This window comes from Nonomuraea sp. PA05 (genome assembly GCF_008086045.1).
In the GTDB taxonomy this organism is placed as follows: Bacteria; Actinomycetota; Actinomycetes; order Streptosporangiales; family Streptosporangiaceae; genus Nonomuraea; species Nonomuraea monospora.
In genome coordinates this window covers 1-456,974 of sequence record NZ_VSEY01000002.1, presented here as the reverse complement: position 1 = coordinate 456,974, position 456,974 = coordinate 1, and the positions used below count along the sequence as shown (strand labels likewise).

Here is a 456,974-nt window from a genome sequence, read left to right as displayed (position 1 = left end):
ATGGTCGGTTATACCGGCTACAGGGCTCACCCCGGCTACAACAGGCTGGCGGTCACAACGGCCGCAGAATGACGGGTCACACCGGCCGTAGGACGAACACACCCCAGCCGATGTAGTCACGGCCGTACTCCAAGTGGGATCGCCGTGCCTGCCTCAGGAAGTCACGCATCGCCGGCACATCAGGGTCATCGGGGTTCTCGCGCAGCCAGTCGCTGATCGTCCACCACTGGCTGGCCACGTACCTGTCCCAGCTGTCGGGGCTGGCGAGCACCATTTCCAGTAGCTCGAAGCCGGCCGCTTCGGCGCGCTCGGTCGTACCCGCCAGCGAGGTGAAGGAACCTTCGTCGATGCTCAGCGAGGCGCACGCCTCGGGCGGCGGCGGCGACGTCCAATAGCACTCGCCCACCAAGACGATGCCGTTGGGGCGCAGCCAGCGGCGCATCAGCGACAACGTCCCCGCCAGACCGCCGCCGATCCAGGTCGCGCCGATGCAGGACACGACGTCGTACGACTCGGGAGTGTCCTCGTAAGCCGCCGCGTCCGCTTCCACGAACTCGACCCGATCGGCCACACCGAGCTCCTCGGCACGTTTTCCGGCGGCGCCCAGGAAAACTTTGCTGATGTCGACACCGACGCCCTGGACGCCGTAGTCGGCCGCCCAACGGGAAAGGAGCTCGCCTTTTCCGCAAGCCAGGTCCAGGATGCGGGTGCCGGGCGCGAAGTGGCAGATCTCGCCGAGCAGGTTGAGTTTGTCGTCCGTGATCGGGTTCAGAATACGGTGACGGGACTCGGCGATTTCGTGGAAGCGTAGTGACATGGCGAGCAGTCTCGCCGACCCGGGGTTCGCGGTCCAATCAATATCGGGGTGCGACGGGCTCATGGACGTTCTGTGACTTGCTAGGCTGGAGAGACCGGGCCACCCCCACGGGTGGCCTTCGTCGCGTAAGGCCCGAGGGCGGGCGGCGACCAGCCACGGTGGACCGTCGTTGAGAGTCCGCTGGGTGAGCCAACGAAATGGACCAGAAGTGAACAGAGATAACGGATCGGACGGCGGACAGCGCGGGCGCGGCGACTACGGTGACAGGCGCTCAGGCGGAGGTGGCAGGAGCGGCGGCTACGGCTCTCGCGGGCGAGACTCCGGCGGCGACCGTCCGTTCCGTTCCGATGACAGGTCGCGTCCCTACGACCGCGGTGAGCGCGGTCCTCGGCGCGACGATCAGCGAGACGACCGCGGCGGGCGCCGCGAGGGCGAGGAGCGCCGGCCGTACCGCGACCGTGACGACTCCGGCCCCCGCCGTGAGGGCGGATACCGCGGCCCCAGGCGCGAAGGGGACGATCGCGGGCCCCGGGGTGACGGCCGCCGTACCTATCGGGACAGAGACGATCGCGGTCCGCGCCGTGAAGGTGGCTACGGCGACCGGCGCGAGAGCGGCTCCTCCGGCGGTGGCCGGCGCGAGGGCGGGTTCCGCGACGATCGCGGCCCCAGGCGTGAAGGCGGCTTCCGTGACGATCGCGGCCCCAGGCGTGAAGGCGGCTTCCGTGACGATCGCGGACCGCGCCGTGAGGGTGGCTTCCGCGACGACCGCGGGCCGAGGCGTGAAGGCGGCTTCGCCGGGCGTCGTGAAGGTGGTTACGAGGACCGGGGTCCGCGTCGGGAGGGCGGCGAGGAGCGCCGTACCTACCGCGACCGCGACGACTTCCGGCCGCGCCGCGAGGGCGGCGGCGGTGGCGGTTACGGGCAGCGGCGTGAAGGCGGACCCCGCGAGGATCGTGGTCCCCGTCGTGAGGGCGGGTTCCGTGAGGATCGTGGTCCGCGTCGTGAGGGCGGGTTCCGTGAGGATCGTGGTCCGCGTCGTGAGGGCGGGTTCCGTGAGGATCGGGGTCCGCGCCGTGAGGGCGGGTTCCGCGACGATCGGGGTCCGCGCCGTGAGGGCGGGTTCCGCGACGATCGGGGTCCGCGCCGTGAGGGCGGGTTCCGCGACGACCGCGGCCCCAGGCGTGAAGGCGGGTTCCGCGACGACCGTCCCAGTAGAGGCGGTTACGGCGAGCGGCGCGAAGGCGGCGGCTATGCCGACCGCGGCCCCCGTCGCCAGGGCGGTGACTACTCGGACCGTGGCCCCCGCCGTGAGGGTGGCGGCTTTGCCGACCGCGGTCCCCGTCGCGAGGGTGGCGACTACTCCGACCGTGGCCCTCGTCGTGAGGGCGGCTACGGTGACCGGCGTGAAAGCGGTGGTTACGGCCGTCGCGAGGGCGGGTTCCGCGACAACCGCGGGCCGCGCCGTGAGGGTGGCGACCGCGGCGGCTACGGTGACAGGCGTGAAGGCGGTTTCCGCGACAGGGGCGACCGCGACTCCCGCCCGTTCTCCCGGGAAGGCCGCGACGAGCGTCCCGGCGCGGGGACCCGCGCGAGGTACGGCCGCGGCGACAGCGAGGGCGCTGCCGAGGCGCCGCAGCGCGAGAAGCTGCCCGAGGTGGCGCCCGACATCACGGTGGACGAGCTCGACAAGGAAGTTCTCGAGGAGCTGCGTTCGCTTCCCGGCGACCTCGCCGACCTCGTCGGCCGGCACCTGGTCGCCGCCGAGCGGGCGCTGGAGGAGGACGACCCGGACCGGGCGCACGAGCACACGAAGGTGGCGCGCAGGTTCGCGGCTCGCATCGGTGTCGTACGTGAGGCGGCGGGCATCGTCGCCTACCGTGCGGGCCACTTCTCCGAGGCGCTGAGTGATCTGCGGGCGGCCAGGCGGATGACGGGCTCGGACGCGTACCTGCCGGTCATGGCCGACTGCGAGCGCGGCATGGGCCGTCCGGAGCGGGCCATCGACCTCGTACGTTCGCCCGAAGCGGAGCGCCTCGACCGGGCCGGCCGCATCGAGCTGACCATCGTCGAGTCCGGCGCCCGCCGCGACCTAGGCCAGCACGACGCCGCCGTGATCACGCTGCAGCGACTGCCCGAGCTGCGCGACCCGCAGCCCCGGCCGTGGTCGGCACGGCTCGCGTTCGCGTACGCCGACGCGCTGGCCGACGCCGGGCACCAGGACGCTGCGACGGACTGGTTCGGGCGGGCGATGGCGTTCGACGAGGACGGCGAGACGGAGGCGGCCGAGCGGTACGCGGAGCTGACCGGCGCCGTCATCGAGGACGTCGAGGAGGAGTTCGACTACGAGGACGACTCCGACGACGCCGGAGACGTGGCCGTGGTGGAGGGGGAGGCGGACGACGCCGCCGCCCTCGCCGAGGCCGGCGACCTCCTGAGCTCCGAGGTCGCCTCGGATGTTGACGTGGACGAGTCCGCCGAAGAGGCCGATGAGCCCGGCACTGCCGAGTCTTCGGAGGCTGATTCCGCTGAGGGCGATGACGACTCCGAAGTCGTTGCGTCCTCGGAGGAAGCTGCGGAGGAGGCGGAATCTGCAGAGGCCGCCCCGGAGTCCGCCGAAGTCGCGCAGGCTTCTGAGGCGGCGCAGGCTCCGGAAGCTGGCGAGGAGGCTGAGGCTTCGCAAGCTGCGGAGACCAGCGACGCTGCTGAGGCCGACGAGGCGGTGCCGGCCGACAAGGCTGACGAGCCTGAGGAGGCGAAGGAGCAGGCGGCTGGGGTGCCTGGGATCACGCCGGCGTTCATTGAGCCGAACTTCGGTGACGTCCTGAACGATGATGCCGAGGGGTCTGAAGACAAGCCCAAGAGCGAGTAGAACCGCTGCGCCCGCCGCATGGGTCTTCCCTGTTGAGGAAGGCTCGTGCGGCGGGTTCGCCATTTCACGGCGCTGGACGTCACGCTGATATGTCATCACGCCTTCCGCCGTCACGCGCCGGTCACGCTCGCCAAGCTGTCAATCGCGCCACGCCGTCGCACAGGCCACGCCGCGTCGCACAGGCCAGGCCGCGTCGCACAGGCCAGGCCGCGTCGCACAGGCCACGCCGCGTCGCACAGGCCACGCCGCGTCGCACAGGCCAGGCCGTCGCCCAGGCCAGGCCGCGTCGCACAGGCCACGCCGCCACAGCCACATTAGCCACAGGCCACGGTAGCCACATGAGCCGAGTAAGCCACGGAACCACGTGGGCCACATGAGCCACGCTGGTCACGTCCGCCACATACGCCATGTCAGGCACGTCGGCCACATAGGCCACGCTCGTCACATTGTCATGGAGAGCTGCGATCCAGCCAATGCAGGATCCCTGCGACATTCGACGACACACCGCTCAGCAACTCGACCTGCTCAGCCCTGGCATCATCCGACGTCGCCCCGTAGCGTTCATCGACGCGCTCCCTCACCATGGCAACAGCATGATCCAGATCCATGCCCTCCGAACGAGCCTGCCGAGTGAGATCAACCCAAACCCGAAGTTCCTCCGCCGACCGCTCAAGCGTCTCCTGAACGGCCTGAACCGGCCCATAGTGGCTGAACAGCAACCTCTGCGGCCCAAGCGCCCCGAACAGCGCAATCGAATCCAGGGCGGTCTTCAGATCGAAGTCCGGCGGCGGAGTGGCGGGACGCAGATCGCCGGTCTCAGGCAGGTAGACACCAGCCGCATCACCGACATACAGATCACCGGTGGCGGAATCGACCAACCCCACATGATGCTTCGCATGGCCAGGCGAGTAGTGGCTGTTCAGCGTGCGCCCGTTGCCCAGGTCGATGGCGCCGGTGTCGCCGAGCGCAACGATGCGTTCGGCCTCGGTGGGGGTCAGCTCCCCGAAGAGCGTGTCGAGCCGATCACCCCACACCATGCGCGCGCTGGCCATCAGCCGTGACGGCTCCGCGAGGTGGCGGGCCCCCTTCTCATGTACGACGACCTGCGCGGACGGAAAGAACCTGGCGATGTCGCCGACGCCCCCGGCGTGATCGAGGTGAATGTGAGTCACCACGACCGTGGCCAGGTCGTCGGGGCCGACACCGAGCGAGGCGATCGCATCCCGTACGACGGGGGCCGAGGTCGAGGTACCGGTCTCCACGAGGCAGGGCCGGTCACTCAGGATCAGATAACCCGCCGTGATCCCCGAGAACCCGGCCATCTTGGTGTCGATCTCATAAACGTCGCCGCCGAGCGCGGTGATGTTGTCCACAGGCACTCCCAAGCCTCCCGCCGTTATCCCCAGAACGGCGTTCAGCCGATCCGGCCACCCCCTCATCGTAGAGAGTGATCTCGACCGCAGCACCGATCGGAGGACGACCGTGGATCGAAACGAAGTCTTGCTGGTGGGAAGGCTGTCAGCCCCGGCCGAGGACCATCCCCTGCCGAGCGGCGACACCCTGACGAAGTGGCGCATCATCGTCCGACGTCGCCGCCACAGACGCGGGGCGACACTGAGCGACAGCATCCCGTGCATCACGTTCGACGCGGACACGGCCGCCGTCGTCCGCGCCATGAAGCCCCGCGACCTGCTTGAGGTGATGGGCTCGTTCCGCTGCCGGGTCTACGGCCCATCGACCGGCAAGAGGTGGCGCTATGAGGTCGAGGTCAGCTCCGCCAAACCGTACGAACAAGCCGAACCAGCCGACCCCACCACCACCCCGGCGGACGCTGCTGCAGCCGAGCCCGTCACCATCTCGGCGTCCGACGCCGTGGCCGCGCCCGCTCACCGCCTCGCCGACCTGATACCGCTGCAGGTGCCATACCTGGCACCGACCGGCTGATCTGGCTTATCCAGCGGGTCTCCGCGATGAGCGCGATCGGTCCGGAGGAGCACCGATCGGGGATGGGGACACCGGAGGGGCGGGGCCGGTGCCAAGGCGAGGCCTAGCAGCCTGGGGGCGGGATGCTGAGCTTGAGGGCTTGAGGGCTTGAGGGCTTGAGGGCTTAGGGGCTTGGGGGCTGGTAGGGCTGCGGCCGCGCAGGAGGACCGGTCTGGCCTGTGCTGACGGGGCCGACGCGGCGGGATCGTCCGGCTGGGCTGATCCGGCTGGGCTGACCCTGCGGGCTGACTCGGACGGTTGACCCGGAGAGCTGGTCTGATGGCGAGCCTGGCCTGGCCTGGGCTGGGGAGCTGGCCTTGGCGAAGGGGCCGGCCTTGGCTGGAGAGCTGGGCCTGTCTCAGGGGTGGGCTGGAGGGCTGGCCTGGCCTGCGTCGGAGGGGGTGAGCTGGCGTGGGCTGGAGAGCTGGGCCTGCCTTGGGGGTGGTGGAGGACCGGGTTGACCTGCGTCGGAAGGCCGGGCTGGATCTGGCCTGCGCTGTGCTGCGCTGTGCTGCGCTGTGCTGCGCTGTGCTGCGCTGGCTGGGCTGTGCTGCGCTGGCTGGGCTGGAGGCTGGGCTAGCCCTGTGCTGGCGGACTGGGCCTTGCTGGAAGGCCGCGCCGTCGAGGGCTGCCTCAACCGGTGGCGAACGTACGGAGAACCAGGCCGGTCCGTGGCTTAGGGCCGAAGGAGGTGGATTTGCGGGGCACTCGCTCGCCGCCGGCGGCAACCGCCAGCACGTCGTCGATCGCGAGCGGTTTGAGAAGGACAGCGGTGCCGCCGGTACGAATGGCGAGTTGTACAGCGGCGTCCGTGTCGTGATGGACGATGCGTACGGTCTGATCGTTGTCGCGCATGCCCCACACCACAGGAAGCACAAACTCGGAGAGTACGGAGGTGTTCAGGGAGTTCCACCGGTCGGAACGATCCGGCGGCATGGCACGGGCGAACTGCACCGGGTCCGGGTCGGTGAGCAGGTGCGAGCCGTCCTCACCGGCGAGCAGGAACGCGGGCTCCGAGGCCCTCTCAAGCGCGGCCAGGCCGGCCGACAGGTCCTTGTAGTCGTGCACCTGCCACGACGTCTTGGCCCTGGACACCGCCTCGTCCAGGGGAAGGCCCTGGATGACTCGGTGGATGGCCTTGAGGTCGGGCGGGTACGCGCGGGAGTCGACGAGCAGCGCAAGCCCGAAGTCCCACGGGCCCAATGCCGACGCGACGTACTTGTGCAGGTCGTGGTGGGTGGCACGTTCCTGGCGTTGAAGGACGCGGTAGGTGGCGTAGCGGTGGTGGCCGTCGGCGATCAGGGCTTGGCGAGCCTGGAGGTCGGCGTTGATGGCGGCGATCTCCTCCGGGGCGGTGATCGCCCAGAGGCGGTGTGTGAGGCCGTCCTCGGTCTGTGCGGAGACGAGGGGGTGGCGGGTCGAGGCCACCTCGTCCACCAGGTGGGTGGCTGTGCCGTCGTCGCCGTCGTAGAGGAGGAAGATCGGCTCGAGGTTGGCCTGGGTGGTGCTCATGAGAGCGAGGCGGTCGGCGATGGGGCCGGGGAAGACGTCCTCGTGGGGGAGGATGATGCGCTGTCCGGGGTCGGCCAGGCCGACGTCGCCGATCAGGCCGCGCTGCAGGATGTCTGGGCCGGTCTGCTCGTAGACGTAGAGCGCGGGCACGTCGTCAGGCACCAGCACGCCCGAGTCCAGCCACTCCTTAAGAGTGTCCCTGGCCACGGCGTAACGGGGCTGGAGAGGCAGCGGAGACGCGGGGTCTGTCTCGGGAGTGGTGATTTGTGACGCGGAGTGTGTCACAGGTGCTGCGACGGTCGGTGACGCGGAGTGCGCTTCGTCGGTGGTGGTTGGAGGTGTGGCGTCGGTGTCCCTAATGTCCCTGGTGTCTCTGGCGTCGCTTGGGCCGGTGGCTGCCTGGGACGCCGGGTGGATTTCGGTGGTGGGGGGGGAGGAGTTGCTCGGGGACGAGCAGGGAAGGATGAGGCGGACGACGTTGTTCGGGTGAGCGTCCAGAAGGACCTCTACGTCGGCGTCGGAGATCAGGTCGTACGGCGGGGAGGTCACCTTGGCGGGATCTTCGACAGCGAAACGCACGCCTCGGAAGGGCCGTAGCACCAGTCCAGCAGGTACCGGCAGTTCAGGAGTCCCCATACCGGGCATGCTCCCATAAATGCTTGCGCCTTCCAGAAGTCGCCCCGTGGTTGCAGTCGTGTCCGTTCGTGGCAGGTCGGAGCCAGGTCGCCGTCAGCGATGAAGGAGTTCTCACGCATGGGTCAGGATGGGAATGTTCGAGATGAGAGTGCGGGTGCTCCGTGGGGTGGCGTTTACGACTGGTATCAGCGTGGGGTGAAGCTGCTGCAGGAGGGCAGCCCCGCTGCTGCGGCGGCGTTGCTGGAGCGGGCCGCCGCGGCTGAGCCCGAGTCGCGGAGCATTCTGGAGGCGCTGGCGCGGGCGCAGTTCAATTCCCGGCAGTATGCGGAGGCTGCGGCCAGCTTCCGGCAGATTGTGGACGCCAATCCGGCCGAGGATTATGCCTACTTCGGGTTGGGGTTGGCGTTGTGGCGGACTGGTGACGTGGAAGGGGCTCAGGAGCCGTTGGCCATCGCTGTTGCGATGCGGCCTGATGAGCGGAATTACGTGTCGGCTCTGAAGAGTGTGCGGGCGACTTTGCGGGCTCGTCGGGAGATGTAGGCGGGTGTTTGAGCGCGGGGTCGGTGTGGGGGCCGGGGTGGCTGGCTTGGATGGGTCCGTCCGGCTACCTGCGCGACGCAACAGCCGCACCTCAGGTCACGGAACGCACGTAGCTCCGCCACACCGCATCTCGCCCCAGAATCGCATCACATCTCGCCCTTGACTGCACGCAGCACCGCATCACGTTCCGGGCTGTACGAAGCACCGCATCACGTTCCGGGCTGTACGAAGCACCGCATCACGTTCCGGGCTGTACGAAGCATCGCGGCGAGTTCCGTTCCGGACTGCGTGCAGCGCCGCATCGGGTCCCGTCCGAGCCGCGCGCAGCACCGCACCACATCCTGCCCTGAGCCGCATGAGGCCGGACGGCACCTTCTCACGCTCCTGGGTGGCAGTCCGCATGAGCCGCTTTGGGCGCGCTCTCGCGCCGGGCCCTCGGGCGGCACACGCAGTACTCCACGAAGGGCGACTACTAGGCGAATTCGATATCGGCACCCGGGTTCGGTTCTCGGTTACGGGGTTGCGAGGTTGGGATGTTGAGGGCCCGTACGACCCGGAGGCGTGGGCTGAGGGGTGGTGGGTCAGGTGTCGTGGCGCTGGGCGTTGGCGGTGATGGCGGAGCGGAGGTAGGCGGCCAGGCCGGGGGTGGTGGCGTCGAGGGAGGTGGTGAAGCGGGGATCTGAGACGTACAGGTCTCCGAGGCCGCGGTGGATCTCGTAGGTGCACTCGTAGAACCAGCGGGAGATGTGGGCACGATGTTCTTCCGCCAGGTCCATGGCCACGTCGCCGTCTGCTGGGGCGCCCGAGCGGAGGGCGTTCGCGAGGCGGGTGCCGAGGTCGCTCGCCTCCGCTTTGAAGCGCTGCCAGTCCTGCTTGGTGTAGGAGGACGAGCGGCGCTTGGCGTCCGCCCATGCGTCCGTGCCGCCCCAGCGTTGCTCCGCCTCGGCGGCGTGGGTGTCCGGGTCGAAGTCGCCGAAGAGTTCGGCGCGGTCCTCGGCGGTGAGGTTGAGGTTGGCCGACATGGTCGTCCCTTCTCTGGGTGGGTACGGGGGCGACGCTAAAGTCTCACGCAACGTGAGAGTCAAACGGGAAGAGGCGTTGTGCTGATCGACGGCTATGACACCCTGCTGCTCGACCTCGACGGGGTGGTTTATCTGGGCAGTCACGCGGTGCCAGGGGCTCCGGAGGCGCTGGAGGAGGCGCAGCGGCGAGGTGCGCGGCTGGCGTACGTCACGAACAACGCCTCACGCACGCCGGCGGCGATCTCCGCTCATCTGCGGGAGCTGGGTGTGCCTGCCTCGGCCGAGGACGTGGTGACCTCGGCGCAGGCGGCCGCGCGGTTGATCGCGGAGCGGGTGCCGGCCGGTGCGAAGGTGCTCGTGGTCGGTGGGTCCGGATTGCGGCTGGCGGTGCGGGATCGGGGGCTGCGGCCTGTTTCGACGGCTGCCGAGTCGCCTGTCGCGGTGGTGCAGGGGATCGCGCCCGGGTTGTCGTACGGGCTGCTGTCGGAGGGGGCGCTGGCGGTGCGGCAGGGGGCGTTGTTCGTGGCGTCCAATGCTGACAGCACCATGCCGACCGGGCGAGGGGAATTGCCGGGGAACGGGGCGATGGTGCGAGTGATCGCGCATGCTACCGGGGTTGAGCCGATTTATGCCGGTAAGCCGGATCCGCCTTTGCACCGGGAGTCGATGATTCGTACGGGGGCGCGGCGGCCGCTCGTTGTCGGGGATCGGCTTGATACCGATATCGAAGGGGCCTCGAACGCGGGGGTCGAGAGTGTGCTGGTCTTGACCGGGGTGGCGGCGGCGGTTGATGTGCTGACTGCTGAGCCTCGGCATCGGCCCACGTATGTCGGGGAGGATTTGGGGGCCTTGCTTGTGCCTTATCCCGAGGTGCGGGATGGGGCTTGTGGGGGATGGCGGGCCGAGTGGCGGGACGGGGTGCTGCGTCTTGAGGGGGAGGGCAGCCGGATCGATGGGTTGAGGGCTGCTTGTGATGCCGCCTGGGCGGTGGCGGGTGAGGGGAGGGTTGAGGAGGACGCGGTCAAGCCGGTCCTCGATCGGGTGGGGTAGGGGGCGGGGCTGAGAGCTGCCGGGCCGGGCGAGCGGCGGGCGGGGTGAAGTGGTGCCCGGTCGGGCCGGGCGAGGGGCGGGCGAGTGAAGAGGGCCTGGCCGGGCGGGGTGAGCGGCGGGCGGGCATAGAAGGTGATCGGGTGAGCGGCGGGCGGGCCTAGAAGGTGATCGGGGGAGCGGCGGGCGGGCCTAAAAGGCGATCGGGTGAGCGGCGGGCGAAGTGGTGCCTGGCCTGGCGAGTGGCGGGGCGGGATGGAGGTGGCTGGTCGGGCCGGGTGAAAAGAGGCCGGGGGGTCAGGTGGTGCGGTGGCTGGTCTGGCGGGTGAACTGCCAGGCGCCGATCGCCAGGAGCAGGGCCGACGCCAGAGCCAGCACCCCCAGCGACGAACCCACCACCCCACCGCCCCACCCCCGCAACACCAGCACCCGAATCGCCTCGATCGCGTACGTGAGCGGATTGACCCGAGCCACCCCCTCCATCCACCCAGGCATCGCAGACAGCGGAACGAACGCGTTGCTCATGAACAGCAGCGGCAACGAAACGAACCCTGTGACGGCGAAGAACGTCCCGTGCGAAGGCACCGCGCAGGCCAGGGTCATCGCCGCGGCCGTCAGCGCCAGGGTGAGCAGCCCCGTGGCGACCAGGATGGCCAGTACTCCGAAAGGCCCGGCGGCCGGACGCACACCCAGGGCGAGCGCCACGAGCAGGATCACCAGCACCTGCGCCGAGTTCAGCCCCACCTGGAACACGAACCGCGACACGATCAGCGAGCTGCGCCTGATCGGCATGCTGAGCAGCTTGTCCAGGTACCCCGTCTCCTTGTCGAACAGCAGCGGCATGGCCGCCGTCACCCCGTTGCCCACCACGGTGAACGCGATGACCCCCGGCACCGCGAAGGCGATGTAGTCGTCCGTCCCGACGACGCGGGCGTCCACCGCGCCGCCCATGCCGCCGGCGAAGAAGACCAGCCATACGGCCGGTTGGAGGACGCTGAACAGCAGGTTCAGGCGTTCCCGCAGCGTCATGAGCAGCCAGCGGCGCGACAGCGCCAGCACTTCCTGCGACCACATCAGCGCGGCTCCTCCCGCAGTGCGTGCCCGGTGTGGCGGAGGAACACCTCGTCGAGGGACGAGGCGTCCAGCGCGGCCTTCAGTTCGGCGGGCGTGCCCGTGACGACCTGGCGGCCGTCGTCGAGGATCGTGAGCCGGTCGCAGAGGCGGTCGGCCTCGTCCAGGTAGTTGGTGGCCAGGAGCACGGTCATGCCGGCGTCGCACAGGGCGCGGACGTGCTCCCAGACGTGGTGGCGTGACTGCACGTCCAGGCCGAGGGTGGGCTCGTCGAGAATCAGCAGTTCGGGCCGGTGCAGGAGGCCGCAGGCGAGGTCGAGGCGTTTCTGCATGCCGCCCGAGTAGTGCTGGACGGGCCGGTCGGCGTGGCGGGTGAGGCCGACGAGGTCGAGGGCCTCGGCGACCCTGGCCTTCAGCCGCCGCCTCGGCACGTGGTACAGGGCCGCCTCGATCTCGGCCTTCTCCCTGCCGGTCAGCAGGTAGTGGCCCATCGGGGAGACCTGCTGGGTCACGTAGCCGATGCGGGCGCGTACCTCGGAGGCCGCCCGCACCACGTCGAACCCGCACACGCGTGCGGTGCCCCCGCTCGGCGGCAGGAGGGTGGCGAGCATCCTGATCGTGGTCGTCTTGCCCGCGCCGTTCGGGCCGAGGAGGCCGAAGATCTCGCCGGGACGGATCGCCAGGGCGTCCAGGGCGACGGCCGGCGGGTCGGTGCCGAAGGCGCGGGTGAGGTGGCGGGCGTCGATGATCAGACCCATGGTGCTTCATCCGTCGCATAATAGTTAATGACTTCATTAAATATTTGGGCGACGGGACGCGTCAAGAGTCCGGCCGAGGCCCTGGGACGCCCGGCCGGACGTTCAGATCAGCCGGCGCAGGCGCAGCAGGTCGCCGAAGCTCGCGTCGATCTTCACCCGCCCCCCGAGCAGCGCCCGGGCCAGATCGAGCTCCCCGTCGACCAGTGCGATCAGATCGTCGCTCACGATCGTGAGCTTGACGTCCGCGGCCTTGCCGTCCGCCGGCGGCTGCTCCGTGAACGGGTCCAGCCCCCCGTGGTGCAGCCGGCCGTAGAAGATCACGTCGAGGTCGGACACCCGGCAGCTGACCGTGCGCTCGACCACGTGTTTGGCACGGTCCGCCTCGTCGATCTCGTCGAACTGTGCGACGAGCTTGACCAGTGCCGCCCGGCACTCCTCGACGCTTGCCATGATGCGCATCCTTTCTTCCCTTTGCGGACGGTAGCGTTCCACATCAGTAGCACCCCCGTATGTGCTTCAACGCGTGACACGCCTGCCAAGGTCCCGGCCGCTCGCGGGAGGCGTTACGGTCGAGTCATGAGTGTGGTGCCGGAGGAGACCGGTGACGAGCGGGTCGACGCCATCGTGGCCGGCCTCGGGCGGCTGGGCGAGCTGCCCGTGAGCGAGCACGTCGCGGTCTTCGACGAGGCGTTCTCCGCGCTGGAGAGCACCCTCGCCGCCGTGGACGGGACGACGCCGGGAGAGTCCGTCCGGTGAGTCGCAGGATCCGTCTCGACAGCGAGCTCGTCCGCCGCGGCATGGCCCGTTCGCGGGAGCAGGCCGCGCAGCTCATCGAGGACGGCCGGGTCAGCGTCGGCGGCCAGCGGGCCCGCAAGCCGGCCACCCAGGTCGACACCGCCTCCGCCATCGTCGTGGCCGCCTCGGACGACGGGCCCGACTACGTTTCGCGCGGAGCGCACAAGCTGCTCGGCGCGCTCGACACGTTCGAAACCCTGGAGGTGGCGGGCCGCCGCTGCCTCGACGCGGGCGCGTCCACGGGCGGGTTCACCGACGTGCTGCTGCGCCGCGGCGCGGCGCACGTGCTGGCCGTGGACGTCGGTTACGGGCAGCTCGCCTGGTCGCTGCGCAACGACGAGCGCGTGACCGTGATGGAGCGCGTCAACGTGCGCGACCTGACCCCCGAGATGGTCGGCGAGCCGCCGGCGCTGATCGTGGGCGACCTGTCGTTCATCTCGCTGCGGCTCGTGCTGCCCGCGCTGGCCGGGGTGGCCGCGCCGCAGGCCGACTTCGTGATGCTGGTGAAACCGCAGTTCGAGGTGGGCAAGGACCTCGTCGGGGCGGGCGGCGTCGTGCGGGATCCCGAGCTGCGCGCGCGCTCGGTGCGCGACGCCGCGGCCAAGGCGCTGGAGCTGGGGCTGAGCGTGCGCGGCGTGACCGCCAGCCCGCTGCCGGGGCCGTCGGGAAATGTGGAGTATCTGCTCTGGATGGGTAAGGGGGAGGGCGCGCCGCAGGTCGCCGACCCCGACGCCGACATCCAGCGTGCCGTCGCGGAAGGGCCGCAATGAATCGGGCCGCAGTGAATCGGGCCGCAGGGAATCGCACCGTGCTGGTCGCCGTGCACACCGGGCGCGGCGCCGCCGTCGAGAGTGCCCGGCTGGTGATCAACCGGCTGGTCGACGCCGGGATCACCGTCAGGGTGCTCGACACCGAGTGCGAGGAGATCGGCTGCGGCGGGGCCGAGGCGGTGCCCGCCGATCCGGGCGCCGCCAAGGACGCCGAGGTCATGATCGTGCTAGGCGGCGACGGGTCGCTGCTGCGCGCCGCCGAGCTGGCCAGGCCCGCGGGCACCCCGCTGCTGGGCGTCAACCTGGGGCACGTCGGGTTCCTGGCCGAGGCCGAGGTGGCCGACCTGGCGGCGGCGGTCGACAGCGTCGTGGCCGGCCGCTACGACGTCGAGGAGCGGATGACGGTCGATGTTCTCGCCCGGCAGAACGGCCGGGTCCTGGCCGACACCTGGGCGCTGAACGAGGCCACCGTCGAGAAGCAGGAGCGCATGCTGGAGGTCGTCGCCGAGATCGACGGCCGGCCGCTGTCCAGGTGGGGGTGCGACGGGGTGATCTGCGCCACTCCCACAGGCTCCACCGCGTACGCGTTCTCCGCAGGCGGGCCCGTCGTCTGGCCTGAGGTGGAGGCGTTGCTCATGGTGCCCATCAGCGCGCACGCGCTGTTCGCCAAGCCGCTGGTCGTCTCGCCCCGCTCCACGCTGGCCGTGGAGATCCTGCCGGACACGCCGGGCGGGGTTCTGTGGTGTGATGGAAGGCGCAGATTCGAACTCCCGTCCGGAACCCGGGTCGAGGTCCGCCGGGGCGCCGAGCCGGTGCGCCTGGCGCGGCTGCACGGTGTGGAGAGCACCGGCGCGCCGTTCACCGACCGGTTGGTGGCCAAGTTCGAGCTTCCTGTCCAGGGGTGGCGCGGAAGGGCGCGACCCTGAGTGAATGGAGATAAGAGCGCGTAGGATCACGTGGGCAGTGACGGGCCGCCCGCGAGCGGTCCGTCGAAGGCAGCGGCGTCAGACACGGCAGTGAACGGGAGTGGGCAGTGCGACCGAGGGTCGAGGAGGTCCGCATCCAGGGGCTCGGCGTCATCGACGAGGCCGTGCTCGAGCTTTCGCCTGGCTTCAACGTGGTCACCGGCGAGACGGGTGCGGGCAAGACGATGGTCGTGACCGGGCTCGGGCTGCTGTTCGGCGGCCGGGCCGACCCCTCGCGCGTGCGGCCGGGGGCCGACCGGGCGAGCGTGGAGGGCACGCTGGTCATCGAGCCGGGCGGGCGCGTCGCCCAGCAGGTCGAGGACATCGGCGGTGAGGCCGAGGACGGCGAGCTGATCATTTCCCGTACGGTCTCGGCCGAGGGCAGGTCCAGGGCGTGGCTGGGCGGGCGCACGGTGCCCGTGGGCACGCTGACCTACCTGGCCGACGACCTGGTGGCGGTGCACGGGCAGATGGACCAGCAGCGGCTGCTGCAGCCCGCCAGGCAGCGGGCCGCCCTCGACCGTTACGCCGGCAACGACCTGGTCAAGCCGCTGCGCGCGTACTCGCAGGCGTACAAGCGGCACAAGCAGGTCGCCGCGCAGCTCGAAGAGCTGACCACCAGGGCCAGGGAGCGGGCCCAGGAGGCCGACATGCTGCGCTTCGGGCTGGAGGAGGTCGAGAAGGTCGATCCCAAGGCGGGCGAGGACAACGAGCTGCGCGGCGAGGAGGAGCGGCTCTCGCACGCCGACGCCCTGCGCAGCGCCGCCACGACCGCGCACACGGCGCTGCTCGGCGACCCGATGGAGGCCGCGGGCAGCCCGCACGACGTGATCTCGCTGCTGGGGGAGGCGCGGGCCGCCGTCGAGGCGGTGCGCGACTTCGACGCCCAGCTCGCCGGGGTGGCCGACCGGCTGGCCGAGGCCGGATACCTCATCTCCGACGTGGCCACCGACCTGGCGGCCTACGCCGAGTCGATCGAGGCCGACCCGGCGCGGCTGGCGTCCGTGCAGGAGCGCCGCTCGGTGCTGTCCAGCCTGATCCGCAAGTACGCCGAGGACAGCGCGGGCGTGCTGGCCTGGGCGCAGCAGGCCGCCGCCCGGCTGGCCGAGCTGGAGGGCGACGACGAGCGCATCGACGAGCTGACCCGCGAGTACGACGAGCTGACCGCCCGCCTCACCGAGCTGGCCACCGAGCTGACCAACGTGCGCCAGGCCGCCGCCGAGCGATTCGGCGAGGCCGTCACCGAGGAGCTGACCGCGCTGGCCATGCCGCACGCCAGGGTCGTGGTCCAGCTCACCCAGGCCGAGGATTTCGGCCCCGAGGGGCGCGACGAGGTGGAGCTGCGGATGGCGGCGCATCCCGCCGCGCCGCCGCTGCCGCTCAACAAGGGGGCCTCGGGCGGCGAGCTGAGCCGCGTGATGCTCGCGATCGAGGTGGTCTTCGCCGGCGCCGACCCCGTTCCGACGTTCGTCTTCGACGAGGTGGACGCGGGCGTCGGCGGTAAGGCGGCGGTGGAGATCGGGCGCAGGCTGGCCAGGCTGGCCCGCACCGCGCAGGTGATTGTGGTCACACACCTGCCGCAGGTGGCGGCGTTCGCCGACCAGCATCTGGTGGTCGAGAAGGCGAGCGACGGCAGCGTCGTGCGCAGCGGTGTCGTGACGCTCAACCACGAGGGCCGCGTACGCGAGCTGTCCCGCATGCTGGCAGGCCTGGAGGACTCCGAGCTGGGCCGGGCGCACGCGGAAGAGCTCCTGGGGCTGGCGGCAGCAGACAGGTGATCCTGGGTGACATAGCGGACACGCCGCGTCATGCGTGGCCTCCGCGCTGTTTCGCTCTGGCAGGATGGTCTTGATGAAGGTTCCGGGAAGCAGATTGCCGGGCCTCCGCGGCAGGAAGGTCGAGGGCCTTCCCGGTGTAACGGCAGTGGCGAGAATCGACCGGCGGACCAAGAGGCTCACCAAGCGCCTCCAGCCCGGGGAAATTGCGATTATCGACCACGTCGACGTTGACCGGGTCAGCGCGGAGGCGCTCGTCGCGTGCGGCGCCGCGGCCGTGGTCAACGTCGCCAGCGGCATCAGCGGCCGTTACCCCAACCTGGGGCCACAGATTTTGCTGGACAGCGGCGTGCCGTTCGTCGACAACGCCAACCAGGAGCTGTTCGAGCGGATCAAGGACGGCGACGTCGTCCGCGTCTGCGAAGGGGTCGTCTACCTCGACGACGACGTGGTCGGCAAGGGCGAGCCGCAGACCATGGAGACCGTCGAGTCGGCCATGGCCGAGGCGCGCGCCGGTCTCGCCGTGCAGATCGAGGCTTTCGCGGTCAACACGATGGAGTACGTTCGTGGTGAGGGCAAGCTTCTCATCGACGGAGTCGGCGTGCCTGAGATCCGCACCCCCATGGAGGGCAGACATGTCCTCATCGTGGTGCGCGGTTATCACTACAAGGAAGACATCGCCACGCTGCGCCCGTACATCCGCGAGTACCGTCCCGTCCTCGTCGGCGTGGACGGCGGCGCCGACGCGCTGCTGGAGGCCGGCTACCTGCCCGACGTGATCGTCGGCGACTTCGACTCGGTCTCCACCAAGGCTCTCACCTGCGGCGCCGAGCTCGTCGTGCACGCCTACCGCGACGGCAGGGCGCCCGGCCTGGAGCGCGTGCACCAGCTCGGCCGCGAAGCGGTCATCTTCCCCGCCACCGGCACCAGCGAGGACATCGCGATGCTGCTGGCCGACGACAAGGGCGCCGAGCTCATCGTCGCGGTCGGCACGCACGGCACGCTGGAGGAGTTCCTCGACAAGGGCCGCTCCGGCATGGCCAGCACCTTCCTCACCCGGCTGATCATCGGCAGCAAGCTCATCGACGCCAAGGGCGTCAGCAGGCTCTACCGCAGCCGCATCACCACCTCCCAACTGCTCCTGCTCGTGATCACAGCACTGATCACCATGGGGGTCGCGCTGGGCCTGTCGCCTCTCGGCCGCACCTGGCTGAACGGCCTGCAAGACCTCTGGAACGCATTCATCTTCTGGCTGGTCGGACTCTTCTCGTGATCGATTTTCGCTACCACCTCGTCTCCATCGTCGCGATCTTCCTGGCCCTCGCGGTGGGGATCGTCCTGGGCACCACGCTGTTGCAGGGGCCGGCGGTCAAGTCCATCGAGGAGGTGACCGCGGGGCTCACCGCGTCCAACGACGAGTTGCGCGCGCAGATCGACACGCTGCGCGGGCGCGAGGCGGGCAACGACCAGTTCATCATCTCCGCCACCGGTGACCTGGTGGCCGGTGACCTGGCCGGGCAGCGGGTGCTGCTGGTCGAGTCGCCCGGCTCGAGCAACGCCGTGCGCGAGGCCTCCGAGCAGGTGCTCGACCAGGCGGGCGCCGAGGTCTCCGGGCGCGTCGCGCTGAGCGAGAAGTTCTTCGACCCCAAGAACAAGGGCGTGCTCGACGGCCTGGTCAACCAGCTCAAACCGGTCAACATGGTCTTCCCCGCCACCGCCACGAGCTGGGACAGGGCCGCCGCGCTGCTCGCCGCCACCCTGGTCACCACCGACCAGGCCCAGGGCGGCACGCCCAACCCGGCCACCGCCGACGTCGTCAGCACGTTCGAGGCGGGCGGGCTGCTCACCACCGAGGGCGACCCGGTCAAGCGGGCCACGCTGGTGGTGATGTTCGCGCCGGAGAAGGCGTACGAGGGCGAGAACGCCGAGACGCAGGCGGGCGCCATCGTCTCCGTCGCCGACGGGCTCGACGTCGGCAGCCAGGGCGCCGTGCTGGCCGGGACGGCCGACGCCGCGGCCCCGGCCGGCGACGCGATCAGCGCCGTACGTGACGAGGGCGAGGTCTCCAAGCGCGTGTCCACGGTGGATACCGCCGACATGCCCGTGGGGCGCGTCGCGATCGTCTACTCTCTGCGGGAGCAGCTGTCCGGGCGTGCCGGCCAATACGGCGTGGGCAAGGGAGCCTCGGCCCCCATCCCCGCGGTGACGTCCGCGACTCCGTCACCCACCACCACGTCAGGGAGCTGACATGCCTGCCAGCCGGGCCCGTGGCCTGCTGTACGCCATCGCCGGAGCCGCGATCGGCGCCGTGGCCGCCCGCGCCGCCTACGCGGCGTTCACCCGCGACCGGCCCGCCGACCTGAGCGGCCGCTGGACCAGGAAGAACCACCGCGGCGAGCCCATCACCCTGCTCGAAGGCCCCGCGTTCGCGGCCGGAGCGGGCGCCGCGGCCGCGCTCACGCCCGGCCTGCCGCCCAAGGTCCGCGCGGCCGCGCTGCTCGCGGTCGCCGGCAGCGGCGCCGTCGGGGCCTACGACGACCTGTACGGCACCACCTCGTCCAAGGGCTTCAAGGGGCACCTCAGCGCGCTGGCCCGCGGCGAGGTCACCAGCGGCGCCGTCAAGATCCTCGGCATCGGCGCCAGCGGCCTGGCAGCCGCCGCCCTCGTCTCCGACGGCCCCGCCGACACGCTGGCCAACGGCGCCACCATCGCCGCCACCGCCAACCTCGCCAACCTCTTCGACCTGCGCCCCGGCCGCGCCATCAAGGTCGCCCTGCTGACCGGCGGGCCGCTGCTGGCCGCTGCGCTGCTGCGCGGCAAGCCCGCCACCGCCGCGCTGGTCGCCGCCCCGCTGGGCGCCGCCGCCGCGCTGCTGCCCGACGACCTGGGCGAGCGCGCGATGCTCGGCGACGCCGGCGCCAACGCCCTCGGCGCCCTGCTCGGCCTGGCCGCCGTCACCGGGCTGAACAGGCCCGGCCGGTACGTGCTCCTGGGCACGGTCGTGGCGCTGACGGCGGCGGCGGAGAAGGTCAGCTTCACCAAGGTCATCGCCGGCAACCGGGTGCTCAACGGCATCGACATGCTCGGCCGCCGCCCGGTCGACCCCGTGTGACCCGCGTTCCGCGATTGTCGGCCCGGCCTGCCAGGATGTCTGCGTAACGTGGATGGCTGAGGGAGGCCGGGTGGGTGCGGTGACGGCGCGGGGCGTCGCGGGCGGTGCGATGCTCATCGGGGCGATCACCGTGCTGGCGCGCGTCATCGGCTTCGCCAAGCAGTACGCCTTCGCCGGCACCGTCGGCACCAACTGCCTGTCCACGGCCTACATGACGGCCAACCAGATCCCCAACATCATCTTCGAGGTGGTGGCGGGGGGTGCGCTGGCGGGGATGGTCGTGCCGATGCTGGCCGGCGCGGCCGGCCGGGGCTCGCGCGAGCGGGCGGGCTGGATCGGCTCGGCGCTGCTGACGTGGGTGCTCGTGCTGCTCGTCCCGGTCGGCGTGCTGCTCGCGGTCTTCGCCGCGCCGATCACCGGGCTGTTCTTCGGCGGCGCCGTCGCCGGGTGCGACGTCGGTGATGTGAGCGCCGTCGCCACCCGCATGCTCGTCGTCTTCGCCCCCCAGATCCCCCTGTACGGCGTCGCCGTGGTGCTCTACGGCGTGCTGCAGTCGCACAAGCGGTTCACCGGGCCCGCGGTCGCGCCACTGGTGTCCAGCATCGTGGTCATCGTCGCGTACCTGCTGTTCGTGCCGCTCAGCGGCGGGACGAGCGACCCCGGCTCCCTGCCGGAGCCCGCCGAGCTGGCACTGTCGGTCGGCACCAGCCTGGGGGTGCTGTCGCTGGTGCTGGCCGTGATCGGGCCCGTGGCGCGGCTCGGGCTGCGGTGGCGGCCCACCTTACGGTTCCCCGACGGGGTGGCCGGGCAGGTGCGCAGGCTCGCGCTGGCGGGCATCGCGGCGCTCCTCGCCCAGCAGGCGGCCATGATCGTGGTGCTGGTGCTGTCGAACCACGCGATCGGCAACGGGGCCATCGCCGTCTACAACTACGCGTGGGCGATCTACCTGGTGCCGTACGCGGTGCTGGCCGTGCCCATCGCCACCAGCGCGTTCCCCCGGCTGTCGGCGCACGCGGACGATCCTGAGGAGTTCGCGGCGCTGGCGGCGCGCACGACCCGGGCCGTGGTGCTGGTGTCGGGGCTGGCGGCGGGGGTGCTGGCCGCCGCGTCCGGTCCCGGTGCGGTGGTGTTCCTGGCGAACAAGAGCGAGGTTCCGGCGGAGGAACTGGCGGCGGCCATCGCGCTGTTCACGCCGGGGCTCGTGGGTTATGGGCTCATCGCGCATCTGAGCCGGGTTCTGTACGCGGCCGGGCGGGGGCGGGCGGTCGCGGCGGGGACGGTGGCCGGGTGGGGGGTCGTGATCGTCGCCCAGATCGTGTTCGTGCTGGTGCTGCCCGATGGGTGGAAGATCGGCGGGATGGCGCTGGGGATGAGCGTGGGGATGAGCGTGGGGGGCGGGCTGCTGCTGCGGTCCGTGGTGCGGGCGCGGGGCGCCGCGGCTGTGGCCGGGCTGGTCAGGGCCGGGGCGGCGGCGGTCGGCGGAGGCGTGCTGGGGTACCTGGCGGGGGCCGGGGTGGTGGCGCTGCTCGGGGTGAGCGGTGTGTGGGCGAACGTGGGGGCGGCCGTGCTGGGGGCGGTCGTGGCGCTGGTCGTGGGCGGGGCTGTGGTGGCTCTGGTGGACCGGGCCGACGCGGAGGCGGTGACCGGGTTGCTGCGGCGGGGCGGAAACGGGTGAGGCGCCGGTGAAGGTTGCGGCCGGGGATGTGCCGCCGTGGCTGAGGCTCCGGTGATGGACGCGGGCTTCGGCGGTGGATGTGGTGCGAAGCTGCGGCTTCGGTGATGGGTGCGGTGCGAAGCTGCGGCTTCGGTGATGGGTGTGGCGAGCGGATGAGGAGGGATCGGGGCGTGCGGGTGGCTTTCGTGCTGGGCACCGCGTCCGGCGGCACCGGGCGGCATGTGCTGATGCTCGTGGAGGGCCTGGTGAAGCTGGGCCACCAGGTTTTGGTGATCGGGCCGGGGAGCGTCGGCGAGCAGTTCTCGTTCGGGGAGGCGGGGGCGAGGTTCGTGGAGGTGCCCGTATCCGACCGGCCCGACCCCGTGAACGACGTGCGGGCGGTGTTGGCGATCCGGCGGCTGACCCGGGGCGCCGACGTCGTGCACGCCCACGGGCTGCGGGCGGGGGCGCTGGCGGCGCTGGGGCGGCGCGGGCCGGTGGTGACGCTGCACAACGCGCTCACCACGGGCGGGTTCGTCGGGGTCGTGTACGGGGTGCTGGAGCGGATCGTCGCGCGGCGGGCCGGGCACGTGCTGACCGTCTCGCCGGACCTGGGCGAGCGGATGCGGCGGCTCGGAGCCAGGGACGTGCGGGCGGCCCTGATCGCGGCGCCCGTGCCGAGACCGGCGAAGCGCACGCCTCAGGAGATCAGGGACGAACTGAAGGCGGGAGAGCGGCCCATCGTGCTCACCGTCGCCAGGCTCGCCCAGCAGAAGGGGCTGGAGACCCTGCTCGACGTCGCGGCCGGGCCGTGGCAGGAGGGTCGCGAGCCGCTGTTCGTGGTGGCCGGGGGAGGGCCGTTGCAGGGCGAGTTGCAGCGCCGGATCGACGCCGAGGGGCTGCCCGTCGTGCTGCTGGGCAACCGGGACGACGTGCCCGACCTGCTCGGCGCCGCCGTCGCGCTGCTGATGCCGAGCCGGTGGGAGGGGCAGCCGCTCACACTCAGGGAGGCGCTGATGACGGGCACACCCGCCGTGGCGTCGGATGTCGGCGGAATTCCTGAGATTCTCGGGGACGCCGGGATTCTGGTGCCGTACGGGGACACGGGGAGGTTCCGTGACGCCGTACGAGAGCTGCTGGAAGAGCTGGGAACTGCGCGGACACTGGCGGAGGCGGCCGGGCGGCGCGGGCGGGAGATGCCCGACGGCGACGACGCCGTGACGAACGTGCTCGGGGTGTACCGAGCGTAAGCCCCCGAGGATGATTACGCGTGCTCGGCGCGTTCTCATATACTGCCTGGGTTAGGGAGGGGAGTATCCCTTCGCGACAGCCTCGTCATCACGGTGCAGCCCCACTCCACGGGGCCCCCGGGGCTGCCGGTCCGCGGATCATGGCGGGCGGGAGAGACCTCCGGCGCTGAAGCATGCATGCCGGAGGGTCTGAGTGACTGAACCCCTGTGGGCCTGGATCGCCGTCATCGGCGGTCTCCTCGTTGTCCTTGCCATTGACTTGTGGATCGTCGACCGCGGAGAAGCACGCGAATTCTCCATGCGGCAGGCCGGCTACTGGGTCACCTTCTACGTCGCTCTCGCCGTGGCGTTCGGCGTGCTCCTGTGGTTCACCTCGGGGGGTGACAGAGCCGGCGAGTTCTTCGCTGGTTACATCACCGAGTACAGCCTGAGTGTCGACAATCTCTTCATCTTCTTCATCATCATGAGCCGGTTCGCCGTGCCCAAGGCGTATCAGCACAAGGTGCTGCTCGTCGGCATCCTGCTCGCGCTCGTGATGCGCGGTATCTTCATCGCTCTCGGCGCCGCGGCGCTGGAGCGGTTCAGCTGGCTTTTCTACGTCTTCGGCGCCTTCCTCGTCTACACGGCGATCAACATCGTCCGCCAGCATCTGAAGGGCGAGGACGAGGAGTTCAACGAGAACGTCGTGCTGCGGTGGGTGCGCAGGGCCTTCCCGACCACCGAGGGGTACGTCGGCTCCAAGGTCACCGTGAAGATCGACGGCAAGCGCATGGTGACGCCGATGCTCATCGTGATGGTCGCCATCGGGAGCACCGACCTGCTGTTCGCGCTCGACTCGATTCCGGCGATCTTCGGGCTCACCAAGGACCCGTTCATCGTCTTCACGGCCAACGCGTTCGCCCTGATGGGGCTGCGTCAGCTCTACTTCCTGCTGGGCGGGCTGCTGCAGCGGCTCGTGTACATCAGCTACGGTTTGGCGTTCATCCTGGGGTTCATCGGGGTTAAGCTCGTATTGGAGGCGTTGCACTCCAGCCATGTCTCCTGGGCGCCCGAAATTCCCATCTGGGTGTCGCTCTCGGTCATCGGCGCCACCATGGTCATTGTCACCGTGGCGAGCCTGCTCAAGGCCCGTATCGACGCGCGCAAGGGCGAGGAGCCGCATCCGGAGCAGGTCTAGCGAAATGGGCTTCGAGGCGCTTTGCTTGTGTAGTTGTGCCGTGTAATAGTTGCTGGTTCTGTAACATCACGGCAAAGCGCCCAGTCCAGTCACCACCAAAGGTTGTACGTGTCAGACGATTCTGCTAAGCCGAGCCGCATGAGGCTCGCGCGCGGGGTCTCCCCGTGGCTCCTCCCGACGGCGGCCGCGGCGGCCGCCACCGCTCTGCTGACGCGCCGGGACCGGCGATGGGCGTTCGCGGCGGTGCCGCTGAACGCGCTCACCGGGGGCATGCTCTGGTTCTTCCGCGACCCCGACCGCACGCCGGGCGAGGGCCGCGTCCTGTCGCCCGCCGACGGCGTGGTGCAGAGCATCGACCCGTGGCCGGACGGCCGCACCCGGGTCGCGATCTTCATGAGCCCGCTGAACGTGCACGTCAACCGTGCCCCCCTTGCGGGAAATGTCACCTCCGTGCAGCATGTGGCAGGTGGGTTCCTGCCGGCGTTCAACAAGGACAGTGACCAGAACGAGCGCGTGGTGTGGCATTTCGAGACCACGCTGGGCGACATCGAGATGGTGCAGATCGCGGGCGCGGTGGCGCGCCGGATCGTGCCGTACCTGAGCGCCGGGGCCAAGGTCGAGCAGGCCGAGCGGATCGGGCTCATCCGGTTCGGTTCGCGGGTCGACATCTACCTGCCCGAAGGGATCGTTCCCGCGGTGTCCGTGGGCCAGAAGACGGTTGCGGGGGTGACCAGAATTGACCGCGGCTGACGCCGGTAGTTGGCAGGCGGACGAGGAAGAACCTCGGGGTCCGGTCGGCAAGGCGTTCCGCCTGTCCGCCGCGGACTCGCTCTCGCTCGGCAACGCCGTCTGCGGGTTCCTGGCGGTGTGCGTGCTGGCCTACTCGGCCATCCAGCAGCTCCAGGTCGACGGTGGCCGGTTCACGCCCGCGCCCAGCTACTTCGCGACCGCCATCGTGCTGCTGCTCATCGGCGCGACCTGCGACCTGTTCGACGGGCTCGTGGCCAGGCGCTTCCGCGCCTCGGCGATGGGCGCCGAGCTCGACAACCTCGCCGACGTCATCAGCTTCGGGTTCGCGCCCGCGTTCATGATCGTCATCTGGGGCGGTTTCACGCAGCAGGTGCCGTTCATGGCGGTGCTGGCCGCGGCGGCGGCCGTGCTCGTCGCCGGTGTGGTGCGCCTGGCCAGGTTCGCCTGCGTCAAGACCAAGAGCGGCGACTTCATGGGCCTGCCCATCCCGATGGGCGCCATGACCGTGATCTCCATCGTGCTGCTGTTCCAGCCGAGCATCTGGTCGCTGCTGGCCGTGCTCGGAGTGGCGTGGCTGATGGTCAGCCGCATCGAGTACCCCAAGCCCAAGGGGCAGCTCGCCGCGGTCGTGCTCGGCTGGATCATGGTGAACGTGGCGTTTCTCACGTTCTGGGTGGCCTGGCCCTCGGGCGGCGACCTGCCCATCAAGATCGGGGCGACCATGCAGATCGCGCTCGTGGCGGCCATCCCGCTGCGGGTGCTGTTCTACAAGCGCGAGCAGCGCAGGGAAGCCGAGCGCATCGGGCACTACAAAGGCTAAGCCGATCCGCAAGTGACGGGATTTTTCGTCATACTTCGGCTTTGATGGAGCCATGTCGGCCACGCCGCGCGAGCACACGCGCACGTACCATCTCGGCAAGCTGGCCACGGAGCTGGAGCAACGCGGGCTGACCGCCCTGCTGCGGTCGCACCCGCCCGCGTTGCGGGTCAGCCACCCCGACACCGTCATGCTGGCTGAGACCGTTGACTGCGTGCCGTTGTCCGAGGGGTGGTTCTATCGGTGGTCTTGGGGGGAGCTCGTCGGGCTTACCGATGATCCCGCCCTTGCGGCCGATCGGATCGTTCATGTGCTGGCGGTCCGGCCCTGAGCTCGCGGACTGGCCTTGACCTGGAGGCTCGGTCGGTTCTGAGCCGGCGGTGTCTGGTCCTGTGTGGGCCGTCTGACCCTGGGCTGGCGGCTCGCCCGGCCCTGAGTGGCCCGTCTGACCCTGGGTTGGCGGGCCGCCCGGCTTTGCGGTCCGTCTGACCCTGGGCTGGCGGGCTGCGCGGCCTTGCGGTCCGTCTTACTCGTCCGCGTTGTCCAGTCGCGCCTGGGTGGCGTCATGTGTCGGCCGGCGTCCGAATCGCGTCATGCCTCATGCACGCCCGCGCTTGGGCATGTGTGAAGCGGCGTGCGTGAAGAAAGCGTTGTGGGTCGGGCGGCGCGTGGGGGAAGCGGCGTGGGTCGGGCGGCGCGTGGGGGAAGCGGCGTGGTCGGGCGGCGCGTGGAGGAGCGGCGTGGGCTGGGCCGCGCGTGGGGGAGCGGGGCCTGGGGGAGTGGCCCGTGGGCGGGCGGCGCGTGAGCAGCCCGCCCTTGGGCGGTCGCGATGGTTACCAGCCCCTGGCCTTCCACTCCGGCAGTGCGGGGCGTTCTACGCCGAGCGTCGTGTCCTTGCCGTGGCCCGGATACACCCACGTCTCGTCGGGCAGCCGGTCGAAGATCCGCTCCACCACGTCGGTGTAGAGGCGGGTGAAACGCTCGGGGTCCTTCTGCGTGTTGCCGACGCCGCCAGGGAACAGCGAGTCGCCGGTGAACAGGTGATGGCCCGCCTCACCGCCGTCGTACAGCAGCGCGATCGAACCGGGCGTATGCCCCCGCAGATGGATGGCCTCCAGACTGACCGCGCCGACCGTGATCGTGTCGCCGTGCTCGACCGTGCGATCCACGGGAACGGGCAGGCCGGGCGCGTCGAGCGGGTGGGCGACCACTTGCGCGCCGGTCACCTTGGTCATCTGCTCCAAGGCCTGCCAGTGGTCGCCGTGCTGGTGGGTGGTGATGATCGTGGAGACGGGCTGGTCGGCCATCAGGGCGAGCAGGCGGTCGGAGTCGGCGGCGGCGTCGATGAGCAGGCTCTCACCGGTCTCGGCGCAGCGCAGGAGATAGGCGTTGTTGTCGTACGGGCCGACGGCGAGCTTGCAGATCGTCAGCGCGGGCAGCTCGCGCACGTCGGCGGGGCCGCCGACCTGGACGTCACCTGTGTAGGTCATGGGTAGTCCTTCGGGGGCGTCGCGGGTAGATCAGCGGGGGCCGTCATCGACAGCCACGGTGGCGGCTCTGGAAGATCGACGCCCCCGGGACCTGGCACATGCGACTGCCCCGCGGGCAACAGACTAACGCCCTGACCCCCGGACCTGCCGGTGAGCCAGGCAAGCAGGTCTCGTGGCGTGCCCGTGACGGCAGGTCCGTGACCGAGGCCGGGCCACACTTCGGCCGTCCCGGCGCCGGCTGATGACGCGACGCCTGGTGCCCTGCCGCCTGCCGCGCCGGGGGCCTCGCCGCCCAGCGCGCCGGTGGGTGGTGCCGCGTCCGGTGCCCTGCCGCTTGCGGGGCCGGCGGGCGGTGCCGCGTCCGGTGCCCCTACGCCTGCAGCGCTGGAGGGTGGTGCCGCGCCTGGTGGCCTGCCGCCTGCCGCGCCGGCAGGTGATGCCGCGCCCGATGCCCGGCCTGCCGCGCTGGAGGGTGGTGCCGCGCCGCCTGTCGTGCCGGTGGGCGATGGCGCTCCCGGCCTCTCGCCGTGAGTCGCCGCGCCGCCGGGCGGTATCCCGCCCGTTCCGGTGCCGCCCGGGGCGCGGTCCAGGATCACGATCTCGCCGATCGTGCCGTGGTCCGGCGGCCAGGTGCGCAGGCAGTCGTGCAGTTCCCTGCGCACGAACGAGGCAGGCCAGTTCCCGGGGCCGAACCCGGCGCCCAGGTCCACGTGGTGGAAGCCGACCTCGCGCAGGCGGCGGACGAGCACGTACCAGGCGGGATGGGGAGGAGGGCGCATGCCCTGCACCGGCGCGCGCCAGGCGTGCTCGGGCAGGTCGCGGACGGCGGCGGCGAAGCGGGCGGCGCCGTCCTCGACGTCGGCCAGCAGGCGGGCCGCAGGGCGGCGGGCGGTGGCTTCGATCTCGGCGGCCCTGGCCTCGCGGGAGGCGTATTGGGGCGTGCGGACGCCGGTCTTGGCCCAGGTCAGGAGGTTGACGTAGGAGTCGGCGTTCCTGGCGAGGTGGGTGAGGACGTGTCCCCTGGTCCAGCCGGGCAGGAGGGAGGGGGCGGCGACGTCGGCGTCGGAGAGCGACGCGGCCGTGGCCAGCAGCTGGTTCGTCGCGGCGGCGAGCTCGGCCTGCAGCGCAGGTAGGACGGTCATGTTCACGGATTTTGTCATCTAGGGTGACTGTGGCAGGGCGGGCATAAAACCGCAGGTCAGGAGGTTGAATGTTGAAGGGCTCCGTCCTGTGGGGGAGTTGGCCGTAACCTGTGAGGGACGGATTTTCGGGGGCCGCGAAGCGGGCCACCGAAATTGTCGGAGCCGCCGTCTACCATCCCCCGTGGACCTATCCGCCTTTCGACTTCCGGGATCGCCGTGGCAGACCGCCTCATCGTGCGTGGTGCACGAGAACACAACCTCAAGGACGTCTCGCTCGACCTGCCGCGAGACTCGCTGATCGTCTTCACCGGCCTGTCCGGCTCGGGCAAGTCGAGCCTGGCCTTCGACACGATCTTCGCTGAGGGCCAGCGGCGCTACGTCGAGTCCCTGTCGGCGTACGCCCGCCAATTCCTCGGGCAGATGGACAAGCCCGACGTCGACTTCATCGAGGGCCTGTCGCCGGCCGTCTCGATCGACCAGAAGGCCACCAGCAAGAACCCCCGCTCGACCGTCGGCACGATCACCGAGGTCTACGACTACCTGCGGCTGCTGTGGGCGCGCATCGGAAAGCCGCACTGCCCGGTGTGCGAGCGGCCGATCGCCCGCCAGACGCCGCAGCAGATCGTCGACCGGGTGATGGAGCTGGAGGAGGGCACCCGCTTCCAGGTGCTGGCGCCGGTCATCAGGCAGCGCAAGGGCGAGTACCTGGAGCTGTTCCGCGAGCTGCAGACCAAGGGCTTCGCCAGGGCCAGGGTCGACGGCACCGTGGTGCGGCTGGAGGAGCCGCCGACGCTGAAGAAGTACGAGAAGCACGACATCGAGGTCATCGTCGACCGCCTGTCGGTCAAGGACACGGCGGTGCGCAGGCTCACCGACTCGGTCGAGACCGCGCTGCAGCTCTCGGGCGGCACGATCACGCTGGAGTTCGTCGACCTGCCGGAGGGCGACCCGGGCCGCGAGCGCTTCTACTCCGAGCACCTCTACTGCCCCTACGACGACCTGTCGTTCGAGGAGATGGAGCCGCGCTCGTTCTCCTTCAACTCGCCGTTCGGCGCCTGCCCCGAGTGCACCGGCCTGGGCACCAAGATGGAGGTGGACCCCGACCTGGTGGTGCCCGACCCCGAGCGTGAGCTGGGCGACGGCGCGCTGCACCCGTGGTCGGGCGGCCACACCAGCGAGTACTTCGCCAGGCTGATCGAGGCGCTGGGCCACGCGATGGGCTTCACGCTGGAGACGCCGTGGGACCGGCTGCCGAAGAAAGCGCAGAAGTCGCTGCTGTACGGCCACGACGAGCAGGTGCACGTCCGCTACAGCAACCGCTACGGCCGCCAGCGCTCCTACTACACCACCTACGACGGCGTCATCCCGTGGGTGCAGCGCCGGCACGCCGAGGCCGAGAGCGACGCGGCGCGTGAGCGCTTCGAGGGCTACATGCGGGAGATCCCGTGCCCGGCCTGCAAGGGGGCCAGGCTCAAGCCGGTCAGCCTCGCGGTGACCGTGTCGGGCAGGTCGATCGCCGACGTGTCGTCCATGTCGATCGGCGAGTGCGCCAAGTTCCTGGCCACGCTCAAGCTGTCCGACCGCGACATGCAGATCGCCGAGCGGGTGGTCAAGGAGATCAACGCCCGCATGGGCTTCCTGCTCGACGTCGGCCTCGACTACCTGACCATGGACCGCGCCGCCGCCACCCTGGCGGGCGGCGAGGCGCAGCGCATCCGGCTGGCCACGCAGATCGGCTCCGGCCTGGTCGGCGTCCTGTACGTGCTGGACGAGCCGTCCATCGGCCTGCACCAGCGCGACAACATGCGGCTGCTCGACACGCTGATCAGGCTGCGCGACATGGGCAACACGCTGATCGTCGTCGAGCACGACGAGGACACGATCGCGGCGGCCGACTGGGTCGTCGACATCGGCCCAGGCGCGGGCGAGCACGGCGGCCAGGTCGTGGTCTCCGGCACCGTCCAGGACCTCCTCGCCAGCGAGGAGTCGATGACGGGGGCGTACCTGTCGGGACGCAGGAGCATCGCGATCCCCGCCAAGCGCCGCAAGCGCGACAAGAAGCGGCAGATCACCGTCAAGGGCGCGCGCGAGCACAACCTCAAGGGCGTCGACATCGAGTTCCCGCTCGGCGTGTTCACGGCCGTCACCGGGGTGTCGGGGTCGGGCAAGTCGACGCTGGTCAACGACATCCTGTACAACGCGCTGGCCAAGGAGCTCAACGGCGCCCGCACGGTGCCCGGGCGGCACTCGCGGATCAACGGCATGGACCAGGTCGACAAGGTGGTCCACGTGGACCAGTCGCCGATCGGGCGCACGCCGCGCTCCAACCCGGCCACCTACACCGGGGTCTTCGACCACGTGCGCAAGCTGTTCGCCGCCACGGCGGAGGCGAAGGTGCGCGGCTACCAGCCGGGGCGCTTCAGCTTCAACGTCAAGGGCGGACGCTGCGAGGCGTGCGCGGGCGACGGCACCATCAAGATCGAGATGAACTTCCTGCCGGACGTCTACGTCCCCTGTGAGGTCTGCCACGGCGCCCGCTACAACCGGGAGACGCTGGAGGTCCACTACAAGGGCAAGACGATCGCCGAGGTGCTCGACATGCCGATCGAGGAGGCCCTGGGCTTCTTCGAGGCGATCCCCGCGATCAAGCGGCACCTGCAGACGCTCAACGACGTCGGCCTCGGGTACGTGCGGCTCGGCCAGCCGGCCACCACGCTGTCGGGTGGCGAGGCGCAGCGCGTCAAGCTCGCCTCCGAGCTGCAGCGGCGGCAGACCGGCCGGACCATCTACGTTCTCGACGAGCCGACCACCGGCCTGCACTTCGAGGACATCCGGCGGCTGCTCGGGGTGCTCGGGCGGCTGGTGGACGGCGGGAACACGGTCATCGTCATCGAGCACAACCTCGACGTGATCAAGACCGCCGACTGGATCATCGACATGGGGCCCGAGGGCGGGTCCCGCGGCGGCACGCTGGTGGCCAGCGGGACTCCGGAGGAGGTGGCGCTGGTGGACGAGAGCCACACGGGCCGCTTCCTGCGCAAGATCCTCGCTCACTGAGCGGCCGGAGCCCGCCCGTCCCGAGGGGGAGGGGCGGGCGTGCGGACGGCGCCGCGTCCGGCAGGGGTGAGCCGGGTGCGGCGGCGGGCGGCGTCGCCGCGCTCCAGCCACCACTCGGCCACCAGCAGCGGCAATGTCCAGCCGAGCCAGGCGGCCAGCGCGGCCACCGTGCTGACGAACAGCGCCACGTCACCGTGGAAGGTGGTTTCGAGCTGTGGCTCCAGCATGATCACGATCAGCGCCGTCCACAGCCGGTTGGTGATGATGGACATGGTGAGCGCGAAGCTGCGCACCATCCACCGGCGGTGATCGACGAACCGCCGCTGCCTGGCCATCCGCCACCCCGCCAGCGTGCACCCCAGCCAGAGCAGCGCCAGCATGACGTCGCTGACCCTGGTGACCGGCCCGTACGGCGTCGCCAGCCCGACCACGAGCCCCAGCAGCCCGCTGGGCAGGCAGCCGCCGAACACGTACACGCGGCCGATGAGCCGGTGCGCGCGGGGATGGCGCGCGCGTAACCACGGCCAGATCTGCAGGCAGCACGTGATCATGGCGATCGAGCCGAACAGCACGTGCATGGACAGCATCACGAAGTGCGGCGGGAAGAAGCCGGGGTCGGGCACCCGTGACCGGCCGGGGTCGAACGACAGGTACGGCGGCAGCGAGAACGCCAGGAACGCGACCGCCACCACCATCAGCGGCGCCACCCACGGCCGCCGCCACAAGCGGGGACGAGCGGGCGGGCGTTCGGTTGGAAGAGTCATGCGGGCAGCCTGCGGCCCGCGGCTGACGACGGGCCTGCCACGCGCTGACGACCGGCCTGCCACCCGCTGACCGGACCGGGGGCCTGCGTCAATACCCTGGTAACGCCCGCACCTACGGGGGGCAAAAGGCGACACGAGGTGCGGGCCTGTACGGATCACACGATCGGGGGCGGAGCCATGTCGGAAACCGGGCTGGGACGTCGGGAGATGCTGGGCACGGCGGGTGTCGCCGCATGCGGGCTGGCGCTGACGGCGTGCGGAGCCGGCGGCGCGCAGGCGAAGCCGAACCTGAAGGGCAAGGTGCTGGCAAAGACGGCGGAGGTGCCCGTGGGCGGCGGCAAGCTGATCGAGGACCTGAAGGTCGTGGTGACGCAGCCCACGCAGGGCGTCTTCAAGGCGTTCAGCTCGTCGTGCACGCACAAGGGCTGCCAGGTGTCCACGCCGAAGGACAACGTGATCAGGTGCGCCTGTCACGGCAGCGAGTTCGCCGCCGACAGCGGCAAGGCCACCAAGGGCCCGGCGACGGCGCCGCTGGCGTCGTTCCTGGTCAAGGTGGAGGGCGACGGGATCGTGGTGGCCTGAACAGGTAATTGTGCGTAGTTGCCGGGATTGGCCTCGGGCACGCTGAACCAGCGCGAGGGCGCTGGCCGTACCTGAAGAGAGAGCCAATCTGGGAGGACGCACCATGACGGAGACGACGCGCCGGACGGTGATGCTCGGCGCAAGCGGCGCTGGGCTCGCGGCGGTTCTGACGGGCTGTGCCAGCTACGGCTCGCCGACGACGGGAGCGGAGGTCGAGCCGCCCGCGGAGGAGGCGTCGTCCGAGGCGCCCAAGAAGAAGAGCGAGTCCAAGGCGAAGGCGCTGGCGAACACCAGCGACATCCCCGAGGGCGGCGGGAAGGTCTTCAAGAACCAGAAGATCGTGGTGACGCAGCCCACGGCGGGGGAGTTCAAGGCGTTCAGCGCGGTCTGCACCCATCAGGGCTGCACGGTCGACGAGGTCGCCGACACGATCAACTGCCCCTGCCACGGCAGCGCGTTCAGCATCACGGACGGTTCCGTGGCGAACGGGCCCGCCAGCGAGCCCCTGGAGGAGAAGCAGATCAAGGTGGACGGGGAGAAGATCAGACTGGCCTGAGAAAGGTCTCATGAATTTCTCACCTTGGTTCGCTTGGGTGAGCTGCATGGCAGATGACCTTCAGAGCCGCAGGGCGGTGTTCGCAAGCGTCGGAGCGGGTGGCCTGGCGCTTGCGATCACCGCGTGCAGCGGCGGTACCGACACCGCCACGACGGCGGGAACCGCCACGCAATCAAGCACGGAATCAAGTGCGCCGCAGTCCAGCGCGCCGCAGTCCAGCGCGCCGCAGGCCGGTGGCGCGCTGGCCAAGACCGCCGACATCCCGGTCGGCGGAGGGACGGTCTTCAAGGACCAGAAGGTCGTGGTGACGCAGCCGACGGCCGGGGAGTTCAAGGCCTTCAGCGCGCTGTGCACGCACAAGGGCTGCCCGGTCACCAGCGTGGAGAACGGCGCGATCGTGTGCCCGTGCCACAACAGCACGTTCGCGATCGCCGATGGCGCGGTCACCGGCGGCCCCGCCGAGAAGCCGCTGGCCGCCCAGCAGATCAAGGTGGAGAACGACGAGATCATGCTGGCCTAGGCGAGGTGTGCCCGCCGTACCGTTCGCGAAGAGTACGGCGGGCAACCTTGTCGGTGCGGGCTACTAGGCTGACAATGTGGCGAGATCAGCGGGTAGCACCTTGAGTTTCCGGCCCAGGCCGGGCTCCATCCCCGAATCCCCCGGGGTCTATCGGTTCAGGGACGCGCACGGCCGGGTGATCTACGTCGGCAAGGCCAAGAGCCTGCGCCAGCGGCTCAACTCCTACTTCGCCGACTTCTCCGCCCTGCATCCCCGCACCCAGACGATGCTGACCACGGCCGCGGACGTCGACTGGACGGTCGTCGGCACCGAGGTCGAGGCGCTGCAGCTCGAATACTCCTGGATCAAGGAGTTCGACCCCCGCTTCAACGTCAAGTACCGCGACGACAAGTCCTACCCCTATCTCGCGGTCACCATGGGCGAGGACTTCCCGCGCGTGCAGGTGATGCGCGGCGCCAAGCGCAAGGGCACCCGCTACTTCGGGCCCTACTCCCACGCCTGGGCCATCCGCGAGACGGTTGACCTGCTGCTGCGGGTCTTCCCGGTGCGCACGTGCAGCAGCGGCGTGTTCAAGCGGGCCGGGCAGATCGGCCGGCCGTGCCTGCTCGGCTACATCGACAAGTGCTCGGCGCCGTGCGTCGGCCGGGTGACCCCGCAGGAGCACCGCGACCTGGCCGAGGACTTCTGCGACTTCATGGCGGGCAACACCGGCCGCTTCATCAAGCGGCTGGAGAAGGAGATGCGCGAGGCCGCCGCCGAGCAGGAGTACGAGCGGGCGGCGCGGCTGCGCGACGACGTGCAGGCGCTGCAGCGGGCGCTGGAAAAGCAGGCGGTGGTGCTCGGCGAGGGCACCGACGCCGACGTGATCGCGCTGGCGGAGGATCCGCTCGAAGCCGCCGTCCAGGTCTTCTACGTGCGCGGCGGCCGCATCCGCGGCCAGCGCGGCTGGGTGGTCGACAAGGTCGAGGAGACCTCACCGGGCGAGCTGGTCGAGCAGTTCCTGCTGCAGATGTACGCCGAGGCCAGCCCCGACTCCATGCCACGCGAGGTGCTGGTGCCGGCGCTGCCGCCCGACAGCGAGGCGGTCGCCGAGCTGCTGACGGAGCAGCGCAGGGCCAGGGTCGAGGTGCGGGTGCCGCAGCGCGGCGACAAACGCTCGCTGATGGAGACCGTCGAGCGCAACGCCAAGGAGTCGCTGGCCCAGCACAAGGTGCGCCGCGCCAGCGACCTGACCACCCGCAGCAAGGCGCTGCAGGAGATCGCCGACGCTCTCGACCTCGACCAGGCGCCGCTGCGCATCGAGTGTTACGACGTCTCCCACTTGCAGGGCGAGAACGTGGTGGCCTCCATGGTGGTCTTCGAGGACGGCCTGGCGCGCAAGGGCGAGTACCGCCGCTTCGCCGTCAAGACGAAGGAGGGCGACGTCGCCTCGATCCACGAGGTGATCATGCGCCGGTTCCGCCGCTACCTGGAGGAACGCTCGGCCACGGGTGAGCTGGCCGCCGACGACGACGACGGCCACGGGCCGATCGACCCCGAGACGGGCCGGCCGCGCAAGTTCGCCTACCCGCCCAACCTGCTGGTGGTCGACGGCGCGGGCCCGCAGGCGGCCGCGGCGCAGCGGGCGCTCGACGAGCTCGGCATCGACGACGTGGCGGTGTGCGGGCTGGCCAAACGGCTGGAGGAGGTGTGGCTGCCCGGCGACGACCAGCCGGTGATCATGCCTCGTTCAAGTGAGGGTCTCTACCTCCTGCAACGGGTCAGGGACGAAGCACACAGGTTCGCCATCACCTACCATCGTTCCAAGAGGTCCAAGACGGTGAAGGAGAGCGCGCTCGACGGCGTGCCCGGCCTCGGGCCGGCGCGCAGGCAGGCGCTGCTCAAACACTTCGGCTCCGTGAAGAAGCTACGCGAGGCCACTGCCGCCGAAATCTGCGAGGTTCCCGGCATCGGCCCGTCCATCGCCGAGGTCATCGTGTCGACGCTGAAGGGAGAGTCACCTTGATCTCGCCAGGATGCCAGGGTGCCGTCCGCACCGGTCACGAGGTGGGGCGATGAGCACCGAGCCCGCGTTCGTCATCGTCACCGGCATGTCCGGGGCGGGGCGCAGCACCGCGGCCAAGGCCCTTGAGGACCTGGGCTGGTTCGTCATCGACAACCTGCCGCCGGGTCTGCTGTTCGCGATGGCGGAGGAGGCCGGCAAGGTCAAGCTGGCCGCCGACAAGGTCGCGGCCGTGGTCGACGTGCGCAGCCTCGCCTTCACCACCGACCTGAACGCGGCCATCGAGGAGCTGGAGGGGCGCGGCGTGCGGGTGCGCGTCGTGTTCCTGGAGGCCAGCGACGAGGAGCTGGTGCGCAGGTTCGAGAACGTGCGCAGGCCGCACCCCTTGCAGGGCGAGGGGCGGCTGGTCGACGGCATCACCCGCGAGCGGGGCATCCTGCGCGAGGTGCGGGCCAACGCCGACCTGGTCATCGACACCTCCGCGCACAACGTGCACGACCTGCGCAACAAGATCGTCGCCTACTTCGGCGGGGAGGACCGGCCGGGGCTGCGGCTCAACGTCGTGTCCTTCGGCTTCAAGTACGGCCTGCCGGTCGACGCCGACCTGGTGGTCGACTGCCGGTTCCTGCCCAACCCGCACTGGGTGCCCGAGCTGCGGCCGATGAACGGGCTCGACCCCTCGGTCAGCGACTACGTGCTCGGCCAGCCGGGCGCCAAGGAGTTCCTCGACGCCTACGAGGAGGTCCTGGAGGTCGTCGCCGCCGGATACACGCGCGAGGGCAAGAGCTACGCGACGCTGGCGGTCGGCTGCACGGGCGGCAAGCACCGCAGCGTGGCCATGGCCGAGCAGGTGGCCGCCCGGCTGCGTGACCGCGGCATGGAGGTCCAGGTGAGCCACCGGGATGTGGGGCGGGAGTGACCGATGAGGGTTTCGAGGCCGTCGCACCGGTAGCCGGCGAGACGAGGTACGCCGGGTTCGGGCCGTCCGTCGTGTCGCTGGGCGGCGGGCACGGGCTGTACGCGTCCCTGTCGGCATTACGGATGGTCACCGACCGGTTGACCGCCGTGGTCACCGTCGCCGACGACGGCGGCTCCAGCGGGCGGCTGCGCCGCGAGCTGGGCGTGCTGCCGCCCGGCGACCTGCGCATGGCGCTGGCCGCGCTGTGCGGCGACGACGAGTGGGGCAGCACCTGGAGCGAGGTCGTCCAGCACCGTTTCCGCAGCGAGGGCGAGTTGCACGGCCACGCCGTCGGCAACCTGCTCATCGTCGCCCTGTGGGAGCTGCTCGGCGACCCGGTGGCCGGGCTCGACTGGGTCGGCCGGCTGCTGGGCGCGCACGGCCGCGTGCTGCCGATGGCCTCGGTGCCGCTCGACATCGTGGCCGAGGTGGAGCTCGACGGCGTCATCTCGACCGTGCGCGGGCAGGTGGCGTGCGCCCTGACCCCCGGGCGGGTGCAGGCCATCTCGCTCGTGCCCGAGGACCCTCCGGCGCGCCCGGAGGCGGTCGCGGCGGTGCTGGAGGCCGACTGGGTCGTGTTCGGGCCCGGGTCGTGGTTCACCAGCGTGCTGCCGCACCTGAAGGTGCCCGAACTGGCCAGGGCGCTGCACGCGACCAGGGCCAAGCGGCTCGTCACGCTCAACCTCGCCCCGCAGCCGGGCGAGACCGACGACTTCTCCCCCCAGCAGCACCTGGAGGTGCTCCGGCAGCACGCACCTGATCTGTCGATCGACGTCGTGCTCGCCGACACCGGGGTCGTGGACGATCCCGACGCGCTGGACAAGGCCGCCGCGGCGCTCGGCGCACGGCTGGTGATGGCCGACGTCGCCGCCGCGGACGGCTCCGCGAGGCATGACCCACGACGTCTTGCCTCCGTCCTGGACGAGATTTTCCTCTCGAAGCGTTGATCCTGGTCGGCGTGCCGCGAAGGTGCGAGAGACTCGAAGGAGCCGGTCTGAATGGGGGAGAGGACTAACGCATGGCGATGACAGGTGTGGTGAAAGACGAGCTGAGCCGCCTGCCGGTGCTCAAGCCGTGCTGCCGGAAGGCGGAGGTCTCGACGTTGCTGCGGTTCGCCAGCGGCCTCCATCTGGTGGGCGGGCGGATCGTGATCGAGGCGGAGCTCGACACCAACGCCACGGCACGGCGGCTGATCAAGGACATCGGCGAGGTGTTCGGCCACAAGGCGGAGGTGCTCGTGCTCGCGCCCGCCGGGCTGCGCAAGGGCTCCCGCTACGTGGTGCGCGTCTACCGCGACGGTGAGGCGCTGGCCCGGCAGACGGGCCTGATCGACAATCACGGCCGCCCGGTGCGCGGCCTGCCCCGTCAGGTGGTGGCGGGGGCCTCCTGCGACGCAGAGGCGGCCTGGCGCGGCGCGTTCCTGGCGCACGGCTCGCTGACCGAGCCGGGGCGGTCCATGTCGCTGGAGGTCACCTGCCCGGGGCCGGAGGCGGCGCTGGCGCTGGTGGGCTCGGCACGGCGGCTGAAGATCCACGCCAAGGCGCGCGAGGTGCGCGGCGTGGACCGGGTCGTGGTGCGCGACGGCGACGCGATCAGCGCGCTGCTCACCCGGCTCGGCGCGCACGACAGCGTGCTGGCCTGGGAGGAGCGGCGGATGCGCCGCGAGGTGCGCGCCACCGCCAACCGGCTCGCCAACTTCGACGACGCCAACCTGCGCCGCTCGGCGCGGGCGGCGGTGGCGGCGGGCGCGCGGGTGCAGCGGGCGCTGGAGATCCTCGGGGACGAGGCGCCGGAGCACCTCGTGGTTGCGGGGCGGCTGCGGGTGGAGCACAAGCAGGCGTCGCTGGAGGAGCTGGGGCAGATCGCCGACCCGCCGCTGACCAAGGACGCCATCGCGGGGCGTATCCGGCGGTTGCTGGCGATGGCGGACAAGCGGGCGTCCGATCTGGGGATTCCCAACACCGAGGCGAACCTCACCGTCGACATGCTTGCACCTTGATCTTTTACGGCAAGCCGACCAGGGCCCACCCACCGCACGTGGCTGGGCCCTGTCCAGGGGGACGCTCCTGCGGTGGAGGTGGCGGGGCGCCGTCACGCGCGCACAGCGGGCCGTGGGCGTGGGTCAGTCCCTGGCCGGGTCGCGAGGGGTGAACAGGTCCGCCGATGGCTTCGGGGTGGGCTGCTGGGCGGGCTCGAACGGGGCCCGGTACTCCGGTTCCGGCTCCGCCTCTTCGGCGGCCCGCTCCGCGCGCAGTGCGCGGCGTACGCGGGTGACCCGGAGGGTGACCAGGGCGAGGGCGGCCAGGGCCGCCACGGCGATGCAGAGCCAGGCCGCCCACGTCTGCGTCAGGGCGCCCCGGTAGAGCGACAGGGCGTCGCCGAGGCCCGCGTTGAAGTTCTCCAGAGTGACGTCCCCCACGGTCACGTCCATGGTGGAGCGCTGCGGCGTGCGCAGGGCGGCGCCGTCCATGACGGCCTTGCCGGTGATCTGGCCGGCCGCCACCGCGCCGCCCGCGTACAGGGCGGCGAGGGGGAGCAGGGTCAGGCTGCTCGGGCGGACGGCGCCGATCGCGAGCGCCACCACGACGGCGATCAGCAGCGACAGCGCGAGCGAGACGGGCAGGCCGCCGCCGAAGGTCATGACGGCGGCGGGAAGGCGCTGCTGGAACAGGATGGCCGCCCCCAGGCCGGCCGCGCACAGGAGCGCGGCGAGCAGGCCCGTGAGGAGCCCGGAGAGCAGGCCGGACCGCTTATGTGACATCTCAGCCCCCAGAGAATGCACGAATTTACTCCGACGAGTCGGGCACTTTACTCGAACCTCGCAAAACGTGCCGCCAGAACGGTGATTCGCGCCGCGGGACCTGCAGTGGTCTAAACCAATTTGGGTCCGATAAGGTTCGTGGTTGAGGTTTCAGCCCGCCATCTGTTCGAGGAGTTCGGTTCCCGTGAGCATCCGCGTAGGCGTCAACGGCTTCGGCCGCATCGGTCGCAACTTCTGGCGCGCTGTCGCCGCCAGCGGCAAGGACATCGAGATCGTCGCGGTCAACGACCTGACCGACACCGCGACGCTCGCGCACCTGCTGAAGTACGACAGCATCCTCGGCCGCCTGCCCTACGAGGTGAAGGCGTCGAGCGACGAGATCACCGTCGACGGCAAGGCGATCAAGGTCTTCGCGGAGCGCGACCCGGGCAAGCTGCCCTGGGGCGAGCTCGGCGTGGACGTCGTGGTGGAGTCGACCGGCCTGTTCACCGACGCCACCAAGGCCAAGGTGCACGCCGACAACGGCGCCAAGAAGGTCATCATCTCCGCCCCGGCGAAGAACGAGGACGTCACGGTCGTCATGGGCGTCAACGACGGCACCTACGACGCGGCCAAGCACACGATCATCTCGAACGCGTCCTGCACCACCAACTGCCTGGCGCCGCTGGCCAAGGTCCTTCACGACACCTTCACCATCGAGAAGGGTCTGATGACCACGATCCACGCCTACACGCAGGACCAGAACCTCCAGGACGGCCCGCACAAGGACCTGCGCCGCGCCCGCGCCGCCGCGCTCAACGTGGTGCCCACCTCCACCGGCGCCGCCAAGGCCATCGGCCTGGTCCTGCCCGAGCTCAAGGGCAAGCTCGACGGCTTCGCCATGCGCGTGCCGATCCCCACGGGCTCGGCCACCGACCTCACCGTCGAGGTCGGCCGCGACGTCACCGTCGAAGAGGTCAACGCCGCGTTCAAGGCCGCCGCCGAGGGCCCGCTCAAGGGCATCCTCACCTACACCGAGGACGAGATCGTCTCCTCCGACATCGTCACCGACCCGGCCTCCTGCATCTTCGACGCCGGCCTCACCAAGGTCATCGGCAACCAGGTCAAGGTCGTCGGCTGGTACGACAACGAGTGGGGCTACTCCAACCGTCTGGCCGACCTGATCGAGCTCGTGGGCCGCGGCCTCTGAGCGCACGGCTGAACGGGAGCATGAGCATGCGCACGCTCGACGAGCTCGACGTGAAGGGGCGGCGCGTGCTCGTGCGCGCCGACCTCAACGTCCCCCTCGACGGGGAGACGATCACCGACGACGGCCGCATCCGGGCGTCGGTGCCGACGATCAAGGCCCTGGTGGAGCGCGGCGCGAAGGTCGTCGTCTGCGCCCACCTGGGCAGGCCCAAGGGCCAGGTCAACCCGAAGTACTCGCTCAGGCCCGTGGCGGCGCGCCTGGGCGAGCTGCTCGGCCAGGACGTGGCCTTCGCCACCGACGTGGTCGGCGACAGCGCCCGCAGCACGGTCGATGCCCTCCAGGACGGCCAGGTGGCCCTGCTGGAGAACCTGCGCTACGAGCCCGGCGAGGAGTCCAAGGACGACGCCGTGCGCGGCGAGTTCGCCGCGAAGCTGGCCGGGCTGGCCGAGCTGTACGTCGGCGACGGCTTCGGCGCGGTGCACCGCAGGCACGCCAGCGTCTACGACGTGCCCGGCCTGCTGCCGCACGCCGCGGGCGGGCTCGTGGTGGCCGAGGTCGAGGTGCTGAGGAAGCTGACCGAGGACACCGAGCGGCCCTACGTGGTGGTGCTGGGCGGCGCCAAGGTCTCCGACAAGCTCGGCGTCATCGCCAACCTGCTGACCAAGGTCGACCGCCTGCTCATCGGCGGCGGCATGGCCTACACCTTCCTCAAGGCCCAGGGCCACGAGGTCGGCAGGTCGCTGCTCCAGGAGGACCAGCTCGACCAGGTGCGCGGCTTCCTCAGCGAGGCCGAGGAGCGCGGGGTCGAGCTCGTGCTGCCGGTCGACGTGCTGGCGGCGGTCACCTTCGCCGCCGACGCCGAGCACGACGTGGTCGAGGCCACGGCCATCCCGGCCGACCGGGAGGGCCTGGACATCGGGCCGAAGACCCGCGAGCTGTTCGCCGCCAAGCTGGCCGACGCCAAGACCGTGTTCTGGAACGGGCCGATGGGCGTGTTCGAGTTCGACGCGTTCTCCGGCGGCACCAAGGCGGTCGCCCAGGCGCTGATCGGCTCCGACGCCTTCACCGTGGTGGGCGGGGGCGACTCGGCGGCGGCCGTGCGCAAGCTGGGGTTGCCCGAGGACGGCTTCTCGCACATCTCCACCGGTGGCGGGGCCAGCCTCGAATACCTCGAAGGCAAGGACCTGCCCGGACTCGAGGCTCTGGAGGACTAGTTGACTCAGCGGAAGCCGCTCATCGCCGGCAACTGGAAGATGAACCTCAACCACTTCGAGGCCATCAAGCTGGTCCAGAAGCTGGCCTTCGCGCTCAACGACAAGGACTTCGACAAGGTCGAGGTCGCCGTCCTGCCGCCGTTCACCGACCTGCGCAGCGTCCAGACCCTGGTCGACGGCGACAAGCTCAGGATCGTCTACGGCGCCCAGGACCTGTCCCAGCACGACGCGGGCGCCTACACCGGCGAGGTGTCGGGCGCCATGCTGGCCAAGCTGGGCTGCACCTACGCTACGATCGGGCACTCCGAGCGGCGGCAGTACCACGCCGAGGACGACGACCTGGTCAACGCCAAGGTGCTGGCCGCCTACCGGCACTCGGTGACCCCCATCCTGTGCGTGGGGGAGCCGCTGTCGGTGCGCCAAGAGGGGGGCCACATCGCGTACTGTCTTGCCCAACTCGACGGCGCGCTGCGCAAAATCAGCGCCGAGCAGGCAAAATCGATAGTGGTGGCCTACGAGCCGGTGTGGGCGATCGGCACCGGCGAGGTGGCCACCCCGGAGGACGCGCAGGAGGCCTGTGGAGCGTTGCGGGTGAGACTCGCTGAGCTCTACGACGCCGAAGTGGCCTCTGGCATCCGTATCCTTTACGGTGGCTCGGTCAAGTCAGGCAATATCAAGGGGATCATGGCTCAGCCGGATGTCGATGGCGCCCTCGTGGGTGGTGCGAGCATCGACGCCGACGAGTTCGCGAGGATCTGCCGATTCTCCGATATGCCCGGCTAACTGAGCCGTTCCGGGGGTGCGACTTGACATCAGGTCGTACCCTCAAGAGGCAAGTCTGAATCGTCACGCGTAACAGAGCATTGAAGGAACAGGCATACCGTGGAAATCGGAATCTCCATCGCCCTCATCCTGGCGAGCCTTCTCATGATCCTGCTCGTCCTGCTGCACAAGGGCAAGGGTGGTGGCCTGTCTGACATGTTCGGCGGCGGCTTCTCGTCGAACTTCGGTGGTTCCTCGGTGGTGGAGCGCAACCTCGACCGGCTTACCGTGATCACGGGCACGGTCTGGTTCGTCTGCATCATCGCTCTCGGCCTGCTCATGAGGCCCTGAGCAACAAAGTCAACGCGTGACAGTGATTCTCCCCCCGTGTCTGTACGCGGGGCGATCGAGCGAGGAGTTCATCCGTGGGTAGTGGCAACGCGATCCGTGGCAGCCGAGTCGGCGCCGGCCCGATGGGGGAGGCCGAGCGCGGCGAGGCGGCTCCGAGAGTGCGGGTCTCGTTCTGGTGCGCCAACATGCACGAGACGCGCCCCAGTTTCGCCAGCGACGCGGCGGTCCCCGAGACGTGGGACTGCCCCCGTTGCGGCCTTCCTGCTGGACAGGACGAAGCGGCGCCGCCTGCCCCGCCGAAGAACGAGCCGTACAAGACGCACCTGGCTTACGTGAAGGAGCGCAGGAGCGACAAGGACGGCAAGGCGATCCTCGAGGAGGCACTGGAGCGCCTGCGGAACAACAAGTCCCCCTGGTAGTCACAGGCGACGACGAAGGGCCCCGGGAGTGACTCCCGGGGCCCTTCGTCATGATCGGAACGTCTCGTGGGCGGGCGCGCTCGGCGTGCTGGTGCGCGCGGGTGCACGGCGTGCTGATGCGCGCGGGTGCACGGCGGCTCTCGTGCGTGCGTCCGGCGCGTTCGGCGGCTCGCGTGCGCTCGGCGCGTCGTGCGAGGGCGTGTGTTTCAGGGCCGCTCGTACACCGGTTCGCCGTCCACGAACGTCATCCGTGCCCGGGTGGTCCAGATGTCGCCGGGCGGGAGCTCGAACGGGTCGCGGTCCAGCACCACCAGGTCGGCCGGGCGGCCGGGCTCGACGGCGCCGGCGGGCGAGCGGTTGATCCAGGCCGACCCCGCCGTGTACGCGGTCATCGCCGTGCCCAGGTCGAGGCGCTGACCGGGCAGGAACGGCGTCTGCGCGGTCGGGTAGCCGGCGTGCACGGAGCTGCCCGGCTCGGTGCGGTTGACGGCCACGTGCATGCCCTGCAGCGGGTCGGCGTCGGAGACCGGCCAGTCGCTGCCCGCGCAGAAGCGGGTGCCGTGCGCCAGCAGGTCGGCGAACGGGTACTGCCACGACGAGCGCGGCTCGCCCAGGTAGGGCAGCGTCAGCTCGTCCATCTGGGCGTGGTGGGTGGCCCACAGCGGCTGCAGGTTGGCCGTGACGCCGAGCGCGGCGAAGCGCGGCACGTCGGAGGGCTCGATGATCTGCAGGTGGGCGATGTGGTGCCGGTTGGCGGGGTCCGTGCCCTCGAAGCTGTCGAGCGCCTCGCGCACCGCGCGCTCGCCGATGGCGTGGAAGTGCACCTGGAAGCCGTGCCGGTCCAGCTCGGCGACGTACTCCCTGAGCTTGGCGGGGTCCACGTACGACAGGCCCGTGCCGCCGCACAGGCAGTACGGCTCCAGGGTGGCGGCCGTGAAGTTCTCCGTGATGCCGTCCTGCATGATCTTGACGGAGGTGGCCGCGAAGCGGTCGAGGCCCTCGGCGGAGGCCCGGCGCGCGATCAGGTCCTCGATCTGCTCGGCGCCCCGCGTGCGGTCCCACCACAGGGCGCCCACCACGCGGGCGCGCAGGCGTCCCGAGCGGGCCGCCTCCAGGTAGGTGGGGAGCTGGTCGTCGGAGCCCGCGTACGAGCCCACGATGGCGTCCTGCCAGCCCGTGATGCCCAGCGAGAACAGGTGCCGCTCCGCGTCCGCGAGGGCGTCCAGCAGGTCCTGGGCGGCCGGGCGCGGGGTGAGCAGGCCGACGAGGTCCATGGCGCCCTCGTGCAGGACGCCGGTGGGCTCGCCCGCGGCGTCACGCTCGACGCGGCCGTCGGCCGGGTCGGGGGTGTCGCGGGTGATGCCCGCCCTGTCGAGCGCGGCGGTGTTGACCCAGGCGGCGTGGTGGTCGCGCTGGATCAGATAGACGGGACGGTCGAGGAAGTCGATCTGGTCGCGGTGCGGAAGGCCGCCCGGAAATGCCGACATGTCCCAGCCGCCGCCATCAATCCACTCTTTATCAAGATTTTTAGCGGCATAGTCGGCGATCTTTTCTATGTAGGCGTCAAGGCCGAATACCCCTGACAAATCACACTTCGCTCGTTCGAGCCCGGCCTGAACCGGATGCAGGTGCGCGTCCGTGAAACCCGGCGTCAGCAGAGCGCCGTTCAGATCCACCGTTTCGTGCGGCTCGCGCGCCAGCTCCCGCTCCGGGCCGACGGCGGCGATCACGCCGTCGCGCACCAGCACGGCCTCGGCCAGGACGCCGCGCGGGGTGAAGACGCGCCCGCCTCGGAAGAGCAGGTTCATGGGGGGTTTCCCTTCTGGCGAAGAAGTCAGTGTCCCGTGATCAGGTCGGCGAAGCGGGCCAGCACCGAGGTGCGCGGCATCGTCCGCTCCCGGTGGTCGGCCACCCGGTACAGGCGGTACATCGTGTGCACGCCCAGCCACCGCAGCGGCTCCGGCTCCCACGACCGCACCCGGCGGCCCACCCACGGCAGCGACGTCAGCTCCGTCTCCTCGCCCAGTATCAGGTCGCGCAGCGTGCGGCCGGCCAGATTGGTGGTGGTCACGCCGTGCCCGGTGTAGCCGCCCGCCCAGCCGAGCCCGGTGGCCTGGTCCACGTGCACGGTGGAGCACCAGTCGCGCGGCACGCCGAGCACGCCGGACCAGGCGTGCGCGATCGAGGAGGAGCGGGCGGCGGGGAAGAACTCGGTCAGCAGCCGCCACAGTGCCTCGACGGTCCACTCGTGGGTGTGGCCGCGGGCGTCCACGCGGGAGCCGTACAGGTAGGGCCGGCCGCGCCCGCCGAAGGCGATCCGGTCGTCGGCGGTGCGCTGGGCGTACATGTAGTAGTGGGCCATGTCGCCGAGCAGCTCGGCGCCCTGCCAGCCGACCTCGTCCCAGAAGGACGCGGGGAGCGGCTCGGTGACGATCATGGAGCTGTTCATCGGCAGCCACTGGCGGCGCAGGTGCGGCAGGCGGGCCGTGAAGCCCTCCGTCGCCCGGATCACGTGGCCCGCCGTCACGGTGCCGTACGGGGTGACGGCCCGCTGCGGGGCGATCTCGGTCACCGGGGTGCGCTCGTAGATGGGCACACCCAGGTCGCGCACGGCTCTGGCCAGGCCCTGGGCCAGCTTCGCCGGTTGGATGCGCGCGCAGTGGGGGCTCCAGGAGCCCTCCAGGGCGCCCGCGACGCGCAGGTGGTCCGAGGGGTCGACCAGGCGCAGATCGGCCTCCTCGATGCCCCAGGAGCGGGCCGAGGACACGCTCTCGCGCAGCCGGGCGGCCTGGGCCGGGGTGCGCGCCACGTTCAGCACGCCGCCCTTGACCAGGTCGCAGTCGATGGACTCCGTCTCGCAGACCGCGATGACCTCGTCGATGGAGGCGTACATCTCGCGCTGCAGCCGCCGCGCGCCCGCGCCGTAGCGCTCGTGCGAGCCCGCCAGGTCGCCGGTCAGCCAGCCGCCGTTGCGCCCCGACGCGCCGAACCCGGCGAACTCCTGCTCCAGCAGCACCACGTTGAGGGAGGGGCGGGCGCGCTTGAGGTAGTACGCGGTCCACAGGCCCGTGTAGCCGGCGCCGACGATGGCCACGTCGGCCTGGAGGTCGCCGTCGAGGCGGGGGCCGGGGGCGGGCAGGCCGGACCGGTACCAGAAGGAGACGTCGCCGTTCACGTACTCGGACGACAAAGGAACACGCACGCTCATGGCGACATATCCTCCTATATCGGGATAAGTCGGCGCATCTTGCGACGAAATACGCAATGAAACACGTCGTTAGCGGCCGCGTAACAGCCGCCGTGCATGCTCGGACGCATGGGATTCTTGCGCATCCGCACCACCGTGGACGAGCGACCCGGCCGGCTGGCCTCGCTGGCGGCGGCCCTGGCACACAGGGGCGGCAACATCCTCGGCCTGAGCGTACAGTCCGACACCGACGGCACCGTGGACGAGTTCGTCGCCGACATCCCCGCGAGCCCCGAGACCGTGCGAGAGGCTCTCGAAGCGGCCGGGGGCCGCAACGTCAAGGTGGTGCCCGCCACCGCCCACGAGCTGACCGACGAGCCCACCAGGGCGCTGCTGCTCGCCTCCAGGCTGCGCACGATGCCGTGGCGGCTGCCCGAGCTGCTCGCCGAGCTGCTGCGCGCGGACGACGCGCGCTGGGTCTATGGTGAGGCCGTGAGTGATCTTCCCGACCCGACCCAGCTCGTCGTGCCCGTCGCGCCGCGCAGAGCGGTCCGGCTGCGCCGCGCCGACCTGCCGTTCAGCCTGACCGAGGCGGCCAGGGCCGCCTCCTTCGCCCGGCTCGCCCAGCCCGCGACCGAGCAGAGCGGCGCCACCGACGGAGCGGTCAAGCTCGCCGACGGCGTCGAGGTCACCGTCCGCCCGCTCACCTCCATCTACCGCGAGGCCGTGCGCGACCTGCACGACAGGTGCTCGCCGGAGTCGCGCAGGTTCCGCTACTTCACCTCGATGCCCGCGCTGCCGCCGCGCATGTTCGACAAGCTCTGCGACAAGAACAGGGGACACTCGCTGGTCGCCGGGCACGACGGTCAGGTCGTCGGCATGGCCAGCCTGATGTTCACGAACGATCCCGGCACCGCCGAGATGGCTTTCCTGGTCGAGGACCGCTGGCAGGGGCGCGGTCTGGGCACGGCGATGGCCCGGATGCTGGTGCGGGCGGCTCGCGACCTCGGATACGCCGAGGTCAGGGCCACCATGCTGGCCGACAACGTGCGCATGCGGCGGCTGCTGCTGTCGCTGGGCGCCACCCTCGGCTACACCGAGGACCCCGGCGTGATCGAGGCGCGGCTGCCGGTCGGCGCGATGGTGCCGGCCTAGAGGCCCTGTCACCGGCGCGGGCCGGGGCGGTGGTGCCGGCCCAGAAGGCGTCAGCCCAGGGCCTCGCCCTCGCCCTCGCGGGGCTCCTCGCCCGCCTTGTCGCGGGGCGGCGGCGTGTCGCGTTTGATGCCCAGATGGCGCTCGATGCGGTCGAGGCTGTCCTGGATCTGGGTGAGCCGCTCGCTCAGCACGGAGCCGCCCGCGAAGAACATCTCGCTCGGGCGCTCCTTGGAGCCGCGCCCCACGCGGTCCAGGACGCGCTGGCGCACGTCGATCAGGTCCGTGCCCGCGTCCACGAGCGCCTGGGCGGCCAGGCCCTCGCCCTCCCTGATCAGGCCGAGCAGGATGTGCTCCGTGCCGATGTAGTTGTGCCTGAGCTGCAGCGCCTCGCGCAGCGACAGCTCCAGGACCTTCTTGGCGCGCGGTGTGAACGGGATGTGCCCCGCCGACGCCTTGGCGCCGGACTGCCGGGTGCCGCCGGGCGCGGCCGCGTCGCGGCCCACCTCGCGCTCGACGAAGGCGCGTACGTGGTCGAGCTCCACGCCGCAGCTTTCGAGCACGAGCGCGGCGAGCCCCTCACCCTCGTGGATGAGGCCGAGCAATATGTGTTCCGTGCCGATGTAGTTGTGGTGCATCATCCGCGCCTCCTCCTGGGCGAGGACGACGACCCTGCGCGCACGGTCGGTGAAGCGTTCGAACACCGGGGGGCCTCCGTTCGGCTGGCGCTGCCTCCACTATGCGCTAGAAGGGCGCGCATGTGGGGTATTTGTCCTGTGTGGATCTTGACGAGGTGGCGGACCGGCTGTACGCGCTGACGCCGTCCGAGTTCACCGCCGCACGCACGGCCGAGGCCCGTGCGGCCAAGGACGCGGGCGACGCGCGCCTCTCGCGCGAGATCGCGCGGCTGCGCAGGCCGACGGTGTCCGCCTGGGCGGTGAACAGGCTCGTCCGCGAGCATCCCGGCGAGCTCGCCGAGCTGCTGGACGTGGGGGAGCGGCTGCGCGCCGCCTGGCAGGAGCAGGACGCCGACGCGCTGGCCGAGCTGACCCGGCGCCGAGGCGAGGTCGCGGCCAAGGCAGGGCGGCTGGCCAGGCAGGCGGGCGGGCTGTCGGCGGCGGCCGGCACCGAGGTGGACCAGACCCTGGACGCGGCGCTGGTGGACGCCGGGGCGGCGGCGGAGGTGCGGCAGGGGCGGCTGGTCAAGCCGTTGCGGTACAGCGGGTTCGCGCCCGCGCCCGTCTCGCGCGCGCCCGTCTCCCGGAACAAGCGCAGCGAGCAGGAGCGGGCCGAGGAGGAGGACGAGCGGGCGCGGGCACGTGAGGAGGCCGAGGCCAGGAAGGCACGCGAGCGCGAGGAGGCGGAGGCGGCGCACCGGGAGTGGGTGCGGGAGGTGGACGCCGCCCGGGCCGAGCACGAGGAGCGGGCGGAGAAGGTGGCCCGGCTGGAGAAGAAGCTGGGCAAGGCGCGCAAGAAGCTGGACGAGGCCAGGCAGCGGCTGGAGGTGACGCAGCGCGAGGAGCGGCATGCCCGGCAGCGGCTGGAGCGCTAGACCGGCCGGCGCACGGGGGACGGCGAAGGTCCGTGCCGGCCGGCGTTCGGTGGGGCGTCAGACGGGGAAGCGGGGGTGGCGGCGGGCCGCCATTCCGCGGCGGGCCATCGCGCGCCGCGCCATCCGGCGGGCCGAGCGGCGGCGGTGCGTCCAGGAGCGTTGCCGGGTCCGCCTGCTCCCCGCGACCCAGCGGGACAGCGCGAGCGGCCCGTACGCGGCCAGCACCGCCCCCACCTCCACGGCCCGCCCGGCAGCCGCGGGAACGGCCAGAGCGGCGGCGGTGGTGAGGGCGTACACCATGGAGAAGCGCGCGGCGGAGCGCACGCGCACGGCGGCGCGCCGGAGCCGGGCGACGGTCCACCGGCGCGGGACCGCGCCGCTCACCAGGAAGGTCAGCGCGACGGCGCCGAGGTTGGTCGCGACGGGCGACCAGAACGCGCGCAGGCTCAGGTAGACCAGCGCGTACAGCACGCAGGAGGCCGCGTTGACCATGACGAAGGAGAGGAAGGTGGCCTCGCGCGGCCGGGCGACCACCGCGTCCGGGTGCCTCGGCCTCGGCTCGGGCCGCGCCACCTCGACCCTGGCCCGCCCGCGGCAGATGGACCAGGCGACCCTGGCCAGCCCCTTCAGGTCGTCGATGGCGGTCCTGACGACGCGCACCCGCGAGTCGGTGTCCTCGATCCAGTCGACGGGGACCTCGTGCACGCGCAGCCCGTTGTGCTCGGCCAGCAGCAGCAGTTCGGTGTCGAAGAACCAGGCGTCGTCCCGTACGTGGCCCAGCAGCGGCCTGACCACGTCGGTCCTGGCCGCCTTGAAGCCGCACTGGGCGTCGCTGAAGCGCACCCCGAAGCCGTGCCTGAGCAGGGCGTTGTAGCCGCGCGACACCACCTCGCGGCGCAGCGAGCGGCGGGTGCGGGCGCCGGGCGCGAGCCGGGTGCCGATGGCGATCTCCGAGTGGCCGCTGGCCACCGAGGCGACCAGCGGGAACAGGGCGTCGAGGTCGGTGGACAGGTCCACGTCCATGTAGGCGACGATGTCGGCCGTGCTGTCCTGCCAGGCCGCCCGCAGCGCCGCGCCCCGGCCGCGGATGTCGAGCCGGCGGGCGTGCACCTGCTCCAGCTCGTTCGCCAGTGAGGCGGCGGCCCGCCAGGTGCCGTCGGTGCTGCCGTTGTCGACGATCGTGATGCGCCACGGCAGCGGGAAGCCGCCGAGGTAGGCGGCCAGCGTCCGGACGCAGCCCGGCAGCGCGCGCTCCTCGTTCAGTACGGGGATGACGATGTCCACGCTGACCGGCGCGGCCGCGGGCGCGCCGTGCCACGCCCGCGGCCGCCGGCGGGCCGGCGCGTCGGTCACATGCCGGACCACGGCCGGACGGGAACGACGTAGAAGCTCTGGTTCACGTTGCCGTGGCAGCGGTAGGCGACGATGGAGGCACCGTCGCCGAGGCTGCCGTCGCGCACGTCCAGGCACTTGCCGGCGGAGGTGCGGATGGCGAACCGGCCTCGGCTGACGGGCGTGAACCGGAAGCGCTGGTTGTGCTCGGCGTGGCAGCGGAACTGCACGAGCCGCGCGCCGTCGTCGCTGCTGCCGTGCTCGACGTCGAGGCACTTGCCGCTGAAGGTCTGGATGGCCACCGAGCCGTCGGGCAGCCGGCGGAGCCGGAAGCGCTGGTGGGACTCGTCGTCGCAGCCGTACTGGATGATGGGCGTCCGGTCCTCGGCGCTGATGCCCGCGACGTCGAAGCACTTGTCGGCGTGCGTCTGGATCTCCACGACGTCGCCGCCGTGCCGCGGGTCCGCGACGGCGGGCGGCGCGCTGAGCGTGGTGAGGGCGATCGCCGTGACGGCGCAGCTCGCGGCGGCGCGAGCGGTGGTGCACAACCTCATGGTGGGTCCTTTTTTGTCATGAATAGCCGGTTGACGCCCGGCGACGTGAACATCGCGAATATCGCGAAGTCATGCTAACGGCGGGCGTGAGAATTCTCCGGATGTGCGCTGGGTGTGTCGCGATCGGCGCCGCTTTTCGAAATATCGGACATTTCCCATCGTGTGGGGGCGATATGACTCTTTGCCAGGCTTTTGGGAGTGAGATCAAGGCTCTGAGCTGCTGCAACAGTGATAATCGGTGTCGGGTTGGACGGTACGGGCAAATCTCCTGACCCCGTGAATTCTGGCGACCCGTGGCCCTATCGGATCGCATCGTTGGAGAGACATGACTTGTACGGGTGTGCGCGTTCTGCGATTCGGTGTGACGGCGGGCGAATGCGTTAAATTCGGATATTTCCGTACGATATTTGCCGCCGGCGCGGCGCCGAGGCGGTGAGCGCGGCATGCCGTCCCAGGAACATCCGCCAGGGCTGAACCCGGTCGGGAAGGACGACTCGGTCGCCGTCGTCTTCCCCGCGCGCCCCCGTCCCGACGACCTCGAACACGGCGTGGAGGCGCTGCTCGCGACGCTCGCGGAAGCGGGCCTGGAGCACCGGATCGTCATCGTCGGCCGGCCGGGCGGCGCGCCCGGCGCTTTGGACGCGCTCGCGTCGCGCTATCCCGACCGCGTCATCACCGTGCCGCACAACGGGCCGCCCGACTCGCCGGAGGCCGAGCGCGCAGGGATCCTGGCCGCGCTGGAGCGCACCGACATGCGGCGGCTCGTGCTCGTCGGGCCGGGCGACCGGATCGACGCCGCCGACCTGCCCGTGCTGCTGCGCGTGCAGCGCGAGGAACGGGCCGACGCCGTGGTCGGCACGCCCGAGCGGACCCGCTCACGCTCCCGCCGCGCCACTGTGCTGACCTGGGCCGCGTGGGAACGCCTGCTGCCCAGGGGCCGCACGCGCGGCGGCGCCTGCTCCTACCGGCTGCTCGACAGATGGCTGCTGGAGGAGCCGGAGCACGGCGGGGCGGCGCGGCCCGCGCCCCTGGAGACGGCCGGGCGCGGGGACGTCAGGATCGTCGAGCTGCCCCTGTCGCCGCACGGCCGCACCCCGGCGCCGCGGGCCGTCTCGCGAGCCAGGGCGGGCCTGCGCTTCGACGGCGGCCGGCCCTGGCTCGCGAGACGCCCCGCCTGGCGGATGCCACGCGACCCGCTGCTCGCCGTGGTGACGCTGGTCAGCGTGGCGCTGTCGATCATCGCCTGCCTGTACCACCTGGACCTGGGCACCGTGCTGGCCTACAAGGACAGCGGCTCGCACCTGCTCATCGCCCGCCGGGTGCTCGACAGCCCGACCCCGGGGCTGGCCCAGCTCGGCGGCGTCTGGCCGCCGCTGCCGCACCTGCTGGCCCTGCCCCTCATCTGGCACGACGCGCTGTTCTACTCGGGGCTGGCGGGCTCGCTGATCTCGATGGTCTCGTACGTGGTCACCGTGCGGTACGCGTACCTGATCGCCGCCGGGATGGCCGGAACCGACCGCACGCGCCGCAGGGCGGCAGGGCTGACGGCGGCGGCGCTGCTCGCGCTCAACCCCAACCTGCTCTACCTGCAGAGCACCCCGATGACGGAGCTGCTGCTGTTCGCCTGCATCGCCGCGGCGGTGCACCACCTGGCGCAGTGGTGCCGCACCGGCCGGTACACGCAGCTCTCGATCGCCTCGGCGGCGACGCTGCTGGCCACGCTGACCCGCTACGAGGGCTGGGTGCTGGCGGTGGCCATGACGGTCGTGGTGGGGTACGTCTCCTTCCGCCGCTGGCGCGGGCTCGCCCGCCTGGAGGCGCACCTGATCTTCTTCGGGGTGGTCGCGTTCGCCGGGATCGCCGGCTGGGTCGCCTGGGCCTGGCTGATCTTCGACGACTGGCTGTACTGGCACTCCGGCGAGTACGCCAAGCCCGCGCTGTGGGTCGCGTCAGGCGATCCGAACATCGGCGCGGCGGGCGTCGCCCTGAGCACCTACGCCTACGCCATGGCGCACGCACTCGGCATGCTCACACCGATCGCGGGCGCGGCCGGGGTGCTGGTGTACGCCTGGCGGCGACGGCTCCAGGTGGAGGCGGTCGCCCCGTACGCGCTGCTGGTCTTCCTGCCGTTCTTCGTCCTGGCCCTGTACCTGGGGCAGCGCCCGCTGCACGTGCCCGAGGTGCACGGCGGCGGCCTCTACAACGTGCGCTTCGCCCTGGTGATGGCGCTCGCCGCGGCGATCTTCGCCGCCTACCTGGTGTCGCTGATCCCGCCGCGCCGCCGCTGGGCGCCGGCCGCCGCGGCCTGCGGCATGATCGGCACGGTGCTGGCGGTGCCGGGCACCGCGACGCTCGCCGAGCCGCTGCACTGGGACGCGGGCCACGAGGGGCGCGTCGCCGCGGGGGCGGTGGCCTGGCTGCGGCGCCACTACGACGGCGGGCTGGTGCTCATGGAGAACCACGGCAACGAGATCGTCGCCTTCGACTCGCGCGTCCCGCTGGGGCGCATCGTCTACGAGGGCAGCTTCCGGCTGTGGCGCCCGGCGCTGAAGGACCCGGCGGGCAGCGGGATCCAGTGGATCTACGCGCGTACCGCACCGGGCAAGGAGGACCGCACCTGGCGCGCGCTGCGCGACCGGGCCTCGCTGACGCATGACTTCACGCTGGTCTACCGGGACGCCGCCCAGCGCATCTACCGGAGGCGAGTGTGATGAGCACCTCACATCGTGAGCGCGACGGCCAGGCGGGCATCGGCGTCCTCGACGCGGACCTGAGCGCCCGGCGCCTGCTCAGCCGGGGGCAGGCGGCCGTCGCCGTCGCCGTCCCCGGCGTGATCGCCGTCGCGCTGCTCGCGCACGTGGCCTTCGGGTGGGGGCCGTCGCCGCTGTGGTGGTGCCAGGCCGCCATCGCGCTCGCCACCGCCGTCTACCTCGTCGTGCTCGCGTTCAAGACGGTCGTGGTGCTGGGCGCGTGGGAGGCCGAGGTCATCGACCTGGACGAGGCGGACCTGCACCGGCTGTCCGGCGAGGCGCTGCCGCCCTACACCGTGCTGGTGCCGCTGTACCGCGAGGCGGCGGTGCTGCCGGCTCTGCTGGAGCGGCTGGCCGGGCTCGACTACCCGGCCGAGTCGCTGCAGATCATGCTGCTGATCGAGGAGGACGACGAGGAGACCCGCGCGGCGCTGCCCGAGCTGGACGCGCCGTTCGAGGTGGTGCTCGTGCCGCCGTCCGCGCCGCGTACCAAGCCCAAGGCGTGCAACATCGGGCTCGCCAGGGCGCGCGGCGAGTACGTCGTCATCTACGACGCCGAGGACCGGCCCGAGCCCGACCAGCTCCGCAAGGCCGTGCTCGCCTTCCGCGCGCTGCCCGGCAGGGTCGTCTGCGTCCAGGCCGAGCTGCAGTACTGGAACCCCTGGACCAACTGGCTGACCCGGTGCTTCGCCGCCGAGTACGCCACCCACTTCAGCCTCATGCTGCGCGGCCTCGACCGTTACCGGCTGCCGATCCCGCTGGGCGGCACCTCCAACCACTTCCGCGCCGACGCGCTGCTCGCCCTGGGCGGCTGGGACCCGTACAACGTCACCGAGGACGCCGACCTGGGCATCCGCATCGCCCGCCGGGGCTGGGACGTGCGCATGATGGTCTCCGTCACCGAGGAGGAGGCCAACAGCCGCCTGGGCAACTGGATCCGCCAGCGCAGCCGCTGGATCAAGGGCTACCTGCAGACCTGGCTCGTGCACACCAGGCACCCGGTGCGGCTGTGGCGGCAGCTCGGGACGCGGCGGACGTTCGCCTTCCACCTCACGATGGGCCTGTCCACGATCACCACGCTGGTGAACCCGTTCTTCTGGGGCCTGACGCTGCTCTACCTGTGCACCGGCACCAAGTACGTGCAGGCGCTCTTCCCGCCCGTCTCGCTCTACTGCGGCGCCGCCGCCATGGTGATCGGCAACTCCCTGATGATCTACTGCATGATGGCCGGGTGCCTGGAACGCGGGCTCTTCCCCGCGGTACGGGCGATGCTGACCATCCCGCTCTACTGGGCGCTGATGAGCGTGGCCGCGTACAAGGCGCTGTGGCAGCTCGCCCGGCCGGACCAGCGGCACTTCTGGGAGCTGACGGAGCACGGGCTCGTGGAGGGCGAGAAGGATCTCCGGCCCGCGCTGCGGTGATCTAATGGGGGCAAACGGTCTTGTCCCCCGGAGTGACGATGACGACGTGGACCCCCGCCTCCATGCCCGACCTGACCGGCAGGAGCGCCGTCGTGACCGGCGCCAACAGCGGCATCGGCCTGCCGACCGCGCTGGAGCTGGCCCGCCACGGCGCGCACGTCGTCGTGGCCGCCCGCGACCCGGCCAAGGGCGCCGGGGCCGTCCGCCTGATCCGGCGCGAGGTGCCGGACGCCCGGGTCGAGTCCGGCCTGCTCGACCTGGCCGACCTCGCCTCGGTCAGGAGCTTTGCCGCCGGCGTGCGCGAGGTGGACCTGCTCGTCAACAACGCGGGCGTCGGCCTGATCCCGAAGGGGCTGACCAAGGACGGCTTCGAGACCCACTTCGGCACCAACCACCTGGGGCACTTCGCGCTCACCGGGCTGCTCCTGCCCCTGCTCGCCGCCCGTCCCGGCGCGCGGGTGGTGACCGTGTCCAGCGACGCGTACGCCGCAGGCCGGATCGACTTCGACGACCTCGGGCTGGAACGCGGCTACGGGCGCATGGCCGCCTACGCGCGCTCCAAGCTCGCCAACCTGCTGTTCGCGCTGGAGTTGCAGCGGCGGGCCGACCGCGCGGGCGTGGACCTCAAGAGCGTCGCCACCCATCCGGGGACGACCGCCACGAACATCGTCAAGGTGGGGCCGCTCCAGCCGCTCGTCCGGCTGCTGCTGAAGCCGCCCGCGGCCGGGGCCGTGCCCTTGCTGTACGCCGCCACATCGCCGGACGTGCGCGGGGGTGAGTACTTCGGGCCCAAGGCGCGGCTGCTGCGCATCGCGCGGGTGGCGCAGTCGGAGGAACTGGCGGCCCGGCTGTGGGAGGTGTCGGCCGAGCTGACGGGCGTGCGGTTCGAGCAGCTCACCGGCCGCTGAACGACGTGCGGTTCGAGCATCGCCGGTCGCTGAACGACGTCACTTGACGGCGCGCGCGAGGTAGGCGCAGACGGGGAACCCGTCCCGCTCGTACGGGGCCGCGAGCCGGGTGTACTCCGCCCGGATGCGCCGCACGACCTCCGGCGGCTGGTAGCCGATCATCCCGAACCGCGGCCCGCCCACCTCCACCACGTCCGTCCACCACGCCGCCACGTCCACCTGGTGCCGCCACCGCACCGCCTCCACGGCCGCCTCCCTGAACCCCGCCCCCTCCAGCAGGGCGGTGAACAGCGGCGGCGTGTCGTGGGCGGAGAAGGGGCGGGGCGGCGGGTCGTAGGGGACCCCGGACGCGGCGATGGCCTCGCTGAACACGCTGGTGGCCGTCATCTCGTCGGACTTCCACCAGCTCAGCGCCACGGTGCCGCCCGGCCGCAGCACGCGGCGCAGCTCGCTGAGCGCGGCGGGCGCGTCGGGCACGTGATTGATGACGAAGTTGCCCGCGACGCAGTCGAAGCCGCCGTCCTCGAACGGCAGCTCCGGGAGCGCGGCCCGGCGGATGGTCGCGTACGGGTGCCGCCGGGCGAGCAGCTCCAGCATGACCGGGTCGCTGTCGACGGCGGTGACCTCGGCGCCCAGCGTGAGCGCCGCCGCCGTCACCACGCCGGTGCCGCATCCCACGTCGAGCAGGCGGCGGGCGCGGCTCTGGCGGGCGGGGGCGAGCAGGTGGCCGACGGTGTGCGAGCTGAGGTGGGCGAAGCCGCGATCGTACGCTTCGGCGTTGGTCACCGGCCCAGCCTAGCCGAGCCACGGAACCTGACAATCTCAGGTGAGATTCAACCGCAAAGCCTGTTTTTTCGGGAAATGTCGGCCATAAGGTCGTCGGCATGACCTCCATCGACGCCTTCATCGACGCCCTGCCCAAGGTCGAACTGCACGTCCACCTGGTGGGCTCCGCCTCGGTCGCGACCGTGCTGGAGCTGTCGCGCCGCCACCCGGGCAGCACCGTCCCCACCAGCGAGGAGGAGCTGCGCCGGTTCTACCGGTTCGTCGACTTCCCGCACTTCGCCCGCGTCTACCGGGCCGTCAACGCGCTCGTCCGCGAGCCGGAGGACGTCGCCACCCTCGTCCTCGGCCTGGCCCGCGACCTCGCCGGACAGGGCGCCCGCTACGTGGAGCTGCAGGTCACCCCGTACGCCCACCACATGGTCGGGATGCCCGCGCGCGAGGTCACCGAGGCCCTCGACCTGGCCGCCGCCCGCTCACTCACCGGCCACGGGGTCGAGATGGCCTACATCTTCGACATCCCGGGCGAGTACGGCGAGGAGGCCGCGAAGGTGACGCTGGAGCACGCCCTCCAGGAACCTCCCGCCGCCCTGGTAGGTTTCGGCATCGGCGGAATCGAACAGGAACGTGCCAAGTATCGGGACGCCTACCGCTCCGCCTTCTCCGCCGCCCGCGCCGCCGGCCTGCACAGCGTTCCGCACGGCGGCGAGATGACCGGCCCCGAGACGATCTGGGAGGTCATCGACGGGTACGGCGCCGAGCGCATCGGCCACGGCATCAACTGCCTGTCCGACCCGCGCCTGGTGGCCCACCTGCGCGAGAGTCAGCTCCCGCTGGACGTCTGCCCCACCTCCAACGTGTGCACCGGCCAGGTAGGGCGCATCGAGGACCATCCGCTGCCCAGGATGCTGGAGGAGGGCCTGTACGTGACGCTGAACAGCGACGACCCGCCCATGTTCGCCACCACGCTGGCCGAGGAGTATCGGGTGGCGCACCGGGTGTTCGGGTTCGGCAAGCCGGAGCTGGCGGAGTTCGCGCGCAACGGGGTGCGGGCGTCCTACCTGGGGGAGGGGCGCAAGCGGGAGCTGCTGGCCGAGATCGACACGCTTGCCGCAGCGGGCTGATCCCGGCCGGGCCCCTCTCAGCGCCTCACGGCGACGCCATGCGCCCCAGCTCGGGCGGGATCTTGCTCGCCGCCCTGCGGTCCAGCAGGAACAACGTCCGCCCCCGCCCCCGCGCGCCGGCGGCGGGCACCTGCACCGGCCCGGACTCCGACAGCGCGAGCCGTACGGCCCCCGACTTCTCCTCACCGGCCGCCACCACCCACACCTCGCGGGAGGCCTGGATGGCGGGCAGCGTCAGGGAGATGCGGGTGGGCGGCGGCTTGGGCGAGCCGTGCACCGCCACCACCGGCCGGGTGTCGTAGAGCGCGGGCATCCCGGGGAACAGGGACGCCACGTGCGAGTCGGGGCCCATGCCGAGCAGCATGACGTCGAAGCTCGGCACCGGCCCGTGGTCCTCGGGCCTGGCGGCCCCGCGCAGCTCGGCGGCGTACGCGTCGGCCGACTCCTCGGCCGTCATGCCCGAGTCGGGGCCGCGCATGACGTGCACCCGCGCGGGGTCCACGTCCACGTGGTCGAGCAGGGCGGCGCGGGCGCCGGTCTCGTTGCGCTCCTTGTCGCCGGCGGGCACGAAGCGTTCGTCGCCCCACCAGATGTCCAGGCGCCGCCAGTCGACGGCGTCCCTGGCCGGGGTGGCGGCGATGGCCGCGAGCGTGGCGATGCCGACGGTGCCGCCCGTCAGCACGAGCGACGCCGAGCCCTTGGCCGACTGGACGTCCACGAGACGGGTGATGATCCGCGCGGCGACGGCCTTGGCCAGGACGTCGGCGTCGCGGTGCACGACGATGCCGGGAACGCTCATGGTCGTCTCCCCTTGAACTGCCGTCATCCCTTGTACGTCCTCGCGAACCGCTTGACCGCGGCCTCGTAGATCTCGTCGGTGTCGAGCCTGCGCAGCTCCTCGGCCATCAGCTCGGAGGTCTGCCGCCTGGCCAGCGCCACGTTCCTGTCGGGCTGGCCGGGCCGGGACAGCGTGGCCAGCCGGGCGTCGGTCCTGACGACCGCCAGCTCGCCGTCGGAGACCTGCAGACGCACGGCGGTCAGGCCGGGCCCCGGCGAGTCGACGACCTTGATCGGGGCGCCGAGCCGCTCCGACAGCCACGCGGCCAGCAGCGGCGCGCTCGGGTGGCCGGGGGAGGCCTCCACGGTGCCCTTGCGCACCTTGCCCACCGGCTGGTCGAACGCGGCGGCCAGCAGGCTGCGCCACGGCGTCAGCCGCGCCCAGGACAGGTCGGTGTCGCCGCGCGCGTAGCCCTTGGCCCGGATGACCAGCGACTTGACGCCGCCGTCGTCGAAGCCCTTGGCGTCGGTGATGCGCCGCTGCGCCAGCGCCCCGATCGCGTCCTTGGCCGGCGCGTCGGGCGCGGCGCCCGGCCACCACGCCACCACCGGCGTGTCGGGCAGCAGCAGCGGGCTGACCACGGAGTCGGCGTGGTCGGTGAGCTCGCCGTACAGGCGCAGCACGACGACCTCGCCGGGCGTGTTCTCGCCGATGCGCAGCTCCGCGTCGAGCCTGATGGCCTCCTCCGGCTCGCGCTTGATCACCACGATGATGCGCGACGGGTGCTCGCGGGCGGCCTCCGTGGCGGCGCGCAGCGCGTCGTACTGGTGGCGCTCCTCGCTGACCACGACGAGCGTGAGCACCATGCCGATGGCCGGCGCGCCCATCTGGTGACGGAGATGGGTGAGCTGGGCGGCGATCTTGCCCGCCGTCGTGTCCGTCAACATGAACGTGGTCATCTAGAGCCTCCTCCACACGCGGCCGTCGCGGGCCATCATCGCGTCGGCCGACTCGGGCCCCCACGAACCGGACTCGTACGGCTCCGGCTGCCCCTGCGTGGCCCAGAACTCCTCGATCGGGTCGAGGATGTTCCACGACAGCTCCACCTCCCGCTGGTGCGGGAAGAGCGGCGGATCGCCGATCATCACGTCGAGCAGCAGCCGCTCGTACGCCTCCGGCGACGACTCCAGGAACGACTCGCCGTAGGCGAAGTCCATGGACACGTCACGGACCTCCATGGCGGTGCCGGGCACCTTCGAGCCGAACCGCACCGTGATGCCCTCGTCGGGCTGCACGCGGACCACCAGCGCGTTCTGGCCGAGGATCTCCGTGTCGTCCTTGCTGAACGGCAGGTGCGGCGCCCGCTGGAACACCACGGCCACCTCGGTGACGCGGCGGCCCAGCCGCTTGCCGGTGCGCAGGTAGAACGGCACCCCGGCCCAGCGCCTGTTGGCGATCTCCAGCTTGATGGCGGCGTAGGTCTCGGTCGTGGACTGCTGGGAGATGCCCTCCTCCTGGAGGTAGCCGACGACCTTCTCGCCGCCCTGCCAGCCCGCGGAGTACTGGCCGCGCGCGGTGTTGAGCCCCAGGTTGGCGGGCAGCCGCACGGCCTTGAGCACCTTCTCCTTCTCCCGCCGCAGCGAGTTGGCCTCGAAGGAGGTCGGGTCCTCCATCGCGACGAGCGCGAGGAGCTGGAGCAGGTGGTTCTGGATCACGTCGCGGGCGGCGCCGATGCCGTCGTAGTAGCCGGCCCGGCCGCCGATGCCGATGTCCTCGGCCATCGTGATCTGCACGTGGTCGACGAAGCTGCGGTTCCAGATCGGCTCGTAGAGGTTGTTGGCGAACCTCAGCGCCATGATGTTCTGGACGGTCTCCTTGCCCAGGTAGTGGTCGATCCGGAAGATCGAGCTCTCCGGGAAGGCCGAGGTGGTGATCTCGTTCAGCTCGTGGGCCGACTGCAGGTCGTGCCCGAACGGCTTCTCGATCACCACGCGCCGCCACGACCCGTCGGGCGCGTCGGACAGCCCCGTCCGCTTGAGCTGCTCCACCACCACGGGGAAGAACTTCGGCGGAACCGACAGGTAGAAAGCGTAGTTTCCGCCGGTGCCGCGGGTCTCGTCGATCTCAGCCAACGCCATGGCCAGCGCGTCGAACGCCCCGTCGTCCGAGAACTCGCCCGGCACGAAATGGATGCCCTCGCGGATCTGCTTCCAGACCTCCTCGCGGAACGGGGTCCTGGCGTGCGCCTTGACGGCGTCGTGCGTCAACTGGGCGAAATCCTGGTCTTTCCAATCGCGCCGGGCGAAGCCGACCAGCGAGAAGCCGGGCGGCAGCAGCCCCCGGTTCCCCAGGTCGTAAATCGCCGGCAGCAGCTTGCGCTTGGCCAGGTCACCCGTCACGCCGAACAACACCATCACACACGGCCCGGCCACCCGGGGCAGCCGCTTGTCGCGCGGGTCGCGCAGCGGGTTGGCGGCTGCCACTTCCTCAGTGGTGGCGGTGCCCGCGACGGCCGCCGCAACGGTGACGGCTTCCTCCGCGGGTGCTGCCGGGTCTGTCATCTCAAGCCTCCTGTGCGGCCTCGAGCAAACGCGCGACACCCGCCGCGCGGTCGGTCAAATGCAGGCGTACGGCCGGACGCCCGCGGGTCTCCAGCGCCGCCAGATCCCCCAGGGCCTGGGCGAGCTGGAGCCTGCCCAGGCTGTACGGCCTGCCGGGCACGGCGACGTCCTCGGTCACCACCCCCGTGATCTGCAGGAACACGCCGTTCTGCGGCCCGCCCTTGTGGTACTGCCCGGTGGAGTGCAGGAACCGCGGCCCCCAGCCGAACGTCACCGGCCGGCTGGTCCGCAGCGCGAGCAGCGTCCGCAACGTCAGCGGATCGGCCATCATCCACGCGTCGGTCATCTGCTCGAAGTCGGCCCCCTCCGGAACCGGGGCGTCGAAGGCGGCCAGCCGGTCCAGGTAAGCCATGATCGCCAGGTAGCCGTCGCCGGGGACCGCGTGCAGCAGCTCCGCGAACAGCCCCGGCAGGTCCTTGGCCGTCGCCGCCCCGTACACCTCGACCGGGCCGTCCGTGAACGCGGGCGCGCCGGTCGGCAGGTCGGGCAGGGCCAGCAGGGCGGTGGTGTTCTCCTTCGACTCGGCCACCTGCGGCTGGTCGAACGGATCCACCTCCAGCAGCAGCCCGGCCACCGCGGTGGCGTACTCCCAGACCAGGAACTGCGCGCCCAGCGGCCCGTCCACGCGCACGTCGCCGACGTCGGACTCGATCGCGACGACCAGCTCGTCGCCCGACCTGTTCGGGTCGGCGCCGACGACCGGCAGGATGCCCCTGCCCTGCTTGCCGGTGGACTCGGCGACGAGCTGCTCGATCCAGTCGGGCAGCCCGAAGATGGGCGAGAGCTGGTCCTCCAGGAGCAGCTTGTCGCGCCCGGCCAGCGCCGCGCCGCCGAGCGCCGCCCCCAGGTCCAGCCCGGGGTTGCCGGTGTCGAGCGACAGCAGCGGCAGCACCTCGGCGGCCTCGTCGAGCAGCCCCGCCACGTCGGCCCCTGCCAGCGCGGCGGGCACCAGCCCGAACGCCGACAGCGCCGAGTAGCGGCCGCCCACGTCGGGCGGCGCGAGCACCAGCTCGTGGCCGCCGTCGGCGGCGAGCTGCTCCAGCGGCGAGCCGGGGTCGGTGACCACCACGACGCGGCCCGCGGGGTCGAGGCCCGCGTCCGCGAAGAGCCGCTGGTAGATCCGCAGATGGCAGTCGGTCTCCACGGTCGAGCCGCTCTTGCTGGCCACCACCACGACCGTGGAATCCAGGCGGTCGGTCAGCGCGCGGCGGACCTGCCCGGGGTCGGTCGTGTCGAGCACGGTGAGCGGCACGTCGGCGGTGGCGCAGATGACCTCCGCCGCCAGCGACGAGCCGCCCATCCCGGCCAGGACCACGTTCGTCAGGCCCTCGGCGCGGGCCCTCGCCGCGAGCTCGCCCAGGGCGGGCAGCAGCTCGCGGGAGGAGCGGGGCAGGGTCAGCCAGCCGAGCCTGACCGCCGCCTCCGCCTCGGCGTCCTCACCCCACAGCGTGGGGTCGCCGCCGGCGAGCCGCGCGGGCACGCCGTCGGCGACGAGGCGCCCCGCGACGGAGGAGGCGGCCGAGGCCACCCCCTCCTCGCGGTAGGACACCTCCATCACGGAACCAGGTTCTTGGTGACGCTCTCGAGCAGCTCGTTCCAGGACGCCTCGAACTTCTCCACGCCCTCGTCCTCCAGGACCTTCACCACGTCGTCGTAGTCGACGCCGGCGTCCTTGAGCGCGGCCATGGTGTTCCAGGCCTGCTCGTAGAACGGGCGGACGGTGTCGCCGGTGACGTTGGCGTGGTCGGCCGTGGAGTCGAGCGTCTTCTCCGGCATCGTGTTGACGGTGCCGGGGGCGACGAGCTGGTCGACGTACATGGTGTCGGAGTATTCAGGGTTCTTGACGCCGGTCGAGGCCCACAGCGGGCGCTGCGGCCGGGCGCCGGCGGCGCGCAGGCTCTGCCACCGCTCGGAGTTCATGACCTCCTCGAACGCCGCGTACGCCAGGCGCGCGTTGGCGATGCCCGCCTTGCCCTTCAGCTCCGGCTTGCCGAGCTGCTCCAGGCGCTTGTCGATCTCGGTGTCGACGCGGCTGACGAAGAACGAGGCCACCGACTCGATCGAGGCCAGGTTCAGGCCCTTGGCCTGCGCGGCCTCCAGGCCGGCCAGCCAGGCGTCCATGACCGCGCGGTAGCGCTCCAGGGAGAAGATCAGCGTGACGTTGACGCTGATGCCCTCCGACAGCGCCTGCGTGATCGCGGGCAGGCCCTCGACCGTCGCCGGGATCTTGATCATCAGGTTGGGCCTGTCGACCAGCCACCACAGCGCGCGGGCCTCGGCGATCGTCTTCTCGCTCTCGCGGGCCAGCCGCGGGTCCACCTCCAGCGACACGCGGCCGTCCACGCCGCCGCTGGCGTCGTAGACCGGGCGCAGCACGTCGGCGGCCCAGCGGATGTCGTAGGCGGTGAGGGCGCGTACGGCCTCGCCCACCTCGACGCCGCGTACGGCCAGGTCGTGCAGCTGGCTGTCGTAGGCGTCGCCCTTGCTGAGCGCGTTGGCGAAGATCGTGGGGTTGGAGGTGACCCCGACGACGTTCTTCTCGCGGATCAGCTGCTCCAGGTTGCCGCTGCGCAGGCGCTCACGGCTGATGTCGTCGAGCCAGATGGCAACGCCCTGGCCGGACAGCTTCTTGAGGATCTCGCTCATCTCTTCTTCAGTTTCCCGTCGTCTCGCCCTTGTCCTGACCCAGCTTGGCCAGGCTCGCCTTGGCCGCCGCCGCCACGCGCTCAGCCGTCAGCCCGAACTGCTCGTACAAAGTCTTGTACGGCGCAGAGGCACCGAAGTGTTCGAGGCTGACCACCTCGCCGCATTCGCCGACGTACTCGTGCCAGCCGAGCGCGATGCCCGCCTCGACCGCCACCCGAGCCCGGATCGACGAGGGCAGAACCGTCTGCCTGTATGCGGTGTCCTGCCCGTTGAACCACTCGACACACGGCATCGAGACCACTCGCGTGGGGATGCCCTGCGACTCCAGGAGCTCGCGGCCGTTCAGCGCGATCTCCACCTCGCTGCCCGTGGCGATGAGGATGACCTTCGGCTGGCCGTCGGACGCCTCACGCAGCACGTAGCCGCCGCGGGCCACGCCCTCGGCGCTGGTGCCCTCGACGACCGGCAGGTTCTGCCTGGTCAGCGCCAGCGCGGCGGGGCGGTCGGTGTGCTCCAGCACGGTCTTCCACGCGTACGCCGTCTCGTTGGCGTCGGCCGGGCGCACCACGTCGAGGCCGGGGATCGCGCGCAGCGCCCACAGGTGCTCGATCGGCTGGTGGGTGGGGCCGTCCTCGCCGAGGCCGATCGAGTCGTGCGTCCACACGTAGGTGACCGGCAGCTTCATCAGCGCGGCCAGCCGCACCGCGGGCCGCATGTAGTCGGAGAAGACCAGGAACGTGCCGCCGTACGGGCGGGTGCCGCCGTGCAGCGCGATGCCGTTGAGGATGGCGCCCATGGCGTGCTCGCGGATGCCGAAGTGCAGCGTGCGGCCGAAGCGGTTGCCCTTGAAGTCCTTGGTCTGGAACTCCTCGGGGATGAAGGACGGCTCGCCCTTCATCGTGGTGAGGTTGGACTCGGCCAGGTCGGCCGAGCCGCCCCACAGCTCGGGCAGCACCGGCGCCAGCGCGTTGAGCACCTCGCCGCTCGCCTTGCGGGTGGCGACGGAGGAGCCCTTCTCGAACGACGGCAGCGCGGTGGCCCAGCCGGCCGGCAGCTCGCGGCGGGAGATGCGGTCGAGCTCGGCGGCCCGCTCCTCGTTGGCCAGGCGCCACTCGGCGTAGGACTTGTCCCACTCGGCGTGGTCCGCGCGGCCGCGCTGGGCGACGCCGCGGGCGTGCTCCAGCACCTCGGCCGGCACGTCGAAGGTCTTGGCCGGGTCCATGCCCAGCACTTCCTTGGTGGCCTTCACCTCGGCCTCGCCCAGGGCGGAGCCGTGGATCTTGCCGGTGTTCTGCTTGTTGGGGGCCGGGTAGCCGATGATCGTGCGCAGCCGGATGAACGACGGCCGGTCGGTCTCCGCCCTGGCCGCCTGGAGGGCGTCGTAGAGGGCCTGGACGTCCTCGACGTACTCGCCGGACTCGGTCCAGTCGACGCTCTGGGTGTGCCAGCCGTAGGCCTCGTAGCGCTTGACCACGTCCTCCGACAGGGCGATCTGCGTGTCGTCCTCGATGGAGATGTGGTTGTCGTCGTAGACGACGACGAGGTTGCCCAGCCTCTGGTGGCCGGCGAGGGAGCTGGCCTCGTGGCTGATGCCCTCCTCGATGTCGCCGTCGCTGACGAAGCACCAGATGTTGTGGTCGAACGGCGAGGCGCCGTCGGCGGCCTCGGGGTCGAACAGGCCGCGCTCGCGGCGGGCCGCCATGGCCATGCCGACGGCGTTGGCGATGCCCTGGCCGAGCGGGCCCGTCGTGGTCTCCACACCCGCCGTGTGCCCGTGCTCGGGGTGACCCGGCGTCAGGCTGTCCCACTGCCGCAGGCGCCTGAGGTCGTCCAGCGTCAGGCCGTAACCGGACAGGTAGAGCTGGATGTAGAGCGTCAGGCTGCTGTGGCCGCACGACAGGACGAAACGGTCACGGCCGAGCCAGTTGGGGTCGGTCGGGTCGTGACGCATCACGCGCTGGAACAGCAGGTATGCGGCGGGGGCCAGACTCATGGCGGTGCCGGGGTGACCCGAGCCCGCCTTCTCCACTGCGTCCATCGCCAGTGCTCGAACGACGTCGACCGCCTGCTTGTCCAGGTCGGTCCATTCAAGGGCTGGCACGAGTTCGGTGCTCAAGTGCTCGATCTCCGGAATCTAGTTGTCATTGGTCGTACCGGTGGCTGTCCCGCCTGCGGCGGCTGGCCGCAGGTTGCGCTGCCCGCGCCTACACGGAACCCTAACCGGGTGGAGCTGGCGATCGATTCCCATTCCACCTTCGCGTGTCCATGTACTGCATGTACGGCGCAAGCCCCCCATTGGCCGGACCGGCCGCCCCTGCGACTACAGTTTGTTTGTTCGCAGGGGCGCCACCGGCGCCCGCCCATGGATCCGCTCTCATCAGAGGTTACGCGTTGACTTCCGACAGGCTGGAAGCGCCTTGACGGTGCTGACCAACAGGCAGGCGACGGCCCCATCACCGCAGGTGAAGGCGCCGCGCTCGATCGGCATGATCGTCAAGGCCTACATCGCGCTCACCAAGCCGCGGATCATCGAGCTGCTGCTGATCACGACGCTGCCCGTGATGTTCCTCGCAGCGGGCGGCCTGCCGCCGCTGTGGACGTCGATCGCGGTCATGGTGTTCGGCACCCTGTCGGCGGGCAGCGCCAACGCGCTCAACTGCTACGTGGACCGCGACATCGACCAGAAGATGCGCCGCACCCGCCGCAGGCCGCTGGCCAGGCACCAGGTCTCGCCGCGCGGCGCGCTGATCTTCGGCATCGTGCTGGGCGTGCTGTCCACGGCCGGCCTGTGGCTGACCACCAACTGGCTGGCCGCGGTGCTCTCGCTCGGCGCGATCCTGTTCTACGTGCTGGTCTACTCGATGCTGCTCAAGCGCCGCACGGCGCAGAACATCGTGTGGGGCGGCATCGCGGGCTGCATGCCGGTCATGATCGGCTGGGCGGGCATCACCGAGCGGCTCGACTGGGCGCCGCTGGTGCTGTTCGGCGTGGTGTTCTTCTGGACGCCGCCGCACACCTGGACGCTGGCCATGCGGTACAAGGAGGACTACGCGGCGGCCAAGGTGCCGATGCTGCCGGTGGTGGCCACCGAACGGCGGGTCATCCTGGAGTCCATCGCCTACACCTGGGCCACCGTGCTGTGCTCGCTGGCGTTGTGGCCGGTGGCGGGCACCACGTTGTTCTATCCGATCGTGGCGGCCGTGCTGGGCGCGATGTGCCTGTGGGAGGTGCACCGCCTGCTGGCCAGGCTCAACTCCGGCAAGAGCGGTGTGGACCTGCGGCCGATGCGCTTCTTCCACTGGTCGAACGCCTACCTGGCGCTGCTGTTCCTCGCGGTCGCGATCGACCCGCTGCTGGCCTGATCGTGCAGAGCCCGGCCGTCGCGCCGGGCTTTTTCGCGTTCCTGTGATGCACATGTGAACAGCTCTTCAGGTGTTGTGACGCACTTGAGGGAGACGGGATGAGCGGGGGACACGGGCGCGGTCACACGGCCGACGCAGTCCGGCTGACCGGCTTCCGCCAGGCCGGCACGATCGCCGCCCTGGTCGTGGCCGCTCGGCGCGACGTGGAGAAGGTGCACGACCTCCATGTCCGGACGGTGACGAGTGGCTACCCGGCCCTGTCGGCCCACGTGCTCGTGGCGCGCGGCGCCGGCTGCCACCGGGTGCGCACGCGGCTCGCCGACCTGCTGCACGAGCGGTTCGCGATCGGCCACACCACGCTCCAGGTCGATCACGGCGTCCCCGGCCTGGAGCGGCACTGCGTGGACCCGCACGGACCCCGGCACCCTGATCCGTTAAAGTCACCCTATGGCGAGCCGTGATCCACGCTGGGTGTTGAAGGACCGCCCGTCGTTCGCGTTGATCATCGGGCTGGTCCTCACCGGCATCTGCGCCCTGGTCTCGTTCTCCTTCGACGTGTTCAACGGCGCGCCGGTGCAGTTCTTCATCGCGCTGGCGCTGGCGCTCGCGCCGGTGCCGCTGCTGCTGGCGGCCGTGCTGGCGCTCGACCGGATGGAGCCGGAGCCGCGCAGCAACCTGATCTTCGCCTTCGCCTGGGGCGCGGGCGTCGCGGTGCTCGTGGCCGGTGTGATCAACTCGCTCAACCTGCACTACATCATCGACACCGCCAAGCTGTCGGAGGCCAGCGCGCGCAACCTCGCGGCCACGTTCGGCGCGCCGGTGGTGGAGGAGACGATGAAGGGCCTGGTGCTGCTGGGCCTGCTCCGCTTCCGCAGGGCCGAGCTCGACGGGCCGACCGACGGCATCATCTACGCCAGCATGGTCGGCCTCGGCTTCGCCATGAGCGAGAACGTCAGCTACTACCTGGGCGCGCTGTCCACCTCCGGGGTCAAGGGGCTGGCCGTCACCGTGGTGCTGCGCGGCATCCTGTCGCCGCTGGCCCATCCGCTGTTCAGCTCGATGATCGGGGTGGCCGTCGCGTACGCGGCCCAGCGCAGGGGGCCCGAGCGCAGCACGTACGTGCTGGCGGGCTGGACGGCGGCGATGATCCTGCACGGCCTGTGGAACGGCCTGGCCTCCTACGGCGGGTTCCCCGGGCTGGTGGTGGCCTACCTGACGCTGCTGGTGGTGCTGGTGGTGCTCATCGGCGTGGTGTTCAGGGACCGGCGGCGCATCGTGGCGCTCATCCAGCGCTACCTGCCGGCGTACGAGCCGACCAAGCTGGTCACCCAGGCCGACATCTTCATGCTCTCCGCCTTCGCCAGGCGGCGGCAGGCCAGGCAGTGGGCCCGCGCGCACGGCGGCAAGCCGGGGTTGCGGGCGATGCGCGACTACCAGCTCGCCGCCACCGAGCTGGGCCTGCTGCACGAGCGGGCGGCCCGGCACATGGTCGACGAGCACACCTTCCACGAGGAGCAGCGGGCGCTGCTGGAGTGCATGAGCACCGCCCGCGCCGACTTCCCGGTGCCGGAGATGCACGCCAGGTCGGTGGCCAGGGGGTCGCCGCCCCCCGGCTACGCGCCCGGCGCGCCCGGCTGAGACGGGACGCGGGTGACCTGCGCGCCCGGCTGAGACGGGATGCGCGTGGCTACGCGCCCGGCTGGGACAGGATGCGGGTGAGCGAGACCTCGCGGGGCCCCGGGTAGACCGGGTCGGAGTTCAGGATCAGGGCGTCGGTGAAGGCCTTGGCGGTGGCGAACAGCTCGCGGGCGGCGTAGGCGTACGTGGTGGTGGCCCAGCGCCTGGAGGAGTCGTCACCGGCGCCGAACGTCTCCAGCCCGGCCGTCCTGCACAGCGTCACGGCCCTGGGGATGTGGAACTCCTGGGTCACCACGGTCACCCGCTCGGCGCCGAACACCTTGCGCGCCCGCACGCACGAGTCCCACGTGTCGAAGCCGGCGTAGTCGAGCACCATCACCGCGTCGGGCACCCCCTTGGCGCGCAGGTAGTCGCGCATGGCGGTGGGCTCGTCGTACTCCTTGCGGCTGTTGTCACCCGACAGCAGCAGCGCCTTTACCTTGCCCGCCAGGTACAGCTCGGCGGCGATGTCGAGCCTGCGGGCCAGCATCGGGGAGGGCTGCCCGGCGAACAGGCCGGCGCCGAGCACCAGCGCCGCCTGCGTCTCGGGCACCCGCCGGATCCAGCCCGCGTCCTCGGCCATCGCCCGGTGTCCCGAGCTGCCGAGCCAGGCCCACGTCATGGGCGCCAGCGCGAGCACGCTGGCCAGCACCAGCCCCTGGTACGCGCGGCGCAGCGCCTTCCGGGAGAGGCGGACTTTTCCCCGCAAAGCACACCCCTTCCTGGCCGGGGGAGTGGCGAATGTAACACCACATACCCTGGCATATCCGCTCAGGCGACGGCGGCTGCCTCGGTGGGGGAGTGGGCGGCGGCGGACGGCTCGGGGTCGCGGGAGCGCAGCGAGGTGGCGACCCTCAGCGCGGTGATCCAGACCAGCGTCGAGCCGAGGACGTGCAGCAGGACCAGCACCGCGGGCACGGCCAGGAACCACTGCGTGTAACCGATCACGCCCTGCAGCAGCACCACGCCGAACGCGGCCATCGCCGCCCGCTTGGCCAGGCGCGGCGCGTCCGTCACATGCAGGGCGAACAGCAGCGCGAACGTCAGCCCCGCCACCACGTAGGCCACGTCGGCGTGCAGCCTGGCCACGGTCTCGATGTCGAGGTCGAAGCGGGAGGCCATCTCGTCGCCCGAGTGCGGCCCCGTGCCGCTCACCACGACCCCGATCACCAGCAGCGCGAACACGGCCGCCACCAGCAGGTGGCCCAGCACGCGGATGTTGCGGTGGACGACCGGCCGCGCGGGCCCGTCGCCCTCGCCCGCGCGCGCGTACAACATCCAGCAGGCCGCGATCAGGCCGCTGGAGATGAGGTAGTGCGTGCCGACGGTGAACGGGTTGAGCATCGTGTTGACCACCAGCCCGCCCCACAGGGCCTGCGCGATGATCCCGATCGGCTGCAGCCAGGCCAGGCGGATCAGGGAGACGCGGCGCGGACGCATCCGCACGGCGGCCACCCAGCAGGCGACGCCCACGGCCAGCACCAGGAACGTGAGCAGCCGGTTGCCGAACTCGACGGCCATGTTCAGCGGCGAAACCTCGGGATGCGCGACCGGGATGAAGCTGTCGGGCGTGCACCTGGGCCACGTCGGGCAGCCGAGCCCGGAGGCGGTGACGCGCACTCCGGCCCCGGTGAGTGTGATGCCGGCGTTGACCACCACGGAGGCCAACGCCCAGACGCGCATCGAGCGCGTGGTCGGCGCCCAGAAGGACCGGACGAAACGCGCGAGGAGGTGGGGGTTGTCCGTGGGTAGCTTCACGTCATCGATGGTAGGGGCCCCACTGGCCGGTCCGGCCATCGGGCTTGTGGGGGCTGCGGGCTTCTCAAGCATCCAAGGTATGTGACATATTACTGCCAGGAGGTGGTGATGTCCGACGTGATCGTCGTCGGCGCGGGAGTGGTGGGGGCGGCCTGCGCCTACTACGCGGCGCGCGCGGGCCTCGACGTGACCGTGATCGACCGCGGCCCGGTGGCCGGCGGCACGACCGGCTCGGGCGAGGGCAACGTACTGGTCTCCGACAAGGAACCCGGCCCCGAGCTGGACCTCGCCGTGCTGTCGAACCGGCTGTGGCGCTCGCTGGCCGAGCTCGGCGGGTTCGAGTTCGAGCCGAAGGGCGGGCTGGTCGTCGCCGAGACCGAGGACGTCCAGCGGCAGCTCACCGAACTGGCGGGCAAGCAGGGCGTCGAGCACACCCTCGTGCCCGCCCCCAGGCTGCGCGACTACGAGCCGCACCTGGCGGAAGGCCTGGCAGGAGGCGTGTTCTACCCCCAGGACGCCCAGGTGCAGCCCATGCTCGCCGCCGCCGCCCTGCTGCGGCACGGCGCGGAACGCTTCGGCCACGGCACGCTGCGGCTGCGGCTCGGCGCCACCGTGACCGGCGTCCTGCGCTCGGGAGACCGGATCACGGGCGTGCGCACCACGGACGGCGACGTCCTCGGCGACGCCGTCGTCAACGCCGCCGGCACCTGGGGCGGCGAGGTCGCCGCGCTCGCGGGCGTGCACCTGCCGGTGCTGCCCAGGCGCGGGTTCATCCTCGTCACCGAGCCGCTGCGCGAACCGCTCATCAGGCACAAGGTCTACACCGCCGCCTACGTGACGAACGTGGCCAGCGACTCCGCCGGGCTGGAGACCTCCGCCGTGGTGGAGGGCACACCCGCCGGGACCGTGCTCATCGGGGCCAGCAGGGAACGCGTCGGATTCGACAGGACCACGTCGGTGCCGGTGCTGGCGCGGCTGGCCGAGCAGGCGGTCGCGCTCTTCCCGGCGTTGCGGGAGGTGCGGGCGATCCGGTCGTACTGCGGGTTCCGGCCGTACTGCCCCGATCACCTGCCGGTCATCGGGGCGGACCCGCGGATGCCCGGGTTGTATCACGCGTGCGGTCATGAGGGGGCGGGGATCGGGCTGGCTCCGGCCACCGGGCATCTGCTCGCTCAGCTTCTCGCGGGGGAGCGGACCGACCTCGACCTGCAGCCCTTCCGCCCCGACCGTTTCCCCGCACCCTCGCTCTCCTCCGAGGAGGCCTCGTGACTTTCCACATCACCGTCGACGGCCGCTCCGTGCCCGTCGTGCCGGGGCAGACCATCGGCGCGGCCCTGCACGCGGCCGGGGTGCGGTCCTGGCGCACCACCCGCTTCGGCGGGCGGCCGCGCGGGCTGTTCTGCGGGATCGGGGTCTGCTTCGACTGCCTGATCTCGGTGAACGGGCGCCCGCCCGAGCGGGCCTGCCTGCTGGAGGCCGAGCCGGGGGACGAGGTGACGACGGCGTGACGTACGACCTCGTGGTGGTCGGCGGCGGGCCCGCCGGCGTGGCGGGCGCGCTCACGGCGGCGCTGGCCGGGCTGCGGGTGGCGCTGGTGGACTCCGGGATCCGGCTCGGCGGCCAGTACTTCCGGCACGCGGCCGAGCCCAAGCGCGCGCCGGGGCTCGAACGGTTCCTGCGGCAGGCGCGGGCGCTCGACACGCGCGCCGACGTTCTGCTGCGGCACCAGGTTTGGGCGGTGTCCCGCGAACCGGACGGCGACCTGCTGGTGCACTGCGCGACCAGAGGCACCGGGCCTGCGGCGACCGGCGCGCCGACGTCCTCGGCGACCGGCGCGATGGCGTCCTCGGCGGCCGATGTGATGGCGTCTTCGGCGACCGGTGCGAGGGCGTCCTCGGCTTCTGGTGCGATGGCGTCCCCGGCGGCCGCGAGGCCGGGCGCCGGTGGCGACACGGGCGCTCGTGAGGAGCGGGCGGTGGTGTTGCGGGCGCGGCGGTTGCTGATCGCGACCGGGGCGCACGACCGGCCGCTGCCGTTCCCCGGCTGGGACCTGCCGGGCGTGCTGACCGCCGGCGGCGCGCAGGCGCTGCTCAAGGGCGGCGGAGTCGTGGCGGGCCGCCGCATCGTGGTGTCCGGCACCGGGCCGTTCCTGCTGCCCGTCGCCACAGGCCTGGCGGGCGCGGGGGCGCGGGTGCTCGGCGTGTACGAGGCCAACGGCGGCCTCGGCCTGGCCAGGCACCCCGTACTGGCCCTGGGCAAGTCCGGGGAGGCGGCGGGATACGCGGCCGCCCTGGCCAGGCACCGGGTGCCGTACCGGACGAGACAGGCGGTGGTGGCCGCCCACGGCGAGCACGAGGTGGAGGCCGTCACCATCGCCCGCCTCGACCAGGACTGGAACGTCACCGCCAGCCACGTCGTCGAGTGCGACGCGGTGGCCGTCGGGTACGGCTTCGTGCCGCAGATCGAGCTGGGGACACAACTCGGCTGCCAGACCCGCCACGACGTGGACGGCAGCCCCGTCCTGAGCGTGGACGCCACCCTCAGGACCACCGTGCCGGGCGTGTGGGCGGCGGGCGAGCCCGTCGGGGTGGGCGGCTGGCGGCTGGCCGAACTGGAGGGCCGTCTCGCCGGCCGCGCCATCGTCGCCGACGCGCGCGCCGTCCGCCTCGCTGGTGGCGCCATCGTCGCGAATGCGGGCACCGGCCGCCCCGCTGGTCGCGCCGACGTTGCGGATGCGGACGCCGATCGCCTCGCTGGTGGCGCCGACGTCGCCGATGAGCGCGCCGTTCAGGCGGCTGTCGTGCCGCCGTTGTTCGCGCGCAGGCGGGAGCGGTGGCGGGCGTTCGGGGAGGCGCTGCAGCGCGCGTACCCCGTCAAGCCCGGCTGGCAGGGGTGGCTGCACGACGACACGCTCGTGTGCCGGTGCGAGGAGGTGCCGCTGGCCCGGGTACGCGAGGCGCAGGCGCTCGGCGCCACCGACGCGCGCGCGGTCAAGCTGCTGGCCAGGCCCGGCATGGGCTGGTGCCAGGGCCGCGTCTGCGGCTACGCCGTCTCCTGCCTGGCAGGCGAACGGCCCCAGCCGCCCCGCCGCCCGATCGCCCAGCCCGTCACGCTCGGCGCCCTGGCCTCCCTCACCACCAGCGCCGACGCCAGCGCCGACACCGGCGCCGATACCAGCGCCGACACCAGCGCCGACGCCAGCGACATTCCCCCCGACGACCCTTCCGCTCACTGACCCCCCGACATCTGGAGGACCTCCCCATGGAACACCGCAGCAAGCCCTGGCAGGGCGTCATGGTCGCCACCGCGCTCCCCCTGCGCGACGACCTCTCGGTCGACTACGACGGCTACGCGGAGCACTGCCGCTGGCTGGTCGGCAACGGCTGCGACGGCGTCGTACCGAACGGCTCGCTCGGCGAGTACCAGACGCTCACCCCGCAGGAGCGCACGAAGGTCATCGAGACCGCCGTCGCGGCGGTCGGCGGCGGCAACGTGATGGCGGGCGCGGGCGCGTACGGCGCCGCGGAGTCGCGGCGCTGGGCCGAGCAGGCGGGCGAGGCGGGCTGCGGCTCGGTCCTCCTGCTGCCGCCGAACGCCTACCGGGCCGACGAGCGGGCGGTCGTGGCGCACTACCGCGAGGTCGCCAAGGCCGGCGTGCCGATCGTGGCCTACAACAACCCCTACGACACCAAGGTGGACCTCACCCCCGCGCTGCTGGCCAGGCTGCACGAGGAGGGGCTGATCGTGGCGATCAAGGAGTTCAGCGGCGACGTGCGCAGGGCGTACGAGATCGCCGAGCTCGCACCCGGGCTGGACCTGCTGATCGGCTCCGACGACGTGCTGCTGGAGCTGGCCGTGGCCGGGGCGGTGGGCTGGATCGCCGGCTACCCGAACGCGCTGCCCGCCTCCAACAGCGCCCTGTACCGCGCGGCCGTGGCCGGTGACCTGGAGACGGCGCTGCCGCTGTACCGGACCCTGCACCCGCTGCTGCGCTGGGACTCCAAGACGGAGTTCGTCCAGGCCATCAAGCTGTCGATGGACCTGGCGGGCCGCCATGGCGGCCCGTGCAGGGAGCCCAGGCAGCCGCTGACGGACGAGCAGGCCGCTATCGTGCGTGCGGCGACCGAGAAGGCACTGGCAGAAGGGCTGCGATGAGGACCAAGCGCGTTTTCCACGCCGTCGACTCCCACACCGAGGGCATGCCCACCCGGGTCATCACCGGCGGCATCGGCGTCATCCCCGGCGCGAGCATGGCCGAGCGGCGCGTGTACTTCCGCGACAACCTCGACCACATCCGCACCCTGCTGATGACGGAGCCGCGCGGCCACTCGGCCATGAGCGGCGCCATCCTGCAGCCGCCGACCAGGCCGGACGCCGACTACGGCGTGCTGTTCATCGAGGTGTCGGGGCTGCTGCCGATGTGCGGGCACGGCACGATCGGCGTGGCCACCGTGCTGGTGGAGACCGGCATGGTCGAGGTGGTCGAGCCGGTCACGACCGTGCGCCTGGAGGTGCCCGCCGGGCTCGTCGAGGTGGACGTCGCCGTCGAGGACGGCATGGCCATGTCGGTGACGCTGCGCAACGTGCCGTCCTACTGCGACAGGCTGGACGCTAGCGTGACCGTGCCGGGCTTCGGGCAGATCCCGTACGACCTCGCGTACGGCGGCAACTTCTACGCCGTCGTGAACCTCGACCACTACGGCCTGCCGTTCGACCGCAAGGCCAAGAACGAGATCATCGCCGCCGGCCTGGCCACCATGGAGGCCATCAACGCCGCCGACGAGCCCGTCCACCGCGAGGACTCCCGCATCCGCGGCTGCCACCACGTGTACTTCGCCGCCCCCGGCTCCGACGCCCACCACTCGCGGCACGCCATGGCCATCCACCCGGGCTGGTTCGACCGCTCGCCGTGCGGCACCGGCACCAGCGCCCGCATGGCCCAGCTGCACGCCAGGGGCGAGCTGCCGCTCGGGCGGGACTTCACGAACGAGTCGTTCATCGGCACCCACTTCGTCGGGCGGCTGCTGGAGGAGACCACGGTGGGCGGGCAGCTCGCGGTCCTGCCGTCCATCACGGGACGGGCCTGGATCACCGGCACCGCCCAGTACTTCCTCGACCCGCGCGACCCGTTCCCGGCGGGGTTCGAGCTCTGATGCCGACGGGCCAGCCGTTGACGGGCCGAATGTTGACGACGGTCGACTACCACACGGCAGGGGAGCCGTTCAGGATCGTGACGGGCGGGGTGCCCGAGATCCCCGGCTCCACCGTGCTCGACCGCCGCACCACCGCGATGGCCGAGCTCGACGACCTGCGCCGGCTGCTGTGCAACGAGCCGCGCGGGCACGCCGACATGTACGGCTGCTTCCTGGTGCCCCCGGACGACCCGGGGGCGCGGTTCGGGGCGCTGTTCTGGCACAAGGACGGCTTCTCCACCGCCTGCGGGCACGGCACGATCGCGCTGGGCGTGCACGCGGTGCGCGAGGGCCTGGTCGAAGCCGCCCCCGACGGGGTGACGGACGTGGTCGTCGACGTGCCGTCGGGCCGCGTCACGGCCCGGGTGCGGCTGTCCGGCGGCCGGATCGAGGGCGTCACCTTCGTCAACGTGCCCTCGTACGTGATCGCCCGTGACGTGCCCGTCGCGGGCGTGCGCGCCGGCGTCTCCTACGGCGGCGCCATCTACGCGTCCTTACGCGCCGCCGACCTCGGCCTGACGGTCGAGCCCCGGCACGTCAACGCCCTCATCGAGCACGCCCGCCGGATCAAGGCCGAGCTGGCCGGCCACCCCGCCGCCAGGCACCCGTCCGACGAGCGGCTCTCCGGCGTGTACGGCGTGATCTTCCACCAGGACCTGCCCGACCTGGACGGCGTCAGGCGGCAGCGCAACGTCACCGTGTTCGCCGACGGAGAGGTGGACCGCTCGCCCTGCGGCTCCGGCACCGCCGCCAGGATGGCGCTGCTGCACGACGCGGACAAGACGGCCGGCCTCGTCCACGAGAGCATCGTGGGCAGCGTGTTCACCGCCCGCGCGCGGGAGACGACCGAGGAGGGCGTGATCGTGGAGATCGACGGCATGGCGTACCGGACCGGGCGGCACGTCTTCGAGCTGGACCCCGGAGACCCGTTCCCGACCGGGTTCACGCTGCGATGAGCGGGCTGCCGTACCTCGACGCCGCCACCGTGGAGCGGCTGGTGCCCATGGGGCGGGCCGTGGACGTGCTGGAGGAGGCGCTGCGGGCCGGGCTCGACCCCGAGACGACCCCGCGCCGGCCCATCGTCGACCTTCCCGCCGGGCAACTGCTGCTCATGCCCGCCTCCACCCGGCGGTACGCGGGCGTCAAGGCCGTCAGCATCGCGCCCGGCAACCCGGGGCGGGGGCTGCCCCGCATCCAGGGCACGTACCTGCTGTTCGACGGCGAGACCCTGGCCCCGCTGGCCGCCCTGGACGGGATCGCGCTCACCTCGCTGCGCACGCCCGCCGTCTCAGCCCTCGCCGTCCGGCACCTCGCCGATCCGGGGGCGCGGCGGCTGGTGGTGTTCGGGAGCGGGCCGCAGGCGTACGGGCACGTGCTGGCCCTGCGGGAGGTGCGGCCGGTGGAGGACGTCACCGTGGTCGCCCGCGACCGGCGCCGGGCCGAGGCGCTCGCGGGCTGGTGCCGCGAGCTCGGCCTGACCGCCCGCGCCCTCGCCGCCGACCCGCCCACGCCCGCGGAGGCGGTGGCGGAAGCCGTGGCGGGGGCGGATCTGGTCGCGTGCTGCACCACGGCCAGACACCCCCTGTTCCCCGGTAAGCTCGCCCGCGACGGCGTCACCGTCGTCGCGGTCGGCTCGCACGAGCCCGACGCCCGCGAGCTCGACGGCGACCTGATCGCCCGCGCCACCGTGGTCGTCGAGGCCAGGGCGGCCGCCCTGGAGGAGGCGGGCGACATCGTCGTCCCGATCCGCCAGGGTACGATCACCTCTCATCATCTCGCCGGGAACCTCGCCGACCTGATCGCCGGAAGGGTGGTCGCCGGGCCGGGGCCGCGCGTGTTCAAGAGCACGGGCATGGCGTGGGAGGACCTCGTGGTCGCGGCTGCCGCCCACGAGGCCGCACAGCAGGGCCCGGGTACGCGGGCACAGGCATGAGGGTGGACAGAGAGAGGGATGGGCCGATGGCTGCCGAGGACCGGCTCGACCTGCCGATGGTGGGGGAGCGGCTCAGCTTGCGCGAGCAGGTGGCGCACGCGCTGCGCGCCGCGCTGATCACCGGTGAGATGCGGCCGGGGGTGGTCTACTCGGCGCCGGTGCTGGCCGCCCAGTTCGGCGTCTCGGCTACGCCGGTGCGTGAGGCGATGCTCGACCTGGCCAAGGAGGGCCTGGTCGAGGCCGTGCGCAACAAGGGGTTCAGGGTCACGGAGCTGTCCGACCGCGACCTGGACGAGCTGACCGAGATCCGCCAGCTCATCGAGGTGCCCACGGTGGCGAGGCTGGCCGACAGCTCGCGGGCGGAGGAGTTCGAGCGGCTGCGGCCGATCGCCGAGGAGATCGTCTCGGCCAGCGAGCGGGGCGACCTGCTCGCGTACGTGGACGCCGACCTGCGCTTCCACGTCGAGCTGCTGTCGCTGTGCGGGAACGCGCACCTGGTGTCGGTGGTGCAGGACCTGCGCAACAGGGCCAGGCTGTACGGCCTGTCGCAGCTGTCCGAGCGGGGCACGCTGGGCGACTCGGCGAGGGAGCACCTGCAACTGCTGGACGCGCTCAAGAGCGGCGACGGCGCCGCCGTCGGGCACCTGATGGCGGAGCACATCGGCCACGTCCGCGGCATCTGGGCCGAGCACTGACGGTAAACGGCGTCAAGTTCTGACATTCGGGGATCGGGCACTCCCCGATGGCGGTAATCTCAATGCGGACCGGCCGGGCGACGCCTGGCGCGAGCGCCGCCGGTCCCGCGTCCCCGGTCCGCAACGGACCGGCCCTTTCCGGCACATGCCTGGTCAAGCGGACACCCGCACTCCGCTGACCTTCATGGGCTCGGCACACCCCGCCCACCGAGCCGAGCCCACCGCCGCGCGCCCGAGACCCCATCCCACGGGCGCGCGGCGGCCCTCATCTCACGGTCATCCCCGGTTGCGCGTGCGGGTCGAGCCCAGGCTGGCGGCCACGATGCAGATGATCGCCGCCCACTGCTGGACGTGCAGGATCTCGCTCAGCAGCAGCACCCCGATCAGCGCCGCCACGGCGGGCTCCAGGCTCATCAGGATGCCGAACACGTGCTTGGGCATGCGCCGCAGCGCCTGCAGCTCCAGCGAGTACGGGATCACCGACGACAGCAGCCCCACCCCGAGCCCGATGAGCAGCAGCTCCGGCTGCAGCAGGTCGGCCCCGCCCGTCGTGACGCCGACCGGCAGGATCGCCAGGGCCGACACGATCATCGCGAACGACAGCCCGCTCGTCCCCGGGAAGCGCCGCCCGGCCGCCGCCGACAGCAGGATGTAGGCGGCCCAGCAGGCGCCCGCCACCATCGCGAACCCGATGCCCACCCAGCTCACCGACGCCGACTCGCCCCACGGGGCCAGCAGCAGCACGCCGATGGCGGCCAGCCCGACCCACACCAGGTCGATCCGCCGCCGCGAGGCGGCCACCGCGACGCCGAGCGGCCCGAGGAACTCGATCGCCACCGCGATGCCCATCGGCAGCCGCGCCAGGGCCTCGTAGAAGGTCAGGTTCATGACGGCGAGCGTCAGGCCGAAGCCGACCCCCACCGCCCAGTCGCGCCAGGACAGCCCCCTGAGCCTGGGACGCGCGACCGCCCCCATGATGAGTGCCCCGGCCGCGATGCGCAGGAACACCACCGCGCTCGGCGGCAGCGTCGCGAACAGCTCCTTGGCGAACCCGGCGCCGAGCTGTACCGAGAAGATCCCCAGCAGCACGAGGCCAGAGGGCGGGATGCTGTCGGCGGCGCCGCGGAGCAGCTTGCCCGGCCGGGGAAGGGCCGGCCCCCGGTCGATGGGGTCGTCGAGTGCGAAGGCGGTCACGGAACTCCTCGTCAGGAACATGCAGAGCAACCTTCAGAGCCTACTCAACGCGCCCGATATTCCCCCCTTTAAGGTGGTACTACTGCCGACTGGATCATTCATCCGGACAAATAGAACATGGACGTATGAAAGCCCCCACCCCCTCCGTTAGCCTCACCCGCCCGCCGCTGACCCTGTCCGTGGCCGGGTTCGTCAGCAGCTTCGACCGGTTCGCCGTGAGCCCCATGCTCGTGCTCATCGCCGCCGACCTGGGCGTCCCGCTGTCGGCCGCGGTCGCCGCCGCCAGCGGCTACTACCTGGCGTACGGGCTGACGCAGCCGCTGTGGGGCCTGCTGTCCGACCGTTTCGGACGCGTGAGCGTGATGCGGTGGGCGCTGTTCGGCGCCGCGCTGGCGGGCCTGGCCTCGGCGCTGATGCCCATGCTGGGCACGCTCGTCGTGGCCAGGGTGGTGACGGGCGCCTGCTTCGGCGCGGTGATCCCCACAGGGCTGACGTACGTCGGCGACACCGTCGAGCCCTCGGTGCGCCAGCGCGCGCTCACGGACCTCATGGCCGCCGCCGCGCTCGGCACGGCGCTCGCCACGGGGCTGGGCGGCGTCGTCGCGGGCCTGGTGGACTGGCGAGTGGCCTTCACCGTCCCCGCAGTCTGCGCGCTGGCCTGCGCGCTGTCACTGCGCACGCTGCCCGAGCCCCCTCGCCACGAGAACGCGGGCAACGGGGTGCTCGGCCACCTCGGGGCGGTGCTCGGGCAGCGGTGGGCGCTGCTGGTGTTCGCGCTGGCCTTCACCGAGGGGGCCATCATGCTGGGCGTCATGCCGTTCCTGGCTCCCGCGCTCCAGCACACGGGGCTGGCCGCCGCCGTGGCCGGGCTGTCGATCACCGCGTACGGGCTGGGGCTGTGGGGCTTCGCCAAGCTCGTCAAGCACCTGTCGGGACGCTGGTCCGCGCCCCTGCTCATGGTCGTGGGCGGCGCGCAGCTCTGCGCGGGGTTCGCCATCGTGGCCGTGCACGTCAGCGTGCCCGTCGTGGTCGTCACGGCGCTGCTGCTGGGCGGGGGCTGGTCGTTCCTGCACTCCTCGCTGCAGACCTGGGCCACCTCCGTCGTGCCCGAGGCCCGCGGGACCACCATCGCGTTCTTCGCCTGCGCGTTGTTCGTGGGCAGCGCGGTCGCCTCATGGGCGGCGGGGCCGCTGGCGCAGGACGGGCGGTACGGGCTCCTGTTCGGGCTGGCGGCCGGTGCGGCCATCCCCCTGACGGCGGTGGCCGCACTCACCCGCCGCCGCTACGGCGCCCTGCGCCCAGAACCGCCCCGCCCCGAATGAACGCGGCCCAGAACCGCCTCGCCCCGAATGAACGCGGCGCTCATTCCCAGCGGAACGTACGCGAGACCAGCCCCAGCGACACCACCGCCCACGCCGCCAGCACGAGCACCGGCACCAGCGGAAGCGCCGCCCCTTGGGCGAGCACCGCGCGCAGGCCGCTCGTCAGCGCGGAGATGGGCAGCGCCTCCAGCACCGGCCGCACCCCGTCGGGGAACTTGGACAGGGGGAACATCACCCCGCCCACCCCCAGCAGCACCAGGTAGACCAGGTTGGCCGCCGCCAGGGTGGCCTCGGCGCGCAGCGTGCCGGCCATCAGCAGCCCGAGCCCGCTGAACGCCGCCGTGCCCAGCACGATCAGCACCACGGCGCCCAGGAACGAGCCCTGCGGACGCCACCCCAGCGCCAGCCCCACGGCCACGATGACCACGGCCTGGATGAGCTCCACGCCGGCCACCGCCGCCGTCTTGGCCAGCATGAGCCCGCTCCTGGACAGCGGGGTGGCGCCGAGCCGCTTGAGCACGCCGTAGCGGCGCTCGAAGCCGGTGCCGATGGCCTGCCCGGTGAAGGCGGTGGACATGACGGCCAGCGCGAGCACGCCCGGCACCAGGAAGTCGACGCGCCGCCCGCCGCCGACGTCGATCAGCGGCGCGAGTGAGAAGCCGGTCAGCAGCAGCACCGGGATGATCATGGTGAGCAGGAGCTGCTCGCCGTTGCGCAGCATGGCGCGGATCTCCGCGCCCGCCTGCGCCAGCACCATGCGCGGGAACGGCGCCGCGCCGGGAGCGGGGGTGAGGTCGAGGGCGGTCATCGCAGCTCCCTGCCGGTCAGCTCCAGGAAGACGTCTTCGAGGGTGCGGCGCTCGATGCGCAGGTCGTCGGCCGTGACGCCCTCGGCCGCGCACCAGGCCGTCACCGTGGCCAGCAGCTCGGGGCCCACCAGGCCCTCGATGATGTAGTGGCCGGCCGGCGACTCCTTGGCCGCGCTGCCCGCCGGGAGCGCGTTGAGCAGCTCCTCCAGCGCCAGCCCCGGCCGCGCCCTGAACCTGAGCTGCCGCTCCGCCCCGGTGAGCGAGGCGGGGCTGCCCTCGGCCACCACGCGCCCCCTGTCGATGATGACGACGTGGTCGGCCAGCCGCTCGGCCTCGTCCATGTGGTGGGTGGTCAGCATGACCGACACGCCGGCGGCGCGCAGCTCGCCCACGAGGTCCCAGCAGGCGTGCCTGGCCTGCGGGTCGAGACCGGCCGTCGGCTCGTCGAGGAAGACCAGCTCGGGCCGCCCGACGACGGCCGCCGCCAGGGACAGCCGCTGCTGCTGGCCGCCCGACAGCCGCCGGTACGGGGTGCGTACGTGATCGGTCAGCCCCAGCCGTTCGAGCAGCGCGCCCGGATCTAGGGGGTGCGCGTAGAAGCGGGAGACCAGCCGCAGCCACTCGGCGCAGCGCATGGCCGGCGGCACGCCGCCCGCCTGCAGCATGACGCCCACCCGCGCGCGCAGCTCCGGCAGCGCGGGCGCGAGGCCGAGGACCTTGACCGTGCCGGCGTCGGCCTTGCGGAACCCCTCGCAGATCTCCACCGTGGACGTCTTGCCCGCGCCGTTGGGACCGAGGACCGCGGTGACGGCGCCGCGCTCGGCGCGGAAGGTGAGGCCGTCGACGGCGGTGCGGCCGCCGTAGCGTTTGACCAGGTCGACGATCTCGACGGCTGGGGAATCCATGGCCACGAGTTTAGGGACTCCCGCAGGCGGTCCGGGCCGCAGGTAAGCATGACCGCATTGGCCTGGTCATGCATCCCATCGGATGAGATTTCGGGAAATATCTGATGACTGGGAATTCGGAGGACCGGAACATGGTTTGACCACTCGGCCCTCGTGGGGCCACAGGCCTACGAGGGAGAGGGGTACACGCATGTCCGTGGCTGAAATCGCCACGTCCGCCGCCGTCGTCCAACCGGAGCGCAAGAGCCGCCGCGGAGTGCTGCTGCTGATCCTCGGCGCCCTGTCGGCGATCGGCCCGCTGTCCATCGACATGTACCTCCCCGCCCTGCCCGCCATCACCTCCGAGATGCTCAGCGGGGAGGCGCAGGTCCAGCTCACGCTCACCGCCTGCCTCATCGGCGTGTCGCTCGGCCAGGTGATCGCCGGGCCCACGAGCGACGTGCGCGGCCGGCGGGCGCCGCTGATGATCGGGGTGGCCGGGTTCATGGTCGCCTCGCTGCTGTGCGCGTTCGCGCCGTCGGTGCCGATGCTCATCGTCTTCCGGCTGCTGCAGGGCATGCTGGGCGGCGCGGCGCTGGTCATCGTGCGGGCGGTCGTCCGCGACCTGTACGACGGCGCCGCCATCGCCCGCATCTTCGCCACGCTGATGCTGGTCAGCGGCCTGGCGCCGATTCTGGCGCCCATCGCCGGCGCGCAGCTCCTCGCGTTCACCTCGTGGCGCGGCGTGTTCGTGGCGCTCAGCATCGCCGGGCTCCTGCTGCTGCTCGCGGTGGTGGCGGGCGTGCGCGAGACGCTGCCCGCCGAGCAGCGCGAGAGCGGCGGCCTCAGGCACACCGTGAGCACGTTCTGGCAGCTCCTGCGCGACCGCTCGTTCATGGGCTACGCGCTGACCGGCGGGCTGGCGTTCGCGGCCATGTTCGGCTACATCTCGGGCTCGCCCTTCGTCCTCCAGGACGTGTACGGCGCCACGCCCCAGCAGTACTCCCTCATCTTCGGCCTGAACGCCTTCGCCCTGATCGCGACCTCCCAGCTCGGCGGCCGTCTGTCGGGCCGGGTGCGGCCGGGCCTGCTGGTGCGCGCGGGTCTCGGCGTCGCGCTGCTCGGCGCGGCGCTGCTGATGACCGCGGCGCTGGCGGACCTCGGCCTGTGGGGCATCGTGAGCGGGCTGATCGTCATCATGCTGGGCCAGGGCCTGGTCCTGCCGGGCACCGGCGCGCTGGCGCTGGGCTCCCAGCCCGCGCAGGTCGCGGGGAGCGCCTCGGCGCTGACCGGCGTGCTGCAGTTCGCCCTCGGCGCGGCATCCGCCCCGCTGGTCGGACTTGCCGGAACCGGCTCCGCGGTGCCCATGGCCTGTGTCATGCTCGGGCTCTTCATCTGCTCGGCCCTGGCGTTCACGATCCTGGGCCGGACGAAAGTTAGGTAAGGCTACCCTGCGTGACAAATTCCATTCCCGCCCCTGCTCAGATCCGTTTGTGAAGCGGGAAGGAATTACGGCACACTGATGTTGTGAAAAACATGCCCACGATGGAGCCCGGTGGTGAGCGCGGCACCCGCGCCCGCGTCGCCAGGCTGATTCTTGAGCATGGTCCCGTCGCGGCCGCGGCACTCGGCGAGCGGCTCGGGCTCACGCCCGCCGCCGTCCGGCGTCACCTCGACGCGCTGCTGGCCGACGGGATGATCGAGCCTCGTACGGTACGCCCGCGCGGACAGCGCGGGCGCGGGCGGCCCGCCAAGCTGTTCGCGATCACCGACGCGGGGCGCAGTGCTTTCGAGCACGCCTACGACGACCTGGCCGGGAGCGCGCTGCGTTTCCTGGCCGAGCGTATGGGGCGAGAAGCCGTGGCAGACTTCGCCCGCGAGCAGGTGGCCAGCCTGCTCAGGCGGCTGGAGCCCGTCATGGCGACGGTGCCCGCGGACCAGCGCGTGCAGGTGCTGGCGCAGGCGCTGTCGGCAGAGGGGTATGCCGCCTCGGCCAGCAAGGCCAAGTCGGGCGGCGACCAGCTCTGCCAGCACCACTGCCCGGTGGCGCACGCGGCCGCGGAGTTCCCGCAGCTGTGTGAGGCCGAGACGGAGGCGTTCGCGCAGCTGCTCGGCACCCCGGTGCAGCGCCTGGCCACGATCGCCCACGGCGACGGGGTGTGCACGACGCACGTGTCCCCGCAGTCATTGGCCGATTCCGCACATAGAGACAAGAGCAAGGAGACCGGAAGGTGACTGTCACCGACCGCCCGGAGCTGGAAGGCCTCGGGAATTACAAGTTCGGCTGGGCCGACCCGGATGCCGCGGGCGCGGCGGCCAAGCGCGGCCTGTCCGAGGAGGTCGTCCGCAACATCTCCGCGCTCAAGAACGAGCCGGAGTGGATGCTCGACCTTCGCCTGAAGGGCCTCCGCCTGTTCCACAAGAAGCCGCTGCCCACCTGGGGCTCCGACCTCACCGGCATCGACTTCGACAACATCAAGTACTTCGTGCGCTCCACCGAGAAGCAGGCCGCTTCCTGGGACGAGCTGCCCGCCGACATCAAGAACACCTACGACAAGCTCGGCATCCCCGAGGCGGAGAAGCAGCGCCTCATCGCCGGTGTCGCGGCCCAGTACGAGTCCGAGGTCGTCTATCACAAGATCCGTGAGGACCTCGAGGAGAAGGGTGTCATCTTCGTCGACACCGACACGGGCCTGAAGGAGCACGAGGAGCTCTTCAAGGAGTACTTCGGCTCGGTGATCCCGGTGGGCGACAACAAGTTCGCCGCGCTCAACACCGCCGTGTGGTCCGGTGGCTCGTTCATCTACGTGCCGCCGAACGTCGAGGTCGAGATCCCGCTGCAGGCCTACTTCCGGATCAACACCGAGAACATGGGCCAGTTCGAGCGGACCCTGATCATCGTCGACGAGAACAGCTACGTGCACTACGTCGAGGGCTGTACCGCGCCGATCTACTCCTCCGACTCGCTGCACAGCGCGGTCGTCGAGATCATCGTGAAGAAGAACGCCCGCTGCCGTTACACGACCATCCAGAACTGGTCGAACAACGTCTACAACTTGGTGACCAAGCGCGCCGTCGCCTACGAGGGCGCCACCATGGAGTGGATCGACGGCAACATCGGCTCCAAGGTCACGATGAAGTACCCGGCCGTCTACCTGATGGGCGAGCACGCCAAGGGCGAGACGCTGAGCGTCGCGTTCGCGGGCGAGGGCCAGCACCAGGACGCCGGCTCCAAGATGGTGCACCTGGCGCCCAACACCAGCTCCAGCGTCATCTCCAAGTCGGTGGCGCGCGGCGGCGGCCGCACCTCCTACCGCGGTCTCGTGCAGATCGAGGAGGGCGCCCACGGCAGCGCCAGCACCGTCAAGTGCGACGCCCTGCTGGTCGACCAGATCAGCCGCTCCGACACCTACCCGTACGTCGACGTCCGCGAGGACGACGTCTCGATGGGCCACGAGGCCACGGTCTCCAAGGTCAGCGAGGACCAGCTGTTCTACCTCATGAGCCGCGGGCTCGACGAGGACGAGGCGATGGCGATGATCGTGCGCGGCTTCGTGGAGCCGATCGCGCGTGAGCTGCCCATGGAGTACGCGCTCGAGCTGAACCGGCTGATCGAGCTGCAGATGGAAGGAGCCGTCGGCTGATGGGCCTGAACGAGAAGCCCCTGTCGACCCTGCACGAGAAGGCGTCCTACGAGCTGGGCGACTTCGAGGTCCCGACCGGGCGCGAGGAGGCGTGGCGCTTCACGCCGCTGTCCCGCCTCAAGGGCCTGCACAACGGCAAGGCCGACGCGGTCGGCCACGTCCGCGTGGACGTGGACGCCGCCCCCGAGGTCACCGTCGAGACGGTCGGCCGCGACGACGCCCGCGTGGGCAAGTCGTTCATGCCGACCGACCGGGTGAGCGCCCAGGCCTGGAACAGCTTCGAGAAGGCCACCGTGATCACGGTGCCGCGCGAGGCCGTCACCTCCAAGCCGACCGTGCTGACGCTGACGGGCGAGGGCGACGGCGCGACCTACGGCCACATCGTGGTCAAGGTCGAGCCGATGGCCGAGGCCGTGCTCGTGCTCGACCACAAGGGCAGCGCCGTCTACGCCGACAACATCGAGTTCGTCGTCGGCGACGGGGCCAACCTCAAGGTCGTCAGCCTCCAGGACTGGGAGGACGACGCGGTCCACGTCTCCCACCACCACGCGCAGCTCGCCAAGGACGCCACCTTCCGCAGCTTCGTGGTGACGCTCGGCGGCGACCTGGTACGCCTGTCGCCCAGTGTCACCTACACCGCGCCGGGCGGCGACGCCGACATGTCGGGTGTCTACTTCGTCGACGCCGGGCAGCACCTGGAGCACCGCCTGCTGGTCGACCACTCGCAGCCCAACTGCAAGAGCAACGTCGACTACCGCGGCGCCCTCCAGGGCGAGGCGGCGCACGCCGTCTGGATCGGCGACGTGATCATCAGGGTCGAGGCCGAGGGCACCGACACCTACGAGCTCAACCGCAACCTCATCCTCACCGACGGCGCCCGCGCCGACTCGGTGCCCAACCTGGAGATCCTCACCGGCGAGGTCGCGGGAGCGGGGCACGCCTCCGCCTCCGGCCGCCTCGACGACGAGCACATCTTCTACCTCCAGGCCCGCGGCATCCCCTACGACGAGGCGCGCCGCCTGGTCGTCCGGGGCTTCCTCGGCCAGCTCGTGGAGAAGATCCAGATCGAGGAGATCCGCGAGCGCGTCATGGCCGCGCTGGAAGCGGAACTGAGCCGATGAGCACGTTCGAGAAGGTGTGCAAGGTCGAGGACATCCCCGACGGGGGCGTCATCGGCGTCGAGGTCGGCGCGGAGGAGACGCCCGTGGCGCTCATCCGCAAGGGCCAGGAGGTGCACGCCCTGCACGACGTCTGCTCGCACGCCGAGGTCAAGCTCAGCGAGGGCGAGGTGTACGACGGCACCCTGGAGTGCTGGCTGCACGGCTCGTGCTTCGACATCAACACCGGCAAGCCCACCGGGCCGCCCGCCACCCAACCCGTGAACGTCTACACAGTGAAGATCGACGGCGATGACGTCCTCGTCTCGCTCTCGAAGGAGTCCTAAGCACATGTCCACCCTTGAGATCCGTGACCTCCAGGTCGCCGTCGAGGACAAGGAAATCCTGCGCGGCGTCAACCTGACCGTGAAGGCCGGGCAGACCCACGCCATCATGGGCCCCAACGGCTCGGGCAAGTCGACGCTCGCCTACGCCATCGCCGGTCACCCCAAATACACGATCACCGGCGGCCAGGTGCTGCTCGACGGCGTGGACCTGCTTGAGCTGTCCGTCGACGAGCGCGCCCGCGCCGGCCTGTTCCTGGCCATGCAGTACCCGGTCGAGGTCCCCGGCGTCTCGGTGTCCAACTTCCTGCGCTCGGCCGTCACCGCCGTCCGCGGCGAGGCGCCGAAGCTGCGCGAGTTCGCCAAGGACCTCAAGAGCGGCATGGACGCCCTGTCCATCGACCCCGCCTTCGCCCAGCGCAACCTGAACGAGGGTTTCTCCGGCGGCGAGAAGAAGCGCCACGAGATCCTCCAGATGGAGCTGCTCAAGCCGAAGATCGCGGTGCTCGACGAGACCGACTCCGGCCTCGACGTCGACGCGCTGCGCGTGGTGTCGGAGGGCATCAACCGCTTCCGCGCCTCGGGTGAGACCGGCGTGCTGCTGATCACCCACTACACCCGCATCCTGCGGTACGTGAAGCCGGACTTCGTGCACGTCTTCGCCGCCGGCCGGATCGTCGAGGAGGGCGGCCCCGAACTGGCCGACAAGCTCGAGGCCGAGGGCTACGAGCAGTACACGAAGGCATCTGCATGACTTCGAACAGCTTCGATGTGGAGAAGATCAGGAAGGACTTCCCGGTCTTCTCCCGCGAGCTGCCCGACGGGCGACCGCTCGTCTATCTCGACTCGGGCAACTCCTCACAGAAGCCCAACCAGGTCATCGAGACCATGCGGGAGCACCTGGCGCTGCACTACAGCAACGTCGGGCGCGCCATGCACGTGCTCGGGGCCGAGTCGACCGACGCCTACGAGGGCGCCCGCGACAAGATCGCGGGCTTCGTCGGGGCGCCGTCGCGCGACGAGGTGATCTTCACCAAGAACGCCTCGGAGGCCCTCAACCTGCTCGCCTACTCCTTCGGGCGTAACACATGGCGCGCCTCCGGCACGACCGATGCCAACACTGACCCGCGCTTCACCCTCGGCCCCGGTGACGAGATCGTCATCACCGAGATGGAGCACCACTCCAACATCGTGCCGTGGCAGCTGCTCGCGCAGCGCACCGGCGCGAGCCTGAAGTGGTTCGGCGTCACCGACGAGGGGCGGCTCGACTACGACCCCGCCCTGATCACCGAGCGGACGAAGATCGTCTCGGTCGCCCACCAGTCGAACGTGCTCGGCACGGTCAACCCGGTGGCCGCGATCGCCGCGCGGGCGCACGAGGTCGGGGCGCTCGTCGCGCTCGACGCCTCCCAGTCCGTGCCGCACCACCCGGTGAACGTGACCGAGCTGGGCGCCGACTTCGTGGCCTTCACCGGCCACAAGATGGTCGGCCCCTCGGGCATCGGCGTGCTGTGGGGGCGGGCCGAGCTGCTGGAGGCCATGCCCCCGTTCCTGGGCGGCGGCGAGATGATCGAGGCGGTCTGGATGGACCGCTCGACCTACGCGCCGATCCCGCACAAGTTCGAGGCGGGCACGCCGCCGATCGTCGAGGCCATCGGGCTCGGCGCGGCGGTCGACTACCTCACCGGCATCGGTCTCGACGCCGTCGAGGCGTACGAGCGGGAGCTGACGGCGTACGCGCTGGAGGCTCTGCGCGAGGTGCCCACGCTGCGCTTCATCGGCCCCGATACGCTGGAGCAGCGCGGAGCGACGGTGTCCTTCACGCTGGAGGGCATCCACCCGCACGACGTCGGGCAGATCCTGGACGACCAGTTCGGCGTGGCCGTCCGCGTCGGGCACCACTGCGCGCGCCCGCTGCACCTGCGGTTCGGAATACCCGCGACCACGCGGGCGTCGTTCTACCTGTACAACACCACGGGCGAGATCGATGCCCTGGTCCGCGGCCTCCATCACGTTCAGAAGGTGTTCGCATAGCCATGATCGGCGAGTCGATGTACCAGGAGCTGATCCTGGAACACTACAAGCACCCGCAGGGGCGGGGGCTGCGCGAGCCGTACGACGCCGAGGTTCACCACGTGAACCCGACGTGCGGCGACGAGATCACGCTCAGGGTCAAGGTGGGCGACGCCGGCAAGATCCTGGACGTGTCCTACGAGGGCCAGGGCTGTTCGATCAGCCAGGCCGCCGCCTCGGTGCTGCACGAGCTGACCACCGGCTCCACGGTGGACGAGACGCTCTCGGTCGTCGACGAGTTCACCCGGCTGATGCAGGGCAGGGGGCAGGTCGAGGCCGACGAGGAGGTCCTCGGCGACGCGGTCGCGTTCGCGGGCGTGGCCAAGTTCCCCGCGCGCGTTAAATGCGCGTTGCTTTCGTGGATGGCCTACAAGGACGCTGTTGTGAGGAGTGCTGGGCAATGAGCAAGCCGACGGAGACGCCGACCGGCTTCGATGGTGACACGACCGTCGAGGAGGTCATGGAGGCGCTCAAGGACGTCGTGGACCCCGAGCTCGGCATCAACGTCGTGGACCTGGGCCTGATCTACGGGCTCAACCTCGACGCGGCCGACGGCGGGCAGCCCGTGTGCACCATCGACATGACGCTGACCAGCGCGGCCTGCCCGCTGACCGACGTGATCGAGGACCAGGCGCACTCGGCGCTCGACGGCATGGTCTCCGACGTCAAGATCAACTGGGTCTGGCTGCCGCCGTGGGGCCCTGACAAGATCACCGACGAGGGGCGCGAGCAGCTCCGTATGCTAGGCTTCAACGTCTGATCTTTCTGCTGTCACCCCTGGCGGTAAAACGTCAGGGGTTTCAGCGTGCCTTGCGTTTTCGCAAGGTCCGCCACGCATAGCCGGGGAATATCCGATAACATCCCCGGCGTTGAGTGACAGGTACACCTGACGTCTCATCACGCGTATCGCATCGCCTGCGGCCGATGCCCTGGGTGTCCCCCTCATCTTCACCCCGCCCCCATGACGGCGGGTGCCCTTGAACCTCGTGCGGCCTCTGGGGCCGCACGCCCTGGCTCGTCCTTTCGCAGAAGTGACGCGCCACTTCGACGGAAAGGCACGACTTTCGTGACCATGCTTGACGCTGTCATGCCCGAGCTCGGCGACACCTCCGCTGCCGTGGACAACACGGTGGAGGCCCCCGTGGCCGAGCCCGGCCCGTCCGAGTTCGAGCTGCTCGGCCTGCCGAAGCCGCTCGTGAACGGGCTGGCCAAGCTGGGCTTCGACAGCCCGTTCCCCATCCAGAGCGCGACGATCCCCGACGTGCTCGCAGGCAACGACGTGCTCGGCCGCGGCCAGACCGGCTCCGGCAAGACGCTCGCGTTCGGCCTGCCCACCATGGCGCGCATCGCCGGTGTGAAGCCCGCGCCCGGCCGCCCCCACGCGATGATCCTCGTGCCCACCCGTGAGCTGGCCCTCCAGGTGCACGACGCCCTCGAGCCCCTCGGGCGCGGCCTCGGCCTGCGCATGAAGGTCGTCGTCGGCGGCATGTCCATGGGCAAGCAGATCGAGGCGCTGCGGCGCGGCGTGGACGTCGTCATCGCCACCCCGGGCCGCCTCGGCGACCTGATCAGGCAGGGCGAGTGCTCACTGGGCGACGTCGAGGTGAGCGTGCTCGACGAGGCCGACCACATGTGCGACCTCGGCTTCTTCCCCGTCGTCACCGACCTGCTCGCGCAGACCCCGGCCGACGGTCAGCGGCTGCTGTTCTCCGCCACCCTCGACGGCGACGTCGACAAGCTGGTGCAGCGCTTCCTGAAGGACCCGATCACGCACTCCGTGGCCCCGGCGACCTCGCCGGTCGACACCATGGAGCACCACGTGATCCAGGTCACCCGCGACGACAAGTTCGACGTGACGGCCGAGATCGCCAACCGCGAGGGCCGCACCATCATCTTCGTCCGCACCCAGCACGGCGTGGACCGGCTGTGCAAGCAGCTCGCCCGCGTCGGCGTCAAGTCCGGCGGCCTGCACGGCGGCAAGCGCCAGAACCAGCGCACCCGCATCCTGTCGGAGTTCCGCGAGGGCTCCGTCAACGTGCTGGTCTGCACGGACGTCGCGGCGCGCGGCATCCACGTCGACAACATCAGCCTGGTGCTGCACGTCGACCCGCCGCAGGACCACAAGAGCTACCTGCACAGGGGCGGCCGCACCGCCCGCGCCGGCGAGAAGGGCACGGTCGTCACGCTGGTGCTGCCGAACGAGCGCCGCTCGACCGACGCGCTCACCCGCCGCGCCGGCATTCACCCGTTCCGCCTGAAGGCCACGCCAGGCCACCCCAGGGTCGCCGAGGTGACCGGGGCCCGCACGCCGAGCGGCGAGGCCATCCCCGTGTGGGAGCCGGACGTCCGCAAGCCGCTGCGGCCCCGCCGTGACAACGGCACGTCCGAGCGCCGTGGCCGCCGTGGCCGCCGCGACTTCGACGGCGAGCGCCGCCCGCGCCGCCACGAGGACGGTGAGCGTCCGTTCAACTCCGGTGACGACCGCCGCCCGCGCAGGCACGAGGACGGCGGGCGTCCCTTCGGCGGCGGCGACGACCGTCGTCCGCGCAGGCACGGCGAGGGCGAGCGGCCGTTCGGGCGCACGCAGGAGCCGCGCACGTTCGGCGACGACCGCCGGCGTGACGGCCAGGGACGCGGCGGCTACCGCTCCGACGACCGGCCGTTCCGCCAGGACGACCGCGGCGGCGACCGTGGCGGCGACCGTGTCGGCGATCGGGGCCCGCGCTACAACTCCGACCGTGGCCGCCCCTTCGCGGGCGACCGCGACCGGGGCTTCCGCTCCGACGACCGCCCGGCCCGTGACGGCTACCGCTCCGGTGACCGTCCCGCGCGTGACGGTTTCCGTTCCGGCGACCGCCCGGCCGCCCGTGACGGCTACCGCTCCGGCGCCGGCCGCTCCGACGAGCGCGGCAACGGCGGCGGCTTCCGCCGCAACTCCGGCCGCCGCTTCGAGCGCTGACCGGCCGTAACGCACTACCGGCTGTACCTGACTGCCCGCCGCACCCTTCCCGGTGCGGCGGGCAGCGCCGTTTTCAGCCCTTCAGCCCGCTCAGCGCGATGCCCCGGACGAAGTACCGCTGGAACATCAGGAAGAACACGATCGTCGGCACCGACGCGATCAACCCGCCCGCCATGATCGCCCCCTGATGATCCGGCCCCGCGTAGTACGAGTTCAGCCGCGCCAGCGCCACCGGCAGGTTGGCCATCTCGTCGCTCTGCACGATGATGAGCGGCCACAGGAAGTTGTTCCACTCCCCGAGCACGATGAAGATCGACATCGCGGCGAGCGCCGGCCGCAGCAGCGGCAGCACGATCCGCCACCAGATGCGCCACTCCCCGGCCCCGTCCACCCTGGCCGCGTGAATCAGCTCGTCCGGCAGCGACTGCAGGAACTGCACCAGGAAGAACAGCACGAACGCCTTGGCCAGCGCCGGCATGATGTAGCCGGCGTAGCTGTCCAGCCACCCCAGGTTCCGCATGATCACGTAGTTGGGGATGAGCGTGGTCTGCCACGGCACCATCATCGAGGCGACGACCAGCAGGAAGATGACCCTGCGGCCCTTGATGTCGTGCTTGGCGATCACGTACGCGGCCAGCGAGCAGATCAGCAGCGCCCCGACGGTGATGACGCTGGTGATGAACAGGCTGTTGAACAGGAACCGCCAGAACCCGAAGTCCACCTGGAACCGCTGGAAGATGCCCTGCAGATGGCCCGGGTTGACGCGCTCGGCCGACCATTCCACGTCGTGGAAGTTGGCGAAGGTGGGCGACTGCGGCACGAACGACGGCGGCGTCCTGGCCAGCTCGGCCGGCGGCTTGAACACCGTGATGAGCAGCCAGTAGAACGGCACCACCATGGTCAGCGACAGCAGGTAGAACGGCAGGCGCAGCAGATGCCCGCCGGCCCGCGACCGGCCGGGGGCCGCCGGAACCGCGCGGGCCGCCGGGGCGGCGGAGGCCGCGGTGGCCATCACAGCTCCTTCATCGCGCGGCCCAGGCGCAGGTTGACGAGGCTGAGCACGAAGATGACCAGGAAGAGCACCCAGGCGATGGCCGAGGCGTAGCCCAGCTTGAAGTGGGTGAACCCCTGGTCGTACAGGTAGGGGACGATCATCAGGCCGGAGTCGAGCACGCCGCCGACGCTGTTGGTGCCGCGGAAGACGATGTAGACCGCCTCGAACACCTGGAAGGCGCCGATCAGCCCGGTCACCACCACGTACGTGGTGACGGGCCGCAGCAGCGGCAGCGTGATGTGCAGCAGCCGCCGCCAGGCCGAGGCGCCGTCGATCTCGGCCGCCTCGTAGTACTCCTGGGGGATCGAGCCGAGCCCGGCGACGTACAGCACCATGCCGTAACCCATGCCGCCCCACACCGCCATCAGCACCAGGATCGGGATGGTCAGCCCCGGCGTGGCCAGCCAGGCGACGGCCGTGCCGCCGAACCAGCGCACGATCGTGTTGGCCAGGCCCACGTCACTGGGGAACAGCACCCACTTCCACATGAGCATGAGCGCGATGGAGGAGGTGACGGAGGGCAGGAAGAAGATGGTGCGCATGATGCGGTGCGTCCAGCTCGGGCCGCCGAACGCCAGCGCGAGGCCGAGCGACAGCAGGGTGCCGATGAGGACGGACGCGACCACGTACACGCTGGTGTTGCTCAGCGCGTGCAGGAAGCGGGTGTCCTCCGCGAGCCGCCGGAAGTTCTCCAGGCCGGTGAAGGCGGCCGGGTTGATGCCGTCGAACGTGGTGAAGCTCAGGTAGAGCGAGTTGGCCAGCGGCCAGATCAGGAACGCCGCGAACAGCGCGAGAAAGGGCAGCAGCATCGCGTACGAGGTGCCGTAGCGGCGCAGCCTGCTGCGCAGCGGGACGGGGTTCGCCATGTGGGGGCTCCTCCTCAGCCGGCGTTGCGCTCCATCACCTTGGCGGCCTCGGCCAGCGCGGTCTTGACGTCCGCCTTGCCGAGGATGGCCGACTGCAGTTGCTTGGAGACGTCCGGGGCGCTCTCGTCCCAGCCGGGGCAGCCGGGCGCGGCCTTGCCCGTGCTGAACGCCTGCTCGAACACGCGGGCCTGGTCCGGCGTGAACGACGAGGAGTCCACCACCTTGTCGGGGCGCGGCGGGATGTAGGGCAGGTTCCGCTTCCTGGCCTCGTCCACGATCGCCGCGATGGCCTCGTCGCTGTACATGAACTTCACGAAGTCCGCGCCCGTCTGCGCGTGCTTGCTGAAGGACGTCACGCCGATCGCGCGCCCGCCGATGAACGTGGTCGGCCCGGCCGGGCCCGCGGGCAGCGTGGTCATCGCCCACTTGCCCTTCAGCTTCGGCTTGTTGACGTCGATGCCCTTGGCGATCCAGTTGCCGCCCACCACCAGCGCGGTGCCGGTGTCGAGCGCGTCGGAGGCCTCCACGCTGGCGGTCGGCGCGCCGTGCTCGCGGTAGAGGTCCACCCAGTACGCCAGCGCCTGCTCGGCCTGCGGGGTGCCGAGCGAGGGCTTGCACTCGGGCGTGTAGAAGGTGCCGCCCGCCTGGTAGAGGTAGTTGAAGTAGCCGATCCAGTCGAGGTTGCCCCAGTCCTGGCTGTACGGCTTGGCCACCCCGGCCGCCTTCAGCTCGCCGATGGCCGCGGTCAGCTCCTCCCACGTCTTCGGCGGGCCGTCGAGACCGGCCTTGTCCAGCAGGTCGGTGCGGTAGTAGAGGGCGAGCGTGGACATGTCCAGCGGCACGCCGTACACCGAGCCGTCAGGGGAGACGGCCGACTCCCACTGCGCGGGCTGGGCCTGCGCCTTGAGCGACTCCAGACCGTGCTTGCGCAGGTCCACCATGGCGCCCCTGGCGCCGAACTGGATGGTCCAGGTCATGCCGCCGGAGATGACGTCGGGGCCGCTGCGGCTGGTGGCCGCCGCCAGGAGCTTGGCGTAGGCGTCGTCCCACGACAGGGTCTGCACCTTGACCGTCACGTTGGGGTGCTGCTGGTGGTAGAGGTCGGCCGCCTTCTGGAAGATCGCCGTCTCGTCGTCGCCGCCGGTGGACCAGAAGGACAGGGTCGCGGGGGCGTCACTGTTCGCCTGCTGGGTCTGGGGCTGACCGCTCGTGGCGCAGGCCGCGCTCACGAGCGCGAGCAGGACCGTGGTGCATGCCGCCGTCGTACGTCGCATGGGGAGCCATCCGATCTCTCGCCGCCTAATGTGCGGAATCTCATCACTTAAACGGGTAAGTGACAACTCTGAGTCATGTAAGTTTCATCGGAGTGTGAGCGGCGCGGCGCTGGCCTGTCGAGATGCGCTTTTGGCACGATGCATGGCCTGCTGGGGGTGGCTTTCCCGGTTCAGGGCCTGCGGGTAGGGTGGCGCGATGTTCGTCGACATGCCCCTGCCGCGACTGCGCGAGTACCTGCCCGATCGGGACGAGCCCGCCGACTTCGACGCCTTCTGGGAGCGGACGCTCGCCGAGGCCCGCGCCCACGACCTCGCCCCCGCGTTCGTCCCCGTCCCGACCGGCCTGACCGTGGCCGACGTGTTCGACGTGACGTTCGCCGGCTTCGGCGGCCACCCCATCAAGGGCTGGCTGCTGCTGCCGCGCCACACCACGGGGCCGGTGCCGTGCGTGGTGGAGTACCAGGGGTACGGCGGCGGGCGCGGGCTGCCGATCGACTGGCTGCTGTGGCCGAGCTTCGGGTACGCCGTGTTCGCCATGGACAGCCGCGGCCAGGGCGCGGGCGGGTGGCGGCGCGGCGACACCGCCGATCCGTACCCCGGCACGGGGCCGCAGACGCCGGGCGTGATGACCAGCGGCATCCACGACCCCGACGCCTACTACTACCGGCGGCTCTACACCGACGCCGTGCGCGCGGTCGAGGCCGCCAGGGCGCATCCGGGCATCGGCGCGGTCGCGGTCGGCGGGGCGAGCCAGGGCGGGGCGATCGCGCTGGCCGTGTCGGCGCTGGTGCCCGATCTGGCGTGCGCGCTGCTGGACGTGCCGTTCATGTGCCACATCAGGCACGCCACGCAGATCACGCCCGAGTACCCGTATGCCGAGCTGGCCGCCTACTGCCGGGCGTTCAAGGATCAGGTGGAGCGGGTCTTCGCGACGCTGGCCTACTTCGACGGGGTCAACTTCGCGGCCAGGGCGCGCACGCCCGCGCTGTTCTCCGCCGGGCTGCAGGACGGGATCACGCCGCCGTCCACGGTGTTCGCCGCCTACAACCACTACGCGGGGGAGAAGGACATCAGGGTGTACCCGTACAACGGGCACGAGGGCGGGGAGTCCGCGCACGCCATGGAGCGGGTGGCCAGGGCGAAGAAGGCGCTGGGGTGAACAGCGGGATGAACAGCGGGTGGCGCCGTCTCGCGTGGCGGACGCGGGGCGGCGTCACCCCGTGACGCAGACTAGGCTTAACAGGCACGTCATCCGACCGACGAGAGAGATCATGAAGACCTTCGAAGAGCTGTTCGCCGAGCTGTCAGAGAAGGCCCGTACCCGGCCCGCGGGCTCGGGCACCGTGGCCGCGCTCGACGCCGGCGTCCATGCCATCGGCAAGAAGGTCGTCGAGGAGGCCGCCGAGAGCTGGATGGCCGCCGAGTACGAGTCAGACGACAGGGCCGCCGAGGAGATCTCGCAGCTCCTCTACCACGTGCAGGTGCTGATGATCGCCAAGGGCATCGGCCTCGACCAGGTCTACAAGCATCTCTAGGGCGCCGCGGTGCGCCCGCCACCAGAGATAGCGGAAGGCACACACACGTAAGGACCTACGGACATGCTGCGTCTGGCAGTACCCAACAAGGGCTCGCTCAGCGAGGCCGCCCAGGACATGCTGAAGGAGGCCGGTTACCGGTCCCGCAGGGACAGCAAGGAGCTCGTCGTCGTCGACGAGGCGAACGGCTGGGAGCTGTTCTTCCTGCGCCCCCGCGACATCGCCGTCTACGTCGGTGAGGGCACCCTCGACGTCGGCATCACCGGCCGCGACATGCTGATCGACTCCGGCGCGCCGGTCGAGGAGATCATGCCGCTCGGCTTCGGCGCCTCCACCTTCCGGCTGGCCGCCGCGGCCGGCACGATGTCCTGCGCGCAGGACCTCAACGGCAGGCGCATCGCCACCTCCTACGCGGGCCTGCTCGACAAGTACCTCTCCGACCAGGGCGTGGACGCCCGGGTGATCAAGCTCGACGGCGCCGTCGAGACGGCCATCAGGCTGGGCGTGGCCGACGCCGTGGCCGACGTCGTCGAGACCGGCACCACGCTGCGCAACGTCGGCCTGGAGGTGTTCGGCGACCCGATCATGAAGTCGGAGGCCGTGCTGATCAAGCGGCACAGCGCGCCCGACACCCCGGGGGTCGGCCAGCTCATCCGCCGCTTCCAGGGCGTCGTGCAGGCCCGCGACTACGTCATGATGGACTACGACATCCGCGCCGAGCGCATCGAGGAGGCCATCGCGCTGACGCCCGGCATGGAGGGGCCCACGGTCTCGCCGCTGCACCGCGAGGGCTGGGTCGCCGTGCGCGCCATGGTCCGGCGCAAGGGCCACCAGCAGGTGATGGATCAGCTCTGGGACATCGGCGCAAGGGCCATCCTGGTCACCGACATCTACGCCTGCCGCCTGTGACTTCTGCCCGCTAGGCCACCGGCCCGGCGGGCATACCGGAACCGTGCGTAACGAAGCGGTCGCTTGGCGTGGTTCCGCCAGGCACATGTGGTCCTTACTCGAACAGGGCAACCGGCGCTGGGCGGCGGGCAAGTCCGCCCACCCGCACCAGGACCCGCGACGCCGGAGACAGGTCGCCTCCGGGCAGCAGCCCCGGGCGGTCGTGCTCTCGTGCATCGACTCCCGGGTGCCGCCCGAGGTCGTCTTCGACGTCGGCCTCGGCGATCTGCTGGTCGTCCGTACCGCCGCCCACACCCTCGACTCCCTCGTCACGGCAGCCGTCCAGTACGGCCCGCAGGACCTGCGGGCCAGCCTCGTTGTCGTCCTCGGGCACCAGCGCTGCGGCGCGGTCACGGCGGCCGCGCGGGCCTTACGCAGGCGCCTCACCCTGCCCGGCGAGCTGCCCGCGATCGTCGAGGCGCTCGAACCCGCCTACACCACCTCCAACGGCCGCGTCGAACCCATGGTCCACGCCCACATCCAGCGGACCGTCACCTGCCTGAGAGCCGACTCCCTCCTGTACGGCAGCGCCACCGTCATCGGCGCCTACTACAGCCTCGACACGGGGCTGGTGAGCCGCGTGATCTGACAAATGTCACCGCCAGAAGCGGAAGGAACGCACTGCCGCCGGCCCGCGGGCCCGGCCTAACGTTCCTGGCATGACCGGCATCGTGTTCGACCACGTCAGCAAGCACTACGGGGACGTGCTCGCCGTGGACGACCTCTCACTCACCATCGAGCCCGGCACCACCGTGGCCCTGCTCGGGCCCAACGGCGCGGGCAAGTCGACCTCCATCAACCTCCTGCTCGGCCTGCTGCGGCCCAGCCGGGGCACGATCGCCGTCCACGGCCGTGCCCCGGCCAGGGCCGTCGCGGCCGGCGAGATGGGCGCCATGCTGCAGGACGGCGCGCTCATCCCCGAGCTGACCGTCAAGGAGACCGTGGACCTCGTCCGGAAGCTCTACCCCGGCCCGCTCGCCCTGGACGAGATCCTCTCCCTGGCCGACCTGACCGAGATCGCCGGGCGGCGCGCGAACAAGCTGTCCGGCGGGCAGACGCAGCGCGTCAGGTTCGCCCTGGCCGTCGCGGGCGCGCCGCGCGTCCTGCTGCTCGACGAGCCGACCGCGGCCATGGACGTGGAGTCCAGGCTGCGCTTCTGGGCCGCCATGCACGACTACGCGGCCGGCGGCAGGACCGTGCTGTTCGCCACCCACTACCTGGAGGAGGCCGACGAGCACTCCGACCGGGTGATCGTCATCGCCAGGGGACGGCTGGCCGCCGACGGCACCGCCGCCCAGATCAAGGCCGACGCCGGCGGCCACACCGTCAGCTTCACGCTGGGCGCCCAGCCCTCGGCCGCGCTCGACCGGCGCACGCCCGCAACCGCATCGAGGCGGTGCGGCGGGCCAGGGCACAGGGCTGGGTGTAGGCGTCAGCGTCAGTAGCGCAGCTCGGCCAGTACCCCGTAGTGGTCGGAGCCGGGCTCGGGGCCGTCGCCGACCACCTCGCAGCGCGTCGGATGCCCCGCGCCGCCCGCCCTCGGCCAGGCGCTCAGCACGTAGTCGAAGCGCCGGTCGGGGTAGAGGCCGGGCCGCGCGTACGGGTTGGCGTCGCTCCAGGTGTGACCGGGACCGCCGTCGCCGGCGACCTCCCACGCGTCGTAGAAGACCAGCCCCGGCACCGGAGTCGCGGCGCGCCCGGTCAGCATCCGCATCTCGTCGCTGTCGGGCGGCGCGTTGAAGTCGCCGCACACCAGCGTCGGATGCCTGCGGGAGGCCACCTCACCGACGAACGCGGCCAGCGCCCGCACCTGCTCCTGCCGTGCCTGCGAGTCGCCCAGCCGGTAGGCCCCGATCATCACGCTGAACACCTGTAACGGCCCGTGCGGCCCGTCCAGCTCGCAGAACTGCGCCCGGCCGGGCAGCACCCCGCCCGGCTCGCCCTCGGGCGGCCCGCCCGGCAGCAGGCGATCCGCCTGCCGCGCGATCGGCCAGCGCGACAACACGGCGACCGGCGCCGCCGCGGTGACGGCCGCCACGTGCTCGTAGCCGAAGCTCTGACCGGCCCACTCCTGTAACGCCACCACGTCGGGCGTCAGGTCGCGCACCACCTTCTCGACGCGCGGCGCCCGCTCGGCGTACGGGCCGAGCTCGCCCCACACGTTCCAGGTCAGCACGCGCACGCCGGTTCCGATCAGCGGCCCGTACGGCTCCGCCCAGTTCATCTCAGCCCCTCCACCGCCTTGATCGCCGCATCCACCTGCTCGGGGCCCGTCACGATACTCGTGCCGAACCGCAGCAGCGAGGGGTTGTACGGCGTCACGCTCGCGACCACCTTGCGCTCGTGCAGCCGCCGCACCGCCTCGAACGGCTCCATCCCGGCCACCGAGCAGCACACCAGCCCCGCCGACAACTCGGGCGCCTGCGGCGTGGCCAGCGTGATGTGCGGGATCCCGGCCAGGCCCGCCTTCAGCCGGGTGGCCAGCTCCTGGGTGCGCGCCCGCACCCGGTCCTTGCCGATCGCCGTCATGAACGCGAACGCCTGCGGCATCGCCCACCGGTGCTCGAACGCCTTGTACCCGCCGGGCGTGACCAGCTCGGCCGTCGTGGCGCCGGGTGAGCCGCCGCCCTGCCAGGCGGTGAAGGCGGCCTGGCTGAAGCTCGGCACGATCGGGGCCACCGCGTCCCAGGCGCGGCCCCACACGATGCCGGTGCCGCGCGGCCCGAACAGCCACTTGTGGGTGCCGCTGGCCAGGAAGTCACAGCCCAGGTCGGCGACGCCGTCGTCCATCGCGCCGAACCCGTGCACGCCGTCCACGCACAGCAGCGCCCTGTCGTGTTCCGCGCGGCCCTTGTTCGCCTCGGCCAGCATGCCGGCGATGGCGCGGATCGGCACGCGCACGCCGGTGCTGGAGTGCACCCAGGTGACCGCCACGACGCGGGTGCGCGGGCCGAGCCCCTCCTTGATCGCCGACACCATGCGGTCCGCCGAGGCGCGGGCCGGGTCGTCGTACAGGCGGACCCTGCGCACCTTCGCGCCCGTGCGCGCGGCCAGCAGGCGCAGACCCTCGTGGGTGGCCAGGAAGTCGTGCTCGGTGGTCAGCACGTCCTGGCCGGGGCGCAGGACGAGGCCGGAGTAGAGCAGCGCCAGGCCCATCGTGGTGCTGTCGGTCAGCGCGATCCCGCCCGGGTCCGTTCTCAGGTAGCGGGCGGCGGCCTCGCGCACGGCCCCGTCGGGGGAGCCGTCCGGGGAGCCGCCGCCGGGCGGTGTGTACTCCGGGTCGGCGTCCAGCCCGTCGCGGTGCGTCCTGATCGCCTCGCGCACCTGCGCCGGGGCGGGGGCCAGCACGAACGCGGCGAACTGGCCGTACGCCGGGTCGAGCGCGAACTGGGAGCGCACCGACGCCCAGTCGGCCGGATCGAAGCTCCGTGGCGGAGCGGACGGCGGGGACGGTTCGGCGGTGCACGCCGACGCCCCGGCAAGCAGCCCCGCACCGAGCAGGGTCCGTCTGTTCAGCATGCCTGCTTCCTACCCGCATGCGTCGGCCATGCTTGCTTCCTGCCCGCATGCGTCAGCCATGCTTGCTTCCTGCCCGCATGCGTCAGCGATGCCTGCTTCCTGCCCGCATGCGTCGGCCATGCTTGCTCCCTGCCCGCATGCGTCAGCTGCGGATCGCGGCGATCTGCCTGATCAGGTCGGAGACGCGGACGATGCCCAGGCAGCGGTTCAGCTCGTCGGTGACCACCAGGTCGTCGTAGACGCGGGTCGCGTCCCGGCCGGCCGCCTGCATGGCGGCGATGGCCGGGGTGGTGCGGGGCACCGTGCGCGGCGGGTCGGCCAGCCGCTGCGCCGGCTTCGAGCCGTGCAGCGCGTGCCCGTAGCGGGCCGCGAACGACAGCAGGAACCGGCTGCGGTCCAGGCTGCCCTTGGGCCGCTGGAACTCGTCCACCAGGATCACGCTGGTGATCGTCGGCTCGTGCCCGAACGCCGCCACGGCGTCCTCCGCCTTCGCCTCCGCCGGCAGCGTCACGGCGGGCAGCAGCAGCTCCTGCACGCGCGGGCCGAGCATGACCGTGGCGGGCGACTCGTCGGTGATCGGCAGCGGCACCCGGATCTTGCCGTCGGGGCCGGGCGCCAGCAGCGGGCCGTGCGCGAGCCGCACGCCCAGCCCGCGCGCCGTCGCCACCTGCGCCTCGCGCTCCACGCCCGGCGCCATGACGTGCGCGCCGATCCCGCGCGCCAGCGTCACCACCGCCCGCGCCACCGCGATCGCCCGGTGGTCGCCCGGGACGCGCGAGACCACCTCGGGGTCGAGGGCCAGCAGGTACGGAGCGGAGTCGGTGATCAGGTCCAGGGCCGCGCCCGCGGTGCCCACGTCCGCGAACCCGAGCAGGTAGCCGATCGTGCGCAGCCCGTCGAGCCCCACCTTGAGCAGCGGCCTGTCCTGCTCGTGGCACGGTCCAGCCAGCAGCAGGATCGCCTCGCGCGGATGCCTGCCCGCTCTGCGCAATGCCTCGTGCAGCGGCGCCAGCGCGCCCGCGCCCGACAGCACCACCCGGACCGGCAGCTCCAGCACCATGGGGAGCGGGACGGCGCGGAGGGTGCCGGTGGCGTCCACGATGGCGGGGTGCGCGATGACGGCCCCGGTGTCGAGATCCACCAGGGGACTCGTGAGCAGGGAGGACACGTACAGATGGTGCTCCTGTCACAGGCGTCTCAAAAGCCCCGCGAAACAGAATTAACCGACATTTCCGCTTTGGTTCCCGAGCGCGGCTCTGTTCCGGCGTGCGGCGCTGTTCCCGGGTGGGGCTTGTTCTTGCGTGGGGCCTGTTCCCGCGTGAGGCCTGTTCCCGCGTGGGGCTTGTGCCCGCGTGAGGCCTCTTCCCGCGTGAGGCTTGTTCCCGCGTGAGGCCGACCGGCGGGGGTCCGCTAGCCTGCGGGGCATGAGCGCGCGTCCGGCGAGGGGCGGCGGGCGGTGGGTCACCGTGCCGCCGGAGCGCCTGCATCCGTGGATCGACGGGTTCGCCACGCGCCACGGGCCCTTCTCGGCGAGCGGGGACGAGCGGGTCGTGCGGCTGGTGGCGGGCGACGGGGCGGTGGCCGAGCTGCACGTGCCGTTCCCGCCCATGACGCCGCCGGGGCCGCCGCACGTGACCCGGCTCGTCGCGCACGCCGGCCGGGAGCGGCGCATCGGGGTGTTCCTGGTACGGCTCGGCGGGTACGCGGCGGGGGTCTTCCACGGTGGCTCGCTGGTGGCGTCCAAGGTCGGGTCGCGGCTCGTTCAGGGGCGGACGGCGGCCGGGGGGTGGTCGCAGCAGCGGTTCGCCAGGCGGCGCAGGAACCAGGCGGCGCAGGCGTTCGACGACGCGGTGGGCACGGCGGTGCGGGTGCTGGCGCCGTACCTGGGGGAGCTGGACGCGGTGGTGCTCGGGGGTGATCGCAGGGCGGTGGACGCCCTGCGCGCCGACCGGCGGCTGGCGCCGGTGCTGGCGCTGGAGACCGAGCCCTTTCTGGTGGTGCCGGATCCGCGGCTGGCCGTGCTGCGGGACACGCCCGCCCTGTTCCGCGCGGTACGCGTCCGCGTCGTCGACCCCGGCTGACGCGCCCAGGCGATCAGGACCGACGCTCCCCAGACGATCCCGCCCCAGACGACCCCGCCTCATGCGCCCGCCTCATGCGCCCGCCTCATGCGCCCGCCTCATGCGCCCGCCTCATGCGCCCGCCTCATGCGCCCGCCTCATGCGCCCGGCTGGGGTGCTCAGGCGAAGGCGTCCTTGTGGTCGGTGAGGAAGTCCTGCCACGTGCGCGGCGCGTGGCCCGTGACCTCCCGCACCACCCCCGTGGCCGGCGCCCAGCTCCCATCCCCCGTCTCCGCCTGCAGCTCGGCCAGCTCCCCCGCGAACGGCTGCGGAACGCCCCGCCCCTCCAGATGGGCGGCCATCTCGGGCACGGACAGGTTCACGTACCGGACCTCCCGCCCGAGCACCTCGGCGGCCTGCGCGGCGATCGCGTCGTGCGACAGGGACGGCGGGCCGGTCAGCAGGTACTCGCGGCTGGGGCCCACCGGCGAGGTGAGCAGGGCGGCGGCCACGTCGGCGATGTCGCGGGTGTCGATGTAGTTGACCGGGGTGTGGCCGTAGGAGCCGTACATGGTGCCGTCGCGGAAGTCGCGCGGCAGGGTCTGCATGAAGCCGCTGGGCTGGAGGATCGCGTACGGGACGCCCGATTTCCTGAGGTGGGCGTCGACGAGGCCGTGCATGCCCATGCCCAGCCGCGCGCCCGGCGCGGCGCCGCGGACGGAGACGGCGACGATCTGCGCGACGCCCGCTTCGGCGGCCAGGTCGATGACGGCGCGGTGGGCGTCGACGAAGCCGGGCCAGATGCCGCTGTTGAGGAAGAGCCGGTCGCCGGGGGAGAGCAGCGCGCCGATGGTGCGGGGCTCGTCGAAGTCGGCCGGCGCGTACGGGCTGCCCAGGTCGTCGGCGGGGCGGCGGACGACGGCGAGCGTGTCGTGGCCGTGGCCGTGCAGCCGCCCGGCGAGGGCGCGGCCGATGTTGCCGGTGGCACCGGTGATCACGATCATGGGAGTCCCTCCGGTAAGTGGAATCTCGGATTCCGGTTGTCTGGACGGTACACTAAGCGGAATCGGATCGTCCACTTGGAGGTCGTGGGTGCGAGCGGATGCCAGGCGGAACCTGCACAAGATCGTCGAGGCGGCCGCGGAGGTGGTCGCCGAGCGCGGCGTCAACGCCCCCATGGAGGCCATCGCCAAGCGCGCCGGCGTCGGCATCGGCACGCTCTACCGCCGCTTCCCCGACCGCGACGCGCTGATCGCGGCCGTCGGCGACCACTACATCCACACGATGGCCGAGGCGCTGGACACTGCCGCCGCCGGCTCCGCCGACGCCTGGAACGCCATCCGGGAGTTCGTCTCCTGGGTCGCCGAGCCGGGACGCGCCGCGCTGTCGACCGCGCTGGCCGTGCTGCCGGAGGAGGCGATCGTGGAGCGGGAGGAGTTCGCGCGGGTGCGGGCGGGCTGGGTGGGGCAGTTCGACGCGCTCGTCAGGAAGGCTCAGGCCGAGGGCTCGATGCGGCCGGACGTCGGCGTCGAGGACCTCGTCCACCTGCTGAACGTCTTCACCTGCCACCCGGACCAGCTTCCCGCCCCGGTCGCCGCCGATCCGGGGCGGTACCTGCTCCTGATGCTCGACGGGATGAAGTCCGGCGCCGCCACGCCTTCCGGAGCGTGACCACCCCGAGTCGTTGAGACGATTCAAAACAATCTTGAATGCCGCTATGATGAGCCGAAGTTCACGGTGAACCGCAGTTGGCGGTTCGCCGTACGCAGCGAGTCCTGCGTTTTATCACTCTGGATCGACGTACTTCTTTTTGCAGCACGGCCTCGTGAGGATCGATGGCGACCAGGAACATCAAGGAGGTCGCGCAGCTGGCGCGCGTCTCAGTGGGGACGGTGAGCAATGTACTCAACCGCCCGGAGATCGTGTCCCCCGCCACACGCGAACGCGTCTTCGAAGCAATCAAGAAACTCGGCTTCGTCCGCAATGAGGTGGCCCGCCACCTGCGGGTGGGCCGCAGCAGGACGGTGGGGCTCGTCGTGCTGGACGTGTCCAACCCTTTCTTCGTGGACGTCGCCCAGGGCGCGGAATCCGTGGCCGACGACCACGACTCGATGGTGGTGCTCTGCAACAGCGCCGGCGACACCGGCCGCGAGCGCCGCCACCTCGACCAGCTCGAACAGCAGCGGGTGATGGGCATACTGATCACCCCGGTCGAGACGGAGAGCCCGTGGGTGGAGGAGCTGATCGCCCGCGGCACCCCGGTCGTGCTGGTCGACAGCCCCGCGACAGGGCTGCAGTGCTCGGTCGCCGTGGACGACCGGCTCGGCGGGCAGATCGCCGGCGCGCACCTCATCGAGCGCGGGCACCGGCGGATCATGTTCGCCGGCGGGCCGATGTCCATCAAACAGGTGGCCGACCGGCACGCGGGCGTGACCAGCGCCGTCGCCGCCGCGGACGGCGCCGTCGAGCTGCTCACCTCCAGCGCGCCCACGCTCACCGTGGCGGAGGGGCGGGCCATCGGCGAACGGGTGGCGGCGCTGCCTCCCGACGAGCGGCCGACCGCCGCCTTCTGCGCCAACGACATGATGGCGCTGGGGTTCTTACAGGCCATGGCCTCGCAGGGGCTCCGCGTGCCCGAGGATCTGGCGATCATCGGGTACGACGACATCGACTTCGCGGCCGCCGCGGCCGTGCCGCTGTCCTCCATCCGGCAGCCCAGGGAGCTCCTGGGACGCACGGCGATCGACCTGTTGCTGGAGGAGGTCGCCGATCCCGAGCAGCATCGGCACCGCCAGGTCATCTTCCAGCCTGACCTGGTGATCCGGGAGTCGAGCGCGCTGCGCCGCGACGCCTGAACGCGGGGTGGCCCCACCGCCGGGCGATGGCTGCCGGTCGTTCAATCGTTTGCCCCGCACAAGGGAGCACCTTCATGAGAGTTCTCTATGAGAATTCCCTGTCCACCCCTCAGGACCTGGCCGGTTTCCGCATGGAGGGGGACGGCGCCGTGTCGTTCCCGCAGGGCAGGCTGAGGCTGGAAAGTCTCCGGCCGCCGTCCGACGGCCAGGCGGCCAACCTCGTCCTCTGGTGCCCGGAGGAGTTTCCGCAGGACATCCGGATCGAGTGGGACTTCTGGCCGATCAGGGAGCCGGGCCTGGCGATCATGTTCTGCCATGCCCGGGGGAGGAACGGCGAGGACCTGTTCGACCCTGCCCTGGCGCCCCGCAGCGGGCCCTACGAGCAGTACCACCACGGCGACCTCGACGCCTACCACGTGTCGTACTTCCGCCGGATGTGGCCCTCGGAACGGGCCCTGCACACCTGCAACCTGCGCAAGAGCCATGGCTTCCATCTGGTCGCCCAGGGCCCCGACCCGCTGCCGGCCGTGCTGGACGCCGACGGCCCCTACGCGATCCGCCTCGACGTCGAGGCGGGTGCCGTGACGTTCGCAATCAACGATTTGGTCTCGTTCCGCTGGGAGGACGACGGGTCCATCGGCGGCCCCGCCCTGGCAGGAGGCAAGATCGGCTTCCGGCAGATGGCTCCGCTGATCGGAGAGTACGCAAATCTCCGCGTATCTCGTCATTGACTTTGAGTCGATTCAACACTAATTTCGCACCAACCGCCGTTCACTCGCTTGTAACTGGGCAGGAACCACGGTGCAATACTCCACCCCCGTATCCGTGCACATGCCACGAGAAGGTGGTGCCGGATGAACCATCCCGCCATGTCGATCAGGATCCAAGCTGCCTGCTCAGAGGTCATCTGGGCGGCTCGCCTGAACCTGATCTGGCTCGTGTTCACCCTCGCGGGAGGCGTGATTCTCGGGCTCGGGCCCGCTACCGTAGCCGCCTACACCCTGGCGCGGAGGCATGCCCGGAATGAAACGTTTCAGGCTTGGAGCGAATTCTGGACCGTCTACCGACGGGAGTTCGTCCGGGCCTCGTTGCTGGTCCTGCCGGCGGTGCTGGTCGCCACCGTGCTGGTCGGCAACTACCTCTACTTCTCCGCCCTGGGGCCTGACCTCGGAGCGCCGCGAATCGCCAGTTTCGTGGCACTCATCGTGCTCGCGGGTGTGGGGGCACATGTAGGGCCGCTTTACGCGCACTACGACCTGCCGCTCTGGGCCTACTGGCCCAAGGCGGTCCAGCTAGCGCTGCTGCGTCCGGCGTCGTCCGTGATCTTGCTGCTAGCGCTCTCGGCCATCGCCTACGCGACCTTGGCGCTGCCCATCCTGGCGCCGCTGATCAGCTTCGGCGCGTGGATCTATCTCAACACGTGGCTCTGCCAGCGCTTCTTTCAGGAGAACGAGGCGCGCTTGCATTCGAAAGGGAACTCATGAGCGCATCCCGTCGTCGGCGGCTTCTCGCCGGTGTGTTAACGCTAACGGCTGCTCTCACCGCCTCGGCCTGTTCTGGAGGTGGCGACGCGGCCCAGTCCGACCCGAACACGATCACGTTCATGGCGAAGCTGTTCGGCACCGCGCCCGAGCCCACCGGCGAGCTGCAGCAGGCCATCGAGAAGTTCCTCGGCAAGAAGATCAAGGTCACCTGGGTCCCCAACGCCGAGTACACCGAGAAGATGAACGTCACGCTGGCCTCGGACAGCATTCCGCAGGTCGTCGTCGTGGACCCGAAGATGCCGGCGTTCGTGAAGTCCGCCCAGGCCGGTGCGTTCTGGGACCTGACCGACAAGCTCGACAAGTATCCGAACCTCAAGCCGGCGGACGAGCGGACCGCGCTCAACGCCTCCGTCAACGGCAGGATCTACGGCCTCTACCGCATGCGCCCCCTGCTGCGTTCGGCGGTCGTGATCCGCAAGGACTGGCTGGAGAAGGTCGGCCTCAAGGAACCGACCACGATCGACGAGTTCTACGAGGTCGCCAAGGCCTTCACCGAGAAGGACCCGGACGGCAACGGCAAGAAGGACACCTACGGCCTCATCATTCCGAAGTGGCCGTCCAGCTCCTACGCCAGCGCCAGCCCGTTCGACGTGGTCGAGACCTGGTTCGGCGCCCCGACGGGCTGGGGCGAGCGCGACGGCAAGGTCATCCCCGGCTTCGACACGCCTGAGTTCGTCGAGGCCAACAAGTTCCTCAAGAAGATGGTCGACGAGGGCCTGGTCAACCCCGACTTCGCCACCCTCGACACCGCCAAGTGGAACGAGCCGTTCTTCCACGGCCGCGGCGGCATGATCATCGACGTCAACATCCGCTCCCGCCAGGTCCTCGACCTGTTCAGGGAGGACGGCGACCAGAACTACGGTGACAAGGTCACCATGGTCGGCAATCTGGCGCGCTCCGACGGCAAGAAGTTCTCCTACCCGTTCAGCGGCTACGCCGACTCCCTGGCCATCTCCAAGCAGAGCGTGCGGACCGAGGCCGAGCTGGACAACGTGCTGAAGACGCTGGACAAGCTGGCCACCAAGGAAGGCCAGGTCCTGCTGCAGAACGGCATCGAGGGCCGTAACTTCAAGGTCGAGAACGGCGACACCGCCACGCTGATCAACGTGGACGACCCCGCCGTCAGGACCGTCCAGGACAACGTGGACGACGCGTTCACGCAGCTCAGCACCAAGGGCACGATGGACATCGGCGGCATCGCCTACCAGCGCATCCCTCCGGGCCAGCCGTACCGGGACATCATCGCCAAGCAGAAGGAACTGGTCGAGGAGGACCTCAAGACGGCGGTGCACAACGTCGCGCTGCCCGTCGTGGCTCCCGCGCAGGTCGAGAAGGGCCCGCAGATCGACAAGATCATCGGTGACGCGCGGGTCAAGTTCCTCTCGGGCGCGATCGACGAGGCGGGCCTGAAGGCCGAGATCCAGAAGTGGCACGCCGGCGGTGGCGACCAGATCATCACCGAGGTCAACGACCTGCTCGCCAAGCTCCCCAAGTAGAACGACCCCCCGCGTGAGGGGCCCGGCTGCTGCCGGGCCCCTCACATTGAAAGGAGGCCGCTGTGGCCACCGACCTGGCGACGCCTCCGAAGGCGGCGCCCAAGGCGAAGAAGCCGAAAAGGGCCGACAAGGTGCCGCTCGGCACCGCGGTGCTGCGTTACCGCTGGCTCTACCTGATGCTCCTGCCGGGCGTCGCCTACTTCGTGATCTTCAAGTACCTGCCGATGTACGGCGTGACGATCGCGTTCCAGGACTACCTGCCCTTCCTCGGTTACTCGGGCAGCCCCTGGGTCGGCCTCAAGCACTTCGAGCAGCTCTTCTCCGGGCCGGACTTCGCCCGGCTGCTGGCCAACACGCTGATCCTGGCGGCGCTGCACATCATGTTCGTCTTCACCGCGCCGGTCATCGTCGCGCTGATGCTGAACGAGCTGCGGGTCAACATCCTCAAGCGCTCGATCCAGTCGCTCATCTACATCCCGCACTTCCTGTCGTGGACCATCGTCGCGGCGCTGACGTACGTGCTGTTCGCGGCCGACTTCGGGGTGATCGCCGCCTGGATGCGCGATCTGCTGGGTGACACCACCAAGATCGACTACATGGCGCAGGAGCAGTGGTTCCGTGAGATCGTCATCCTCCAGCAGCTCTGGAAGATGACGGGCTGGGGCACGATCATCTACCTGGCCGCGCTGGCCGGCGTGGACCCCAACCTGTACGAGGCCGCCCGCATGGACGGCGCCGGCCGCTCCCGCCAGCTCTGGCACGTCACGCTGCCCGCGATCCGCCCGACGGTCGTCGTCATGGCCATCCTCGCCTCCGGAAACCTGCTGGACTCCGGCTTCGAGCAGATCTGGCTGATGACCACCTCCCTGAACCGCGAGGTCGCCGAGGTGTTCGACACCTACGTCTACTACGCCGGCGTCCAGAACGGAAACTTCAGCTACTCCACCGCGGTCGGCCTGTTCAAGGGCGTGGCCGGCGTCATCCTGATCTTCGGCTCCAACTGGCTGGCCAAGCGCATGGGCCAGCGGGGACTGTTCTAAGGGGCCCCGGCAATGACCACTATGACTGAGACCAAGCCCAAGAAGCTCGCGGTCAACAACAACAGCTCCGTCGGCAGCCGCGTCTTCGACGTCCTCAACGTCGTCGCGCTCGTCGGCCTGGCGTTGATCACGGTGCTGCCGCTGATCTACGTGCTGGCCGCGTCGCTCGCCAGCGAGCCCGAGATCGCCTCCAGGCCGTTCTTCCTGTGGCCGGAGAAGATCGTCACCGAGGCGTACGAGTACATCTTCGCCACCCCCACCTTCATCCGGTCCCTGCTCACGACCGTCGTCGTGACGGCGGTCGGCATGGTGGTGCAGGTCATGCTGACCTTCACCATGGCCTACCCGCTGGCCAAGCGGTACCTGCCGGGCCGCACGCTGGTGCTGAACCTGGTCATCTTCACCATGGTCTTCTCCGGCGGCATGATCCCCACCTACCTGGTGGTGCGTGACCTGGGGCTGCTCGACAGCTACTGGGCGCTCATCCTGCCGCTGGCGATCAACCCGTTCTACCTGATCATCGTCAAGAGCTTCTTCCAGGAGCTGCCGCAGGCGCTGGAGGAGGCGGCCAGGATCGACGGCTGCAACGAGATGGGCGTTTTCTTCAGGATCGTCCTGCCGCTGTCGAAGCCGATCATCGCGACGTTCTCGCTGTTCTACGCGGTGGCGATCTGGAACGACTACATGTCGCCGCTGCTGTACATCACCGATCCGAACAAGTGGACGCTGCAGATCCTCGTCCGCCAGCTCGTGGCCACCGACCCCGCGGCTGCCCTGTCGCAGATGGACCGCACCTGGGTGCCGCCGGAGCAGGGCGTGAAGTTCGCGATCATCGTGATCGCGACGCTGCCGATCCTGTTCTTCTACCCGTTCCTGCAGAAGCACTTCGCCAAGGGCGTGCTGATCGGCGGCGTCAAGGAGTGAGCCAAGGAGTGAGCCCGCGCACCGTGCTGCTGGCGGGGGACTCGACGGTCGCCTCCTGCCCGGCCTTCGAAGCACCGATGTCCGGATGGGGGGCGCAGCTCGGGTCGTACGTCGGCGGCCCGGTGCGCAACCTCGCCAAGGGCGGCGCCACCACGGCCAGCCACCGCGCCGAGGGGCTGTGGGCGGCGCTGCTGCGCGAGACCTCGCCCGGTGACGTGGTGGTGATCCAGTTCGGGCACAACGACCAGAAGGAGCCCGAGCTGCCGTACCGGGAGAACCTGCGTGCCTTCGTCGAGGAGGCGCGCGCGGCGGGCGCGCTCCCGGTGCTGTGCACACCTGTGCAAAGGCGCAGGTTCGAGGACGGGCGGCTGGCGTCCACGCACGGCGACTACCCCGACCAGGTGCGCGAGCTGGCCGCCGCCGGGGACGTACCGCTCATCGACCTGACGCGAGCCACCACCGAGCTGTACGAACGCCTCGGCCCCGAGGGGTCGAAGGCCCTGTTCACCCACTTCCCGCCGGGCACGCATCCGCTCTATCCGGACGGCGTGGCCGACGACACCCACTTCTGCTTCCGCGGCGCCGACGAGGTTGCCGCGATCGTCGCCGGACGACTGAAGGGAATCGCATGACCGAGCTGCGCTGGCTGGACCGACCGGGAGAGCAAGGAGTGACCTGGGGAGTCCCGTGGCCACGCGGCACGGTCGAGCGGGGCACGCCGTTCGCGCTGGCCGACGGCGACGGCCGCCGGGTGCCGGTGCAGAGCTGGGTGACCGCCACCTGGCCGGACGGCTCGGTCAAGTGGACGGCCCACGCCATCGGCGCCCGGCCCGCCGCGAAGGAGTACCGGCTCGAACCCGGCGCGCCCGCCGCGAACGAGCACCGGCCGGAACCGGGCGGCGCGCCCATGGCTCTCGGCGACCAGGTCGCCACGACGGAGTACCAGTCCGGACCGGACGGCGTGCCCACGGCCCGCGGCGGTGCCGTCACGGTCACGCACGAGGGTCGCGACCTGGTCGTGGACACGGGCGTCGTCACCTGGAGGATCGGCGGCGGCTCGGTGGCCCGGTCGATCTCGCGCGGGAGCCGCGAGATCGTCAGGGACGTGCGCCTGATCAGCCTCCGCCAGGCCGAGCCCACCCCCGACGAGGGCGGCCACGTCGCCCGCGAGCAGGCGGAAGGCGTCGTCGAGAGCGTCACGGTCGAGCAGGACGGACCGGTCCGCGCCGTCGTCAGGCTGGAGGGCAGGCACGGCGGCTGGCTGCCGTTCACCGTGCGCCTGTACTTCTACGCGGGCGCCGAGCAGGTGCGCGTCCTGCACACCTTCATCTGGGACGGCGACCCCGAGCGCGACTTCCTGGCCGGCCTGGGCCTGCGCGCCGACGTGATCATGCGGGACGAGCCGCACGACCGGCACGTGCGGCTGGCCGGCAGCGACGGGTTCCTCACCGAGGCCGTGCGCGGGCTGACCGGCCTGCGCGTCGATCCGGGAGAGGCCGCCCGCCGCGCCCAGGTCGAGGGCCGCCCGGCGGGCGAGCTGGACCCCGAGGTCGCGAGCCGCCTGCACCTCATCCCCGCCTGGAACGACTACACCCTCGACCAGACCTCGGCCGACGGCTACACCCTGCGCAAGCGCACCAAGGAGGGCCACTCCTGGGTGACGATCCCCGCGGGCGCCCGCTCCCAGGGCTACGGCTACGTGGGCGGGGCCGGCGGCGGGCTCGGCTTCGGGCTGCGCGACTTCTGGCGGCTGCACCCGTCCCGGCTGGACGTCAGGAACGCCGCGGGCGACGTCGCCACCGCCACCGTCTGGCTGTGGTCGCCGTCCGCGCCCGCCATGGACCTGCGGTTCTACCACGACGGCATGGGCCAGGACACGTTCGAGGAGCAGCTCGAAGGCCTGGAGATCACCTACGAGGACTACGAGCCGGGGTTCGGCGATCCGCGCGGCATCGCCCGTACGCACGAGCTGAGCCTGCGCGTCCACGACGCCACGCCGTCCGCGCGGGACCTGGCCGCGCACGCCGCCGCCATGAACGAGCCGGGGCTGCTCGTCGCGAGCCCGGAGCGGGTGCGCGAGGCGGGCGTGTTCGGCGTGTGGGGCCTGCCCGACCGCTCCACGCCCGCGCACGCCGAGATCGAGGACCGCCTCGACTTCCTCTTCGACCTGTACGTGCGCGAGCGCGAGCAGCGCCGCTGGTACGGGTTCTGGGACTACGGCGACGTCATGCACACCTACGACGGCGACCGGCACACCTGGCGCTACGATGTCGGCGGCTACGCCTGGGACAACTCGGAACTGTCACCCGACCTGTGGCTGTGGCTGCAGTTCCTGCGCACCGGCCGCGCCGACGTCTTCCGCTTCGCCGAGGCCATGACCCGTCACACCGGCGAGGTGGACGTCTACCATCTGGGCAGGTGGAAGGGCCTGGGCAGCCGCCACAACGTGCAGCACTGGGGCTGCAGCTGCAAGCAGTTGCGCATCTCCAACGCCGCCTACCGGCGCTTCTACTACTACCTGACGGCCGACGAGCGCGCCGGCGACCTCATGGACGAGCTGAGCGTCCCCGAGGAGACGTTCCTGGCGATCGACCCGCTGCGCAAGGTGCGCGAGGACGTCTACACCCCCGACCCGTCCGCGCTGTCGGTCGGGCTCGGCACCGACTGGGGCTCGCTGGCGGCGGCCTGGCTGACCAGGTGGGAGCGGCACGGCGACGAGCGGGCCAGGGACCGGCTGCTCGGCACGATGGCCGACATCGGCGCGATGCCGCGCCGCTTCCTGTCGGGCGAGGGCCGCCTAGACCTGGACAGCGGGCGCTTCGACACCACCCGCGACCAGATCTCCATCTCGCACCTGTCGTCGCTGTTCGGGCTGCCGGAGATGTGCGCGGAGCTGATCGCGCTCGACCTGGGCGTGCCCGGCTTCGAGCAGGCGTGGCTGGAGTACTGCCGCCTCTACCTGGCGCCGCCGGAGCAGCAGGAGGCCGAGGTGGGGCAGCGGCTGAGCGGGATCTCGCTGATCCAGGCGCACAGCAGGCTCACGGCGTACGCGGCGGCCCGCACCGGGGACGCGGAACTGGCGGCCTGGGCGTGGCGCAAGTTCCGCCTCGGGGAGGGGGACCAGCTCAACCGCAACCCGTTGCAGCATCAGGAGAACTGGGAGCTGACGCTGGTGGACGGGCCCGAGGTGCCGCATCCGGTGCACGAGGCGCCGTTCGTCAGCACCAACAGCGCCGCGCAGTACGGCCTGGCCGCCATTCACAACCTGGTGCTGATCGGCGAGCACCTGCTGAGGCGTTAACGAGAGGTGGGGCTCCCGCCGGGAGCCCTACACTGATCGGTATGCATACTCCCGATTGACCGGCGGCGCACGCCCAATCCTTGTTTCCTAGCTCGGGAGTGTTCCGGTCACCATGATCATCGCTAATGATATCGAGCTGCGCGCGGGCGCGCGCCTGCTCATCGAGAAGGCCTCGTTCCGGGTCAATCCCGGCGACAAGATCGGCCTCGTCGGCCGCAACGGCGCGGGCAAGACGACGCTGACCAAGGTGCTGGCGGGTGAGGGCATCCCCGCCGCGGGCACCGTCACCACCACGGGCAGCGTCGGCTACCTGCCGCAGGACCCGCGCACCGGCGACCTCCAGGTGCTCGCCCGCGACCGCATCCTGTCGGCGCGCGGCCTCGACGAGGTCATCCGCAAGCTGCGCGAGGCCGAGCTCGGCATGTCCTCGGCCGACGACCGCACCAGGGAGAAGGCCGTCAGGCGGTACGGCCGGCTGGAAGATCAGATGCATGTCCTGGGCGGGTACGCCGCCGAGTCGGAGGCCGCCTCCATCGCCTCCAGCCTGGGGCTGCCCGACCGGGTGCTCGGCCAGCCCTTGCAAACGCTTTCCGGTGGCCAGCGCAGACGCGTGGAATTGGCACGAATTCTTTTCAGCGGGGCGGAAACTCTCCTTCTAGACGAGCCCACAAACCACCTAGATGCGGACTCAATCGGGTGGCTTCGCGATTTTTTGCGCAGTCATCAAGGTGGCTTGGTGATCATCAGCCACGACGTCGGACTTCTTGAAGCGACGGTCAACAAGGTCCTGCACCTGGACGCCAACCGCTCGGTGATCGATCACTACAACGTCGGCTGGAAGGCGTACCTGGCCCAGCGGGAGACCGACGAGAAGCGCAGGAAGCGCGAGCGGGCCAACGCCGAGAAACAGGCCGGCGCGCTGCTGGCGCAGGCCGACAAGATGCGCGCCAAGGCCACCAAGGCCAAGGCCGCCCAGGACATGATGCGCCGCGCGCACCGCCTGCTGGCGGGCACCGAGGAGGAGCGGCAGAGCGACAAGGTGGCGCGGCTGCGCTTCCCCGAGCCGCAGCCGTGCGGGCGCACCCCGCTGACGGCCCAGGAGCTGTCCAAGTCGTACGGGTCGCTGGAGGTCTTCACCGACGTCGACGTGGCCATCGACCGAGGTCACAGGGTCGTCATCCTGGGGCTGAACGGCGCGGGCAAGACCACTCTGCTGCGCATTCTCGGCGGCATCGAGCAGCCCGACACCGGCGAGATCAGGCCGGGCCACGGCCTCAAGATCGGTTACTACGCGCAGGAGCACGAGACCCTCGACTCGGACCGCACTCTGCTGGAGAACATGCGCTCGGCCGGGGGCGAATTCACCGACACCGAGTTGCGCAAGGTGCTCGGCTCGTTCCTGTTCACCGGCGACGACGTCGACAAGCCCGCCGGTGTTCTGTCGGGCGGCGAGAAGACTCGCCTGGCACTGGCGATCTTGGTACTGTCGAGCGCCAATGTCCTCCTTCTCGACGAGCCCACGAACAACCTCGATCCGGTCAGCCGCGAGCAGGTTCTCAACGCCCTGAGGTCGTATTCAGGAGCAATCGTCCTAGTCACACATGACGAGGGTGCCGTTGACGCCCTGTCACCGGATAGGGTGATCTTGCTACCGGACGGAACTGAAGACGCGTGGAGCGACGAATTTTCCGATCTTGTGGCACTTGCCTGATCTTAATTTGAGTGGGTACGGATCTTTTCCCGTGGAGTAGGTAGCCGATCCCGCTGAAATGACTGATCATGGCGGAGTAACGCTGCGGAAGTCCGGCACTACAGGAGGTACTCGTGGCCGAGACACTGAAGAAGGGCACCCGGGTCACCGGGGCCGACCGGGAAAAACTGGCCGGCGATCTCAAGAAGCGCTACGCCGCGGGCGAAAGCATTCGCGCCCTGGCCGCTTCGACCGGTCGGTCTTACGGGTTCATCCACCGCATCCTCAGCGAGTCCGGTGTGACTCTGCGCGGGCGCGGCGGGGCGACCCGAGGCAAGTCCAAGCGCTGACGGCCGCCTCGGAACGTGCGACCGCAGCCGCCCGTCCCTAGTCAGCCGCCGTCGCGCCCGTGCCAGAACGATATTCTGTAGGCTCGGGCGCGACGGTCAGCACTCCGGACGAAGGAGCGGGCGATGGCGGAAGCGCAGGCGCAACAGCGCGGGGGGTATGCGGACGACGGCCCTGCCACGGCAGAGGGCGGAGTTCGCTTCGAGGTGGACGGTGAGATAGCGACGATCACGCTGGCCCGGCCGGAAAAGCGCAACGCACAGACGTTCGCGACATGGTCGGCACTGGCTCGCATTGGCGACAGCCTGCCTGAGCAGGTACGCGTCGTCGTCGTGAAAGGTGAGGGACCGTCCTTCTCGGCAGGGATCGACCTGCGAATGTTCACACCTGAGGGGGTGCCCGGACAGGGCTCGTTCAGCTCGGCGGCCAGAAGCGAGGGCGCCGATTTCGAGCAGCGCATCAGACAGGCCCAAGCGGGGTTCCTGTGGCTGCGCCGCCCGGAGATCGTCTCCGTCGCCGCAGTGCGAGGGCACGCGATCGGGGCGGGATTCCAACTCGCGCTCGCCTGCGACCTGCGGATCGTGGCCGACGACGTCTCGTTCTGCATGAAAGAGCCCGCGCTGGGCCTGGTGCCCGACCTGACGGGGACCAAGCCCCTGGTCGAGCTGGTCGGCCTGGCCAAGGCGATCGACATCTGCCTGACCGCCAGGACCGTGCACGCCGACGAGGCCATGCGCATCGGCCTCGCCGAGAGAGTGGTCGCCGGGGGCGACCTGGATGACGCTGTACGTGAGAAGGTCGCGCAACTGCTGTCCACCAACCGGGACGCGGCCGTGGCGACCAAGCGGCTCCTCCAGGGAGCGCAGGCACGCACCCTGGAGGAGCAGAGTGTGGCCGAAGGGGTCGAGCAGGCGGCGCGGATCAAGGCCTTGTTCGGCTGACTGCCCGGCTGATTGTTCGGCTGATTGAACGGTCAAGGAATCTGCGGTTGACGTGCGTCGGCGGCGAGCGCTTTCCGGCCGCCGCCGGGCCGTGAGGGGGTCTGTGCCGTCCTTATGCCGATTTTGTGCCCCGTCTATGGAGGCGCGGCTGTAGGGCGCTCAGAGGGGGCTTCGAGGGGCGCTGAAGGGGTGTTCAGGGCGTTCCGGGTGCGGTGCCGTCAGTGGGGTGCCCGTCGGGCCGGGGCCGGAGTTTCGCGGTGAGCTGAGCCGGGAATCCCCATGCGCTCCGGCGGCGCTGTCTCCGGCGGAGTAGGAGGGGATCCCCCGGATGGCGATGATGGGCGGCGGCTTCGGCCCCGGCACGATGATGTCCCTGCGGCGCGACGGTTCGGTCACCAAGCAGCGGCTGCGTCCAGGCACGGTGCGGCGCATCGCGCGCTACGCGCGGCCGTACACCCGGCAGATTGCGGCGTTCCTGCTGCTCGTCGTGGCGGGCGCGGTGATCGTGATCGCCAACCCGCTGCTGATGAAGGCGATCATCGACGACGGCATCCTGCCCGGTCGGACGAGCGTGGTGATCGGCCTGGCCGTGGCCATCGCGGGGCTCGCGGTGGTGGACGCCGTGCTGACGCTGGTGCAGCGGTGGTTCTCGGCGCGCATCGGCGAAGGGCTGATCTACGACCTGCGCACCGAGGTGTTCGACCACGTGCAGCGCATGCCGGTCGCGTTCTTCATGCGCGCGCAGACCGGCGCGCTGGTCAGCAGGCTCAACACCGACGTGATCGGCGCCCAGCGCGCGCTGACCAGCACGCTGTCCTCGGTCGTGTCCAACGTGGTCAGCCTGGTGCTCGTGCTGGGCGCGATGCTGGCGCTGTCGTGGCAGGTGACGCTGGTCGCGCTGGTGCTGCTGCCGATCTTCGTCGTGCCCGCCAAGTACGTCGGCCGCCGCATGTCGGCGCTGACCCGCGAGCAGATGCAGCTCGACGCCGAGATGAGCTCCGTCACCACCGAGCGCTTCAACGTCGCCGGCGCCATGGTCGCCAAGCTGTACGGCAGGCCGGAGGACGACGCCGCCGTGTTCGGCGCCCGCGCGGCCAGGGTGCGCGACGTCGGCGTGACCGTCGGCATGTACGGCACCGTGTTCCGGGTCGCGCTCGGCCTGGTCGCGGCCCTCGCCACCGCGCTGGTCTACGGCATCGGCGGGGTGCTGGCCGTGTCCGGGGCGTTCGAGCTGGGCACGCTGGTGGCGCTGACCGCGCTGCTGATGCGCCTGTACGGGCCTCTCACGTCGCTGTCGAACGTGCACGTGGACGTGATGACCGCGCTCGTCAGCTTCGACCGGGTCTTCGAGATCCTCGACCTCAAGCCCATGGTGGCGCAGAAGCCGGACGCCGTGCCCGTGCCGGAAGGGCCGGTGACGATCGAATTCGACGACGTGCGCTTCCGCTACCCGGCCGCCGAGGAGGTGTCGCTGGCCTCGCTGGAGTCGGTGGCCAGGCAGGACAGCGGCCCGTCGTACCCCGTGCTGAAGGGCGTGTCGTTCACCGCCGCGCCCGGGCAGCTCATCGCGCTCGTCGGGCACAGCGGGGCGGGCAAGACCACGATCACCTCGCTGGTGTCGCGGCTGTACGACGTCAACGAGGGCGCGGTGCGGATCAACGGGCTCGACGTGCGCGACGCCACCCTCGACTCGCTGCGCGACACCGTCGGCGTGGTCATGCAGGACGCCCACCTCTACCACGACACGATCGGCGCCAACCTCCGCTACGCCAGGCCCGGCGCGAGCGACGAGGAGATCTGGCAGGCGCTGCGCGCGGCGCAGATCGGCGAGCTGGTCGAGAGCCTGCCCGACGGGCTGGACACCGTGGTCGGGGATCGCGGCTACCGGCTGTCCGGCGGCGAGAAGCAGCGGCTGGCGCTGGCCCGGCTGCTGCTGAAGGCGCCCCGCGTGGTCGTGCTCGACGAGGCCACCGCGCACCTCGACTCGGAGTCGGAGGCCGCGGTGCAGGTGGCGCTGAAGACCGCGTTGCGGGGGCGTACGTCGCTGGTCATCGCGCACCGGCTGTCGACGATCAGGGAGGCCGACGAGATCCTCGTCATCCACGACGGCCGGGTGGCCGAGCGCGGCGGTCACGAGGAGCTGCTGGCGCGCGGCGGGCTCTACGCCGAGCTCTACCGCACCCAGTTCAGCTCCGCGGGCAGTCCGGCCGCCTGAGTCGCGCGCCCGGCTCAGCTCTGCTGGTAGCCCAGCCGCTTGAGCTCCTCCCTGGCCACCTTCTCCACCAGCTCCAGGTCGGCGCGCCGCAGCCGGGTGCGGTAGACGCCGACCTTGGGCACCGCGGTGTCGTACAGGACGACCTTGGACACCCGCGTCTCCAGGAACTCCGCCAGCGTCGCCACCGACTGCGGCGGCTGCTCGACCAGGTCCTCGTAGCGCAGCGTGAGGAGCTGCGGCTCCGGCAGCGCGCGGCGCAGCTCGGCGCTCATCCGCACGGCGCTGCGCCAGCGCAGCGCGCTCTTGCCCGCCGCCGGCATGGTCTTCCAGCGCTCCAGGTGCTCGTCCTTGTTGACGCCCAGGAACGCGTTGGGGAACTCGGTCTGCTCGCTCAGCATCGCCGGCTTGAACCAGGCCAGGCAGGCCGGGTCGCCCAGCATGCCGGTTACCACGTCGCGGCCGTCGCGGATGAGCTGGACGAAGCGGGCGTCCGGGAAGGCCTGCAGCAGCACGGGCGCGCTGTAGAGCAGGTCGGGGCTGCCGTCGCCGAAGCGGATGACGTCGTTCGCGGCGACGCAGGGGCCCGCGCCGGTGACGCCGCCGGCCTCGCGGCACGGCTCGGCGCACTCGGCGCAGGAGCGGGGCAGCACCTGCCACGACTCGGCCAGCGCGTCGCGCAGGACGCGCACGGCTCCGGACGTGCGGGCGATGGACGGCTTGCGGGCGAACGCGTACACCACGTGCGCCACGCTCGCGCGGCCCATCGTCACGTGGAAGCCCGGCGAGCGTTTCAGGGCGCGGGCCAGCAGGTCGACGCCGGAATGCGGAGCTCCGAGCAGGAAGACAGGCCGGCGGACCTTGATGCCGTTGACCACGAGGATGTGGGGCGGAAGTCGCATACGGAAAGCAAGTGTGACACCGTTTGCCACGTGAACGAGCCAACCTCAGTGTCGGTGCTGACCGGTGCGGGCATCTCCACCGACTCCGGCATCCCCGACTTCCGGGGGCCGCAGGGGGTCTGGACGAAGAATCCGCAGGCCGAGGCCAACGCCACGATCGATCGTTACCTCGCCGACCCCGACGTCAGGCGCGCCACGTGGCAGGCCAGGCTGGAGTCCCCGGCGTGGCAGGCGAAGCCGAACGTCGCCCACCACGCGCTGGTCGAGCTGGAGCACGCCGGGCTGCTGCGCGCGCTCATCACGCAGAACATCGACGAGCTGCACCAGCTCGCCGGCTCCTCGCCCGGGAAGGTCATCGAGCTGCACGGCACCATGCGCCGCGCCGAGTGCCTGTCCTGCGACCTGATCACCCCCATGGAGGAGGTGCTCGCCAGGGTGGCCGCGGGTGAGGACGACCCGCCGTGCCCGCGCTGCGGCGGCATCCAGAAGTCGAACACCATCTCGTTCGGGCAGAACCTCAAGCGCGAGGTGATCGACGCGGCGCTCGACGCGGCCCGCTCGTGCGACCTGTTCGTGGCGGTCGGCACCTCGCTGACCGTGCATCCCGCCGCCGGGCTGTGCGGCGAGGCGCTCGACGCCGGCGCCCGGCTGGTGATCGTGAACGCCCAGCCCACCCCGTATGATCCGTTCGCCGACCGGGTCATCGCCGAGCCGATCGGCCAGGCACTACCCGCTCTCGTCAAGGAGCTGATCGATGCGGCCAGGTGACACCGTCGCCGTCGTCTCCCCGTCAGGACCGCCCAACGCCGTGCTGCTCAGGCGCGGCATCCAGCGGCTGGAGTCACTCGGGCTCAAGGTGATCGCGGGCGAGCACGTCCTCGACCGCCAGGGTCTCGACTACCTGGCGGGCGACGACGCCGCCAGAGCCGCCGACCTCCAGGCCGCCTGGTGCGACCCGGCCGTCTCCGGCGTGTTCTGTTCCAGGGGCGGGTACGGCGCCGCGCGCCTGCTCGACCTGCTCGACTGGGACCTGATGCGTGAGGCGGGCCCCAAGGTGCTGCTCGGGTCGAGCGACATCACGGCGCTGCACAACGCGTTCGCCATCGAGCTGGGCGTGGCCACCCTGCACGGGCCGATGGCCGCCTGCGACGTCATCGCGGGCGACGAGAACGGGCCGGAGCCGCGGACCTGGGAGAGCCTGCGCGCGGCGCTCTTCGGCACGCCCGGCACGCCCGGCACGGTCGCCGGTGACCGGGTGCTGGCGCCGGGGCGGGCCGAGGGCGTGGTGCGCGGCGGGAACCTGTCGCTGATCGCCTCCATGTGCGGCACGCGGTGGCAGCCGTCGTTCGACGGGGCGATCGCATTCCTGGAGGACGTGGGGGAGGAGCCGTACAGGATCGACCGCATGCTGACCCAGCTTCTGCAGGTCGGCGTGTTCGACGGGGTGCGCGGGATCGCGCTGGGGTCGTGGGTGAAGTGCGGCGATCCGTACCCCGTTCTGGAGGACCGGCTGAAGCCGCTCGGAGTGCCGATCGTGGCGGGGCTGCCGGTCGGGCACGGCTCACCGCAACACAGTGTCTGGTTCAACGTACTTGGTGGTATCGATACCGAATCGTGCTCGCTAACTGGCGCGATGCGGAATGAGGAGCAGGCAAGGTAGGAGGGACGAATCCGACAGAAAGGGACACGACGCGTGAACTTGTTCAGGCGTGAGCCCTCTCGCCGGCCGGTCGAGGACGTCGATCTCGACTCGTTGCTCGCTCTCGTCGCGGAATCCCTCGGATACTCCTTCGAGTTCGCCCCTGACGGGTCCACCGTGACCCTCGGAGGGCCGCAACCGCTTGTCGTCCAGCTGAAGGGGCTGCGGCGCGAGGCCGGGCGCAGGGCCAGGGAAGACTGGCCCATGCTGGTCTCCGAGCACCTCGCGCACGCCGTGGCCACCGCGGGCGACCGGCTCGACGTGTGCGACCTCAAACAGGTCCGGTCCCTGCTGCGCACCCGCGTGGAGGCCGTGGACGAGATCCCCGACCTGACCCGCGTCGTCGGCCGCCACCTCAACGCCGAGCTCGTCGAGCTGCTGACCGCCGGGTCGCGGCTGGTGCGGCCCGAGGAGTCCGGCTGCTGGCCCGTGCCCACCGGGCAGGCCCTCGACCTGGCCGTCGCCAACGTGCGGGCCAGGGAGCGGCTGCGGGTGGAGCACATCGAGCTGTCCGGCACGCCCGTCACCCGGCTCACCGCGTCCAGCCCGTCGGCCGCCACGCACCTGCGGTGGCTGTCGAGCTACCTGGCGGTGCCGTCCGACGGGGTGCTGGTGGTGCTGCCCGATCCGTACACGTTGCTGCTGCATCCGGTGGACGGGATCGGGGTGGTGCGGGCGATCGAGCGGCTGCGGGTGCACGCGGCCCGTACGGACGGGCTCAGCTCGCAGGTCTACTGGTGGCACGAGGGGCGGCTGACGTTGATCAGGGCCGACATCGTGACCAGGGACGGGCAGACGCGGCTCGTGGTGGCGCCGCCGCCGGACTTCGCCCGCGTGCTGGCCCGGCTCGCCGTCTGAGCACCGGCTCCAGCGCGTACGGAGCAGCACGGCCGCCGCATCAGTGCGCCGGGCACCGCCATCCTGTGCCACAGGGCCGGACGTGGCGCTGTCCGTCGCTCAATGGCGCTGTTCACGCGGTCCCGTGCAACCCGGCATGTGGGCTCCCTCGCCAGGAGGGAGCCCAGCGGGTTCAGCCGTGGTTGACGTAGTCGCGCAGATGGATGGCCGTCAGCGACGTCCCGTCGGCGACCAGCTCGCCGGGGGTGCCGGAGAAGACGACCTGCCCGCCGTCGTGCCCCGCGCCGGGCCCCAGGTCGATGATCCAGTCGGCGTGGGCCATGACCGCCTGGTGGTGCTCGATGACGATCACCGAGTTGCCGTCGTCCACGAGGCGGTCGAGCAGGGCCAGGAGCTGGTCCACGTCCGCGAGGTGCAGGCCCGTGGTGGGCTCGTCCAGCACGTACGTGGTCCCGTTCTTGGCCATGTTGATGGCGAGCTTGAGCCGCTGCCGCTCGCCTCCCGACAGGGTGGTGAGCGGCTGGCCGAGGCCCAGGTAGCCGAGGCCGACGGAGACGAGGCGGTCGAGGATGGTGCCGGCCTGGCCGGTGGGGAAGAAGTCGCGGGCCTCGGAGATCGGCATCTCCAGCACCTCGCTGATGTTCTTGCCGCGCAGCCGGTACGTCAGCACCTCGGGCGTGAACCGCTTGCCCTCGCACGTCTCGCACACCGACGCCACCTCGGCCATCATCGCCAGGTCGGTGTAGATGAGGCCGATGCCCTTGCAGGCCGGGCAGGCGCCCTCGGAGTTGGCGCTGAACAGGCCCGCCTTGACGCCGTTGGCCTTGGCGAAGGCGGTGCGGATGGGGTCGAGCACCCCGGTGTAGGTGGCCGGGTTGCTGCGGCGCGACCCGCGGATCGGCGACTGGTCGGCCACCACCACGCCCTCGCGGCCCGCCACGTGGCCGTGGATGAGGGAGCTCTTGCCCGAGCCCGCCACGCCGGTGACCACGGTGAGCACGCCGAGCGGGATGTCCACGCTGACGTCCCGCAGGTTGTGCAGGGTCGCGTTCCTGATCGGGAGCTGTCCTGACGGCCGGCGGAAGGTGTCGCGCAGCCGTACGCGATGGTCGAGGTAGCGGCCGGTCAGCGTGCCGGAGGAGCGCAGCCCCAGCAGGTTGCCCGAGTAGCAGATCTGGCCGCCCGCCGTGCCCGCGCCGGGGCCGAGGTCCACGACGTGGTCGGCGATGGCGATGGTCTCCGGCTTGTGCTCGACCACCAGGACCGTGTTGCCCTTGTCGCACAGCGCCAGCAGCAGGCGGTTCATCCGCTGGATGTCGTGCGGGTGCAGGCCGGCGGTGGGCTCGTCGAAGACGTAGGTCACGTCGGTGAGGCTGGAGTTGAGATGGCGCACCATCTTCACCCGCTGCGCCTCGCCGCCGGACAGGGTGCCCGACTCGCGGTTGAGGCTCAGGTAGCCGAGGCCGATCTCGACCAGTGAGTCGAGCGTCGAGCGCAGGCCCTCCAGCACCGGCCCGACGCGGGGGTCGTCGATGCCGCGGATGAAGTCGGCCAGGTCGTTGACCTGCATGGCCGAGCAGTCGGCGATGTTCCTGCCGTGGATGCGCGCCGCGCGGGCGGCCTCGTTCAGCCGGGTGCCCTCGCAGGCGGGGCAGGGGGCCAGCTTGATCGCCCGGTCGGCGAACGCCCGCGCGCCCGGTTGCATCGAATCCCGGTCCTTGCCCAGGTAGGCGCGCTTGACCCGGACGAGCAGGCCCTCGTAGGTGAAGTTGCTGGTGCCGTACTTGAACTTGGTGGCCGGCTTGTGCAGCAGGTCCGCCCACTGCTGTTCGGTGAAGTCCTTCAGCTTGGCGTCGGGGTCGAACAGGCCGGAGCCGGCCACGATCTGCCAGGGCCAGCTGTCCACCGCGTAGCCGGGGGCCGTGATCGCGCCCTCGTTGAGCGACAGCTCCCTGTCGACGAGCGCGTCCACGTCGATCTCGGTCGCCTTGCCCAGCCCCTCGCACTCGGGGCACATGCCCTCGGCCATGTTGAAGCTGAAGGTGGAGGCGGAGCCGACGTGCGGCTCGGCGAGGCGGCTGAAGATGATGCGCAGCATGGTGTGCGCGTCGGTGGCGGTGCCCACGGTGGAGCGGGCGTTGGCGCCCATGCGTTCCTGGTCGACGATGATCGCCGCGCTCAGGTTGTGCAGCGCGTCCACGTCCGGACGCGACAGGCTCGGCATGAACGCCTGGATGAACGCCGTGTAGGTCTCGTCGATCAGCCGCCGCGACTCCGCGGCGATCGTGTCGAAGACGAGCGAGGACTTGCCGGAGCCGGACACCCCGGTGAAGACCGTGAGGCGCCGCTTGGGGACGTCGACGGAGACGCCCTTGAGGTTGTTCTCCCTCGCGCCGCGCACCTGGATGCTGTCGTGGCTGTCGGCGGCGCTGTGATCGCGAGTCTGGACGGTGCTGGCCTGGTGGCTGGAGAGCACGGAACCCTTCCATCGTCGGCTGACTGTTTATGGTGTAAAGGGATTGGCCGGGACAGCTTACCCCCAACCTGGACGCGCCGGGCACCTCTGCGGGCGGGCGAACATGTCGTGAACTCGGAGCGACGCCCTGCTCAGCGCCTGCCAGGCGGGGTTAGCGTGGCAGGCGCCACCAGAGGAAATCCGTCGGAGTCACATCGAGTTGCGCAGGAATCATCGGGAGCCCGGCGTGCGCGCCGTCCTTACGAGGGGAAGGCTCGTCGCGGTCGGGATCGACCCCTGGCTGATGCGCGAGCCGCCAGAGACCGTGGCCGCCCAGGTGGCCGAGGCGGTGGACGCCGCCTTCGCCGGGGAGTCGCCGGTCGACGACGCCGTGCCGTTCGTCGAACCGCTCGCCCTGGCGCGCGAGCTGCGCGCCGTGCGCGCCGACCTCGACGCGCGGATGGCGCGCGTGACGGCCTCCATCGAGGTGAGCGCCGCCGCGCTGTGCGCCGGCGCGGGGGTGCCGCTGCTGGACTTCGGCGAGCTGTTCGACCGGCTGATCGCGATGCTGGAGACCATCGGCGGCGTGCCGGACGGCGACGTGCGCGGCACGTCCGAGGGGCCGGTGAGCGCCGTGTGCGCGCCAGGGCCGCGGCTGGTCGCGCTGAACGTGACGGCGCGGGCCATGTACGGCGGCTCGCGGCTGCTGGGCGAACGCGTGGTGGACGGGGTCAACATCGCCCTGGACGACCTGCGGCACGGCCTGCTGCGGCGGCGCGCCGAGGCGGGCGCCGGCACCGAGCAGATCATGGCAGGGGTGGAGGAGCTGCGGCGGGCCGGGGCGTCGCGGATGCGGGGGTACGTGCGGGACATGGCGGCGATGATGGACCAGGTCAGGGCGGCCGGCGTGGTCGGGGGCGACGTGTCGGAGGCGGTGTGAGGTCGTGAGTCTGGAACTGCCCGCCGCGCTGGCGGCCGTCGAGGAGTTCCTCGGGTGGTCCTTTCCCGAGGGGGACGAGGACGCGCTCGTGCGGCTGGGCGACGGGTACGAGGACGGGCTGGTGCGGCCCGGTGGCGGGCACGAGGTGCGGCCCGGTGCGGGTGCGCTGGTCGAAGGGCTCGGGCTGAAGGCGTCCGCCGGGCTGGTGCTCGCGCGTAAGGGCGTCACGCTGCTGCAGTACGGGCTGACCGCCGCCCTGCTGGCCGAGACGCTCGCGGCGGGCGGGGCGCCGGCACAGGGGTTGCGGCGGGTCTTCGACGCCGTCACGGACGGCGACGGCGCTTCTGTGACGGACGGCGGCTGATCGCGCAGGCTTCGCCCGGTGCTCACCCCGCGTACGCCCGCCCGTCCCCGTCATGCCCGATCTTGTCGCGAGACCAGCATCTCTACGGGGACGGAAGAAAGACATGAAGAGATGGCACGCGCTCGCCGCGACGGCGGCCCTGGCGCTCGCGGCCCTGCCCGCCGGCACCGCTTCCGCCGGCACTGCTTCCGCCGGCACTGCTTCCGCCGGCACTGCTTCCGCCGGGACGCGGGGGCGCGACTTCGACCTCCAGGCGCACCGGGGCGGGCTCGGGCTCGTGGTGGAGAGCTCGCTGCCCGCGTTCGCGAACGCCCTTGAGCTCGGCGTGAGCACGCTGGAGCTGGACGTGCAGATCACCGAGGACGGCCAGGCCGTCGTGACGCACGACCGCAGGATCAGCGACAGGAAGTGCCGCGACACCGCGCCCGCCGTCGAAGGGGACCCCGAGTTCCCCTACGTCGGCAAATACGTCAACACGCTGACCCTGCGGCAGGTCAGGACCATGGACTGCGGGACGCTGACGCTCGCGGAGTTCCCCGGCCAGCGGGCCGTGCCCGGCGCGCCGATGGCCACCCTGCGCGAGGTGTTCGACCTGGTGCGGCGCTACCGGGCGCACGGCGTCAAGCTCAACGTCGAGACCAAGGTGGAGGCCGGGGCGCCCAGCGAGACGGCGCCCAGGGAGCAGTTCGTGCAGGTGACGCTGCGCGAGATCCGCCGGGCCGGTCTGCTGCGGCAGGTGACGATCCAGAGCTTCGACTGGGGCGCGCTCATGCGGATGCGCGAGCTGGAGCCGCGCCTGCCGCTCGTCGCCCTCACCAACCGCGACTTCCTGCAGACCGGGCAGGCCGGCGCGTCGCCGTGGCTGGGCGGCCTCGACATCGACGACTTCGGCGGCGACCCGCTCAAGGCGGTCAGGTCGTTCGGGGCGCAGGCGTTCTCTCCGGTCCACGGGTTCCCGCAGAACGGCAAGGTCACCGACGCGAACTACCAGCCGTACGTCACCAAGGAGATGGTCGACCAGGCCCACGCCCTCGGGATCAAGGTGATCCCGTGGACGGTGGACGACGAGGCGACCATGAACAAGCTCATCGACGACGGCATCGACGGGCTCATCACCGACTACCCCGACCGGCTGCGGCAGGTCATGGACGCGCGCGGGCTCAAGCTGCCCAAGCGCCACCACCTGCGCGGGCCGGGCGGGAAGGCGTAGCCGGAGGTCCTCGCGAAGGGTTTCGCACGGGCCGCTACGCGGAGATCGAGTTCACGGCCCGGTGATGCAGGCCGATCACCGGGATCTCGTGCAGGCTGCCCGAGTACAGGAACTGCGTCATGCCGATCAGCAGCCGTCGTACGTCCTCCTGAGGGCGTACGACGAGCCGCAGGAACTGGCTCGTCGTGCCGAGCTTGTTGCCGCACTCGCGCACGTACACCCCGTGCTCGGCGAGCAGGTGGTCGCGCAGCGGCACCCCGTCGTGGCCCGGCGGCAGCTTCACCAGCAGGAAGTTGCCCTGCGAGGCGAACACCGACAGCCCCGGCATCGTGCTGAGCTGCTGGAACATCGCCCTCCTGTCGTTGCCCAGCCGCCTGAGGCTCTCCTGGTACTCGGGCATGAACTGCCGCATCATGAACACCACGACCTCGGCGAACGAGTTCAGGTTCCACTTGGGCAGCGCGTCGCGCACCCGTCCTGCCAGGGCCGGGTTGGCGACCATGTAGCCGAAGCGGATGCCGTGCAGGCCGAAGTTCTTGCCGAGGCTGCGCAGCACGATCACGTTCGGCCGCACGGCGGCCTCCGTCGCGATCCCCGGGTACGGCTCGGCGTCCACGAAGTCGCCGAACGACTCGTCCACGATCACCAGGTCGAGATCGATGAGCTGGTCGAGCAGCCGCAGCACCTCGTGCTTGGGCAGGTAGCCGCCGTCGGGGTTGTTGGGGTTGCAGATCACCGCCACCCGCGAGCCGCGCGTGCGGATGAACGAGACGTAGTCGTTCACGTCGAGCGTGAAGTTGCGGCTCTCCTGCAGCGGATACATGTCCACCCGCTTGCCCGTCTCCAGCGGCTGGTCGGTCCAGCGGCCGAAGGTCGGGATCGGCACCGCGAGGCTCTCGCGGACCAGCAGATGGTCGATCCAGGTGATCAGCTCCGTGGAGCCGTTGCCCATCGCGACCGTCTTGGGGTGGAGCCCGAGCGTGGAGCAGAGCTCCTCGGTGATCGTGCCCGCGTCGCTCGGATAGAACTTGAGTATCGTCTCCAGATTTCTCCCGAGGTGCTCGAAGATCTCCGGTGTGGGGAAATACGGGTTGCAAGGGATGCAGAAGTCCACCGGGGCGCGCTCTCCCGACGAGCTGCGCAGGAGTGAGAAGTACGACGGGCTGTGCGCTTGCGCCCGCAAGAGACTGAGCTCCACGACACCTCCATGGACCACGTGTCCGATGTGTGTAGGTACGCGCGGGTGTCGTCAGTGGTTCATGAAGACGGGTCGGTTCTGCGGAGCGTGAGGATCGCGATGTCGTCGCGCGGCGCGGTGCCGGTGAAGACCCGCAGGTCGGCGTCGATCCTGGCCGCCAGGCCGCCGGACGGGGCGCGGGCGTAGGAACGCAGCCGCGCCTCCAGCGGGTAGAAGGCGCCGCTGGGGTCGCGGGCCTCGGTGACCCCGTCGGTGCACAGCAGCATCGTGGCGCCGGCCGGGAAGGTGAACCGCGTCCCCCTCCTGGGCTCCGACGACAGGGCCGCCAGGCCGAGGGGCACGGCGGGCTCGCCCAGGTCGGCCTGGATCGCGTCGCCGTCGTGGATGACGAACGGGGCGATGTGGCCGCAGTTGACGGCCTCGACCGCCGGGCCCCTGCCGATGTCCAGCACGAGGGCGGTGACCAGCCGCTCCGGCTCGCCGGTCTGGGTGGCGAACGCGTTCTGCCTCACCACGGAGTTCTCCAGGGCGGCCACGACGCCGGTGAGCGTGTGCTCGCGGTAGGCGGCCTCCCTGAACGAGCCCAGCACCGCCAGCGCCGTGCCGATCGCGGGCAGTCCCTTGCCCTGGACGTCCGCGATCAGCACGCGGGTGCCGTGGCGGGAGGCGGCCACCTCGTACATGTCGCCGCCGACCATCGCGTCCTCCTCGACCGGCTGGTAGAGGCCGTTCACCACCACGTCGGCGGTGCGCAGGGGCAGCGGGCGCACGATCTGCCGTTGCAGCGCCGCCGCGGCCGAGCGCAGCCGGGACACCTCCTCCTCGCGCCGCACCCGGTACCGGCAGCCGAACACGCTCAGCCCCCCGAACAGCACCATGAACCCGGTCGCCAGCAGGATGTCGTCGGTCTCCGCGCCGAGGTAGAAGCCGGTGCCGATCTCCCACACGATGACCCACACCGAGACGAGCGCCGTCTGCCACACCTCGCCGAGCGCCGAGACGATCGCCGGCAGGAAGATCAGCAGCGGGAACAGTCGCACCGCCGTGCCCGTGGCCACGTCCAGCGCGACCACCACGAGCGTGACCAGCAGGCACACCGCCACCAGCACCGGCGTGCTCAGCCGCGGCCCGTCGCGGTGCCGCAGTCTCACGTCGTCCGTCACCGCTCTCCCTTCACCTCATGTCACCTTCTATCAGTCCGTTTCTCCTCTTCGGCGCACTGGCACGCGCCCTTGACCGCACCTTGCCCTGGCGTGCGAATGGGAACGCCTTCGAGCGCATTAATATCCGGGCGAACGTCCCGCGGTGATTTGAATGGCGGGGAAATCGACGGGCGGCGCGGCGCATTGGGAAATGCGCTTTTCAGAGCGGTGTTGACGCTCTGTGCTGCAAGGATAGGCGGGCTGGCTACGGAAAGTAAACAGTGCTGCCCTTTATGGTGGGATTTGCCGTTGTTGGTGGGCGGGGTTTCCTGGTTCTCATTTTCTTCTAATCTCGGTATCCATTGACACACGAAAATGATCTTGTAAATATCTGAGTTGAGACGCGGAACAACAAATTCATGTCTGGATAGGGAGCCGCCCATATGGACATCGAGCACGACTGGAACCTGCTGCCGGCCGTGGTCGTCCGGAGCGCCGGGTTTTCCTGGGAGCTCGTCATGTCCCTCGTCTACTCGCGGGCGGCGGAGAGTGCGGTGGTGGTCGCGGGGCTGGAGCGGGAGGCTCGCGAGTTGCTCGCCGAGCCGCCTGGCCACGACACCGACGCCCGCCCGTCCCACGCAAGCCCGCCCGACGCTGGCCCGCCCGACGCAAGCCCGCCCGACGCTGGCCCGCCCGACGCGTCCCCTGGGCGGGCGGGAAGCGGCTGGGCGGGGAGCGGGCGGTTGCCGCGTGGCCTGCGCGGACGCCTGCGCGCCCTGCGGCCCCTGCCGGACGGCACGCCCGCCCCGGCCGGCTGGCTGGCGGCGTGGAACGAGGTGACCGGGCGGCTGGAGGAGGCCAGGCTCACGCTGTCCGGCCTGGTCACCGGGGACGCCGCGCTCGGCAGGGCCGCAGTGGCGGGGATCGTCGCCGACGAGCGCTTCCTCGACGCCCTCGTGTGCTCCGCGCCCGCCCTCTACCGCGACCTGCGACGCGGCGCCAAGAGCGGCAAGATCCGCCGCGAGCTCGCCGAACAGGTACAGCGGCTGTCGGCGTCGTGCGAGACGGCGGGCTGCTACGGGCCCGTCAACTACGGAGTCGTCGCCCCGGGGGAACGCGGCGGCCACACGTGGGCGGGCGCCGCCGAGTACGCGCGGCGGGTGGCGTTCCCGGCGGCGCGGGTGGGCGAGGCGTTGCAGCAGCGCGTGCTCGCCGAGCCCGCGCTCGTCGCCGGGCTGGTGCCGCGCCGCAAGACATGGACGGGGGAGGTGCTCGACGGGGCCGCCTTCGTGGGGCACTGCGACGGCGGGCGCACGCTGGCCGAGATCGCGGCCGAGACGGGGGCGGGTGTGGAGCGGGCCTCGGCGGCGATGGCCGTGGCGGTGCGGCGCGGGCTGCTCACCCACGACCTGTGCCCGCCCGCCACCGTCTGCGACACGCTCGGGTGGTTGCGTGAGCGGCTGGTCGCCAAGGGGGTGCCGGTGGCGGGGGGTGACGAGGCCCGCGAGGGTACGGCCCGCGACGGTGTGGCGCGTGACGGTGTGGCGCGTGACGGTGTGGCGCGTGACGGTGTGGCGCGTGACGGTGTGGCGCGTGACGGTGTGGCGCGTGACGGTGTGGCGCGTGACGGTGTGGCGCGTGACGGTGTGGCGCGTGACAGTGTGGCGCGTGGTGACCGGGCGCGTGACGGTGTGGCGCGGGGTGAGGGGATGCGGGCCAGGGCGGCTTCGGGCGCTTGCGAGTGCGGGTGCGCCGAGGCCGAGGGCCGTACCCGGAAGGGCCGTGGCCCGGGGGAGGAGAGCGCGGGCGGACGGGAGGCGCGCGTAAGCAGGATGCTGGCCTCGGGAGTACCCCGAAGACCGTTCGTGTCCCGCCCCGGCGTACCGGCGCAGCGCGCCCGCGCGATCATCGGCACCCGCCCCGCCCAGGACGCCGACCTCCCGCTCGGCAGGCGCGTCGGCGAGATCAGCGAGCTGCTGGCCCAGTACCCCGGCGCGTCACCCGACGTGAAGCTGGCCGTGCAACGCCGGATCGAGGCGCTGGCCGGCGGCGGGCGCCGCGACGACCGGGCGATCGTGCACGAGGCCGCCGCCGGCACGCTACGGGTCACCGTCGGCGACGGGCTGGCCGCCGACCTGCGGGGCCGCGTGCCGAGGGTGCTCGACCTGCTCGCCGAGGAGGCCGAGCTGACCAGGCAGCGCACCAACCGGCTGCTGGCCGGAAGGCTCGGGCCGGGCACGTACGAGCTGGCCGAGGTGCTGCGCTCGACCGGCGACCTGGAGATCGAGCACGGCGACCGGCTGGACGAGCGCATCGCCGCCCTCGTCCGCGACTCGCCCGCCGGCACCACCGAGCTGAACCTCGCCGGACTGCTCCCCGCACCGGCCGCGCCCGCCGCCCCGGTGCTCTGCTCGGCCGACGTCATGGTGGCCGCGCCCGCGCTGGAGGCGTACGAGGCGGGGGTGACCCCGCTGGTCCTCAGCAGAATTCACGACGCGGTGCTGCTCACCCCGTGGGCGTTGCAGTTCCACGAGGAACGCGCCGCGTGCCTGGCCGAGCGGGACACCGGGATCAGGCGGGCGCTGTCCGGGTTCACCGTGCTGAACGTCGTCTCGCGCCGCTCCAACGGCGTTCCGCCGCTGGAGCTGCCCGGCCCTGTGCTGGAGCTCGGCGGGGTGGCGGCCGACCCGAGGCGGCGGCGGATCGGGCTGGACGAGCTGTACGTGCACAGCGACGGGCAGCGGGCCGTCCTGTACGCCAAGGGGATGGAGGAGCCGCTGCTGCTGCACAACGGCGAGCACGACACGGCGTTGCACACGGCGTTCGCGCTGCCCAGGGTGCGATTGCCGAGGCTTCGCGAGCTGGCCCGCGTGCCACGGCTGACCTGGGACAACGTGGTCTTCTCGCGGCGGCTGTGGCGGGTGGGGCGCGCCTCGTTCGAGGCGCTGGAGCAGGCCGGGGGCGATCGTGAGCTGCTGGTGGCGATGGCGCGGCTGCGGGAGGCCCACGACCTGCCGGTGGCGTTCTTCGCGTCCACGGCGCGGGAGCGGCGCTCCTTCTACGTGGACACGCGTGCGCCGGCGCTGCTCGAAGGGCTGGCCCGCCTGGCCGCCTCCGCCGACGAGGTCACGGTGACCGAGGTGTTGCCGGGGCCGGGGGAGTGCTGGCTGCGGGAGGGGGAGCGGCGGTTCGCGGCCGAGTTGCGGTGCGTCTACCTGCGGCCTGCCGGATCTCCCGCGCAGGGCGGGGAGAGGGCGGCGGCCGGGGAGCGTGCGGCCGGGGAGCGTGCGGCCGGGGAGCGTGCGGGTGGTGGCGTGCGGCCGGAGGTGGCCGGTGAGTCGCGAGGGCGTGACGGCTCCGCTCAAAGGACGAACCGGTCCGTACAGGAGGTGCGGCGGTTGTCCGGGCCGGTCCAGCAGGCTGTCAGAGGTCTGCGACAGCCCGCGCAGCCGTCGCGAGGGGCCGCCGCCGCGCGGTGGATGGAGCGGCGCGGGGCGGCGTGGGAAGGACAGCCGCAGCTCTCCGGCCCGCGCACCACGGATCGGCGCCCCAGGCTGGACGACCTGCGGCCCCGCGCGGATGACCTGCGGCCCCGCATGGATGACCTGCGGCCCCGCACGGACGACCTGCGGCCTCGCGCGGACGACCTGCGGCCCCGGCCGGAGAACTTGCGGGGCCGTCCGGCACACCCCTACCCCTGGCCCGGAGAGGGCGGTTGATGGAACTTCTGGTCATCCCCCCGTTCACCGACTTCACCACCGAGATCGTCCCGCCGCCCGGCACCGAGGTGCTCGACCTGGGCACCCGCGTCGTCGAGCGCCTCGCCGACCCCTCCCTCCTGCGCGCCGCCGCAGGACGCCCCGGCGGGCCGCACACCGCCCCGGCCGGGCGGGCGGCGGCCGTCATCGAGCGGGCAGGCTACGACGACGCGCACCTGCGAGCCGTCGGCACGGCGCTGCGCCTGGCTGGCGACCCCGCCCTCCGGCTCAGCATCGACGGGCTCGAACTGGCCGAGGGCAGCACGCAGAGCAGCCGCGACGTGCTCACCGCCGCCGCCAGGTGCGAGCTGTTCCGTCCCGAGATCGACCAGGCGGTGGAGGCAGCCAAGGAGCGGCGCGTGCACGTCGTGGTGGACGGCGAGCGGCAGCTTCCCGCCGCGTTCGCGCTGGTCCGGGCGCTCGGCGCGGAGCGGGTGACGCTGTGCGGGCGGCTCGTGGCCGAGCAGGTCGCGGCGCTGCGGCGGGTCCCCGAGCTGGCCGGGGCCGAGTGGCTGAGCTGGTCGCCCGAACGGGTGATCCGCCCGAGCTGGTACGCCGGCGGCTCCCGCACCCACGTCCGCTGGCTGACCGGAGGCGACGCGCCGCCCCCGAGCGGCCCGTGGGCGGGCAGGCTGGACGCGGTACGGGTGGCGCGCTTCCCCCTCGGCACGCTGGCCCGCTGCCTGGGGCTGACCATCATCGTGACGCGCATCGACTTCCTGGCCGCCGTGACCGGGCTGAACGGCATGACCGTCAACCTCCGCCGCCTGCTGGCCGCGATCCCGATGCCGGCGCCGGTGACGTGCGAGCTGGCGGTGGGCGCGCCGGGGATCGACGCGGGTGTGGTGGGGGAGTCGCTGGAGCTGCTGGCGGACGGGCCGGGCGGGGTTCGGCTCGGGGGGTTGCGGCCGTACCGGATGGGGATCCGTACGGTCTGGGCCGGGCACAGCGTGCGCTTCCCGCCGCGTGCGGGGGACGACCTGACGCGGTGGATCGAGTTCGACGCGCCAGAGACCATGCGGGCTTGGGAGGTGGCGAGCACGATCAGGACGTGGCGCGACCGGCTGCACGACCTCCCGCCGGGACGGCTCGCCGCCTGCACGGTCGCCGGGGACACGGCCGCCGGTGGGACGGTGGCTGGGGGCGCGGTTGCCGGGGGCGCGGCAGGCGGCGTGGTGGGCGGCGCGGTGGGCGGTGCGGCAGGCGGCGTGGTGGGCGGCGCGGTGGGCGGTGCGGCAGGCGGCGCAGCGGGTGGTGCAGCGGGTGACGCGTGGCGTGGCGTGGCGGGTGGCGGGGCCGAGGCGTCGGGGAGACGCGGGTGAGCGGGCGGCTGGGGGACGGCGCGGTCGGCGGGCGGGGAGACCTCGTCGTCGAGCTGTGCCCGTGGTTCCTGCTGCGCACCACCGGCCTGCCGGTGTCGCTGCTCGACGGCCTGGGCCATCCCGGCCTGCGGCGGCTCACCGAACGGCTGCTCGCCGCCGAACGCCGCCTGACCGCCGAGCGGCGGGCCTTCGAACGCCTGGCCGCCCCCATGCGCGGAAGCGTCCTGGGGCTCGTCCCCGAACGGCGCGCACAGGCCAGGCACTGCATCAGGAGCGTGCGCACCGGGATGCCGCTGTCCGGGGAGGAGCTGGGGCTGCTGGAGTCGCTCGGGCTGGGGGAGTGGGCGCGGCGGTGGCAGTCGGCCGTGGTCGTGGCGGGGGCGGCACGGGCGGCGGCCAGAAGCGCCTACGCCGCCGCTTGGCTCGTGACGCGGCGCAAGGTCGCGGAAGCCTACGACGAGGAGTCCGTACGGGAGGCCGCCTTTCTCGCCGATCCCGCCTTCTACCAGGCGATCGTGCGGCATCCGCTCGCCCGCAGGCCGGGGGACGGCACGGCCAGGCGCTCCCGGCTGCTCAGCGCGGCGGCCCACCGGCAACTGCGGCGGTTAACGGTCGGAGGCGGGGGCGGCGGGCCCGTCCTGTATGCGCGGTTCGAGCCGGGGGACGGGCGGGCGCTGCGGGTGGGGGAGCCGGGGCCCGAGCGGGTGGTCGTCGAGGCGGGTGAGTGGCTGGCGCGGCACGTCGGGGACGCGGGGCGGGTGGAGGAGCTGCGGGCCCGGTACGCGGACGCGCCCTGGCCCCGGCGGGCGGAGCACTTCGAGGACGCTCGGCTCGAAGCGCTGGACTCGGCCGGGAGATGCGCTCTTGCGGGGGACGGGCCTTCGAGAGGCGCGACGGCGGGGGACGGGCCTGCGCGGGGCGGGGTCGAGGGGCGGCCGCATCCGCACGGGTGGGGCGGGCGGTCGCGGGACGCTGAGGCGCGGGGGCCGCAGCGTCACGAGGTGTTCCGCGAGGCGCGCTCCAGCCCGTACAGCGAACGCGTCACGATAGGCGGCGGCGCGCTGACCGGGCTGCGGGCGGCGCTCACGGCGGTGTTGCCGCTGTGGCACCTGGCCACGCTCCTCGCCGACGACCCCGCGCACCTGCACGCACTCACCACGACCCTGGAGCGGCTCGCGTCCGACGCGCTGACCCGCAGCGAGCGGCGGCTCGCGGCTGAGGCGCTGACCCACAGCGCGCCGCACGTGATCAAGCTGACCAGCCAGGACGTGGCCCGCGCCACCACCCACCTCTGGACCCGGACCCAGGCCCGCCCCACCCTTCCCGGCCCCGACCTGATGGCCGTCGGCCCCACCCTGGACGAGGCGACGTGGCTGCTGTGCGGCGTACGCGCCGACTGCCGCCCCCTCCACGACCCCCTCCCCGCCCAGCTCCGCCCCACCCGGCACCCGCTCCCCGGCCCGCCCATCCCACCGGGCCCCGACCGGCCCCCGCCCATCCCACCGGGCCCCGACCGGCGCCCGCTCCCCGACCGGCCGCCCGAGATCGACCTGGGCGCCCACACCCCCCGCATCCTCCTGGACGACTTGATCTACCAGCGAGCCCGCTGGCGCGTCCCCCTCCCGGCGGAGCGCGGCGCGGACGCGTTCGACCGCTGGCTGGCCATCCACCGCCTGCGCCGCGAACGTGACCTGCCCCGCCACGTCTTCGTCCACCACCCCGCCACCCCCACCCCCTTCTACGTCGACTTCTGCGACCCGTTCGCCGTCGAGGACCTGGCCAGGCACGACCCGGCAGAGGTGCTGATCACCGAGATGCTGCCCGCCCCTGGGCAGCTCTGGTGGCGGGTGGACGGCCGGGAGCAGTGCGCGGAGCTGCGGCTGGGCTGCGTCGTACGTCCCGCGCCCCGCTAAATTCGGTTGCCGGGCGAGACCGGGGCCTGGTGTACTCCCGGACGAGAAGCGTGCCCACCACCGTGAGGAGGCCCGAGATGGCTGCAGTGTTCATGATCCCTCAGCTCAGTGACTCCTCCGACGCAAAGGGCATGACGCTTCTTGAGCTCGATCGATACCGGGGCCTCTTCCGCATCGACCTCTGACCTCTCCGTACTACGACTGCTCCGTCCAGGACCGGGCGCCGGCGCGGCGCTGACCGCCGCGATCGCCGCCGCGACCGCGCTGCCGCTGGCCGCGCCGCAGGTGACCCGGCGGTTCGTGGACGACGCCATCGGCGGCGCGAGCACCCGGCACCTCACGCTGGTCGCCCTCGCCTACCTGGGGCTCGCGGTCGCGGGCCAGGCCGCCAGGATGGTGACGGCATGGCTGGCCAGCAGGCTGGCCTGGGACGGCACGAACCGCCTGCGCGAGCGCCTGACCGGCCACGCGCTCGGCCTCGACCTGGCCTTCCACGGCCGCCACACGCCCGGCGAGCTGATCGAGCGGGTGGACGGCGACGTCGTGGCGGTCGCCGACTTCGTGGTGGCGTTCCTGCTGGACGTGGTGGCCAGTGTGCTGCTGCTGGCCGGCGTGATCGTCGTGGTGTTCGCCGTCGACTGGCGCATCGGCGCGGTGCTGCTGATGTACTGCCTGCTCATCGGGTACGGCATGGCGCGCGCCCAGCGGCTGGCCGTGCCGTCGGCGGCCCGTTCCCGCGCCGCGAGCGCCACGCTGTTCGGCACCCTGGAGGAGCGCCTGGCGGGCGCCGAGGACCTCAGGGCCAACGGCGCGGGCGAGCACACGGTCCGCCGCTTCCACCAGGTCGCCGCCGCCTTGTTCCAGGCCGAGCGGCGCGACGCCCGCATCGGCACCACGCTGCTCGCCGGCACCTCGGTGGCGTTCGCCGCGGGCACGGCCATCATGCTGGGGCTGGCCGCCTGGACGGTGCAGGCGGGCACGCTCACGGTCGGCACCGCCGTGCTGCTCTTCCAGTACACGCTCATGGTGCGGGCGCCGTTCGAGCGGCTGATCGACCAGATCAGGCAGTACCAGGCGGCCCTGGCCGGGCTGGCCCGCATCGCGGCGCTGCTCGCGGAGCGGCCCGCGCTGACCCCCGGCACGCGCCCGCTGCCCGCCACCGGGCCGCTCGGGCTGCGCGTCGAAGGGGTCGCGTTCGGCTACCCGGACGACGACGAGCAGGTGCTGTCCGGGATCGACGTCACGCTGGCGCCCGGCGAGACGCTGGGCCTGGTCGGGCGGACGGGCAGCGGCAAGACCACGCTGGCCAGGCTGGTGCTGCGGCTGCACGACCCCGTGGAGGGCGCCGTCCGGGTGGGCGGCGTGGACCTGCGCGAGGCCGACCCGCACGCGCTGCGCACCAGGATCGGCGTGGTCACGCAGGACGTGCAGCTCTTCGCGGCCAGCGTCCGCGACAACCTGACGCTGTTCAGGCCGTCGCCCGGCGACGAGCGGCTGATGGAGGTGCTCCACGGCGTCGGCCTCGGCGAGTGGGCGGCCGGGCTGCCCGACGGGCTCGGCACCGAGCTGCGCGGCGTGTCGGCGGGGCAGGCGCAGCTCATCGCGTTCGCGCGGGCGTTCCTCGCGGACCCGGGGCTGGTCGTCCTCGACGAGGCGTCCAGCCGCCTCGACCCGGCCACCGAGCGCCGCATCGAGGACAGCGTCGGCCGCCTGCTCCACGGCAGGACCGCGGTGATCATCGCGCACCGCCTGTCGTCGCTGTCCCGGGTGGACAAGATCGCGGTGCTCGACCACGGCAAGATCGTCGAGTACGGCCGCCGCGACGAGCTCGCCGCGGACCCGGACAGCAGGTTCGGGCGGCTGCTCGACCTGGCGGGGGTGAGCCGGTGAGGCCCGTGATGCTGGTGGCCACCCGGCTGGCCACGTTCGACCTGCGCAGGTACCTGATCGGGGCGCTGCTGTGGCTGCCCGTCCACGTGATCCCGCTGGCCGGCGGGCTCGTCCTGCAGCAGGTCTTCGACCGGATCAGCGGGCACCGGCCGGCCGCCCTGGAGGCCACGCTGTGGTTGTGCGCCGCGTTCGCCGGGGTCGAGCTGGTCCGCGGAGTCGTGATCGTCGTAGCCTGGACGTACGGCGTGTACTGGTGGAACGCGGCGGCGACGCTGCTGCGCGCCAACGTGCTGCGCTCCGTGCTGACCGCGCGCGGCCCCGCCGCCGCGCGGCTGCCGCACTCCTCGGGCGAGGGCGTCGCCCGGCTGCGGGACGACGTGGCCGACGCGGTGGACTTCACCGACGAGAGCGTCAGCCTCGTCGGAACCACGCTGTTCGCGGCCGTCGCCCTGCCGATCATGGCCTCGATCGATGCGTTGATCACCCTGGTGCTGGTTCTGCCGATGCTCGCGGCCGGGGTGCTGAGCAGGTCGATGCACCGGGTCGTGGCCAGGCTGCACCGCCGGGCCAGGCGGCTCGGCGCGGCCGTGACGGCGTACGTGGGCGAGGTGTTCGGCGGCGTCCTCGCGCTCAAGACCGCGGGCGCCGAGCTCGCGGCCCTGCAACGGCTGCGCGAGCACAACCGGCGGCGGCGCGACGCGGCCGTCCGCGACCGCATGGCCACCGACCTGCTGGACGCCGCCACCATCACCACCGTCGAGCTGAGCACCGGCCTGGTGCTGCTGCTGGCCGCGCCCGCCATGCGCGGCGGCGACTTCACCGTGGGGGACCTGGCGCTGTTCACCAGCTACCTCGGCTGGCTCACCGCGCTGCCTCGCTCCATCGGCACGACCCTCTACCGGCTGCCCCAGGCGGCGGTCGCCACGGAGCGGCTCACCGCGCTGATGGCGCCGCACGAGGACGCCGGCACCCTGTCGCGGGGCGCCGACGTCTGGCTGCACCACGACCCACCGCCCGCCGCTCCGCCGCCCCCGCACCCCGGTCCGCTGCGAGTGCTGGAAGCGCGCGGGCTGACCGTGCGCGGCGCGCTGCACGGCGTCGATCTGCGGCTCGAACGCGGCTCCTTCACCGTGATCACCGGGGCCGTGGGGGCGGGCAAGAGCACGCTGGTACGCGCCCTGCTCGGCCTCCTGCCGCTGGACGAGGGCACGATCGCGTGGAACGGCGCCCCGGTCGCCGACCCGGGCACGTTCCTCGTCCCCGGCCGTACCGCGTACGCGGGCCAGGTGCCCCGCCTGTTCTCGGCGTCCCTGCGGGAGAACCTGCTGCTCGGCAGGCCCGCGAGCGACGACGACGCCCGGCGGGCGCTGGAGCTGGCGGTGTTCGAGCAGGACCTGGCCGAGATGCCCGACGGGCTCGGCACGGTCGTCGGGCCGCGCGGGGTGCGGCTGTCCGGCGGGCAGGTGCAGCGCGCCACCGCCGCCCGCGCCCTCGTCCGCGAACCCGACCTGCTGGTGGTGGACGACCTGTCCTCCGCGCTGGACGTCGAGACCGAGCGGCTCCTGTGGGAGCGGATCGCGGGGCGCGGCCCGGAGACCGTGCTGGTCGTCTCCCACCGGCAGGCCGCACTCGAACGCGCCGACCAGGTGATCGTCCTCGACCGTGGCCGCGTCGCCGGGCGCGGGCGGCTGGACGAGCTGCTGGACGGCTGCCCCGAGATGCGGCGGCTGTGGCACGCGGAGCTGATCGCCGAGCTGATCACGCAGGAGGAGCAGACCGGAGCTTAGGGCACCATGGAAGGGTGACACCAAGCACCACGCCACGCACGACGAAGGTGACGGGGCTGGCCGAGCTGGCAGAGCTGGTCGCCCGCGGCAGGGTGGCCGTGCTCAGCGGGGCCGGGCTGTCCACCGAGTCGGGCATCCCCGACTACCGGGGCCCGACGGGCCGGGCCAGGCGCGCCGAGCCGATGACGTACCAGCGCTTCGTCGGCAGCGCCGAGGCCCGGCAGCGGTACTGGGCGCGCAGCCACGTCGGCTGGCGGCAGATCGGCGCGGCCAGGCCCAACGCCGGGCACCGCGCCGTCGCCGAGCTGGAGCGGCACGGGCTGCTGGCCGGCATCGTCACCCAGAACGTGGACGGCCTGCACCAGGCGGCCGGCGCCCAGCGCGTCATCGAGCTGCACGGCGGCCTCGACCGCGTCGTCTGCCTGTCGTGCAGGGAACGCACCCCCCGCGCCGAGCTGGAGCGCCGCCTGCGCGAGGCGAACCCGTCCTGGGAGGCCGCCGGCGGCCAGATCAACCCCGACGGCGACGCCGTGCTCACCGACGAGCAGGTGGCCGGGTTCCGGGTGGTCGGCTGCGCGGGCTGCGGCGGGGTGCTCAAACCGGACGTGGTGTTCTTCGGCGAGAACGTGCCCAGGCCGCGCGTGGACGAGTGCTTCGCCGTCGTGGGCGGGGCGCGGGCGCTGCTCGTGCTCGGGTCGTCGCTGGCGATCAAGTCGGGGCTGCGGTTCGTGACGAAGGCCGCCTCGCTCGGCATCCCCATCGCCATCGTCAACCAGGGGCCCACCGGCGGCGACGCCGACGCCACGCTCACCCTGGACGCGCCGCTCGGACCCACGCTGACCGACCTCGCCGCCCAGTTCGCCACGGCCTGCTGAGGCGGCAGACCTGAGGCGGCGGGCTTGAGGCGGCGGGCTTGAGGGGACAGGGCTGAGGGGGCGGGCTTGAGGGGGCGGGCGCACCCTCGTGCGCAGGGCAGAATGGAGCCCATGCCTCCTCGTGCCTGCCTGTGCGGCCTGCCCGCCCCCTACCAGGACTGCTGCGGCCGCTTCCACCGCGGCGAGGCCGCCGCCGCCACCGCCGAGCAGCTCATGCGCTCCCGGTTCAGCGCGTTCGGCGTGGGCGACGAGGCGTACCTGCTGCGCACCTGGCACCCCGCCGCCCGCCCGCCCCGGCTCGACCTGGACAAGCGGGTCACATGGGTGCGGCTGGAGGTGCTGGAGAGCACCGGGGGCAGCGTCGTGCACACCGAGGGCACCGTCCGCTTCCGCGCCCACTACGTGGAGCGCGGCAAGGCGGGCGAGATGGAGGAGAACAGCAGGTTCGTCCGCCTCGACGGCCGCTGGGTCTACGCCGGGACGAAGGACGGCTGAGCCGCCCCTCCTCACTCCACGCAGTGCGTCAGCGTCCGGACGGTCTTGGTGATCCGGTAGTCGTGGTCGATGGTGACGACGGCGTTCCCGGGGCCCCAGTCGATGTTCTCGCAGGTGTCCTCGGAGCTGACGGCGCCGAAGTCCCACGCCTCATGCACGATCTTGTTTCCTGAGACCTTCCACTTCGGGCCGGAATGCCATTTCAGGAGAAGGCTGTAATTGCCGCCGGCCACGAGATTGTCGGACACGGTCACCGCGCTGAGGTTCTTGTCCACCAGATTGATCGGGTCGGAATGCTCAGGCGCCTGCCGCTGGTCGATCGTGTTGTGGTCGAACACCAGGCCGCTGCAGACGATCTTTCCGGGGCAGTAGGCCTGGATGCCGTCGGAGTGGCTGGTCGGCGGGCCGCACAGTTTCACGTACGAGTCGCGGACGACGATGTTCTTGCCCGACATGCGGAACCCGTCGTCGAACCCGCGCACGCTGATGCGCTCCGCCTTGAAGTTCTTCTCGCCGACGGCCTGGTTGATGATGCAGCCGCTGGGCGGGCCCACCGTGGAGTCGGTGATGGTGAACGAGCCGCCCGTCTCCCAGTTCGTGATCAGGCCGTCGATCTGGCTGTTCCTGATGACGACGTCGCCGGCCGTGATGATGAGGTCGCCGGTGATGTGCTGCCCCTCGATGACCTGGCCCTGCTTGGCGGCGGTGACGTTGCCCTTGACGGTCGTGAGCCTGGTGCCGGGCGGGACGCCGGTGCAGGACGGGTTCGGGTGACGGGGCAGGTCACAGCCGGCCCGGCCCGTGGGCGAGGGCGTCGGGGTGATCGTGGGCGTCACGGACGGCGTCGGGGTGACGGTGGGCGTCACGGACGGAGTCGGCGTGACCGTCGGCGTGGGCGTGATCGTCGGGCTCGCCGTCGGAGTAGGTGAGGGCGAGGGTGAGGTGGTCGCCGGTTGGAAGGCCACGTCGACCAGATAGTTGTGCTTTCCCGCACTCGCTCGCCTCGGAAAAGCACTGGAATCGTAGACGTACACCCCGTTGCGCGACTGCGCCCGCAACGATTCGGTACGCGGCGAATTCCGCGTGAAGTAACCCGGTACGACGGCGTAACGCCCGTCCGCGCTGAAATACGACACCGTGTAGGTCCTGCCGGGCGACAGTGCGACCGCCTTCGGCAGCCGCACCTCCTGCCAGCCCTGGCTGCTCTCCACGGTGAACGACGCCTTCGCCAGGCGGTTCCCCCGGTCGTCCCAGAGGCTTGCGGTGTGGCCGTCCGAGCTTCTGGGGTGCTTGTAGAAGCGCAGGGCCGACACGGAGCCCGCCCGCGAGGCGGTGAAGCGCATCCCCAGCTCCACGGGGCGCCGGGCGTTCGACAGCCGCGGCGACAGCGAGCCGGAGGCGGCCCAGAAGCTCTCCTCCGCCGTGCCCGTGCCGGGCAGCGCCGCGGCCGGGTCGATGATCGCGAGCCCTCCCGCCAGCAGGCCCGCCACGAGCGCGGCCAGGCCCGTCCGCCGCAGGCGGAGCCGTACGCGCCGCGGCGCTTTCTGATCGACGTGCAGTGACCCGTTCACGAGCGAGCCTCCATGGCAGGCAACACGCACCGGAAATCCCCCGACCGAGAATCGCGCCCATCGTGCCATGCGCCGTCAGACGCTCGCGGTGGTTATCGCCATTCATAAGGAAAATGGGCCGTAAACGGACGGCGCTAAAACCCCGATTATCTTTCGGCCGCAGTCAGGGCTTGCGGGCGACCGCTCCCACGAACGTGTGGTACGTGATGCCCGGCTCCGCCTGGTCGCCGGAGTCGGGACGCCATTCCGGCAGCGGCACCAGACCGGGCTCCAGCAGGTCCAGGCCGTCGAAATAGGTCATGATCTCTTCGCGGGTGCGCCAGCGGCCCGTCCCGAGCGTCTCGTTGAAGATCTTCTCGGCCGCGAACGCCTGCCTCGACACCTCCGGGTAGGCCAGCCCCGGGTTGTGGAAGTGGGAGACCGCCAGGTAGCTGCCCCGCGCCAGGCGGTCCACCATGCGGGCGGCGATGCCGGCCGGGTGCTCGTCGTCGGTCAGGTGGTGCAGGATGGCGAACATCAGCAGGCCCACCGGGCGGTCGAAGTCGATGAGCCGGCGCACCTCCGGGTGGTCGATGATGCCGTCCGGGTCGCGCAGGTCGGCCTCCACGACCGTGCTGTGCTCGTCCACGGCGAGCAGGGCGCGGCCGTGCACCAGGACGATCGGGTCGTTGTCGACGTAGACGACCCGGGTGCCGGGGGCGGCCGACTGGGCGATCTCGTGCACGTTGCCCTGCGTGGGCAGGCCCGAGCCGATGTCCAGGAACTGGCGGATGCCCGCCTCCGCGGCCAGGTGCCTGACCACCCGCTTCAGGAACTCGCGGTTGGCGCGGGCGGCCTCGGGGGCGTCCGGGGCGATCTCCAGGGCGCGCTGGGCCATTCGGCGGTCGGCTTCGTAGTTGTCCTTGCCGCCGAGCATGAAATCGTAGACGCGGGAGACGTTGGGCCTGGTCGTGTCGACTCCGTAGGGTGCCCGCTCCTGCCCGTTCTCGGCCACTCTGGGCTCCTTCGGGTGCGGAAACTCAGGCGATCGTACTACTGCGGGTATGTGGAAATTTCGGGAGAGTCGCGCAATTGCTCCGCCGGGTGCCGGGTGCCGGGTGCCGGGTGCCGGGTGCCGGGTGCGGGGTGCGGGGTGCGGGTGCGGGTCAGGCTGAGGAGCGGATCACCAGCTCCGTAGGCAGTATCACCGGCTCCACGGGCCCCGCCCCGTCGATGAGCGCCAGCAGCAGCCGCAGCGTCTCCTGCGCCATCTCGGCCAGCGGCTGGCGGATGGTGGTGAGCGGCGGGTGGGTGGAGACGGCCACGGAGGAGTCGTCGAAGCCCCCCACCGCCACGTCCTCCGGCACCCGCCGCCCCGCCGCGCGCAGGGCCGCGAGGGCGCCGGCCGCCATGAGGTCGGAGGCGACGAAGACGGCGTCGATGTCGGGGGTGCGCTCCAGCAGCTCCGTCATCGCCCGCTCGCCGCTGGCCTGCGTCCAGTCGCCGTGCGCGATGAGCCGTTTGGTGGCCTTGCGGCCGAGGACGTCGGCGAAGCCTTCGAGGCGCTGGATGCCGCCGGGCGTGTCCATCGGGCCGGTGATCATGGCGATGCGGCGGCGGCCGAGGCCGACGAAGTACTCGGTCATCTGGCGGGCGCCGAGCCGGTCGTCGGCGGCGGCGTACGGGATGACGGTCTCGCGCCCGATGACGGCGCCGCAGGAGACGGCGGGCGGGCCGCCGCCGAGCGCGTCGAGCAGCGGGTCGCCCGCGTGCGTGGAGACGAGCAGCACCCCGTCGGCGTGGCCGCCGCGGACGTAGCGCACCACCCGCTCCCTGTCGCCCTCGTCGCCGGCCATCATCATGACCAGCGACAGGTCGCGCTCGGCGAGCATCCTGATGGCGACGCGGATGAGGGTGCTGTAGTTGGGGTCCTCGAACAGCTTCTCGTGCGGCTCCGACAGGACCATGACGACCGATCCCGTACGCTGCGTGACCAGGCTGCGGGCGGCGCGGTTGACGACGTACCCGGTCTCGGAGATGGCCCTCTCGATGGCCACGCGCGCCGCCGGGCTCACGTACTTGTCCCCGTTGAGCAGGCGGGAGACCGTGCCGCGGGAGACTCCCGCGGCGGCGGCGACGTCGTGGATCGTTGGGCGTTTCATTTGACCGCTCCCGAGGACAGATCGGTCCTCCAGTATCGCTGCATCGTGAGGAAGAGCGCGATCAAGGGCACGATCGACAGGAAGGCGCCGGTCAGGATCAGGTTGTAGAGCGCGGGCTGGTTCGCGCCCGCGGCCAGCAGCGTGTAGAGGCCGACCGTGAGCGGGAACTTGCCGTCGTCGCCGAGCATGATGAACGGCAGCAGGAAGTTGTTCCAGATCGCCACGAACTGGAACAGGAAGATCGTCACCATGCCCGGCACCATCAGCGGCATCGCCACCCGCGACATCAGCCCGAACTCGCCGGCGCCGTCGATGCGGCCCGCCTCCAGCAGGGAGTCAGGGATGGCGGCGGCGGCGTAGACGCGGGCCAGGTAGATGCTGTACGGGTGCAGGATCTGCGGCAGCAGCACGGCCCAGTAGCTGTCGGCCAGGCCGATCCTGGAGAAGAGCAGGTACTGCGGGATGGCCAGCACCACGGCCGGCACCAGGATGCCGCCGATGAGCAGGCTGAAGATGAGGTCCCGGCCGGGGAAGCGGTACTTCGCCAGCGTGTAGCCGGAGACCGCGGAGACGGCGGTGGACAGCAGCGCGCCGCCGCCCGCGTAGAGGAGCGTGTTGCCCGCCCACAGCCAGAACACGCCGTCGCGGTAGGCGAACAGCTCCGTGACGTTGGTGAGGAAGCCGGTGCCGAAGGAGAGGGTGGCGGTGCTGAACAGCTCGCCGGGCGACTTGGTGGCCGCGATCAGCACCCAGCAGACCGGGAACAGGCAGTAGACGGCCCCGATCAGCAGGAGGGCGGTGGGGACGGCGCCGATCGGGCGTCCTGCGCCCACCCGGGTGCGGCGGCGGTGGCGGCGGGAGGTGGCCGCGGTGGCCGTGGTCATCGGTTCTCCCATGAGGTGCGGGGCATGACCGTCAGCCCTCTCTGAAGGCGTGGTTGCGTACCACGCGCAGGAATCCGAACGACAGGACGAGTGAGATCGCGGCGATGACGATCGAGGTGGCGGCGGCCGAGTACAGGTCGCCGGTGACGAACGCGTCGCGGTAGACCTTCATCAGCGGGCTCCACGTGGAGCTGATGGTGTTGGTCAGCGGGCGCAAGGTGGTGGGCTCGGTGAACACCTGGATCGTCGCGATGATGGAGAACACAGTGGTCAGGACGATCGCCGGAGCCAAGATGGGGATCTTCACCCGGACGGCGATCTGGAACTCCGAGGCGCCGTCGAGCCGCGCGGCCTCGTACAGGTCGCGGGGGATGGCCCGCAGCGTGGTGTAGAGCACGAGCATGTTGAAGCCGACCCCGCCCCACACCGCCACGTTCGCCATGGAGTACGTGACGGTGGTGGCCCCGAGGAAGTCGACGTCCAGGACGTCCCTGATCGGGCTGAGCGAGGGCAGGTAGAGGAAGCCCCACAGCAGGGTGGCCGCCACGCCGGGCACCGCGTACGGCAGGAAGATCGCGATCCGCGAGAAGCGGGCCAGCCGCACCCGCGCCGAGTCGAGCATCAGCGCGAACAGCAAGGCCAGCCCGAGCATGACGACCAGCACCAGCGCCCCGTACCCGAGCACGCGCAGCCAGCCGCTCCACAGCTCGGCGTCGGCCAGGGCGGCGGCGAAGTTGTCGAACCCGACGTAGACCTCCCGCCGCGCGCCCTTGCCCAGCCCGAGACCCGACACCTTGGTACGGCGCATCGCCAGGTAGACGGTGTAGCCGATGGGCACCGCGAGGAACAGCGTGAAGAGCACGATCGCGGGGCTCAGGAACAGGTACGGCCACATTCCCCGCTGCGAGGGCTTCATGAGGCGATCGTGAAGCCGGACTTGCGCATGTCGGCGACGGTGGCGTCCTGCATGCCCTGCACGGCGTCGGTGAACGGGGTCTTGTCCTGCAGCGCCTTGTCGAAGCCGTCCTTGAAGGCGTTGTAGGTGACGCCGACGTTCGGGCCGAAGGTGAAGCCGCGGGCGCCGGCGGAGACGGCGGCGGCCTGCTGCCAGAAGTCGGGCTGGTTGGCGAAGTACTCGGGCGGCGCGCCGAGCGCCGACTGGGCCTTGGTGGCGGCCGGGTAGATGGCGGCCTCCTTGACCAGCAGGCCGGTGGCGGCGGGGTCGGTGTTGAGCCAGGTGGCGAACTGGGCGGCGGCGGCCTTGTTCGGCGTCTTGGCGGACACGGCGGTGGACGAGCCGCCCCAGAACCCGCTGTAGTTCTCGCCGGCGTTCCACTGCGGCAGCGGCGCGACGGCCCACTTGCCCTTGGCCTTGGGCGCGTTGCTGGACAGCACGCCGGGCGCCCACACCGCGGACGGCCAGGTCAGCAGCTTGCCGTCGTTGAGCGCCTTGTTCCATTCGGGGGTGAAGTACGGCATGTCGTCGATGGCGCCCTCCTTGACGAGGGTGTCCCAGTAGTCGGCGACCTTCTTGGTGGGCTCGTCGGCGATGTTCACCTTCCACGACTCGCCGCTGATCGCCCACCACTGCGCGCCGGCCTGCTGGGCGAGGCCTGTGAACGCTCCCGGGTCCTTGCTGGAGAACGTGCCGAGGTAGGCCTTCGGGTCCTTCTTCCTGAGGGTGCGGGCCGCCTCGCCGTACTCCTGCCAGGTCTTGGGGACGGCGATGCCGTGCTTGTCGAACAGGTCCTGGCGGTAGAAGAGCATCATCGGGCCGCTGTCCTGCGGGATGCCGTAGACGGCCTCGGTGCCGAGCGTCACCAGACCCCACAGGCCCTCGGAGAACTCGCCCTTGATCGAGGCCGTCTCGGCCTTCAGGTCGGCGACCGCGTCGGCGGCGATGAACGAGGGCAGGTGCTGGTATTCGGCCTGGACCAGGTCCGGAGGGTTGCCGGCCTTGGCCGCGGTGAGGAATTTGGCGGCGGCGTCGTCGCCGCCGGCCTGCTTGCTGACCGTCACCTGGATGTCGGGGTGCGCCTTGTTCCAGACCTCGACGATCTTGTCCATGTTGGGGGCCCAGGTCCAGTACGTGAGCTTGACGGGGCCCTGCGGCGAGGCGGGCCGGCTCTGCGCCGCCTCGGGGCTCTGGGCTGGCTCGCCGGAGCCGCAGCTCGCGAGGGTGGCCGTGAGTGCGACGGCCAGGGCTGCTCCAAGGCGGTTGGCGCGCATTGCGTACCTCCAGGGGGGTTCTGTGAACGTGCACAGAGTGGAACAGCGTCGAAACAGCCGTCAAGGGGTCGTTACGTTCTCGTTAATGTCCTGCAAGAGCATGAAATTTGGCAATAACTGTTCCCTAGTGGCTGCCGTGAGGCTTACTGTGCACGTTCACAGAAGCTTTTCAAGGGGGATGGATGTATCCGGAGCGTCCTGCCGGGATCGCCTATGGCGGCGACTACAACCCGGAGCAGTGGCCGCGCGAGGTCCTGGAAGAGGACGTGGCGCTCATGCGCGAGGCCGGGGTGAACCTGGTCAGCCTGGGCCTGTTCTCGTGGGCGCTGATGGAGCCGGCGGAGGGGCGTTTCACGTTCGGCTGGCTGGACGAGATCATCGACCGGCTGCACGCGGGCGGCGTCGCGGTGGACCTGGCCACGCCGACCGCCGCCCCGCCCGCCTGGTTCGTGGCCCGCCATCCCGACGTGCTGCCGGTGACCAGGGAGGGCGTGCGGATCGGGTTCGGCGGCAGGCAGAGCGCCTGCTCCAGCGCCCCGGCCTTCCGCGAGGCGACCGCGCGGCTGGTGCGGGCGCTGGGCGAGCACTACAGGGGCCATCCCGCCGTGGTCATGTGGCACGTGCACAACGAGTACGGCGCGCCGCTCGGCGAGTGCTACTGCGAGCACAGCGTGGCGGCCTGGCGCACCTGGCTCCGCCAGACATATCGTGATATTTCCGCTTTGAACGACGCCTGGGGCGCCACGTTCTGGGGCCAGACCTACACCGACTGGTCCGAGATCGACGCTCCCCGCGCCAACCACACCGCCGTCAACCCCGCCCAGCGCCTCGACTACGCCCGCTTCAGCGACGGCCAGCACCGCGAGCACTACGCGTTGCAACGCGACATCCTGCGCGAGCTGACCCCCGGCATCCCGGTCACCACGAACTTCGCGGGCACCGTCAACTGCAAGTCCACCGACCTGTGGCAGTGGGCCCGCGAGCTGGACGTGGTCGCCAACGACCACTACCTCCAGGCCGAGCGGCCCGACAACCACATCGACCTGGCCATGTCCGCCGATCTGGCGCGGTCGGTGGCGGGCGGCGCGCCGTGGATGCTGATGGAGCACTCGGCGGGCGCGGTCAACTGGCAGCCGCGCAACCTGGCCAAGCGCCCGGGGGAGATGCGCCGCAACAGCCTCGCGCACGTCGCCAGGGGCTCGGACAGCGTGCTGTTCTTCCAGTTCAGGGCCTCGCGGTTCGGCGCGGAGAAGTTCCACTCCGGGATGGTGCCGCACGCCGGGACCGGCTCCGAGCAGTGGCGCGAGGTGGTGCGGCTCGGCGCCGACCTGCGCAGGCTCGCCGATCTGCGGGGCAGCCGGGTGCGGGCGGAGGTGGCGATCGCCTGGGACTGGGAGTCGTACTGGGCGCTGGAGCTGGACTGGCGGCCGTCGGTGGACCTGACGTTCAGGGAGCGGGTGGACGCCTTCTACGAGGCGCTGTGGCGGGAGCACGTCACGGTGGACTTCGTCCACCCTTCCGCCGATATTTCGGGGTATCGGGTGGTGGTGGCGCCCAGCTCGTACCTGCTGACCGAGGCGTCCGCCAAGAACCTGCACCGGTACGTCGAAGCGGGCGGCCACCTGCTCGTGTCGTACTTCTCCGGCATCGTGGACGAGCACGACACCATCCACCCGGGCGCCCACCCCGGCGCACTGCGCGAGCTGCTCGGCCTGTCGATCGAGGAGTTCCACCCGCTGCCCGAGCACGCGACGGTGACGCTGACCGGGGGAGAGGTGGCCCGCGTCTGGTCGGAGCGGGTCCGCCCGGCGGCCGCCGTCACGGTCAGGCGGTTCGCCGAGGGGCCCGACGCGGGGCATCCCGCCGTCACCCGCCACGACCTCGGCGCCGGCGCCGCCTGGTACCTGGCCACCGCCCCCGTCACCGGCCTGCGCGAGCTGCTCGGCCAGGTGCTCGACCACGCGGGCGTGTCCCGCCCGCACGGCCTGCCCGACACCCTCGAACGGGTGCGCAGGGGCGGCCACGTCTTCCTCATCAACCACGGCGACCAGCCGGTGACGGTCGAGGGGGTGAGCGGCGTGAGCGTGTTCGACGGCGTGCGGCACGACGGGCCGGTCACCGTCCCGGCCGGAGCGGTCGTGGTCGTCGCGGAAACCCCCCAACCCTAGGGAGACCGATGAAACGCATCATCCTCACCACGCTGCTGTTACTCACGGCCCTCGCCGCCCCCGCGCACGCGCAAGCTGGCCCGGGCCGCCTCCAGATCAGGGGCGCGGACGTCTCCAGCCTCGCCAAGTCCGAGGCTCTCGGCGGCGTCTACCGCGACACCCGCGGCCGCAGGGGCGACGCGCTGGCCATCCTGTCCCAGGCCGGGCTCAACTACATGCGGCTCAAGGTCTGGGTGAACCCGGCCGACGGCTACAACACCAAGGCGCGGGTGCTTCCGGTGGCCAAACGGGTCAAGGCGCTCGGCATGGGCCTGCTCATCGACTTCCACTACTCCGACACCTGGGCCGACCCGGGCAAGCAGTTCAAGCCCGCCGCGTGGGAGGCGCTGCCGTTCGCGCAGCTGCGGCAGGCCGTGTACGACCACACCTACGACGTGCTCGACGCGCTGCGCGACCAGGGCACCACGGCCGACATGGTGCAGGTCGGCAACGAGATCAACGGCGGCCTGCTCTGGCCGGACGGCTCCAACTCCAACTGGGCGAACACGGCGGCGCTGCTGAACGCCGGGTACGACGCGGTCAAGGCGGTCTCCGGCTCGACCCGGGTGGTGCTGCACCTGGCCAACGGCGGCGACAACGGCCTGTACCGGTGGTGGTTCGACAACGCGAACGCCAACGGCATCCGCTACGACGTGATCGGCCTGTCGTACTACTCCTACTGGCACGGCACACTGGCGGCCTTCCAGTCCAACCTCAACGACGTCGCCGCCAGGTACGGCAAGCCCGTGGTCGTGGTGGAGACCGCGCACCCGTTCACCACGGCCGACGACGACGGCTGGCCGAACATCATCACCGCCGCGGAGCCGTATCCCGGCTACCCCGCCACGCCGCAGGGGCAGTCGGCGATGCTCGCCAAGGTGGCCGAGATCGTCCGCGCGGTGCCGAACGGGCGCGGTCTGGGCCTGTTCACCTGGGAGGCGACCTGGACAGGCGTGCGGGGCAACGGCTGGGACCCGGCCGACCCGTCGTCGGGCAACGGCTGGGAGAACCAGGCCCTGTTCGACTACAACGACCGCGCGCTCCCGGCGATGGCGGTGCTGGGCCGGCTCTGACCTGGTGACCGGCGGGCAGCGCCTACCGTAGAGGCATGCGGCTGACCGCCTTCACCGACATCGCGTTGCGCATCGTCATGCGCCTGGCCGTGGCGCGGCCGGACGACCTGCTCACCACCCGCGCCGCGGCCGGGATGCTCGACGTCCCCTACACGCACGCGGCCAAGGCCGTCGCCCGGCTGAGCGAGCTGGGCGTGGTGGAGGCCAGGCGCGGGCGGGGCGGCGGGCTGCAGCTCACCGCGGCCGGGCGCGCCGCGAGCGTCGGCGCGCTGGTGCGGGAGCTGGAGGGCGCGGGCGACGTGGTGGGCTGCGAGGACGACCCGCCCTGCCCGCTGCGGGCGGCCTGCCGGTTGCGGGGCGCGCTGCGCCAGGCGCAGGAGGCGTTCTACGCCTCGCTCGACGGGGTCACGGTCGCCTCGCTGGTGGACGCGCCGACCGGGCCCGTGCTGCTGTCGTTGACGCCCCCCGGGAACAGGACCGGCGACCCCGGAAACAGGACCGGCAACCCTGGAATTTAATATGAATCTCAGATGCTTATTTAAGTGTCCGGGATCCGCGCCGCCGTCCGCGCCGTATGACTCCCAGACACCCTGATGACCTGTCTGGAGGTTCCCCCATGCTGTCCGCCAAGGCCGCCGAGCTCGTACGGGCCACCCTTCCCGCCGTCGGAGCCGAGCTGGAGACGATCACGGCGCGGTTCTACGACACGATGTTCGCCGACCACCCCGAGTTGCTCGACGGGCTGTTCAACCGCGGCAACCAGCGCAGCGGCGAGCAGCGCAAGGCGCTGGCGGGCGCCGTCGCGGCCTTCGCGGGCGCGCTGCTGAACAACCCCGGCGAGCGCCCCGACGCGCTGCTGGCGCGCATCGCGCACAAGCACGCCGCCGTCGGCGTCACCGACGACCAGTACGTGATCGTGCACAAGTACCTGTTCGGCGCCATCGCCGAGGTGCTCGGCGAGGCCGTCACGCCCGAGGTCGCGGCGGCATGGGACGAGGTCTACTGGCTGATGGCCGGCGCGCTGATCGCCATGGAGGCGCGCATCTACGCCGAGGCGGGCGCGCTCGACGGCGCGACCTGGCGGCCCTGGCAGGTGGTCGAGCGGCACGAGGAGACCGCGGACGCGATGTCGCTGGTGCTGCGCCCCGTCGGCGACGACCCCGTGCCGCCGGCCCGCCCCGGCCAGTACGTCAGCGTCCGCGTGACCATGCCCGACGGCGTGCGCCAGCTCCGCCAGTACTCGGTGTCCGGCCACGGCGCCGACGGGCACCGCAGCATCACGGTCAAGCGGGTGCGCGCCGGCGAGCGGCCTGAGGGCGAGGTGTCCACGCTGCTGCACGCCACCGTGCGGGAGGGCGACGAGCTGACCCTGTCCGCGCCGTTCGGCGACGTCGCGCTGGAGGACGGCGACGCGCCGCTCGTCCTGGTCTCGGCGGGCATCGGCTGCACCCCGATCGCCGCGATGCTGCGCCACCTGGCCGACACCGGCTCCGGGCGCCGGGTGCTGGTGCTGCACGCGGACCGCTCCGCGGCCGACCACGCGCTGCGCGAGCGGATGGAGCGCCTCACCGACGCCCTGCCCGGCGGGGAGCGCCTCTTCTGGTACGAGAGCGGCGAGGGCGACCGCGCCGGGCGCATGGACCTGGCGGGGGTCGAGATCCCCGAGGGCGCGGTCGTCTACATGTGCGGGCCTGTCGGGTTCATGCGGGCCGCGCGTGCCGGGCTGATCGGGGCCGGGGTCGCGCCGCGCGACATCCACTACGAGGTGTTCGGCCCGGACCTGTGGCTCGGCGCCGCCTGAGGGCATGATGGCCGCATGACGATCTCAGCGGACGAGCTGCTCACCACGACGCGCAGCGTACGCAAGCGACTCGACCTCACCCGTCCCGTCCCCATGGAGCTGATCAGGGAGTGCCTGGAGATCGCCCTCCAGGCGCCCAGCGGCGGCAACGCCCAGTCCTGGCACTGGATCGTGGTCACCGACCCCGGCAAGCGCAAGGCGATCGGCGACTACTACGCGCGCTCGTGGAACACCTACTACGGCTCGGGCGGCTCCGCCAGGCAGCTGTTCAAGGACGACCCGGAGCGCGCGGCCACCCAGCAGCGGGTCTCCGACAGCGCCGCGTACCTGGCCGAGCACCTCGGCGACGTGCCGGTGCACGTCATCGGCTGCATGGCCGTGCCGGGGCTGCCCGAGGGCAACCAGGCCGGGATGTGGGGGTCGCTGCTGCCGGCCGCGTGGAGCTTCATGCTGGCCGCCCGCGCGCGGGGGCTGGGCTCGGCGTGGACGTCGCTGCACCTGGCTTACGAGAGCGAGGTGGCCGAGCTGCTCGGGCTGCCCGCGAACGTCAGGCAGGGCGTGCTGCTGCCCACCGCGTACTACACCGGCGAGACCTTCAAGCCGGCCAAGCGGCAGCCGCTGGACGAGGTGCTGCACGTCGACGGCTGGTAACCCGCGCAGGGCGACGGCTGGCAACCCCCCGCACGCCGACGGCTGGTAACCCGCGCACGACGCGCGCACAGTGGAGGTCACGACCGACGTGAGGGAGGGCCCCCGTGATCTCCTTGCCGCTGCTGCCTACGTCGCTGGTCGGGAGCTACGCCCAGCCGGACTGGCTGATCGACCGGGCCAGGCTGGCCGGGCGGTTCCCGCCGCGCGTGCGGGCCAGGGAGCTGTGGCGGATCCCGCCGGAGCTGCTCGGCCAGGCCCAGGACGACGCCACCGAGCTGGCGATCAGGGCGCAGGAGCGGGCCGGGCTGGACATCGTCACCGACGGCGAGATCCGCCGCGAGAGCTACTCCAACCACTTCGCCACCGCCCTGGAAGGCATCGACCTGGACAACCCGGGCACCGCCCTGGACCGCAGCGGCCATCCGAACCCGGTGCCGCGCATCGTCGGCCCCATCCGGCGGGCCCGGCCCGTCGAGGTGGACGACCTGCTGTTCCTGCGCGCGCACACCGGCCGCGTGGTGAAGATGACGGTGCCGGGGCCGTTCACGATGAGCCAGCAGGCGCAGAACGACTTCTACCCCGACGCCGAGGCCGCCGCCATGGACTACGCGGCCGCCGTCAACGCCGAGATCCGCGACCTGTTCGCCGCCGGGGCCGACATCGTGCAGCTCGACGAGCCGTACATGCAGGCCAGGCCGGACGCGGCGCGCGCGTACGGGCTGGCCGCGCTGAACGCCGCGCTCGACGGGATCACCGGCACGACGGCGGTGCACATCTGCTTCGGGTACGCGGCGATCATCCACGAGCGGCCGGAGGCGTACTCGTTCCTGCCGGAGCTGGCCGGGTGCCCGGTGCGGCAGGTGTCGATCGAGACCGCGCAGTCGGGGCTGGACCTCGGGGTGCTGTCCGACCTGAAGGACAAGACGGTCGTGCTCGGCGTGATCGACCTGTCCACGCCCGAGGTGGAGCCCGTGGAGGTGGTGGCGGGGCGGGTGCGCGGGGCGTTCGAGCGGGTGCCGCCCGAGCGGATCGTCATCGCCACCGACTGCGGGATGAAGTACCTGCCCAGGCGCTCGGCGGAGGGCAAGATGCGGGCCATGGCGGGCGCCGCCCGCCTGCTGCGGGAGGAACTGGTCGGAAAACCTTAAATCCTCCTGAAGTTCACGCCCGGACCTGGTGCTCCGCCTTAGGATCATCGCGCTGACCCCCTGATCCAGCGAGGAGCCCGAAGTGCCCGGAAGCGAGCAGGAAAGCGCGCCCAGCGGGATAGACACCAGCAAGCCGAGCGTCGCCCGCGTCTACGACTACATGCTCGGCGGGAAGGACAACTACGAGGTCGACCGCCACGTGGCGCAGGCGGCGCTGCGGATCGCGCCGGACGCGCCGGAGGCCGCCCAGGCCAACCGCGAGTTCCTCCGCCGCACGGTGCGCTACCTGGCCGCCGACGCGGGCATCCGCCAGTTCCTGGACATCGGCTCCGGCCTGCCCACGCAGGGCAACGTGCACGAGGTCGCCCAGTCCGTCACGCCGGGCGCGCACGTCGTCTACGTCGATCACGACCCCATCGTGCTCGCCCACGGCCGCGCCCTGCTGGCCGTGGACGAGACCACCACGATCGTCGACGCCGACGCCCGCGAGCCCGAGAAGATCCTCGACGACCCGCGCACCCGCGCCCTCATCGACTTCGCCGAGCCGGTCGGGCTGCTGCTGTTCGGCCTCCTGCACCACCTCAAGGACGAGGAGGACCCGGCCGGCATCGCCGCCCGGCTCATCCGGCCGCTGCCCTCCGGCAGCCACGTGGTGATCTCGCACTTCCACAACCCGATGGGGGCCCACCCCGAGGTGTCGGAGCAGGCCTTCACGGCGGAGAAGCTCTTCAACGAGCACCTCGGCACCGGCCGGTGGCGCACCCGCGAGGAGATCCTCGCCTACTTCGACGGGCTGGAGCTGGTGGAGCCCGGCCTGGTGCCGCTCCCGGAATGGCGTCCCGAGACGGGGGACCACCAGGCCGCGCCCGGCATCACGTACCACACCTTCGTCGGCGGCGTGGCACGCAAGCCGTAGCCGACCGAGTCAGGCCACCGGCAGCTTGCCGGTGGCGACCACGTCGCGGTACCAGTGGGCGCTGTCCTTCCAGGTGCGGGCCATCGTCTCGCGGTCCACGCGGACGATGCCGAACCGCTTGGCGTAGCCGTGCGCCCACTCGAAGTTGTCCATCAGCGACCACACGAAGTAGCCGCGCACGTCCGCGCCGCCCGCGATGGCCTCGCTGACCGCCGTCAGGTGGCGGTGCAGGTAGTCGACGCGGTCGGCGTCGTGCACGACCCCGTCGGCGGAGACCGGGTCGGGGAACGCGGCGCCGTTCTCCGTGATCATCGTCGGCATGTCGGGGTAGTCGCGGTGCAGGCGCAGCAGCAGCTCGGTCAGGCCGGTCTCGTCGATGTTCCAGCCCATCTCGGTGTACGGGCCCGGCTGCTTGACGAACTCGATGTCCTCGCAGGCGATCCAGGGCGAGGCGGCCCCGTCCTGGTGCCCGTCGGCGGTCTCCTTGGAACTGGCGCCGTCCCACTGACGGACCAGGGTCGGGTTGTAGTAGTTGACGCCGAGCACGTCCAGCGGCTGGCAGGCGGCGGCCTCGTCGCCGTCGCGGACGAACGACCAGTCGGTCACCTTCGCCGTGTCGGCGATCAGGTCGCGCGGGTAGGCGCCCTCCAGCATCGGGCCGAGGAAGGCCCGGTTGGACAGCGCGTCCGCGCGCCGCACCGCGTCGGCGTCGCGCTCGGACACGCCGCGCACGTGGTGCAGGTTGAGCGTGACCGACATCTGCGCGCCCCTGGCGGCGGTCGAGCGCAGCGCCTGCACGGCCAGGCCGTGCCCCAGGTTCAGGTGGTGCACGGCGGCCAGCGCGGCGGCGGGGTCGGTACGCGCCGGGGCGTGCACGCCGGAGGCGTAGCCCAGGTAGGCCGAGCACCACGGCTCGTTCAGCGTGATCCAGGTGCGGACCCGGTCGCCCAGCGCCTCGCCCATGAGCCGGGCGTACTCGGCGAAGCGCAGCGCCGTCTCGCGCTCCGGCCAGCCGCCCGCGTCCTCCAGCTCCTGCGGCAGGTCCCAGTGGTAGAGCGTGGCCACCGGCGCGATGTCCCTGGCCAGCAACCCGTCCACCAGGCGGTTGTAGAAGTCCACGCCCGGCTGGTTCAGCTCGCCGCGCCCGCCCGGCTGCACGCGCGGCCAGGAGATGGAGAAGCGGTACGCGCCGACGCCCAGCCCGGCCAGGATGTCGAGGTCCTCCTCCAGGCGGTGGTAGTGGTCGCAGGCCACGTCGCCCGTGTCGCCGTTCGCCACGAGGCCGGGCGTGTGGGAGAAGGTGTCCCAGATCGACGGGCCGCGGCCGTCCTCGTTCCAGGCTCCCTCGACCTGGTAGGCGGCGGTGGCGGTGCCCCACAGGAAGTTCTCGGGGAAGGCAGGCATGTCACTCCTTGACGCTGAGCGTGATCTCGATGTGGTCGGTGTCGGGGGACGCGGCGGCGTGCGCCGGCGCGTGCCGGAGGCTCCAGGGGGCCGGTGCGCCGCCGGCCCGGCGGGCGCTCAGCCGGTCGCCCCGGCGGGACACCTCGAAGACGGCCGCGGGGCCGCCGTCGAGCGCGGGGACGGTGACGGTGCGGGTGGCGCCGTCGTCGAGGTGGTAGGCGTCGAGGGTGACGCCGTCGGCGTAGTCGTAGTCGGGCCGGTCGTCGCGGGCGCCGGTCGCGAGCACCGCGCCCGGCCGCACCAGCAGCGGCAGGCTGCCGAACCCGTGCCGCTCGGTACGCCAGCCGGGCCCGCTGACGGTCCCGCCGTCGAGCAGCCGGGTCCACACCCCCTCGGGCACGTAGTACGAGACCTCCCCGTCCGCCGACAGCACGGGGGCCACCAGCAGGTCGGGGCCCAGCATGTACTGGGCGTCCAGGTGGTCGCAGGCCCGGTCACCGGGGAACTCCAGGTGCATGGCCCGCATCATCGGCAGTCCCTCGGCCGCGGCCTGCACGGCGGCCCCGTACAGGTACGGCATCAGCCGCGCCTTGAGTTTCGTGAAGGCCCGCAGCACGTCCACGGATTCCTCGTCGAACAGCCACGGCACCCGGTAGGAGCCGCTGCCGTGCAGCCGGCTGTGCGACGACAGCAGCCCGAAGGCCACCCACCGCTTGAACACGGCCGGATCCGGCCGCCCCTCGAAGCCGCCGATGTCGTGGCTCCAGAACCCGAACCCGCCCATGCCGAGCGACAGCCCGCCGCGCAGCGACTCGGCCATCGCCTCGAACGTCGACTCGCAGTCGCCGCCCCAGTGCACCGGCAGCCGCTGCCCGCCGACCGTGGCCGAACGGGCGAACAGCACCACCTCGCCCGGCCCGCGCCGCTCGGCCAGCACGTCGTGCACGGTCTGGTTGTACAGGAGGCTGTAGTAGTTGTGCATCCGCTCGGGGTCGGAGCCGTCGGCGTAGGCCACGTCCGTGGGGATGCGCTCGCCGAAGTCGGTCTTGAACGCGTCCACCCCCATGTCGAGCAGCTCGCGCAGCTTGCCCGCGTACCACTCTCGGGCGGCGGGCGAGGTGAAGTCCACCAGCGCGCGCCCGGCCTGCCAGTGATCGTCCTGCCAGACCGTCCCGTCGGGCCTGCGCAGCAGATGCCCGGCCGCCGCGCCCTCCTCGAACAGCTCCGACGCCTGCCCGATGTACGGGTTGATCCACAGGCACACCCGCAGGCCGCGCTCCTTCAACCGGCGCAGCATGCCCTCGGGGTCGGGGAACACCTCCGGGTCCCACGCGAAGTCGCACCACCGGAACCGCCGCATCCAGAAGCAGTCGAAGTGGAAGACGCTCAGCGGCAGGTCCCGCTCGGCCATCCCGTCCACGAACGACGTCACCGTCGCCTCGTCGTAGTCCGTGGTGAACGAGGTGGACAGCCACAGCCCGAACGACCAGGCGGGCGGCAGCGCCGGGCGGCCGGTCAGCGCCGTGTAGCGGCGCAGGATGTCCGCGGGCGACGGACCGTGGATGATCAGGTACTCCAGGTCGTGCCCCTCGGCGCTGAACTGCACCCGCGACACCGTCTCCGAGCCGACCTCGAACGACACCCGGCCCGGATGGTTGACGAACACCCCGTAACCCCGGTTCGTGAGGTAGAAGGGCACGTTCTTGTAGGCGATCTCGCTGCTGGTGCCGCCGTCCTCGTTCCAGACGTCCACGGACTGGCCGTTGCGGACGAGGGGGCCGAAGCGCTCGCCGAGGCCGTACACCAGCTCGCCCACGCTCAGGCGGAGCTGCTCGACCATGAAGTGCCGCTCATCGGGGTCGCGCATCGCGCCCAGGCTCTTGCCGGCGCTGCGGGTCAGCTCCCGCCCGCCCGCGCTGAACGTCATCTCCCACGGCGCGTCCCTGCGCACCCGGACGGTGAGGTCGCCGCTGGTCAGGGCGGCCTCCCCGGCGTCCACGGCGATCTTCACCTCCGGCCGGTCGTCGCGCACGGCGAAGGCGGGGGAGGCCGGCACGGACCCGGCGAAGTGCACCGTGCGGACGCGGATCACGTCCGGCATCGGCGAGGACAGGTCCACCCGCAGGACCGGCCCGTCGATGGTGTCGCCGCGGCGGCTGATCTCCCGCGTCGGCGCGAGGACGCGCAGCGAGCCGTCCCGCGCGGTCACGTCGTACGCGGCGGCGGCGTAGTCGCCGCGCACGCCCGGACGCATCCGCCAGTAGCCGTCCTTGAACTTCATGCCGGGACGACCTCCGGGCGCAGGGCGACGACGGCGCGCGGCGCCAGCGTGACGTGACCCTCGGCGGGCGAGCCGGTCAGCAGGTCCACCCCCGGCTCGGGGATCGGCACGCGGACCGTGGCGGCGCCGTGGTTGAGCAGGAACAGCACCTCGCCGCGGCGCACCGCCTCGACGCCCTGCGGCAGGTCGGGCAGCACGCCGCGCACGCCCGCGTCGGCCAGCGCCCGCCCGGCCAGCGCGGACAGCGCGGCGGGCTCGGGCATCGTGCCCACGTACCAGGCGACGCCCTCCCCGGACGGGTGGCGCAGGATCGCCGGCCGCCCGGCCAGGTCGCCCTCGGCGAACTCGGCCACCACCTCGGCGCCCTCCGCCTGCAACAGCTCGGTCCAGCTCTCCGCCGCGAACCCCGCCCCGCCCTGCCACGCGCACGCGACGGGCCCCGCCACCGGCTGCCACTCCTCGCCGGAGGCGCCCAGCACCTCGCGCAGCGGCGCAGGGAACCTGCCGGTCCGCACGTGCGCGTTCGGGTCCACCACGCCCGAGAACGGGCCGACCACCAGCACGCCGCCGCCGTTCACGTACGCCGTCAGCGCCGCCGCGTGCTCGTCGCTCACCAGGAACAGGTTCGGCACCACGACCAGCGCGTACGCCGACAGGTCCGCGCCGGGCGGCACCACGTCCACGCTCACCCCGCGCTCGAAGAACGGCACGTAGTAGCTGAGGAGCTGGTCCACCGCGTTGAGCCGGTCGCTGGGCCGTCCGCGCTCCTCCAGCGCCCACCAGCTCTCCCAGCCGAACACCATCGCCACCCGAGCGGGCACCGGCTCGCCCGCCACCCCGGCGAGCGTGCGCAGCTCCTGCCCGTGCTCGCGCACCGCGGCGTGCAGCCGCGTGTCCGCGCCCGCGTGCGGCACCATCGCGGCGTGGAAGCGCTCGGCGCCGAACCGGGAGGCCCGCCACTGGAAGTAGCACAAGCCGTCCGCGCCGCGCGCGACCGCCTGCAGCGACTCCAGCCGGAACTGGCCGGGCGGCTTGGGCAGGTTGTGCTCGCGCCAGTTGACGGCGCTGGTGGCCTGCTCCATCAGCAGCCACGGCCGCCCGCCGGCCAGGCCGCGCATCAGGTCATGGGTCAGGGCCGTCCTGGCCGGGGTGAGCGGGTTGCCCGGCTCCGGGTAGCAGTCGTTGGAGACGACGTCCTGCTCGCCGGCGAACGACCAGTAGTCCACCCGCTTGAAGAAGCCCATGAAGTTGGTGGTGACCGGCACGTCCGGGGTGCGGGCGCGCAGGATGTCGCGCTGCTCGCGGAAGTGGCCGAGCAGCTCGCCCGAGCAGAAGCGCCACCAGTCGAGGCGCTGGGTGGGGTTGATGATGTACGGGGCGCGGCGCGGCGGCACGACCTCGGCCCAGTCGCTGTAGCCCTGGCTCCAGAACGTGGTGCCCCACGCCTCGTTGAGCGCGGCCAGGTCGCCGTAGCGGTCACGCAGCCAGGCGCGGAACGCCGCCGCGGACTCGTCGCAGTGGCAGACCTCGCCGTACTCGTTGCCCACGTGCCACATGGCCAGCGCCGGATGGCCGGCGTACCGTTCGGCCAGCGCGGTCGTGATCGACTGGGAGCGCTCCCGATACAGGGCCGAAGAAGGGCAGAACTGGTTGCGGGAGCCGTACCAGAGCCGGTGCCCGCCCTCGTCCACCGGCAGGGTCTGCGGCCAGCGGTGCCCCAGCCACGGCGGCGGCGAGGCCGTCGGGATCGCCAGGTCCACCGCGATGCCGTGCCCGCCCATCAGGTCGAGCACCCGGTCCAGCCAGCCGAAGTCGTACCTGCCCGGCTCCGGCTCCAGCCGCGCCCAGCTGAACACGCCGACCGTCACCAGGTTGACCCCGGCGTCCCGCATCAGCTTCGCGTCCTGCTCCCACACCTCCTCCGGCCACTGCTCCGGGTTGTAGTCCCCGCCGAACAGCAGCCCACGGCCCTCGGTCACCGTGTGCATCCCGAGTGTCAAGATCCGCCCCCTTCACGCGGTGGCGCGGAGCTGTCCCCGACCACCAGACGGCAGGGCACGAGCCGCTGTCGCGGCGGCCCGTCACCCTGCAACCGGTCAATGAGCATGCGGGCGCCGAGCCGGCCCAGCTCCGTGCTGGGCGGTTCCAGCGTCGTGAGCCTGGGATGGAACATCTCGGCCACCCGCGCCGACGACAGCACCAGCAGCAGCGTCAGGTCCTCAGGTATGCGCAGGCCGCGCCGCGCCACGGCGGTGATCACGCCGACCGCCGCGCGGTCGTCCATCACGGCCAGCGCCGTCACGTCCGGATGGGCGTCGAGCAGGTCCTCGAACGCCTTGCCGCCCTCCTCGGCCGAGCCGGGGCGGAAACCGGCCACGTAGGCCAGCCCCCGGTCCTGCGCGGCCCGGGCGAACTCCTCGCCTGCGCGGACGGCGGGGCCGTACCTGGCCGGGTGCCCGTCCTCGGCCAGGTTGAACAGGGCCAGCTTGCGATGCCCCAGCCCGGCCACGTGCGCCAGGGCGTCCCTGGCGGTGGCGGCGAAGTCGATGTCGGCGTAGTCGATCGTGCCGGGCTCCCGCGTCCGCCCGATCATCGCGAACGGCACCCCGGCCTCCGCCAGAAAGCGCGGGCGCTCGTCGTCCAGCCCCACCTCCATCAGCAGCACCCCGTCCACCAGCCCCAGGCCGGTGATGTGCCGCAACTCCTCGATGGGGCCGGCGCTCTCGGGGGACAGCAGCAGGTGATACCCCAGCTCGCTGGCCGCCTCGGCGGCGCCGGTCGCGAACTGCATCTCGGTCAGCCCGAAACCGCTGCGCGGCGCGGGGAACAGCAGGGCCAGGATGCGGGTGCGCTTGCTCTGCAGGCCCCGGGCCAGCAGGTTGGGCCGGTAACCCAGCTCGGCCGCCGCCCGCTCGACCCGCCGCCTGGTCGCCGCCGCCACCGGACGGGTGCCGTTGAGCGCGGCGGACGCGGTGCTCACGGCCACCCGGGCGCGCTCGGCCACGTCACGCAGAGAGGTCATGGTGCTCCGGGGACCGTTGTGGCGGGTCGAAACGTTTCGCACCACGCTAAAGTCCGGTTTGTGGGGATGTCAATGGGGTGAATTCGGAGGCCCGAAACTGGGGCTACCGCGCGGATGATCCTTCCCCTGCGCCGAAGATCGTCACCGCCTTCGTCTGTGTGAAACCGAGCAGCTCCTCCACGCTCTCCTCACGCCCCACCCCCGACGCCTTCACCCCGCCGTACGGCACCCCGGGGAAGTGCCGCGACACCCCGTTCACCCACACGAACCCCGCCTCGAAGCCCGCCGCGAACCGGTGGGCGCGGATCAGGTCGCGGGTCCACACGGATGCGGTCAGGCCGTAGTCGACGGCGTTGGCCAGGCGCAGCGCCTCCTCCTCCGTCGTGAACGTCAGCACGCTCAGCACCGGCCCGAAGATCTCCTCGTTGGCGGCGCGCATGTCCTGCGTGACCCCGGTCAGCAGCGTGGGCTCGACGAAGTGGCCCCGGTCGAGGTGGGACGGGCGCCGGCCGCCGGTGGCGACGACGGCGCCCTCGTCCTCGGCGGTGCGGACGGCGGCCAGGACGCTGGCGGCGTGCGCGGCCGAGACCAGCGGCCCCACGTCCGTGTCCGGGTCGAGGGCCGGGCCGACACGCAGGGCGCGCATCAGGCCGCGGACCCGCTCCGTCACCTCACCGGCGATGCTCGCGTGCAGCAGCAGGCGGGAGGTGGAGCCGCACGACTGGCCGGTGCTGGCCGTCAGGTTCATGCCCTGGACGGCGCCCCGGGCGGCGGCCTCCAGATCGGCGTCGGGGAAGACGACCATGGCGTTCTTGCCGCCCAGCTCCAGCGTGACGTGCTTGACCGCCGCCCACGCCGCCGCCTCCTGGATGGCCCGGCCCGTGCGCTCACCGCCGATGAACGCGATGCGCCGGATGCCCGGGTGCGCGGCGATGGCCGCCCCCGGGTCGGGGCCGACGCCGGTCACCACGTTCAGCACGCCCGGCGGCAGCAGGCCGCCGAACAGCTCGCCCATGCGCAGCGCCGACAGCGGGGTCTGGTGGGCGGGCTTGACGATGACCGTGTTCCCCGCGACCAGCGGCGCGGCGATCTTCCCGGCCGCGAACATGATCGGATGGTTGTACGGCAGGATCCGCCCGACCACCCCGTACGGCTCGCGCACCGTGTAGTGCAGGTGCTCCGCGCTGGCCGGGATCACCTCGCCGCGCAGCTCCAGCGCGCAGTCGGCGAACAGCTCCAGCGACTCCGCGGCCCGCTCCACGTCCAGCAGCATCTCCCGGTACGGGCTGCCCAGGTCGAGGGCGTCCAGGGTGGCCAGCTCCTCCCGGTGCTCGCCCAGCGTCGCGGCGAGGCGGCGCAGGAAGCCGGCCCGCTCGCGCGGCGGGACGGCGCGCCAGGCGGGGAACGCGCGGGCCGCCGCCTGGTAGGCCGCCTCCACGTCGTCCTTGCCGCCGTCGGGCACGCGGGCGAGGTACCCCTCCGTGCTGGGGTCGGCCACCTCGTACGTGCGCCCGCTGACGCTCGTCACCAGCGCGCCGCCGACAAGCATGCGCCACGAACGGTCACGCGGGCTGTTCACTTCGACCTGCTCGCCGGTAGCGGGATGACGCCCGGGGGCAGGCCCTCGTGCCGGTCCTGCACGACGTCCACGATCGCCGGCTTTCCTGACGCGAGGGCCCGCTCCAGGGCGGGTACGAGGTCGGCGCCGCAGGTCACGCGCTCACCGTGGGCGCCGTGCAGCCGGGCGAAGCCGGCCAGGTCTGGGTTGTCATGGAAGACTCCGAGATATCGGGCTCGGTGGGCGGTGCGCTGGCGGTCCCTGGTGTTGCCGTACGCGTAGTTGTCCGCCACCACGGTGACCACCGGGATGCGCTCGCGGACGGCCGTCTCCAGGTCCTGGGCCACCATCCAGAAGCTGCCGTCGCCGCTGAGGCAGATCACCCGCTCGTGGGGGCGGGCGAGCTGGATGCCGAGCGCCGCGGGGAAACCCCAGGCCATCGCGCCGCCCGAGGAGGCGAAGTGGCTGCCCGGGCGGGTGAAGTCGAGGTGGCGCTGGATCCAGACGCCGGTGCTGGGGGCGTCCACGACGAGGGTGGCGGGGGTGCGGGCGAGCGTCTCGGCGAGGGCGCGGACGAGAGCCGCCGTCGCGACCGTGCCGGGAGGCGGCGGGCCGGCGTCGGGGAGGCGGCGGTCGCGGGTGCGGGCGGCGCGGAGCCCGGCCAGCCAGTCCGATGCGGACGGTGACCGCGCGGTGTCGTCGATCCAGGTGAGGAGGTCGGCCGCCGCCAGGGTCGCGTCGGCGTGCAGGCCGACCTCGGGCGGGTATACCTTGCCCAGCTCGGCCGGGTCGATGTCCACGTGCACGAGGCGGGTGCCGGGGGAGAGCAGCGTCCATCGCTTGGTGGTGAACTCCGAGAAACGGCAGCCGAGCGCCAGGACGGCGTCCGCCTCCTTGATCGCGCGCTCGGTGGCGGGGAAGGCGCCCGCGCCGAGGGAGCCCAGGAAGTTCGGGTGGTCGTTGGGGAACTGGTTCTTGCGCGACCAGGTGGTGACGGCGGGCGCGCCGAGCCGCTCCACCAGCGAGGTGATCGAGCAGGGGAAGCCGCCCGCGTCCGGACCGCCCGCTGCGGCGGCCGTGCGGACCCCGCCGCCGATGATCACGGCGGGGCGCTCGGCCTGGGCGAGGACGCGGGCGGCGGTCCTGGCGTCCGCGGCGGCCGGGCGGGGCAGGCCGGGACGGAAGCGGGGCTGCGGCCTGGCCTCGGCGCCGGCGCGCAGCACGTCCAGTGGCAGCGAGACCAGCACGGGCCCGGGACGCCCCGACACGGCCCGGCGGACCGCGCGCTGCAGCAGCTCGGGGATGCGGCCGGCGCGATCGATCTGCGCCTGCCACCGGGTGATCGGCCGGAACAGCGTCAGCACGTCCAGCTCCTCGAACGCGTCGCGCCCCGCCACGTCCCCCGGCACCTGCCCGACGAGGGCGAGCAGCGGGACGGACTCGTCGAAGGCGTTGCCGACGGCGGTGGCCAGGTTCATGGCGCCGGGGCCACGCGAGGCGACGCACACCCCGAGCCGGCCGGAGCCCCGGGAGAAGCCGTCGGCCATCGAGGCGGCCACCTGCTCGTGCCGGACCGACAGGTAGCGGATCCGGTCCTGGCGGGCGAAGGCGTCGAGCAGGTCCATGATCGTGGTGCCCGGGATGCCGTACACCTGGGTGACGCCCTCCGCGGCGAGCACCTCCACCACGAGCCCGGCCCCGTTCACGTCAGATCACCACGTGGATCAGCCAGGTGGTGAGCGGCGCGACCAGCACCATCAGGTGCGGGGTGACCGCGAGCGCGCCGAGCGCGCCGACGCCTACCCCGGTGATGGCAGGCAGGGTGGCCGTGAGCACGACAGTGGGGGGAGGCCCGGGAGCGCCGCCGCCGCCGGCCGCGGCCGAGGGAGGGGTTGCCGGATGACCGGCGGCGGCGACTTCTGCCCCGGGGCCGCCGTCTCGGGGCGGCCCCGGGGAGATCTCGTCGGCCGGCCCCGGAGAGATCTCGGGGACCGGCCTCGGACACACCTCGGTGCGGGGCTCCTTCATCAGCGCGCGCCCGCCGAACAGCAGGAACGTGGCCGCCCCGAGCGCCAGGCTGAACACGAAGCCGCCTGCCCGCGGCCACAGGTTGACCGGCCGCAGCGTGCCGACCACGAACACCGCGAGCGGAACGATGACGGAGACGACGTGCAGGGACATCGACGATCCTCCTCGCGTGCCGGACGCGACGCGCAGGCTGACCGTAGATCGGGCCGTAAATGTGTGTCAATAGTGACTTATTTGGGGAGGGTGCCGCCGTCCTCCAGCCGGTCGATCAGCTCCAGGCCGCGCTCGGCCCACTCGATCTCCGTCCTGGCGCGGGCGATGAGCCCCCGGTAGGCGTGCACCTTGTAGGCCACGATGGCGTCGTGCGACTCGGCGGGCGAGCCGGCCAGGCGGCGCCGCAGCAGCGCGGTCTCCCGGCGGGCGAGCTGGTCGACGTGCAGCTCGTAGCGGTCGCGCAGCGCCTCGTAGTGCGCGCGGTGGGCTCTGAGCTGCGTGCGCGCCTCCTGGAAGGAGCCGTACTCCAGGTAGGTGGCCTTCACGTACGCGGAGTCGCGCGTCGCGGGCGGCTCCTCCACCTCCCGCACCCACCGCCGCAGCTCGGCCAGGCCCGCCTCGGTCAGCGTGTACGCCCGCTTGGTGGCCAGCGCCTTGTCGCCCCTGGCCAGCGTCTCCGCGACGACCAGCCCGCCGGCCTCCAGGCGGCGCAGCTCGGTGTAGATCTGCGAGTGCTGGGCGTGCCACACGTACGCCACCGACTGGTCGAACTGCTTGGCCAGCTCGTAGCCGGTCATCGCGCCGGCCTCCAGCAGGGCGAGCAGTGCGTGACGCAGCGACATGGGGACGAGTATGTCATAGTTGACATAAATTTCACGGGAGGTGCGTGGGGTCATGGCGGAGCTGTCCCTGTCGTTCGCCTGCTGGGACTACGACCGCACCAGGGCGCTGCGCGAGGGCCGGGTCAAGCCGGAGGGCATCGAGCTCAACCAGCTCACGCTGCCGGTCGAGGAGACGTTCTACCGGCAGCTCCGGCACCGGGAGTTCGACGTCAGCGAGATGAGCCTGTCGTCGTACGTGCTCACGCTGAACGAGCCCGAGCCGCCGTTCGTCGCACTGCCCGTCTTCCCCTCCCGCTTCTTCCGGCACCAGTCGATCTACGTCAACGCGCGCAGCGGCGTCGAACGCCCCGAGGACCTGGCGGGCAAGCGGGTCGGCGTGCCCGAGTACCAGATGACGGCCGCCGTGTGGCAGCGCGGGATCCTGGCCGAGCACCACGGCCTGCCGGTGGACGCGGTCACGTACTGGACCGGCGGGCTCGAGCAGGCGGGGCGGGAGGAGAAGCTCCCGCTCGACCTGCCCGAGCACCTCCGCGTGCGGCCCGTCCCGCCCGGCGCGACCCTGTCGGAGATGCTCGCCGCGGGCGAACTGGACGCGCTCTACAGCGCCGCGCAGCCGTCGTGCTTCGGCCGCGAGCCCGCCGTCAGGCACCTGTTCCCCGACTTCAAGCGGGTCGAGCAGGACTACTTCCGCCGCACCCGGATCTTCCCGATCATGCACGTGGTGGTGGTCAGGCGGGAGCTGTACGAGCGGCACCCGTGGATCGCGCGCTCGCTGTACAAGGCGTTCGACGAGTCGCTGCGCCTGGCGCTGGAGGACCTCCTGCACCGCAACGCGCTCAAGGTCATGCTGCCCTGGCTGCACGACCACGTCCGCGAGACGCTCGACGTCCTCGGCGACGGCTACTGGGCCTACGGCCTGGAGCCCAACCGGCACGTGCTCGACCGCTTCGCCGCCTACTCCCATGAGCAGGGGCTGGCCGCGCGCCGGTGGGCGCCCGGGCAGATCGTGCTCGGGCAGGCCTCCGAGAGCTACGTGCTCTAGTACACGTACGGCCAGCCGGCCGAGTCCCAGCCGAGCAGGTTGATCCCCAGCTTGGGAGTGCCGTTCGCGTTGCCGTCGTAGTAGTGGTAGACGAGCAGGTCGCCGTCCACGTCGGACATGACGCTCTGCCCGCCCGGCCCGACGACGCTGCCGTGGGTCTCCAGCACCATCGTGCCGCCGCCGCTCAGCATGGAACGGCCCGAGCGGTCGGTGTACGGCCCTGTGGGGCTGGTGGAGCGGCCGACCTTGATCTTGTAGGTGCTGTCGAGGCCCGCGCAGCAGCGGTCGTAGGAGGCGAACAGGTAGTAGTAGGAGCCGTGCCGGACGATGTCCGGCGCCTCGACCGCGTAGGGCGCGTCGGGGCGGGTGGCCAGGTGGTGGAGGGTGCGGTCGGAGGAGTGCCGCTTGCCGGTCGCCGGGTCGAGCCGGATCATGCGGATGCCCGTCCAGTACGAGCCGAAGCTCAGCCACCACCGGCCGGAGGCGTCCACGAGCAGGTTCGGGTCGATGGCGTTGTGGTCGTTGCTGGTCGTGGTGGCGTAGACGACGCCCTGGTCGGTCCACGAGCCGGGCTGCCCGGTCGAGCTGGTGGCCAGGCCGATCGCGGAGTTGTTGGAGCCGAAGCTGGAGACCGCGTAGTACATGAGGTATCTCCCGCCCTGCTGGGAGATGTCCGGCGCCCACGGGTCGTTGCCTGAGGAGTAGGTCCGCCACCACGAGGGCGGTGTGCGGAAGGCCGAGCCGGCCCGGGTGAAGGTGATCCGGTCGGTGGAGGTGCGGGCCTCCAGGTAGCCGTGCGTGGAGTACAGCACGTAGTTGGACGAGGTGCGGATCATGGTGGGGTCGTGCACGACGACGTCGCCGGCGACCCTGCCGGGGTTGGGGTAGGCGAACGAGGCGCCCATCAGCGCCAGCGCGCTGGCGGCGGTGGCGGCGAGACGGAACAGGCGGCGCAAGAGTCCTCCTCGGGTGGGTGGGACGCTGCGCCGGTGCGTCGCAGGCAATGTAGGCGCGGGTTCGCGGGAGCGTCAACCCGGCTGTGAAAGTTACATGCGGCTGGACGGGCGAAGTGCGGCGATGCGGGTTCGCGGCGAGTGCGCTCTTGACAGGCGTTGTCAGCGTTCGTAGATTCGGGCCGCTTTCCATTCGTGATGTTAACGCTAACATCAGCGCTGCGCCCGCGCTGTCCCATCCGGCCGGACCATCGGGTCCGGCCGGTCCCCCCGGCCTGGGAGGCTCACCTCAGTACGCGGTACCAGATGTTCGTGGCGCCAGGCACGTGGCTGACGCTGACCTGTTCGAGCCGGACGCTCGCGCCGCCCGGCTGCTCGAACAGGCGCACGCCGTCGCCGAGCAGCACCGGCAGCACGATCGTGAGGACCTCGTCGACCAGCCCCGCCAGCAGGCACTGCCGCGCCACGTCCGCGCCGAGAATGCTCACGTACTTGCCGCCGGCCGCGGCCCTGGCCGCCGCGACCGCACGGTGCAGGTCATCGTGGAAGGCGACGTCAGGCTCCGCGGTGTCCGGGACGTCGTGGGTCAGCACGAACTGCGGCCCCTGCCACGCGCCGCTGAACGCGCCCTCCTCGTCCGTGCCCTTGTTCGGGTCGTCGCCCCGGTAGGTGCGGTTGCCCACGAGCAGCGCGCCCACCTTGCCGGGCAGCTCGTCCATGGGCGGGTTCGGCGCCAGGTGCGCGGACATCCACGACATGTCGCCGCCTGGCCCGGCGATGAAGGCGTCCGCCGACATGGCGACCGAATACAGCAGTTTGCTCATGACCTGTAGACGATCGCGCACGGCGGAACTCATCGTCCAGGGGGCGCGGTGGAGCGGCGCTGGATCAGCTCTATCGGCCCGGCCAGCACCTCCGCCACCGTGTCGTCCGGCTTCAGGCTGCCCAGCAGCGTCACGCCGCGCCGCCCCAGCTCCGCCAGCGGCATCCGCACCGTGGTCAGCGCCGGGTGCAGGTAGCTGGCCAGGTCGAGGTCGTGCACGGCGACGATCGACACCTCACGCGGGATCTCCAGCCCGGCCGCCCGCGCCCCCTCCATCGCCCCGATGGCCGAGGCCACGTTCGCCACGAAGACGGCAGTGGGCGGGTCCTGGCCGGCGAGCAGCCGCGCCATGGCCGCCGCCCCGCCCGCCGGGGTGTAGTCGGCCGCCACGATCGGGCCCTCCGGCAGGCCGGCGTCGCGCATCGCCGCCGAGTAGCCGGCCGACCTGCGGGCGGCGGTGTCGGCCCGCGACGGGCCCGCCAGGTGGGCGATGCGGCGGTGGCCGAGGCGGACCAGGTGCTCCACGGCGAGGGCGGCGGCCCGCTGGTCGTCGAGGATGACGTACCGCTTGACGCCCCTGCTGCGGTTGTTCAGCATCAGCCACGGGATGGCGGCCTGGTCGAGCTGCTGGGTGAGCGAGGTGTCGTCGCCGGTTCCGGCCAGCAGCAGCCCGTCGATGCGGCCCTGCCCGATGCGGTCCATGTACTCGCCCAGACCGGCTCCGGTCGCGCTGCCGGTGACCAGCACATACCCCTGCGCCGCGGCCTCCGCCTCCGCGCCCTTGATGATCTCGGCGTAGACGGGGTTGGCGAAGTCGGGGATGAACAGCCCGAACATGTGCGCCCGCGACGTGCGCAGGCTGCGCGCGGCCACGTTGGGCCGGTAACCCAGCTCGTCGATGGCGGCCAGCACCCGCTCGCGCGTCTCCTGGCGGATGTTGAGCGTGGGGTCCTTGTTGACGACACGCGAGACGACGGCCCGATCGACCCTGGCCATCGCGGCGACGTCCGCGAGCGTCACGCGGGAGCGCTTCATGCGGACGATCCTGGACGCACGCTCTGCCCGCTGTCCATCGAACGGTAGAGCGCGTCGAGCAGCCGCAGCGTGCCCAGGTTGTCGCGGCCCGACGTCTCCGGCTCGCCGCCCTCGGCGACGGCCCTCAGCAGCGAGCCCATCGGCCCGGCCACCGCGTCGGGCAGCCAGCGCCGCGTCACCGGGTACGGCAGCCAGCCGTCCGTCGGCAGCACCCGGCTCTCCACCGCCAGGGTGTCGGGGCGGCCGTGCGGGTAGTCGTACAGCAGGCCGAGCGTGCCCTTGATCGCGCCCTCGGTGCCGTCGATGCGGAAGGACGCCTCGCCGTCGCCGGAGCGGTTCTCGTGCGTGGCGTGCACCAGCGCCCGCACCTCGCCCGGATAGACCAGCGTGCTCATCGTGCGCGTCTCACCCTTGGCGAGCTGGCCAGGGGTGCGGCTGCCGGCGCAGAAGACCAGCTCGGGGTCGCCGAGGATCGAGCGGATGGCGTCCAGGTAGTGGATGGAGTGGTAGACGATCTCCAGCCGGTCGGTGGTGACCAGCCAGTCCCACGCGCTCCAGTCGGTGAGGATGTTCACGGTGAACGTCATCGCCGTCGGCTGCCCGATCCACCCGGCGCGCACCATGGCGCGGGCGGCGGCGATGCCCTCGTCGAAGCGGAGCTGCTGGTTGACCGCGATCTTCAGCCCGGTGGCCGCCGCCACGTCCACCAGCCCCTGGCCGGTGGCGACGTCCGGCGCGAACGGCTTCTGGCACAGCAGGTGCTTGCCCGCCGCCAGCGCCTGCCGCGCGACGCCGGGCTGAGCGCCCGGCGCGACCGCGATGTCCACGACCGCGACCCGCTCGTCGGCCAGCAGCTCCTCCAGCGACGCGTACGTCCTGGGCACCCCGTGCCGGGCGGCCACCTCGGCGGCGCGCCCGGCGTCGAGGTCGAACAGCCCGGTCACCTCCAGCCCGGCCTGCCGGTAGGCGGGCAGGTGGGCCACGTCCACGATCGCCCCGGCGCCCACGATCGCGATCGGCCGGCGGTGCTCCGCCGGGATCGTCAGATCGGCGGCTGCCGCGATGGGCACGAACACGTCGATCAACGCTCCTCCATCCGGTAGAAGTGGGCGGCGGTGCCGCCGAGCACCATCGCGCGCTCGGCGTCGTCCAGCCCCGACAGCGCCACCTGGGTCTCGCGCCACACCTTGGCGTAGTCGCCGGCCAGCGTGGCCACCGGCCAGTCGCTGCCGAACATCAGCCGCCCGGGGCCGAACAGCTCCAGCGCGTGCTCGACGTAGGGCCGCAGGTCCTCGCCCGTCCAGGTCGCGGCGTCGGCGGCGGTGTTCAGCCCCGACACCTTGGCGTACACGCCGGGGCACCCGGCCGCGCGGGCCAGCAGCGACGCCCACGGCTCCCAGCCCTTGTCCCTGATCGGCGGCTTGGCCAGGTGGTCGATCACCATCCGCAGCCCCGGCACCCGCTCGGCCAGCACCGGCACGTGCTCCAGGTGCCGCGGCAGCACCGCCACCACGTCGAACGGCACCTCCGCCTCGGCCAGCAGCTTCAGCCCCTCGATGACGGGCTCCTGGAGCACCCAGTCGGGGTCGGGCTCGTCGTGGATGAGATGCCTGATCCCGGCGAACTTCGGGTGGCGCCGGTAGCGCTCCAGTGCCTGGGCCGCCTCCTCGGGCCGGAGCAGCGGCACCCAGCCCACCACCGCGCCGACGACGTCATGGGCGTCGGCCTGCGCCAGCATGGCGTCGGTGTCGGCGTAGGAGTCCATCGACTGCACCAGGACCGTGCGGTCCACGCCCGCCGCGGCGAGCTGGGGGATGAGCTCGTCCGGCTCGAACGTGCGGAAGATCGGCCCGGCATCGGGCGTCAGCCAGGGGTAGGAACCCGTCTCCAGGTTCCAGAAGTGCTGGTGGGCGTCGATGACGGTCATGCGGCCCCTCCTCCCAAGATCAATCGTTTGAGCGTCACAAACTAGCAGGAGGTTGGACGAGCTCCAGCGTGATCTCGTCGGGGTCGAGGAAGTAGCAGGCGTAACCGCCCTTGTTCACCCCGGCCGTGATCTCCTCCGGCGGGTTGACGAACCGCACCCCGGCCGCCGACAGGCGGGCGTGCTCGGCTCGCGCGTCCTCGACCGTGAGGGCCAGGTGGGCGGCGCCGGGCAGGTGGCGGGCGGGGTCACGGGGCTCGCCGCGCGGCACGACGTACTCGACGAGCTCCAGGTCGTGGGTGGAGACGCCGCGCGGCTGGCCGGGCACGGCGAGCTGGGCGACGCGCAGCACGGCGTCCGGGTAGCCGACGAGCCTGCGGGTGTAGTCGTTGTCCTGCTCCTGCCGGTGCACCAGCGTGAAGCCGAGCAGGCCCTGGTAGAACGCCACGGACCTGTCGAGGTCGGCGACGGTGAACGAGAAGTGCCAGACGCCTCTCATCGCAGCGCCTCCTGTCTGACCGGTACCTGCGGTTTCGATGTTTCCCTCACCCGTTTGACCTGCCGCTGGCGGCCGGCGACGGTGTAGATGGCGGCGGCCACGACGACGACCGTGCCGACGATGACCCCCTGGTAGTTGGCGCCCAGGTTGAGCACGTTGAAGCCGTTGTCCAGGGTGAACAGGATGAGCGCCCCCACGACCGATTTCAGCACGCTGCCCAGGCCGCCGAAGAGGGAGGTGCCGCCGAGGATGGCCGCGGCCAGCACGGTCAGCTCGGTGCCCTGCAGCCCCGTCGGGTTGATCGCCAGCAGCTTGGCCGCGAACAGGATGCCGACGAAGCCGGAGCCGAGCCCGTTCAGCACGAACGCGCCGATCTTGTAGCGGTTGACGTTGATGCCGGACAGGCGGGCCGCCTCGGCGTTCGCGCCGACCGCGTACAGGCGGCGGCCGATCACCGTGTATCGCAGCACCGCCCAGGTGATCGCGGCGATCACGATCAGGTAGTACGTCGGCTTGCTCAGCCGCAGCTCGAACCCGAGCAGCGGGCTGAGCGCGATCGCCACCACGCCCGCGGCGACGATCGCGATCCCGGCGGCGCGGGAGCGGCCCGGGGAAGGACGCAGCAGCACGAACACGCCCGCCGCGACGGCGAGCGCGCCCAGGACGGCCAGGACGTGGGGGATCGTCCAGTATCCGGCCTGGAGGGCGATCAGCGAGCTCTGCGCGTCCGGGTCGGAGGCGGTGATCGTACGGCCGTCGGTGAGGATGAGCACCAGCCCGCGCACGGCCGTCATGGTGCCGAGCGTGACGATGAACGCGTTGATGCCGACGAGCTGCACGATCAGCCCGTTCACCGCCCCGCACACCAGCCCCGCGCCCAGCGCGATCGCCATCGCCAGCGGCAGGCCGAGCGGCGCCACCAGGCTGAGCACGGTGGCCGCCGAGAAGGCCGCCACCGACGCGACCGACAGGTCGAAGTTGCCGCTGATGAGCACGACCGTGGTGAACACGGCGAGGATGGCGATCAGCGACGACTGGTCCAGGATGTTGATGAGGTTCGTCGCCGACAGGTAGGGCGGGCGGCCGAGCTGGGCCGTCAGCAGCGTCAGCACGGCGACGATCAGCAGGAGGGCGTAGACCACGCCCGCGTTGCCCGGCCGCAGCGCGGCGGCCAGCCGGGAGCGCTCGTCATGCGGCATGGTTCGCACCTCCCTCGCCGAATCCGTTCGCCAGCATCAGCAACTCCTCCTCCGATGTCTCGTGCGCCGCCCGTTCCGCCACGACGCGGCCCTCGCGGACGACCAGCACCCGGGTCGCCACCGCGAGGATCTCCTCGAACTCGCTGCTCACCACGAGCACCGCGCCGCCGTCCGCGGCGAAGCGGCGCACCAGTTCGAGGATGTCGGCCTTGGCGCCGACGTCCACCCCGGCGGTGGGCTCGTCGAGCATGAACACGCGGGCGCCGCCGTACAGCCACTTGCCGAAGACGACCTTCTGCGCGTTCCCGCCGGACAGCTCGGTCGGCAGCGCGTCCGGCCCGGCGCAGACGATGCCGAGGTCGGCGATGGCGCGCGCGGCGCGCTCGTGCTCGTCCGGCTCGCGCGGCAGCGACCGGCCCGACGACAGGGACGGCAGGTCGGGCAGCGAGATGTTCTTCCAGATGGGGAAGGTGTTCACCAGCCCCTGGGCGCCGCGGTCCTCCGGCACCAGCGCCATGCCCGCGGCCACGGCGGCGCGCGGGGTGCGGCGCACCGGGCGGCCCTCGACCAGCACCTCGCCGGTGGCGCGCGGGTCGGCGCCGTAGACGGCGTGCAGGATCTCGGAGCGGCCCGAGCCGAGCAGCCCGGCCAGCCCGATCACCTCGCCCGCCCTGGCCTCGAACGACACCTCGCGCACGCCCGACGGCGAGCCGAGCCCGCGCACCGACAGCAGCACGGGGGCGTCCGCGGGGACCGGCTCGGCGCCGCGCCGCTCGGCCTCCAGCAGGTCACGGCCCACGATCACCTGGACGAGGCGGTCCTCGTCGTAGCCGGCGGTATCGCCCTCCTCCACGACCGTGCCGTCCCGCAGCACGGTGACCCGGTCGGTGAGGGAGAGCACCTCGTCCAGGAAGTGCGAGACGTACAGGAAGGCCGTGCCCTGGGCGGACAGCCTGCGCACCACGTCGAAGACCACCTGCCGCTCGCCCTCGGCGAGCGAGGCGGTCGGCTCGTCCATCACGACCAGCTCCGCGCCGGTGGCCAGGGCCTGGAGGATCGCCACCATCTGCCGCTCGCCGATGGCCAGGCCGGCCACCTCGGCGTCGGGGTCGATGGCGTAGCCGACCCGCTCCAGCAGCCGGGCGAACTCGGCGCGCCTGGCCTTGGGCAGCCGCCACGGCCCCGGGGTGCCGAGGAAGACGTTCTCCAGCACGGTGAGCGTGGGCGCGAGCGGCACGTGCTGCATGATCGTGGCCACGCCCGCCTTGTTGGCGGCTCCCGGGGTGCGCCAGACGACCTCCTCGCCCTTCCAGCGCACGACGCCCGAGGTCGGCGCGTGCGCACCCGCGATCACCTTGATCATCGTGGACTTGCCCGCGCCGTTCGCGCCGACCAGGCCGTGCACGCTGCCCGGCAGCACGGTCAGGCGGGCGTCGCGCAGCGCGACGGTGCCGTTGGGGAACTCCTTGCCGACGCCCGTCAGGGACAACAGGGGCGTCACCATTGCGGCGTGCAATCGGCGAGGTTGTCCTTGGTGATGGCCGGAGTGTCGTAGCTGACGAACGCCGCGTCCTGCTTCTTCTCCCCGGTCAGGTGCTTGTAGAGGGTGTCCAGGGCGAGCTTGCCCAGATCCTCCGGCTTGTAGCAGACGGTGCCCGCGATGGCGCCCGACTTGACCGCGTCGATGCCCAGCTTGCTGCCGCCGATGCCGACGATCTTCGCCTTGGAGCCGGCCGCGGCGACCGCCTTGGCGCAGCCCGCCGCCATGTCGTCGGACTGGGCGTAGAAGAGCTGGGTGTCGGGGTTGGACGAGAGCATGTTCTGGCAGGCCGACTGGGCCTTGTCCTGCACCCAGTCGCCGGGCTGGCGGGCCACCACCTCGTACGTGGCGCCCTTGGCCGCCGCCGACTTCGGGAAGTCCTGGTAGCGCTGCACCACCTCGGCGAACCCGGCCTGCCCTTCGACGATCGCCATCTTGCCGCCGCCGGGCACGACGCTCGCGGCGATCTCGCCCGCCTTGCCGCCCGCCGCGTACTCGTCCTGGGTGACCAGCGCCACCAGGCCCGGGTAGACGTCCTTGAGCCGGCGCGACTTGGGGTCGCCGACCTGGGAGGCGACGGCGACGGTGGGGACGTTCGAGGCCTTGAGCCGGTCGGCCAGGCCCTGCGCCACGCCGGAGTCCACCGGCAGGATGAGCACGCCGTCGGGCTGCTGGGCGATGAGGTCCTGGACGTCGTTGCTCTGCTTGTCGGCCTTGCCCTGGGCGTCCAGCTCGACGATCTTCACGCCGAGCCTGGCCGCCTCCTCCTTGACGCCCTTGCCGATGGCGGCGGGGAAGGGGAAGCTCAGGCCCAGGTTGGAGACACCGATCGTGTACTCCTTCTTACCGTCGCCGGCCGCGGTCGTGGACCCGCAGGCCGTCACGCTCAGGGCGAGGGCGGCGGCGAGGATTGACTTCTTCATGAGTTCTCCAAGTCAATCGTTTGACTATGTGGGTGTCAGCCCTTGACCAGGGCCCGTACATCCCCCGTGATGCGCGCGGCGTCCGGCACCAGAGCCTGGGCCAGCGCCGGCGCGGCCGGCATGCGCACGTCCGGCGCGCCGATCCTGATCGGCGGCGCGGACAGGGGCGCCCCCGCCCCCGCGACGCGGGCGACGACCTCCGCGCCGAAGCCACCCGTGACGTTCGCCTCGTGCACGACCGCGAGCCGGCCCGTCCTGGCCACGCCGGCGAGCACCGCGTCCGTGTCGAACGGGTTCAGCCACGGCGTCTCCAGCACCTCGGCCTCGATCCCCTCACCGGCCAGCGCCTCCGCCGCCTCCAGCACCCGCTGCGTCATCGCGCCCCAGGTCACGATCGTGACGTCGGAGCCCTGGCGGCGGGTGCGCGCCCCGCCCATCGGCCGGACCGGGCCGCCGGTCTCGACGGGCTCCTTCCGGCCGAAGTACAGGGTGCGGTTCTCGATCACCAGCACCGGGTCGTCGCAGTGCACGGCCGTCACCAGCAGGTCGTAGGCGTCCTGCGGCGTGCTCGGCATGCACACCCGCAGGCCGGGGACGTGCAGGAACAGCGCCTCCAGGCACTGCGAGTGCTGCGCGCACGCGCCCGGCGCGTTGCCCTGCTGGGTGCGGATCGTCAGCGGGGCCTTCAGCCGCCCGCCCGACACGTAACGCACGTTGGCCGCCTGGTTGACGATCTGGTCCAGCGCGACCAGCGAGAAGTCCGCCCACATGATCTCGACGATCGGGCGGCGGCCGAACATCGCCGCGCCCACCGCGCTGCCCAGGATGGCCGACTCGCTGATCGGCGTGTCGAAGGCGCGCTCACCGTACTGCTTGCGCAGCCCGCGCGTCACCCCGAACACGCCGCCCGGCACGCCCACGTCCTCGCCGTAGACGAGCGTCTCCGGCAGCTCCTCCATCAGCCGGTGCAGGGCCGCGTTCACGGCCTCGCCGTAGGTCATCTCACGCATACAGGTGCTCCAAAGCTGTCGCGGGGTCGGCCAGGGGCGCCTGCCGCGCGGCCTCCGCGGCGGCGTCCGTCTCGGTGCGCGCCCGGCGCTCCACCGCGTCGATCTCCTCCTGCGGCACGCCGTCGGCCAGCAGGCCCGCGCGCAGCCGCGCGATCGGCTCCCGCCGCTTGACGCGGTCCAGCTCGCCGGGCTGCCGGTAGGTCTCGGCGTCGCCGATGTAGTGGCCGACGAGGCGCTCGGTCATGCACTCCAGCAGCGTCGGGCCGCCGCCCTCGCGGGCCACCTCCAGCGCGTCGCGCACGTGGAAGCGCACCGCCTCGGCGTCGTTGCCGTCGATCCGGTACCCCGGCATGCCGTACGCGGCGGCGCGGTCGGCCAGGCGCGGGCTGCGCACCATGTCGGCGATCGGCGTCAGCTCGGAGTAGCGGTTGTTCTCGCACACGAACACCACCGGCAGGCTGAACGCGGCGGCGAAGTTCATCGCCTCGTGCACCGCGCCCTGGTTCATCGCGCCGTCGCCGAACACGCTCACCGCGACCCGGTTCGAGCCGTCGTGCCGTCCCGCCAGCGCCGCGCCGCACGCGATGGGCGCGCCCGCGCCGACGATCGAGTTCTCGCCGTGGAAGCCGTACTCGGCGGCGGTGAAGTACGCCGACCCGCCGCGCCCGCCGTTGACCCCGGAGGCCCGGCCCATCAGCTCGGCGAACAGCGGCTCCGCCGGAACGCCCCTGGCCAGCGCCCACCCGTGGCCCCGGTAGGTGGCGAACAGCGCGTCCTCGGACGCCAGCTCGCCGCACGCCCCGACGGGGATCGCCTCCTGCCCGGCGCACAGGTGCACCGAGCCCACGATCGGCCCCTCGGCCCGCAGGTCACGCACCTTCTCCTCGAACGCGCGGATCCGCCACATGGCCAGCAGGTCCGCCAGCCTTCTCTCACTCATGCTCATTCCTCCAGGCGTGCAACGCGGCGGCGCAGACGGCCTCGGCGTCGCCGATGTAGGACTCGGGCGGGATGGGCAGCTCGCCCAGGCTCTCCAGGTCGCCGGGCCCGGCCACCTCGCGCAGCGCGTCGGCCAGCTCCCGCCCGTGTTCGCGCGCCTCGTGCGCCGCCTTGTAGACCAGGTCGTGGGCGCGCTCGCGGCCCAGCGCCGGTGCCAGGCGCATCATGTACGCCTCCGCCATGATCAGGCCGCCCTCCGCGCCCAGGTTGGCGCGCATGGCCTCCGGATAGACCCGCAGACCGGCCGCCACGTCCACGGCCGTGGCCAGCGCGCCCGCGGCCAGCTCGGCCAGCAGCGGCACGACGTACCACTCGACCTGCCACTCGCCGGCCGCCCGCTCGTGCCCGGCCTCCATCGCGCGGAACAGGCCGGAGCTGAGCGCGCCCGCCGTGCCGGACATGCCGATCACGGCCTCGCAGCCGATCGGGTTGGCCTTCTGCGGCATCGTCGAGGAGGCGCCGCGGTGGTGGCCGCCTGCCTCGCGCACCTCGCCCACCTCGGTCCTGGACAGGTCCACGACCTCGCGGGAGAAGCGCGCCGCGGTCGCCGCCAGCGACGCGCACGTCACGCCGAACTCGGCCACGCCGTCCCTGGCCACGTGCCACGGCACCTCGGTGGTGCGCAGGCCGAGCCGCCGCGCCATCCCCGCCCGTACGGCGGAGGAGCGCTCGCCCATCGCGGCCGAGGTGCCGCCCGCGCCGAACAAGGACACGACGCGCACCTGCCGCGCGGTGGCGGCGACCCGCTCGCGCTGCCGCGTCACCTCCGCCAGCAGCACCGCCATCTTCGCGCCGAACGTCGTCGGCACCGCCTGCTGCGCGTGGGTGCGGGCGGCGACGACCGTGCCCGCGTGCCCGGCCACCAGGGCGGCGACCGCGTCGCCGAACGCGCCGAGCAGCCCGGCCAGCCGGTCGAGCGCCTCGCCGAGCTGCAGGGCCAGGCCTGTGTCCATGATGTCCTGCGTGGTCGCGCCGTAGTGCACGCGGCCGTTCGGCCCCTCGGGCAGCGCGGACGAGATCATCCGGACCAGGGGCAGGATCGGGTAGCCCACGTTCACCGCCTCCGACCACAGGCGCGGCAGGTCGATGTTGGCCGGCACGCACGCCGCGGCGATCGCCTCGGCGTCGCCGGCGTCGATCACCCCGGCCTCCGCCTGCGCCCTGGCCAGCGCCTCCTCGGTGCGCAGCCAGGCCAGCACCGTGCGCTCTGCGGAGAAGATCTCGGCCATCCCGCCGTCGCCGAACAGCTCGGGCAGCAGCTTGAACGTCTGCCTGTTCAAGGTCAGTTCATCTCCAGTCCGCCGTCGACGTTCAGCGCCTGGCCCGTCACGAACGACGCCAGGTCGCTGGCCAGGAACAACACCGCAGAGGCGACCTCCTCGGGCCGCCCTGGCCGCTTGAGCGGCGAGCGCTCGCTGACCTCCTTGAGGTAGCCGGCGCCCGCGTCGGGGCCGAAGCGGCGGTCGCGGTCGCTGATGATGTCGTCCCACATGGCGGTCAGGAAGACGCCGGGGCAGACCGCGTTCACCCGCACCGCGGGCGCCAGCGCCTCGGCGGCCGACTTCGTCAGCGACAACAGCGCCGTCTTGGTGGCCGAGTAGTGGGCGGCATTGGGCCGGCCGGAGCGGGCGGCCACCGAGGCCAGCGTCACGATGGAGCCGCCGCCCTGCTCGGTCATGCGCCGCCCGGCGGCCTGGGTGAGCCAGAACGTGGCGTTCAGGTTGACGTCCACGATTCGCAGCCACTCCTCCGGCTCGATGTCGAGCAGGGGAGTGGTGCGCATGATCCCGGCGCAGTTCACCAGCACGTCGATCCGGTCCAGCCCGTCCACCAGGGCCCCGGCCCGGGCCCGGTCGGTGAGGTCGGCCGCCCGCTTCGCCGCGCCCAGTTCGGCCGCCGCGGCGTCGAGCGCCGGGCCCTCCAGGTCGGAGAGCACGACGTCCGCTCCCGCGTCGGCCAGCGCGCGGGCGCAGGCGAAGCCGAGACCTCCGGCGCCGCCCGTGACGAGCGCGGTGCGACCCGTCAGGTCGATCGTGACAGCCATCCCCGATGGTCTCCTCACGGTTGGTCAAACGATTGACCTGAAGATAGCAGGGCGCTCACAAACCGAACAAGAGGGAGGTCAATCGTTTTTATTAGGAAATTTCCCCACCTTTAACGGAGGCCCAGCCCAGCTCGGCGTAGAAGGCCGCACGGGCACGCTCGAACGCCGCCCGGTCGAGCACGGCCCCCTCGTGCGGGCCCTCGGTCACCGGCTCGTCGTGCAGCCGCGCCGGCAGCGCCTCGTCGAGCGGCCCGCCGCTCTCGCGCAGCGCGTACGCGCGCATCCCGTCCAGGCGGGCCTGCCCCGCCGCCAGCAGATCCTCCAGCGTGAACGGCTCACCCAGGACCGCCGTCACCAGGGCGGTCAGGTGGTCGATCGTCAGCGGGCGGGTCGGGGTGGAGGCGAAGACGCACAGGTTGAGCGCGTCCAGGCCGCTCCACAGCCGCAGCAGGCGGGCGCTGCGGGCGCCCCGCTCCTCGTCCAGGTCGTGCGCGGGAGCGACGCCGGCCCCGACGCGGGCCGCCTCGGGGAAGCTGTAGGCCAGCCCGGCGACCGGGTCGAAGTCGAGGTCGTGCTCCAGGGCGTCGTAGCGCGGGCCGCCGGGGGCCAGCGCGTAGCCGAGGCCGATGCCGGGCTGCGGGCGCGGGTCGAAGCAGGGCAGCTCCGCGTCCTTCACCGTCATCGCGTACGCCTCCGCGCCCCGCCCGACCCGCCGCGCCGCCCGCGCCGAACCCTCCGCCAGCAGGTCGCCCAGCGCGCCCGACCGGGTGGCCACGTCCTCGATCAGGCCGGGCAGCGCCGCCGCGTCCCCGAACGCCGGGCCCCCTGGCAGCAGGCCGCGCGCGGCGCACTCCATCGCGAACGCCAGCGTGCCGCCCAGCGAGACCACGTCCAGGCCGAGGTCGTTGCAGCGGGCGTTGGCGGCCAGGATCACGTCCAGGTCGTCGATCCCCAGGTTCCAGCCGAGCGACAGGAACGCCTCCTGCCCGAGCCCGCCCGAGCGGTCCCCGTACACCTTGAGGCAGTCGTTCGGGCAGCCGGGGCACGAGCCCGCCACCGACACCGCGCGGCCGTCGTAGTCACGCGCCGAGGGAACCCGCAGGCCGGGCGCGCCCGGCACCGAGAAGTTGCGCACCGACGCGTAGCCGGGGGCGATCGGGTCGTCCGCCCAGCCCGCGAAACCCGGCAGGCCCGCCTGCAGCGCGGCGAGCGGGTTGGTGGCCAGGGAGTCGCGGTAGTAGGCCGTCAGGGCGGCGATCGCCTCCGGGTCTGCCACCTCGGCGGGCGTGTCGCCCGCGCACACGACGGCCTTGAGGTTCTTCGCGCCGAAGACCGCGCCCAGCCCGTACCGGCCGGCGGCGTAGGCGTGGTCGGTCACCACGCTCGCGTACCGCACCAGGCTCTCCCCGGCGGGCCCGATCGCCGCCACCCGCGCCCCGCCGCCGTGCCGGGCGCGCAGCGCGTCCGTCGTCGCGGCCGTGCCCAGCCCGCGCAGGTCGCCCGCGTCATGCACCGTCACCTCGCCGCCCTCCACCAGCAGGTACGACAGGCGCGGCGCCCGCCCCAGCACGGCCAGCGCCCTGGCCCCCGCCCCCCGCATCCCCGCCGCGAACGGCCCCAGCGCGTGCGCCTCCCCGGCCACCCCCGTCAGCGGCGACTTCGCCAGGAACACCGCCTTGGCCAGCCCGGGAGCCGCCGTCCCGCCCAGCATCCCGGCCGCCACGTACAGCAGCGCCTCCGGGTCGAACGCATCCAGCCCGGCCGGCGTCCGCTCGGCCATCAACCGCAGGCCCAGGATGGTGCCGCCGTAGTGGCCCTTCTCCTGCGATCGGTAATCCTTGGTCACGTTTGCGCTGGTCAAATCCACAATGAACGGCATGACAGGGCCTCCTAGGAGCCGGAGAGGGGTTCAGGAGCGGCACCACATCACACATCACCCGGCACACGCAACCCTCGCCACTGGACGGGCGGGCCTCCTCACAACATCATGAGACGGGGGGTGAACGGACCAGTCAGAAGGAGCTGTCCGCCATGGTCACCGTCATCGCACTCGCCACCGCCCTGTTACTCACCGGCACACCGGCCCTTCAGCCCGATGCCGTCCAGCACCGTGACCGGCCGGTGGCGCGCACCGAGTCCGGGCTGGTGCGCGGCGCCCGCGCCGACGGCGTGGACCGTTTCCTCGCCCTCCCGTACGCCGCCCCACCCGTCGGCGACCTGCGCTGGCGCGCCCCGCAGCCCGCACCCGCGTGGACCGGCGTGCGCGCGGCGGACGCCTGGGGCAACCGCTGCCCCGCCGCCGTCAGCGGCAACGGCCCCCGCTCAGAGACCGAGGACTGCCTGTACCTCAACGTGTTCCGCCCGGAAGGCACCCGTCCCGGACAGCGGCTGCCCGTCCTGTTCTGGATCCACGGCGGCGGCCTGCTCAACGGCTCGGCCAACCAGCACGACGGCACGCTCATCGCCCAGCTCGAGGACGTCGTCGTGGTGAGCGTCAACTACCGGCTCGGCGTCCTGGGCTACCTCGCCCACCCGTCGCTGACCGCCGAGGCGGGCCAGTCGGGCGACTACGGCCTGCTCGACCAGCAGGCGGCCCTGCGCTGGGTGCGGCGCAACATCGCCGCGTTCGGCGGCGACCCCCGGCAGGTCACGATCGACGGCGAGTCGGCGGGCGGCTTCTCCGTCTGCGCCCACCTGACCGCGCCGGGCTCGGCCGGGCTGTTCGTCCGCGGCATCATCCAGAGCGGCTCCTGCGTCAGCCGTCCGGTGGAGGAGGGCGAACGCACGGGCGGCGGCATCGCGGTCGCGCACGGCTGCCCCGACCCCGCCACGGCCGCCGCCTGTCTGCGCGCCCTGCCCGTGGGACGGCTGGTGGACGGCCCCCAGTACACCTCGTTCACCCACGGCGTGCCCGCGCTCCCGGAGAGCCCCGACGCGGCCGTGCGGGCGGGCCGCTTCCAGCGGGTGCCGCTGATGATCGGCTCCACCCGGGACGAGGGCCGCACCTTCATGCAGGGCAACCGGGGATGGACCAGGGAACAGTACGAGGAGTGGGTGCGCACGCTGTTCGGCGACCGCGCCGCCGCCGTCCTGGCCCGGTACCCGTGGCCGGACACCTCCGACCAGTTCACCCCGGCCTACCTGACCGGCGCCATCGTCACCGACTCCGGCCTCTTCGCCGGCATCGGCGGCTGCCCTGCCCTGCGCTTCGTGCAGGACCTGTCCGCCCACACCACCGTGTACGGCTACCGCTTCGACCACCGCACCGGCCCCGGCCTCAGCCCGCAGCCCGCCGGGTACGTGTGGGGCGCGGGGCACGCGGCGGAGCTGGCGTACCTGTGGCCGAGCTTCGACAACGGCATCCCGATCGCGCCCACGTTCGACGCGGGGGAGCGGCGGCTGGCCCGCGACATGGTGCACTACTGGGGCGCGTTCACCCGCACCGGGCACCCGTACGCCAAGGCCTCCGCCCGGTGGCCGCAGTTCGGCGGCTCGCTGCTGTCGCTCCGGGCCGCGGGGCGCTCCACGCCGGTCCCGGCGGGGACGATGGCGGCCGAGCACAACTGCGACCTGTGGCAGAGCGGCTGAACCGGGGCCTGGGCTCGCGGCATGGGGAGGCCGGTCAAGCGCCCCGCAGGACGAATCCGGCCCGGGTGGCATTCCCTGGCCCGCGCGTCTCGGCGCGACGGCGGGTGTGGACCGGGCCGGACCCTCGCAGCGCGAGGAGCTCGTAAAACGCCGGGCATCCGCGGAATTTACGCCCGCTCACCGCAGATGTCCGCCATATTTCGGGACGATAGATCTGACTTTTAATTCTTGTCAACATAAGTCAGCCGATTTCCGAAGTAAGGTAGGGCCATGCCAACCAACGGCCGGCACGCGGCGGGGGCGGGGGCACTGTTGGCGATCCTGCGGGACGGGCGGCCCAGAACGAGGGGCGAGCTGGCCCGGCTCACCGGCCTGTCCAGATCCACCGTCTCCCAGCGGCTGGACGGGCTGATCGGTTCCCGATGGGTCGTCGAGAGCGAGGGCGGGATCTCCTCCGGGGGGCGGCCCGCGGCCGTGTTCGCGTTCAACGGCGCCGCCCGCGTGGTGCTCGCCGCCGACGTGGGCGCCACCCGCGCCCGGCTGGCCGTCCTCGACCTGGGCCTGAACGTGCTGGCCGAGCGGGTCGCCGACCTGCCCGTCGAGCTGGGGCCCGAGCCGGTGCTCGGCGGGGTCGCCGACGGGTTCCGCGAGCTGCTGGCGGCAGCCGGGCGCGACCCGGGCCAGGTGTGCGGCGTCGGGGTCGGGCTGCCCGGCCCGGTCGAGCACCGCACCGGACGCCCGGTGAACCCGCCGATCATGCCCGGCTGGGACGGCTTCGCGGTGCCCGAGTGGCTGCGGGCCAGGCTGGGGGCGCCCGTCCTGGTCGACAACGACGTCAACGTCATGGCGCTGGGCGAGCACTGGGCGGCCCGCCCGGCCGTCGACCACCTCATCTACATCAAGATCGGCACCGGCATCGGCTGCGGCATCATCTCCGGCGGCGCGCTGCACCGGGGCGCGCGCGGCGCCGCCGGGGACGTCGGCCACATCCGGGTGCCCGCCTCGCAAGCGCCGTGCAGGTGCGGCAACTCCGGCTGCCTGGAGGCGGTCGCGGGCGGCGCGTCGATGGCCGCCACGCTGCGCGCCGCCGGGATCGAGGCCAGGGGCAGCAAGGACGTGGTCGCGCTCATGCGCGCGGGCGACCTTCGGGCCACCCGCCTGGTACGGCAGGCAGGCCGCGAGGTGGGCGCCGTGATGGCGGCGATCGTGAACTTCTTCAACCCGTCCGTCATCGTGATCGGCGGCGACGTCGCCGAGGCGGGAGAGCAGGTGCTGGCGGGCGTGCGCGAGACGATCTACAGCCGGTCGCTGCCGCTGGCCACCCAGCACCTCGCCATCCGGGCGGGCGCGCTGGGCGACAGGGCGGGCGTCGTCGGCGCGGCGGTCATGGTCGTCGAGCACGTGCTCGCCCCCGCCGGCATCGACCGGGCCGCCGGAGCCTGAGCGCCGCCGAGCACCATTGACCCTTTCGCGACGGCGGCGTAACAATGGTGATCGTCCGGGCTCCGGGGCGGTGGCATGCCCGCGGGAACCGGCACGGATCCGCTGCGACGTGGTCGGCGCACGCGTCCCTCAGGGAAGGGAACCCCTCGCGTGAGCCCTCACCATGCCTTACCTGATCCCGCATCCGACCGTGACATCCCTGATCACCTCCACGAGGAGCGCGAGCGCGCCGAGACGCTCCGCCACCGGCTGGGCCTGAGCCGCCGCAGCCTGTTCGCCGCCACCACCGGCCTGGCCGCCGCCGCCGCGATCCCCCTCGCGCAACCCGCCGCGGCTGCCGAGTCAGGCAGGCACAGGCCGCTCATCCCGCCGGGCAGACGCGGCATCATCCTCTACACCGTCCGCGACGCGATCACCCGCGACCCGGCCACCACCACGTCACCGACCGGCTTCCGGCGCGTGCTGGAGGCGCTGTCGGCCATCGGCTACCGGCAGGTCGAGTTCGCCGGCTACCGGCAGCACGCCGCCGCCGAGGGCGGCGCGAGTCTGGAGACCGTCGAGGGCGCCAGGCTGCTGCGGAGCTGGCTGGACGCCTACGGGCTGCGCGCCCAGGGCAACCACGGCTTCATCCCCGGCTCGTGGCCGCTGACGACCGCCGACCTCGACCGGTTCAAGCAGTCGCTGGAGATCGCCGGCATCCTCGGACTCGGCCACATGGGCACCGGCGCCGACCCGACCGGCAGCGCGTACAAGGCGGACTGGGACGTGGCGGCGGAGAAGTGGAACGCGCTCGGCGCGATCGCCCGCGACGCCGGCATCAAGCTGTACACGCACAACCACGACGCCGCCTACGCGTTCCTGCTGGACAGCGGCCCGCTCGACGAACAGGGCAGGCCCACGCGCTCGTCGGGCATCCGCAAGCTGGAGTACTTCTTCCGGATCAGCGACCCCAGGCTCGTGCACTTCGAGATGGACATCTACTGGGCGCACGTCGCGCAGTACAAGCACCGCGCCTACACCGCGCCCGACGGCTCCACGTGTACGGACGTCTTCGACCCGCTGCGCACCGTCAGGGCGCAGGAGAAGCGCTTCCCGCTCTTCCACGCCAAGGACGGCGCGTCGAACCCGGCCGTGCCGAACGGCTACGACATGGTGCCGTTCGGCACCGGCGACATCGACTACCGCCGCTTCTTCTCCCGCCTGCGATCCCCCGGGTACCACAACCCGATGTACGAGCAGGACAACGCCTCCGGCGCCGACCCCGCGCAGTCACTCCAGCTCGCCGAGGTCAGCTACCGCAACATGGCCGCCCTGCGCGGTTAGCCGCGCGGACCCCGGCACGAACCGGACCGCCACGAGCACCCCGCCGTTGGCCCGGCAGGCGTGGCGGCCCGGGATCTGACACTCCTCGTCCTAGGAGCAGCATCACCATGCAGCGTACCCTCGCGGTGCTCGGCGGCCTCGTGCTGGCCGGCGCCTGCCTGTCCTTACCGGCCCGGGCGCACGACCCGGCCACCACGTGGTCCAGCTACGAGAAGATCACTCTGACCAAGAACGTCGGCGAGCCGATCGACCTGGCCGTCCTGCCCGACCGGCGGGTGCTGCACACCGCCCGCAACGGCGACGTCCGGCTGACCGACCCCGCCACCGGCGTCACGAAGATCGTCAACACCATCCCCGTCTACGCCAACTCCGAGGACGGCCTGCAGACGGTCTCCCTCGACCCCGGCTTCGACGAGAACCGGTGGGTCTACGTCTTCTACGCCCCCAGGACGATGACCGCGCCCTACCCCGGGACCACCCCCGCCGGTTCGGCGCCGACCACGCTGCCCGCCGGAGCCGACGAGACGTACTGGAACCAGTGGAAGGGCTACAACCAGCTCTCCCGCTTCAAGTGGACGGGCAGCGCGCTGGACCTGAGCACCGAGCAGGTCATCATCAAGGTCGAGACGCAGCGCGGCCAGTGCTGCCACGTCGCGGGCGACGTCGACTGGGACGCCGACGGCAACCTCTATCTCGCCACCGGCGACAACACGCCCGCCGGCACGCCCGGCGCCAACGGCATGGCGCCCAACAACGACGCTCCCGGCATGAACCCGGGCCTCGACTCGCGGCGCGGCGCGGGCAACAGCAACGACCTGCGCGGCAAGATCCTGCGGATCAAGGTGGCGGCGGACGGCACGTACACGGTCCCGGAGGGCAACCTGTTCGCGCCCGGCACGGCCGGCACCAGGCCGGAGATCTTCGTGACGGGCGTGCGCAACCCGTTCAGGATGGAGGTCGACCCCGAGACGGGCACCCTGTCCTGGGGCGACTACGGCCCCGACGCCGGCACCGGCGACCCCGCCAGAGGTCCCATGGGGTACGTCGAGTGGAACATCACCCCGCTCACCAAGCCGATGAACAGCGGCTGGCCGTACTGCACGGGCGACAACTTCAACTACAACGACTGGAACTTCGCGACCGCCCAGCCTGGCCCGTGGTTCGACTGCGCGGCCGGGCCGCGCAACACCTCACGCTGGAACACCGGCCTGGCCCAGCTCCCGGCCGCCGTGCCCGCCGACCTGTACTACGGCGACAACAACACCCACCAGCCCGCCGCGTGGGCCGGGCTGACCGACTTCGACCCGCAGGGCGGCCAGGGCCCGATGGGCGGCCCCGTCTACCACTACGACCCGGCCAACCCGGCGCCCGGCAAGCTGCCCGAGTACTGGGACGGCAAGGCGTTCTTCGCCGAGTTCTCCCAGGACTACCTGGCGGCCTTCACCTTCACGGGCGCCGACGGGCCGGTCACCGCGATCGAGCACTTCCTGCCCAACAGCGCGCTGCGCACCGCCGCGCAGCCCATCACCGACAGCCCGATGGACCTCGAGTTCGGCCCCGACGGCTCCCTGTACGTGCTGGACTACGGCGACGGCTTCTTCCGCGCCAACCCCGACGCCGGCCTCTACCGCATCGACTACACCCCGGCCAACAAGACGCCGCAGGCCAGGATCGCGGTCGACAGGTCCTCCAGCAGTGCCGCGCCGCTCACCGTCGCCTTCGACGCCACCGCCTCCACCGACACAGAGCCGGGGACGCTCACCTACGAGTGGGACTTCGACGGTGACGGCGACTTCGACGCCACCGGCGTCACCGCCACCCACACCTACGCCGAGCTGGGCCAGTACGCGGCCCGGCTGCGCGTCACCGACTCCGGCGGCCGGGCCGGGCTGACCTCCGTCGAGATCACCGTGGGCAACACCGCGCCCGTGGTGACCGTCAGGACGCCGCCGAACGGCGGGTTCTTCGACTGGGGGAACGCGCTGCCGTACCAGATCGGGGTGTCGGACGCCGAGGACGGCGACAACCCGGTCTGCTCGCGGGTGCAGTGGACGTTCGGACTGGGGCACGACACGCACGCGCACCCGGAGACGCTCGGCACGGGCTGCTCGGGCGCCTGGCCCACCCCGGCCAGCGCCCCCGAGCACGGCGAGACCGAGAACATCTACGGCGTCGTCGTGGTCAGCTACCGCGACAACGGCGCGGGCTCCATCCCCGGCGCGGTCGGCGAGGCCGCGCTCACCCTCAACCCCAAGCTCGCGCAGGCCGAGCACGCCGACGAGAGCAGCGGCGTCACCGAGACCCCGGACGACACGGCCTCCGCCAAGGCCAAGGTCACCTCGTTCGACGCGGGCGACTGGATCGCCTACGACCCGGTCCACTTCGCGGGCATCACCGGCGTGCAGACCAGGGCGTCCGGCGCGGGCACGCTGTCGCTGCGGTGGAAGTCGGCCACGGCCGAGCCGTTCGCCACGGTGAGCGTCCCGGCGGGCGACGGCTGGCAGACGGTCACCACCCCGCTCACCGGCCTGCCGGACGGCACCGGCCGCCTGTACGTCACCTCCTCGGGAGGCGTGGACGTGGACGCGTTCACCTTCCAGGGCGGCGGCGTCGCCGACACCACCCCGCCGTCCGTCACCGCCACCCTCACCCCGGCCCAGCCGACCGGCGCGAACGGCTGGTACACCGGCAACGTCACGCTCGCCGTCACCGCCACCGACAACGGCACTGTCGCCTCGCGGCAGTACTCCCTGGACGGCACCACCTGGTCCAACGCCAGCAACCCCGTCACGCTCAGCGCCGAGGGCGCCAAGGAGGTCCGCTACCGGGCCACCGACAACGGCGGCAACGTCTCGCCCGCCGGCACCGTCACCGTCAAGATCGACAAGTCCGACCCGACGCTGACGGTCACCGGCGTGCAACCCGGCCCCTACGGCGACTCGGCCACCATCATCCCCGTCCTGACCGGCGCGGACGCTGTGTCCGGCGTGGCAGGGGTCAAGGCCGGGATCGACGGCGCGGCGGTCGCGGCAGGCAAGCCGGTGCCGTTGTGGACGCTGCCGCTCGGCGAGCACCGGCTCGTCGGCACCGTCACCGACCAGGCGGGCAGGACCGCGTCCACGACCGTGACGTTCGTGACGACCACGTCGTACGCGGACGTGCGGGCGCTCGTGTCGCGCTTCCGCCAGGCGGGGGCGATCACCTGGAAGGCCGCCGCCGACTTGCAGGAGCAGCTCGCGCAGGCGGAGCGGCACGAGAAGAAGGGCAAGCCGGGGCTGGCGGTGGCGGCGCTCGAACGGTTCGTGAAGATCGTGGAGAAGCGCGGCAACGTGCGGGACGCGGCCGTCAGGTCGGCCCTGGTCCGCGACGCCCGCGCCCTCATCGACCGGCTACGCCCGGCCTGACCCACCCCGGTGGTCTCCCCGCACCCAGCGGGGAGGCCACGGCACCGCTGCCCCTTCCTGCCGCACCGGCGGCAGGAAGGGCCCCCTTGAAGGACCTCCGCCGCAGTACGGTGGACCGCCCAAAGGGGGATATTCGGCGATCTTCCGGGCAGTAGCCCGGCGATGTCCACCCTCGACCTCATCCTGGCCCTCGGCGGCGCCGCCGCGCTGCTCGCCGCGATCCTCCCGGAGTTCCTCGCCCGCCGCGCCGTCTCCCTCCCGCTGGTCTACCTGCTGGCGGGAGTGTTCCTCTTCGCCCTGCCCATCGGGTTACCGACACCCGACCCCATCGCCCACCGCACCGCCCTGGAACACATCACCGAGCTGTGCGTCGTCATCTCCCTCATGGGCGCCGGCCTGGCGATCAACCGCCGCACGGGCCCCCGCGGCTGGTCCACCACGTGGCGGCTGCTCGCCCTGGCCATGCCGCTCACCGTGGCCGGGGTGGCCGCCGCGGCCGTCGCTCTGCCGGGCTGGCCGATCGCCGCCGCGCTGCTGCTCGGCGCCGTGCTCGCCCCCACCGACCCGGTGCTCGCCTCGGACGTGCACGTCGGCGAGCCGGTGGACGCCCAGAACGCCGACGACGAGGTCCGCTTCGCGCTGACCTCGGAGGCGGGGCTGAACGACGGGCTGGCCTTCCCCATCGTGTACGCGGCCATCGCCGTCGCAGCGGGCACGGCCGGCTGGGCGGGGGAGTGGGCGCTGACGGACGTGCTCTACCGGACGGCCGCCGGCGCCGTCCTGGGGCTGCTGATCGGACGCCTGCTCGGCAGGCTGTTCTTCCGCGCCCGCTCGGACGGGCTGCGCCTGTCGGAGCGCCGGGACGGTTTCGTGGCGCTGGCGTGCACGTTCCTCGCGTACGGGGTGACGGAGCTGGCCCACGGCTACGGGTTCGTCGCGGTGTTCGTCACCGCGTGCGCCATCAGGAGCGCCGAGCACGGCCACGGCTACAACAACGTGCTGCACGGCTTCGTGGAGCAGATCGAGCGGCTGCTCACGGCCTGGCTGCTGCTCCTGCTCGGCGGCTTCGTGGCGACCGGCGGCCTGGCGGCGCTCACCTGGCGCGGCGCCGCCGTCGGCCTGCTGCTGCTGTTCGTCATCCGGCCGCTGGCCGGCTGGCTGGTGCAGTGGCGCGGCCGGGCGGGGCCGAGGGAACGGCTGGCGATCTCGTTCTTCGGCATCCGGGGGATCGGGTCGCTGTTCTACCTGGCGTACGCGCTGGGGCAGGCCGACTTCGGCGTGCCGGCGGAGGAGCTGTGGGCGGTCACCGGGTTCACGGTGCTGGCCTCGGTGGTGCTGCACGGCGTCACGGCGACCCCGGTGATGGCGCACGTGGACGCGATCCGCGAGCGGACGTCCCCTCAGCACTGAGCACTGAGCGCTGGACGCTGGACGCTGGACACGCGATCAGCGAGCGGACGTCCTCCCGGCGCCGGGCGACAGCCCGGCCAGCGCCGCCAGCACCGGGACGGCGACGGTCAGCAGCCCGATCAGCGCCCACGGCGTCTCGAACGGCACCCGCGGCACCACTTCCCACCCAGCCGTGGTGGTGGCGGGCCAGGCCAGCAACAGGCCGGCCACGCAGCCGGCCACCACGCCCGGCACCGTGCCGCAGGCCGCCGCCAGGGCCGCCCGGCAGGCGGTGAGCAGCCGCGGGGAGCCGATCCTGCGCAGGACCCGCGGGCGGTGCGACCGCGCCGTGGCCACCAGGGCGCCGGCGACGGCGATGAACGCGACGACCCCGGCGAGGTAGCGCCAGTTGTCCGTGCCCCGGTACCCCTGCTCCAGGTACACCCCGGCGTCATCGCCCAGCCGGGCGGCGATCCGGTCCCTGTCGGCTTCGGACGCGCGGTGCAGCACGGGGTCCACGATCAGCGCCACGACGTCGAGCCGCAGCCCCAGGCCCTGGACGAACTCCATGGGCACGAACACCCGCTCCAGCCCGCCGGCAACGGGCCCGGCGGTGGCCGCCTGGATGCTCCTGGTCTTGGAGTCGTCGGGGCCGGTGAGGCCATGCCGGAGTTGCACGGTGTGACCCGGTTGCGGGTCAGCCGTGACCACGACGGCCGTGCGCGGGTCGTGGGGCGCCGACGGATTCCCGGTGAGGTAGCGCAGCAGCGCCCGGTCGCCGATGTAGGCGGTGTCCTCACTGTCCGACACGTCGAGATGCCCCGTCGAGCCCACCTCGTAGCCGCGGGCGAGTGGCACGCCGGGCAACTCCTGCCGGACGGCCGCCTCAGCGGCCGCCGCCTGCTCCGGATCGAAGTTGACGACGAGCGCGCCCGGCTGGGCCAGCGGCTCGTGGTTCGCCCTGCTCTGCGCGGTCTGCGCGTGCGCGACGATCGCCAGCGCGACGGTGACCGCCGTGGCCACCATGGTCGTCGCCACGGCGGGGGAGGTGCGCGCACGGTCGTCCGCCAGGTGCCGGGCCGCCGCCCGGAACGGCCGCGGCAGCCGCCCGAGCACCCCGAGCAACCACGGGACGGCGGGCCCGAGCCCGAGCAGGAACACCGCCGCGCTGTAGACGGCCGCCAGCTCGGTCATCGCCGAACCGAAGTCGTCGTACGTCCCGTCCTCGGACGTGTTCCACGCCGCGATCGCCATCCCCACGAGACCCATGCCCGCCACGGACGCTCCCCGCGACAGGAAGCTGGCCCGCACGCCGCCATGCCGCCCGCGCGGCGCGGCGAGCGCCGCGAGGACCGTGGCGCAGCACGTCAGCATCACCGGCACCCCGTACAGGGCCACGAAGAAGAGCAGGAACCCGATGTCCGGCATGGACGGAGAATACGTCCCTGTAACGATCAAGCAGGAGATTTCTCCTCGCGGCAGGCGGACGTTACCGCCCGGGGCACCACCGCGCCACGTACGAAGATCAAGGTGCTGGTCATGTCCCACCCCACCCTCGGCCGCCGCGCCCTGCTCACCGCGGCCCTGGCCGCCCCGGCCGCCGGAACCCTCATCGGCGCCGGCGCGTCCCCGGCCGGCGCGTCGTCCGTGCACGGCGGCAGGTTCGACCGCGAGAGCCCCCGCTTCACCATCGGCGTGCTGCCCGACACCCAGTACCTCTTCGACGAGGACCGCTCCGACCCCGCCCCCGTCCGCCAGACGTTCCGCTACCTCACCGGCGACGAGCGCGAGAGCAGGAACATCGCGTTCATGACCCACTTAGGGGACGTCACCGAGCACGGCACGCGGGAGGAACTGGCGCTGGCCTCCGACACGTTCAGATCGCTCGACGGCCGCCTGTCCTACAGCGTCCTGGCCGGCAACCACGACGTGACCGGGGCCGACGACCAGCGCGGCGACAGCGCGTACCTGAAGGAGTTCGGCCCGTCCCGCTACGCCCGCATGCCCACCTTCCGCGGCGCGTCGCCCGACGGCTACAACAGCTACCACGTGCTCGACGCGGGCGGCCGGCAGTGGCTGGTGCTCGCCCTCGACTGGCGCGTCTCCGACAAGGGACTGCGGTGGGCGCAGGGCGTCATCGACGCGAACAGGACGCTGCCCGCCATCCTCACCACCCACGACCTGGCCTGGGCCGACGAGGCCGGGGCCGCCGCCCTGTCGCAGCACGGGCAGCGGCTCTGGGACGCCTTCGTCAGGCGCAACGACCAGATCTTCCTGACGCTGAACGGCCACTACTGGCCCAGCGGTCGTACCGTGCTGAAGAACGACGCCGGCCACGACGTGCACGTGCACATCACCAACTACCAGGACCGCTACTACGGCGGCGCCGGCATGGTCCGCCTCTACGCCTTCGACCTCGTCCGTAACGTCATCGACGTGGAGACGCTGTCGCCGTGGCTGCTGGACCGCGACCCAGAGGACCGCACCCCGCTGGAGGCCGAGCACCTGGAGCTGACCGGCCCGGTGGACCGCTTCAGCATCGAGATCGACTTCGACGAGCGCTTCGCCGGGTTCGCGCCGCGCACCCCGCCGCCCGCCCGCCCGGCCGCGGCCGTGATGCCGCGGGGCACGGTGGCGTACTGGCGCTTCGACGCCGAGGGCCTGGCGGGGGCGGCGGGCACGGACGGCGCGGTCGTCCCGGCCGGAACGGTCGCCCGCGACCTGACCGGCGGCGGCAACGACCTGACCATGGAGCTGCTGCACGCCAGCGCCGCCGAGACGCTGAAGTGGTCGGCCGAGTACCACGAGGGCCAGCCCGCCCACGCCAGCCTCCGCTTCGGCGGCGGCAAGTCCCCCGACCGCGGCGCGGTGCTCAGGTCGGGCCGCAACGCGCCGATCAACAGCATGACGTTCGAGTCCGGTTACACCATCGAGGCGTTCATCAAGCTGCCGGAGCCGTTCGAGGGCGACCACGCCTGGATGGGCATCCTGAGCTGGGAGGGCCGCAGCGGCGACGCGGGCAAGAGCAGCGGCTGGTCGCCCGACGAGCCGACGTGCAGCCTCAACCTGTCGGGGGAGCGATTCCTGCAGTTCGTCGTCTACCCCACCGACCGCGACGCCGACCCCACCTCGTGGAGCCACGCCCTGCCGGTCGGCCGCTGGACGCACGTGGCCGTGGTCAACGACGCGCGCCGGACCATCATGTACGTGGACGGCTCCAAGATCGCCCGCAACCCGGGCCAGCCGTCGAAGGGCATCTCGACCCTCGGCCGGCCGTTCGCCATCGGCGGCACGCAGTTCGCGCTGAAGTACGGGCAGGGCTACTACGGCTGGATCGGCGACGTGCGCATCGTGGGCAGGGCGCTGCGCCCGAAGGAGTTCCTGACCCCGTACGCGTGACCCCTACGCGTGACTCGGGGTACTTTTCACCCGTTCCGCTGCCTCTGCCTTGCTCGCTGAAGGACGAGCCAGGAGGGGACTGATCACCATGGCGACGACACCTGCGGCGGCCGGGCGGGTCCGCCGCGCCTACCCGGCGCCGGTCAGGGACGGCGACGACGCGTTCGTGCCGCTGGCGGCGCGGATCGGCGCGGTGGCGGCGCGGCACGCGGCCGAGCACGACAGGGACGCCACCTTCGTGGCCCCCGCCTACCGCGCGATGCGCGAGCACGGCTACCTGCGCCTGCCCGTGCCCGCCGAGCTGGGCGGGCTCGGGGCGTCCCTGCGGCAGGTCTGCTACGCGCAGGCCGAGCTGGGCCGCCACGACGGGGCCGCGGCGCTGGCCGTGTCCATGCACCTGCACAGCACGCTCACCCAGGCCTACCTGCACGAACGCGGCGCGTCCGGCGCCGGGCAGGTGCTGCGCCGGATCGTCTCGGGCGACCTGGTGATCGCCACCAGCGGCGGCTCCGACTGGCTGTGGCCGGACACGGTCGCCACCGTCGAGGACGACGGCTCGCTGCGGGTCAGCGGGCGCAAGGTCTTCTGCAGCCAGGCCCCCGAGGCCGGCGCCGTCAGCACCTGCGCGGTGCTCGGCCGGCCTGGCCCCGGGGCCGAGGTGGCGCACTTCTCGGTGCCGCTGCCCTCGCCAGGCGTGCGGCTGGAGGAGACCTGGGACACGCTCGGCATGCGCGGCACCGCCAGCCACGACCTGGTCTTCGACGACGTACGCGTCCCGGCCGAGGCGATCGTGGCCACGCGGCCGTGGGGCGAGTTCGGCGAGGTGCTGACCACGGCCGAGGTGCACTTCGCGCCCGTCGTCGCCGCCACCTACCTCGGCATCGCCGCGCAGGCCCGCGACGTCGCCCGCACCCGAGCCCTCGCCCGTGCCAAGGGCGGCACCGCGCCGCCCACCGCGCAGCGGCCGGCCGGGCTCATGGACGCCCGCCTCAGGACCGCCTGGTGGTCGCTCACCGGCGCACTGGACGACCTCGGCCCCCGCTACGCCTGCACCCCCGACACGCTCGCCACCGTGATGATCGCCAAGAGGGAGGCGGTCCTGGCCGCCGTGGAGGTGGTCGGCCTGGCCATGGACCTGGCAGGCGGAGGCTCGTACTTCCGCCGCTCCCCGCTCGAACGCGCCTGCCGCGACGTCCGCGCGGGGACGTTCCACCCCCTCACCCCCGAGGCGACCCTCCTGTACGCGGGCAAGCTGGCCCTCGGCGACCCGGGACTGACCGAGTGACGATCACAGAGGCCCGTACCGGGTAGGTTGGCGCTCCATGGAGGCACGCCCGAAGCACTCTCGACCCCGACGGCTCGCCTGGGGCGCGGTTCTGCCCGCCTGTGTGCCCGCCTGTGTGCTCGTCTGCGCGGCGGCCTGCGGAACGGCTCCGGCGACCACGCCGACCAGCCAACAGACCAGCACCACAGCAACACCCACCACGCCGATCAGCACCGCGACGGCGACGCCCGAGCGGGAGCTCCCGGCACCCGACGAGAAGATTCCCACCACGGCCGCGAAACTGGCAGCGACCCTGGAGGAGACCACCGAGGCGCTCAACGCGTCCATAGACGCCTGGTCCAAGGACGGCGAGCCGCCCGAGGACCTCGAACTGCTGGCCCTGCACCAGCAGCGCATCTACCGCTACGCCGCCCGCCACCCCGCACTCGCCGCCAAGGCCTTCGCCCGCCTGCCCAAGGCTCTGGCCGCGCAGGCCAGGGACAACACGGAGGCGATCCGCGGCCTGCTCGCCCTGGCCCACCCCATCGACCCGGACGCCGTCTTCAAGACGCAGCCCGCCCGCCCCGCGGGGGAGCTGCTCGGCTACTTCAAGAAGGCCGAGCGGAAGTTCGGGGTGGAGTGGGAGGTGCTGGCGGCGGTGATGTTCTCGGAGACGAAGTTCGGCCGGGTGAAGGCCGACAGCCATGTCGGCGCCCAGGGGCCCATGCAGTTCATGCCCGCCACGTGGAAGGCGTACGGGATGGGCGGCGACGTGCGCGACCCGCGCGACGCGGTGATGGGCGCGGCCAACTACCTCAAGGCCAGCGGCGCGCCCCGCGACTACCGGCGGGCCCTGCACGCCTACAACCCGTCCCAGGCGTACGTGAACGCCATCCTGCTGCACGCCGGCCAGATCAAGCGCGACCCGCGCGCCTACTACGCCTACTACACCTGGCAGGTGTACGTGATCACCACGGCGGGGGAGCGCCGCCTGACCGGCCCCTAGGTCAGGCGTGGTCGGCGCAGCAGGGGGTCGGGTTCGGCACCTCGGCCGGGGTGATCCGGCCGCCGGCGGCCGGCATGGTGAGCAGGGTCATGAGGCCGTCCCGCCAGATGGGCCTGACGTGGTCGTTGGTGACGACCGGCACGTCGTCGGGCGGCGGATCGGGGGAGGCGAGCAGCAGCACCCGGTCGATGGCCGAGCCGTCGCGCAGCTCGCCCGCGCTGAGGGTGCCGGTGAGCAGGTCACGGCCGGGGAAGGTGACGACCCGGCCGCTCCGCCGCGCCTCGTGCTCGGCCGCCGCCAGCGCCGCGCCCGCCGCCGCCGGCCCGGTGCGCGCCGCACCCAGCGCCCAAGACACCTCCAGCGAGGCGAGCGGCAGGGTGACCGGCAGGGTGACCGGCAGGGTGACCGGCAGGGTGACCGGGCCGGGCACGGCCAGGGAGCAGGCGACGTGCGGTTCGTCCCCGGCCGTGCCCGCCGGAACGAAGTGGGTGCACCCGACGGTGCCGCCCGGCAGGCCGAGCTCCCGCACCACGGTGTGGAGCAGGTGCTCGGCCTCGGACAACGTGCGGGATCCCGCGTCGAACCCGAGGATCATCGGCGCGGCAGCACCCAGATCGGGTTGCTGTAGAACCACAGGTCGTTCCACGGGTCGGCGTCGCCGTACACGTCGATGGCGGGCCCGTTCGGGTCGACCGCCGCGCCCAGCAGGCCGGGCGCGGCGCGCTTGCCGTCGGTGCCGCGCAGCCGCAGGTAGACGGGCCGGTCCACGGCGCCGAGCTGGTAGGTGAAGGTGACGGTGCCGCTGTTCTTGTTCACCTCGTACGACTGCACGACCTTCGTGTCCGGCGTGGTGAAGGCGTCCTTGTCGGAGACGGCGCCGGTGACGTCGCCCTGGATGACGTCCACCCGGGCCAGCGTCGGCACGAACTGCGCCCAGTTGGGCCGCCCGGCCAGGGTGATCTCGATGGCCAGCTCGACGCGGGCGCCCTGCCGTACCTGGAGGGTGCCGCCGAGCGTCACGCCCCGCTGGCCGGTGCCGGCCGCGCGGGCTCGCACCACCAGCCCGCTGATCAGGCCGCCGTGGTCGACCCAGACGCGGCCGGCGCGCAGGGCGTCCATGACGGCGCGGTAGGAGAAGTCCTCGGCGCCGACGTGCGTGCGGCTGTAGAAGCCGGGCCAGAAGTCGCCCGAGCCGAAGTTGGCCACGCCCTTGTAGATCGGGTCCTCGTAGCGGCCGTTGGCGTTGAAGTCGCTGCCCGGGCCGCGGTCGCTGGTGTCGCCGTGCACCCAGTGGGAGTCGGAGTTGGCGGTGATCCACCAGGGCTTGCCCTCGGCGAGGAGGCTGTCCCACAGGCCGCCCACGGTCGCGGTCATCCAGTCGAAGCCGCCGAACGTCTTGTAGCTCTCGGCCGGGTAGCCGGGGAAGGAGTCGGCGCCGGGGGTGCTGTCGTAGTAGCCGCGCCCGCCGCCGGGGCCGTTCGGCTTGGCGATGCCGGCGGCCTGGTGGCCGGGCGCGCCCTCCATGCCGACCGCGATCGACGGCTGGGCGTCGCGCCAGCCGCGGATCTCGTGCGGCGAGTCGATGCCCTTCCTGGACGGGTGGTTGGCCAGGAACAGCGCGTCGGGCACGCGCCGCTTCCTGACCGCCTCGGCCAGGAAGTTCAGCCCGGCGATGGCCAGCGCCTCGTTCTGCGGCGTGTTGGAGCTCGCGCCCTTCACCGACCCGTCGAAGGAGCTCTCGAACTCCTTGAGCGTCGCCACCTCGTTCCTGCCGGGCGCGACGAACACGGTGCCGTGCTCGGCGGCCGGGATGTTCCACTCCAGGCCCTGGAAGACCAGCGTGTCCTTGACGGCCTCGCGGGCCGCCACGATGTCCGGGTTGACCTTGTCCACGCCGATCTTGGCGTGGGTGGCGCCGCCGTGGTCGGTGATGACCATCCAGCCCAGCCCGTACGCGTTGGCGTGGCGCACGTGGTCGATGACCCGGTAGACGGCGTCGGAGCTGTACTGGGTGTGGATGTGGTGGTCGCCCGCGAGCCACTGGTAGCCGTCCCTCGGCTCCCGGCCGCGCCCCCCGTCATAGCCGGTGGAGGCGGCGGCCTGGCCCTCGCCGCCCAGCACGCCCGCGGCGGTCAGCCCGGCGCCCAGCAGCCCGGCCCGCCGGAACACGCGGCGGCGCGAGAGCTGGCCGGGCGACAGCTCGCCGTCGGGTACCGACAGGTCCCGTGCCACGGTGGCCTCGGTGTCTGCGAGCTGCTCGTGCGAGTGGTCGTGATCGTGGTGGTGGTGCCCGTGGTGGTGCCCGTGGCTCATGGGGTGTTTCTCCGTCCCGCCGGAAAGGGTGCGCCGGCTACGGCGGGAGCGTGGCGGAACCGGATGAATCGGACATGAACGCCAAGGGAGCGGCGCATGCCCAGCCCACGGCCAACAGGGCGGTCAAGAAGACAGGGCGCGCGCCGCGTGCACCAGAGGCACGTGGCTGAAGGCCTGCGGGAAGTTGCCGACCAGCCGCCCGTAACGCGGGTCGTACTCCTCCGCCAGCAGCCCCACGTCGTTGCGTAGCGACAGCAGCCGCTCGAACAGGCCCTTGGCCTCGTCCTTGCGGCCCTGCATCGCCATCACCTCCACCATCCAGAAGCTGCACGCCAGGAACGCGCCCTCGCCGCCCTGCAGCCCGTCCACGTCGTTGTCCTCGGCGATCGGGTAACGCAGCACGAACCCGTCGGACATGAGCTCCTTCTCGATCGCCGCCACCGTGCCCTTCACCCGGGGGTCGTCGATCGGCAGGAAACCGACCATGGGGATCATCAGCAGCGCCGCGTCCAGCTCCGAGGAGCCGTAGGACTGGGTGAAGGTGTTGCGCTGCGCGTCGTAGCCCTTCTCGCAGATCTCCGCGTGGATGACGTCGCGCAGCGTCCGCCACTTGTCGACCGGCCCGGTGCGGCCGAAGCGCTCGACGTACTTGACGGCCCGGTCGAGCGCCGCCCAGCACATCACCTTGGAGTGCACGAAGTGCCGGCGCGGGCCGCGCACCTCCCACAGGCCCTCGTCGGGCTCGTCCCAGTGGTCCTCCACGTAGTCGAGGAGCTGCCGCTGGATGGTCCACGCCCGGTCGTCGGCGGACAGGCCGCGCGTGCGGGCGACGTACAGGGAGTTCATCACCTCGCCGTAGACGTCGAGCTGGAGCTGCTTGACGGCCTCGTTGCCGATGCGGACGGGGCGGGAGTCCTCGTAGCCGTCCAGCCAGTCGAGGCGCAGCTCGGGCAGGCGGCGCTCGCCCGCGACGCCGTACATGATCTGCAGGTCCTGGGGCCGTCCGGCGATCGCCCGCAGCAGCCAGGCCCGCCAGTCGCCGGCCTCCTCCAGGTAGCCGGAGCTGATCAGCGCGTCGAGCGTGAGCGTGGCGTCGCGCAGCCAGCAGAAGCGGTAGTCCCAGTTGCGCACGCCGCCCAGGTCCTCCGGCAGGGACGTGGTGGGCGCGGCGACGATGCCGCCGGTCGGCGCGTACGTCAGGCCCTTCAGCGTGATCAGCGACCGGACCACGGCCTCCCGGTACGGCCCCGAGTAGGTGCACTTGCCGACCCACTCGGCCCAGAACGCCTCGGTCTCGTCGAGCTGGTTCTCGCAGTGGATCTGCGGCGGCATCGGCTCGTGCGAGGGATGCCAGGTGAACACGAACGGCAGCCGCTCGCCCTCGTGCACGGTGAACGTCGCCCGGTGGGCGTAGTCGCCGCCCTTGAGCGGCACGGGGGAGTGCAGCCACACCGAGTCGGGCCCGCCGATGGCCTGGAGGTGGCCGTTGGTGCGGCGCACCCACGGCACGATGCGGCCGTAGTCGAAGCGCACCCGGAGCTGCGTGGAGATCTGGACGGACCCGGACACGCCCTCCACGATGCGGACCACGTCGGGGTTGCGGTCGCGCGGCGGCATGAAGTCGATCACGCGGACGGTGCCCGTGGGGGTGTCCCACTCGCTCTCCAGGATGAGCGTGTCAGGCCGGTAGCGCCGTCTCGTGGCGGGTTTCCTGCCCGTGGGGCCGAGCCACCAGTGCCCGTTGCGCTCGCTGCCGAGCAGCGCCGCGAAACACGCCGGCGAGTCGAACCTGGGCAGGCAGAGCCAGTCGATGGAGCCGTCCCGTCCCACGAGCGCGGCGGACTGCATGTCTCCGATCAGCGCGTAATCCTCGATCCGCATGCCTAGACGCTACTGCGAGAAGAGGTGATCCCGTGGCCGGGTCGATCATGTCGCGTCATGCCCGTCCCTGGCCACGGGATCAGTCAGAGGGAACCAGCGGGTGAACGCCTGCGTCAACGGCCCGATCGCCAGCGCGAACACCACCGTCCCCAGCCCCACCGTGCCGCCCAGCAGCCAGCCCGCGATCAGCACCGCCACCTCGATGGACAGGCGAGCCAGCCGTACCGACATGCCCAGCCGCACCAGGCCCGTCATGATGCCGTCGCGGGGGCCGGGGCCCAGGCCGGCCCCGATGTAGAGCAGAGTGGACAGGGCGATGACGACCACGCCCATGATCAGGTAGAAAGTCTGGAACGCCAGGTGGCCGGTGTCCGGTAGCAGGAAGATCGCGGCGTCCGCGAAAGGGCCGACGAGCAGCACGTTGCTGATCGTGCCGAGGCCGGGCCGCTGCTTCATCGGGATCCACAGCAGCATGACCAGCGCGCCCACCGCGAGGATGACGGTCCCGATCGACAGGCCCGTACGCAGCGCGGCGCCCTCGTGGAAGACGTTCCACGGGCCGTTGCCGAGGCCCGACTTCACCTGGAGGGCGATGCCGAGCCCGTACAGGGCCAGGCCGCCGTAGAGGCGGACGAGCCGGGCGGGCAGGGAACTCGGCAGCGGGACGGTTGATTCGCTCATGATGGCTTCAGATTGGCATCCTCCGATTTGCCAAAACAGGGCCAATCGCGAAAAGTGGCCTTATGCGGCATATGTCAGCCATGCAGGTGGCGCGGCTCGTGGACGTCGATCCGGCGGCGCGCCCGTACTACCGCGCCCTCGCCGACGGCGTCCGCACGCTGATCATGGACGGCCAGATCCCGGTCCGCGTGCGCATGCCCGCCGAACGCCACCTCGCCGAGACCCTGAAGGTCAGCCGCACCACCGTGACCGCCGCCTACGACCTGCTGCGCGAAGGCGGCTACCTGGACAGCCGCCAGGGCTCGGGAAGCTGGACCGCCCTGCCCGACCCGGCCGTCTGGCCCGACAACCCGTGGCTCGGCACCGACCGCGACGGCCTCATCCAGCTCCACACCGCCGCCCCGGCCGCCCCCGCGTCCCTGGTCGCCGCCATGACGGCGGCGGTCGAAGACCTGCCCAGATACGGCATGGGCAACGGCTACGACCCCATGGGCCTGCCGTCGCTCAGGGAACGCGTCGCCGCCCGCTACACCGCCAGGGGAGTGGCCACCAGGCCGGAGCAGATCGTCGTCACCACCGGCGCCCAGCACGCCCTCCACCTCGTCATGGGCCTGCTCGCCGGCCCGGGCGACCCGGTGATCGTGGAGTCGCCGACCTACCCGCACGCCATCGACGCCGCCCGCCGGCGCGGCGCCCGCATCGTCCCCGTCGGCGTCTCCCACGACGGCTGGCGGCCCGACCTCGTCGCCGGCGCCATGCTCCAGTCGGGGGCGCGCCTGGCCTACCTCATGCCCGACTTCCAGAACCCGACGGGCGCCCTGATGGCCGACCCCGTCCGCGTCGCCGTCGCCGGCGCCGCCCGCCGCGCCGGCACGCTGCTCCTGGTGGACGAGACCTGGTCGGAACTCGCGCTGGACGACGTGCCCGCCACCTCGCCCATGGCCGCCTTCGACACCGACAACCGCGTCATCAGCATCGGCTCCGCCTCCAAGCTGTGGTGGGGCGGGCTGCGCATCGGCTGGATCCGCGCCACCGCCGCCCTGGCCCGGCGGCTCACCACGTTCCGCTCGTCGGTGGACATCGCCAGCCCGGTGCTGGAGCAGCTCGTCGTGGCGCGGCTGTTCGACCGGCTGGAGGAGACCCGCGCCGAGCGCCGCCGCACCCTACGCGCCTCCCGCGACACCCTGGCCGCCGAGCTGCGCGCCCACCTGCCGGAGTGGACGTTCGAGCTGCCGCGCGGCGGCGGCGCCCTCTGGGCCCGCCTGGACGGCGCCGGCTCCACGGCGCTCGCGGAGGCCGCCCTCTCCCACGGGGTGCGGCTGGCGCCCGGCCCCTGGTTCGGGCTGGAGGGCACCTTGGAAGGCTACCTGCGGCTGCCGTACACCCAGTCGCCGTGCCTGCTCGCGGACGCCGTCCGCCGCCTGCGCGCCGCCCGCGACCACGGCCCCACCGGCGCCCCGCGCCCGCCGGACCAGCTCATCGCGATGGTGTGAACGGCTTCGGACGTCACTCGTGGACGCCCCTGGCCAGCGGTGCGCGCCACTTGAAGCGCATCGCCGCGATCCGCAGCCCGAACGCCAGCAGCGCCGCCGCCAGCGTGGCCGGCCACCCGTGCCACCCGTAGGACGACAACCCGGCCATCACCGCCGAGCCCAGCAGCGCGGGCACCGCGTAGAGCTGCCGGTCGTACAGCAGTGTGGGGATCTCCCCGGCCAGCACGTCGCGCAGCATGCCCCCGCCCACGGCGGTCGTCACCCCGAGGAGCGCCGAGTGCAGCGGGCTCAGGCCGTACTCCATGGCCTTCTCGGTGCCGACCGCGCAGAACAGCCCGAGCCCCGCCGCGTCCAGCACCAGGATGGCCGGCATGACGCGGGCCACGTGCGGATGGAAGAAGAAGACGATCACCGTGGCGGCGATGGGCACGAGCACGTACCCGAGGCTCTGGAAGGCGATCGGCCGCACGTTCAGGATGAGGTCGCGCACCACGCCGCCGCCGAGGGCGGTCATCCCGGCCAGCACCCCCATCCCGACGGCGTCGAGCCGCTTGCGCACCCCCATGAGCGCGCCGGACAGGGCGAAGACGAAGATGCCGGCAAGGTCGAGAAGTTCAGACACGATCGGAATGTCTACCGCATGGCGGGTTCGTGGTGCTCGGCCATCATCGTCCGCAGGGTCCGCGTGAACAGGAACAGCGCCAGCCCGGCCAGGATCGCCATCGCCGCCAGCACCAGGTAGTACATCGGCTCGGACAGCACCCGGCTGAGCCGCCCGGTCTGCCCGCCGACCGCGTCGCCGACCGACACCGCGATGAACCAGATGCCCAGCATCTGGCCCTTGAACGCCTCGGGCGCGAGCTTCGTCGTCACCGACAGCCCGACCGGGCTGAGCGACAGCTCGCCGAACACCTGGATCAGGTAGACCAGCACCAGCCACCACACCGACACCCGGCCCGTGCCGGCGAGCCCCGCCGCCACGGCCATCACCACGAAGCTCAACCCCACCATGACCAGCGCGAACCCGAACTTCTGCGGCGTGCTCACCCGCGTGCCCAGCTTCACCCACAGCGCCGCGAACACCGGCACGAAGATCATGATGAACAGCGGGTTGAACGACTGCGTGGTGGCCTGGTTGATCCTGAAGCCGAACAGGGACAGGTCGGTGTGGTCCTGGGCGAAGAACAGCAGCTTGCTCGGCGCCAGGTCGTAGATCATCCAGAAGATGGACGCGGCCACGAACAGCCAGATGTAGGCCTTCATCCTGATCCGCTCGTCGCCGGTCAGGTCGTGGCTGCCGAACATGATGTAACCGAAGTACGCGACCGGCACGATCAGGATGACCAGCGTGAGCACCACCGTGAACCGGTCGATCGTGAGCGTGCCGGTCGCCGCCCACGCGCCCAGCACGACCAGGACCAGCACCACGCCCAGCGCCACCAGGCGGCCGAAGCGGCGGCGCTCGCGCGGCGACAGCAGCATGCCGGGGCGCTCGCCGACGCCGCGCAGGCTCCGGCCGCCCAGCACGTACTGCAGCAGGCCGAGCGCCATGCCGACCGCCGCCGCGCTGAAGCCCAGGTGCCAGCGGTCGCCCTCGGCCAGCCACCCCACCACCAGCGGCGCGAAGAAGGCGCCGAGGTTGATGCCCAGGTAGAACAGCGAGAACCCGGCGTCCCTGCGCCCGTCGTCGCCCTCGGGGTAGAGCCGGCCGACCATGACCGAGATGTTCGGCTTGAGCAGGCCCGTGCCGACGATGATCAGCAGCAGGCCCAGCCAGACGAAGAACCCCGTGGTCACCGGGATCGCCATGCTGATGTGCCCCAGCATGATGACGAACCCGCCCCAGAACACCGAGCGCCGCGCCCCCAGGATGCGGTCGGCGATCCAGCCGCCCGGCAGCGCCACCAGATAGATGAGCGCCCCGTAGACGCCCACCACCGCCTGGGACGTCTCCTGCGTCAGCCCGAGGCCCCCGTGCGCCGGCGAGGCGGCCATGAACGTGGCCAGGATCGCCCGCAGGCCGTACCAGGAGAACCGCTCCCACATCTCGGTGCCGAACAAGGTCGCCAGGCCCCACGGATGCCCGAAGAACGTCCTGTCACTCACGCGGACCCCCACACTGATCGCAACACTCCGATCACTTTACGTGACGGACGGAGGTGTTTCTCCGCAAGCTCTTGCCGCTGCTCCGGCGCTGTGGTGCGATGCACAGCAATCATGCAAGTGATTACTGACTGGAGGCGGGTGCCATGGGCGAAGTCCTCGAAGTCCGGGACGAGATCGAGCGGCAGATCGCCGGCCGTACCGTGTGCGAGCAGCTCAGACAGGCGGCCGAGGAGCATCACGACGCACCCGCCTACTCCGACCCCGAAGGGGACGGCTGGCGCACGCTCACCTACGGGCAGGCGCGCGAACGGGTGCTGGAGATAGCTGCCGCGTTCGTCGCCCTCGGGCTCGAACCCGGCGAGGCCGTGGCCCTCATGATGGTCAACCGCAGCGAGCACGTCCTGGCCGATCTCGGCGCGGTGCACGCGGGCGGCGTCGGCTGCACCGTCTACTCGACGTTCGCACCCGACCAGATCGCCTTCGTGGCCGACAACGTGGGCGCCAGGTACGCCGTGCTCGGCGGCCCCGCCGACCTGGCCCGCTGGGAGCCGGTGCTCGACCGGCTGGACGGCCTGCGCAAGATCATTGTGCTGGAGGGGGCGCCCGCCGGCGACCGGTTCATGTCCTGGGACGACTTCCTCACCCTCGGCCGCGAACGCCTCGCCGTCGACCCCGGCCAGGTCGAGTCGCGCTGGCGCGCCGTCACCCAGGACGACGTCGCCACCGTCCTGTACACCTCGGGCACCACCGGCACCCCCAAGGGCGTGCCGCTCACCCACACCAACATCTTCTACGAGGTCGCCGCCACCGACCGCCTCACCTCGCTGCCCACGCGCGGCACCCAGATCTCCTACCTCACCTACGCGCACATCGCCGAGCGCATCCTCAGCCTCTACCTGCCGCTGGTCAAGGTCTCCCACGTGCACTTCTGCACCGACCTGGCCAACCTGGGCGCCACGCTCGGGCAGGTCAGGCCGATGATGTTCTTCGGCGTGCCGCGCGTGTGGGAGAAGATGATGGCCCGCCTGCTCGCCGTGCTCGCCACCCAGCCCGAGGAGCAGCAGGCCGCCGTACGCGAGGCCATGGCGGCCGGCGCCGCCTACGTCGAGGCCGGCCAGTACGGCCACACGATCACCCCGGAGATCCAGGCCGCCTACGACAAGGCGGACGCCGCGCTGCTGTCCGTCATCCGCGGCATGATCGGGTTCGACCGCGCCGAGTGGACCGCCACCGGCGCCGCGCCGCTGCCCGACGAGGTCCAGCGCTTCTACGCCGGGCTCGGGCTGAAGGTCATCGACGTGTACGGCATGACGGAGACGACCGGCGCCTTCACCGGCAACAGCCCCGCCTGCTACCGCCTGGGCACCGTCGGCAGGGCCGAGCCTGGCGTCGAGATCCGCATCGGCGACGACGGCGAACTCCTCACCCGCAGCCCGCTCAACACCTCCGGCTACCTCAACCGCCCCGAGGCCACCACCGAGCTCATCGACGCCGACGGCTGGCTGCACACCGGCGACATCGGCACCGTGGACGACGACGGCTTCTACCGCGTCGTGGACCGCAAGAAGGAGCTGATCATCACCGCGGGCGGCGAGAACATCTCCCCGGCCGAGATCGAGAACCACCTCAAACAGCACAACCTCATCGGCCAGGCCCTCGCCTACGGCGACAACCGGCCCCACACGGTGGCCGTCCTGACGCTGGACGCCGAGGTCGCGCCGGGCTGGGCGCAGGCACGCGGCATCACCTTCGGCTCGCTGGCCGAGCTGGCCGAGCACCCCGGCGTGCTGGCCGAGGTCGAGGCGGCCGTGCAGGTCGCCAACGCCAAGCTGGCCAGGGTGCAGCAGGTCAAGAAGTGGGCGCTGCTCGGCGTGGAGTGGACGGCCGAGACCGAGGAGCTCACCCCGAGCCTGAAGCTGAAGCGGCGGATCATCCACACCAAGTACGCCGACGTCATCGAAGGGCTCTACGGCGAGTCTGTCTGAGGCTTTTGCCATTCGGGGCGTGTGTTGTGGTCCTGTCCATTACCGGACGGTTCCTACCGTCTCGATCATGACCAGAAGTGTTCTTCTCGTCTCGCTCGCGGCGGGGTCGCTCACGGTGCCCGCACCTGCTGCCTCCGCCGCGATCGAGCCCGCCATCCGCGCCATCACCGTACGCCCCGCCGAACCCGTGGTCGGGGCGCAGGGGTCCGTCCGCCTGGTGATCGATGTGGTCGCCAAGGGGGTGGTACGCGGTAAGGACGGCGTCACCGTCAAGGTCGAGCCGGGCGCCCCGCCCGCCGGTGCCGCCCCGGCGCCGCGCCCGATCACCGCGGCCCCACCGGCGGGGTCACCGGCCCAGCCGCCCGTTCGGCCGCCCGCGCACGCGCCCATCAAGCCACCCGCCCAACAGCCCGGCCACGCGCCTGCCCAGCCGCCCGCGCACGCGCCCGGCAAGCCGGCGGCCCAGCCGCCTGCCCAGCCGCCTGCGCAGCCACCCGCCCAGCCACCCGCCCAGCCGCCTGCGCAGCCGCCTGTCCAGTCGCCCGCGCAGCCGCCTGCCCACGCTCCCGCCGAGCCGCCCGCTCAGGGCCCGGCGGTCCAGCCACCGGCCCAGCAGCCCGCCCAGAGCGCGGTGATGCCGCCCGCCCAGGCCCAGGCGCCCGTCCAAGGCCATGCTCACGTTCAGGCACCGGCTCAGGCGCCCGTCCAAGGCCATGCTCACGTCCAGGCGCCCGTCCAGGCCCAGACCCACGTCCAGGCGCCCGCCCTGGCACCCGCGCAGAGCCCGGCCCGGGCCACCGTCCTCACCCCGGCCCGGGCGTCCGGCGGCGCGCCCGCCATCGCCTTCGCCGCGGGCCCGCTGCCCAGCCCGGCCGCGAACACCGCCCCGCAGGGCGGCACGAACCCCGCCCTGCTCGACGAGGAGCCCGCCTGGACCGGCGGCCCGCAACCGGCCCCGCTGGCCGAGCCGGGCGCTCCGAAGGACGGCATCCAGGGCGCGGGCCGCCCCGTCCTGCCGCCCCGCCTGGTCTGGCGCCTGGCCGCGGGAGCTCACCTGCAGCCGCGGGGAGCGTCCAGGACGAGGACGGACGAGTGGCAGACCTGGCGCTTCCTCCCGGACAAGAAGCTGAACCGCTTCTATCCGGCGGGCACCTGGACGATCACCGCCACCGCCAAGGGCGTCAACGGCGCCACGATCACCCAGTACGCCTCGTTCGAGCTGAAGCGCGAGACGAAGCTCACCGCCGTGCGGGCGGAGAAGTCGGCCCGCGCGGACGGCGTGCGCCTGCGCGGCTCGCTGACCCGGGTCGACCCGCGCGGCCTCACGGACTACGGCCCGTTCGCCAAGCAGAACCTGGAGGTGCTGTGGCGTCCGGACGCGTCCTCTGCCTGGCAGGCGGTGGGCCAGGCCACGACGGACGGGGCGGGCGCGTTCGCCGGGACGGTCCAGGGCCGCACGGACGGCTACTGGCGCGTCCGCTTCCCCGGAACAGGACACTACGCACCGGATCTCTCTAAATCCCGACAAATAGCCCAATAAACGCATAAGGGTCGCCTGAACCCCCCACCCCCGCCCCGTTGCCAAAACGTGATCAACTTTGTCGCAACTTTTCCTGACCTTTACGCGTCATTGGCATTTGACGTGCCCGTACGGGTGCGTGTTTTCGGACGGGGAAGGATTTCTGTTTTGAAGATGCGACGTCTAGCCGCCGGCCTGGCGGCTGCGGCCCTGGGCGCGACCCTGGTGGCCACCGCCGCCTCGCCCGCCCTCGCGGACGACCCGGGCCTCGACCCGGATGTCGCCGGCGGCCACACCAGCCTCAAGCTCGACGTGAACCCCGAGCCCGCCTGGCGGGGCAAGCCCCTCACCGTGGAGGGCAAGCTCTCCGTGGAGTGCGACGAGGACTACATCAGCGGGTTCGTCTCGGTGCACCACGCCGACACCTGCAAGAAGTCCGAGCGCTGGCACCGCCTGGCGCACAAGCGGGTCGTGATCCTCTTCCAGCCGGACGGCAGCGGCCGCTGGGAGCACGTGGAGACCGTCCGCACCAGCGGCAAGGGCTACTTCGGCCTGCGGGTGCCCGCCCGTGAGTCGGGCACGTGGCGCGCGGTCTTCGAGGGCAGCAGGTACCTCGCTCCCTCGGAGGGCAAGGACTGGGTGAAGGTCATCGGCCGTCACTGACGCTCCGGCACCTCGAACGCCCGGCCACCGCGGCCGGGCGTTCGCCGTTCTCCGCGAGGTCTCAGTAGGACACGGCCACCTGAACCCGGTGATGCGCGGGCGTCTCGGCCTCGTCCACCAGCGCGACCGCCAGATCCGCGTACGAGAACGCCGGATCCCCCTCCTGTGCCTCCGGCACCCGGCCGTCCCCGAACCGGTACCGGCCGGTCCTGGCCGCCTCGGCGTCCAGGAACACCGGCGGCGGCGCGATCACCACCCAGTCCAGCGCCGACCCCGCCAGCAGCTCCAGCTCGGCGGCATGCCCCAGTGAGAACGCCCGCGCGTCCGCGGGAAAGCCCGGAGTGTCGATGAGCCGCACGCCGGGCGAGACCTCCAGCAGGCTCCCGATGCCCAGCGCCACCAGCCGGGACACCCCGGCCCGCGCCAGCCCGTCCACCAGCGCCCGGGTGGCGGCGGTGTAGAACTCCCGCGACCCCATGTCCAGCCGCGCCGCCACCTGCACCGCCACGTCGTGCCCCGCGGCCAGCGCGGCCACGCCGCCGGCGTCCGTGACGTCCCCCGCGGCCACCTTCACCCGCGCGCCGCCCAGCCCCGGATGCCTGCCCGGGTCCCGCACCACGGCCGTCACCTCGTGCCCGCGCCCGGCCGCCTCCGCGACCACCTTCACCCCGGCCCGCCCACCGGCTCCGAACACCACGATCCTGCTCACCCGTACCTCCGTCACACCGCCGGCGGCCGGTCCTTCCGGCCGCCCCCGCAGACGGTAGGGGGCGGGACATCGCTTTCCGCAACGATAGTTACCTACGATGACGGGATGGCCGAGCCACTCGATCCGGACATGTTCACCGGCTGCCCGCCGGTCGCCGCGCCGATCCGCATCGGCGACAAATGGACCGCCAAGATCATCCGCTGCCTGGAGCTGGGGCCGCGCCGCTTCACCGAGCTCCAGAAGCCGCTGCGCGGCATCACCCCGAAGGTGCTCACCGAGTCGCTGCGCGCCATGGAGCGCGACGGGCTGCTCACCCGCACCCCGTACGAGGAGATCCCGCCACGCGTCGAGTACGAGCTCACCGACCTCGGCCGCAGCCTGCTCGAACCGATGAACGCCGGCTGCGAATGGTCCCGCAGGCACCTGACTGAGCTGATGCGCGCCCGCGACGCCTGGTACACGGCATCGTGACCAGCACGCCCGCCCTCCCGGAATCGATCTAGGGAAGAATGTGTTGTCGTGCCATGAAGTGTCGGATTTTGAGGGCGGGCCGGCACCCGTCGTAGTCTGGCCCTCTGGCGAACGAACAGGAGGTGACGCCCCATGTTGCGAGACTCGTTCGGACGGGTGGCGACGGATCTGCGGGTGTCCCTCACGGACAAGTGCAATCTGCGCTGCACGTACTGCATGCCGCCCGAAGGTCTCGACTGGCTGCCGAGCGCGAAGCTCCTGACGGCCGACGAGATCGTCCGCCTCGTGACGATCGGCGTCGAACGCCTCGGCATCACCGAGGTCCGCTACACCGGCGGCGAGCCCCTGCTGCGCCGCGAACTGGTCGACATCGTCGGCCGCACCACCACCCTGACCCCCAAGCCCCAGGTCTCCCTCACCACCAACGGCATCGGCCTGGCCCGCCTCGCCGAACCGCTCGCCGCCGCCGGCCTCGACCGGGTGAACGTCTCCCTCGACACCCTCGACGCCGCCACGTTCAAGCGGCTCGCGCACCGCGACAGGCACGCCGACGTCATCGCCGGCCTCGCCGCCGCCGACGCGGCCGGCCTGCGGCCCGTCAAGGTCAACGCCGTGCTGATGCGCGGCGTCAACGACCACGAGGCCGTCCCGCTGCTGCGCTGGTGCCTCGAGAAGGGGTACGAGCTGCGCTTCATCGAGCAGATGCCGCTCGACGCCCAGCACGGCTGGAGCCGCGACAACATGGTCACCGCCGACGAGATACTCAAGCTCCTGTCCGCCTCCTTCGACCTGACCCCCGACGACCTGGAGGAGCGCGGCAGCGCCCCGGCCGAACGCTTCCTCGTGGACGGCGGGCCCGCCAGGGTGGGAGTGATCGGCTCGGTGACGCGGCCGTTCTGCGGGTCGTGCGACCGGGTGCGGCTCACCGCCGACGGGCAGGTGCGCAACTGCCTGTTCGCCACCGAGGAGTCCGACCTGAAGACGCCCATGCGGGACGGGGCGTCCGACGAGGAGCTGGCGGAGCGGTGGATGGTGGCGGTGTCCAGGAAGCGGGCGGGGCACGGCATCGACGACCCGTCGTTCCTGCAGCCCTCCCGCCCCATGTCCGCCATCGGCGGCTGACCAAATCCCCGCCACCCCCGCCACCCGGCCCTCGCGTCGCGCACCGCGCGCGCCATGCGGCCATGCGCCGCCCGCTCCCGCCGCGGCGAGGCCACCGAGACACGCCTGCGTCACAATGGACCACCAGGAGGAGGCTCACATGCACGTGCTCAACGAATGGACCGCCCTGGCCTGCAAGGAGCTGGGCATCGACCCGGCCACCGTGGACCGCGACCTCATACTCGACCTCACCAAGGAGGTGGCCCACGGCGTCGCCAGGCCGGCCGCGCCGCTGACGGCGTACCTGCTGGGCCTGGCTCAGGGCGCGGGCACCGCACCCGAGGACGCCGTCGCCAGACTGACCACATTGGCGAAGAACTGGAGCCAAGCGACCGCTGAGACGCTGACAGACGACTGACACTCGAACGAACTCTTGAAGTCAAGCTCGCCCCGCCTGAAGATTTCCTGTGAATAACGAGGCGGGGGTGAGTGTAAACGATTTCGGGAAAGCCGCCCTATCCAACGGCGGGGGCGGCGCACACTGATCGAATCGTGGCCGGGAAAAGGGCGACGCCGGGTGGTTACGGGGGCAAACCACCCGGCGTCGCTTCATCGGCGTTCCGACGGGGGCCCGGAACGCCGGCACCAGCACTCCGACGGGGGACCGGAGCGCTTGGCTAAAGCGTACACCTACAACCCATGGGATGCGTCAAGACTTAGTCACGACCCGATCTCGCGTCGATGCAGCGGTATCTCGGTTTGGTTAGCTTCAGGGGACTGAAAGGTAGGGGGAGGGGCGTCGTTGCTCCTCTCATTGGCCCCGATTACCGCTATGTATGGCAAAAAGACGGCCGCCGCGATGAACAGCAGCCGGTACGGCCACGGCACCGGCACCACGACCGCCAGGATCAGGCAGATCGTGCGAATCCCCATCTTGATGAGGTAGCTGACCTCACGCTTACGGATGTCCGCGGTCAGTGACGGTCTCGCGTCCGTGACCTGGTGGACGGCTGGTTTCCTGCGCCACCCCTTCATGGCTTCCACGGTAGCCCCAGGAGGGCGCGGTGGCGACGGCAGCCCGGTGCGGACGCGGGGGTCATGCGATCATGGCCTTCGAGTAAGGAGGATGTGGAGATGACGGATCGCACGTACCGGGTCACGGAGATCGTCGGCACCTCGGGGGAGAGCGTCGACCAGGCCATCCGCAACGGCATCAGGAGGGCCTCTGAGACACTGCGGCACCTCGACTGGTTCGAGGTGACGGAGATCCGCGGGCACATCGACGCGGGGGAGATCGCGCACTACCAGGTCGGCATGAAGGTGGGCTTCCGGCTCGAGGACTCCTGACGCTGCCGGGCGGGGCGGTGGCGGGCCCGCCGGGGATCCACCTCCCCGCACCCACCGTCCGCCCCGCCTTCCGCCCCGCAGCTCGCACCCGGCGCCTCGCCCGCGCCCCGCGACCCGGCCCCGCCGCCCCTCTGCATCTCGTAGTGCGGTCTCGTAAGCCCCTCCGCGCCTCTCAGCCGGCCTCGCAGCCCCGCTGCGCGTCTCGCAGGCCGGTCCACGCATCGGCCGCGGCTGGAAGCCGCCCAGCGCCCCCTCCGCGCCGTCCCTCGCAAATGGCCGTACGAACCCCCGCCCCCGGGCCGTCCCGACCGGTTAGATTGGCCTTGACCCACGGGGAGCGCACCATGGCCATTCCTCCCGCCGCCCGCGAAGCGGCACCCGGACGAGGCGAGTTCCGCATCCTGCTGGTCTGCACGGCCAACATCTGCCGCTCCGCCATGGCCCAGGTGATCGCCCAGGCGATGCTCCACTCCGCGCCCCTGCCGGTGGTGACGGCGAGCGCCGGCGTACGGGCGATGGCCGGCCACCCCATGGCACCCCACGCGATCACGGCCCTCGACAGGCTGGGCCTGAACGGCAGGGCACACCGCGCCAGACCCCTCGACCCAGCCCTGATCGGCGCGTCCGACCTGCTGCTCACCATGGAGACCGGGCACCGCGCCGTAGCCGTCGGCCTGGACCCGCGGGCGGCGGGCAAGACGTTCACGCTGCCCGAGTTCGCCGAGCTGGCGGCGGGGGCGGGCCACCGCCGCTACCGCTCGGACACGGTGGATCGCGCCAGGGCGATCGTCCAGTCGGCCGCCGAGCGCCGCGCCGCCGTCCAGCCGCTGGAGGTGTACGACCCGTACGGCGGCCCGCCGCAGGGCTACGAGACCTGCGCCAAGACGCTGGGCCAGTCCCTCAGCCACGCCCTGGCCGCTCTCCTCGGCCCTCGCTGAAACGCCCGGGCGCATCGAGGACCAGTAGCCGAGCGCGTACCCCCACTGCTTCAGCCGGACGATCGGCGCGGTGCGGCTCAAGACGGGACGGGTGCCTGGCGGCGCTGGTTCAACCGCGGCGGCTGACGGAGCCGCCGGCGTTCGCCCGGGGTCATACCGCCCCAGACGCCTTCCGGTTCCCCGGATTCCAGCGCCCACTCAAGACAGAGGGGCCGGACGAGGCAGCCGGCGCAGACCCGCGTGGCTGCCTGGTGCTGCCCCTCCCAGCTGAGCGGGAATAACAGTTCGGGGTCGGTGTCCCGGCAGGCGGCGCGGCCCGTCCAGCGCAGATCGGCCATGATCGCCGCTCACTGCTGGGCGCGGGCGAGCCACTGCTGGGCCTGGAGGTCCCGGCAGAGGCTGGTGAGCAGATCGGCGGTCACCGGGTCGTCTTCCATGGCCGGGCTCCGCAGCCACGACGTGACGACGGCGGCGACACGTTCCAGGCCGGTCTCCATGGCGGTGAGCGCCTGGCTGGTGGTGAGCCGGCCGAAGGGCAGCGACTCCAGGGTGTTGCGTTCGCTCAGCGTCTCGCTGCAGGCGTCCGGCCAGCCGCCCAGGGTGGCGATGCGCTCGGCCAGCGTGTCGGCGTGGGCCCGCAGGGTTTCGGCGAGTTCGTCCAGCCATCGGTGCACGGGCAGGAACGTCGTGCCGCGCACGTTCCAGTGCGCCTGCCTGGCCTGGGAGGCCAGCTCGGCGATGTCGATGAGTGCGTCCTGTAACGCGGCGGTCGCCAGGTGGTCGAGCTGGGTGCTGGTCATGAGCGTGGTCGTTCCTCTCGATCGTGTCAGGGCCGTGGCCGGCCTGAGGGCCCCCGGGCCCCAGGCCGGAACGTGAGGTCACGGCTGCCTGCCCCAGGAAGGGCCGTGTCTAGAGCTGCAGGTGTTCCGCTGATCCGGTGGGCAGCCAGTGGTAGCGGCTGCGGATCCGCTCCGGCGCCCGCAGCAGGTCGCGTTCGATGCCGTCGCGGCCCTGCCGGAAGTGCTGCCAGCCCTCGTAGTGGACCGGCAGGATCGTGTGCGGGGTGATGGCCCCGCACAGGCGTACGGCCTGACGCGCGGTCATGGTGTAGCGCAGTGGTCCGGTGCTGGGGAAGCCGACGCCGCCCAGGTGGAGCAGGACCGTTCCCGGCCGTATCGCGGCGGCGGCCCGGCGCAGCGCGCGGTGGTGGACGGTGTCGCCGGTGATCCACAGCGGGCCGTGCGTCTGGCCGGGCCAGGTGAGGGCGAAGCCGATCACTTCGCCGGTGATCGGCCGGCTCAGCGGCGGGCCGTGCCGGCAGGGGGTGGCGGTGATCTCGATCGCCGGCCGGCCGGGCGCAGCCAGCCGCGTGCGCTGCCCGGGCCTGAGCCCGCGGGCGGCGCCACCGAGACGGCGGGCGCCCGAGAGGGTGGTGATCGTGGCCGGGACGGCGGTCAGCAGGAGGCGCCCGGCCTCGTCGAGGTTGTCGCCGTGATGGTCGTGGGTGAGCAGGACGGCGTCCACCGGCCCGAGCTCGGCCATGGGGACGGCCGGGCCGGTGAGCTTGCGGGAGGAGGTCCCCCAGCCGAACGCGTACGTCCGGCCAGGAGGGTCGAAGGTCGGGTCCGTCAGCAGTCGCCAGCCGTCGAACTCGATGAGGACGGTAGGACCGCCGATGTGGGTGAACCTGACGTCCGACATGGAACGCTCCTTCTACGAGCTGTGGTGGAGCGCCCAGGCCAGGGCGCGGTCGGCGATCTCTTCCCAGCCCCGCTGGGCGGGCATCAGGTGAGAGCGGCCGGGGTATTCGACCACTTCGGTGATCGTGTTCGGCGCCTTGTAGTGCTTGGCGTTGGAGCGCTGGATCTTGGGCGGCATGAGGTTGTCGTGCTCGCCGGCGATGAACAGCAGCGGCTTGCGGTCGTCGTTGTGGTAGTCGACGTAGTTGTCGTCCTTGCCGGGGTGGATGTTGGCCAGGGCGCTGCCCCAGAAGATGTTGCCGGAGGCGGGGACGTGGTAGCGCTCGTAGGCGGCCCGCGCTTCCGCCTCGGGGAAGGTGTTGGTGAAGGCGTAGCGCCAGTGCTCGTAGTCGAGACCGACGGCCTTGTGCCGGTTGGCCGGGTTCTTCAGCACGGGGAAGGTGGCCTTGAGCTGAGACAGTGGGATGATCTTCACCCCTTCGGTGGGGGCGGAGTTGATCGCCACACCGGCGGCGCCGTAGCCGTGATCCAGCAGGATCTGGGTGAACACGCCGCCCGCCGAATGCCCGATGAGGATGGGCGGCTTGTCCAGGCCGCCGACCAGCTTCTCCAGCGAGTCGATGATCTGCGGGACGGTGACCCGCTCGATGGGTGTGGTGTCGGCGTTGAGCGCCTCGACCTCCACCTCGAAGCCGGGGTAGGCCGGGGCGAGCACCCGGAACCCCTTGGCCTCGTAGTGCGCGACCCAGTTCTCCCAGCTGCGCGGGGTGACCCAGAAGCCGTGGATCAGGACGATCGTGTCGGGTCTCATGTGGTCTCTCCTAGCGGGTGGCGGCGTAGGCGGACAGGACCACCGCGGTCGCGGCGGCGGGGTGGGACATCATCACGACGTGGGAGGAGTTGATCTCGCGGACCTTGCTGCCGGCGCGTCCAGCCATGAAGCGCTGGGCGGCGGGCGGGATCACGTTGTCCTGGGCGGGGATCAGGTACCAGGACGGGATGGTCTTCCAGGCGGGCTCGCCGCTGCCGTCGGACAGGCCGGTGACGCTGCCGGGCCGCTGCGTGGCGGCCATCTGCCGGGTCTTGTACGCGGGCAGGTCGGCGGCGAACACCTCGCGGAACCTGTCGGCGGTGATGTAGCCGTCGACGCCGTCCTTGGTGCCGTTGGGCAGCGGGTAGTGCCGGGCCAGCAAGGCTTCGCCCAGCTTGCTGCCGGGGAACCGATCGGCCAGTTGCAGGGCGCTCTCCCCTTGGTCGGGGGCGAACGCGCCGAGGTAGACCAGGGCCTTGACTCCGGCGTGGCCGCGGGCGGCGTTGGTGATGACGATGCCGCCGTAGGAGTGGCCGACCAGGATGATGGGGCCGGTGATGGTGTCCAGGACGCTGGAGAGGTAGGCGGCGTCACCGGCGACGTCGCGCAGCGGGTTGGCCGGCGCGATCACCGGGAACCCGGCGGCCCCGAGCATGGTGATCATGTCGTTGAAGCCGGAGGCGTCGGCGAACGCGCCGTGGACCAGGACCACGGTCGGCTTGACACCGGTGCTGGCGGCGGAGGCGGGCACGGCCGCTGCGCTCAGTCCGAGGATCAGGGCGCAGCTCGCGACGAGAGTGCCCAGCAAGTGGCCGAAACGGCGTAGAGGGGTCATGCGGGGTGCTCCTTAGGAATTCACGAAGGCGAGGAGGTCGGCGTGCAGGCGGTCGCGGTCGGTGTCGGGCAGCGCGTGTCCGCTGCCCTCGTAGACCTTCAGGACGGCGCCGTTGATCATCTCGGCGGATCGCTTGCCCCCGACCTCGAAGGGCACGATCTGGTCGTCGTCGCCGTGGATGACCAGGGTGGGGACGTCGATCTTGGCCAGGTCCGGCCGGAAGTCGGTGGCGGAGAAGGCCGCGACGCACTCGTAGGCGCCGCGGTGCCCGCACGCCATGCTCTGCAGCCAGAACGCGTCCCGGAAGCCCTGGGGCACGTCCTGCCTGCGGTTGTGCCCGAAGAACGGGCCGTCGGCCAGATCGCGGTAGAGCTGCGACCGGTTGGCGGCCTCGCCGGCCCTGATCGCGTCGAAGACCTCGATCGGCAGGCCCTCGGGGTTGTCCTCGCTGCGCAGCATCAGCGGCGGCACGGCGGAGACCAGCACCAGCTTCGAGACGCGGTCGCCGCCGTGCCGGCCGAGGTAGTGGGCGACCTCCCCGCCGCCGGTCGAGTGCCCGACCAGGGTGAGGTCGCGCAGGTCGAGCTGCTCGATCAGGCAGGCCAGGTCGTCGGCGTAGGTGTCCATCTCGTTGCCGTGCCAGGTCTGCGCCGAGCGGCCGTGGCCGCGCCGGTCGTGGGCGATGGCGCGGTGGCCGTGCCGGGCGAGGAAGAGCGCGGCGGCCTCCCAGGCGTCGGAGTTGAGCGGCCAGCCGTGACTGAGCAGGACCGGGGTTCCGTCCGCGCCCCAGTCCTTGTAGAAGAGCTGGGCTCCGTCGTCGGCCGTGATGTAGGGCATGTGACTTCCTCACTGATGCGGTCTCGATGTGCTTCGAAGCTAGGCTTGGGGCCCCCGGCCGGAAATCGGTCAGATGACTGCACCGGAGCCGACGGGCTCCTGACTTACGCGCTCGTCCAGGTTCTTGGCGCGGGTCTCGGGAGCGAGCAGAACCGCCAGGAAGGCGATCGCCGCCAGGCCCACGAGCAGCAGCGCGATGGGCCACGACGCGCCGCCCGCGCCCGCCACCAGGGCGGACGCCACGAGCGGGGCGGGCCCGCTGGCCAGCGCGGCCGTCCACTCCCGGGAGATGGCGATGCCGGTGTAGCGGTAGCGGGTGCCGAACAGCTCGGTCAGGATCGAGGCGAGGACGGCGAACATGGCCGTGACGAAGACGCCGTACCCCAGCGTCACAGCGAAGATCACCAGCTCGGGGCGGCCGGTGTCGACCAGCCAGAACATCGGGAAGGCGAAGACGGACAGGGCGAGCGTGGCACCGAGGAAGACGGGCCGGCGGCCGACGCGGTCGGCCAGGAGCCCGAACAGCGGCATGAGCGCGATCCCCACGGCCGCCGAGCACACGTTGGCGATCAGGCCCACCGTGGCGGGCAGGCCGAGCGTCCTGGTGACGTACGACAGCACGAAGACGTTCATGATGTAGCCGATCGCGCCGTAGGGGGCGTTGATCCCGGCGGCGATCAGCAGGCTGCGCGGCTGCCTTCTGAAGACCTCCAGCGCGGGGAAGCGGCTCACGCCGTGCGCCCGCTCGCGCTCGAAAAGCTTCGACTCCGGCACCCGGATCCGGCAGAAGAGCCCGGCCCCCACGCCCACCAGGCTGAGCAGGAACGGCACTCGCCAGCCCCACGAGGTGAACGACGGCAGCGGCGCGACCGCGGTGAAGACGAGCGTGGCGATCAGGATGCCGATCTGGACGCCCATGCCGGGAAGCGCGGCGAGCAGGCCTCGCCGGCGCGGGTCGCCGGCCTCGGCCACCAGGACGAGGGCGCCGGCGTATTCGGCTCCGGCGCCGAAGCCCTGGACCAGCCGCAGGAGCACGAGCAGGATCGGCGCGGCCAGGCCCACCTGGTCGTAGGTGGGCAGCAGTCCGATGCCGGTCGTGGCCAGCCCCATCAGCAGCAGCGTCAGGACCAGGGCGGGCTTGCGGCCGACGCGGTCGCCGATGTGCCCGAACACGACTCCGCCGATGGGCCGGGCGAGGAAGCCGACGGCGAACGCGGTGAAGGAGCCGAGGGTGCCGGCCAAGGGGGCGTCGGCGGGGAAGAACTGGTCGTTGAAGACGATCGCCGCGGCCAGGCCGAAGAGCGCGAGGTCGTAGAACTCGATCGCGGTGCCGATGACGGCGGCCCTGGTCACTGATCTGCTTGTCATGACTGCCTCCTGTCGTGGGAGTGGGAGTGGGAGCGCGTACGGGGCGTCGGGCGCGCCGGATCAGCGGGCCGCGAGTCAGGGACTCGCGGCCCGCGGGCGGGTGGCGTGGACGCCGCTCAGCGGCGGGTTCGCCGCTGGAGCGGAGAGGTCAGGTGGCGGCCTGGCGGACGAGTCCCGCGAAGGGCGTCCACGCTCCACCGGACCTGAGAGCCGGCCATGAACGCGGCCGGCCGGGCAGGCCGGCGGCGGGGTGGCGAGGAGCGCGCCGGCCGCCACCGCAGGAGTGGCCCTGCCAGCGGGATCCGTCCAGGAAGGCACCGTGGACGAGCACGACGTCCCTGCCGGCGGTCATGGTCGCTCCCGAGCTTCTGCGGACCGGCCCTTCGCCTGTCCCGGTACGCTCCATCCAAGTCGGACGCACGCGGCCGGACCACGCAGAACAGCACGCAGAAGTGGTGCGGAAACCCGTCAGGGCGCGGCGTTCGCCAGGTCGAGGCAGCGGCTGCTCGCCTCCGCGTCGCCGACGGCCTCGAACACCTGCGCCGCCCGCGCGTAGGCCTGACGGCTCTCGCCGATCCGGTCCTCCTCGGCCAGCAGAGTCGCCAGCGTCTGCAGGGCGAGGGCCTGCTGGGCGGGCAACTGCGTCCGCTCCATGAGGTCGATCGCCTCGGTGAGCTTGGTGATCCCCTCGGGCCGCTGGCCGAGCAGCCCCAGGCACTCGCCGATGCGGGCCAGCACGATCGGCCGGGTGAACACCACGACGCTCGCCGTCATCCCCGAGCGGTCGTCGTCCAGCAGGGCCAGCAGCTCCAGGTACTGCTCCAGCGCCTCGGTGTGGCGTCCGGCGTCACGCAGGCAGGAGCCGAGCGAGCCGAGACACTGGCTGTAGGGGTCGATCTCGCCGCCGGCCTTGAACGCCTCCGCCGCCCGGGTCTCCGCCGCGATGGCCTCGTCCAGCCGCCCGAGCCGCCGCAGCGCGCCTGCCGCGTTGTGCTCGGCCAGGGCGATCTGCACGGTGGCGCCGCTGCGGGTGGCCAGCTCCATCGCCTGGGCCGTGTAACGCAGGGTGGCCTCCAGGTCTTGCCTCGGCACCAGGTGGACCCAGGCCAGCCCGTTCACCTGCTTCGCCTGCCGGGCCGGATCCCCGAGGGCGGCGGCGGCCTCGGAGCCGAGGGTGAAGAGCTCGTGCCAGTGCGGCCCGTGCATCCACCGGCTGGAGAACCAGTGCATCGCCTCGGCGCAGTCGAGCACGGCGGCGTGCCGGCCGGCGCCCGACAGGTGGCGCAACGCGCCCATCCAGTTGTCCACGTTCACCCGCAACCAGTGGTCGGCCTCCTCCTGGGAGGCCAGGCCGGGGCTGGGCTCGGACCATCGCCCTGCGCTGGTGGCCGTCCGCAGCAGCCACTCGGTCAGCGTCAGGGTGACCGCCTCCCGCTCGGACTCGGGTTCCTCCTCCCTGAGCCGGTCGCGGGCGAAGAGCCGTACCAGGTCGTGGAAGCGGTAGCGTCCCGACGCGCTGTCCTGGAGCAGGCCGAGGTCGACGAGTTCATCGAGGACGTCCCAGGCGCCCTCGGTGGAGGTGCCGCCCGCCACGGCGGCGAGCGCGGCGTCGAAGCTGTGGCCCGGCACCACGGCGAGCCGGCGGAAGACCCGGCGGGTGGAGCCGGCGAGCTGCTCGTACGACAGCCCGAACGCGGTGGCGATCTTCAGATCCCCGGCGCTGAGCTGGTCGAGGCGGCGCTCCTCGTTCGTCAGCCGGGCGGCGAGGTCGGCGGCGTTCCAGGCGGGCCTGCTGACCAGCCGGTTCCCGGCGATCCTGAGCGCGAGCGGCAGCCCGCCGCACAACTGCGCGAGCTGCCGGACTGCCTGCCCGTCGTCGGAGGCGCCGCGCTCCTTCAGGATGCCGGTCAGCAGATCGGCGGCCTCCAGCGTGGGCAGTGGCCCGAGACCGAGCCTGTGCACCCCTTCGAGACCGGCCAGCAGGCGGCGGCTGGTCACCAGCGCCTTGCCCGCGCCGCCGCCCGGCAGCAGCGGCCTGACCTGCTCCTCGGAGGCGGCGTTGTCGAGCACGATCAGCGCGCGCCGCTCGCGCAGCAGGGACCGGTACGAGGACGCCCGCCCTTCGAGATCACTCTCCATCTGCTGCTCCGCCCGGCCGAGCGCGCGCAGCAGCAGGCTCAGGGCCTCCTCGGCGGGCAGGGGCCGCGGTGACATGCCGAACAGGTCGAGGAAGTACACCCCGTCGGGGAAGTCGGTCCGCAGGACATGGGCGGCGCGGACGGTCAGCGTGGTCTTGCCCAGTCCGGCGGAGCCGGTGACGAGCCCCACGCCGGCGGCGCCGGGTGCGCTCTCGGCGCGCATCAGCTCGCTGATCCAGGCCAGCTCCGCGGCGCGGCCGGTGAAGTCGTCGACGGAGCGGGGCAGCTCGCACAGCCCGGTCGGCCGGGTCCAGTGGTCGCGCAGCCGGCCCTCGCGCGCCAGCCCGACGAGTTGCTCGCGCTCGGCGCCGGCCAGGCGGAGGGCGTCGGCCAGCGCGGTGACGGTCCGGTGCTGCGGGCCCTTGCTGCGCCCGCGCTCCATGTCCGACAGCGTCCGGGCGCTGACTCCTGAGACCTCCGCGAGCTGTTCCAGCGTCAGGCGTGCGGCGCGCCGATGGCCTCGCAGCACCTCCGCGAAGCTGAGTGGAGTGGCGATGGAGGGCTCCCTGTGCGCGATCCGGCGGAGATCACGCAAAGCTTACGCGGAGCCTCGCCGGCGGTCGCGTCGCGGGTGGCCTCAGTTTCGGCCGGTGCCGAGCGCCCTGGCGAGAAAGCGCCCGGCCTGATCGATCGCCTCCTGGGCGGAGTGCGTGCCGCGCAGGGCGTTGAGCGTGAGAAAACCGTGGATGACGCCCTGATAGCGGACCGCCGCCACCGGCACACCCGCGCTGCGCAGCCGTACGGCATAGGCCTCGCCTTCGTCGCGCAGCACGTCGGCCTCCGCGGTGATCACCAGGGTGGGCGGGAGCCCGGCCAGTTCCCTGCGCGTGGCCCGCAGCGGTGAGGCGGTGCTCTCGGCCCCTACGTCCTCGTCCGGGAGGTACTGATCCCAGCACCAGCGCATGCCGTCCGCCCGCAGGAAGTAGCCTTCCGCGAACTCGCGGTGGGAGCGGGTGGCACAGGCGGCGTCGGTGGCCGGGCACAGCAGCACCTGCCCGGCCAGCAGCCCACCCGCCCGCAGGGCCAGCGCCGCGGCCAGGTTCCCGCCGGCGACCGCGGTGCGGGAGGCGTCCAGCCCGAGCCCGGCGCCATGTTTTCTGATCCAGTCCAGAGCGCCGAGGCACTCCTCCAGCGCGACCGGATACCGCGCCTCGGGAGCGAGACTGTAGTGCACGAACGCCACCGCCACACCCGCCTTCAGCGCCAGCTCGCGAGCGAGCCTGCCGTCGGAGTGCTCGTCGCCGAACACCCAGTCACCGTGCGCGTACAGCACCACCGGGAGGGCGGCGTCGCTGTGTTCGGGACGATAGATGGTCAGGCCGGCGACCTCCTGGCCGACGGTGCCGGGGACCAGGATCTGCGGCTGCTGGACGTCACGCATGGCCGTGCGCCCCTCTCGCGGCGGCATGCCGTACAGGAAGGGCGGGTTGGCGGTGGCGTCGGCGAAGGCCTGAGCCGCAGGATCCAGCACCGGCTTGGACATGAGGGCTCCCGGAGAACAGCGGACGGCGTGCCGACACTAGGGTGAGGACACGGCCCGGGGCATGCGTCTCATGACGTATTTATTGCGACACAATGGGGCGTTTCCAGCGAGAGGAGCGGGGGCTCTCATGGGCATGGCCCTGTTCGGGCGCGAGCGCGAGACCGCCCAGGTCGAAAGCCTGGTGGCGCGCATCCCCGAGCTTGGCGACGCGCTGGTGATCAGGGGCGAGGCCGGGATCGGCAAGTCGGCCCTGCTGGCGCTCGCGCTGGAGCGCGCCGCGGACCACGACTTCGCCACGGCCGTCGCCGCGGGCGTGCAGAGCGAGACGCATCTGCCCTTCGCCGGGCTGCACCAGCTGATCCAGCCGATGCTCGAGTCCGCCGCCGAGCTGCCAGCCGCCCAGCGCGACGCCCTGCTCAACGCGTTCGGCATGGGCGACGGCCAGGCTCCCCAGCCCTTCCTCATCGCCCTGGCCGTGCTGAACCTGCTCGGCGAGGCCGCCGGAGCCAGGCCGCTGCTCGTCGTCGTCGAAGACCTGCAATGGCTCGACCGGCCCACCACCGAGGTGCTGGCCTTCGTCGCCCGGCGCCTGCGATCCGAGCCCATCGGGATGCTCCTGGCCGTGCGCGAGGGCTACGCGACCACGCTGGACGACATCGGCCTGCCCGAGCTGAGACTGGGCGCGCTCGATCTGTCCGCGGCGGAACAACTGCTGGACAGCCAGCCGGCCGAGCTCTCGGCCGGCGTGCGATGGCGGGTGCTGGCCGAAGCGGCCGGCAACCCTCTCGCCCTGGTGGAGCTGCCGGTCGCCCTCGGCAGGGAGCCGGGCCCGCCCTCGGGAGAGTTCCTGCCGCTCACGGCCCGGCTGGAGCGCTCCTTCGCCACCCGGCTGGCCGAGCTGCCGCGGCGTACCAGGATGCTGCTGCTGGCCGGCGCCGCCAACGACGGTCACGATCTGCGTGAGGCCCTGACGGCCGCCGGCACCGTCACGGGCACCCAGCTGTCGCTGGCCGATCTGGCCCCGGCGATCGACCTCGGCCTGGTGATGCTGCACGAGCGGGCCATCCGGTTCCGCCACCCCCTCGTGCGATCGGCGATCCATCAGAAGGCAGGGCTGCTGGATCGGCAGGCCGTCCACCTGGCCCTGGCCGACGTGCACGCAGCGGACCCCGACCGCCGGGCCTGGCATCGGGCGGCCGCGCTCAACCACCCGGACGAGAGCGTCGCCGCCGACCTGGAGCAGGTGGCGCTGCGCGCCCGGCAGCGTGGCGCGCTCACCGTGGCCGTCACCGCGCTGCGCCGGGCGGCGGAGCTGAGCGAACACCTGCCCGACCGCGCGACGAGGCTGCTGCGCGCCGCGGAACTCGCCTTCGAGCTCGGCCGGGGCGAGCTGATCACCGATCTGCTCGACCTGACCGACCCGGCCCTGCTCGGCGCACCCGAGCGGGCGCGGCTGGCATGGCTGAACGAGATGCTCGAAGAGGGCCGCAACGAGGGCCCGCAGCGGGTGCGCAGGCTCGTCGTGACCGCCGAGGAACTGGAGAGCGCGGAGGATCGGGCCCTGGCGCGCAACATCGTCCGGGCGGCCGCGATCCGCTGCTGGTGGAGCGACCCCGGTGTGGAGCTGCGCAACCGGGTCGTCTCTCTCGCCGAACGACTGGCCGAGCACGACGACGACCCCGAGTTGCTGGTGGCGCTCGCCACCGCGGCGCCGATCGAGCGCGGCGGCGAGCTGATCGAGCGGCTGACGAGGTTACGTGAAGCCCGGCTCGACGGCGCCATGGCCAGACTGCTCGGGGTGGCCGCCAGCACGATCGGCGCGCACGAGCTGTCCGCCGCGTTCCTCGACGACTCCATCCCCGACCTGCGCACCCAGGGACGGCTGGGACTGCTGGCGCAGTCCCTGACCTCGCAGCTGTTCAACCACATGATGACCAGCGACTGGCCCACCGCCATGCTGGTGGCCGAGGAATGCGAACGGCTGACCAGGGAGACCCAGCAGCCCCGCTGGCAGTCGGCGGTCCTGTCCGTCCTGGCCATGCTCGCCGGGCTGCGCGGGGACATGGAGCGGGGGCAGGAACTGGCCGCGCAGAGCGAGCGACTGCTGGGCAGCGTCTCGATCTCCTCCAACATCGCCGTGATCCAGCACGCCAGAGGGCTGATCGCCCTGTGCGCGGGTCAGCACACCGCCGCCTTCGGCCACCTGTGGCGGGCGTTCGACCGTCGTGACACCGCCTACCACCCCATCTGGAGCTCATTCATGCTCGGTGAGCTGGCCGAGGCGGCCGTGCTGGCCGAACACCGTGAGCTGGCCCGTACGGCTCTGGCGGCGATGGAGGACATGGGCGCGCGGACGCCGTCCCCCTACCTGCACGTCGGCCTGCGCCACGCCAGGGCCGTGCTGGCCGACGACGCCGACGCGGAAGGGCTGTTCAAGGCCGCGCTCGAAGCGGACCTGACCTCGTGGCCGACCGCGCGGGCACGGCTGCTGCTCGCGCACGGCGTCTGGCTGCGCCGCCAGCGCCGGATCACCGAAGCTCGCGTCCCGCTGCGCGCGGCCCGCGACGCCTGCGACAAGCTCGGGCTGCTGGCCTGGGGCGAGAAGGCCCGGCAGGAGCTGCGCGCCGCCGGCGAGGGCAGCCACCTGCGCGTGCCCACCTCAGCCGAACAGCTGACGCCGCAGGAACTGCACATCGCCAAGCTGGCCGCCACCGGCCTGTCCAACCGGGAGATCGGTCAGCAGCTCTACCTGTCGCACCGCACGGTCAGCACCCATCTGCACCACGCCTTCAGGAAGCTGGGCATCGTCTCCCGCGGCCGGCTACGCGACGTTCTCTGACACCACCTCGCGGACGCGCCTACGTCATGCGACCGATACCCCTCCCGAGGGCCGGCTGCCTACCGTCGTGCCATGCCGTCATCTCGCCAGGAACTCCAGCAGCAACTGGTTCCACTGCTCATGGTGCGTGAGCGGGGCCCCATGCGGCGCGCCGGGAATCGTGACGAGCGCGCTGCCCCCGATCGCCCGCTCCAGCCGTGCCCCGCTGTCCTGCGGCGGCACGAACGCGTCCGCCTCACCCTGAACGATCAGCGTCGGCACGGTCACGCGCGGCAGGTCCACGGCCGGGTCCGCGGAACTCCACGCGGCCAGCGACTGCGCGGTCGCCTGGGGAGAGGCGTCAGCGGCGATTCTGAGCAGGTACAGGCGGGTCTGCTCGTCCAGCGCGCTCTGGCCGTCGACGGCGAAGAAGCGCAGCAGCACGTCGTCGAGCATGGGGATGCGGTGCCGCCTGGAGGCGGCCCTGAGCTCGTGCGCGATCGGATCCGGGTACACCGCGGGACTGCTCAGCACCAGCCTGCTCACCCGGTCTGACGTGGCGGCGTAGCCGACGGCTTCGGCGCAGCCGGTGGAGAAGGCCACCAGCGCGAGCCCGGTCAGGCCGAGGCTATCGATCAGGGCCGCCAGGTCGGCGGTGAAGGTGGCGTGGTCGTAGCCGGTCCAGGGCCGGCTCGAACGGCCGAAGCCCCGCCGGTCGTAGGAGACCACCCGCCTGCCGGCCTCGACGAGCACACCGACCTGCGCCTCCCAGAACCGCTGCGACAACGGCCAGCCGTGCACCAGCACCACCGGCTCGCCGTCACCGAAGTCCTCGTAGAAGAGGCTCACATCTGTTTCCACCTGTAGGAGCGGCACCTGGCCAGAATGCCGCGGCCTCATTGACACGTCATCGGTCAGATGACTGCACCTGAGGAGACGAACCACATGGACATCATCGGACGGGAGCGGGAACTGACCGCGCTGAGGCAGACGATCGACCGCGCCCCCGGCGGGCCGCCCAACCTCGTGCTGCACGGCGACCCGGGCGTGGGCAAGTCCGTGCTGTTGCGGGCCGCCATCGGCTACGCGGGCGAGCGGGGGATGCGGGTGCTGGGCGGCAGCGGCTTCGAGAGCGAGGCGCAGCTCGCGTTCGCCGGGCTGCACCAGTTGTTCGCGCCGGTGCTGGCCTACCTGGACCGGGTGGAGCCCTTCCACCGCGACACCCTGCTGCGGGTGCTGGGGATGCGCGACGGGGCCGCGCCCGACCGGCTGGCGATCTCGGTGGCGTCCCTGGCGGTGCTGGCCGCGGTGGCCGAGGACGGGCCGGTGCTGATCGCCGTGGAGGACGCGCACTGGGTGGACCATCCCACGCGCGAGGTGATGATGTTCATCCTGCTGCGGCTGCAACCGTACGACCTGCGGGCCGTCTTCGCCCGCCGGCCGCTGACGGCCACCGAGCGCGTCACGCCGGGAGTGCGCATGCTGGAGGTCGGGCCGCTGGACGACGAGGCCGCCGGACGGCTGCTGGACCTGCTGCACCCCGGGCTGCCGCCGTCGGTGCGCGCACGGGTGCTGGCCGAGGCCGCGGGCAACCCGCTGGCGATCACCGAGCTGCCGCAGACGTCGGCCGGGGTGGACCTGCTGCCCACCGGCGCGTCGCTGCGCACCAGGCTGGAGACCGGGTTCGCGGGCCGGCTGCTGGAGCTGGCGCCGCGCATCCGCACGACGCTGCTGGTGGCCGCGCTGGACGGCGACCGGTTGCACCATCGGGCCGAGCTGTCGCCGTACGAGCTGCAGGAGGCCGAGCGGGCCGGCCTGGTCACCCGTGACTCGACACCGTCCGGCCTGCGCTTCCGCCATCCGCTGGTCAGGTCGGCGATCATCAAGACGGCCTCGCCCGAGGAGACGCGCGAGGCGCACGCCGTCCTGGCCGAGCAGCACCAGGCCGACCCCGAGCTGCGCATGTGGCACCTGGCGGCGGCCACGGTCGAGCCCGACGAAGGGGTGGCCGCCGAGATCGAGAAGGCGGCCCGCGCGGTGAGCCTGCGCGGCGGCAGCGGGCTGGCGGTCAAGGCGCTGCAGCGCGCGGCCGAGCTCACCCCCGCCCCGGCCGCCCGCGCCGCCCGGCTGGAGCGCGCGGCCGAGCTGGCCGGCGAGTCCGGGCAGCTCGACCTCGCCCACACCCTGCTGGACGAGGCGCGCCGCCACCTGGACGACCCGGCCAGGGCGCTGGCCCTGAGAGCCCAGATCCTCCTGCTGCGCGACGGCGACCTGGACGCCGCCCGCCGCCTGCTGCGCGGCGACCCGGGCGCGGGCGCGCTGGTCAGGGTGATGGCCGCCTCCTACGCCCAGGATCCCGAGGAGTGGGCGGAGATCACGAAGGTGGTCGCGGGCTGCGGCGACGCGGACGCACAGCTGCTGCACGACGTCTTCCTCGGCGCCGGCACCGCGACCCGGGTGCGCACCGCACTGGACGAACTGCCCGCGGACTCCCCGCCCGGGCGGGTGGCCGCGCTGTGCCGGGCGGCGACCTGGATGGACCTGCTGCCCGACTACCGCGACCGCATCCGCGCGCTGACCGAGGGCGAGGCCGGGCAGGGCGCGGTGACCCACGCCGCCGGCGGCTACTGGCTCGCGGCGCACGACCACTTCCTGGCCGGGCAGTGGGACGACGCCGAGAGCGCCGCCAACGCCGGGCTGGACCTGTGCGTCCGGCACGACCTGGAACTGCTGGCCCACGACCTGCGCTGCAGCCTGGGCTGGATCGCGGCCGCGCGCGGCGACGCCGACAGCGCCCGCGAATACAGCAGGACGGTCGAGCAGTGGGCGGCCCCGCGCGGCAGCGGTCTGCACCTGTCGCTGGTGGCCCGCAACCTCGCCCTGGCCGCGATGGCGCACGGCGACTACGAGACGGCGTATGCGTACTGGACGAGCATCAGCCCGCCGGGCGTCATCCCCGCCTACGTGGCGTACGCGCCGTGGGCGGTCTTCGAGCTGGTGGAATCGGCGGTACGCACCGGCAGGACGGCCGAGGCCGAGGCGCACGCCGCCGCCGCGGCCCCGCTGGCCGACCGGGCTCCCCGGCTGCGCCTGCACGTCATGGCGGCGCGGGCGCTGGTGGCGCCGGAGGAGGAGGCGGTGCCGCTGTTCAAGGCCGCGCTCGCGCTGCCCAGGACCGAACGCTGGCCGTTCGACCATGCCCGGGTCAGGCTCGCGCTCGGCGAGCTGCAGCGCCGCCGCCTGCAGCCGGGCGAGGCCAGGCCCGAGCTGCGCCGGGCGGCCGACCTGTTCGCGGCCGTCGGCGCGACCGCCTGGCGGCAGCGGGCCGAGCAGGAGCTGCGCGCCACCGGCGTGGCGGTCAGCCAGCGGCCCAACGCCGCACACGGACTGACCGCCCAGCAACTGGAGGTGGCCCGCCTGGCCGCCTCCGGGCTGAGCAACAAGGAGATCGGCGAGCGGCTGTTCCTGTCGTCGCGAACGGTCAGCGCCCACCTGTACCGGATCTTCCCCAAGCTCGGCATCACCTCCCGCGCCGCCTTACGCGACGCCCTGGAGGACAGTGCGGTCAACTGACCGATTCGTTCGCCCGGGTGGACGCCGGAAGCTCGTGCCGTGGCCTGAGCCTGCTGCACGCCACCCCGACCCTGACGCTCGGCCTGACCAGCGCCGTCGCCCCCGCCTCAGCGGCTGTCCCCGCCGCGGCGCGGCCATCACCAACGCCGCCCGCGGCCACGACAACGTAAGGCCCTGGTCTGAACCCGCGCCCGGGAAGGCCCGGCCCCTCGCCGGGCCGGGCCTTCCCGTGACCGGCCACCGCCTCCGGCTCAGGGTCAGCTCGCCTGGCTCACCGTGGACATGTTGAAGTCCGGCACCCGCACCGCCGGCATGACCGTCCGCTGGAAGTAGTCGTTCCACTCGCGAGGCAACGTCTGCGCGCTCGCCCCGACCTCCGAGATCCGCCCCAGCAGATCCACCGGGCTCTCGTTGAACCGGAAGTTGTTGACCTCCCCCACGACCTCGCCGTGCTCCACCAGGTACACCCCGTCCCGGGTCAGCCCGGTGAGCAGCAGCGTCTGCGGATCCACCTCGCGGATGTACCACAGGCAGGTGACCAGGAGCCCCCGCCGCGTGGCGGCGATCATCTCCTCCAGCGACGGCCCGCCGGCGGGCCCGGTCATGATGAGGTTGTCGACGGCGGGCGTCACGGGCAGCCCGCTCAGCTCGGCCGAGTAGCGGGTCTGCAGGAGCGCCTCCAGCCGCCCGTCCTTGACCCAGTCGGTACGCCCCAGCGGCAGCCCGTTGTCGAACACCGAGCTCTCCCTGCTGGAGGCGTGGGCCGTCACGAACGGCGCGCACGCGATGCCCGCCGCCCCCGGGTCGCTCGACAGCGTGATCGGCAGGGTGGCGAGCTGCTCGCCGACGCGGGTGCCCCCGCCGGGCTTGGCGAACACGGAGCGCCCGTCGAGCGCGTCGCGCGCCGCCGACGACCAGAACATGTAGATCATCAGGTCGGCCACGGCGCTCGGCGGCAGCAGCGTCTCGTAGCGGCCCGCGGGCAGGTCGACGCGGGTCTTGGCCCACTCCAGCCGCTGCGCCAGCGAGGAGCCGAGGGCGGACACGTCCACGTCGGTGAAGTCCTGCGTGGACACGCCCGTCCACGCGGAGCGCTTCAGGTCGCCCGACTTGGCGTTCAGCTCCAGCCGCCCGGTGGGCTGGTCGTGACGCAGCCGCACGCCCGTGGACGTGCCGAGGAACGTGGAGGTGAGCGTGTGCTCGGCGAACCCGTACAGCTTCCTGCCGCCCGCCTCGGCCGCCGCGAACGCCTCGCCGAGCGCGGGCGCGAACCCCTCGAACACGCCGATGTCGGTGGGCCGGACCTCCTCGCCCCAGTGCGGCGAGGCGGGGCCGCCCTCGACGAGCGCGCGGGCGTCCTCGGCGGGCTGCGCGTCACGCGCCGCCGCGTCGGCCGCCGCCACCACGTCGGCGAGCTGGTCGTCGCGGACGGCCGCCCGCGACACCACGCCCACGCCCTGCCCCGCGATCGAGATCACGGTCAGCCGGGCGGAGCGGGCGACGCCGTTCGTGGTCAGCGTGTTGCCCGCAAAGCGCAGGTTCGCCGTGGAGCTCTCGTCCACGAGCACCACGCAGCCGTCGTTGCGGGAGAGCCGCAGAGCCCTCTCCACCATCTCCTGAGGAGTAGTCACTTCCCGCCCTCCTGCACGGTGTTGAGGATCCGCACGCCCCTGAACAGCGCCGACGGGCATCCGTGGCTGACCGGCGCGACCTGCCCCGGCTGCCCCTTGCCGCAGTTGAACGCGCCGCCCAGCACGTACGTGCCCGGCCCGCCGACCGCCTCCATCGACTGCCAGAAGTCGGTCGTGGTCGCCTGGTAGGCGAAGTCCCTGACCTGCCCGTCCAGCTTCCCGTGCGAGATCTTGTAGGCCCGCTGGCCGGTGAACTGGAAGTTGTAGCGCTGCATGTCGATCGACCAGCTCTTGTCGCCGACGATGAAGATGCCGCGCTCGACGCCCGCGATCAGCTCCTCGGTGGAGGGGCCGCCGGGCGCCGCCGCCAGCGACACGTTCGCCATGCGCTGGATCGGCATGTGGCCGGGGGAGTCGGCGAAGGCGCACCCGTTGGAGCGCCCGAGCCCCTTCATCAGCGCCATCCGCCGGTCGAGCTGGTAGCCGACCAGGATGCCGTCCTTGACGATGTCGAAGCTCTGGCCCTGCACGCCCTCGTCGTCGTACCCGATGGTGGCCAGGCCGTGGGTGACGGTGCGGTCGCCGGTCACGTTCATCACCGGCGAGCCGTAGACCAGCTCGCCGAGCTGGTCGAAGGTGGCGAAGCTGGTGCCCGCGTAGGCGGCCTCGTAGCCGAGCGCCCGGTCCAGCTCGGTGGCGTGGCCGATCGACTCGTGGATCGTCAGCCACAGGTTGGACGGGTCGATCACCAGGTCGTAGTCGCCCGCCTCGACCGACGGCGCGGCCAGCTTCTCCGCCAGCAGCTCGGGCAGCCTGGACAGCTCGGCCTGCCAGTCCCAGCCGGTGCCGGTCAGGTACTCGTAGCCGCGGCCGGCGGGCGGCGCGATCGTCGACATGTCGTCGAAGCCGCCGCCGGCCGCCTTCATCGCGTTCAGCTTCGGATGGACCCGCACCCGCTGCTGCGTGGTCACCGTGCCGGCCGTGTCGGCGTAGAACTTCTGCTCCTTGACCTGCAGCAGCCGCGCCGACACGTGGTCGGCGCCCTTCAGCAGGCCGGCGGACCACTCCGCCAGCAGGCTCACCTTGTCGGCCGCGGGCACCTCGAACGGGTCCACGTCGTAGGCCGACACCCACACGGCGTCGGCGTGCACCGGCTCGGCGGCCAGCTCGATGGGCTCCCTGTTGATCGGCGCGCTCACCTCGGCCACCCTGATCGCCTGCTCGGCCACCACGGCGGCGGCCTCGGGCGTCAGATGGATGCCGGCGGCGAACCCCCAGGTGCCGTTCTTGACGACGCGGACGGCGTAGCCCAGGTCGTCGGCGTCCATGGCGCCTTCGAGCCGGGTGTCGTAGAGGCTCAGCGTCTCCGCCCTGACGCGTTCGAGCCGGAAGTCGGCGTGCTGCGCGCCGAGCTCGCGAGCGCGTTGCAGGGCGGCGTCCGCGAGCTGCCGCAGCGGCAGCTCCAGGAAATCGGGGTCGATCTGGCGCATGTCCACGATCCTAACCCCGTGATCTTGTACCTCCCGGACAAGCCGAAACTCGCCGGTACGAGATAGCGTCAGGTCTCATGGCACGCTCTGTACTCGTCACCGGGGGCAATCGCGGCATAGGCCTCGCGATCGCCCGTGAACTCGCCGCGGCCGGCGACGCCGTCGCGGTCACCTACCGATCGGGGGAGCCGCCCGAGGGCCTGTTCGGCGTGCGCTGCGACGTCACCAGCACCGCCGACGTCGAGGCCGCCTTCGACAAGGTCGAGGCCGAGCACGGCCCCGTCGAGGTCCTGGTCTCCAACGCGGGCATCACCAAGGACACCCTGCTGGCGATGATGAAGGAGGAGACCTTCACCGACGTCATCGACGCCAACCTCACCGGCGCCTACCGCGTCGCCAAGCGGGCCATCAGGCCCATGATGCGGCTCAAGCGCGGCCGGATCATCCTCATCTCCTCCGTCGTCGGCCTGTCCGGCCAGGCCGGCCAGGCCAACTACGCCGCCTCCAAGGCCGGCCTGGTGGGCTTCGCCCGCTCCCTGGCCCGCGAGTACGGCTCGCGCAACATCACGGTCAACGTCGTCTCGCCCGGCTTCGTCGCCACCGACATGACCGCCGAGCTCGACCACGAGTCGATCGTGGCCAACATCCCCCTCGGGCGGCAGGCGGCCCCCGAGGAGATCGCGCGCGTCGTGCGGTTCCTGTCGGGCGACGACGCCTCCTACATCACCGGGGCCGTGATCCCGGTCGACGGCGGACTTGGAATGGGGCACTGACATGGGCATTCTCGAAGGCAAGCGGATCCTCGTGACGGGGGTGCTGACCGACGCCTCCATCGCGTTCTCGGTCGCCAAGCTGGCCCAGGAGGAGGGCGCCACCGTCGTGCTGACCGGCTTCGGCCGCCTCAGCCTCGTCGAACGCATCGCCAAGCGGCTGCCCTCGCCGGCGCCGGTGCTGGAGCTCGACGTGCAGAACAACGAGCACCTCGACACCCTCGCCGCGCGCATCGGCGAGCACGTCGACGGGCTCGACGGCGTCGTCCACTCCATCGGCTTCGCCCCGCAGACGGCGCTGGGCGGCAACTTCCTCAACACCTCGTGGGAGGACGTCGCCACGGCGCTGCAGGTCTCGACGTACTCGTACAAGTCGCTGGCCGTGGCCTGCCTGCCCCTCATGAAGGAGGGCGGCGCGGTGGTCGGCCTCGACTTCGACGCCTCCAAGGCGTGGCCCGTCTACGACTGGATGGGCGTCGCCAAGGCCGGCCTGGAGTCCTGCAACCGCTACCTGGCCCGCGACCTCGGCAAGCACAACATCCGCGTCAACCTGGTGGCGGCGGGGCCGCTGCGGACGATGGCGGCCAAGTCGATCCCGGGGTTCAAGGAGTTCGAGGACAGCTGGCCGGAGAAGGCGCCGCTGGGCTGGGACCTGGCCGACACGCTGCCCACCGCGCGGGCCTGCGTGGCGCTGATGTCCGACTGGTTCCCCGCCACCACCGGCGAGATCGTCCACGTGGACGGCGGAGTGCACGCCATCGGCGGCTGAGCTCCTTCTCTCTTTTACGGCACAGCCCACGGCGCCCCACCCGCCGCACGTGGCCGGCCCCTGTCCAGGAGCACGCTCCTCCGGCTCAGGGGCCGGGCGCCGTCACGCGCGAGATGCCGGCCGTCCGCGTGGATCCCGGCGCCCGATGGGGCACCCGCCCGCCACCGAAGCGCGCATTCTGCTTGACCGCCTCCCCCCGGCGCGCGATGTTGGCCGGGGAAACCGTCCACGACGAGGAGGCGGCCACATGGCGGACAACCTCGAACACCTCAGAGACAGGCTCTGGACCTCCGCCCTCGACGGCGACGACCACGGCGCCGCCGACGCCGCGATGACGGCGCTCGACGACGGCCTCCCCGTGGAGGATCTCCTGCTGGACGTGGTGGCCCCCCTCCAGAAGCAGGTCGGGGACGCCTGGGCCGCCAACGAGGTGACCGTCGCCCAGGAGCACATCGTCACCGCCGTCGGCGAGCGGGTGATGGCCGCCGCCTCGCGGCACCCGGCCGCCCGCGCGCGGCACGCCGGCGACAGGGGCCGGGCCGCGGTGGCGTGCGTGGACGGCGAGTGGCACGCGTTCCCCACCAGGCTGCTGGCCGAGGTGCTGCGCCTGGACGGCTGGCGGGTCGACTACCTGGGCCCGCACGTGCCCACCCCGTTCCTGCCGATCCAGGTGCGCGAGTCGGAGGCGGACGTGGTGCTGCTGTCGGCGTCGCTGCCCACGCGGCTGCCGGCCGCCCGTGAGGCGATCACGGCCTGCCGGGAGGTGGGCAGGCCGGTGCTGGCGGGCGGCGCGGCCTTCGGCGAGGACGGCCGTTACGCGCGCATGCTGGGCGCCGACGGCTGGGCGCCGGACGGGCGCGGCGCGGCACGGCGCCTGATCGAGGACCCGGCTCGCGGGCCCGGGGGAGCCGAGGGCCCTGACGACCAGGAGTACGGCCAGATCAAGGGAACGGCGCAGGAGCTGATCGACTCCGTCATGTGGCGGCTCAGCGAGCGGATCCCGGCGATGGCCGCCTACAGCGACCGGCAGCTCAGGCACACCCGCGAGGACATCGGGCATGTCATCGACTTCCTCACGATGTCGGTATATGTGCGTGACCCCGCGCTGTTCTCCAGGTTCCTGCTGTGGATGGCCGGCATTCTCACGGCCAGGGGCGTGCCGGAGGAGACGCTGTACCCGGCGCTGGAGCTGATCGCCGCCGGGCTGAAGAGCTGCCCGCGGGCGCAGGCGACGGTGGAGCAGGGCCAGGAGGTGCTGCGCCGCGAGCACGGCAAGGACAAGCCGGGACACCCGTTCTGAGGCGCGCTCAGCCCGGAGGGTCCTCCTCCAGCCCCCGCATGGCATCGGCCACGCCGGGGAACAGCGGGAGCAGGCCCTCCAGGCCCGCCTCACCCAAGATCTGACGGATGTAGCCATGGCGGTCGACCAGCGCCATCAGCCCACCACCCCGCTTGTGCATGTGGTGGGCCAGCAGCACCAGCATGTCGACCCCGAAGTCGTCGAGGTAGTGCAGCTCGCTGACGTCCACGATGAGCCGCGCGCCCTCGCCGGCCAGTTGCTGGATCTCCCGTTCGACCTGGTCCACGGTGGCATCGTCAAGGCTTCCGCCAAGGGCGATGACGGCCCAGGAGCGTCGGAAGTCCGGAACTTCCCTGCGTTCTGCCACGAGCACTGATCGTCTCACTGTCTCGGCACGGATGGGCTGCCTTCTCCTGCCCCCAAGGGTGGTACCCATCCGTCGAAATCTGAGCCGATCAAGGGGGGAGACGATATGCGGACACCCAGGCGGCTCTGGCCGTGCGCGCCCGCTCGGCCGCGGCGAGGTGCCAGGCGGCGCGTTCCCGGAAGTGCTCGAGGTCTCCGTTGCCCCGTTCGGCGCGCTCCCGGCACAGGCGCACCGCCTGCTCGTGGACGGCGATCAGAACCTGGTAGGACAGGGAGTGATCGAGCGTCGCCCGGATGGGCGTGGAAACGGGCCGGCCGGCGTCCGGGTGGGCGTAGGGCTGTCCCGTCCGCAGGCGCTCCAGCCGCAGCCCCGCGCGGCGAGCCCGTTCGGCGGCGCGCGCGGCCCGCTCGCCCGCGGCTTTCGCGAGGCGCAGGAACCCTTCGCGCAGGCATGGTTCCGTCTCGGACCGGTGCCGGTCGTCCAAGGGAGGATGCTCCAGAGCGGACATCACGACTCCTCAGGCGTGTAGGCCGCCTCGCCACGACAGTGATCCCGTCATTCACCATTGGATTCCGAGGACGGCTCACCCACCAAGATAGACGGCTTCGTGTCCGATGCAACACACAGTGTGATCGCCGAGGGGCTCATGCCAGCCGGTGCCGGCCGTTGCCCGTGCGGGCCGGCTCGAAGGGGATGGACTCGGCGGGCTCCGCGCGCTGCCGCCGTTGCTGCACGATGCGGGTGGCCAGCACCGCCGAGCCCAGCAGCGCGATCGTCAGGACCGTGCCGAGCACGTCGGAGGCGGGCGGGCTGGGGCGCACGACCCGCTGGTCCTGCATGGGCACGGCGAGTTCGTGCACGAACGGGTTGGGCCACAGCAGGTCCACGCGCGGCTCCTCGGCGTGGGCGGTCTTCCGCTCGGGGACGGGCGTGCCGGTGCCGACCGACTGCGGGCTGCTCGGCGGGGGAGTGGCGCTCGGCACGGCCGGGGCCGCCGAGGCGGTGCTCTCCCAGCCGCGCCCCGTGCGGACCTCCGTGGGCGTGGCCGAGGACTTGGGGCGGGGGGTGAGCCGGTCGGCGGTCTCCTGGTCGTCGCAGGCGAGCACCGGCAGGCACACGTTGCCGAGAGTCTCCGGCACCAGGCCCGTCCTGCTCGGCCTGGGGGTGGTGGGGGAGGAGGTGGACGGCTTGGCGGAGGAGGAGGCGGAGGGGGAGGCCTTGGTGGTGGGCACGGCCTCGCCGACCCGGCCCAGCACCTCGTCGGTGGCCTTGTCGACGCCGTCGGTCAGCGGGTCGGTGGCGCCGCCGGTGAGCGTGTCGACCGTGCCGGTGACCGCGTCGACCACGTCGCACAGCGTGTTGGTCACCCCTGAGAGCAGGCCTCCGTCGCGTGTGCAGTCCTGGGCGGCGGCCGAGGCGGCAGGCGCCGCCACCGGGACGGCCGCCAGCGCCACCGCGAGAACTCCAGCCGAGATCGCGGTCCTGCTCCCCATCCGTCCCCTCCTGCGTCGCTTCCGGGGGAAATCTTTATGGACATCGCGCGTCAGACGCAGGCGTTTGCCGGGTAAAGTTGCGATTCGGTATCGAGTAGTGATACGCGAGAAGGTCTCTCGTTCCGTGTCGCGCCCGCCGCGCGGCGGGTCAGTCGAGGGACGACACGTCATCGAGGGCCTCGCGGATCTCTATCGGCAGCACGACGTCCTCGGCCGGGAGAACGCCCTTCAACTGCGCGTGCGTGCGCGCCCCGACGATGGCCGAGGCCACGCAGGGCTGGTCGCGCACCCACGACAGCGCCACGGCCAGGGGCGAGACGCCGAGGCCGTCGGCGGCGGTCATGACGGACTCCACGACCCGCCGGCTGCGCTCGTCCAGGTAGGGCCGGACGAAGTCGGCGAAGTGCGGGGTGGCGGCGCGCGAGTCGCCGGGGATGCCGGTGCGGTACTTGCCGGTCAGCACGCCGCGCCCGAGCGGCGACCAGGCCAGCACGCCCACCCCCAGGTGCGCGGCGGCGGGCAGCAGCTCGCGCTCGGGCTCGCGGGCCAGTAGGGAGTACTCGGCCTGGGCGGAGGTGATCGGGATGCGGCCCGGGATCATCTTCTGGGTGACGGCGGCGGCGGCGAGCTGCCAGCCGGTGTAGTCGCAGACGCCCGCGTAGACGGCGCGCCCCGAGGCGACGATGGCGTCGAGCGCGGCCAGGGTCTCCTCCAGGGGCACCTCGGCGTCGTAGGTGTGCAGCTGCCACAGGTCGACGTAGTCGAGCCCGAGCCGGTTGAGCGAGTCGTCGACGGCGGCGATCAGGTGGCGCCTGGAGGCGTCGCGCGGGCGGCGGCCCGCCGGCGTCACCACGGCCTTGGTGGAGATCACCAGCTCCGCGCGCGGCACCGAGTCGCGCAGCATCCGCCCCAGCAGCCGCTCGGCGTCGCCGCCCGTGTAGACGTCGGCCGTGTCGACCAGGGTGCCGCCCGCGTCCATGAACGTGCGGAGCTGGGCGGCGGCCTCGTCCGCGTCGGTGTCACGACCCCAGGTCATCGTGCCGAGCCCCAAGCGGGACACCGACAGGCCGCTGTGGCCGACATAGCGCTGCTCCATGATCCCGCCAGGTTACCGTCCAGGCCGATGAAACGTGGGAATCGACGCCTGCGACACTTGCTGGATGACCACGCTGCTTCTGGCCCGGCACGGGCTGACGGACCTCACCGGGCCGGTGCTGGCCGGCCGCACCCCGGGAGTGCATCTGAGCGAGGCGGGCAGGGCGCAGGCCGCCGCGCTCGCCGGGCGCGTCGCCGGCGTCAGGCTCGACGCCATTGTCTCCAGTCCGCTGGAGCGCTGCCGGGAAACGGCGCAAGCGGTCTCGGAAGGGCGCGGGCTGGACGTCAGGATCGACGACCGCTTCATCGAGTGCGGCTACGGCGAGTGGACGGGCCGGCCGCTGGCCGAGCTCGCCAAGGAGCCGTTGTGGCAGGTCGTGCAGGCGCATCCGAGCGCGGCGACTTTCCCGGAAGGGGAGTCGGTGGCCGAGATGCAACATAGGGCCGTTTCGGCGGTCCGGGAGTGGAATCGAATCCTGGGGAGTAAGGCTGTCTACCTGGTTTGCAGCCACGGCGACGTGATCAAGGCGATCGTCGCGGACGCTCTGGGCCTTCACCTCGATCAGTTTCAGCGGATAACAGCCGATCCGGCGGCCCTCACCGTCATTCGCTATGCCCCCTTGCGCCCCTTTGTTCTCAGGGTCAACGATATGGGGGAATTGCGGCTTGCCGAGGATTCGGAGGAGAAAGACGGGGGAGAAAACATCACCGGGAGCGATGCCGCCGTCGGCGGCGGACCCGGAACCACGTAAGGTCAGGCTATGCCGGTCTTCGACTACGACCCACCAGAGAGGTTCGTCGCCGGTGCGTTGGGGCAGCCGGGCGCACGGGTCTTTTTTCTGCAGGCCAGGGCCGAGGGCAGACTGACCACGGTGGCGCTGGAGAAGTTGCAGGTCGCCGCACTCGCGGGCAGGCTCGACGAGCTGCTCGACGAGGTGCTGCGGCTCAGCGGGGGCACCGCCCAGGTGCCCGCGTTGGCCCCGGCCGACCTGACCGACGACGCTCCTCTCGACACGCCGGTCGCGGAGGACTTCCGCGTCGGCACCATGGCGCTGACCTGGGACGCCGAGAAGTCGCAGGTGGTGATAGAGGCGCAGGAGGTCGTCGAGGAGGACGACCTGGAGATCCCCGATCCCGCGGTGCTGCGCGTGCGCATCAGCGCGGGCGCCGCGCGTGCCTTCACCCACCGGGCCCTGCAGATCGTCGCGGCGGGCAGACCGCCGTGCCCCCTGTGCGGGCAGCCTCTCGACGCCGCCGGTCACGTCTGCGTCCGTCTCAACGGCTACCGCGGGGGTGAGGCGGCTTCATGACCGCTCCCGAGAGCGAACCGGCCATCAAGCCACCCTCCCCACCGCCGTCCCTGCATGACGAGGAGGCGCTCGCGCTGCTGCGCGACGGCACGCTCGAGGTAGCGGGCCGCCTCGTCGAGGCGACCAACATGACGCTCTACTGCTCGGTCAAGCTGGGCGAGCGGTCGGCCGCCTGCGTCTACAAGCCCGTACGCGGCGAGCGCCCCCTGTGGGACTTCCCCGACGGCACCCTCGCGGCCCGCGAGGTGGCCGCCTTCGAGGTCTCGCAGGCCACCGGCTGGCGCATCGTCCCGCCCACCGTCTACCGCGAGGGCCCGTTCGGCCCCGGCATGTGCCAGCTCTGGATCGACACCGAACGCGAGATCGACCTCATGCGGCTGGTCAAGAGCCGCAACCCGGTCGTGCGGCGGATGGCGGTGTTCGACGCGGTGGTCAACAACGCCGACCGCAAGGGCGGCCACCTGCTGCCGCTGCCCACCGGCCACGTGTACGGCGTCGACCACGGCGTCTGCTTCTCCGTGGAGGACAAACTCCGCACGGTCCTGTGGCAGTGGCGCGGCAAGCCGCTGGCCCGCGAGGCGGTGGCGGTGCTGGCCAAGCTGGAGCGCGACATCGAGTCGGGCTCGCTCGGGCGCAGGCTGCGCGAGCTGCTCACCCTGGCGGAGGTGGAGGCCACCTGGCAGCGGGTCAGGCGGCTGCTCGACACCGGCGTGCATCCGTACCCGTCGGAGGGCTGGCCGGCCATACCCTGGCCCCCCATATGAAAGACCTGGCGCCCGTTTAATACCCTTTGCCCATGTGCACGCTGATCGTGAGAACCGGGCGGCGGCTGAGCCTCATGGGCGTCAGGGACGAGCTCGCCGACCGGCCCTGGGAAGGGCCGGGAGAGCACTGGCCGGAGTACCCGGGCGTGATCGGGGGCCGCGACCTGAAGGCCGGCGGCACCTGGCTGGCGGTCAACGCCTCCGGCCGCCGGGCCGCCGCGCTGCTCAACGGCCGCGGCAAGGCCGCCGACGAGCGCACCAAGGTCTCGCGGGGCGACCTGGCGCTGCGGGCCGCGTACACGGGGGAGCTGCCCGGCGACGGCGAGCTGCGTGACTACGACCCCTTCCACCTCGTGCTGGCCGACCTGACGCGGGTGCGGCTGCTGAGCTGGGACGGCGAGCGCGCGGCCGTCTCCGAGCTGCCCCAGGGCACCAGCATGGTCGTCAACACCGGCTTGGACCCGGACAGCGAGCGGGTCGTCGCGTACCTGCCGCGCTTCAGGGACTCCGGGCGATGGGGCGAGCTGATCAAGGCCGAGCCGTCCGCCGACCCGGGGGCGCTCATCGTCAGGCACGAGCTGCCCGACGGCCGGGTCTTCGCCTCCCTGTCGGTGATGGAGGTCGCGATCGCGCAGGAGGGCGTGACCTACGACTTCACCGACCTGACCGCTGATCGGGACGGATAGGCTCAAAGACATGAGATCGTGGTCTGCCCAGAACGTTCCCAAACTCCCAGGTGAGAGCATTCCGCTCAGTCTCTACGACACCTCGGCCAAGCAGGTGCGGCAGACCGACCCCGGTCCCACCGCCAGGATGTACGTCTGCGGCATCACCCCCTACGACGCCACCCACCTCGGCCACGCCAACACCTACCACGCCTTCGACCTCGTCGGCCGGCTGTGGCGCGACGCGGGCCACGAGGTGCACTACACGCAGAACGCCACCGACGTGGACGACCCGCTGCTGGAGCGGGCCGCCCAGACCGGCATCGCCTGGCAGGACCTGGCCGAGCGGGAGATCGAGCTCTTCCGCGGCGACATGGAGGCGCTGCGGATCATGCCGCCCCGCGAGTACGTGGGCGTCACCGAGGTCGTCGGCCGGGTCGCCGGCCTGATCGCCAGGCTGGCCGCCAAGGGCGTCACCTACGACCTCGACGGCGACGTCTACTTCAGCGTGGCCGACGCCCCCAAGTTCGGCCAGGTGTCCGGGTACGGCGAGCAGGAGATGCTGGCCCTGTTCGCCGAGCGCGGCGGCGACCCAGAACGGCAGGGCAAGCGGCACCCGCTCGACTGGCTGCTGTGGCGGGCCGAGCGGCCCGGCGAGCCCGCCTGGGACTCACCGCTGGGCCGCGGCCGTCCCGGCTGGCACATCGAGTGCACCGCGATCGCCCTGGACAACCTGGGCGCGGGCTACGACGTGGCCGGCGGCGGCTCCGACCTGATCTTCCCGCACCACGAGTGCGGCGCCTCCGAGGGGCACGCGGCGACCGGCGAGTGGCCGTTCGCCAAGTTCTACACGCACGCCGGCATGGTGGCGCTCGACGGCGAGAAGATGTCGAAGTCCAAGGGCAACCTGGTCTTCGTCTCCAAGCTGCGCCGCGAGCACGACCCGATGGCGATCAGGCTCGTCCTGCTGGCCCACCACTACCGGGCCGACTGGGAGTACGTGCCCGGGCTGATGGAGCGGGCCGAGCAGCGGCTGGCGCGCTGGCGCTCCGCGGTCGCGCTGACCGCCGGACCGCCGGCCGGCGAGGTGCTGGCGAAGGTGCGCGAGCGGCTGGCCGACGACCTCGACTCGCCCGGCGCGCTGGCCGCCGTGGACGCCTGGGCCGAGCAGGCCCTCGCGGGCGGCGGCAAGGACGAGCCGGCTCCCGGCCTCGTCCGCGACCTCGCCGACGCCCTCCTCGGGGTCGCCCTGCGCTGACCCCGTCCCTTCCGAAGCAGCGGCCGTCCGATCCGGGCGGCCGCTTCTCGCGTTCATGAGGCTATACTGATTGTCAGTAGAGCTGATTATCAGGAGGAGCCCTCATGATTCTGATCACCGGTGGCCTCGGCTTCATCGGCACGCACACCACCCGGGCCCTGCTGGACCTCGGAGAGTCCTGCGTGCTCGTCCAGCGCCGCCCCGCCGAGGTGCCGGAGACCTTCGCGGCCGAAGCGGGCGAGCGGCTCTTCGTCGAACGGGCCGACGTCTCCGACGAGCGCGCCCTGCTGGAGATCGGCGACCGCCACAAGATCACCGGCATCATGCACCTGGCCGGCTCCATGCCCTGGCCGCCCGGCGCGCACGAGCCCATCGAGCACACCGAGCTGGCGCTGCGCAGCCTGCTCAACCTGTTCCGCGCCGCCCGCGACTGGCAGGTGCGCCGGCTCGGGCTGGCCAGCACCATCGGCGTGTACGCCGGGATCACCGCCGAAGGCCCGCTCGGGGAGGACCTGCCGCTGACGATGAGCGCCCCGCACGTGATCCCCCGCTTCAAGAAGATCGGCGAGCTGCTGGCCGGCCACCTGGAAGAGGTCTCCGGCGTCGAGGCGGTCAACTACCGCATCGGCGGCATCTGGGGGCCGCTCGGGCACAACCCGGACCCGTTCTTCCCCGCCCCGCAGCTCGTGCACGCCGCCGCCCGCGGCACCGAGCCCGACCTGTCCGCACTGGTGGGCGAGGCGCGCGCGGGCAACGGCATCGACGTGTGCTACGTCAAGGACTGCGGGCGGGCGCTGGCGCTGCTGCAGACGGCCGGGCGGCTGCGGCACCGCACGTACAACGTGGCCTCGGGCCGGATCACCACCAACGGCGAGCTGGCCGCGGCGATCAGGGAGCACGTCCCCGGCGCGCGCGTGGACCTGCCGGAGGGCCGCACCCCCGGCGCGGTGGACAACCCCCTCGACATCACGCGGCTGCGCGAGGACACCGGCTTCGAGCCCGCCTACGACACCGGGCGGGCGGTCGCCGAGTACGTGGACTGGCTGCGCGCGGGCAACGAGCGCTAGACAGGCGGAACCCCCGCCGGACGCGCCCGGCAGGGGTTCCAGGGGGCTGTCAGACCTGCAGTCCTTCGAGCTGCTCGATCGCGGCCAGCTCCAGCGAGAACCACTCGATGGTGCGGCGCAGCCCCTCGGCGGCGGGCACCCGCGCCCGCCAGCCCAGCCGTTCGGCGGCCAGCGTGGTGTCGGGCCGCCGCACCTTCGGGTCGTCGGCCGGGCGGTCGATGAACCGGATCTCCGACGACGTCCCGGTCAGCTCCTTGATGAGCGTGGCCAGCTCCAGCATGGTCAGCTCGTCGGGGTTGCCGATGTTCACGGGCCCGGCGAAGTCGCTGCGGGCCATGGCCAGGATGCCCGACACGGTGTCCTCCACGTAGCAGATGGACCGCGTCTGCGAGCCGTCACCCGTGATCGTGATCGGCTCCCCGGTCAGCGCCTGGCGGATGAACGTCGGAATCGCCCGGCCGTCGAAGGGCCGCATCCGGGGGCCGTAGGTGTTGAAGATCCGCACGATCCCGGTGTCGGTGGCGCGCGAGTGCCGGTAGGCGGTGGTCAGCGACTCGGCGAAACGCTTGGCCTCGTCGTAGACGCTGCGCGGCCCGACCGGGTTGACGTTGCCCCAGTAGGTCTCCTTCTGCGGGTGCTCCAGCGGATCCCCGTACACCTCGCTGGTGGAGGCCAGCACGAACCTGGCCCCCTTCTCCCTGGCCAGCCCCAGCGCGTGCAGCGTGCCGACGCTGCCCACCCGCAGCGTCTCGATCGGGTAGCGCAGGTAGTCGGCGGGCGAGGCGGCCGAGGCGAAGTGCAGCACGAGATCCAGCCGGTCGGGCACGTGGATGTAGCCGGTCAGATCGCACTCGATGAGCCGGAACTCGGGCCGCTCCAGCAGGTGCTCCACGTTGCGCGGCCCGCCGGTGAGGAAGCTGTCCATGCAGACGACCTCGGCACCCTCGTCCAGCAGTCTCTCGCAGAGATAGGAGCCGAGGAACCCGGCGCCTCCGGTGACCAGAGCCCTCATGAGATGACCTCCATGGCGGCGTCGACGACTTCGGAAACCTCGATCTTCAGCAGCCCCGGATCGGGCCGCTCGCCGTGCGGGTCGCCGTTCTGCCCGGCCCACAGCGCCACATGGCGCCAGCCGGGCGGCGGCCCCCACAACTGGGGCGAGACCGGCCCGAACAGCACCACCGACGGCACACAGAACGCCGTCGCCAGATGAGCCACACCGGTGTCGCCGCAGACCACCAGCTTCGCCCTGCTGATCAGATCGATCAGGTCCGCCAGGCAGGTGCGCCCGGCCAGCATCCGCTCAGGAGGCAGCCCCGCCAGCTCGGCGACCCGGCAGGCGATCGGCACCTCCTCGGCGTTGCCCGTGACGATCACGTCGTCCAGCGCCGCCGCCACCTCCGCGAACCGCTCGGGCGGCCAGCGCCGCGCAGGAAAGGCGGCACCCGGATGCACGATCGCCGGCCCCGTACGGTCGGAGATGCCGAGCGTCAGATCGCCCGGATCGGCGGGGATGCCGTGCCACTCCAGCAGGTCGCACCAGCGCCGCACCTCGTGCACGCGCTCGTCCCACACCGGGCCGGTGCCGAAGCTGATCAGCCGCCCCGGCTCCGTGCGGCGCAGCGCGTCGATGCTCTGCGGCCCCCGCCCGTGCAGGTTGACCGCGACGTCCGGCCGCTCGAAGGGCACCTCGTCCATCGGGACGGGCCCCGGCCCCGCCACGTGCACCTGGCCGTCCACCGCGCCGATCAGCGGCAGCAGGGCCTCCAGGTACCGCGGCGCGGCCAGCGTGATCCGGTGCGCGGGAAAGGCCTGGCGCAGCGACCGCAGGGCGGGCACGGCCGTGAGCAGGTCGCCCAGGCCGAGCCCGCGCAGGGCGAGGAGTTCTAGGGCCATGACGTCTCCGTGGACGGGCAGACGACGAGCTCTCTCACCTCGCATCCGGCCGGCTGCCGCAGCGCGAAGACCACGGCCTGAGCCACGTCGGCCGGGTCGTTCAACCCGGCCTCGGGTCCCGGTTTGTACTGTTCGGGGCGGCCGTCGAAGAAGCTCGTCCGCATGCCGCCGGGGATCAGCAGCGTCACGCCGATCTCCCCGCGCGTCTCGATCGCCAGCCCCCTGGTGAAGCCGACGACGCCGAACTTCGACGCCGAGTACGCCGACGCGTCGCTGAGCGGCCGCAGCCCCAGCGTCGAGGCGCAGGTGACGACCTTGCCGCGGGTGTGCTTCAGGTACGGCAGCGCCGCCCGCACGACCGAGGCCGTGCCCAGCAGGTTCACCTTGATGACCCGCTCCCAGTCGTCGGCGGGCACGTCCTCCAGCCGCCCGCACGCGTCGATGCCGGCGGCCGTCACGACGGCGTCCAGGCCGCCCGCCCGCTCGGCCAGCTCGCGCACCGCGCGCTCGGACTCCGCCCGGTCGGACAGGTCGGCCGTCACGTGCTCGAAGCGCTGGTCGGGCTCGCGCACGTCGACGACGAGCGCCTTCCAGCCCTCCTTCTCCACTGCCTCGGCGGTGGCCAGGCCGAGCCCGGACGCGCCCCCGGTGATCAATACATTCACTGGATCTCCCTGATCAGATTGGTTGTCGAACGCCCCGGCAGGGTGCTCAGCACGACGATCTCCGCGCCGAGCCTGCCGAGGACCTCGGACTCGGGCAGCACTTCCCCCTCGTAGTCGCCGCCCTTCACCCACACGTCCGGGCGGAGCTGCTCGATGGCCGTGGCGGGGGTGTCCTCGTCGAACACCAGCACCGCGTCCACGCAGCCCAGCGCCCGCAGCACCTCGACCCGGTCGCGCACGTCCACGATGGGCCTGGAGCGGCCCTTCAGCCGGCGCACCGAGTCGTCGGAGTTGACGCAGACGACCAGCGCGTCGCCCAGCGCCCTGGCCCGCCGCAGCAGGCTCACGTGGCCCGCGTGCAGCAGGTCGAAGCAACCGCCCGTGGCGATCAGCCGGCCGCCGTACGCCCGGGTGAGCCTGGAGACCTCCAGCGCCGTGCGCGGGCGGTCGCCGAGCCGCTGCTCCTGGACCTTCACACTGGCGGCCCCGCCGCGCTCGACGAAGCGGGACGCCTCGCCCACGCCGATCGTGACCGCCTCCTCGGCGCCCGCGCCGTCGCGCAGCGCCAGCGTGGCGGCGCCGGCGAGCCTGTCGCCCGCGCCGCACGCGTCCTGCCCGCCGGCGTGCACCGGCGGCGGCACCGTGGTCAGCGGGCCGCCCGCGATGGCGAGCGCGGCCCCGCGCTCGCCCGTCGTGACGGCCACCGCCTTGGCCCGCAGCGACCGCACCAGCCGGCGGGCCGCCTGGTCGGGGCCGTGATAGCCGGACGTGCAGAGCATCCTCGCCTCCGCCTCGCTGGGCGTCAGCAGCGCGCAGCCGGGCATCGGCTGCTCGCCACGGGGATGCGGGTCCCACACCACCGGCACGTCGAGGCCGTGCAGCAGCTCGCGGGCCATCCTGGCCACGCCCCTGCCGTAGTCGGAGACCAGCACCGCGCCGGCCCTCCTGACCGCCTCCAGCGCCTGCGCGGTGGGGGAGTACCTGGCCGTGCCGTCGCCGGTGTCCAGCCGGACCAGCGTCTGGCCGCGCGCCCTGATCCTGGTCTTGCGCACGGTGCCGCCGCGCAGCGGAAGCCGTACCAGGTCGAGCTCCTCCGACAGCAGCCCGCACAGGCGGTGGCCGTCGGGGTCGTCGCCGACCGCCGTGATCAGCACGACGCCCGCGCCGTCGCGGGCGGCCAGCAGCGCCGCCAGTCCCGCCCCGCCCGGACGGGCCCGCTCGGTGGCGACGTCCACCACCGGCACGGGCGCGTCCGGGCAGAGCCGATCCGCCTCGCCCTCGACATCCACGTCGAGGAGCGTGTCCCCGAGGACGACCAGCGGCCTGTCCGTCACAGCGCCTCCTCTACGGCGTCGCACAGCAGGTGGATCAGCGCCAGGTGTACCTCTTGCACCGTGGCGGTCTCGCCCGGGATGGTCACGGCCTCGTCGCACAGGCCCGCCAGCGGGTTCGGCGCGGGGCCCGTCATGGCCCAGGCCGTGATCCCGGCGTCCTGCGCCGCCCTGGCCGCCGCCAGCACGTTCGCGCTGCCGCCGCTGGTGGACAGGCACAGCAGCACGTCCCCCGTACGGCCGTGCGCGCGCACCTGGCGGGCGTAGATCTCGTCGGCGCCGAAGTCGTTGGCGATCGCCGTCAGCGACGAGCCGTCCGCGTGCAGCGGGATCGCCGCGTACGGCTGCCTGTCGTCCCTGAACCGGCCGACCAGCTCGGCCGTCAGATGCTGGGCCTCGGCCGCCGACCCGCCGTTGCCGCAGGCCAGCAGCCTGCCCCCGGCGGCCAGCACGCCGGCCAGTCTGCCACCCCAGAGCCGGACGGTGACCGCGTGGTCATCGACCTTCTCCAGGGTGTTCCAGAGCTTCTCCAGATGAGCATCCATGATCAACCCCCCAGGGCCGCCAGCCGGCAGACCTTCCCATCGATGACCTGCGTGTACACGGCCTCGGTCAGTTCGGCCACGCGCGGCCAGCCGTACCGCTCCCTGGCCCGGCGGGCGCCGGCCGCGCCGAGCGAGGCCCGCCGCCGCGGATCGTCGAGGACGTCCTTGAGCGCTCTGGCCAGGGCGCGCGGGCGGCGCGGCGGCACGAGCACGCCGCAGCCCGCCACTGAGTCGAGGTGGCCGCCGACCGCCGAGGCGACGACCGGCACACCGCACGCCATGGCCTCCACGGGCACCATGCCGAACGGCTCGTACCAGGGCACCGTCACCACGACGTCGGCCGAGCGCATCAGCGCGGGCACGTGCCGCCGCGGCACGGAGCCGATGACGTGCACGCGGTCGCCGAGCCCGTACCCCTCGGCCAGCTCGCGCAGCCTGAGGGCCTCCTCGTCGTCCTCGCTGCCGCCGGCGATCACCAGGTTGGCGTCCGGGAGCTGGCGCAGCGCGGCGATCACGGTGTCCACGCCCTTGCGCGGCACCATCCGGCCGATGCTCAGCACGACCGGGCCGTCCGGGCGCGGCGCCACCGGCCCGTCCGGGCAGAACGCCGACAGGTCCACCCCGCACGGCACCACCGCCACGCGGTGCTCGGGGATCCCCATCGCGCACAGCTCGTTCACCTCGTCGCTGCACGTGGCCAGCACCATGTCGGCGCGCAGGCCGATCTCCCGCTCGGTCTCGACGCGGTGCGCGGGGCTGGTGTCGGCCGCGCCCTGCCAGCGCCGCTTGACCGTGCCCAGCGCGTGGAACGTGTGCACCACCGGCACCCCGGTGGCCGCCGCGGCGCGCAGCGCCGCCTGGCCGCTCATCCAGAAGTGCGCGTGCGCCACGTCCGGCGGGCGGGCGGCCCAGCGGGCGGCCAGCCGCTCGGTGAACTCCGGCATGAGCGGCGGCAGCTCGTCCTTCGGCACGGGCGCCGCGGGACCGGCCCGCACGTACTCGACCGTGACGCCGGGCGCCATGGGCACCGAGTCCGGTTGCGACTCACGGGAACGACGGGTGTGGACGACGACTGAGTGCCCCCGCTCGGCCAGGGCCATGGCCAGCGCGGCGACATGGACGTTCTGGCCGCCGGAGTCGACGCTGCCGACCGCCGCCAGCGGGTCCGCGTGCTCCGAGATGAGATCGACCTTCACTGCGTCAGCTCCCTCACTGCCTTGACCACCTGCTCACTAGTCACCTGGGACAGGCACGGGTGCCCCGGTACCGGGCAGACGCGCGCCCTGCTGTCACGGCAGGGCGCTTCCTGGTCGCCCAGAAGCACCGCGGGCACGCCGTACGGGGCCCACCGCACCGCCGGGACAACGGGGGCGAACAGGCTCACGACCGGCGTTCCGACAGCCGCTGCCAGGTGCGCGGGGCCTGTGTTGCCCGCCACGAGCACGCCGGCACGCTCGATCACGGCCGCCAATTCCGCGAATGTGGTCACGCCGCCCAGGTCGAGCGCGACGTCGCTGGCCACATAGGCGGTGAGGTCACGTTCTGTGCCGGTCACGACGACCTGGTGCCCGTCGTCGGCCAGCTCCCGAACTGTCTGCCGGTGCCTGTCGGCAGGCCACGTACGGGCGGGGGCCGATGTCCCTGGGTGCACCACGACATACGCGCCTTTGTCGGCTACGCCGCCGACGCCTACACAGTGCCCCGTAAATTTCCCTATATCCGGCAACGGGTGCTGAACAGCGAGTTTCCCGTCATCGCCCTCCGGGAGCGTGAATCCCGCCGCCTCCGCGACGGCCAGCATCCGCTCCGCCTCCGGGATGTCGACGCTCTCGTCCACCCGGTGGCGGACGTCGAGGAGCGAGCCCGGGTAGTCGTTGCTGATCGCGGTGATGCGCCTGACGCCCGCCAGCCTCAGCAGCAGCGCCAGCGGCAGGGCCGACTGGTGGAACGAGGTGAGCAGCACCGCCTCGTCGATGCCGCCCGCCTGCTCGACCAGCTCCGCCACGCCGTCCGCGGTGACGGGGGGCGGGGTGTGGTCGATCCACGGCGCCCGCCAGGTGATCACCCGGTCGACGCCGGGCAGCAGCTCGGCCGCCGCCCTGCCGTTCGGGCCGGCCAGGAAGATCACCTCGCGGGCCTTCGTGCTGACCGCGCGCACCGCCGGGCCCGCCAGCAGCACGTCGCCCGCGTCGTCGAGGCGTGCCACGAGCACGCGCCCCATGTCGCTGGTGGTCCGGTCCTTTTTGGAACGCTCCCGCGAGGTGTCGCTCATCGGCGCGCCCTCCATTCCCCCCGAAGCCGGTGCGCGCACGCCGCCGGCGGGATCAGCACACTGGTGACGGCCATCCGCAGAACCTCCTGGGGGGTGCGCGGGCCCGGCGCGATCCGCCGCCAGGCGAAGTCGGCGGTCAGCGCGGCCCACGCCACCCCGGCCCCCCATGCGGCCACGGACGTGCGGGTGCGAGGGCGGCTCGCGACGGCGGCGGCCGTGCCGAGGAGCACCGCCGCGAGGCCCGCCCCGGTCGTCAGCGCGTGCAGCCGCAGCCGCCCGCGCCCGCCGCCGATGCCGGCACGCCACGCGGGGCCGTGCAGCCGCCGCATGAGCGCGTCGTCCGCGTTGCCGCGCTGGAAGCGCACGCTCGCCCAGAACCCGTCGTTCCTGACCGGATGCCGCGTCACCCGCTCGCCCCTGACGAGCCGGTGCCCGGCCCGCGTCACCCGCAGCGCCAGGTCGGCGTCCTCCCGGTAGGCCCGGGGGAAACGTTCGTCGAAGCCGTTCACGGCCTCCAGCGCCGAGCGCCGGTAGGCCATGTCGGCCGTCACCCACAGCGCGCCGGTGAGGCCCGCCGTGTGCCGCTCGCCGTCGGTGGGGCGGCGATCGGCCGGCAGCGGCACCTCGATGCGTCCCTGGCTGCCGCCCACGTCGTCGGGCAGGTCGACCAGGTCCTTCCAGACCGCGTCGGCCCAGCCGGGGGCGGGGATCACGTCGTCGTCGAGGAACACCACCCACGGCGTGTCGGCGGCCCGCCATCCGGCGTTGCGTGCCGCCGCGGGCCCGCGACCGCCCGACCGGACGACGCGTACATGCGGCGGCAGCCCGGCCAGTTCGGTCGGTTCGGCCAGTTCGGTCGGTTCGGCCAGTTCGGTCGGTTCGGCCAGTTCGGTCGGTTCGGCCAGTTCGGTCGGTTCGGCCAGTTCGGTCGGTTCGGCCAGTTCGGTCGGTTCGGATCCGCTCAAATCGGGCGGTTCACTGGAAATGGGGGGCGGCGACTTCACGGCAGGCGGCTCCTTGGTGTGGGTGCCGCCCCCCTGGTATATGCTACGTACCGTACCAGGTTCAAACCTGTCATCCACCACGATCACCGGAATCCCCGGTCCCACAGCCGCCAGGGTGTCCCGCAGCGTGGCCCGTCCGATCGTGGGAATCACCACGGTGATCACGACGCGAACACCTCCCCCCGCCGCACCACGTACGGCCCCAGCACCAGCACGTCCACCGGCGAGGACCCGAAGCACTCCAGCGCGTCGCGCGGATCGTCCACCATCGGCCGTCCGGCGGTGTTGAGGCTCGTGTTGACCACCACCGGCAGCCCCGTGCGCGCCTCGAACTCGCTCAGCACCCGCGCCATCAGCGGCTGCTCCCGCGGCGAGATCGTCTGGATCCTGGCCGTCCCGTCCACGTGCACGACCGCGGGGATCCGCCCCGCCCAGTCCGGGTGCACGTCGTGGACGAACAGCATGTACGGCGACGGCACCGGCCCCCGCCCGAAGATCTCGCGGGCCCTGGACTCCAGCACCATCGGCGCGATCGGCCGGAACTGCTCGCGCCCCTTGACGTCGTTGAGCCGCTCGGTGTTGCGGGCGTGCCCGGGATGCGCCAGCAGCGACCGCTGGCCCAGCGCGCGCGGCCCGTACTCGGCCCGCCCCTGGAACCAGGCGACGATCCGGTCGGCCGCCAGTTCGGCCGCCACGGCGGCGGCCAGGTCGGCGGGCCGGGTGTGCGGCACGCGCGCCACGTCCAGCCACGCGCCGAGCTCGTCGTCGGTGAAACCGCGCCCGAGCGCCGCGTCCGGCATGGGCGCGGCCGGCTCGCCGTACGCGTTCGCCAGGTGCAGCGCCCCGCCGAGCGCGGTGCCCGAGTCGCCCGCCGCGGGCTGGATCCAGATCTCCTCGAACGGCCCCTCGTCCTGCAGCCTGGTGTTGGCCACGCAGTTCAGCGCGACCCCGCCGGCCAGGGCCAGCCGCCGCTCGCCGGTCCGCTCGTGCAGCCAGCGCACCAGCTCCAGCAGCACCTCCTCCAGCCGGGCCTGGACGCTGGCGGCCAGGTCGGCGTGGTCGGAGGTCCACGGGGCGCCCTTCTTCAGCGCCTTGGCGTAGCCGTTCCAGTCGACCGGCTCGACACGGAACCCGCCGTCGGCCGTCGTGTAGATCACCTCGCGCAGCGCCTCCAGGTGGCGGGGGCGGCCGTAGGAGGCCATCGCCATCACCTTGTACTCGTCGCTGGAGCGCAGGAAGCCCAGGTGCTCGGTGACGTCCTCGTACATGAGGCCCAGCGAGTGCGGCAGCTCCTGCGTCGCCAGGATCTCCAGCTCGCCGCCCCGGTAGCGGCCCGCCAGGTGGGAGACGTTCTCGCCGCGGCCGTCGGCGACCAGCACCGCGCAGTCGCGCCACGGCGCGGCCAGACCGGCGGAGGCGGCGTGCGCCACGTGGTGCGGGACGTAGCTGACCTGGCCGGGGTCCAGCCCGGGCAGGGCGGTGGCGAGGAAGGCCGGGGCGCGCACCGCGTACCGGGTGCGCAGGTCCTCCCAGTCGCCCTCCGGCTTCCGCACGACCAGCGACGGGTCGTAGGAGTAGGCCACCGCGTCGATGTCCTCGGGGGACAGCCCCGCCTCGCGCAGGCACCACGCGGCGGCCAGCTCGGGCAGCTCCCACGCGGAGAAGGCCAGCGGCCTCTTGCCGTGCTTGCGGCGGCTGAAGCGCTCTTCCTCCGCCGCTGCCACGATCTTCCCGTCGACCACCAGCGCGGCGGCGGGGTCATGGAAGATCGCGTTGATGCCGAGAAACTTCATGCTTCCTCCCCCTAAGGATGTCGACAACCGCTACCGAGAGAAGCGGTTCCCAAACATTCCGCCCCGCCGCGAGATGCGAAAACAGGCGGAACCTCCTGGGCTCGGTCACTTTAAGTAGTTGTTTGCCGGGACAGGCCCCGGGTAGCTGCCCGGCACGCGACGGAGGTGAAAGGTGTTCGAAAAGCGACGTCCCGGCGCCGTGCTCTTCGACCGGGACGGGACCTTGATCAGGGATGTGCCGTACAACGGCGATCCCGGCCGCGTGGAGCCCATGCCGGGCGCGCTCGAAGCGCTGGGCAGGCTCAGACGCGCGGACGTCCCGGTGGCCGTGGTCACCAACCAGTCGGGCGTCGCCAAGGGCCTGCTCTCCGCTGACGAGATGGACCAGGTGAACGCCAAGGTGGAGGAGCTGCTCGGGCCGTTCGACGCGTGGGCGATCTGCGTGCACGACGACGCCGACGGCTGCACCTGCCGCAAGCCCGCGCCCGGTCTCGTCATCAGAGCCGCCGCCGTGCTCGACGTCAGCCCCCGCGACTGCGTGGTCGTCGGGGACATCGGCCGGGACATGGAGGCCGCCAGGGCCGCGGGGGCCAGGGGCATCCTCGTGCCGACCCAGGAGACGCTGCGGGAGGAGATCCGGCAGGCGTCCGAGGTCGCCGACGACCTGATCGACGTCGTGGACCGCGTACTGAGCGACACCGAGGGGCCCGTGCCGGCCGCCGCGGCGCCCTGGGCCCGCGCCATGGGCTGGAGCCGCTGGTGAGGATCCTCATCTGGCATGTGCACGGCTCGTGGACCAGCGCGTTCATCCAGGGGTCCCACGAGTACCTGCTGCCGCTCGTTCCCGGCCGTGGTCCCGATGGCCGGGGGCGGGCGGCCACCTACGACTGGCCGGACCGCGCCCGCGAGGTGCCATGGGACCGGCTGCGCGACGAGCCCGTGGACGTCGTCGTCCACCAGCGCCCGCACGAGCTAGACCTGGCCCGCGAATGGCTCGGCCGCGACGTGCCCGGCGTGTACGTCGAGCACAACGCGCCCGCCGGCGACGTGCCGCGCACCCGCCACCCCCTCGCCGATCAGAGCGACGTCACGATCGTGCACGTCACCCACTTCAACGAGCTGTTCTGGGACAACGGCCGCGCACCCACCCGCGTCATCGAGCACGGCATCCCGGACCCCGGCCACCTCTACACCGGCGAGCTGCCCAGGGCGGGCGTCGTCGTCAACGAACCCGTCCGCCGCACCAGGGTCGCCGGGACCGACCTGCTGCCCCGCTTCGCCGAGCGGGTGCCGCTCGACGTGTTCGGGATGAAGGTCGCCGAGCTGCCGTACGGCACGTACGAGGACCTGCCCCAGCACGTCATGCACGCCGAGCTGGCCCGCAGGCGCGTCTACCTGCACCCGTACCGGTGGACCTCGCTGGGCCTGGCCCTCATCGAGGCCATGACGCTCGGCATGCCCGTGGTCGCGCTCGCCGCCACCGAGGCCATCGAGGCGGTGCCGCCGGAGGCCGGAGTGCTGTCCACGAAGGTGCACGTGCTGGCCGACGCCCTGCACGCCTTCGCCCGGGATCCCGAGAGCGCCGCCCAGGCCGGCAAGGCCGCCAGGGCCGCCGCGTTGTCGCGTCACGGGCTCCGCAGATTCCTCGACGACTGGGATGACCTGCTCAGCGAGGTATGACGGCCGGGGCGATGGGTAGGCGCCAAGAGCATGATGATGATGCTCGACTGGACCCGCAGGGCCGCCTGCCTCGACCTGGACCCGGAACTGTTCTTCCCGATCTCCATGGAAGGTCCGAGCCAGTCGCAGGTCGAGCGGGCCAAACACGTGTGTGACGGCTGTCCCGTTCGGGAGACCTGCCTGGCGTACGCGCTGGACACGCGGCAGGCGTACGGCGTCTGGGGTGGCACCGATCCTGAGCAGCGGCGGGAGCTGAGCCTGCGGAGCGAGGCCGCCGCCCGCCGCTGACCCGCCCCGCCGCTGACCCCGCCCCGCCCTGCCCGGCTGCCCTGCCCGGCTGCCCTGCCCGCCCGCCCGCCTACTCGTGTGCTGGGCCGCCGAGTGCCGCCAGGACGGCGGCGAGGCAGGCCCGCGCGTGGGCGAGCCCGTCCCGGTGCCGCTCGGGACAGGCGGCGGCGAGCTCCTGGCGAAGGGTGACCGCCTCCACCACCAGCGGCAACGCCTCGACCGGCAGCCCACGCCCCATCAGGCTCGTCCCCACCTCGACCAGCACCCCCGCCAGATCCCCCCGATAGAGCCCCGGCGACGCCGCCGCCAGCCGCCGGTAGATCGCCACCGCCTCCCGCTCGGCCCCCAGCGCCTCGTCCGCCCGCCCCAGCGCCACCAGCGTCACCCCCAGATTGATCAGCGTGTCGGCCAGATCCGCCAGAAAACGCTCAGGAGAGGCCGCGGCGAGCCCCCGATAGACCGACACCGCCTCCCGCTCCGCGTGTGACGCCTCCCCGTGCCGCCCCAGCTCGGAAAGCGTCACCCCCAGACTCACCAGGCACCCGGCCAGCTCGGGCAGGCAGACGTCCGGCGCCGTCGCGGCCAGCCGCCGGTAGACGGCGATGGCCTCCCGCCCAGCGCCTCCGCGGCGCCGGACAGCTCCCCAAGCTGTACCTGCTCCATGAGCCACCGTGCCCGCCACAGTGCCTGCCCGTCCTCCCCCTGGACTCCCCCCACGGCGGACCGCCGGTCAGGTGGTGCCCGAGACGACGGGCCCGCACGAGCCGGGAACGATGTAGCCGGTGCTCTGCTTGCCCAGGCACGTGTGGAAGTAGATGGTCTGACGCTCCGCGACGTCGCCGTAGGAACGCTCGGTGCACTTGCCGGCGCCGCCCGTGTGCCACTTGTTCGGCTGTGAGCTGGTGCCGATGTCGGCGATGACGACGATCGAGTACCCGTCGGCGTACCCGTCGCAGACGGTCATCTTGTCGCCGTTGGCGGCCCAGTAGCCGTACCCGGTGCCCCAGCCCCCGGAGCAGCCGTGCCAGGTGCAGCCGGTGAGTGCCGCGGCGGGCGTGGCGCCCACCGTGGCGCCCACCGTGGTGAAGGCCACGGTCGCGGCGGTGACGAGCCCCGCGAGCGCGATGCCGCGCCTCCTCGCCCGTCCGGTGCTTTCCCTGTTGGTACGCATGAAGATCCTTCCTACAGATCGGGTCACTTGCCGCTGCGACCTCGCTGGCACCAGGATCGGGGCGGCACGCAATGTTCGGCATCCCTCATCAGGCAGGCAAACAATGCTTTTCCCGGCACCCGGCCCCTCCGCCGGAGCCCCGTAACGGTGGCGGGCCGTCGTGAGAGCCCGGTGGACCCGGCAGCGGGGCCGGTGCAGCGCTTCGCCTCCGAGCTGCGCAAGCTGCGCCAGGAGGCGGGCGGCCTGACCTACCGGGCCATGGCCGGGCGCGCCGGCTACTCGGTCACCACGCTGTCGCAGGCGGCGGCGGGTGAGCGGCTGGCGTCGCTGCCCGTCGTCCTCGCCTTCGTGGAGGCGTGCGGCGGGGACGTCTCCGAGTGGGAGCGCGGCTGGCGGCAGGTGGCCGCCGAGCTGGCACGCGAGCGCGCGGACGAGGACGACGCCGCCGGGCCGTACCCGGGCCTGGCCTCCTACGGCACGCACGACGCCGGTCGCTTCTTCGGGCGGGAACGGCTCGTCGAAGAGCTGTGCGAGCTGCTGCGGCGGCACCGGTTCGCCGCGGTGTTCGGCTCCTCGGGCAGCGGCAAGTCGTCCCTGCTGCGGGCCGGGCTCGTGCCCGCCGTGCAGGACGGGCGGCGGTGCGTGATGCTCACCCCGGGCGAACATCCGATGCGGCACGCCGGCCGGCTCGCGCCGGACGACGGCGACGACGGCGACGACGGCGATGGCGATGGCGACGGCGATGGCGGCGACGCCGGTCCGCTGGTCGTGGTCGACCAGTTCGAGGAGGTGTTCACGCTCTGCCAGGACCGGCGCGAGCGCGAACAGTTCATCGACCTGCTGCTCGGCGCGCGGAGCCGGATGAGCGTGGTCATCGCGGTGCGCGCCGACTTCTACGGGCGATGCGCCGAGCACCACGCGCTCACCACGGCCCTGCGCGAGTCCGGCCTGCTGGTCGGGCCGATGCGCCAGGACGAGCTCAGGGAGGCGATCGTGCGGCCGGCCGCCGCCGAGGGCCTGACCGTGGAGCGGGCGCTGACGGCCGCGATCATCGCCGACGTCGCGGGCGAGCCGGGGGCGCTGCCCCTGATGTCGCACGCGCTGCGGGAGGTGTGGCGGCGCCGTACAGGGAAGCTGCTGACCCTGGACGCCTACGACGGCGTGGGCAGGGTACAGGGCGCGATCAGCCACACCGCCGAGGAGCTGTACGCGCAGCTGTCGCCGGCGCAGGCGAGGATCGCCCGGCGGATCCTGCTCCGGCTGATCGACCCGGGCGAGCGGGCGCAGGCGACCCGCCGTCCCGCCGCCAGAGCGGAGCTGGACCCGCACGGCGAGGAGGACACCGCGCTGGTCGTCGAGCGGCTGGCCGCCGCCAGGCTGCTGACGCTGCACCAGGACACGGTGGAGCTCGCGCACGAGGCCCTGATCGAGTCGTGGCCGCGCCTGCGCGGCTGGGTGGACGACGGGCGCGACCGCCTGCGCGCGCACCGGCAGCTCACCGGCGCGGCCGAGGCGTGGGAGGCGCACGGCCGGGACGCCGGGCTGCTCTACCGCGGCCCCCGGCTCGCCGCCGCCGAGAAGCTGCTCGCCGAGCCGGGGGAGCTGACGCCCCAGGAACGCGGCTTCGTCGAGGCGAGCGCCGCGCTGGCCCGGCGCGCCTCCCGGACGAGGGTCGCCGTCTCGGCAGTCCTGGCGGTCCTGCTGGCCGCCTCCATGATCGCGGCGGGGGTCGCCATCCGGCAGGCCGGCGTGGCCGACGACCGGCTGGCGGAGGCGACGGCCCGGCTGGCCGCCAGGCGCGCGGCCACCCTGCGGACCAGCGACCCGGAGCTGGCCCGCCGGCTGAGCGCCGCGGCCTGGCGGATCGCTCCGGTTCCCGAGGCCAGGGGTGAGCTGATCGACTCCATGACGCTGCCCCTGGTGGACATCGTCACCGCCCCGTACGACCCGGCGGACCTGGTGCACGGGCTCAGCGCCGACGGCGCCAGGCTGGCCGTCCACACGCCCGCCACCGAGTCCGCGCCGGGTGCGCTGCGCGTGCTCGACCTGGCCACGAGGAAGGAGGTGGCGAGCGCCAGATGGACGGGTTCGCGCGTCTCTGAGCTGGTGTGGAGCCCCGACGGCCGCCTGCTGGCCGTGCACGACGGGACCAGCACCCAGGTGTGGGCCGTCGGCGCGGGCGGCCTGACCGACCTCGGCATCGCCTTCCCCCACCTCGACCCGGCAGGCTTCGGCGCGGACGGGCGCGTCCTGCTCGGCGTCCGTGACGGGGCCCGCGAGGCCTGGCACGTCGCGGACCGGACGCGCCTGCCCGGCGAGCCGGTCGCCGCCGTCAGCCCGGACGGCCGGCTGGCCCTGGCCATCCCGGCGCGGGACTCCGGCGACGGGGGAGTGCAGGTCACGAACGTGCGCGGCGGCGGGCCGCTCAGGCTCCCCTCGCTGCCGGAGACCGCGACGGCGGGCGAGTTCAGCCCGGACGGGCGGCGCCTGGCCGTCTCGACGCCCGACGGCATCCGGCTGTGGGACGTCCCGTCGGGCAAGGTGCTCCACAGCGCGCTGGTCCCGCCCGCGGAGGGGCTGGAGTTCAGCCCGGACGGCCGGTTCCTGGCCGGGACGTGGCGCGGGCAATGGCTGCTCCTGTGGCGGGTGGACGACGGGGCGCTGCTGCTGAACACCTCGATCCACGCGGACGCGGCCGGAGCCGAGCCCCGGTTCTCACCGGACGCCCGGCTGCTGCGGGTGCCCGGACGGTACGGCACGGTGAGCGTCCTGGACGTCTCTCCCTTCACCCGCCCGCAGGTGCTCGCGCCGGGCGGCGGCGAGCGGCTGCTGAGCGCCGACGGCCGTCGCCTGGTGACGACCGGCCGTCGCGAGGGCCGGCCGGAGGTGCGCCTGTGGGACGTCGCCACGCGCAGGCCCGTGGGCGGTCCGTTACCCGTCGCCGATCTTCCCGAGGGGACGGCGTACTCGCCGCTGTTCAGCCCCGACGGGCGCACGCTCGTCCTCACCCACCCGCGGTCGCCCGTGGTGACCCTGTGGGACACGCGCGACGCCCGCCACCTCGGCGCGTTGCGCCTCCGGAGCCCCCGGGCCGCCGGGGTGCTGTCCGTGGCCTTCTCTCCCGGCGGCGAGACCGCCGCGATCGCCACCCTCCATGCGGACCCCGGCGGCCCGCACATCGGCGACCTGGAGCTGTGGGACGTGCGCGCCAGGAGCTGGATCCGCACCGTCCCCGACGCGGGCGCGCAGGCTCTGGTCTTCGAGCCGGACGGCCGCCGCCTGCTCGCCGACGGATCCAGCAGGGGACGGATCCTGGTCGACACGGCCACCGGGGAGCTCCGCCCGCACGCCTCCGACGCCCGCGCCGCGGGGAAGATCCTCTTCGCGGGGGACAGGGCCGCGGTCGGCGGCGGGGACGGGAACCTGACGTTCTGGGACAAGGAGCTGCGCAGGCCGCTGGCCCCGCCGCAGACCTCGTACACGGCGTCGGTCGCCGCGCTCGTCCCGCACCCGCGGGGCGACCTGCTCGCCACCGTCGGCAGCGAGGGCGAGCCGGGCATCCAGCTCTGGGAGTGGAGGGGATACCAGCGGATCGCCTACCCGATCACCTACCACACCCGATCCGTGCCGGCCGTGGCGTTCAACAGGACCGCCCTGCTCGTCTCGACCGCGGACGGCGCCCTGCGGGAGATCATCGTGGACCCCGGCGCCGCCACCACGGCGATCTGCCGCCGGGACGGCGGGCTGACCCAGGCCGAATGGCGGCAGCACATCCCGGAACTGGCGTACCGCGAGACCTGCCCCTGAACAGGTCCTGTGCGACTCAGTGGCAGGCGGGCAGCGCCTCGGCGAGGAACCGCTCCCGCTCGCCCTCCTCCAGATGATCGCTGAACAGCACCCCGTCGAGATGATCGACCTCGTGCTGCAACACCCGCGCCAGCACCCCCAGCGCCCGCACGCTGACGGGCTTGCCGAACATGTCGCGGCCACGCGCCGTGACCATGTAGGAGCGCTCCAGCGGCCACCACACGCCGGGCGCCGACAGGCACGCCTCGTCCGCGGTCACCCGCCGCTCCGACACCTCCAGCCGCGGATTGACCAGATGGCCCGACTTGCCGTCGTAGGCGTAGACCACCACCCGCACCGGCTCGCCGATCTGCGGCGCCGCCAGACCCGCCCGCCCCGACGCCGCCCGCATGGTCGCGGTCAGCGACTTGACCAGCTGCCTCAGCTCCCGATCGAACTCCTGGATCGGCGCCGCGACCGAGCGGAGCACCGGATCATCGAACGTGCGAATAGGCCGGACCGTCACCCGCTACTCCCCGATAGGCCGCGATAGTCACGATGAACGTTTCCCTGGAGTGCGCCCCGCCAACCGCGAAGGTGATGCCTTGTAGCACAGCGGTAACAGAAGAGACCCAGTGGCGAAACCACCCGAAAGCAGTATCGGAGGGTGATCTCACTTGCGTCACACGCGCCTGTGATGCCTGGCCGGGTGCTCGGGGCCCGGCCAGGCATCCACGACTACCTGGAGGTGCAGGCATGAGCGCGCTTCCCCTTGAGGGCGGCTCTACCCCGGAGACGGCGCCCGACGCGCTGGCGGGCTTCACCGTCGGCGTCACCGCGACGAGACGGCGCGAGGAGTTCGGGGCGCTCCTGGAGCGCCGCGGCGCGCGCGTGGTCAGCGCCCCCGCGATCCGCCTCGTCCCCCTGGCCGAGGACGCCGACCTGCTCGCCGCCACCCGGCAGAGCCTGGAGTCTCCGCTGGACGACGTCGTGGTCACCACCGGCGTCGGCTTCCGCGGCTGGATGGCCGCCGCCGAGGGCTGGGGGCTGTCCGCCGACCTGGGCGAGCACCTGTCCAAGGCCCGCCTGCTCACCCGCGGCCCCAAGGCCAGGGGAGCGGTGCGCGCCGCCGGGCTCAACGACCACTGGACCCCCTCGACCGAGTCGTGCAACGAGGTCAAGGAGTACCTCCTGGCCCAGGACCTGCACGGGCGGCGCATCGCGGTGCAGCAGCACGGCGAGCCGCTGCGCGACTTCGTGGCCGCGCTGCGCGAGGCCGGCGCCGAGGTGATCGAAATCCCGGTCTACCGGTGGCTGCCGTACCGCGACATCTCGCCGCTGCGCCGCCTCATCAGCCAGACCATCTCCGGCTCCGTGGACGCGGTCGCCTTCACCAGCGCGCCCGCCGTGCACGCCATGCTCGGCGCGGCCAGGGCAGAAGGGCTGGAGGAGGCGCTGCTGGCCGCGTTCGGCGGGCCCGTCGTGGCCGCCTGCGTCGGGCCCGTCACCGCCGAACCGCTGACCTCGCGCGGCGTCCCCACTCTGCAGCCGGACCGCTCCCGCCTCGGCGCGCTGGCCCGCGCCCTGGCCAGGCACCTGCCCGAGCACGGCGTCACCCGCCTCACGGCCGGCGACCACCGGCTCGAGATCCGCGGCCACGCCGTGGTCGTGGACGGCGAGCTGCGCCCGCTGCCGCCCGCCCCCATGGCGGTGCTCAAGCGCCTGGCCGACAAGCCGGGGCACGTGGTGTCGCGGGCCGACCTGCGCACGGTGCTGCCGGGCAGCGTCGCGCGCGACTCGGCCGAGCACGCCGTCGAGATGGCCATCACCCGGCTGCGCCGCGCCCTCGGGCCCAGCGGCATCGTCGAGACGGTGGTCAAGCGCGGCTACCGGCTCGCCTGCCTGTACGAGGCAGGCCTTTGACCCCCGGCACCCGGGCCGTCCAGCACCGCCATCATCACGAGGAGAACACCATGCCCTGGGGCACCATGCCGTCCGGACGCGCAGGAGTGAGCAGGTGACGCCCGCGCTCGTCCTGGCCGCGCACGGGACGCGCAGCGCCGAAGGGGAGCAGACCCTGTCGGCGCTGGCGGAGACGGCCCGCCGGGCCCGCCCCGGGCAGCGCGTGGAGCTGAGCTATCTGGAGATCAGCTCGCCCCTCCTGGCCGACGTCCTGCCCGCCGTCCCCGGCCCGGTCGTCGTGGTGCCGCTGCTGCTCGCCGGCGGCTACCACGTGCACATCGACCTGCCCGAGGTCATCGCCCGGCACCGCCCCGACGCGGTCGTGGCCGGCTGGCTGGGCCCGCACCGGCTGCTCACCTCCGCCCTGGCGCGCAAGCTGGCGCGGGCGGGCCTGCGCTCCACGGACGCCGTCCTGCTCGGCGCGGCCGGCTCGTCCGACCCCTCCGCGCTGGCCGACGTGCGCGCCGCCGCCCACCAGCTCGCCGTGCGCCTGGCGCGCCCGGTCACGGCCGCCTTCGCCTCGGCGGGCACGCCGTCGCTGGAGGAGGCCATGGAGCGGCTGGGTTCGACCCCGGCCGCGCGCGTGGCCATCGCCTCGTACGTGCTCGCGCCCGGCTACTTCCATGACCGGCTCGCGTCGGTGGGGGCGGGGCTGGTCAGCGAGCCGCTGGGCGCGGATCCCGACGTGGCGGCGCTCATCTGGCACCGCTACGACCAGGCCCTGCGACGCCGCCACAGCGCGGCGGAACGGCAGCCGCTGCGCCGCGCCTGAACCCGCCCGGCCCATCGAGCACCCGCCGGGCACCCGGTGCGCATGCTCGCCAGTGCCGGGCGCCCGCTCTTACCAGCCCGGCTCGTATCCCTGCCCGCCTGATCGCTCAGACGGGCTGGGGAACAGGCTCCAGCCGCAGCTCCCGCACGATCTCCCGGGCGCTGACCTCACGAGCGGGCCCCGCGTCCGCCCCCATGAACATCTCGATATAGGCCCGATGGAAGCAGCCCGCGACCATCAGCCGCGCGCTGGCCTCCGGATCCACTTCAGGCCGCACCCGCCCCAGCCGCTGCTCCGCCGCCAGGTAAGCGGCGAGGGGCGCGGTCTCGGCGCGCGGCCCGAGCCCCGTCTCACGGACGGCCTGACGGAAGCGGACGGTCACGTTCGGGGAGATGAAGGCGGGCAGCGCCGCACTTTGTACATCTATGTAGTACTCGATCCCCGCACGAGCGATCGGCAGAAGGTTGTCCGAAACGGACCCTTTTCCAATGCGGTGGGAGAGATCGTGAAGAATGCTCAGCCAGAGTGGCAGGCGGTCCTGCAGCAGGGCGAGGAAGTAGTCCACCGAGCCGCCGGGGCGGTCCTCCCTGAGGGAGACGGCCATCTGCAGAACTCGTTGCCTGGTGTCCTGGCTCCTGTGGTGCGGGTCTACATGGGGTGTCGCCATGGCATGCCTAACGTGCGCGGTCAGTTGAGCAGGCATCACGTGCGAAGCCGATGTCGGGAGGTTACGTCCTAAGTCTGGAGTCCCAACTTGGTGCAAACTTATACGGGTTCCCGATTATTACCCGAAAGCAGGAAAAAATGTCGGATCTAATCCCTGAAGGTTAGCTGTCAGTGTCGCGATCTCTACGCCGCAGGTAGCGCTCGAACTCGGCCGCGATCGCATCGCCGCTGGCCTCCGGCAGCTCGGCCGCGTCCTTACGCTCCTCGAGCTCCTTGACGTACTCGGCCACCTCGCTGTCCTGCGAGGCCAGCTCGTCGACGCCGTGCTCCCACGCCCTGGCCTCCTCGTCGAGGTCGCCCAGCGGCATCGGGATCTCCAGCACGTCCTCCAGCCGGCGCAGCAGCGCCAGCGTGGCCTTCGGGTTGGGCGGCTGCGCCACGTAGTGCGGCACCGACGCCCACAAGGAGATCGCGTCCAGCCCGGCCTTGCCGAACGCGTGCTGCAGCACCCCCACGATGCCCGTCGGGCCCTCGTAGCGGCTCAGCTCCAGGTTCGTCGAACGGGCCAGGCCCTCGTTCGTCGCCCCGCCCAGGATCGGCACCGGCCGGGTGTGCGGCGAGTCGTTGAGCAGCGCGCCCAGCATCACGGCCAGCTCGATGCCCAGCTCGCGGCAGATGTAGATGATGTCGTCGCAGAACGAGCGCCAGCGCATGTTGGGCTCGATGCCGCGCAGCAGCACGACGTCGCGCTCCAGCCCCGGCGGGCGGGCGCGCAGCAGGCGCGTGGTCGGCCACACGATCGACTGCGCCAGCCCGTCGCTCATCTCGACCACGGGACGGGTGACCTGGAAGTCGTAGTAGTCGTCGGGGTCGAGCGCGATGAGCGGCTCGGCCTTCCACGCCGACTCGAGGTGGGCGATCACACCGCTGGAAGCCTCGCCCGCGTCGTTCCACCCCTCGAACGCGGCAATGAGCACCGGGTCGACGAGCTCGGGGAGCCCTTCGAGCTCTATCACGTGTCGCCTCCTCTCTCCATCGTCCCGCTAAGCCTATGCGGTAAGGAGCCGTCGCCGTCACCGATCTCTTCCCGAACGCCGCGCCGCGACGACCTCCGGAACGTGCGGGGTGGTGGGGGAGCGGGGCGGGTGAGCGTGGCGGTCAGGCGGGGTCAGCGGCGTCGTGCGGGCTCGAACGGCGCGTCACCGCTGGTGGACGGGCTGTGGCCGCGCGCTCCCTTACACGCGTGCGGGCGTGTCGGCCGGCCGCCGCGCCACGGCCGGGGCGCGGCGGGGGGCGGGCTTGGCGGGCGCACGGCGTTCGCCCCCAGCGCACTCACCGCCACGCCCGCGCCGCCCCACCGCGCCCCTACCCCGCCCCCAACACGCCGCCACCGCGCCTCCAGGCGCGCCCGTGCCGCGCCACCGCGCCTGCCAGGCACGGCACGCCGACGTGGCCCTCAGCGCCCTCCGGCCGTCGTGTGGACGACGAGGACGTCGCACGACGCCCGATGCGTGACCCCCGACGGCACCGACCCCAGCAACCTCCCCGCCAGGCTGTTGAGCCCCCGATTCCCCACCACCAGCAGATCCGCCGCGTGCCGCCCGGCCAGCGACACGAGCACATCCACCGCCTCCCCCTGCTCCGCCGCCAGAACCACGTCAACGGCCCCCGCCGCCACGGCGTGCTCGCGAGCGGCCCGCAGCGCGTCGTCCGCGGGGGTGGAGCCGCTCACCTTGTACGCCAGGTCCCCGAGCCGGTCGGCGGCGGCGGCCCGGGTGCTCTCCCGCATGGGCAGGTAGGCGCAGGCGAGGACGAGGGTGGCGCCGGTGGCCGCGGCGAGGGAGGCGGCGGCCGTGACGGCGCGGAAGGAGGAGGGTGAGCCGTCGGTGCCGACGAGGACGGTGCGGTAGGCCATGAGAGCCCCCAATTGGACGCAAAGTACAATTGACGGAACGTACCCTAGCGTTTCTCGCAGGATGCGGGAAAAGGCCTGGACAGACCCGCGCTCGAGCGTCGCGCGAGGCGCACCCGATAAGCTTTTCCCCATGAGCATCTCCCCGACCTTCAGAGAAGTGTTGGCCCGGCGTGTCATCGTCGCCGACGGGGCGATGGGCACGATGCTTCAGGCCCAGGACCCGACGATCGACGACTTCCACGGTCACGAGGGCTGCAACGAGGTGCTCAACGTCACCCGCCCCGACATCGTGCGCGGCGTGCACGACGCCTACTTCGCCGTCGGCGTCGACTGCGTGGAGACCAACACCTTCGGCGCCAACCTGGCCGCCCTCGGCGAGTACGACATCTCCGACCGCGTCTTCGAGTACTCCGAGGCCGGCGCCAGGATCGCGCGCGAGGCCGCCGACCACTGGGCCACGCCCGACCAGCCGCGCTTCGTGCTGGGCTCGATGGGCCCCGGCACCAAGCTGCCGACCCTCGGCCACCTGCCGTACGCGAGCCTGCGCGACGCCTACCGCGACAACGCCGCCGGCCTGATCGCGGGCGGCGCCGACGCGCTGATCATCGAGACGTGCCAGGACCTGCTGCAGGTCAAGGCCGCCGTCGTGGGCGCCCAGCGGGCCATCGAGGCCTCCGGCCGCGACATCGTGATCATCGCGCAGGTGACGATCGAGACCAACGGCGCGATGCTGCTCGGCTCCGAGATCGGCGCCGCGCTGACCGCGATCGAGCCGCTCGGCGTCGACATCGTCGGCCTCAACTGCGCGACAGGCCCGGCCGAGATGAGCGAGCACCTGCGCTACCTGGCCCGCCACTCGCGGCTGAAGCTGTCGTGCATGCCCAACGCCGGCCTGCCCGTCCTGACCTCCGACGGCGCCTACTACCCGCTGTCGGCGGGCGAGCTGGCCGACGCCCACCAGACCTTCACCCGCGACTACGGCCTGTCCCTGGTCGGCGGCTGCTGCGGCACCACGCCCGAGCACCTGCGCCAGGTGGTCGAGCGGGTCAGGGGCCAGGAGGTCACGGCCCGCCGCCCGCACCCCGAGCCCGGCGCGTCCTCGCTCTACCAGACCGTCCCGTTCCGTCAGGACACCTCCTACCTGGCCATCGGCGAGCGCTGCAACACCAACGGCTCCAAGGCCTTCCGCGAGGCCATGCTGGAGGGCCGCTGGGACGACTGCGTCGAGACGGCCCGCGACCAGGCCCGCGACGGCGCCCACATGCTCGACCTGTGCGTCGACTACGTCGGCCGCGACGGCGTGGCCGACATGAAGGAGCTGGCGTTCCGCTTCGCCACCGCCTCCACGCTGCCGATCATGCTCGACTCGACCGAGCCCGCGGTGCTGCAGGCCGGCCTAGAGATGCTGGGCGGGCGCGCCGCGGTCAACTCCGTCAACTACGAGGACGGCGACGGCCCCGACTCCCGCTTCACCAGGATCATGCGGCTGGTGCGCGAGCACGGCTCGGCCGTGGTCGCGCTGACCATCGACGAGGAGGGCCAGGCCCGCACCGCCGACCACAAGCTGCGCGTGGCCTCCCGCCTGGTCGACGACCTGACCGGCAACTGGGGCATGCGGGTCGAGGACATCATCGTCGACTGCCTGACCTTCCCCATCGCCACCGGCCAGGAGGAGACCAGACGCGACGGCCTGGAGACCATCGAGGCCATCCGCGAGCTGAAGCGCCGCTACCCGGGCGTGCAGACCACGCTCGGCCTGTCGAACATCAGCTTCGGCCTCAACCCGGCCGCCCGCATGGTGCTCAACTCGGTGTTCCTCAACGAGTGCGTCAACGCCGGGCTCGACTCGGCCATCGTGCACGCCTCCAAGATCCTGCCGATGGCGCGCATCCCCGACGAGCAGCGCCAGGTCGCGCTCGACATGGTCTACGACCGCCGCCGCGAGGGCTACGACCCGCTGCAGCGGTTCATGGACCTGTTCGAGGGCGTCGACGCCGCCGCGATGCGCGCGGGCAAGGCCGAGGAGCTGGCCGCGCTGCCGCTGTGGGAGCGCCTCAAGCGGCGCATCATCGACGGCGAGCGCAAGGGCCTGGAGGCCGACCTCGACGCCGCCCTGGAGCAGCGCCCCGCCCTGGAGATCATCAACGACGTGCTGCTCGACGGCATGAAGACGGTCGGCGAGCTGTTCGGCTCCGGCCAGATGCAGCTCCCGTTCGTGCTGCAGTCGGCCGAGGTGATGAAGACCGCCGTCGCCTACCTCGAACCCCACATGGAGCGGGTCGAGGGCGAGACGAAGGGCCGCATCGTGCTGGCCACCGTCAAGGGCGACGTGCACGACATCGGCAAGAACCTCGTCGACATCATCCTGTCCAACAACGGCTACCAGGTCGTCAACCTCGGCATCAAGCAGCCCGTCTCCGCCATCCTGGAGGCCGCCGACGAGCAGAAGGCCGACGTCATCGGCATGTCGGGCCTGCTGGTGAAGTCGACGGTCATCATGAAGGAGAACCTGGAGGAGATGAACTCCAGGGGCCTGTCCGAGCGGTACCCGGTGCTGCTCGGCGGCGCCGCCCTGACCCGCGCCTACGTCGAGCAGGACCTCGCCGAGCTGTTCGGGGGCGAGGTGCGTTACGCGCGCGACGCGTTCGAGGGGCTGCGGCTGATGGACGCGTTCATGGCCGTCAAGCGCGGCGTGGCGGGCGCGACGCTGCCGCCGCTGCGCGAGCGGCGCGTCAAGACCGGCGCGACGCTGGTCCGCACGCCCGTCGAGGAGCTGCCCGCCCGCTCCGACGTGGCCGCCGACAACCCGCTGCCGCGCGCGCCGTTCCACGGCGACCGCGTCGTCAAGGGCATCTCGCTGAACGAGTACGCCGCCTTCCTCGACGAGCGGGCCCTGTTCCTCGGCCAGTGGGGGCTCAAGCCCACCAGGGGCGGCGACGGGCCCGGCTACGAGGAGCTGGTCGAGACCGAGGGCCGGCCGCGGCTGCGCATGTGGCTGGAGCGCATGCAGACTGAGGGCCTGCTGGAGGCGGCCGTCGTCTACGGCTACTTCCCGTGCGTCGCCGATGGCGACTCGCTGATCATCCTCGACGACGACGGCAGCGAGCGCACCCGCTTCACCTTCCCGCGCCAGCGCCGCGACCGGCACCTGTGCCTGTCCGACTTCTTCCGGTCCAAGGACTCCGGGGAGGTCGACGTGGTCGGCTTCCAGGTGGCCACCATGGGCGCGAAGATCTCCGAGGCCACGGCCGAGCTGTTCGCCAAGGACGCCTACCGCGACTACCTGGAGCTGCACGGCCTGTCGGTGCAGCTCACCGAGGCGCTGGCCGAGTACTGGCACGCCCGGGTCCGCTCGGAGTGGGGCATCGGCGGCGAGGAGTCGCTCGACGACATGCTCAAGGTCAACATCCAGGGCTGCCGCTACTCCTTCGGCTACCCGGCCTGCCCGAACCTGGAGGACCAGAAGCAGCTGTTCGAGCTGCTCGCGCCGGAGCGCATCGGGGTGACGCTGTCGGAGGAGTTCCAGCTCCACCCGGAGCAGGCCACCTCGGCCCTGGTCGCCCACCACCCGGAGGCCAAGTACTTCAACGTCTGACCGACCGCGGCCCCCGCCCGCGCGGGCGGGGGCACGGCGGCCGGACGGCATGGTGGACGGGCGGCGCGCCGAGCAGCAGGGCGCCCAGCAGCGAGGCATCAGGCGGCAGGCGGCAAGGCCCGGGCGTCAGGGCGCTGAGCGCAGGCGGCGAGCGGCCGGACGCCGGGCCGTGAGGTGCCGGGCCATGAGGTGCCGGGCCGTGAGGTACCGGGCCGTGAGGTACCGGGCCGTGAGGTACCGGGCCGTGAGGTACCGGGCCGTGAGGCGCCGGGCCGTGAGGCGCCGGGCCGTGAGGCGCCCGGCGGCAGGCCGCAGGGTGGCGAGTGGCAAGGCCGCAGGGTGGCGGGCAGCAGGCCGCAGGGTGGCGAGTGGCAAAGGCGGCGGCGCGGTGAGCGGCGGCGCGGATCGGGGACGGGAATGCGAGCGGTTTTCTTCGACATGGACGGCCTGCTGGTGGACAGCGAGCGCGTCTGGCTGCGGGTCGAGACCGAGGTGATGGCCAGGCTCGGCGCCGAGTGGACCCCCGAGCACCAGGTCCACCTGGTAGGCGGCTCCATGGAGCGCACCGTCGACTACATGCTGTCGGTGTCCGGCGCCGCCGTGCCGCCCGCGACCGTCCGCGAGTGGATGGTGACCGGCATGGTGACCCGCCTGTCGGCCGGGGTGCACGTCATGCCGGGCGCCTCCGAGTTGCTGGACGCGCTGCGCGCCGAGGGCGTGCCGGTCGGGCTGGTCACGTCCTCGCTGCAGGAGATCGCCGACGCGGTGCTGAAGAGCTTCGGCAGGCACCGCTTCGACCTCGTGGTCACCGCCGACGACGTCACCCGCACCAAGCCGGACCCGGAGCCGTACCTGACGGCCGCCCGGCTGCTCGGCGTGCCGCCGGTGCGGTGCGTGGTGCTGGAGGACTCCCCGAACGGCGTGGCCGCCGCGACGGCGGCGGGCTGCGCCGTGGTGGCGGTGCCGAGCCTGCTGCCCATCGAGCCGGCTCCCGGCCGGCTGGTGGTGTCGTCCCTGACGGAGGTCGGGGTCGCCGATCTCAGGGATCTTCTGCCGTCCTGAAGCGTTACCCCTAAGGGAAATGTGGTTCTCGCGGAGGAGGCGGAAATGTCTCCGCGTGCCAGGATGGAGGGCACGAGCGAGCGATGACGAGGGGGCGGCGAGATGGGTAACTTCGAGGCGATCGCCTGGCTGCCGCTGTGCGCCGGGGTGACCATCGCCGGGCTGGTGCTGGCGTTCCTGGCCTTCAGGCGCAGGGGAGCGGCGGCCGGCCTGCGGACGACGGCGTGGGCGCTGCTGCCGGTCGCGGCCTACCTCACGGGCGCGCTGCAGTCACTGTGGAACATCGGCACCACCGTGGTCGGGTTCGTGACCGGCCTGGTGTTCAACCCTGCCGTGTGGGCGGGCGTGGCCGTGGCGGGGCTGTCGGTGGTGCTGTTCGTGGTGTCGGGCGTGATGCGGGGCAGGAAGCTGTCGTCCGGGCGCAAGAAGAAGGACACCGGCGCGGCGAAGGACTCCGGCGCGGCGGCGGAAGCGCGGCAGCCCGTGCGGGGCGGCGGCCAGGCCAAGGCGGCGCCGGCCGCCAAGCCTCAGCAGCCGGCCGTCGCGCAGAAGCCGGCGAGCAAGGGCGATGACGACTTCTCCGACATCGAGGAGCTTCTCAAGCGGCGCGGCATCAGCTGATCGCCTTCCGCGAGAGCCCGTGTCACGGTTCCGAGACACAACCGGGACACATTCAGGACCAATCAATCAAGATCAATACGAATGAGTTTCGCGTCAATCACAGATTAGCCACATAGCGGCCTGAGGGACTAGTCAGCGCAGCTCAGGCCATAGATTCTGCCTCCTGAAGGTCCGCAAGTCGCGGTCTGAAGTCAACCACGCGTTAAGACAGCGTTGTCTTGTACCAGGGGGCATCACGGCATGACCGCACCGCTAGACGTACCCGGTTCCGCGGAGGCGCAGCCGGAATCCGTGCTCGTGGGAGCGGGCAAGGCCATCCAGGGCCGGTCGCTGACCGGGATCGCCTGGATGCGCCTGCGTCGCGACAAGGTCGCACTCGGCGGCGGCATCGTCGTGGTGCTGCTGATCCTCGTGGCGGTCTTCTCCTCACCGATCGTCTCCCTGTTCGGTCACCCCCCGCTGGAGTTCCACCAGGACGCGATCGACCCGAACACGCTGCTGCCCAAGGGCACCTTCGGCGGCATGGGCAGCGAGTACCTGCTCGGCGTCGAGCCCGTCAACGGCCGCGACATCTTCAGCCGCATCGTGTCCGGCGCCTGGATCTCGCTGCTGATCGGCTTTCTGGCCACCATCGTGTCGGTGGTCATCGGCACCGTCGCGGGCGTCGTCGCCGGCTACTTCGGCGGCTGGGTCGACCAGGTCATCGGCCGCATCATGGACGTCTTCCTGGCCTTCCCCCTGCTGGTCTTCGCGATCGCGCTGGTGGGCGTCATGCCCAACGAGGGGTTCGGGCTCGAGGGCGACGGCCTGCGCATCGCGATGCTGATCTTCATCATCGGGTTCTTCAGCTGGCCGAGCATCGGCCGGCTTGTCCGCGGCCAGACGCTGTCGCTGCGCGAACGCGAGTTCGTGGACGCGGCCAGGAGCCTCGGCGCGAGCCACACCTACATCCTGTTCCGCGAGGTCCTGCCGAACCTGATGGCGCCGATCCTGGTCTACGCGACTCTTCTCATCCCGACCAACATCCTGTTCGAGGCCGCGCTGTCCTTCCTCGGCGTCGGCATCAACCCGCCCACCCCGACCTGGGGCGGCATGCTCTCCGAAGCGGTCCGCTTCTACACGCTGCCCCACTTCGTGCTCTTCCCGGGTCTGGCGATCTTCATCACCGTCCTGGCGTTCAACCTGTTCGGCGACGGACTCCGCGACGCCTTCGACCCGCGGGCGCACTGAACCGCCAACGCTTCATCCCCCGCATCCCACTCATCAAGGGGTTAGTCAATGAGAAGGAAACACGCACTGGCAGGAGCTGCGACAGCGGCGCTCGCCTTGGTGCTCTCCGCCTGTGGCGGCGGAGGTGGCGGCACTCCCAGCCAGCCCGCCCAGTCGGCGGCAGGCAGTGCCGCGCAACCCGTGGCCAACGCCGCTCTGACGTCGGTGTACAACCCGTCCACGAAGAAGGGCGGGACGCTCAAGGCGGCCCACTCCTCCGACTGGGACAGCCTCGACCCGGCCGACACCTACTACGGCTACTCGTTCAACTTCGGCCGGTTCTACTGGCGGACGCTGACGATGTACAAGACGGGCCCCGGCCCCGACGGCAACACGGTGGTGCCCGACCTGGCCGAGAGCCTCGGCGAGCCCAGCACCGACGGCAAGACCTGGACGTACAAGATCAAGGCCGGCCTGAAGTTCGAGGACGGCACGCCGATCACGGCCAAGGACGTGGCCTACGGCGTCGCCCGCTCCTTCGACAAGGAGACCTTCCCGCACGGGCCCTCGTACCTCAACGAGCTGCTCGACTGGCCGAAGGACTTCAAGGGCGTCTACAAGACCCCGGACGTGGACTACAAGTCGGCGGTCGAGGCCACCGACGACACCACGCTCGTCTTCCACCTGAAGAAGCCGTTCGCGTCGATGGACTACGTCGTCCAGATGCCGATGACGGCTCCGGTGCCGAAGGACAAGGACACGGGCGCCAAGTACAAGGAGAAGGTCGTCTCCTCGGGCCCGTACAAGTTCGAGAAGAACGAGATCGGCAAGAGCTTCGCGCTGGTCCGCAACGACCAATGGGACGCCTCGACCGACCCGAACCGTCCCGCGCTGCCGGACCGCATCGAGGTCCAGCTCAACGTCAACGCCGACGACCTGGACAACCAGCTCATCTCGGGCAGCGTCCAGCTCGACATCCCCGGCACCGGCATGCAGCCCGCCGCGCTCGGCAAGGTGCTGCCGGACCCGGCGCTGAAGGCCCGGACGGACAACCCCACGATCCCGAGGCTCTGGTACGTGTCGGTCATCCCCGACACCAAGCCGCTGGACAACATCGACTGCCGCAAGGCCGTCATGTGGGCCGCCGACCGCGTCGCCAACCAGACCGCCTTCGGCGGCCCGGTGGCCGGTGGCGACATCGCCACGAACGTGATGCCGCCGCCCATCGTCGGCCAGGAGAAGTTCGACCTGTACGCCTCCGCCGACAACAAGGGTGACGTCGCCAAGGCCAAGGAGGCGCTCGCCGCCTGCGGCCAGCCCAACGGCTTCGCCACGAACATGACCTTCCGCTCCGACCGTCCGCGCGAGAAGGCGCTGGCCGAGGCGATGCAGCAGGCGCTGGCCCGCGTCGGGATCAAGCTCACCCTCAAGGGCTTCCCGGCCTCCAGCTACTTCTCCGACTACGCCGGCAACGTCAACTACGTCAAGGAGAACGGCATCGGCCTGGCCAGCCACGGCTGGGGCTCCGACTGGCCCGACGGTTACGGCTTCATGCAGGCCATCGTCGACAGCCGTACCATCCGCGACGCCGGCAACTACAACCTGAGCGTCAAGAACCCGGAGGTCGACAAGCTCATCGACCAGGCCTCCGCCGAGCTCGACGCCACCGCCCGCGCCAAGCTGTGGGTCGACGTCGACAAGAAGGTCATGGAGGACGCCTCCATCCTTCCCGTCGTGTGGGCCAAGTCGCTGCTCATGCGCGGTGAGGGCGTGACGAACCTCGCCTACAACGAGGGCCAGAGCATGTACGACTACGTCATGCTCGGCGTTCAGTGACGGTTACTGGACGCGGTCCGGGGATCTAGCGAAGGCAGGTGAAGGCAGGAGTGGCCCGCCCGCGGCGGGCGGGCCACTCGGCCGACAGCGGTGGTCACATACATCATCAGGCGCCTGATCGGCGCCGTCGCCATGCTGATCGTGATCAGCATGGTCACCTTCGGCATCTTCTTCCTGGTGCCGCAATGGGCGGGGGCGACACCCGAGGCCCTCGCCTCGCGATACGTCGGGCGCGCCGCCACTCCGGAGACCGTGCACCTGGTCGCGGAGCGCCTGGGCTTCAACGACCCGGTGGTCGTGCAGTACGGCAGGTTCGTCAAGGGCCTGTTCGCGGGCGCCGAGTACGACTACGGCGCCGGCGTCGAGCAGTGCCCCGCGCCCTGCTTCGGCTACTCCTTCATCAGCGGGCAGCCCGTCTGGCCTGACCTGGTCGACCGCATGCCGGTCACCTTCTCCCTGGCCCTCGGCGCCGCGCTGCTGTGGGTGCTGGCCGGCGTCAGCGTGGGCGTGCTGTCCGCGCTGCGCAGAGGCAGCATCTTCGACCGGATCTCGATGGGCACCGCCCTCGCCGGCGTGTCCCTGCCGATCTTCTTCACCGGCATGATCTCCCTGGTCGTCTTCAGCTACGGCCTGGGCTGGACACCGCCCGGCGGCGCCTGGACCGACTTCACGGCCAACCCCGCGCAGTGGGCCTACAACCTGACGCTGCCGTGGATCACGCTGGCGTTCCTGTTCGCCGCCACCTATGCGCGGCTGACGCGGGCGGGCATGCTGGAGACGATGGGCGAGGACTACATCCGCACCGCCAGGGCCAAGGGCCTGCGCGAGAACCAGGTCGTGGTCAAGCACGGCCTGCGCGCCGCGCTCACGCCGATCCTGACCCTGTTCGGCATCGACTTCGGCCTGCTCATCGGCGGCGCCATCCTCACCGAGACCACCTATACTCTGCCCGGGCTCGGCCAGTTCGCCATCCTGGCGATCAGGAACCAGGACCTTCCGCAGGTCATGGGCGTCGTGCTCGTCGCCGCCGGCTTCGTGGTGGCCGCGAGTCTGATCGTCGACCTCCTGTACGCCGTGGTCGACCCGAGGGTGAGGCTTTCGTGACCTTCCTTGACGTCAAGGACCTGAAGATCCACTTCCCGACCGACGACGGCCTCGTCAAGTCCGTCGACGGGCTGTCGTTCGGCGTGGAGCGGGGCAAGACCCTGGGCATCGTGGGCGAGTCGGGCTCCGGCAAGAGCGTGACCAGCCTGGGCATCCTGGGCCTGCACAAGGGCGGCCGGGCCCAGCTCTCCGGCGAGATCTGGCTCGACGGCGAGGAGCTCATCGGCGCCTCCGCCGAGCACGTGCGCAAGCTGCGCGGCAAGAAGATGGCGATGATCTTCCAGGATCCGCTGTCGTCGATGCACCCGTTCTACTCCGTCGGGCACCAGATCATCGAGGCGTACCGCATCCACAACGACGTCTCCAAGCAGGTCGCCCGCAAGCACGCCATCGACATGCTCGGCCACGTCGGCATCCCCGAGCCGCGCCGGCGCGTCGACAGCTACCCGCACGAGTTCTCCGGCGGCATGCGCCAGCGCGCCATGATCGCCATGGCGCTCTCGTGCGACCCCGAGCTGCTCATCGCCGACGAGCCGACCACCGCACTCGACGTGACCGTGCAGGCCCAGATCCTGGACCTGATGCGCGACCTGCAGCGCGAGTTCAACTCGGCGCTGATCATCATCACGCACGACCTGGGCGTGGTGGCCGAGCTGTCCGACGAGATCCTCGTCATGTACGGCGGCAAGTGCGTTGAGTACGGCACCGCCGAGGACATCTTCTACCGGCCGGAACACCCCTACACGTGGGGCCTGCTCGGCTCCATGCCACGGCTCGACCGCGAGCCCACCGAACGGCTGCTGCCGATCAAGGGCTCGCCGCCGTCCCTGATCAACGTGCCGTCCGGCTGCGCCTTCCACCCCCGCTGCCCGTACGCGGAACGCACGCAGGGCAAGGCGGATACCGAGGTCCCGGCCCTCGCCGAGACCGAGGGCGGCCACCTGGTGCGCTGCCACATGGACCGCGCCGAACGGCAGAGCCTGTGGGCGAACGAGATCAAGCCAGTGCTGGAGACCCAGTGAGCGACAACGAGCTGCTTCTGTCCGTACGGGACATGGAGAAGCACTTCCCCGTGACCAAGGGCCTGTTCAAGAGACAGGTGGGCGCCGTCAAGGCGGTCGACGGGATCAGCTTCGACGTCTACAAGGGCGAGACGCTCGGCCTCGTGGGGGAGTCGGGCTGCGGCAAGTCCACCACGGGCAGGCTGGTGACCCGGCTGCTCGAACCCACCGGCGGCAAGGTCCTCTTCGAGGGCGAGGACATCACGCACATGAACCAGAGCAGGCTCCGGCCGCTCCGGCGCGACATGCAGATGATCTTCCAGGACCCGTACTCGTCGCTCAACCCCCGGCACACCGTCGGCGCCATCGTCGGCGCCCCGTTCCGGATCCAGGGCATCCAGACCGAGCAGGGCATCAAGAAGGCCGTCCAGGACATCCTGGAGCTGGTCGGGCTCAACCCCGAGCACTACAACCGCTACCCGCACGAGTTCTCCGGCGGCCAGCGGCAGCGCATCGGCATCGCCCGCACCCTCGCGCTCAAGCCCAAGCTGATCATCGCCGACGAGCCCGTCTCCGCGCTCGACGTGTCCATCCAGGCCCAGGTCGTCAACCTGCTCGAAGACCTGCAGAACGAGCTGGACCTGACCTACGTCGTCATCGCCCACGACCTGTCGGTGGTGCGGCACATCAGCGACCGGGTCGCCGTCATGTACCTCGGCAAGATCGTCGAGATCGCCGACCGCAAGAGCCTGTACGCGGCGCCCATGCACCCGTACACCAACGCCCTGCTGTCGGCCGTGCCGGTGCCCGACCCGAAGGCGCGCAAGGACCGCGAGCGCATCCGGCTGACCGGCGACGTGCCCAGCCCGCTCAACCCGCCGCCCGCCTGCCGCTTCCACACGCGCTGCTGGAAGGCCCAGGACATCTGCAAGAAGGTCGAGCCGCCGCTGGCCGAGCTGGCCAGCGGGCACCAGGTCGCCTGCCACTTCCCGGAGAACGTCCCCGAGAAGGCGCCGGCCTCCGCCGCCACGGCCGACTGACCGGCCAGGACGCGACATCGCGGCGGCCCGCCCGGCCTTGACCGGACGGGCCGCCGCCGTCCTGCCCGCGGCTAGCTGATGGCCCCGGGCGTGATCAGCCCCGTCTCGTACGCCAGCACCACCGCCTGCACCCGATCCCGCAGCCCCAGCTTCGTCAGCACGTTGCCCACGTGCGTCTTCACCGTGGTCTCACTCACCACCAGCTTGGCCGCGATCTCCGCGTTCGACATGCCCTTGGCGATGAGCCGCAGCACCTCCAGCTCCCGCTCCGTCAGCCGGTCGAGCCGCGCCGGCGCCGCCTGCTCGTACGCCGACGGCAGCCGCGCCGCGAACCGGTCCAGCAGCCGCCGCGTCACGCTCGGCGCCACGATCGCGTCGCCCGCCGCCACCACCCGGATCGCCTGCACCAGCTCGTCCGGCGGCACGTCCTTCAGCAGGAACCCCGACGCCCCCGACCGCAGCGCCTCCACGATGTACTCGTCGAGGTCGAACGTCGTCAGCACCAGCACCTTCGGCACGTGCGCCGACGGCGCGGCCTCCCGCACGATCCTGCGGGTCGCCTCGATGCCGTCGACCCCGGGCATCCGGATGTCCATCAGCACCACGTCCGGCAGCAGCGCCCGCGTCTGCTCCTGCGCGCCCTTGCCGTCGCCGGCCTGCCCCACCACCGTGATGTCGGGCTCGGCCTCCAGGATCAGCCGGAAACCGGTACGCAGCAGCGGCTGGTCGTCCACCAGCAGCACCCTGATCGTCATTGGCCGTCCTTCAACGGGAGCCTCGCCCGCACCTCGAAACCGCCCCCGGGTAGCGGACCGATGTTCAGAATTCCACCATAAAGGGCAACACGCTCGCGAATGCCCACCAAACCATGCCCCGGCGGACGTCCCGTCTCCTGCACGGCCCCCACCCCGTCATCCTCCACCCGCACGTCCAGCTCATACGGCTCGTACCGGACCGTCACCACCGCCTCCGCCCCCACGCCCGCGTGCCGCAGGCTGTTCGTCAGCCCCTCCTGGACCAGCCGGTACGCCGCCAGATCCACCCCGGCGGGCAGCTCCACCGGCTCGCCCTCCACCCGCAGCCGCGTCGCCAGCCCCGCCTCCCGCATCTGCTCGACCAGCGCGGGCAGATCCCGCACACCCGGCTGCGGGCCAAGCTCCGCCCGCGCGTCCGCCCTGGTGTCGGTACGCAGCACGCCCACGATGTTACGCATCTCCGTCATCGCCAGCCGCCCCGTGTTCTCGATCGCCGACAACGCCTCCCGCGCCAGCTCGGGATCGGAGGCCAGCACCCTGCGCGCCGCCGCCGCCTGCACCGTCATCACACTGACGTGGTGCGCCACCACGTCGTGCAGCTCACGAGCGATCCTCGACCGCTCCTCGGCCCGCGCCGCCCGCGTGTCCGCCGCGTGCGCCCGCTCCAGCCGCGTCGCCCGGTCCTTCAGCTCCTCCAGGTACGCCCGCCGCAACCGCAGGCTCCGCCCGGCCCCCCACACCGCCACCAGCACCAGCGCCGTGACCACGTACTCGCTCGCACTGCCCGCCCTCGCCGGGCTCGACACCGCGCCCGCCAGATACGTCACCAGCGACAGCACCAGCCCCGCCAGCGACACCGCCAGCCCCCGGTAGGTCGCCACCGAATACAGCAGCACGATGCCGGCCAGGCTCGACATGCCCGTCCCGTAACCGAGCGCGTTCAGCAACGTCTCCGGCACCAGGCCCGCGCACATCGCCGACAACGGCCAGCGCCGCCGCACCGCCACCGGCGCCGACGCCGCCACCAGCAGCAGCGCGCCCAGCAGGTCGGGCTGGCGCATGCCCTCCACCGGGATGCCCTCGGCCTGCAACCGGTCGGGGCCGTAGAGCGCGTACAACGTCACGGAGGCCGCTGCCACCACTCCGGCGAGCACCGTGTCGTGGAGCCTGCTCCGGTCTATGCGCACCGCTTCACTGTAAGACCAGGTGAGAGACCGGAACCTCCTCCCGTGGGAGGATTAGCGCCGGCCGGGCCACCCTCGAGAACGAGCCCGGCCGGCTCGCGCCAGGCCTGCGGCGTCGCCCCTACAGCTCGTCAGTGGCCGCCCGGCGGCTGCTACGCGTCGTGTCGCCGGGCTGACGATCGGGCACCGGCGGCGGCGTCCCCCCGAACTCCGGGCACAACGCCTGATGATCGCACCAGTCGCACAACCGGCTGCGCCGCGCCCGCCACTCGCCCGTCTCCAGCGACCGCTCGATCGCCGCCCACAACGCCATCACCTTGCGCTCGGTGGCCAGCAGGTCGGCCTCGTCCGGCGCGTACCGCAGCACCTCGCCCTGCCCGCCCAGGTAGACGAGCTGCAGCAACCGCGGCACGCTGCCGCGCAGCCGCCACAGCACCAGCGCGTAGAACTTCATCTGGAACAGCGCCTTGGCCTCGAAGTCGGGCCCTGGCGCGCTGCCCGTCTTGTAGTCGACGACCCGGACCTCGCCCGTCGGCGCCACGTCGAGCCGGTCGACGTACCCCCGCAGCATGAGCCCGCCGTCGAGCACCGCCTCCACGTACAGCTCGCGCTCGGCGGGCTCCAGGCGCGTCGGGTCCTCCAGGGTGAAGTAGCGCCGCAGCATCTCGCGCGCCTGCGCCAGCCACTCGGCCTGCTCCGCCTCGTCGGCGAACATCTGCGCGTACTGCGGATCGTCGGCCAGCAGCCGCTCCCACTGCGGGTCGAGCAGCTCCAGCGCCGCCTCCACCGAGCGGCGCGGCGCGGGCAGGTCGTACAGGCGCTCCAGCACCGCGTGGACCACCGTGCCGCGCACCGCCGCCTGCGAAGGTTTCTCGGGGAGCTGGTCGATCACCCGGAAGCGGTAGAGCAGCGGACACGTCATGAAATCGCCCGCCCGGGACGGGGAGAGAGCTCCGATGATCACCGGCTCGGTCAATGTCATGCACCGCACTCTAGGTCAAGACCCCGACAGAATAACCTCCGCGCAACGAGGTACACGTGATCGGGCGCGTAGCATCAAGGCAGCAACAGCACGTAATGGACGTTCAAGGAGTGCGGTGAGCGAGCAGAGCCCGCGGCAGGAGTCCTCCGGCATCCGGATGGGGAAGCCGTTCGGCATTCCGGTGTACGTGTCGTGGACGTGGTTCCTGGTGGCCGCGTTCATCACCGTGATGTTCGGGCCGCAGATGCGGCAGATGCTGCCCCAGCTCGACGATTTCGCGGCCTACGGGGTGGCGTTCCTGTTCGCGGTGCTGCTGTACGTCTCGGTGCTGCTGCACGAGCTGGCGCACAGCGTCCTGGCCAAGGCGTACGGCCTGCCGGTCCGCAGGATCACCCTCTACCTGCTCGGCGGCGTGTCCGAGATCGAGAAGGAGCCGCCGACGCCGGGCAAGGAGTTCATGGTCGCCGCGGCGGGCCCGGCGCTCTCGCTCGGCCTGGCCGGGCTCGGCCTCGTCGCCGACGTGTACGTCATCAACGACGGCGGCATCCTCGAGGTGCTCACCTGGCAGCTCTGGTTCGCCAACCTCATCGTCGGCGTGTTCAACCTGCTGCCCGGCTTGCCGCTCGACGGCGGAAGGATGCTGCGCGCCGGCGTGTGGAAGATCACCCGCAACCCCGGCTCCGGCACCGTCGTGGCGGCCTGGGGCGGGCGGGTGCTGGCCGTGCTGCTCGTGGTGTTCCCGGTGGCGAGCGCGCTGTCGGGCGGGCGGGAGCTGAGCCTGACCAACCTGGTGTGGCCGCTGGTGCTGGCCTCGTTCATCTGGATGGGCGCGAGCCAGTCGCTGCGCCTGGCCAAGATCAGGGCCAGGATCCCTCAGGTCAACGCGCGCGTCCTGGCGCGCAGGGCGATCCCGGTGACCGCCGAGACGCCGCTGTCGGAGGCGCTGCGGCAGGCCACCGAACGCCACGCGGGCGCGCTCGTCGTCGTCGACCACGACGGCAGGCCCGTCGCCATCGTCAACGAGGCCGCCGTCCAGGCCACCCCCGAGCACCGGCGCCCGTGGGTGAACGTGGCCTCCCTGGCCAAGTCGCTGGAGCCGCGCATGGTGCTGGCCGCCGGCCTGACGGGAGAGCCACTGATCGAGGCCATGCGCGAGGCGCCCGGCAGCGAGTACCTGCTGGTCGAGGACGGCGGCGAGATCTTCGGCGTGCTCTCGACCGCCGACGTGAACCGAGTTTTCAGCGGCGTCTGATTTGTCCCACTCGTTTCTGAGGCGACCCCTCGATAGGGTCGTGTCCAGCAGTTTCAGGCGGCCGAAGCCGACCCCCGCGATTTCTGCGATGCCGCGACTGGCCGATAGTGTTCTGTTTGGCCAAACTTGCACAGTTGAGGGGTTCGCCGCGGTCCGCCGGTTCACCGAATCGAGACGAGGGGGCCGCGACACGGCCCCGCCGTCTGGGTATGCGTATGGCTGGTGGCCAGCACGGCAGTGCGGGTGCCGTAACAACGCCGGCTTCCGGGGAGGAGAGTTGAGTGACCGAGCGCAGCGAGGGCACCAATGAGCGCAGCACGGTCGTCATGAAGGAGGACGCATGACCGACCAAGGCTTCGGAGTGGTGCGTCCGCTTCCTGGAAACGGGCTTGTCGCCTACGAAGGCGGGCTGCTGCTGGTGTGCGACTCGGCCGAGTCGGCCGCCGACGCCCTGATCGAGGCGCTGCGCGAGACCGCCGCCTCCGGCGGTGACGGCCGGGCGCTGGCCCGCCGCGCCGCTCAGGTCCTGGCGGCCAACATGGCCTCCGACCCCGCCACCTGCGCGGTCGCCGGCCCCGTCGGCGCCGGCGTCGCCGTCCTCGTCAGCGGCTCCGCCTCGGCCACCATCACCACCTCGGGCGGCGAGACCCGGCTGGCCGGCAGCGACTCCCTCACCTGGGCCGACCGCCTCGTCAACGGCCCCGTCGAGCGCGTCGAGCTCAGCCTGCCCGGCGCGGGCAGCCCGCACCCGGCCGTCCGCTTCGACGGCGGCATCGTGCACGGCGGCGGCCTCGTCGGCGACCTCACCGGCGAGTTCACCGGCCGGCCCGCCGCCCCCGCCCAGCCCAGGCTCCTGACCAGCGAGCTGCCCGCCACGGGTTTCCACCTCGAGCCCGACCTCGTCCAGCAGCCCCAGCACCAGCCCCAGCAGCAGCAGCAGCCCGTCGAGCGCCCGCCGTACCCGATGGCCGACCAGCCGCCCATCGCGCCCGGCCCGCCCTCCGGCCCCCAGCCCGCGCCGATGGAGCCGCCCGCCTACCACACGCCCCAGGAGCCGGCCCCCTACCTGCCGCCGCAGGAGCCCCTCTACCAGGAGCAGCCGCCGTCCCTGCCCGAGCAGCCGCAGTACCCGTCCTACGACGAGGTGCCCGCCTCCGGCAACGGCGTCGGCGACCAGCCCGTCCCGCAGCACCTCGGCCCGCCCGACCACTACGACCAGCCCGCGCCGCCCGTGCTCGGCCCGCCCGACCAGTACGACCACCCGGGGCCGCCGCAGCAGGAGCAGCAGGGCGACCACGGCGACCGGCCGCTCGTCTACGGCGTCGACTGCAAGAACGACCACTTCAACGACCCCCGTGTGCCGTACTGCGCGGTGTGCGGCATCGCGCTGGTGCAGCGCACGCTCGTGCCGTACAAGGGGCCGCGACCGTCGCTCGGCGTCCTCATTCTGGACGACGGGACCGCGCTGCCGCTGGAGAGCGACTACCTCCTCGGCCGCGACCCGGAACGGGCGCCGGAGGTCGCCGGCGGCACCGCCAGGCCCGCCAAGGTCACCAGCCCGGACGGGTCGGTGTCGCGGCGGCATCTGCGGGTGGCGCTCGACGGGTGGGACGTGAACCTGGTGGACCTGGGGTCCGTCAACGGGACGCAGATCCAGCCGCCCGGCGATCCGAACTTCTACGACATCCCGCCGAACGAGCCGGTGACGATCGCGCCGGGGACCACTGTTCGGGTGGGGGTGTCCCGGACGCTTCGCTTCGAGGCGCACCGGGGGTAGGACCTCGTTGTCCGGCCGCCCGCCTGCGCCGCGTCTCAGGTCGGTGGGTGCGGGCGGCTGGACGCAGGGCTCTTGTGCGCCTTGCGCCGGCGGTCGGGCGTGCGCGTCTCGCGCCGGCGGTCGGCCATACGCGCCTCGTGCCGGCGGTCGGCCATGTGCGCCTCGCGCTGGCGGTCGGGCAGGCCTGCGTCAGGTGGTGTCGGGTGCCGCCAGGAACTCGCGGGCGCCGCGCAGCCGGGTCGTCAGCCGGCGCTGGGTCGCCGAGCAGTCCAGGCGCACCTCCAGCGGCCCCGGCACGCCCGCCCCGGCCCGGCTCCCGGCGCGGAGGCGGGAGGCGTCCAGGCCGTCCCTGCGGGCGATCAGCACACCCAGCTCGTACCGGCTCACCGCGTCGGCCCCCGCCACGTGCAGCACGCCCCCCAACCCCCGCTCCGCCACCTCCAGCAGCGCCGCCGCCAGGTCGCAGACGTGGACCGGGCACCGCACGTCGTCCGTGAACAGCGCCCCGTCACTCGCCCCCGTGGCCAGCGACCGCACCAGCGCCTCGTGGACCGACCGGCCGTGCCCGACGATGAGCGACGTCCTGACGATCGCCGCCCCGGGCAGCGCGGCCCCCACGGCCGTCTCCGCCGCCGCCTTGGCCGCGCCGTACGGGGTGATCGGGTCGGGCGGGCACGTCTCGTCGTACCGCTCCTGAGCGCCCGAGAAGACCGCGTCGCTGGAGACCTGCACCAGCCGCCCGCCGCCGCGCGCCACTTCCGCCGCCACGTGTGCGGCGCCGTCGGCGGTGGTCGCCCAGTCGGACTGGCGGTAGGCGGCGTTGATCGTCACCTCGGGCGCGAACGTGCCGAGGACGGTGGCCACCTCTTGCCTCGTGCGCAGGTCCAGGGGGAGCCAGGTCGCCTGTGCGGGGTCTGCGGGGTTGGTGAGGTAGGTGGCGCCGACGTCGTGGCCGGCGGCGGCGCATCGTCGTACGAGCTCGCCGCCGAGGAACCCGCTTCCGCCCACGATCAGCACCCTCATGAGCGCTCACGCTATCGGAACGAGGGGGCGAAGGTGACCGCTTACTTCGCTCCACGGCCTATCAAGGCGAAAGGTGATATATGCGCATCAAGGGTGCGTTGAGGGGCGGGATGTGCGACGCGTGGAAAGGCGGCGTCCGCGGTATTCGCAGGTGGGCATGCGGCGTCCGTGAGGCGGGTCGAGGCGTGGCGCGCGACGGCTGCGACGCGCCGCAGGCGCCGTTCCAGGGCCGGGCGGGCGCGCGGAGAGCGCCGCCCGGGAGGCCAGGCCCGAGCGGTGCCGCGCCCGGAATGGCGTCTCAGGGGAGGGTGGCGGGCTGGTGGGGAGAGGGCGGTGAAGGTTATATTCTGCGAAATCGCGAAATGCCACCAATATCTCGCCTAATCCGTTAAATCGTGAAGATCCTTCAGGAACTCCGGAACGGATTCCCGCCCGTTAAGCAGCGCCTCGCCATGAATGCGCTCCCATACCGGCCAACCCCATCCCGACTTCCGGCCCGCCTCCAAGTCAGCGGATCACGGCGGCACCGGTCGGAAAGCCCGTACGCCCCGCAACAGACGCGCAGCCGCCTCACACCCGCTGGCCGCCTCCAGCGCCCGCCCCGCCGCCGTCGCGAAGCGTCCCAGCAGATGCTCGTCACCATCGCAGAACCCCCGCCCCGCCACCCACACGAACACGTGGTCCCGCGCCGGCACCGGCACGGGCATGGCCAGGAATCCGGGCTCGCCCATCGAGACGTCCGGCGGCAGCCGCACCGCGTCGCAGGACGCGGCGAGTTCCTTCAGCACCCCCGACTCGGCCAGCCACCGCCGCAGGCGCAGCGGGTCACCGGGCGGCGCGTGCACATGCAGGGGGCAGGCCTCCTGGCGGAGCGCGTCCACGCGGACGAACCCGGCGTAGGCGGTGCCCGCGACGGCGGCGGCGGTGCGCGCCAGCCGGCCGGTCAGCTCCGCCGCCTCCAGGACGGAGAACGCGGAGAGAAGGTCGCGCATGGCGACATCGACACGGTTGTATGGCATCGCGGAATCCCCTCGGAGCGGAGGGGGCGAGATCGCGCAGCCCGATCACACGATTCTCGCCTGCGGGTGCCCTGACTATCGCCCTCGACGCGGCCCTTGACTACCCCTCAACAGGAAATCAGGATTTTTGCCAATTTCGGCCCTGCCGTCCGGTCCCGCCGCAACACCGCCGTCACGTCCTGACGCCGTCACCCCACTCCCACGCAGGCCACGACGCCCCAACGAGAGCCGTCCGGCACAGAAGCGGACAGCCGCCACTCCAAGCCGCCCGAGCCGCCCCGGGCTAGGCCGGGCGTGTCCGCACCCACTGGAGGTCGTCCGCCCGCGTGCCGTCCGGCCGCGGCAGGAACTCCTTGTGCACGCCCTCGCGCCGGAACCCCGTGCGCTCCAGCACCGCGTGCGAGGCCGTGTTGTCCACGTCGGTGCCCGCCACGATCCGGTGCAGGGCCGTGCGCGCGAACGCCCAGTCGGCCAGCAGCCGCACCGCCCGCGTCATGAAGCCGCGCCCCCGGAAGGCGGGCAGCAGCGAGTAGCCGATCATGGCCTGCCCCAGCACCGGCACCACCTGCATGAGCTGGATGTGCCCGGCGAACGCCCCCGAGGCCGCGTCCCTGATCGCGATCTCGGCCCGCTGCCCCGACAGCCACCAGTAGCCGGTGTAGCGGCAGCGCCGCTCGGCGTCCTCCAGCGTGCTGGGCGGCGTCACCGAGTACGCCGCCACGCTCGGCTCGGTGATCATCCGGTGGTAGTCGGCGGCGTCGCCGAGCGCCATCGGCACCAGCCGCACCACCTCGTCGCGCAGCTCGCCGTCCTCCGGCAGCGGCAGGTACGGCTCCACCGCCGGCGCCGCCTCCCCACGCAGCCTGGCGAACGTCACATGGTCGGCGAACCGCCCGTCACGCGTCCGCTTCGCCTCCCGCCGCAGCCCTTCCTCGCGGAAACCCGCCCGGTACGCCGCCCGCAGGCTCGCCACGTTCTCCACCTCGGCCTGCAGCTCGACCCGGCGCACCCCCTGGTCGAAGGCCCAGTCGGTGAGCGCCCGCACCGCCGTCGCCGCCACGGCCCCGCCGCGCGCCCACGGCGCCACCACGTAGCCGGTGTCCGAGACGCCCTGCCGATCCGGGGGCCCCAGCCACACCAGGCCGGCGAACCGCCCGCCCTCCGTGATCGCGTACTGCGCGCCGCCGTCCTCCCACATCCCGGGCGCGCGGCCCAGGTAGTCGAGGGCGTGGCCCAGCTCGTACGGCTGCGGCAACGACGGCATGAACCTGGCCGTCACCGGATCGTCACACATCTTCACCAGCGGCTCGGCGTCGTCCTGCGAAGGGGGGCGCAGGACGAGGGGGCCGGCCGAGATCACATCACGCGCAAACACCCCCCATAGATACCGTGCGTCAGGACGCGACCAAAACCCCTATACCCTTGCCGCCATGGGTTTCCGCAGGCATGGGCCGTTCCAGGCAGGGGATCAGGTGCAGCTCACCGACCCCAAGAACAAGCGCCACACGATCACGCTCAAGGAGGACGGCGTCTTCCACACCCACAAGGGCGCCATCCCGCACAGCGACCTGATCGGGCAGCCTGAAGGCTCCGTCGTGCGCTCCTCCGGCGGCACCCAGTACCTCGCCTTCCGCCACCTCCTGCAGGACTACACGCTCGCCATGCCGCGCGGCGCGGCCGTCATCTACCCCAAGGACGCCTCGATGATCGTCGGCATGGCCGACATCTTCCCCGGCGCCCGCGTCATCGAGGCCGGCGTCGGCTCCGGCGCGCTGACCTGCTTCCTGCTGCGCGCCGTCGGCCCCGAGGGGCACGTCACCTCCTACGAGCGGCGCGAGGAGTTCGCCGACGTCGCGCGCAAGAACGTCGAGAAGTTCTACGGCGGGGCCATGGACGACAACTGGCGCCTGGTCGTCGGCGACCTGGTGTCCTCGATCGACGAGGCGGACGTCGACCGCGTCATCCTCGACATGCTCGCCCCGTGGGAGTGCGTGGACGCCGCCGCCAAGGCCCTCACGCCGGGCGGCGTGATCTGCTGTTACGTGGCCACGACGACCCAGTTGTCCAAGACGGTCGAGGTGATTCGCGATCACGGGTGTTTCACCGAGCCGCATGCGTGGGAGACCCTGGTTCGCGACTGGCATGTCGAAGGACTCGCCGTAAGGCCCGATCACCGGATGATCGGCCACACCGGGTTCCTCGTCATCGCCCGGCGCATGGCCGACGGCGTGACCCCGCCGCCGCGCCGTCGTCGACCGAAGGGGACCACTGAAGAACTATGACAATTTGGCCACGAGGGTGCGTTGGTGCGTGACACGGGAACAGACCGCCGTGTTCATATGCTGGGAGTATTAAACGCACTATTGGGGATTATTCAACGAATACTGAATGTCACTCTACGAACACTGCCCGGCCAGGTTACGGAGGGGCCCGAGATAGGTAAGGTCCTTAGTAGTCGCTCTCGACTGGGAAGGAGGTGACGGGGCGTGGCAGCTCGCGATGATGCTGAGGCTCGAGCCGCGCAGCGCGAACGGGAGGTCGCTGATCTTTCAACACAGGTCTCCTTCCTCCAGGAGGAGATCACCGCGCTGAGGCGGAAGCTGGCCGAGTCACCCCGTCAGGCCAGGGTCCTCGAAGAGCGTCTCCATGAGGCACAGGCGAATCTCGCGGCCGTGACAGGCCAGAACGAACGCCTGGTGGCGACCCTCAAGGAGGCCAGGGACCAAATCGTCGCACTCAAGGAGGAGGTCGACCGGCTGGCGCAGCCGCCATCCGGCTTCGGCACCTTCCTGGAGGCCAGAGAAGACGGCACGATCGAGGTGTTCACCGGAGGGCGCAAGCTCCGCGTGAACGTCAGCCCAGCCGTCGACGTCGACTCGCTGCGGCGTGGCCAGGAGGTCATGCTCAACGAGGCGCTCAACGTGGTCGAGGCGCTCGGCTACGAAGAGGTCGGCGAGATCGTGATGCTCAAGGAACTGCTCGACGAGGGCAAGCGTGCCCTGGTGATCTCGCACGCCGACGAAGAGCGCGTCGTGCGACTGGCCGAGTCGCTGGTCGGCCAGCCCATCAGGGCGGGAGACTCACTCCTGCTCGAACCTCGCTCCGGCTACGTCTACGAGCGGATACCCAAGTCCGAAGTCGAAGAACTCGTGCTCGAAGAGGTTCCCGACATCTCCTACGAGGAGATCGGCGGCCTCATGCGGCAGATCGAGCAGATCAGGGACGCCATCGAGCTTCCCTACCTGCACGCCGACCTGTTCCGCGAGCACAAGCTCCGTCCCCCCAAGGGCGTGCTCCTGTACGGGCCGCCCGGATGCGGCAAGACGCTCATCGCCAAGGCCGTCGCCAACTCCCTGGCCAAGCAGGTCGCGGAGAAGACCGGCCAGTCCGGCAAGAGCTTCTTCCTCAACATCAAGGGCCCGGAGCTGCTCAACAAGTACGTCGGCGAGACCGAGCGGCACATCCGCCTGGTCTTCCAGCGGGCCCGCGAGAAGGCCTCAGAGGGCACCCCGGTGATCGTGTTCTTCGACGAGATGGACTCGATCTTCCGGACCCGGGGCTCCGGCGTGTCCTCCGACGTGGAGAACACCATCGTCCCTCAGCTGCTGTCGGAGATCGACGGCGTCGAGGGGCTGGAGAACGTCATCGTCATCGGCGCCTCCAACCGCGAGGACATGATCGACCCGGCGATCCTGCGGCCCGGCCGCCTGGACGTCAAGATCAAGATCGAGCGGCCGGACGCCGAGGCGGCCAAGGACATCTTCTCCAAGTACCTCGTCTCCGACCTGCCCCTGCACCCCGATGACCTCGCGGAGCACTCCGACTCCCGCGCGGCCACCATCCAGGGCATGATCCAGAGCGTCGTGGAGCGCATGTACACCGAGAGCGAGGAGAACCGCTTCCTCGAGGTGACCTACGCCAACGGCGACAAGGAAGTCCTGTACTTCAAGGACTTCAACTCCGGCGCGATGATCCAGAACATCGTCGACCGGGGCAAGAAGATGGCCATCAAGCAGTTCCTCGAGAGCGGCCAGAAGGGCCTGCGGGTGCAGCACCTGCTCACGGCCTGCGTGGACGAGTTCTCCGAGAACGAGGACCTGCCCAACACCACCAACCCCGACGACTGGGCCCGCATCTCCGGCAAGAAGGGCGAGCGGATCGTCTACATCCGCACGCTCGTCTCCGGCAAGCAGGGCACCGAAGCCGGCCGGTCCATCGACACCGTCGCCAACACCGGTCAGTACCTGTAGAACCCCTGGACGGCAGGGCCGAGCGGGCACGCCCCGCCCGGCCCTGCCGCCTGTCCGGCTCGTCCGGGTTGTTCCGCAAGAGTGAGAAAGCTCCCTCGCGGAAGACACGCAGAACGCGCCGCGACACGGCCGATACGCATGCACACCACCCCGATGAGGCGCACACTGGCCCTGTGACCACGCTCAAACGAGTAGACGTGCACATCGAAGGCATCGTCCAGGGGGTCGGCTTCCGGCCCTTCGTCTACTCGCTCGCCAACCGGCTCGGCCTCGCCGGACGCGTGCACAACGACGTCAACGGCGTCCACATCGAGGTCGAAGGGGCGCACGACGGCGTCGAGGAGTTCCTCACCGCACTCGAACGCGACGCCCCCGCCCTGTCCGCGATCGAACGCGTCACCGTCGTCAGCGGCGAGCCCGCCGGCCACAGCGGCTTCACCATCGCCACCAGCGACCCCGCGGGCCCCCGCCGCGCCCTCGTCTCCGCCGACACCGCCACCTGCGACGACTGCCTGCGCGAACTCGCCGACCCGGCCGACCGCCGCCACCGCTACCCGTTCATCAACTGCACCAACTGCGGCCCCCGCTTCACCATCGTGCGCGGCGTCCCCTACGACCGGCTCATGACCACCATGGCCGGATACGGCATGTGCGGCGACTGCGCCCGCGAATACCACGACCCCGGCGACCGCCGCTACCACGCCCAGCCCACCTGCTGCCCCGCCTGCGGGCCCCGGCTGCTGCTGCGCGACCAGCGCGGCACCGAACTGTGCGGCGACCCCGTCGCCTGCGCCGCCGTCCTCCTGCGCGCCGGACGCGTCGTCGCCGTCAAGGGCCTCGGCGGTTACCACCTCGCCGTCACCGCCTCCGACGAACGCGCCACCGCCGCCCTGCGCGGCCGCAAGCACCGAGAGGAAAAACCGTTCGCCGTCATGGCCGCCGACCTCGCCCAGGCCCGCCGGATCGCGCACGTCGACGACACCGCCGCCGCCCTCCTCGCCGGCCGCGCCCGCCCCATCGTGCTGCTGCCCCGCCGCGACGGCGCCCCCGTCGCCCCCTCCGTCGCGCCCGGCAACCGCAGCCTCGGAATCATGCTCCCCTACACGGCCCTGCACCACCTGCTGCTCGCCGAACTCGCCGAACCCATCGTCCTGACCAGCGGCAACGTCTCCGACGAGCCCATCGCCTACGAGGACGACGACGCCCTCACCCGCCTCGCCGGCATCGCCGACGCCTTCCTCACCCACGACCGCGCCATCCACCTGCGCGCCGACGACTCCGTCATCCGCCCCCTGCCCGGCGCCATCACCGTGCTGCGCCGCGCCCGCGGCTACGCCCCCGAACCTCTAGCCCTTCGCCGGCCGGTCCCCAGGCCCGTCCTCGCCTGCGGCGCCGAACTGAAAAGCACCTTCTGCCTGGCCCAAGGCCGGCGCGCCTTCGTCTCCCCGCACATCGGCGACCTCGAGAACCACGAGACCCTGCGCTCCTTCATCGAAGGCATCGACCACTACTGCGGCCTGTTCGACATCCGCCCCGAGATCGTCGCCCACGACCTGCACCCCGGCTACCTGTCCACCCGGCACGCCCTCGACATCCACGGCGTCGACCACGTCGGCGTCCAGCACCACCACGCCCACATCGCCTCCTGCCTCGCCGACAACGGCGACCCGGGCCCCGTGATCGGCGTGGCCTTCGACGGGCTCGGCCACGGCACCGACGGCACCCTGTGGGGCGGCGAGTTCCTGCGCGCCGACCTCACCGGCTACGAACGCCTCGGCCACCTCGCCCAGGTCCCCATGCCGGGCGGCGCCGCCGCCATCCGGCAGCCCTGGCGCATGACCGCCGCCTACCTGCGCGACCAGCACCCCGGCCTCGCCGTCACCGAACGCAACGCCGAACACTGGGCGGACGTCCTGCGCCTGGCGGCCGACGCGCCCCTCACCTCCAGCGCCGGCCGCCTCTTCGACGCCGTCTCCGCGCTCCTCGGCGTCCGCGACAAGATCACCTACGAGGGGCAGGCCGCCATCGAGCTCGAACAGCGCGCCGACCCGGCGGAGACCGGCGCCTACGACGCCGCCATCACCACCGCCCCCGCAGGCCCCCTCATCGTCGAGGGCGGCGACCTCGTCCGCGCCGCCGCCGCCGACCTCGCCGCCGGCACCGGCCCCGGCGTCATCGCCGGACGCTTCCACAACGGCGTCGCCGCCGCCATCACCCGCACCTGCGTCGCCCTCCGGCAGAGCACCGGGCTCACCGCCGTCGCCCTTTCCGGCGGCGTCTTCCAGAACGCCCTCCTGCTCGACCGCACCGTCCAGCGGCTGCGGGCGGCGGGGTTCCGGGTGCTCAAGCACGTACGGGTGCCGCCCAACGACGGCGGGCTCAGCCTCGGCCAGGCCGCCGTCGCCGCCGCCCGGGACCGGCGCTGACGGGGGAGCGCCGCCGGCAGCCCGGCGACACCGACGCCCAAGGCCGGAGATCGGGCCCCGCCTAGCATGGCGATCATGGAATACCTCAACCCAGGCCGCACCCCGTACACCGGCCAGGACCGCGCACTCATCGGCGTGGAGCACGCCCGCCAGGCCCGCGCCCACTTCGCCCGCCACCCCGCCTACCGCCTCACCCCCGTCCACCTCATCCCCGGCCTCGGCGGAGCGGGCGTCGCGTACGTCAAGGACGAGAGCGGCCGCATGGGCCTGGGCAGCTTCAAGGCGCTCGGCGGCGCGTACGCCGTGCACCTGCTGGCAGAACGCGACGGCGGCGGCGCGCCGTTCGTGTGCGCCAGCGCGGGCAACCACGGCATCTCGGTGGCCGCCGGCGCCGCCGAGGTGGGCGTGCCGTGCGTCGTGCACCTGAGCGAAGGCGTCCCCGAGGCGTTCGCGCGGCGGCTGCGCGCGCTCGGCGCGCAGGTGCGGCGCACCGGCCACGACTACGAGGCCGGCATGACCGCCGCCATGGCCGCCGCCCAGGAGCACGGCTGGCGGCTCGTGGCCGACAGCTCGTGGGACGGCTACACCAGCGTCCCCCTGGACGTCATGCGCGGCTACAGCGTCCTGTTCGACGAACTGTCCGGCCCCGGCGCGTTCCCGCCCTCAGAAGGGGCCACAGGCCCGCACGACGGCGCGCCCACCCATGTGTTCGTGCAGGCGGGCGTCGGCGGGCTCGCCGCCGCGGCGGCCGGGTACGTGCGCGACCGGTGGGGCGAGCAGCCCAGGATCGTCGTCGTCGAGCCGGACGGCGCGCCCTGCCTCATCGCCAGCGTCCGTGCCGGCGAACCCATCCGCGTCGGCGGCCACCCCACCACCCTCGGCAGGCTCGACTGCCGCGAACCCTCGCTCCTCGCGCACCGGCTCCTGTCCCGCCTCGCCGACCTCTACGTCACCATCACCGACGAGCAGGCCGCCGCGGCCACCCGCCTGCTCGCCGGGCACGGCGTCGCCCTGTCCGACTGCGGCGCCGCAGGAGCCGCCGGGCTGCTCGCCCTCACGCCCGCCACCCGCGACGCGCTCGGGCTCGACCGCACCGCACGCGTGTTGCTCGTGGGAACGGAGGGACCAGTGGAACCGAAGTGATCGAAGTGACGTCTAAGGGGGCGTGCAACAGCCCAACCGGTCCCGGTCCAGACACGCCCGAGGAGACGGCCGGTTGGCCGAGCTCGACCTGCTGCGCTTCCTCGCCGCCCTGGCGGTCGTCGCCTTCCACTACCTGGTCGCCTACGCCTCCGTCTGGGGAGACCGGCCCGCCGAGCTGTTCCCCGCCTTGGCCCCCTTCGCCGGGCTCGGCATCCTCGGCGTCGAACTGTTCTTCATCATCAGCGGCTTCGTCATCCTCATGAGCGTGTGGGGGCGCGGGCTCGGCGCGTTCGCCCGGTCCAGGCTCGTCCGCCTCTACCCCGCCTACTGGCTCAGCCTGGCCGCCGTCGCCGCCCTCTACGGCCTCACCGGAGCCAAGGCGCTCGACCCAAAACTTTCCCCAGGTGAATACCTGCTGAACGCCAGCATGTTCCAGCGGCTGTTCAAGGTCACCGACGCCAGCGGCGTCTACTGGTCGCTCTGGGCCGAGCTCCGCTTCTACCTGCTGATCGCCATCCTGGTCATCGTCGGCGTCACCCGCGCGCGCGTGCTGATCTTCGGCGGCGTCTGGCTCGCCGCCGCACTCGGCGTCAAACTCCTCGACGAGAACGACATCGCCGTGCCGGACGTCGTCCGCGAGACCGTCATGCCCGGATACGCCGGATACTTCGTCGCCGGCATGGCCCTCTACCTCGTGCACAAGCGCGGCGGCGGATGGCTGCCCTGGCTCTACGTCGCCGTCGCCTACGGGCTTTCGCTGCATTCGGCCCTCGGCCGCGTACACGGCCGCATCGAGCAGGCCGGGTTCAAGAACATGCCCGTCACGGACCTCAGCGTGATCATCACCCTCACGCTGATCTTCGCCGTTATGGCCCTCATGGCACTCGGGATGCTCCGCATGCGGAGCTCCCGCGTGCTCACCGCGCTCGGCGGCACGACATACCCGCTTTACCTCTTCCATAGCGTCATCGCCGTGGCCCTCATCCCGCTGCTCACCGGCGACCTGCCCCCCTGGGCCGTCGCCACGATCACGACACTGGTGTCGATTCTCGTGTCGTATCTCGTCTACTCCTTTGCCGAACGCCCCATCCAGCGGCTACTCAAGCCCCGCAGACCTACACAAACCCCACCAGCTCCCGCCGTACAGATGGAAAAGACGTCGGTGCCATAACTCTGTGGCCCTGGGGCACTGTGAAGGGCATAGGCTCGGGCATATAAACGGCGGATAGACAGACCCGGACGAACAGAGGGTGTTGCATGACGGTGCGTCGGGTGATGGGCATCGAGACCGAGTACGGCATCTCCGTACCCGGCCAGCCAGGCGCCAACGCGATGGTGACCTCCTCACAGGTCGTGAACGCCTACCTGGCCGCCTCGGCGGCCCGCGCGCGCAGAGCACGATGGGACTTCGAGGAGGAGAACCCGCTCCGCGACGCGCGCGGCTTCGACCTCGCAAGGGAAGTGGCGGACCCCAGCCAGCTCACCGACGAGGATCTCGGCCTGGCCAACGTCATCCTCACCAACGGAGCCAGGCTCTACGTCGACCACGCCCACCCCGAATACAGCTCGCCCGAATGCACCAACCCACGGGCAGCCGTCATCTGGGACAAAGCCGGCGAGAGAGTGATGTACGACGCCGCCACCCGCGCGTCAGCCATCCCCTCCAACGCCCCCATCCAGCTCTACAAGAACAACACCGACGCCAAAGGCGCCTCCTACGGCTGCCACGAGAACTACCTGATGCGGCGCGCCACCCCCTTCGCCGACATCGTCAGGCACCTCACCCCCTTCTTCGTCTCCCGGCAGGTCGTCGTCGGCGCCGGCAAGGTGGGCATCGGTCAGGATTCGCGCGGCGAAGGCTTCCAGATCAGCCAGCGCGCCGACTTCTTCGAAGTCGAAGTCGGCCTCGAGACCACGCTCAAGCGGCCCATCATCAACACCCGCGACGAACCCCACGCCGACCCCGAGAAATACCGGCGGCTCCACGTCATCATCGGCGACGCCAACATGTCCGAGATCTCCACCTACCTGAAGCTCGGCACCACGGCACTCGTCCTCGCCATGATCGAAGAGGGCTTCCTCAGCCGCGACCTCGCCGTCGAGAACCCCGTACAGGCACTCCGGGCCGTCTCCCACGACCCCACCTGCCGCTACGAGATCTCCATGCGCGACGGACGCAAGCTCACCGCCGTCCAGCTCCAGATGGAATACCTCGAACAAGCCCGCAAGTACGTCGAAGAACGCGGCACCGCCCAGGACGAGATGAACAAGGACATCCTCGACCGCTGGGAATCCGTCCTCACCCGCCTCGCGGAAGACCCCATGCAACTCGCCCGCGAGCTCGACTGGGTCGCCAAACTCGAACTCCTCGAGGGCTACCGCAGCCGCGACGGCCTCAACTGGTCCCACCCCAGGCTCCAGCTCGTCGACCTCCAGTACTCCGACATCCGGCCCGACCGAGGCCTCTACAACCGCCTCGTCGCCCGCGGCCGCATGCAACGCCTCGTCACCGAGGAAGACGTCCAGCGCGCCGTAGAGCACCCGCCCAACGACACCCGGGCCTACTTCCGCGGCCGCTGCCTGCGCCAGTACAGCGAATCCGTCGCCGCCGCCTCCTGGGACTCCGTCATCTTCGACATCCCCGGACGCGAATCACTCCAGCGCGTCCCCACCCTCGAACCGCTGCGCGGCACCAAGGCCCACGTCGGCGAGCTCTTCGACCGCTGCAAGACCGCCGCCGAGCTCGTCTCCGCCCTCACCGGCGGCGAATGACCCGCCTGACGCCCAGGGGCGCTCACCGGCGGCGAACGACCACCTGACGCCCAGGGATCGGCCCGCTCACAGCAGGCCGATCCCCAGCATCAGCGTGCCCGCCGCCAGGCACACCCCGCCCGCCACCGTCAGATAGATCAGCTTGCTCGGCTTCGTGTCGCCAGGACGCACCACCGACAGGAAGAAGCCCAGCGGCATCAGGATCGGCGCCGCCACGATCAGCGTCCGCGTGACCGCCTTCAGCGCCTCCGGCAACCCCGACTGGTCCACGTACAGCATCGCCACCAGCGCGAACAGCACCAGCACGCCCGCATGCGCGTGCCCCGCCCGCCACAGGCCGCGACGGACCGGGTTGTCCAGGTAGCCGGGAACGTTCCGCATGAGCAACCTCAGCAGCGTCACGCCGCCGTAGGCCACTCCGGGGACTGTGATGAGGAGCACACCCACCGTGCTCAAGGACGAAGGGGACATCTGAACCTCCTGTCGGTACGGGGGTTCATTGTTGGATAGGAACGCTATCTAGTCAAGTGGGCAAGATCGCTGGGCGTTCGGCGCGAAATGTCGGCCCGTTCGGGGAAGATATGCCTAGAGGCAGTCCCCCAAGCGGAGGTAGGACATGGCAACCAAGGACACCGGCGGGCAGAAGCAGGCCGGGCGGCGCGAGTCCGAAGTCGAGGAGACCGAGGCTTCGGCGGCGCCGGATGTGCAGGAGCGTCAGGAGAAGCTCACTGACGATGTCGACGCAATTCTGGACGAAATCGACGAAGTTCTCGAAGAGAACGCAGAGGAATTCGTGCGCAGCTATGTCCAGAAGGGCGGAGAGTAGGGCAAAACGGACATCTAAAAGGGAGGAAATCGGGTGGAATTGCCGGGTGGCGTGAAGCGGTGTCCGGACTGTGACGAGGTCAAGGCGATCGAGGAGTTCGGGCTCAACAAGCGTCAACCAGACGGGCGGGCTCGGTATTGCAGAGCCTGCTTCCGGCGGCGGTCCACTCAGAGTTATCGCAAGCGGAAGGCCGAACAGGGGAAGACCGTTCGAGAGGCGGTCTCCGTCCCGGAAGGGCACAAGCATTGCCCTCGGTGTAAAGAGATCAAGCCTGTTGCGGATTTCGGGCGCAACAAGGCGGAGAAGTCCGGGCTCGCTGCTTACTGCAAGCCGTGTCACAACACCGTGATGCGAGACGAACGAATCAAGAATCATGGCAGCACCCGGAACTATCACCTGAAGCGCCGTTACGGCATCACAGAGGACGACTTCGTGCGCATGCTCGCCCGTCAGGGCGGGCTCTGCGCCATCTGCCGGGCCGTCCCCGGCACGTTCGTCGACCACTGTCACGCGACCGGCCAGGTCCGCGGCGTTCTCTGTTTCAACTGCAACAACGGACTCGGGCACTTCGGCGACAACACGGTGTTGCTGGAGCTGGCCGCGCTCTATCTGGCCGGGGAGGTGCTCTGGCCGGAGTTCGTGGTGTTGCCGGAGGCGCGTGGTGAGGTGCCGGTGGCGCGGACGCGGACATATCACCTGTCGCAGCGTTATCGGATGCGGCACGAGGATGTGGAGCGGATGATTTCGGCGCAGCACGGGTTGTGCGTGGTGTGCTGGGATCGGCCGCCCGAGCATGTGGATCATTGTCATCGGACGGGTGCGGTCCGGTTCGCGTTGTGTTTGCCGTGCAATACGGGGATCGGGCAGTTCCGGGATGACGAGGCGGTGGTGTGGCGGGCGCTTTCGTATGTCGAGGCGGCTGTCGAGGATGATGGCGAGGAGTCGCCGTTCTCGGATGAGGAGCTGGTGGAGCTGGCGCGGGCGGAGGAGGAGCTTCGGTCGGAGTTCTATCGGTCGGTGACGCGGGTGGGGTGAGTTTCAGTCTTCGGGCATCGTGTATTCGACGGCCACGCCGATGAGGCGGACGGGGTGGGTGAGGTCGTGGCGGTCGAGGATGTCGAGGGCGGTCCGGGTGATGACGTGCGCGTCGGTGGTGGGGGCGGGGAGTTTTGACTGGCGGGTGCGGGTCAGGAACGGTGTGATGCGGACCTTGACGGAGACGCGGGTGATCTGACGGCCGGCTTCGGCGGCGTCGTGGGTGACGTGTTCGGCGAGGGCAGTGAGGTGGCGGGTGAGGTCGGCTCTGTCGGTGAGGTCGTGGGGGAAGGTGGTCTCGCGGCTGTGGCCGCGGGCGATCCAGGGTGTGGTGACGACTTCGGCTTCGCCTTTGCCGAGGGCGAGGTAGCGGTACCAGGGGCCGTTGGTGGGGCCGAAGTGGCGGGCCAGGTCGGCGGGGTCGGCGGCGGCGAGCTGGGCGACGGTGTTCAGGCCGAGGGCGGCGAGTTTCCTGGAGATGCGGGCGCCGATGCCCCAGAGGGCGTCGGTGGGCCGGTCGTTCATGGTCTGGGCCCAGTTGTCGGTGGTGAGGCGGTGGACGCCGGCGGGTTTGGCGAAGGCGGAGGCGAGTTTGGCCTGGTGTTTGTTGTCGCCGATGCCGATGGAGCAGTCGAGGTGGGTGCGGGCGCGTACGGCGTGCTGGAGGTCCGCGGCGAGGGCTTCCGGGTCGTCGGTGGTGGCGCCGAGGAAGGCTTCGTCCCAGCCCCAGACTTCGACGAGGACGGGGAATTCGCGCAGGACGGCCATGACGCGGGCTGAGGCGGCCTCGTAGGCGGGCGGGTCGCTGGGCAGGAAGACGGCGTCGGGGCAGCGGCGCTGGGCGGTGCGGAGGGGCATGCCGGAGTGGATGCCGTGTTCGCGGGCCTCGTAGGTGGCGGCGACGGTGCGGGGCTGGGCAGGGTCGCCTGTGCCGCCGACGACGACGGGTCTGCCGCGGAGTTCGGGGTGGCGCAGGAGTTCGACGGCGGCGATGAACTGGTCGAGGTCGAGGTGCAGGATCCAGTTCCTGGTGGCCATGGGTCCAGTATGGCGGCGTGCTCAGACGGTGGTGAGGAGGGTGTCGTCGCGGTAGAGGAGGGCGCGGCGGGGGGTGGCCCAGGCGGGGGTGCCGAGGGGTGGTTCTTCGCCTTCGGGGACGACGAGCTGGATGTGGGGTCCGGGGGTTTCGAGGGTGACGAGGGTGTGGGTGCCGAGGTTCTCCAGGACGGAGATGACGCCGGGGAAGGCGTCGGGGCGTTCGGTGGGGGAGAGGGTCATGTATTCGGGGCGTACGCCGTAGGTGAGGGTGTCGTCGTCGTGGACGCCGCCGGGGAGGGGGCCGGGGAGGGGCAGGGTGGCGCCGGCGACGTGGAGTGCGGCGGGGGTGGCGCGGGCGGGGAGGAGGTTCATGGGGGTGGAGCCGATGAAGGAGGCGACGAACGTGGTGGCGGGGCGGTGGAAGATCTCGGCCGGGGCGGCGACCTGGATCATGCGGCCGTCGGACATGACGGCGATGCGGTCGGCGAGTGCGAGGGCTTCTGCCTGGTCGTGGGTGACGAAGACGGTGGTGACGGCGAGTTCGCGCTGGAGGCGTTTGAGGAAGGTGCGGGCTTCGAGGCGGAGGCGGGCGTCGAGGTTGGACAGGGGTTCGTCGAAGAGGAAGGCGGTGGGGTGGCAGGCGATGGCGCGGGCGAGTGCGACGCGTTGCTGCTGGCCGCCGGAGAGTTCGGCGGGGCGGCGGTGGAGGAGGTCGGTGAGGCTGAGCCGGGCGGCGACGTCGGCGGCTTTGGTGACGCGTTCGGCGCGGGGGACCTTTCTGATGCGCAGGGGGTAGGCGATGTTGGCGGTGACGTCCATGTGGGGGAAGATCGCGTAGTCCTGGAAGACCATGGCGACGTCGCGTTGTCCGGGTGACAGGTCGGTGACGTTCCTGTCGTCGATGTGGACGGTGCCGCGGGTGGGGGTTTCGAGCCCGGCGATGGTGCGCAGGAGGGTGGTCTTGCCGCAGCCTGAGGGGCCGAGGAGGGCGAAGAACTCGCCGTCGGCGATGGTGAGGTGGATGTCGTCGAGGGCGTGGACTCCGCCGGGGAAGATCTTGGTGAGGGCGTGCAGGGTGATCACCGTTTGATTCCTCCGTGGAAGCGGAAGCCGTAGCGCTGCGAGACGAAGAGGTACATGACGACGACGGGCAGTGAGTAGAGCAGTGAGAAGGTGGCGATGAGGTCGAGCTTGGGGGCGCCGCCCTCGGTGTAGAGGGTGTAGAGGATGACGGAGCCCGGGGCTTTGGCGGGGTCTCTGAGCAGGATGAACTGGAACAGGAAGCCGCCCCAGACGCTGGCGAGCGCCCAGACGGCGATGGTGGCCAGGCCGGGTCTGACGAGGGGGACGACGATGTGGCGCAGGATCTGCAGGGGGCTCGCGCCGAAGACGCGGGCGGACTCCTCGTAGGAGGTGGGGGTGTCGTCCATGAAGTCCTTGAGGATGAAGATGGCGGCGGGCAGCAGGCCGCCGGAGACGACGAGGACGACGCCGAGGTGGGTGTCGATGAGGTCGAGGCGGGTGGCCAGCTCGAAGATGGGCACCATGGCGGCGGTGCCGGTGACCACGGACGACAGCAGGAGCAGCAGGTAGAGGAGGGCGTCGCGGCCGGGTACGCGGACGCGGGAGAGCGCGTACGCGGCGAGCGCGGCCAGGATGACGACGAGGGCGGCGGCGCCTCCGCCTTGGATGAGGGAGTTGCGGATGGAGCCGAGGGCGTAGGGGTTGTCGAGGATGGCGGCGAAGTTGCGGAGGGTGAATGCGGGGACGGAGGTGGTGATGGAGGGGGTGTCGTCGAAGGGGGCGCTGGCGAGCCAGAGCATGGGCAGGGTGAAGAAGGCCAGGACGACGGCGATGAAGAAAGTGGCGGCGAGCCTGCCGATGGTGTGGCGGATCATGTGACGGGCTCCCGGCGGGTGGCGGTCGTGGGGGCGGGCTCTCGATGGGTGGTCATGCGGGCGGGCCGGTGGTGGCGGCGGCCTCCTGGTGGCGGCGCCGGCCGCGCAGGAGCCGCAGGTAGACCAGGGCGAAGACGAGGTTGATGAGCAGGATGAGGAAGGAGATGGCGGCTCCCGCGCCGAGCTGGCCGTCTCTGAGGGCGACGCGGTAGACGTACACGGGCAGGATCTCGGAGCGGCCCTCGGGGCCGCCGCCGGTGAGGACGAACGGCGTGAAGTCGTTGAACGTCCACAGGCTGATGAGCAGCAGGTTCGTCAGGATGTGGCGGCGGATGAGGGGCAGGACGACGTCGCGCAGCTGCTGGAGGACGCTCGCGCCCGCCAGGCGGGCGGTTTCGAGGTGGGAGGGCGGTACGTTCTCCAGCGCGGCGGAGTAGAGCATCATGCTGAACGCGGTGCCGCGCCACACGTTGAACACGATGATCGACAGCAGCGGGTGGTCGAGCAGCCAGGCGAAGCCGGGGGTGTGCAGGAGGGCGTTGAGCGTTCCGTCGTCGCGGTCGAGCAGTGCGAACCACAGGAAGCCGACGACGGTGCTGGGCAGGATCCAGGCGAGCAGGACGACGCCTTCGACGGTGCGGCGCAGGGGGCCTGAGCGGGTGCGCAGCACCCAGGCGAGGGTGAAGCCGAGCCCGGCCTGCCCGATGACGGCGGAGCCGCCGACGTACAGGACGGTGAGCCACAGCGACGACAGGAAGCGGGGGTCGGTGAGCGCGCCGGTGTAGTTGCCGGTGCCGACGAGCTGGGGGTCGGCGGCGGCGAGGCCGGTGAGGCGGTAGTCGGTGAGGCCGAGGTAGATGGTCCACAGGGCGGGGAAGAGCAGGAAGACGGCGATGAGGGTGATGGCGGGCAGGACGAACGCGATCGCCCTGCCCTTGCCGAGGCCTGCCGCGTCAGCCGCTGATGTTGGCCGCGCCACCGACGATTCCCTCCAGCGTGCTCTGGTAGGCGGTGGCGGCCTGGTCGGGGCTCCTGCCGGCGACGACGGCGGCGGTGGCCTCCTGGAGGGCGGTGGAGACCTGCGGGTAGACGGCCACGCCCGGCCGGTAGGCGGTGAGGGGCAGCACCTCGTCGGCGATGTACTTGAGCATGGGGTCGGCGGTGAGCACCTCGTCGTTGACGTCGGTGCGGGCGCTGATGCGGACCTGCCCGGCGAGTTGCGCCTTGGTGGCTGCGGCTGAGTGCATGAAGGCGAGCAGGTCCCAGGCGAGCCTGGGGTTCTTGGAGAACGGGTTGAGCACGCGGACGGCGCCGCCCGACATGCTGACGAAGTCCTGGCCGCGGATGCCGCCGCCGGGCTCCTTGGCGGGGATCTTGGCGTAGCCGACGGCCTGGTCGCGGTCCTTCATGGGGGCGACTCCGGCCTGGGGTTCGATGACGGAGCGCCAGAAGTAGTCGCTCTCGGCGAGGATGCCGATCTTGCCTTCCGCGAACTGGGCGAAGGACTTGTCGCGGCCTTTGGCCTCCTGCTGGAGTCTGGGGTCGCCGAGGCCGCTGCCGCCGTAGATCTGCTGGTAGAAGCCGAGGGCGTCCTTGAGGGGCTGGGCGGCGCCCGTCCACTTGCCGCCGGTGTAGACCTCGGCTCCCGCGCCGGCGAGCAGGGGGAGCAGGCCCTGCATGGTGGTGGCCTCGCCCATGGCGGTGCCGGCGTTGAGCTGGATGGGGGTGGGGACGCCGGCGGTCTTCAGCCGGGCTCCGGCGTCGATGATGTCGCGCCAGCTCGCGGGCTGCCAGGTGGCGGGCAGGCCGGCCTTCTGGAACAGGGTCTTGTTGTAGAACAGGACGCGGCCGTCGGTGCCCTGGGGCAGGCCGTACTTCTTGCCGTCGAAGATGCCGAGGCCCTGCACGGCCTGGGGGATCTGGGCCCAGCCCTCCCACTGCTCGACGGTGGCGCCGCCGACCTCGGTGAGGGGTTTGATGTAGCCGGCCTGGGCGAACTCGCCGACCCAGATGCCGTCGAGGTCGATCACGTCGGCGCCGGTCCGCGACTTGAGGTCGAGCGCGATCCTGGTCTTGTACTGCTCGTCGTCGACGCCGCTGCCCTGGAACAGGACCTTGACGTTGGGGTGGCTCTTCTCGAACTCGGGGATCACCCACTGCTTGATCCACTGTGCGGATTCGGCGTTCTTGCCGCCCTCGATGGAGTTGGCGGCGATGGTGAGGGTGACGCTGCCGTCGCCGGAGCCGCCGCCGGAGCCGCAGGAGGTGAGGGCGAGTGCGGCGATGACCCCGATCAGCGCGGGTCGGCTGGGGAGTCGCATTGTCGGCCTCCTGTTCAGGACGTGCAGACATACCGACAGTCGCATGGGCGGTGGCGGCCGTAAAGAAACGATCTGAACACGGACCTTCGGCGCGCATGGCGGCTTATTGGGCCCTATCGGACCGTTGTGATAGGTGGTTCGCCGTGAGCTGATCGTGGGAAGTGCAGACAACAACCCAACATGAGTAGGGTCGCCCTAGGAACACTGAACGTTTGGAGGGAGTCGCGTGGCATCGCACAGGGATCTGCCCGTCGGCTTGGTGAACCATCTTTTCCAGAACACCGGAAGTTCCTCGTTCACCGAGTTTGTCGGCTCGTACGCGCCTGACTTGCTGCCGCGGCGGGATGAGGTGCTGGCCACGCCGATCGGTGACCAGGTTCCGCACGCGACCACGATCGTGGCCGCCACGTTCGCCGGCGGCGTGATCATGGCAGGCGACCGGCGGGCGACGTCGGGCAACATCATCTCGCAGCGGGACGTGGAGAAGGTGTTCCGCGCCGACGACTACTCGTGCATGGGCATCGCCGGCACGGCCAGCACGGGCATCGAGTTCGCCCGCCTCTACCGGGTCGAGCTGGAGCACTACGAGAAGGTCGAGGGCCGGTCGATGTCGGTCCAGGGCAAGGCCAACCGGCTCGCCACCATGATCAGGGGCAACCTGGCCATGGCGATGCAGGGGCTGGTGGTGGTGCCGCTGTTCGCCGCCTACGACCCCGACAAGGACGAGGGGCGCATCTTCAGCTACGACGTGGCGGGCGGGCCCTACGAGCGGGAGAGGTTCGACGCGATCGGGTCCGGGTCGATCTTCGCGCGCGGGTCGCTGAAGAAGCTCTACCGCGACGGGGCGTCGGCCGACGACATGGTGATGACGCTGATCCAGGCGCTGTACGACGCCGCCGACGACGACTCGGCGACCGGCGGGCCCGACGTGACGAGGAAGATCTGGCCCATCGTGTCGGTCATCGACGCCGACGGCTTCCGCCGCCTGTCGCAGGACGAGGTCTCCGGCTACGTCCAGCAGATGCTGGACGCCCGCCTGATCTCGCCCGACGGCCCCATCGCCCCGCTGCGCTAGAAAGGACCTCCACACGTGTCCATGCCTTTCGGATATGCGTCCCCCGAGCAGATCATGCGGGACAAGGCCGACTACGCGCGCAAGGGCATCGCGCGGGGCCGGTCCGTCGTCACCCTGCAGTACGTGGACGGCATCCTGTTCGTGGCGCCCAACCCGTCGCGGGCGCTGCACAAGATCAGCGAGATCTACGACCGCATCGGGTTCGCGGCGGTGGGCCGCTACAACGAGTTCGAGGAGCTGCGGCTCGGCGGCATCCGCTACGCCGACGTCAACGGCTACACCTACGACCGCTCCGACGTGACGGGGCGCGGCCTGGCCAACCTGTACGCCTCCAACCTCGGCCGCATCTTCACCGAGTCGATCAAGTCGCTGGAGGTGGAGGTCGTCGTCGCCGAGGTGGGCGACACCAAGGAGGGCGACGCCATCTACCGGCTCACCTTCGACGGGTCCGTCTTCGACGAGCACGGCTTCGCCGCCATGGGCGGGCAGGCCGAGGCGGTCGCGACCCGCCTGAAGGAGCGCTACCGCGAGTCGATGTCGCTGGCCGACGCGCTGGAGGTGGCGCTGACGGCGCTGACCGAGCCGGGCGGGGAGCGGCCGCCGGTGGGGCAGCTCGAGGTGGCGGTGCTCGACCGCAACCGGGAGCACCGCAAGTTCCTGCGGCTGACGGGGGCTCGGCTGGAGAGGCTGCTCGCCCAGACCAGCAACCCGCCGTCGGCCTCCGCGACCCCGCCTGCCACACCGCCCGCCGCGCCGCCTCAGGCGTCCGGGGAGGCGCCGCCGCCTACGGGGCCTGATGGGGATGTGGATGATGGGTCGTCGCCGCTTTAGGCGGGGGACGGGACGGTGAGGACGGGGATCGCTTCGGCGGTCCCCGTCGTCGTTGCCGGGGTGACGCAGCCGGGGTCTCGCGGGCGGCGCTTGGTGCAGGCGCGGCGCGGCGCGGCGCGTGCGGTGCGGAGGCGGTGCGGTGCGGCAGGGGGTGTGGTGGCGCATGACCCCCGTGGTGCCGTGGTCGGGCGGGTGGGGTGGGTGGTGCCGGGGTGTGGCGGGTCGGGTGACTCGATTGTGACCTGTTTCACTCGCGGCCGCCCGAACCCCACCCCCCGATCACGAATCTCATGATCCGTGAACACTCCCTTGCGTGGCCTGATCGCGGCAGGCGCAGCGACGGCCGTCATGCTCACCACCGGCGTGGCCGCCGAGGCCGCCACCGCCTTCCCCAAGTACAAGGCCCCGAAGATCTTCGGCACCACGTTCCAGGCCGACCCGGGCCACGACTTCACCAAGCGCATCCACTCCCGCCACAACGGCATCCTGCGCGGCTGGATCACCTACGTGCGGGGCGGCGTGGCCGAGTACGAGCCCATCAGGTGGAAGAAGGGCACCCACACGGAGGGCCACTTCGAGGGCCCGCCGGAGGGCGATGCGCGGGCCTACGCCTCGCCCATCGCCAAGGACGTGATCTTCCTGTCGGCGTACGGCTGCAAGACGGCCGGGACGGACCTGACGGTGAGCCGCAAGACGGGCCTGGGCGCCAAGCGGTGCTCCAGGGGGACGTTGGTCAAGCGGCACGCCAAGGCCGGCCACCCTGCTCTGATCACCGTCCACAAGGGGAAGATCGTTCAGGTTCAGGAGATCTACACCCCCTGAGCGGAGCCGCCGCGGCACCCGCGCCCAGTGGGGGCGGGCACGGGGGCTGAAGCGGGTGCCCGAAGCGGGCGGTGAAAGCGGGTGCCCGAAGCGGAGGGCGGAAGCGGGTGCCCGAAGCGGGCAGTGAAGCGGGTGCCCGAAGCGGAGGCGGAAGCGGGTGCCCGAAGCGGGGAGGCAAGGGCGGGGGCGAAGCGGGGCAGAAGTGGTCGTTCGCGGTGGTGGAGGGAAAACACCTGCGAAGATCTCTCCCGCTTGCCGATCCGTGGGCATAGTGTGAGGTGATGGATCGTCGCATCTTCGGGCTGGAGAACGAGTACGGCGTGACCTGCACGTTCAGGGGGCAGCGCAGGTTGTCCCCCGACGAGGTCGCGCGCTACCTGTTCCGGCGGGTCGTGTCCTGGGGCCGATCGAGCAACGTCTTCCTTCGCAACGGCGCGCGTCTGTACCTCGACGTGGGCAGCCATCCTGAGTACGCAACACCCGAATGTGACAACGTCATCGAGCTCGTCACCCACGACAAGGCGGGCGAGCGCATCCTAGAGGGCCTGCTCGTGGACGCCGAGAAGCGGCTGCGCGAAGAGGGCATCGCGGGTGACATCTACCTGTTCAAGAACAACACCGACTCGGCCGGCAACTCCTACGGCTGCCACGAGAACTACCTGGTCGGCAGGCACGGGGAGTTCGGCCGGCTGGCGGACGTGCTGATCCCGTTCCTGGTGACGCGGCAGATCGTGTGCGGGGCGGGCAAGGTGCTGCAGACGCCGCGCGGCGCCGTCTACTGCGTGTCGCAGCGGGCCGAGCACATCTGGGAGGGCGTCTCCAGCGCCACCACGCGTTCACGTCCGATCATCAACACGCGCGACGAGCCGCACGCCGACGCCGAGCGGTTCCGCCGCCTGCACGTCATCGTGGGCGACTCGAACATGAGCGAGACCACGATGCTGCTCAAGGTCGGCGCCACCGACCTGGTGCTGCGCATGATCGAGTCGGGCACGGTCATGCGCGACCTGTCGCTGGAGAACCCGATCAGGGCCATCCGCGAGGTCTCCCACGACATGACGGGCCGGCGCCGGGTGCGGCTGGCCAACGGGCGTGAGGCGTCGAGCCTGGAGATCCAGCAGGAGTACCTGTCGAAGGCGAAGGACTTCGTCGACCGCCGCGGCGGCGACGAGATCGCGCACCGGGTGCTGGAGCTGTGGGAGCGCACGCTGACCGCCGTCGACACGGGCAACCTCGACCTGGTCTCGCGGGAGATCGACTGGGTGACGAAGTACCAGCTCATCGAGCGGTACCGGCGCAAGTACGACCTGCCGCTGTCCTCGCCGCGGGTGGCGCAGCTCGACCTGGCCTACCACGACGTGCACCGTAAGCGCGGCCTGTACTACCTGCTGCAGAAGCGCGGCTCGGTGGAGCGGGTGGCGTCCGACCTGAAGATCTTCGAGGCCAAGTCGGTGCCGCCGCAGACCACGCGGGCGCGGCTGCGCGGTGAGTTCATCCGCAAGGCGCAGGAGAAGCGGCGCGACTTCACCGTCGACTGGGTGCACCTGAAGCTGAACGACCAGGCGCAGCGGACGGTGCTGTGCAAGGACCCGTTCCGGAGCGTGGACGAGCGGGTGGACAAGCTGATCGCCGGTATGTGAGGCGGGGCGGGGCTCCAGGGGTCACAGGCCGCGGTCGCCGGAAGGGCGGGCGCGGCCGGGCAACGCGGAACGTGGAGCTCCGTTTACCCCGGCCCTACCGGGGCGTCGGGTAGTGTGGCGCGAATCTGACGTCTTTTCCGAGGGAAATCCATGCGCCGCGCTCTGGCCGTACTGGCCGCCGTGCCATTGACCTTGTTCGCCGCAGCCTGCGGCTCCGACGGCGGCGCCAACCCGGGCACCGCCGCCTCCGCGACCACCTCCGCCTCCGCCTCCGCCTCGGCCCCCGCGCCCGGGGCGCCGTCGGGGGTCAAGGTCGCCGGGAACGTGGGCGCCAAGCCCACGGTGACCTTCCCGTCCGGCTCGCCCGCCACGAAGTCGTCGTACGAGGTGATCCAGGCGGGCGACGGCGACGGCGTCAAGGCGGGCGACCGCGTGATCGTCAACCTGACCGTCTACAACTGGGACGGCAAGGGCAACGCCGTGCAGGGCTCCTCCTACGACACCAAGGCGCCGGAGACGATCGCCGTCAACGAGCAGTTGCCGCAGGTGCTGCAGGAGGGCTTCACCAAGGTCAAGCACGGTGGCCGGCTGCTGGCGGTGCTGGCCAACGACTCCGTCGCCCAGCAGCAGACGACGCCCGCCGAGCCGACCAAGGTGTTCGTGTTCGACGTGGTCGGCACCCAGCCCGCGGCGCTGAAGGCGGCGACCGGCAAGGAGACGGGCGAGTCGATCAAGGGTGTCGAGGTCGTGAGCCCGGGCGGCGAGAAGGCGCCCACGCTGACCACGAAGACCAGCGAGAAGCCGTCCAAGGACCTGGTCGTCAAGACGCTCATCCAGGGCACCGGCGCGAAGGCGAAGGCCAGCCAGACGCTCGTCGTGCACTACACCGGCAAGATCTGGGGCACCGACCAGCAGTTCGACTCGAGCTGGGAGCGGGGCCAGCCGGCCGAGTTCCCGCTCGCGCAGGTGATCCAGGGCTGGCAGAAGGGCCTGGACGGGGTTCCGGTCGGCAGCCGCGTGGTGATGAGCATCCCGCCGGACCTCGGGTACGGCGCGCAGGCGCAGCAGGGCATCCCCGCCAACAGCACGCTGGTGTTCGTGGTGGACGTCCTGGCCGCCTACTGAACGGCCGGACGGATCGTCGCCTGCTGAACGGCTGGACGGATCGTCGCCTGCTGACGGGCGGATGGACGGTCGCCTGCTGACGTACGGTCCGGTGTCGCGGTAGCATCGCGAGCCCGGCGGCGCGCCCCCGAGGCGGGTGCCGCCGGGCCGTTCCGTGCTGGGAGGACCCGATGCGCCGTGCCGCCGCGTCACTGCTGCTGGCGCCCCTGCTGCTGACGTCCCTGCTGGCGGCGGGCTGCACGAGCGAGGCCGCCGGAGACCTGGACCTGGAGGTGGGTGGCGCGTTCGGCGCCCGCCCGACGATCCACTTCCCCGACGGCAAGCCGGTGGCCGGGCTGCAGGTGGACGAGCTGGCCACGGGCAAGGGCGAGCGGCTCGGCGACGGCGACGTGGCGATCGTGCAGTACACCGCGCACGTGTGGGACGGCCGGGACAACCGCCTGGTCGACTCCAGCTTCAACCGCGGCACCCCGGCGGCGTTCCCCGTGGGCGAGCTGCTGCCGGGCCTGGAGCGGGCGCTGAAGGGCCGCACGGTGGGCAGCCGGGTGATCGCCGCGATCCCGCCGGGGGACGGGTTCGGCGCGAACCCGCCGCAGGGCGTGGCCGCGGGCGAGGAGCTGTTCTACGTCGTGGACATCCTGGGCGCGCACCGCAAGGGCGCCTCGGTCGAGTCGGCGGCCGGCACGCTGGCCGGGGTCGAGGTGGGCGGCGGCGCCAGGCCCGCGCTGGCGGTGCCCGCGGGCCCGCCGCCGGCGAGGTTCTCGGCGAAGGTGCTGTCCAGGGGCGACGGACGGGTGGCGCGGGCGGGGCAGCTCGTGGTCACCCAGTACGAGGCCGCCGTCTGGAGCCGCCGCCGGATCTTCGACGCCACCTGGGCGAGCGGCGGGCCGAAGGCGTTCAAACTGGGCGACGGCAGCGTGATCAGGGCGTGGGACAAGGCCCTGTCGGGGGTGCCCACCGGCAGCCGGGTGCTGATGATCGTGCCGCCCGCCGACGGGTACGGCCGGGCGGGCAACCCCGCGTACGGGATCAAGGGCTCGGACACGCTCGTGTTCGTCGTGGATCTTCTCGCCGCCTACTAGGGCGGGGCGTGCTCGTAGACTCCCGCTGTGAGTAGCGACGACCTCGAGGCGCTGGCCCTGTTGCACGACCCCGTCCGCCGCAGCCTGTACGACGTCGTCGCCTCCCGGGGCGGCGACGTGGGCCGGGGGGAGGCCGCGGAGGCGGCGGGCGTGTCCAGGACGCTGGCCGGGCACCATCTCGACAAGCTGGTGGAGGCGGGCCTGCTGGAGAGCGGGTTCCGGCAGCAGGAGAAGAAGGGGCCGGGCAGCGGCCGGCCGGCGAAGGTGTACCGCAGGGCCAGGGGCGAGCGGTCGGTGAGCCTGCCGCCGCGCGACTACGTGACGCTCGCCTCGGTGCTGGCGGACGTGGTGGAGGTGCTCGGCGCCGAGGAGCGGGCCGAGGAGGTGGCGCGGGGCGCGGGCGAGAGGATCGCCGGGAGCCACCGGGGTGAGCCGGTGGAGCGGGTGCTGAGCGAGCGCGGCTACGAGCCGTACGCGGAGGGCGGCCGGCTGCGGCTGCGCAACTGCCCGTTCCACGTGCTGGCCGAGGAGCAGCCGCTGCTGGTGTGCTCGATGAACCTGGCGCTGTGCCAGGGGCTGCTGAAGGGGCTGGGTGACGATCCTGAGCGGGCCGTGCTGGATCCGCGGCCGGGGGAGTGCTGCGTCTCTCTAAAGCAAACAGATATTGACATAGAGGGCGGGTGATGGTGTGCTGGCTCCCATGAACCCGCCTGACATGCATCTCGCCGAGCTCAACATCGCCCACCTGCGCGCGCCCGCCGACAGCCCCGAGCTCGCCGAGTTCATCGCCCTGCTGGAGCCCATCAACGCCGTCGCCGACACGGCGCCGGGGTTCGTGTGGCGGCTGAAGGAGAGCGAGAGCGACCCCACCGCCCTCGTCGTGCACGACTACGGCGACCACCTGGTGACTAACTTCTCGGTGTGGGAGTCGCTGGAGTCGCTGTGGAACTACGCCTACCGCAGCGAGCACCTGGCCGTGCTGCGGCGGCGCAGGGAGTGGTTCCTGCGCATGGCGGAGCCGTACATGGTGATGTGGTGGGTGCCCGCCGGCCACATCCCCACGCTGGCCGAGGGCATGCGGCGGCTGGAACGCCTCAGGAGCGAGGGGCCGGGCCCCGAGGCGTTCACGTTCAAGGACGCCTACGACAGCAGCGAGGCCGTCAGCCTGCCGGCCGACGCGGCGGCCAGGAAGTAGGGCAGGTCCTCCTCCAGGCTCCTGCCCATCGTCGACAACCTGACCGGCGAGGCCTCCAGGGCCTCGCGCAGGCCGTCCACCGGGACGGGCACCAGGCGGTGCCGTACGGCCAGCAGCTCGGCCTGGTCCCTGACCCGCACCCCGAACTCGCCGGGCAGCTCAGGCACCGGCACCTGCGCGGGCGACAGCGCGACCCGGCCGTAGGCGGTCAGCGAGTGGTGCGAGACGCCGTAGTGGCGCTCGCGCCGGTCGCCCTCGCTGACCCGCAGCGACGCCACGGGCAGCCCGCGCAGCACGCCCGCCGCGTTGACCGCCTCGCCCGCCGCCACCCCCGAGAAGCCCCACCGGGTGCCCGTGCCCAGGTTGCCCGGCCCCTGCGTGACGACCGCCACCTCCGCCTCCAGCACGTGCCTGGCCGCCAGCAGCCCCGTATGCACGGTGACCGCCTCCAGGTCGCCGCCGAACGACTGGCCCACCGTCACCACGCCCGCCAGCCAGCCCTCCTCGCGCAACCGGGCCGCCGCCATCGAGAACCACACGGGCAGCGCGCCGCCGTCCTGCATCACGTACGCCACCCGCACGCCCGGCCTGGCGGCGTACAGACCGCACAGGATCGGCGCCAGCGCCGAGTGCAGATCCGCCACGATCACCGGCATGCCGTCGAGCGAGTCCGCCTCCCGCAACCTGGCGTGATACGGGGAATCCTGCTCGTCGGCGCCCTGCACCGTGGCCTGCAACGGGGTGTACCTGGCCTTCACCAGGTGGCCCGGCCCTTGAGGATCTTCCGGCAAACGGTTCGGGACGGCCACCACCATGGCGTAACCTCCCGTACCGAGACCCATCGCGAGCGCGGTCGTGTTGAGCAGCACCTCATCGCCGGGTTCCGGGCGCCCCACCAACGGTGGATACGCCAGCGCCCGGCACTCCCCCTCGGGGACGGTGACGTCCAGCTCCACCGCTCCCGGCCACTCGCGTCGGATCCGTACGACCTCGCCCTTGCGCCATCTGATCACGGGGGCAGGGTAGCGTCGATGAAGGAGGAGTGAGGCAGATGTCGCGCCGGAAGACAGAACGGTTGCTCAATCTGGTGATCTGCCTGCTCGCCACCCGGCGCCCGCTGTCGGCCGAGCAGATCCGCCAGGCCGTCCCCGGTTACGACCGCGACGGCGACGAGGCGTTCCAGCGCATGTTCGAGCGGGACAAGAACGAGTTGCGGGAGATCGGCATCCCGATCGACGTGGTGCGCGACCCGTGGGAGGACGAGCCGGGCTACCGGATCGAGCGGGAGTCCTACGAGCTGCCGGAGATCACCCTGGAGCCCGACGAGGCGGCCGTGCTGGGCCTGGCCGCCCAGGTGTGGCAGCGCGCCAGCCTGGCCGAGGCCGCGTCGGGTGCGCTGCTGAAGCTGCGCGCGGGCGGCGTGGCCACCGACCAGCCGGTCGGCACCGGCGCCCTGGAGCTGCGCGTCGACACCCGCGACCCGGCCTTCCCCGCGCTGTGGGACGCCGTGCGCGACCGGCGCGTGGTCCGCTTCGACTACCGCGGCGCCGGCAGCGAGAGCGTGCGCAGCCGCACCGTGGAGCCGTGGGGCGTGGTCAGCAGGCGCGGGCGCTGGTACCTGGCCGGGTACGATCGCGACAGGGACGCGCCGCGCGCCTTCCGGCTCAGCCGCATCGCCGGCCAGGTCGCCGCGGTCGGCAAGCCGGGCGCCGTCGAGGTGCCCGAGGGCGTCGACCTGCGGGCCATGGTGGGCTTCCCCGACGAGACGACCGACGAGCGGGTCGCCGTGGTCCGCGTGCGCCAGGGGGCGTGCGAGGGGCTGCGGCAGCTCGCCAGGGCCGTGCATCCCGGCACCGACGGGTGGGACGAGGCCGAGCTGGCCTTCACCGACCCCGAGCGGCTGGCCGGGTGGATGGCCAGCCTCGGCGCCGACGTCGAGGTCGTCGAGCCGCCGGACGCCCGCGAGGCCGTCATCCGTCGTCTGAAGGGGGCCATGGCATGAGCGGGTCGGCTGACAGGCTGCCGCGGTTGCTGGCGCTGGTGCCGTACCTGATGTCCCATCCGGGGGCGCAGGTCGGCGAGGTGGCCGGGGTGTTCGGGCTGAGCGAGAAGCAGCTCATCGACGACCTGCAGCTCGTCTGGATGTGCGGGCTGCCCGGCCACACCCCCGGCGACCTCATCGACGTCTCCTGGGACGGCGGCGAGATCCTCATCGACAACGCCGACACCATCGCCAGGCCGCTGCGGCTCGGCATCGACGAGGCCAGCGCGCTGCTGGTGGCGCTGCGCATGCTGGCCGCCACCCCCGAGCTGGCCGAGGTTCCCGGTGACGCGCTGCCGCGGGTGACGGCCAAGCTGGAGCGGGCCGCCGGCGAGGGCGCCGCCACCGTCAGCACCCAGGTCGCCGTGGACGTGGAGGCCGCCCCCGACGCGCTGCCCCGGGTGCGCGAGGGCCTGACCAGGGGCAGGCGGCTGTCGCTGCGCTACTACGTGCAGGGCCGCGACGAGGTGACGCCGCGCGAGGTCGACCCGATGCGGGTCGTGGTCGTCGACGGCCGCGCCTACCTGGAGGGCTGGTGCTACCGGGCCGAGGCGATGCGGCTGTTCCGGCTGGATCGGGTGCTCGGCGTTGACGTGCTCGACGTGCCCGCCGACCCGCCCGCCGAGGCCGAGCCGCGCGACGTGACCGCCGGGGTGTTCCGCCCGTCGCCGACCGATGAGCTGGTCGAGCTGGAGCTGAGCGCGGCCGGGCGGTGGGTGGCCGAGTACTACCCGTGCGAGCAGGTCACCGAGCTGGGCGAGGGGCGGCTGCGGGTGGCGCTGCGGGCCCGCGACGAGGACTGGATCCTGAAGCTGGCGCTGCGCCTGGGCGACACCGGCCGGGTCGTCTCGCCGCCGGACATGGCCGAGACCGTCCGCCAGGAGGCCGAGCGCGCCCTGGCCCTGTACGCTCACCACTCATGAGCTGGATCTTCCTGTCGGCGGGGCTGGGCGTGGCCGGGCTGGTCGTGCTCGGCATCGCCGGTGCCCGTGTCGTCGCCGCGGCACGTACTCTGAAGAGGGAAATCGCCGCGGCGCATGCCCAGCTTGAGCCAAGGCGGGCCAGATTGGCGGGCCAGGGGGATGAGACCACGCCCCAGGCAGCGTACGATCGTGGCTGAAACAGGCACTCGCTCACAAAAGGACGTTTCATGCCGAACCTCGGAGTTCCTGAACTTCTGATCATCGCACTCGTGCTCGTGCTGCTGTTCGGTGCGAAGAAGCTGCCCGAGATGGCCCGGGGCGTCGGCCGGTCGCTGCGCATCTTCAAGTCCGAGACGGCCAAGCTGCGCGACGACGACGACGCGGACACCACGCACCACGTCCAGGCCCAGACCGTTCAGGCCCAGCCGCAGCCCGCGCAGCCGCAGCCCGCGCCCGTGCAGCCGCAGCAGATCCCGGCCACCCCGGCCCCCGTGCTCTCGGCCGAGGAGCAGGCCCGCCAGCTTGAGGAGCAGGCCGCCAGGCTGCGCGCCGGCGCCTCGCAGGCCGACAAGAACGCCTGATTCCCATCCCTCCTCCTCACCTGGACTGTTAGATGGCGCTGCTCAAACGGTCGAGTAACGCGGCACCCGACCCCGAGGGTCGCATGCCGTTGATGGAGCACCTGCGCGAGCTGCGCAACCGCCTGGTCATCGCGCTGGCCGCCGTGCTGGTGGGCATCGTCGTGGGCTTCATCTTCTTCGATCCGGTATGGGCGTTCATCAAGGAGCCGTTCTGCGAGACGCCGCAGGCCGGGCAGCTCCGGCCGGGCGAGTGCACGCTGATCTTCGGCGGCATCTTCCAGTCGTTCTTCCTGACGCTGAAGGTCTCGGCGCTGGTCGGCATCGTCGTGTCCTCACCGGTCTGGCTCTACCAGATCTGGGCGTTCGTCACGCCCGCGCTCTACCGCAACGAGAAGCGCTACTCCTTCACCTTCCTGGGGCTGGCCGTCCCGCTGTTCCTGCTCGGCACCGCGCTGGCGTACTTCATCATGGACACCAGCCTGGCGATCCTGCTGGGGTTCGCGCCGAGCGACACCGTCGCGGCCATCCAGATCGACGAGTACGTCAGCTACGTGCTCATCATGCTGGTGATCTTCGGTGTGTCGTTCGAGCTGCCGCTGCTGCTGGTGTTCCTGAACATCATCGGCATCCTGCCGCACGCCACGGTCAAGAAGCATCGCCGCACCGTCATCTTCGTGATGTTCATCTTCGGGGCGGTCATCACGCCGGGCGGTGACCCGCTGACGATGATGGCGCTGGCGGCGCCGATGGTCATGCTCTACTTCCTGGCCGAGGGCTTCATGTACCTGCGCGAGAAGCGCGCCCCCGCCGACGACTTCTCCCACCTGTCCGACGACGAGGCCTCGCCGCTCGCCGACGACCTCTCGTCGCTCGACGACCCCGCGCCTCTCGACGACCCCGCGCCTCTCGACGAGGAGCCACCCGGGCCGGACAAGCGTTAAGGGGCATTCCGGTTCCGCCCGGCAGGCGATACATTCCGGGCGTGTCCTCCTCCCCGCAACTGGCCCTGCTCGTCAACCCCGCCGCGCGCGGCGGGCGTGCGCTGCGCCTGCTCGAACCCGTGGCGCGCCGGCTGCGTGCCGGAGGGGCCGAGCTCACCGTGATCGTCGGCGACGACGCCACCGACGCGCTGGAACGTGCCTGCACCGCGGTGTCCGAGCGCCCCGACGCGCTCGTGGCCTTCGGCGGCGACGGCCTCGTCCACCTGGCCGTGCAGGCGGTGGCCGGCACCGACGTGCCGCTCGGCATCATCCCCGCGGGCACGGGCAACGACTTCGCCGCCGCGCTCGGCCTGCCCCGCCACGACCTGGTGGCCGCCGCCGCGACCGTGCTGCGCGCCAAGTCCCGCGTGGTGGACGCCGCCCGCATCCGCGCGGGCGCCCGCGAGGAACTGTTCGCCGGGGTGGCGTGCTGCGGGTTCGACTCCCGCGTCAACGAGCGGGCCAACCGTCTCACCTGGCCGCCGGGCATGGCCAGGTACCTGGTGGCCACCGCCGGGGAGCTGCGCTCGTTCCGGCCGGTGCCCTTCCGTCTCACGCTCGACGAGGACGAGGTGATCGAGCGGGAGGCCATGCTGGTGGCGGTGGCCAACACGCGTTCGTACGGGGCGGGGATGCGGGTCTGCCCGGACGCCAGGCCCGACGACGGGCTGCTGGACGTGGTGATGATCGGGGCCCTGTCCAAGGGCGAGTTCCTGCGGGTGTTCCCCGGCGTGTACCGGGGCAGGCACGTGACGCATCCGGCGGTGTCGGTGCGGCGGGTGCGCAGCGTGCGGGTGGAGGCGGAGGACCTGGTGGCCTACGCCGACGGCGAACGGGTGGGGGCCGTGCCGGTGCACTGCGAGGTCCGTCCGGGGGCGCTGCGCGTCCTCGTTTGAGATCTACATTGTAAAGGCGCCTGGCCGGGGCATCCCCTGCATGACCGAAAGGGACGGGCGGCGGGCCGGAATGGGCGGGACGGACCGGAATGGCGATTTCGGTAGGCTGACGGGTATGACAACGCCAGCGGAACGCTACGCGGCCTTCCGTCAGAAGCACGGGGACGACGGGGCCGCTCTCAGATCGTTCCGAGGTCTCTACGACTTCGAGCTGGACGACTTCCAGCTGGACGCCTGCCGCGCCCTGGAAGCCGGCGACGGGGTGCTGGTGGCGGCGCCCACGGGCTCGGGCAAGACGGTCGTCGGGGAGTTCGCCGTCCACCTGGCCCTGGAGCAGGGCCGCAAGTGCTTCTACACCACGCCGATCAAGGCGCTGTCCAACCAGAAGTACAACGACCTGGTCAAGCGGTACGGCACCGCCAAGGTCGGCCTGCTGACGGGCGACAACAGCGTCAACGGTGAGGCGCCCATCGTGGTCATGACGACCGAGGTACTGCGCAACATGCTCTACGCCGGCTCGGCGACGCTGGCCGGGCTGGGCTTCGCCGTGATGGACGAGGTGCACTACCTGGCCGACCGGTTCAGGGGCGCGGTGTGGGAAGAGGTCATCATCCACCTGCCCGACTCGGTGCGGCTGGTGGCGCTGTCGGCGACCGTGAGCAACGCCGAGGAGTTCGGCGAGTGGATGGGCGACGTGCGCGGCGACACGACGGTGATCGTGGACGAGCACCGGCCCGTGCCGCTGTGGCAGCACATGATGGTCGGCAACCGCGTCTACGACCTGTTCATGACCGACGACCTGACGCCGCGCATCAACCCGACGCTGATGCGGGTGACGCGTGACGCCGAGCGGCTGACGGCGGGCCGGGGCAGGCGCGGTTACGGCCGGCCGCAACGCTCGCGCCCACCGGACCGGGTGCAGGTGATCGAGAAGCTCGACTCCGAGGGGCTGCTGCCCGCGATCACGTTCATCTTCTCGCGGGCGGGCTGCGAGGCGGCGGTCAAGCAGTGCCTGTACGCGGGCATCCGGCTGACCAGCGACCGCGAGCGGCACGAGATCAGGCAGCTCGTGGACGAGCGCACCGCGCACCTGCCCGACGAGGACCTGGCGGTGCTGGGCTACCTGGAGTGGCGCGACTGCCTGGAGCGGGGGCTGGCGGCGCACCACGCGGGCATGCTGCCGGCGTTCAAGGAGGTCGTGGAGGAGCTGTTCACACGCGGGCTGGTCAAGGCGGTGTTCGCGACCGAGACGCTGGCGCTGGGCATCAACATGCCGGCCCGCAGCGTGGTGATCGAGAAGCTCGACAAGTGGAACGGCGAGACGCACGCCGACCTGACGCCGGGGGAGTACACCCAGCTCACCGGCCGGGCCGGGCGGCGCGGCATCGACATCGAAGGTCACGCGGTGGTGCTGTGGCAGCCCGGCATGGACCCGCTGTCGGTGGCGGGGCTGGCGGGCACCCGTACGTACCCGCTGCGTTCCAGCTTCCAGCCGTCGTACAACATGGCGGTCAACCTGGTCGGCCAGTTCGGCCGGGAACGCGCCAGGACGCTGCTGGAGGAGTCGTTCGCGCAGTTCCAGGCGGACCGCGCGGTCGTCGGGCTGGCCAAGCAGCTGCGCAAGCACGAGGAGGCGCTGGAGGGCTACCAGGAGGCGATGACGTGCCACCTGGGCGACTTCCCCGAGTACGCGGCGCTGCGGCGGCGCCTGTCGGACCGGGAGGCGGAGCTGTCGCGCGAGCGGGGCTCCGCGCGCCGGGCGGCGGCGGTGCGGTCGCTGGAGGCGCTGCAGCCGGGTGACGTGATCCGGGTGCCGGGCGGGCGCCGGGCCGGGCTGGCGATCGTGCTGGACCCGGGCCGCAACCCGCGCGGCACCGGGCCGAGCCCGCTGGTGCTGACGATCGGCAAGCAGATCAAGAAGCTCGACCCGGCCGACTTCCCCGTGCCGGTGGAGCCGCTGGAGAAGCTGCGCATCCCGAAGAACTTCAACGGCCGCTCGCCGAAGGAGCGGGCCAACCTGGTCTCCACGCTGCTGGCCAAGATCGGCGACCGCGACCTGGGCAAGCCGGTCAGGGCGCGGGACCACACGGTGGAGGACGACGAGGTCAACGAGCTGCGGCGGCTCATCCGCCAGCACCCGTGCCACGGCTGCGACGAGCGCGAGGACCACGCGCGCTGGGCGGAGCGGTACTACAAGCTGCTGCGGGAGACCGAGGGGCTGCGGCGCAGGGTCGAGGGGCGCTCGCACGTCATCTCGCGCACGTTCGACCGCATCTGCTCGGTGCTGGAGCAGCTCGGCTACCTCGACGGCGAGGCGGTCACCGACGAGGGGCGGCGGCTCGGCCGCCTCTACACGGAGCTGGACCTGCTGACGGCGGAGTCGCTGCGCAAGGGGCTGTGGGAGGAGCTGGACCCGGCGGAGCTGGCGGCGTGCGTGTCGGCGCTGGTGTTCGAGTCGCGGGCGTCCGACGACGCCCGCCGGCCGAAGATCCCGGCGGGGCGGGCGCAGGACGCGCTGTCGGCGATGATCCGGCTGTGGGGGGAGCTGGAGGGCATCGAGTCCGACCACGGGTTGTCCACGATCAGGGAGCCGGATCTGGGGTTCGCGTGGGCGGCGTTCCGGTGGACGAAGGGGCACAGCCTCGACGCGGTGCTCATGGAGGGCGTCAACGGCAACGAGCTGGCGGCCGGTGACTTCGTCCGGTGGATCAAGCAGCTCATGGACCTGCTCGGCCAGCTCGGGAACGCGGCGCCGCCCGGCAGCAAGATCAAGCAGACCGCGGTGAAGGCGATGGACGCGATGCGGCGGGGTGTGGTGGCGTACTCGTCGCTGACCTGACCCCCGTCCCGGCACGAGATGCTCTTGAGAACCGGTTCTCAAGAGCATCTTTTGCTTTCCGGTGGCGTGACCCTTGCCGTTTTACCTGTCGCCGGGCGCCTTTACTTCTTCGCCGCCATCGCCTTTCCGGCCTGGTTTTACCAGTCAAGACTGTTTGAAATCAGCGAATATCTGCTGATTTATCGCATTTCGGGTGCTAGCGTCCGATTTGTCAGTGTTCAGCCAACGGGGGAGGAATCATGGCGAACACGCAACTGTCTCAGGCCGGATACCGGCAAGGATGGGGTTGCCGTCGCAGGCGCCGCTGCTATCGCAGGTGGAACTGCTGCCACCGGCGTCGGTGGTGGGGGTGCTAGAGCGCCCCGTTGAGAGCCGGCGGCTCAGCCGCCGGCTCTCATTGAGCGCCTCCGGCCGTGAACTCGCGCCGGCGATTTCCCTTCGCCGCACCTTTCGCGAATTCTGGCCGGACACTCGCGGACTGCGAAGGCTGTTCGCGGCCGGGGTGGTGTTCGCCATTCTGGCCGCGCTCTGCGAGGTCGCCGCGATCCGCCTGTTCGGGCACATCACCGACGAAGTGCTGACGACCCGCGACCTCGGGTCCTTCTGGGGGCCCGCCATCTGGTGGCTCGGGCTCGCGGCACTCGCCGGGGTGACGTCCTTCGCGGGGGCCTACGCCACCGCGCTGGGCGCAGAACGGTTCCTGCTGGCCCTGCGCGACCGCGTGTACGCGCACGTGCAGACGCTCGCCCCCGACTTCGCCGAGAAGCGGCGGCTGGGCGACCTGATGGCCCGCCTGACGGACGACGTCGAGGCCATCGAGGAGCTCGTCGGGTCCGGGCTCGTGAAGATCATCACCACGGTCGCCAGCGTCATCTTCTTCGCGGGGGCGGCCTTCTTCATCCGATGGGACCTCGCGCTGCTGACCATGGCGCTCATCCCGCTGTTCCTGGTGGTCTCCAAGGTGTTCGCGGGCCGCTTCAGGTCCGCGGCGGCGCTGGAGCGGGCGAGCAACGGGGCGATGAACAGCGTCCTGGAGGAGGGGCTGGCCAACCAGCCGCTCGTGCAGGCCTACAACCGGCAGGGCGCCGAGTCCCGGCGGCTGCACGGCGAAGGCCGCGGCTGGCTGCGCGCCAACATGGCGCAGGCCTGGCTGGCCGGGCTCTACAGCCCGGTCGTCCAGCTCATCGAGACCGTCTGCCTGATCGTCATCCTCGGGTTCGGCGCGTGGGAGATCGCCGCCGGCCGGCTGACGCTCGGCGGGCTGCTCGCCTTCGCCGCCTATCTGGCCCTGCTCTACCCGGCCGTGCAGTCGCTGGGGGAGCTGGCCATGACCGTCTCCGAGGCGGCCGCCGGCTCTGACAGGGTCATCGAGATCCTGCGCGCCGGGCCTGCCGTCACCGACGCCGGCGACGCCGTGCCCGCCGCCCGCGGGCCTGGCCGCGTCGCCTTCGAACGGGTCGGCTTCGCCTACCCGGACCGGGGACGGCCCGTCCTGCGTGACCTGTCGTTCGCCGCCGAGCCCGGCGAGGTCGTCGTCCTGGCCGGGCCCAGCGGGGCCGGCAAGTCCACCGTCGCCAAGCTGCTGCTGCGCTTCTACGACCCGGACGAGGGCCGCATCCTGCTCGACGGCGCCGACCTGCGGAGCCTGACGCGGGAGTCGCTGCGCGACAACGTGACGATCCTGCACCAGGAGACGCTGCTGTTCTCCGGGTCCGTACGCGACAACATCGCTTACGGCCGGCCCGGCGCCTCGCTCGACGAGGTGATCAGAGCGGCGGAGGCGGCCGGGGTGCACGACTTCGTCAAACTGCTGCCCCAGGGGTACGACACGCCGGTCGGGCAGCGGGGGCGCCTGCTGTCCGGCGGGCAGCGGCAGCGGATCGCCATCGCCAGGGCCATCCTGCGGGACACGCCGGTGCTGGTGCTCGACGAACCCACCGCCGGGCTCGACGACGCCACGGCCGCGCAGGTGATGCGGCCGTTGCGGCGGCTCATGGCGGGGCGCACCACGGTGCTCATCACGCACGATCTGCGGCATCTGCCGGACAGGGTGCGGGTGGTGGCGCTCGAACCGGTGCCTCGCGAAGAGCGGATCCGGCTCAAGCGGGTCGGCATGCCGCCTCGCGGAGGCCACTCGCCCGGGCCTCGCCGCTCGCCGGTGACATCGGCGTCGGCATCGGCATCGGCATCGGCATCGGCGTCGGCGTCGGCGTCGGCGTCGGCGTCGGCGTCGGGCGGGGTGCTGGGCGGGGTGCCGGGCCGGGCGGTCGTGTCCGGGCCGATGCCCGCGCCTGGGTGCTCGTCGGCTTCGGGACGGTCGCGCGGACCCGAGCCCTGGCCCGTGCCGGGATCCTCGCCCGCGTCGGAGCGCCCGGCCGAGCGTTCCGGTGAGGCGGGCGGCCGTGACGGTGCGCCGGCGTCGCCCGGGTAGGCGTGTGCGGCATCGGCCGTGACGCGCGGCGCCCGTCCCACCACAAAGGGGACGGGCGCCGTTCGGTTGGGCTGGAATGTCCGGCAAGATCCCCGATAGAATCGGAGAGCTCTCTCCGTTTGTCCCGAAGGCAGGTCGAGGTCATGGGCGACGATCACAGCGCCGCCAGGCCACTGCGCGCCGACGCCCGCCGCAACCGCGAGCGGGTCCTGCAGATCGCGCAGGAGGCGCTGGCCAGCGACGGCTTGACGATCTCCTTCGACGAGATCGCCCGGCGGGCCGGCTTCGGGGTCGGCACCGTCTACCGGCACTTCCCGACCAGGGAGGCGCTGGTCGAGGCGGTGCTGCTGGGCCGGATCGAGCGGTTCGTGGCCGACGCCAGAGCGCTGGCCACCGCCGAGGACGCGGGCCGGGCCTTCTTCGGCTGGTTCACGACGGTGGTCGAGCAGGCCGCGGCCAACCAGGCGCTGTGCGACATGCTCGAGAGCGGGTCCGGGATGGCGCTGCGGCCCGGCTCCACGCTGGCCGACGACTTCGCCGCCGCGCTGGCCAGGCTGCTGGCACGGGCGCAACGGGTCGGGGCGGTGCGGGCCGACTTGGCGCCGCAGGACGTGCACGACCTGCTGCGCGGCTGCCTGGCCGCCGAGCGCCGGGCCCGGGCGCGGGGTGGGGCGGTGCGGATGGCGGAGGTCATCTGCGAGGGCATGCGCGCCAAACCGGCCTCACCGCCGCCGACGTTCTGAACACCGCGGACCCCGCCAGCCCTCACCACCGCCACCTGCGCCCGCTCGCGCCCGCACCTGCGCCCGCCCGCACCTGCGCCCGCCCGCACCTGCGCCCGCCCGCACCTGCGCCCGCCCGCACCTGCGCCCGCACCTGCGTCCGCCCGCGCCCGCACCTGCGCCCGTGCCTGCGCCCGCATCTGCGTCCGCTCGCGCCGCCGCCGACGCCGGCACCCATGCCTACGCCTGCGCCTGCTCGGGCCCGCGCTCGCGCCACCCACGCCGACGGCGGGCGACGGCGCGTCACTGCCTCGGCCGGCGCCCGTGGGGGCGGTGCGGGGTCGGCCTGGCGCCCCACGTAGAGGTGGTGCCGGGTCGTCCCGCACCGAGGCGGTGGCGGGTCGCATGATCGGCGTGTTCGAGCAGGGGCGGGCGGCGGGTGTCAGGTGGCGATGGTGAAGCGGACCTCGCGGGTGGACGGGTCGGCCTGGGTGAGCCGTACCGTGACCTGCTCCCCCAGAGGCAGCGCACCGTCGCACCGCCCGATCACCGCCGGATCCACGAGCTGCACCTGCCCACCGCCCCGCCGCTCGTCCACGTCGATCACCACGGCCTCGAACGCCTGCCCGATCCGATCCCGCAGCAGGAACGCCTCCACCAGGTCCACGCACGCCCGCTCCACCGCCCCCGCTCGCCGCCCCGACGCGGCCATCAGGTCGGGCAGGAGGGGGAGGGCGGCGCGGACGGATGCGGGGACGGGTTCGCCTGCCGCGACCGCCAGGCAGACCTCGGTCGCGTAGCGGTCGGCCAGGCGCCGCAGCGGGGCGGTGACGTGCGCGTAGGGGGCCGCGACGGCGGCGTGTTCGGCGAGCCGGGGCGGGGCGCCGTCGAAGGCGACGTAGCCGGCGCCGCGCAGCAGCACCTTCGACTCGTGCAGGAACGCCGCGTGCCGCCCGGCCTTGGGGTCGAGGCCGTGCACCACGGCGCCGTAGCCGGCGCCTTCTGGCCACGGGACGCCGAGGGCCTGCGCGACCCGCCGTACCTTGGCCAGGTCGCCGGGCTGGGGGCGGGGCAGGACGCGGAGCAGGCCGATCTCGGCGTCGAGCATCATGGTGGCGGCGGCCATGCCGGTGAGCAGGGAGATCTGCGCGTTCCACGCCTCGGCGGGCAGGGGCAGCCGGAACTCCAGCCGGTAGCCGCCGTCGTCGCGCACCACTTCCTGGTCGGGGGTGGGCAGGGTGACGCCGCCGCGCTCGCGTTCGAGCGCCAGCCTGAGCTCGCCGATCTCGGCGAGCAGTTCGAGGACGCCGTCGGCGGTGCCGGTGTCGTGCACGGCCTGCACGTAGTCGTAGTCGTAGCGCTCGCGGCTGCGGACGAGGGCGCGCTGGACGTCGGCGCCCACGGGGCGGCCGTCGGAGTCGAGGTCGACGCGCCACACGACGGCGGGCCGCAGCGCGCCGGGCAGCAGGCTGGCCGCGCCTTCTGACAGCACGGGCGGGTGCAGCGGCACCTTGCCCGCCGGCAGGTAGACGGTCTCGCCGCGGGCGCGGGCCTCGGCGTCGATCACGCCGCCGGGCCGGACGAACGCGCCGACGTCGGCGATGGCGTACCAGACGCGGTAGCCGGCGCGCAGCCGTTCGAGGTGCACGGCCTGGTCGAGGTCCATCGAGCCGGGCGGGTCGATGGTCACGAACGGGACGTGCGTCAGGTCCTCGGCGTCCAGCCGCGGCACCTTGGCCACCCACGCGGCCTCGTCGAGCACGGCACGGGTGAAACCGCCGGGCAGCTTCAGCTCCCGCGTGATCCGTTCGAACCCGTCCTCCAGCTTGAGAGGTATCTGATCGGGAACCTGAATCGTAGGCACGCGTGACAACCTACCGGCGCCCTCAGGTGAGGTGCTGGTCGAGGCCGGTGATGCGGAGCAGGCGGCGCATGTTGGGGGGCACGCCCTCGATGTGCAGGGGGGTGTGCTGGTGGGCGGCCTGGTTCTGGACGGAGACGAGGATGCCGAGCCCGGCCGCGTCGATGAAGGACAGCCGGCTCACCTCGATGACCAGCTCCGTGCCGGGAGCCTGCGAGTGACCGGCCTCCTGCAGCAGCGCGAGCAGGTGGCTGCGGAGCAGCTCGGTGGTGGCGATGTCGAGCTCGCCGGCCACGCTCACCATGAGCGTCCCGTTGTGGCGGCTGGTGGTCAGGTGTAGTGGATCCATATCCGGCTCCGCGCTCTCTCAGGGCCGGGATCATCCTGTCGGTAGCGCGGACCCGCCCTTGGCACCAGAGGTCATGCATGCGTCACATAGAGCGACTGTGTGCTTCCGATGTGGAGTGTACATGCCTGTACGTACGCGTCGAGAGGGCGGCGGCGATTCGGGTAGACAGGAGAATTCCTCAGGAAAACAATTCCTGTTACCAGATAGAAGAAACTTCATCCTTCGCCGCGGTAGTGGGCGGCCCGCTTCCCCCTATCCCAATTTACCGAAATTTCGGTATTTGTCGGAGGCGATCACTACGCTGCTAGCCCTGTTGGGATACGAGGGGAAAGCGAACCAAGATCGTGTTAATCGCAGTCGCAGTACTGGCCGCCGCCGTGGTGGGCGCGGTGGCCTGGTGGCTCCGCCGGAACGGAACCTCCGGCGAGGACCCGGCGAACGCCGGGAGCGCGTCCGAGGCGGAGCCGAAACGGGGGTGGGAGCTGCTGCTGACGTCCGAGGCGCGGGCGGCGTTCACGGAGGGCCTGCGGGCCTGCCACGAGGCGGGCGGGGCGTTGCGGGTGGGAGCCGAGCAGGGGGTGCTCAGCACGTACGAGCCGCCGCGGCTGATCTCCCTGCACCTGCTCGCCGACGCGTTCGCGGCCCGGGGGGACGCGGCGCTGCACGACCCGCAGGGGACGGTCGAGACGCTGCTGGAACGGGTGGCGGGGGCCGAGCGGCCGGGGGTGCTGCACCTGCGGCCCGGCTGGCTGGAGGAGGAGGTGGACGGCATGGACGCCGCCGCCTTCGCCGCCGCCGTGGGCCAGGCCGTGCGCCCGAAGGGCTGGACGGCCGAGCCGGTCGTTGGAGCGTTGCAGGTCACCGTGCCGGGCGACGAGAGCGTTCCCGAGGGTGGGGAGAAGGCGCTCACGCACGTCAACGGCACGCCGATCAAGTCGCTGGCCGCCAGGGAGGAGCCCGTTCAGGGTGACGGGGCGCTCGTGACGGAGGAGGCGAACACGCTGATGCTGGACCTGGCCCGGGTGCTCGACCTCTACCGCGAGGCCCGCGCCCAGCGGCCGGACGCCGATGCGGAGACGCTGCTGCGCGAGGTCGTCCCCCGCCTGGTCGCCGCCGGCGGTCCCGGCGTGACCTGGGCCAGACCGCCCAGGCGGGGGGAGCTGCGCACGGTGCTGGGGAGCTCTCCGGAGCTGCACTGATGGCGGGGAGAGTGGCGCTGCGCGGCGGGATCGCCGTGGCCGCCATGCTGCTCCTGTTCGGCGCGGGGCTGTGGACGGTCTCCCGGATGACTCCCACCGTCCACCCGCCGGCGGAGTCCGCGTCCGAGCCGGTCGAGGAGTTCACGGCGGGCGAGCTGCTCCTCACCGTCGAGCCGCGCCGCGTGCCTCCCGGCACGCGGTCGGTGCGGCTGAGCGCCGACTGCGCGAGCCCGCCGGCCGAGACCGTCGCCCAGTCCGGCGCGTTCGCGGGCAGCCCCGCGTTCACGCGCGACCCGTCCGGGACGACCACGCACGCGGACGCCGCCCTGGACCCCGCGCTCGCGCCCGGCAGGTACCACGTGTTCGCCCGGTGCGGCACCCGGTTCGGCAGCGCCGAGCTGGAGATCGCGGCAGGCGACGGCCCGCCGGAGAGCGCCGCGCGGGAACGGGTCGCCACGACGCGCATCACGCTCGCCCCGGCCAGGACGGGCGAGTGGCGTGACCACCCGGCGGGAGAGCACACGACGGCCGAGCCCGACCCCGGCCAGGCCTTCGTCAGAGTGGGGCTCGTCCACGAGATGCGGGTGCCCGTCGACGACCCCGACGTGGCGGCGTTGCGGGCGGGCGCGGCGGGCTACAACGCGGCCGCGTTCCTGGAGAGCAGGCTGGGCACGTTCGACGTGGAGACGTCCCAGTCGCTGCTGGACCTGGAGTACTCCGCCCCGGTCGTCAGGGCGGAGCCGGGCTCGGGCGAGGCCGTCATCACCTACACCGGCCTGTACTACGGCACGGCCTCCACGGTCACGGAGGCCTACGCCGGCATCGCGTACACGCCGCCCTGGCCCGCGGCCGAGCCCCCGCTGAACGCCCACGAGATCGTCGCCTCGGCCACCGGCTGGACGGTGGCCGGGGTGAGCGGCCCGCCGCCGCTGGCGCAGGACGCGCATCTGCTGCGCCTGAACGGCGGCCGACCGGCGCGGATGGCCTTCATCAGGGACGGCCGCAACGCGTCCGTGGCCGGGTACCTCGGCGAGGACAGGATGCTGGCGGCGTTCCTGGAGGGCGGCGAGTTCGAGGACCCGCCGGGCGCCGAGGACGACACGGAGCCCGTGACCCTGTGGAACCTCGGGGATCCCGACACCTTCGTGGGGCGGGCCTGGACGGCGTCGCTGGTGACGGCGATGGCGGCGGCCGTGCTGATCTTCCTGCACGCCCTCGCGCGCGCCCTCGGCGGCGCGTGGTGGCGCCGCCGGCGCAACTGGCCGCTGGCCGCTCTGGGCGTGGGCGGGGGCGCGGTGTACCTGTTCGCCACCGAGTCCGGGTTGCTGGAGTTCACGGTGTGGACACTGGTGGCGGGCGTCTCCGGGCTGGCGTTGTTCTCCACCTGCCGGGCCGCCAGGGGGCACAGCGACCTGCCGGTGGCGGTGGCGGCGGTGTTCGCCGCGCTGGCGGGGCTCGTCCTGGCGGCCTGGCCGCTGGCGTCCGCCTTCGGGCCCTGGCCCGCGACCGGGGTGCTGGCGGTCGCGGCGGCCGTGACGGCCGCCGTGCCCCGGCTGCGCGGCGGCCTGACGCGGACCGGCCTGACGCTGCTGGGGGCCGGGGGGATGCTCGCCGCCATGGCGGTGGTGGCCGGGTTCGGCCCGCCGCACCTCATGTGGGTGGCGCTGCTGGCGCTGGGCTGGCTCGCGACGGTGTTCGGCTGGTCGAGCGAGGCGAGTCACCGGTGGACGGTGCCGGGCGCGGCGCGGTGGCTGCTGGTGACGTCGGTGGTGTTCGGCGTGCCGGTCTACGCGCTGACCTACCTGGACGATCGCAGCACCTGGGCGTCCATGGCGTGGGACGAGGTGTTCAGCGTGGCCATGACGGTGGTCTACCTCGGCCTGCCGCTGCTGGCGCTGATGATGCTGGTCGTGCGGATGCGCCGCTTCGGCCAGGATCACGAGGGGCTCACCGAGCCGGCGGCCTTCCACACGGCGGTGTTCCTGCTGCTGTTCGCGCGGTTGCAGGCCACCGGGCTCGCCGTCGGCGTCCTGATGCTGCTGGTGTGGGCCGGTGTGTTCGTGCTGCTGCCGGCTCCGCGGGCCGAGCTGCTGCGCCCGGTGCCGGCCGACGAGCACCGGCTGCTCGTCCGGGACATGATCAAACGCCGGTCGGCCCGTACGGCGCTGACGGCGCTGCTGCGGCAGCCGGGGGAGGGCGACGACTTCGAGCAGCGGCGGCAGGCGCTGGAGCGGGCGGGCGACGAGCGCGACGGGACGCTCGACTCCGACCTCGCGCTCAGCACCCTGGCCGGGCGGACCCCGTGGCAGAACGGGCTGGCCTCGTTCTGGGTCGGACTGGGGCTGTCGCTGCCGTTCTCGGCCGTGCGGATCGTGGAGTCGGTGCGCGCGGGCCAGACCGGCGTGCCCGAGCTGGCCGCGGCCGCGCTGGCGGTGGTGTCGCTGCCCCTGCTGTGCATGGTGTTCGGCTACTTCTACCCGCGGGTGCGCGGCACGCACCCGGTCGCCAAGTGCCTGTCGCTCTTCGTGACCGCGCTGCTCGTCGAGCTGCCCACGTACATGCTGACGCTGCTCGTGGCCTCCAGCGGCGGCGTGGTGCCGTCCACGCTGGGCGAGCCGCTCGCCGGGGTGCTCGTCGCGGTGGGCAACACCGCCGTGGTCAGCATCGGGCTGGGGCTGTGGTGGGAGTGGCGGCTCATGTGGCTGGCGGGCGAGCCGTGGGGGCGGGTCAGGAACGTGCGCACGCTGCGCGCCCTGGCCGCCCCGCTGGCCGCGGTGTCCATCGCGGTGGCGACGACGGCGGCGACCGCGCTGGTCAACAACGTGATCGCGCCGCTGCCCGGCGGCACGGCCGCGGAGACGACCCCGTCACCGACCCGCAGCCCATGACCCGTGATCAGCCGGTGTTCTCGGCACGGCCCTCGCGCCAGTAGCCCATGAACGCCACCGAGCGCCGGTCCATGCCGCGCTCGGCCACGAGGTGCCGGCGGAGCGTCTTGATCACGGACGCCTCGCCGGCCAGCCACGCGTACATCGGGCCGTAGTCGACCTCCTCCTCCGGCGGCACCTCCCACAGCTCATCGGTGTCCACGTCCACGTCCACGAAGTCGGCGGACCCGGCGGGGGCGGCGTTCGACGGGAGCAGGCGGCCGGCGGCGGCGCGGACGGCGGGCACGAGCTGAGCGCCGCGCTCGCCGCCGTTCCTGGCCAGCCAGGTGACCTTGACGGAGGCGGGCGTCTCGACCGGCAGGGCGTCGTCGTCGCAGGGCACCTCCAGGAGCACCTCGCCGTTCAGGTGGGCGGGCAGGCGCTCCAGGATGGCGCAGATGGCGGGCACGGCGGTCTCGTCGCCGGCGATGAGCACGCAGCCGGTGCCGGCGGGCGGGTGGAACTCCAGCCCGCCGTGGCGGCCGTCGAAGCGGGAGTGCGGGCCGAAGAGCGCGGCGACGTCGCCAGGCTGCACGCCCTCCGCCCAGCGGGCGACGGGGCCGCCGTCGGGGTGCATGACGATGTCCACGTCCACCTCCCCGGCCTCGGGGCGGACCGTTCTGGCGGTGTAGGTGCGCATCGGGTTGCGCCTGGCGGTGTCCAGCTCGCGCCAGCGCTGGTACCAGTCCTGACCGGTGGGCAGGTGGGCCATGCCGTGCTCGGGGACCGGGAGGAAGAGCTTGACCCGCTGGTCGAAGCCGTTGTCGGCGAAGTGGTGCAGGTCGTCCCCGGTGAAGGTCACCCGCAGGAACGACGGGCTCAGCCGTTCGAGCCGGTCCACCCGTACGTGGAACATGTGAAAGGGCTCGGTCATCCCCGAAATCTCCGATCTGGATTAGGTGAGCCTAACCTAAACGATCGAGCGACTTAAAGCCACTCGCGCAGGTCGAGGGCGGGGTGATGAAAGTTTCAGGGACGATTGACAGTCGGAAAGCGCTTACCTAGCGTGTGGGTCGCTCGCTGGGGGGACGTCAGGCCAACAGCAAGGAGCGTGGATCGTGCGACAGACCATCAACGGCAGCGCGGCTGCCCTCATCGCGATCGTCCTGGCCCTGACCGGCGCCACGGTGGCCGGAGTCGCGAGCGCCTCCACGGGCGGCTCCACGGCCGCCGCCGCGCCCGCGCCCGGAGCGTACACCGTGGTGAACAACGGCAGCGGCCTGTGCCTCACCGTGCCGGGATCCAGCGCGTCCGACGGCGTGCAGCTCACGCAGAGCGCCTGCGGCGGCGCCGCGCAGACCTGGGCGCTGGCGGCGAGCGGCGGCGGCTACACGCTCAAGGCCGCGCACAGCGGCAAGTGCGCGGGCGTCAGGGACGCCAGCACCTCCGCGGGCAAGGCCGTGCAGCAGGAAAGTTGCAGCGGCGCCTCCTCCCAGACCTGGACGCTGCCCGAGTCGGGCGCCACCGTCAGGGTCGTCAACGCCAACGGCGGCAAGTGCCTCAACATCAAGGACAACGCGACCGCCTCCGGCGCCCTGGTGCAGCAGAACTCGTGCGACTCCGTCGCCACCAAGCAGTGGCGGCTCGTGCCGGCCGGCAGCATCCCCACCGACCCGCCGACCGACCCGACGGACCCGCCCACCACGCCTCCGCCCGGCAACCCCACCGGTCTCGTCGGCTGGGCCACCCAGGGCGGCGGCACCACCGGCGGCGGCAACGCCTCCCCGACCACCGTCACCAGCGCCTCCGCCCTGACCAGCGCTCTGTCGTCCGGCAGCGCCGCGGTGATCAGAGTGTCCGGGACGATCTCCTGCTCCGGCATGCTCCGCGTGGCCTCCAACAAGACCGTGCTGGGCAACTCGGGCGCGGTGATCTCCGGCTGCGGGTTCAACATCTCCGAGGCCTCGAACGTGATCGTCCGCAACCTCACCTTCCGCGGCTGGAACGACGACGCGATCAACGTGCAGTACTCGACCCGCGTCTTCATCGACCACAACACCTTCACCGACGGCTACGACGGCGCCGTGGACGTCAAGCGGGCCAGCGACTACGTCACCATCTCCTGGAACAAGGTCACCAGCCACGACAAGGTCATGCTGCTCGGCCACGACGACGGCAACGGCGGCGAGGACCGCGGGCACCTGCGCGTCACATACCACCACAACTGGTTCGACGGCACCAACCAGCGCCACCCGCGCGTGCGGTTCGGCAACCCGGTGCACGTCTACAACAACTACTACGGCAACGTCGGCGGCTACGGCGTCGCCTCCACCGAGGGCGCGGGCGTGCTCGTCGAGGGCAACTACTTCGAGAACACCGACGACCCCTTCCACCTCGGCGAGGGTGACTCCGGGCCCGGCACGCTGGTCGCCAGGAACAACCACTTCGTCGGCTCCGGCAGCGGGCAGAGCGGCGGCAGCGTCGCCTCCATCCCCTACTCCTACTCGCTCGACGGGGCCTCCGGCGTCAAGTCGATCGTGACGGCGGGCGCGGGCGCCGGGCGCATCTCCGTCTGAGTCTCCTCCCGGTCCATCCCCCCGGCCCCTCCGGCGCCCGCCCGCCGGAGGGGCCTCGTCGTGCGCCCGCCGGAGCGGGCGAGGTAGCGTCGTAGCGCTGAACAGGTATCCCCCTCCCTGCGATAGGAGCCCGACTTGTCTCCTGTGATCCTTTCCGCCGCGGGCGTCGCGCTGGTGCTCGACGACTCCGGCCCCGGCCTGCCACGCGTCCGGCACTTCGGCGCGAGCCTCGGGCCCGTCGCCGCGGCCGGCCTGCTGCCCGCGCTGGCCGGCCCCGCGCCGCGCCTGCTGCCCGCCCAGGGCGACGGCTGGTACGGCCGGCCCGGCCTGTCCGGCGGCAGGGACGGAGAGCACTGGCCGGTGCGGTGGACGGTTGACGGGATCGACGTGGCGGCCGAGCCCGGCTCCGGCGGCTCGGTGACCATGACGGCCTCCGACGCCAGGGCCGGGCTGCGGTTGTCGAGCGAGCTGGTGATGGACGGCGGCGGCCTGGTGCGGATGCGGCACACGCTGACCAACGCCGCTGCTTCGCCGTACCGGGTGGCCGGGCTGGTGTGCGTGCTGCCGGTGCCCGCGCGGGCCGGTGAGCTGCTCGACTTCACCGGCCGGTGGGCGCTGGAGAAGGTGCCGCAGCGCGGCGCGTTCGGGCAGGGCGTGTGGTCGAGGGAGAACCGGCGCGGACGCACCGGGCACGACGCGACAGGGCTGCTGGTGGCGGGCACCGAGGGGTTCGGGTTCCGCCGCGGCGAGGTGTGGGCGGTGCACGCCGGCTGGAGCGGCGACCACGTGCACTACGCCGAGCGGCTGGCCGAGGGCGTGGCGCTGCTCGGCGCGGGCGAGCTGCTCGAACCGGGCGAGGTCGTGCTCGCCGAGGGCGAGCGGTACAGCACGCCCTGGGTGTACTTCACCTGGTCCGGCGCCGGACTGGACGACGCGAGCGCCCGGCTGCACGGCCACCTGCGGGCCCGCCCGCTGCCGGTGCGCCCCGTCACGCTGAACAACTGGGAGGCCACCTACTTCGACCACGGCCTCGACCGGCTGCTGGAGCTGGCCGACCTGGCCGCCGCCGCCGGGATCGAGCGGTTCGTGCTCGACGACGGCTGGTTCCGCCACCGCCGCCACGACCGGGCGGGCCTCGGCGACTGGTACGTGGACGAGGGCGTCTGGCCGGACGGCCTGCACCCGCTGGCCGACCGGGTGCGCAAGCTCGGCATGCAGTTCGGCCTGTGGTTCGAGCCCGAGATGGTCAACCCCGACTCCGACCTGGCCCGCGAGCACCCCGACTGGATACTCGGGCACGCCGAGCGCATGCCGCCGCCGCAGCGCCACCAGCAGGTGCTAGACCTGGCCAGGCCCGAGGCGTACGCGTACCTGCTGGAGCGGCTGGACACGCTCGTCGGCGAGTACGCGCTCGACTACATCAAGTGGGACCACAACCGCGACATCGCCGAGCCGGTGCACGACGGCGTGCCGGGCGTGCACGCGCAGACGCTGGCCACCTACCGGCTGCTGGACGAGCTGCGCGCCCGCCACCCCGGGCTGGAGATCGAGTCGTGCTCGTCGGGCGGCGCGCGCGTCGACTACGGCGTGCTGGCCCGCACCGACCGGGTGTGGACCTCCGACAGCAACGACGCGCTCGACCGGCAGCACATCCAGCGCTGGACGGGCCTGCTGGTGCCGCCGGAGCGGATGGGCTGCCACGTCGGCGCGCCGCGCGACCACGTCACCGGCCGGTCGGTGCCGCTCGCCTTCCGCGCCGCCACCGCCCTGTTCGGGCACATGGGCGTGGAATGGGACCTGACCGCGGCCGGCGAGGAGGAGCGCGACGAGCTGGCCACCTGGATCGCGCTGCACAAGCGGCTGCGGCCGGTGCTGCACGCCGGGCGGGTGGTGCGCGCCGACCTCGCCGATCCTGCGGAGCTGCTGCACGGGGTGGTGCTGCCGGAGCGGGCCGTGTTCGCGTACGCGCAGCTCAGCTCCAGGCTCGCGATCGAGCCCGGCCCGCTGCGGCTGCCGGGGCTCGACCCCGAGGCCGTGTACGAGGTGCGCGTCGCCGGCCCCGTGCCCGAGCGGGTGCTGATGCCGGAGTGGGCCGCCGCACCGGTGCGGCTCACCGGCGCGGTGCTGGGAGAGCTGGGGCTGCCCGCCCCGGCGTTGCGGCCCGCGTCCGCGCTGGTCATCGAGCTGGAACGGGTCTAGTGCGAGGGCGCTGAGCCGCGCAGCATGCGGGCGCCCAGCTCCGTCAGGACGTGGTAGACGCGGTTGCCCTCACGGCTGGCGGTGAGCAGCCCGGCGTTCTGGAGGATCCTGGCGTGCTCGCTGGCGGAGGCCGGCGAGATGCCGGCGCGCAGGGCCAGGCCGGTGGTGGTGGCCGGGGCGTCGGCCACCGCCGCCAGCACGCTCGCCCGGGTGGCGCCCAGCAGCCTGCGGAGCGAGCGTGACGGCTGCGCCGGGTCGTCGGTGAGCCAGGCCGGGTCGTGCCTGACCGGGTAGACGAGCACCTGCGGGCCGGTGGGGTCCTGCAGCGTGGTGGGGGCCCGCCAGCAGAAGAACGACGGGATCAGCACCAGGCCGCGGCCGTCCAGGCGGACGTCCCGGTCGGCGGGGTGCAGCGGCAGGGACAGCACCGGAGGCTGCCAGATCGCGAACGGCCGCAGCGCCGCGAGCGCCGCTTCCGCTCCGCCTCCGAGGAACTCGTGCGCCAGCCTGGCCCGCTCCGCGCGCACCGCCGTGTCGATCGAGCTCCAGTACGGGGCGACGGTGCGGCGGTGGTAACCCGTCATCGCCGCGCCGAGCAGCCGCAGCGCGGGCGGCCGGCCGCGGCTCAGGTCGGCCAGATCGGGCGACGGGCGGCCCTCCAGCCGCTCGACGTCGCCGCGCAGCCGCCGGCGGGGCGTGGCGAGCACCGTCTCGACGGCGGCGCCGAAGTCGCCGGGCGCCCCTGACGGGGTCAGGAAGTCCGCGGAGTAACCCCAGGGCGGGGCGAGCGAGAAGAGCAGCCGCATGTCGGGGGCCAGCGTCTGCCGCGCCCGCCGCCGCCAGCCGCCGAACACCGCGGCGCCCTCGCGTTTTCCCAGCAGGTGAACGCTGAGCAGGACCTCCCACAATGGATCGGGCGCCGCGGCCACCCGGACCCGCGCAAGGTCTTCCCCCGAGAAATGCATGCGTAAAGTCATCGGCGCGTAGCCCCCCGCGACAATCGTGCCCCCGGCGCCTGCCTCCCTGTTTCGGCGCACTCCGAAACACGATGCCTCGAATGCGCTTCCCGGCCCAGTCTGAAGCCGAGCACACCGGGCCGGAATCACCGAATCCGGCCGGAGAAATCGGATGGAAGGAAACGTCGATGCACACGATGCACCGAAACACCTGGCACCGCATGACGGCGCGCGCCTGCGCCTTGCTCGCCGCGTTGTTCGTGGCTCTGACCTGCGCGATGGCCGCCTCGGGCGCGGCCCAGGCGGCGGCTCCCGCCGACCCGGCGGCGTTCCCGCCGGCGCCGGAGGGCGCGCAGGCGCGAAACGCGGCCGCGGTGTCGCCGGGAATCTCGCCGGCCGCCCGGAGAACGTACCACGCCAATCCCGGCGACCCGTGGGACTGCCCTCTCGGAAACCTGTGCGCGGCCGTCTGGGACAACACGACGGGTAATTGGAAAGCGTTCGACCTCTACACCTGCCACCGCTACGCGCTGTCCCACTGGGAAGGGTACGGCGAATACAAGAACAATCAGACCGGCAACGTGACGTCGTTCTTCTACGGCCAATACTTGGAGGAGAAGGCGCGCTTCACGCCCGACTATCCGGCCAAGCACGGCGTGGACTGGTCGCCGATCTGGCACATCCGCAACTGCTAACCCAGATCCAGCTCCGACCCGCCGAACCGGTCGCGCAGGAACCGGCCCTGGTCGCGCAGCGCCTGCTCGTCGCCCCGATGGATCGCCTCGGCGACCTTGCCCATCTGGGCGTCGAGCAGGGCGAGCTGCTCCAGCAGCTCCTCGTGCGCGCTGCGCTCCCGCCCCGCCCGCCGGGTCAGGGCGTAACGGCGGGGCAGGTTCGCGTACGCCTCCAGGCTGGCCGGCAGGTACCGGCGGATCGTCTGCGAGACCACGTGGAGCTGGTCGGGGGAGGCGGTGAGCTGCTCGGCCCTGGCCAGCACGCCGCCGATCACCTCGGCCAGCCCCCGCACGGCGGCCCGCACGTCGTCGGGGAAGCGCCGGTCGACGCGGCGCAGCAGCCCGTCCAGGTCCTCGCGCAGGGCCCGCGTCTCCACCTCGGCGTGCGAGATCGTCAGCCGGACCCGGTCGGGCGGGGCCAGCAGCGCGCCCGCCCCGTACAGGGCGAGCACGACGACCGGCCAGTACGCGCCCGCCACCCCCAGGAAGTGGGCCACCAAACCGAGCAGCGCCAGGCAGGAGCCGACGATGTTCCTGGTCGAGCCCAGGTACCGCAGCGCCCGCTCACTGATAGCCACGGATCTCCTTGAACGCGCTGGTCAGCGACGTCTCCCGGGCGTCGAACACGGCGCCGCCGGTCAGCTCCGCCACCTGGCGCATCTCCTCCACGTCGCTGTCGCCGAACAGCACCACGAACGCGGGCACCCGCCGCCTGTCCTCCGGCAGCGACCGGTAGTGGCTCTCGAAGTCGGCGTAGTCGGAGCCGTCGGTGTTCTCGCCGTCGGTCATGAGCACGATCGAGCCGTAGTGGCCCGCCTCGACCGGGCGGTCGTAGGCGGCCCTGAGGCTGTCGTAGATCGCGGTGCCGCCGTTGGCGGTCAGGCCCTCGGCGAAGCGCTTGATCTCGGCGAGCACGGCCTCCGGGTTCCGCTCGGGGACGGTGAACGGCACCGGCTGCCGGGGCGAGCCGCTGAACGGGATCATCGTCACGGTCTCGCGGTTGCTGAACCGGGTGAACGCGCCGGAGGCGGAGCCGTCCGCGCCGGTCAGCGCCACCAGCGCCTGCCGCAGCGCGTCGATCCTGCCGCCCTTCATCGAGCCGGACGTGTCCAGCACGAACGTGGCCTGCGCCGGGACGCGCACCTGGTTGAGGTAGGTGGCGATCAGCTCGTCGGCGGTGCTGCGCCGGTTGGGGAAGGGCAGCTCGATGAGCTGCGCGGCGCCGAACCGGGCGTCCTGCGGGACGCCGCTCACGATCGGCCGGCGGTGCGTGCCCGTCATGATCTCCTTCTGCACGGCCGGGGTGCGCAGCCACGCGGTGAGCTTGCCGTACAGCGCCTTCTTCTCGTCGGAGGCGGAGGCCAGCAGCGTGAGCGGGTAGTCGGCGCTGACCACGCCGTCGCCCGGGTAGACGAGCGTGAGCGGCTCGCGGGCGCCCAGCAGCACCGACTCGTAGTTGACCATGCCGTCCACGCCCGGGTCGCGGGCGTAGGCGTCGGCCAGCCAGCCCGACGAGCCTGCCGTCAGCCGCTGCGCGGAGAAGAAGTCCTTCAGCCTGGGCGTCACCGACGCGACCTGCTCGGCGGTGAGCGCCCCGTCGGCGTCCGACAGAGCGGCGGCCACGCCGACCAGGGCGGAGAAGCCGGAGTTGGAGGAGGCGGGGTTGGTCATGCCGAAGCTGAACCGGCCGTCCCTGGCCGCCGTGGCGATGTCGGCCCAGGTGACCTGCTTGCCGTTCCAGCCGAGCTCGGCGGCCTTGGCGGGCTTCAGGCCGAGCACCACCGGCGAAGCCATGATCTTGGTCTGGGTGGCCAGCTTGGCCTGGGCGCCGTCGATCAGGGACAGGTAGCGGTTGGAGGAGAACCAGGTGGCGTCCAGCTTGCCGTCGGCGCGGCCGCTCGCCACCTGGTCGGCGCCGTCCAGGGTGCCGGTGTAGGTGAGCTTCACCTGGACGCCGGCCTCGCTCGCGGCCCGTTCCAGGAGGGGCTCCAGGTCCTTGATCTCGCTGCCTGCCAGGACGTGCAGCACGTCCGGGCCGTCGGCGATCTCCGTGGAGTCACCTGCGCAGGCGGCCGTCAGGAGCAGGGCGGCGGAGGCGGCGAGCGCCGCCAGCCGCCGGGCGAGACCGCCTCCCGGGGAGGTGCCGGGGCATCGCCGGAGGCTGCTCATGCCGTGGCCTCCCTGGCGCGGTCCAGGTACGTCCTGGCGTGCTCCAGCTCCGACGACAGGCTGTCCACCGTGACCGCCATGTTGTCCACGGCCTTGGCCCGGAAGGAGTCGATCAGGTCCATCGTGGCGTAGACGTTGTCGAACGCCTGGCGCAGCGTGTCCAGGTCCACGGTCGTCGAGGCGGCCTGGTTCTGGATGGCGCCCGCCTGCGTGCGCAGCATCTCGCTGGTGGCCAGGATGAGGTCGCTGGTCGTCGCGTTCAGCGCGGTGATCTGGTCGAGCACCAGCTTCTGGTTCGCCAGCGCCTGCGCGACCGTCACCGCCGTGCGCAGCGCGGCGACCGTGGTCGTGGTGGCGCGGTCCACGCCCTTGCTGAGCTCCAGGTTGTTCTTGCGGACGAGGTCGAGTGCCAGGTAGCCCTGGGCGGAGACGGCGAGCTGGGTGAGCAGGTCCTGGTGTTTCTGGCGGACGGCGAACAGCGCGTCCGAGCGCAGCGCCGTCGCCTGCGCCTCGTCGGCCGCCGCCACGATGCGCTCCTCCAGGGCCGCGTCCATCGCCTTGGCCATGACCGCGTACTCCTGCAGCCGCGTCATCGCCTCCCACAGGTTCGCCTTCTCGCCCTCGATGGCGGCGTTGTCGCGCAGCAGCTCGTCCTGGCCGGACTTGAGCGCGCGGATGATGTCGTCGAGGTGCTTCTGCGCGGAGTGGAACTTGGCGAAGTAGTCGCGCAGCCGGTCGCCGAACGGGATGAGGCCCAGCAGCTTGCGCGGCCCGCTCGCCGCCTGCTTCGGGTCCAGGTCCACGACGGCGCGGCGCAGCGCCACCAGGCCGCTCGCCACCCTGCCCTGGGCGTCGGCGCCCTCGCCCCGGGCCGCGTCGAGGGCCGCGACGGGCCGCTTCAGCATGCGGTTGGCCACCTGCGAGGCGGACCTGATCTCGGTGTCGCCCATCGAGGAGATGTCGTGCACCTTGCGGGAGAACTCCGGCGAGCGCGGGTCGATCCCGCCCAGCTCGCCGGCGAACTCGCGCGCCTTGGCGGTCAGCTCGGCGGCGCGCTCGCCGGTCATGGGAAGCATGGTGGCCGCCGTCTCGGCCGGTACCGGGGTGACCGGAGCGGGCGGCGTGAGCACCAGATCGGACACGTGCGGGATCTCCTTGTCAGGGACGTGCGGCGTCGATGGTGGTGATGAGCTCGTCCAGCCGCTCGTACGTGGGCGGCTCGACGACGTCCACCAGGTCGGCGGCGGCCGGCGCCCTGGTCCTGGCGACGAGGCCGGCGAACGCCTGCGGGTCGGTGGTGCGGAAGCCGAACTGGGCGGCCAGGGACTGCAGCTCCGGATCCTTGGTGAGCAGCTCGCCGACCCGGCCGCCGTTGCCCGACAGGGGGACGAGGGTGTGCTTGCTGAGCACGGTCGGCGACGGGTAGACCAGGCGCATGCCCGGCTTGATCGCGCCGTCCGCGGCGAAGACGTGCGCCAGGTACTGCGCCTCGTAGACGACCAGCATCGGCGTCTTGCCGGCGCCGAGCGCCAGGTAGTCGTCGAACGAGGCCTCGCTGGTGGACTCGGAGAAGCCCTGGTCGAGTACGGCCGGGGCGAGGACGGGCGCGATCTTGGCGACCTGGCCGGCGGAGGTGATGACGTCCTCGCCGTTGGCCACGTACCCGATCACCGACAGGTACATGGCGGCGGAGTTGGAGGTACGGATGTCGGTCGTCGTCAGCAACACCCGCTTGCGTGCCTTATAGGCCGTATTATCCGGAATTTCATCCCAGCGGGTACCCTTAGCCACTAGGTCCAGATATTTCTTAATATCGAGGGTTTGGTGGCCTTTGTCGGAATTGCTCAGCACTCCGGCCTTCACCAGCAGCTCCGCGATCGGCTCGAACGTGGCCACCGCCATCGGCGAGTAGAACGGCGAGTACGTGATCGTGGCCTTGCGGTCGCGCTTGATCCGCTCGGCAGCCGGCACGCTGGAGGGGAAGGCGAAGGCGTACCGGCTCAGGTCCACGTCCGTGACGATCTGCCGGGACCCGGCGGTGTCCACCTCCACGCGCAGCCCGTGCTTGGCGAAGGCCGCCTGGACGCGCGGATCGTCGAAGAACGGCTTCTTCTCCGACCCGATGACCCCCCGCACCACGGCCACCCCGGGCCCGTCGTCCCCCTGATTGCCGGTGACGATCGCGACCACCGCCACCCCGGCCAGAACCGCCGCCAGAATGACGCCGATCCACCGCTTCATTGAACCCCGTTTCATGAAATGACCCCTATGACTGGGATTATGGGATGGCGGTGACGGGGGTCGCGCGGGTGTGAAGGCGAACGTACGACAGAATTCATTCGCCGTTCACGACCGGCCGCCCGGCGCACCAGCCTCCCGCGTCCGGCAAGAATGGCTTTCGACCTGCGCACTAACGATGCGCTCACGATGCCGTCCGCACCCTGATGCCGCGTTTCGCGAAAGGCGCGAAACGTTCGGACATCGAAGGAGCAGAAAGCATGCACTCTCGCAAGCTGATCGCCGTCCTCGTCCTCGCGGCAGGCCTCGTCGTGCCGGGGACCGTGTTCGCCGGCCCGGCCGCCGCCGACGTCGAGAGCTGTGAAGTGGAGATCGTCGAGATCGTCGCCTACGACGTCAGCGAGAAGGACGGCAAGGACGAGCTTCGCGTCAAGATCGGGGGGAACCTGTTCCCCAACAACGGCTACGTCAACGCCAGGAACGGCGACACCCTGAGCCCCGGTGACTTCGGTGACCCGGTGGCGCTGCTCGAAGTGGACGACGGCGACCTGGCCGTCAGCCTGCGCGAGGTCACCCCGCCCTACGTCAACGACGGCTACAACCTCGGCTCCGCCTACGCCTCGGCCACCCAGTGCTCCGGGCTCGATCCGGGCTACTTCGTGGAGGACGAGGACATCGTCCAGGGAGACGTCAACGGCAACTCCAGCAAGCACTACGAGTACGCGATCACGCTCCGGCTGATCGGCCGCTCCGGCTGACCGGCTCCCCTGACCGGCTCCCCTGACCGGCTCCCCTGGCTGAGGCCCCGTCGCGCGTTGCGGCGGGGCCTTGAGCGCTAAGGGATGACGTCGGCCACGATCGTGGCGGTGCCCTTGCGGCACGAGGTCAGCCTGCCGGTCCGCATGGCCTCGGCGGCGGTGTTGCTCGCGCACTCCCAGCCCGCGACGGTGGCGATCCCGGCCGTGCCCTGCTTGGCGGTCCGCGGCCGGTAGTAGGCGCGCAGGACGCGCTGGGCCTCGGCGCAGCCGGCGCGGCCCCGCTCCACGGCGACGGCCGCCGGCGAACCGTCCGCCGCCTTGACCTCGCCGCACACGGTCCCGGGACCGGCCAGGGCAGGGGTCGCCTCGGGCGCCGGCGTGGTGGCGGGCGGCGTCGTCGCCTGCGGGGGAAGCGGTCCGGGGCCGCAGGCGGTCAGGCAGAGCACGAGCGGGACGACGACGGCGGCGACGCTGATACGCACGGGGAAACGGACTCCACTCCTGGACTTCACGACCGGGGCAGTCTCCCACGGCTACCTGACGAAGGTGCTCAACTGCCTCCTGCCGGGGGACGGCTGGAACTCTCACCTTGCTCGACGTGCGGCGGGAGAGCGGCGATGAGCGGACCGACGCCAAGGTCTCCTGATCGGCGCAGGACAACCGCCGGTAAAACGGCGGCAGATTCCGGCCGGGTGGTGAAGGCGGTTTAATGCCGCCGCAATCACCGGAGCCGTGATCATGTAACACGGTCCACGCAGACTTGACGTCATGAGCGATGCACCGAAAGTGACTGACGCGCGTACCGGAGGCGGCCGTTCGTGGGGGCGGGAGCTGGTCGAGCTTGCCGCGCTGTTCCTCGCGGTCGGCCTGGCGCACCTGCTCGCGACCCTGCTCGGGCACCAGGAACCCGGGCCCGCCGTTCTGGTGGGGCTGGGAGTGGCGTTGATCGCCGGCACCGCGATCCACAAGCGACTCGGCCACCGCCCCGCCCCGTCCGCACGCGATTCCGGCCGTTCTGGACGTGGTTCCGGCCGTTCTGGACGTGGTTCCGGCCCCTCCGGACGTGGTTCCGGCCTCTCCGGAGGTGGTTCCGGGCTCTCCGGAGGTGGTTCCGGGCGGGAGGGGTGGTTCGGGCAGGGCTCACGGTCGGGTGAGTGGTTCGGGTCTCGTTCCGGGGACGGCGGGAGGGCGCGTGACACGGCGGCGCTGCCCGTCGAGGACGGCGCCGGCGGGCCGATGGCGTTGTGGCGGATCCGGATGCGGGTGGTGGAACGGCCGGGGAGGCTCGCCACCGTCGCCGGGGCGTTCGGGCGGCTGCGGTGCAACATCCTGGCGCTGCACATCGCGCCGACCGGCAGCAGCGCCATCACGCCCGCCGGGTGCGACGCGCTCGACGAGTTCGTCATCGAGGCGCCACGTGACCTAGGGCTCGACGTGCTGGCCGCGGCGCTGGGGGAGGCCGGTGGGCAGGACGTGGTGATCGTGCCCGCCCGGGTGAAGGACCTCACCGACCCCGGCGTGCAGGCGCTGGTGCTGGCGCAGCGCGTCAGCGACGACCCGGATCGGCTGCCCGAGGCGATGGCCGAGTTGCTGCGGGTCTCGGACGTCGAGTGGCGGCGGCCCGGCGACACCGTGGACGAGGGGGCCGAGCTCAACACGACCATGGTGATCTCGGTGAACCCCGATCGGGCGTTGCTCGTGCGGCGGCCCGAGCTGGCGTTCACCCCGACGGAGGCGGCGCGGGCGGCGGCCCTGACAGCCGCCGCCACCCACGCCCGGTACAGCACCGGCTGACCCGCCCGCCCCGCCCCGCGCCGTGCCCGCCCCGCGCCGAGCTGCGCGTGCCGTGCCGTGCCGTGCGTGCTGCGCAGCGCCGTGCATGCCTTGCCGTGCGTGCCCTGCTGAGCGGGCGGTGCCGCGCCGGCGGTGTCTCGTGCGTGGCGCGGCGCGCAGGGCCGGTCAGGTCAGCGGTAGCCCTTGGCCAGCACAGCCTCAGTGTCCCGAGTGATCCGTTCAGCCATCTCCGGCGCGAGCGCGAGCCGCGGCGGCCGGCAAGCACCCCCCTTGAGCCCCGCCAGATCCATCGACAACTTGATCGACTGCACGAACTCGGTCTTGGAGTCCCACCGCAGCAGCGGATGCAGGTCCCGGTAGACGGGCAGCGCCTTGGCCACGTCCCCCGCCACCGCCAGGTGGTACAGCTCCACGGTGGCCCGGGGGATCATGTTCGGGTACCCGGCGATCCACCCGACGGCCCCGGCGATGCCCAGTTCCAGCAGCACATCGTCCGACCCGACGAGCAGGTCGAGCCCCGGTGCGAGTTCGGCGATCTCGTACGCCCTGCGCACGTCCCCGGTGAACTCCTTCACCCCCACGATGAGCCCTTCCTGGTGCAGTTCGGCCAGCAGGGAGGGGGTCAGGTCGACTTTGGTGTCGATCGGGTTGTTGTAGGCGACGACCGGCAGCCCCGCCTTGGCCACCTCGCGGTAGTGGGCGACGACGGCGCGGCGGTCGGCGCGGTAGGCGTTCGGGGGGAGGAGGAGCACGGACGACGCGCCCGCCTCGGCGGCCTGTTCGGCCCAGCGCCGCGACTCGGCGGACCCGTAGGCGGCCACGCCGGGCATGACGTGGAAGCCGTCGGGCGCGGCCTCGACGGCGGTGCGCACGACGCGGGCGCGTTCCTCGTCGGTGAGGGTCTGGTACTCGCCGAGCGAGCCGTTGGGGCACACGCCGTCGCAGCCGCCGTCGGCGAGGAAGCGCACGTGCTCGGCGTAGGCGTCGTAGTCGACGGTGAGGTCGTCGTGGAAGGGCAGCGCGGTGGCGACGTGGACGCCGTGCCACACGGGGGCGGTCATACGTTCTTCTCCTTGATCCAGTTCTCCAGCCCGCTCGCGTCGAGGGGCAGCGCGGCGGACAGGTTCTCGGCGCCGTCCGCCGTCACGAGCAGGTCGTCCTCGATGCGCACGCCGATGCCGCGCAGTTCGGGCGGCACCGTGCGGTCGTGCGCGTGGAAGTACAGCCCGGGCTCGACGGTCAGCACCATGCCGGGCGTCATGCCGGCGCCGTGGTAGGCCTCGGGGCGGGAGCGCGCGCAGTCGTGCACGTCGAGGCCGAGGTGGTGGCCGATGCCGCAGATCAGGTAGCGGCGGTGGTGCTGGCCGGTGTCCGACAGGGCCTCGTCCACCGAGACGGGCAGCAGCCCCCAGTCGTGCAGGCCGCCGGCGATGACCTCCATGGCGGCGTGGTGGAACGCGGTGAACGGCCGGCCCGGCGTCACCTGGGCGATCCCGGCGCGGTGGGCCCGTTCGACCAGGTCGTGCACCTGCCGCTGGGCGGGGGTGAAGGCGCCGGAGACGGGGAAGGTGCGGGTGACGTCGGCGGTGTAGTGGGAGCGGGTCTCCACGCCCATGTCGAGCAGCAGCACCTCGCCCTCGCGGACGGGGCCGTCGCAGCGCACCCAGTGCAGGGTGGGGGCGTGCGGGCCGCCGCCGACGATGGAGGCGTAGCCGGGGCCGTTGCCGTGCGTCCTGGCGTACCGGTCGAAGGTGCCCTGCAGCCACCGTTCGCCGCCGCCCGCCACGGCGGCGGGGATCTCGGCCAGCACGGCGGCGAAGCCCTCGACCGTGCGGTCCACGGCCTCGCGGAGCTGCCCGACCTCCCACTCGTCCTTGATCATGCGCAGTTCGGCGAGCACCTGGCCCGCGTTGTCAGGGGAGTCGCCCGGGTCGGTGAAGTCGGCCAGGGGCAGCACCTCGGCGCCGAGCGCGGCCGACCATTCGGCGAGCGACGGCGAAGGGCCGACCCACAGCTCGCCGTAGGCGGCGTCGGCGAAGAAGCCGGTCTCGCCGGGCCGGGCGGGCGGCGGCAGGTACAGGGTGGCCGCGCCGTCGCGGACGACGGCGACCGCGTGCTCCACCGCGCAGCCGGTCAGCCAGTAGAAGTCGCTGTCCACCCGGAAGTCGTAGGCGGTGTCGTTGCTGCGGGTCGGCGCGTGGCCGGCCTTCACCACGACGGTCCTGCCGGGCAGCGCCTCGGCGAGCCTGGCCCGGTGGGCGGCGGCGGCCTCGGCCGCGCCGGGGACCAGGTCGGGCGTGCGGGCGGGGGAGTCCCAGCCCTGGGCGATGTACTGGGTGAACGCGGGGATGTCGATCAGTTTGGGCAGTTTGCCGTCACCCATCGGTCAGTCCTCCTCCGAGGTCGCGGACGAGCCCGGTCAGGCGGGCGAAGACACGTTCCTCGCCGATGCCGTCGTGCTCGTACTCGTTGGTGACCCAGGCCTGCGTGTTGCCCACCCGGGAGGCGGTGTCGAGTTGCAGGCCGGAGTCGACGTACATGTCGTCGTAGTAGACGGCGGCGGCCACGGGCACGTCGTTGGCGGCCAGCCGGTCCAGGTCGTACAGCGGCGGCCAGTCGTCCCGCTCGGCGAGCAGGCCGACGGCGTCGCGGAAGGGGCGCAGGGCGCGGATCTCCTCGAACATCCAGGGGTAGATCATCTCGCCGGTGAACAGCAGCGGCCTGGCGTCCTCGGCGAAGGCGGGGTGGCGGGCGCGCTCGCGCTGCGCCGCCCACGCGGTCGCGCCGGCGCCGTGCCCGTAGATGCTCTCCTGCAGCGCGGCGAACAGGGGGTTGTCGGCGTAGGAGGAGCGGGCCAGCACCTGGTGCAGGAACGTCTCGGGTAGATCATCCGATTCGTCCAGCAGCCAGTGCATGCGCTCGTAGCCGGGCTTCATGCCGAAGTCGATGCCCAGCGACTGCAGCCGCCGCACGGTCAGCGTGTCGCCGTCGGGCAGCAGCACGTCGCCCTCGGCGAGCCGGTCGGCCAGCCGCGCCGTCGTCTCGGCGTGGTGCGGGTAGCGGCGGTAGAACTCGGCGTTCTTGGCCGCGGTCCGCGGATACGTACGCCGGTAGACCTCGGCGGCGTCGGGGTCGAGCGACGGCAGGCCGCCCGCCACGTAGCAGGCGCTGAGCCCTTCGGGCGCGTTCGACAGGTACGTCAGCGTCAGGAAGCCGCCGTAGCTCTGCCCGAGCGTGGACCAGCGCCGCCCGCCGAAGACGGTGGTGCGCAGGTGCTCGGCGTCGGCCACGATCGAGTCGGCGCGGAAGCGCGCCAGGTACTCGGCGCCCTCCCGGGCGCCGAGCGCGCCCATCACCTTGCCGTCGATGCGCGAGCTGCGGCCCGTTCCGCGCTGGTCGAGCAGGATCACCCGGTACGTCTCCAGCGCCCGCCCCAGCCAGCCGGACGTGCCGACCGGCCGGGGCCCCTTGCCGCCGGGGCCGCCCTGGAGGTAGAGCAGGCACGGCAGGTCCTCGCCGTCGCGGGCCGGGTCCACCAGCTCGCGGGCGAACACCGTGATCGTCCCGCGCGCCGGGTCGCACCAGTCGAGCGGCACCCGCTCGGCGTGGTCGCGTACCCGCATCCCGGGGATCGTGTACGTCGCGGTGATCAAGATCTCTCCCTCCTGCGGCGGTCCCACTCCGGGTCGATCCGGGGGATGGCCGCCAGCAGCGTGCGCGTGTACTCGTCCTGCGGGTCGCCGAACACCTGGTCGGCGGGTCCGAGCTCGACGATCCGGCCCTTGCTCATGACCGCGACCCGGTGCGCGATCTGCCGCACCACGGCCAGGTCGTGGGCGATGAACACGTAGCTGAAGCCGCTCTCCTGCTGCAGCCGTCGCAGCAGCTCGATGACCTGCGCCTGCACCGACACGTCCAGCGCGGAGACGGCCTCGTCGCAGATCACCAGCCTGGGGTTGACGGCCAGCGCGCGGGCGATGCCGATGCGCTGGGCCTGCCCGCCGGAGAACTGCGCGGGGTAGCGCAGCGAGTGGTCGGGGTTGAGCCCGACCCGCTCCATCAGCTCCTTGGCGTGCTCGCGGCGGCTGCCCTTGGGCGCGATGCCCTGGTAGACGAGCGGCGCCATGAGGATGCGCTCCACGGTGTGGCGGGGGTTGAGCGAGGAGAACGGGTCCTGGAAGACGACCTGCACGTTCGAGCGGAAGCGGGACAGCGCCGCGCCCTTGGCGTGCGTGACGTCCTCGCCCTCGAACTCCAGGGTGCCCCCGGTCGGGTCCATCAGCTTGGCGATCATACGGGCGGTGGTGGACTTGCCGCTGCCGGACTCGCCGACGACGGCCAGCGTCTCGCCCAGCCGCACCTCGAAGCTGACCTGGTCCACGGCGGCGAACTCGCTCCTGGCGCCCAGCGGCCCGCGCGAGACGAACCGCTTGGTGAGGCTCTCGGCGCGCAGCAACGTCATAGGACCACCTCATCGTCGATGCGCGGGATGCTCTCCAGCAACATCCGGGTGTAGTCGTGCCCGGGTTCGGCGAAGATCTGCTCGGCGGTGCCGTACTCGAGCTGCTCGCCGCGCCGCATCACCAGCACGCGGGTCGCGATCGAGCTGATCACGGCCAGGTCGTGGGTGATGAACACCATCCCGGTGCCGCTCTCCCGCTGCAGCGTGGCCAGCAGGCGCAGGATCTGCGCCTGCACGGTCACGTCCAGGGCGGTGGTCGGCTCGTCGGCGATCAGCAGCGCGGGCTGGCACACCAGCGCCATCGCGATCATGACGCGCTGCCGCTGCCCGCCGGAGAACTGGTGCGGGTAGTAGTCGACGCGCCGCTCCGGCTCGGGCAGGCCGACGTGCCCGAGCGCCTCGACGGCGATAGCGCGCGCGGCCTTGCGGGAGCCGCCGCGGTGCGCGCGGTACATCTCCTCGATCTGCAGGCCCACCGTGTAGTACGGGTTCAGCGACGACAGCGGGTCCTGGAAGATCATCGACATCTGCTCGCCCCGGAGCCTGCGCAGCTCCCGGTCGGGACGGCCGAGCAGCTCCGTGCCGTTCAGCCGGACGCTTCCCCTGGTCTGCGCCCCCTTGGGCAGCAGGCCCATGATGGCCAGGCTGGTCATCGACTTGCCGGAGCCCGACTCGCCGACGATGCCGACCGTCTCGTCCCTGCCGACCGTGAACGACACGCCCTTGACGACGTCCACCGGGCCGCGCGAGGTCGGGAAGGTGACGGTGAGGTCCTCCACGACAAGCAACTCGCTCATGGCGTCGTTATCCTCACTCTCGGGTCCAGCCTCGTGTAGACGAGGTCCACCACCACGTTGCCGATCACCACGAAGAACGCCGCCAGCAGCGTGACCGCCATGATGACCGGCTGGTCGTTCTTGGCGATCGAGTCGGCGGCCATCTTGCCGACCCCGTTCAGCCCGAACACGGTCTCGGTGATCAGCGCGCCGCCGAGCAGCGCGGCGAAGTCCATGCCGAAGATCGTCGCGATCGGCGTCAGCGCCGGGCGCAGCGCGTGCCTGCGCATGGTCAGCGCCGGGCTGAGACCCTTGGACCTGGCCGTGCGCATGAAGTTCTCCGCCAGGGTGTCGATCACGTTGGCGCGGGTGAGCCGGGCGTACAGGCAGGCGTAGCCGGTGGCCAGCACGATCCACGGCATCAGGTACGACTGGAACCACACCACCGGGTCGTCGGAGAACGCCACGGCCTGCGGGAACGGCAGCACCTGGAGTTGCACGACGAGCACGTACTGCAGGGCCAGCGCCAGCACGTAGTTGGGGATGCTGGAGCCGCCCAGGGCCAGGCCCATCGCGGTGCGGTCCCACCACGTGCCCTCCTTGACCGCGCTGAGCAGCCCGGCGAGGATCCCGACGAGCAGCCACAGCACGGCCGCGCCGATCGCGACCGTGGCGCTGACCGGCAGGCGTTCCACGACCATGTCCATCACGGACTGGTTGGTCTGGAAGCTGTAGCCCAGGCACGGCGCCGCGCAGTGCACGAGGTTGGCGCCCTGGCCGTAGTCGCGCCCGGCGAAGATGCCGCCGAGGAAGCCGAAGAACTGCGCGAGGAACGGCTGGTTGAGCCCCAGCACGTCGCGGATCTGGTCGATGCGCTCCGGCGTGCACGTCTTCCCGCAGATCATCACCGCCGGGTCCGGCTGGAGGGTGAAGAACAGGACGAACGTGAACAGGCACACCAGGAACAGGATGACCACCACGCCGGCCAGGCGTCCGGCCACGTACCGTGCCATCATGAGGCCTCCCCGGCGTCCACGGCGGCCCTGATCCTGTCGCCCAGCACCGTCAGCGACAGCACTGTCAGGAACAGGAACGCGCCGGGGATGACGAAGTACATCGGGTCCACGGCGTACCAGCCGACGGAACTGGAGATCATCTGTCCCCACGACGGGGTGGGCGGCGTGACGCCGACGCCCAGGAACGACAGCCCCGCCTCGGTCCCGACGTAGCCGGGCACGGCCAGGGTCGTCATCACGATCAGGGAGCTGCGCAGGTTCGGCAGGATCTCCTTGAACACGAGCTGCCGCGTGGAGGCGCCGGAGGCCCGCGCGGCCTCCACGAACTCCCGGTTGACCAGCGTGAGCGTCTGCCCGCGCACCACCCGCGCCAGGTACGGCCAGCCGAACACGCTGATCACCAGGACCAGCAGCACCGGCCGGTTGCCCTGGGGCAGCGCGGACAGGATCGCGATCATGAAGATGAGCGCGGGGAAGGCCATGAGGAAGTCCATCACCCGGCAGATCACCTGGTCGACCCAGCCCTGGTAGAACCCGGCGAGCATGCCCAGCACCACGCCCAGCAGCGTGGTGAGGGCCGTGGCCGAAAGCGCGATGATCAGGGAGACGCGGGCGCCGTAGGCGACGCGCGCCAGGATGTCGCGGCCGTTCTGCGGCTCGACGCCCAGCAGGTGCTCGGAGCTGATGCCGCCGAGCGACCCGTAGGGCACCCCGCCCAGGTCGGTGTTGACCGCGGCCGTGTCGAAGTCGTTGGGGCCGTGCCCGGTGATCGCGCTGATCAGCGGCGCGCCGATGGCCATCAGCACGATCAGCGCGAGGTAGGCGCCGCTGATCACGGCGCCCCGGTCACGCAGCAGCACGCGGGTGACGCGCCGGCCCGAGGTGGCGGGCACGGCGCCCGCCACCTGCTCTGGATGCGCTGCGACGGTCATCTACTTCGTCGGCTTCGCCAGTCCGACGGAGACCAGGTCGACACCGCCGGAGTAGGAGTTGGACTGGTAGGCGCCCGCGATGTTCGCGCCGTTGACCAGGATCAGCTTCTCGTAGGCCAGCGGCACCACCGGGGCCAGCTCCATGATCTGCTTGTCCAGCTCGCCGTAGGCCGCGTTGGCCTGCTCGACGTCGGTCATCGCGGCGATCTCGTCGATCTTGGCGTTGACGGCCTTGTCGTTGATCTGGGCCAGGTTGGAGTTGCCCTTGGTGGTGATGTTGCGGCCGTCGAACAGCGGCGGCAGGAACGTCGCGCCGGAGGCCCAGTCGGGGCACCAGCCGGTCACGGCCATGTCGTTCTGCTTCGCCGGGGTGCCGATGACCTCGTAGTACGTCGAGGTGTCGATGTTGTTGATCTTGACGTCGATGCCCACCTGCTTGAGCGCCTCCTGGACGGCGACCGAGACCGCCGCCATCTTCGGCTGCGCCCGCGTGTCCAGGGTCAGCGAGAAGCCGCCCGACAGGCCCGCGTCGGCCAGCAGCTTCTTGGCCTGCTCCACGTTGTGCGGGTACGGGTCGTAGTCCACCCGTCCGGCGACCGTCGGCGGCTGGATCGAGGTGCCCTTCTGCGCCAGCAGCGACCCGCCCATCGCGGCCACGATGGTGTCCTTGTCGATCGCGTAGTTGATCGCCTGGCGCACCCGCACGTCGCTCAGGTACTTCTTGGTGGTGTTCAGGCCCATGTAGGTGGTGCAGCCGTTGAGCCCGGACAGCGTGCGCGCCTTGATCTGCGGCGTCTGCACCCGGGCCACGGTCGCCGCCTGGATGCTCTGGCCGAGCGCGTCGGCGTCGGTGCCCTGCCCGGCCAGCATGCGCTCGTCGATCGTGGCCGGGTCCAGGCCGAACGTCCACTCGAACGCGTCCGGCTTGGCCGTGCGCACGGTGTCGGTCTCCTGCTTCCACTGCGGGTTGCGCTCCAGCTTCAGCGACGCGTTGCGCTGGTAGCTCGCCACCTTGTACGGCCCGCTCGCGATCGGCTTGCTGTCGAACGCGGCCCCCGCCCCGGTGCCCTTGGGGAACGGCGTGAAGTTCGACAGCGCCAGCGCGCTCGGGAAGTCGGCGAACGACTTCTTCAGGTGGATCACGACCGTCTTGGCGTCCGGCGTCTCGATCGTGTCGAGGTCGCCCGACAGGTACGGCCCCTTGTAGTCCTTGGGCGCGTCGAGCAGCAGCTTGCCGTACGGCGAGCCGATGCCCGCCTCCGGGTCGAAGGCGCGCGAGAAGCCGAACTTCACCGCCTCGCTGGTGATCGGCGTGCCGTCCTCGAAGAAGATGTTGTCCTTCAGCGTGAACGTCCACGTCTTGGCGTCGTTGGACGGCGTGCCCGTGTCGGTCGCCAGGTCGGCGACGATCTTCGTGCCCTCCGCGCCCGGCCCCGCGCCGAACGTCGTCAGCCCCCGGTAGATGAGCCGGTAGAAGTTGTTCACACCGCCGTCGAAGCCGCGTACCGGGTCCAGGTGGGAGAAGTCCGCGTTGGCCAGGATGCGCACCGTGCCGCCCGTCGCCGGGGCCGCCGACGAGCCGGTGCCGCCGCCTTGTGCCTGGGGCGCCGCCCCGCCGCCTCCGCCGCACGCCGAGAGCGCCAGCACGGCGGTCATCGTGACGCTCGCGAGCGCCGCCGATCTCCTCATTTCGCCTTCTTTCCATTGGTTGCGTCGGGGGTCCTGACCCAGACCCGCATGGCTTCGGGGCCGCGGTTGCCCCAGAGGAAGTAGGGGACGAAGGCTGCCGTGACCGTCGTCTCCAGAGGTGCCTCCTCCAGCGGGAGCTCGGGGTAGAGCTCGGTGGAGGGCGGGGGAGCGGCGGCGGCGGTGAGGGTCAGCACCACGGCGTCGTCCCGCCGCTCGATGTTCGCGTTAACAATTTCCGGTACGCCGATCACCAGGTCGTCCACGGCGGCGTCCGGGCTGTCCTGCTGCTCCACGCAGTAGACCAGCGGGCCGCGGGCCAGGCTGGCCGCGCCCCTGGTGGCGTCCAGGTAGGGGTGCGAGCCGTGCGCCCGTACCGGCATCGGCAGCGTGAGCCGTACCTCGTCGCCGGCCTGCCAGTGGCGCTCGACGGTCAGCCACCCGTCGTGCGGCGCGGCCTGCCAGGCCTCGCCGTTGACGGTCACGCTCGCGCCGCGCGCCCAGCCCGGAACGCGCAGGACCAGCCTGTACGGCCCGCCGGGCGCGCGCTCGACCGTGAGCCGCACGTCGCCGTCCCACGGGTAGGCCGTCTCCATCGCCAGACCCAGCTCGGTGCCCTCGACGCGGGCGGCGGCGTAGGAGGCGATCAGCAGCGCGCCGTCCCGCTCGGCCGCCACGTAGTCGGCGAGCTGCGCCATCCAGCGCACGATGTTCGGCGGGCAGCACGGGCAGGTGAACCAGGCGCGGCGCAGCGGCTCGCCGCCGGCTTCCGCGCCGCTGCGCTGCTCGTGGTCGGGACGGCGCTGCAGCGGGTTGTCGTAGAAGAACGCCTTGCCGTCCGCCGACAGGCCAACCGCGTAGGCGTTGTAGAGCACCCGCTCGAACACGTCGAGGTAGCCGGCGCCGCCCGTGGCCAGGAACATCCGCCAGCCCCACTGCATGACGGCGATGGCCGCGCAGGTCTCGGTGTAGGCGCGCTCGGACGGCAGCTCGTACCGGTCGCCGATCGCCTCGTCGGAGTGGCGGCTGCCGAGCCCGCCCGTGACGTACAGCTTCGTGGCGACCATGTCGTCCCACAGCCGCTCCAGCGCCTCGAACAGCGACCGGTCGCCCGTCTCCAGGTAGACGTCGGCCGCGCCGGCCGCCAGGTACGCCATCCGCACCGCGTGCCCCGTCACCGACGGCAGCTCGCGGAAGGGCAGGTGGTCCTGGAAGTAGTCGCCGGGGAAGATGCTGTGCTTGAGCTGCCCCTTGCCGCGCCGGTCCACGAACGCGGCGGCCAGGTCGAGGTAGGCGCGCAGCCCCGTCTCCCTGTACAGCTCGACCAGCGCCATCTCCACCTCGGGATGGCCGCACACCCCGTCGTGCGCGAACCGCTCCACCACCAGGTCCGCGAACCGCTCGGCCACCCGCAGCAGCCGCTCGTCGCCCATCCGGCGGGCCGCGGCGACGGCGGCCTGGATGAGGTGGCCCAGGTTGTACAGCTCGTGCCCCCAGGACAGGTCCTCCCACGGCTTCTTCGTGGCGGCCGGGTCCTGGAAGAAGGAGTTGAGGTAGCCGTCCTCGGCCTGGACCCGTTCGAGGAGGCCGACGACCTCGTCGAAGAACTCCCGTACGGGCTCCCCCGCGCGGCCGTCGCCCAGCTCGTAGGCCAGCCCCTCCAGGGTCTTGTACAGGTCGGTGTCCAGGAACGGGTAGCGGCCCCGGTACGGCGCCGGGTCCTGCTCCAGGAGGCGGCTCAGGTTGGCGACGTTGCCCGCCGCGCGGAGCTGCTCGATGGTGTGCGGGATCGTGGCCGTGCCGTTCCGGCGCTGCCAGTGGTGCAGCAGACCGCCGGTGATGCGTACCCCCGCAAGCGGCCGCACGGCCCCGGCGGACGTACGCACGGCGCCGGACAGCGGCTTGACCTGCTTAGACGTCATGAACCTTCCCAGTAATGTGTGGCATTGCACTGAACCATAGGTGTCCGGGAGGTGTGTTGCCAAGGGTTGCGGGGGTGACGAAAAGAGAAAGTAACCCGTCCGGAATATGGGACGAGGGGTCGCGGACCACTACAGTGGCGCGGTGCGACGCGTATCCGTGGTGGGGAACTCAGGCTCCGGAAAGTCCACTCTTGCCGCAGGTCTGGCGGCCCGGCTCGGGGTGCCGTGCCTTGAGCTCGACTCCGTCTTCCACATGGAGAACTGGACGCCGAAGCCGCAGGAGGAGTTCCGGGCCGAGGTCGACGAGTTCACGCTCGGCGACGCCTGGGTGGTGGACGGCAACTACTCCGCGGCACGGGACCTGGTGTGGGCGCGGGCCGACACCGTGGTCTGGTTCGACCTGCCCCGCGTCACGGTCATGCGGCGGCTGCTGCGCAGGACGTTGTGGCGGATGGCTACCGGGGCCGAGCTGTGGAACGGGAACAAGGAGTCGTTCCGGTTCCTGTTCTCGAAGGATGAGTCGATCATTCGGTGGGCTTGGACCAAGCACGCCGAGTACCGGGAGAAGTACCGCCGGGCTGCGGCCGATCCGGGGAACGCGCATCTGACGTTCGTTCGCATCGGCTCACGGGCGGACTCCGAGCGGCTGCTGAGCGCGCTGTGAGCCGCGGCGGTAAAGCGTGGCAGGACGGCCCGGCTCGGCGCGGGTGACCTTGCGCAGATCGGACACGGGCTCGCTCCAGCGCGTCACGCAGAATGGCCAGATGGTTGAAGGTCAGCGAGCCGGACTCGTCCAGGACCGACGACACCCGCGCCCGCACGGTGCCGCAGGCATCTGTGCCCGCCAGGGAATGGGCAGATCCGGCCCGAGGGCGAGGAATGTCACAGTGATCACGCGGCTGCGTGGAGCACGACCGGGTCGCTGTAGGCGCGGAGTTGTTCGAGATGCAGCCGCTCCGCGTCCAGGTCCGTCTCTTGCTTGAGTTCGCGCCGGGAGGCGCACTCCAGGGTCTCGCCGGGGCGCAGATAGTCGGCGGAAAGCGCCCGCCGACCTCGGTGCGGTTCGTTTCCGCGCTCCACCAGGAGAACATGCAGCTCGCCGTCTCGGATGGTGAGGATCACGAGGTCGACGGTGACGTCAACCCGCGAATGAACGCTCCACATCCTCTGGGCGACGGCACTCTCCGTCATGGCGGGCTGGATTCTCTCGTTCCCCGGATCGGGGGTGACAAAGCTGCACCACCAGCAACGGCGGGCGACCGACGAACTGGCCAAGGCGCAGCGGGCGGGGGTACTCCAGGGCGCGGCAACGAATTCACCAGGGACGCCTTCGCGCCCATCTGGTCAGGCGCGAGGACCCGATGCGGCGATTCGACCGGGATTGCGGCCGGGCATGCTGCTGGAGCAGGTACGCAACAACTTCGGTACGAGGCGGCTCTACGGGCTCGCCCTGCGCGTGCTCACCACCGCCTGGGAGGCCGGCGGCGACGGCTGAACCAGCGACTTGAAGACAGCAGGGAGCGCGTCTCGCTGTCGAGGATGCGATCCAACCGATCTCAACCTTTCCCTTGGCCAGAGTGAGCGAATCAACGGCCGGGGGTGTGAAGACACGGGAGGCGCGCGGGATGATTCTCGGGATCTGCCCCGTGGCGTGCTGTGAGTTGGCCGGCCAACGAGGCTACGGCGAGTGCGAGGTCAGTGGGCCTCTGGCTGAGATCCAGAACGTGCGCGTGCACGCTGATGTCCGAGTTTCTGATCCGGTACGGCTGCGCCGACGGCGTCCCAGAGGCATAGACGAGGTGCCCCTCAGCGAGGCCAAGAGCAGTGCAGTAGGAGATCAGCTGAAACAGGTGCCCCGTTGGCGGAGCACCGTCCAGAGTCTGGTATTTCGCGTCCACGACCACGGTGGGCCGCCCTTCGCTATAGATGAGGATGTCGGGCTGGAAGAGCACCCGCCTCTGCTGGTCGAGCTGGTGCCCCTGCTGGGCGACACAGCGAAAGTTGTGCGGCGAGAGCCCAGTGGCAAGTTGTCTGGTGAGGAAGCGCTCGAAGATCTGGGCCATGTTGAGAACGAACCCGTCGATCTTCATCGCCTGCGAGCCCTCCTGTTGTAGTGAGGCCCCAGACAGGATCAGTTCAGCCAGCTTCAGCGCGGGTGAGTAGCGCTCGTTGAGCCGGGTTGGCCGCCACGGCGGCAGCGGTGCCCCGGGCCGGACGGGAACCACCCCGACGAGCCGCCCGCTCAGGTGGCGCAGCAGCGTGCTTGTGGTTTCCGCGACGCCAGGCAGGGCCTGGGCGAGTTCGATGGCGCCGAGCAGTATCTGGTTCTCGGGAATGTCGGCGAGGTAGTCGTCATAGGCGACTTCGATCGCGGTGGGCAGCCCCATCCGGCGGCTCAGCTGGGCGCTGGTCCGGATCCGGCCCCGCACGACGGTGAGAGCGTCCTCGCGGTGGACATAACCGTGCAGAACCCCGCCGCGGAGCACCCGTTCCGCCGCGCGGGCGAACACGGTGGCCAGTGCCGGCACGAGGAGGTCGTCGGTGGCGGCGGTGATCTGGCGGTGTTGCCAGACGTGGTCGTTGTCACCGAGCAGGCCGAGGAGCCGCCGGACGGGCAGTTTCGGCTGGATACGCAGCTCGATGGCGCCGTCGTGGTGGCCAAGCCGTACGGTCCCGACGCGCTGGCGGCCCGCGATCCGCCACTGTCCGCCCGCGGCCGGGGTCATGGTGACCAGTTCGGGGACGGTGGCCAGCGTGGCGACCTGTGCAGGAGTCAGGGGCCGGGGCGGGCCGGCGGTGGCCTCGGCGAGGTGGAGATGCAGAGTCATGGCAGAGTGCGGCCGAGTGCGGCGAGGAGGACCGGCAGGCCGAACTCGGCCTCGATGTCATTGAGTTTGCCGTACAGCTGGTCTTCCAGCAGGGGCAGGATCTCGGCCGTCCAGATGAGTTCCAGCCCGCGCCGGGTGGCCACGTTGGGCGTCATCAGGTAGGAAGGGCCGACTGCGCGGTCAGGGTCGTTCAGACGGCGGTTGACCTCTTCCAGCAGGAGCGCGGGTAGAACGGGGAGCTTCTCGCGCTCCAGCCAGCGGCGTAGCAACCCGTCGACCGGGAGCCGGTCCGGGGCCAGGGCGCGGAAGACGAACCGGCGGCGCATGGCCGCGTCGATCAACGCCACCGAGCGGTCGATGGTGTTCATCGTGCCGATGACGAACACATTCTTGGGCAGCTTGAACGGCTCGTCCGGCGAGTACTGCAGGGTGAGCTCATGGTTGCGGTACTCCAGCAAGAAGTACAACTCGCCGAACACCTTGGCCGGATTGGCGCGGTTGATCTCATCGATGACCAGGACATACGGCCGATCCGGCTCCTTCTCGGCAGCTTCCACGGCGTTCTTGAACGGGCCGGGCACCAGGTCGAAGCCGATCATGCCGTTCTCGCCGAGCCGGGGGCGGAAGCCTTCGATGAAGTCCTCGTACCCGTAGGAAGGGTGGAACTGCACCAGGCTGGTGCGATCGGGACCGGCCAGCGCCTCACCGAGCTTGGTGGCCAGGTAAGTCTTGCCGGTGCCTGGCGGGCCGTAAAAGATCATCTGGCCCTTGGCGGTCAGCAGGTCGGCGGTCTCCTGCAGCCAGCTGAGCGGCATGAGCAGGTCGTCGGCGAACGTCTGGGTGAGTGCTGGGACGATCAGCTCGCGGGTCTCGTCCTGGGCCAGCACCTCGTCGGTGAGCTGTTCCTCCAGCCCGGCGTTGGTGGCCAGCGCCGCGATCACACTGGTCAGCTCGCCGATCGTCATCGTGGTCTTGAGCTTGGCCTGGGCTTCTTCGGGGAGGGTCTGGCGGCTTATGGGAATGGGGTTCCACTCGACCGAGCGCCGGCGAGCCAGGCCACGGCCGGCGGAATCGTGGTAATACGCGTCGCCGGTGATGGTGCCGACATAGACGGCATCGCCGTCGACGGTCGCGATGAGATCGCCGGGTTGGAAGCCACTGAGGAAACGCCACAGTTGCCCGGCCGCGACGTCTTTCGTGCCTTGTTTGGCGTCGGGAAGCCCGGCAGCGACAGCGTCCTTGACCTGCTGCCGGGACGCTCCGGCCGGTAGTTGTTCGATGTCCGAGAAGCTGACCGAGCAGAAGCCACCGGCCAGCCACTGGGGGATCGCGTTGACGCCGTCGACGTTGGCCCCGCGCACCAGCCAGCCCTTCTGCGGCCGTGGCGGGGGAGGCGGCTCCCAGCGAGACCGCCAGGGCTCGTCATAGAAGCTGAACCGTCCACCGTGTTCAGCTTCCAGCCGCCGGCGGATGGCGTGGATGTCTCGATCGAGATCCCCTGTCGGCTCGGCCAGCCGGTCGGCGAAGGCATCGCGGATGAGCTGCTTGTTGCGCTCGACGGAGACCGGGGCGAACACATCGGGAAACAGTAAGAACAGCAGCACGTGGAACTGGGCGCGGGCCCGCGACTTGCCGTCGTAGTCGGTGAGCACCGATTCGGCCAGGTCCCGGAAGCGCCACGGATCCCGCAGAGCCGATTCCCGTTCGACGAGCGGCAGCTTCACCATCAGCTGGGTGAGGCGGATGAGGAACGCGAACTGGGCCCAGCGGTAGTTGAGGAACGCTTGGCCGCCCTTCATGTAACCCGGTGAGGCCGCCGCAGCCAATTCTTCGGGCACCTGCACCTCGAAGGACACCCACGACAGCACGCTGCCCAGGATCTCGAATTTGCGATTCACGCCGATCGTGGCCGGGCTCAACGGCATGACGTTGAGATAGAGCAATTCGGCGGCGAGCACGATCGCCTCGTCGCTGCCCTCGGCGATCTGTCGCTTGAGCTTGACCAGGAACTCGTCCGAGGACTCGTCGAAGTTCTCCACGAACCGGCGGAACAACTCGTCCGCGGCATCAGCTGTCCAGGCGCGCAGGCCGGGAGCAAACGATGAATCCCCGGTCAGCACACCACTTTCGACTACCTGGCGTGCCGCTCGGCATACGACGACGCCTTGTTCCCCATCCACCATGAGTCCCTTCCGCGTGGTCTCCCACATATCCTCAGGAATCCGGCATGACGTTACGCGGGTTGACCAGAGCGTGTTCGAGATGTCCCGGAGAACGAATCACCCGCGTGTCGCTGATTGGCCGTCCCATCAGTCGCCACGGAGCGCGCTCAACGCGCGCTGGCAGACAGCGTGCCATGTCTCTCCGCCCTTATCCCGTGTCAGGACACTGGCGACCACTGAATCCTCGCAGGTTTGGCCGTGCCAGGAACATCGGCCCTGAGCCGCTCGTCGTCCATGGTGCAGCGCTGATTCGTACGGTCGTTCCGCAATCAGTTCGGTTGACATGTGAGGCACGACGGACCCTTCTTCTGTTGCGATCCGTGAATCGGTAAGGATCGCGTAGACGTACGACGGACCGATGATGTCCTTGCTGAGCTGTCCGGGCCCCGAAAGCGGTCGTCGGTCCCACGCACGGACGAAATTGGACCGATGAATACTGATCTTCGCCCGGTCAGGGCAGACGTCATTGTCGCGTAACCGATATGTGAAGGTGCCGCCGCGCCGTAGCCGGAAAACCTCGCCCTCGTAGCGCCCGATACGGTCCCAGACGAGATCGAAGGCATGGGCAGTCGATGCGCTTTCCGCGACATCAATACCTTCGGACTGTCTCGGCAGTGGCCGAGAAAGAACGGGACTCGCCAGGTCGGGAATTCGGCCTGCGTCCTCGGACGGGCGAGCGGTGACGGTGGCCGCGACCTTCCAGAGGAGCGGGACACGCGGGCTCCGCCCAGTGAGTGTCAAGACGGTCAGGAGAAGGTGCAAGGCAGGCGGCCCCAGGATGGATGCCAGCGCCCAGGTCCACATGACGACGTCGTCCGACAGGCTCTCGGCTGAGGCCCCCTGGTATCGAGTCGAGGCGTAGACGCCCGCCAGAACCAGAGTGACCAAAAAGGACACGACGGCCACGATATCGATGAGAATTGATTGCACGGCGTGGAAGCGCACGTCGGGCCGTTGATCACGACGGAAGATCAAACCCCCGACAAACCCGAGAAGGTACGCGAGAGCGGAGCGCCATGAGCTGCCGACCAGGTCCGGATTCCAGGGCGGCTCGATGGGGGACGCCGCGTTCTTTCGGCGAGATACCGCTCGACCGCTGACGCTGTCTCGCCTGCGCTCCGATGTGGCGGTTCGCGCTTCACGGCGCTTGCGCTCGGCCCTCTCGATGATGACGACCACTGTTTGGACGATGCCGGCGATCGAGGCGACGACTCCGAGCACCGCCAGAACAACGCTCATGCGTCCTCCTCTCGCAGAGGGAGACCCTTTCTTACCCGGGAGAGTTCGATGGTCGCACACCACACTCGGGACGGTGAGTGCAATGATTGTCTCCGAGCGTAATCATCGATCTTCACGTGAGCTGCTGGACACATCGGCGGCCTTCCGGCCCTAAGATCGGGGAAGATCGTCCGACGAAAGTGTGCCCGCGAGGACGATGGCTTGCGGGGACATACGCGGGGTGATCAAGCGATTCAAGATATGCACCCAGGTCAGATCGTGCGCAAACCCCATCGGAGATGCACGTTCATCGCCGCACTACCGCCACCGTCCCGGCCTGACGGCATCGATCCGACAGAGGAGCCTGCTTGGTCGTTTTCGCCTGTACAGAATGCGGCGCCGTGATGACCGCGAAGGTGGCGCGGGTGGCGCTCCCCGACCATTCCGGCCAGAAGTACGGCCATGACCTGCTCCCCAATCTGCTGGAGCCGGGAACATACGCCGTGGACCCCGGAAACGGTCAGCCCTGGCAGCCATGGGAACCCGAGCCGGAAGAACACCGCGTCCGATTGCAGATGTTCCGCATCACGGGGCCCCCGGGCAGGATCGGCATCGCGCCGGGCGACGTCCGCGGAACCGTCTTCATTCCGGAGCGGCTGGGCGGCTGCTGTTGCGGCTGGGACGGTCAATACGGCCCCAACCTCGCCTGCGCGCGATGCGGCTGCCCGGTGGCGACCCGCGTCGACGACTGCGGATTCTGGCAAGTCGTGTGGCTCGAACCGGACGCCGTACGCCCCGTCGCCGTCGCCGGCCCCGTCCAGCAGGTGATGGACTGGGAGGAACTGCCGAGCGCGCCACTCGCCGACCCGAGTGATTGCTGGAGTGCCCCCTGGGAGGCCGCCGTCGCGGTGGCACTGGCGCACTTGCTGCTGGCCTCGGACGGTAGGCGGATATCCGTCCCTGACGGACCCGTCGCGACGGCGTTCCGTCGGGTGATCGACGGCCTGCTCCCAGCGGGGCCACCGGAACGACACCTCGCCCTGGCCGGGCCCGGCCTGTCCAACGGCATCACCGACATCGCCCTAGTGCCGCGGCATCCGCAGACCGGCGAGGCATGGCCGTGCGACGCCCGAGCGGTGGTGCCACTGGCCTCAGACGTGTGGACGTACCTGGCCTTCCATGATGACCGGCGGCTCGTTCCGGCGGCGCGCACCATGCCGGCTGCGGTCCGCCGTGATGATTCGCCCCCGTTGCTGGAAAGGTCTCGATTTCGTCCTGATGGGCGGGTGTTCCTTCGCGCGCTGGAACGACTGGCGCCGATTCGGCAGCCGTGGCTGCGCCGCATCTACGACCGGGTCGAAGACCGTCCGTACATGCACCCGTTCTCGTAGCCGTAAGACCTCGAGGAGACGCCCTTCGCGGCCTGTGGCAAGCGGCCTGCGCCGGCTAGAGCGAGACCCCGCGGCCATGCCGAATGCCCATCACTGGTTCACGGGACTTCTCCTTTGTGTTTACGACAAGATGGAGGACGTGACCGCTACCCCTCTTCCTGGCAGGGGGCCCTCAATACGACTGTCGTATGGGCACAACCAATCGAGCAGGAGTCCATTGCGGACGCCATCGCACTCGTCGACACGGGCCGGTGGACGTCTCATGACGATCTCGCTGAACTGACCGGCGTCTCCGCCAGCGGGGTGGACACTCCCGCCAGTGACCAGGTGAACGTGCCTGCGTTCCTCGGCCACTCACCCACGTGCGACTTGCCATCCGGCCCCAGCCGCCCACCTCACTTCTGATCGAACGCCCTGAATCTACCCGCCGCCCCTTCCGGAATGGAGACCGCCGATGACTCCCCCACGCATCTGGCTGGACGTCCCCTACGCCGAAAAGGACCAGGCCAAGGCCGCTGGTGCCCGCTGGGACCCGGCCGCCAAGCGGTGGTATGCCCCACGTCCGGGCATCACCGCCCTGCAACGATGGGCCGCCCGACCCGACGTACCCGACCTGCTCCCCGGCGAGGACCGCAGCTTCGGCGCCGGACTCTTCGTCGACCTGGTGCCCTCCTCATGCTGGTTCACCAACGTCCGCTCCTGCGTGGACCAGCGCGACTGGGAACGGCTACGGCGAATGATCACGAACCGGGCCGGGCACCGCTGCGAGGCGTGCGGCCGAGGTGAAGACCGCACAGTCCAACGGTGGCTGGAGGCCCACGAGCGCTGGCATTACGACGAGGCCACCGGCACGCAGACGCTCAAGCGGCTGATCTGCCTGTGCACGGACTGCCACACCGCCACCCACATGGGCCTGGCCCAGGTCAACGGCAAGGCCGACCGGGCCACCGCCCACCTGCGAGCAGTCACCGGGATGACCGCCGGTCAAGCCGGTGCCCACGTCAACGCAGCATTCTCTCTGTGGCGATCGCGTTCGACCCGCAACTGGACCCTCGATCTGAGCATCCTCACCGACGCAGGCGTCACCCTCACGCCGCCTCCCGAGCGGGCCGACCGCGCAGCCGAAGCACAGCGACGCCTGACCGAGGTGCAGCAGGTCCCGCCCCGGGCTACGGACCTACCTCCGCCCACTGCCCCGATCCGTCCACGCCACGAACCTCGCCCCGGGAAGCAAGCTCCTCCCCCCAGCTCTGTGCAGGGATCCAAGTGGCTGCCCGGACGGCTACAGCGCTGGCTGGCAGACCCACGAGACACTCGCTGAACCTGCCGCGCCAACCCCGAGAGCTGCCGGCGTTGGTGACGCCCTGCGCTGCGCGGGCCGGATCGCGGCCATGCTGATCCGCACCGGGCAGCTCTGGAGGGTGTCGTAGGCCGTGGTGGGGCCCGTTCCAGGACGGCGGACGGGGACTGTCGCACGGCGGACGCTGGATCTCCACTGCGACTCTTACACTGAGCGGATGCTCGATACCGATCACTCCCGGTTGGATCGGATCGCCGGCAAACTCGCCGCGGTGCGTGCCATGCCCATCCGTCCGGACGCCTTCGGTACGGACGCGCATGGGTTCGAGCTGGAGCCGCCGCTGCCGGAGGCCGTGGTGGCCGAGTTCGAGGAGCGGCACGAGATCACGCTTCCTCCGCCGTACCGGTTGTTCGTCACCGAGCTGGCCGGCGGCGGCGCGGGGCCGGGCTGCGGGTTACGCGGGCTCGACACCGCCTGCTGTACGCGCCGCCGGTCCGGGCACCTGGCCCAGCCCAGTCCGTACGTGCCCGGCCCGCGTTACGCCGACGACTGGGAGGAACGGTACGAGGATCCGCCGGGGCCGGATCACGTCTTCCTGCGGGGCACGCTGAGCATCGCCGACCACGGGTGTTCCCTCGTCTCGCAGCTGACCGTGACGGGGCCGGCGCGGGGGCGGGTCTTCAACCTCGACCACGAAGGACCGGCCGGCCCGTACGTGACCGAGGACGCCGACTTCCTGTCCTGGTACGAGCGGTGGCTGGACGAGGTGGTCGCCGGTTATGACGTCGGCTGGTTCGGCGAGCGGCTCCCGCTGGAGGAGGCCGGGCTGGTCGCCGCGCTCACCGATGACCCGTCAGTGGAGCGCCGGGCTCGTGCGGGGGAGTCGCTGTTGCAGTTGCCGGTCGTCAGTGAAGCTGGCTGGGCCGCCTTGACCCGCGCGATGATGACCGATCCGCATCCCACGGTGCGGGCCGAGATGTGGGATCTGGCGCGCTGGAATCGGCACCGGCACGGGCGTCCGCTGGACGACGCCGAGGCGATCGCGGACGACATCGCGCGGCACGCCAGGTCCTGCGATCCGCCGGACCTGGAGGCGCTGGGCACCCTGGGCAGGCTCACCTCGGCCGATCTGCTGCGGGAGCTGAGATGCAGGGACCTCGAACGGCGACGGCGGGCGGCGTACCGGCTGGCCCGGCCCTGGGGCTGGAACGGTGAAGACCTTCAGCGGGACGTCCTCGCCGGCGTGGCGCGCCGGCTCCTGGAGGATGACGATCCGCTTCTCCGCTCACACGGCGTCGTCGTCATCCGCCAATTCGGCCTGAGGGATCTGCATCCGGTGCTGCGCCGGCTGCGGGAGACCGAGACCGGTCCCTGGGTCCTGCATCACATCGACTGGTGCCTGACGGAGAAGGAGGACGACCCCTCGGCCTGGATGACGCAGGGGTGCAGCGAGGACCCGCCGTTCTGACGGCGATCAGCGCTCGATGAGCGTGACCTCCAGCGAGTAGTGCGAGGCCCGGTAGACGTGCGAGCCGTGCTCCACCGCCCGCCCCTGATCGTCGTAGGTGGTGCGGACCATCGTCAGCAGCGGCGCCCCCCGCCGTTCCGCCAGCAGCCGGGCCTCGGCCGGGGTGGCGGCCCTGGCGCCGATGCGCTGGTTGGCGACCCGCATCCGTACGCCGCCGCCGCGCAGCAGCTCGTACAGGCCGCGTCCCTCCAGGTCGGCGGCCGTGAGCGGGGCCAGACCGGGCGGCAGCCAGTTGTGCAGGACCGCGAGGGGCTCGCCGGCCGCGAAGCGCAGCCGCTCCAGGTAGAGGATCGGCGAGCCCGGCTCCACGCCCAGGATGGGCGCGATCTCCTCCTCCGCCGGCCGTGACTCCAGCGCCAGCACCTGCGTGGCCGGCTCCTGGCCCGAGCGGCGCAGGTCGTCGTAGAGGCTCGTCAGCTCGACCGAGCGCTTGACCTGCCCGTGCACCACCTGGGTGCCGACGCCGCGCTTGCGTACCAGCAGGCCCTTGTCCACGAGGTACTGGATGGCCTGGCGGATCGTGGGCCGCGACAGGCCCAGCTTGTCGGCCAGCAGGATCTCGTTGTCCAGCCGCGAGCCGGGGGCCAGGTCGCCGCGGCGGATCGCCTCCGCGATCTGTTCGGCGACCTGGAAATAGAGCGGCACGGGGCTGGACCGGTCCAGGTCGATGGCCAGGTTCGCGGTCATGCTGATCAGCTTAACCGAGGTCAGAATGTCCGGACAAACTAGCGTGGAGGCTCAGGCGTCCCCGCAGCCGCAACCGCATCCCCCGCCGCCGCCGTCGCCGCCGCCGTCAGCGTCGCCGTCGTCGTCCGGGCTCTCGCGGGCCGGGGTGGGCGCCGGGACGGTTCCGGGCTGAGGGTCGCCCCGCAGCACGTACGACTCCAGGCTGCCGTCATGGTCAGGATGCGCGGCCAGCACCTCGTGGTAGACCGCCTGGCCCACCAGCGTCCTGTCGCCGTCGGGCGCCCTCATCCACTCGATGACCAGCCCACCCGTCACGGTGAGCGGTGGCACGAGCAGCGCGGGCCACCACTGACCGACCGCGGCCCACGCGGCGGACGTCTCCCCGGACAGCAGGTCACCGGCGATGTCCAGCACGATCGCGAGGGTGGCGACGTTCGTGAGCAGCACCGGGAAGACGGTCAGCGCCGACAGGACGATCGTCCACGACATCCAATGGGGGCGCAGCAGCCCGCGCCGCCGCAGCTCGGCCCGCATGCGCTTCTCCAGCGACGGCCAGCCCGGCGCCCGCGCGATCTGGTGACGGGCGGCCCGGCCCCCTCGTGCGGTGAGGAAGTCGAGCACCAGGCGTTCGGCCGGATCCTCGGCGGAGGCGCCCGCGACCTTGGCGCACAGGCCCGAGCGGGACTCGCGGACGGCGTTCCGCCTGACCAGCGCGGTGATCACGGTGTCGGGCAGCGAATGGTGTCCGGTGATGAGCACGGCCAGCTCGTACGCGCCGGTGATCGTGCCTTCCTGGCGTTGCCGCCGCAACAGGATCTCCACCAGGGCCAGCGCGGCGACGGCGACCAGGCCGAGGACGAGCACGGCCGCGACGAGCGTCACCATCGTGCACCTCCGGGTGCGAGAGCGCTGTCTCCGAAGATAGACGCGTCAGCGGCGCGCGTGGTAGGTGACCACCTCGTCGCCGCGCCCCGGTGGACGTCCCGGGTGACGAACCGCCACAGCATGGTCGGCGCACGGCGGCGGCCAGGTACCGGCAGAGAGACGGTGGCGAGGGCGGCGACAAGGGCGGCGACGAAGGCGGAGGTGAGGGTGGAGGTGAGGGTGGGCGGGAGACTGGTGGCGAGCGCGGCGGTGTGAACGCCGGTGGGCGCACCGAAGCGGAAGCGCCGCACCGAAGCGCACCTGGGCGGGGAACGGAGCGAGCGGAAGCGGCCAGCCCTGGTGAGCCGCCGCCCGTGCGATCAAGAGACCCCGCGATCACGCGGGCTCGCGGCCGGTGGATGATGTCCGGATGACGAACCAGGCACGGCTGCCCGCCGGACTCATCGCGCTGACCCTCGGCAGCTTCGGGATCGGCCTGACCGAGTTCGTGATCGCGGGCCTGCTGCCGCAGGTGAGCCTGGGTCTGGGCGTCTCCGAGGCCGCCGCGGGCTGGCTCATCTCCGGGTACGCGCTGAGCGTCGCCGTCGGCGCGATCGTGGTGACCGCCGCCACCGGGACGCTGCCCCGCAAGCCGGTGCTGGTCGGCCTGGTGGCGCTGTTCGTGGCGGGCAACCTGCTGTCCGCCGTCGCGTCCGGTTACCCGATGATGCTGCTCGGGCGGGTCGTTGCCGCGCTGTGCCACGGCTCGTTCTTCGGCATCGGCTCGCTCGTCGCCCGGCGCATGGTGCCGCCGGAGCGGGCGTCGCGGGCGGTGGCGGTGATGTTCGCGGGGCTGACGCTCGCGAACGTGCTGGGCGTGCCGTTCGGCGCCCTCGTCGGCGAGCGGTGGGGGTGGCGCGCCACGTTCTGGGCGATCACGGTGATCGGGGTGCTCGCCCTGGTCGCCATCGCGGCGCTGGTGCCCGGCTGGGCGGGTGCGGTCGGGCGGGCGCACCCGTCGGCGGGCTCCGGGCCGAGCGGGCTGCGGGCCCAGTTGCACGCGTTCCGCTCCTGGCAGGTCTGGCTGACGCTGGCGGCCACCGCGCTCGGCTACGGCGGCATGTTCGGCGCGTTCAGCTACATCGCCTACACCTTCACCCTGGTCAGCGGCTTCTCGGCCGCCGACGTCGCCTGGCTGCTCGTCGTGTACGGGACCGGCCTGGTGATCGGGAACCTGGCCGGTGGACGGGCCGCGGACCTCGACCGGGATCGCACGCTGATCGTCTCCCTGGCCGGTCTCGCGCTCACGCTCCTCGCGTTCGGGCTGCTGGCGGCCAGTCCCGTCGCGTCGGTGGTGCTGGTCTTCCTGCTGGGTCTGTTCGGGTTCGCGGGCGTGCCCGGCATGATCACCCGGGTCACCGACTACGCGAACGGGGTGCCGCTCGCCGCCAGCGCCAACGTGTCGGCCTCCAACGTCGGCAACGCCCTCGGCGCCTGGCTGGGCGGTCTGGCCATCAGCGCCGGGCTCGGCTACACCGCGCCGCTGTACGCCGGAGCCGCCCTCGTCCTGGCCGCGCTCGTGGTGATGACGATCAGCGCACGCAGGGCTTCGGCGGGCGCGGCGGGATGACGATCAGCGCACGCAGGGCTTCGGCGGGCGCGGCGGGATGACGATCAGCGCACGCAGGGCTTCGGCGGGCGCGGCGGGATGACGTCAGTGCGCGCCGGCTTCGGCGGGCGCGACGGCGGAGTGATGTCGGTCAGCGCGCGACGAGCCGCGGCAGCTCCGCCAGCGACGTGATGCGGGGGAACCCGGCGGGCGGCGGCGCGGTCGCGAGCCGGTCCAGCCAGACCGAGCGCATCCCGATCACCGCGGGCCCCGTCACGTCGTTGGCCACGTCATCACCCACCAGCACCACCTCCCGCGGCTCCAGCCCCAGCACCGCCGCGGCCCCCGTGTAACAGGCCGGGGCCGGCTTGAAGTGCCCGCCCAGCACCTCGCCCGTCAGCACCGGCCCGACCACCCCAGCCAGCCCGATCGCGCGGACCTTCGCCTCCTGCATCGGCAGCGTGCCGTTGGTCAGCACCCCCAGCGCGTACCCGCCCAGCCCCGCCAGCGCCCCCGCCACGTCGGGGAAGGCGACCCAGCGCCGCCGGTACAGCTCGGCGAATTCGGCGTAGGCGTCGTCCAGGTCGCCGGGGACGGGCACGGCCAGTTCCTCGCACAGCGCGGTCAGGCGCAGCCGCCGCTGCTCCTGCACCGTGCACTCGCCCGCCTGCCACATCGCCAGGTACGGCCCCTCCAGCTCCGCCCAGATCACCGCAGCCTCCGCCAGGCGCGGATGGCCGGGGAAGCGGGCAGCGACCCACGCCGTGATGCCGGCGTCGGCGGCGGCGCGGTGGTCGAACAAGGTGCCGTCGAGGTCGAACAGGATGGCCTTGATCCCGCGCAGGCTCACTGGGCGGCTTCCGCGCCGATGCGGGCCGCCGTCTCGCGTGGCGGGTAGCCGAGGGTGAGGCCGCGCACCGACAGGGCGGCCTGCGCGAACAGCGCCTCGGCGTTCTCGGCGAGCACGTAGTTGAGCGCGGGGGAGAAGGGCCGGTGCGCGTCCAGGGCCTGCGCCTCCCGCTCCGCCAGCTCCTTCGGCAGCGCCTCCCGGTAGTCGGCGATCAGCGCGTCGAGGTCGAAGAGCTGCCCGTACCGTTCGGACGTGCCCGCCACCACCCGCACCAGCTCGCCCTCCACCTCGGCCCGGTAGACCAGGTTCGTGCCGCCGCTCTTGGCGAACCAGCGCATCGCCTCGTCGGCGGGCAGCGTGAACGCCCCGTACGGCTTGCGGCCGTACAGCAAGGCCTCAGCTATCCATCGGTCACACCACAGCTCGTCGCGGTAGGGTGCCGGGGCGTGCGGATCGACGGCCAGGCCCTGCGCCAGCACCGGGTTCCAGGCCGAGACCATCGGGCTGCTGAACCTGGGCATGCGCGGGCCGCGCCAGTGGGAGAGCGCGTGGCCGTACCAGACGGTCACGACCTCGACCCTGCGCTTGGGAAGGGGACGCTCATAGGTGCCGTTCATGATCTGGCCCCCGTCGGGGTGCCGCCATGGTCCGGGGGAGAGGCCGATGTCTGTGGGGGCCGGAGGAGTCCGGTAGTCGGGATGGAGTATCCACGCGTCCGCCACAGTTTCTCTGCCTTTCCGATTGGCGTATGCATGACGTGTCAGACCACTAGAGTGGCCATCGTGCAACACCCGCCACTCGGTTTCAATAGACCAGGTGTAAACGCTGATATTTGTCATCGATGGTTGTGACAGACGTATGCAGTTAAGCGTTGTCGCGGCCCGGCTGTGCTCCCTGCGCGCCTCGGCCAGGCTGTCGATGAAGTCCGCGGCGGACGCCGCGGGGCTCAACACCTCCACGATCTTCCGGATCGAGCACGGGCTGGTGGCGCCGCGCGAGGCCACCGTGCGCACCCTCCTGGAGCTGTACGGCCACGGCGAGCACGTGGGCCGGCTGCTGACGCTGCTGCGGGAGGAGCGGGTGCCCGGCTGGTACGACGCGCCCGGCGTGCCGCTGAGGCTGTCGGCGTTCCTGGAGATGGAGGACCAGGCGCAGATCATCTACACGTACTGCCCGCTGCAGGTCCCCGCGCTGCTGCAGAGCCCCGCCTACGCGCTGTCCGCCGCGCTGGCCGCGCTGCCCGCCGGAGCCACCTACGAGCAGGCCGCGACGGCCGCCGACCTGGTCGCCGTCCGGCAGCGGGTGCTCGACCGGCACCAGGGGCCGCACCTGTGGACGGTGCTCGACCAGGCGGCGCTGACCGACCCGCCGCTCGGCCGCTCCGAGGACCGGCTCGCCCAGCTCGACACGCTCGCCAAGGCCGCCAAGCAGCCGCACCTCGCCGTGCAGGTCGCGCGGCCCGTCCGCGAGACCGGCTACCTCTATCAGGGGCCGCCGTTCACGCTGCTGCGCTTCCCCGAGCAGGACCGGCCGGACGCGCTGGTGCTGCACCTGCTGCACGCCCCTGTCGTCATCGAGGACCGGCGGCGGGTGGAGGAGCACCAGCAGGCGTTCGCGCGGCTGTCGCTGTCGGCGCTGCCCGTCGAGTCCACCCCCGAGGTGCTGGACGGGGTCCGCGCCACGCTTGTCATGAGCTGACGCCTTTCGGACCGCCGATGGATGATCGGCTGGGCACGAAACCGCGGAAAGGGGCCTGAAGAGCGGGCTCGGCAGGAACTGCGCAGGGTCGGTCGGCTCGCGTGGTTGCCGTAACCGGTGCTCTCGCCGTCCAGGGATGGCGTTCAGGGAGGTGGCGTTCAGGCGGCCGGCCGCCTGTTGAGGCCGGAGAGCTGCCAGGCCAGGCGCTTGCGGACGGCCGGGACGCGGCCCGCCAGCGCGAGGGCCAGGTTGCGCAGCACCCGGCGGCCCGAGGAGGCGGTGGCCAGCGCGGTGAGCCGCCCGGCGAGGGCGACCACCTGCTCGGCCTGCGGACGGCGGGTGGCGGCGTAGGCGTCGAGCAGGTCGCCGGGCTCGCCGCCGAGCACCCTGGCCAGCGCCTCGCCCAGGTGGACGGCGTCGTCGATGCCGAGGTTCATGCCCTGGCCGCCGGCGGGCGAGTGCACGTGGGCGGCGTCGCCCGCCAGCAGGATGCGGCCCTGCCGGTAGGTGTCGGCGATGCGGTGGTGCACCCGGAAGCGGGAGCTCCAGACGAGCTCCTCCACCCGCGCGGGCTCGGCCTCGGGGCCGCGGGTGTCGAGCAGGTGCTGGACGAAGGGGATGCCGGGCTCCTTGGGGGCCTCGTCCACGGTGGCGACGATGCGGTGCAGGCCGCCGGGCAGCGGGGCGACGACGACCAGCCCGGCGGGGGAGAAGTACAGGATGACCTCGTCCCGCGGCACCCCGCCGGTCAGGCGGACGTCGGCCAGCACGAACGACTCGGCGTAGGTGCCGCCGGTGAAGCCGATCCCCGCGCTCTGGCGGACGGTGCTGTGCAGGCCGTCGGCGCCGATCAGGTAGGCGGCGCGGATGCGCTCCCCGTCGTCCAGGACGGCGGTGACGCCGTCCGCGTCCTGCTCGACGGTGGTCACCCGGGCGGGCCTGATCACCTTGCCGCCCAGTTCCTCCAGGCGGGCCAGCAGGTACGCCTCGGTGTCGGCCTGGGAGATCATCAGCGTGTAGGGGTAGGCGGTGGGCAGGCCGTCGAAGGGCACCGGCACCAGGACCTTGTCGCGGTCGCGGATGGTGAACACCGGGGTGTGCACGCCGTGCGCGGCCATCTTGCCCGCCACTCCGTACGGCTCCAGGACCTCCAGGGTGCGGGAGTGCACGACGGCGGCGCGGGAGGTGTTGGCGCCCTCTTCCTGTGCGTCCACGATCACGACGGTCCGGCCGCGGTGGGCCAGGACGACGGCGGCGGTGAGTCCGGCGGGGCCGGCTCCGACGATCAGCACTTCGGCGTTCATGTCGACTCCTTGGTCAACGGCTGTTGGCACAACGGTAGGACGCGGGAGACGAGATTGTCAACGGTTGTTGGCCAACGTTTGTTGGCATAGGTGGGCGCGTGAAGGCGCAAGGCATGTCGAGGTGCGGGTCGGCCGGCGCCGGCCGGTGGTGCGTGTCGGCGGTGTGGGCCGGTGGTGTGGGGCGGTGGTGTGCGGCGGTGGTGTGGGGGCGGCGCGGGCCGGTGGTGTGGGGCGGTGGGTGCGGGTCAGTGGTGCTGGCGGAACTCCCCGGCGCGGCGCACGTGGTCGATCATGATGCGTTCGGCCGTCTCGGCGTCGCCTGATTCCAGAGCGGCCAGGATGCCCTCGTGGGCTTCGAGCTGTGCCTTGACCTGCGTCTCGTCCAGCCACAGTGACGCCTCGGCGGGCACCGGGAAGCTGTTGCGCACCGACCGGGCGTGCGCGCCCAGGAAGGCGGGCCCGCCGATGTCCACGATCCGCAGGTGGAAGCGCCTGCTCTGCTCGCCGAGCCGGTCGTGCCTGCCCTGCGCGGCGTCCCGCGCCATCGCGGCGTGCAGTTCGCGCAGCTCGGCGAGCTCCACCGGGGTGATCCGGCCGGCCGCCAGCCGCGCCCCCAGCCCCTCGACGACCGCGCGCACCCCGTAGTACTCGGCCAGCGCCTCGTCGCCCAGGTCGACGACGGTCGCGCCGTGGTGGGCCTCGTAGCTGATCAGCCGGTCCTTCTCCAGCCTGCGCAGTGCCTCGCGGACGGGCGTGACCGACACCCCGAGGCGCTTGGCCACCTCCCCGGCGCGCAACGCCGTCCCGCCGGGGATCCGGCCGCTGCGGATCTCCTCCAGGAGCACGGTGTAGGCGTAGTCGGCCTTGCTCATGGGCGGACGGGGCTCGGTGGGTGACATGTCGTCAAGTGTCTCGCAGATTCGGCCTCGGTCTTGACCTATGACATATTTCTTATAAGTTACATACTCATGACGAGCCTCGCCGACCTGAGGGTCATCGACGCGGCGACGCTGTTCGCCGGCCCCTCCGCGGCCATGATGCTGGGCGACTTCGGCGCCGACGTGATCAAGATCGAGCATCCCCGCCGGGGCGACCCCTCGCGCGGGCACGGCGCCGCCGGCCTGTGGTGGAAGACGCTGTCGCGCAACAAGCGCGCCGCCGCCGTGGACCTGTCGCGGGCCGAGGGGCAGGAGATCCTGCGCCGCCTGGCCGAACGGTCCGACGTGCTGATCGAGAACTTCCGTCCCGGCACCCTGGAACGCTGGAACCTCGACCCGCAGGACCTCCTCAAGCTCAACCCGCGCCTGATCGTGGCGCGGATGACCGGGTTCGGGCAGTTCGGGCCGATGGCCAAGCGGCCCGGGTTCGGCACGCTCGCCGAGGCCATGAGCGGCTTCGCGGCCATGACGGGCGAGCCCGACGGGCCGCCCACGCTGCCGCCGCTGGCCCTGGCCGACGGCATCGCGGGCCTGGCCATGTCGTACGCCGTCATGGTCGCCCTGCACGCCCGCGAGCAGACCGGGCGCGGCCAGGTCATCGACATGGCGATCATCGAGCCGATCCTCGGGCTGCTCGGCCCGCAGATGAGCATCTACAAGGCGCTCGGCCTCGTCCAGCAGCGCACCGGCAACCGCTCCAGCAGCAACGCGCCGCGCAACACCTACCGCACCCGCGACGGCCGGTGGCTGGCCATCTCCACCAGCGCCCAGCCCATCGCCGAGCGGGTGGTCACCCTCGTCGGGCGGCCCGACCTGGTCGAACAGCCGTGGTTCGCCAGCGGCCACGGCCGGGTGCAGCACGTGGACGAGCTGGACGAGGCGGTAGCCTCCTGGATCGCCGAGCGGGACGCCGACGAGGTCATCGCCAGGTTCGAGGAGGTGCAGGCCGCCGTCGCGCCCATCTACGACGTCACCGACCTGGCCGAGGACCCGCAGTACGCGGCGCTGAACACGTTCGTGGAGGTGCCGGACGAGGAGTTCGGCTCGCTCACCATGCAGAACGTGCTGTTCCGGATGTCCGGGACGCCCGGCGAGATCAAGTGGGCGGGGCGGGCGATCGGCAGCGACACCGACGAGGTGCTCGGCGAGCTGGACTACGCCGCCGACCGGATCGCCGCCCTGCGCGAGGACGGGGTGATCGCGTGACCACGCCCCCCGCCACCGCGCTGCCTGTGACCTGGTTGTACGTGCCCGGTGACCGGCCCGAGCGGTTCGCCAAGGCCGAGGCGTCCGGCGCCGACGTGGTGATCATCGACCTGGAGGACGCGGTCGCGCCCGTGCGCAAGGACGAGGCGCGGGACAACGCGGTCGCCTACCTGCGCGCCCGCCGGGACGGCGGCCGGCCCGAGCCAGGGGCGATGGAGGTGCACGTGCGGGTCAACGACCCGGCCACCGCCCGCGGGCGCGACGACCTGGCCGCCGTCGGTGATCTCGCCGACGCCGTACGGCTGCCCAAGGTCGAGTCCACGGACGTGCTCGACGCGCTCGCCGGCGCGCCCGCGTACGCGCTGCTGGAGTCGGCGGCCGGGGTCCTCGCGGCCCGCGAGATCGCCGCGCACCCGCGCGTGGCAGGAGTGGCGCTCGGCGAGCAGGACCTGGCCGCCGAGCTGGCCGTCACCGGCGAGCAGGCCATGAACCACCTCAGACTCCAGGTCGTCCTCGCCGCCGCCGCGGCCGGGCTGCCGCCGGTGCCCATGTCCGTCTACCCGGACGTCAAGGACGAGGAAGGGCTGCTCGCCTCCTGCCGGGCGGGGCGCGCGCTCGGGCTGTTCGGCAGGACCGCCATCCATCCGCGGCAGATCCCCGCGATCCGGCGGGCGTTCCGGCCGTCGGAGGAGGAGGTCGCCAGGGCCGCCGAGGTCGTGGCGGCGGCGGAGCGGGCCGAACGGGCGGGTGTCGGCGCGGTGGCGCTGCCTGACGGGCGGTTCGTGGACGCGCCGATCGTCGTCAGGGCGCGCCGCACCGTCGAGCTGGCCCACCGCCTCGCCGGCCCGCCCGGCCCGCAAGACCCATCACCGGCCCCGCCCGGATCCCAAGACCCGCCCCCGGCCGCGCCCGGTCCGCCTGAACCCGGCGCCTGACCACCGGCCTGCACACCGCTCACCCCCAGCACAACCCCCCATTGGAGGTCATTCGCCATGGGAATCGCCGTATGGGCGCTCATCGCCTACATCGCCATCATCGTCGTCTGGAACGGCGTGCTCAAACGCAACATCGGTGAAGCGATGCTCATCGGTTTCGCAGGCGTGTGCCTCTTCGGCGGCGCCGACTTCTTCGCGCTGGCCTGGGCGGGCATCGTCGACGCCATGGCCGAGGAGGTCGTCTTCGCCGCCCTGGCCTTCGTCTTCATGGGATACCTGCTCACCAAGCTGGGCCTCATCCAGGAGCAGGTCACCGTCCTGAACTCGATCTTCGGCAGGCTGCGCGGCGGCGCGGGCTACGTCTCGACGTCCGCCGCCGCGCTGCTCGGCGGCCCCTCGGGGTCGGGCTCCGGGATCTCCGCGTCGGTCGGCTCGGTCACCATCCCGTGGATGATCCGGTCGAACTGGCGCCCCGACCTGGCCGCCTCGCTGGTGGCGGGCAACGCCGGGCTGGGCATCTCGATCCCGCCGAGCTCCTCGATGTTCCTGCTGCTCGGCTCGGCCGCCGTGGCGCCCGTCCTGACGGCCGACCAGCTCTTCGTGCCCGCTCTCGTCGGCGGGTTGTGGACGGTGGCCTACCGGTTCGTGGTGGTGTTCCTGTGGGTGCGCCGGCACAACATCGCGGCCACCGACGCCGCCGACCTGGTGCCGCTGCGGGCGGCGCTGCGCGCCGGGTGGACGTCGCTGCTGGTGTACGCGGGCATCCTCGTCCCGGTGCTGATGACGCTGGACTTCGGCGTGGCGCTGATGGAGTCGCGGGTCGGCGAGGCGGCCGGTGACATCAGCATCATCGTGTGGATCCCGGTGCTGACCGTGCTGGCCACGTTCGCGGTGGCGTGGAAGCGGCTGCCGCGCACCGGCCGCGCCTGGAGCGAGCTGCTCGGCGAGATGGCCCCTCGGTACGCCGTCATCGGCGCGACGCTGTTCTTCGCGTTCGCTGCCGCTGCCAGCCTGGGCGAGCTGGGCCTGGTGGACCAGCTCACCACGATCCTGCAGAGTGTGGAGGCGCCCGCCGTGGTCATCGCCTCCATCGTCGGCCTGCTGCTCGTCATCATCGCCGCGCCGCTGACCGGCACCGCGACGATCGCCGCCGTCGGCGGGGTGGCCTTCAGCGCGCTGACCGCGGCCGGGATCGCCCCGGCGGCCGCGGCCACCGCCATCATGATCTTCGCCTCGACCGAGGGGGCGTCCCCGCCGGGAGCGGCCCCCATCTACATCGCCAGCGGCATCGCCCAGGTGGACCCGGCCAGGACGTTCGGCCGCCTGATCGTCTGGTTCGTCATCCCCACCCTGGTGCTCGGCGTGCTGGTCGCGACCGGCGTGCTGCCGATCTGAGAGGAGCCCCCGTCATGAAGAGCCTCGTCATGGTCCTGTTCAAGATCGGTCTCGTCCTGTTCCTCACGCTCGGCGTGGTCGTCGTGCTGGTGCAGGCGGCCGGCCTCGTCATCGGCAGCCCCGGCCTGGTGTCCGGGGCGGTGTCCGCGCTCGGCATGGCGATGACCGTGTCGGCCGGGGTGACCGGGCTGCTCGGCTTCGTGATGTCGTACCTGTTCCACTGGAAGACAGGCGAGGACTAACCGCGCGGCACCCAGCGGGCCGAGAGCTCCTCGTCCCGCGGTGGCGCGCCGGGCAGGTCGCGGTGCGCCGGGGGGACGCGCAGGGCGTCCATCGTCAGCGTCAGGTAGCGGTGGCGCAGCTCGGCGGCGCGTTCCTCGCCGCCCAGCTTGATCGAGGCGAGCTGCTCGAACAGCAGCGCGACGTCGGCCACCGTCACGTCGGGCCGCAGCACGCCCGCCGCCACCGCGCGGCCGTGCACCTCGACGGCCAGGGCCGAGGCCCTGGCCGCCAGCTCGCGCAGCTCCGGCGTCGGCGTGAACGTGCCCGCCAGCTTGATCGTCAGCGAGCTGGAGTCGGCGTCCACGATGCCGCGCAGGTAGCCGGCGAACGCCTCCCACGGATCGCCGTCGTCGGCCAGCGACCGCTCGCTGACCTCGACGTAGAGCCGCAGCCCGTCCCCGCACAACTTCTGCAGCAGCGCCTCCTTGCTGGGATAGCGGCGGTAGAGCGCGCTGATCCCGACGCCCGCCTTCTCGGCCACGGCCGCGATGGGGGCGCCGGGCTCGGCGGTGAAGACCGCCCGCGCCGCCTGGAGGATCAACTCGTCGTTGCGTGCGGCCTGCGCCTTGCGGCCGCTCATGGGTGGGCTGCTCATGCTTCACAGTGTAAGGGAACGTAGGGTTCCGTTCTACTTCAGTCCGCTGAAGAGAATCTGAAGCAGAGCGTAAGCGCGGCCTCGCACCATGGTCACATGACCGATCACAAGAGCGGCTACGCGCCCGTCAACGGCCTGCACATGTACTACGAGATCCACGGCACCGGCGACCCGCTGGTCCTGATCCACGGCTCCTTCTCCGCCATCGGCACCTCGTTCGGCGAGCTCCTGCCGCACCTGGCCGAGAACCGGCAGGTGATCGCCGTCGAGTTCCAGGGCCACGGCCGCACCGCCGACATCGACCGGCCCCTGTCGCCCCAGCTCATCGCCGGCGACGTGGCCGCGGTCCTGGACCACCTCGGCATCCGGCAGGCCGACGTCCTCGGCTACAGCCTGGGCTCCACCATCGCCTTCCAGATCGCGCTCACGCGGCCGGACCTCGTCCGCAAGCTCATCCTCGCCTCGTTCTCCTTCACCGCCGAAGGCCTGCACCCCGGCCTGTCCGACGGCTTCGAGACGCTGCGGCCCGAGCACCTCATCGGCTCGCCCTTCCACGACGAGTACCTCCGGCTCGCGCCCCGGCCCGAGGACTTCCCCGCGCTGGTCGACAAGATCAGCGAGCTCATGCGCACCCTCCGCAACCCCACGGCCGACGACGTGCGGGCGATCCAGGCGCCCACGATGCTGGTCATCGGCGACTCCGACATCATCCGCCCCGAGCACGCCGTCGAGACGTTCCGCCTGCGAGGCGGCGGGGTGGCCGGCGACCAGGCCGGGCTGCCGCCGGCGCGGCTGGCCGTGCTGCCCGGCACCACGCACGTCACGCTCGTGCACCGCGCGGAATGGCTCGCCTCCATGATCGACGACTTCCTCGCCGCTCCGGAGGTCAAGGCGGAGGACTGAGGGGATCAAGGCTGGGCAATGACCTCGTGCAGTCGTACGCTGCGCACTGCCCGGTAAGTCACCCCCAGGGAGAGACCATGACGCAGCAGGAGGAGCCCCGGTCCGTGCGCGTGCTGCTCTCGCCCGCGAACGTGTGGCGGGCCGCGCTCGCCGTCGTCGCCGTCCTCGCCGTGGTGCTGTTCGCGCGATTCGTGCTGGCCGACGCGGGCGGGCTGATCGTCGTGGTGATCGTCGCCTGGTTCACCTCGCTGGCCATGGAGCCCGCCGTCGGCCGCCTGGCCCGGCACATGCGCCGCGGCGCGGCGGCGCTGCTGGTGATGGTGGCGATCTTCCTGTTCACGGCGATCTTCCTCTACCTGTTCGGCAGCCTGCTGGCCGAGCAGATCGCCGTCCTGGTGCGGGAGCTGCCCGGCATCCTCACCGGCGCCGTCGCCTGGGTGAACGAACGCTTCGGCACCAACTATCAGATCGCCGACATCCTCACCTCGCTCAACCTCACCCCGCAACAGGCCGCCCAGTACGCCCAGGACGTGCTCGGCAACGTCCTCGGCCTGCTCGGCACCCTCACCGGCGCGCTCGTCAACACCTTCACGCTGCTGCTGCTGATCTTCTACCTCTCCGCCGACGGGCCCCGCCTGCGGGTGTGGCTCGCCCGGCTCATGCCCGCCAACCTCCAGCGCGTCTTCCTCACCATCTGGGACGTGTCGCTGGTCAAGACCGGCGGGTACGTGTGGGCGCGGCTCATCCTGGCCACCATCAACGCCGTCACCTCGGCCGTCGTCTTCCTCGTGCTCGGGATGCCGTCGTGGCTGGCGCTCGGGTTGTGGACGGGGCTCGTGGCGCAGTTCGTGCCCACCATCGGGACGTACATCGCCATCACGCTGCCCGCGGTGGTCGGGCTGGTGTCGCCGCGCCCGTGGATCGGGCTGGCCGCGCTGGGATGGGGGGTGCTCTACCAGCAGGTCGAGAACCTGACGCTGGAGCCGCGGATCAGCGGGAGGTCGGTGGACATCCATCCGGGGGTGGCGTTCGCCGGGGTGATCCTGGGGGCGTCGTTGTTCGGGGCGGTGGGGGCTCTGCTGGCCGTGCCGGTGGTGGCGATGCTGCTGTCGCTGATCGACACGTTCGTGAAGCGGCAGGAGCTGGTGGAGGCCGCGCCCGCCGGGGGCGGCGCGCCCCCGGGTGGTGACACGCCACCGCCGCCTCCGGAGAAGGAGCCGGAGCCGGAGCCGGCGCCGAAAGCGGGGGCGGGGGCGGAGGCGGACGGCGAGCGCACGGCGCGCGGCTGAGCCCGGGTCACCCGCGCTTGTCCGCGCCCGTGACGTCCGGAACGCGCATGTCGACGTGCCGCGCCGGCCGCCGGTACCCGGTGGACTCCGGCCGCACCGGGATCTTCAGCTCCGACTGCTTGACGTCCTGGTAAGGCACCGACGACAGCAGGTGGGAGATCATGTTGATCCGGGCCCGCCGCTTGTCCTCGCTCTCCACCTCGTGCCAGGGCGCCTCGGCGATGTGGGTGTGCACCATCATCTCGTCCTTGGCCCTGGAGTACTCCTCCCACCGCGTGATCGACTCCAGGTCCATCTCCGACAGCTTCCACCGCCGCAGGGGGTCCTCCAGCCGGTCCCGGAAGCGGCGCTCCTGCTCCTTGTCGCTGACCGAGAACCAGTACTTGCGCAGCAGGATCCCGTCCTCGACCAGCAGCCGCTCGAAGATGGGGCACTGGTGCAGGAACCGGGTGTACTCGTCCGGGGTGCAGAAGCCCATCACCCGCTCGACGCCGGCCCGGTTGTACCAGCTCCGGTCGAACAGCGCGATGTGCCCGGCCGCCGGCAGGTGCTCCACGTATCGCTGGAAGTACCACTGGGTGCGCTCGCGCTCGGTGGGCGCGGGCAGGGCGACGATCCCGGCCACGCGGGGGTTGAGGTACTCGGCGACCCGCTTGATCGTGCCGCCCTTGCCGGCGGCGTCGCGCCCCTCGAAGACGACGACCAGCCGCTGCCCCTCCGCCTTCACCCATTCCTGCATCTTGACCAGCTCGGCCTGCAACTCCAGGAGCTGCTTCTCGTACTGTTTGCGGGGCATCCTGTCGGCGGTCATCGTGCGGCGGTCCTTCCTCTGACGACCCGCGTCACCGGGCCGGTTTTCGCACCACGACAGTGCCGAACACCAGGTCGTGCATGGCCCTGCGGTGCGCCTGCACCAGCACCAGTATCATCCCGAGGAACCAGATGGGGGCGAACAGCAGGCCGAGCGCGGCCCGCAGCGCGGCCCTGAGCAGTCCGACGCGGCTCCCGTCCGCGCGCCGGACCATGATCGCCAGGACGAGCCCGCCGAGCGTCTGCCCGGTCGCCCACCAGGCGAGGGAGAAGTAGACCAGGGGCAACGTCGCCCCCGCGATCTGGAAGCTCGAGGTGAACCAGGTGGGCGGCGTGCCCGCCAGGGACTGCCACATCATCGGCGGGCCGAGCACGGCGACCGGGGTCACGACAGTGAGTGCCGCGGCGTCGATCAGCACGGCCATCAACCGCGACACGATCCCCGCGTAGCATGGCGGGCTCATCCCTTACGTCGCCGGTCCGCCGCGGCGCAGCCGCTGGAAGGCGGCCTCGGCCCGGTCGTCGGCGCTGGCGATCTTGGCCTGCAGTTCGTCGGCCATCGAGGCCATGACGCTGCGCCCCTGCGCGGCCACCATGGCGCGCAGCCGCTGATCCGCCACCACGTCGCCGACGAGGGCGGGCACCGCCTGCTCGCGGATGTACGGCAGCACCGCGTCGATGACCACGGGCGACAGCGTCTCGGCGGCCTGGCGGACCGCCCTGGAGACCAGGCCGCCCAGCAGCGAGCGGGTGGACTTGGCAACCGTGTCGCTCACCGGCCCGCGCAGCCAGGCGGCGGTCTGCCGGCTGCTGCCGGCGATGGCGTCCTCGCCGCGCTCGGCGGCGTTGGCGATCACCTGGCGCAGCCACGGGGCGGGCAGGCCCGCCACCTTGCGCACGCCGTCCGAGCACTGGCCGATCAGCCGCTCCCCGGCCTGCGCGCCCTGGGCGAGCAGCCCGACGGTCACGTTCACGGCGGGTGGCGCGGGGTCGGAAAGCAGGTGCAGGCGCTGCCCCGCGTTCACGGTGCCGGCCAGCACGATGCGCGGCATCGAGGGACGGTCGTCCGCGCCGTCCCGCACCGTCTCGTCCGCCGTCTGCGAGCCGTCCGGTGCCGCCCGCGTGGGGCCGCTCTCTTCGGGCCCGGTCGTACCGGCCTCACCCACGCGCTCCGTCATCGCGTCCTCCCCTCGGGGTGACCGGTTCGTTGTGCCGCTGCCGGTCGTCCGAAATCTGCTCGTCGTGTGTCTGCTCGTCGTGTGTCGGTGTGGACGTCTGCTCGGTGGCCATCTGCTCGGTGGCCATCTGCTCGGCGTACGTCTGCTCCTTGTACTTCCTGGCGAGGCGGGCCAGGTCGAGCGCCAGCGCCGTCACCGGCACGGCCAGCATCACGCCGGCCAGCCCCGCCACGATCCCCGCCAGGACGGTGACGAGCAGCACGACCATCGGGTGGATGCGCAGCGCGGCGCCGAACACGAACGGCGCGAGCAGGTTCTGCAGGGTGCCGTTGGCCAGCAGCACCACCAGCAGCATCCACAGCGCGGCGCTCACTCCGCCGGAGCCGAGCGCGATGAGCACGGTGAACGCGCCGGAGACGAACGCGCCGGCGTACGGGATGTACGCGCCCAGGAACGTGGCCAGGGCGATCACCCCGATGGCGGGCACCCCCAGGATCAGCGCGGCGGTGACGATGAGCACGGTGTTCATCACGGCGATCAGCGTCATGCCGAGGAAGTACCGGCGGATGATCCCGGCGGCCCTGTCGACCGCCTCGCGGCCGACCTCCGCCGGCAGCGGCAGGGCTCGCACCGTCGCGGACGTCATCTGCCCGGTGTCCTTGAGCATGAAGAACACCAGGTACAGCCCGAGCGCGAGACCGACCACCAGCTCGATCAGGACGGCCACCCCGCCGGCCAGGCCAGTGAGCAGCTCGGTGACCAGGGTGGGCAGCGCGTCGGCGAAGGTCTGGCGGAGGTCCTCGGCCTGTCCCGCCGCCAGGCCGAGGTCGCGGGCGAGCTGCTCCGCCCGTTCCCAGCCGACGTTCAGGGCGGCGGTGATCGACTGGAGCTGGCCGCGCAGCCCGGCGACCAGCACGAAGCCGCAGGCCGCCGCGGTCAGCAGGACGGTCAGGCAGCACAGCGCCGCCGCGGCGGCGCGCGGCATCCGGCCGGCCAGCCGTTCGGCGAGCGGGGCGATGACGACGGCGATGGCGGCGGCCAGCACCAGCGGCATGAGCAGCGGCCGCAGCGCGTGCAGCAGGAACAACAGGATGGCGGTGCCCAGCGCGAGCCCGGTGAACAGCCATCCGGACACGCCCGGCGCCTCCAGGCGGGACCGCACCGATGGCCGCGTCCGGCTCGCCTGTCTCATGCTGGTGGTCATATCCGGACTCCCGGCGACTGATGGGGCGGCCTCGCGTCGAGCGTCGCCACGCACGCGGGTGCGCGCATCACCCCGCGTGGGTGATGGGAGGGTGGGGATGGCTCCGGATGATGGCCGCATGAGGAGACAGAGGAAGAAGAGCCGTCGCGGCCTCATCGTCGCGGCAGGGGCGGGTGCGGCGACGGCTGCCGCCGTCCTCGTCAATCTGGCCAGGCGCCGTCACCACCGCAACGGCCCAGCTCCGGACCCCAAGGGGCAGGCGACCTGATAGGTGATGCCTATCGCCCGATGCCCCGGGTGGCGTGACGGTGAGCGTGGCCTCCCATCACCCGGGTGAGTCCTGCCGCGCGGTCTCACCCGGGTGAAATCGCCGCCGGGGTATGCGAGAAACGCCCGAGGTGCGCCTAACGTCCAGACGCAAGCTGATCCCTTTCGGGCAGGGGTGAGCAGTATGGCACGAATCAGGTTGGACGTAGGTGTTCTTCCGTACAAGGTGGTCATTCCTCAACCACCGCCGTGGCTGATCGTCCGCCGCAGGATCGTGGACCGCCTCCGCAGAGGCGTCCAGGGTCCTCTCACGGTGGTGACGGGTCCTCCGGGAACCGGCAAGACCATGGCGGCGATCTCATGGGCCATGTGCGGCACCGCCCCGGGCCCCATCGCCTGGGTCACCCTGCAACGGGGTGCCGAGCAGTCAGAGGTCTTCTGGCCCATGGTCCTGTCGGCCTTCCAGCGGGCGGGGGTGGAGGTGAGCGGCGACGGCGACCCCGTGGCCGCCCTGGCCCTGACTCTCACGGAACGGGCTCAACCCGTGGTCCTGGTGCTGGACGACCTGTCCATCCAGGCCGACTGCGAGGTGAACAGGGACCTCGGCAGGCTCCTGCGCGACACGCGCGCCTGGCTGCGGCTGGTCGTGACGGCGCGCCAGGACCCGCCGCTGCCGATGCGCCGCTATCACCTGGCCCAGGAGCTCACCGAGATCGGGGCCGAACAGCTCGCCTTCTCCGAACGGGAGGCCGAGCAGCTCCTGGCGCAGCACAAGGTCGGCCTGTCGCAGTCGTCCCTGCGCACGTTGCTGGCCAGGACCGAGGGGTGGGCCGCCGGGCTGCGGCTGGCCGCGATCGCCATGGAGGGGCATCACGACCCGGACGAGTTCGTCGCCCACTTCGGCGGCGACCACAACTCCGTCGTGGCCTACCTGATGGAGGAGATCCTGGACGCCGAGCCGGACGACCGGCGCCGGCTGCTGATGGCCACCGGCGTCCCCGAGCGGATCAACGCGGAGCTGGCCACCGAGCTGGCCGGTCCGGTGGCGGGCCGCGCGTTCGCCGCGATGGTGCGCGACAACGCGTTCGCCACGCGCCTCGATCAGGGCTGGTACCGCTACCACCCGATGTTCGGACAGGCGCTGCGGCTGATCCTGCGGCACGAGACGCCGGGCCACCTCGCCGAGCTGGACCTGCGCGCGGCGTCGTGGTTCGCGCGGGCGGGGGACGTGCACGACGCGGTCTGGCACGCCGCCCGCGCCGGCGCCTGGCCCTACGCCGCCCGGCTCGTCGTCGATCATCTGGAGGTCGGCCGGCTGCTCGGCCTGCGGTCCGGCCACGTCCCCGGCGAGGGGCTGCGGCCCGGCCACGTGCTCGGCGACAGCCTGCGGGCGATGCCGGACACCGTGCCGCACCTGGCGGGGGCTCCGGAGCCGGCCGTGGTCGCGGCGGCCCTCGCCCGCGCCGGCGGCGACGAGGAGTCCTGCGCCGCCGCGCTGGAGACGGCGCAGGCGCTGATCGACCGCTCCCCGGCCACCGCGTCACCGTCCCTGCGGATGTCCATCGGCCTGGTACGGCTGGCCGACCCGCAGCCGCGCGAGGCGGACCTGTCGCGCACCCTCACCGAGGTGGAGGCTCTGCTTCAGCAGGCGCCGGCGCACTCGCTCGACCAGCACCCGGAGATCGAGGCCCTGGTCCTGGCCGCGCGGGGGTCGCTGGAGCTGCGGCAGGGGCGGCTGAACGAGGCCGTCGCGGCCCTGCGCGCGGCCGTCGAGCCGGCGGCGCTGGCCGGTGGCGACTTCCTCTACCGTCACTGCCTGGGGCAACTGGCCCTGGCCGAAGGGCTGCGCGGACGCCCGGCGCGGGCCTGCGAGCTGGCGGCCCAGGCGGAGCAGCTTCCCGACCCCGGCCCGGTGCCGGCGGGCCGTCGCGGCGCCGCGGCGCATCTGGCCTCGGCGTGGGTGGCGATCCAGCGGGTGGAGCCGGGCCGCGCCAAGCAGGAGCTGTCCAAGGCCCAGGCGGCCGTACGGCAGTGCCCGGACGCCGTCATGGCCGGGGTGCACGCCCTGATCAGCGCCCAGGCCAGGCTCCTGGAGGGCCTGCCCCGCCAGGCTCTGGAGGAGACCCGCGAGGCCGTCCAGGAACCGCCCGGCGGCGGGCGGGAGCCGCGCGAGGCCGCTGTGTCTCTGGAGCCGTGGTTGCGGCGGCGCCTGCTGCTCCTCCAGGCGGAGGCGCACGCGGCACTGGGCGAGCCGGCGCAGGCGCGGGCGTGCGCCGAGCGCGCCGGCGACGCCGACGACCTGCGCAAACCCCTGGCACTCGCGGTCGCCGCGCTGAGCGAGGGACGGCCGGGCGAGGCCGCGCAGGCGGTGCACGCGGTGCTGACCGAGCCCGGCATGGTGCCCCTGGACGTCCGGCTGGACGCCTTGCTGCTGGACGTCCGGCTGGCCTACCAGAACGGCGATCCCTCCAGGGGCCGCCGGATGCTCGACAGGGCGTTACGGCTGGGCGACCGCGAGCAGGCGCTGCTGCCGTTCGCGCGCTCGAAACCCTGGCTGCAGCCGCTGCTGCGGCACGACCCGTACCTGGTGCGGCCCTACCAGCGCTTCCTGGCGCGGCTGCGGCTGGCTCCGGACAGCGGCGAGGAAGAGCTGGACACCGCCATGTACGGCAGGCTCAGCGCCCGCGAGCTCGACGTGTTGCAGCACCTGACCAAGGTGATGACGACCGAGGAGATCGCCGCGCAGATGTACGTGTCCGTTAACACCGTCAAGACGCACCTGAAAAGCATCTACCGTAAGCTCGCCGTCACCCGCCGGGCCGAGGCGGTGCGCCGCGCGAAACATCTGTCACTCGTCTGAGGGGACGCAAAAGGCGATAGCGTCTGCCCGTTTTGAGGGCGGTTGACTGTTTGAAGATCACGGCAGAAACTCCAGGAGCAAGGACAGCGCGATCGGAGCATCGCATGCCCAGGTGGTTCCGCGAGAAGGCGCGTGAGGCGAGCACTCCCACCGGTACCCGCCCCACCGCGGCGCTGCTCGGGCTCTCCTCTGAGGTGCGGAGCGTGACCCCCGAAGTACACCCCGAATGGAGCGAGCGCCCCACTCTGCTGCGGCGGCTGGACGGCGCGCGCGGCCTGCGGCTCATCCTGCTGTCCGCGCCCGCCGGATCCGGCAAGTCCGCCCTCGTCACCCAGTGGCTGGCGGCGGACCAGGACAGGCCCGCCGCCTGGGTGACGGCCGAGCGCGGCCTGAACGCCGGTGACGCCCTCTGGGACGCTCTCGCGCGCGCCGCGAGCACGGCGCTGCCCGGGATGGACGACCTGCGCAAGCATCACCGGGGGCCGCCCCTGCCGCGCCTGATCACCGGCCTGGCGGCCCTGGAGCAGCCCGTCGCGCTGGTGCTGGACGACCTGCACACGCTGGGCGACCCGGACTGCCTGCGCAGCCTGGAGTTCTTCATCGACCACCTGCCTCCCACCACGCAGCTCGTGCTCATCACGCGCACGGAGCCGGCGCTGCCGCTGCCGCAGTACCGGATGGCCGGCGACCTGCTGGAGCTGCGCATGGCCGACCTGGCCTGGACGCGGGAGGAGGCGGCCACGATGGTGCACCGGCTGTCCGGCATGCTGCTGCACGACGCCGACCTGGACCGCCTGCTCGACGCCACCGAGGGATGGACGATCGCGCTGCGCCTGGCGGCGCTGTCGTTACGGATCTCCGATGACCCCGTCGAGTTCGTGGCCGAGTTCAGCGGCACCCACCGCCTGATCGCCGACTACCTGCACGAGGAGGTGCTGGAGTCGGTCGCACCCGAGCTGCGGCGCTTCCTGCGCCGGATCTCCGTCCTCGACCGGTTCACGGCGCCGCTGTGCGACGCGGTCGCCGGCACCGCCAACGCCGTGACGCTCCTCCAGGTCGTGGAGCGGGCCAACCTGTTTCTCGTCCCCTTGGACGACCATCGCCGCTGGTACCGCCTGCACCACATGTTCGCGCAGGCGCTCCGCGCCGACCTGGCCGACGCCGAGCCGGACGCGGTCGCGCAGTCGCACCTGCGCGCGAGCGACTGGTACGCGGGCCACGGCCTGATCCTGGAGGCGACGGAGCACGCCCGCGAGAGCGGCGCACTGGGCCACCTCACGCGCCTGTTCGAGGCCAACTGGATGGAGTACGTCAGCACCGGCCGGCTCGACCTCGTGCAGAGCTGGATGGACTCGACGGCGGGCGGCCGGGGTGACGGCGACCCCGTCGCGGCGGTCTGCGCCGCCTGGCTGGCCGCCCTGTCCGGCGACCGCTCGGCGACCCGGCACTGGGTCCGCATCGCCACGACGCTGCAGCACGAGGGGCCGCTGCCGGACGGGTCGCCCTCGCTGCGCTTCGCGGTGAACCTGCTGAGGGCGCTGTTCGGGTACGACGGCGTGCCCGCGATGGTGGAGTCCGGCTGGATCGCCTGCGAGCTGGAGGACGATCCGACGTCGCGGTGGTACGCCCCCTCGCGCGCGGGGCTGGCGTACGGGATGTACCTGATGGGCGACGACAAGGGGGCGCTGGCGTTCGCGGCGGAGGCGGCGCAGAGCGGCGCGAGCTGGCCGCCGTTCCGGATCATGTCCCTGTCCGTGCTGGCGCTCGCGCTCTGCGGCCTCGGCCGGGCCGCCGAGGCGGGCGAGCCGGCCAGGGCGGCGTACGGGCTGTCGGAGGCCCACGGGTACAGCGAGTCGCCGCACGCGGCGCTGCCCGTCGCGGCGCTCAGCACCGTGCTGGCCCGCGAGGGCCGGCCCGCCGACGCCAGGTCGCTCCTGGAGCACGCGCTCGCGCTGCGCGGAGCCGTGGTCGGCCTGTCGGGCTGGCCCACGCTGAATCTCCTCACCGCGCTCGCGGACACCTGCCTGGACGCCGGGGACCGGGGCGCCGCCAGCGCCTACCTCGTCCAGGCCCGGCATCTGCTGGCCACCGAGCAGGACAGCGGCGAGCACCTGCGCACCAAGCTCGCCCACGTGCACGCCAGGCTCACCCACCTGCTGCCCGCCGACCCGGCCAAGGGCACGGTGCTGACCGACATCCTGACCGTCCGCGAGCAGGCCGTGCTGCGGCTGCTGCTGGAGAACCTGTCCGTACGCGAGATCGGCCTGCAGCTCTTCGTCTCACCCAACACCGTCAAGACGCATACCCGATCCATCTACCGCAAGCTCGGCGTGACCTCCCGCGCGGAGGCGGTCCAGCTCGTCCGCCATCTCAGGCTGCTGTGACCGGAGCCGGTGTCACCCGGAAGATGTGAGGGCGGGCGGCCCCGACCCGGTCAGCATCCTTGTACATCGGTTGGGGAGGTCGCTATGCCTGGCGAAGACGCACACCTCGACTCCGCCGCGCCACCCGCGGTTCCTGACCAGGTGGCGAGCGGGCCGGCGGAGACCGGCGAGCTGGAGCGCCTGCGTGCCGAGGTGGCCGAGTTGCGCGGCCGGCTGGAGGACCGTACGCGGCGGCGCAGGCGCGCCCACCTGGCCCGCCGGATCATCGCCGCCGTCCTGGTCGCCGTGGCCGGGTTCGGCGCGGTGTGCTCGGCCATCGGCCTGTGGGGGGCGCGCACCACGCTCGACACCGAGCGCTGGGTGGCGACGGTGGAGAGCCTGCCGGCGCATCCCGAGGTGACCAACGCGATGGCGACCTACCTCACCGATCAGGTCTTCACCGCGCTGCACGTGGAGCAGCGCCTGGCGGAGGTGCTGCCGCCGCGGGCGACGTTCCTGGCAGGCCCGGTGACCGGCGCCGTCCACGGCTACACCAAGGACCTGGTCACCAGGTTCATGGGCACCGAGCAGTTCCGTACGCTGTGGGCCGACGCCAACCGGTTCGCGCACGCGCAGATCCTGGCGATCCTGGAGGGCCGCAGCCAGACGGTCTCCGTGTCGGGCACGACGGTGACGCTCAACCTGCTGCCCGTGGTGAACAACCTCCTGGTCACCATCGAGCAGCGCCTGCCGACCATCTTCGGCAAGCGGCTCGACCTGCCCACCCTCACCTCGGGAACCGTGCCGCCCGGCCTGCGCGAGCGCATCGAGACGGCCGTCGGAGTGACGCTGCCCGCCGACTTCGCGCAGATCAGGATGTACGACCGGCCGATGCTGGGCCAGCTCCAGGAAGCCATGGTGACGTTCAAACGGAGCGTGGTGCTGCTGATCGGCGGCTCCGTGCTCGCCCTCGGCCTGGCCCTGTGGATCTCGCCGCACCGCAGGCGCACGCTGCTGCAGTGGGGGCTGTGGCTGTCGATCTCGGCGGTGGTCCTGACCAGCGGGCTGCGGGCGGTGCGTGACCAGCTCCTCGCCCTGGTGCCCGAGGGCGTCTACCGGCAGGGGGTGTCCGTGGCGGTCTACGACGTCTTCACCGAGCTGCGCACCTGGGGGATCTGGCTGTTGTGGGCGGGCATCGTGATCGCGGTCGTCTGCTACCTGGCAGGTCCTGGCCGCATCCCGGTCTGGCTGCGGAGCAACGCGGTGCGGGGCGTCCGCTCCGGCTGGGAGGCGGCGCGTTCCGCCGGGAGGAACGAGCGGCTGCGTACGTGGACCGGGCGCTACCTCGACGTGCTGCGGGTCGGCGGGATCGTGGTGGCCGCCGTCGTGGCGCTGCTGCTGTCGTCGTGGCTGTCACTGCTCGTGGTGGCGTTGCTGCTGGTGGGTTACGAGGTGCTGGTCACCCTCTTCGCGCGCGGCGGCGAACCGGACGAGGAGGCCGCGGCGGGCGCGGACGGGCAGGAACCGGCCGCCAGGGACGTCACGGTCGCTCCGGTGCCGCACTGAGCGGCCGGGGGAAAAGTGAGGGCTCCAAATAGCGGGAAAATCATGCCCGAGGGCTCCACAGCGCGGCGTTCCCGGGCAACGATGAGGGAGCCAGGACGGACATCCGGAGGGGGCCATGTACGCCTTGAGAGTATCCACGAAAGCGGCCTGCGGCCCTTTCTGCTGATGGGACCGCGCACGCACCAGGCGCTGCGCTCGCCTCTCGTGTACGTGGTCGTCGCCGGCGGCCTGCTCGCGGTGTGGTCGGAGGACCTGTGGACCGGCGCGGCGATGCTGGCTGTCGTCGCCATGGCGGTCGTGCACATCTGGGCCCTGGACAGGCGAGTCGCGAAGGCGATCGCCCCACTCGGGGTCCCTCCGGTGGTCACCCCGCTGACCACGGCGATCGGCCGTTTCCGGTTCCTGACGGCGCTGGTCATGCCGGTGGCGGCGGGCGCCCTGATCGGCGCGGGGGCGCTGCTCGGGCTGGAGTCGTCCGCCGTGCGCGCGGCCGTCGCCGTGCTGATGATCGTGGCCGTGCCGTGGGAGCTGCCGTCCATCGTGGCGGCGGCGCTGGCGACGGGGGCCGTGCGCATGGCGCACGGCCGGACGCTGGTGCGCCGGCCCGCCGCCGTGGAGAAGCTGGGCGCCACCACGGTCGTGTGCACCCGCAGGGCCGGGCTGCTGACCTCGGACCGCGCCTACGTCACCACGGTGGTCGCGGGCGGGCGCGCCTACCAGGTGACGGGCGCGGGCCGCGACCATGGCGAGATCACACAGGGCGGGGTGGCGGTGGGGCCGGGTGCCGACCCGGCGCTGGACGCCTGCCTCCAGGCGGGGCTGAGCTGCAACGACGCGCGCATCGTGGAGCGGGAGGGCGTCTCGGCCGCGGTCGGTGACGCCACCGAGCGCGCGCTGCTGGACAGCGCGGCCATGCTGGGCCTGGAGAAGGTGTCGCCGCGCGTCGCCACGCTGCCGTACACGCCGGAGCAGTTGTTCATGGCGACCCTGCACGAGCCGGTCGGCGAGACCCCCGCGATGGTGTACGCCAAGGGCGCGGTCGAGCGCGTCCTGTACCTGTGCGACGGCCGGCTCGGCGCCGACGGCCAGGTCGGCGAGCTGGACCGGCGCGAGGTGCTGGACACCGCGCGGTGGCTGACCCGCCGCGGGCTGCGCGTGCTGGCCTTCGCCTCGGCTCCCGCTGTCACTCCTGGGACGGAACTGACGGAGCGTTCCTTACCGCCGCTCACGTTCCTGGGGTTGCAGGCGATGCACAGCCCGGTGCTCATCGACGCCCTGGAAGCCGTGCGGGGATGCCAGGACGCCGGGGTGGGCGTGAAGATCATCACAGGGGACGACGCCCTCATGGCGCGCTCCAGCGCGGCCTGGGTGGGGCTGGCGGAAGGCGCCCTCAGCGGCGCGGAGCTGGCCGACGGCCGCTTCGGCGGGCCGGTGTCGCTCGACCGGGCCACCGTGTTCGCGCGACTGCTGCCCGAGGAGGAGCGGCGGCTCGTGCGGGCGCTGCGCAGCCACAACCACGTGGTGGCCGTCATCGACGGCGAGGCGGCGGGGGCGGGGCGCGGGCAGGCCGACGTCGGGGTCGGCACCTCCATCAGCGACGAGGGCGCCGACGTGGTGCTGCCAGGCGGCACGTTCGCGACGGCGGCGGCGGGCATCGCCGAGGGGCGGGCCGCCCTGGAGGGCGTCGCCCGCTACACCGGCCACGCGCTCGTGCCGCGCGTGATCGCCTTCGTCGTGGTCCTCGCCGTCCTGCTCGGCCTCGACGCGCCGGTCGAACCCGTCCACCTGCTCTGGCTGAACCTCGCCACCACGATGGGCCTGATGATCACGCTCAACGCCGAGCTGCGCACGCGCCAGGCGGCGTTCCGGCCGGCGCCCGGACCGGTCAGGTCGCCGCTGGCCCCGGCCCGCGTGGCCGAGGCGCTGCTGGTCGCGGCCGTGCTGGGGGCGCAGGCGTGCGCCCTGTTCGCCTGGGCGACGACGCAGGGGGCGGGGCTCGCCGAGGCGCAGACGGCCGCGCTGGTCTCCACCAGCCTGGTGGTGCTCGCCCGCTCGTCGGCCGCGCTCTTCTTCGGCCCGGACGGCCCGCGCGCCGGCCCGTACGACAGGCGGGCCGTCGCCGCGCTGCTCGCCATGGCCGCGCTCCAGCCGGCCCTCGTCTACCTGCCCGCGTTCAACCACCTGTTCGCCACCGCGCCGCTGGACCTGCCGTTCTGGCCGTTGATCATCGGTGCGGGCGCGGGCGCCTGCGGCGTCATCGCGGTGCTCACGGAACTCGTGCGCCGCGGCGTCCGCCCGCAAGTCACTCGCAACGGGTGATGACCCTCCGGCCCGATCTCGGGAGGCTGGCCGCACGGACGACACGTAGAGGAGGGCGGACATGGCGATCGGACCCGTCCAGCTCATCGTTCTGGGGTTCAACCATCCCGAGTTCCACGGCGAGGTCATCGCCGAGCTGGAGCGGCTGCGGCAGAGCGACACCGTGCGCGTGATCGACGCGCTCGCCGTCTACAAGGACAAGGCGGGCGAGATCGAGGTGGAGCACCTCAGCAACCTGACAGAGGAAGAGGCGATCGAGTACGGCACCAAGATCGGAGCCCTCATCGGGCTCGGCATCGAGGGCGAGGAGGGCATCGAGGCGGGCGCGCTGGCCGGCGCCGAGACCGTCAGGGAGTCGGGCCTGCACGTGATGCCCTCGGACGAGGAGGTCTGGGACGTTCTGGCGGAGATCCCGAACGACACCGCCGCCGCGCTCATCCTGCTGGAGCACCACTGGGCGGTCCCGCTGCGCGACGCGATCCTGCGGGCGAACGGATTCCGCATCAGCGACGGCTTCATCAGCCCCTTCGACCTCATCGCGCTGGGGCTGCACACGGCGGAGGAGGCCAAGCGGCTGTCGGTTCTGGAGCAGTCGAGGAACGGGAGGTAGGGACATGTTCGGAGCCAGAAGGGTGGCCAGGCGCACCGGGCGCCGCACGGCCAGGAGGGTGAGCCGTCGCCGCCGGTGACGCAGCCCCGCGAGGCCCGCCGGTGATGACCGGCGGGCCTCGCGCGTGTCTCGGCGGCAGGGGCGCGTGAAGACGGTCAGGGCTCTCAGCGGTACGGGCGCGTGAAGACGGTCAGGGCCCAGATGACCGTCACGTACAGGGCGATGAGCGCGATCGACCACAGGGGTCGCTCGGCCAGGTCGAGGAAGTTCGCCAGCGCGCCGATCGCCGCGAGCACGACGCCGATCGCGCGGGCCGGGCCCACCCCGGCGAAGACGCCGAACCCGGCGAGCCCGATGAGGATGCCCAGCGCCAGGTGCACCCAGCCCCACGTCGCCGGGTCGGCGATGAGGATCCGGTGCTCCGTCATCGGGTAGATCGCGTCCTGGTTCACCAGCGCGGCGATCCCCGTGATGACCTGGAAGATCGCGATCATCACCATCACGCAGCCGGCGAACGCGGCGATGCCCACGGCCCACTCGTCCTTGGCGGTCGTCCGGATCGGCGTGTGGTTCTCTGTCATGAGCCACCTCCCACGTTCGTGAGTTCTGCCGTGTTTTCATCCCTGGCGGGTGATTCGGGCCGTCTGCGGCAGGCCGGATACTGCGGCCATCGACGAGACGGCCGAGCGGTCCCGCCGGGTGAAGCAGCAGGGAGACACCATGGAACTACTCCTCCAACTCATCGTCCTGGGCGTTCTCGTCTGGTGGCTGTCGCGGACGGCCCGGCGCATGTGGCGCAAGCGCAACGCCCCGCCGCCCCCCACGGGCGCACACGACGCCGGCGTCTGGGTGAACCCCCACCGGTGGGCCAGGATCGTCGCCGAGTTGGAGGAAGAGGAGCGGGAGGGCGAGGGGCAGCGCCGGGACCGGCGCTGGGACGACCGGCGCCGCGGGTGGTTCGGCGGCCCGTGACGCCCCAGCGGCGACGTCACTGGAGGGGCGGCGGCTGGGCGGGCTGGCCCGGGCGGATCGTGGAGTAGCCGACCTTGGGCAGCAGCGTCAGGATGACCAGCCCGACGGCGAGGTTGGCGAAGCCCGTGAGGAGCTGGTCGAGCAGGGGGGCGTCCACGGTGAAGGGCAGGACGGCGCAGGCCACGGTGATGAGCCCGATGATCCAGCCGAAGTAGGCCAGGGGGCGCGGCGTGAGCGCGACCATGAGCAGCAGGATCAGCGTGGCGATGAGCGCCCCCGCGCCGGCGGAGATGACGTACAGGGTCGTGCCGGAGGCGCGGGTCAGCCCTCTGCTCTCCGGGGTCAGCAGCTCGGCGTGGAAGACCGCCCGCGCGATCAGCACGGCCACCCACGCCACGAGCGCGGCGACCAGGGCGGTGGCCAGGCCGCCGCCCCAGAGCCGGCGCATGTCGATCACAGGCGGAGGGGGAGAGGCGGGCGCGAGCTGCGGTTCGCCGTCGTACCTGGAGTACTCCATCGTCATTCGCCCTTCATGGGGATCGGTGGTCAGGGTGCGGCCGGATCGACCGTGAAGACGTGGGTGGCCCAGCCGCCGAGCTCGACGTACAGGCCCTCGGTGCGCATCGGGGCGCCGGCCCGCTCGTGCACGTCGCCGGTGAGCAGGTCGCGCAGGATCCACTGCCGGTCCGGCAGCTCGGGCCAGGGCAGCGGCACACGGGCCTGCGCGGGACGGTCCTGGAAGTTGACCACGACGAGGTGCCGCGCGTCCGGCGCGGTCCAGGCCCAGGCCAGCAGGCCGGCGCACGACTGGTTGTCCGGCCAGCCGTGGCAGTCCAGCAGCCGCCACTCGCCCTGCCGCATGCCGGAGGAGGCCACGGCGGCGATGAGCCGCTCGTAGAACTCGCGCAGCCCCTCGATCGCGGGTTCCTCGGGTCGGCGGCCCAGGAAGACCGGCACCCGGGTCCGGCGGCCCTCGAACTGGCCCTCGTGCCACATGACCGCGCCGGGCAGGGTCGCGATCATCGTCGCCGCCGCCCGCTCCTTGGCCTGGTGCATGGTGGCGGCGGCCCTGGGCTCGTCGTGGTTCTCCAGGAACCGCACCAGGCGCTGCTGGTAGGGCAGGCCGGCGGTCAGGTGCGCCCGCACGGAGCCGGGGTCGCCGTCCAGCAGCCGGTCGTAGAGCCGCTTGTCGTAGCAGTAGTCGAAGCCCTGCTGCTGCAGCGTCCACTCCATGTCCCAGTACGCCTCGGCCACGAACGTCATCCCGGGATGCCGCTTCCTGACCCGGTCGATGACGGACGGCCAGAAGTCCTTGGCGGGAGGCTTGCCGGCCCGTGCGCCCCACGTCCTGGCGAACACCTCGTTGGTCATGAGCATCGCCATGTCGCAGCGGACCCCGTCGCAGTGCTCGCCGATGCGCAGCAGCGTCTCCACGGTGGAGGTGCGCAACCCCTGGGAGAAGGCGTTGAGCTGGACGACGTCCGGCCACGGCGGGAAGAACGGGTCCTGGCCCCTGGCGTAGACGTGGCCGCCGCGTTCGAGGAAGGCGGCGGGGTCGCGGCTCAGGTCCCCGGCGCCGCCCCGGACGAAGTAGTCGGGGTGCGCCGCCACCCACGGGTGGTCGGGAGCCACGTGGTTGGGCACGTAGTCGAGCAGCAGGGCGATGTCGCGCCGGTTCAGCTCGGCCCGCGCCGCCGCCAGCCCCTCCGGGCCGCCGAGGCCCTCGTCGGCGACGTAGTCGCGCACGCAGTACGGCGACCCGGCGATGTCGTCGTCGGTGACGCCGGGCAGCGCCTCGGCGAAGCTCCGCCGTAACTCCGGGTCGGCCAGCGCGATGGCGCGGCCCTCGGGGCTGCGCTGCCAGACGCCCATCAGCCAGAGGGTGTCGACGCCGGGCACGGCCAGCTCGTCCCACGCCTCCTTCGGCACGTCCTGGAGGCGCGCCGGGCAGCCGAAGCGGCGCCGCACGTCGCTGAGCCACTCCCAGGTGTCGACCTCGTAGATCATCGGTGCGCGTCGGTGCCTCATCGTCACGGCTCCTTGGTCCGGTGCCCTGCCAGCAGGTCTGCGGCGGAGAGGTTGCCGAAAAGGATCATGAAGACGGCGACGTCGGCCGTCCACCCGGTCTGGTGCGCGGCCCCGAGCCCGGCCCCGTTGTCCCCGTGGAAGTACTCGTGGAACTGGATCAGGTCCCGCCAATGCGGGTCCTCCTGGTAGATCCGCAGCCCGCCGTACAGCGGGCGGTGGCCGTCCCGGTCGCGCAGGAAGATGCGGGTGAGCCGGGCGGCCAGCTCCTTGCCCACGCCGAACAGCGTCATCCGGTTGCCCGACCCGGTGGGGCACTCGACGGTGAAGTCGTCGCCGTAGAAGACGTACAGGTTCAGCAGCGCCCGGATGATCAGCGCGTTCATCGGCACCCAGACCGGGCCCCGCCAGTTGGAGTTGCCGCCGAACATGCCGCTGTCGGACTCGGCCGGCACATATCGGACCTGGTAGGTCTCGCCGCCCGCCCGGAACTCGTAGGGGTGGTCGAGATGGTGGCGCGACAGGGAGCGGATGCCGTACGGGCTGAGGAACTCCTCCTCGTCGAGCATGCGGGCCAGCACCCGCCTGAGCTTGCCCTCGTCCAGCAGCGACAGCAGCCGCCGCCCGCCCACGCCCTGCCGGTCGGCGGCCGACATGCCGCCGCGCAGCCACGGATGCCGCTCGGCGAACCGGCGGATCTTCGCGGCCAGCGGGCCCTCCTCACCCTCGGCGGCCAGCGGCGGGAAGACCGTGGACGCGCACAGCGGCAGCAGCCCCACCAGCGAGCGCACCCGCAGCCGCGTGCCGGAGCCGTCGGGCAGCCGCAGGACGTCGTAGAAGAAGCCGTCGGCCTCGTCCCACATCTCGTCCTTGACGTCGCCCACCCGGTCGGTGGCGGCGGCGATCCACAGGAAGTGCCCGGCGAACTTGACCGCGAGGTCCTCGTAGGCGGGCTCGTGCTCGGCCAGCTCCACGGCGAGCTGCAGCATGTTCTGCGCGTAGAACGCCATCCAGGCGGTGCCGTCGGCCTGGTCCAGCGACCCGCCGGTGGGCAGCGGGGCGCTGCGGTCGAACACGCCGATGTTGTCCAGGCCGAGGAAGCCGCCCTCGTAGACGTTGCGGCCCTCGGGGTCCTTGCGGTTGAGCCACCAGGCGAAGTTCAGCAGCAGCTTCTGGAACACCCGCTGCAGGAAGTCCAGGTCGCCCCGGCCGCGGAGCTGGGTCTCCAGCAGGTAGATGAAGCGGGCCGCCCACGCGTGCACGGGCGGGTTGACGTCGCCGAAGTTCCACTCGTAGGCCGGGATCTGGCCGCTGAGGTGCAGATACCTGTCGTCCAGCAGCAGCTCCACCTGGTGCTTGGCCAGATCGAGGTCGACGACGGCCAGCGCGACCGCGTGGAAGGCCAGATCCCAGGCCGCGAACCAGGGGTACTCCCACTTGTCCGGCATGACGATGATGTCGTGCGCGTCCATCCCGAACCAGCCGTGGTTGCGCCGATCGGACGGGGTCCACGGGTCCTGCCCGTGCGCCCTGAGCCAGCCGTCGACGTCGTAGCAGTAGAACTGCTTGCTCCACAGCAGCCCGGACAGCGCCTGGCGCAGCACCGCCGCCTCGTCCTCGCTGGAACCCGCCGGGGTGAGCTCGGCGTAGAAAGCGTCGGCCTCGGCCCGCCGCAGGTCGAAGATCTCCCCGAAGGCCGCGCCGAGCGGGTCGCCGACCTCGCCCGCGGCCATCCGCAGCCGCACGGTCGCCGTGCCGCCCGCGGGGACGGTCAGCACGTGGTGCGCCGCCGCCTTGGTGCCGGTCCTGTCCGGATTGACGGCGCCCTGCTCGCCGTCCACGACGTGGCGGCCGATGCCGTCCTTGACGTACTGCGCGGTGTTGGGGCTGCCGAAAACCCGCTCGTTGTTCGTCTCGTTCTCCGTGAACAGCAGCGGCGCGCCCTCCTGGAAGTACACGTGGTACGTGCCCAGCTCCTCGTGCTCGGCCCGGACGACGGAGCCGGCGGTCGCGCGCATGGCCGGCTTGGCCGTGCCGCCCGGCCACGACCAGGTCTTGCGGAACCACACCGTCGGCAGCACGTGCACGTCGGCCTGCTCGGGGCCGCGGTTGGCGACGGTGATCTCGACCAGCACGTCCTCGGGCGCCGCCTTGGCGTACTCGACGAAGACGTCGAAGTAGCGGTTGTCGTCGAAGACGCCCGTGTCGAGCAGCTCGTACTCGAACGCCTGCCGGTCCCGGCCGCCGTTGACGGCCACCAGGTCGCCGTAGGGGAACTCGGCCTGCGGGTACTTGTACAGGAACCGCATGTAGGAGTGCGTGGGCGTGTTGTCGAGGTAGTAGTAGTACTCCTTGACGTCCTCGCCGTGGTTGCCCTCGCCGTTGGTCAGCCCGAACGGCCGCTCCTTGAGTATCGGGTCCCTGCCGTTCCACAGCGCCACCGACAGGCACAGCCGCTGCCGGTCGTCGCTGATGCCGCCGAGGCCGTCCTCGCCCCAGCGGTAGGCCCGGGAGCGGGCGTGGTCGTGCGGGAGGTAGTCCCACGCCTCGCCGGAGCCGCCGTAGTCCTCGCGGACCGTGCCCCACTGGCGTTCGCTGAGATAGGGGCCCCATCGGCGCCACGGCGCGTCCGGCGCGGCCGACTGGTCCAGCCGTTGGCTCTCCGCGTTCATGCGAGCACCTCCCAAGGTCACTGTCCGCAGCAAACGTCCACCCTGCGGAGGCGGGCGTTCATCACCCCCCGAGGGTGAACACGGCCCCGCTCACCCTGTGCGGGTGATGATGCGGACCCTCCGGTGAGCGTCTGCTGGGAGTCGAAGAAATCGGACAGGAAGGAGAGCGCGATGGCGGACCTGATCGCGATCGGCTACCCGGACGAGGCGACGGCATACGAGGCCGAGCGCGAGGTTCAGCGTCTCACCAGCGAGCTGATCATCCAGCCCGACGCCGTGGCGGTGATCTCACGCGACGTCGAGGGCAAGCTGCACGTCAGCACGCACCACCAGCCGGTGGCCAGCGGGGCCACCTGGGGCATGTTCTGGGGGCTGCTGTTCGGCATGCTGTTCTTCGTGCCGTTCCTCGGCATGGCCATGGGAGCGGGACTCGGCGCCATCATGGGCAAGGTGGAGAAGTCCGGCATCGACCGGGCCTTCCAGGCGCAGGTGCGCGACATGCTGCAGCCCGGCACGTCGGCGCTGTTCCTGGTGGTGGAGAAGGTGACCCCGGACAAGGCCGTGGCCGCGCTCAGCAAGTACGGCGGCACCGTGCTGAAGTCCTCCCTGTCGCGCGAGACCGAGCAGGCGCTGCAGGAGGCCCTGCACGGCGAAGACAAGTAAGCCGTACCGGGAAGGCGGGGAGACCCATGGGCTTGCTCTACAGACGCAGACGGCCACTACGCAACGCGGCGATGCTGGCCGGCGCGGGCGTGCTGGCCTACCAGGCAGGCAAACGCCAGGCCCAGGAGACGGAGTACGGCCAGGACCCGTACGAGCCGTCCGGCGCGGAACCGAGCGGCGGCGGCATGGCCGACCAGCTCGAACGGCTGAAGGCGCTGCTCGACCAGGGCGCCATCAGCGAGGAGGAGTACCGGGCCGCCAAGCAGCAGGTCCTGACCCGCTGACAGCGAGCAGATGAGGAGGTGCCCGGAGGTGGAATTCGGCCCCCTGCAGTTGCTGGTGGTGGTGTTCAAGGATCCGCACTTCACGGGCGGAGTCCTCACCGAGCTGCATCGGTTACGGGAGCACGACATCGTCCGGCTGATCGACATGCTGGTCGTGCGCAAGAACGAGCACGGCGCGCTCACCACGCTGGAGATGAGTGATCTGTCGGCCGAGGAACGGCACCAGTTCGGCATGGTCGTCGGCTCCCTGGTGGGGTTCGGCGCCGAAGGTGACAAGGGCGTGGAGAAGGGCGCGGAGGCCGGCGCCGCGATCATCGGTGACGGGATCTTCGACGACGAGGAGCGCTGGGCCATCGCCGACGCGGTGCCCGTCGGCGCGGCCGCCGCGATCGCGCTGCTGGAGCACCGCTGGGCGATGCCGCTGCGCACGGCCATCGGTGAGGCCGGCGGCACAGCGGTGACCGACGCCTGGATCCACCCGGCCGACTTCGTGGCGACCGGTGCGGCCCTAGCCGCCCAGCACCAGCAAAAGTCGTTCGGCCAAGGAGGAGACAGATGACAGGCAAGACCTATTCGCCCAAGCGACAGAGCTGGGTCGCGGGCGCGGCCCTGTTCGCCGCCATCATGATGATCACTGTGGGCTTCTTCCAGGCCCTCGAAGGCATCGCGGCCATCATCGCCAACGAGTTCTACGTCCCCACCCGCAACTACATCTACGTGATCGACGTGACCGCCTGGGGCTGGATCCACCTGGTGCTCGGCGTCGCGGTCGGCGTCGCGGGCTGGGGCGTCATGGTCGCCCAGCTCTGGGCTCGCATCGTAGGGATCGCCGCGGCCGTGCTGAGCGCGGTGGCCAACTTCTTCTTCATCCCCTACTACCCGTTCTGGGCGATGTTGATCATCGCGCTGGACATCTTCATCATCTGGACGCTCTGCGTGTACGGCAAGCGCGAGGCCAGGGAAGCGGGGATGCGAGAGAGCTGACCGGACGACGCAGGTCCCCGCCGTCACGGCGGGGACCTGCGTTTTTCACGTCAGTAGTAGGACCGCCCGACGTACACGGCGCGCTGGCGGCGGACGGTGCCGGCCACCCAGTGGAGCACGTCGAGGAAGGCCGCGAAGACCACCCAGGCCCACGCCCCGCCGGACAGGCCGTTGGTCGGGTAGTAGAGGAGCACGTACGTGAGTGTGGCGAACGGCAGCAGGACGACGCCGAGCAGCGGGATGATCCAGGTGCCGAAGGCGGCGTCGACGAGGGCCGGCCGGGCCACCCAGACGAACAGCAGCATGAGGCGTGGAAACGCGGCGGCGAGCAGCACGAACAGGCATCCCATGGGCGTCCTCCTGACGGGGCCGAAGTGTCACTCCACAGACAAACGCCGCAGGCCGGGCGCCGCCTCACCCGCTGCGGGCGACAGTGCCCGGGCATCTCATCCCCGGCATCTCATCCTCGGAGGGTGATGCGACAGGGTGCCGCGAAATGTGACTCTCCTTGCGAGATTCACGACCGGCTGGTCAGGAGGAGGGTGCAATGGCAGAGCAAGTTTCCGCCAGCTCCACGGGATCGGCGGCGGAGGAGAAGAAGCCCGTCAGCGGTTGGGCCGTGGGCGGGGCCATCTTCGCCGGCACGATGATGGTGATGATCGGCATGTTCCAGGCGTTCGAAGGGCTGGCCGCGATTCTGCAGGGCGAGTTCTACGTCGTCGCGCCGGACTACGTCTACACCTTCGACGTCACCGTGTGGGGCTGGATCCACCTCATCGTCGGGACCCTCGCCGCCGTGGCGGGGTTCTTCGTCTTCACCGGGCAGCTCTGGGCCCGGATCGTGGGCATCGGGCTCGCGGTGCTGAACGCCATCGCTCAGTTCCTGTTCATGCCCTACTATCCGGTCTGGTCGCTGCTCATGATCGCCATGGACGTGCTGGTGATCTGGGCCCTGTGCCTGTACCACAAGGGCGCGATCAAGGACGACGACTACTACTACACGCCCATGTACTACTAGAGGCGCGGGAGACCGCGAAGGCCATGAGACCCCAGGGGGAGTCTCATGGCCTTCGCCGTCGCGTTCTGTCAGACAAGTCCCGTCCACTGCGCGGGACCCAGGTCACCGGGGCCGCCGTAGTCGCCGGCGGGGGTGACCAGCGTGCCCGCCTTGCCGTCGAGGATCGCCCCGGCGTCCGCCAGCGCCCCGATCGCGCCGAGGCGGCCGGTCAGCTCCACGAACCGGCAGACCGCCTCCACCTTCGGCCCCATCGAGCCGGCGGGGAACCTCTCGCGGCGCAACTGCGCCGGCGTGGCCCGGGAGATCGGCTCGGCACCGGGCGTGCCGTAGCCCCGCTGCACCGCCGCGACGTCGGTGAGCAGCAGCAGCGCGTCGGCCTCCAGCGCCTCCGCCAGCTTCGCGGTCGCCAGGTCCTTGTCGATGACCGCCTCGACGCCCTCCAGCCGGCCGGCCTCGTTGCGGACGACCGGCACGCCGCCGCCGCCCGCGCAGACCACGACCGCGCCCGACGCCAGCAGCAGGCGGATCGTCCGGCTCTCCACCATGTGCAGCGGCTCGGGCGAGGGCACCACCCTGCGCCAGTGCTCGCCGTCGCGCGCGAAGCTCCACTCCCGGCCGGCGGCCAGCTCGCGGGCCTTGTCCTCCTCGTACACCGGCCCGACGAACTTCGTCGGCGCGGCGAAGGCCGGGTCGGCGGCCGAGACGAGGGTCTGGTTGATCAGGGCGGCGACCTGACGGCCCGGCAGCGCGTTCTGCAGCGACTGCAGGAGCCAGTAACCGATCATGCCCTGGGTCTGAGCGCCCAGCACGTCGAACGGGTAGGGCACGGTCAGGCTCGGGTCGGCCGCGCTCTCCAGCGCGAGCAGGCCGACCTGAGGGCCGTTGCCGTGCGTGATGACGACCTCGTGCCGCCCGGCCAGCGGGGCCAGCGCGGCGACCGCGGCCACCGCGTTGGCCCACTGGACGGAGGCGTCGGGACGCTGGCCGCGTTCGAGCAGGGCGTTGCCACCGAGGGCAGCCACGATCCGCATGACGCCGCCCCCCTCAGGCGCCCAGAGTGGCGAGCATGATGGCCTTGATGGTGTGCATCCGGTTCTCGGCCTGGTCGAAGACGATCGAGTAGTGCGACTCGAAGACCTCGTCGGTGACCTCCAGCGCGGCCATGCCCGTCTTGTCGTACAGCTCCGCGCCTACCTTCGTGCGGCGGTCGTGGAAGGCGGGCAGGCAGTGCATGAACCGCACGTGCGGGTTGCGGGTCGCCCGGATCATCTCGTCGTTCACCTGGTACGCGCGCAGCAGCGCGATGCGCTCGTCCCACACCTCCTTGGGCTCGCCCATGGAGACCCAGACGTCGGTGTAGAGGAAGTCGGCGCCCGCCACGCCCTCCTCGACGTCGTCGGTGTGCGTGATCCTGGCGCCCGTCCGCTCGGCGAGGAAGCGCGCCTGCTTGATGACGTCCTCGTGGTTCCACAGCGAGCGCGGGGCCACCATGCGCACGTCCATGCCCATCATGACGCCGGCCACCAGCAGCGAGTTGCCCACGTTGTTGCGGGCGTCGCCGAGGTAGGCGAACGCGATCTCCTGGTCGCGCTTGTTGCTGTGCTCGCGCATGGTCAGCATGTCGCAGAGCGTCTGGGTGGGGTGCCACTCGTTGGTCAGGCCGTTCCACACCGGCACGCCGGCCAGCCGCCCCAGCGTCTCCACGTGCTCCTGGGCGAAGCCCCTGAACTCGATGGCGTCGAACATCCGCCCGAGCACCCGCGCGGTGTCCTCGACCGACTCCTTGTGGCCGAGCTGCGAGCCGTCCGGGTCGAGGTAGGTGACGTGCGCGCCCTGGTCGTGCGCGGCGACCTCGAACGCGCAGCGGGTGCGGGTGGAGGTCTTCTCGAAGATGAGCGCGATGTTCTTGCCGGCCAGCCCGGGCCGCTCCAGGCCCGCGTACTTCGCCTTCTTCAGGCTGGCGGACAGGTCCAGCAGCTGCTTCCACTCGGCCGGAGTGAAGTCCAGCTCCTTGAGGAAGTTGCGGCCGCGCAGGTTGTAGGTCATTCCGGCTCCTCAGGCGGGGTCTCGTTCGATCGGGCACGACATGCATCGCGGTCCGCCACGGCCCCTGCCGAGCTCGCTGCCCGCGATGGTGATCACTTCGATGCCCTGCTTGCGCAGGTGGGTGTTGGTGGCGACGTTGCGTTCGTAGCCGACGATGACTCCCGGCTCGATGGCCAGGAAGTTGTTGCCGTCGTCCCACTGCTCGCTCTGGGCGGCCCGCAGGTCCTCGTCCGTGCGCAGCACCGAGACGCGGTCCACGCCCAGGGCCCCGGCGATCGTCTCCAGCAGGTCGCCGTTGGCGACGATGCGCAGCCCCGCCGGATGGTCCGGGTCGTCGGCCGGCAGCACCGTCCAGGACCGCAGCGGGAGCTGCAGGTACGGGTACATGACGAAGGTCGAGGAGTCGATCATCGTCATGACGGTGTCGAGATGCATCATGGCCCGCGAGTGCGGCAGCTCGACGGCGATGACCTTGGTGGCCGCCTTGGCGGCGAACAGCGAGCGCGCCAGGTTCTCGATGCCCATGGCGGTGCTGCGCTCGCCCAGCCCGATCAGCACCGCGCCCGAGCCGAGGACGTGGATGTCGCCGCCCTCCAGCGTGGCCGGCTGGTGGGCCGTGTCGTCGCCGCCGTACCAGACGGTGAAGTCACCGTCCTTGAACATCGGGTGGAACTTGTAGATCGCGGCGCTGTGCACCGACTCCCGCGCCCTGGCCGGCTTGGCCATCGGGTTGATGCTGACCCCGCCGTAGATCCAGGCGGAGTTGTCGCGCTGGAACAGGTGGTTGGGCAGCGGCGTCAGCAGGAAGTCGTCGGCGTTCATCAGCTCCCAGCGCAGGCTGCTGACGTTGGCGCGGCGCAGCTCGGCCTTGAGCACGCCGCCGATGAGCAGCTCGGAGAGCCGGTCGCTCGCCACGTCCTGAGCGAGCTGGCGCAGCGGCGCGGCCAGCGTGGGGCCGACGGTGTCGTCGGTCAGGACCCGGTCCAGCACCCACTCCCTGGCCACGGGGTCGTTCAGCACGTCGGCCAGCAGGTCGGCGAAGTAGTGCACCACCACGCCGCGGTCGCGCAGCACCTGCGCGAACGCGTCGTGCTCCTCGCGGGCCCGCTTGGCCCACAGGATGTCGTCGAACAGCAGCTCGTCGACGTTGGCCGGGCTGAGTCTGCTCAGTTCGAGCCCCGGGCGGTGCAGGATCACCTGGCGGAGCCTGCCGATCTCGGAATCCACGTGGAAGGGCATGACGTCGTTCTCCTCAGTGATAGGGCGGAACCTGCTGGGGTGGGCTCATCCGGTCGCGCATGCGCAGGTAGACCGGGATGCCGACGAGGAACGCACCGGCGGCCATCAGGAACGGTCCCCAGACCAGGAACCAGTCCGTCTCCCCGGTGTTGCGCGAGTACCAGATGAACAGCACGGAGAAGATCAGCGCCACGACCGCGACCACCGAGTCCCGCACGAAGCGCGGCGTGTGCAGGGTGCGATGATCTCGCCAGCGCCACTTGAGCTGCGCCAGCGCCGAGAACCCGTACGGGATGGCCGCGGTGATGCCGGTCATCAGGATCAGCGTGTTGAACACCGTCGCCCCGCTGGCCCCCAGGAAACTGACGGCCATCGCCAGGGACGACAGCGACGTGGAGGCGATGATCCCGACGGCGGGCACGCCCGCCTTGGAGATCTTGCCGAAACTCGGCGGGAACAGCCCGTCGCGCGCCGCGGCGAGCGGCATCTCGGCGCAGATCATCGTCCACCCGTTGAGCGCGCCGAGCCCGGAGACGATGACCGCAAGCGCCACCAGGTCGCCCACCCAGGTCGCGCCGCCCGCCATCGTGGTCGCGGCCACCGAGTACGACGCCTTGTTCGCCTCCTCGCCCAGGATCGCCGACGGCACGGTGCCGAACACCGCCAGCAAGGACAGGAGGTAGACCACGGCGCTGACCAGCGTGCCGAACACGGTGGCGCGGGGCACGTTCCGCTCGGGGTCGCGCACCTTCGCCGCGGCCACGGCGGCGGTCTCCACGCCGAGGTAGCTGAACAGGCAGATGGCCATCGCGCCCGCGATGGCCCGCAGATCGCTCTGGCCGCTGAGGTTCCACGGCTGGAAGTTCGCCGGGTCGATCAGCAGCAGCCCGACCGTCGACATGATCGCCAGCGGGACGAACTTGATGATCGTCGTCCAGAGCTGGACCGCGCCGATGTTCTTCACGCCCGACAGGTTGACCGCGGCCGGGATCCAGAGCCCGACCAGCGCGATCACGATGGACCAGCCGGGCACGGCGCCCTGGTTGACGAAGTTCTCGACGTAGTACACCCAGCCGGTGACGATCGCCGCGTTCCCCGCCCACGCGGTGATCCAGTACGACCAGGCGTTCGCGAAGCCGACCCGGTTGCCGAACGCGGCCCGCGCGTAGGCGTACGGGCCGCCCTCGGCCGGCAGCCGCCGTGACAGCCCCGCGAACATCAGGGCGAGCGCCACCGCGCCGACCGTGGTCACCGCCATCGCGACGATGCTGATCGGCCCGAACGAGGCCAGCGAGTACGGCAGGTTGAAGATGCCGACCCCGATGATGCTGCCCAGGATCAACGCGGTCGCCTGCGGCAGCCCGAACCTGCTCGGCGCCGTGGGCGCACCCTTCTTGACTTCGGCTTCGGCCATGGCTGTCTCGCTTCCGTCCCGCCGCTTCCTGACACCACCGCTTGCACCTTCGTCGGGCGCCCGGCGGGCGGGCCTCACCCGCACCGGGTGAGATCAGTGCAGGCAGGAGCGGTTCTGTGAGTCAGTGCGCCAGCAGGGCCTTCAGCGCGACCAGGAGCAGCCCGATGAGCAGATTGCCCACCGCCGCCAGGGCGATCAGGTATCTGCCCAGGTGGGCGCGGATGCCCGCGATGGTGGCCCAGGTCACCTGGCCCGCCAGCGCGGTCGTCAGCGCCATCCAGGCCGTCACCGAGTCGGGCAGGCCGAGCGCCCAGCCCGCCATCGCCGCCAGCGCGGGCGGCAGCGCGGCCTCCACCAGCGGCCGCTCGCGCCGGCTCACCGCCCGCACCTGCGACCAGCTCAGCCGCAGCAGGTGACGGCGCTCGCCGACCAGCCGCGCGTAGACGTGCGCCATCCAGAACACCAGCCCGGTGGCCAGCACCAGCAGGCTGATCACCGCGCCGGAGGGCGGGTCCTTGCCCGGGCTGGTCCCGGCGACGACGGAGGCGGCCAGCAACGACCCGTACACGGCACCCGTGTAGTCGGCGCGCATGTCCTCGTCCACGTGTCCCCCTCCACGCCGCCTTGATGATCCGGTCCTCGTACTGTGGCCGGGCTCTCTCCCCGCCGGTTCACCCTCGCCGGGTGACGCCCCGGCGGTGGCGCCGCACGGAAACTCGGCACCGGGTGCCCGCGGTCTTGAGGAGGCTGATGATGACTACGTCCTCGGCGGGCCAGGGGCCTGCCACGCCCGAGACGCCTGTCTACTTCGCGATGCCGGCCACGGAAGCGCTGAAGGTGCTGGGCGTCGAAGCAGGTCACGGCCTGAGTGCGGCGGAGGTGGAGACCCGCAGGGGGCAGTACGGCCCCAACAAGTTCGCCGAGGCCAAGCCCGAGCCGGCCTGGCGCGCCTTCGTGCGCCAGTACGCCGACGCGATGCAGATCGTCCTGCTCGTCGCCGGCATCGGCAGCCTGCTGCTCCAGCAGTGGGGGACGGGCATCGTGCTCCTCGGCCTGACCCTGTTCAACGCCTTCCTCGGGCTGCGCCAGGAGGGCAAGGCCGCGGCCGCGGTGGCCGCGCTGCAGAAGATGATGATCGTCAAGGCCAAGGTCCGCAGGGACGGCTCCCTCGCCGAGATCGCCGCCGACGAGCTGGTGCCGGGCGACGTCGTGTCCGTCGAGGCCGGCGACCTGGTGCCCGCCGACGGGCGGATCGTCAGGGCCGCCACCCTGGAGATCGACGAGTCCGCGCTCACAGGGGAGAGCACCCCCGTCGGCAAGGACCCGTCGGCGCTGCTGTCGCCAGGCGCGGCCATCGGCGACCGGATCACGATGGCGTTCATGAACACCAACGTCACCCGCGGCTCCGGCGACTTCGTGGTGACGGCGACCGGCATGTCCACCGAGGTCGGCCACATCTCCGGGATGCTGCAGACCGAGGAGGAGACGGAGACCCCGCTGACCAGGCAGCTCGCCGCGCTGACCAACCAGATCCTGGTCATCTCCGGGTTCGCGCTCGTCCTGTCGATGGCGCTGAACCTGGCTCGCGGCAACCCGTTCGCGCAGGTCTTCACCGCCTCCATCGCCTTCGCCGTGGCCGCCATCCCCACCGGCCTGCCCGCCGTGGTCACGACCATCCTGTCCATGGGCACGCAGATGCTGGCCAAGGCCAACGCCATCGTCAAGCGGCTGCGCTCGACCGAGACGCTCGGCTGCACCAGCGCCATCAACTCCGACAAGACGGGCACCCTGACGCTCAACCAGATGACCGCCGTCGAGATGGCGCTGCCCGGCCGCCGGTACGTGATCTCCGGCTCCGGCTACTCCAGCGAGGGCACCATCAAACGCGTCGCGGGCCAGCCCGACGTGCCCCTGGAGCCGTTCCTGCTGCCGATGGCGCTGACCGCGGACGCGGAGGTCGAGCAGGGCGTGCTCGTCGGCGACCCGACCGAGGGCGCGCTGGTCGTGCTCGCCGAGAAGGGCGGCCTGGACGTGCGGGCCACCCGCGAGACCTACCCACGGGTCGCGGAGGTGCCGTTCGACGCGGCGTACAAGCTGATGGCCACCTTCCACCGGATGCCCGACGAGCGCGGCTCCGAGGTCATCCGCTGCCTCGTCAAGGGCGCGCCCGACCAGCTACTGGCCAGGTCGGACTCCGTGCTCGACTCCGGGCTCGGCCCCATCCCGCTCACCGACGACTTCCGCGCCCGCTACCTCCAGGAGAACCAGCGCCTGGCCGAGCAGGGCCTGCGCGTGATGGGCACCGCCCGCAAGGACTTCGACCCCGCGGTGTTCGATCCCGACGGCGACCTGCTGGCCCAGGTGGACGGCCTGGTACTGCTGTCGCTCGTGGGCATCGTGGACCCGCCGCGCCCCCAGGCCAAGGCCGCCATCGCCAAGGCCCACGACGCCGGCATCCAGGTCCGCATGATCACCGGCGACCACGCGGTGACCGCGGAGTCCATCGCCAGGCAACTCGGCATCCAGGGGCGGGCGATCACCGGCGCCGAGTTCGCCGCCATGGACGACGAGACCGCGCGGCGCGAGATCGCCGACATCGGCGTCATCGCCAGAGTGGCGCCCGAGCACAAGGTGCGCCTCGTCGACGTCCTGCGCGAGCAGGGCCACGTGGTCGCCATGACCGGCGACGGCGTCAACGACGCCCCCGCCCTGAAACGCGCCGACATCGGCATCGCGATGGGCATCACCGGCACGGAGGTCTCCAAGGAGGCCGCCACCATGATCCTCACCGACGACGACTTCTCCACCATCGTGCGGGCCGTGGAGATGGGCCGCGGCCTCTACGACAACCTCAAGAAGTACATCAAGTTCCAGATCGGCACACTGATCGGCTTCATCGTCACCTTCCTCGGCGCCAGCATCTTCAACCTGGTCAGCGGCGTGCCGATGCTGCCCCTGCAGACGCTCTGGGTGAACTTCACCGTGCAGATCTGCCAGGCGGTCGGGCTGGGCTACGGAGTCGCGGCGGTCGACGTCATGCAGCGCAAACCGCGCCCGGTCAACGAGAAGATCCTCGACCGCCGCCAGTTCACCTGGCTCGGCGGCGCCGGGTTCGTGATCGGCGTCGGCACGCTCGGTGTCGTCTGGTGGAGCCAGGTGCAGGGCGAGGACCTCGCCAGGACGATGGCGCTGACCACGTTCGCGCTGTTCAACCTGTTCTTCTCCATCGCCTGCCGGGACGAGACGCGCTCGATCTTCGACCGCGGCGGCCCCGCTGACAGGCCGTTCCTGTACGCGAGCCTGCTGTCCGTGCTGGCGATCGTCCTGTCCGGCGGCGTCGACTTCTTCCAGCGGCTGCTCGGCACCGTGGACATGAACCTCGGCCAGTGGCTCGTCTGCATCGTGGTCTCCGGCCTCATCATCCCGGTCTCCGAGGTGCGCAAGGCCATCCTGCGGCGCAACGAGCGCAAGGCCCTCGCCGGGCGCGCGGCATGACAGGCCCGGGCAGCCCGCCCTCCGCCAGGGCACTGGTCTTCCCGCTGGCGCTCGCGCAGTTCATCGCCAGCTACGCGGCGACGAACATGAACGTGGCGATCAGCACGATCGCGGAGGACATCGGCACCTCGGTGACCGGCATCCAGACCACGATCACCCTGTTCACGCTGACGATGGCGTCCCTGATGATCGCCGGCAGCAAGCTGACCGACATCCTGGGCCGCAAGACCTGCTTCATGGCCGGGCTGATCGTGTACGGGGCCGGCGCCCTGCTGGCCTCGCTCTCCCAGGGCCTCGGCATGATGATCATCGGCTACTCGCTGCTCGAAGGCATCGGCTCCGCCCTGCTCATCCCGCCCATCTACATCCTGATCACCGTCGCCTTCACCGACCTTCGCCAGCGCGCCAAGTACTTCGGCGTCGTCAGCGGCGCGGCCGGGCTCGGCGCGGCGGCCGGGCCGCTCATCGGCGGCTTCATCACCAGCACCATCAGCTGGCGGGCCTCCTTCCTCCTCCAGGTCCTGGTCGTCGGGTGGATCATCCTGATGTCCCGCAAGGTCGCCGCCGCGCCCCGGACGGGGCCCCGGCCGTCCTTCGACGTCACAGGCGCCGTCCTGTCGGCGGCCGGCATGTTCTTCGTCGTGTTCGGCATCCTCCAGTCGGGCACCTACGGCTGGCTCGCCTCCCGCGCCGACTTCGTCATCGGCGGCACCGTCGTCATCCCCGCGGGCGGGATCTCGCCGGTGTGGCTGTTCGTCGTCATCGGCGCGCTGTTCCTGCTCTGGTTCTTCCTGCACGTACGCGCCAGGGAGAAAGCGGGCAAGGTCCCGCTCATCTCCCTGGCGCTGTTCCGCAGCCGCACCTCCAACCTCGGCCTGGTGACGCAGAACGTGCAATGGCTGACCATGCAGGGCTCGTTCTTCGTGATCTCCGTCTACCTGCAGCAGGTCTGGCACTACAACGCCATCCAGACCGGCCTCATGCTCACCCCCGCCACCATCGGCATCCTGGCCTCCTCGGCCGCCGCCGAACGCTTCGCCAGCCGGCATCCGCAACGCCGCATGATCCGGGTCGGGTTCCTGGCCATGGCGGTGGGCATGGTGCTGCTGCTGGCGATGGCGCGCGAGACCGACGCCATCCTCGCCTACGCGCCGGGGCTGCTGCTGATGGGGCTCGGCGTGGGGACCATGCTGACCGCGTCGGTGAACGTCGTGCAGTCGAGCTTCCCCGAGGACCAGCAGGACGACATCTCCGGGCTGTCGCGCAGCGTGTCCAACCTGGGGTCGTCGCTCGGCACCGCCCTGGCCGGGTCCGTCATCGTGGCGGCAAGCTTCCCGGGTGGGCAGCCCTATGCGCTGGCGTTGACGACCCTGGTGGTGATCTCGCTGCTCGGGCTGGCGGCGGCGATGTTCCTGCCGCGTGAGCAGCACGCCAAGGAGACGCCGTCCACGGCCGCCTGAGGCCGGACCCGGCCCCCGCCGCCCGTCCTGCGCCCGCGGTCCGTCCTGCGCCCGCGGTCCGTCCTGCGCCCGCGGTCCGTCCTGCGCCCGCGGTCCGGCCTGCGCCCGCGGTCCGGCCTGCGCTCGCCGTCCGGCCTGCGTTCACTGGACGGCCCACGTCTGCTGCCCGGCCCGCGCCCGCCTCCTGGCCTGCGCGGGCCGCCCGCCCTGCGCGGGCCTTGCCACGGAGAGCCGCGCGCCTGCGACCGCCGGTCCCGTGGGCTGAGCGTTCGCGACCCACGATCCCCTGGGTCGTGCCCCTGCAAGCCGTGCCCCCGCAGGACCGGACCCCGCACGACCGGCCCCCGCACGACCGGACCCCGCACGACCGGCCCCCGCACGACCGGACCCCGCACGACCGGACCCCGCACGACTGGACTCCGGGGGCCAGGACCCCGCGCGGGGGGCGCCGGTCGGCTGCTGCCCTGAAAGGGCTGGTCACCCTGTTCACCGGAGTGGTCGTGCTGACCTGCCCGGCCCTCACCACCGCCACCTTCGCCACACTCCTGGGCGGCTACCTGATCGTGGCGGGCGTGCTCGACGCCGCGAGATGCGTCACAGAGGGGCACGCGTGCCCCAGCGTGCGGCTCCTGTTCGCCCTCCAAGGCACCCTGCTGGCCGTCGCCGGCGCACTCGCACTGGCCGGTATGGTCCGCGCGGGCCCGTTCTGCGTCCTGCTCGGCCTCGTCTGGCTGGTGGGCGGCATCGTCGAGCTGATGAGCGTGGCGTCCGACCCGTGGCGGCCGGGCGCCCTGCCTGCGGCGGCGCTGGCCGTGGCCACGACGCTCGCGGGTGAGGCCCTGCTCGTCCTGCCCGTCGCGTCCCTGGAACTGCTGGCCCTGATCGCGGGCGCCCAGATGGTCGTAGGCGGCGGGCTCACCGCCTACGTCATGTCGGCCTAGCCATCTCTGGCCCAGCCGGGCCGCCGCCTCCCCTCAGACGGGTGATGCGGCGGCGCGGCAGGCGCGGTGTCGTGAGACGAGACTCTCGCATGGCCCTCGAAGGGGCGCCGAGGAGGGAAGAACCATGACATCAGCGACTTCTCCCGAGGCTGCCGGAGCCGAACCGGTCCAAGGAGACGGCATGACCGTGCGCCTGATGCGCGGCGCCACCGGCTGGGCGATCGCCGCAGGCCTCCTGTCCGTACTGCTGGGGCTGGCGGTCCTGGTGTGGCCCGAAGCCTCGGTCGCCATCGCGGCCGTGCTGTTCGGCCTGCAACTGATCGTGGTCGGCATCTACCGGATCATCCAGGCCCTCATGGCGGAGCTGGCCACGGGCGCCGCCCGCGTCCTGTACGCCCTGCTCGGCGTGCTGGCCCTGGCCATCGGCGTCCTGGCGGTGCGCAACGTGCCGCAGACCGTCGCCGTGCTGGCCATCATGATGGGCCTGTTCTGGCTGCTCGGCGGCGTGATCGAGCTCGTCAGCGTGTTCGGCGACCGCTCCAGGCCGAAGTGGGGATGGCGGCTCGTGCTGCCGATCCTGGCCATTCTCGTCGGGATCGTGATCCTGGCCATCCCCAGCCTGTCGCTGCTGGTGCTGGTCTGGATGCTGGGCATCTGGCTGGTGACCTGGGGCATCCTGGTGATCGTGATCATGCTCTGGATCCGGTACGCCGACCGCCAGCGAGCCGCCCTCGCCACCTGAGACCTGGTGGAACGGCGGGTCAGCCGCGCCGCAGCACCCTCGCCGCCAGCCCGGAGACCGCCCCGGCCGCCGTGCCCGTCCAGTAGTACAGGCGCGGCGGCACGTGGGGGAGCACCCCGGAGTGCCGCGAGTTGAGCAGCGCGATCATCTCCCTGGGCGGCCGGTCCACGTACCGTGGCACGTTCTCGTACCACTGCGAGCTGCGCAGCGCCGCCCGCTGGGAGGGCCTGATCGCCTTCATGCGCTCCTGCTCGTACCCCGACAGGGCCGTCTCCAGGTGCGGGTCGGCGTGCAGCGCGTCCACCAGGAACGCGGCGTCGCCCAGCGCCAGCGCGGTGCCGGCGCCGATCGAGTAGTGGGTGGTGTGCGCCGAGTCGCCCAGCAGGACGAGGTTGCCGCGATGCCAGGTGCGGTTGGTCATGGTGCGGAAGTTCAGCCAGTGCGCGGCGCCGCCCGCCTGCGTGCGGCCGATCAGCGGATGCCCGTCCAGCACCTCCGCGAACAGCTTCTCCAGGTGGGCCAGGCCGTCGGCCTCGTTCGCCACGTCGAGCCCGAGCCCCTGCCACGTGTGCGGCGCGCACTCGACGATGAACGTGCTGTGCTCGTCGCTGTACGGGTAGCCGTAGCACCAGATCCAGCCGTGCTCCGTCTCCACGAAGGCGAAGGTGAAGGAGTCGAGGACCTTGGTGGTGCCGAGCCACACGTACGGGTTGAGCCCGGTCGTGACCTCGGTGCCGAAGTGCTCGGCGTGCCGTTCGCGCAGCCGGCTGTTGACGCCGTCACCGGCCACGACCAGGTCGGCGTCGGCGACCTCCTCCTCGGCGGTGATCTCGTGCTCGTACTCGACGCGCACGCCGAGGGACTCGGCCCGCTCGGAGAGGATGGCGAGCAGCCGCCGCCGGCTGATGCCGAACCCCTTGTCGCCGTGCCCCACCGTCACGGTGGCCCGCTCGTGCAGGTGCACGACCCAGCTGTCCCAGCGGGCCGAGCCGGCGCTGATCTCGCGGGCCGACTCGGGGTCGACGTCGTGCAGGTAGCCGAACAGCTCGTCCCAGTACGTCACGCCCCAGCCGTAGGTCGAGCCGGCCGGGTTGCGCTCGTACACGGTGATGTCGTGGGCGGGGTCCACCCGTTTCATCAGGATCGAGAAGTAGAGGCTGGCGGGCCCGCCGCCGACGCACGCGACCTTCACAAGAGCTCCCCGCTATACGAAAAGTGAGCAATATATAACGGAGAGTAGCAGTCGGTGGCGTTGCGGTAGCGGAGGGCGCCTCGCCGTGTCGCCCCGAACCCGACCCGCGCAACCCGCGCGACCGCGCGCTGCGCGGCCCCGCCCGGCCGCTGCGGTCAGGTGGTCACGGTGGCGCGGACCAGGCGGCACAGGTCGGCGGGTCGCAGGCCGTCCTGCCGCCGCCACAGCGCGGGATCGACGCAGTCGGCCTGCCGGACGTGCTCCACCACCTCCAGCCCGTGCCGCCCGAACAACGCGGGCAGATCGTCGGGGGAGAAGAACGTCAGCCATGGCTCGCCCCGCTCGGCGGCGGCGGCCAGGGCGAACGAGGCATAACCGGCGCCCCGCTCGTCCCGCAGTTCGGGTGGCAAGGCGTACTCCATGACGAGTTCGCTGCCCCGGGGCAGGCGGCCGAGGGCGGCGAGCGTGCCGTCGATCGCGTCCGAGGTCAGGTACATGGCCACGCCCAGCCAGCTCACCAGCGCGGGGCGGCCGGGGTCGAGACCGGCCTCGCGCAGGGCGGCCATCAGGTCGCCGGACTCGAAGTCGATCGGCGCGAAGGCCGGTTCGCCGGGCGCGGCGAGGTTCGCCGCCGCCATGAGGTCGCGCTTCCACTGCTGCGTGGCCGGATGATCGGCCTCGATGACGCGGGGCCCGCCCGGCGCCCGCCTGAGCGCGTACGTGTCGAGCCCCGCGCCCAGCACCACGTACTGTTCGAAGCGGTCGCCGAGCAGGCCTTCCGTGTAGGCGGCGCGGGCGGTGACCTGGGCGCGGGTGCCGGAGAGGACGAGGTGGCCGCCGTGCGCGCGGTGGTAGCCGATGAGCTCCTCCGCCTGGCCGCCCAGGAGGGTGGCGGCCAGGGTGTCACGGAAGAGATGCGGCTCGCCGTCCACGACGAGATGGGCCGCGCGGGCGGCGGCGGCCATCATCGCGGTCTGGCTGGGCTGCGCTGCTCGCATGTGAGGGCGTTCCTTTTCTTTTCGCGTGAGGAGTGGAACGCCGATGCTAAATGCGATTATCGAGATATGAAAACCAGTATAGCAGCCGAAAATAAATTTCCTGTTCTCGAACAATCAATAAGCGATAACACTGCTATTTCCGGGCGAGGTTGGCCAGCCGCTCCAGCGCCGCGAGATCGCCCGCGAAGACGTTCTCGTCCACGTCGTGGGAAGGCAGCCCCGCGATCCTTGCCGTGCTGGTGAACTGCCAGAAGTCCCAGCCGGTGCCGCCGGGCAGCGGCGGCGGCGGGGTCCGGCCGTAACGGGCGAGCCGGACGCGGTACTTGCCGAATTCCGTGCTGCCCGCCATGCAGCGGTCCACGAAACTCTTCTGCGTGTACACGGTGGGCGCGACCCCGGTCACGCTTTCCACGCGGCCGATGAAGGCCAGCGCCTGCCGTACGAGTGCGGCGGGCTCAGCCCCGCACGGCTTGTCCCCTCCTTGCGGTTCGATGTCCAGTTCCAGCGGCAGTTCGTACGGATGCGTCCCGTCGAGCCCCTGCCCGCGCACCGTGGCGAGGAAGTGGTCGGCCTGCGCGACACCGTCCTGCTCGTGCGTGAAGTAGTGGTAGGCGGTGTGGATCAGCTTCACGCTGCGCGCCCCCGCCAGGTCGCGGGCGAACCAGTCGTTCACCCACTTGGTGCGGTGCCCTTCGGTGGCCTTGATGGAGACGAACTTCTGCCCGGTCGCCGCCAGCGCCCGCCAGTCGATCGCCTGGTTCTCCCCGGTGTGGTTGTGGCCGGAGATGTCGATGCCGTGCACGGCGTACCCCTCCGGGCCCGCCGTGGCGGCGGCGGGCCCGGGCGGCGCGAGGAGCGCGAAGGCGAGGGTGACGGGCAGGACGCGTGAGATGCGCATGGTGGCGAGGGTTCCTCTTTCGGGAGGCGGACCGCCCGGCCCCATGACGCGGGGCCGGGCGGCGCGAGACGGATGGACGTCAGGGCGTGGCCCAGGCGGAGTACCAGGTGTTGCCGCCGTACTGGTGGAGGACCGCGCGGTACGAGACGCCCTTGGAGACGCCGTTGTCCCGCCACGTGTAGTACCAGGGCTCGGCGCGGACGTAGGCCTTGAAGAAGCCCGCGTCCCAGTGCACGGGGCTGGCGCCCTTCACCTGGAAGCCCAGGCGGACGGTGACCTCGCCGCCCGCGTCCTTCCGGTACGAGGCCGTCGCCGGGTTGCCCGCGTTGGCCAGCATGCAGAGCTGGCCGTTGCCGATGTCCGTGCACTTGGTGACCGCCTGGGCGGCGGGGACCGGGGCGGACACGGCACAGGCGGCCAGCAGGGCCGCGCCGATGACCGTGCGGCGGAGTGTGTTGTTCATGGTGTGGTCGTCCTTCGTCTGTCGTCGCATCGGTGCTCCGATGCGTGATCAGAGTCGCGCGCCCGGTGTCCCGGGCACCGGTGTCCGCCGTCCCCTGCCTGTTCTGACCGTGGTCCCGGGACGCCGGGCGGACGGCGACATGCCCGCGCGGCAGGGTGCGGGATCCCGTCATGTGCCGAGGCCCGCGTCCCTGGCCCGTACGGCCGCCTGGGTGCGATCCTCGACCTGCAGCTTGGCCAGCAACTGGGAGACGTAGTTGCGCACGGTCTTGTCCGACAGGAACAGCCGCCGGGCGATCTCCCGGTTCTGCAGCCCCTGGGCGACCAGGCCGAGGATCTCCACCTCGCGCGGCGTCAGCGCGGGGAACGCGGCCTGGGCGGGCGCGGCCCGCAACGCCGTGAAGTACGCCGCCAGCCGGGCGGCCACGGCCGGGCTGAACACCGCCCCGCCCTCGGCCACCGTCCGCACCGCCCGCAGCAGCTCCTCCCTGCCGGTGCCCTTGACCACGTATCCGCGCGCGCCCGCCCGCAGCGCCGCCACGACCGAGTCGTCCTCCTCCGACATCGACACCACCAGCACGTTGCCGCCGGGGTCGTCGCCGCCGAGCAGGTCGCGGGTGGCCTCGGCGCCCGAGCGGTCGGGCAGCCGCAGGTCCATCAGCACCACGTCGGGGCGCAGTTCGCGGGCCAGCCGCACGCCCTCGGCGGCGGTGCCGGCCTCGCCGACGACGGTGATCTCGGTGCCGGTCTCCAGGCTGGTCCGCACGCCCGCCCGGAACATGGGGTGGTCGTCCACCAGCAGCACACGGATGGCGGGTGGGGGCATGTCGGGCTCCTGGGGTGGCGGCGGGCGCGCTGGGTCGGGCATGTCAGGCTCCTGGCAGGTGGACGAGGACGAGCGCACCGGCTGCGCCGTCGGTTCTGGCGGAGATGCGGCACGTGCCGCCGATCTCCTCGGCCCGCTCCACCATCGAGGTGAGCCCCACCCCGCCGGGGCGCGGCGCGGGCGGCGGCCCTGTGCCGTCGTCGGTGACGCTCAGCACGAGATACGGCCCCTCCAGCGCCAGCGCGAGCGACGCCTTGGTGGCCCCGGCGTGGCGCACGACGTTCGTCAGCGCCTCGGCGGCGATGCGGTAGGCGGCCGTCTCGGTGGCGGCGGGCAGCGCGGGCAGCACGTCCGGCACCTCGACGGCGAAGGCGGGCACCTCACCGGCGCGCGCGGCCCCCGGCGCCTCGAACCGGCCGACCAGGGCCCGCAGCGCACCCACCAGCCCCAGCTCGTCAAGGTCCGGCGGACGCAGATCCTCGATGATCCGCCGGATCTCGCCCAGGCTCCTGACCGTCTGCTCCCCGACCGACTCCACCAGCTCCCGCGCCGCCGACCCCGCCCCCAGCAGCCCCGCCGCCGTGTCGAGCTGCAGCCGCATCACGGCCAGGGACGGCCCGAGCCCGTCGTGCAGGTCGTGCCGCAGCCGCCGCCGCTCCTCCTCCCTGGCCACGATCACCCGCTCCCGGCTGATCCGCAGCTCCTCGCGCAGCCCGATCGCGGAGACCACCGGCCCGAGCTGGTCGGTGACCACCCGCAGCGCCGCCGTGTCGCGGCCGTCGAGGGCCCGCTGGCCGCGCCGGAGCTGAACGGTCAGGCAGCCGACGGCGTCGCCCTGGTAGGCGAGCTCGGTGCGGACCACGGTCGCGCCGTCGTCCCACGTACCGGAGCGAGCCAGCTCGCGCTCGCCCTGCCGGGTGTGGGCGGTCAACGCGGCGGCGGGCAGGCCGAGCCGCTCGACGACGGTGCGGCACACCAGCCCCGGCACGTCGTCGGCGGGCACCCGGTCACGCAGGCTGCCGGCCAGGAGCCGCAGCTCGTACGGTCTGCTCTGCCGCCCGTACAGGAGCAGGTCGGCGACCTCCCACAGCAACGCGGCCCCCGGCCGCAGCATGAGCACGGTCAACCCGGACGCGAGCGCCGCACCCGGCAGCGGCTCCAGCGGCAGCAGCCCGGTGAACCCCAGGTAGAGCCCCCGGTACGCGAACGCCAGCCCGACCACGAGCCCCAGCCCGATGAGGGAGCGCCGCACCACCCGGTCGAGCACGCCGAACCCGTCGCACAGCACGGCCGCCACGGAGATCACCGCCAGCGACAGCACCAGCGGCCCGTTCATCAGGAACAGCGCCCACTGCGGCAGATCGCGCTCGGCGCCGATGTCGATGACCTTGTCGAAGATCTGGGTGCCCCAGTACCCGGCGTACCCGGCGGCCATCATGGTGAGCTGCCGCGCGAGCAGGCCCTCGGCGCGCCGGCGGCGGCGCAGCAGGTCGATCAGGACGGCGACGGCCAGCACCCTGGGCGCCCAGATGACGGCGTGGCCGGTCAGGCCCCACCACGGGTGCTCGGCGGCCATGTCCCCGGAGTACCAGTCGCGGTGCGTGACCGGCCAGCCGTGCCAGGCCAGCGGCGCCAGGTAGGCGAGGTAGATCGCGGCCAGCCCGCCGGCGGCCCAGCGCCAGCGGGGGTGCGCCGCACGCCCCTGGGGGAACCACAGGGGCAGCACCGCCAGCGCGCCGTGCATGGCCAGCATGGACGCCCCGCGCAGCAGCGCGAGCGGCCCTGGGGCGAGGAAGCCGCCGGGGCCGTGCCTGGTGTACCAGACCAGGCCCAAGAGCCCGAACACGCCCAGCGAGATCGAGACCACGCCGAGCACGGCGCCGAGCCCGTACCGGCCGGACCACCACACCAGCGCGCCGGCCACCGCGAAGCACGGGCTGAGCGCGAGGGCGCGCGCCGTCCACCAGCCCCACGACGCGTACAGGCCCCACCGGCCGTCCGAGCCGACCAGCAGGACCGACCCGAGCACCAGCGCCAGGCTCACGCAGACGAGGAGGACCGGCAGGAGCACATCCCGCCGTTGAGATGACACTGGGTAATCCTATGGCGACACATGGTGGTGAGCGAACCGTCGCGTGGTGGCGTGCGTACCTCAGGACATGCGTTGGAAGACGGCAATCTTGGCGCTGCTCGGCCTGCTGCTGGCGGCGGGCTGCGCCGCGGCGGCGGAGACGGAGAAGGCGTACGCGCAGGCGGACGTGACCTTCAACCAGGAAATGATCACCCACCACCAGCAGACGATCCAGCTCGCCGAGGCGGCGTCCGGCCGGGCGGGCAGCTCGTACGTGCGCGAGCTGGCCGGCAAGCTCATCCCGGAGGAGCGGGCGGACATCGCGATGATGGAGTCCTGGCTGCGGTCCTGGAACGAGACGGTGCCGGTGAGGCAGGCCGCCGGCTCGGCGGCGGACCTGCCCGACGGCGACGGTTTCGACCGGGCGTGGCTGAAGGCGCTGTCGGAGCACCTGCACCACGGCGTGATGATGGCCGAGACGGTGCGCAAGTCCGGCAGGCACGGGCCCACGCTGGAGCTGGCCGAGAAGATCATCGAGGTGCAGAACGGCGAGCTGAAGGAGATCGGCGAGCGGCTGACGTGACAGTCTCCCCGCTCAGCTCCCAGTCCCCGCTCAGCTCCCAGTCCCCGCTCAGCTCCCGGCCGCCGGGACGGGCGACGCCCCAGGGGCGAGCAGCTCGATCTCGGCGAGGGCGAGCGTCCCCCCGGCGAACCTGAACCGGTAGTGCGCGTACACGCCCGGCTCCGCGACCTTGAACGGCCGCGTCTGCAGCCGCCACGGGAAGCCCTCACCGGACCGCTCGTCCAGCACCCGCCACGACCGCCCGTCGGCGGAGCCCTCCAGCACCCAGTCCGACGGGTCCCGGCCCTCCTCCGTGCCAGAGGTCAGCGTGTAGAAGCTCACCCGCCGCCCGGCGGGCAGGTCGTAGCGCACCCACTCGGGCAGCGCCGCCCGCGTGTCGGAGGTGTCGTCGAACAGCGCGCTCACGTCGGCGCCGCCCGCGCCGGATGCGACGCCCCTGCCAGGGCCTGTGACGTCGCCCAGCGGCGCGGGGACGCGGTCGTCGCGGGTGATCGACGGCGGCGCGGCGTCCTCGCCGGCACCCCACCGCGACGGCTCGGGACCCATCTCGAAGACCAGCTCGCCGCCCTGGGCGAGCAGGGCGTGCGGCAGGTACGCCCGGTCGTACCGCTCCCCGTCGACCGTGAGCCCCTGCACGTAGACGTCGCGCCCGCTGTTGCCAGGCGCCCTGATGACCAGCTCCCGCCCGTTCTCCAGCCGCACCGTCGCCTTCTCGAACAGCGGCGAGCCGATCGCGTAGTACGGGCTGCCCATCTGCAGCGGGTAGAAGCCGAGCGCGGAGAACACCTGCCAGGCCGACATCTCCCCGTTGTCCTCGTCGCCCGGATAGCCCTGGCCGATCTCGCTGCCCAGGTACAGCCGTGAAAGCACCTCGCGCACCTTGGCCTGCGTCTGCCACGGCCGGCCCGCGTAGACGTACATGTAGGCGATGTGGTGCGAGGGCTGGTTGCTGTGGCCGTACTGGCCCATGCGCACGTCCCTGGCCTCGAGCATCTCGTGGATGAGGCCGCCGTACGAGCCGGGGAACAGCGCCGTCTCCCGGGTGGCGAAGAACGCGTCCAGCTTGGCGGCCAGCCCGTCCCGGCCGCCGTACAGGCCGGCCAGGCCGCGGCCGTCGTGCGGCGCGTGGAAGGCCATGTTCCAGCCGTTGGTCTCGGTGTAGTCGAAGCCCCAGACGCGCGGGTCGTAGGCGCCGGGCTCGTGGCGGAACGAGCCGTCGGCGTTCCTGCCCTGGAAGAAGCCCGCGGCCGGGTCGAACAGGTGCACGTAGTTGAGCGCCCGGTCGCGGAAGTACTCGTGCTCCTCCAGGTAGCGGGCCCGCTGCGCGCCGGTGGCGCGCTCGGCCAGGGCCCCGGCCAGGTTCGCGATGCCGAAGTCGTTGATGTAGCCGTCCAGCGCCCACGACAGCGCCTCGTCCGTGGACTCGATGGCGGTGTAGCCGAGGAACGTGGCCGTGGCCAGGCCCTTGCGGCCCACGTTCAGGTTCGGCGGCACGACCGTGGCGTTCTTGACCGCGGCGGCGTACGCGGCCTCGGCGTCGAACCCCGGCACCCCCTTCAGGTACGCGTCGGCGAAGGCCACGTCGGAGCTGGTGCCGACCATCAGGTCGGCGTACCCCGGCGACGACCAGCGCGAGATCCAGCCGCCGTCCAGGTACTGCTGGACGAACCCGGCCGCCATCTCGCCCGCCATCAGCGGCGTCAGCAGCGCGTACGCGGGCCAGGTCGTCCGGTAGGTGTCCCAGAAGCCGTTGTTGACGTACACCTTCCCGTCCGCCACCCGCGCGCCCGTCTCCGTGGGCGTGCTGGGCGGGGTGACGGTGGCCGACTGCACGGCGTGCCGGTGGACGGGCGCGTCGGCGGTGCCGGTGTTCTCTAAGCCCGAGTTCGGATACAGGAACAGCCGGTACAGGTTGGCGTAGAGCGTGCCGAGCTGGTCCTCGCTCGCCCCCTCCACCTCGATGACGCCCAGCTTGGCGTCCCACGCCCGGCGGGCCCGCTCGCTGACCGTCTCCAGCGTGTCGGAGGCGGCGATCTCCAGCTCCAGGTTCCTCCTCGCCTGCGCCACGCTGATCAGCGAGGAGGCGATGCGCATGGTGACCGTGCGCGCCGGGCCGGCGTCGAAGGCGAGGTAGCCGAGCACGTTGTCGCGGCCCTGGCCGGTCAGCTTGCCGCCGCCGGTGACCGGGCGGTCGAAGACGGCGTGGTAGAACATCCGCGTGGCGCCGGTGGACAGGCCGCTGCGCACGTCCGAGTAGCCGGTGACCTCGCCGGCGGCGAGGTCGAGGGTGAGGCCGCCGCTGTCGTTCACGTTGTCGAAGATCAGCTTCGCCTCGGCGCCCGGGAAGGTGAAGCGGGCCAGCGCCGCGTGGTCGGCCGGCGCGATCTCCGCCTTGACGCCGTTGTCGAACGTGACCGCGTACAGGTGCGGGTGCGCCACCTCGCGCTCGTGCCGGAACGCCAGCGCGCGGGCGGCCCGCGACGGGTCCGGCGTGCCCTCGGCCGCCGACGGCATGAACTGGAACGTCTGCCGGTCGCCCATCCACGGGCTCGGCGCGTGGCTGGCCGTGAACGCCTGGAGCCGCGGCAGGTTGGCGGCGTCGTTGGCGCGGTGGTACTCGTACACCCAGCTCGTCGAGCCCGCGTCGGTCATCGGCGTCCAGAAGTTGAACCCGTGCGGGACGGCGGTCGCGGGGAAGTTGTTGCCACGCGAGAAACCGCCGGTGGAGTGCGTGCCCCGGGTGGTCACCACGTGCTCGGAAGGGGACTCCAGGCGTGCGGGACGGCCGTCGTACGGCTGCCGCCTCCGCTCCGAGACGATCTTGATGTCGTCCACCCAGCCGCGGAACTCCGCCGGGCTGTCGCAGGCCACCAGGATGCGGGTGATCCGCTTGCCCCCGGCCACCCGCCCGATCCTGGCGCGCTTGTAGTTCCACTGGTCGGCGTAGAGGGTCTTGGACTCGCCCTGCTCCCTCGGGGCGAGCAGGACGCCGTGCTGGTCCACGGCATCCAGGTCGCTGAGGCGGGTGCCGTCCGCGAAGGCCAGGTCCACCGAGACGTACGTGCTGGGGTAGCCCGGGTCGGCGGCCGTGAACTCGGGGAAGACCAGGTAGGACAGCTCCATGGCGGGCGTCACGGTGATGTCCACCTCGAACACCTGGTGCGTGTGACGGCCGGCGCGGCCCGCGTACTCCAGGGCCCGCAGCCCCGTGAAACCCGCCCCCTGCTTGGAGACGTGGCCGCCCGCGGGGCCCGCGCCCACCTGGGTGCGCATGCCGCCGGTGTCGTTCGAGGCCGGTCGCGGATCGCCGGGCTCGAAGGAGGTGGCGAAGACCGCGCCTTCCGCCCTGGCCAGCTCCCTGCGCACTTCGTCGGCGGGCAGCGTGTCTGAAGTGGAAATGGGATCCGGGCCTTTCCGTGCGGCAGGGTGACAACGTTGTCAGTCCAGAAAGTGCCAAACATGGGACGTCCTGTCAAGACAGCGCTGTCATGTAGCGCTCCGGCGATCGGCGGCGATATGCGGGTACTCGCCCTGGCCCGCGCAGGGAGGTCTCATGGCCGAAGGCGGGCTGTTGCTGGCCGCGCCCGGGGCCCGCGTCCTCCTGATCGGCAGTGGCCGCCACGGGCCGGGATCCCGGCTGCCCGGCCTCCCCGCCGTCGCCGCCACCGTCACCGGCCTGCGCCGCTGCCTCGTCGACCGGGCCGGCCTCGACCCGGCCGCCGTGACGACCCTGCTCGACCCCGAAGGGCCCGCCCAGGTCGCCGAGGCGCTCTACGAGGCCGCCCGCCAGGCCGAGGACGTCCTGCTCGTCTACTACGTCGGGCACGGCGTGGTCACCGCCGACGGCAGACTCCACCTGGCCACCGCCGCCACCGTGGACGTCGACGACGGGCCCGCCGAATACCAGGCGCTGCCCTACCGGACCATCACCGACGCCCTCGCGGCAGGCCGGGCCGCCCGCACCCTGCTCGTCCTGGACTGCTGCTACTCCGGCCGGGCCGGCGCCGTCGCCCGCGCCATGGACGAGCTCTTCGACACCAGCCGCCACGGCCTCTACATCCTGACCGCCGCCAGCCGCAACGAGCGGGCCTGGTCGCCGCCCGGCCGCCCCCACACCGCCTTCAGCGGCGCGCTGATCAAGCTGCTGGACGAGGGCGACCCCACCGCGCCCGCGACGCTCACCCTCAGGGACTGCCGCTCCGCCCTCACCAGGACGCTCACCGACGCGGGCCTGCCCAGGCCCCGGCACGTCGCGGCGGACTTCGACGAGCAGGCCCGCCTGTGCCACAACCAGGCCGCCAAGCCGGGCGCGCCCGACGACTCCTTCAGCCCGTACCGGGGGCTGGCCTCCTTCGGGCCCGACGACGCCGGCTACTTCTTCGGCCGCGCCGACCTCATCCGCACGCTCGTCAACCGGGTGGCGGAGCTGGCGGGCAGGCCGGAGCCGCTGATCGTGACGGGCGCGTCGGGGGCGGGCAAGTCGTCGCTGCTGCGGGCCGGGCTGATCCCGGCGCTGACGACCTCGCGCACCCGGGTGAAGCTGCTGCACCCCGGCTCGGACCCGGTGGGGGAGCTGCTCAGGGCGTTCGCCGCGCCCGGCGCGCGCCCGCCGCTGGAGGAGGACCCGGCCGCGTTCCGCGGCCTCCTGACCGGCGAGGGCGGGCCGCCGGTCCTCATCGTCGACCAGTTCGAGGAGGTCTTCACCGCCTGCCGGGACGAGGCCGCGCGGCGCACGTTCATCCGCGCGCTGCGCGCGAGCGGCGCGGTCGTCGTCATCGGCGTGCGCGCCGACTTCTTCGGCCACTGCGCCCGCCACGCCGAGCTGCACGCCGCCCTGGAACACCCGGTCGTGGTCGGCCCCATGACGCCCGGCCAGCTCAGGCAGGCCATCGAAGGCCCGGCCGCTGCCGCCGGGCTCGAACTCGAAGACGGCCTGGTGCCCCTGCTGCTGCGCGAGCTCGGCTCGGAGATCGCCGTGGTCGAGTCGGCCGGCATCCTGCCGCTCCTGTCCCACGCCCTGCTCGCCACCTGGCAGAACCGCGACGGCCGCCGCCTCACCCTGGCCGGCTACCACGCCACCGGCGGCATCTCCGGCGCGCTGGCCCGCACCGCCGACGCCACCCTGTCCCACATCGTCCTGCCCGGCCAGGACATGGCCAGGCGGCTGCTGCCCCGCCTGGTACGGCTCGGCGAGGACTCCATGCACACCCGCCGCAAAGTTCCCGAGGCCGAGCTGCTGCCCCCGGCCGACTCCGCGGCCGAGCACGCGACGGCGCGGGAGGTGCTGGACAGGTTCGTCGACGCCCGCCTCGTCACCGTGGACGAGGACGGCGTCCAGCTCGCCCACGAGGCGCTCATCCGCGGCTGGCCGCAGCTCCAGGAGTGGGTCGAGTCCGACCGCGCCACCCTCCTGCTGCGCCAGCAGCTCACCGACGACGCCCGCGTCTGGGACGCGCACGACGGCGACTCCTCCTACCTCTACCAGGGCACCCGGCTGACGGCCGTGGAGCAGGCGCGGGAGACCTGGCGCGCCAACCCGGGCCGCTACCCGCCGCTGGGCGACGTCCCGTCCCGTTTCCTGGAGGCCAGCCAGCTCGCCGCCGCCCGCGCCGCCCGCCTGCGCACCCTGTCCGTGGCGTCGCTGGTGGTGATCCTGCTGATCTCGCTGACGGGCGGGGTGGCGGCGGCGGTCGCCGCGCGCAACGCCGCCGTCGAACGGGACCGGTCGCTGTCGCGGGAGCTGGCGGCGCAGAGCATCAGCGCCGCCGGCACCGATACGAGCCTCTCCCGGGCACTCGCCGTCAAGGCGTGGCACACGGCGCAGACCGCCGAAGCCGGGCTGAACATGCGCAACGCCCTGACCAGCTCGCTGCGTACGGTGCTCACCGGTCACGAAGGAGACTTGCAGAACCTGCTGGTGAGCGCGGACGGCAAGACGGTGGCCGCGACCACTCTCGACGACTTCGGCAAGTGGCAGGAGTGGCTCTGGCAGGAGGACTCCCCGAACCAGCCGCGCAGGGTGGCGGAGCATCACGGCCCCGGGCTGGCCCAGACGAACACCTTCATGAGCGTGGACGGCGGGACCATGGTGATTTCGGCGTCCATGGACGAGGATCTGCAGCGGCCTGACGCGCCTCAGGTGTGGCAGGACACGATGCCGTCAGAGCTCAAGCCCATGGCGGACTGCCCGGGAACTTCGGGCGCCGCGCTGAGCGCCGATGGCGAAGTGCTCGTCGCCGCGGCGGCCGAGGCCGACGAGTCCGAGGAACTCTGGCTCTGCCGGACCACCTCTCCCGGACCGCCCCAGCGCCTGACCGGGCATCGAGGCACGTTCGACGAGGTGCTCCTGAGCGACGACGGCAGGACGATCGCGGTCTCGGCCTCCGTGAACGACCGCTACACCAGTGGAGTCTGGGTCTACAACGTCGATGAGCTGGACCGTCCCCGTTCCCTCGTATCCGGGAGGGCCGTGGTGGACGATATCGCCATGAGTGCCGACGGCGGCACCATCGTGGCAGTCACGGCCACGCCGGGAAACGACGACGAGGACGACACCGACGACGAGGAGTCGATGCGGATCTGGGAAGGGAACGGGCAGCCCCGGGTGCTGGCCACAGGCGCGGACACGCTGGAGTCGGTCGCCGTGAACCGCGAGGCCACGATCGTCGCCGACGGCTCGGCCCTCAGACTCTGGAACACCACGACGACGGGCGAGCCCATCACGCTGAAAGCCCCGCCCGAGGTGAAGCGCGGAAGCGTTACGATGCAGATCGCCGGCACCACCCTCGTCGGCCTGAGCAACCAGCAGGCATGGATCTGGGATGTCACCCGACCCGATCTGCTCCCCCGCCACCTGCCCGACGGCCCTGAGCCAGTCTCGTTCCTGCTGATGTCCAACGATGGCAAGACCTTGGCCGGCGACCTGGACGATGGGCGCATCGCCCTGTGGGACCTGGGTGCCCCCCAACCCGAGGGGCACATGCCGGCCGCCCAGGACGAGCTGTCCTCATTGGCCCTGAGCGACGACGGCAGTGCCATGGCCGCATCCACCGACGGCCGCGGCTGGGTGTGGCGCCTCGGGGAATCGGGGGCGCCCCGGGAACTGACCGGCCACCGCGGTCACATCGCATCGGTGGCCATGAGCGCCGATGGGACGATGGCCATCGCGGCCACGACCTCTGCGGTGGTCGGCCGTTCGCAGCTGTGGTCGTGGTCCGCGACGGCCCCGACGGTCGCGCGAAGGCTGACCGACCTGGCGGGCACCGTGGTACGGATCGCGGCGAGCGCCGACGGGAAGGCGGTGGCCTGCCTCATGCAGGATGAGCTGTCGGCAGACGCGCTGCGGGTGTGGCGAGACGGGAAGTCAGTCGTGAACCTGCGAGTCTCCGGCGGGCTCAGCGGCTCGCGCCTGTACATCAGCGCCGATGGCGCGGCCGTGGCCGCGCTGGCCATGGACGACGACTTCAATGAGAGAAGCGACGAATTTCTCGCCTGGGCCGTCGAAGAACCCGGTAAGCCACGGCAGGTGCGCGGAGAGGTGGATCTGACGCAACCGCGATTTCCGATGAGCGCGGACGGCCGAGTCCTGCTCAAGACCTCCGGCGGCGATGCGATCCTTCTGCGGCACGTCGTGAAGACGAGCGCGACGATCCGGTTGACCGGGCAGCATGGGCGGGTGGATCGCTTCGATCTCAGCGCGGATGGGAGGACGGTGGTCGCCACGACAGGCAACGGCGCTCAGGCCTGGTTGTGGAACACCGCCGATCCCGGCCGACCGCGGCGTCTGAGCGGCCATGCGGGTGCCATACGGCTGATCCGGCTGAGCGCGGCGGGACGCGGTGTCGAAGCGCTGACCACGGCCGACGAGTTCGACCGGCAACTGTGGCACTGGGACATCACGGCGCCGGATCGGCCTCGGGCGCTGGCCGGCCACCAGGGGGCGATCGGCCTCATCGACGTCAGCCCCAGCGGCGACGCCGTCGCCAGCGCAGGCGTCGCCCATTGGGACTTAGCCAGCGACTCGGCCGTCTGGCTGTGGCAGACCTCCTCTCCTGAGAGGGGTGCCAGGTTGTTCGGCGGCCGCTTCGGGGGCGTCCGGCATGTGGTGCTGACCTCGGACGGCAAGGTCGCGGTAGGCCGCGGCGGAGAGGGAACGGTCTGGCGATGGGACCTCACCGGCTCTTCCGAGCCCAGCAGTCCCTTCACCGGACACCGGTTGCCCATCGGCGACATCGCGATGAGTGCGAACGGCCGCGTGCTTGCCGGTGCCGACGTCAGGGGAACCGTCTGGATCTGGGACGCCACCTCACCGGGTACCCCCGGTCGTGCCTTGCGTGGTCAAGCACCGATCGTAGGAGTAGCGGTGAGCGCCGACGGTCGAATCCTGGTCGGTTACGACGACGATGGCATCATCTGGGCGTGGGACACCAACTGGCCCGACCGGCCCGTCGACAAGCTCCTACGGGTTCCCGACAAGGTCAGGGACGTGGCGCTCAACCAGGACGGGAAGGTGCTCGCGGTGGCCACCTACTCGTCCGGCGTGCTGATGTGGGATCCGGTCCACACCAATTCGCCGCGATCCTTCACCGGCCTCAAGGGCGCGATCCGCAAGGTGGCACTCAGCTCCGACGGCCAAATCCTGGTCGGCGGTGGATCCGGTGGGGAGGCGTGGATCTGGGACGCCCGGTCTTCCGACCAAGTCGGCCACCTTCTGGCGGGCCACCGCAGCGACGTGCACAGCGTCGTGATCAGCACCGACCAGACCACAATCGCCAGTGTCGACTCGGAGGGGCACGCGCGCATCTGGTCGGTGGCCGCTCATGGGCAGATCGGGCCGCAGTTGTTCGGCCTGGCGACGACGGGGGCGGACGTCGCGCTGGACGTGCGTGGGAGGACCCTCGTCGCGCTGGACGGCGATGGCGATCTCCAGGTGTGGCGGCTGCCGGCTCCACCCGGCGAGACGACCGCCTGCGAACGGTTGGCCGCCCGCCTGCACGGCACTCCCGAGTGGAGCCGCCACCTCGGCGACCTCTCCGTGCGAGAGGCCTGCCACCCCTGAAGCCTTACGGCCGGACCAGGAAGACGTTCCCCAGCGACCGCTGCCCCGCGGCGTCCGACGGCCGGTTAACGATCCCGCCGCCCGACGTCACCATGACGCTCGATCCGCCACCGTCGAGGTTCATCGCCTCCCGGGCCCCGAGCAGCTTCATCAGCTCGGCCGTCTGCGCCACGCCGAGCCCTTCGCTGTAGCCGTCCTGCCGGCCGTCCACGACCACCAGCATCAGCCGGCCCCGCTCGTCCATCCCGATCATCGAGCGGGGGTTGGCGCGGACGGTCCAGTTGTAGGTGAAGGTCTGGTCGCTGCCCTCCCGGATCACGCCGTCGCCCGCCGCGTTCACCGACACCCGGCCGTCCCGTACCAGGGAGGGCCCGACCTGGAGGATCGTGGTGTCGGGGGTCAGCGCGACCCGGCGGCCCCTGCCGTCCTCGACCCGCTCGCTCACCCTGAGCCGCTCGCCGGGCTCGGCGTGCTCCAGCAGCCAGGCGGCGCTGTCGCCGATGGCCTGGATCGTGGTCCCGCCGGCGGGCACCGCCGTTCCCCGCGAGGCGTTCACCGCGGTGACGGTGCCGCGCGCGTCCAGCACGGCCTCGGCGCCCGCCCCGGCGGGCGGCTTGCCCCACTCGGGCGTGAACAGCACCAGCTCGTCGGCGTCGGTGCACTTCAGGTCGTGCTGCGGCTTCTGCGTGGGCAGGTCGCCACCGACGCCGCCGCAGTTGTAGATCTCGCCGGGCACCCTGTTGACGCCGTCGATCTCGACGGTGTCCCGGCCGGCCCGCAGGGTCACGCGGGCGGTGTAGGTGTCCACGTCCACCGACCGGCCGCCCCGGGTGATCTTGATTCCGGCGCGGCCCTGGGTGGCGGAGCCGATCAGCTTGCCGTCCTTGACGTACATGCCGCCTGGCGCGCTGTTGTAGAACCACTGCGCGTTGACGCCCGCCACCGCGCCCGCCGCGGCGGCCAGGTCAGTCAGCTTCTCCGTGCCGTTCAGCGCGGCGCCGAAGTCGGTGCCGACCGTGCCGCTGAACTGCCGGAAGTCCACCCGGAGCACATGCACCTGCTGCGGCGCCCCCGGGTCGGTGCCGTCCTGCGCGGTGTAGCGGGTGCCGCCCGCGAAGCCGGCCGCCCTGATCGTGGACAGGGCGGTGGCGGCCTCGGCGCCGGTGGAGTACCGGCCGATCCGTACGGTCCAGCCGAGCGGGCCGGCGGGGCGGTCGGCGAACGCGGGCGTGACGACCTCCTCCACGCGCGGCTCGAACCCCTTCTCCCGCAGGGCGCCCGCCACCCGGTCGGCGATCTCCCTGGCGCCCAGCGCGGTGGCGGCCGTGTTGAGCGGCCCGTCGATCGCGCCGGGCAGGTACACGTGGACGGTCCAGTAGTCGCCTGCGTCCTTGGCGCCGAGCGACATCGAGGTCAGCGTCACGCCGGGCGCCACCGTCGAGGTCACCGGCGGCGCGCTCAGCGGCAGCTTCCCGCCGAAGAAGGAGTCGCGCGGCGTGGCCGCCGCCGTGGCGGGAGCGGCACTCGTGGCCAGCAGGGTCACTGCCGCCGCGACGGCGGAGAGGGTTTTGCGGTGCACTGTACGTCCTTGATCACGTGTGAACTGTTCTGCCAGGGCAGTCAAGGGCCCGCTGATGAACGGCGGGCGCTGGCCGTGGAGCACCCAGGTGAACAGCGTCGAAGATCGGCGCGCCGCGCGGTCACCCGCTTCCCGGGCGGGGCGACACCGCCGGCCGCGGCACCTCCGGCGGATCGGCCGGCCCGCGCCGGATCAGGTACTCGGCCACCGCCAGCGCCGCCGCACCGAGCAGCACCTCGCTGACGGTGGAGATCAGGCGGCTGGCCAGGGCCACCACCGCGGCGGCCGGAGCGGGCAGCACCACGGTCAGCGCGGCCGTGAGCACCGCCTCCCGCACGCCGATCCCGTCCGGGATGAACACGGCCGCGATGCCGACCGAGGTCGCGAGCGTGAACGCGCCGACGCACAGCAGGAGCGAGCGGGAGGCGGGCGCGCCCATCGCGACGGCCAGCGGCCACAGGTGCAGCCCCGTCACCACCCACGACGCGCTCTGCCACGCGACCGCGAGCCGCACCCCCCGCACGGAGGCGGCCTTGGCGGCGGCGGGCCGGCGCAGCAGCCGCAGCAGCAGCGCCGAGCCCTGGTTGACGAGCTGCGGCCGCACCAGGACGAGCACGATCAGCACGGCCGCCCCGGCCAGCCACGCCGCCCGCGCCCCCAGCAGTTGCACGCCCGCCAGCAGCCCGACCGTGAACCCGCTCAGCAGCACCAGGCTCATGACCAGCGCCGCCGTGGTCATCAGCCTGCCGAAGGTGATGCCGTTGACCGAGGCGACCTTGGCGGTGGCGACCATGCCGGGCACCCGTCCCGGCAGGTACTTGGACAGGAACCCGACGAAGAAGATGCGCACCACGCGCGGCCCGCTCACCGGGGGGCCGAGCTCCAGCAGCACCACCCGCCAGGCGAGGAACCCGAGCGACAGGCCCGCCGTGCTCGCCAGCAGCGAGCCGCCGAGCAGCAGGGCCATCTCGCCGGGGTCGCGCCGGGCGAACAGGACGCCGACCACGCTCCAGTCCAGCCGCGACATCGTCCACCCGATCGCGACGGCGACGGCGACGGCGAACGCGGCCACCAGCGCCCGCTTCACCGGCCGCGGCAGGCGGGGCAGCCGGGACAGCCGGGACAGCCGGGGCAGCCAGGACAGCCGGGGCAGGCGGGACAGCCAGGGTGCCCGAGGCGGGTCGGCCGGTTTCACTCGTGCGCCCCGACCGCCGGCGCTGCGGACGCGATCGGCTCCCCCCGGCGGCGGCCCAGCTCGTACGCGACCCGTAACAGCCCCACACACGCGCCCGAGAAGAAGGCCGCGTGGAAGCAGAGCTGCATCCACGCCACCCACACGGCGAAACGCGCCCCCCGGTGGCGGTGGGCGAACCCGAGGAACACGCGGTTCCTGTAGAGGAACACCGCGAGCGCCGCCGCGGGCAACGCCAGCAGCCACGGGCTGAGGAACGCGAGCGGCAGGCCGAGGAACGTGAGCGTCGCCGAGGCGGAGGAGAGCCGCGGCCCCTTGCGCCGCTTCTGCCGGCCTGTGCCGATCATGTCGAGCCGGAACCCGGCCCTGTCCCCGCCGCGCAGCCGCCGCGCCCGCATCATGATCACCGGCAGGGTCGTGGACCGCACGAAGCGCTCCGCCAGGCACCCCCAGAACCGGTCCTCGTCGTCGGCCCTGGTCACCACGGACGTGCTCACGACCCGCCGGTAGCGGGCCGGTACGCGGGTGCCGAACTCGAAGTCCTCGCCGTCGCGCAGCCGCTCGTCCAGGCCGCCCGCCTCCTCGAAGACGTGGCGCGGGATCAGCGTGCACGACAGGAACGTGGCCGTGGTGCGGCTGCGCTCGTAGTGCTCGCACAGCACCCGGTACCGCTCGACCGGGCCGTCGTCGTACAGCGGCTCGATGTCGTAGATGCCCTGCACCAGGCCGCAGTCCGGCGTCCGCCGGTACGCCTCGACCGCGTTGTGTATCGCGTCGGGGGCCAGCGCCGTGTCGGAGTCGACGAAGAACAGCAGCGGCGCCGTGCTGCGGGCCACCCCCAGGTTGCGGGCCCCCGCCGGGCCCTGGTTGCGCGGCGACTCGACGACCGTGCACGGGAAGCTCCGGGCCGTCTCCAGCGAGCCGTCCGTGCTGACGTCGTCGACGACGATCACCTCGGCCGGCCGGTACGTCTGCGCGTACACCGACTCCAGGCAGGCCCGCAGGGTCCTGCGCTTGTTGTAGTTGGGCACGATGACCGCGACGTCACCACGCCAGGCCATCTCGTCAGGCATGCGCGTTCCTTTCGTCGGTGGAGCCACGCCGGTCACGACACCGACACGACCATGCGCTGGGCCCGATGGTCGGACAGCCCCCGCGCGCCCGGCAGGTCGTAGCGGTGCACGGTCACGTCGGGGCTGGTGTAGAGCCAGTCGATCCGCCACAGCTCGGCGGTGCCGGCCAGGTAGGTCGCCGGGTAGAGGGAGGACAGCGCGGGCGTCCTGTCGACCAGCCGCTCGGGGAGCAGGCGGCGCACGCCCATCGCGGGGGAGGTGTTCAGGTCGCCGGCGAGCACGACGGGGTGCGGGTTGGCCGCGACGTCCGCGCCGATGGCCAGGAAGCTCGCCTCCCGCCGCAGGGTCTTGGCGCGGGCGGAGTCGCGGGCCTCGGCGTCGTACAGCCGCCATTCGAGCGGCGGCTGGGCGATCTGCGCGTCGTAGAAGGAGACGGTCGTGCCGTTGACGTCGAGGTCGGTGCGCAGCGTCTCGACCGTGTAGCCCTCCGGCCAGTCCCGCAGCGCCACGGGGATCTCCCGCTGGTCGGGCGGCAGCCACGGGCGCAGGTCCAGGCCGCGCTGAGCGGTGATCGGGAAGCGGGACAGCGTGATCTGCTCGCCCGACACCGCGACGTGGTAGCCGGGGAACTCGCGGCGCAGCTCGGCCAGCTTGTCGATGCGCAGCGCCAGGTCGGCGGTCCAGCGCTGGGCGCGCATGTCCCCCGCCTGGGTGTTCACGTACAGGTACTCCGTCAGCAGGTAGACGTCGGCGTCCAGCTCGTGCAGGTAGGCGTAGAAGCCGGGGGAGTGGCGGTCGCCGTCGGCGGTGCGCCAGTCCTGGTCCCAGAACTGGGTGTTCCAGGCGGCCACGGTGATGGCCGCGGGGCCGGCGGGCGGCGGGTCGTACCAGAGGGTGGCGTAGTTGATCCCGCTGCGTCCCGCGCCCAGCAGCGCGGTGACCACCAGCAGCGACATGACGCGCCAGCGGACCGGCCTGGCCAGCGGCGCCACGACCAGCAGCAGCGCGGGGACCACCAGGAACAGCAGCGGCGGGATCAGCTCGATCGGGGCCCACAACGCGGCGCGCCCGCTGGCCAGCAGGTGGCACAGCACGAACAGCAGCCACCCCGCCGACGCGGTCACCACCAGCTTGGTGCCCCAGCACCAGCGCCGGCGCGGGCGCACGAAACGCCTGACCCGCTCCGCCCACGTCCGCCCCGCCGGAGGCGTGGCGGAGGCCACTTGCTGCTCGATCACGGGGCCGAACGTACCCGGCGGTCCTTGTCCCGTTCTTGTCGTCCGATTCTTGTCGTCTGGTTCTTGTCGTCTGGGCGCGACAAGAACCGGACAAGACACCGTGCCTACCGTGAACCGGACATGAGGTCCGACACGGCAGACGGAGCACACATGGAACACCCCCTGGTCTCGGTCATCATCCCCAGCTACAACCGGTCCGACGTGTTGCGACTCTGCCTGGACGCGATGCGGGCACAGACCCACCCGCACCTCGAGGTCATCGTGGTGGACGACTGCGGCACCGAGGACGCGGCCCAGGTGGCCGCCGCCATGGGGGCCAAGGTGGTCCGCACCGGCGTCAACGGCGGCCCGACCCCCGCGCGCAACCTCGGCGCCGAGCACGCCACCGGAGAGATCCTGTTCTTCCTCGACGCCGACATCGCCCTCGAACCCGACGCCGTGGCCAACGCGGTGCGGCTCCTGGAGACCCACCCGCGGGTCGGCGCCCTCGGCGGCGTCCTGCTGCCCGAGTCGCTGGTCTCCCAGAGCCTGGCCGCCCAGTACCGCGCCGTGCAGATGCACCGCTGGTGGATGCCCGCCCACCGGCCGACGCTTGAGCTGCACGCGTCGGTGCTGGCCGTCCCCGCCAAGGTGTTCGCCGAGATCGGCCCGTTCGACCCGCGGCTGCGCGAGACCGTCTCCTCCGACTACCGCGTCCGCGTGACGCGCTCGTACGAGGTGAAGCTGAGCGACGCGATCCGCGGACGCAAGGACCACGACGCCACCGTGCCCACCATCCTGCGCAAGGTCTTCCGCCGCGCCCGCCTGAGCGCGCTGGACTGGCGCGAGGGGGAGACGCCGGGCGACTCCGTGCCGCGCGCGGTCGGCGGCGTCCTGCTGCTCGCCGCCGTCCCGGCCTTCGCCCTGTCACGCGTGCTGGGCGGACGGCGGCGACGGGCCGCCGCGCTCGTCCCGCCCGCGCTGGTCGCCACCGCCATGGCCATGGACGCGGGCACCTACCGCTTCGCCTTCGACCGGCGCGGCCCCGCGTTCGGCCTGTACTTCTCCGGCGTGCACCTGGCCGTCACCTTCACCGGCGCGCTCGGCGGCGCGGTCGGCGTCACGCAGCGGCTCGCGCTCGCCCGCCTGGAGAAGCTCGCCCGGCTCGCGGCCCAGGACTGAACGGCCATGCAGATCATCGCCACCGGCTTCGGCCGGACGGGAACGCTCTCGCTCAAGACGGCGCTGGAGCGCCTCGGCTTCGGGCCGTGCCACCACATGGTGGACGTGTTCGCCCACCCCCAGCAGATCAGGCCCTGGCTGGCCGCCGCCACCGCCCGCGACGTCGATTGGGACCGGCTGCTCGTCGGCTACGAGTCGTGCGTGGACGGCCCGACCTCCGCCTACTGGCGGCAGCTCGCCGACCACTACCCGAAGGCCAAGGTCATCCTCACCACCCGCGACCCGGAGCGCTGGCTGGCCAGCATGCAGCGCACCCTGTTCGCGCAGCGGCGCCGCATCGAGTCGCTGCCGGGCAGGGCGGCCGTCCTGCTGTCGTCGCTGCTCGGCACCGACCTCGCCGCGTTCGTCAGGATGGTCGACACCACGCTCGACGCGCGCACGTTCGCGACGGCGGCCGACCGGGAGCCCGAGCGGGCCATGAAGCTGTTCCAGCAGCACGCGGAACGGGTGATCGCCGCCATCCCGGCCGAGCGGCTGCTCGTCCTCGACGCCACCGCCGGATGGGGGCCGCTGTGCGAGTTCCTCGACGTCCCCGTGCCCGGCGAGCCCTACCCCCGGGTGAACGGCCGCTCCGACTTCACCAGGAGCGGCCTCGGCAGGCCGCTGCCGCTGCTGCTGCGCCGGACCAGGCAGCGGGGGCGGCGATGAAGCCGCTCGTGTCGGTCATCGTGCCGAACTACAACTACGCCCGCACCCTCGAACTGTGCCTGAGCGCGCTGGAGCGGCAGACGTACCGGAACCTGGAAGTGATCGTCGTGGACGACCGCAGCACCGACGACTCCGTGGCGGTCGCCCACCGGCACGGCGTCCGCGTCGTCGTCACCGACACCAACATCGGCGCCCCGGCGGCCCGCAACCTCGGCGCCGGCCACGCGCGCGGCGAGATCCTGTTCTTCCTCGACTCCGACCTGGCGCTGGCCGGCGACGTGGTCGAGCACGCGGTCGAGCTGCTCACCACCGACCACACCCTCGGCGTGGTGTGCGGCACCTACGACCCCGAGCCGCTGATCCCCGACAGCCTCGTGGAGCGCTACCGCAGCCTCCAGCTGCACTACTGGATCTCCGGCGACGAGGGCGAGATCAGCACCATCTACTCCGCGCTGTTCGCCATGCGCGCCGAAGTGTTCCGCGAGGTGGGCCCGCTCAACCCCGCGCTGCGCCACAGCGAGAACGCCGAGTACGGCCACCGCGTCACCCAGCGGTACCGCATCGTGCTCGACAACCGGATCAGGGGCACGCACGACCACGACGACCGGCTCAAGGTGGTGCTGTCGAAGTTCTTCCACCGCGCCCGCCTGCACATCCCGCTGTACCTGCGCCGCCCCGGCTTCAACGGCGGCCCGGCCAACAGCAGCCGCGGCTGGGGCTCGCTCGCCGCCCTGTTCGCCGTGCTCGCCGCGCCCCTGCCCGCCCTGCTCGGCCCGGCCTGGCTGGCCGTGCCGCTCCTGCTGCTGGCCGGCTCGATCGCCGCCGACCTCGGCATGTACCGCTTCGTCCGCCGGTACGCGGGCCTGCCCTTCACCCTGTACTTCACCACGGTGCACTTCCTGGTGAACGTCACCGTCGCGGTCGCCGTGTTCGCCGGCGCCGCCCAGTGCCTCTTCTCCAGCAGGTTCCGGCGCACGTACGACCTACCGGCGGAGGTGTGAGCGATGACCCTCGTGTCGGTGATCGTGCCCAACTACAACTACGCCGCCTCGCTGGAGCTGTGCCTGCGCGCCCTCCTGGCGCAGACCCACCAGCCGATCGAGCTGATCGTCGTGGACGACGGCAGCACCGACGACTCCGCCGAGGTCGCCCGGCGGCTCGGCGTGCGGGTGATCCGCACCGAGGAGAACCTGGGCCCGGCCGCCGCAAGAAACCTCGGCGCCGCCCACGCGAGCGGTGAGATCCTCATGTTCGTGGACTCCGACGTGGCCGCCTACCCCGACGCCGTCGAGGTGTCCGTCCGCCTGCTCGCCGCCGACCCGCGGCTCGGCGTGGTCTCCAGCGTCCACGACCCCGAGCCGCTGATCCGCGACAGCCTCGTCGAGGAGTACCGGGCGCTGCAGTACCACTACTGGACGGTCAGCTCCGAGGGGCCCGTCTCGTTCCTGTTCTCGGCGCTGATGGCGATGCCGCGCCGCGTCTTCGACGAGGTCGGGCCGTTCAACCCGCGCCTGCGCGAGACCGAGGAGGTCGACTACGGCCACCGGCTCACCCAGCGCTACGAGATGCTGCTCACCACCGCTGTCCGGTCGCGGCACGACCACGACGACAAGCTGCTCAAGCTGCTGCGCAAGCTGTACCGGCGGGGGCGCGCCCGGGTGCCGCTGTACGCGCGGCGGCGGCGCTTCGCCCGCGGGTTCGAGACCTCCAGCCGGGCCGGCGGCAGCCTCGCCGCGCTGGCCGCCCTGGCCGCCGCGCCCCTGGCCGTGCCGTTCGGGGCGGCGGGGGCCGGGCTCGCCGTCCTCGCCCTCGTCGTTTCGCTGGTGGCCGATCTCGGCATGTACCGCTTCGTGCTGCGGCGGCGGGGGTGGTTCTTCCTGCTGTACTTCGGCGCGGTGCACTTCGTGGTGAACGTGACCATCGCGGCGGGGGTGGCGGCCGGGGTGGTGCGGTGGGTGTGCTCGGCCCGGTTCCGGCGGCTCTACGACCCCGACCCGGTCATGCGGCAGGCGGTCACGTGACGGCTCCGCTGCGGGCGCTGTTCGGGCCGGCCCGCCGGGCGCGCGCGGCCGCCGCCCAGCCCGGCGCGCGGCGGGTGGTGCTGGGGCGCAGGTTCCGGCGCGGGGCGCGGGCTCGCGGGTTGCCGCTGCTGTTGTGCGCCGCCATCGCCTGGCTGGTGTTCGTGGTGCTGCACCGCGTCCTGTCCGGTCAGGTGTGGTGGTGGCAGGCGCCGGAACTCCTCCCGCCCCTGGCGCTGGCGGCCGTCCCCGTGGCGCTCCTGGCAGCGGCCCTTGCGGGGGCGCGCCGGGGCGCCGTGGCGGCGGCGCGCCGCACGCACCGGGTGACCGTCGCGGCGGCGCTGATCTCCCTGACCCTGGGCGCGAGCGGCAGCGGCCTCAACCTCGCCTGGCTGTGGCACCCCACCACCCCCGCCCCACCCGGCGCGATCAAGCTGTTCTCCTGGAACACCTGGTACTGGGACCAGCCCGCCACCACCACGCTCCCCCCGCCCACCGGCACCCCACCCCAGGACGTCACCGCCTTCTACCGGCACCTCCACGCCCAGGACGCCGACGTCCTGCTGCTCCAGGAGTACGTCTACTTCGGCGCCGGCCACCACCCGATCCGGGTGAACGACCTGGACAGGCTCCGCCGCGAGTTCCCCGGCCACCACCTCGCCACCGCCGGCGAGATGGTGACGCTGTCGCGCTACCCCATCGTCCAGCAGCACGCCATCGAGGCGAAGGACGCCCACGTCCCGCCCGGCTCGACCTGGCCGGCCTTCCACACGACGAAGACGCTCCGCACGGACCTGCGCATCGCGGGCCGCACCGTCTCCTTCTACAACACGCACATCAACTCGCCCCTCGGCTCAGGCGCTCTCAACCGGGCCCAGCACGAGGACCGCGAGGCCAACCTGCGCGCCCTGGCCGCCGACATCCGGGCGAACCCGCTGCCCGCCGTCCTGGCCGGCGACTTCAACGCCTCGCCCGCGATGGGCCTGCTGCGCCTGGTGCCGGAGCGGATGACCGACGCCACCCCGGCGCTGCGCTCGCTCTACCCCGCCACCTGGGACGAGCGGCGCCTCCTGCTGTCGCTGTGGCGCATCGACTGGGCGTACACGACGCCGGAGATCGCCGTCCACGAGTACCGGCTGGTCCGCTCGGACGGCCTGTCGGACCACAGCGGGCAGCGGCTGGTCCTCTCGCTCACCCGGTGACCTGGGCGTACAGCAGGGCCGGGCGAGGCGCCTGGCCCGTGCCCGCGCGCAGGATGCGCAGGTGCAGCGCGCGCAGCTCCGGGCCGGGCTCGACGCCGAGCTGGCGGGCGAGGTAGCCGCGCAGCCGGGCGTACAGGGCGACCGCCTCCGCGCCGCGTCCCAGCTCGCACAGGCCGCGCATCAGCATGCTGGCCAGCGGCTCCGCGAGCGGGTAGCGCGGCACCAGCGGCGTCAGCTCGGTGACCACGATGTCGGGCCGCCCCAGCCGCAGGTGGGCCTGCGCCCAGGTGACGACCGCGCCGACGAACTGCTGCTCGATGCCGTACCGCGTGCGGGCGGCCCACTCCCCGGGGATGCCGGTGAGCGGCGCGCCGCGCCACAGCGCCATCGCCTCGGCCAGCATCCGGACCCTGGCGGGGTCGTCGCAGGCGCGTTGCTGCGCCTGCTTGGCCAGCCGCCGGAACCGGTAGGCGTCCACCCGGTCCGGGTCGACGTCGAGCGTGTAGCCGCCGTCGCGGCGCTCGATGCGCACCCCGGTCGCGGTCAGCGCCTGCCGCAGGCGGGCGATGTGGGCGTACAGCGAGTCGGCCGCCCGGTCCGGCGGATCGTCCCAGACCCGCTCGATCAGCGTGCCGAGCGAGACGGGCCGGTAGGCGTCGATCGCCAGGGCGGCCAGCACCGCGCGTCGCTGCGGCGGCCCCAGGGGGACACAGGGGACACCGCGGTTCCCGGCGCTCACCTCGACCGGTCCCAGTAAGCGGACGTCCATCGCCTTCCTCTCACAATCGTTCTCATCGCCATCGTTCTCACAGGTGGACGAGCACGAGCGTCACGCCCAGGGCGGCGGCCCACACCATCGAGTTGGCGACCATCACGCGGTCGCGCAGCAGCACCCGCACCGGGTCGCCGCCCTCGTTGTGCACGAGCTGGATCTGCAGGTACCGGAAGAGGGCGAACAGCGCGAACGGGGTGGACAGCATCATGGCCGTCGGGCCGTGCTGCGGGCCGAACGGCCCCTCGTCGCGCAGGTACATCAGGCCGGACACGAGGGCCAGCACGGAGGCGATCTGCAGCAGCCAGTTGGTCAGCTCCATCGAGTAGCCGCACAGCGCGGGCCGGTGCACGGCCCCGCCCTCCAGCAGCTCCTGGCGGCGCTTGCCGATGAGCAGCAGCAGCGCCATCGAGAACACCGTGACCAGCAGCCAGCCGGGCACCCGGTCGCCGGTCACCTCGTACCCCTGCACGACGCGCAGCACGAACCCGGCGGCGACCGTGCCCACGTCGATCAGCGGGAGGTGCTTGAGCAGGCGGCTGTAGGCGATGTTGAGCACCAGGTAGACCAGCACCGGCCAGGACTCCACCGGCGCCCGCGCGACGACGGCCGCGAGCACCGCCAGCAGGACGGCGCAGCAGACCGCGGCGGTCGGCACCCCCACCCGCCCGGCCGCGATGGGCCGGTGGCACTTGACCGGGTGGAGCCGGTCGCGGTGCCGGTCGGCGATGTCGTTGCCGATGTAGACGGCGGCGGAGGCGACCATGAACGCCACCGTGGCCCACAGCACGCCGGCCACCTCGGCCGGGCTGGGCGCGGTCGCGCCGATGAGCGCCACGGGCACGAGCAGGATCGCCTTGGCCGCGTGGGAGGGGCGGATCAGGGCGGCCAGATCCGCGATCGGACGCCTGCGGGTCTCCACGGCCCGCTCCTGCACCACCTCCTGTGTCACCTCCTGGGCGGCCCCTTGGCGCTGCGGGCTGTCTGGAACGTCAGGCGATTCGACAAGGCGCATGCTTCACCCCGATAGCTCAGAAGAAGACCTTCGCCAGCGACAGCGCACCCTGCCGCCACGCGTCCCGGCTGGTCGCGCCGCGCCTCGCGCCGGTCGCCCGGTTCTCCCGCCACCACGCGTACGTGCGCAGGATCGCGTCCCTGTTGGACAGCCCCGGGCGGAAGCCGAGCCGTTCACGGGCCTTGTCGATGCTGACGTAGGAGTCGGCGAGCAGCTTGCGTGCCAGCCGCCCGTACACCGGGGACAGCCGGCTGCGCTCCAGCAGCCGCAGCCCGGCCAGGGCCGGTCCGGCGGGCAGCGAGACGACCCGCTTGCCGTGGCCGGCCGCGTCGAGCACCGCCTGGAAGTCCTCGCGCAGCGTGCCGAACTCGGCGGCGGCCAGGTTGTAGGTGTCGTCCGCGACGGGGGCGGGCGCGTCGAGCACGAGGGTCACGGCGTCCACCAGGTCCTCGATCGCGAACATCTGGATGCGCTTGTCCCCCTTGCCGAGCACCGGGAAGTTGCGGCCCTCCTCGGCCCACTCGAACAACATCGCGAACAGGCCCATCCGGCCGGGGCCGAGGAACGTCTTGGGGCGCAGGACGGGCACGCACATGCCGTTGGCCCGGTACTTCTCCGCCAGTTCCTCCGCCGCCGCCTTCGCCCTGGTGTAGGGGTCGACCGGGGCGCGCGGATGGTCCTCAGGGGTGGGCACCAGCTCCGGCAGGCCGTACACGGCGGTGGAGGAGATGTGCACCAGCCGCTCCACGCCCGCCAGGCGCCCGGCCTCCAGGACCGTGCCGGTCCCCGTGACGATCAGGTCGTGGATCTGCTCGGCCGGATAGCTCGGCAGCGCGCCCGCGCAGTGGACGACCGCGTCCGCGCCGGTCATGACCTCCGTCATCAGCGGCAGGTCGCGCACGTCGCCGATCCGGTGCTCCACCGCGGGCAGCGGATCGGCCGGGGGGCGCAGGTCCACCCCGACCACGTGGTGGCCGTCGAGCGCGAGCCTGCGGGTCAGGTGGCCGCCGAGCATCCCGGCGCTGCCGGTGACTACGACCCGGCGGGCCATCGCGACCCCACCTTCTCCCGTACGAACCGGGCGAGCAGCCGCGGCAGGCCCTTGGCCAGCGTCTTGTCGAGGCTGTCCAGGAAGTACTCGACGTCCTCCGGCTCGATGGCCAGGGTCGGCGCGACGACCAGGGGGTTGTCGGCGTTCGGGCTGTAGTAGGAGACGATGCCGTGCTCGCGGTAGAGCTCCGCGATCACCGACAGCGTGATCAGCTTGGTGCGGAACTGCGGGTCGCCGGAGAAGCCCGGCGCGAGCTTGGCCGCCAGGTCGAGCACCCTGGGGCCGCCGCTCAGGAACACGCCCCACAGCGCGCCCACCCCGCTCACCCGGCCGACCACGTCGGGGTGGCGCTTGCAGATGTTGTTCAGGCCGGGGCCGAGGATGCGCTCGATCTGCCGCGCCCTGGCGGGGTAGTCGTCCTCGACGATGATGTTGACGGCCTCGATCGCGGTGACGGTCTCCTCGCCGAACCCGTAGTACGTGGTGCTGTGCAGGATGACGTCCGAGAGCCGGTCGTAGGCCTTGCGGAAGACGCGCTCGCGGGCGGTGTAACCGGCGATCGACGCCTTGCCGCCGCCGAGCGACTTGGAGTAGACGAGGACGTCGGGCAGCAGGTCCGGGTAGCGCATGAAGTAGAAGAGGCTGCCCGTCTTGCCCCAGCCCGTGTACACCTCGTCGAAGATCAGCATGATGTCGTGGGCGTCGCAGAGCCGGCGCAGCTCGTACAGGTCGCTCTCCGACCAGCAGCGCATGCTCGACGCGCTGTACGGCTCCACCATGATCGCGTAGACGTCGCACTCGCCGCCGGGCGTGCGGGCCGCCTCGACGGCCGCGCGGACGGCCGCGAGGTCGCCGTACGGGTGGACGACGATGCCGGGCAGGCCGGGGAAGCGGAAGGAGTTCTCCGACGAGCCCGTCAGGCTGCCCGCGCCCAGGGTCTTGCCGTGGAAGCTGATGTCGGAGCGGAGGATCGTGTTGCGGCGGCCCCCGTGGTACTTGTACGCCATCTTGACGGCGCCCTCGTTCGCCTCGGCGCCGGAGTTCGGGAAGTAGGAGATGTTCAGGTCGCCCGGCAGCAGCTCGGCGATGTTGTGGCTGAGCGCGGCCACGTACGGCGAGAAGAACGCCTTGTGCACCTCCATCCGCCGGCGCTCGGCGAAACGGCGCCGCGCCTCCAGGATGCGGGGGTGGTTGTGGCCGTGGTTGAGCACCCCCACCCCGCCGGTGACGTCAAGCACCTCGCGGCCGTCGCGCGTCCTGATCCGCGCGCCCTGCGCGCTCTCGACGAGTTCCCGGCCGAAACCGAAGGAGGTCATGAGGTTGACCTGGCTGCGGCTGACATACCTTCTGTACAGATCCTGGACCTGTTTTACGGTGAAACTTTCACACTCGTCTACGCCGATGAGCTCGGACACGGCCGCCCTTCCCGGTTCGCGCGAATTCCGCTGGTGCCCGGCCTTCTTCTCGGCGGCGAGAAAAGGTGAGACATGGCGCCAACAATGTCGAATCCGGCTACACCCCGTGCCATACAAATGTGTATAGGTGGACGGCGGGCGGCGTGACAGTGAAGAAGAAAAGCGCTGGGAGTGGATCTTCGGGAGACTTATCGATCGAATCTCCCGGTGAATGCGGATGATTTCCCGGTCTCAGCTCCTCACGGGCATGTAGGTGATCGGCTGGGCCGATGCCTGGGCGGCCGGGACGGCGGGGTGCAGGGGCGGCCCGGCGGGCGGCGTCCAGACGTCGCGGCGCGCCCGCCGGACGGCCTGCGCCTGGTCCTCCTCGGTGTCCTCCTCCCTGGCGCGCTCGCGCGCGAACAGGCAGAGCAGGTCGTGCATGCGGTACCGGTCGTGCCCGCACACCTCCAGGAGCTGGGCCTCGGCCAGGTGGTCCAGCAGGTCGCCGGCGCGCGGCTCGGAGCGGTCGGCCAGCGCCGCGGCGGCCGTGACGCTGATGGCGCCGCCGCCGAGCAGGCTCAGCAGCCGGAACATCCGCGACGACTCGGTGTCCAGGCTGCGGTAGCTCATCATGAAGTACGCCCGCACGGCCTGGTCGTCGGCCTGCAGCTCGGACAGGCGGTGCTCCTCGACCGCCAGCCGGTCGGCCAGGGCGCGCAGCGACAGCCCGGGACGGGCGATCAGCCGGGCGGCGGCGATCCTGACCGCCAGCGGCAGCCCTCCGCACAGCCGGACGATCGCGCCCGCCGCCCGCTGCTCGGCCGCCACGCGCTCCTCGCCGATCAGGCGGCCGAGCAGCATGCCGGTCTCCTCCTCGGTCATCACACCCAGGCGGAAGTGCGCGGCGCCGTCCAGTGAGGTGAGCATCCTGCGCGCGGTGACCAGCACGCGGCAGGTGGGGCTGGCCGGCAGCAGCGGGCGCACCTGCGCGGCGTCGCGGGCGTTGTCCAGCAGGAGCAGCAGGTGCCTGCCGTCGGTCAGCGAACGGAAGCGGGCCGCGGCCTCGTCCACGCCGAGCCGCCCCTCGGGCCCCGCCGCCGCGTCGTCGCCGAGCGAGCGCAGCAGGCGGGCCAGGACGTCGGCGGGATGCAGCGGCGCGACGCCGGGTGTGGAGCCGTGCAGGTCCACGTAGAGCCGGCCGTCCGGGTAGCGGCCCGCGACCTGGTGGGCGACGTGCACGGCCAGCGCCGACTTGCCGACCCCGGCGGCGCCGGTGATCGCCGAGATGGCGGCCGTGCCCGCGACGGCGCCCAGCTTCGTGCACAGGCGGGAGACCTCGGCGCCGCGGCCGGTGAAGGCCGCCGCGCCGATGGGCAACTCGGCCGGCGCCCTGCGCGCGGCGACGGCGGGCGGCGGCGTCAGCGCCGGGTCGTCGGCCAGGATGCGCTGGTGCATGCGGACCAGGTCGGGTCCCGGATCGATGCCGACCTCCGCGGCCAGCGTCATCCGCGCGCTCTGGTAGACGGTCAGCGCGTCGGCCCTGCGGCCGGAACGGTACAACGCCAGCATGAGCTGGGTCCGCAGCCGCTCGTTCAGCGGGTCCCTGTGGGTCAGCGTCTCCAGGTCGGCGAGCATCTCGCCGTGCTGGCCGAGCGCCAGCCTGGCCTCCAGCGAGGCGTCCACGACGGTCGCCCGCAGCCGCTCCAGCCGCGCCGCCTCACAGCGCAGCGGCGCGGGCAGGGGTAACTCCTCCAGGACGGACTCGCCACGCCACAGGCACAGGGCCCGCGTCAGCCGTTCGAGCGCGACGTCGTGCCGGCCGGCCGACAACGCCAGCTGCCCCTGCGCGGCGAGATCCTCGAACAGCGTGACATCCACCTCGCCCGGCGTGACGCGCAGCATGTAACCGTTCGAGCCCGCCTCGATGCGAGAGGGGGAACCGAGCACCTTGCGCAGCGCGGAGATGTAGGTGTAGAGGTTCGACTCCGCGGTGGCGGGCGCACGTTCGCCCCAGAGCCAGTCGAGCATGCGCCGGCTGGGTATCGCCTTTCCCACGTTGAGCAGCAGGGCGGCCAGCAGCACCCGTTGTTTTCTGCGGCCGAGCACGATCGGTCTCCCGAGAGAGGTACGAACCTCGATCGGCCCGAGGATCTTGAAATCCATACACATCACCCTGCAGCGCGCGGCTTTTCACCAACAGGACCGTACGATTGCACACGGATCTTGATTTGCCGCGACCCATGATCGACGTAAGCGACCTTGGAACGGTACTTCCTGGAACGGAATAAGAAGATTACGCATCTCGAATAGCGGACCTCCGCCGGGGAGGCGGCTGAAATTTATTGCCGCGCCGATATGCGTGGTGCGAGAAATTCGCCTCCGGCCGGTGCGAGGCCGCGCCGCCGGGCCATGTACGGTGGATCCTCACCTGGCACGGCGGGTCCCGCGAACGGAAGGCATCGGATGGACGACCAGCAGATTCTCCAGCGCATTCACGCCCTCGTGGACGAGGAGCACGAGCTGCTCTCCCAGCGCGAGTCCGCGGGGCCCGAGCAGCACGCCCGGATCGCCCACCTGGAGGAGACCCTCGACCAGTGCTGGGACCTGCTGCGCCGCCGCCGCGCCCGGCAGTCGGCCGGGCTCGACCCGGACGACGCCCAGGCGGCGCCGGTCTCCCAGGTCGAGAGCTACCTGCAGTAACCGGTCGCGCAGGCCGAGAGCCGCCCGCCGTGAGAGCGCGGGCTTGAGGAGCGACACATGCCACGTACCTGGCTGACCGAGCGTTTCGGGCTGGACGTGCCGCTGGTCGGCGCGCCGATGGCGAGCGTCGGGGACGGGCGGCTGGCCGCCGCCGTCTCCTCGGCGGGCGCGCTCGGCATGATCGGCGTGCCCGCCTCCGCGCCCGGCTCGTGGATCGCCGAACAGGCCGCCGTCGCCGCCGCCGGCGGGCGGCCGTACGGCATCGGGCTGATGGCCTGGGCACTGCCCGGCCACCCCGACCAGCTCGCCGCCGCCCTGGAGGCCCGGCCCGCGCTGGTCTCCGTGAGCTTCGGGGACTTCACCCCGTACGTCCGGCCGCTGCGCGACGCCGGCATCACCGTCGCCGTCCAGGCGGGCACCACCAGGGAAGCGCTCCAGGCGGAGGCCGCCGGGGCGGACGTCGTGGTCGCCAGGGGCGGCGAGGGCGGCGGGCACGGGCGCGCCGAGGTGGCCATGCTGCCGCTGCTGCAGGGGGTGCTGGAGGAGGTGACCGTCCCGGTGCTCGCCGCCGGCGGCATCGCCACCGCCCGTGGCCTGGCCGCCGTCCTCGCCGCCGGCGCTGCGGGCGGCTGGGCGGGGACGGCGTTCCTCGGGTGCGCCGAGACGCTGCTGTCCGGGGCCGCCCGGGCGCGGGTGCTGGCCACCGAGGAGACCGGCACCGCGTACGGGCGGGTCTTCGACGTGGCGCAGCGGCTGGCCTGGCCGCCGGAGTTCGGCGGGCGGGCGTTGCGTAACGCGTTCTTCGGGCGGTGGGAAGGGCGGGAGGAGGAACTGGCCGGGGACGAGGCGGCGCGCGAGGAGCTGGCGGCGGCACGGACGGCGGGCGACTTCGACACCGCCTACGTGTACGCCGGTCAGGGAGTGGGCCTGGTGAAGGGCGTGGGGGAGGGGGTGCGGACCGCTGCCGACGTGGTCGCCACCTTCGCCGCAGCCGACGAACTGCTCCGCCGCTTCTAGGAGACGCCGCTTGCCCCGCTTCGAGGTGATCACCCTCGTCCAGGCGCCGCCCCCGGTCGTCTTCGACACGTCCCTGTCGGTGGACCTGCACACCTCCGCGTTCGCCCACACGGGCGAGCGGGCGGTGGCGGGCGTCACGTCAGGGCGGCTCGCCCTGGGCGACCAGGTCACTTGGCGCGCCCGCCACTTCGGCCTGACCTGGCACCTCACCTCCACGATCAGCGCCTGCACCCGCCCTGCGTACTTCGTGGACGAGCAGGTGACGGGCCCGTTCCGGCGCTGGCGCCACGCCCACACGTTCGAGGCGGCCGACGACGGCGCGGCCACGCTCATGACGGACGTCGTCGACTTCGCCGCCCCCCTGCCCCCGCTGGGCCGGCTGGCGGAGATCCTGGTGCTGGAGCGCTACCTGACCAGGCTCATCGTCCGCCGCAACGCGCACATCGCGGAGGTGGTCACCCGGCGGCCCGCTGGATGACGTACATGCCGAGCTCTACCGGACCGGTGCCGGACGCCAGCAGGCCGTGCTCGCCCGTCTCCGCCTCCAGCCGCTTCTGGTCGAGCACCCACCAGTCGTAGCTCGCCGTCACCTCGCCGACCGGCCGGTCGGCGTCGAACGTCCGGTACGTCATGTGCCAGGTGACCAGGCCCGGCCCGGCGGGTTCGGCCCGGCCCCACCCCTCGTACCTGCGCCGTCCCGCCCGGATGTCGCAGAACCGCGTCAGGGGGACGGCGACCGGCTGGGCGGGCGGCGGCAGGTTCAGCACCGCCCGGCCGCCGGGCACGAGCCGGTCGGCCAGCAACCGCCAGAGGCGGTCGCGCGCGGCCGCGTCGAAGTGCCCGATGACGTTCATCAGGACAACGGCACCCAGCCGGTCGGGCAGGGTCGGGTCGTCCGGCCGGTCGGGCGGGGGCGGGCCGAACAGCCGCTCCGGCAGGACGGTCACCCGGTCGCGCAGCCCGGCGTCCTCGCAGACGCGGGCCAGCAGGGCGGCCCGCAGCCCCGGCGACGGCTCGACCGCCACGATCGGCGCGCCGGGGACCGCGTCCGCGATCACCCGCGTGCCGTGCCCGCCGCCCGCGCCCACGTCCACGACGGGGCCGGTGACCCCGCGCAGTGCCCGTGCCAGCGCCGGCCCCAGCGCCGCCCAGGCGGGCGCGATCATCACGTCGAGGAACTCCGCCGATCTCTCGTACGCGTCGGCCACCCCCATACCCTCACCCATCTCTCGCGAAGTGATAATCATTGCCATTTCGGGGCAGCCTAGATACGAGCTGGACCGACCGTCAAGGGGCGTCACTCCGCCGGGCAGACGGTCCCCGGCGCGGGCAGCCTCAGCTCCGTCAGGTACGCGGTGGCGTACGCGATCGGGCACTTCTTGCCCGACAGGTAGAGCACGTGCCCGGGTCCGTCGTACCCCAAGCTCACCGACCCCGGCACCATCCGGGTGAACATCTCGGTCCACGGGAAGTCCCCCTCCAGCGTCCCCGCGCCGAGCATCGGCGGCAGCCCGCGCACGTCCAGCGGGCGCGCCGGGTTGGCCACCGGCTCCGTCCAGCCCGAGCAGCCCAGCGAGTCGAACGCCGCACCCGCGAAGCTCGGCGCGACCTCGCGCGCGTCGCGCCGGTACTCCTGGAGCCGGTCCCAGCCGGGGTAGCCGCGCCCGTCACCGCAGGTCATGGCCAGCGCCACGGGCATCGCCCAGGCGCGCGCGTTGCCCAGGACGAAGTCCGCGAACCCCGAGCCGTCACCGCGCCGCGCCCTGTCCACGTTCTCGGCCAGCGTCAACCACCGGGAGTGATCCGGGCCGGGGTCGGGGATGAAGCCGAAGCTGCGCAGGTGCCAGCCGGTCAGCTTCCCCTCGCCGAACTCCTCGGACGTGACCGGGATGGGCTCGCGATCGGCGTCGCGGGTGAGCCGCCGCCAGGCCTCCGCCGCGTCCTCGCCGTGCAGCGCGCACGCGGGCGTCGCCGCGCACCAGCGGCCGAACCGCTCCAGCGCCGCCTCCACGCCGGCGGCCGACACCAGGTGGACGGCGGGCCAGCCCTTGGTCTGGTTGATCACGCCGTCCAGGTACATGGCCCTGATGCGCTGCGGGAACAGCCTGCTGTACGCGGCCGCGACCACCCCGCCGTAGGAGCTGGCCATGAAGCTCAGCCGCTCCTCGCCGAGGGCCCGGCGGACGGCGTCCATGTCCCTGGCGACGGACAGCGCGTCCAGGTGCGCGAACAGGCCCGTCGTGTCGGCCCTCCCGCACGCCGCGAACGCCTTGGCCATCGACGCCGCCATGGCCTCGAAGTCGCGGCGGTCGCGCGGGTCGTGCAGGGCGACGCCGGGCTTGCCGCACTCCGCGGCGGCGGTCGCGGCCCAGACCGTGGCGCGCGGGCGGTAGCCGACGAGGTCGAAGCGGCGGCGCAGCTCGGTCAGGTCGGGTGCGGCCAGCTTGAGGTCCTCGATGCCGTCGCGGCCAGGGCCGCCGGGGACGCCGAGGACGCTGCCGACGCGGCGCGCCGGGTCGGTGGCCGGCAACCTGGCCAGGTTCAGCCTGACCTGCTTGCCGCGCGGCTTCGACCAGTCCGCGGGGACGTCGAGCGCGCCGCACTCCATCCCGGCGGGCACCCCCTCCCCGCCACACGCCCGCCACACGATCGGCGCGGCCCCCGCCGGCACCGCCGTCGCGTGGGCGGCCGTCCTCTGAGCCGCCTGGGCCGGCCCCACCAGCCCCAGCACCACCACCATCGTCAGCCCCGCCGCCGAGCTCGCGGACTTGCGGAACATGTCAGCACTCCTCTCCCTCGATGATCCGATCTCCCTCGATGATCCGAGCCCCACCCTCACCCGCCCCTCCCATCGAGCACCACGGGAAGCTCCTCCGAACAGCCTTCGGGACAACCCCCGGGGGCCCACCGGGTGGCCCCCCAGCCCCAGCCACGTCAGCCTGAGAACAACGCAAGAAAGGAGGCGGGCCCGGTGCGGATCTGGCGCGAGCTCGGCTACACGTTGACGGTCCCCCTGATGGCCGCCCTGGGCCTGGCCCACCTGCTGATCGTCCTGGCGGCCCTGGTGACCTCCACCTACGTGGTGGGCCTGCCTCTCCTGGCGGCCTGCGTACTGGGAGCCAGAAGGCTCGGCGCCGCCAACCGGTGGCTGGCGCGGACGCTGGCGGTCGCGGACGTCCCGCCGCCCGCCCCCTACCGCCCGGCGAGGGGTGCGCTGAACCGGCTGGGCACGGCGCTGGGAGACGTGGCGGGCTGGCGGGCGATCATCCACGCCGTGGTCCGCCTGCCCGCCGCCGCGCTGGCCCTGGCCGGGGCCGCCGCGACGTGGGGCCTCGGCCTGGTGCTGCTGACGTGCCCGCTGTGGTGGCAGGTCCCCGGCCTCCCGGCGCCGGGCGGCTGGCCGGGCGCGCTGCTGCTGGGCGTGCTGGGCCTGGGGCTGCTGCTGCTGGCCCCCATGGTGGTGCACCTCGCGCTGGTGCCGGAGCGGATGCTGGCGCGTACGCTGCTCGGCCTCCCTCCCGCCCAGGCGCGCATCCGTACGCTGGAGGAGACCAGGACCCTGGCCGTGGAGGACGCCGCAGCCGCGCTGCGGCGGGTGGAGCGGGACCTGCACGACGGGACGGCCGCCCGGCTGACCGCGCTGGCCATGACCCTCAGCATGGCCAAGGAGGAGCTCGGCGAGGACGGCGACCTGGAGCGCGCCCGCGCCCTGGTCGACGGCGCGCACCGCGGCGCCAAGGACACCCTGTCGGAGCTGACCGACCTGCTGCGCGGCATCCACCCGCCAGCCCTGGACAAGGGCCTGGAGGTGGCCCTGGCGACGCTGGCCGCGCGCAGCCCGCTGCCCGTGGACCTGGACGCCGAGCTGGCCGAGCGGCCCTCGCCCGCCGTCGAGACCATCGCGTTCTACTGCACGGCCGAGCTGCTGGCCAACGTGGCCAAGCACAGCGGTGCCCGGCAGGCCGCGATCCGGCTGCGGGCCACCGGCGGGCGGCTGCGCCTGCACGTGCGGGACGACGGCGCGGGCGGCGCCGTCCTGGCGTACGGAGGGCCGGCCGACGGGTCGGGGCTGCGCGGCCTGAACGACCGCGTCCGGGTGGTGGACGGCGAGCTGGCGATCCACAGCCCCGCCGGAGGACCTACGGTGGTGATCGTCGACCTGCCCCTGCGCGCGTGAACGGACGGCCCCCATGCGCATCGTGATAGCCGAGGACGCCGTGGTGCTCCGCGACGGCCTGTGCCTGCTGCTCACCACGCGCGGCCACGAGGTGCCGGCCGCCGTCGGCGACGGGGACGCGCTGGTGGCGGCCGTGGCCGAGCACCGCCCCGACGTGGCCGTGGTGGACGTGCGCATGCCGCCCACGCACACCGACGAGGGGCTGCGGGCCGCGATCCGGGTTCGGCGCGACCATCCGGAGCTGGGGCTGCTGGTGTTCTCGCAGTACATCGAGACGCACTACGCCGCCCAGCTCCTGGCGGGCGGCGCGCGCGGGATCGGTTACCTGCTCAAGGAGCGCGTCACCGACGTCAAGGACTTCCTGTCGGCCCTCGGCCGCGTCGCGGCCGGGGAGACCGTGCTCGATCCGGAGGTCGTCACCCAGCTCATGGGGGCCAGCAGGCGCGGCGACGCGCTGGCGCTGCTGACGCCCCGGGAACGCGAGGTGCTGGCCATGATGGCGCAGGGCCGCTCCAACAGCGCCATCGCCGAGAGCCTGTTCCTGTCGTACGGGTCGGTGGAGAAGCACGTCACGCAGATCTTCACCAAGCTCGGCCTGGCCCCGTCCGACAACGACCACCGCCGCGTCCTGGCCGTCCTGCGTTATCTGCAGGGCTGACCCGGCTCAGGAGAGGGCGGCGGCGAGGCGTTCGCGCAGCGCGGCGTCGTGCCCGGCGTCGGTGCACAGCGTCACGGCCAGCCCGTCGCTGGAGGCGTCGGCGAGCACGGTCAGCAATGTGGCGAGCTGCTCGGGGGGCTCGTCGGCCAGCAGTTCCTCGGCGTGCCGGACGATGAGCGTGACGGCGCCGATGTCGCGCAGGCAGTCGGTGAGCGCGTCCCAGTTGCGGCCGAAGTAGCCGGGGAAGCGCAGCGCCCGCGCCACCTCCTCGAAGAAGGCGGCGCGGGTCCTGCACGCCCGCCCGTCCACGACCCGGCCGGTCGACACCGTCAGCCATGGGGGCAGCGGACGCGGGGCTGAGTTCATGGGCGTTCCCTAGAGCCGGTAGAAGTCGGTGTAGTGGTTGGGCGAGAACCAGACGGCGCCGGTGCTGCGGTTGACGACGATCCGGTACGCGTCACGCGCGGCGCCACGGGCCCGGGAGTAGACGTCGTACTCGTAGTAGGTCGCGTTCGCGGGCAGTTGCCCCTCGCGGTTGTAGTGGCGCCCGCCGGTGTAGTTGTATCTGCCGTCGGGCCAGGAGTACCAGCCGGCGCTGGTGGGGTAGCCCTTGGAGGCCCAGATGGAGCTGGCCGAGCGGGCGTCGGCGCAGCGGGAGATGGTGCAGGAGTTGTAGACCGCGGCGTTGGCGGGCGCGACCCCCGCTAGTCCGGCGAGGGAGACGAGGGCGGCGAGGACGACGGCGAGCCGTACCGGCCAGGAAGGGCGCGGCGGAGTGTGCACGGAGCCTCCTTGCGAAGGGGGTGACGGACACCGTCATGATCGCCTTTCTCCGCTTGTCAGGGAAAGACACCCGCGTCAAGGATCGGTGAACAATACGAGGCTTGTTCATGGTGCCGGGCGGACCCGGACGTCCTCGACGGCGGCGCGCACGAAGCCGCGGTCGCCGGACGCGGCCAGGTAGTAGCCGTCCCGGCAGGCGCTGCCCGCGATGGCGTGCCGGGCGTCGAGCACGACCGGCGCCTCGCCCAGCCGCCCGCAGCCGGGCACCGGCGCCACCACCAGCATGCGGCGGCTCAGCCCGCCCAGCCAGAGCTGCGGCCCGACGAGCCTGCCGGCGCGGGTCTCGCCGGGCCGCGCCAGCCGCAGCGGGCCGCCCGCCGACAGGGTGAGGAAGCCGTCCGGGCCGTGCGTGCCGCGCAGGTTGGCGGCCCAGGCCAGGCGCTGCTCGAACGTCATCCCCATCGGCTCGTCCTGGAGGGCGAGCCGCCAGTCGCCGAAGCGGAACAGCAGCACCTGGCCGGCGGCGTCCACCCCGGGCGGCCCCGGCCAGACGCTGACGTTCGCGGTGAGCGGGCGGAGCATGGCGCGGCCCGCGGCGGTCTCCGCCTCGCCGTAGAGGGGCGCGGTCAGCGCGCGGAACTCCGCGCCGCCGTCGCCGGTCAGCGTGCCGCCGACGTACGGCCGCGCCCCCAGCGAGGCCAGGCTCAGCCTCGCCGGGTAGGTGATCTCGGCCCGCGACCCGTCGGGAAAGGTGACCCGCATCGTGCCGGTACCGCCCTCGACCACGGCCGCCGGGTACACGGCGTTCGGCGTCACGCTGACCGCCTCGCGCACGGGGACGCGGGAGACGACCGGCCTGGGGCCGTCGCCGTCCTCGCGCACGGGGTCGCGGGAGACGACGGGCCGGGGGCCGCCGCCGTCCTCGGCGCGGGTCAGCACGACGATCAGCGGCACGGCGGCCAGGAGGGCGAGCAGCGCCGCCGCGCCCGCCCATCGCGGCCCGCGCGGGCCCTGCTCGACGATCTCCACAGGGCCCCCTTTCGTACGCTCGGACGGCACCGATCTAGACCGACAGCAGGACGGGCAGCGCGCGGTGCCCGTTGGAGATGAACGACTCCAGCGGCAGCAGGTCGCCCGGCTGCGCGGCCAGCGTCATGCCGGGGAAGCGGCCGAACAGGGCGGGCAGCGCGATCGCGGCCTCCAGCGTGGCCAGCGGCGCGCCGAGGCAGCGGTGCACGCCGTACCCGAAGGCCAGGTGCTCCTTGACGGCGCGGGTGACGTCGAACGTGGCCGCGTCCTGGCCGTGCACGAGCGGGTCGCGCCCGGCGGCCCCGTAGCAGTTGAGTATCGGCTCGCCCGCGGGCAGCACGAGGCCGTCGCCGAGGTCGATGTCCTCGACGGCGAAGCGGAGCGGCAGGTTCGCGATCGGCCCCTGGCTGCGCAGCGTCTCCTCGATGACCTCGTCCCAGCTCACGCTGCCGGAGCGGACGAGGGCGAGCTGGCCCGGATGGGTGAGCATCGCGTAGATGGCGTTGTCGAGCAGGTTGACCGTGGTCTCGTGGCCCGCGCTCAGGAACAGGATGAGCGTGTCGACCAGTTCGTGCTCCTCCAGCGGCGCGTTCTCCTCGTCGCGCGCGGCGATCAGCGCGGAGGACAGGTCGTCGCCGGGGTGCTCACGCTTGCCGGCGACGACCTCGCGCAGGACGGCCTGCAGCCGCCCCAGGATCGCGGCCGTGTCGGGGGCGTCGGGCCGGCCGATCTGGAAGAAGGAGTCGGCGCAGTGGCGCACCTCCTCGCGGGTGTCCTCGTCGGCGATGCCGAACAGCTCGCAGATCACCTTGATCGGCAGCGGGTAGGCGTACCGTTCGCGCAGGTCCGTCACCGTGTCGGGCGGCTGTCCGGCCAGCTCGCCGAGCAGTTGCTCGGTGATCGCCTCGATGCGCGGGCGCAGCGCGGCGGTGCGGCGGACGGTGAAGGCGCTGGAGACCAGGCCGCGCAGCCGCCGGTGGTCCGGCCCGTACGCGGTGAGCATGTTCCGGACGGCCACCCACGCGAACAGCGGCCACTCCGGCGAGATCTCGCCCTTGATCCAGGCGGGCCAGTGCAGGTAGGCGTCCTTGGACACCCGCGGATCGGTCAGCAGCCGCCTGAGCAGCGCCTGGTCGCTCGCCGCCCACGCCAGGACGCCGCCGGGCAGCTCGACGCGGGCGGCGGGCCCGAGCGCGCGGATGCGCTCGGCCTCGCCGTGGATGTCGCGGCCCGCGGGATCGATGACGAACGGCCGTGCGCCGGCAGCGCCCATGGTGTTCTCCTGTGGGGTTAGCGCCCGATTTGTCCATCGGCAGCGTTCCCCATCAGACGGCACCACGCCCACTATCCGGGCGGATCAAATCATGTACGCCCTACGCCGTGGCCGCCGCGGGCACCAGGGCGAAGCCGGTGACGATCTCCGGCTGGATGCGGATCACCTGCTCCATCTCGCCCGCCACCCAGGGCGTCAGCAGCGTCCTCAAACGTGCCGCCTCGCCGGGGTCGGTCACCAGCCGCGCCACCCCCGTGATGATCACGCTCCAGCCCAGGCGCTCGTACCCGTCCAGGTCGTCGGCCTCGTACGCCACCACGGCCTCCGCCGGCGCCACGTGGGCGCTGAGTATCGTGCCGGGGCTGGACCGGATCACGATCTGCCCGCCCACCACCACATGGTTGACGGGCCGGATCGCGGGCAACGCGTGCCGGGTGAAGACGATCCGGCCGAACGGCACGCCGGCCAGCAGACGCAGCGCCTCCGTCTCGGGCAGCTCCCGGAGCAGCCGGTTGCCCGTTGCGTTCTGGTACATCACCATCACAGCCTGCCGACGGCCGCCCGCGCGCGAACAGGGACCAAAGTCCCGACTTTCCCAGGAGGAGGACCCTGCGGCAGCGCCCGGCCCGGCCGGTAGCCTGATCGCGCTCCGTGACAGGTGAGGAGGGCGGGCACAGCATGACGTGGTGGTCGGTGGTGCGGTTCCTGCACGTGCTGGGGGCGGCGCTGTGGGTCGGCGGGCAGCTCACGGTGTCGCTGGTGGTGCTGCCCCTGGCCCGGCGGCTGCTCGACGACGAGCGGCGCGGCCAGGTGCTGACCGCCGTCGGCCGGCGCTTCGGGCTGCTCACCGTCGCGGTGTTCCTGCCGGTGCAGCTCGCCACCGGCGTGGCCATCGCCTGGCACAAGGGCGTCACCTGGGCCATGCTCGCCGAGCCCGGCTACGGGCGGATCCTGGCGGCCAAGCTGCTGCTGTTCTGCGCCGTCATGGCCATGGCGGGGGCGCACGGCTGGGCCAGCGGCGCGGGCCGTCCCAAGCTGGCCAGGTTCATGGCGATCGCGTCGCTGGCGGGCTCACTGGGCGTGGTGCTGCTGGCCGCCGCACTGCCCGCGACCTGATCGTCATGGCACGTGCCAGACTGGGCGGATGGAGAGCGAGCACCGTCCGTTGATGCCGCAGATGCGGCTCGATGAGCTGCTGGCGGAGCTGCAGGTGCGGCTCGACGCCGTGCTGTCCACCCGCGACCGGGTGCACGCGCTGCTGGAGGCCGTGGTCTCCATCGGCAGCGACCTCGACCTGGAGACGGTGCTGCGCAGGATCGTGGCGACCGCCACCACGCTGGTCGACGCCGGCTACGGCGCGCTGGGCGTGGTCGGCGAGGAGAACACCCTCGTCCAGTTCATCCCCGTGGGGCTGAGCGAGGAGGAGATCGCCAGGATCGAGCACTGGCCGCACGGGCTC

At 71.8% G+C, this 456,974-nt stretch carries 403 protein-coding genes and 2 pseudogenes; 217 read left to right on the top strand and 188 right to left on the bottom strand.

Annotated elements, in window-relative coordinates:
• Positions 1–76: 76 nt before the first annotated feature.
• On the bottom strand, positions 77–817 hold the full coding sequence (locus FXF51_RS05090) for an SAM-dependent methyltransferase (protein ID WP_187414180.1): 741 nt from the start codon (positions 815–817) through the stop codon (positions 77–79).
• 271 nt (positions 818–1,088) lie between these two features.
• A complete protein-coding gene (locus FXF51_RS60520; protein WP_187414190.1) occupies positions 1,089–2,567 on the bottom strand; it encodes a hypothetical protein in 1,479 nt (492 codons plus the stop codon).
• Here FXF51_RS60520 and FXF51_RS60515 point away from each other — a divergent pair.
• A complete protein-coding gene (locus tag FXF51_RS60515) occupies positions 2,472–3,686 on the top strand; it encodes a hypothetical protein (protein ID WP_262379298.1) in 1,215 nt (404 codons plus the stop codon). The two genes, FXF51_RS60520 and FXF51_RS60515, sit on opposite strands and share 96 nt — an antisense overlap.
• 449 nt (positions 3,687–4,135) lie before the next feature.
• Here the strand turns inward: FXF51_RS60515 and FXF51_RS05080 are convergent, their stop codons facing one another.
• Positions 4,136–5,059: an MBL fold metallo-hydrolase gene (locus tag FXF51_RS05080; protein ID WP_148433045.1), complete on the bottom strand. Its 924-nt coding sequence runs from the start codon at positions 5,057–5,059 to the stop codon at positions 4,136–4,138.
• Between FXF51_RS05080 and FXF51_RS05075 the strand changes: the two genes are divergently transcribed.
• Positions 5,049–5,630 carry a single-stranded DNA-binding protein gene (locus tag FXF51_RS05075; RefSeq protein WP_148433044.1) on the top strand — a complete coding sequence of 194 codons (582 nt, stop codon included), beginning with the start codon at positions 5,049–5,051 and terminating at the stop codon, positions 5,628–5,630. The genes FXF51_RS05080 and FXF51_RS05075 overlap by 11 nt on opposite strands.
• Before the next feature lie 672 nt (positions 5,631–6,302).
• Here the strand turns inward: FXF51_RS05075 and FXF51_RS05070 are convergent.
• A complete protein-coding gene (locus tag FXF51_RS05070) occupies positions 6,303–7,817 on the bottom strand; it encodes a DUF1015 domain-containing protein (protein ID WP_262379297.1) in 1,515 nt (504 codons plus the stop codon).
• 117 nt (positions 7,818–7,934) lie between these two features.
• Between FXF51_RS05070 and FXF51_RS05060 the strand changes: the two genes are divergently transcribed.
• Positions 7,935–8,357: a tetratricopeptide repeat protein gene (locus tag FXF51_RS05060; protein ID WP_148433043.1), complete on the top strand. Its 423-nt coding sequence runs from the start codon at positions 7,935–7,937 to the stop codon at positions 8,355–8,357.
• Between the two features lie 581 nt (positions 8,358–8,938).
• On the opposite strand, the gene FXF51_RS05055 is transcribed toward FXF51_RS05060, so the two are convergent.
• Positions 8,939–9,379: a TipAS antibiotic-recognition domain-containing protein gene (locus FXF51_RS05055; protein WP_148433042.1), complete on the bottom strand. Its 441-nt coding sequence runs from the start codon at positions 9,377–9,379 to the stop codon at positions 8,939–8,941.
• A 78-nt stretch (positions 9,380–9,457) separates the two neighbouring features.
• Here FXF51_RS05055 and FXF51_RS05050 point away from each other — a divergent pair, with 78 nt between their 5' ends.
• A complete protein-coding gene (locus tag FXF51_RS05050; RefSeq protein ID WP_148433041.1) occupies positions 9,458–10,429 on the top strand; it encodes an HAD-IIA family hydrolase in 972 nt (323 codons plus the stop codon).
• Between the two features lie 294 nt (positions 10,430–10,723).
• Here FXF51_RS05050 and FXF51_RS05045 read toward each other — a convergent pair whose 3' ends face one another.
• From FXF51_RS05045 to FXF51_RS05035, 3 genes are all read right to left on the bottom strand, one after another.
• Entirely contained in the window at positions 10,724–11,500 is a 777-nt protein-coding gene (locus FXF51_RS05045; RefSeq protein WP_148433040.1) for an ABC transporter permease, read from the bottom strand.
• The gene (locus tag FXF51_RS05040; protein ID WP_148433039.1) at positions 11,500–12,255 is read right to left on the bottom strand and encodes an ABC transporter ATP-binding protein; all 756 of its coding nucleotides are present in this window, start codon (positions 12,253–12,255) and stop codon (positions 11,500–11,502) included. The genes FXF51_RS05045 and FXF51_RS05040 overlap by 1 nt, the downstream gene beginning before the upstream one ends.
• Positions 12,256–12,357: 102 nt before the next feature.
• A complete protein-coding gene (locus FXF51_RS05035) occupies positions 12,358–12,705 on the bottom strand; it encodes an SCP2 sterol-binding domain-containing protein (protein WP_148433038.1) in 348 nt (115 codons plus the stop codon).
• 126 nt (positions 12,706–12,831) lie between these two features.
• Between FXF51_RS05035 and FXF51_RS05030 the strand changes: the two genes are divergently transcribed.
• The 13 genes from FXF51_RS05030 (at position 12,832) to FXF51_RS04970 (ending at position 25,651) form a co-directional block, all read left to right on the top strand.
• The gene (locus FXF51_RS05030; RefSeq protein ID WP_148433037.1) at positions 12,832–13,011 is read left to right on the top strand and encodes a hypothetical protein; all 180 of its coding nucleotides are present in this window, start codon (positions 12,832–12,834) and stop codon (positions 13,009–13,011) included.
• The gene (locus tag FXF51_RS05025) at positions 13,008–13,820 is read left to right on the top strand and encodes a TlyA family RNA methyltransferase (protein WP_148433036.1); all 813 of its coding nucleotides are present in this window, start codon (positions 13,008–13,010) and stop codon (positions 13,818–13,820) included. The genes FXF51_RS05030 and FXF51_RS05025 overlap by 4 nt, the downstream gene beginning before the upstream one ends.
• Positions 13,817–14,746, top strand: a complete 930-nt coding sequence (locus tag FXF51_RS05020) for an NAD kinase (RefSeq protein WP_148433035.1) — start codon at positions 13,817–13,819, stop codon at positions 14,744–14,746. The genes FXF51_RS05025 and FXF51_RS05020 overlap by 4 nt, the downstream gene beginning before the upstream one ends.
• Positions 14,747–14,853: 107 nt before the next feature.
• On the top strand, positions 14,854–16,563 hold the full coding sequence (gene recN, locus FXF51_RS05015; protein ID WP_148433034.1) for a DNA repair protein RecN: 1,710 nt from the start codon (positions 14,854–14,856) through the stop codon (positions 16,561–16,563).
• 73 nt (positions 16,564–16,636) lie between these two features.
• Positions 16,637–17,833 carry a putative cytokinetic ring protein SteA gene (gene steA / locus FXF51_RS05010; protein WP_148433033.1) on the top strand — a complete coding sequence of 399 codons (1,197 nt, stop codon included), beginning with the start codon at positions 16,637–16,639 and terminating at the stop codon, positions 17,831–17,833.
• Positions 17,830–18,807, top strand: coding sequence for a copper transporter (locus FXF51_RS05005; RefSeq protein WP_148433032.1), 978 nt, complete (start codon positions 17,830–17,832; stop codon positions 18,805–18,807). Before steA ends, FXF51_RS05005 begins: the two co-directional genes overlap by 4 nt.
• Position 18,808: 1 nt before the next feature.
• Entirely contained in the window at positions 18,809–19,672 is an 864-nt protein-coding gene (locus FXF51_RS05000; RefSeq protein ID WP_148433031.1) for a hypothetical protein, read from the top strand.
• 70 nt (positions 19,673–19,742) lie between these two features.
• Positions 19,743–21,347, top strand: coding sequence for a murein biosynthesis integral membrane protein MurJ (gene murJ, locus FXF51_RS04995; RefSeq protein WP_148433030.1), 1,605 nt, complete (start codon positions 19,743–19,745; stop codon positions 21,345–21,347).
• Positions 21,348–21,517: 170 nt separating this feature from the next.
• On the top strand, positions 21,518–22,576 hold the full coding sequence (locus FXF51_RS04990) for a glycosyltransferase family 4 protein (protein WP_148433029.1): 1,059 nt from the start codon (positions 21,518–21,520) through the stop codon (positions 22,574–22,576).
• Between the two features lie 193 nt (positions 22,577–22,769).
• On the top strand, positions 22,770–23,753 hold the full coding sequence (locus FXF51_RS04985) for a TerC family protein (RefSeq protein WP_148433028.1): 984 nt from the start codon (positions 22,770–22,772) through the stop codon (positions 23,751–23,753).
• Positions 23,754–23,891: 138 nt separating this feature from the next.
• Positions 23,892–24,503, top strand: a complete 612-nt coding sequence (locus FXF51_RS04980; protein ID WP_148433027.1) for a phosphatidylserine decarboxylase — start codon at positions 23,892–23,894, stop codon at positions 24,501–24,503.
• Positions 24,490–25,323 (top strand): CDP-diacylglycerol--serine O-phosphatidyltransferase, encoded by an 834-nt coding sequence (pssA, locus tag FXF51_RS04975; protein WP_148433026.1) that lies wholly within the window; start codon positions 24,490–24,492, stop codon positions 25,321–25,323. Before FXF51_RS04980 ends, pssA begins: the two co-directional genes overlap by 14 nt.
• Before the next feature lie 52 nt (positions 25,324–25,375).
• Entirely contained in the window at positions 25,376–25,651 is a 276-nt protein-coding gene (locus FXF51_RS04970) for a hypothetical protein (RefSeq protein ID WP_148433025.1), read from the top strand.
• Between the two features lie 502 nt (positions 25,652–26,153).
• Here FXF51_RS04970 and FXF51_RS04965 read toward each other — a convergent pair.
• Both FXF51_RS04965 and FXF51_RS04960 read right to left on the bottom strand, forming a co-directional pair.
• Entirely contained in the window at positions 26,154–26,810 is a 657-nt protein-coding gene (locus tag FXF51_RS04965) for an MBL fold metallo-hydrolase (protein WP_148433024.1), read from the bottom strand.
• Entirely contained in the window at positions 26,807–27,952 is a 1,146-nt protein-coding gene (locus tag FXF51_RS04960; protein ID WP_148433023.1) for a maleylpyruvate isomerase N-terminal domain-containing protein, read from the bottom strand. The genes FXF51_RS04965 and FXF51_RS04960 overlap by 4 nt, the downstream gene beginning before the upstream one ends.
• 216 nt (positions 27,953–28,168) lie before the next feature.
• On the opposite strand from FXF51_RS04960, the gene uvrA reads away from it, so the two are divergent.
• Positions 28,169–31,009: an excinuclease ABC subunit UvrA gene (gene uvrA / locus FXF51_RS04955; protein WP_148433022.1), complete on the top strand. Its 2,841-nt coding sequence runs from the start codon at positions 28,169–28,171 to the stop codon at positions 31,007–31,009.
• Here the strand turns inward: uvrA and FXF51_RS04950 are convergent.
• Entirely contained in the window at positions 31,003–31,773 is a 771-nt protein-coding gene (locus FXF51_RS04950) for a DUF2306 domain-containing protein (protein ID WP_148433021.1), read from the bottom strand. The two genes, uvrA and FXF51_RS04950, sit on opposite strands and share 7 nt — an antisense overlap.
• 177 nt (positions 31,774–31,950) lie before the next feature.
• On the opposite strand from FXF51_RS04950, the gene FXF51_RS04945 reads away from it, so the two are divergent.
• The 7 genes from FXF51_RS04945 (at position 31,951) to whiA (ending at position 38,390) form a co-directional block, all read left to right on the top strand.
• Complete coding sequence (locus FXF51_RS04945) at positions 31,951–32,355, top strand: Rieske (2Fe-2S) protein (RefSeq protein ID WP_262379295.1); 405 nt, start codon at positions 31,951–31,953, stop codon at positions 32,353–32,355.
• Between the two features lie 103 nt (positions 32,356–32,458).
• Positions 32,459–32,911, top strand: a complete 453-nt coding sequence (locus FXF51_RS04940; RefSeq protein ID WP_148433020.1) for a Rieske (2Fe-2S) protein — start codon at positions 32,459–32,461, stop codon at positions 32,909–32,911.
• A 46-nt stretch (positions 32,912–32,957) separates the two neighbouring features.
• Entirely contained in the window at positions 32,958–33,431 is a 474-nt protein-coding gene (locus tag FXF51_RS04935) for a Rieske (2Fe-2S) protein (protein WP_148433019.1), read from the top strand.
• Positions 33,432–33,531: 100 nt separating this feature from the next.
• Complete coding sequence (gene uvrC, locus FXF51_RS04930) at positions 33,532–35,436, top strand: excinuclease ABC subunit UvrC (protein ID WP_148433018.1); 1,905 nt, start codon at positions 33,532–33,534, stop codon at positions 35,434–35,436.
• A gap of 49 nt (positions 35,437–35,485) precedes the next feature.
• Entirely contained in the window at positions 35,486–36,352 is an 867-nt protein-coding gene (rapZ, locus tag FXF51_RS04925) for an RNase adapter RapZ (RefSeq protein WP_148433017.1), read from the top strand.
• 71 nt (positions 36,353–36,423) lie between these two features.
• Positions 36,424–37,338: a uridine diphosphate-N-acetylglucosamine-binding protein YvcK gene (locus FXF51_RS04920; RefSeq protein WP_148433090.1), complete on the top strand. Its 915-nt coding sequence runs from the start codon at positions 36,424–36,426 to the stop codon at positions 37,336–37,338.
• A 71-nt stretch (positions 37,339–37,409) separates the two neighbouring features.
• Positions 37,410–38,390: a DNA-binding protein WhiA gene (gene whiA / locus FXF51_RS04915; RefSeq protein ID WP_043628190.1), complete on the top strand. Its 981-nt coding sequence runs from the start codon at positions 37,410–37,412 to the stop codon at positions 38,388–38,390.
• A 123-nt stretch (positions 38,391–38,513) separates the two neighbouring features.
• On the opposite strand, the gene FXF51_RS04910 is transcribed toward whiA, so the two are convergent.
• Complete coding sequence (locus FXF51_RS04910; RefSeq protein WP_148433016.1) at positions 38,514–39,152, bottom strand: hypothetical protein; 639 nt, start codon at positions 39,150–39,152, stop codon at positions 38,514–38,516.
• A 184-nt stretch (positions 39,153–39,336) separates the two neighbouring features.
• Here FXF51_RS04910 and gap point away from each other — a divergent pair, with 184 nt between their 5' ends.
• The 5 genes from gap to FXF51_RS04885 all read left to right on the top strand — a co-directional run bounded on the left by gap (position 39,337) and on the right by FXF51_RS04885 (position 43,087).
• A complete protein-coding gene (gene gap / locus FXF51_RS04905; protein WP_148433015.1) occupies positions 39,337–40,341 on the top strand; it encodes a type I glyceraldehyde-3-phosphate dehydrogenase in 1,005 nt (334 codons plus the stop codon).
• 26 nt (positions 40,342–40,367) lie between these two features.
• Positions 40,368–41,555 (top strand): phosphoglycerate kinase, encoded by a 1,188-nt coding sequence (locus FXF51_RS61765; protein WP_316247603.1) that lies wholly within the window; start codon positions 40,368–40,370, stop codon positions 41,553–41,555.
• Positions 41,556–42,338, top strand: coding sequence for a triose-phosphate isomerase (gene tpiA / locus FXF51_RS61760; protein WP_148433013.1), 783 nt, complete (start codon positions 41,556–41,558; stop codon positions 42,336–42,338).
• Positions 42,339–42,437: 99 nt separating this feature from the next.
• Positions 42,438–42,668 (top strand): preprotein translocase subunit SecG, encoded by a 231-nt coding sequence (gene secG, locus FXF51_RS04890; protein ID WP_103961759.1) that lies wholly within the window; start codon positions 42,438–42,440, stop codon positions 42,666–42,668.
• Between the two features lie 74 nt (positions 42,669–42,742).
• A complete protein-coding gene (locus tag FXF51_RS04885) occupies positions 42,743–43,087 on the top strand; it encodes an RNA polymerase-binding protein RbpA (protein WP_148433012.1) in 345 nt (114 codons plus the stop codon).
• 206 nt (positions 43,088–43,293) lie between these two features.
• Here the strand turns inward: FXF51_RS04885 and FXF51_RS04880 are convergent, their stop codons facing one another.
• Together FXF51_RS04880 and FXF51_RS04875 are read right to left on the bottom strand one after the other, a co-directional pair.
• Positions 43,294–44,895, bottom strand: coding sequence for an amidohydrolase (locus FXF51_RS04880; protein ID WP_148433011.1), 1,602 nt, complete (start codon positions 44,893–44,895; stop codon positions 43,294–43,296).
• Positions 44,896–44,921: 26 nt separating this feature from the next.
• Positions 44,922–46,295, bottom strand: a complete 1,374-nt coding sequence (locus FXF51_RS04875; protein ID WP_148433010.1) for an NAD(P)/FAD-dependent oxidoreductase — start codon at positions 46,293–46,295, stop codon at positions 44,922–44,924.
• Between the two features lie 108 nt (positions 46,296–46,403).
• On the opposite strand from FXF51_RS04875, the gene FXF51_RS04870 reads away from it, so the two are divergent.
• Entirely contained in the window at positions 46,404–47,429 is a 1,026-nt protein-coding gene (locus tag FXF51_RS04870; RefSeq protein WP_148433009.1) for a GNAT family N-acetyltransferase, read from the top strand.
• A 251-nt stretch (positions 47,430–47,680) separates the two neighbouring features.
• On the opposite strand, the pseudogene FXF51_RS04865 reads toward FXF51_RS04870, so the two are convergent.
• Positions 47,681–48,130: pseudogene (locus FXF51_RS04865) on the bottom strand (Clp protease N-terminal domain-containing protein); the annotation flags it as partial.
• Positions 48,131–48,204: 74 nt separating this feature from the next.
• Between FXF51_RS04865 and FXF51_RS04860 the strand changes: the two are divergent.
• The gene (locus FXF51_RS04860) at positions 48,205–48,978 is read left to right on the top strand and encodes a hypothetical protein (RefSeq protein WP_148433007.1); all 774 of its coding nucleotides are present in this window, start codon (positions 48,205–48,207) and stop codon (positions 48,976–48,978) included.
• Positions 48,979–49,035: 57 nt separating this feature from the next.
• On the opposite strand, the gene FXF51_RS04855 is transcribed toward FXF51_RS04860, so the two are convergent.
• Both FXF51_RS04855 and FXF51_RS04850 read right to left on the bottom strand, forming a co-directional pair.
• Positions 49,036–50,331: a glycosyltransferase gene (locus FXF51_RS04855; protein ID WP_148433006.1), complete on the bottom strand. Its 1,296-nt coding sequence runs from the start codon at positions 50,329–50,331 to the stop codon at positions 49,036–49,038.
• Positions 50,328–50,864 carry an RICIN domain-containing protein gene (locus FXF51_RS04850; RefSeq protein ID WP_148433005.1) on the bottom strand — a complete coding sequence of 179 codons (537 nt, stop codon included), beginning with the start codon at positions 50,862–50,864 and terminating at the stop codon, positions 50,328–50,330. The genes FXF51_RS04855 and FXF51_RS04850 overlap by 4 nt, the downstream gene beginning before the upstream one ends.
• A 443-nt stretch (positions 50,865–51,307) precedes the next feature.
• Here FXF51_RS04850 and FXF51_RS04845 point away from each other — a divergent pair, with 443 nt between their 5' ends.
• The 3 genes from FXF51_RS04845 to FXF51_RS04835 are packed head-to-tail and all read left to right on the top strand — an operon-like array spanning position 51,308 to position 55,943.
• Positions 51,308–53,575, top strand: a complete 2,268-nt coding sequence (locus tag FXF51_RS04845) for a glycosyltransferase family 39 protein (protein ID WP_148433004.1) — start codon at positions 51,308–51,310, stop codon at positions 53,573–53,575.
• Complete coding sequence (locus FXF51_RS04840; RefSeq protein ID WP_148433003.1) at positions 53,575–55,035, top strand: glycosyltransferase; 1,461 nt, start codon at positions 53,575–53,577, stop codon at positions 55,033–55,035. Before FXF51_RS04845 ends, FXF51_RS04840 begins: the two co-directional genes overlap by 1 nt.
• Positions 55,036–55,073: 38 nt before the next feature.
• A complete protein-coding gene (locus FXF51_RS04835; RefSeq protein WP_148433002.1) occupies positions 55,074–55,943 on the top strand; it encodes an oxidoreductase in 870 nt (289 codons plus the stop codon).
• 39 nt (positions 55,944–55,982) lie between these two features.
• Here FXF51_RS04835 and FXF51_RS04830 read toward each other — a convergent pair whose 3' ends face one another.
• On the bottom strand, positions 55,983–56,729 hold the full coding sequence (locus FXF51_RS04830) for a class I SAM-dependent methyltransferase (RefSeq protein ID WP_148433001.1): 747 nt from the start codon (positions 56,727–56,729) through the stop codon (positions 55,983–55,985).
• Positions 56,730–56,827: 98 nt separating this feature from the next.
• Here FXF51_RS04830 and add point away from each other — a divergent pair, with 98 nt between their 5' ends.
• Positions 56,828–57,850, top strand: coding sequence for an adenosine deaminase (add, locus tag FXF51_RS04825; RefSeq protein WP_148433000.1), 1,023 nt, complete (start codon positions 56,828–56,830; stop codon positions 57,848–57,850).
• Positions 57,851–57,875: 25 nt separating this feature from the next.
• Here the strand turns inward: add and pgl are convergent, their stop codons facing one another.
• The 6 genes from pgl to tkt are packed head-to-tail and all read right to left on the bottom strand — an operon-like array spanning position 57,876 to position 65,933.
• Positions 57,876–58,649, bottom strand: a complete 774-nt coding sequence (gene pgl / locus FXF51_RS04820; RefSeq protein ID WP_148432999.1) for a 6-phosphogluconolactonase — start codon at positions 58,647–58,649, stop codon at positions 57,876–57,878.
• 23 nt (positions 58,650–58,672) lie between these two features.
• On the bottom strand, positions 58,673–59,587 hold the full coding sequence (locus FXF51_RS04815; RefSeq protein WP_148432998.1) for a glucose-6-phosphate dehydrogenase assembly protein OpcA: 915 nt from the start codon (positions 59,585–59,587) through the stop codon (positions 58,673–58,675).
• Positions 59,588–61,189: a glucose-6-phosphate dehydrogenase gene (gene zwf, locus FXF51_RS04810; protein ID WP_148432997.1), complete on the bottom strand. Its 1,602-nt coding sequence runs from the start codon at positions 61,187–61,189 to the stop codon at positions 59,588–59,590.
• Between the two features lies 1 nt (position 61,190).
• Complete coding sequence (locus FXF51_RS04805) at positions 61,191–62,804, bottom strand: glucose-6-phosphate isomerase (RefSeq protein ID WP_148433089.1); 1,614 nt, start codon at positions 62,802–62,804, stop codon at positions 61,191–61,193.
• Positions 62,804–63,895, bottom strand: a complete 1,092-nt coding sequence (gene tal / locus FXF51_RS04800; protein WP_148432996.1) for a transaldolase — start codon at positions 63,893–63,895, stop codon at positions 62,804–62,806. Before tal ends, FXF51_RS04805 begins: the two co-directional genes overlap by 1 nt.
• A 7-nt stretch (positions 63,896–63,902) precedes the next feature.
• Positions 63,903–65,933, bottom strand: coding sequence for a transketolase (gene tkt / locus FXF51_RS04795; RefSeq protein WP_411268344.1), 2,031 nt, complete (start codon positions 65,931–65,933; stop codon positions 63,903–63,905).
• A gap of 379 nt (positions 65,934–66,312) precedes the next feature.
• On the opposite strand from tkt, the gene FXF51_RS04790 reads away from it, so the two are divergent.
• From FXF51_RS04790 to FXF51_RS04780, 3 genes are all read left to right on the top strand, one after another.
• Positions 66,313–67,257, top strand: coding sequence for a heme o synthase (locus FXF51_RS04790; protein WP_148432994.1), 945 nt, complete (start codon positions 66,313–66,315; stop codon positions 67,255–67,257).
• Positions 67,258–67,355: 98 nt separating this feature from the next.
• Positions 67,356–67,718, top strand: a complete 363-nt coding sequence (locus tag FXF51_RS60505; RefSeq protein WP_187414177.1) for a hypothetical protein — start codon at positions 67,356–67,358, stop codon at positions 67,716–67,718.
• Positions 67,705–68,895 carry a PrsW family intramembrane metalloprotease gene (locus FXF51_RS04780; RefSeq protein ID WP_148432993.1) on the top strand — a complete coding sequence of 397 codons (1,191 nt, stop codon included), beginning with the start codon at positions 67,705–67,707 and terminating at the stop codon, positions 68,893–68,895. The genes FXF51_RS60505 and FXF51_RS04780 overlap by 14 nt, the downstream gene beginning before the upstream one ends.
• Positions 68,896–68,944: 49 nt before the next feature.
• Here the strand turns inward: FXF51_RS04780 and FXF51_RS04775 are convergent, their stop codons facing one another.
• Positions 68,945–69,643: a vancomycin high temperature exclusion protein gene (locus FXF51_RS04775; RefSeq protein ID WP_148432992.1), complete on the bottom strand. Its 699-nt coding sequence runs from the start codon at positions 69,641–69,643 to the stop codon at positions 68,945–68,947.
• 62 nt (positions 69,644–69,705) lie between these two features.
• On the bottom strand, positions 69,706–70,692 hold the full coding sequence (locus FXF51_RS04770) for a COX15/CtaA family protein (protein WP_148432991.1): 987 nt from the start codon (positions 70,690–70,692) through the stop codon (positions 69,706–69,708).
• Positions 70,693–70,800: 108 nt separating this feature from the next.
• Here FXF51_RS04770 and FXF51_RS04765 point away from each other — a divergent pair, with 108 nt between their 5' ends.
• Genes FXF51_RS04765 through FXF51_RS04735 form a run of 8 tightly spaced genes read left to right on the top strand, consistent with a single transcriptional unit; the run spans position 70,801 to position 78,512 of the window.
• The gene (locus tag FXF51_RS04765; protein ID WP_148432990.1) at positions 70,801–71,961 is read left to right on the top strand and encodes an NAD(P)/FAD-dependent oxidoreductase; all 1,161 of its coding nucleotides are present in this window, start codon (positions 70,801–70,803) and stop codon (positions 71,959–71,961) included.
• Positions 71,958–72,200 carry a (2Fe-2S)-binding protein gene (locus tag FXF51_RS60500; protein WP_185103381.1) on the top strand — a complete coding sequence of 81 codons (243 nt, stop codon included), beginning with the start codon at positions 71,958–71,960 and terminating at the stop codon, positions 72,198–72,200. Before FXF51_RS04765 ends, FXF51_RS60500 begins: the two co-directional genes overlap by 4 nt.
• Positions 72,197–73,927, top strand: a complete 1,731-nt coding sequence (locus FXF51_RS62395) for an NAD(P)/FAD-dependent oxidoreductase (RefSeq protein WP_187414176.1) — start codon at positions 72,197–72,199, stop codon at positions 73,925–73,927. Before FXF51_RS60500 ends, FXF51_RS62395 begins: the two co-directional genes overlap by 4 nt.
• A gap of 26 nt (positions 73,928–73,953) precedes the next feature.
• Positions 73,954–74,847, top strand: a complete 894-nt coding sequence (locus FXF51_RS04755; protein WP_148432988.1) for a dihydrodipicolinate synthase family protein — start codon at positions 73,954–73,956, stop codon at positions 74,845–74,847.
• On the top strand, positions 74,844–75,845 hold the full coding sequence (locus FXF51_RS04750; RefSeq protein ID WP_148432987.1) for a proline racemase family protein: 1,002 nt from the start codon (positions 74,844–74,846) through the stop codon (positions 75,843–75,845). The genes FXF51_RS04755 and FXF51_RS04750 overlap by 4 nt, the downstream gene beginning before the upstream one ends.
• Positions 75,846–75,874: 29 nt before the next feature.
• The gene (locus FXF51_RS04745) at positions 75,875–76,840 is read left to right on the top strand and encodes a proline racemase family protein (RefSeq protein WP_148432986.1); all 966 of its coding nucleotides are present in this window, start codon (positions 75,875–75,877) and stop codon (positions 76,838–76,840) included.
• Positions 76,837–77,817, top strand: a complete 981-nt coding sequence (locus FXF51_RS04740) for an ornithine cyclodeaminase family protein (protein WP_148432985.1) — start codon at positions 76,837–76,839, stop codon at positions 77,815–77,817. The genes FXF51_RS04745 and FXF51_RS04740 overlap by 4 nt, the downstream gene beginning before the upstream one ends.
• Positions 77,818–77,843: 26 nt before the next feature.
• Entirely contained in the window at positions 77,844–78,512 is a 669-nt protein-coding gene (locus FXF51_RS04735) for a GntR family transcriptional regulator (RefSeq protein ID WP_148432984.1), read from the top strand.
• A gap of 276 nt (positions 78,513–78,788) precedes the next feature.
• Here the strand turns inward: FXF51_RS04735 and FXF51_RS04730 are convergent, their stop codons facing one another.
• Entirely contained in the window at positions 78,789–79,706 is a 918-nt protein-coding gene (locus FXF51_RS04730; RefSeq protein WP_262379289.1) for an EamA family transporter, read from the bottom strand.
• A 125-nt stretch (positions 79,707–79,831) separates the two neighbouring features.
• Here FXF51_RS04730 and FXF51_RS04725 point away from each other — a divergent pair, with 125 nt between their 5' ends.
• The gene (locus FXF51_RS04725) at positions 79,832–81,028 is read left to right on the top strand and encodes an MFS transporter (RefSeq protein ID WP_148432982.1); all 1,197 of its coding nucleotides are present in this window, start codon (positions 79,832–79,834) and stop codon (positions 81,026–81,028) included.
• A gap of 40 nt (positions 81,029–81,068) precedes the next feature.
• Here the strand turns inward: FXF51_RS04725 and FXF51_RS04720 are convergent, their stop codons facing one another.
• Both FXF51_RS04720 and FXF51_RS04715 read right to left on the bottom strand, forming a co-directional pair.
• The gene (locus tag FXF51_RS04720) at positions 81,069–81,836 is read right to left on the bottom strand and encodes an ABC transporter permease (RefSeq protein ID WP_148432981.1); all 768 of its coding nucleotides are present in this window, start codon (positions 81,834–81,836) and stop codon (positions 81,069–81,071) included.
• Complete coding sequence (locus tag FXF51_RS04715; protein WP_148432980.1) at positions 81,833–82,741, bottom strand: ABC transporter ATP-binding protein; 909 nt, start codon at positions 82,739–82,741, stop codon at positions 81,833–81,835. Before FXF51_RS04715 ends, FXF51_RS04720 begins: the two co-directional genes overlap by 4 nt.
• A gap of 190 nt (positions 82,742–82,931) precedes the next feature.
• Here FXF51_RS04715 and FXF51_RS04710 point away from each other — a divergent pair, with 190 nt between their 5' ends.
• The 10 genes from FXF51_RS04710 to FXF51_RS04665 all read left to right on the top strand — a co-directional run bounded on the left by FXF51_RS04710 (position 82,932) and on the right by FXF51_RS04665 (position 92,837).
• Positions 82,932–84,164: a multidrug effflux MFS transporter gene (locus FXF51_RS04710; RefSeq protein ID WP_148432979.1), complete on the top strand. Its 1,233-nt coding sequence runs from the start codon at positions 82,932–82,934 to the stop codon at positions 84,162–84,164.
• Between the two features lie 92 nt (positions 84,165–84,256).
• Positions 84,257–84,955 carry a helix-turn-helix transcriptional regulator gene (locus FXF51_RS04705; RefSeq protein WP_148432978.1) on the top strand — a complete coding sequence of 233 codons (699 nt, stop codon included), beginning with the start codon at positions 84,257–84,259 and terminating at the stop codon, positions 84,953–84,955.
• The gene (gene sufB, locus FXF51_RS04700; RefSeq protein WP_148432977.1) at positions 84,952–86,364 is read left to right on the top strand and encodes a Fe-S cluster assembly protein SufB; all 1,413 of its coding nucleotides are present in this window, start codon (positions 84,952–84,954) and stop codon (positions 86,362–86,364) included. Before FXF51_RS04705 ends, sufB begins: the two co-directional genes overlap by 4 nt.
• Complete coding sequence (gene sufD, locus FXF51_RS04695; protein ID WP_148432976.1) at positions 86,364–87,485, top strand: Fe-S cluster assembly protein SufD; 1,122 nt, start codon at positions 86,364–86,366, stop codon at positions 87,483–87,485. Before sufB ends, sufD begins: the two co-directional genes overlap by 1 nt.
• The gene (locus FXF51_RS04690; protein WP_148432975.1) at positions 87,482–87,808 is read left to right on the top strand and encodes a non-heme iron oxygenase ferredoxin subunit; all 327 of its coding nucleotides are present in this window, start codon (positions 87,482–87,484) and stop codon (positions 87,806–87,808) included. Before sufD ends, FXF51_RS04690 begins: the two co-directional genes overlap by 4 nt.
• A 4-nt stretch (positions 87,809–87,812) precedes the next feature.
• On the top strand, positions 87,813–88,559 hold the full coding sequence (sufC, locus tag FXF51_RS04685) for a Fe-S cluster assembly ATPase SufC (protein ID WP_148432974.1): 747 nt from the start codon (positions 87,813–87,815) through the stop codon (positions 88,557–88,559).
• On the top strand, positions 88,556–89,839 hold the full coding sequence (locus FXF51_RS04680) for a cysteine desulfurase (protein WP_148432973.1): 1,284 nt from the start codon (positions 88,556–88,558) through the stop codon (positions 89,837–89,839). Before sufC ends, FXF51_RS04680 begins: the two co-directional genes overlap by 4 nt.
• Positions 89,840–89,841: 2 nt before the next feature.
• Entirely contained in the window at positions 89,842–90,282 is a 441-nt protein-coding gene (gene sufU, locus FXF51_RS04675; protein ID WP_148432972.1) for a Fe-S cluster assembly sulfur transfer protein SufU, read from the top strand.
• Complete coding sequence (locus FXF51_RS04670) at positions 90,279–90,638, top strand: metal-sulfur cluster assembly factor (RefSeq protein ID WP_148432971.1); 360 nt, start codon at positions 90,279–90,281, stop codon at positions 90,636–90,638. Before sufU ends, FXF51_RS04670 begins: the two co-directional genes overlap by 4 nt.
• Positions 90,639–90,950: 312 nt before the next feature.
• Complete coding sequence (locus FXF51_RS04665; protein ID WP_148432970.1) at positions 90,951–92,837, top strand: DEAD/DEAH box helicase; 1,887 nt, start codon at positions 90,951–90,953, stop codon at positions 92,835–92,837.
• 73 nt (positions 92,838–92,910) lie between these two features.
• Here the strand turns inward: FXF51_RS04665 and FXF51_RS04660 are convergent, their stop codons facing one another.
• From FXF51_RS04660 to FXF51_RS04650, 3 genes are read right to left on the bottom strand one after another with little or no spacing between them, the layout of a single operon-like run.
• Entirely contained in the window at positions 92,911–93,849 is a 939-nt protein-coding gene (locus FXF51_RS04660; RefSeq protein WP_148432969.1) for a carbohydrate ABC transporter permease, read from the bottom strand.
• A complete protein-coding gene (locus FXF51_RS04655) occupies positions 93,849–94,757 on the bottom strand; it encodes a carbohydrate ABC transporter permease (protein WP_148432968.1) in 909 nt (302 codons plus the stop codon). Before FXF51_RS04655 ends, FXF51_RS04660 begins: the two co-directional genes overlap by 1 nt.
• Positions 94,758–94,771: 14 nt before the next feature.
• Positions 94,772–96,031 (bottom strand): extracellular solute-binding protein, encoded by a 1,260-nt coding sequence (locus tag FXF51_RS04650; protein ID WP_148432967.1) that lies wholly within the window; start codon positions 96,029–96,031, stop codon positions 94,772–94,774.
• A gap of 196 nt (positions 96,032–96,227) precedes the next feature.
• Here FXF51_RS04650 and FXF51_RS04645 point away from each other — a divergent pair, with 196 nt between their 5' ends.
• The 5 genes from FXF51_RS04645 (at position 96,228) to FXF51_RS04625 (ending at position 99,959) form a co-directional block, all read left to right on the top strand.
• On the top strand, positions 96,228–97,190 hold the full coding sequence (locus FXF51_RS04645) for an acetylxylan esterase (RefSeq protein WP_148432966.1): 963 nt from the start codon (positions 96,228–96,230) through the stop codon (positions 97,188–97,190).
• A gap of 112 nt (positions 97,191–97,302) precedes the next feature.
• A complete protein-coding gene (locus tag FXF51_RS04640) occupies positions 97,303–97,566 on the top strand; it encodes a phosphoribosyl-ATP diphosphatase (protein WP_043628104.1) in 264 nt (87 codons plus the stop codon).
• A gap of 63 nt (positions 97,567–97,629) precedes the next feature.
• Positions 97,630–98,475, top strand: a complete 846-nt coding sequence (hisG, locus tag FXF51_RS04635; protein ID WP_148432965.1) for an ATP phosphoribosyltransferase — start codon at positions 97,630–97,632, stop codon at positions 98,473–98,475.
• A gap of 85 nt (positions 98,476–98,560) precedes the next feature.
• On the top strand, positions 98,561–99,103 hold the full coding sequence (locus FXF51_RS04630) for a carbonic anhydrase (protein ID WP_148432964.1): 543 nt from the start codon (positions 98,561–98,563) through the stop codon (positions 99,101–99,103).
• Positions 99,104–99,173: 70 nt separating this feature from the next.
• Positions 99,174–99,959 carry an ABC transporter ATP-binding protein gene (locus tag FXF51_RS04625; protein ID WP_148432963.1) on the top strand — a complete coding sequence of 262 codons (786 nt, stop codon included), beginning with the start codon at positions 99,174–99,176 and terminating at the stop codon, positions 99,957–99,959.
• Here FXF51_RS04625 and FXF51_RS04620 read toward each other — a convergent pair.
• The 3 genes from FXF51_RS04620 to FXF51_RS04610 form a co-directional block, all read right to left on the bottom strand.
• Complete coding sequence (locus tag FXF51_RS04620; RefSeq protein WP_148432962.1) at positions 99,953–100,738, bottom strand: endonuclease/exonuclease/phosphatase family protein; 786 nt, start codon at positions 100,736–100,738, stop codon at positions 99,953–99,955. The genes FXF51_RS04625 and FXF51_RS04620 overlap by 7 nt on opposite strands.
• The gene (locus FXF51_RS04615; RefSeq protein WP_148432961.1) at positions 100,735–102,033 is read right to left on the bottom strand and encodes an aminotransferase class V-fold PLP-dependent enzyme; all 1,299 of its coding nucleotides are present in this window, start codon (positions 102,031–102,033) and stop codon (positions 100,735–100,737) included. Before FXF51_RS04615 ends, FXF51_RS04620 begins: the two co-directional genes overlap by 4 nt.
• 142 nt (positions 102,034–102,175) lie before the next feature.
• Positions 102,176–103,201 (bottom strand): EAL domain-containing protein, encoded by a 1,026-nt coding sequence (locus FXF51_RS04610; protein ID WP_148432960.1) that lies wholly within the window; start codon positions 103,199–103,201, stop codon positions 102,176–102,178.
• Between the two features lie 256 nt (positions 103,202–103,457).
• Here FXF51_RS04610 and FXF51_RS04605 point away from each other — a divergent pair, with 256 nt between their 5' ends.
• On the top strand, positions 103,458–104,114 hold the full coding sequence (locus tag FXF51_RS04605) for an acVLRF1 family peptidyl-tRNA hydrolase (RefSeq protein ID WP_148432959.1): 657 nt from the start codon (positions 103,458–103,460) through the stop codon (positions 104,112–104,114).
• Positions 104,115–104,272: 158 nt separating this feature from the next.
• Here the strand turns inward: FXF51_RS04605 and FXF51_RS04600 are convergent, their stop codons facing one another.
• Positions 104,273–105,097 carry an NAD(P)H-binding protein gene (locus FXF51_RS04600; RefSeq protein WP_148432958.1) on the bottom strand — a complete coding sequence of 275 codons (825 nt, stop codon included), beginning with the start codon at positions 105,095–105,097 and terminating at the stop codon, positions 104,273–104,275.
• Positions 105,098–105,185: 88 nt separating this feature from the next.
• Between FXF51_RS04600 and FXF51_RS04595 the strand changes: the two genes are divergently transcribed.
• From FXF51_RS04595 to FXF51_RS04535, 13 genes are all read left to right on the top strand, one after another.
• Entirely contained in the window at positions 105,186–105,764 is a 579-nt protein-coding gene (locus FXF51_RS04595) for a TetR/AcrR family transcriptional regulator (protein ID WP_148432957.1), read from the top strand.
• 164 nt (positions 105,765–105,928) lie between these two features.
• Positions 105,929–106,948 (top strand): LacI family DNA-binding transcriptional regulator, encoded by a 1,020-nt coding sequence (locus FXF51_RS04590; RefSeq protein ID WP_148432956.1) that lies wholly within the window; start codon positions 105,929–105,931, stop codon positions 106,946–106,948.
• A gap of 74 nt (positions 106,949–107,022) precedes the next feature.
• On the top strand, positions 107,023–107,679 hold the full coding sequence (locus tag FXF51_RS04585; protein WP_148432955.1) for a DUF1961 family protein: 657 nt from the start codon (positions 107,023–107,025) through the stop codon (positions 107,677–107,679).
• Positions 107,680–107,802: 123 nt separating this feature from the next.
• Positions 107,803–108,432, top strand: a complete 630-nt coding sequence (locus FXF51_RS04580) for a YesL family protein (RefSeq protein WP_262379288.1) — start codon at positions 107,803–107,805, stop codon at positions 108,430–108,432.
• 119 nt (positions 108,433–108,551) lie between these two features.
• The gene (locus FXF51_RS04575) at positions 108,552–109,988 is read left to right on the top strand and encodes an extracellular solute-binding protein (protein ID WP_148432954.1); all 1,437 of its coding nucleotides are present in this window, start codon (positions 108,552–108,554) and stop codon (positions 109,986–109,988) included.
• 62 nt (positions 109,989–110,050) lie between these two features.
• Positions 110,051–111,028, top strand: coding sequence for an ABC transporter permease (locus FXF51_RS04570; protein ID WP_148432953.1), 978 nt, complete (start codon positions 110,051–110,053; stop codon positions 111,026–111,028).
• A gap of 12 nt (positions 111,029–111,040) precedes the next feature.
• Complete coding sequence (locus FXF51_RS04565) at positions 111,041–111,952, top strand: carbohydrate ABC transporter permease (RefSeq protein WP_148432952.1); 912 nt, start codon at positions 111,041–111,043, stop codon at positions 111,950–111,952.
• Between the two features lie 8 nt (positions 111,953–111,960).
• Entirely contained in the window at positions 111,961–112,584 is a 624-nt protein-coding gene (locus tag FXF51_RS04560) for a rhamnogalacturonan acetylesterase (protein ID WP_262379287.1), read from the top strand.
• A complete protein-coding gene (locus FXF51_RS04555; RefSeq protein ID WP_148432951.1) occupies positions 112,581–115,253 on the top strand; it encodes a Tat pathway signal sequence domain protein in 2,673 nt (890 codons plus the stop codon). The genes FXF51_RS04560 and FXF51_RS04555 overlap by 4 nt, the downstream gene beginning before the upstream one ends.
• Positions 115,254–115,365: 112 nt before the next feature.
• On the top strand, positions 115,366–116,964 hold the full coding sequence (locus FXF51_RS04550) for an ABC-F family ATP-binding cassette domain-containing protein (protein ID WP_148432950.1): 1,599 nt from the start codon (positions 115,366–115,368) through the stop codon (positions 116,962–116,964).
• Positions 116,965–117,077: 113 nt separating this feature from the next.
• The gene (locus FXF51_RS04545; RefSeq protein WP_020547488.1) at positions 117,078–117,293 is read left to right on the top strand and encodes a helix-turn-helix domain-containing protein; all 216 of its coding nucleotides are present in this window, start codon (positions 117,078–117,080) and stop codon (positions 117,291–117,293) included.
• Positions 117,294–117,416: 123 nt separating this feature from the next.
• The gene (locus tag FXF51_RS04540; RefSeq protein WP_148432949.1) at positions 117,417–118,232 is read left to right on the top strand and encodes an enoyl-CoA hydratase/isomerase family protein; all 816 of its coding nucleotides are present in this window, start codon (positions 117,417–117,419) and stop codon (positions 118,230–118,232) included.
• A gap of 328 nt (positions 118,233–118,560) precedes the next feature.
• The gene (locus FXF51_RS04535; RefSeq protein WP_148432948.1) at positions 118,561–120,447 is read left to right on the top strand and encodes an ABC transporter ATP-binding protein; all 1,887 of its coding nucleotides are present in this window, start codon (positions 118,561–118,563) and stop codon (positions 120,445–120,447) included.
• A gap of 14 nt (positions 120,448–120,461) precedes the next feature.
• Here FXF51_RS04535 and FXF51_RS04530 read toward each other — a convergent pair whose 3' ends face one another.
• Complete coding sequence (locus FXF51_RS04530) at positions 120,462–121,346, bottom strand: sulfotransferase family protein (RefSeq protein ID WP_148432947.1); 885 nt, start codon at positions 121,344–121,346, stop codon at positions 120,462–120,464.
• Between the two features lie 30 nt (positions 121,347–121,376).
• Here FXF51_RS04530 and FXF51_RS04525 point away from each other — a divergent pair, with 30 nt between their 5' ends.
• The 3 genes from FXF51_RS04525 to FXF51_RS04515 are packed head-to-tail and all read left to right on the top strand — an operon-like array spanning position 121,377 to position 123,903.
• Positions 121,377–122,114, top strand: coding sequence for an SIR2 family NAD-dependent protein deacylase (locus tag FXF51_RS04525; protein ID WP_262379286.1), 738 nt, complete (start codon positions 121,377–121,379; stop codon positions 122,112–122,114).
• Positions 122,101–123,006 carry an LD-carboxypeptidase gene (locus FXF51_RS04520; protein ID WP_148432945.1) on the top strand — a complete coding sequence of 302 codons (906 nt, stop codon included), beginning with the start codon at positions 122,101–122,103 and terminating at the stop codon, positions 123,004–123,006. The genes FXF51_RS04525 and FXF51_RS04520 overlap by 14 nt, the downstream gene beginning before the upstream one ends.
• Before the next feature lie 33 nt (positions 123,007–123,039).
• Positions 123,040–123,903 (top strand): hypothetical protein, encoded by an 864-nt coding sequence (locus FXF51_RS04515; RefSeq protein WP_148432944.1) that lies wholly within the window; start codon positions 123,040–123,042, stop codon positions 123,901–123,903.
• Positions 123,904–124,075: 172 nt separating this feature from the next.
• Here FXF51_RS04515 and FXF51_RS04510 read toward each other — a convergent pair whose 3' ends face one another.
• On the bottom strand, positions 124,076–126,379 hold the full coding sequence (locus FXF51_RS04510) for an ATP-binding cassette domain-containing protein (RefSeq protein WP_148432943.1): 2,304 nt from the start codon (positions 126,377–126,379) through the stop codon (positions 124,076–124,078).
• A 226-nt stretch (positions 126,380–126,605) separates the two neighbouring features.
• On the opposite strand from FXF51_RS04510, the gene FXF51_RS04505 reads away from it, so the two are divergent.
• The 3 genes from FXF51_RS04505 to FXF51_RS04495 all read left to right on the top strand — a co-directional run bounded on the left by FXF51_RS04505 (position 126,606) and on the right by FXF51_RS04495 (position 128,872).
• Positions 126,606–127,298, top strand: coding sequence for a hypothetical protein (locus tag FXF51_RS04505; protein WP_148432942.1), 693 nt, complete (start codon positions 126,606–126,608; stop codon positions 127,296–127,298).
• A gap of 4 nt (positions 127,299–127,302) precedes the next feature.
• Entirely contained in the window at positions 127,303–127,662 is a 360-nt protein-coding gene (locus FXF51_RS04500) for a hypothetical protein (RefSeq protein ID WP_148432941.1), read from the top strand.
• Positions 127,663–127,765: 103 nt separating this feature from the next.
• Positions 127,766–128,872: a glycerophosphodiester phosphodiesterase family protein gene (locus FXF51_RS04495; protein WP_148432940.1), complete on the top strand. Its 1,107-nt coding sequence runs from the start codon at positions 127,766–127,768 to the stop codon at positions 128,870–128,872.
• Positions 128,873–128,906: 34 nt separating this feature from the next.
• Here FXF51_RS04495 and FXF51_RS04490 read toward each other — a convergent pair whose 3' ends face one another.
• The 3 genes from FXF51_RS04490 to FXF51_RS04480 are packed head-to-tail and all read right to left on the bottom strand — an operon-like array spanning position 128,907 to position 131,670.
• Positions 128,907–130,070 (bottom strand): pyridoxal phosphate-dependent aminotransferase, encoded by a 1,164-nt coding sequence (locus tag FXF51_RS04490; protein WP_222871122.1) that lies wholly within the window; start codon positions 130,068–130,070, stop codon positions 128,907–128,909.
• 59 nt (positions 130,071–130,129) lie between these two features.
• Positions 130,130–131,233: a PP2C family protein-serine/threonine phosphatase gene (locus tag FXF51_RS04485; RefSeq protein ID WP_262379285.1), complete on the bottom strand. Its 1,104-nt coding sequence runs from the start codon at positions 131,231–131,233 to the stop codon at positions 130,130–130,132.
• Positions 131,234–131,253: 20 nt separating this feature from the next.
• Positions 131,254–131,670 (bottom strand): hypothetical protein, encoded by a 417-nt coding sequence (locus FXF51_RS04480; RefSeq protein ID WP_148432938.1) that lies wholly within the window; start codon positions 131,668–131,670, stop codon positions 131,254–131,256.
• Here FXF51_RS04480 and FXF51_RS60495 point away from each other — a divergent pair.
• From FXF51_RS60495 to FXF51_RS04440, 7 genes are all read left to right on the top strand, one after another.
• On the top strand, positions 131,656–134,931 hold the full coding sequence (locus tag FXF51_RS60495) for a hypothetical protein (protein ID WP_187414174.1): 3,276 nt from the start codon (positions 131,656–131,658) through the stop codon (positions 134,929–134,931). The two genes, FXF51_RS04480 and FXF51_RS60495, sit on opposite strands and share 15 nt — an antisense overlap.
• Positions 134,931–136,292: a hypothetical protein gene (locus FXF51_RS60490; protein WP_187414173.1), complete on the top strand. Its 1,362-nt coding sequence runs from the start codon at positions 134,931–134,933 to the stop codon at positions 136,290–136,292. Before FXF51_RS60495 ends, FXF51_RS60490 begins: the two co-directional genes overlap by 1 nt.
• Complete coding sequence (locus tag FXF51_RS60485; protein WP_187414172.1) at positions 136,289–138,205, top strand: hypothetical protein; 1,917 nt, start codon at positions 136,289–136,291, stop codon at positions 138,203–138,205. The genes FXF51_RS60490 and FXF51_RS60485 overlap by 4 nt, the downstream gene beginning before the upstream one ends.
• 141 nt (positions 138,206–138,346) lie before the next feature.
• Complete coding sequence (locus FXF51_RS04455) at positions 138,347–140,095, top strand: ABC transporter ATP-binding protein (RefSeq protein WP_148432937.1); 1,749 nt, start codon at positions 138,347–138,349, stop codon at positions 140,093–140,095.
• A complete protein-coding gene (locus FXF51_RS04450) occupies positions 140,092–141,882 on the top strand; it encodes an ATP-binding cassette domain-containing protein (RefSeq protein WP_222871121.1) in 1,791 nt (596 codons plus the stop codon). Before FXF51_RS04455 ends, FXF51_RS04450 begins: the two co-directional genes overlap by 4 nt.
• A gap of 14 nt (positions 141,883–141,896) precedes the next feature.
• The gene (locus FXF51_RS04445; protein WP_148432936.1) at positions 141,897–142,757 is read left to right on the top strand and encodes an NAD-dependent protein deacetylase; all 861 of its coding nucleotides are present in this window, start codon (positions 141,897–141,899) and stop codon (positions 142,755–142,757) included.
• A 111-nt stretch (positions 142,758–142,868) separates the two neighbouring features.
• Complete coding sequence (locus FXF51_RS04440) at positions 142,869–143,252, top strand: YchJ family protein (RefSeq protein WP_148432935.1); 384 nt, start codon at positions 142,869–142,871, stop codon at positions 143,250–143,252.
• A gap of 11 nt (positions 143,253–143,263) precedes the next feature.
• On the opposite strand, the gene FXF51_RS04435 is transcribed toward FXF51_RS04440, so the two are convergent.
• The 6 genes from FXF51_RS04435 to FXF51_RS04410 form a co-directional block, all read right to left on the bottom strand.
• On the bottom strand, positions 143,264–144,823 hold the full coding sequence (locus FXF51_RS04435) for a DUF4082 domain-containing protein (protein ID WP_187414171.1): 1,560 nt from the start codon (positions 144,821–144,823) through the stop codon (positions 143,264–143,266).
• Between the two features lie 163 nt (positions 144,824–144,986).
• Positions 144,987–145,817, bottom strand: a complete 831-nt coding sequence (locus FXF51_RS04430) for an SAM-dependent methyltransferase (RefSeq protein ID WP_148432933.1) — start codon at positions 145,815–145,817, stop codon at positions 144,987–144,989.
• A gap of 151 nt (positions 145,818–145,968) precedes the next feature.
• Positions 145,969–146,964 (bottom strand): LacI family DNA-binding transcriptional regulator, encoded by a 996-nt coding sequence (locus FXF51_RS04425; RefSeq protein ID WP_148432932.1) that lies wholly within the window; start codon positions 146,962–146,964, stop codon positions 145,969–145,971.
• On the bottom strand, positions 146,961–147,848 hold the full coding sequence (locus tag FXF51_RS04420) for a carbohydrate ABC transporter permease (protein ID WP_148432931.1): 888 nt from the start codon (positions 147,846–147,848) through the stop codon (positions 146,961–146,963). The genes FXF51_RS04425 and FXF51_RS04420 overlap by 4 nt, the downstream gene beginning before the upstream one ends.
• A 31-nt stretch (positions 147,849–147,879) precedes the next feature.
• Positions 147,880–148,764 (bottom strand): carbohydrate ABC transporter permease, encoded by an 885-nt coding sequence (locus FXF51_RS04415; protein WP_148432930.1) that lies wholly within the window; start codon positions 148,762–148,764, stop codon positions 147,880–147,882.
• The gene (locus FXF51_RS04410) at positions 148,761–150,077 is read right to left on the bottom strand and encodes an ABC transporter substrate-binding protein (RefSeq protein ID WP_148432929.1); all 1,317 of its coding nucleotides are present in this window, start codon (positions 150,075–150,077) and stop codon (positions 148,761–148,763) included. Before FXF51_RS04410 ends, FXF51_RS04415 begins: the two co-directional genes overlap by 4 nt.
• A 182-nt stretch (positions 150,078–150,259) precedes the next feature.
• Here FXF51_RS04410 and FXF51_RS04405 point away from each other — a divergent pair, with 182 nt between their 5' ends.
• From FXF51_RS04405 to FXF51_RS04375, 7 genes are all read left to right on the top strand, one after another.
• Positions 150,260–152,245, top strand: a complete 1,986-nt coding sequence (locus FXF51_RS04405; protein WP_148432928.1) for a beta-galactosidase — start codon at positions 150,260–150,262, stop codon at positions 152,243–152,245.
• A gap of 8 nt (positions 152,246–152,253) precedes the next feature.
• Positions 152,254–153,357, top strand: a complete 1,104-nt coding sequence (locus FXF51_RS04400; protein ID WP_148432927.1) for an arabinogalactan endo-beta-1,4-galactanase — start codon at positions 152,254–152,256, stop codon at positions 153,355–153,357.
• A 35-nt stretch (positions 153,358–153,392) separates the two neighbouring features.
• On the top strand, positions 153,393–153,875 hold the full coding sequence (locus tag FXF51_RS04395) for an RrF2 family transcriptional regulator (protein ID WP_148432926.1): 483 nt from the start codon (positions 153,393–153,395) through the stop codon (positions 153,873–153,875).
• Between the two features lie 98 nt (positions 153,876–153,973).
• Positions 153,974–155,158: a globin domain-containing protein gene (locus FXF51_RS04390; protein WP_148432925.1), complete on the top strand. Its 1,185-nt coding sequence runs from the start codon at positions 153,974–153,976 to the stop codon at positions 155,156–155,158.
• Positions 155,159–155,173: 15 nt separating this feature from the next.
• Positions 155,174–155,809 (top strand): nitroreductase family protein, encoded by a 636-nt coding sequence (locus FXF51_RS04385; RefSeq protein WP_148432924.1) that lies wholly within the window; start codon positions 155,174–155,176, stop codon positions 155,807–155,809.
• A gap of 104 nt (positions 155,810–155,913) precedes the next feature.
• Entirely contained in the window at positions 155,914–156,957 is a 1,044-nt protein-coding gene (locus FXF51_RS04380) for a 5-methyltetrahydropteroyltriglutamate--homocysteine methyltransferase (protein ID WP_148432923.1), read from the top strand.
• Positions 156,958–157,039: 82 nt separating this feature from the next.
• On the top strand, positions 157,040–157,873 hold the full coding sequence (locus FXF51_RS04375; RefSeq protein ID WP_148432922.1) for an SAM-dependent methyltransferase: 834 nt from the start codon (positions 157,040–157,042) through the stop codon (positions 157,871–157,873).
• Positions 157,874–157,882: 9 nt separating this feature from the next.
• Here the strand turns inward: FXF51_RS04375 and FXF51_RS04370 are convergent, their stop codons facing one another.
• From FXF51_RS04370 to FXF51_RS04335, 8 genes are all read right to left on the bottom strand, one after another.
• Positions 157,883–159,277 carry a GH1 family beta-glucosidase gene (locus FXF51_RS04370; RefSeq protein WP_148432921.1) on the bottom strand — a complete coding sequence of 465 codons (1,395 nt, stop codon included), beginning with the start codon at positions 159,275–159,277 and terminating at the stop codon, positions 157,883–157,885.
• A 1-nt stretch (position 159,278) separates the two neighbouring features.
• Entirely contained in the window at positions 159,279–161,558 is a 2,280-nt protein-coding gene (gene yicI, locus FXF51_RS04365; protein WP_148432920.1) for an alpha-xylosidase, read from the bottom strand.
• Positions 161,555–163,558, bottom strand: coding sequence for a beta-galactosidase (locus FXF51_RS04360; protein ID WP_262379284.1), 2,004 nt, complete (start codon positions 163,556–163,558; stop codon positions 161,555–161,557). The genes yicI and FXF51_RS04360 overlap by 4 nt, the downstream gene beginning before the upstream one ends.
• Positions 163,555–164,580: a LacI family DNA-binding transcriptional regulator gene (locus tag FXF51_RS04355; protein ID WP_148432919.1), complete on the bottom strand. Its 1,026-nt coding sequence runs from the start codon at positions 164,578–164,580 to the stop codon at positions 163,555–163,557. Before FXF51_RS04355 ends, FXF51_RS04360 begins: the two co-directional genes overlap by 4 nt.
• Before the next feature lie 103 nt (positions 164,581–164,683).
• On the bottom strand, positions 164,684–166,159 hold the full coding sequence (locus FXF51_RS04350; protein ID WP_222871120.1) for an aldehyde dehydrogenase family protein: 1,476 nt from the start codon (positions 166,157–166,159) through the stop codon (positions 164,684–164,686).
• Positions 166,156–167,844 carry a thiamine pyrophosphate-binding protein gene (locus tag FXF51_RS04345; RefSeq protein ID WP_148432918.1) on the bottom strand — a complete coding sequence of 563 codons (1,689 nt, stop codon included), beginning with the start codon at positions 167,842–167,844 and terminating at the stop codon, positions 166,156–166,158. The genes FXF51_RS04350 and FXF51_RS04345 overlap by 4 nt, the downstream gene beginning before the upstream one ends.
• Before the next feature lies 1 nt (position 167,845).
• Entirely contained in the window at positions 167,846–168,319 is a 474-nt protein-coding gene (locus FXF51_RS04340; RefSeq protein ID WP_148432917.1) for a hypothetical protein, read from the bottom strand.
• 77 nt (positions 168,320–168,396) lie between these two features.
• A complete protein-coding gene (locus FXF51_RS04335; RefSeq protein WP_148432916.1) occupies positions 168,397–169,002 on the bottom strand; it encodes a PadR family transcriptional regulator in 606 nt (201 codons plus the stop codon).
• 52 nt (positions 169,003–169,054) lie between these two features.
• Here FXF51_RS04335 and FXF51_RS04330 point away from each other — a divergent pair, with 52 nt between their 5' ends.
• Positions 169,055–170,044, top strand: coding sequence for an ABC transporter substrate-binding protein (locus tag FXF51_RS04330; RefSeq protein WP_148432915.1), 990 nt, complete (start codon positions 169,055–169,057; stop codon positions 170,042–170,044).
• Here the strand turns inward: FXF51_RS04330 and FXF51_RS04325 are convergent.
• The 14 genes from FXF51_RS04325 to FXF51_RS04260 form a co-directional block, all read right to left on the bottom strand.
• A complete protein-coding gene (locus FXF51_RS04325) occupies positions 170,041–171,000 on the bottom strand; it encodes an arabinan endo-1,5-alpha-L-arabinosidase (RefSeq protein ID WP_262379283.1) in 960 nt (319 codons plus the stop codon). The genes FXF51_RS04330 and FXF51_RS04325 overlap by 4 nt on opposite strands.
• A gap of 281 nt (positions 171,001–171,281) precedes the next feature.
• Positions 171,282–171,821, bottom strand: coding sequence for a dihydrofolate reductase family protein (locus tag FXF51_RS04320; protein WP_148432914.1), 540 nt, complete (start codon positions 171,819–171,821; stop codon positions 171,282–171,284).
• 29 nt (positions 171,822–171,850) lie between these two features.
• Positions 171,851–172,855: a LacI family DNA-binding transcriptional regulator gene (locus FXF51_RS04315; RefSeq protein ID WP_148432913.1), complete on the bottom strand. Its 1,005-nt coding sequence runs from the start codon at positions 172,853–172,855 to the stop codon at positions 171,851–171,853.
• A complete protein-coding gene (locus FXF51_RS04310; protein WP_262379299.1) occupies positions 172,852–173,931 on the bottom strand; it encodes a Gfo/Idh/MocA family protein in 1,080 nt (359 codons plus the stop codon). The genes FXF51_RS04315 and FXF51_RS04310 overlap by 4 nt, the downstream gene beginning before the upstream one ends.
• 5 nt (positions 173,932–173,936) lie before the next feature.
• Positions 173,937–174,782, bottom strand: coding sequence for an amidohydrolase family protein (locus FXF51_RS04305; protein WP_148432911.1), 846 nt, complete (start codon positions 174,780–174,782; stop codon positions 173,937–173,939).
• 34 nt (positions 174,783–174,816) lie between these two features.
• Positions 174,817–175,278, bottom strand: coding sequence for a VOC family protein (locus FXF51_RS04300; protein ID WP_148432910.1), 462 nt, complete (start codon positions 175,276–175,278; stop codon positions 174,817–174,819).
• Positions 175,275–176,477 carry an ABC transporter permease gene (locus tag FXF51_RS04295; protein WP_148432909.1) on the bottom strand — a complete coding sequence of 401 codons (1,203 nt, stop codon included), beginning with the start codon at positions 176,475–176,477 and terminating at the stop codon, positions 175,275–175,277. Before FXF51_RS04295 ends, FXF51_RS04300 begins: the two co-directional genes overlap by 4 nt.
• The gene (locus FXF51_RS04290; RefSeq protein WP_222871119.1) at positions 176,467–177,993 is read right to left on the bottom strand and encodes a sugar ABC transporter ATP-binding protein; all 1,527 of its coding nucleotides are present in this window, start codon (positions 177,991–177,993) and stop codon (positions 176,467–176,469) included. Before FXF51_RS04290 ends, FXF51_RS04295 begins: the two co-directional genes overlap by 11 nt.
• Entirely contained in the window at positions 177,975–178,940 is a 966-nt protein-coding gene (locus FXF51_RS04285) for a sugar ABC transporter substrate-binding protein (protein WP_148432908.1), read from the bottom strand. The genes FXF51_RS04290 and FXF51_RS04285 overlap by 19 nt, the downstream gene beginning before the upstream one ends.
• Positions 178,941–178,975: 35 nt before the next feature.
• The gene (locus FXF51_RS04280; RefSeq protein ID WP_148432907.1) at positions 178,976–179,950 is read right to left on the bottom strand and encodes an alpha-ketoacid dehydrogenase subunit beta; all 975 of its coding nucleotides are present in this window, start codon (positions 179,948–179,950) and stop codon (positions 178,976–178,978) included.
• Complete coding sequence (locus FXF51_RS04275) at positions 179,943–180,890, bottom strand: thiamine pyrophosphate-dependent dehydrogenase E1 component subunit alpha (protein WP_148432906.1); 948 nt, start codon at positions 180,888–180,890, stop codon at positions 179,943–179,945. The genes FXF51_RS04280 and FXF51_RS04275 overlap by 8 nt, the downstream gene beginning before the upstream one ends.
• On the bottom strand, positions 180,883–182,229 hold the full coding sequence (locus tag FXF51_RS04270) for an adenylosuccinate lyase family protein (protein ID WP_222871118.1): 1,347 nt from the start codon (positions 182,227–182,229) through the stop codon (positions 180,883–180,885). Before FXF51_RS04270 ends, FXF51_RS04275 begins: the two co-directional genes overlap by 8 nt.
• A 2-nt stretch (positions 182,230–182,231) precedes the next feature.
• The gene (locus FXF51_RS04265) at positions 182,232–182,993 is read right to left on the bottom strand and encodes an SDR family NAD(P)-dependent oxidoreductase (protein WP_148432905.1); all 762 of its coding nucleotides are present in this window, start codon (positions 182,991–182,993) and stop codon (positions 182,232–182,234) included.
• Between the two features lie 91 nt (positions 182,994–183,084).
• Complete coding sequence (locus tag FXF51_RS04260; RefSeq protein WP_148432904.1) at positions 183,085–184,872, bottom strand: aldehyde ferredoxin oxidoreductase C-terminal domain-containing protein; 1,788 nt, start codon at positions 184,870–184,872, stop codon at positions 183,085–183,087.
• Between the two features lie 152 nt (positions 184,873–185,024).
• Here FXF51_RS04260 and FXF51_RS04255 point away from each other — a divergent pair, with 152 nt between their 5' ends.
• The 5 genes from FXF51_RS04255 to FXF51_RS04235 all read left to right on the top strand — a co-directional run bounded on the left by FXF51_RS04255 (position 185,025) and on the right by FXF51_RS04235 (position 194,161).
• Positions 185,025–186,581, top strand: coding sequence for a carboxylesterase/lipase family protein (locus tag FXF51_RS04255; RefSeq protein ID WP_148432903.1), 1,557 nt, complete (start codon positions 185,025–185,027; stop codon positions 186,579–186,581).
• A 270-nt stretch (positions 186,582–186,851) separates the two neighbouring features.
• Positions 186,852–188,024: an ROK family protein gene (locus FXF51_RS04250; protein WP_148432902.1), complete on the top strand. Its 1,173-nt coding sequence runs from the start codon at positions 186,852–186,854 to the stop codon at positions 188,022–188,024.
• 150 nt (positions 188,025–188,174) lie between these two features.
• Positions 188,175–189,347 carry a sugar phosphate isomerase/epimerase family protein gene (locus FXF51_RS04245; protein ID WP_222871117.1) on the top strand — a complete coding sequence of 391 codons (1,173 nt, stop codon included), beginning with the start codon at positions 188,175–188,177 and terminating at the stop codon, positions 189,345–189,347.
• 107 nt (positions 189,348–189,454) lie between these two features.
• Positions 189,455–192,751, top strand: coding sequence for a PQQ-dependent sugar dehydrogenase (locus FXF51_RS04240; protein ID WP_148432900.1), 3,297 nt, complete (start codon positions 189,455–189,457; stop codon positions 192,749–192,751).
• A 162-nt stretch (positions 192,752–192,913) separates the two neighbouring features.
• Positions 192,914–194,161 carry a cation:proton antiporter gene (locus tag FXF51_RS04235; protein ID WP_148432899.1) on the top strand — a complete coding sequence of 416 codons (1,248 nt, stop codon included), beginning with the start codon at positions 192,914–192,916 and terminating at the stop codon, positions 194,159–194,161.
• A 36-nt stretch (positions 194,162–194,197) separates the two neighbouring features.
• Here the strand turns inward: FXF51_RS04235 and FXF51_RS04230 are convergent, their stop codons facing one another.
• On the bottom strand, positions 194,198–195,568 hold the full coding sequence (locus FXF51_RS04230; protein WP_148432898.1) for an FtsX-like permease family protein: 1,371 nt from the start codon (positions 195,566–195,568) through the stop codon (positions 194,198–194,200).
• A gap of 111 nt (positions 195,569–195,679) precedes the next feature.
• Between FXF51_RS04230 and FXF51_RS04225 the strand changes: the two genes are divergently transcribed.
• The 3 genes from FXF51_RS04225 to FXF51_RS04215 all read left to right on the top strand — a co-directional run bounded on the left by FXF51_RS04225 (position 195,680) and on the right by FXF51_RS04215 (position 199,809).
• Complete coding sequence (locus FXF51_RS04225; RefSeq protein WP_148432897.1) at positions 195,680–197,539, top strand: LamG-like jellyroll fold domain-containing protein; 1,860 nt, start codon at positions 195,680–195,682, stop codon at positions 197,537–197,539.
• An 88-nt stretch (positions 197,540–197,627) separates the two neighbouring features.
• Positions 197,628–198,824 carry an acyl-CoA dehydrogenase family protein gene (locus FXF51_RS04220; protein ID WP_148432896.1) on the top strand — a complete coding sequence of 399 codons (1,197 nt, stop codon included), beginning with the start codon at positions 197,628–197,630 and terminating at the stop codon, positions 198,822–198,824.
• A 37-nt stretch (positions 198,825–198,861) separates the two neighbouring features.
• Complete coding sequence (locus FXF51_RS04215) at positions 198,862–199,809, top strand: transglycosylase SLT domain-containing protein (protein ID WP_148432895.1); 948 nt, start codon at positions 198,862–198,864, stop codon at positions 199,807–199,809.
• Position 199,810: 1 nt separating this feature from the next.
• On the opposite strand, the gene FXF51_RS60480 is transcribed toward FXF51_RS04215, so the two are convergent.
• The 4 genes from FXF51_RS60480 to FXF51_RS04190 form a co-directional block, all read right to left on the bottom strand.
• Complete coding sequence (locus FXF51_RS60480) at positions 199,811–200,404, bottom strand: hypothetical protein (protein WP_187414169.1); 594 nt, start codon at positions 200,402–200,404, stop codon at positions 199,811–199,813.
• Positions 200,401–202,122, bottom strand: a complete 1,722-nt coding sequence (locus FXF51_RS04200) for a PHP domain-containing protein (protein ID WP_148432893.1) — start codon at positions 202,120–202,122, stop codon at positions 200,401–200,403. Before FXF51_RS04200 ends, FXF51_RS60480 begins: the two co-directional genes overlap by 4 nt.
• A gap of 123 nt (positions 202,123–202,245) precedes the next feature.
• Positions 202,246–204,003: a glycoside hydrolase family 15 protein gene (locus tag FXF51_RS04195; protein ID WP_148432892.1), complete on the bottom strand. Its 1,758-nt coding sequence runs from the start codon at positions 204,001–204,003 to the stop codon at positions 202,246–202,248.
• Between the two features lie 45 nt (positions 204,004–204,048).
• A complete protein-coding gene (locus tag FXF51_RS04190; protein WP_148432891.1) occupies positions 204,049–204,684 on the bottom strand; it encodes a YczE/YyaS/YitT family protein in 636 nt (211 codons plus the stop codon).
• A gap of 71 nt (positions 204,685–204,755) precedes the next feature.
• Here FXF51_RS04190 and FXF51_RS04185 point away from each other — a divergent pair, with 71 nt between their 5' ends.
• The gene (locus FXF51_RS04185) at positions 204,756–206,177 is read left to right on the top strand and encodes a PLP-dependent aminotransferase family protein (RefSeq protein ID WP_262379282.1); all 1,422 of its coding nucleotides are present in this window, start codon (positions 204,756–204,758) and stop codon (positions 206,175–206,177) included.
• Positions 206,178–206,190: 13 nt separating this feature from the next.
• On the opposite strand, the gene FXF51_RS04180 is transcribed toward FXF51_RS04185, so the two are convergent.
• The gene (locus FXF51_RS04180; RefSeq protein WP_148432889.1) at positions 206,191–206,799 is read right to left on the bottom strand and encodes a trimeric intracellular cation channel family protein; all 609 of its coding nucleotides are present in this window, start codon (positions 206,797–206,799) and stop codon (positions 206,191–206,193) included.
• Between the two features lie 11 nt (positions 206,800–206,810).
• Positions 206,811–208,283, bottom strand: coding sequence for a peptide MFS transporter (locus FXF51_RS04175; RefSeq protein ID WP_262379281.1), 1,473 nt, complete (start codon positions 208,281–208,283; stop codon positions 206,811–206,813).
• 143 nt (positions 208,284–208,426) lie between these two features.
• Between FXF51_RS04175 and FXF51_RS04170 the strand changes: the two genes are divergently transcribed.
• From FXF51_RS04170 to FXF51_RS04160, 3 genes are all read left to right on the top strand, one after another.
• A complete protein-coding gene (locus FXF51_RS04170; RefSeq protein WP_148432887.1) occupies positions 208,427–210,268 on the top strand; it encodes an AMP-dependent synthetase/ligase in 1,842 nt (613 codons plus the stop codon).
• A gap of 67 nt (positions 210,269–210,335) precedes the next feature.
• Positions 210,336–211,808 carry a hypothetical protein gene (locus FXF51_RS04165; RefSeq protein WP_148432886.1) on the top strand — a complete coding sequence of 491 codons (1,473 nt, stop codon included), beginning with the start codon at positions 210,336–210,338 and terminating at the stop codon, positions 211,806–211,808.
• A 153-nt stretch (positions 211,809–211,961) separates the two neighbouring features.
• A complete protein-coding gene (locus FXF51_RS04160) occupies positions 211,962–212,450 on the top strand; it encodes a hypothetical protein (RefSeq protein ID WP_148432885.1) in 489 nt (162 codons plus the stop codon).
• A gap of 61 nt (positions 212,451–212,511) precedes the next feature.
• Here the strand turns inward: FXF51_RS04160 and FXF51_RS04155 are convergent, their stop codons facing one another.
• Entirely contained in the window at positions 212,512–213,159 is a 648-nt protein-coding gene (locus FXF51_RS04155) for an NAD(P)-dependent oxidoreductase (protein WP_187414168.1), read from the bottom strand.
• A gap of 105 nt (positions 213,160–213,264) precedes the next feature.
• On the opposite strand from FXF51_RS04155, the gene FXF51_RS04150 reads away from it, so the two are divergent.
• The 3 genes from FXF51_RS04150 (at position 213,265) to FXF51_RS04140 (ending at position 215,149) form a co-directional block, all read left to right on the top strand.
• Positions 213,265–213,630 (top strand): winged helix-turn-helix transcriptional regulator, encoded by a 366-nt coding sequence (locus FXF51_RS04150; RefSeq protein ID WP_187414167.1) that lies wholly within the window; start codon positions 213,265–213,267, stop codon positions 213,628–213,630.
• 132 nt (positions 213,631–213,762) lie between these two features.
• Complete coding sequence (moaA, locus tag FXF51_RS04145) at positions 213,763–214,752, top strand: GTP 3',8-cyclase MoaA (RefSeq protein ID WP_148432884.1); 990 nt, start codon at positions 213,763–213,765, stop codon at positions 214,750–214,752.
• Between the two features lie 139 nt (positions 214,753–214,891).
• Complete coding sequence (locus FXF51_RS04140; protein WP_148432883.1) at positions 214,892–215,149, top strand: DUF6457 domain-containing protein; 258 nt, start codon at positions 214,892–214,894, stop codon at positions 215,147–215,149.
• Between the two features lie 302 nt (positions 215,150–215,451).
• Here the strand turns inward: FXF51_RS04140 and FXF51_RS04135 are convergent, their stop codons facing one another.
• Positions 215,452–215,766, bottom strand: coding sequence for a DUF3099 domain-containing protein (locus FXF51_RS04135; protein WP_148432882.1), 315 nt, complete (start codon positions 215,764–215,766; stop codon positions 215,452–215,454).
• Between the two features lie 99 nt (positions 215,767–215,865).
• On the opposite strand from FXF51_RS04135, the gene FXF51_RS04130 reads away from it, so the two are divergent.
• Together FXF51_RS04130 and FXF51_RS04125 are read left to right on the top strand one after the other, a co-directional pair.
• Positions 215,866–216,078 carry a dodecin gene (locus tag FXF51_RS04130; RefSeq protein ID WP_148432881.1) on the top strand — a complete coding sequence of 71 codons (213 nt, stop codon included), beginning with the start codon at positions 215,866–215,868 and terminating at the stop codon, positions 216,076–216,078.
• A gap of 344 nt (positions 216,079–216,422) precedes the next feature.
• Entirely contained in the window at positions 216,423–217,016 is a 594-nt protein-coding gene (locus FXF51_RS04125; protein WP_187414166.1) for a hypothetical protein, read from the top strand.
• Positions 217,017–217,093: 77 nt separating this feature from the next.
• Here the strand turns inward: FXF51_RS04125 and FXF51_RS04120 are convergent, their stop codons facing one another.
• The 9 genes from FXF51_RS04120 to FXF51_RS04080 form a co-directional block, all read right to left on the bottom strand.
• Positions 217,094–217,354 carry a WhiB family transcriptional regulator gene (locus FXF51_RS04120; RefSeq protein ID WP_316247602.1) on the bottom strand — a complete coding sequence of 87 codons (261 nt, stop codon included), beginning with the start codon at positions 217,352–217,354 and terminating at the stop codon, positions 217,094–217,096.
• A gap of 9 nt (positions 217,355–217,363) precedes the next feature.
• Positions 217,364–217,816, bottom strand: a complete 453-nt coding sequence (locus FXF51_RS04115; protein ID WP_148432879.1) for a Dps family protein — start codon at positions 217,814–217,816, stop codon at positions 217,364–217,366.
• Positions 217,817–217,925: 109 nt separating this feature from the next.
• The gene (locus tag FXF51_RS04110) at positions 217,926–218,717 is read right to left on the bottom strand and encodes an MBL fold metallo-hydrolase (RefSeq protein WP_148432878.1); all 792 of its coding nucleotides are present in this window, start codon (positions 218,715–218,717) and stop codon (positions 217,926–217,928) included.
• Between the two features lie 12 nt (positions 218,718–218,729).
• Positions 218,730–219,527 (bottom strand): alpha/beta hydrolase, encoded by a 798-nt coding sequence (locus FXF51_RS04105; protein WP_148432877.1) that lies wholly within the window; start codon positions 219,525–219,527, stop codon positions 218,730–218,732.
• Between the two features lie 10 nt (positions 219,528–219,537).
• A complete protein-coding gene (locus FXF51_RS04100; RefSeq protein ID WP_148432876.1) occupies positions 219,538–220,362 on the bottom strand; it encodes an alpha/beta fold hydrolase in 825 nt (274 codons plus the stop codon).
• A 12-nt stretch (positions 220,363–220,374) separates the two neighbouring features.
• A complete protein-coding gene (locus FXF51_RS04095; RefSeq protein ID WP_148432875.1) occupies positions 220,375–221,199 on the bottom strand; it encodes an alpha/beta fold hydrolase in 825 nt (274 codons plus the stop codon).
• Between the two features lie 69 nt (positions 221,200–221,268).
• Complete coding sequence (locus FXF51_RS04090; RefSeq protein WP_148432874.1) at positions 221,269–222,567, bottom strand: MFS transporter; 1,299 nt, start codon at positions 222,565–222,567, stop codon at positions 221,269–221,271.
• A gap of 468 nt (positions 222,568–223,035) precedes the next feature.
• On the bottom strand, positions 223,036–225,234 hold the full coding sequence (locus FXF51_RS04085) for an XRE family transcriptional regulator (RefSeq protein ID WP_187414165.1): 2,199 nt from the start codon (positions 225,232–225,234) through the stop codon (positions 223,036–223,038).
• A gap of 108 nt (positions 225,235–225,342) precedes the next feature.
• Complete coding sequence (locus FXF51_RS04080; protein WP_148432872.1) at positions 225,343–226,248, bottom strand: alpha/beta hydrolase; 906 nt, start codon at positions 226,246–226,248, stop codon at positions 225,343–225,345.
• Between the two features lie 127 nt (positions 226,249–226,375).
• Here FXF51_RS04080 and FXF51_RS04075 point away from each other — a divergent pair, with 127 nt between their 5' ends.
• Positions 226,376–229,087, top strand: coding sequence for an ATP-binding protein (locus FXF51_RS04075; protein WP_187414164.1), 2,712 nt, complete (start codon positions 226,376–226,378; stop codon positions 229,085–229,087).
• A gap of 78 nt (positions 229,088–229,165) precedes the next feature.
• On the opposite strand, the gene FXF51_RS04070 is transcribed toward FXF51_RS04075, so the two are convergent.
• Positions 229,166–229,915, bottom strand: coding sequence for an alpha/beta fold hydrolase (locus FXF51_RS04070; protein WP_222871115.1), 750 nt, complete (start codon positions 229,913–229,915; stop codon positions 229,166–229,168).
• 96 nt (positions 229,916–230,011) lie between these two features.
• On the opposite strand from FXF51_RS04070, the gene FXF51_RS04065 reads away from it, so the two are divergent.
• Positions 230,012–232,639, top strand: a complete 2,628-nt coding sequence (locus FXF51_RS04065; protein ID WP_187414163.1) for an AAA family ATPase — start codon at positions 230,012–230,014, stop codon at positions 232,637–232,639.
• Between the two features lie 257 nt (positions 232,640–232,896).
• Here the strand turns inward: FXF51_RS04065 and FXF51_RS04060 are convergent, their stop codons facing one another.
• Both FXF51_RS04060 and FXF51_RS04055 read right to left on the bottom strand, forming a co-directional pair.
• Positions 232,897–234,252, bottom strand: a complete 1,356-nt coding sequence (locus tag FXF51_RS04060) for a metallopeptidase TldD-related protein (protein ID WP_222871128.1) — start codon at positions 234,250–234,252, stop codon at positions 232,897–232,899.
• Between the two features lie 14 nt (positions 234,253–234,266).
• Complete coding sequence (locus FXF51_RS04055) at positions 234,267–235,760, bottom strand: TldD/PmbA family protein (RefSeq protein WP_148432867.1); 1,494 nt, start codon at positions 235,758–235,760, stop codon at positions 234,267–234,269.
• 77 nt (positions 235,761–235,837) lie between these two features.
• On the opposite strand from FXF51_RS04055, the gene FXF51_RS04050 reads away from it, so the two are divergent.
• The 3 genes from FXF51_RS04050 to FXF51_RS04040 all read left to right on the top strand — a co-directional run bounded on the left by FXF51_RS04050 (position 235,838) and on the right by FXF51_RS04040 (position 238,599).
• On the top strand, positions 235,838–236,533 hold the full coding sequence (locus tag FXF51_RS04050) for a beta-ketoacyl-ACP reductase (RefSeq protein ID WP_148432866.1): 696 nt from the start codon (positions 235,838–235,840) through the stop codon (positions 236,531–236,533).
• A gap of 1 nt (position 236,534) precedes the next feature.
• Positions 236,535–237,299 (top strand): enoyl-ACP reductase FabI, encoded by a 765-nt coding sequence (gene fabI / locus FXF51_RS04045; protein ID WP_148432865.1) that lies wholly within the window; start codon positions 236,535–236,537, stop codon positions 237,297–237,299.
• Positions 237,300–237,546: 247 nt separating this feature from the next.
• A complete protein-coding gene (locus tag FXF51_RS04040) occupies positions 237,547–238,599 on the top strand; it encodes a B12-binding domain-containing protein (protein WP_148432864.1) in 1,053 nt (350 codons plus the stop codon).
• Positions 238,600–238,606: 7 nt separating this feature from the next.
• On the opposite strand, the gene FXF51_RS04035 is transcribed toward FXF51_RS04040, so the two are convergent.
• The 4 genes from FXF51_RS04035 to FXF51_RS04020 all read right to left on the bottom strand — a co-directional run bounded on the left by FXF51_RS04035 (position 238,607) and on the right by FXF51_RS04020 (position 241,555).
• A complete protein-coding gene (locus FXF51_RS04035) occupies positions 238,607–239,035 on the bottom strand; it encodes an STAS domain-containing protein (protein WP_148432863.1) in 429 nt (142 codons plus the stop codon).
• A gap of 19 nt (positions 239,036–239,054) precedes the next feature.
• Positions 239,055–239,474 carry a hypothetical protein gene (locus FXF51_RS04030; RefSeq protein ID WP_148432862.1) on the bottom strand — a complete coding sequence of 140 codons (420 nt, stop codon included), beginning with the start codon at positions 239,472–239,474 and terminating at the stop codon, positions 239,055–239,057.
• Positions 239,475–239,610: 136 nt separating this feature from the next.
• Positions 239,611–240,459 (bottom strand): hypothetical protein, encoded by an 849-nt coding sequence (locus FXF51_RS04025; RefSeq protein ID WP_148432861.1) that lies wholly within the window; start codon positions 240,457–240,459, stop codon positions 239,611–239,613.
• A gap of 148 nt (positions 240,460–240,607) precedes the next feature.
• Positions 240,608–241,555 (bottom strand): aldo/keto reductase, encoded by a 948-nt coding sequence (locus FXF51_RS04020; RefSeq protein ID WP_148432860.1) that lies wholly within the window; start codon positions 241,553–241,555, stop codon positions 240,608–240,610.
• Positions 241,556–241,619: 64 nt separating this feature from the next.
• Here FXF51_RS04020 and FXF51_RS04015 point away from each other — a divergent pair, with 64 nt between their 5' ends.
• The 6 genes from FXF51_RS04015 to FXF51_RS03990 all read left to right on the top strand — a co-directional run bounded on the left by FXF51_RS04015 (position 241,620) and on the right by FXF51_RS03990 (position 246,618).
• Positions 241,620–242,306, top strand: a complete 687-nt coding sequence (locus tag FXF51_RS04015; RefSeq protein WP_148432859.1) for an MSMEG_4193 family putative phosphomutase — start codon at positions 241,620–241,622, stop codon at positions 242,304–242,306.
• A gap of 9 nt (positions 242,307–242,315) precedes the next feature.
• The gene (locus tag FXF51_RS04010) at positions 242,316–242,864 is read left to right on the top strand and encodes a DUF3090 domain-containing protein (protein WP_148432858.1); all 549 of its coding nucleotides are present in this window, start codon (positions 242,316–242,318) and stop codon (positions 242,862–242,864) included.
• Positions 242,861–243,628, top strand: coding sequence for an SCO1664 family protein (locus FXF51_RS04005; RefSeq protein ID WP_148432857.1), 768 nt, complete (start codon positions 242,861–242,863; stop codon positions 243,626–243,628). The genes FXF51_RS04010 and FXF51_RS04005 overlap by 4 nt, the downstream gene beginning before the upstream one ends.
• 32 nt (positions 243,629–243,660) lie before the next feature.
• Positions 243,661–244,314 (top strand): NRDE family protein, encoded by a 654-nt coding sequence (locus tag FXF51_RS04000; RefSeq protein ID WP_148432856.1) that lies wholly within the window; start codon positions 243,661–243,663, stop codon positions 244,312–244,314.
• 10 nt (positions 244,315–244,324) lie between these two features.
• A complete protein-coding gene (mshC, locus tag FXF51_RS03995) occupies positions 244,325–245,551 on the top strand; it encodes a cysteine--1-D-myo-inosityl 2-amino-2-deoxy-alpha-D-glucopyranoside ligase (RefSeq protein ID WP_148432855.1) in 1,227 nt (408 codons plus the stop codon).
• A gap of 104 nt (positions 245,552–245,655) precedes the next feature.
• Positions 245,656–246,618: an NAD-dependent epimerase/dehydratase family protein gene (locus tag FXF51_RS03990; protein ID WP_148432854.1), complete on the top strand. Its 963-nt coding sequence runs from the start codon at positions 245,656–245,658 to the stop codon at positions 246,616–246,618.
• Between the two features lie 49 nt (positions 246,619–246,667).
• On the opposite strand, the gene FXF51_RS03985 is transcribed toward FXF51_RS03990, so the two are convergent.
• From FXF51_RS03985 to FXF51_RS03940, 9 genes are all read right to left on the bottom strand, one after another.
• On the bottom strand, positions 246,668–247,630 hold the full coding sequence (locus FXF51_RS03985) for a UDP-glucuronic acid decarboxylase family protein (RefSeq protein ID WP_148432853.1): 963 nt from the start codon (positions 247,628–247,630) through the stop codon (positions 246,668–246,670).
• Positions 247,627–248,514 carry a glycosyltransferase family 9 protein gene (locus FXF51_RS03980; protein ID WP_148432852.1) on the bottom strand — a complete coding sequence of 296 codons (888 nt, stop codon included), beginning with the start codon at positions 248,512–248,514 and terminating at the stop codon, positions 247,627–247,629. Before FXF51_RS03980 ends, FXF51_RS03985 begins: the two co-directional genes overlap by 4 nt.
• Positions 248,505–249,179, bottom strand: coding sequence for an SDR family oxidoreductase (locus FXF51_RS03975; protein WP_148432851.1), 675 nt, complete (start codon positions 249,177–249,179; stop codon positions 248,505–248,507). Before FXF51_RS03975 ends, FXF51_RS03980 begins: the two co-directional genes overlap by 10 nt.
• Entirely contained in the window at positions 249,176–250,513 is a 1,338-nt protein-coding gene (locus FXF51_RS03970) for a PfkB family carbohydrate kinase (protein ID WP_148432850.1), read from the bottom strand. The genes FXF51_RS03975 and FXF51_RS03970 overlap by 4 nt, the downstream gene beginning before the upstream one ends.
• Complete coding sequence (locus FXF51_RS03965; RefSeq protein WP_148432849.1) at positions 250,510–251,055, bottom strand: SIS domain-containing protein; 546 nt, start codon at positions 251,053–251,055, stop codon at positions 250,510–250,512. Before FXF51_RS03965 ends, FXF51_RS03970 begins: the two co-directional genes overlap by 4 nt.
• A gap of 2 nt (positions 251,056–251,057) precedes the next feature.
• Positions 251,058–252,251 (bottom strand): glycosyltransferase, encoded by a 1,194-nt coding sequence (locus tag FXF51_RS03960; RefSeq protein WP_148432848.1) that lies wholly within the window; start codon positions 252,249–252,251, stop codon positions 251,058–251,060.
• Positions 252,248–253,327, bottom strand: coding sequence for a glycosyltransferase family 9 protein (locus FXF51_RS03955; protein ID WP_262379278.1), 1,080 nt, complete (start codon positions 253,325–253,327; stop codon positions 252,248–252,250). The genes FXF51_RS03960 and FXF51_RS03955 overlap by 4 nt, the downstream gene beginning before the upstream one ends.
• Positions 253,324–254,292, bottom strand: coding sequence for a glycosyltransferase family 2 protein (locus tag FXF51_RS03950; protein WP_262379277.1), 969 nt, complete (start codon positions 254,290–254,292; stop codon positions 253,324–253,326). Before FXF51_RS03950 ends, FXF51_RS03955 begins: the two co-directional genes overlap by 4 nt.
• 200 nt (positions 254,293–254,492) lie before the next feature.
• Positions 254,493–256,124, bottom strand: a complete 1,632-nt coding sequence (locus tag FXF51_RS03940) for a carbamoyltransferase (protein ID WP_148432847.1) — start codon at positions 256,122–256,124, stop codon at positions 254,493–254,495.
• A gap of 172 nt (positions 256,125–256,296) precedes the next feature.
• On the opposite strand from FXF51_RS03940, the gene FXF51_RS03935 reads away from it, so the two are divergent.
• Genes FXF51_RS03935 through FXF51_RS03925 form a run of 3 tightly spaced genes read left to right on the top strand, consistent with a single transcriptional unit; the run spans position 256,297 to position 258,092 of the window.
• The gene (locus tag FXF51_RS03935) at positions 256,297–256,887 is read left to right on the top strand and encodes a D-glycero-alpha-D-manno-heptose-1,7-bisphosphate 7-phosphatase (protein WP_262379276.1); all 591 of its coding nucleotides are present in this window, start codon (positions 256,297–256,299) and stop codon (positions 256,885–256,887) included.
• Positions 256,884–257,804 (top strand): glycosyltransferase, encoded by a 921-nt coding sequence (locus FXF51_RS03930; RefSeq protein ID WP_187414161.1) that lies wholly within the window; start codon positions 256,884–256,886, stop codon positions 257,802–257,804. The genes FXF51_RS03935 and FXF51_RS03930 overlap by 4 nt, the downstream gene beginning before the upstream one ends.
• Positions 257,805–257,837: 33 nt before the next feature.
• A complete protein-coding gene (locus tag FXF51_RS03925; protein WP_148433072.1) occupies positions 257,838–258,092 on the top strand; it encodes a WhiB family transcriptional regulator in 255 nt (84 codons plus the stop codon).
• A 70-nt stretch (positions 258,093–258,162) separates the two neighbouring features.
• Here FXF51_RS03925 and FXF51_RS03920 read toward each other — a convergent pair whose 3' ends face one another.
• On the bottom strand, positions 258,163–258,774 hold the full coding sequence (locus FXF51_RS03920) for a tetratricopeptide repeat protein (RefSeq protein ID WP_148432846.1): 612 nt from the start codon (positions 258,772–258,774) through the stop codon (positions 258,163–258,165).
• Between the two features lie 48 nt (positions 258,775–258,822).
• Positions 258,823–259,263 (bottom strand): hypothetical protein, encoded by a 441-nt coding sequence (locus FXF51_RS03915; RefSeq protein WP_148432845.1) that lies wholly within the window; start codon positions 259,261–259,263, stop codon positions 258,823–258,825.
• A gap of 171 nt (positions 259,264–259,434) precedes the next feature.
• Here FXF51_RS03915 and FXF51_RS03910 point away from each other — a divergent pair, with 171 nt between their 5' ends.
• Positions 259,435–263,070, top strand: coding sequence for a helix-turn-helix domain-containing protein (locus FXF51_RS03910; protein ID WP_148432844.1), 3,636 nt, complete (start codon positions 259,435–259,437; stop codon positions 263,068–263,070).
• A 16-nt stretch (positions 263,071–263,086) separates the two neighbouring features.
• On the opposite strand, the gene def is transcribed toward FXF51_RS03910, so the two are convergent.
• Positions 263,087–263,575 (bottom strand): peptide deformylase, encoded by a 489-nt coding sequence (gene def, locus FXF51_RS03905; protein WP_148432843.1) that lies wholly within the window; start codon positions 263,573–263,575, stop codon positions 263,087–263,089.
• Positions 263,576–263,805: 230 nt separating this feature from the next.
• Between def and FXF51_RS03900 the strand changes: the two genes are divergently transcribed.
• Complete coding sequence (locus FXF51_RS03900) at positions 263,806–264,972, top strand: uroporphyrinogen-III synthase (protein WP_148432842.1); 1,167 nt, start codon at positions 263,806–263,808, stop codon at positions 264,970–264,972.
• Positions 264,973–265,066: 94 nt separating this feature from the next.
• Complete coding sequence (locus FXF51_RS03895) at positions 265,067–265,783, top strand: sirohydrochlorin chelatase (protein ID WP_148432841.1); 717 nt, start codon at positions 265,067–265,069, stop codon at positions 265,781–265,783.
• Positions 265,784–265,889: 106 nt separating this feature from the next.
• Here FXF51_RS03895 and FXF51_RS60475 read toward each other — a convergent pair whose 3' ends face one another.
• The 3 genes from FXF51_RS60475 to FXF51_RS03880 all read right to left on the bottom strand — a co-directional run bounded on the left by FXF51_RS60475 (position 265,890) and on the right by FXF51_RS03880 (position 268,364).
• A complete protein-coding gene (locus FXF51_RS60475; protein ID WP_187414160.1) occupies positions 265,890–266,387 on the bottom strand; it encodes a hypothetical protein in 498 nt (165 codons plus the stop codon).
• 223 nt (positions 266,388–266,610) lie between these two features.
• Positions 266,611–267,465, bottom strand: a complete 855-nt coding sequence (locus tag FXF51_RS03885) for a PAC2 family protein (RefSeq protein ID WP_148432840.1) — start codon at positions 267,463–267,465, stop codon at positions 266,611–266,613.
• A gap of 440 nt (positions 267,466–267,905) precedes the next feature.
• Positions 267,906–268,364 carry a universal stress protein gene (locus FXF51_RS03880; protein ID WP_148432839.1) on the bottom strand — a complete coding sequence of 153 codons (459 nt, stop codon included), beginning with the start codon at positions 268,362–268,364 and terminating at the stop codon, positions 267,906–267,908.
• A gap of 130 nt (positions 268,365–268,494) precedes the next feature.
• Between FXF51_RS03880 and metH the strand changes: the two genes are divergently transcribed.
• The 8 genes from metH (at position 268,495) to FXF51_RS03840 (ending at position 279,832) form a co-directional block, all read left to right on the top strand.
• A complete protein-coding gene (gene metH, locus FXF51_RS03875) occupies positions 268,495–271,959 on the top strand; it encodes a methionine synthase (RefSeq protein ID WP_148432838.1) in 3,465 nt (1,154 codons plus the stop codon).
• 417 nt (positions 271,960–272,376) lie between these two features.
• Positions 272,377–273,021, top strand: coding sequence for an HAD family hydrolase (locus tag FXF51_RS03870; protein ID WP_148432837.1), 645 nt, complete (start codon positions 272,377–272,379; stop codon positions 273,019–273,021).
• A 102-nt stretch (positions 273,022–273,123) separates the two neighbouring features.
• Positions 273,124–273,642, top strand: a complete 519-nt coding sequence (locus FXF51_RS03865; protein ID WP_148432836.1) for a cellulose synthase — start codon at positions 273,124–273,126, stop codon at positions 273,640–273,642.
• A gap of 240 nt (positions 273,643–273,882) precedes the next feature.
• Positions 273,883–274,872, top strand: a complete 990-nt coding sequence (locus FXF51_RS03860; protein ID WP_148432835.1) for an ABC transporter permease — start codon at positions 273,883–273,885, stop codon at positions 274,870–274,872.
• Positions 274,873–274,920: 48 nt separating this feature from the next.
• The gene (locus tag FXF51_RS03855) at positions 274,921–276,687 is read left to right on the top strand and encodes an ABC transporter substrate-binding protein (protein ID WP_187414159.1); all 1,767 of its coding nucleotides are present in this window, start codon (positions 274,921–274,923) and stop codon (positions 276,685–276,687) included.
• A 90-nt stretch (positions 276,688–276,777) separates the two neighbouring features.
• Entirely contained in the window at positions 276,778–277,791 is a 1,014-nt protein-coding gene (locus FXF51_RS03850) for an ABC transporter permease (RefSeq protein WP_148432834.1), read from the top strand.
• Positions 277,788–278,813, top strand: coding sequence for an ABC transporter ATP-binding protein (locus FXF51_RS03845; RefSeq protein WP_148432833.1), 1,026 nt, complete (start codon positions 277,788–277,790; stop codon positions 278,811–278,813). Before FXF51_RS03850 ends, FXF51_RS03845 begins: the two co-directional genes overlap by 4 nt.
• Before the next feature lie 32 nt (positions 278,814–278,845).
• Entirely contained in the window at positions 278,846–279,832 is a 987-nt protein-coding gene (locus tag FXF51_RS03840; protein WP_222871127.1) for an ABC transporter ATP-binding protein, read from the top strand.
• A gap of 71 nt (positions 279,833–279,903) precedes the next feature.
• Here the strand turns inward: FXF51_RS03840 and FXF51_RS03835 are convergent, their stop codons facing one another.
• The 3 genes from FXF51_RS03835 to FXF51_RS03825 form a co-directional block, all read right to left on the bottom strand.
• Positions 279,904–280,587, bottom strand: coding sequence for a response regulator (locus FXF51_RS03835; protein WP_148432831.1), 684 nt, complete (start codon positions 280,585–280,587; stop codon positions 279,904–279,906).
• On the bottom strand, positions 280,584–281,774 hold the full coding sequence (locus FXF51_RS03830) for a sensor histidine kinase (protein WP_148432830.1): 1,191 nt from the start codon (positions 281,772–281,774) through the stop codon (positions 280,584–280,586). Before FXF51_RS03830 ends, FXF51_RS03835 begins: the two co-directional genes overlap by 4 nt.
• A 118-nt stretch (positions 281,775–281,892) precedes the next feature.
• Positions 281,893–282,753: a RecB family exonuclease gene (locus tag FXF51_RS03825; RefSeq protein WP_148432829.1), complete on the bottom strand. Its 861-nt coding sequence runs from the start codon at positions 282,751–282,753 to the stop codon at positions 281,893–281,895.
• 115 nt (positions 282,754–282,868) lie between these two features.
• Between FXF51_RS03825 and FXF51_RS03820 the strand changes: the two genes are divergently transcribed.
• Positions 282,869–284,005, top strand: coding sequence for a site-2 protease family protein (locus tag FXF51_RS03820; protein WP_262379275.1), 1,137 nt, complete (start codon positions 282,869–282,871; stop codon positions 284,003–284,005).
• A gap of 340 nt (positions 284,006–284,345) precedes the next feature.
• Complete coding sequence (locus tag FXF51_RS03815) at positions 284,346–285,782, top strand: FHA domain-containing protein (protein WP_148432828.1); 1,437 nt, start codon at positions 284,346–284,348, stop codon at positions 285,780–285,782.
• A 189-nt stretch (positions 285,783–285,971) separates the two neighbouring features.
• Here the strand turns inward: FXF51_RS03815 and FXF51_RS03810 are convergent, their stop codons facing one another.
• From FXF51_RS03810 to FXF51_RS03800, 3 genes are all read right to left on the bottom strand, one after another.
• Positions 285,972–286,805, bottom strand: a complete 834-nt coding sequence (locus tag FXF51_RS03810) for an SDR family oxidoreductase (RefSeq protein WP_148432827.1) — start codon at positions 286,803–286,805, stop codon at positions 285,972–285,974.
• 515 nt (positions 286,806–287,320) lie between these two features.
• Positions 287,321–287,824, bottom strand: coding sequence for a hypothetical protein (locus tag FXF51_RS03805; protein WP_148432826.1), 504 nt, complete (start codon positions 287,822–287,824; stop codon positions 287,321–287,323).
• Positions 287,825–288,107: 283 nt separating this feature from the next.
• Positions 288,108–289,199, bottom strand: coding sequence for a GNAT family N-acetyltransferase (locus FXF51_RS03800; protein WP_148432825.1), 1,092 nt, complete (start codon positions 289,197–289,199; stop codon positions 288,108–288,110).
• Positions 289,200–289,254: 55 nt separating this feature from the next.
• On the opposite strand from FXF51_RS03800, the gene FXF51_RS03795 reads away from it, so the two are divergent.
• The 6 genes from FXF51_RS03795 to dop all read left to right on the top strand — a co-directional run bounded on the left by FXF51_RS03795 (position 289,255) and on the right by dop (position 298,415).
• Entirely contained in the window at positions 289,255–290,106 is an 852-nt protein-coding gene (locus FXF51_RS03795) for a tRNA (adenine-N1)-methyltransferase (RefSeq protein WP_148432824.1), read from the top strand.
• 204 nt (positions 290,107–290,310) lie between these two features.
• A complete protein-coding gene (arc, locus tag FXF51_RS03790; protein WP_148432823.1) occupies positions 290,311–292,074 on the top strand; it encodes a proteasome ATPase in 1,764 nt (587 codons plus the stop codon).
• Positions 292,075–292,247: 173 nt separating this feature from the next.
• Positions 292,248–294,500, top strand: coding sequence for a carbamoyltransferase HypF (hypF, locus tag FXF51_RS03785; RefSeq protein ID WP_222871114.1), 2,253 nt, complete (start codon positions 292,248–292,250; stop codon positions 294,498–294,500).
• Between the two features lie 75 nt (positions 294,501–294,575).
• Positions 294,576–295,643: a pyridoxal-phosphate dependent enzyme gene (locus FXF51_RS03780; RefSeq protein ID WP_148432822.1), complete on the top strand. Its 1,068-nt coding sequence runs from the start codon at positions 294,576–294,578 to the stop codon at positions 295,641–295,643.
• A 73-nt stretch (positions 295,644–295,716) separates the two neighbouring features.
• Positions 295,717–296,814 (top strand): acyltransferase family protein, encoded by a 1,098-nt coding sequence (locus tag FXF51_RS03775; RefSeq protein ID WP_262379274.1) that lies wholly within the window; start codon positions 295,717–295,719, stop codon positions 296,812–296,814.
• Between the two features lie 86 nt (positions 296,815–296,900).
• Entirely contained in the window at positions 296,901–298,415 is a 1,515-nt protein-coding gene (dop, locus tag FXF51_RS03770; protein WP_148432820.1) for a depupylase/deamidase Dop, read from the top strand.
• A gap of 66 nt (positions 298,416–298,481) precedes the next feature.
• On the opposite strand, the gene FXF51_RS03765 is transcribed toward dop, so the two are convergent.
• Entirely contained in the window at positions 298,482–298,886 is a 405-nt protein-coding gene (locus FXF51_RS03765; protein WP_148432819.1) for a hypothetical protein, read from the bottom strand.
• Positions 298,887–299,031: 145 nt separating this feature from the next.
• Here FXF51_RS03765 and FXF51_RS03760 point away from each other — a divergent pair, with 145 nt between their 5' ends.
• Both FXF51_RS03760 and FXF51_RS03755 read left to right on the top strand, forming a co-directional pair.
• The gene (locus FXF51_RS03760; protein WP_148432818.1) at positions 299,032–299,241 is read left to right on the top strand and encodes a ubiquitin-like protein Pup; all 210 of its coding nucleotides are present in this window, start codon (positions 299,032–299,034) and stop codon (positions 299,239–299,241) included.
• A 33-nt stretch (positions 299,242–299,274) separates the two neighbouring features.
• Positions 299,275–300,276 (top strand): endonuclease domain-containing protein, encoded by a 1,002-nt coding sequence (locus tag FXF51_RS03755; protein ID WP_148432817.1) that lies wholly within the window; start codon positions 299,275–299,277, stop codon positions 300,274–300,276.
• Positions 300,277–300,279: 3 nt separating this feature from the next.
• Here FXF51_RS03755 and FXF51_RS03750 read toward each other — a convergent pair whose 3' ends face one another.
• From FXF51_RS03750 to FXF51_RS03730, 5 genes are read right to left on the bottom strand one after another with little or no spacing between them, the layout of a single operon-like run.
• A complete protein-coding gene (locus tag FXF51_RS03750; RefSeq protein ID WP_148432816.1) occupies positions 300,280–301,314 on the bottom strand; it encodes a DNA polymerase IV in 1,035 nt (344 codons plus the stop codon).
• A gap of 21 nt (positions 301,315–301,335) precedes the next feature.
• On the bottom strand, positions 301,336–302,397 hold the full coding sequence (locus FXF51_RS03745; protein ID WP_148432815.1) for an ABC transporter ATP-binding protein: 1,062 nt from the start codon (positions 302,395–302,397) through the stop codon (positions 301,336–301,338).
• Positions 302,394–303,212 (bottom strand): carbohydrate ABC transporter permease, encoded by an 819-nt coding sequence (locus FXF51_RS03740; RefSeq protein WP_148432814.1) that lies wholly within the window; start codon positions 303,210–303,212, stop codon positions 302,394–302,396. The genes FXF51_RS03745 and FXF51_RS03740 overlap by 4 nt, the downstream gene beginning before the upstream one ends.
• 52 nt (positions 303,213–303,264) lie before the next feature.
• Positions 303,265–304,191 (bottom strand): carbohydrate ABC transporter permease, encoded by a 927-nt coding sequence (locus tag FXF51_RS03735; RefSeq protein ID WP_148432813.1) that lies wholly within the window; start codon positions 304,189–304,191, stop codon positions 303,265–303,267.
• Positions 304,166–305,533, bottom strand: a complete 1,368-nt coding sequence (locus tag FXF51_RS03730; protein WP_148432812.1) for an extracellular solute-binding protein — start codon at positions 305,531–305,533, stop codon at positions 304,166–304,168. Before FXF51_RS03730 ends, FXF51_RS03735 begins: the two co-directional genes overlap by 26 nt.
• A 226-nt stretch (positions 305,534–305,759) precedes the next feature.
• Between FXF51_RS03730 and prcB the strand changes: the two genes are divergently transcribed.
• From prcB to FXF51_RS03690, 8 genes are all read left to right on the top strand, one after another.
• A complete protein-coding gene (gene prcB / locus FXF51_RS03725; RefSeq protein ID WP_148432811.1) occupies positions 305,760–306,608 on the top strand; it encodes a proteasome subunit beta in 849 nt (282 codons plus the stop codon).
• A gap of 21 nt (positions 306,609–306,629) precedes the next feature.
• Positions 306,630–307,439: a proteasome subunit alpha gene (gene prcA / locus FXF51_RS03720; protein ID WP_187414185.1), complete on the top strand. Its 810-nt coding sequence runs from the start codon at positions 306,630–306,632 to the stop codon at positions 307,437–307,439.
• Between the two features lie 297 nt (positions 307,440–307,736).
• Positions 307,737–308,261, top strand: a complete 525-nt coding sequence (locus FXF51_RS03715; protein WP_262379273.1) for a hypothetical protein — start codon at positions 307,737–307,739, stop codon at positions 308,259–308,261.
• Between the two features lie 281 nt (positions 308,262–308,542).
• Positions 308,543–309,901: a Pup--protein ligase gene (gene pafA / locus FXF51_RS03710; RefSeq protein WP_148432809.1), complete on the top strand. Its 1,359-nt coding sequence runs from the start codon at positions 308,543–308,545 to the stop codon at positions 309,899–309,901.
• 150 nt (positions 309,902–310,051) lie between these two features.
• Positions 310,052–311,026, top strand: a complete 975-nt coding sequence (locus tag FXF51_RS03705; RefSeq protein ID WP_148432808.1) for an FKBP-type peptidyl-prolyl cis-trans isomerase — start codon at positions 310,052–310,054, stop codon at positions 311,024–311,026.
• Between the two features lie 170 nt (positions 311,027–311,196).
• Positions 311,197–312,108: an FKBP-type peptidyl-prolyl cis-trans isomerase gene (locus FXF51_RS03700; RefSeq protein ID WP_148432807.1), complete on the top strand. Its 912-nt coding sequence runs from the start codon at positions 311,197–311,199 to the stop codon at positions 312,106–312,108.
• Positions 312,109–312,135: 27 nt separating this feature from the next.
• On the top strand, positions 312,136–312,792 hold the full coding sequence (locus FXF51_RS03695) for a helix-turn-helix transcriptional regulator (RefSeq protein ID WP_148432806.1): 657 nt from the start codon (positions 312,136–312,138) through the stop codon (positions 312,790–312,792).
• Between the two features lie 16 nt (positions 312,793–312,808).
• Positions 312,809–313,303 (top strand): DUF3291 domain-containing protein, encoded by a 495-nt coding sequence (locus tag FXF51_RS03690; protein WP_148432805.1) that lies wholly within the window; start codon positions 312,809–312,811, stop codon positions 313,301–313,303.
• On the opposite strand, the gene FXF51_RS03685 is transcribed toward FXF51_RS03690, so the two are convergent.
• Complete coding sequence (locus tag FXF51_RS03685) at positions 313,249–314,316, bottom strand: DUF3866 family protein (protein ID WP_148432804.1); 1,068 nt, start codon at positions 314,314–314,316, stop codon at positions 313,249–313,251. The genes FXF51_RS03690 and FXF51_RS03685 overlap by 55 nt on opposite strands.
• 38 nt (positions 314,317–314,354) lie before the next feature.
• Between FXF51_RS03685 and FXF51_RS03680 the strand changes: the two genes are divergently transcribed.
• The 10 genes from FXF51_RS03680 to FXF51_RS03635 all read left to right on the top strand — a co-directional run bounded on the left by FXF51_RS03680 (position 314,355) and on the right by FXF51_RS03635 (position 324,737).
• Positions 314,355–315,305, top strand: a complete 951-nt coding sequence (locus FXF51_RS03680; protein ID WP_148432803.1) for a helix-turn-helix transcriptional regulator — start codon at positions 314,355–314,357, stop codon at positions 315,303–315,305.
• On the top strand, positions 315,302–316,267 hold the full coding sequence (locus FXF51_RS03675; RefSeq protein ID WP_148432802.1) for a helix-turn-helix transcriptional regulator: 966 nt from the start codon (positions 315,302–315,304) through the stop codon (positions 316,265–316,267). The genes FXF51_RS03680 and FXF51_RS03675 overlap by 4 nt, the downstream gene beginning before the upstream one ends.
• The gene (locus FXF51_RS03670) at positions 316,264–316,464 is read left to right on the top strand and encodes a hypothetical protein (protein ID WP_148432801.1); all 201 of its coding nucleotides are present in this window, start codon (positions 316,264–316,266) and stop codon (positions 316,462–316,464) included. Before FXF51_RS03675 ends, FXF51_RS03670 begins: the two co-directional genes overlap by 4 nt.
• 30 nt (positions 316,465–316,494) lie before the next feature.
• Positions 316,495–316,848 carry a Sec-independent protein translocase subunit TatA gene (gene tatA / locus FXF51_RS03665; RefSeq protein WP_148432800.1) on the top strand — a complete coding sequence of 118 codons (354 nt, stop codon included), beginning with the start codon at positions 316,495–316,497 and terminating at the stop codon, positions 316,846–316,848.
• 92 nt (positions 316,849–316,940) lie between these two features.
• Positions 316,941–317,789: a twin-arginine translocase subunit TatC gene (gene tatC, locus FXF51_RS03660; protein WP_262379272.1), complete on the top strand. Its 849-nt coding sequence runs from the start codon at positions 316,941–316,943 to the stop codon at positions 317,787–317,789.
• A gap of 41 nt (positions 317,790–317,830) precedes the next feature.
• Complete coding sequence (locus FXF51_RS03655) at positions 317,831–318,724, top strand: diacylglycerol/lipid kinase family protein (RefSeq protein WP_148432799.1); 894 nt, start codon at positions 317,831–317,833, stop codon at positions 318,722–318,724.
• 115 nt (positions 318,725–318,839) lie between these two features.
• Positions 318,840–321,563 carry a DEAD/DEAH box helicase gene (locus FXF51_RS03650; protein ID WP_187414158.1) on the top strand — a complete coding sequence of 908 codons (2,724 nt, stop codon included), beginning with the start codon at positions 318,840–318,842 and terminating at the stop codon, positions 321,561–321,563.
• Positions 321,564–321,581: 18 nt separating this feature from the next.
• A complete protein-coding gene (locus FXF51_RS60470) occupies positions 321,582–321,932 on the top strand; it encodes a hypothetical protein (protein ID WP_187414189.1) in 351 nt (116 codons plus the stop codon).
• Between the two features lie 136 nt (positions 321,933–322,068).
• Positions 322,069–323,994 carry an ABC transporter ATP-binding protein gene (locus FXF51_RS03645; RefSeq protein ID WP_262379271.1) on the top strand — a complete coding sequence of 642 codons (1,926 nt, stop codon included), beginning with the start codon at positions 322,069–322,071 and terminating at the stop codon, positions 323,992–323,994.
• A 143-nt stretch (positions 323,995–324,137) separates the two neighbouring features.
• Positions 324,138–324,737: a TetR/AcrR family transcriptional regulator gene (locus tag FXF51_RS03635; RefSeq protein ID WP_148432798.1), complete on the top strand. Its 600-nt coding sequence runs from the start codon at positions 324,138–324,140 to the stop codon at positions 324,735–324,737.
• Positions 324,738–325,158: 421 nt separating this feature from the next.
• On the opposite strand, the gene FXF51_RS03625 is transcribed toward FXF51_RS03635, so the two are convergent.
• Together FXF51_RS03625 and FXF51_RS03620 are read right to left on the bottom strand one after the other, a co-directional pair.
• The gene (locus FXF51_RS03625; RefSeq protein ID WP_262379270.1) at positions 325,159–326,580 is read right to left on the bottom strand and encodes an RNB domain-containing ribonuclease; all 1,422 of its coding nucleotides are present in this window, start codon (positions 326,578–326,580) and stop codon (positions 325,159–325,161) included.
• A gap of 22 nt (positions 326,581–326,602) precedes the next feature.
• The gene (locus FXF51_RS03620) at positions 326,603–326,926 is read right to left on the bottom strand and encodes an STAS domain-containing protein (protein WP_148432797.1); all 324 of its coding nucleotides are present in this window, start codon (positions 326,924–326,926) and stop codon (positions 326,603–326,605) included.
• 344 nt (positions 326,927–327,270) lie between these two features.
• On the opposite strand from FXF51_RS03620, the gene FXF51_RS03615 reads away from it, so the two are divergent.
• On the top strand, positions 327,271–328,125 hold the full coding sequence (locus tag FXF51_RS03615; protein ID WP_148432796.1) for a hypothetical protein: 855 nt from the start codon (positions 327,271–327,273) through the stop codon (positions 328,123–328,125).
• Positions 328,125–331,013: a hypothetical protein gene (locus FXF51_RS03610; protein ID WP_148432795.1), complete on the top strand. Its 2,889-nt coding sequence runs from the start codon at positions 328,125–328,127 to the stop codon at positions 331,011–331,013. The genes FXF51_RS03615 and FXF51_RS03610 overlap by 1 nt, the downstream gene beginning before the upstream one ends.
• A gap of 7 nt (positions 331,014–331,020) precedes the next feature.
• Here FXF51_RS03610 and FXF51_RS03605 read toward each other — a convergent pair whose 3' ends face one another.
• Positions 331,021–331,926 carry a siderophore-interacting protein gene (locus tag FXF51_RS03605; protein ID WP_148432794.1) on the bottom strand — a complete coding sequence of 302 codons (906 nt, stop codon included), beginning with the start codon at positions 331,924–331,926 and terminating at the stop codon, positions 331,021–331,023.
• Between the two features lie 184 nt (positions 331,927–332,110).
• Between FXF51_RS03605 and FXF51_RS03600 the strand changes: the two genes are divergently transcribed.
• The gene (locus FXF51_RS03600; protein ID WP_148432793.1) at positions 332,111–333,568 is read left to right on the top strand and encodes an RICIN domain-containing protein; all 1,458 of its coding nucleotides are present in this window, start codon (positions 332,111–332,113) and stop codon (positions 333,566–333,568) included.
• A gap of 135 nt (positions 333,569–333,703) precedes the next feature.
• On the top strand, positions 333,704–335,767 hold the full coding sequence (locus tag FXF51_RS03595) for an alpha-galactosidase (RefSeq protein WP_148432792.1): 2,064 nt from the start codon (positions 333,704–333,706) through the stop codon (positions 335,765–335,767).
• Here FXF51_RS03595 and FXF51_RS03590 read toward each other — a convergent pair.
• The gene (locus FXF51_RS03590; protein ID WP_148432791.1) at positions 335,764–336,732 is read right to left on the bottom strand and encodes an ArsR/SmtB family transcription factor; all 969 of its coding nucleotides are present in this window, start codon (positions 336,730–336,732) and stop codon (positions 335,764–335,766) included. The two genes, FXF51_RS03595 and FXF51_RS03590, sit on opposite strands and share 4 nt — an antisense overlap.
• A gap of 92 nt (positions 336,733–336,824) precedes the next feature.
• Between FXF51_RS03590 and FXF51_RS03585 the strand changes: the two genes are divergently transcribed.
• On the top strand, positions 336,825–337,418 hold the full coding sequence (locus FXF51_RS03585) for a hypothetical protein (RefSeq protein WP_222871113.1): 594 nt from the start codon (positions 336,825–336,827) through the stop codon (positions 337,416–337,418).
• On the opposite strand, the gene FXF51_RS03580 is transcribed toward FXF51_RS03585, so the two are convergent.
• The 4 genes from FXF51_RS03580 to FXF51_RS03565 are packed head-to-tail and all read right to left on the bottom strand — an operon-like array spanning position 337,415 to position 341,882.
• Entirely contained in the window at positions 337,415–338,035 is a 621-nt protein-coding gene (locus FXF51_RS03580; protein ID WP_148432790.1) for a hypothetical protein, read from the bottom strand. The two genes, FXF51_RS03585 and FXF51_RS03580, sit on opposite strands and share 4 nt — an antisense overlap.
• Positions 338,022–339,626: a vWA domain-containing protein gene (locus FXF51_RS03575; RefSeq protein WP_148432789.1), complete on the bottom strand. Its 1,605-nt coding sequence runs from the start codon at positions 339,624–339,626 to the stop codon at positions 338,022–338,024. Before FXF51_RS03575 ends, FXF51_RS03580 begins: the two co-directional genes overlap by 14 nt.
• On the bottom strand, positions 339,623–340,768 hold the full coding sequence (locus FXF51_RS03570; protein WP_148432788.1) for a toxic anion resistance protein: 1,146 nt from the start codon (positions 340,766–340,768) through the stop codon (positions 339,623–339,625). Before FXF51_RS03570 ends, FXF51_RS03575 begins: the two co-directional genes overlap by 4 nt.
• Before the next feature lie 16 nt (positions 340,769–340,784).
• Entirely contained in the window at positions 340,785–341,882 is a 1,098-nt protein-coding gene (locus FXF51_RS03565) for a hypothetical protein (RefSeq protein ID WP_262379269.1), read from the bottom strand.
• Between the two features lie 242 nt (positions 341,883–342,124).
• Between FXF51_RS03565 and FXF51_RS03560 the strand changes: the two genes are divergently transcribed.
• Positions 342,125–342,622, top strand: a complete 498-nt coding sequence (locus FXF51_RS03560) for a hypothetical protein (protein ID WP_148432787.1) — start codon at positions 342,125–342,127, stop codon at positions 342,620–342,622.
• Between the two features lie 77 nt (positions 342,623–342,699).
• Here FXF51_RS03560 and FXF51_RS03555 read toward each other — a convergent pair whose 3' ends face one another.
• Positions 342,700–343,104, bottom strand: a complete 405-nt coding sequence (locus FXF51_RS03555; protein WP_148432786.1) for a hypothetical protein — start codon at positions 343,102–343,104, stop codon at positions 342,700–342,702.
• A gap of 286 nt (positions 343,105–343,390) precedes the next feature.
• On the opposite strand from FXF51_RS03555, the gene FXF51_RS60465 reads away from it, so the two are divergent.
• A complete protein-coding gene (locus FXF51_RS60465) occupies positions 343,391–344,416 on the top strand; it encodes a hypothetical protein (protein WP_187414157.1) in 1,026 nt (341 codons plus the stop codon).
• Positions 344,417–344,586: 170 nt separating this feature from the next.
• Here the strand turns inward: FXF51_RS60465 and FXF51_RS03540 are convergent, their stop codons facing one another.
• The 9 genes from FXF51_RS03540 to FXF51_RS03500 are packed head-to-tail and all read right to left on the bottom strand — an operon-like array spanning position 344,587 to position 355,210.
• Positions 344,587–345,477, bottom strand: a complete 891-nt coding sequence (locus FXF51_RS03540) for a dihydrodipicolinate synthase family protein (RefSeq protein WP_148432783.1) — start codon at positions 345,475–345,477, stop codon at positions 344,587–344,589.
• A complete protein-coding gene (locus FXF51_RS03535) occupies positions 345,474–346,799 on the bottom strand; it encodes an aminopeptidase P family protein (RefSeq protein WP_148432782.1) in 1,326 nt (441 codons plus the stop codon). Before FXF51_RS03535 ends, FXF51_RS03540 begins: the two co-directional genes overlap by 4 nt.
• On the bottom strand, positions 346,792–348,069 hold the full coding sequence (locus FXF51_RS03530) for an alpha/beta fold hydrolase (RefSeq protein ID WP_148432781.1): 1,278 nt from the start codon (positions 348,067–348,069) through the stop codon (positions 346,792–346,794). The genes FXF51_RS03535 and FXF51_RS03530 overlap by 8 nt, the downstream gene beginning before the upstream one ends.
• Positions 348,066–348,878 carry an ATP-binding cassette domain-containing protein gene (locus FXF51_RS62390; protein WP_148432780.1) on the bottom strand — a complete coding sequence of 271 codons (813 nt, stop codon included), beginning with the start codon at positions 348,876–348,878 and terminating at the stop codon, positions 348,066–348,068. The genes FXF51_RS03530 and FXF51_RS62390 overlap by 4 nt, the downstream gene beginning before the upstream one ends.
• Positions 348,875–349,675, bottom strand: coding sequence for an ABC transporter ATP-binding protein (locus tag FXF51_RS62385; RefSeq protein WP_148432779.1), 801 nt, complete (start codon positions 349,673–349,675; stop codon positions 348,875–348,877). The genes FXF51_RS62390 and FXF51_RS62385 overlap by 4 nt, the downstream gene beginning before the upstream one ends.
• Positions 349,672–350,670 (bottom strand): ABC transporter permease, encoded by a 999-nt coding sequence (locus FXF51_RS03515; RefSeq protein ID WP_262379267.1) that lies wholly within the window; start codon positions 350,668–350,670, stop codon positions 349,672–349,674. Before FXF51_RS03515 ends, FXF51_RS62385 begins: the two co-directional genes overlap by 4 nt.
• Positions 350,667–351,602, bottom strand: a complete 936-nt coding sequence (locus FXF51_RS03510) for an ABC transporter permease (RefSeq protein WP_148432778.1) — start codon at positions 351,600–351,602, stop codon at positions 350,667–350,669. Before FXF51_RS03510 ends, FXF51_RS03515 begins: the two co-directional genes overlap by 4 nt.
• Positions 351,603–353,291, bottom strand: a complete 1,689-nt coding sequence (locus FXF51_RS03505) for an ABC transporter substrate-binding protein (protein ID WP_148432777.1) — start codon at positions 353,289–353,291, stop codon at positions 351,603–351,605.
• On the bottom strand, positions 353,288–355,210 hold the full coding sequence (locus FXF51_RS03500; protein WP_148432776.1) for a glycoside hydrolase family 127 protein: 1,923 nt from the start codon (positions 355,208–355,210) through the stop codon (positions 353,288–353,290). The genes FXF51_RS03505 and FXF51_RS03500 overlap by 4 nt, the downstream gene beginning before the upstream one ends.
• 142 nt (positions 355,211–355,352) lie before the next feature.
• On the opposite strand from FXF51_RS03500, the gene FXF51_RS62380 reads away from it, so the two are divergent.
• A complete protein-coding gene (locus FXF51_RS62380; RefSeq protein WP_262379266.1) occupies positions 355,353–355,874 on the top strand; it encodes a hypothetical protein in 522 nt (173 codons plus the stop codon).
• 227 nt (positions 355,875–356,101) lie between these two features.
• Here the strand turns inward: FXF51_RS62380 and FXF51_RS62375 are convergent, their stop codons facing one another.
• From FXF51_RS62375 to FXF51_RS03475, 4 genes are all read right to left on the bottom strand, one after another.
• Complete coding sequence (locus tag FXF51_RS62375) at positions 356,102–356,332, bottom strand: NUDIX domain-containing protein (RefSeq protein ID WP_262379265.1); 231 nt, start codon at positions 356,330–356,332, stop codon at positions 356,102–356,104.
• 464 nt (positions 356,333–356,796) lie between these two features.
• On the bottom strand, positions 356,797–358,038 hold the full coding sequence (locus tag FXF51_RS03485; protein ID WP_148432775.1) for an McrC family protein: 1,242 nt from the start codon (positions 358,036–358,038) through the stop codon (positions 356,797–356,799).
• Positions 358,035–360,221 carry an McrB family protein gene (locus FXF51_RS03480; protein ID WP_262379264.1) on the bottom strand — a complete coding sequence of 729 codons (2,187 nt, stop codon included), beginning with the start codon at positions 360,219–360,221 and terminating at the stop codon, positions 358,035–358,037. Before FXF51_RS03480 ends, FXF51_RS03485 begins: the two co-directional genes overlap by 4 nt.
• A gap of 126 nt (positions 360,222–360,347) precedes the next feature.
• Complete coding sequence (locus FXF51_RS03475) at positions 360,348–361,499, bottom strand: hypothetical protein (RefSeq protein WP_148432774.1); 1,152 nt, start codon at positions 361,497–361,499, stop codon at positions 360,348–360,350.
• 347 nt (positions 361,500–361,846) lie between these two features.
• Here FXF51_RS03475 and FXF51_RS03470 point away from each other — a divergent pair, with 347 nt between their 5' ends.
• From FXF51_RS03470 to FXF51_RS03460, 3 genes are all read left to right on the top strand, one after another.
• On the top strand, positions 361,847–362,869 hold the full coding sequence (locus tag FXF51_RS03470) for a hypothetical protein (protein ID WP_148432773.1): 1,023 nt from the start codon (positions 361,847–361,849) through the stop codon (positions 362,867–362,869).
• Between the two features lie 454 nt (positions 362,870–363,323).
• Positions 363,324–364,190, top strand: coding sequence for a DUF5710 domain-containing protein (locus FXF51_RS03465; protein WP_222871112.1), 867 nt, complete (start codon positions 363,324–363,326; stop codon positions 364,188–364,190).
• Positions 364,191–364,386: 196 nt separating this feature from the next.
• Entirely contained in the window at positions 364,387–365,637 is a 1,251-nt protein-coding gene (locus FXF51_RS03460; RefSeq protein WP_148432772.1) for a hypothetical protein, read from the top strand.
• Between the two features lie 6 nt (positions 365,638–365,643).
• On the opposite strand, the gene FXF51_RS03455 is transcribed toward FXF51_RS03460, so the two are convergent.
• Together FXF51_RS03455 and FXF51_RS03450 are read right to left on the bottom strand one after the other, a co-directional pair.
• The gene (locus FXF51_RS03455; RefSeq protein WP_148432771.1) at positions 365,644–366,384 is read right to left on the bottom strand and encodes a GntR family transcriptional regulator; all 741 of its coding nucleotides are present in this window, start codon (positions 366,382–366,384) and stop codon (positions 365,644–365,646) included.
• 51 nt (positions 366,385–366,435) lie between these two features.
• Positions 366,436–367,269: a TIGR04222 domain-containing membrane protein gene (locus FXF51_RS03450; RefSeq protein ID WP_148432770.1), complete on the bottom strand. Its 834-nt coding sequence runs from the start codon at positions 367,267–367,269 to the stop codon at positions 366,436–366,438.
• A 409-nt stretch (positions 367,270–367,678) separates the two neighbouring features.
• Between FXF51_RS03450 and FXF51_RS03445 the strand changes: the two genes are divergently transcribed.
• Entirely contained in the window at positions 367,679–368,878 is a 1,200-nt protein-coding gene (locus tag FXF51_RS03445) for an MFS transporter (protein ID WP_316247601.1), read from the top strand.
• Positions 368,879–369,008: 130 nt separating this feature from the next.
• Here the strand turns inward: FXF51_RS03445 and FXF51_RS03440 are convergent, their stop codons facing one another.
• Together FXF51_RS03440 and FXF51_RS03435 are read right to left on the bottom strand one after the other, a co-directional pair.
• Positions 369,009–369,707 carry an HAD family hydrolase gene (locus FXF51_RS03440; RefSeq protein WP_148432769.1) on the bottom strand — a complete coding sequence of 233 codons (699 nt, stop codon included), beginning with the start codon at positions 369,705–369,707 and terminating at the stop codon, positions 369,009–369,011.
• A complete protein-coding gene (locus FXF51_RS03435; RefSeq protein WP_148432768.1) occupies positions 369,704–370,324 on the bottom strand; it encodes a hypothetical protein in 621 nt (206 codons plus the stop codon). The genes FXF51_RS03440 and FXF51_RS03435 overlap by 4 nt, the downstream gene beginning before the upstream one ends.
• Before the next feature lie 241 nt (positions 370,325–370,565).
• Between FXF51_RS03435 and FXF51_RS03430 the strand changes: the two genes are divergently transcribed.
• The gene (locus FXF51_RS03430) at positions 370,566–371,405 is read left to right on the top strand and encodes a helix-turn-helix domain-containing protein (RefSeq protein WP_148432767.1); all 840 of its coding nucleotides are present in this window, start codon (positions 370,566–370,568) and stop codon (positions 371,403–371,405) included.
• A gap of 158 nt (positions 371,406–371,563) precedes the next feature.
• Here FXF51_RS03430 and FXF51_RS03425 read toward each other — a convergent pair whose 3' ends face one another.
• Positions 371,564–372,709 carry an FAD-dependent oxidoreductase gene (locus tag FXF51_RS03425; protein ID WP_148432766.1) on the bottom strand — a complete coding sequence of 382 codons (1,146 nt, stop codon included), beginning with the start codon at positions 372,707–372,709 and terminating at the stop codon, positions 371,564–371,566.
• A 245-nt stretch (positions 372,710–372,954) separates the two neighbouring features.
• Positions 372,955–373,608 (bottom strand): GntR family transcriptional regulator, encoded by a 654-nt coding sequence (locus tag FXF51_RS03420; RefSeq protein WP_262379263.1) that lies wholly within the window; start codon positions 373,606–373,608, stop codon positions 372,955–372,957.
• Positions 373,609–373,677: 69 nt separating this feature from the next.
• Between FXF51_RS03420 and FXF51_RS03415 the strand changes: the two genes are divergently transcribed.
• Genes FXF51_RS03415 through FXF51_RS03400 form a run of 4 tightly spaced genes read left to right on the top strand, consistent with a single transcriptional unit; the run spans position 373,678 to position 377,425 of the window.
• Positions 373,678–374,853, top strand: coding sequence for a CaiB/BaiF CoA transferase family protein (locus FXF51_RS03415; protein WP_148432765.1), 1,176 nt, complete (start codon positions 373,678–373,680; stop codon positions 374,851–374,853).
• Positions 374,850–375,788 (top strand): HpcH/HpaI aldolase/citrate lyase family protein, encoded by a 939-nt coding sequence (locus tag FXF51_RS03410; protein WP_187414155.1) that lies wholly within the window; start codon positions 374,850–374,852, stop codon positions 375,786–375,788. The genes FXF51_RS03415 and FXF51_RS03410 overlap by 4 nt, the downstream gene beginning before the upstream one ends.
• 57 nt (positions 375,789–375,845) lie before the next feature.
• Complete coding sequence (locus FXF51_RS03405) at positions 375,846–377,183, top strand: TRAP transporter large permease subunit (protein ID WP_148432764.1); 1,338 nt, start codon at positions 375,846–375,848, stop codon at positions 377,181–377,183.
• 14 nt (positions 377,184–377,197) lie between these two features.
• On the top strand, positions 377,198–377,425 hold the full coding sequence (locus tag FXF51_RS03400; protein WP_148432763.1) for a hypothetical protein: 228 nt from the start codon (positions 377,198–377,200) through the stop codon (positions 377,423–377,425).
• Here FXF51_RS03400 and FXF51_RS03395 read toward each other — a convergent pair.
• Positions 377,422–378,060 (bottom strand): TetR/AcrR family transcriptional regulator, encoded by a 639-nt coding sequence (locus tag FXF51_RS03395; protein WP_262379262.1) that lies wholly within the window; start codon positions 378,058–378,060, stop codon positions 377,422–377,424. The two genes, FXF51_RS03400 and FXF51_RS03395, sit on opposite strands and share 4 nt — an antisense overlap.
• Before the next feature lie 96 nt (positions 378,061–378,156).
• Between FXF51_RS03395 and FXF51_RS03390 the strand changes: the two genes are divergently transcribed.
• Together FXF51_RS03390 and FXF51_RS03385 are read left to right on the top strand one after the other, a co-directional pair.
• Positions 378,157–378,963 (top strand): alpha/beta fold hydrolase, encoded by an 807-nt coding sequence (locus FXF51_RS03390; RefSeq protein ID WP_148432762.1) that lies wholly within the window; start codon positions 378,157–378,159, stop codon positions 378,961–378,963.
• A gap of 77 nt (positions 378,964–379,040) precedes the next feature.
• A complete protein-coding gene (locus tag FXF51_RS03385) occupies positions 379,041–380,252 on the top strand; it encodes an AI-2E family transporter (protein ID WP_262379261.1) in 1,212 nt (403 codons plus the stop codon).
• Positions 380,253–380,259: 7 nt separating this feature from the next.
• On the opposite strand, the gene ppk2 is transcribed toward FXF51_RS03385, so the two are convergent.
• From ppk2 to FXF51_RS03365, 4 genes are read right to left on the bottom strand one after another with little or no spacing between them, the layout of a single operon-like run.
• On the bottom strand, positions 380,260–381,063 hold the full coding sequence (gene ppk2, locus FXF51_RS03380; RefSeq protein ID WP_148432761.1) for a polyphosphate kinase 2: 804 nt from the start codon (positions 381,061–381,063) through the stop codon (positions 380,260–380,262).
• A 31-nt stretch (positions 381,064–381,094) separates the two neighbouring features.
• On the bottom strand, positions 381,095–381,499 hold the full coding sequence (locus FXF51_RS03375; RefSeq protein ID WP_187414154.1) for an RDD family protein: 405 nt from the start codon (positions 381,497–381,499) through the stop codon (positions 381,095–381,097).
• A 30-nt stretch (positions 381,500–381,529) separates the two neighbouring features.
• The gene (locus FXF51_RS03370) at positions 381,530–382,240 is read right to left on the bottom strand and encodes a hypothetical protein (RefSeq protein ID WP_148432759.1); all 711 of its coding nucleotides are present in this window, start codon (positions 382,238–382,240) and stop codon (positions 381,530–381,532) included.
• Positions 382,221–383,444, bottom strand: a complete 1,224-nt coding sequence (locus tag FXF51_RS03365) for an AI-2E family transporter (RefSeq protein WP_187414153.1) — start codon at positions 383,442–383,444, stop codon at positions 382,221–382,223. The genes FXF51_RS03370 and FXF51_RS03365 overlap by 20 nt, the downstream gene beginning before the upstream one ends.
• Positions 383,445–383,562: 118 nt before the next feature.
• Here FXF51_RS03365 and FXF51_RS60460 point away from each other — a divergent pair, with 118 nt between their 5' ends.
• The 6 genes from FXF51_RS60460 (at position 383,563) to FXF51_RS03340 (ending at position 393,429) form a co-directional block, all read left to right on the top strand.
• Positions 383,563–383,712 carry a hypothetical protein gene (locus FXF51_RS60460; protein WP_187414152.1) on the top strand — a complete coding sequence of 50 codons (150 nt, stop codon included), beginning with the start codon at positions 383,563–383,565 and terminating at the stop codon, positions 383,710–383,712.
• A 315-nt stretch (positions 383,713–384,027) separates the two neighbouring features.
• A complete protein-coding gene (locus tag FXF51_RS03360) occupies positions 384,028–386,571 on the top strand; it encodes a helix-turn-helix transcriptional regulator (protein WP_222871111.1) in 2,544 nt (847 codons plus the stop codon).
• A 104-nt stretch (positions 386,572–386,675) separates the two neighbouring features.
• Positions 386,676–388,955, top strand: a complete 2,280-nt coding sequence (locus FXF51_RS03355) for a LuxR C-terminal-related transcriptional regulator (protein ID WP_148432757.1) — start codon at positions 386,676–386,678, stop codon at positions 388,953–388,955.
• A gap of 84 nt (positions 388,956–389,039) precedes the next feature.
• Positions 389,040–390,500: a hypothetical protein gene (locus FXF51_RS03350; protein ID WP_148432756.1), complete on the top strand. Its 1,461-nt coding sequence runs from the start codon at positions 389,040–389,042 to the stop codon at positions 390,498–390,500.
• 165 nt (positions 390,501–390,665) lie between these two features.
• The gene (locus tag FXF51_RS03345) at positions 390,666–392,819 is read left to right on the top strand and encodes a cation transporting ATPase C-terminal domain-containing protein (protein WP_187414151.1); all 2,154 of its coding nucleotides are present in this window, start codon (positions 390,666–390,668) and stop codon (positions 392,817–392,819) included.
• Between the two features lie 61 nt (positions 392,820–392,880).
• Positions 392,881–393,429: a hypothetical protein gene (locus FXF51_RS03340; RefSeq protein ID WP_148432754.1), complete on the top strand. Its 549-nt coding sequence runs from the start codon at positions 392,881–392,883 to the stop codon at positions 393,427–393,429.
• Positions 393,430–393,593: 164 nt separating this feature from the next.
• On the opposite strand, the gene FXF51_RS03335 is transcribed toward FXF51_RS03340, so the two are convergent.
• Positions 393,594–394,010, bottom strand: a complete 417-nt coding sequence (locus tag FXF51_RS03335) for a hypothetical protein (RefSeq protein ID WP_148432753.1) — start codon at positions 394,008–394,010, stop codon at positions 393,594–393,596.
• A 139-nt stretch (positions 394,011–394,149) separates the two neighbouring features.
• On the opposite strand from FXF51_RS03335, the gene FXF51_RS03330 reads away from it, so the two are divergent.
• Positions 394,150–394,401, top strand: coding sequence for a hypothetical protein (locus FXF51_RS03330; RefSeq protein WP_148432752.1), 252 nt, complete (start codon positions 394,150–394,152; stop codon positions 394,399–394,401).
• 16 nt (positions 394,402–394,417) lie between these two features.
• Here the strand turns inward: FXF51_RS03330 and FXF51_RS03325 are convergent, their stop codons facing one another.
• Genes FXF51_RS03325 through FXF51_RS03315 form a run of 3 tightly spaced genes read right to left on the bottom strand, consistent with a single transcriptional unit; the run spans position 394,418 to position 399,098 of the window.
• Positions 394,418–394,924, bottom strand: coding sequence for a DUF6069 family protein (locus FXF51_RS03325; RefSeq protein WP_148432751.1), 507 nt, complete (start codon positions 394,922–394,924; stop codon positions 394,418–394,420).
• 23 nt (positions 394,925–394,947) lie between these two features.
• Positions 394,948–396,429 (bottom strand): alpha-amylase, encoded by a 1,482-nt coding sequence (locus FXF51_RS03320; protein ID WP_148432750.1) that lies wholly within the window; start codon positions 396,427–396,429, stop codon positions 394,948–394,950.
• Between the two features lie 2 nt (positions 396,430–396,431).
• Positions 396,432–399,098, bottom strand: coding sequence for an MGH1-like glycoside hydrolase domain-containing protein (locus tag FXF51_RS03315; RefSeq protein WP_148432749.1), 2,667 nt, complete (start codon positions 399,096–399,098; stop codon positions 396,432–396,434).
• A gap of 171 nt (positions 399,099–399,269) precedes the next feature.
• Between FXF51_RS03315 and FXF51_RS03310 the strand changes: the two genes are divergently transcribed.
• From FXF51_RS03310 to FXF51_RS03295, 4 genes are read left to right on the top strand one after another with little or no spacing between them, the layout of a single operon-like run.
• The gene (locus FXF51_RS03310) at positions 399,270–399,761 is read left to right on the top strand and encodes a DUF1269 domain-containing protein (RefSeq protein ID WP_148432748.1); all 492 of its coding nucleotides are present in this window, start codon (positions 399,270–399,272) and stop codon (positions 399,759–399,761) included.
• Between the two features lie 26 nt (positions 399,762–399,787).
• Positions 399,788–400,045: an SHOCT domain-containing protein gene (locus tag FXF51_RS03305; protein WP_148432747.1), complete on the top strand. Its 258-nt coding sequence runs from the start codon at positions 399,788–399,790 to the stop codon at positions 400,043–400,045.
• A gap of 28 nt (positions 400,046–400,073) precedes the next feature.
• The gene (locus FXF51_RS03300; RefSeq protein WP_148432746.1) at positions 400,074–400,604 is read left to right on the top strand and encodes a hypothetical protein; all 531 of its coding nucleotides are present in this window, start codon (positions 400,074–400,076) and stop codon (positions 400,602–400,604) included.
• Complete coding sequence (locus FXF51_RS03295) at positions 400,601–401,029, top strand: hypothetical protein (RefSeq protein ID WP_148432745.1); 429 nt, start codon at positions 400,601–400,603, stop codon at positions 401,027–401,029. Before FXF51_RS03300 ends, FXF51_RS03295 begins: the two co-directional genes overlap by 4 nt.
• Before the next feature lie 50 nt (positions 401,030–401,079).
• On the opposite strand, the gene FXF51_RS03290 is transcribed toward FXF51_RS03295, so the two are convergent.
• On the bottom strand, positions 401,080–401,379 hold the full coding sequence (locus FXF51_RS03290; RefSeq protein WP_148432744.1) for a hypothetical protein: 300 nt from the start codon (positions 401,377–401,379) through the stop codon (positions 401,080–401,082).
• A 197-nt stretch (positions 401,380–401,576) separates the two neighbouring features.
• Here FXF51_RS03290 and FXF51_RS03285 point away from each other — a divergent pair, with 197 nt between their 5' ends.
• On the top strand, positions 401,577–402,047 hold the full coding sequence (locus FXF51_RS03285; RefSeq protein WP_222871110.1) for a hypothetical protein: 471 nt from the start codon (positions 401,577–401,579) through the stop codon (positions 402,045–402,047).
• 68 nt (positions 402,048–402,115) lie between these two features.
• Here FXF51_RS03285 and FXF51_RS03280 read toward each other — a convergent pair whose 3' ends face one another.
• The 5 genes from FXF51_RS03280 to FXF51_RS03260 all read right to left on the bottom strand — a co-directional run bounded on the left by FXF51_RS03280 (position 402,116) and on the right by FXF51_RS03260 (position 407,350).
• Complete coding sequence (locus tag FXF51_RS03280) at positions 402,116–403,078, bottom strand: carbamate kinase (RefSeq protein WP_148432743.1); 963 nt, start codon at positions 403,076–403,078, stop codon at positions 402,116–402,118.
• Positions 403,079–403,091: 13 nt separating this feature from the next.
• Positions 403,092–404,093: an ornithine carbamoyltransferase gene (argF, locus tag FXF51_RS03275; RefSeq protein ID WP_148432742.1), complete on the bottom strand. Its 1,002-nt coding sequence runs from the start codon at positions 404,091–404,093 to the stop codon at positions 403,092–403,094.
• Positions 404,094–404,102: 9 nt separating this feature from the next.
• Complete coding sequence (locus FXF51_RS03270) at positions 404,103–405,332, bottom strand: arginine deiminase (protein WP_148432741.1); 1,230 nt, start codon at positions 405,330–405,332, stop codon at positions 404,103–404,105.
• Between the two features lie 13 nt (positions 405,333–405,345).
• Positions 405,346–406,746 (bottom strand): APC family permease, encoded by a 1,401-nt coding sequence (locus FXF51_RS03265; protein ID WP_148432740.1) that lies wholly within the window; start codon positions 406,744–406,746, stop codon positions 405,346–405,348.
• A 121-nt stretch (positions 406,747–406,867) separates the two neighbouring features.
• A complete protein-coding gene (locus FXF51_RS03260; RefSeq protein WP_222871109.1) occupies positions 406,868–407,350 on the bottom strand; it encodes a hypothetical protein in 483 nt (160 codons plus the stop codon).
• A 146-nt stretch (positions 407,351–407,496) separates the two neighbouring features.
• Here FXF51_RS03260 and FXF51_RS03255 point away from each other — a divergent pair, with 146 nt between their 5' ends.
• The 4 genes from FXF51_RS03255 to FXF51_RS03240 all read left to right on the top strand — a co-directional run bounded on the left by FXF51_RS03255 (position 407,497) and on the right by FXF51_RS03240 (position 413,384).
• Entirely contained in the window at positions 407,497–410,241 is a 2,745-nt protein-coding gene (locus tag FXF51_RS03255) for a cation-translocating P-type ATPase (RefSeq protein WP_222871108.1), read from the top strand.
• Positions 410,238–411,701: an MFS transporter gene (locus FXF51_RS03250; RefSeq protein WP_148432739.1), complete on the top strand. Its 1,464-nt coding sequence runs from the start codon at positions 410,238–410,240 to the stop codon at positions 411,699–411,701. Before FXF51_RS03255 ends, FXF51_RS03250 begins: the two co-directional genes overlap by 4 nt.
• Before the next feature lie 293 nt (positions 411,702–411,994).
• Positions 411,995–412,642, top strand: coding sequence for a DUF308 domain-containing protein (locus tag FXF51_RS03245; RefSeq protein WP_148432738.1), 648 nt, complete (start codon positions 411,995–411,997; stop codon positions 412,640–412,642).
• A 181-nt stretch (positions 412,643–412,823) separates the two neighbouring features.
• Complete coding sequence (locus FXF51_RS03240) at positions 412,824–413,384, top strand: HdeD family acid-resistance protein (protein WP_187414150.1); 561 nt, start codon at positions 412,824–412,826, stop codon at positions 413,382–413,384.
• A 19-nt stretch (positions 413,385–413,403) separates the two neighbouring features.
• Here the strand turns inward: FXF51_RS03240 and FXF51_RS03235 are convergent, their stop codons facing one another.
• The 6 genes from FXF51_RS03235 to FXF51_RS03210 form a co-directional block, all read right to left on the bottom strand.
• Positions 413,404–414,576, bottom strand: a complete 1,173-nt coding sequence (locus FXF51_RS03235) for an FAD-dependent monooxygenase (RefSeq protein WP_187414149.1) — start codon at positions 414,574–414,576, stop codon at positions 413,404–413,406.
• A gap of 155 nt (positions 414,577–414,731) precedes the next feature.
• Positions 414,732–415,574: a class I SAM-dependent methyltransferase gene (locus FXF51_RS03230; protein WP_148432736.1), complete on the bottom strand. Its 843-nt coding sequence runs from the start codon at positions 415,572–415,574 to the stop codon at positions 414,732–414,734.
• 133 nt (positions 415,575–415,707) lie between these two features.
• On the bottom strand, positions 415,708–416,472 hold the full coding sequence (locus FXF51_RS03225; protein ID WP_187414148.1) for a glycoside hydrolase family 25 protein: 765 nt from the start codon (positions 416,470–416,472) through the stop codon (positions 415,708–415,710).
• 79 nt (positions 416,473–416,551) lie between these two features.
• A complete protein-coding gene (locus FXF51_RS03220) occupies positions 416,552–416,965 on the bottom strand; it encodes a hypothetical protein (protein ID WP_148432734.1) in 414 nt (137 codons plus the stop codon).
• Positions 416,966–417,103: 138 nt separating this feature from the next.
• On the bottom strand, positions 417,104–417,802 hold the full coding sequence (locus tag FXF51_RS03215) for a response regulator (RefSeq protein ID WP_262379259.1): 699 nt from the start codon (positions 417,800–417,802) through the stop codon (positions 417,104–417,106).
• Between the two features lies 1 nt (position 417,803).
• Positions 417,804–419,852, bottom strand: a complete 2,049-nt coding sequence (locus FXF51_RS03210; protein ID WP_148432733.1) for a sensor histidine kinase — start codon at positions 419,850–419,852, stop codon at positions 417,804–417,806.
• 88 nt (positions 419,853–419,940) lie between these two features.
• Here FXF51_RS03210 and FXF51_RS03205 point away from each other — a divergent pair, with 88 nt between their 5' ends.
• On the top strand, positions 419,941–420,414 hold the full coding sequence (locus FXF51_RS03205; protein ID WP_187414147.1) for a DUF305 domain-containing protein: 474 nt from the start codon (positions 419,941–419,943) through the stop codon (positions 420,412–420,414).
• A gap of 48 nt (positions 420,415–420,462) precedes the next feature.
• On the opposite strand, the gene FXF51_RS03200 is transcribed toward FXF51_RS03205, so the two are convergent.
• A complete protein-coding gene (locus FXF51_RS03200) occupies positions 420,463–423,780 on the bottom strand; it encodes a GH92 family glycosyl hydrolase (RefSeq protein WP_222871107.1) in 3,318 nt (1,105 codons plus the stop codon).
• A 187-nt stretch (positions 423,781–423,967) separates the two neighbouring features.
• Between FXF51_RS03200 and FXF51_RS03195 the strand changes: the two genes are divergently transcribed.
• Entirely contained in the window at positions 423,968–429,472 is a 5,505-nt protein-coding gene (locus FXF51_RS03195; RefSeq protein ID WP_148432731.1) for a caspase, EACC1-associated type, read from the top strand.
• A 4-nt stretch (positions 429,473–429,476) separates the two neighbouring features.
• Here FXF51_RS03195 and FXF51_RS03190 read toward each other — a convergent pair whose 3' ends face one another.
• The 4 genes from FXF51_RS03190 to FXF51_RS03175 form a co-directional block, all read right to left on the bottom strand.
• Complete coding sequence (locus tag FXF51_RS03190; protein WP_148432730.1) at positions 429,477–431,051, bottom strand: phosphodiester glycosidase family protein; 1,575 nt, start codon at positions 431,049–431,051, stop codon at positions 429,477–429,479.
• 121 nt (positions 431,052–431,172) lie between these two features.
• Complete coding sequence (locus FXF51_RS03185; protein WP_148432729.1) at positions 431,173–432,246, bottom strand: lysylphosphatidylglycerol synthase domain-containing protein; 1,074 nt, start codon at positions 432,244–432,246, stop codon at positions 431,173–431,175.
• Positions 432,243–433,316, bottom strand: coding sequence for a glycosyltransferase family 2 protein (locus FXF51_RS03180; protein WP_148432728.1), 1,074 nt, complete (start codon positions 433,314–433,316; stop codon positions 432,243–432,245). The genes FXF51_RS03185 and FXF51_RS03180 overlap by 4 nt, the downstream gene beginning before the upstream one ends.
• A gap of 32 nt (positions 433,317–433,348) precedes the next feature.
• Positions 433,349–434,554, bottom strand: coding sequence for an endonuclease/exonuclease/phosphatase family protein (locus tag FXF51_RS03175; RefSeq protein WP_148432727.1), 1,206 nt, complete (start codon positions 434,552–434,554; stop codon positions 433,349–433,351).
• Positions 434,555–434,704: 150 nt separating this feature from the next.
• On the opposite strand from FXF51_RS03175, the gene FXF51_RS03170 reads away from it, so the two are divergent.
• The 5 genes from FXF51_RS03170 to FXF51_RS03150 are packed head-to-tail and all read left to right on the top strand — an operon-like array spanning position 434,705 to position 439,643.
• On the top strand, positions 434,705–435,715 hold the full coding sequence (locus FXF51_RS03170) for a glycosyltransferase family 2 protein (RefSeq protein ID WP_187414146.1): 1,011 nt from the start codon (positions 434,705–434,707) through the stop codon (positions 435,713–435,715).
• A gap of 6 nt (positions 435,716–435,721) precedes the next feature.
• The gene (locus FXF51_RS03165; RefSeq protein WP_148432725.1) at positions 435,722–436,423 is read left to right on the top strand and encodes a sulfotransferase family protein; all 702 of its coding nucleotides are present in this window, start codon (positions 435,722–435,724) and stop codon (positions 436,421–436,423) included.
• On the top strand, positions 436,420–437,424 hold the full coding sequence (locus FXF51_RS03160) for a glycosyltransferase family 2 protein (RefSeq protein WP_148432724.1): 1,005 nt from the start codon (positions 436,420–436,422) through the stop codon (positions 437,422–437,424). Before FXF51_RS03165 ends, FXF51_RS03160 begins: the two co-directional genes overlap by 4 nt.
• Positions 437,425–437,427: 3 nt before the next feature.
• Complete coding sequence (locus FXF51_RS03155; protein WP_148432723.1) at positions 437,428–438,444, top strand: glycosyltransferase family 2 protein; 1,017 nt, start codon at positions 437,428–437,430, stop codon at positions 438,442–438,444.
• Positions 438,441–439,643, top strand: a complete 1,203-nt coding sequence (locus FXF51_RS03150) for an endonuclease/exonuclease/phosphatase family protein (RefSeq protein ID WP_148432722.1) — start codon at positions 438,441–438,443, stop codon at positions 439,641–439,643. Before FXF51_RS03155 ends, FXF51_RS03150 begins: the two co-directional genes overlap by 4 nt.
• Here the strand turns inward: FXF51_RS03150 and FXF51_RS03145 are convergent.
• From FXF51_RS03145 to FXF51_RS03125, 5 genes are all read right to left on the bottom strand, one after another.
• Positions 439,633–440,412, bottom strand: a complete 780-nt coding sequence (locus tag FXF51_RS03145) for a BTAD domain-containing putative transcriptional regulator (RefSeq protein WP_148432721.1) — start codon at positions 440,410–440,412, stop codon at positions 439,633–439,635. The genes FXF51_RS03150 and FXF51_RS03145 overlap by 11 nt on opposite strands.
• Before the next feature lie 37 nt (positions 440,413–440,449).
• Positions 440,450–441,430: a UbiA prenyltransferase family protein gene (locus FXF51_RS03140; protein ID WP_222871106.1), complete on the bottom strand. Its 981-nt coding sequence runs from the start codon at positions 441,428–441,430 to the stop codon at positions 440,450–440,452.
• 16 nt (positions 441,431–441,446) lie between these two features.
• Positions 441,447–442,481, bottom strand: coding sequence for an NAD-dependent epimerase/dehydratase family protein (locus tag FXF51_RS03135; RefSeq protein ID WP_148432720.1), 1,035 nt, complete (start codon positions 442,479–442,481; stop codon positions 441,447–441,449).
• Positions 442,463–443,797 (bottom strand): aspartate aminotransferase family protein, encoded by a 1,335-nt coding sequence (locus tag FXF51_RS03130; protein WP_262379258.1) that lies wholly within the window; start codon positions 443,795–443,797, stop codon positions 442,463–442,465. The genes FXF51_RS03135 and FXF51_RS03130 overlap by 19 nt, the downstream gene beginning before the upstream one ends.
• Positions 443,798–444,127: 330 nt before the next feature.
• Positions 444,128–446,041 carry an AfsR/SARP family transcriptional regulator gene (locus tag FXF51_RS03125; RefSeq protein ID WP_187414145.1) on the bottom strand — a complete coding sequence of 638 codons (1,914 nt, stop codon included), beginning with the start codon at positions 446,039–446,041 and terminating at the stop codon, positions 444,128–444,130.
• A 300-nt stretch (positions 446,042–446,341) separates the two neighbouring features.
• Between FXF51_RS03125 and FXF51_RS03120 the strand changes: the two genes are divergently transcribed.
• Genes FXF51_RS03120 through FXF51_RS03110 form a run of 3 tightly spaced genes read left to right on the top strand, consistent with a single transcriptional unit; the run spans position 446,342 to position 448,073 of the window.
• Complete coding sequence (locus tag FXF51_RS03120) at positions 446,342–446,578, top strand: DUF2630 family protein (RefSeq protein ID WP_148432717.1); 237 nt, start codon at positions 446,342–446,344, stop codon at positions 446,576–446,578.
• Between the two features lie 57 nt (positions 446,579–446,635).
• Positions 446,636–447,595, top strand: coding sequence for an NAD(P)H-dependent flavin oxidoreductase (locus tag FXF51_RS03115; RefSeq protein ID WP_148432716.1), 960 nt, complete (start codon positions 446,636–446,638; stop codon positions 447,593–447,595).
• 10 nt (positions 447,596–447,605) lie between these two features.
• Complete coding sequence (locus FXF51_RS03110; protein ID WP_148432715.1) at positions 447,606–448,073, top strand: SRPBCC family protein; 468 nt, start codon at positions 447,606–447,608, stop codon at positions 448,071–448,073.
• Here the strand turns inward: FXF51_RS03110 and FXF51_RS03105 are convergent.
• On the bottom strand, positions 448,051–448,821 hold the full coding sequence (locus FXF51_RS03105; protein ID WP_262379257.1) for a methyltransferase: 771 nt from the start codon (positions 448,819–448,821) through the stop codon (positions 448,051–448,053). The two genes, FXF51_RS03110 and FXF51_RS03105, sit on opposite strands and share 23 nt — an antisense overlap.
• Positions 448,822–448,892: 71 nt before the next feature.
• On the bottom strand, positions 448,893–450,374 hold the full coding sequence (locus tag FXF51_RS03100; RefSeq protein WP_148432714.1) for an alpha/beta fold hydrolase: 1,482 nt from the start codon (positions 450,372–450,374) through the stop codon (positions 448,893–448,895).
• A 192-nt stretch (positions 450,375–450,566) separates the two neighbouring features.
• On the opposite strand from FXF51_RS03100, the gene FXF51_RS03095 reads away from it, so the two are divergent.
• Both FXF51_RS03095 and FXF51_RS03090 read left to right on the top strand, forming a co-directional pair.
• Positions 450,567–451,772, top strand: coding sequence for a sensor histidine kinase (locus FXF51_RS03095; RefSeq protein WP_148432713.1), 1,206 nt, complete (start codon positions 450,567–450,569; stop codon positions 451,770–451,772).
• A gap of 13 nt (positions 451,773–451,785) precedes the next feature.
• Positions 451,786–452,430 (top strand): LuxR C-terminal-related transcriptional regulator, encoded by a 645-nt coding sequence (locus tag FXF51_RS03090; RefSeq protein WP_148432712.1) that lies wholly within the window; start codon positions 451,786–451,788, stop codon positions 452,428–452,430.
• Positions 452,431–452,436: 6 nt separating this feature from the next.
• Here FXF51_RS03090 and FXF51_RS03085 read toward each other — a convergent pair whose 3' ends face one another.
• The 5 genes from FXF51_RS03085 to FXF51_RS03065 form a co-directional block, all read right to left on the bottom strand.
• Entirely contained in the window at positions 452,437–452,796 is a 360-nt protein-coding gene (locus FXF51_RS03085; protein WP_148432711.1) for a barstar family protein, read from the bottom strand.
• A 9-nt stretch (positions 452,797–452,805) separates the two neighbouring features.
• Positions 452,806–453,213: a ribonuclease domain-containing protein gene (locus FXF51_RS03080; protein ID WP_148432710.1), complete on the bottom strand. Its 408-nt coding sequence runs from the start codon at positions 453,211–453,213 to the stop codon at positions 452,806–452,808.
• Between the two features lie 105 nt (positions 453,214–453,318).
• Entirely contained in the window at positions 453,319–454,242 is a 924-nt protein-coding gene (locus FXF51_RS03075) for a hypothetical protein (RefSeq protein ID WP_148432709.1), read from the bottom strand.
• A 34-nt stretch (positions 454,243–454,276) separates the two neighbouring features.
• The gene (locus FXF51_RS03070) at positions 454,277–455,515 is read right to left on the bottom strand and encodes a cytochrome P450 family protein (protein WP_148432708.1); all 1,239 of its coding nucleotides are present in this window, start codon (positions 455,513–455,515) and stop codon (positions 454,277–454,279) included.
• Positions 455,516–455,615: 100 nt separating this feature from the next.
• Positions 455,616–456,050: a pyridoxamine 5'-phosphate oxidase family protein gene (locus tag FXF51_RS03065; RefSeq protein ID WP_148432707.1), complete on the bottom strand. Its 435-nt coding sequence runs from the start codon at positions 456,048–456,050 to the stop codon at positions 455,616–455,618.
• Between the two features lie 143 nt (positions 456,051–456,193).
• Here FXF51_RS03065 and FXF51_RS03060 point away from each other — a divergent pair, with 143 nt between their 5' ends.
• Positions 456,194–456,631 (top strand): hypothetical protein, encoded by a 438-nt coding sequence (locus FXF51_RS03060; protein ID WP_148432706.1) that lies wholly within the window; start codon positions 456,194–456,196, stop codon positions 456,629–456,631.
• Positions 456,632–456,659: 28 nt separating this feature from the next.
• A pseudogene (locus tag FXF51_RS03055) lies at positions 456,660–456,974 on the top strand (histidine kinase); the annotation flags it as partial.

Excerpts from the sequence above, each read along its gene's own strand:
- steA (WP_148433033.1), top strand. The coding sequence starts at position 16,637 with ATGAAGGTTCCGGGAAGCAGATTGCCGGGCCTCCGCGGCAGGAAGGTC.
- FXF51_RS03750 (WP_148432816.1), bottom strand. The coding sequence starts at position 301,314 with ATGGCCACCAGGAACTGGATCCTGCACCTCGACCTCGACCAGTTCATC.
- FXF51_RS03315 (WP_148432749.1), bottom strand. The coding sequence starts at position 399,098 with ATGAACGCGGAGAGCCAACGGCTGGACCAGTCGGCCGCGCCGGACGCG.
- FXF51_RS03350 (WP_148432756.1), top strand. The coding sequence starts at position 389,040 with ATGCCTGGCGAAGACGCACACCTCGACTCCGCCGCGCCACCCGCGGTT.
- sufU (WP_148432972.1), top strand. The coding sequence starts at position 89,842 with ATGATCGGCGAGTCGATGTACCAGGAGCTGATCCTGGAACACTACAAG.
- FXF51_RS03855 (WP_187414159.1), top strand. The coding sequence starts at position 274,921 with ATGAGAAGGAAACACGCACTGGCAGGAGCTGCGACAGCGGCGCTCGCC.
- FXF51_RS05035 (WP_148433038.1), bottom strand. The coding sequence starts at position 12,705 with ATGGCAAGCGTCGAGGAGTGCCGGGCGGCACTGGTCAAGCTCGTCGCA.
- FXF51_RS03480 (WP_262379264.1), bottom strand. The coding sequence starts at position 360,221 with ATGGTGGATGGGGAACAAGGCGTCGTCGTATGCCGAGCGGCACGCCAG.
- FXF51_RS04265 (WP_148432905.1), bottom strand. The coding sequence starts at position 182,993 with ATGGCTGTCACGATCGACCTGACGGGTCGCACCGCGCTCGTCACGGGC.
- FXF51_RS04845 (WP_148433004.1), top strand. The coding sequence starts at position 51,308 with ATGCCGTCCCAGGAACATCCGCCAGGGCTGAACCCGGTCGGGAAGGAC.
- FXF51_RS04200 (WP_148432893.1), bottom strand. The coding sequence starts at position 202,122 with ATGAGCCACGGGCACCACCACGGGCACCACCACCACGATCACGACCAC.
- FXF51_RS04780 (WP_148432993.1), top strand. The coding sequence starts at position 67,705 with ATGGCGAGCCGTGATCCACGCTGGGTGTTGAAGGACCGCCCGTCGTTC.
- FXF51_RS03485 (WP_148432775.1), bottom strand. The coding sequence starts at position 358,038 with ATGACTCTGCATCTCCACCTCGCCGAGGCCACCGCCGGCCCGCCCCGG.
- FXF51_RS04335 (WP_148432916.1), bottom strand. The coding sequence starts at position 169,002 with ATGTCGCTGCGTCACGCACTGCTCGCCCTGCTGGAGGCCGGCGCGATG.
- FXF51_RS04185 (WP_262379282.1), top strand. The coding sequence starts at position 204,756 with ATGTCAGCCATGCAGGTGGCGCGGCTCGTGGACGTCGATCCGGCGGCG.
- FXF51_RS04410 (WP_148432929.1), bottom strand. The coding sequence starts at position 150,077 with ATGCGCGCCAACCGCCTTGGAGCAGCCCTGGCCGTCGCACTCACGGCC.
- FXF51_RS62390 (WP_148432780.1), bottom strand. The coding sequence starts at position 348,878 with ATGACGTTGCTGCGCGCCGAGAGCCTCACCAAGCGGTTCGTCTCGCGC.
- FXF51_RS04300 (WP_148432910.1), bottom strand. The coding sequence starts at position 175,278 with ATGAGAGGCGTCTGGCACTTCTCGTTCACCGTCGCCGACCTCGACAGG.
- FXF51_RS05045 (WP_148433040.1), bottom strand. The coding sequence starts at position 11,500 with ATGTGGTCGCAGGAAGTGCTGGCGCTGTCGCGCCGCTGGCTGCTCATG.
- FXF51_RS03285 (WP_222871110.1), top strand. The coding sequence starts at position 401,577 with ATGGCAGAGCAAGTTTCCGCCAGCTCCACGGGATCGGCGGCGGAGGAG.
- FXF51_RS04750 (WP_148432987.1), top strand. The coding sequence starts at position 74,844 with ATGAGGACCAAGCGCGTTTTCCACGCCGTCGACTCCCACACCGAGGGC.
- FXF51_RS04815 (WP_148432998.1), bottom strand. The coding sequence starts at position 59,587 with ATGACCACGTTCATGTTGACGGACACGACGGCGGGCAAGATCGCCGCC.
- FXF51_RS04550 (WP_148432950.1), top strand. The coding sequence starts at position 115,366 with ATGATCATCGCTAATGATATCGAGCTGCGCGCGGGCGCGCGCCTGCTC.
- FXF51_RS03420 (WP_262379263.1), bottom strand. The coding sequence starts at position 373,608 with ATGTCACCCACCGAGCCCCGTCCGCCCATGAGCAAGGCCGACTACGCC.
- FXF51_RS04135 (WP_148432882.1), bottom strand. The coding sequence starts at position 215,766 with ATGAAGGGGTGGCGCAGGAAACCAGCCGTCCACCAGGTCACGGACGCG.
- FXF51_RS03160 (WP_148432724.1), top strand. The coding sequence starts at position 436,420 with ATGAAGCCGCTCGTGTCGGTCATCGTGCCGAACTACAACTACGCCCGC.
- yicI (WP_148432920.1), bottom strand. The coding sequence starts at position 161,558 with ATGAAGTTCAAGGACGGCTACTGGCGGATGCGTCCGGGCGTGCGCGGC.
- FXF51_RS04220 (WP_148432896.1), top strand. The coding sequence starts at position 197,628 with ATGGCGACGACACCTGCGGCGGCCGGGCGGGTCCGCCGCGCCTACCCG.
- FXF51_RS03120 (WP_148432717.1), top strand. The coding sequence starts at position 446,342 with ATGGACGACCAGCAGATTCTCCAGCGCATTCACGCCCTCGTGGACGAG.
- FXF51_RS03940 (WP_148432847.1), bottom strand. The coding sequence starts at position 256,124 with ATGAAGTTTCTCGGCATCAACGCGATCTTCCATGACCCCGCCGCCGCG.
- FXF51_RS03140 (WP_222871106.1), bottom strand. The coding sequence starts at position 441,430 with ATGCGCCTTGTCGAATCGCCTGACGTTCCAGACAGCCCGCAGCGCCAA.
- dop (WP_148432820.1), top strand. The coding sequence starts at position 296,901 with ATGACGGTGCGTCGGGTGATGGGCATCGAGACCGAGTACGGCATCTCC.
- FXF51_RS04235 (WP_148432899.1), top strand. The coding sequence starts at position 192,914 with ATGTCCACCCTCGACCTCATCCTGGCCCTCGGCGGCGCCGCCGCGCTG.
- FXF51_RS03815 (WP_148432828.1), top strand. The coding sequence starts at position 284,346 with ATGACCGACCAAGGCTTCGGAGTGGTGCGTCCGCTTCCTGGAAACGGG.
- FXF51_RS04050 (WP_148432866.1), top strand. The coding sequence starts at position 235,838 with ATGGCACGCTCTGTACTCGTCACCGGGGGCAATCGCGGCATAGGCCTC.
- FXF51_RS03465 (WP_222871112.1), top strand. The coding sequence starts at position 363,324 with ATGACTCCCCCACGCATCTGGCTGGACGTCCCCTACGCCGAAAAGGAC.
- FXF51_RS03915 (WP_148432845.1), bottom strand. The coding sequence starts at position 259,263 with ATGCGTACCAACAGGGAAAGCACCGGACGGGCGAGGAGGCGCGGCATC.
- FXF51_RS03515 (WP_262379267.1), bottom strand. The coding sequence starts at position 350,670 with ATGATGGCACGGTACGTGGCCGGACGCCTGGCCGGCGTGGTGGTCATC.
- FXF51_RS04735 (WP_148432984.1), top strand. The coding sequence starts at position 77,844 with ATGGCTGCCGAGGACCGGCTCGACCTGCCGATGGTGGGGGAGCGGCTC.
- FXF51_RS04255 (WP_148432903.1), top strand. The coding sequence starts at position 185,025 with ATGGTCACCGTCATCGCACTCGCCACCGCCCTGTTACTCACCGGCACA.
- prcA (WP_187414185.1), top strand. The coding sequence starts at position 306,630 with ATGCCTTTCGGATATGCGTCCCCCGAGCAGATCATGCGGGACAAGGCC.
- FXF51_RS04385 (WP_148432924.1), top strand. The coding sequence starts at position 155,174 with ATGACGATCTCAGCGGACGAGCTGCTCACCACGACGCGCAGCGTACGC.
- argF (WP_148432742.1), bottom strand. The coding sequence starts at position 404,093 with ATGACCTACAACCTGCGCGGCCGCAACTTCCTCAAGGAGCTGGACTTC.
- FXF51_RS04240 (WP_148432900.1), top strand. The coding sequence starts at position 189,455 with ATGCAGCGTACCCTCGCGGTGCTCGGCGGCCTCGTGCTGGCCGGCGCC.
- FXF51_RS04940 (WP_148433020.1), top strand. The coding sequence starts at position 32,459 with ATGACGGAGACGACGCGCCGGACGGTGATGCTCGGCGCAAGCGGCGCT.
- FXF51_RS04120 (WP_316247602.1), bottom strand. The coding sequence starts at position 217,354 with ATGGCCGATCTGCGCTGGACGGGCCGCGCCGCCTGCCGGGACACCGAC.
- FXF51_RS03860 (WP_148432835.1), top strand. The coding sequence starts at position 273,883 with ATGACCGCACCGCTAGACGTACCCGGTTCCGCGGAGGCGCAGCCGGAA.
- FXF51_RS04715 (WP_148432980.1), bottom strand. The coding sequence starts at position 82,741 with ATGGATTCCCCAGCCGTCGAGATCGTCGACCTGGTCAAACGCTACGGC.
- fabI (WP_148432865.1), top strand. The coding sequence starts at position 236,535 with ATGGGCATTCTCGAAGGCAAGCGGATCCTCGTGACGGGGGTGCTGACC.
- FXF51_RS04095 (WP_148432875.1), bottom strand. The coding sequence starts at position 221,199 with ATGCCCTACATCACGGCCGACGACGGAGCCCAGCTCTTCTACAAGGAC.
- FXF51_RS04590 (WP_148432956.1), top strand. The coding sequence starts at position 105,929 with ATGGCGACCAGGAACATCAAGGAGGTCGCGCAGCTGGCGCGCGTCTCA.
- FXF51_RS04015 (WP_148432859.1), top strand. The coding sequence starts at position 241,620 with ATGACCACGCTGCTTCTGGCCCGGCACGGGCTGACGGACCTCACCGGG.
- FXF51_RS03270 (WP_148432741.1), bottom strand. The coding sequence starts at position 405,332 with ATGCCCTTCCACGTGGATTCCGAGATCGGCAGGCTCCGCCAGGTGATC.
- FXF51_RS05020 (WP_148433035.1), top strand. The coding sequence starts at position 13,817 with ATGAATCGGGCCGCAGTGAATCGGGCCGCAGGGAATCGCACCGTGCTG.
- FXF51_RS04605 (WP_148432959.1), top strand. The coding sequence starts at position 103,458 with ATGAGCGCGCGTCCGGCGAGGGGCGGCGGGCGGTGGGTCACCGTGCCG.
- FXF51_RS03215 (WP_262379259.1), bottom strand. The coding sequence starts at position 417,802 with ATGCCCGACCCAGCGCGCCCGCCGCCACCCCAGGAGCCCGACATGCCC.
- FXF51_RS04850 (WP_148433005.1), bottom strand. The coding sequence starts at position 50,864 with ATGAGGTTGTGCACCACCGCTCGCGCCGCCGCGAGCTGCGCCGTCACG.
- FXF51_RS04690 (WP_148432975.1), top strand. The coding sequence starts at position 87,482 with ATGAGCACGTTCGAGAAGGTGTGCAAGGTCGAGGACATCCCCGACGGG.
- FXF51_RS04755 (WP_148432988.1), top strand. The coding sequence starts at position 73,954 with ATGGAACACCGCAGCAAGCCCTGGCAGGGCGTCATGGTCGCCACCGCG.
- FXF51_RS04100 (WP_148432876.1), bottom strand. The coding sequence starts at position 220,362 with ATGACCCCTCTACGCCGTTTCGGCCACTTGCTGGGCACTCTCGTCGCG.
- FXF51_RS04655 (WP_148432968.1), bottom strand. The coding sequence starts at position 94,757 with ATGGCGAACCCCGTCCCGCTGCGCAGCAGGCTGCGCCGCTACGGCACC.
- FXF51_RS03810 (WP_148432827.1), bottom strand. The coding sequence starts at position 286,805 with ATGAGGGTGCTGATCGTGGGCGGAAGCGGGTTCCTCGGCGGCGAGCTC.
- FXF51_RS04250 (WP_148432902.1), top strand. The coding sequence starts at position 186,852 with ATGCCAACCAACGGCCGGCACGCGGCGGGGGCGGGGGCACTGTTGGCG.
- FXF51_RS03145 (WP_148432721.1), bottom strand. The coding sequence starts at position 440,412 with ATGGACGTCCGCTTACTGGGACCGGTCGAGGTGAGCGCCGGGAACCGC.
- FXF51_RS04230 (WP_148432898.1), bottom strand. The coding sequence starts at position 195,568 with ATGCCGGACATCGGGTTCCTGCTCTTCTTCGTGGCCCTGTACGGGGTG.
- FXF51_RS04615 (WP_148432961.1), bottom strand. The coding sequence starts at position 102,033 with ATGCTGAACAGACGGACCCTGCTCGGTGCGGGGCTGCTTGCCGGGGCG.
- FXF51_RS03390 (WP_148432762.1), top strand. The coding sequence starts at position 378,157 with ATGACCGATCACAAGAGCGGCTACGCGCCCGTCAACGGCCTGCACATG.
- FXF51_RS04190 (WP_148432891.1), bottom strand. The coding sequence starts at position 204,684 with ATGAGCGAATCAACCGTCCCGCTGCCGAGTTCCCTGCCCGCCCGGCTC.
- FXF51_RS04620 (WP_148432962.1), bottom strand. The coding sequence starts at position 100,738 with ATGAACTGGGCGGAGCCGTACGGGCCGCTGATCGGAACCGGCGTGCGC.
- FXF51_RS04195 (WP_148432892.1), bottom strand. The coding sequence starts at position 204,003 with ATGCGGATCGAGGATTACGCGCTGATCGGAGACATGCAGTCCGCCGCG.
- tkt (WP_411268344.1), bottom strand. The coding sequence starts at position 65,933 with ATGGACGCAGTGGAGAAGGCGGGCTCGGGTCACCCCGGCACCGCCATG.
- FXF51_RS04640 (WP_043628104.1), top strand. The coding sequence starts at position 97,303 with ATGAAGACCTTCGAAGAGCTGTTCGCCGAGCTGTCAGAGAAGGCCCGT.
- FXF51_RS03880 (WP_148432839.1), bottom strand. The coding sequence starts at position 268,364 with ATGGCCTACCGCACCGTCCTCGTCGGCACCGACGGCTCACCCTCCTCC.
- FXF51_RS03295 (WP_148432745.1), top strand. The coding sequence starts at position 400,601 with ATGACAGGCAAGACCTATTCGCCCAAGCGACAGAGCTGGGTCGCGGGC.
- sufD (WP_148432976.1), top strand. The coding sequence starts at position 86,364 with ATGGGCCTGAACGAGAAGCCCCTGTCGACCCTGCACGAGAAGGCGTCC.
- FXF51_RS03335 (WP_148432753.1), bottom strand. The coding sequence starts at position 394,010 with ATGACAGAGAACCACACGCCGATCCGGACGACCGCCAAGGACGAGTGG.
- FXF51_RS05040 (WP_148433039.1), bottom strand. The coding sequence starts at position 12,255 with ATGGGTCTGATCATCGACGCCCGCCACCTCACCCGCGCCTTCGGCACC.
- FXF51_RS03365 (WP_187414153.1), bottom strand. The coding sequence starts at position 383,444 with ATGACCACCAGCATGAGACAGGCGAGCCGGACGCGGCCATCGGTGCGG.
- FXF51_RS03620 (WP_148432797.1), bottom strand. The coding sequence starts at position 326,926 with ATGGATCCACTACACCTGACCACCAGCCGCCACAACGGGACGCTCATG.
- FXF51_RS04880 (WP_148433011.1), bottom strand. The coding sequence starts at position 44,895 with ATGAACCTGCTCTTCCGAGGCGGGCGCGTCTTCACCCCGCGCGGCGTC.
- FXF51_RS04650 (WP_148432967.1), bottom strand. The coding sequence starts at position 96,031 with ATGCGACGTACGACGGCGGCATGCACCACGGTCCTGCTCGCGCTCGTG.
- tatA (WP_148432800.1), top strand. The coding sequence starts at position 316,495 with ATGCCGAACCTCGGAGTTCCTGAACTTCTGATCATCGCACTCGTGCTC.
- FXF51_RS03795 (WP_148432824.1), top strand. The coding sequence starts at position 289,255 with ATGGGTTTCCGCAGGCATGGGCCGTTCCAGGCAGGGGATCAGGTGCAG.
- FXF51_RS04355 (WP_148432919.1), bottom strand. The coding sequence starts at position 164,580 with ATGACCTCTCTGCGTGACGTGGCCGAGCGCGCCCGGGTGGCCGTGAGC.
- FXF51_RS04745 (WP_148432986.1), top strand. The coding sequence starts at position 75,875 with ATGTTGACGACGGTCGACTACCACACGGCAGGGGAGCCGTTCAGGATC.
- FXF51_RS04625 (WP_148432963.1), top strand. The coding sequence starts at position 99,174 with ATGACCGGCATCGTGTTCGACCACGTCAGCAAGCACTACGGGGACGTG.
- FXF51_RS04580 (WP_262379288.1), top strand. The coding sequence starts at position 107,803 with ATGAACCATCCCGCCATGTCGATCAGGATCCAAGCTGCCTGCTCAGAG.
- FXF51_RS03650 (WP_187414158.1), top strand. The coding sequence starts at position 318,840 with ATGACAACGCCAGCGGAACGCTACGCGGCCTTCCGTCAGAAGCACGGG.
- FXF51_RS04030 (WP_148432862.1), bottom strand. The coding sequence starts at position 239,474 with ATGTCCGCTCTGGAGCATCCTCCCTTGGACGACCGGCACCGGTCCGAG.
- FXF51_RS04705 (WP_148432978.1), top strand. The coding sequence starts at position 84,257 with ATGCCCACGATGGAGCCCGGTGGTGAGCGCGGCACCCGCGCCCGCGTC.
- FXF51_RS05090 (WP_187414180.1), bottom strand. The coding sequence starts at position 817 with ATGTCACTACGCTTCCACGAAATCGCCGAGTCCCGTCACCGTATTCTG.
- FXF51_RS04115 (WP_148432879.1), bottom strand. The coding sequence starts at position 217,816 with ATGACCAGCACCCAGCTCGACCACCTGGCGACCGCCGCGTTACAGGAC.
- FXF51_RS04835 (WP_148433002.1), top strand. The coding sequence starts at position 55,074 with ATGACGACGTGGACCCCCGCCTCCATGCCCGACCTGACCGGCAGGAGC.
- FXF51_RS03240 (WP_187414150.1), top strand. The coding sequence starts at position 412,824 with ATGACCGTGCGCCTGATGCGCGGCGCCACCGGCTGGGCGATCGCCGCA.
- FXF51_RS03170 (WP_187414146.1), top strand. The coding sequence starts at position 434,705 with ATGGAACACCCCCTGGTCTCGGTCATCATCCCCAGCTACAACCGGTCC.
- FXF51_RS60490 (WP_187414173.1), top strand. The coding sequence starts at position 134,931 with ATGGAACTTCTGGTCATCCCCCCGTTCACCGACTTCACCACCGAGATC.
- FXF51_RS04260 (WP_148432904.1), bottom strand. The coding sequence starts at position 184,872 with ATGCCGTTCATTGTGGATTTGACCAGCGCAAACGTGACCAAGGATTAC.
- FXF51_RS04970 (WP_148433025.1), top strand. The coding sequence starts at position 25,376 with ATGTCGGCCACGCCGCGCGAGCACACGCGCACGTACCATCTCGGCAAG.
- FXF51_RS03605 (WP_148432794.1), bottom strand. The coding sequence starts at position 331,926 with ATGACCGAGCCCTTTCACATGTTCCACGTACGGGTGGACCGGCTCGAA.
- FXF51_RS03265 (WP_148432740.1), bottom strand. The coding sequence starts at position 406,746 with ATGGCCGAAGCCGAAGTCAAGAAGGGTGCGCCCACGGCGCCGAGCAGG.
- FXF51_RS03900 (WP_148432842.1), top strand. The coding sequence starts at position 263,806 with ATGAGCGCGCTTCCCCTTGAGGGCGGCTCTACCCCGGAGACGGCGCCC.
- FXF51_RS03320 (WP_148432750.1), bottom strand. The coding sequence starts at position 396,429 with ATGAGGCACCGACGCGCACCGATGATCTACGAGGTCGACACCTGGGAG.
- FXF51_RS03070 (WP_148432708.1), bottom strand. The coding sequence starts at position 455,515 with ATGGGCGCTGCCGGCGCACGGCCGTTCGTCATCGATCCCGCGGGCCGC.
- pgl (WP_148432999.1), bottom strand. The coding sequence starts at position 58,649 with ATGAGCGTTCCCGGCATCGTCGTGCACCGCGACGCCGACGTCCTGGCC.
- FXF51_RS04075 (WP_187414164.1), top strand. The coding sequence starts at position 226,376 with ATGGGCATGGCCCTGTTCGGGCGCGAGCGCGAGACCGCCCAGGTCGAA.
- FXF51_RS03400 (WP_148432763.1), top strand. The coding sequence starts at position 377,198 with ATGAAGAGCCTCGTCATGGTCCTGTTCAAGATCGGTCTCGTCCTGTTC.
- FXF51_RS03865 (WP_148432836.1), top strand. The coding sequence starts at position 273,124 with ATGGGTAACTTCGAGGCGATCGCCTGGCTGCCGCTGTGCGCCGGGGTG.
- FXF51_RS03195 (WP_148432731.1), top strand. The coding sequence starts at position 423,968 with ATGGCCGAAGGCGGGCTGTTGCTGGCCGCGCCCGGGGCCCGCGTCCTC.
- FXF51_RS03340 (WP_148432754.1), top strand. The coding sequence starts at position 392,881 with ATGGCGATCGGACCCGTCCAGCTCATCGTTCTGGGGTTCAACCATCCC.
- FXF51_RS03560 (WP_148432787.1), top strand. The coding sequence starts at position 342,125 with ATGCACTCTCGCAAGCTGATCGCCGTCCTCGTCCTCGCGGCAGGCCTC.
- FXF51_RS04495 (WP_148432940.1), top strand. The coding sequence starts at position 127,766 with ATGAAGAGATGGCACGCGCTCGCCGCGACGGCGGCCCTGGCGCTCGCG.
- FXF51_RS03435 (WP_148432768.1), bottom strand. The coding sequence starts at position 370,324 with ATGAACGGCACCTATGAGCGTCCCCTTCCCAAGCGCAGGGTCGAGGTC.
- FXF51_RS03065 (WP_148432707.1), bottom strand. The coding sequence starts at position 456,050 with ATGTACCAGAACGCAACGGGCAACCGGCTGCTCCGGGAGCTGCCCGAG.
- FXF51_RS04165 (WP_148432886.1), top strand. The coding sequence starts at position 210,336 with ATGACCAGAAGTGTTCTTCTCGTCTCGCTCGCGGCGGGGTCGCTCACG.
- FXF51_RS04285 (WP_148432908.1), bottom strand. The coding sequence starts at position 178,940 with ATGAAGAAGTCAATCCTCGCCGCCGCCCTCGCCCTGAGCGTGACGGCC.
- ppk2 (WP_148432761.1), bottom strand. The coding sequence starts at position 381,063 with ATGACCGCCGACAGGATGCCCCGCAAACAGTACGAGAAGCAGCTCCTG.
- FXF51_RS04400 (WP_148432927.1), top strand. The coding sequence starts at position 152,254 with ATGAAACGCATCATCCTCACCACGCTGCTGTTACTCACGGCCCTCGCC.
- FXF51_RS03305 (WP_148432747.1), top strand. The coding sequence starts at position 399,788 with ATGGGCTTGCTCTACAGACGCAGACGGCCACTACGCAACGCGGCGATG.
- FXF51_RS04025 (WP_148432861.1), bottom strand. The coding sequence starts at position 240,459 with ATGGGGAGCAGGACCGCGATCTCGGCTGGAGTTCTCGCGGTGGCGCTG.
- FXF51_RS04040 (WP_148432864.1), top strand. The coding sequence starts at position 237,547 with ATGGCGGACAACCTCGAACACCTCAGAGACAGGCTCTGGACCTCCGCC.
- FXF51_RS03730 (WP_148432812.1), bottom strand. The coding sequence starts at position 305,533 with ATGCGACTCCCCAGCCGACCCGCGCTGATCGGGGTCATCGCCGCACTC.
- FXF51_RS03415 (WP_148432765.1), top strand. The coding sequence starts at position 373,678 with ATGACGAGCCTCGCCGACCTGAGGGTCATCGACGCGGCGACGCTGTTC.
- FXF51_RS04320 (WP_148432914.1), bottom strand. The coding sequence starts at position 171,821 with ATGAGCAAACTGCTGTATTCGGTCGCCATGTCGGCGGACGCCTTCATC.
- FXF51_RS04010 (WP_148432858.1), top strand. The coding sequence starts at position 242,316 with ATGCCGGTCTTCGACTACGACCCACCAGAGAGGTTCGTCGCCGGTGCG.
- FXF51_RS03115 (WP_148432716.1), top strand. The coding sequence starts at position 446,636 with ATGCCACGTACCTGGCTGACCGAGCGTTTCGGGCTGGACGTGCCGCTG.
- FXF51_RS03590 (WP_148432791.1), bottom strand. The coding sequence starts at position 336,732 with ATGCATTTCTCGGGGGAAGACCTTGCGCGGGTCCGGGTGGCCGCGGCG.
- FXF51_RS03135 (WP_148432720.1), bottom strand. The coding sequence starts at position 442,481 with ATGGCCCGCCGGGTCGTAGTCACCGGCAGCGCCGGGATGCTCGGCGGC.
- FXF51_RS03345 (WP_187414151.1), top strand. The coding sequence starts at position 390,666 with ATGGGACCGCGCACGCACCAGGCGCTGCGCTCGCCTCTCGTGTACGTG.
- FXF51_RS03450 (WP_148432770.1), bottom strand. The coding sequence starts at position 367,269 with ATGGTGACGCTCGTCGCGGCCGTGCTCGTCCTCGGCCTGGTCGCCGTC.
- FXF51_RS03330 (WP_148432752.1), top strand. The coding sequence starts at position 394,150 with ATGGAACTACTCCTCCAACTCATCGTCCTGGGCGTTCTCGTCTGGTGG.
- FXF51_RS03325 (WP_148432751.1), bottom strand. The coding sequence starts at position 394,924 with ATGACGATGGAGTACTCCAGGTACGACGGCGAACCGCAGCTCGCGCCC.
- tatC (WP_262379272.1), top strand. The coding sequence starts at position 316,941 with ATGGAGCACCTGCGCGAGCTGCGCAACCGCCTGGTCATCGCGCTGGCC.
- FXF51_RS05055 (WP_148433042.1), bottom strand. The coding sequence starts at position 9,379 with ATGTCGGCCAACCTCAACCTCACCGCCGAGGACCGCGCCGAACTCTTC.
- FXF51_RS04805 (WP_148433089.1), bottom strand. The coding sequence starts at position 62,804 with ATGGAGGTGTCCTACCGCGAGGAGGGGGTGGCCTCGGCCGCCTCCTCC.
- FXF51_RS04720 (WP_148432981.1), bottom strand. The coding sequence starts at position 81,836 with ATGACCGCCCTCGACCTCACCCCCGCTCCCGGCGCGGCGCCGTTCCCG.
- FXF51_RS03635 (WP_148432798.1), top strand. The coding sequence starts at position 324,138 with ATGGGCGACGATCACAGCGCCGCCAGGCCACTGCGCGCCGACGCCCGC.
- FXF51_RS03535 (WP_148432782.1), bottom strand. The coding sequence starts at position 346,799 with ATGGGTGACGGCAAACTGCCCAAACTGATCGACATCCCCGCGTTCACC.
- hisG (WP_148432965.1), top strand. The coding sequence starts at position 97,630 with ATGCTGCGTCTGGCAGTACCCAACAAGGGCTCGCTCAGCGAGGCCGCC.
- FXF51_RS04275 (WP_148432906.1), bottom strand. The coding sequence starts at position 180,890 with ATGAGTGAGAGAAGGCTGGCGGACCTGCTGGCCATGTGGCGGATCCGC.
- FXF51_RS03675 (WP_148432802.1), top strand. The coding sequence starts at position 315,302 with ATGAGCGGGTCGGCTGACAGGCTGCCGCGGTTGCTGGCGCTGGTGCCG.
- FXF51_RS03585 (WP_222871113.1), top strand. The coding sequence starts at position 336,825 with ATGCGCTTCCCGGCCCAGTCTGAAGCCGAGCACACCGGGCCGGAATCA.
- FXF51_RS03405 (WP_148432764.1), top strand. The coding sequence starts at position 375,846 with ATGGGAATCGCCGTATGGGCGCTCATCGCCTACATCGCCATCATCGTC.
- FXF51_RS03445 (WP_316247601.1), top strand. The coding sequence starts at position 367,679 with ATGACGAACCAGGCACGGCTGCCCGCCGGACTCATCGCGCTGACCCTC.
- FXF51_RS04600 (WP_148432958.1), bottom strand. The coding sequence starts at position 105,097 with ATGATCGTGATCACCGGTGCCACCGGCAACATCGGCCGCGCCCTCGCC.
- FXF51_RS04125 (WP_187414166.1), top strand. The coding sequence starts at position 216,423 with ATGGCCATTCCTCCCGCCGCCCGCGAAGCGGCACCCGGACGAGGCGAG.
- FXF51_RS04645 (WP_148432966.1), top strand. The coding sequence starts at position 96,228 with ATGTTCGTCGACATGCCCCTGCCGCGACTGCGCGAGTACCTGCCCGAT.
- FXF51_RS04980 (WP_148433027.1), top strand. The coding sequence starts at position 23,892 with ATGAGGCTCGCGCGCGGGGTCTCCCCGTGGCTCCTCCCGACGGCGGCC.
- FXF51_RS60480 (WP_187414169.1), bottom strand. The coding sequence starts at position 200,404 with ATGATCCTCGGGTTCGACGCGGGATCCCGCACGTTGTCCGAGGCCGAG.
- FXF51_RS03385 (WP_262379261.1), top strand. The coding sequence starts at position 379,041 with ATGACGCAGCAGGAGGAGCCCCGGTCCGTGCGCGTGCTGCTCTCGCCC.
- FXF51_RS04710 (WP_148432979.1), top strand. The coding sequence starts at position 82,932 with ATGTCCGTGGCTGAAATCGCCACGTCCGCCGCCGTCGTCCAACCGGAG.
- FXF51_RS04130 (WP_148432881.1), top strand. The coding sequence starts at position 215,866 with ATGACGGATCGCACGTACCGGGTCACGGAGATCGTCGGCACCTCGGGG.
- FXF51_RS04390 (WP_148432925.1), top strand. The coding sequence starts at position 153,974 with ATGCTGTCCGCCAAGGCCGCCGAGCTCGTACGGGCCACCCTTCCCGCC.
- FXF51_RS05075 (WP_148433044.1), top strand. The coding sequence starts at position 5,049 with ATGTTGTCCACAGGCACTCCCAAGCCTCCCGCCGTTATCCCCAGAACG.
- FXF51_RS04330 (WP_148432915.1), top strand. The coding sequence starts at position 169,055 with ATGGCGGAGCTGTCCCTGTCGTTCGCCTGCTGGGACTACGACCGCACC.
- FXF51_RS05060 (WP_148433043.1), top strand. The coding sequence starts at position 7,935 with ATGGGTCAGGATGGGAATGTTCGAGATGAGAGTGCGGGTGCTCCGTGG.
- FXF51_RS04725 (WP_148432982.1), top strand. The coding sequence starts at position 79,832 with ATGAAAGCCCCCACCCCCTCCGTTAGCCTCACCCGCCCGCCGCTGACC.
- FXF51_RS04035 (WP_148432863.1), bottom strand. The coding sequence starts at position 239,035 with ATGGGTACCACCCTTGGGGGCAGGAGAAGGCAGCCCATCCGTGCCGAG.
- FXF51_RS04150 (WP_187414167.1), top strand. The coding sequence starts at position 213,265 with ATGGCCGAGCCACTCGATCCGGACATGTTCACCGGCTGCCCGCCGGTC.
- FXF51_RS03455 (WP_148432771.1), bottom strand. The coding sequence starts at position 366,384 with ATGACCGCGAACCTGGCCATCGACCTGGACCGGTCCAGCCCCGTGCCG.
- FXF51_RS61765 (WP_316247603.1), top strand. The coding sequence starts at position 40,368 with ATGCGCACGCTCGACGAGCTCGACGTGAAGGGGCGGCGCGTGCTCGTG.
- FXF51_RS04225 (WP_148432897.1), top strand. The coding sequence starts at position 195,680 with ATGTCCCACCCCACCCTCGGCCGCCGCGCCCTGCTCACCGCGGCCCTG.
- FXF51_RS60475 (WP_187414160.1), bottom strand. The coding sequence starts at position 266,387 with ATGGCCGTCTCCCTCAGGGAGGACCGCCCCGGCGGCTCGGTGGACTAC.
- rapZ (WP_148433017.1), top strand. The coding sequence starts at position 35,486 with ATGAGCACCGAGCCCGCGTTCGTCATCGTCACCGGCATGTCCGGGGCG.
- FXF51_RS04340 (WP_148432917.1), bottom strand. The coding sequence starts at position 168,319 with ATGTCCCTGCACGTCGTCTCCGTCATCGTTCCGCTCGCGGTGTTCGTG.
- sufC (WP_148432974.1), top strand. The coding sequence starts at position 87,813 with ATGTCCACCCTTGAGATCCGTGACCTCCAGGTCGCCGTCGAGGACAAG.
- FXF51_RS03565 (WP_262379269.1), bottom strand. The coding sequence starts at position 341,882 with ATGAAACGGGGTTCAATGAAGCGGTGGATCGGCGTCATTCTGGCGGCG.
- FXF51_RS03740 (WP_148432814.1), bottom strand. The coding sequence starts at position 303,212 with ATGATCCGCCACACCATCGGCAGGCTCGCCGCCACTTTCTTCATCGCC.
- FXF51_RS03060 (WP_148432706.1), top strand. The coding sequence starts at position 456,194 with ATGACGTGGTGGTCGGTGGTGCGGTTCCTGCACGTGCTGGGGGCGGCG.
- FXF51_RS04140 (WP_148432883.1), top strand. The coding sequence starts at position 214,892 with ATGCACGTGCTCAACGAATGGACCGCCCTGGCCTGCAAGGAGCTGGGC.
- FXF51_RS04090 (WP_148432874.1), bottom strand. The coding sequence starts at position 222,567 with ATGACAAGCAGATCAGTGACCAGGGCCGCCGTCATCGGCACCGCGATC.
- FXF51_RS03670 (WP_148432801.1), top strand. The coding sequence starts at position 316,264 with ATGAGCTGGATCTTCCTGTCGGCGGGGCTGGGCGTGGCCGGGCTGGTC.
- FXF51_RS03165 (WP_148432725.1), top strand. The coding sequence starts at position 435,722 with ATGCAGATCATCGCCACCGGCTTCGGCCGGACGGGAACGCTCTCGCTC.
- FXF51_RS03180 (WP_148432728.1), bottom strand. The coding sequence starts at position 433,316 with ATGCCTGACGAGATGGCCTGGCGTGGTGACGTCGCGGTCATCGTGCCC.
- FXF51_RS03765 (WP_148432819.1), bottom strand. The coding sequence starts at position 298,886 with ATGTCCCCTTCGTCCTTGAGCACGGTGGGTGTGCTCCTCATCACAGTC.
- FXF51_RS03870 (WP_148432837.1), top strand. The coding sequence starts at position 272,377 with ATGCGAGCGGTTTTCTTCGACATGGACGGCCTGCTGGTGGACAGCGAG.
- FXF51_RS03105 (WP_262379257.1), bottom strand. The coding sequence starts at position 448,821 with ATGGGTGAGGGTATGGGGGTGGCCGACGCGTACGAGAGATCGGCGGAG.
- metH (WP_148432838.1), top strand. The coding sequence starts at position 268,495 with ATGAGCATCTCCCCGACCTTCAGAGAAGTGTTGGCCCGGCGTGTCATC.
- FXF51_RS04555 (WP_148432951.1), top strand. The coding sequence starts at position 112,581 with ATGACCGAGCTGCGCTGGCTGGACCGACCGGGAGAGCAAGGAGTGACC.
- FXF51_RS03985 (WP_148432853.1), bottom strand. The coding sequence starts at position 247,630 with ATGAGGGCTCTGGTCACCGGAGGCGCCGGGTTCCTCGGCTCCTATCTC.
- FXF51_RS03990 (WP_148432854.1), top strand. The coding sequence starts at position 245,656 with ATGATTCTGATCACCGGTGGCCTCGGCTTCATCGGCACGCACACCACC.
- FXF51_RS04055 (WP_148432867.1), bottom strand. The coding sequence starts at position 235,760 with ATGCGCCAGATCGACCCCGATTTCCTGGAGCTGCCGCTGCGGCAGCTC.
- FXF51_RS03760 (WP_148432818.1), top strand. The coding sequence starts at position 299,032 with ATGGCAACCAAGGACACCGGCGGGCAGAAGCAGGCCGGGCGGCGCGAG.
- FXF51_RS04105 (WP_148432877.1), bottom strand. The coding sequence starts at position 219,527 with ATGAGACCCGACACGATCGTCCTGATCCACGGCTTCTGGGTCACCCCG.
- FXF51_RS04060 (WP_222871128.1), bottom strand. The coding sequence starts at position 234,252 with ATGGTGGAGAGGGCTCTGCGGCTCTCCCGCAACGACGGCTGCGTGGTG.
- FXF51_RS04215 (WP_148432895.1), top strand. The coding sequence starts at position 198,862 with ATGGAGGCACGCCCGAAGCACTCTCGACCCCGACGGCTCGCCTGGGGC.
- FXF51_RS03780 (WP_148432822.1), top strand. The coding sequence starts at position 294,576 with ATGGAATACCTCAACCCAGGCCGCACCCCGTACACCGGCCAGGACCGC.
- FXF51_RS04315 (WP_148432913.1), bottom strand. The coding sequence starts at position 172,855 with ATGAAGCGCTCCCGCGTGACGCTCGCGGACGTCGCCGCGATGGCCAGG.
- FXF51_RS62385 (WP_148432779.1), bottom strand. The coding sequence starts at position 349,675 with ATGAGCGAGTTGCTTGTCGTGGAGGACCTCACCGTCACCTTCCCGACC.
- FXF51_RS03090 (WP_148432712.1), top strand. The coding sequence starts at position 451,786 with ATGCGCATCGTGATAGCCGAGGACGCCGTGGTGCTCCGCGACGGCCTG.
- FXF51_RS04950 (WP_148433021.1), bottom strand. The coding sequence starts at position 31,773 with ATGACTCTTCCAACCGAACGCCCGCCCGCTCGTCCCCGCTTGTGGCGG.
- FXF51_RS04020 (WP_148432860.1), bottom strand. The coding sequence starts at position 241,555 with ATGGAGCAGCGCTATGTCGGCCACAGCGGCCTGTCGGTGTCCCGCTTG.
- whiA (WP_043628190.1), top strand. The coding sequence starts at position 37,410 with ATGGCGATGACAGGTGTGGTGAAAGACGAGCTGAGCCGCCTGCCGGTG.
- FXF51_RS03370 (WP_148432759.1), bottom strand. The coding sequence starts at position 382,240 with ATGACGGAGCGCGTGGGTGAGGCCGGTACGACCGGGCCCGAAGAGAGC.
- FXF51_RS04870 (WP_148433009.1), top strand. The coding sequence starts at position 46,404 with ATGGGATTCTTGCGCATCCGCACCACCGTGGACGAGCGACCCGGCCGG.
- zwf (WP_148432997.1), bottom strand. The coding sequence starts at position 61,189 with ATGACAGACCCGGCAGCACCCGCGGAGGAAGCCGTCACCGTTGCGGCG.
- FXF51_RS03125 (WP_187414145.1), bottom strand. The coding sequence starts at position 446,041 with ATGGATTTCAAGATCCTCGGGCCGATCGAGGTTCGTACCTCTCTCGGG.
- FXF51_RS04425 (WP_148432932.1), bottom strand. The coding sequence starts at position 146,964 with ATGAAACGCCCAACGATCCACGACGTCGCCGCCGCCGCGGGAGTCTCC.
- FXF51_RS04670 (WP_148432971.1), top strand. The coding sequence starts at position 90,279 with ATGAGCAAGCCGACGGAGACGCCGACCGGCTTCGATGGTGACACGACC.
- FXF51_RS04765 (WP_148432990.1), top strand. The coding sequence starts at position 70,801 with ATGTCCGACGTGATCGTCGTCGGCGCGGGAGTGGTGGGGGCGGCCTGC.
- FXF51_RS03690 (WP_148432805.1), top strand. The coding sequence starts at position 312,809 with ATGAACCCGCCTGACATGCATCTCGCCGAGCTCAACATCGCCCACCTG.
- FXF51_RS04280 (WP_148432907.1), bottom strand. The coding sequence starts at position 179,950 with ATGCGTGAGATGACCTACGGCGAGGCCGTGAACGCGGCCCTGCACCGG.
- FXF51_RS03835 (WP_148432831.1), bottom strand. The coding sequence starts at position 280,587 with ATGACGATCAGGGTGCTGCTGGTGGACGACCAGCCGCTGCTGCGTACC.
- FXF51_RS04005 (WP_148432857.1), top strand. The coding sequence starts at position 242,861 with ATGACCGCTCCCGAGAGCGAACCGGCCATCAAGCCACCCTCCCCACCG.
- FXF51_RS03705 (WP_148432808.1), top strand. The coding sequence starts at position 310,052 with ATGCGCCGCGCTCTGGCCGTACTGGCCGCCGTGCCATTGACCTTGTTC.
- FXF51_RS04875 (WP_148433010.1), bottom strand. The coding sequence starts at position 46,295 with ATGAGCGTGCGTGTTCCTTTGTCGTCCGAGTACGTGAACGGCGACGTC.
- FXF51_RS04370 (WP_148432921.1), bottom strand. The coding sequence starts at position 159,277 with ATGCCTGCCTTCCCCGAGAACTTCCTGTGGGGCACCGCCACCGCCGCC.
- FXF51_RS04405 (WP_148432928.1), top strand. The coding sequence starts at position 150,260 with ATGTATCCGGAGCGTCCTGCCGGGATCGCCTATGGCGGCGACTACAAC.
- FXF51_RS04565 (WP_148432952.1), top strand. The coding sequence starts at position 111,041 with ATGACCACTATGACTGAGACCAAGCCCAAGAAGCTCGCGGTCAACAAC.
- FXF51_RS04295 (WP_148432909.1), bottom strand. The coding sequence starts at position 176,477 with ATGCCGCATGACGAGCGCTCCCGGCTGGCCGCCGCGCTGCGGCCGGGC.
- FXF51_RS04840 (WP_148433003.1), top strand. The coding sequence starts at position 53,575 with ATGAGCACCTCACATCGTGAGCGCGACGGCCAGGCGGGCATCGGCGTC.
- FXF51_RS04170 (WP_148432887.1), top strand. The coding sequence starts at position 208,427 with ATGGGCGAAGTCCTCGAAGTCCGGGACGAGATCGAGCGGCAGATCGCC.
- FXF51_RS03290 (WP_148432744.1), bottom strand. The coding sequence starts at position 401,379 with ATGGGATGCCTGTTCGTGCTGCTCGCCGCCGCGTTTCCACGCCTCATG.
- FXF51_RS04395 (WP_148432926.1), top strand. The coding sequence starts at position 153,393 with ATGCGGCTGACCGCCTTCACCGACATCGCGTTGCGCATCGTCATGCGC.
- FXF51_RS03425 (WP_148432766.1), bottom strand. The coding sequence starts at position 372,709 with ATGAACGCCGAAGTGCTGATCGTCGGAGCCGGCCCCGCCGGACTCACC.
- FXF51_RS03225 (WP_187414148.1), bottom strand. The coding sequence starts at position 416,472 with ATGCGCATCTCACGCGTCCTGCCCGTCACCCTCGCCTTCGCGCTCCTC.
- FXF51_RS03955 (WP_262379278.1), bottom strand. The coding sequence starts at position 253,327 with ATGAGCGACACCTCGCGGGAGCGTTCCAAAAAGGACCGGACCACCAGC.
- FXF51_RS03430 (WP_148432767.1), top strand. The coding sequence starts at position 370,566 with ATGCAGTTAAGCGTTGTCGCGGCCCGGCTGTGCTCCCTGCGCGCCTCG.
- FXF51_RS03500 (WP_148432776.1), bottom strand. The coding sequence starts at position 355,210 with ATGACGTCTAAGCAGGTCAAGCCGCTGTCCGGCGCCGTGCGTACGTCC.
- FXF51_RS04305 (WP_148432911.1), bottom strand. The coding sequence starts at position 174,782 with ATGACCGTCATCGACGCCCACCAGCACTTCTGGAACCTGGAGACGGGT.
- FXF51_RS03965 (WP_148432849.1), bottom strand. The coding sequence starts at position 251,055 with ATGGATGCTCATCTGGAGAAGCTCTGGAACACCCTGGAGAAGGTCGAT.
- FXF51_RS04110 (WP_148432878.1), bottom strand. The coding sequence starts at position 218,717 with ATGTCGGACGTCAGGTTCACCCACATCGGCGGTCCTACCGTCCTCATC.
- FXF51_RS04660 (WP_148432969.1), bottom strand. The coding sequence starts at position 93,849 with ATGGCCACCGCGGCCTCCGCCGCCCCGGCGGCCCGCGCGGTTCCGGCG.
- FXF51_RS05070 (WP_262379297.1), bottom strand. The coding sequence starts at position 7,817 with ATGGGGACTCCTGAACTGCCGGTACCTGCTGGACTGGTGCTACGGCCC.
- FXF51_RS04065 (WP_187414163.1), top strand. The coding sequence starts at position 230,012 with ATGGACATCATCGGACGGGAGCGGGAACTGACCGCGCTGAGGCAGACG.
- FXF51_RS04535 (WP_148432948.1), top strand. The coding sequence starts at position 118,561 with ATGGCGATGATGGGCGGCGGCTTCGGCCCCGGCACGATGATGTCCCTG.
- mshC (WP_148432855.1), top strand. The coding sequence starts at position 244,325 with ATGAGATCGTGGTCTGCCCAGAACGTTCCCAAACTCCCAGGTGAGAGC.
- FXF51_RS04160 (WP_148432885.1), top strand. The coding sequence starts at position 211,962 with ATGCGACGTCTAGCCGCCGGCCTGGCGGCTGCGGCCCTGGGCGCGACC.
- FXF51_RS60465 (WP_187414157.1), top strand. The coding sequence starts at position 343,391 with ATGAGCGATGCACCGAAAGTGACTGACGCGCGTACCGGAGGCGGCCGT.
- FXF51_RS03925 (WP_148433072.1), top strand. The coding sequence starts at position 257,838 with ATGATGATGCTCGACTGGACCCGCAGGGCCGCCTGCCTCGACCTGGAC.
- FXF51_RS03460 (WP_148432772.1), top strand. The coding sequence starts at position 364,387 with ATGCTCGATACCGATCACTCCCGGTTGGATCGGATCGCCGGCAAACTC.
- FXF51_RS05030 (WP_148433037.1), top strand. The coding sequence starts at position 12,832 with ATGAGTGTGGTGCCGGAGGAGACCGGTGACGAGCGGGTCGACGCCATC.
- FXF51_RS03130 (WP_262379258.1), bottom strand. The coding sequence starts at position 443,797 with ATGACCTCCTTCGGTTTCGGCCGGGAACTCGTCGAGAGCGCGCAGGGC.
- FXF51_RS03250 (WP_148432739.1), top strand. The coding sequence starts at position 410,238 with ATGACAGGCCCGGGCAGCCCGCCCTCCGCCAGGGCACTGGTCTTCCCG.
- add (WP_148433000.1), top strand. The coding sequence starts at position 56,828 with ATGACCTCCATCGACGCCTTCATCGACGCCCTGCCCAAGGTCGAACTG.
- FXF51_RS03230 (WP_148432736.1), bottom strand. The coding sequence starts at position 415,574 with ATGCGAGCAGCGCAGCCCAGCCAGACCGCGATGATGGCCGCCGCCGCC.
- FXF51_RS04575 (WP_148432954.1), top strand. The coding sequence starts at position 108,552 with ATGGCGAAGCTGTTCGGCACCGCGCCCGAGCCCACCGGCGAGCTGCAG.
- FXF51_RS03575 (WP_148432789.1), bottom strand. The coding sequence starts at position 339,626 with ATGAGCAGCCTCCGGCGATGCCCCGGCACCTCCCCGGGAGGCGGTCTC.
- FXF51_RS60495 (WP_187414174.1), top strand. The coding sequence starts at position 131,656 with ATGGACATCGAGCACGACTGGAACCTGCTGCCGGCCGTGGTCGTCCGG.
- moaA (WP_148432884.1), top strand. The coding sequence starts at position 213,763 with ATGTTGCGAGACTCGTTCGGACGGGTGGCGACGGATCTGCGGGTGTCC.
- FXF51_RS04520 (WP_148432945.1), top strand. The coding sequence starts at position 122,101 with ATGCGGCCAGGTGACACCGTCGCCGTCGTCTCCCCGTCAGGACCGCCC.
- FXF51_RS03085 (WP_148432711.1), bottom strand. The coding sequence starts at position 452,796 with ATGAACTCAGCCCCGCGTCCGCTGCCCCCATGGCTGACGGTGTCGACC.
- FXF51_RS04960 (WP_148433023.1), bottom strand. The coding sequence starts at position 27,952 with ATGACCGTCCTACCTGCGCTGCAGGCCGAGCTCGCCGCCGCGACGAAC.
- FXF51_RS03355 (WP_148432757.1), top strand. The coding sequence starts at position 386,676 with ATGCCCAGGTGGTTCCGCGAGAAGGCGCGTGAGGCGAGCACTCCCACC.
- FXF51_RS03680 (WP_148432803.1), top strand. The coding sequence starts at position 314,355 with ATGTCGCGCCGGAAGACAGAACGGTTGCTCAATCTGGTGATCTGCCTG.
- FXF51_RS04080 (WP_148432872.1), bottom strand. The coding sequence starts at position 226,248 with ATGTCCAAGCCGGTGCTGGATCCTGCGGCTCAGGCCTTCGCCGACGCC.
- FXF51_RS04945 (WP_262379295.1), top strand. The coding sequence starts at position 31,951 with ATGTCGGAAACCGGGCTGGGACGTCGGGAGATGCTGGGCACGGCGGGT.
- FXF51_RS03700 (WP_148432807.1), top strand. The coding sequence starts at position 311,197 with ATGCGCCGTGCCGCCGCGTCACTGCTGCTGGCGCCCCTGCTGCTGACG.
- FXF51_RS04540 (WP_148432949.1), top strand. The coding sequence starts at position 117,417 with ATGGCGGAAGCGCAGGCGCAACAGCGCGGGGGGTATGCGGACGACGGC.
- FXF51_RS03840 (WP_222871127.1), top strand. The coding sequence starts at position 278,846 with ATGGAGAAGCACTTCCCCGTGACCAAGGGCCTGTTCAAGAGACAGGTG.
- FXF51_RS03310 (WP_148432748.1), top strand. The coding sequence starts at position 399,270 with ATGGCGGACCTGATCGCGATCGGCTACCCGGACGAGGCGACGGCATAC.
- FXF51_RS04420 (WP_148432931.1), bottom strand. The coding sequence starts at position 147,848 with ATGACCACGGCCACCGCGGCCACCTCCCGCCGCCACCGCCGCCGCACC.
- FXF51_RS03825 (WP_148432829.1), bottom strand. The coding sequence starts at position 282,753 with ATGACATTGACCGAGCCGGTGATCATCGGAGCTCTCTCCCCGTCCCGG.
- FXF51_RS03980 (WP_148432852.1), bottom strand. The coding sequence starts at position 248,514 with ATGGCCCTAGAACTCCTCGCCCTGCGCGGGCTCGGCCTGGGCGACCTG.
- FXF51_RS03805 (WP_148432826.1), bottom strand. The coding sequence starts at position 287,824 with ATGCCATACAACCGTGTCGATGTCGCCATGCGCGACCTTCTCTCCGCG.
- FXF51_RS04665 (WP_148432970.1), top strand. The coding sequence starts at position 90,951 with ATGCTTGACGCTGTCATGCCCGAGCTCGGCGACACCTCCGCTGCCGTG.
- FXF51_RS03505 (WP_148432777.1), bottom strand. The coding sequence starts at position 353,291 with ATGAGGAGATCGGCGGCGCTCGCGAGCGTCACGATGACCGCCGTGCTG.
- FXF51_RS03610 (WP_148432795.1), top strand. The coding sequence starts at position 328,125 with ATGGCGGGGAGAGTGGCGCTGCGCGGCGGGATCGCCGTGGCCGCCATG.
- FXF51_RS03100 (WP_148432714.1), bottom strand. The coding sequence starts at position 450,374 with ATGTTCCGCAAGTCCGCGAGCTCGGCGGCGGGGCTGACGATGGTGGTG.
- FXF51_RS60460 (WP_187414152.1), top strand. The coding sequence starts at position 383,563 with ATGAGGAGACAGAGGAAGAAGAGCCGTCGCGGCCTCATCGTCGCGGCA.
- FXF51_RS04440 (WP_148432935.1), top strand. The coding sequence starts at position 142,869 with ATGCCTCCTCGTGCCTGCCTGTGCGGCCTGCCCGCCCCCTACCAGGAC.
- FXF51_RS03540 (WP_148432783.1), bottom strand. The coding sequence starts at position 345,477 with ATGACCGCCCCCGTGTGGCACGGCGTCCACGTCGCCACCGCGCTGCCC.
- pafA (WP_148432809.1), top strand. The coding sequence starts at position 308,543 with ATGGATCGTCGCATCTTCGGGCTGGAGAACGAGTACGGCGTGACCTGC.
- FXF51_RS03510 (WP_148432778.1), bottom strand. The coding sequence starts at position 351,602 with ATGACCGTCGCAGCGCATCCAGAGCAGGTGGCGGGCGCCGTGCCCGCC.
- FXF51_RS04530 (WP_148432947.1), bottom strand. The coding sequence starts at position 121,346 with ATGCGACTTCCGCCCCACATCCTCGTGGTCAACGGCATCAAGGTCCGC.
- FXF51_RS04000 (WP_148432856.1), top strand. The coding sequence starts at position 243,661 with ATGTGCACGCTGATCGTGAGAACCGGGCGGCGGCTGAGCCTCATGGGC.
- FXF51_RS04585 (WP_148432955.1), top strand. The coding sequence starts at position 107,023 with ATGAGAGTTCTCTATGAGAATTCCCTGTCCACCCCTCAGGACCTGGCC.
- tal (WP_148432996.1), bottom strand. The coding sequence starts at position 63,895 with ATGAGCGAGATCCTCAAGAAGCTGTCCGGCCAGGGCGTTGCCATCTGG.
- FXF51_RS60505 (WP_187414177.1), top strand. The coding sequence starts at position 67,356 with ATGAGCGGGGGACACGGGCGCGGTCACACGGCCGACGCAGTCCGGCTG.
- FXF51_RS05000 (WP_148433031.1), top strand. The coding sequence starts at position 18,809 with ATGCCTGCCAGCCGGGCCCGTGGCCTGCTGTACGCCATCGCCGGAGCC.
- FXF51_RS04910 (WP_148433016.1), bottom strand. The coding sequence starts at position 39,152 with ATGTCACATAAGCGGTCCGGCCTGCTCTCCGGGCTCCTCACGGGCCTG.
- FXF51_RS03280 (WP_148432743.1), bottom strand. The coding sequence starts at position 403,078 with ATGCGGATCGTGGCTGCCCTCGGTGGCAACGCCCTGCTCGAACGCGGC.
- FXF51_RS03475 (WP_148432774.1), bottom strand. The coding sequence starts at position 361,499 with ATGAGCGTTGTTCTGGCGGTGCTCGGAGTCGTCGCCTCGATCGCCGGC.
- FXF51_RS03255 (WP_222871108.1), top strand. The coding sequence starts at position 407,497 with ATGATGACTACGTCCTCGGCGGGCCAGGGGCCTGCCACGCCCGAGACG.
- FXF51_RS04935 (WP_148433019.1), top strand. The coding sequence starts at position 32,958 with ATGGCAGATGACCTTCAGAGCCGCAGGGCGGTGTTCGCAAGCGTCGGA.
- FXF51_RS04965 (WP_148433024.1), bottom strand. The coding sequence starts at position 26,810 with ATGACCTACACAGGTGACGTCCAGGTCGGCGGCCCCGCCGACGTGCGC.
- FXF51_RS04415 (WP_148432930.1), bottom strand. The coding sequence starts at position 148,764 with ATGAAGCCCTCGCAGCGGGGAATGTGGCCGTACCTGTTCCTGAGCCCC.
- FXF51_RS03155 (WP_148432723.1), top strand. The coding sequence starts at position 437,428 with ATGACCCTCGTGTCGGTGATCGTGCCCAACTACAACTACGCCGCCTCG.
- FXF51_RS04630 (WP_148432964.1), top strand. The coding sequence starts at position 98,561 with ATGTGGTCCTTACTCGAACAGGGCAACCGGCGCTGGGCGGCGGGCAAG.
- FXF51_RS03395 (WP_262379262.1), bottom strand. The coding sequence starts at position 378,060 with ATGAGCAGCCCACCCATGAGCGGCCGCAAGGCGCAGGCCGCACGCAAC.
- FXF51_RS03220 (WP_148432734.1), bottom strand. The coding sequence starts at position 416,965 with ATGCGACGACAGACGAAGGACGACCACACCATGAACAACACACTCCGC.
- FXF51_RS04740 (WP_148432985.1), top strand. The coding sequence starts at position 76,837 with ATGAGCGGGCTGCCGTACCTCGACGCCGCCACCGTGGAGCGGCTGGTG.
- FXF51_RS04680 (WP_148432973.1), top strand. The coding sequence starts at position 88,556 with ATGACTTCGAACAGCTTCGATGTGGAGAAGATCAGGAAGGACTTCCCG.
- FXF51_RS60470 (WP_187414189.1), top strand. The coding sequence starts at position 321,582 with ATGCTCTTGAGAACCGGTTCTCAAGAGCATCTTTTGCTTTCCGGTGGC.